We start from the raw sequence: 461373 nt of genomic DNA, 5'->3' as shown, positions 1-461373 counted from the left end.
TCAAAAAACGCGGGCTTTTGCGCGCAATTTGGAACGGCTCACCCCTCTGCCCATCACCTATTGGGACGAGCGCCTGTCCACCGTCGCCGCCGAGCGCGCGCTGTTGCTTGCGGATGTGTCGCGGGCCAAACGCGCCGATGTGATCGACCATGTTGCCGCTGGATTTATCCTTCAGGGCGCGTTGGACCGATTGAGCCACCTGAGGCGCCAATGACGGATATTTGGAAACGAGACGAGCCTGAATCCCCCTGTATCAACATCTGTGTGATCCATTCCAAGGCCGAAATTTGCACGGGGTGTTTGCGCACTTTGGATGAAATCGCCGATTGGAGCGGGATGGATGCGGCGGGTCGGCAGGCCATTTTAGACGCCCTGCCCCCGCGTATCGAGTTGCTCAAGCAACGTCGCGGCGGTCGCGCCGCGCGCCTCAAGGAACGTGGCTAGATTTAGTATCCCGCCGCTTTGCGCAACATATTCGTCGCGACAACAATCAAGAACACCGCGAAAATCCGCTTGAGCATTTTTGCGTCCAGTCGATGCGCCAATTTCGCCCCAATGGGCGCGGTAATGAGCGTCATGGAAATCACCACAAGAAACGCAGGAATATTCACAGCGCCCAGCGTAAATGGCGGCGCGCTGTCGGCGGCGACGTCCACAAACAGAAACCCGATCACCGAAGGGAACGCGATAATCACGCCAAAACCAGCCGCCGTAGCCACCGCGCGGTGAATGGCAATGCCGTGCAAACTCATCAGCGGCACGCCAAAGCTACCACCGCCAATGCCCATCAGGACGCTGAGAAACCCGACAAAAGGAGAAATTGCGATCCGTTTGAGGCCCGAGGGCATTTCATCGCCCAAGCGCCATGTGGCCTTGCCGAACGCCATGTAAAACCCAATAAAAATACCCAGAAACCCAAAGATGCCTTGCAGGGTAGATGAGCGCAGCGACGACACCGTCAGCATCCCCAACACCGCCCCAACCGCAATTCCAGGGGCCCATTTCTTCAGGATATCCCACTCCACCGCGCCCTTTTTATGATGGCTCGAAACCGAGCGCATAGAGGTCACGATGATCGTCGCGAGCGATGTGGCCAGACAGACTTGCATCAACTGATCGCCACCATACCCAAGCGCGTCAAACGCATAATAAAACGCGGGCACAAGGATAATGCCGCCTCCAACCCCTAACAAGCCCGCCATGACGCCCGCAAAGGCCCCGATCACCAGTAAAAGGATAAGAGCGGGGACATATTGGATTAAATCAGTCATGACGTGTCTTTCGATGGCCTAAGGGTTGCCACCCTCAATATCGCCTCCGGTGACGCGGTCAAGCGCCTCAAGCAACAATTCCGGCCCCGCCCCCTCGCGTGGCGCTCCATCCGAGAGCACCCGACGCCATGCCCGCGCACCCGGACGGCCGGTAAACAGTCCCAACATATGGCGGGTGATTTGGTTGAGCCGCCCACCTTCAGCGATGTGGCGTTCAATATAGGGAATCATCTGGTGCACCGCTTCCACAGGGTCGCTCTCACCCGTTTCGCCGTATATCCGCGCGTCCGCCGCACAGAGCACATCCGCTGGGGAATGATAGGCCGTGCGCCCGATCATGACGCCATCAAGCCCGCGCGCCAACAACTCCTCGGCTTGATCCAAGGAGGTAATCCCGCCATTGATCGAGATGTGCAATTCTGGAAACTGCGCTTTCATCGCCACGACCAGATCATAATCCAGCGGCGGAATATCACGATTTTCCTTGGGCGAAAGCCCCTTGAGCCACGCCTTGCGCGCATGGATTTGGAACCGCGTCACGCCCGCCTGTGCAACTTTGGAAATGAAATCCGGCAGGACTTGGCTCGGGTCTTGATCATCCACCCCAATCCGACATTTTACCGTAATTTCACAGGTGCTCGCCGCCTGCATGGCCGCCACGCATTCCGCCACAAGCGGCGCGTTTTCCATCAGAATGGCCCCAAAACAGCCCGACTGAACGCGGTCACTTGGGCAACCGACATTCAGGTTAATCTCGTCATAGCCGTGGTCATTTGCCAACACACAGGCCTGCGCGAGTTCCACCGGATCAGACCCACCAAGCTGCAACGCCACAGGATGTTCCGCCGCATCAAACCGCAACAAATGCAACGCCTGCCCGCGCACAAGCGCAGGAGCCGTGACCATTTCGGTATACAGCAACGTGCGTTTGGTCAGCAAACGGTGCAAATACCGACAATGGCGATCCGTCCAGTCCATCATAGGTGCGACAGACAAACGGGCAGCTTCAAGTGATTGATATTGCTTCATTTTATCGCCTCGCATTTTTCCGATTTAGGCCCATTTTTCCCATAATATGCACACGGATTGCACACAACTGCATAAGCGGTGTATAAGAGTTGCAGAGAATATGTATAGGAATAGCACATGGCCACCATTTCAAAACTACCTTCAGGCAAGTATCGCGCTCAGGTGCGCAAGCACGGCGTTTATAAAGCACGCACATTTGACCGCAAGTCCGACGCCACACATTGGGCCTCAGACGTCGAAAGAGCGATTGCGGGTGGCAGTACAGCCGACACCATCGAACCACCCAAGGATATGACATTGGCGCATGTGATCGCCGCATACACCAATCAGGTGACCGTAGGACGCACGAATCTCGCCAACCTTGAACGGATCGCCAAGCGCATAGGCAGTACCAGCATTCGAAAATTGAACGCGGTTGATGTACAGGGATTTGTTGAAGGTAGACTCGCCGAGGGTGTTGGTGGCGCTACGTTGGCAGGTGATCTGAGTGCCCTCAGTAGCGTGCTAAAATGGGCGAGGCACTTCAAACGCATTGATGTAAATCCCGATCTGGCAAAAGATGCTCGCACTTCCCTCACAACGGCACGCGTAGACACCAGAAGCAATGAACGAACCCGAGTGCCCACACAGGATGAGATCGCCCGTCTGATGGCCTATTTTGAGGGCAAGGATCGGCAGATTATTCCCGTCGGTACACTTATTCAATTTGGTGCCGCCAGTGCGATGAGAATGGGCGAAATCACCCGCATACGAATCGAGGACATCCAATGGAACGAAAAGACCGTGCTCATACGTGAGCGCAAAGACCCGAGGCGCAAGGCTCGCAACGATCAGATTGTGCCATTGGTTGGTGATGCGCACGGCATCGCCCGTCAGGCAGCTGGTGAGCGACCTGAAGGCCGACTCTTTCCATATGACGGTCGATCAGCAAGTGCAGCCTTTTCACGGGCCACACGGGCGCTCGGGATTGTAGACCTACATTTTCACGATCTCAGGCACCTTGCGATCACAGAGTTGTTCCGCGCTGGTTTGCCGATGGAGTTGGTTGCCGTGGTCTCGGGACACCGTGACTGGAAACACCTCAAAAGATACACGCAATTAAACGCAAATGACGTACACAGAGCCTTGTCCCACCTAAAATGAGTCGATAATGTGGAGGTTCGAATCTCTCGGATGACATGCGTCGGCATAGTATCGACGCACCTAACGCATCCGTTTTCACCATGAAAACGATGTTAGGAATCTGTCCGATGGACGAACATGACCCCGTAATATCTGCATTTTTGATCGCCAATGGTCTCTTGACCGAGGCGCAAGTCGCAGCGATTGAACTTGTCGAAATATCAACGATCCGCAGCCGTCGCGCGAGATCGCAAATGCCGATGCACTTCAAAGCTGGCAACAACGTCCTCTATGACGCCAAGGACATTGCCGCGCGCATACTCGCAACCAAGATGGCGACACGTCGTCGTAAGCCCGTCCCTACGGCGGCAAATGACCTGCTATCCAGTGGTGCGAAATGAACATCGACGCATTGAGAGAGGCCGTCGGTTACGACCCGCTGATCGGTCTCTTGTACTGGCGATGGCGCGATGACGTTCCGTTGAGCACAAACAACCGCTTTGCAGGGAAACGGGCTTTTGCTTATGTCGATGTTGGTGGCTATTTGATGGGGGGTTTTCGAGGCAAACGTATCCTCGCCCATCGCGCCGCGTTTGCGATTGCACACGGATATTTGCCTGAGCAGGTCGATCACATAAACGGCGTCACATCCGACAACCGCTATCTGAATTTGCGTGCAAGTAATTATGCGGAAAACCATCGGAATCAACGCAAAGCATCAAACAATACCAGCGGAGTCATGGGTGTGACTTGGCACAAACAATGTCAAAAATGGCGTGCGAGGATTAAAATCAATAATCGTTATATCCATCTCGGATTGTTCGCCAATAAAGCCGACGCCATTGCCTCAAGACGCGCAGCCGAGGTCCGTTATGGTTTTGACCCGCTACATGGACACAGCAGCGAGTCACGGGCTGACCGCCATCTCAATGGACCTCATATGGCTATGTGAGTAACAATAAAAAGACCCGCCTCGCGCTCTTGAGCAACGAGACGGGTCGAAAACATCCATCCACGGATATTCGTAATACCGAACCTTAACAGGTGAACGGGTGAGTCCGCAACAGAAAGTACCCTGATGAAACTCGGACTATTTACGCACATCGGAACACCAGAGACCGCAGCTGGTAAACATTTCTTCACCGCAAACGGCCTGACATTGGAAAAGCGAACAATCGGACAGCTGACACATAGCAAGTACGATACGCTCGACGTGCCGACGCTCTCTGACTTGCGAGGCATTCTGGACCAAGCTGGTGCTGATCAACATCTCACACAGGGTGTCTCGATCCACGCGCAAGCAATTGTGCGCCCGAAAGCATACGATGGCGATACATGCACGGAAACGGGACTCCCTATCATAAGCCGCACCAATGGCGATCTCACGTTCCAAGAGGGCGCTGGTCTCATGGTGATCGACAGCGACGGTGACGGGACGCCCATGTCCTTTGACTCCGTCTGGATGGCGTTGGCCAAAGCGCAACCTGACCTCGCAAGCTATGCCGCTTTGCAAGCGACGTCCTCATCGTCCAACGTCGTGCTCAACGGCACGGATACGGGCGTCCGAGGTCTTCACACATATTTCCACGTGCTCGATGCTGGTGACATTCCTCGTACACTTGAGGCGCTGCATATAAGGATGTGTTTGACTGGGTCGTCAGCGCACAAGGTGTCTCGGAGTGGCGCATTTATTCCGCGCTCTTTTGTGGATCAGCAATTGGCCGTGCCCTCTCAACCGATCTACATCCGCGCCCATGTGACGGCACCCGTGACACAGGTCAAAGAGTACCTATTGCGCGTGGGTGCCGAGATGATCGACACACGCGCCGTGGTGCCCGATTTGAGTGATGTTGAGCGTGAGCAATACGCCACGCACCTGAAGGATGAGAGGGCACGCCTTGCCCCTGAAATGGCTGATTTGCGCTCAGAATGGATCGAAGAGACTGGGCGCAAAGTCTCGGAGAAAACAGGTGTGTCGATTGAGTCGGCACGAGAGACCGTGACACACGCCTTGTGTGGATTGCTCACCAAGGACATCACCATTTATACGGTGCAAGGTGAGGTCACGGTCGGAGACATTCTGGCAAATCCAGCGGCATGGCATGGCGTCCAATGCTGCGATCCGCTCGATCCAGAGTCGGACCGCAACACGGTAGCAAAGATTTACTCGGATCAGGCCGTGCCTTTGATTAAGTCGTTCCGTTCTGGTGGCGCTGAATATCGCCTTTCATTGTTCCCGCCCGTTGCGGTTGCGGTCTCGGACGCTGCGGTCTCACCGCTGCCCGTATCTGTGCCACAGATCGACTACATACGAGATCGGGAGTCGGGCAAGACCATCCAGAATATGACCAACGTAACGTTGATGCTGACCGCTGATCCACGATGGGCAAAAACGTTCGCCTACGACACATTTACGCACAAACCGATGACGATGAAGCCGATCCAAGGGTCCGCTGCGGTCGGCACATATCCACGTCCGACGACAGACGGCGACTATCTGATTGTGCTGCAATGGATACAGCGTTTCATGTTTCCGAAAGCGTCAAAAGAGATGGTGACGGATGCTGTCATGACGGCAATGAGCGTGACGGAATATGACAGTCTCCGAAAGTACCTCACCGAATTGCCAGTCGTGGAATCAACGGGACTATTGGATAATTGGTTGTTCGATTACATGGGAGTCGTGAGGACTGAGGACGCCATGCACGACGGTTACGTGAGGGCAATTGGCAAATGTTGGCTCATTGGTGCGGTTGCCCGTGGTATGACGCTTGATGGATGTCATATGCAAAACGCGCTCGTGCTCGAAGGATCGCAAGGTATAGGAAAGTCCCGTGGTATCGCCGCGCTACTACCGCACAGCACATGGTTTGGCGACGATCTCCCCGACTTCACCAGCAAAGATGCCAGCGTTTATATGAGCGGCAAATGGGTCATCGAACTTGCCGAACTCACCAGCATCATTAAGAGCAAGGTGGAAGATATGCGACGGTTCGTGTCGCGTAAGACAGAAGATTTCAGACCGCCATATGGACGGTTGAATATTGTCGTCCCGAGACGGTGCGTGCTGATCGGCTCAACCAACAGCGACGACTATCTCCGAGACATCCAAGGTGAGCGCCGCATTTGGCCCGTGCAATGTACTGGTCGAATTGATGTGGATGGACTTGCAGCGAAACGGGACGCGATTTGGCGCGAAGCAAAAGACGCATACGATGCTGGTGTGAGTTGGCATCTTGATCCGATATTTGAAAGCTACGCCACGCAGCAACAGCAAAAGCGCGTTGCTGACGAACCTTGGAAAGATACTATCGTAAACTATGTTGACGGAATGTCTGAGGTCTCGCCAGAGAACATCTACAACATCCTCGGACTGTCATCGGATAAGTGGAATCAAGGTTTCTCCAAGCGGATAACTACCGTTTTAAAGTCGCTTGGGTATGTGAGTGCTGGTCAATTCACGCGCGGTCCACTGCGTAAATACACACGATATGTGTTAGGCAAATGAGTTAGGCACGCCTGTAAATTATCTCTCCGACTTACAGGCGTGCCTAACTCGCGCTCAGATGTGGTGTGTACTTAGGCGTTAGTTAAGCAGAAGTTAGGCACCTTCATTTCCCTTATTTTTATAATTGATTTACCTATAATGCCTAACTGCCTAACTTACTTTTCTATAAAAGATATATATAAGGGAATACGCCCCTACAGTAGCCATACAGCCCCTCACCACCAGTTCCCCAAGAGTCTTTCAAAACAAGATAGGCAGTTAGGCAAACACATTTCACACCCGCTGACACACCTAAACGTAAAAGATTATATGTTTGATTGAAAGCACAGGAAAGTCCTCACGAAACCCTGTCCACCCTGACCGATGATGGACACCACGTTCGCACCTGCTACAGCAACCACGATCAGCACTGACCGATGATGGACGCCACACCCGAGGGCACCACGTCATCGCCACGCAGCCACACACCCGCACGTTCAAAGTGAGTAGTATCATGGAAAACCGAGAAATTACTCACCATCGCCCAGACTGAGCAGTTTCTTGGATATCCAAAATACTGCTCAACCGAGGGCACACCGCCACGCCCCGTCAGCGCCCCGTGCTCGACCTCAACGCACCACGAGCACCACGCCAGCACGCCCAGCCCGAGCACGACCGAGCACGTCCAGCAAATTGCCAGCCGGATGGCTATTTGGGGGGAGGGTGGTCGGAAGCAGCCGCAAGGGGCAGCGCACCGCACTGGGGTGAAGCCTTGTGTTGCTTACTCAAAACTTGGGAATGTTTTACAACTCGGATCGACTGGCAAATGTGCAACCGATTGCACATTTCCAGCCCGTTCCACAGGCGTACTGGCAAATGTCCATCCAGATGGACATTTCCAGCCCGATCCACGCGCTTACAAACCATATTGTCCCGATCCCCAACCGCATGTTATAACGTAACCTCAACAGGAGGTCCGACCATGGCAACACGCAGAACGAAGTCCGACACCACAACTGGCAAGATGCAAGCCGCCCGAGCACCCGACCTAAGTGCAGCTGTTGCGCCCACGGATTTAGCTAACTACGAATTCCTCAACGAATCTGGCCGCGCAACTTACAACCAATATTACAAAACACGAGCGGAATGGAGCACAGCTGACCTGAGCCTGATACTGCAAGCAGCGCTTGTCCAACAGCTGATCGCTCAATTGTACCGCAGTGTCTCCCCGCCCGATTGTTTCGTCACGATCCATCCGAGAACTGGGAACACAAAGATCAATCCCGTGGTTGGCGAGATTTCACGTCAGCGCAGCTTGCTTGCAGGTTTGCTGCGAGACGCCTCACTTCGCACCCGTGATAACCACACTGGGAACAATGTACCCAAAGCTGCCCAGCACATCGCAAGCCCAACCGCAGACGCCCCGCCGCCCCAGTCTTTTGACAATTGGCTTGAGTCCGAAATGGGCAAACCCAACTGATGGCCCCCGACGTCATCACATCCGCCGAACTCGCCACCGCCCTTGACGGACCGCCGCAATGGCCACCCGCAAGCGACCCGCTGCGGACCGCCTTGTTTTACAGATTTGCCATCGCCCGACTCAAGGCGTCATACGGTCAAAAGCGGGTCGAGATGGCGCAAAATATGGGCCTGATTGGCGACAACACAATGAACTCGCAATTCATGGCCGCAGCCCGAGCGTATACGTCTTGGTGTGGTCGCGAGTACGCCGAGGGACGCCCGACCGACCTGCGTTCGATTGTCACCCGAATAAGGGACCGCGATGCTACAACCTGACCCTGACGAGTACGACGAACTGCTACGATACGCAGCCCTCGAACGCGCCGCAGCAAAGCAGCGTGATCGACCGCACGGCGTAGCATTGGCCGAAGGGAACCCAAAGCACGATTATTCACGCCCGTTTCGCCGCGCAAAAGTCGTTTGTTGCTGTTGCAGCAGGCTATTTCCGCGCGGAGATACGTCCCCGACGGGCGACGGCGACCGTCTTTGCGCCTCGGAATCCTGCGTCAAAGCGTTCCAGCGGTGGAAAAATTACAAACTAAACCTTTGATAACACATCAAACAAAACGTAATACGCTGATAACATTGAAGAAATGACTCGACTCAACGTCCCGACGGTGCGATTCTGTCCGTACCTAAAAACAGGACGGAAACGCGATGCACATGTCAAAAGCCCCAAAATTAGCATCAAAACTAACCAAAAAATGCGCGTATTTACGGCGCGAATTTAACGGTCTTTCGATGGACGCGCAAAAAGGCGTCCGAGGCGCGACAGAAGCCCGACAAGCCCTCCAACGAAAATTCAACTCAGATGTCATCGCAGCGCATTCCGCCGTTGAAGATACACGCAAAAAAGCAGCCGACTTTGACCGTGCAGCCGTGTGTCTCGAACACCCGTCCGCGCCGTCCATTGGCCGTGTGTCCCAACTGGCCAAAGCTGGCGCGTTGCTTGGCATCGGCAAAGGGCACCGCTTGGTGCTCTTCAAATCCGTCGCCGAGCAAGCCCGAGATTCAGCTGATCGCGCCGAGGCCAGACTGGATCGGTCTGCGGATGATCTCGCCGCGACCCGTTTGCTCGCCGAGATTTTGGATGAGTTGCCGAAGCACGGCGGCGACATCAAATCACCAAAGCTGGCCGAGAAGCGCAAACAATATCAGGCGCATCTCGCCGCGCACCGAAAGGAATCCAAATGATTGCTAACCCGTTCCGAGAACAGCCTGCACCCGTCGCACGCAAATCAGCGCCCATGAGCGACGCGCTGAAGGCCGCAATTGCCCGTGGTGACGACTTGCCACCCAACCTGCAATCCGAGGCCGAGGCGCGTCTCAAACGCATTCCAGCCACGCATTTTGATGTCATGAACACATTCAAAGCGGCGAACGACTACAGCAAAGCGCTCGAAGCCCGAATCGAGACGCTTGAGAGGTCGCTCAAACACGCCGTCGCCGCCGTGGAATTGGCGATTGACGGCGAGATCAAAACCTTCTCGGGCGACGGCGACGGCCTGACACTGCCCGAACTCGAACGGATGGCAGAGGTCGCCCGACGCCAAAAGGAGGCACGTGGATGACGACCCGACTTCTCTCAACGGACGTGGTGGGTATCGCCACAGCATTCGTGCGCAAGCACCGCAGCCAAACGATAAAAACGCAATTGTATTTGCAAGATTTGGGCCTCTCGCTCGATGAGGCAAAATCAACCGCCGCCAAAATGCAAATACTCACATCGCGTGCCCTCGCGATCCGAACAGAAGCACTTTGCCGAGACCCTCGCGTAACCGCTCAAAAACTGATGATGGAGTTAACACAATGACCGACTTTTCCGCCGATCCACGCGTCCGAAACCTTCCAGCGAAACACGCGCAGATTTTGATCACCAAACTGCAAGACGCTGAAGCGGCGTTGGTTTGGGATCAACTCAGCGCCGAGATCGAAGAGGGCCAACAATCGCGCAAGGTTTTGCCCGAAGTGCTCAAGCAAATGCAAACGCTTGAGCGCACCTTGGAACGTCCGATTCACGTACAGGCAAGCTTGCCCAAGCCGCTGGTTGTAGCCAAGCCACAAATCAAAATGGCAGCATCCCGCAGGCTCGCAGCCGCCGTTGTTTGCGAGATGATGCGACTGTCAGATCAGACACCCGCAGAGCAAACGCTCGCCCGTCTTCTGCCCGAGAATGAGCATGCGATGTCGCGCCGTAAAATTGCAGCTTTTCACAAGGACGCAACCCTGCCTGCATCGACAACCGCCGCTGGATTTGCGGCTGAACTCGCGAGTTCCGCAACGAATCAGATGTTTGAATCGTTGCGAGAAACCAGCGCCGCAGCGCAGTTCCGAGACCTTGCGGTTGCGCTCGATTTCTCGGGCCTCGCGTCTGTTACGATCCCGCGCCGCGCCAACGACGACACAGGGTCACTCAGACCCGCGTTTGTGGCAGAAGGCGCGACAATTCCCGTGTCGATGGCGAATTTGGTAAGCACGACTCTCAGCCGTTTCAAACTCGGGATTATCGCATTATGTTCCGAAGAACTGGTTCGTGTCTCGAATATTTTGGACGTCATCGAAAGCTTCATTTTGGCCGATCTGAGCGAAGGTTTGGACAGTTCGATGTTCGATCCCGCCGCCTTGGCGCAAGCAGGTGTGGCTCCTAATTCACTGACGAACGGGGCCGCAACCACGGCAAGCGCGGGAAATACGCTGGATCAAATCCTCACGGATTTCGCTTATCTTCGCTCCAAAATGAGTACCGCACGACGTCCCGCCGTTCTCATGCACAGCCATCAATTGCGTGCCCTTGAAATGCTGCAAGTGGACGGGAGATTCCCGCTTGAGGCACGGATCGCGACGGGCAATTTGTGGGGAATGAAAATCATCACCAGCCCGTATTTGCCGTATTTGAATGTCGTCGCAATCGATGCCGCAGCCGCATATATCGCGAGTGACGCGCCGCAAATTGCCGTGCGTGATTCGGTAACAATTGCCATGGCAAGTGCGACGGGTGCCGCGCCGAAAATGTCCGCATCAAGCATCAACGACAATGCGGTTGATGCCGCTGGATCAATCAATATCAGCGACGCAGCCACAACCGTTCCAGCAACCGTTGTCCGTAGCACGTTCCAGACGTCCAGCCTCGCCACACGTATTGTGATGCCCGTCAGCTGGGCGATGGTTGATCCCGACGCCGTCGCATACGTCAGCAGCGTCCAATGGGGTGGCATGAACGCGCCAGCCCTCATCAAACGGAGGACCAAGTAATGCGCGAAGCCATTGGATTAACACACGCCCGTGACGGTAAAATCGCGATCCACTTGGGGGCGCGACAGGTGGCCGAAGTGGGCGGCGACAACGAGGTCGCAGCCGAGTTTCGCCGCCTTGGGATCGAGGCTTCACGCAAGGTAAATGTGAGCCTAAAAAGTGGCCGCGAATTCCAAGTGACGGCACAATCTTATCTGGGAGAAAATCATGCAACCAAGTGATCTGCTGCAAGGATCGTTCCAGCCCTCTGCGTCCGAGATCGCAGATGTGATTTGTGATCTCGTTAAAGCAGGCTTGCTCGTTGGAAAATTCGGTGCGCTGGGTGCCGTGACCGACACGGATCAACTGATCGCCAGCGGCAAGCACCTCCGCGCTCTTGGTTGCAGCAAATCATTCACAGATGCGCTGGTGTCCATTTGCGTTCGAGAGGGTAGCGATTTCGTCACACAGAACCGAGAGCCGAGCATGACCAAGATCGAACGCCTGATCGTGGAGTACCTATGAACGAATGAGACCCGTAAAGCACGACACAATACGGGTCTCATCTCGCTTCTTCGCGGCATCATAGGAGCGATGACGGATCAGCGATTGTTATAACGTAACAGCAAAACGGAACGATACAAGCCATGTACGATGACACCGCACACTACATCAAAGACGCCCTCACAGCGGCTCTCAGCCCGTTCCGTGAGCGTGCGTGTGCGGTCCGTGTCGAGACTCATTGGGTCAGTGACGATCACATCCACATCATCGCCCTGATCGACCGTGCTGTGGTGATCGATTGCCGTGTGGACACCTCATGTGGTGGTGCTGGTGATCTCGTGCGCGAAATATTGCAAAAGTCACAAAACGACATCCTCGTGCTCGCCCGTTTGGTGTGTATCGACAATGCGCCCTTTCACTTTGCCCAATCACCCGCGCCAGAATTGAGGCTCGTGTGATGGAACTCCCAGATCGCGCATACCAGCGTAACGTCCGAGTGCCGTCGCTCTTGCCGCATTCAAACGCTCCTCGCAAGCTGAGTGCAAAGTTGTCCAGTGGGATCGCCCGTCGCGCAATGCTGCTGGATTTGGCACCAGAAATTATGACCGCGCTACGGTCCAAGCACGTTGAGATCACGCGCGATGAAGTCATCCGTGCCAAAAAACTGGGATACCTTGCCGATCAGGTTGCCGTGCTCGTGGATGGATCGGCCACCCGTCCAGTGTCGAGCGTGCAGTTTAGCGGACGGATCATCTATGCCGATCAACCAAGGAACCGCACCGCCGTCGTAAACGCCGCAGCAAACGCTTTGGACATATTGCTTCAACACAGCCGACAATGGCGCAAATCGGGCCGCTACATGTCTGGGTTTGAGGTGCGGATCGATGATGCCAAAATCGCGCCAAGCGGCCTTCTGAAGTACGCAAAGCGGAGCGACTGGCAACGGGTCAGCATTGTGAATACAGCGCCCTACGCGGCCAAAATGGAGCGTGGATCGAACGATGTTTTCGCTTTCACATACAAAGCACTTCGCAAGATCGGATGGACCAAAAGAGCAAGTATTCGGTACGTGCTCGACGCGCAAGAGAACGCACGGACGATGGCGGGTGCTGCCATTCCGAGACCACGACTGGACTTTCAAAGACTGGGCGAATTCCAGTCTCGTATGACAAACAGGAAGGAATACCAATGACGCAGGAAATACTAGAACGTACTGTGATTTTGGATGTTGACGCCCGTCGAATGCAGGCGAGCCTCGATGCCGCCGAGAAGGAACTAGGCACGCTGGTCAAACAGTTCGACCGTGCTCAGGCCGCTGGCAAACGCTACCAAAACACCGCGAACAAGACGGCCTCAAACGTCATTCAAATGAACCGCTCGATCAAAAATACGAGCAACATCGCCCAGCAAGCGTCCTATCAACTCTCCGACTTCTTTGTGCAGATTGAGGGCGGGACGTCCGTCAGCCGAGCCTTCTCACAACAGTTCAGCCAAATCGCGCCGTTAATGGGCACGGTTGGAATCGGATTGGCGGTTCTTGTGCCGCTGATGACCGTCATCGGGCCGAAGCTGTTTGAAATGGCAGGTGGGTCGAATGAGGCCGCAGCCGCAACCGAAAAGCTAAACAAACAGGTCGCGGATGCGATCATCGAGACAGCGGATTTGAATGATCAATTGATCCTTTTGCGGTCTGGGTATCGCAGTATTAGCGAACTCGCCCTGCAAACGAACTTGCTCAATTTGCGTAAGGAATTGCTCGAAGTTGAGAACAAGATCGTCGCATCCAACAACCGCAGCGAGCGCAACCAACAGACGCGGATCGACAAGGCACGTGAGGCCGTACAAGTCGCCGAGGATTCGCTTAAAGCTTACCAACAGAGCGCCGACGCCCTCGCAGCTGCCAAGCAGAACGGCGACGGACTCGCGGTCACAATGGACCAAGTGCGGATCGAGGCATACGCAACGCGGGATGCTTTCATCAATATGTCTACAGCCGCATCCGCAGCCGCCGACGAATGGCTTGCGATCCAGACTCTCAAGTCGCGATTTGCGGGTGAAGATTTGGCGATGGGTCAGACTGTTGTTTCCGTAGGTCAAGGTGATCCTATCACCAAAGACAAGCCCGAGGGGTCTAAGTCGGGTGGCGGCAGTGCCGTCAAAACAATCGATAAGATCGCCGAGGCAGCAAAGGCCGCAGAAGAAGCAGCAAAGGCCGCAGAAGAAGCATTTGACGCATGGTTCGAAAGTCTTGGCGTTGGCGGTCGGATGATCGAGCACACCCTCACAGCTGGTGTGTCTGGGTTCGTTGACGCGCTGTTTGATGCCGAGAAATCCTTTGCCGAGTTTGCCCGTTCGTTCCTGATCGAGATCGGCAAAATGATCGCACAACAACTGATCTTCAATATGATCTCGGGCGCGATGGGCGGATCGACCTCGGGTGCGTCCGCAGCAAGCATCTTGCGATTGGCATCGGGTGTTCCCGTGCCGAGCGCCAAGGGCAACGCGTTCTCGGGCGGTAACGTGGTGCCCTTTGCAAACGGTGGCATCGTCTCAGCACCCGCAATTTTCCCCATGTCAGGGGGCAAGACGGGCCTCATGGGTGAAGCTGGTCCAGAGGCCATCATACCCCTCTCACGGGGCGCTGACGGGAAGCTTGGGGTGTCTGGGCAATCGGTCGTCGTGAACGTGACGAATCAATCTGGTTCACAGGTCCAAGTCAACGAAACCGAGGCTGGCGTGGACATCATAATCAGCCGCGCAATCGAGGGTGCGCGACAGGACTTTGTGCGGTCTATGAGCACAGGTCAGGGCGCGTACGCTCGGAGTTTGGAGCAAGGGTATCAGGCCAAGCGAAAAGCTTATTAGTCCGATGAGATAGTGTAACGTAATTTGTCTTGCGTAAATTTCGACGAAGACACTTTACGTTACGTCACCCTTGTAACGTTAAATGTCTTGTGACAAATTGTGGTAAGACATTTAACGTTACGGGGTGAAATATGGAATACACTGAATACGCAAAACGAGAGATCGAGCGGGAACGTGCTCGTTGGTATCATTTCCACAAATACGCGTGGACTAAAGAACCGCAGTTCGAACCGCACGAAAAGAACGCGCGAGGTGAAACAGCCGACGAACTGTTTATTCGAGTCATGTCGGGCGCATTAAATCGGCACAGATTTACCAAGCAAAAGAGCGTTGCGTACTGGGTCGCAAAGATGATCGCCGCCAAAGACGACACCGACCTTCTAGAAGCAGCCGTGCAAGGTTTGATGGACAAACGCGAAAGTGAGACATTGATCAAGAAGGCGCAACGCCACGCCAAGCGTAAAACAACCGCAACCGACCGCACATGCCAAGAGTGTGATGCGATTATCCCAGCGATGACACACCGTCGTCAGAAGTTTTGCAGCCCCCGTTGTCGGGTCGCAGCGCATCGGAAGGAGGCAAACAAATGTTGAGTATACTTTTGGCGACGACGGTCTATTGGGACTCGTGTGAAATGCACTGGGAGACCGTACACGATGATGGTGTTTTAGCTGTTGAGTGGATGGGTCCGCCCGAGCAAATGAGGGAAGACGTGCTGGTAAATGGCGACGACATCGCGTTTGCAGCATCCCCGAACGTAACGTTACGTGTCGGTAAAACCGTTGTTCGTTACGACGACAAATACATCAATACGCAATCGCTCGACCGTGATGGTGACACCTACATTTTCACGGAAGTAAGAGATGATTTCGGGACGGACGTTTGGACGGGTAAAATCGTGTGTGATGAGTGATTTAGACCCGACGCGGCGGTGGCGGTGGGACGAAAAAGCCGCGACGGGTCATGTGGGGCGGTATAAGACATCGACGATAGTTAACAGATCGGTGTCACCTCACGCTCGTATATTGCCAGTGTGATCGCGACGGGGCAAGGTGCGAAAAGTTGCGTCCACGCAACATTTGACGAAGGTCGCCGACCAGACTGCACACAGACTGCACACGTGACCTCGTAATCCATTGATATTTATGAAGTAGCGCACCAATCCATCATCGGAGCAACGGATAGTCTTGCAGAAGCTAATGCATTATTATTGCTCATATTTTAACCGAAATCACATGCTACTTGATCGCACAAATACCCCTGAAAGACTGGAGCAGAAATGGCGTTCGCTAGGAAGCGTGGTGAGAAGTGGGAAGTGCGCAAGCATGGCGTAACCAAGTCAAAATCCTTTACCAGTAAGACCGCTGCGACGGCTTGGGCCACGGCCCTAGAAGCGGAGTTAGATCGCGCAATAGCAGGCCACAATGCAGATGTGAAGACTGCTGCAATGGGTGACATGATAAGAAAGGACCGCTCAGGGATTAAGCCCTACAAACCTTGGGGCCGCTCTAAAGACGCCGCTCTCAATAAGGTGGAGAAGGAATTGGGTCATCTACGCACCAAAAACCTGACGTCTCGTAGGGTGGTGCCGTACGCTAGCCCAGTTGCGGGGTGAATGCCTTGATTTTGCTCCGCGAACATAACCTGTTCAGCATCGTTCGCTATGGTTTTGGCGGTGCAATGGACTGCTGCGGTATGTTGAGATCAAGAGCGCCACCGATAGCGCTTAATGGGATTTCACCGCGTACAAAACCGCTAGATTTAGCCGCGTTGCACATGTTTTCGCTAACCTCAGTGAAGTTGGGTTCACCAGCCTGACGGATAACGAACCAACCAACTTCCGTGCAGCCAGCTTCCTGGTCCTTGATCATCGCAGTAATTTGTTCGTCTGTGGTTCGTTCCTCCATTTGTCCGTCCTTGTGGCGAGCAGATTCAACACATCCATTTTTTGAGGGGATCGCGCTAGACCTAACTACTTAAAAAAAATCTAGGTTTCTGAGAATTAGGCGAGGACGCAAACCAACAAAGCATGGGAAATGACAATAAACGACAAACTAAAACTAGAAGAATATTATGGAACCTCTGAAAGAACTAGTTTGTCGTTTTTAGAATTTGGATCGATTGATCTTAAGAGGGGGAAAAAGACGACTTGGGACTTTCTTACCGACGATAATGCTATGAATCTTATATGATCGCGAGATATCTTCGGAATTTATTAAAATTTCGAGACGTTCTAGACCTCAAGAAAAGCGGTCAAGACTATGTTGACACCTGCATGGCCGTCAATCACCGTACAGTCAATGCTCGCTTGTATAAGGCTGCCTTGTGTATTACGATGGAAGCCAACAAAGTCGATGGTCTGTTTGAAATCGGCAGCACTCTTTTTGGTCTCATAGACGAGGTTGATGCCCTGCTCGCAGTGCGTAATGAAGCTCATACCCGTGAGTATTTGAAGAAGATCCGTTTCATCGGCACCGAAATCAGCAGCTTCATGAATCGCACCGCAGAAGTTCTACACCCAGATGGATCAACTGAAGCTTATTAGTGGGCCCTTTGTAAATGCTTATCTCTCCCAAACCATTTCGGCAACGCGTGGGTCATCGTTAAAAGCCGTCTGAGGAAACTCAAGCCCAAGTCGCGGGTAATCCCGAACGGCCTGTGCCCCCGTTCGAGAAATACGGATACGCCACGTTTGCCGATCCAGAGGCGCACTATTCCGAAAGGCCCGACAGTCCAAAACCGCAAAATTCGCCCCTTTGGACGGGTCACGCACCGAGGCAAACCGAAGGATGCCTACGTCGATTTCCCGCGCGGTGTCCGCAATGTTTTGGCAGGAAGTGTAATCCGTGTGGTGCTGCCAATCTGCGGCATCCGCTTTGAGGCCACCCGTCGTCAAATCAAGCGCGCGTTCGCTTGAAAATGCGGCGGAAAACGCCGTGTAATCCGCTGGATTGTCGGGAAACGGCGTGTTCGGGCTCTCGGCATAGAACAAAAACCGGTAAAAGACCATTTCGGCGAGCGCCGTTTCTGGGGCTTCAGACCCATACCAGACGCCCTTTGTGAGGCCTGCGCGACGGAACCGCGACCCATGTGGATAGGGCCTGTAGCGGAACGGCGTCGCCAGCAGGTAATCCAGCCCCTGACAGTCCTTGGGCAACGGCGGTTTTGTTGTTTCCAGAATATCCTCAAGCATCGCTTGCTCTTCCAAGCTGTCCACGAGGCTTAATGTCGACACGACGTGTTGCGCCTCAACAAGACGCCACGCGGTGCTGTCAATCGGCTGAACCTCAGATTGGAGCGCGGCGGGTGTCCAGATAGGTGACGACATCCATCAATCCTTGTATTGAGGTCATGCGTTCCAAAGGCTGTGCGCCCAAGGCCGTGTTTTCTGATTTCAGCCACGTACAGGCCACGCGATCATCCCCGCCAACAATCGCGTCAAGCGAACGGAAAACCCGCACGAGGAGCGCGGCAAGTTCGAATGATTTCGTGTTTTGGGCAAGAGTGGCTTCGCCGCTTTTAAACCGCGACACCTGCGCTTCGGAAACCCCAAGCACATCTGCCAGAAATCGACCAGACAGACCGAGGCGTGCGGCGGCACGGGTCGTAGCTTTGGTCAAAATCGCCTCACGACTTGGAACAGAGGCCAGTCTTTGGATGGTGTCCATAAGTGCTATTCCTTTCTGTAGGAATATTATATTAAACATATTTCTACAGGAAGGTCAATATTGAGCTGACAAAATGCCGCCTCCTGATACTCACTCAAGCAGGCTAACAATCTCCGCGTACCCTCGTGATCTCGCATGTTGTAAGGGAGTGACGCCGTCGCGGTCCGAGAGGGAAATGTCCGCACCGGCTTCCACAAGTATCTGAACGGTTCGGACGTGATCCGCACCGCCATTTCCCAAAACCACCGCTTCCATCACGGCAGTCCATCCAAGATTATTGATGTGATCGAGCGGGGCACCCCCCGCGACAAGACGCGCGACGACTTCGGCATGACCCAGATGTGCCGCAGCAATCAGGGCTGTGCCGTCATAGACGCTGGTGATCAAATCCGCCTTATTGCCAAGGCTCATGGCCAAAGACACCATGTCGGGATCGTCGGCGACCGCCGCAATTGTCACCACATCATAGACACCATCTTCCAACGCATTCATGTCGGCGCCCCCCTGCGCCAAGGCCGTAAGCGCGTTGTTGTGAGAGGCAAAAGCGGCAACATGTGCAGGGGTGCGGCCAGCGGGGTCCCGCACGTTCGGGTCGGCACCCGCCGCGATCAAACGGGCAATCTCACCCGCCTGCCCTTCATGCGCCGCACGGTGCAGGCCAACATAAGACGCAACATCCGAACGCGATGGGGCGGTTTGGGCATGGGCGGCACCGAACAGCACCAAGGAGGCAGAAAAAACCAGAGAGCGCAGCATATAGATCCCCTTTTAAAAAGCAGCGGCCCACCCTTTAGTGGGAGCGGGCCGCCTTTGGTTTATTCCGCGTTGATGGCGTCAAGGCCAGCCCGTGCGCAGGTCGCGTCAATGTCCCCCGAGGGAGCGCCACCAACACCGATCCCACCAACCAAAGCGCCGCCGATCTTGATCGGAAGGCCACCCGCTTGAATAACCAGACGGTTATCCATATCGCGCAAACCGTCATTTTGTGGATTGCCACCGATGAAATCGGCCAAACCAGCCGTGTCACGGCCAAGACTTGCGGAGGTGAAGGCTTTACCCGTGCTGCTGCCAACCGTGTGTGGCCCTGCGTTGTCGGCCCGCAAGATCACTTTGGTTACACCACTGCGGGCGACGATCGCGACGCTGACGTTGTAACCTTCGGCGGTGCAGGCGTCGACGGCGGTTTGAGCGGCTTTTGTGGCCATGTCGAGCGGCAGATAGGACGCGGTTGGCAAGTCCTGTGCGAAGGAGGCGACAGGGGCGAGAAAGGCGACAAGAGCGATTGTACGGATCATTGGATTTTCCTTTTGTTTAACTGATGCCCTCACCCTAAATCGCGTGTCTCCATCGCGCCATTCGTAGCGCCCGCAGCGATATCCGTAGTTCTACGGACCGGCCTGCGCCTCCAGCCAATACCGCGTCAATTCCGCCGCCGACGAGGTGCCCGCCTTGGCCGCGATCGCCGCACGGTGGCTTTCGACGGTGCGCGGCGACAGGCTGAGTGCGTCGGCCATTTGCTTGGTGGTCAACCCCTTGGCAATCATCCCAAGCACTTCCTGTTCTCGCGATGAGAGGTGATGGACCAGCGCCAAAGCTTCGGCCCGCTCTGCTGAAACCTGCTCTTGGGCTTCAAGTTCGGCATGTCCCTTTTGAATCGCATCAATCAAGTCATGCTCATCCACGGGTTTGCTCAAAAAATCCATCGCGCCGTTGCGAAACGCTCGCCTACAGGCCTCAATATCGCCATGGCCACTGATCACCACTGTGGGCCAGTTTATCCCGTGTTCCCGCAGTTTTTCCTGTAGTTTCAAACCAGAAATCGCGGGCATCCGAATATCAAGAATAAGACATCCCGGATTGAGGCTCGCCGCTTGATTTAGGAAGGTCTCAGGCGCGCCAAAGCTGCGCACATTTAGGCCAACTGTCTCAAGCAAAAGGGTCAGCGCCTTGCGCACGGCCTCGTCATCATCCACGAGATAGACATAGTTTTTCATAAGGAACCTCGGGGGGATGCGAGAGGGATGGACAGGCGGAATGTTGTTTGCGGCGTGTCGGCGGCAAGTTCCAAATCGCCACTCATCTCTTCGACCAGTCGTTGACAGAGCGCCAGCCCAAGGCCCGTTCCGTCGCGCTTTCCCGTTACAAAAGGTTCAAAAATACGTGGCCTGAGGTCGGGTGGAACACCAGGGCCATCGTCCAAAACTTCCAAAATCGCCCGCCCTTGAGAGATCTGCGTTCTGATCGAAATTTTCGGGTTGTCTGAGGCATCAAGTGCATTGCGCACCAGATTAAACACAACCTGTTCCACCTCAACTGGGTCCGCGACAATAAAAATCGGCTCCTTCGAAAGCTGCAACAAAATGGTGGCCCCGACGGTTTTAACTTCCAACGCCAACAGCCGATCAACGCTGTGCACCGCGTCATGCAGGGCGCAGGCCGTGGGCGCGGCGCGATTGGGTTTGCTCCATTTTCTGAGGCGATCAAGGATATCGGACGCCCTTTGCGCCTGCGTCACCGTATCGTCCAAAACTTGCGCCAACCGCCCAGTGTCCCCTTGCCGGACCAAGTGACGCCCTGCTTGTACTTGACTTAGAATAGCGGTCAGGGGTTGCGCCAATTCATGCGCCATTCCGCTGGCCATCTCGCCCATCGCGTTGACGCGTGAAGCATGGGCCAATCGGGTTTCTTGCGCGCTCAATTGGGCACGACTTTCGGCGTCCTTCCGGCGGGCACGTTGTTTAAGGCCAAGGAGTATCAGCAAAAATAACGTCGAAACCCCAGTAATTGCCGCAACGATTTTCCCCACGGACAACAAGTCAGCCAAGCGTATCGCCAGCGATGTTTCAAGGATCAATGGCTGTGACGCGCTCCCGAGGGGCATGGAGAAACCGGCACCGTCGGGCGCGATTGTTCCCGTCAATACGTCTCCTTCTGGTGTTGAAATTCGGCGCGAGACAGAGGGCCGCTCCCAAAATGGATCCTCCGATGCCACCAGCGCATTTGCGTCGATGACCAGTGCGAGAGCGTGCCGCGCTGCATCTGTATTGGGGCTGCGTTTCACCAGTAAATATTGTGTCGGCCGCGCGGGCATCTGGTGCAACTGCAACGCGCCATTTGAGTTTTGGGCCATCTCGCGGATAAGCGCGGCAGTCCCAGCCTCTAGGCGCGGGAGCGATTGAATGCCCGCCTCAGATGGATCAAACGGGACCACATCCACTGAAAGAATGCGTGGGTAAAAGCGCTTGATTGTCGCCGTGACATCCAAGAATAAGTCCTGCCGCTCGGCTCCTCCAGCAACAAAAATCGCTGAAAGGGACGTTAAATGTGCGTCATGCTGATCGGCGCGCTGAGACGCCAAACGATGTAGCGTTGCGCTCTTGACCGTCAGCTCGCGTACCAGCCTCTGCCGCTCAAACAGCGCCAAGGCCGCAACGGTTAGAGCCAAAATAACACCCCAAAGCACAAGGGTTCGCCAAATATTTTCAAAAGATGTGCGCGCCGCTTTCATCCGTCTTCATCGCATGTGGCCCACAATTCGCCAATCCGTATTTCTACGGTTACGGCGCACAATGGAACGCAAGCGTTTCCACGGGGCAAACTAACGGGAGATCAATCGATTTCTTGCAGGCGTTTTTCGAGCTTGTCGAGCTTGTCGAGTACGCCCGTCAGTGTTGCTTTCATCTGTGCAATTTCGCCCAGAGCGTCATTCACGCCAGCGGGGCGATCATATGTGTCCGCAACGTGGCTGGTGCCATTGCCTTCGCCGCTGATCAACCAGACCATGGACACGTTCAACAATCCTGCCAAAATCTGGATGCGATTTGCGCGCGGCGAGTCGGCATCGTTTTCCCATGCTTCGACGCTGCTGGCTTCGACACCAATCTTCCCCGCCAGACCTTCCACAGTCAGCCCTTTGGCCTCGCGCGCGGCTTCAAGCCGGTCGCCGAATGTGGCGACGGTTTCGTTGAATTGGTCGGTATTCTCAAGGTTTATGGTGGACACGACGGGCTCCGCGTTTGGACTGTATTGTTACAGTACACCCTCCCTAACCTACTATGCCTCAAAATTCAAGTTCGCCGCGCGTTTCATTGGAGCATCTGGCAGCGGCAACGCCCTCAAACTGAGGTGATATTAGCCCGTTTTGAAGACCCCTGCCCGCCAGTGCGACAGGCAGGGGATTGATAGCAATTACGCCTTCCGGAATTTGCCCTGCGCGGCTTGCGGGGGCGGTGACCTGTTTCAACCTAGATTGCCCGATGCGCTGGCGGCATACCCACTCGAATTCACAGCAAGAGTGGTGAATTGAGACTCCATAAAAACATGCTACCAAACCCTTGATATTGGTTAGAAAGATAGACAACGGCCAACTAGTCGCGCACTAAAGTGGCAAATCAAAACGAGGAACCCCCATGTCCAACCCTCCCACTGGCCTTGCCCTCAATCCGGCGGCCACTGAACATTTGCCCTATTTTATCGTTCCTCCGGGGGGCACAGATCAAATGTTTACCGTCGTAACGGTTTTCGTTCTTGGACTGATCCTTGCGCTTGGGGTGTTCTACTTCAAACTCCATTCTATTCCCGAGTCCCTTGCCGAAGAAAAGCGCGGCAACCAGCTTCAGGTTATCGGGGCTTTGTCGCTTTTGGCCCTCTTTACCCACAACGGTTATTTTTGGGTTGCGGCTCTGGTTTTGGCCACGGTGACCCTCCCCGATTTCCTAACCCCTTTCCGCTCAATGGCGCGCTCGTTGCTGCGCATATCCAAAAATGGGGGCACGAAAAATGTTTGAAGTTATCGGCTGCTCCTTGATCACAATCCTGCCCGATTACCTGTACCGCCGCTATGGTCAGGGCAAGCGTATCGGCCATGAAATCACGCTGTTTTCGGTATGGTATGTCCTGCGTTATGGCATCACGGCTTGCGCAATTCTGACCCTTACGTTGATCACCATCATCTTTTACTACCACCCCTCCACGACCAATGTGTCGTCGTTTTATCGCACCATTTCTATTCTTCCAGAATCAAATGGCCGTGTGACGGAAATTTATGTGACAACAGGCCAAGAAGTGAAGCAAGGCGATCCGATTTTCAAAATCGACGATTCCATGCAAGTGGCCAATCTTGAGGCGGCAAAAAGTACAGTTTCCGAGGTTGATGCTGCGCTTATTTTGGTCGTGTCCCAGCTTGCCGTGGCGGAAGCCACGATTGCCCAAGCCCAAGCCAGCCGAGACCAAACCGCCAATGAGTTGCAACGTAAACAGGACATTTACAAACGCAATCCCGACGTGGTTACAGACAAGGAACTCGACACTTTAACACAACTTTTGGCGACCAAGGTTGCCACATATGATGCCGCAGTTGCAAATCGCGATGGGGTGATCACCCAACGCGACCTCGTCCTTCCCGCCCAAAAAGAGAGCGCCCTATCGCATGTTGTTGAAGCCCAAGTGGCGCTCGATAAAACCCTCATCAGTGCCGGCGTGGATGCCACTATTTTCCAACTGGCGCTTCAAGTCGGAGATATCGTAAATCCGATGTTCCGCCCCGCTGGCATTATGGTCCCCGAAAGTGATAACGAAGGCTCATTCATCGCCGGATTTGGCCAGATATCCGCCGGCGTTATAAAAGAGGGTATGATCGCGGAAATCACCTGTGCTTCAAAACCCTTCACCGTTATTCCAATGTTTGTGTCCCGCGTTCAGGATGTCATTGCTTCGGGCCAGTTCCGCCCGAGCGATCGCCTTATAGACACCCAAGACGTCGTCCGCCCCGGCACGATAACGGTCGAACTGACACCCCTCTATGAGGGACATACTGATGGTATTATTTCGGGGAGCAATTGCATCGCCAACCTCTATTCAAACCACCACGATCTGATTGCCTCCGGCACCTTGGGGTTTGGTATGAAAACGTTTTACCATGTCACCGATACCTTGGCGTTGGTGCATGCAATTTTGCTGCGGTCGCAGGCATTGTTGTTGCCTGTCCGCACCCTAGTTCTATCAGGAGGTCACTGAGGTCTTGGGGGGCGAATATTGGTGAAATTCTCCGACGGAACCCCCCGCGCCTTTGCCGAATACATCGCACGATCCGCAAAGACTGTAAGCAACCCGACATCCTTTGTATCGCTGGGATACTTGGCCACACCCGCCGAAAAACTCAGATCAATGAGATGGACTTGCTTGGTCAAAGGGTCGGTATAGTCAAACGGCTCGCAAATAAGATCATGTAGCCGGAGGACGAATTGTTGGATCTGGGCACGGTTTTGCGCCCCTTTCAGGACAACCGCGAATTCATCGCCTCCTAAACGGGCCGCAATGTCGTCTTGGCGCAGGTTTTCCTTGAGGATGCGCCCGACCTCGGCAATCGCTAGATCGCCCGCGTCATGGCCAAGGTTATCGTTGATGGTTTTGAAACCATTCAGGTCGAGATAAATCATAATCAGCGGCACATCAGGTGTTTCCTGAAAATGCGCCCGCAAGGCCTTGTCCATTCCGCCACGCGTCAAAAGGGAAGTTTTCGGGTCGCGTTTCACCTTTTCTTCGAGGGTCGCATTCTCCATTTCTAGCTTCAAACGGCGCTCAATTTCAAAACGCAAACGCTGATTGAGGTCTTCAAGGCCATCTGTGGGCGAGCTTGTGAACCGTGCCGAAAGGGCGCTTTGTGTCTCAAGGCGGAGCAGGACACTTGGTTTCCCCCGAAAGCTCTGTGATGGTTCCGGCACCACACCTGTACCGAATATGGCCAAGGTCTCCTGCCCTGCCAACTTGATTTGAAAGAGGTGGTTTGCGTTTGGGGCTGCACTTTCTTGCAAGCCGAGCAACGCGGCCTGAGGGTCCATAAAGGACGCACAAAAGTCATCTCCGAGATTAAACGCGAACTTCTCATTGGCTGCATTATTCACCGCAACGATTTTACCATCAAGGTCAACGATGACGGTCGCGCCAGCATAGGCATTAGCTACTTTTTGGTAATAACTCCCGCCCGCGTTCATACGCGCGCCCTCGCTTTAGAAGGGCTAAGTCGCTCAAAATCTCTCTCGCTGGCCATACCTGTCGAGATCCTGAAGAATTTGGCTGCGATACTGTCCACGATGATTAACACTTCACCTACACCATTCAAAAATACACTTAAAACATCACTGGATCGACTAAAATTTAATAAGCCCATAACACCTTAACTTGATAGAATTCGACTTAGTGATTTTGCCAAACGGATTTAGGCTCTTAACACATGCCCACACCTTTAGCACGTGTCTCAAAATTGACCAAGCGCGGGCCGTTTTATAGGCGAGTTCTCGCGAAGGCCTTCCAGCAAAGTGATCAAGACTTAGGCGCTATACTGGGAAATGGCTTAAAAAGACACGCTCTTGACTTTGAAGTCGAGAGCGCCCACATACCCCTTACACAAGCGTTCTGCCGCGTGAGCAGAGATTCGCGATCCGCGAAGAGCGCAGTGTAAGCAAAAAGTTTCCCACATCACGCGGGGGGGCCGTCGTTTGGACATAGGTCGGCATTCGGCCACGCCTTTGGCTTCAAACGCAACCCTAACGCCTTCGCTAGTCCTATTGGGCTGGCGCATTTGTATTTTCGGCACGCCAATTGGCGATGCCGTTTAGCGGGTTTTCCCGCGAAAGGACTATCCAATGGATTTCGACATGCTGGGCCTTGCCCCCCGTCTCGTACAAAAACTAGACGAGCTGGGCATTAAAACCCCAACTCCAATTCAATCCCAAGCCATCCCGCACGCCATGAATGGCCGCGATGTGATGGGCCTTGCCCAAACCGGTACTGGCAAAACGGCGGCCTTCGGTCTACCCCTTATCCACGCCTTGACTAAGACAGGCGTTAAACCTGCGCCGAAACATGCTGCTGGCCTTATCCTTGCGCCAACGCGTGAATTGGCCAAGCAAATCGCCGACAACCTGAGCGCCTTCACCAAAGGCAGCCACATTAAAGTTGGTCTCGTTGTGGGTGGTGTTTCCATCAACCGTCAGATCGAAATGATGACCCGTGGCCTTGATCTTTTGATCGCCACTCCGGGCCGTTTGATCGACCTCATCGACCGTCGCGCCGTAAACCTGAGCACCACACATTACCTTGTGCTTGATGAGGCCGACCAGATGCTGGACCTTGGCTTTATCCACGCGCTGCGCCGCATTGCGCCCCTCTTGCCAAAAGAGCGTCAGACAATGTTGTTTTCGGCCACTATGCCAAAACAAATGAACGAACTTGCGCGCGCCTATTTGGACAACCCCGTACGCGTAGAAGTTTCGCGTCCCGGTCAAACCGCCGACAAAGTCACCCAATCCGTGCACTATGTCGCTCAAAGCGCCAAACAAAGCTTGCTGGTTGAGCTTCTCGGCACTCACAAAGAAGAGCTTTCGCTGGTCTTTATGCGCACAAAACACAGCGCCGAAAAACTGATGAAAAGCTTGTGCGCTGCTGGGTTTACCGCCGGCTCCATCCACGGCAACAAAAGCCAAGGCCAACGTGACCGTGCGATCAAAGAATTCAAAGAGGGCAAAATCACAGTCCTCGTAGCAACTGATGTTGCGGCGCGCGGCATCGACATCCAAGGCGTAGGCTATGTCTATAACTACGACCTGCCCAATGTTTCAGAAAACTATGTGCACCGTATTGGCCGCACGGCCCGTGCTGGTGCCTCTGGTCAAGCGGTTGCCTTCTGTTCCTCTGCGGAAATGGGCGAATTGCGCGGCATCGAAAAAGTAACCGGAAGCCCGCTTCCAATCGCGAGTGGCCGTGCATGGGAAAATGAAACCCCTGCCAAAAAACCAGGTGGCGGCGGTGGCCGTGGATTTGGTGGTGGCGGTCGTCGCGCAGGCGGCGGCGGTGCCGGAGGCGGCGCTGGTGGTGCTGGTGGCGGCCAACGTCGCTCCAATGGTGGCGGCGGAAACGGTGGCGGCCAAGGGCGGCCAAATAGCGGCGGCGGTGCCGGTGGCAAACCACGTCGCAGTGGCGGCGGCGGTGCTGGCGCAGGTGCAGGCGGCCAACGTCGCTCCCGCGTTTCTTCCTAAATCTCAAACAAATAACCCCGCGAAAGTTTTCCTTTCGCGGGGTTTTCTTTTACACAAGTATTTCTGCGTCTTAGCTTACAAAATCAATGTGATTATACAGGGGAAGTTCGCGAATGCGTTGCCCCGTGGCGGCAAAGATCGCATTGGCCAAAGCGGGCGCCGCGGGCGGCACTGCAGGCTCTCCAATACCTCGAATTTTCGTGCCGTTTTCAAGGCCACGCACGATAATTTCGGGCGCTTGGAACAGGCGCATGGCCTCGAACCCATCGAAATTATTCTGGTCGGCGACACCGTCCGAATAGGTCAGCTCCGCCATGATCGCATGGCTCAGCCCCCAAATAACGCCACCTTGAACTTGGTTCTCAAAGTTGATCGGATCAAGCACGCGGCCCACATCGGCGGCAACAAAAACCTTATCGATTCTGATTCCGTCGGGGGTTTGCGTCACCTCAACAACCTCCGCCACCGGAACTCCAAAGGACAAGTTAAACGCCACGCCGCGCCCGCGTCCCTCGCCCATTTTTTCGCCCCAGTTTGACATCTCGCCAACCGCTTCCAACACCTTGCGCGACACGTCATCCGAACACAAACGCAAGCGCTCTTGCAACGGATCGGCCCCCGCCGCGTGGATCAACTCGTCCAGAAAACCTTCGTGCAAAAAGCCGTTGCCGGACGCGCCAACCGAACGCCAAGAACTCACAGGTAAAAGCTCGGGAACGCGATAGCCCGTGACGCGATAATTCGGTATGGCATAGGGTTGATCCCACGCGCCCGCAACAATCGCGATATCTGGGCCCGGTACGGACATTCCCGCACGCCCCATTTGCGAGGCCGTCACGGATTGCGCCGCAATTCCCAAATCAAAACACGCGACTTTACCATCTTCGACACGGCCACTCGCGTGTGACATTTGCATTGGGCGTGGGAAATCATGCGTCATATCCTCTTCGCGGGTCCACGTCATTTTGATCGGGACATTTGGATAAGCGACGGCCAATTCGACCGCCTGCACGATAAAATCATCCTCTAAACGGCGGCCAAAACTACCGCCAACACTCAACGCATGCAGAAAGATATTTTCCGCCTCAATGCCAAAGGTTTTTGCAATTTTGGCAAGCGCAAAGGTAGGGGCTTGGGTGCCTGTCCAGACATCCAAACGCCCGTCTTTCAAAAGGACGGTTGCGTTCATCGGCTCGAGCGGCGCATGCGCCAAATAAGGAATGCGATAGGTCGCTTCAAGCACGTCACCTTTGGCCAAATCGGCCTCAACATCGCCCTCATCTTTGAACTGACTGTCCTGATACTCCTTTGTGAAAGACGCACCAACGGCCTCCCACAAAGCATCCTGTTCGGCAGGATAAGGTGCGGGGCCCCAGTCAAAGGAAATCATATCCGCCGCCGCAAACGCGCGCCATGTATTGTCGGCGATGACGCCCGCGCCGCCAGTGATAGGCACAACCTTGAGGACACCGCGCGCGGCTTTTGCCTCGCTGTCGTCATACCCCAATACCGCCCCGCCAAGACGCGGATTTGTGCGCACGGTCGCATAGACCATACCGTCCATTTCCATATCGATACCATAGGGAAGCGTACCCGTCGATTTTGCCATGATATCAATGCGCTGCATATCTTTTCCGAGGTATTTCCACTCGGTCTCTGGCCGCAAATTGACCTCTTGAACAAGCGTGACGTTGGCGGCTTCTGCGGCCAAATCCACATAGCTAATACGGGTTCCGTCCGCCAGAATAACCGCGCCATTTTCGGTATTCATGGAGGCCACAGATTGGCCCGTCTGTGCGGCGGCGGCAGCCTTTAACGTCTCGCGGGCAACGGCCCCTGCGATGCGTAGTTTTTCGTATCCATCAGGGACGGTCGAAGACCCGCCTGTGATCTGAACGCCCAGAAGTTTACCCAGTACATGGCCAAACGCGCGCGCATTGGTGGCCATAAATCCGTCGTCCGTCGCGGGAAACGGCATGCCTTCGCCTTGTACAGAACCGTTAAAATACGCGGGGCTTGGCATACCCGGATCAACCTTGATGTCCTGCCAAGCAATGTCCAGTTCTTCGGCGACCATCGCCGCCTGAATGGAGTATGCGCCCTGCCCCATATCGGTGCGCGGCGTGATGATCGTAACCCCGTCAGCATCAATGCGAACATAGGGCGTCAACGCTGCGTTCCCCTCGGGTAACCCGTCCAAAAGCGGGTTTGTGATGGGTTTTTTGTATTGGTAAAAGCCAAAAGCCACACCACCAACAATCGCCGCCGACCCGATCAGGAACGTGCGGCGCGCAATTTTTCCAGCGCGACTCATTTTAAACGCCTTTCATTTGTAATGCAGCCGTTTTCACAGCAGCGCGTATGCGTGGATAGGTGCCGCAGCGACAGAGGTTTGCGGACATGCCTTCGTCGATTTCGTCATCAGTTGGCGCAGCATTCTGGGACAACAGCGCGGCTGCCGCCATGATTTGCCCCGACTGGCAATAGCCGCATTGCGCCACTTGATGTGTGACCCAAGCGGCCTGAACGGTGTGCATCAAATCTGGCGTTCCCAGCCCCTCGATTGTTGTAACCTCGCCCTCAACATCCATCGCGGCAACCTGACAGGATTTGACCAACTCGCCATCAATATGGACCGAACACGCCCCACATTGCGAAACGCCACAGCCGTATTTGGGCCCCGTGATGCCGAGCTCATCGCGCAACACCCACAAGAGGGGCATGTCCTCTTCGACATCCAGGTCATGGACGGTTCCATTTACCAAAAGTTTCATCAAAGTATCTCCGACTTTTTACACTTGTGAAGTTGAGCGGGCCTGCTAGAAGTAAGCATATGTTTACATACAAGACAAAGCAAGTAAACACCTGTTTACAAGAAAGCGGGACCCTAATTCCATGACACTCCCTCCCCGCAAACGAAACGCGAATGCCACGCAAGAAGCGATCCTTGTGGCCGCACGTCGTGTGTTTACGGATAACGGATATGATGGCGCGGGACTGCGCGAAATCGCGGGGGTTGCAGGGGTCAACGTCGCCCTCATCAATCGGTATTTCGGCTCCAAAGATGGGCTTTTTAAGGCCGCAATCATTGAACATTTGCACCTCGAAGAAATTTTCGACGGGGATATGAACACTTTGGGCCAACGGATAGCCGATTATTTCCTCGCCCATCCCGTCAAAAAAGAAGGCTATGACCCCACGCTCGCGATCTTGCGATCAACCTCGAGCGAACACTCCGTGCGGGTTATTTCCGAGGCTCTAGAAGCGACCTTTAACGACGTTTTAGCAAGCCGATTCCCGGACATTGATCCAAAAATGCGCAGGGCCAAAACAGGCCTGCTGGTGTCGGTCATGCTTGGCTATGATATGATGCGGCGCGTGTTCAAAATCAGCGCCTTGGGCGAGGATACGTCGACCGAAGTCCGCAGCCTCCTTGCGCAAAATATTCAAAGCATTGTTGACGCAAAAATCTAAGTTGTGACCCGCGCATTTCGGATTTGAGTCCCGACAAAAACCACAATGAAAACGAAGGTCAAAACCAAGACAATGGTCGGGGCTGGCGCGCTATCGATAAAGACGCTGATATAAAGGCCAAAGCACATCGAAACCATAGTGACGGCCACCGAAATCATCAGCATATATTCGAAGCGTCGGGTCAGCAAAAACGCGATGGCACCGGGGGAGATAAGCAGGGCAATCGCCAGAATAATGCCCGCAGCCTTGAGCGTCGCCACAATCGTCAGCGACAAAATTGCCAACATCCCATAGTGCAAAAAGCCGACGGCCAAACCGGAGGCCTTGGCCTGAATCGGATCAAAGGCGTGCAACAGAAAATCGCGCCATTTCATCAGGAGAATTGCCGAGACAATCAGCGAAACAATGCCCGCCGTCCACAGGTCTTCGGGGCCGACACCAAGCACGTTTCCAAACAGGATATGGTCAAGATGGACGTCGCTTTTGACCTTGGTATAGAGCACCACCCCAAAGCCAAACATGCCCGAAAACACGACGCCCATGATCGTATCCTGTTTCACACGGCTATTATCGGCCAAAAATCCTGTCGCCAGCGCGCAAGTCATTCCCGCCACAAAAGCGCCAATTATCAACGGGATACCCGCAATATAGGCCAGAACAATCCCCGGAAGGACCGCATGGCTTACGGCGTCGCCCATCAGGGACCACCCCTTGAGAACCAGAAAACACGACAGTAAGGACGTGGGTACCGAGACGATCAAAACGATGTAAAACGCATTGTGCATAAACGCGAATTGAAACGGCATCAGGAGGGTATCGATCATGTGTTTCCCCCGATTTCAGCGGCGACACGTCGACGGGCCGCGCGCATCCCATGCTTGGGGGCGAAGTAGAAAGCGAAAAGGAAAACAAGGGCTTGCAAGGAAACGATGATCCCGCCCGTTGCACCATCAAGGAAGAAGGACAGATAGGCCCCCACAAAGGCGCAGACCGCCCCGAGCGCCACACTTATGACTAAAAGCCAGCCAAAGCGGTCGGTTAAAAGATAGGCTGTCGCACCCGGTGTGACGACCATCGAGATCACCAAAAACGCGCCAACAGTTTGCAGCGCGGCAACGCAGGACGCCGACAAAAGTGTGAAAAACAAGACCTTGAGGGCACCGGTGTTCAAGCCAATGGAACGAGCGTGGTTCTCGTCGAAAAACGTCACCATGAGGTCTTTCCATTTTGCCAAAAGGATCACAAACGTGATCCCGCCAATCAGCGCCAATTGCAGGGTGTCGCTAGGCGTAATCGCGAGGATATTGCCCAAGGTGATTGTTTGAATATCGACGGATGATGGCGAGAGCGACACCATGAAAAGCCCGAGTCCAAAGAAGGATGTAAAAATGATCCCGATGATCGCGTCTTCCTTTAACCCCGTACGATTGTTGAGGAAAAGCATAGCCCCAGCGGCCAGTCCACCCGACAGAAATGCACCAAACGCGAAGGGCAGACCAATCATATAGGCGGCAGCAACACCGGGCACGATCGAGTGGCTGAGGGCGTCGCCAATCAACGACCACCCCTTAAGCATCAAAAACGCCGAAAGGAACGCACAGATGCCGCCGACAAGCGCGCTGACCCACATCGCGTTGATCATATACCCATAGGTAAACGGCACCAAAAGCGTTTCCATTACGGGGTTTTCCCCTCGATTTCAGGATCGGGTGCCGCCGTCTGGGCGCGATCATCATAGGTGACAAAGGGGCGCTCGTCATCGGTTAGGATGGTCACGTGGCGGGTATCGTCATCATCGTGCAAATCTTTACCACCCAACACAAAATGCCTCAAAACGCCGCCGAAAGCTTCCTCAAGATTTGCGCGTGTGAAGGTGTCTTCGGTGAGGCCATGCGCAATAACTGTGCCTTTGACCAAAATGGTCCGGTCGCAAAATTCGGGGACAGACCCAAGATTGTGCGTGGAGACCAACATCACCCGCCCTTCGGCGCGCAATTCCCGCAACAAATCCGTGATCGCATCTTCGGTTTGGACGTCGACGCCCGTAAAAGGCTCGTCCAGCAGAATGACTTTTCCGTCCTGAGCAAGGGCGCGGGCAAGGAACACCCGTTTGCGCTGTCCCCCCGAAAGTTCCCCAATTTGACGATAGCGATAATCGACCATCCCGACCCGCGAGAGGGCTTCGGTTACGGCCTTTTTGTCGGCTGACGAAGCAATGCGCAAAAAGCCCATTTTGCCAAAGCGGCCCATCATAACCACATCTTCAACCAGCACCGGAAACGACCAATCCACCTCTTCGGACTGTGGAACATAGGCGACGATATTCTGCTTCAACGCCGACTTAACCGACTGACCTAGAACGGTAATATCGCCTTTAATCGTAGGGACGAACCCCATAATGGCCTTAAACAAAGTGGATTTCCCAGCGCCATTAACCCCGACCAAAGCTGTGATTGTCCCCGTGGGAATTTCAAAACTCGCATCGCGCAAAGCTGTCATGCCATTGCGATAAGTCACCGTGAGGTTGCGGGCGCGAATGCCGGAGGATTGGCCGTTTGCAAGGGTCATTGGTTGCCCCCCAACCCGTCCAGAATTGTTTGCGAGGTCACGCGCAGAAGGTCGATATACGTGGGCACGTCGCCGTCCGCTGTGGTCAGGCTGTCCACATAGAGAACGCCGCCAAAAGCTGTCCCCGTCTCGCGGGCGACCTGTTTCGCGGGGTCCGAACTCACCGTGCTTTCGCAAAAAATCGCTTTCACATTATTGGCGCGCACCGCGTCGATCACCTTGCGCACTTGCTGAGGAGTGCCCGTTTGATCGGCGTTGATCGGCCAGAGGTAAAGCTCTTTCATTCCATAGTCACGGATCAAATAACTAAAGGCCCCTTCGCACGTCGCCAGCCAGCGATCCTCTTCTGGAATGGCGAGGATTCCGTCGCGAAGCGGCGCAATTTCGGCCGTGAGCTGCGCCTTATATGCCTGCGCGTTTTCCATATAAATCGTCGCATTTTCGGGGTCGTGCTCCGCAAAGGCCGCGGCGATATTATCCACGTAAATCATCGCATTCTCCAGGGACATCCAGGCGTGCGGATTGGGGCGCCCCTGATAATCGCCCTCGACGATATCCATCGGGACGATGCCCTCGGTTAGGATGGCCTCCGGTACATCGCTCAGGTTGCCAATGAACTGCTCAAACCACAGCTCCAAGTTCATCCCGTTCCACAGAATTAAATCCGCGTCTTGGGCTTTGATCAGGTCGCGCGGTGTGGGTTGATAGCCGTGAATTTCCGCCCCGGGCTTAGTGATCGATACAACTTCGGCGGCGTCTCCAGCGACGTTTCTGGCCATATCTGCAATCACAGTAAAGGTCGTGAGTGCCTTAAATTTCTCTTTTGCGGTGATGGGTGTGGCCGCAGCAAAAGCCGCCAAACATGTGATCGCCCATAGTGATTTTCGCGCCAGCATTGCCCTACCCCGAGGTGAATTTCGTTACCTCCGTTTATGAGAACCATTCGCAACTGTCAATGCAATTGCGAACCATTCGCAACTTTATCCCCTTCCCAGCCAACGCGCAGAATCTGGCTGGACGCTGAGATCGAAAAACGATGTGTTTTCATACCATCGTTGTTAGCTCGAAAAGCCTAAAAACGCGCAATCAAACACAGGCTATGGACACTCCTCAATAGATCATGCCTAAATCCCCAAAACATCTGAACTTGAGGAAAAACGGCGTGGATATAACCTACAATTCTCCGACAAAAACAAGCTACGACGTCGTCATCATCGGGGGTGCCATGCTCGGCTCTTCGGTGGCGTGGTTCCTCACCGATAGCCCTGATTTTCAGGGGTCAGTCCTCGTGGTAGAGCGTGACCCAAGCTACGAATTCGCCTCAACTTCGCATACAAACAGCTGTATCCGTCAACAATTTTCGACCGAAGTCAACATTAAGGTCAGCCAGTTTGGCGTTGATTGTATTCAGAATTTTCGTGAATATATGGGTGGCGACACACGTATTCCCGATATTACGCTCCAAAGCTTTGGCTACCTTTATTTGGCCGATACAGAGGCCTTCGCACAAACCCTGCAAGAAAACCAAAAACTGCAATCGCGATTGGGGGCCGGCACAAAATACATGTCTCCCGACGAAATTCTGCGCGACTACCCCTTCTACCAACTCGACGACATTATCGGTGCCAACCACAACCGCGTTAACGAGGGCTATTTCGACGGCAACACCATGTTTGATTGGTGGAAACGAAGTGCGCGCGAGCGGGGCGTGGAATTCTTGAGCAATGAGGTCGTTTCGATGGCCAAAAACGCGGCGGGAACACGCGTCACCTCTGTCACCCTCAAATCTGGCGACGTGATTTCCTGTGGAACGGTTGTGAACGCCTCCGGCCCGCGCGCCGCCGTCACCGCGCGCATGCTGGGCATAGATATTCCTGTAGAGCCGCGCAAACGTTTCACCTTCATTTTCGCCGCAGAAACCCCGCTTGATCGCGACCTTCCTTTGACGATCGACCCGTCAGGCATCCATGTGCGCACCGATGGCGCGTATTATATGGCGGGTTGTAAACCCGATGAAGATCCCGCCGTCGCCTTTGACGATTTCGCCCTCGACCACGACATTTGGGAGGACAAAGTCTGGCCCATCCTTGCCACCCGCATCCCGCAATTTGAGGCCACCAAGCTGGTCAACACATGGGCGGGGCATTATGCGTATAATACGTTGGATCAAAACGCGATTGTTGGCCCCCATTCCGAGGTCGAGAATTTCATCTTCGTTAACGGGTTTTCAGGCCACGGATTTCAGCAATCCCCCGCCATGGGACGCGGCGTGGCCGAATGGATAACCCACGGCGCCTACCAAACCCTCGATTTGTCGCCCTTCGGATATGCGCGTGTGGCAAAAGGTGAAAAATTTATTGAAAAGGCAGTGATATGAACCTCCAGAAAAACCCGTTTACACAAGCAATTCAATCAGGCGAAAAGCAAATCGGCCTGTGGATTACCCTCGCCAGTAATTTCACCGCCGAAGTTGTGGCCCCCTGTGGCTATGATTGGGTAGTGATTGATTGCGAACATTCCCCCAATGAAATTCCGTCGGTGATTGGCCAACTCCAAGCCTTTGCCAACACGGGCACGACCGCCATTGTGCGGCCCGACTGGAATGATCCCGTTAAAGTAAAACGCCTGCTCGATGTCGGCGCGCCGGGCCTGTTATTTCCGATGGTGCAGAATGCGGATGAGGCGCGCGCAGCGGTTGCCGCCACGCGTTATCCTCCACGCGGAGTTCGGGGTGTGAGTGGCCTGACCCGCTCCAATAAATTTGGCCGCATCACGGATTACTTTGCGAAAATCGAAGACGAAACGACGTTGATTATACAGGTAGAAACCCGCGAAGCCTTGGCCAATGCTCTTGAAATCGGCGCCGTCGAAGGCGTGTCGGGGGTTTTCTTTGGTCCGGGGGATATTGCCGCCGATTTAGGCTATCTTGGCAAGCCGCTTGCGCCCGAAGTTTGGGAGGCCATCTGGCCCGTTGCGCGCGCCTTGATGGCAGTAGGCATCCCCGTCGGCACGCTTGTCGCCGACGCAGAGTTTGCCGCGCAATTACTCAACGATGGGTTCACCTTTGTCGCTTGTGGCTCGGATTCAGGCTTGCTCGCAAAAGCCAGCGATGCCCTTTTGGCAAAGGTCAAATCAGACCTCAAATGATGGCGCGCTTACCACATGTATTGATATTAAGACGAGTTTCCTCGCGCGGATAGTTGACGCGTTGCGGCAACTGTCGCAACAGTTCGTTATGAAATCTGATATTTTTACCGCCCCCGTCCCGTCCGCGCCCCGTTCCAATGTAACGTCTTTGTGTCTTGGATGCCTATTGCTATTGGTCGCTGGCTGTACACATGTTCCGTTCGAAAAAAACCACACGCCAACTTCGGCTACGGACATTTTGGGCTCAAGCAGGGTCACACGCGTTGCCACGCAAGAGACCCTTGAGAGCGGCGGGAAAACGACATTGATTCCCTTGGTTTCAGGAAACGACGCTCTTGGCGCACGCTTGCGTCTCATTGAAGCCGCGGAGCACACGCTAGACATTCAATATTTCCTGATTAAACCTGACCTCGCAGGCGGTATTTTTGCGCGTGCTTTGATTGATGCCGCGGAACGCGGGGTGCGGGTGCGATTCCTATTGGATGACGTTTTCACCTCCGCGACCGACGATCAAATTGCGCTTTTGAATGATCATGAGAACATTGAAATGCGCTTATTCAACCCCCTTTCACGCAACGCCACAAAAGGCGCGAATTTCCTACTCGATTTCAATCGCGTCAATCGGCGCATGCACAACAAAACGCTAACGGCGGACAATGCGGCCTCCATCGTGGGCGGGCGTAACATTGCGGACGAGTATTTTGAGATCAACTCAGACTCGGAATTTGCCGATTTTGACATATTTGTCATGGGGCCTGTCACAAAAGACGTTGCAAAATCCTTCGACGTTTATTGGAATGACCCGCACTCCGTCCCGATGGAAAACTTCCAAGAACTAGGCCTCAAGGTGGACAAAGAAAGCTTACAGCAGGACCTTCGTGGCCGTGCGGATCAAGCCGAGAAAGATCTCTATGCCAAAGCCATGAGTTCGGAGTTTCTTGCTCAGGTGTTGGACGGGACAATCCAACCCCTTCGCGGCGACGCATGGGTTGTAACCGATACCCCGCAAAAAACACGCAATGCGGTCAAAGTAGGCCCTCGGACGCTTTCCGACGAACTTAAACAGCAAATACTTTCGGCAAAATCGGACGTCATTTTGATGTCGCCCTACTTCGTGCCACGCCCGTCGGACCTCGCGATGTTTAAAGCACTCAGCCGTGCAGGACGACGGGTGGTGATCCTGACCAATTCCTTGGCAGCGACCAATCATGCCTATGTGCACGGTGGGTATGCTCCGAGCCGCAAAGGGCTTTTGGAGGCAGGTGTTGAGCTTTATGAAATCCGCGCGGATGCGTTACAAGCTTTGGGGCAACTTCCCCCAGACAGCGACGTGGTACTCACGATGCACACCAAAGCGGCCGTTTTTGATGCCACTACCCTTTTTGTTGGCTCGCTGAATTATGATCCCCGTTCGATCGAAATCAACACCGAATTTGGCATGTTTATCGACTCGCCAGAGCTTGCGAAACGCTTTCAAACTGGGGTCCTCAAATACATCGAAACCCATGCCTATAAACTGTCGTTAGACCCCAAAGGCAACATCCTTTGGACGATCGCCACGCCGCAGGGCATCGACGTGGAAACTTCCGAACCCGGGGCGAGTTTCTCGAAAAAGACCATCGCAAATATCACCAAATTTCTGCCGGTTAAGGGACAACTCTAGGGCGGTCGCGGGAATAGCTTTCATCTGCGGGGAAATTTTGTAGACTGAGGCGACTCTTGCCGTTGCCTCAGTCTACGGCCCTTACATTTCTGGATTTCACGCATGCCCCACGATCATTCGGATCACGCCCACAGCCACCTGCCCTCGGATCCTGAGTTGCGGGTGCGCGCGCTCGAAAGCTTGCTGGTGGATAAGGGATTGGTTGATCCTGCGACGTTGAATGCACTGATTGATACCTATGAGAATAAAATCGGGCCGCGCAATGGAGCGCAGGTTGTGGCGCGCGCATGGGTCGACGCGACCTATCACGCGCGCCTCATGGAGGACGCCACCGCCGCCATTGCCGAGTTGGGCTTCATGGGGCGACAGGGCGAGCACATGGTGGCCGTGCAAAACACGCCAACCCAGCACAACCTCGTCGTTTGTACCCTCTGTAGTTGCTACCCGTGGCCGATCCTTGGCATCCCGCCGACGTGGTATAAATCCGACGCCTATCGCAGCCGCGCCATTCGCGAACCTCGCGCCGTTTTGGCCGAATTCGGGGTGGAGTTGAGCGATGGCCAATCCGTCCGCGTTTGGGACTCCACCGCCGAAGTGCGCTATTTGGTGGTGCCAATGCGCCCAGAAGGAACGCAGGACCTCTCGGAAAACGATCTCGCAGACCTGATCTCGCGCAACGCAATGATCGGCACCGATTTGGTCAAGGCGCCCAGCGCGTGAGCCGCGGGCATGATATGGGCGGGCGCTTTGGCGACGGCCCTATCCCCGAAAAGGACGATAGCGAGGTTTTCCACACCGATTGGGAGGCCCGCGCCCTTGCCCTCAACCTCGCTTGTGGCGCTCTTGGCGCGTGGAACATCGACGCCAGCCGCCACGCACGGGAATGTTTAACCCCCAAAGATTACGCGGGATTTTCCTATTACGAAAAATGGCTCGGCGGTTTGACGGATATCCTTGTCGACCGTGACCTCCTCACAATGGAGGATTTGGACAGCCCTCCCGCGGGCCCAGCGCACAGGCCTGATCCACGCGCTCTTAAGCCCGAAAACGTAGACCGCGCGATGCATGCGCAAGGCTCATATATGCGGCCGGAAGGCCCCCAAGCCAAGTTCAAGGTCGGCGATCCTGTGCGCACGGTTCCCCATGCCCAGAACACCCTCGTGAAAGGCGGCCACACCCGTCTGCCCGCCTATGCTGCGGGGCGCAACGGCACGATTGAGCGTCTGCACGGCAATCATGTCTTCCCTGACAGCAACGCGCATTTTCTCGGCCCAGCGCCGCAACCGCTTTATGCCGTGCGTTTTAGCGCGCAAGACCTTTGGGGCGCGGATGCCGAAGCCACAGGGGATGATATGGTCCTTGATCTGTGGCAAAGCTATCTACTGGAACCCAGCGAGTGAGTGCCTGCGCGCCGAACGCGCCGCCCACGCCAGAAGCCACCTTCGAGGCCCCGTGGCATGGACAGGTCTTTGCCCTCACGGTGGCGCTCAATGAATCCGGTGTCTTTGCATGGCCTGAATGGGCACAAATGTTTGGTGCGCGCCTTGCCCTTGCGGGAGCTGCGCATCCCCTAGACGGCAGCGATGACTATTACCGCGTTTGGGTGGCCACCTTGGAGGAGATGGTCGTTGCAAAAGGGATGTTTGCGCCCGACGCGCTTGAGGGAATGAGGGCGCTGTGGACGGACGCCTTTCTCTCTACCCCCCATGGCCAGCCTGTCTCGCCCAAGAAACCAGAGTAACAGCCTGCACACAGAAAGTTGTGATCAAAACCTATACCTGACTCGCATCTTCTCTTAAGGTTCAAAAATAGCTTTGTCCATTTGGAGCCCTCATGTCCTATCTGCACCGATTTACCACCCTTACCGCCTGCTTCTCGCTCGCGGCGAACGCGGCCTTTGCGTGGCCTGCCCAAACCACTGCTGACTTAAACATGCGCCAAGGTCCAACGACTGGCGCCCCCGTCATGACCACCCTCCCCCAAGGCACATCAATTGAGGTTGAGGAATGTGACGATGCCGCCGCTTGGTGTGCTGTGACGGTGGATGGGAAAACCGGATTTGTTAGTGGCAAGTATCTTACCGAAGCCGATGAGCCCAATAAATGGCCGCGCACCTTTTCCAACGACAAGGGCGCGAGTGTTACCCTTTACCAGCCGCAAGTGAATGACTGGAAGAATTTCACCAAGATGACCGCCCTTGTGGCCACCCAAGTGAAGCGCAGCAAAGACGCCGAGCCACTTTATGGGATCATCACAATTTCCGCCGATACAGTTGCAGATCGCGAGAACAACGAGATTATTGCCACTAATATTGTCATCACGGACCTCAGCTTCTCTAACCTTACGCGCGATGACATGGACGCACTTGCGCTGGGTGTGGGTAAACAACTCCCCACCGGTGAAATCACTCTCTCCCTCCCCCGTACAACGGCGAGCCTTGAGAATTTCCAATCCTTCACCGACCTTAAAGATTTGGACACCACCCCTCCCCTTATTTATGTCAGCGAAAAACCTTCGATCCTTGTGATGACAGATGGCGAGCCCCTTACGGCAACAGTCGACGGCGTTCCAGACTTGGCCTTTACCGTGAACACCAACTGGGACCTGTTCTCGATCTATGACTCGGGTAAATGGACTTTGCGCAATAACACCAGTTGGCTAGAGGCCGAGGACTTGAGCGGCCCATGGACTGATGTTGCCACCCTCCCCGAAATCTTCACCACCCTCCCTGACGATGGCAACTGGGATGACGCGCGGCGCGCTGTGGCAGAGGGCCTCACTCCCAGTGATCCACTCCCCGAAGTCTTCTATTCCAACGTCCCCACCGAATTGATCACCATGGATGGTCCGCCCAACAAGGAGCCCGTCAGCGGCACCAAGCTGGAATGGGTCAGCAACACACAGTTTGATTTGTTTTACCACACGGTTGAGGCGCAATGGTACTTCCTCACCTCTGGCCGTTGGTTCCGCAATAAGGATCTGAACGGCGACGATTGGACCTTTGCCTCGGGCGACCTTCCCGAAGATTTCCGCAACATTCCCGATGACGCCCCCTATTACGCGGTGCGCTCCTCTGTACCCGGCACCCCCGAAAGCGAAGAAGCGCGCCTGCTTGCGAGCATCCCGGAGATCGCCGCCGTAGACCATGCCTCGGTCAAAGCGGATGTCTCCTATGCGGGCGACCCTGAGTTCACCCCCATCAAGGGCACCGAGATGAGCTATGCCCTCAACAGCAACGAGACCGTGATTAAGGTTGGCGATGTATATTACACTGTGATCGATGGCATCTGGTTCAAAGGCGACAGCCCGCAAGGACCGTTTGAAGTTGCGACCTCGGTGCCAGACGTCATCTATACCATCCCCGCAACCGAACCCGTGCACAACGTCACTTACGTTACGGTGGTCGATTCCACGCCGACAACGACCTACTTTGGCGTTACGGCGGGGTACTTCTTTGGCTATTACGCTTGGGGCAGCATCTTCTATGGCCCCGGTTGGAACTACCCCCCTTATTGGTCTGGACCCGGTTATCGCCCCCCAGGCTTCCGCCCTCCCTACATTCGCCCTCCTGGCTATCGTCCCCCCGGCTTCCGTCCCCCCCTTGTGCGTCCCCCGATTGCCGTGCGCCCCCCCGCGTTCTATCCGCGTCCTGTGACCTATGGCATCGGCGGCTATTATGATCCCAAGCGCGGCCAATTCGGGCGCTATGGTGACAACTACGGCCCTGATCGCGGCTTGCCCAATGCGCCCAAGATTATCAACAAAGACGGTAATTTCGTGCGCAACCAACACATAACGCCCAAGGCTCAACCCCTTGGCGCGAGCCGTCCCTTCGTTTCGGCGACCAACCCACGCCTGTCTACCGCACAACTTGGAAGCGCGGCCGCTTCTGTGGGCGCTGGACGTGCCTTTAACTCGTGGAAAGGCAATAGCGGCGTCCTAAAAGGCAGCCCTGCTGCGCACCAACTCGCAGACAATCGCCTCGGCGCTTTGGCAGGCAACAAGGTGAATGGCACCCAAGACCTCAAATGGGCCGCAGGCGCCAAAGACGCCGTTCTTAGCAATGGTAAGGCTGGTGATCTGTTTGCGGGCAAAGACGGCGGTGTCTATCGTCAAAACAACGGCAAATGGGAGCGCAACGACGGTGGCGGCAAATGGCAAGGGGTCCAACAACCCAAAGCACTGCCGCAAATCAATCGCCCCGCACAACTCCCCGCTGCAGGCACAACCCGCCCCGCGCAACTGCCAGCCACAGGCATCAATCGCCCAACCCAACTGCCCGCAAACGTAGGCTCGGCCTATCAAAACCGTCAAACGGGCAACCAACGCCAAATCCAAAACCGCAACATTCAACGCCCCATCGGCGGCATTCAATCCCGCCCCTCGGGCGGCGGACGTATGGGTGGCGGCGGTGGCCGTATGGGCGGTGGTCGCAGGTAGCAAAATGGGGGCGTATTGCCCCCACCATCTAGTACCAAAAAAAAGGCCCCGCGATGGGGCCTTTTTCACGTCAGCACTTAAACGTCTATGACGTCATCCGACCTATCCCCATAAATCCGCCGCATATCCGGTGCCTCAGTGCAATACATATGCACCCAAATATAGGCATGTTGAAACAGCGCCACCACCAGCGCATTCCACGACCCACAGATCAGCGCAATCCCCGTCAGGCCAAGGAACACAACGCTATACATGCCGTTATCGACGTATTTAAAGATCCCTTTCTTCACCATCGGCATCTCGGCATATTCATCGCGGAAATGGTCGCCCCCAAGAGCGCGCGGCAAAGTGAAATACACAAGAACAGAATGCATGCCGTAAACCGCCGCCCCCAACAACGCGACGCCAAGAATGACTTCGAGCGTGTTATATCCCGTGATCGGTGTTCTATCGCTCAAACCCGTTAAAAGCACAGCCAAAGGGCGCGCGATCAACAACGGAAGGAATATCCCCGCCCAGACCTGCATATCCCGCTCGCCAAACCGCTTGCTCATCCAGTTTTTGTAAAGCTGCAGCCGAAACACACCAGCCACAAGCGCCTGATGGACAATGGCGAGGATAATGGCAATCTTGGCCCATACGATGGAATTCAGCAGCAGATACCAAGGTCCGTCCTCCACCCGTACAAGCAATGAACACGCGCCAATCGCCATAAAAGCCGCGATCGCTGCGTGCTGAAACTGGCCCTCAAATAAATCGCGAAACCTCGACTTCGCGCGAATATCTTCCAAATGTGACATGACTTCTCCTTTTTGAACGCAGTCTTTCGCACCTCCTGAGCGGATGGCAAGTGTTTTTCCAGTTTTGCTCCCTTACGCAAGACTGAAAGGAGCGCAATTTGGGTTGTATAGGTCGCGATAAAAGTTAGGCTTTCGTTGGAACATCGGAGGGGGGAACATGGAGCAAAAAGCCAGAATTTGTGTTGTGGGAGCGGGGCTTGTTGGTAAACAACACCTCAACGCACTCACCCACACCCAAGACGCTATGCTTGTCGCGCTGGTGGAACCCAATTCCGAGGGGGCCAAGCTTGCTGCCACCTATAGCGTCCCGCATTTCACCACCCTTGAGGCGATGTTTGCCGCCACAGAGGTGGATGGGGTTATCCTTGCCACGCCAACGCCGTTGCATGTGGAGCAAGGGCTTATGTGCATCGAGCACAATTGCGCGGTCCTTGTAGAAAAACCCCTCGCCGTCACCGCAAAGGAAGCGGAAAAGCTGGTTCAAGCGGCGCAGGCAAACGGCGTCCCCCTCCTTGTTGGCCACCATCGACGCTACAACCCGATTATCCAAAAAGCAGCCTCCCTCATATCTGAAGGCGTCATCGGCGACATCCGAAGCCTGCAAGCCACCTGCTGGCTATACAAACCCGACGACTATTTCGACGTTGCCCCGTGGCGAACCCAAAAAGGGGCGGGGCCGATTTCGGTCAACCTCGCACATGACGTTGATCTCATGCGCCACCTCTGTGGCGACATCATAACCGTACAGGCCCAAGCCGCCCCCTCTCGACGCGGACACGATAATGAGGACGTCGCCGCCGCAGTGCTTGGGTTCGCCGATGGGGCCATTGGCACCCTCACCGTGTCCGACGCCATCGCCGCCCCTTGGAGTTGGGAACTTACGGCGGGCGAAAACCCCGCTTACCCCGCAACGAACCAATCCTGTTATCACTTCGGTGGCTCAAAAGGGGCGATGTCCCTACCCGACCTCACGGTCTGGACCCACGACGCGCCGCAAAGCTGGTGGTCGCCCATCCGTGCAGCCTCCTTCCCCTGCGCCACGTCCGCACCATTGGTTAATCAAATCGAACACTTCACGGCGGTCATCAAGGGGCGCGCGTCCCCGTTGGTCTCAGGCGAAGAAGGCCTCAAAACCATGCATGTTTTGGAAGCCATTCAAACCGCCTGTGACACAGGGCAAACCGTCCACATCCCGCGCTAATCTGCTTGCTTGATCGTCTCAAGGATCAACATCGTGGTTGTGTCCGAAACGCAGGGGATTTTCTTAAGTTTGGCCAAGACAAAATCTTTGAGTTCCTCAACATCCCGCGCACGGGCCTTCAGGATATAGTCCAGATTGCCCGTCACCAGCAAACATTCCGTCACCTCGGGCATCCGCTTCACCGCCGCGAGAAATTCTTCAATATCTGCAGGGCCTTGGCGGGACAAACGAATGTTCACCATGACGGTCACCCCATGCCCCATCGCCGTCGGATTGATCTGGGCACTATAGCCAGTGATAACGCCGCTGGTCTCAAGGCGACGCACGCGGCGACTGCAGGGCGTGGGCGAAAGCCCCACCCGTTGCGCCAAATCAAGGTTCGAAATCCGCCCTTCTTGGCGCAAAACCCGCAGAATCCGGTGATCCGTGACGTCCAGTTCAATTTTGGTCATATTAGCTACGTATTCCCTATATTTTAGCCAATCCTTGCGGAACTATAGGGAATAGCATGGATGTTTGCACGGATTCTCTCCCCAATACCCCCTAAACTGCACGCACGGCGAAACCAAGGAATCCACCATGTCCATTTTTGAACACCCAGAATTCGATAACCACGAAAAGGTGTTGTTTTGTAACGACCCCGCCGTTGGTTTGCGTGCGATCATCGCCATTCACTCGACCGCACTTGGGCCTGCTGCGGGGGGCTGTCGGATGCACGCCTACGCAAGCGAGGACGCAGCACTCACGGATGTTTTGCGCCTGTCCAAAGGCATGAGTTACAAAAACGCGGTGGCCGATTTGCCCTTGGGCGGCGGAAAATGCGTGATCATTGCAGACCCCGCGCGCGCCGACAAAGCCGACCTTTTGCGCGCCTTCTCCAGACATGTTCAGGACCTTGGTGGCCTGTATTGGACCGCAATCGACGTCGGAGTTGGCCCCAAAGACGCCGATATTTTGGCCGAAAACTGCGACTATATTTTCTGCCGCGCCGAGCAATACGAAGAGGGCTTCAACCCGTCTTCCTTCACAGCCCTTGGTGGCTTCACAGGTATTCGCGCCGCGGCAAAGCACGTGTGGGACCGAAATGAACTAACTGGTTTACGCGTGGCAATTCAAGGTCTTGGCGGCACGGGTGCCGACCTCGCGCGCCAATTACACGCCGCCGGAGCAGAACTTATTGTGGCCGACGTCCGCGACGAGGTCGTTCAGGATGTCGTCGCAAAATATGGCGCCACCGCCGTTTCCCCCGACCGCATCCATGCCCAAGACGTCGATATCTTTGCGCCCTGTGCGATGGGGGCCGTTGTGAAAGCGACAACCCTTCCAGAAATCAAAGCAAAGGTCATATGTGGCCTCGCCAACAACCAGCTTGCCGAACCAAAATTCGGCCGCGCGTTGCAAGAACGCGGTATCACATATGTGCCCGACTATGTGGTGAACGCGGGCGGTGTCATGGGGGGCTCAACAGTGATCTTCTCAACTCCGTCGCGCGAGGCCGATGTGGCGCGGATCACCGGCCTGTACCACACAATCCTCGACATTTTGAAACGCGCGGATGACGCGCACCTCCCCAGTTCAGAAGTTGCCGACGACATTGCCCTCGCCAAAATCGCCGCTGCGCGCCCAAAGGCGTGAACCGTTTCGAAAACCAACCTCCCCGCCCGTCAATTGCGCGGGGAGTTAAACAGAGGCCCGCATTTTAAAGCCTCGCTTTCGCAGTTCCGTCCGATAAAAGGCTGATTGGGCATCGTCCTCTTGCAGAAAATCTGGAGCACCAACCTTGTGAACGCGCGCTGTATTATAGCTATCAGCTTGCCACCAATGCGGGTCGGCACGCATCCTTTCTGCTTGGTCCTCGTCGAGAAACTCAAGGAGGGCTTTGTTGTGTTGCAGGTGGTGCCGTATGATGCTCTGAACTTGATTTGCACTCAAACACCACGGTTTTTCACTATTTTCTACCTTCAATTTTGCCAAGATCAACGCCACTTTTGAGTCGTGAATGTCTTTGCGCAAACCACGATTATTCAACAGAAACTTGATGGCTGAAATATCCAGAGATCGGTTCTCGATTTCGGCTGCTTCGACGGGCGCATCACACCCAATAGCTTCAAAAAACTGCGCCACAACATTCCCGTTGGCAAGGGCAACGTTGAGGTTAGATATCTGATCGATCATCCGAAGGTTTTTTAATCGTTTCAACCAATTGCAGCCTTCTCTGGCGGCGGGAAACCATGCGGAAAAATCCTTCTGATACGGAAACTCTTCCCATAGGCCCCATTGCCACCAGGCACTATTTATCCATTCGACTTGAGGGCGCACGTATACGAAAACCTGACATTTCAACCCCAGGTGTTGAAAAATTTCGGGACCGAGATGGCGCGATAACAAGGAAAAATTCCCCTCGTTGGAGATAATAGGCACCTCGTTTCGTGCCCGCATTTGCGCAAATAATTTACGAATACGCGCAATCGATCTTGCGTTGGGATGCCAGCTTCCGTCTTGGTTTTGGGTCAGGATTATTTCGTCAAAGCGGGCCGATTGAAGATACGCGCGGCGCGTGGTTTTCATAATGAGTTTAATCGCAAGCCCGCCAAGGATTTGTTCTCGACGTAGGACAATATACCGATAGGTCACCCCCGCGCGGGACGTAAAAGTCGGCCTCAATGATAGCGCGCGTTGCAAGCTGGAACTGCCGCATTTGGGCGCACCTATATGCAGGATTGGGTCTAGATTTCGATCCATGCTGTACAAAACTCACTCGAATTTGATCGGTGCGCGCCAACGGGCGACACGGGATGGCCCAAACGGACACGCTTTGGTATAGAGCTTCACCCCACGGATTTTAAGCACCAATTTTCACGCGTTCTCCCTGCCAATTTTGGCGGTGATTTACATACTCACGGGTTTTTCGCATCCGCGCAAATCAGACAAGCCATCAATCACTTCTTGCGCTGTCTTCTCAATTGCATGATCGATCAACCCCTCAGGATTTTGCATGACATTTCCGACATTCCCTTTTAATGCAACGAGTTGATTATTTAAAATGTCCACTTTGGCACTGAGGGCACTGGCACGTTCCTCGGTGAATGAATTTGGCGTCTGCGTGAATGCCGCAAGCTCACCCCGCAATTCCGCCGCGTCCTGTGAGAGGGAAATCACAGCATCCCGAAGCGGGGCCACTTGCACGAGATTTTCAGAGAAAGTTTGTGTCAGACCATCAACGGCCTTCACGACGCGCAATTCCAAAAAGAGGCAAACGGCCGCGAGGAGCAACGTCGCATTGAGCAGCGCAAGCAAAAGGTGACCGACCGTACGGCCAAGGCGAGATGCGGTAATCTTCATTCACTAACGTCCTTGTGTGGCAATTTTAATGCGCGGCAAAACCTTTCTAAAACAAGAAGGTATCGCCAGAAACCGATTTTGCAAGACATACCGCGCAACAAGTCCTCTGGCCCTCGTAATTTCCGGTCCTGGGCGGCAGCGGCGATATTGGAAGCCGCCCCCATGCCCGCCTCATTTGAGAACAAACCGCCCTTGAGATAATGAGCCACAGCAATTCCGGCACTTGAGGGAGGTTCAAAGCCATGACGATGATGGCCACAATCAGATAAGCCCCCACCATAATTGGCACCAAAAACTGGGCCACTCGTATCCCGTCAAAAATCACGACACCCGCCGCGGCGGCGACCAGAGCGCCGACGACTCACTTGGGGATTCCAATCAATCCGCTGAAGGATTCCGCGATTGAATTCGATTGAACTGCCACGAAAATCATTCCCGAGCTTATAATTAAACAGACAGAAAAAACCGCGCCCGGTCCCCCAAGCGTAAGAGCAACCGCGACGCCCGCAGGGTTGCATGTTCCAACGCGCGACGCCAAACTTACCGATAGGGCTTGAAACGGGGTGATCCCATACGAATCCGCCGCGGGCCGCGCCACAACCAACCACACCATTTCGCCAAAATGCCGGAGCTGAATCCCGCCCAATCGAAGGGTGAAAAACAGCCCCGCACCCAACAACCCATAAATCAAAACGTAATTCCAGAGGATGGCATTCAAGCCATCAATAATCGTGTTCATTTTGCTTGCCACAAAAAATTTAGAAATGAATTCTGTTAAATATTTAAAAAACTATCTGGGGTTTTCAAATCGTTGGCTCCGCTTCATGCCTATTTAACTTGAGGTCGCGCGTGATGGGAAATTGTATGCATACTTAAAGGCGACTAAAATAATCGGGTTTGACAAATCCAACTAAATCACTCAGATATCTGCGCACTGGCACTTTCCCAGACAAATGGATTCGACAGCGAGGACAGACTTCCAATGAAACGCGCACTTATTTCCACACTTTCCCTAAGTTGCATGCTAGCGGCCCCCGCATGGGCCGGCGACAAAACCGCAACCCTAAACACCTATGCTGATATCGCTCAGGCGACATATGAAGACAGTTTAATCACTGCCCAAAGCTTGCAAGTTGCAATCGACGCATTGGTCGCAGCCCCTTCTGCGGAAACTTTGAACGCCGCCCGCAAAGCATGGCTCAGCGCCCGCGTCCCCTATCAACAATCTGAGGTCTTTCGCTTTGGCAACGCCATCGTCGACGATTGGGAAGGCAAAGTGAATGCTTGGCCGCTTGACGAAGGTTTGATCGACTATGTAAGCGACGCCTATGGCCAGCCCACTGACGAAAACACCCTTGCCGTATTGAACGTCATCGCGAACCCGAGCTTCCTCCTATCCGGCACTGAAATTGATGCCTCGTCCATTACGCCAGACTTTCTGGCCGCAACCCTGCACGAAGCAGACGGCGTTGAGTCAAATGTCGCCACGGGATACCACGCCATCGAGTTTTTGCTCTGGGGCCAAGACTTGAATGGCCACGGTTTGGGTGCGGGCAATCGTCCCTGGACAAATTACGCCACGGGCGAAGATTGCACCAACGGAAACTGCGATCGCCGCGCGGAATATTTGCAAGCGGCCGTTGCGCTTTTGGTATCCGATCTCGATTGGATGACCGCGCAATGGGGCTCCGAGGGCGAGGCCCGTGCAACCCTTTCAACCAATGAGGGCACGGGAATTGTCGCGATGTTGACAGGCATGGGGTCGCTTTCCTATGGCGAACAAGCCGGCGAACGGATGCGCCTTGGGCTGATGCTCAACGACCCAGAAGAGGAGCATGATTGCTTCTCTGACAACACCCACAACAGCCACTATTACGACGGATTGGGCGTTCAAAATGTCTATTTGGGCGAGTATGTGCGTGTTGATGGCTCCCTCGTTTCGGGCGCATCCCTTTCGGACCTCGTGGTCGAAGCGGACCCAGCCCTCGACGCTGAAATGCAGGCAAAACTCTCGGTAACCATGCGAAATTTAGGTCGGATCAAGACCGCCGCTGAGGCTGGCTTTGCTTATGACCAGATGTTGGAGCGCGGCAATCTTGCCGGTGAAGCTTTGGTCATGGGCGGCGTGAATAGCTTGATTGATCAAACCAAAACGATTGAGCGCATCGTCACGACCCTCGGGCTAAACCATATCGAATTCGAAGGCTCCGACAGCCTCGATAGTCCCGCCGCTGTCTTCCAGTAAACCCTACCAAAAAGCGGCGTCCGTCACGAACGGGCGTCGCGCAGTAATATTGAATGGTCCCGCTATGCTTGCCAGACTTGCCGTCTCCGCCTTGATCCTTTCCGTTTCGTCCGCGACCGCCCAAGAGCTTGGCGATCCGCACCTCAACGTGATCCCCCGCACCGCAAAAGAAGCGGCCCGTATCGCAGCAGTTACGGCGCCGACTCAAGATTTCTCCACCGCCAGCGCGTTTGAGGAACAGGCTGCAGGGGCCGCCACCGTGCGCGTGCATAACAATGCGGATGCGTTTTCGCAACCTTCCGCGAACATCGGATTTGACGGCGAACTCAATTTCAAAGTCGGCAACGGATTGTTTCGCAAACTCTGGGTCTCGTCGCCCTCCTCTACTTTGGCCTCCGACGGTCTTGGCCCGCTTTACAACGCGCGCTCCTGTCAAAGTTGCCACATAAAAGACGGACGGGGACATGCGCCCGAAAACGCCGACGAAACTGCGATTTCCCTCTTTCTGCGCGTCTCTATTCCGGGGGCATCTACGGATGGCATCGCAGGAATCGAAGATTATTTGGCGACCCTGCCTGACCCAACCTATGGCACCCAGCTTCAGAATTTCAGCCTCGCGGGGCATCAGGCCGAATACCGCTTGCAAATCGATTATGAAGAACAGGAAGTCGCCCTTTCGGACGGCGAGACCGCCTCTTTGCGCGTTCCAACCTACACGGCGGCCGACCTTGGCTATGGGCCGCTTCACCCTGACGCCATGCTCAGCCCCCGCATTGCTCCCCAAATGATCGGCTTGGGCCTGTTGGAAGCGATCCCCACAGCAGATATCCTCGCAAACACGGATCCTGACGACGCAAATGGAGACGGCATTTCTGGCCGCGCCAATGTGGTCTGGTCGATGGAATACGATCAACCCATGTTGGGGCGCTTTGGCCTAAAGGCGGGCGCGCCCACGATAAAACATCAATCTGCCGCAGCGTTTGCCGGTGATATTGGGATTTCCAGCCCGCTTTTTCCGACGCCACAGGGGGAGTGTACCGCAGCTCAAACAGCCTGCCTAGAAGCGCCAAATGGCACCGAAGGCGGTAATGAAATCGAGAACAAAGGCCTCGATCTTGTGGCCTTTTACAGCCGTAATTTGGGTGTGCCCGCGCGACGGGATGTGGACGACCCCGAAGTCTTGCGCGGAAAAGAGGTCTTTTACGACACGGGCTGCGCGTCCTGCCACACCCCCGCCTTTGTGACCCATCGTCTTGAGGATCAACCTGCACAAAGCTTCCAACTGATTTGGCCCTACAGCGACCTTCTTTTGCACGATATGGGCGAAGGTCTTGCCGACAACCGCCCCGAAGCCCGCGCAACCGGAACCGAATGGCGCACCGCACCGCTTTGGGGGATTGGATTGACCGAACGTGTTTCGGACCACACCTATTTCCTCCATGACGGTCGCGCCCGTTCCCTTCTCGAAGCTGTGCTCTGGCATGGCGGTGAGGCGCAAACAATAAAAGACCAAGTTGTCGAAATGCCCAAACAAGACCGCGATGCCCTGATCCGTTTTCTGGAGAGCCTTTAATATGCGTAAATTTATCTTCCTTCTAGCCCTCGCATGGCCCTTGACCGCGACGGCGGCTGACCCTTCGCAAACGGTCACAACGGCTCTGTCCGACCATATTCTGCCAAGGTTTGAACAGTTAGAAACGACGACGCAAGCACTGCAAATAACTGCGCAGAGCCAGTGCAATGCAGAGTCTGAAGACCTTCAGGCCGCCTTTCACACAGCGTTTGATGCGTGGATTGGCGTGAGTCACCTTCGTTTTGGCCCCACCGAAGTGGGCGACCGCGCCTTCGCGCTCGCGTTTTGGCCAGACACCAAGGGCTTCACCCCAAAAACATTGGCGAACCTGATCCAAAGCGAAGATCCCGCCGTGCAAGACCCCGAAGAATTCGCCCATGTGTCCATCGCGGGACGTGGCTTTTTCGCGCTTGAGTTCTTGCTCTATGACGCGGACCTGCGCGAGATGGGAAGCGACGCGTACCGATGTGAATTGGTGCAGGCCATCACCACAAACATCCACGACAACGCCACGGCGATACTGATGGATTGGCAGGGCACCTATAGCGACACCCTGCAAAACCCTAGCGAAACAAGCATTTATCGCAACGAAGACGAGGCGGTTCAGGAATTATTCAAAGCCTTCAATGCAGGCTTACAATTTACCTCCGACACGCGCTTGGGCCGCCCTTTAGGCACATTTGACCGCCCCCTACCTGCCCGCGCCGAGGCCCGCCGCTCAGAGCGATCACGTCGCCATATTGAGGTGTCGCTGACTGCATTGCAGGAATTGGCGGCGATTTTGGCCGACGGCAATCCCTCCCTCCAGCAAAAATTCACCGAGGCGTTTGAAACAAGCCATGCCCGTCTCACAAAGGTCAACGATCCCAGTTTTGCCTCCGTCACCAGTGTCCAAGATCGCTTCCTCCTTGAGTTGGTTCAGCAAAGTATCGACCATATTCGCGAATTCTCGGCGACGGAGCTTGGCCCAAAACTGGGCGTCGCTGCGGGCTTCAATTCATTGGATGGAGACTAACATGGCCTCACGACGCGCGTTTCTTGGGGGCCTAATCGCGACGGGCCTGTGCCCCCGTCCAAGCTGGGCAGACGCAGGATCTCCGACCTATTTATCCGCCGCACGTTTTCCAAACGCGGGCGACCATCTGGTTGGTTTAAGTGGCGCGGGTGATATCCTTTTTAAGCTTCCTCTTCCGGGGCGTGGCCACGCCGCCGCCGCCCATCCAACCCGTCCAGAGGCCGTCGGATTTGCCCGCCGCCCGGGGCGGTTTGCATTCGTACTCGACTGTATCACGGGCCAAGTGATCGCAAATTTTAACGCGCCAGAGGGGCGTCATTTCTATGGGCATGGAACATTTTCTGCAGACGGATCAACCCTTTACACCACCGAAAACGACTATGAAGCAGGCCTCGGCGTTATCGGCGTTTGGGATGCCCAGCACGGCTATGTGCGCCTAGGTGAGTTCGCGTCTGGCGGGGTTGGCCCCCACGATATGAAGCTGATGCCCGATGGCGAAACCCTTGTGATCGCCAATGGGGGCATTGAAACGCACCCCGATATGGGGCGCACCAAGTTGAACCTGACAACGATGCGGCCCAACCTGAATTATGTGGCGCCGGACGGAACACAAAGGGACCAGATCGAGCTTCCTTCGGAACTTTCGCGAAATTCAATCCGGCATTTGGCGGTCGGCCCTGATGGGTTGGTGGCCTTTGCAATGCAGTGGCAGGGCGAAGCCGAGCAGCACCCCGCCTTGCTTGGCCTGCATACGCGCGGCGAGGATATTCGCCTGTTGCAAGCTCCAGAGTCGGAACATCGCGAGTTGCGCGGCTATGTGGGCAGCGTCGCCATTGCACAGGACGCGTCGAAACTGGCGGCGACCTCGCCCATCGGGGGCGTGGTCCAGATTTTCGACCTTGCGAATGACACGTTTTCCGCCACCTATGCGCTGCCAGATGTCTGTGGCGTTAGCGCAGGCGGGGCGAAGTTTATGTTCTCCTCGGGCACGGGAAAAGTGGGAACCTTCGACGACGCCAAACCCGTTTTCCTCGGAGATCACCCCTGTGCGTGGGACAACCACTTGGTGCGAATTTAGGAATTTCCGCCACAAAGGTAGGGTTACGCAGTTGTTTGTAAGGCGAGAAATCAAGCGCCCTGACCAGCGCCCCTAGGGAGCTTGGGTCAGGGCCAATTTCATGCAGAAACGTGTCGCCTAGCGCAGTTCAGCCATCGGAACCATGTCCATATCGGTGAAGTCTACGTTGTCACCCGCCATCGCCCAACAGAACGTATAGGCCCCTGTGCCCGCACCCGAGTGGATGGACCACGGCGGGGAAATGATAGCTTCCTCATTGGCTACAACCATGTGACGCGTGTGCGCAGGTTCTCCCATAAAGTGGAAAACACGGTTGTCGTCTTTTACGTCAAAATAAAGATACGCTTCCATTCGACGGTCGTGCACGTGGCAAGGCATGGTGTTCCAAACCGACCCCGGTTTGAATTGGGTATACCCCATCACGAGTTGGCAGCTTTTACACACATCGGGATGAAGAAGTTGAATAATAACGCGCTCGTTTGCCGTTTCTGGCGACCCAAGTTCCACTCGCTTGGCATCGGCTTCACGGATCAAGGTTGTGGGGTATTTATGGTGGGCAGGAGCCGAGAGAATGTAAAACCGTCCTGCCCCTGAAAACTCAACCGCGCCACTGCCCATGCCGACATAGAGCACTTCGCCCTTGGCAATCTCAAAGGTCTCGCCGTCCACTTTGATCGTGCCTGTATCGCCGATGTTTAACACGCCCATTTCGCGCCGCTCAAGGAACGTGTCCGTTCCCGTTTCGGCGAGCGCCTCAAGTGTCAACGCGCCCTTGGTTGGAACCGCACTCCCTAGAATAAGACGGTCATAATGGCTGTAAACGAGCTTGATTTCATCATCTGCGAAAAGCCCCCCAACGTGGAAATTCTTGCGCAAGTCTTCGGTGCCGAGCGTTTTGGCGTGTTCTGGGTCGATAGCGTAACGAGTTTCGGCTTTCAGCATGGTCAGTCCTTTATGAGTAATTCCGCGCGAATGTATCAACCCCGCGGCCAGACTCAAGGCGGCAAGGGTCAATCTAGGGCCTTATCGCATCATTTCTCGTCGATATGTCAAACGAGGGAGCATCAAAAGAATTTGACGCGCCCGTAAACTTTCAAGCTGACTTTTTCGCCTTTGCCAAAGCGATGGCCTGCGCCTCCTCCGCGAAGGGCTCTGGGTCGCTGTAAAGCGCGGTCATGAGGTGCTCGCAGTATAAAACCAGCTCTCCTTCTCCCTTATAGACGGAATAACTGACGCGCACTTTTCCCATTTTATCGGAGTGCACAACCTTGCTCAGGTTCTCGCGGATTGTGTAGATTGTATCGCCAATAAAGACGGGTTTGATAAAGCGTAGGCGATCATATCCATAGGAAAAGGAGTTCAAGCAATTGGTCGCCGCCAGCCCGAGGCCATAGGAAAACACCATCGCACCAGCCACCAAACGCTTGCCAAATACACCTTCTTGCACGGCAAATTCTTGGTCGGACACATAGGGATGATGGTCCATCACAAGGCTGTTGAAAAGCATGGATTCCCCTTCGGAAATCGTGCGCCGTATCGAGCGAATTTTATCCCCTGGCGTGAAGTCTTCATAAAACCAGTTTTCCGCGTTCCAAACGGGAATTTCTGCGTGATCCTCGGGCAATCCCGGAAGGCCGCGCGCGTGAACACCAATTTCAGCCATGTTGTACCTCATTATAGGAAGGGGGGATTGCGGCTATTTGCGCAACTCAACCAGTAAAATATGTTCGCAATACATCACGGTTTCTCCGTGCTGATTGAACGTTTCGGTCTTTTCAACAACTTGCCCGTATCCGTCACGCTTGGGATCAAGTTTCATGGCGCCAATCGTCACGACGGTATGGATTGTATCACCAATAAAGACCGGTTTTGGAAAGCGTAGCCGCTCGTAACCATATGTAAATGCACGCGGATTAATCTGGGTCGCGGTAAGCCCCACGCCAATGGCAAAGGTCATTGTGCCGTGGGCAATACGTTGCCCAAAAGGGAGTGTTTTGCAAAACTCTGTGTCCATATGATGGGGAAAAAAATCACCCGTGTGCCCCGCGTGCACCACGAAATCAGTCTCCGTTATCGTCCGCCCGTTCGTCTTGCGCGTATCGCCAAGGGCGTAATCTTCGTAGTATTGTTCGATTTCCATTAGGTAGCTCACAATTTTAATGTTTTATATATGCAATCAAAGTTTACATATAAAAGTAGACAACTCAACATAAAACTGCACATACAGTTCACTCCTTGACGAGTTTATAATATAAAACTAAGTTTCATATAGAAAACATCCAATTTGGAGGACATCATTTGAAACCGCTAGAGGGCCTTCGGGTATTAGACTTCGCTCAGTTTTTGGCGGGCCCCGCCGCAGCTTTGCGACTCGCCGATTTGGGGGCCGAAGTCATCAAGGTTGAACGCCCAAATGGCGGCGATTTATGCCGCGGTCTTGTTGTGGCGGATCAAATGCTGGATGGCGACAGCTTACTTTTTCACACCATCAATCGCAACAAATCTGGCGTTTCGGCGGACTTAAAAGACCCCGTTGATTTGCAGCGCGTGAAAAAGCTTATCGCAACCGCCGACGTCATGATCCACAATTTCCGCCCAGGGGTGATGGAAAAAATAGGTTTGGATTTTCAAACAGTTAAGGCTCTTAACCCGCGCATCATATATGCCTCGGTCACGGGATATGGCAGCAAAGGGCCGTGGGTGAAAAAGCCGGGCCAAGACCTCCTTGTACAATCCTTAACCGGAATGCCGTGGCTCTCTGGGGACAGCGATCAAGGGCCCGTTCCTGTGGCGTTTGCTGTGCTTGATATAACCTGCGGCAACCATCTGAGCCAAGGCATTATGGCGGCCCTTTTGCGTCGCTCGGTAACGGGCCAAGGCGCGCTTGTTGAGGTTGATTTGATGAGCAGTTCTCTGGACATGCAATTTGAGATGATAACCTCCTACCTCGCGGGCGCCCCGACCCAGCCAGAGCGCTGCGCCGTAGCGAATGCAGGCGTAAATTCGACAGCACCCTACGGAATTTACAAAGTGCGTGACGGCCATATTGCGATTGCGATGGCTCCGATTTCCAAGCTTGCCGACCTTTTGAACAGCCCTACCCTCGCCGCTTTTGGCGACCCTTTAATCGCGTTCACGAAACGTGATGAAATCAAAGCCGTCCTGCGGGATTTCTTGTTGCCAAAATCCGCCCGTGAAGTGCTCGACGTGCTCGAACCCGCCGATATTTGGTGTGCCGAAGTGCTTGATTGGCCGCGCATGATGGAAAAAGAAGGGTTTAAATCGCTCGACGCACTTCAATCCGTCACGTCGCATGGCGGCACTCAAATGCAAACTACACGCTGCCCTATTCGCATTGACGGGGAGATTTTGACCTCAACAAAAGGCGCGCCGGCCCTTGGCGCGGATAACGCCACGATCTTCGCCGACTAATCGTTAAAAACGAAAAAGCCGCGCCGGTTATGGCGCGGCTTTTCCAATTATATAATCGCTTTAGGTGTCTGCGACACAAACCTGTGCCTGTTGGCCGAGCTTTTCGATACCCAGTTCAACTTTGTCACCAGCTTTTAGAAAACGTGGTGGTTTAAAGCCTAACCCAACACCCGGAGGTGTCCCTGTGGAAATGATATCACCGGGGTGAAGCGTCATGAACTGGCTCAAATAACTCACGAGGTGTGCAACACCGTAAACCATTGTTTTAGTTGACCCATTCTGTACGCGATCGCCATTCACTTCAAGCCACATCGACAGGTTTTGTGGATCGCCAACTTCATCAGGCGTCACCAAATAAGGTCCAGTTTGACCGAAGTTGTCGCAGGATTTCCCTTTGGTCCATTGGCCTTCACGTTCGATTTGATACGCACGTTCGGACACGTCATTGATGACGCAATAGCCCGCGACATGGTCCAATGCGTTGGCCTCATTCACGTATTTCGCGGCCTTGCCAATCACGACACCCAACTCAACTTCCCAGTCGGTTTTCTCACTGCCGCGCGGGATCAAAATGGGATCATTCGGCCCGCAAATCGCGCTGGTTGCTTTCATAAACAGCACGGGTTCGCTGGGCACAGCCAAGCCGCTTTCTGCAGCGTGATCGGCATAGTTAAGGCCGATGCACATGAATTTACCCGTGCCAGAAACACAAGCACCCAAACGCGGGTTGCCCTCGACCAAGGGAAGGCTTTCCACGTCCAAATCCGCAAACCGCGCCAAGTTTGTAAGAACTTCGCCCGCAATATCGCCCACAAGCCCGCTGAGATCGCGAATATTTCCAGCTGCATCCAAAACACCTGGTTTTTCGGACCCACGTGGCCCGTATCTTAGAAATTTCATGTTAACTCCGTAGGTTAGGTGGACCATCCACCGTCAATTGCATGGGCTTGGCCCGTTGTGAACCCGCTTTCGTCTGCTGCAAGATAGCAAGCAAGAGCGGCGATTTCTTCGGACGTTCCAAGACGTCCCATTGGCTGGCGGGCTTCAAACTCGCCACGGGCTTTGTCGTAATCCCCTGTGTCGCGCAAACGTTGCTGAAGCGACGGGCTGTCCACGGTTCCGGGGCAAATTGCGTTACAACGCACACCCTGTGCCACATAGTCGGCCGCGACCGATTTCGTGAGGCCAATTACGGCGGCTTTTGTAGTGCCGTAGACAAAGCGATTTGGCACGCCCGTGATGGAACTTGCCACCGATGCCACGTTAATAATGGAGCCATTTCCGCGCTCGATCATCGAAGGTAACACGGCGCGAATTGTGTCAAACATTGCCCGAACATTAAGCAGAAACGCAAAGTCGAGGTCTTCTGGTGTCGCATCAAGAATGGTGCCCGCATGGACAACGCCCGCGCAGTTAAACAGCACGTCAATATGGCCGATTTTGGCAACCAGAGCTGTGATTGCAGCGCTGTCAGTCACATCCAATTGGTGCACTTCGAGGCCTTCGACGCCTTCCAATGGGGTGATGTCGCGATCCGTTGCAATCACGCGTGCGCCCTCTTGTACCATGCGTCGAACGGTTGCCGCACCAATTCCCTGTCCCGCCGCTGTGGCTAGAACAGTTTTTCCTTTTAATCTTTGCACGAATATCTCCTTGGATTAACGCGCCGAAGCCGGCAAACACGCAGGCCCGATGGGTTCAAATGATTTGTAGGTCAGGATAAATTCCTGATGTCCTAATTCTTCAGATTTGGTTTTTGCACCATCTGCTGTTGCGATGATAGTGTCAAATATCTCTTGTCCGACTTCTTCGAGGGTCTTTTCCCCCTCAATAATCGCGCCCGCATTGACGTCCATGTCATCCCTCAAGGCGCGATAGGTGTCTGGATTTGCACAAATTTTAATGACCGGCGCAAGGGCAGACCCAACAACAGAACCGCGCCCCGTAACAAACAGAGTCATATGCGCACCAGAGGCGATCATTTCGGTGATTTCGGCGTTATCCGCAATATTCGGGAAGCCAAAGCGCACCTCTCCATCCGGCACAACATCCATCAGGTAAAGCCCGCCCGTTGGGGGAATATCGCCCGGCTTGATCAGGCCAGAAATCGGTGAACTTCCGGATTTTACATAAGCGCCAAGTGATTTTTCCTCAATCGTCGTCAGGCCACCCGAGGCATTTCCGGACGCAAAGCTCCCAAACCCGAGGGTGTCGTAATAGGCCTCGGCCTTGGCCACTGCATTGCGCAATTCTTGGGCCAATTCAGGTGTCGCGGCGCGCGCGGCCATGATGTCTTCACAGCCAATAAGTTCGCCGGTTTCCTCAAAGATACACGCAGCCCCTTGGGCGACCAATTTATCAAAGGCGCGGCCCGCAGCTGGGTTGCCCGAAATCCCGCTGGTCCCGTCGGAACCGCCACAGATCGTGCCGATAATGAGGTCTTTTACCTGCATCTCCACGCGGGGAACATCGGCAATTTCGGAGAGTGTTTTCTCAATCCATGCGCGCCCTGCCGAGATCGTTGTTGCCGTTCCGCCAGACTTTTGGATGACCAAAGTTTCGACAGGGCGACCAGATGCGCGAATGACGCTTTCAAGTTGTGCACGGTTGAAACTCTCGCAACCCAAAGAGACCAAAAGCACAGCGCCAACGTTTTGATGCGTACAGAGTTTCTCCATCATATTTTGGGCATAAGCGTTTGGAAAACAACCCGGAAACCCGATCAGATGGACCTCGTTCTCGCCAAATTTCTCCGTGATCTTGCGGCTCACGAAATGCGCGCATTCCACTAAATAAACAACGGCGACGACATTGCGAATGCCCTTGCGCCCATCTTGACGCGCGTATCCTTGAAAGGTCTGAGTCATATGCTATCCTCGCTAACGCCACTTTCTTCAGCGCGATAAACGGTTGCGGTATAATTGCTTTTGACGTTGTGCACATGCACGTTATTGCCTGCCGAAATATCCTGTGTCGCCGCTCCGATGGGCATGCCATATTTGTAAATCACCTCCCCTGAGGTGATATCACGCGCGGCAATTTTATGCGCCAGCGAGACATCTTGGACGGTCGGGAAACTGTTCGCCCCGATCTGAACAATCGTGCCTTTTGCCACCCCACGCAGGGCGACAAACACGTTATCTTTTTCATGTAATTTTATAAAATTCTCTGCGGGCATTTAGGGCCTCCTTGCAATCTGTGTCGCGGGAGTTGCACTGCTTTCATAAGCAGCTTCAACAAGCGCCATCGTGTTCCATGCATCTTCGACGGAACTGATCAAATTTGGGTCTTCGTGCGTTGCAAACCGTTGCAACTGGCTCATGCGGCTGGCAAAAGCGTCAATAAACCACGCGCCTGTGAGGGGGATTTCTGTCCATCCGTCGCCTGTATTTATCGACAGGATATCTGGCTCGCCACGGGGATAATCCAGATTCACGCCAAGCTGAACATAGGCCGCCCCTTTAGTGCCGCATATCCGAAATTCACAGGCCTGATATTTGCGACCAAAACTGTGGTTATGATTGACCGACAGAGCACAGCGGGCGGTATCGCCATAATCAAGGATCGCCGCCGTGCGGGATTGGGCGATTTTGCTGCTCGGGTGCCCCATTGTTTTCGCATGAACCCCGTTTGGGTTGCCCAAAAGGCTGCGGACGAAATCAAGGTAGTGGATGGAATGCAGTAAGATTTCGACCCTAGGCAAAGGCTCCAAAAACTTCCAAAGCCCCCACGGGGTGTCTAGGGCAAGCCACGCGTCAAAATCTACGATTTCGCCTAGCAACCCCTGATCCACGGCGTCTTTTAACGCCAACATCATCGGTGCAAATCTGAGTTGGAAATTCACGGCGGCTTTTAGGTTTTTGGCGCGACAAACCTCCAGAATTTCAGTGGCTTGCGCCAAATCTCTGCCCATGGGTTTTTGCAACAAAACCGCCGCTCCATCAGGCAGGCTACGTAGGATTTTCGCATGTGCATCTGGCGGCGTCGCAAGATCGAAAATCACGTTACGTTGTGCGGCGGCCTTCTCGGCCGTTTCAAAAACGTCCCAACCAAATCGTGCGGCAACTAAACGCGCTTTCTCAAGGTCAGGATCAAAAATACCCGCAACCTTATAACCCGCCTTATCATAGGCCGGCAAATGCGCATCCGTCACAATCGAACCCGCCCCAAAGATCACGATGGGGAGCGGGTTGGTGGCTTTTGGCCAATGTTGCTGCAAATCAAGCGTCATGTCATTTTCCGTTCAGTCAATGTGGAACACGTTTTCCATCATCGCCCACCAATCATCCGGCCCCCGTGTTTCAAGCGGCGCCTGCATAGGCATACAAATCTCCCACCAGCGTTGAGTTTCAGGGTCGGCTGCCATAATTGCAGCATCAGCGGCAAAATCGCTGCCGTGATACTCCCAATAACCAAACAACAGGTTTTCCGGCTCGCGCAGAAAGATCGTGTAGTTTTTGATATTGCACTCGCATATTTTCGCCAGCACCGAAGGCCAGACGTCTGCGTGCAGTTTTTTATATTCGGTGATGTTTTCGGGCTTAACGCCGATCACCATTCCCATGCGTTTCATCATATCCTCCTATGCACCAAAACCGGCGCTTAGACCGTCGATTTTTTGGGTTTCAATTGCGCCCATATCCCAGTCAATCCCAAGGCCCGGCTCCATACTGGCAAAGGCGCGTCCATTTTCCATCCGCATGGCGGTTTTCGTAAGCCCATCAAGTTGCGGGATATATTCAAGCCACGGCGCATTTGGAATGGCACAAACAAGGCTGACATGCAGCTCCATAAGGAAGTGCGGACACACAGGCACATTGTGCGCTTCGGCCATATGCGCGACTTTCATCCACGGGGTAATCCCGCCAATACGGGCCACGTCGACCTGCACAATACTCGCGCCGCCCGTCACCAGATAGTCCTTGAATTGGCTGATCGAATACATGCTTTCACCAACAGCAATGGGCACCGACGTACTCGCCGCAAGCGCCACATGTTCCAACACATCATCGGCGGGAAGTGGCTCTTCGAACCACGCGATATCCAACTGTTCAAGCATATGTGCGCGGCGGGTGGCCTCGGCGCGGCTCAGGCTTTGATTGGCGTCGACCATGATTTCATAAGATGGCCCCACGGCCTCGCGGACCGCAGCCAAACGCGCCCGATCTTCGGAAAGATGCGGCTTGCCGATTTTGACTTTTGAGCCGGAAAACCCTTTGGATTGTGCATCCAACGCGTCGGCGACCAAATCCTCGGTCGAGATGTGAAGCCAGCCGCCTTCGGTGGTGTACATCGCGACGCTGTCTTTAGCTCCGCCCAACATCTGAAAAAGGGGCAAACCCGCGCGCTTACAACGCAAATCCCAAAGAGCCGTATCAATCGCCGCTAGCGCAAGTGAGGTAATAGCCCCCACCGATGTGGCATGTGTTGAAAACAAAAGATCCCGCCAGATACGCCCGATTTCCTCGGCCTCGCGACCAATCAATTTCGGCACCATCGTTTCGCGCAACAGCGACATGATCGCGCCACCGCCCTGCCCGATTGTATAGCTGTATCCAAGGCCCGTTTGCCCTTCGGAATCGGTAATCCGCACAAAAGGCGTTTCTTGGCTGTCGAAGCTTTGTGTCGCGTCTGTGCGCTTCACTTTTGGCTTCAAATCGACCATAAAAATTTCTACTTTTGAAATCAGTGCCATGGTTACCTCAGTGCTTTTTGGGTTACTGCGTCGAACAAGTGACAGCGTGTAAGATCAAGCTGAAAGGTCAACCGTTCGCCCGACTTTACGGGGCGCGGATTGTGCATTTTGGCCTGAATTTCCACACCCGCCAATGTGACAAACAACAGGGTTTCCGTGCCCAGCGGTTCAGAAAGATCGACCGTCATATCAAAGCTTGCCGCCTCGCCTTGCATCGGAAGGGAATGCCCCTCTGGCATCACATTATCCGCGCGAAAACCAAACACAACTTTCTGCCCTGCGCTGACTTTATCTTTGAACGCTGCGGGAACCGGCACCAAAACGCCGTCGGTAAGATCAAGCTTCCCGTCCGCCGTGACGGTGGCATCCATCAGGTTCATCGGCGGGCTGCCGATGAAAGTCGCCACAAAGGTGTTTACCGGCGTTTCGAACACTTCAAGGGGGGTGCCCTGTTGTTCGATATGCCCGTCGCGCATGATCACAATACGGTCCGCGAGGGTCATGGCTTCGACCTGATCGTGGGTCACATAAACGATCGTGGTTTTGATCTTTTGATGCAGCTTCTTGATTTCGACCCGCATCTGCGCCCGCAGTTTAGCGTCGAGGTTGGAAAGCGGTTCATCAAACAGGAACACATCAGGGTGACGCACAATCGCGCGCCCCATCGCAACCCGTTGGCGTTGACCTCCAGAAAGCGCGCCGGGTTTACGCTCAAGGTATTCCGTCAGGGACAGAATATTGGCGGCTTCGGCCACGGCCTTGGCGATTTCTTCTTCGCTTTTCTTGGCAATTTTAAGCGAGAAGCCTAGGTTTTCGCGCACCGTCATATGCGGATAAAGCGCGTAGTTTTGGAACACCATCGAGATATTGCGATCCCGTGGCGGGAGGTTATTCACCACGTTCTCACCGATAGAGATTTCGCCGCCGGAAATATCCTCAAGCCCTGCGATCATGCGCAAAGTTGTGGATTTCCCGCACCCAGAAGGGCCGACCAGCACCACAAATTCATTGTGCTCAATGTCGAGGTTAATCCCATGGACAACCTCAAGGGCGCCGTAGTTTTTGACGATATTTTTAAGTTGGACTTTGGCCATTGGATTATCCTTTCACACCGCCGAAGGTAAGACCGGCAATGAGGTGCTTTTGCACAATGAAAGTTAGGATGAGAGCGGGGATGATCATAAGGACCGCGAGGGCACACATGCCACCCCAATTGATGGTGAATTCCGAGGTGAAATCCCGAAGACCCACAGGCATCGTTTTTGAAAACGTGGAGCGCGTCAACTGGCTGGCCAGCGCGTATTCGTTCCAACTTGTCAGGAAGGCAAAGATCCCCGCCGACGCAATCCCTGCGCGAGCGACGGGAAATTCAACCCGCCAAAAAGCCTGCCAACGGGTACAGCCGTCGATCTCGGCGGCTTCGGCCAACTCATGCGGAATTTGGCGAAAGAAACCGTCAATCAACCAGATGGTAAACGGCACGTTCATCGCGACATAGACAATGATCAAACCAATATGCGTATCGATCAATCCGGTTTTCGCCATGACGATGAAAAGCGGCAAGGAGAGCGCCACACCAGGAACGGCGCGTGTCAGCATAAGGCCGATAAAAATCCACGTTTTCCCTTTGAACTTGAAACGCGCAAAAGCATAGCCACCCGCCATCCCAACAAGGATCGCAATTAGCGTGGAGGTCACCGAAATAATCAGCGAGTTGGTGAAATATTGCACCACGGGAACCCCGCCCTCGCCCGCCGCGCCAAACATCGCGCGGTAGTGGTCGAGGTTGAGTTCATTGGGAATCCAAACGGGGGGTTTGGCCATGATCTCGACAGTCGGACGGAAGCTGTTCAGCACAATCCAAAGGCCGGGAATACAGATGATAGACATGGCAAGAAACAGGGTGATTTTATGCAGCGAGCCTAAAAGCAAGCCCTGAAGTCGGTGTTTTTGATTAATGTCCATCGGTCTATCCTGCCATGCCCAGCTCACTACGAGCCGCGTTGAGCTTATTGAAGAAATACACGGTGAAGAAGACGGCGAGAATGATCGAGATATAGCCCATCGCGTTGGCATACCCCATTTTCGCGTCCACATATCCGGTGCGCCCAATCAACGTCCATAACAACTCGGTGCGCCGCGCGGGGCCGCCGTTGGTCATGATTTGAACGATGTCATATGCCCGCGCCACATCGAGGCTTCGGATAGCCAGAGCGATGTAAATAAAGGGCATAATGAAAGGCAATGTGATGTGTCGGAAGGTTTGCCACGGTGTACAGCCGTCCACTTTAGCCGCTTCCATCGGATCACTCGGGATCGCATATAGCCCCGCGAGGATCAGGATCGCGAACACGCTCGTCGACATCCAAGTTTCGGCAAAAACGATGGCAAAGAACGCCAGTTTCCCATCCACAAGCCACGGGATCGCGGTATCGGAAAGCCCCAAGGATTGCAGCGCACTGTTCACGAGACCAACGTTGTCGTTGAAGATGAATTTGAACTGAAAGCCAACAAGAATGGGCGAGAACATCATCGGGAACATCATCAAAGTGCGCAACGCCCGTTGGCCATAAGTCACCCTGTTCACGAGCAGCGCGAGACCAAGCCCGAGGATCATTTCAAGGTTCAAAGCAACCGTGAGCAGCAGAATTGTGCGGCCAAAGGCGACCCAGAAATTCCAGTCTCCCATGGCTTTTTGATAATTATAGGTGCCGATCCACTTCCAGAGCGTTTCGGGACGCGTCAGCCGGTACGGCGTGAAGCTGGAATACAGGGAGAGAAGAAGCGGGACGAGAACCACTGAGGCAAGGATTATGATTGCCGGCAGCAGCAACACGAACCACGTGGGCAGCTTAATGCGGGGCATGGCTGAAGACTTTTCTTTGGAGGGAAATTGCGGAGGCAGCCCGAAAGCCGCCCCCGCTTCGGAGGACCGAGAGTTTAGTAGACGCCGTTTTCTTGCATCATCTCATCGACAGCTTCAGAAGCTGTTTCAAGTGCCTCGTCGACGGTCTTGTCGCCAAGAATTGCCGCTTGCAGCTCAGGGTAGATCAAGTTTGTCGCTTCAATCCAGTAAGGAGTCTGTGGCGCTGGGAACGCATGCGACGCCGCCGCTTGGAAGGCCGTCAAGACTTCTGCTTGGTAGGGATCATCCTTAGCTGCCGCAACAACAGTTTCCCAAACGGCTGTCCGTGTTGGCAAAGGACCTGCAGAGCTTTCAAGAGTTTGGCTCTCTTCGTTTGTGAGGAAAGCAACAAGCGACGCGCCTGCTTCTTTGTTGTCACATGTTTCCGTCACAGAGAAACCATGGTGGCCCGACCAACCGGTCCGGATACCCGCAGAGCCTTGTGGCTGTACGATCACGCCAACATCGCCTGCAGCTTTCGAGCTTTCTGGATCGTTAAAGTAGCCCGCCCAGCCTGGCCAATCCAGATTGAGAGCAATGGAGCCAGAAGCAAATCCTGCACCGAGGTCATCCCAAAGATAGGAGGTCGTTCCGGGAGGAACCGCGCCTGCTTCATATAGATCAACAAACCATGCGAGGGCCCGTTTGCCAGCATCGCTATTGAACGCAGGCGTCCAGTCGTCGTTAAACAGTTGACCACCTTCTGCGACGACCATTTCATAGAAACGGCCAACGATTGCTTCGTCTTTACCCGCGTATTGCGTGCCATAGAAGTTTGGCGCGTCGGTAAAGAAGATCGCCTGTTCTTTGTATTCGTCCCATGTGTCAGGTGGCGTCAGATCACGGCCTGTTTTTTCTTTATAAGCTGCCTGATTAGCCTCATCCGCGTAAACGGATTTGAGATAATATAGGGCGGATACGTCAAATTGTGCACGCGGCAGCATCACCAAAGCATCGCCAATTTTGGACGCAGCAATGTTAGACGGCACGTATTCAGCAATGAATTCTGGTGTCAAATAAGGCGTCAAATCTGTGTAAAGGCTTGGGTATTGCGACGCAAAAGACGAGTGGTTGGAGCCAACGCACCATCCCAAAGTGCCAGCCGCCATGTCGGATTTAAATTCTTTGTCCAACTCGAAGTGGTTCTTTTTGGAAATGATATCAACGGTGGCGCCTGTCTCGGCCTCCCACTCGGCGATACGGGCATAAAGCGCCTCATATTGCTGGCCACCAATCAATTTCGCTTGCAGCGTAACGCCGTCAAACTCGCCCGCATTCGCAGGCACAGCGCTTATGGCTGCGGCACAAGCCGTTGCCGACAGCAGCGCTTTAAGTGTTCGTTTATTCATTCTATCCTCCCATGGATCTACATTCGAGACGGTTATTTCGTCCGCTCTTGTTTTACATATAAACTTGACTTTTATATTTAGTCAATCATTCTCTTGGAGAAGTTTGAAAGGGAACCACATGCTGTTCGACACCCATCTACACCTGATTTATCTCGACCGATTGACCTACCCGTGGCTCAAAGATGTGCCCGCCCTCGACCAGCAAAACGAGCTTGAATCCTATACACGTATCGCGCGCAGGCTTGGAATTTCGGGGTGTTTCAACATGGAGGTCGACGTCACGCCTGACCAAATTGAGCGCGAAACTGACCTCATGTCGGAGTTAATGGCGACGCCCGATAGCCTCCTGAAAGGGGCGATTTCCTCCTGCCGCCCCGAAGAGTCCACCTTTGCCGTACAGCTTGAACGTGCCGAATCAAACCCGACTATCTTTGGCTTTCGTCGTGTTTTGCACACGATGCCCGATGCAACCTCCCAATCAAAACTGTTCCGCGACAACATTAAAAAGCTCTCAAATACCCGCTTCACTTTTGATCTCTGCGTACTGCCCGCACAGATGCATCTAGCCAACGCGTTGGTGGATCATTGCCCCGACGTTCAGTTCATTCTCGACCACTGCGGCGTGCCCGACATCGCCGGCGGAGATATCGAGAATTGGGCGAAAGGCATCGACGAAATCGCAAAACGGTACAACGTTGTGGCAAAAATCTCGGGCGTTATCGCCTATGCTGATGCGCAATCTTGGTCCCTCGAAACCATCCGCCCCTATGTGGAACACGTCGCAAAAGCCTTCGGTCCCGACCGCCTCGTTTGGGGGTCCGACAGTCCGGTTTGCAATTTGGGCGGCGGTCTCGAAACTTGGGTGGCCACGACCCATGCCCTCACAATGGACTGGAGCGCCGAAGAACGCGCAGCCCTGTATCGCGACAACGCCAAACGGATATGGAACCTTTAGCCCCCCCATTAAACACGGTTTCGCTTTTGCAGGGAAACAGGTATGAAATTTCAAACTGAAGGAGCGCATATGCCCAAATCTGATAGCGACAATCAAACGGCGAAGTACAACGCTCCTGCCCTGTCCAAAGGCCTCGATATCCTCGAACTTTTAGCCAGCCAAAGCAAAGGCATGAAAAAGTCCGAGATCGCCAAAGCACTGGATCGCTCCATCAGCGAGATTTTCCGCATGCTTGCCGTTCTATCGGAACGTGGCTATGTGGCGCTTGATCAGAAAAGCGAGTGCTACTCTCTCACGCCGCGCCTATTTGAAATCGCCCATCGTCACCCCCCGATCCGCCGCCTGAACGCGATCGCGGGCGAGGTCATGGAGGATTTGGCCAGAACGCTTAACCAATCTGTACACCTCGCGATTTTGCATAATTCCGACATCCTCGTCATTGCCCAAACCGACCCTCCTGGCAACAACGTCACCTCGGTGCGCCTTGGGGCGCGGGTGCCACTTATCCTTACGGCTTCGGGCGCGGTTTTGACGTATCAGAAAACCCAAAAGGCCCGAAACGCCCTTTGCGCAAACCTCAAAGACATGCCCGCCGACGCGATGGACCAGTTTGAGCGCAACATTCTCGCCACCAAAGCAAACGGCTATTGCGAGAGCCCCTCAGCGGTTATTCAGGGGGTCTACAATATCTCGGTCCCAGTATTTTCCTACTCGGGCGACGTGATCGCAGCCATCACGGTTCCCTTTATTAAACGGCTAGTCGCTTCAAATGACGCCACTATGGAAGAGACCCGCCTTGCCCTCATTCAAGCAGGAAAACAAATGTCGCATTTGATTGGTGCTGGGGCTTCTGACTTTGAGGAAACTTCATAAATCATATATAAAAATATGTTTTACTTCTGAAACTATGTGCCGTAACCTCTCTAAAACCGGAGGGCAAGATGAGCACAACTATCCACCTAAAAGGCATGACTTGGTCCGACCCGCGCGGATACGATCCCGTGGTCGCCGCCGCACATGCCTTTTCGCAAAAACACCCGAATGTCTTGATTACATGGGATAAACGCTCGCTTCAGGGGTTTGAAACCACCCCCGTTGACGAACTCGCCGCCGCCTATGATCTGATGGTTATTGACCACCCGCATGTTGGTTCTGTGGCAGGCAAAGGCCATTTACTGGCACTCGACGAACACGCATCTGAGGCCAGCCTCGCAGCGCTGGCAAACGAAACCCTCGGCAAAAGCTACATCAGTTATAACCTGCACGGCCACCAATGGGCCCTGCCCGTCGACGCCGCGACACAGGTGCAAGCTTGCCGCCCTGACCTTACCGAGCGCGCCACAACATGGGCGCAAATCGTTGATCGTGCCCGCGAAGGCGCCCTGCTTTGGGCGCTTCGTTCGCCTCATACCTTGATGAATTTCTATACACTTGCGGCCAATATCGGCCATCCCTGCGGTTCCTCCCCCGACGAGATCGTGAACGCGCAAGTCGGGGAAAAGGTGTTTGAAGCCCTTTTCGCAGTCTCCGACCATGTCGATCCTATGTGTTTTGATATGGACCCGATCGCGATACTTGACGTCATGGCCACCGAAGATCGTTTCCACACATCGCCCTTTATTTACCTCTATAAAGGATACAGCGACGCGGCCTATCGCCCCCATCGCATTGCCTTCACCGACATCCCGACCCTCGGAAAATCGGGCCCCATTGGCTCCGCTCTTGGCGGCACAGGTCTCGCGGTTTCCGCCAAGACAAAACACCCCGAAATCTGTATCGACTTCGCGCTTTGGGTTGCGGGGGCGGATTGCCAAAGCACGCTCTATACCCAATCGAATGGCCAACCAGGGAACGCGATGGCGTGGGGAAACGCGGCCGTCAACGCGCCCATCATGGACGCCTATTTCAACACCCGCCAAACCCACGAATCCGCTTGGTTACGCCCTCGTCATGATGGCTATATGGGATTTCAGGAAGACGGCTCCGCCATCGTTAACGATGTTCTACAACATAAAACCACACCCGCAAACGCGATGCAGGCGCTCAACGCGCGCTATGCCGCCAGCTTCGCTTAGAAAGACCGTTTCATGACCTACGACGCCCCCCTCAAAGGTATCCGCATCCTTGATTTCAGCCAGTTCCTCGCGGGGCCTTATGCTTCGTTGCGGCTGGCCGACATGGGGGCCGAAGTTATCAAAGTGGAGCGCAAAGGCAAAGGCGACTTGTCGCGTTATCTCTATGTTTCCAATGTGATGATCGACGGCGAAAGCACGATTTTCCACGCGATCAATCGCGGCAAATCCTCGGTCGAGCTGGACCTAAAACAAGATGCCGATCGCGAGAAAATTATGGCGCTGGTCGACAGCGCGGATGTGGTGATCCAAAACTTCCGACCGGGTGTGATTGAGCGCCTTGGCCTTGGCTATGAAAACGTTAAAGCCCGCAAACCCGATATCGTTTACGGCTCGATCTCGGGCTACGGAACTGGACATGACTGGCAAAAACTGCCCGGTCAGGATTTACTGGCGCAGGCCCGCAGCGGCATCATGTGGCTGTCAGGTGGCGGCACGGATGGACCCGTGGCAATGGGCCTTCCCATTGCCGACATTCTCGCAGGGGCTGCCCTTGCACAAGGCCTCCTAGCGCTTTTGTTCCGTCGCGAACGCACTGGCAAAGGCGGCCTTGTGGAAACCAGCTTGATTGAAGCGGTCACCGACCTTCAGTTCGAGCTTTTGACCACCTTCCTCAATGATGGCGGCATGCTGCCCCAACGCCCCAACAACAACCCCGCCCACGCTTATCTATCCGCCCCCTACGGCGTGTATCGCACCGAGGATGGGCATATCGCGGTGGCGATGAACGACCTCAAACACCTGTGCGACTGCCTCGATCTTGACGCAGCGTTCCACGATCTTGACCCCTTCAAGCATCGCGATTCAATCAAAGCGGAGCTGGCAAATCATTTGCTTTTGAACACCACCGATCATTGGATGACGGCCATGATCGCAGCCGATATTTGGGCCGCCCCCGTGATGGATTGGAACGGATTGATGGGGTCTGGCGTGCTACAGGAGCTTGATATGATTGCCGATTTGGAACGTGGTGGCGAACATTTCAAAACACTTTCCGCGCCGCTGCGCATTGATGGGGTGCGTCCCAAAGCGCTAGGTGCCGCGCCGCTTTTGGGCGCCAATAATAAGCTCCTAGAACGGGAATAAACAACGCATGCTGGGAGTTGACACAGCCTTCCCTGCAATATAACTTTTTGGTTATGAAACCAATTAGCTATGAAGCAACAACCCTAGATGCAGTATTTTCGGCTCTTGCGGACCCCACGCGCCGCGCCATTCTTGCCCGTCTGGCCCATGGGGAAGCGACGGTCAAAGAACTGGCTGCGCCGTTTAATGTCAGCCAACCGGCGATTTCAAAACATCTAAAAATATTGGAAAACACCGGGCTAATTGCGCGCGGCCAAATCCGACAAAGTCGGCCTGCGTACCTGCGAGCGGAACCAATGAAAGAGGCCATGAACTGGCTAACAGAATTTCGTCGGTTTTGGGGGGTGAGTTTTGACCAACTCGACCACCTATTAGAAACACTAAATGACGACGGAAAGGACACCCACGACCATGAGTAACCTCCCAGTATACCAGTATAATCGCGAATTTGAGGCCCCCCTTGCCAAGATTTGGAAAGCGTGGACGGATCCAACACTTTTGGCTGTTTGGTACGGTCCGGGTGTTGAAACGATCATCCATGAGTTTGATCCCAAGGCGGGCGGGCGCTGGCTTAATGAGATGAAATGGGGTGAAAAATCTGATTTCAGCCGAATGGATTTTATCGAAGTAGAAACGGCCAAACGGATGGTGTGGAACCACTCCTCCACGGATAAGGACTGGAACATTCAGCCCAGCCAAATGATGCCTGACTGGCCCAAAACGCTTCTGACAACGGTTTCCTTTTCCGACAAAGGTGACAAAACCAAAGTGCAGTTGGAGCAAATTCCCGTGGACGCAACGGAGGCAGAAATTGCCTGTTTCACCAAAATGATGAGCAACATGGACAACGGTTGGGGCAAGGGCTTTGATCTTCTCCAAACGTTGATTTCCGAGAAGACTTAACCAAGATTAAGGGCCAAATCGCTTCGGCCCTTATATCTCTAATGACTATCCAAGACTATTCCGACAGGCGTTAGTATAAGGGGCAAGCGCGCGCCTCACACTTGCGAGGGCCAAATCTTTGGCAAGTGCGGGAGTCTCACCAAGGGCAACCGATTGATACTGACATGGCATAAACTGGCTGATCAACGTCTCTGGAATTTGCAGACCTTCGAGTGCACCAAATAGCGCATCCACCGCTTTGACGGCTTCTGGATTCGTCCAATAATAGCGGATGCGATCACTATAACTATAGTGCCGCTGGATTTTCTGGGCGGCCTTGGTGCCCGTGTAATAATCCTGCCAGTATTCGGGTTGCGCCAGCATGATCTGCTCTAATTTTGCGGGCAAGGTTCCTGCGTCATACCCCTCGCAAATTTCCCCGGCGATTTGATCAAGCGCGTAGTAAGCTTCGCGCAATGCAAACGTCAGCCCCGGCCCCACTTTGAGGATGGCAAAACCGCCCGTTACAAGCGCGCGCAGGGCTTGCGGCGTTTGATAATCGGTTGAATGCGCTTCAAAAACCACACGCGCGTATTCCTTGCGCCACGTGCTGAGTGCGCCCGCTTTTTCTGGAACAAAGTGGATAACGTTGGCATGGCCAAATTCCACGCCTGGTTGCACGACAACGCCAATGGAGCGGGCAAAAGCCTCCTCAAGACCAAGCGCTGCAAAGGCATTCTGATGCAAAACCATAGTTTCGCTTACGTCCTCGCAGGTCGTAACCTCGAGTGTGTCGAGTTCTTCTGATGCGCCTCCGGGAACCGGCACTTCGGTTCCGATGATATAGGCGGGCGGCAAATGCCCTGCCGCTAGGGCCGCGTCATCAGCGACTTTCGCTAGTTCTGCTGCGCGTTTTGCGATGGTTTTTGGCGGCAACGGATTTACATCATCCGCACAGGCCATGCTCGCGTCCAAGTGGATTTTGGAAAACCCCGCGCGGGCATAGGCTGCCGTCATTTCACAGGCTTTTGCCATCGCGTCGGATGCGGGAAGTTTGCGCCATGGATTCGGCCCCAAATGATCGCCCCCAAACAGGATGCTATCGAGGGGAAAATCAACGCTGGCCGCGATACCCGCCACAAATTGGCGGAAGTCTTGTGGCGTCATGCCTGTGTATCCGCCGTCCTGATTGGCCTGATTACAGGTCGCCTCAATCAAAACAAATCCGCCATTATCGGCCGCCTCCAAAAGGCTCGCCTCAATGACCATCGCATTGGCGCTGCAAACGGACGTAATGCCAACAAAGTCCTTTTGGTTGTGCTGTTCTGGAAGGGCGAGCAAGTGATCTAGGGCGTGTTTCATTGTGTCTCCAACATGACAACTTTGGTGAGGTGGCGCGGTGTCGTTGTATCGATTCCTTGCGCGGCGGCATAGCGTTCGCCCAACAATTGCAGCGCGGGAAGGCACTCAACACCCGAAAAATCCCCTGCACTGGTAACATCTAGCGAGATATCCCCTGCGCCGCCGAGCCCTAAAACCCAAGCGCCTTTTGCCTGTAGTTCCTGAACCAACGCCGCTTCATCAGCGCGGGTATCTGCATGGTACAGCATCACAACAGCGGTGCGTTCGTCAACGAGGCTGATCGGGCCGTGCCGGTATTCGCCCGGATGAAAACCCTGTGTGTAACAGATCGCCATTTCTTGAAGCTTGAGCGCGCCTTCGAGCGCAACACCGTAATTTGCACCGCCCCCGAGAAAAACAAAATGTGTGCGCTTGGCGTAAGCGTCCACGGAAACCGCATCCAAGGCCCGCATGGTTTCCTCAGCGCGACCTGCCAAAATATCGTCGATCTTTAGGCCCGCCATCGCGTAGCCCGCCAACAGCATCAAACTCGCAGATGAGGTCATAACAATCCCCTCGCTGGGATGCGTTTCAAACTCCACCGCGATGGATGCGGCCCCACTTAACGCGGACTTCGGAGCACAGGTAACGCCAATAGTTTTTTGGCCCCGCGCTTGGCTTGCCAGCACGGCCTGAACTGTTTCCGTGGTCTCACCGCTGCGAGAAAGGGCGATAACTTCGACGTCCCCCGTCCCCTTCGCGAGGTAGGCCTGTGGGCGCACGATCCATTCGCCAGCGGGTACGGCAATGGCACGAAGACCGTTGGCATTCATCGCGGCGGAGACCGCCAGCGCAAGGTTGTAGGATGTGCCGCATCCAACAATCACGCGCGTACCATTCATGGGCGAAAGCGGCGCGGGCATTTGAGCTGCGCGCCAGTATTGGAATTGTCCAAAGATGCCTTCAAGCGTCGGGTTCATATTGGTTTCCTTATGTTAAACTTTGGCGCGCTTGCCTTCGACTGCGTCACAGGCGTCACAGGCGTCACCCCGCGGCATCAGGTTTTCTCCAAAATACGCAAATAAAGATCACAGTCAATCATATTTATGATTGAAATTGACGCATCCCTGTGTCAAAACTAAAAGAAACGGGGATTTTATGACAACTGACCGCCATTCTGACCTGCTCCTGCTCCTTTTGGCTAAGGGGCAAACATCCGTTCAAGACATCGCGACATCCCTTGGAGCCTCGCTCGCGACTGTGCGGCGAGACTTGATCGAATTAGAGCAAATAGGCAAAATAGAGCGGCGGCACGGGTCCGCGCGCATCGCGACAGGGGCGCACAAGGAACTGGCATTTTCGGCACGGGAACAGGCGCAGATCGAGGCGAAACGCTCCATCGCCTATGTTGCCGCGCAGGAAATCCAGCCCGACGAAACGCTGTTTTTAGACGCGAGTACAACCGTCCTGCAATTGGTGCCGCATATTCGCAATCTGAATGCACCCATCAAAGTTTTCACCAACGGCTTGGTTGCAGCTCAAGAGCTTGCGCATATTCCCCATGTCGACCTCACCCTCATTGGCGGGCGTGTACGTGCCGAAAACCTGTCGATGGTTGGCGCCGCCGCAATTGCGATGATGGAGGGGCTTTGGTTTGATCGTTTGTTCCTCGGAGCCACCGCAATAGACGACGAAGGCCGCCTCACCAGCCTAGAATCCGAAGAGGCCGCAATGAACGCGCAGATGATTAAACACAGCGCGAATGTGACGGTTTTAGCCGATAGGAGCAAGTTTGGACACCGCGCAACGCATGCCGTCGCGCGGCTTGATGCCAAACACACGTTGATTTCCGAGTGCAGACCAGAAAGTCCACTTGCTGGCTACATTGCGCGCGCGGGCCTCACATTCAAATTGGCAGATGTGGACGCCTAGATGCGCAATTCGGGCCCCTAGTTAAAGGTTTCGGGCATGACCATTTTTGGCAGCCACAGCGCGATCTCTGGGAACACGATGATGAGAAGCAGGATCGCGAGCATTGGCAGTAGAATAATCACAACGTCGCGCATCACCTGCACCACATTCATGCCGCCAATCGACGCAGATATCAGCAAACACAGCCCATAAGGCGGCGTCACGAGGCCAAATGCGAGGGACACAATGCCGATAATAGCAAAGACGATTGGATGGATATCGGCGGCAGTTGCAACAGGCAATAGAACCGTGCCCAGAATGATAATCGTTGGGATCGCATCAATAAACAAACCAAAGAAAAGGAACAGGCCAGCGATCACGAGGGCGGTTCCGAACGATCCGAACTCAAGGCTCGTCATGAAATCCACGATCAGGCGCGGCACGTTAAAGAAGGCCAAAAGCCACCCGAACGCAGAAGCCGTCCCAATCGCAAACAGCGAAATCGACGCGAACCGCCCCGTGTCATAGAAGATATGACCAAGGTCGCGCACCGAAACGGTCCGATACACAAACATGCCAAGGATCAAGGAGTAACCGGCCGCAATAATGGCGCTTTCTGTTGGGGTAACAATACCGCCAACAATACCGCCAATGACCAAAACGGGGGTCATCAAGGCAAGGAACGAGCCCTTAAATGCATGCCAAATATCGCACAGGCTGGGCTTACCGATGATGGGGTAATCATAAACTTTGGCATAGCCATAGACCGTAGCCATCAAGGCGACGCCGATCATTAACCCCGGCGTCGCACCCGCCAAAAACAAGGCGCCGACAGAGGTTTGCATCACTCCGCCCCAGACGATCATCAAGATGCTCGGCGGAATAATAACGCCCATTACCGATGAGCATGCCGTGAGCGCAATCGCGAACCGCGTATCGTACCCTTCCTTGACCATCGCTGGGATGAGGATTTTACCACAGCCCGCCGCGTCGGCCGTTGAGGAACCTGAAATTCCGGCAAAAAGCATCGACACGGCGACATTCACATGCCCAAGACCGCCGGGCATCCAGCCCGTCAAAACGCGCGCAAGGTCGATCAGTTTATCGGTTATTTTCCCCGAATTCATCAAGTTGGCCGCAAGTAAGAAGAAAGGCACAGCCAGCAAAATAAACGAGTTATAGGATTGAAACATCCGGTCCAAAACGATGAACGGGGTCAACCGCAAATCCAGCAAGACGATTGGGATTGTCGCGATCCCAAGCGCAAAAGCGACGGGAATGCGCATCGCAACGAGGAAAATGAACCCACCCACAAGAATGGCGCAGGCGAGACCGGTTGAAACAATCATGCTTAAACTTTCTGAGTAGAAGCGCGGTATTCCGCGACAGCTTCATACAGGCGATAGCCCGTGAAAAACATCCAAACTACACCGGTAATTGGGACTGAAATATAGGTAATCATCATATTCGCACGCATCATGACCGAATTTTGAATGTAGCCAAACTTGGCGTATTCGATCCCGTACCACGCGAAAATAACGGCAAATGCTCCGACCATAACAAGGACAAATCCGTTTTGAATGAGCTTGAGCAGTGGATTTCTGGCGTCAGGAATAACGCGCACATCAAAATGAGTTCCGTCCCAAACGGCGACCATAGCTCCGATCATAACCACCCAGACAAACAGGAATGTCGCCAGTTCTTCGGTCCAAAGATAGACAGGGATAATGCCAGTATAGCGCGCTATGACTTGCATCCCGACCGGAATTGCCAAAGCGGCAACAAGGAAACCGAGTAAGAAACGAAGACCGTTGCAGAAGGTATCTAGAAAGCGTCCGAACATAGGGCCCTACCGATCAATGGATGAACCCCCAACGCTTGAAAACGTTGGGGGCAAAGAGAGCGATTATTGCTCGCGGATTGCTTTAAGAAGGTCGGTCGCGCCCAATTCGGTCGCATATGCGTCCTGTACGGGGATCACCATTTCCAACAATTTGTCGCGATCAGCAAACTCTAAAACGGTAATTTGGCCCGCATCGATCATCTCTTGCATTTTGAGACCATCTTCGGTGCTTTCCAAGTTGCGACCAAATGCGCCAGCTTCGGCACCCGCTTGAAGAACCGCGGCTTGAAGCTCTTCTGGAAGTTTACGGAAAGTTTTGCCACTCATAACGATGGGCCGCACCGTGATGGCATGGCGGGTCAACGTGATGTTTGGTGCGACTTCGTAGAACTTGAGGTTCTGGATCGACGCCGCTTCGTTTTCAAATCCAGCAATCACGCCTGTCTGAATCGCGTTATAAACCTCGTTATAGGCAATTGCCGAAGGTGCTGCTTGGATCGCAGAGAAGATTTGCGCTTGGATCGGAGCGCCCATGACGCGCATCTTGTGACCCATCAAATCGGCCATATCCTTGACCGGCTCTGCGGACGCCAAATTGCGGACACCGCCCCCCGTATAACCGATAATTTTGATGTCAGCTTTTTCAAGCAACTCATCCTCGAGGGGTGCCATAACACCGCTTGAGAGGGCTGCATTCCAATGGTCCAAATCGCGGAAAAGGAACGGCATATCCATGAGGGGGATCGATGGGGCAAAAACAGCCATATTGGACGGCGCCATAACGGCATAATCGATCGCAACACCCTGCTGCAAGAACGTCACGAAGTCGCTTTCGTCCCCAAGCTCGCCATTCAAGCGCAGATCAAACTCAACATCACCATCATATGATTCAGCCACGAGTTCTTCAAACTGTCTCAGTGTTTTTGTATAGGCATGATTTTCATCAAACATGCTCGCGCCGCGCAACGTGATCGTATCGGCAACGGCGGCAGAAGCGAAAAGCGCTGACGCCGACACAGCGCAAACTGCGATGCACTTAAAAGATTTGTAAAAAGACATGTATTCCTCCCTAGAAACTATATGTGACTCCCTCAATGTTGAGCGGCGTCGCCAACATCTATAAGCGTCATATTTGTAAATCGTCAACAAAATTTGTTAAATTTTGGAAAATAAACATGTCGATCCACATATTTTGGGCAAGCACCATTTCTAGCCAACCCTTTCAAAATGGTCCCATTGATTAAAGGGCTCACTTCCCAGACGTCATAGGAAGCCGTGACAATTTCCACGCCCTGTTGGCCATCACGACTAGGCACATAAAATAAAGGGACATAGCGGACCTGCATTCAGAACTGCAACGGCCGCACCAGAAATTGGCCAAACCATCCGCTGTCAAATGGTTCCCCGACCAACGCCGCACTATCGGGCTTCGAAAAGGTCGCAAATTCCCCTCAAGACGTGGGGGAAAAGATAAAAAATCTATTTTTTGTAAATATTTGTAACCGACCCAAAATCTAGGAATGTGACGATTTAGTTGCCTTACGCAGCAACCGAGCCCAATGTTTGTCGTATACAAACCCCCAGTCGCAAGGAAATCTGCGGAGGAGCGGTTCAAGCGCGGCGATCCAGTTTTGAGTGGTTTCAAGGGGATCCGTCGGTGTGATAACGTCGCCCAAATGCAGCGTCAAATATTCGGCCGTTTGCTCAACCATCACCGGAAGGATTGCGGCATCACATTTTGCAGCAAACCGAGCAGGCCACCCCACAACCCCCGCTGCCTCCCCAAAAACGATAGCGCGGACAGTATCGGTGTTCTTGTTGACAGGAGCATCGACAGGGGGCGCCGTTTTGATCCGATCCACCACACCGACCACGATCTTGCCTTGCCGAAGTGCCTTGAGCACCGCGCGCGCCACAAGCGCATCACTGTTGCGCCGCACGTCAAATAACTCACAGCCGATATGAGTGTAATATGGCCGCTGTGTGATCGCGCGCGACTCTTTTGCGGGTTCGCGCACGAGCATCAACGTTGGGTAGCGCGCGGCCAAGGCGCGCACCATCAGCACCGAACCATGACAATGCGGCATGACCAGCAACACGCCCTTGCCTTCCTGTAGTGACGCTTTAAGCCGCGCCTCTTCTGGGATCACGAGCAGTTGATCAATTTCATCCGTTTTCCCTAACCGCAAGCGCTCCATCCGACGTAACGCCAGAATAAATCGCTCTACGAAACCTCGATATATCCGTCGTGGCGGGCCTTGCGACACAACCTTTGACAACCTCAAAGCTGTTTCCTTGAGCGGACTGCCCGGTAGGTAATATGCAGCCCACAACACGCTCCGAACGATGGAATACCCAACATCTTGAAAAGGCTTGGGTGCCGTTGCGAGGCGTTTTGTCCCGCGATCAACGGAAAACCAGATACGGTCTTTGAATTTTGTAAAACTAGATTCCAATTATCTACACCTGCACCTTTCGCCCCCCTTTGAGAGCCCACGCATTGGCGGTCAACTATTGCCCCATAGGACCGTTTTGAAACGATAATTGCAACGCAACGCACACTCTGTAAAGGCTATATCCGACACCCAATGCACCCTGAGACCCCCTATTGGAGCCAGAAAATAAGTGGACTCCGGTGAGAATTCGACCATAATCTGGGCTTGGCCAAATCCTCAACAATGGCCTATTTTTGTGTTTTGAACGCTGTATTTTGACATTCAACAACATTGGGAGTTCCTAAAATGAACCGGAAAAAAGCATCTGATTTCAACCCGAAATTACTCGAATTATACGACGGATACGTTCATGGGAAAATGACAAAACGAGAGTTCCTGTCCAATGCGACCCGTTATGCTGCGGCGGGTGTCGCTGCCACGGCAGTCCTTGAAAGTTTGCAACCAAATTATGCACTTGCACAACAAGTTGCCCCCGATGACCCCGACATTGAAACGATGACGGTGGAGTATGAAAGCCCCGAAGGTCATGGTACAATCAAAGGTCTTATGGCAAAGCCGGCCGGTGCTACTGGAATGCTCCCCGCCGTTTTGGTTGTGCATGAAAATCGCGGTTTAAACCCCTATATCGAAGACGTCGTGCGTCGACTGGCCAAGGCGGGGTTTCTTGCGTTTGGCCCCGACGGATTGACACCGCTTGGCGGCTATCCCGGAAATGATGACGACGGGCGCGACATGCAAAAAGAACTCGACAGCACCAAACTGATGGAAGACTTCTTTGCCGCCTTCGAATTCCTTGTGGATTACGAACAAAGTACGGGCAAAGTTGGGGTTGTGGGTTTCTGTTATGGCGGCGGTGTGTCTAACGCATTGGCGGTGGCCTATCCAAATCTGGCGGCGGCTGTGCCTTTCTATGGACGCCAACCCACGGCCGAAGAGGTGGCCGCGATTGAGGCCCCCCTCCTCATCCACTACGGTGAATTGGACGAGCGCGTGAATGCAGGTTGGCCCGCCTATGAGGCCGCTCTGACTGCGGAAGGGAAAACCTACGAGGCGTTCATTTATGAAGGCGTAAATCACGGGTTCCATAACGACACAACGCCGCGCTACGACGAGGCCGCAGCAACACTGGCATGGGATCGCACCCTCGCCCATTTCGAAAAATACCTAAATTAAGCTCATCATAGGCATCTGCGTAAATGCCGGTGCCTATGAGATTTTGTGGCAATGTTTTAATCGAAACCTTTAGAAATCGACGCTGATGCGACGTGTAATGCCGACTTCGATTTTCAGGCTTTCGTCCGACCCGCCAAGGACGATTGGCGAATTCCCAGCGTCGCCCACGAAACGACTATAACCAGCAACAGCTTCAATCCCCCAACGTTCGTTGAAATCGTACCGCGCGCCCAACACCACGCCAGCCGAAACGAGTCCGCCATTCGGGTCGTATTCAGAATATTGGCTCGCGGCGGGCTCGTCCGCTGTGACCCCAAAATATGTCTGGGTATATTTGTCGCTCCCAATCAGCAATCGGGGGCCGAGCGTCAGTGTCCACCCTTCGGCGGGAGTTGCTATAACGTCAAAACCAGCCTCGCCGACAAAGGATTGGTGCCCAAAGAAGCCATATCTAACATCGGCAAAGCCGCGAAAATGTTTTTCCTCGTAGCCAACCCCAAAGCCAAATTCCTGTGTCCAATCCACATCCGATAAGCCGGCCAACTCAGGGTAATCCGCCGAATTCCGTTCGCCGATAAACCGTGCCGAGCCGCGTAAGCCCCAGCCAGTCCGATATCCAACGGTCTGTCCTGATCCGTACTCAAACCCATTCGGGAACCGAACATAGTCAAATCGAACCGAACCTCCCGGTCCGTTTTCCAAATCTGAAGACCCGAAATACGCCGACTCTCTTTGAGCGCCAAGTCGTATCCCAATAACCATATCTGGGTCCGCAGAATCCAAATACCCATTCTCGTCGAAAACACTGAGGGTTTCTTGCGCCACAGCCGGCAAAGCGAGCAACGAGGCACCCAGCGTAATCCAGATGCGCGTGTCGGAAATTTTGAAGCGAGCCAAATGAAACCCCTGTTGAATTTGAGAAGAAAGCCGGAATAACCAGCCTCAATCCTATCACAAAGCACGAACAAATAACTTAAAGAAATCCACCCCTTATGTAGAGTTTTCCAGATGGGTATTTCTAACACATACCCTTGTTTTACTATCGGTACCTTCGGGGATCAAAAGCCCCGCGTCCCTAGAATTGATCGATCCTGTCCAACACATTTACATTGTTCAAAACCGTAACCATTTATTTTCTAGGGGAAAATTGTTGATTGTTGCGACACGCCCCTTCGCTTAGACTTCCCAAAAAACTGGGATGCAGGAAGCTTCCCTTAGACTTAGGGAACATCATGGCTTCTTTCGGCGACGCAAACACCGTGCAAAACGAGCCTGAACCGGCCACACTCCACCTCAAAGTGACCTATTTGCCGTATATCTACGGTAGCCTGTTCCTGCTTTTCATCACACGAATCGTCGCGATCTTTCTATTGCCGCTGACGGATACCACCGAGTCGCGCTATGGCGAGATCGCCCGCAAGATGATTGAAACCCGCGATTTCATCACCCCACAGTTTGATTACGGCATTCCGTTTTGGGGCAAGCCGCCGCTACATACATGGCTTTCTGCTGCGGGTATAAACCTCTTTGGCGAAAACGAATTTGGCGCGCGCATATTTATCTTTCTAGCGGCGCTCTTGCTGCTCCTTTTCTTCTATAAGTGGGCCAAAACCATTGTTGGCACCAACGCCGCCTTGATCTCTGTTTGCGTCTTGTCGTCCACAGGGTTGTTTTTCGGGGCGTCGGCATTTGTTATGACAGATCTGGCGATGGCTTTTGGAACAACCCTCTCAATGATGGCGTTTTGGTCGATTACCACACAGGGAAAAGCGGCGCGTATCGCGGGGCATCTCTTCTTTGTCGGGCTCGCAATTGGCATGCTGGCTAAGGGTCCTGTTGCGGTCGTCCTTACCGGTATTCCAATTTTTCTATGGCTGCTGATCGGCTGGCGCTGGCGCGTTTTGCAATACCTGCCGTGGATCACGGGGATGTTGCTTGCCGTCATTCTCACTGCTCCATGGTACTATCTCGCCGAGCAGAAAACACCCGGCTTCCTGCGGTATTTCATAATCGGCGAGCATTATGAGCGGTTTGTTGTCTCAGGGTGGCAAGGCGATTTATACGGGTCGGGACATTCGCGCGCCAAGGGCAGCATTTGGCTGGGTTGGATTCTGGCGGCTTTGCCGTGGTCACTTATTGGCGGATACGTGTTGTTTTTCCCGCGTAAATTGCGCGCGGCGTTCAGGCTGGATAGCGCGGGTCTTCGCTCCTACTTGCTTCTGTGGACCATCGCGCCGATGATCCTCTTTACGCCTGCGGCCAACATTTTGGCGTCCTACGTCCTCCCCGGCCTGCCCGCCGCGGCGTTGTTGTTAACGATACTAACCATCGATATTTTTGGCGCCACACCGACGAAAACAGTGCGCATTCTGTTTGGCTCTGGGATGGCACTCATGATCGGCGTCTTTGTGCTGCTCTGTGCCGTCCTTGCGATTTCTCCCGACAGTCTGGACCTTCGCTCCCACCAGTCGACTGTCAAAATCGCATCCCAACGCGTTGAGGCCCCCGTCTTTAACCTTTTGGGTGGCAGAAGTTATTCTCTTGAGTTTTACACCAAAGGCAAGGTTCAGGTTTTGGCGGATTTCGATGCGATTTCCGGCCTAGCTGACAATGGTAAGGCCGATGTCCTTCTTGTCGAACCGCGGCAGAAAGCGGAGGTTGAACAGGCCTTCGGTGACAGGTTCACATACCTTGGTGAATTCGGGCGCAAAGCCGTTCTGATCGAAAAAATTGAGGGTAATTAGATGAATGCCACGAAAACACATAAGGCCCCCGCAATCGACACGTCAGAATTGACGGTGAATCCCCACCTACCCGACCTCTCCATTGTGGTGCCTGCGCATAATGAGGAAGGCAATATTGAGCAGACCATCAATGCGATCATGTCGGAAGTGGTGCGCCTCAATATTTCCACTGAAATTATCGTTGTCGATGACGGAAGTGCCGACGCCACCTTCAAAACCGCAAGCAACATGGGCCAGCATTTCCCCGTTTCGGTCCTGCGGTTGTCGCGCAATTTTGGTAAGGAGCACGCGATTTCGGCGGGGTTGAGCGCGTCCACCGGCAATATCGTGGCGATCATCGACGCAGACCTGCAAGAACCCATTTCCTATTTAGAAGAAATGCTGGGCGAGCTTAAAAATGGCTATGAAATGGTCTATGCTGTGCGCGGAAATCGCGACGATGAATCCGTTCCAAAACGTTTATTTACTTCGGCGTTTTACAAGCTGCTATCAATGGGAAGCGATGTTGTCATCCCGCAAGACGCCCGTGATTTTCGCGTGATGAACCGTAATGTTGTCGATGCTTTATGTGCCCTACCCGAACGTAACCGCTTCATGAAAGGGCTATATGGATGGATTGGTTTCAAGACCAAGGCTGTCCCTATTGAAATGAAACAACGCACCTCTGGGCGCTCAAGTTTTGGTTTCAGCGCCCTTTTCAAACTGGCCCTCACGGGTATTACCTCCTTCACCAATTTCCCGCTGCGGGTTTGGACGGGTGTCGGGAGTGTTTTGGCTATTCTCTCAATTCTATATGGCCTTTGGATCTTCGCCAAAACCATCATTTGGGGCGTTGATACCCCCGGTTTCGCTACGATTACCGTCGCGATCTTCTTTTTGGGGGGGATTCAGTTGATCTCAATTGGGGTGATTGGCGAATACCTTGCGCGCGTTTTCACCGAGGTCAAAGGCCGCCCCGGCTTCATTGTCGCCGAGATTTCACGACCAGAAAATCAGGACGATTGATGCTCAAAAGTGTTCTGAAATTCGGACTCGTTGGCGGCTTGGCAACCTTGGTTCATATCACGGTTGGCATCCTGTGGATTCGGTTTGGATTGAACCCTTTGGTCGCAAATTTCCTCGCCTATATTACCGCGCTTATTGTGAGTTTTTGGGGCCACCACAGCTTCACCTTTAACAATCACAACCTCCCCTTGGGCAAGACGGCACCTCGTTTCTTAACAACGTCGGCGCTCGGGTTTTTGCTGAATGAATTGATCTTGGCGAGTCTTGTCGGGCTCAATCTTATGTCCCCGTCGAGCGCCCTCGCTTTGGCCACTCTTTTGGTCGCGGGTTTCACATATCTGTTGAGCAGGCGCTGGGTTTTCAACGGTCCCTCACACTAGTTCGCCGCCACCTATTCCTAGGCAGCGGCGATAAGGACGTCTTTAGAAACGCTTCGTGTTTAAGCCATGCGACGCACAGCTTAGATCGATCAACCTACGACGTTATAGCCGCGGCCGCGCATACAGTTTCTAACCAAGACTTCGCGGTTAGAGTTGTTCTGGAGTGCGCTCCCAGTAGCGCCGACGAGCGCTCCGATTGCGACACCACGGCCAGATTGGTACGTGCTCCCTTTTGAAATCGCGGATGCGGCGCCACCAACGGCAGCAGCTGTTGCGACCGTACCGATAGTACCTTCGTCAACAAGTGGCTGGGAGGCCGCGAGGTTTTGACATTGCGAGAGATCGTAGTTGTAGTTTGCACTCACTGGCCCGTCGATGATCGGCGTATAACCCGCCCCTGTATTCGTACATGCGGTGGCCAGGAATAGAAGTGGCACGACTGAAATTTTCGTAAGTTTGAGCATGTTAATTCCCTTCAGAATTTTGATGACCTTGGTATCTTGTTCACTGAGGGGTTTCCTCAGCATACGTTGACTGAAACCAGTCTAGCCTAACCACTAGGAGCAATCCACTCAATTTCTCGAAATGGAGCGCCTGCCGTAGCGGTCGCAAAAACGGCAAATTACCCTTACCTTTCAAACTATTAGAGCAGATGCTTTCCCAACATCACGTGCCATTGTTATCGGATATCAGCCCGAAGAAATTGGATATCAGCCCTAACCTTCAGCAAAAAATTGCTATTTCAAGCGGAAGAAAAATTCCCAATACCAACTGCCGTCTGAGCAAGAACAAAAAATTTTAATTACTTAGAAAGCGCGTTGGTCAAAACAATATGGATTAAACCGCCCTCTCAGCCTACATGTTAACACATTGTTAATAAATGAAATGGGCGGAACTATCAGATGATTAGGAAAACATCATCCATTCTCTGCCTTGTTTTGGCGGTATTGAGTGCAAGCCTCTTTGTCCGCCATGCATCGGGTGAGAATATAACCGCACAGAATAATGGCCGTGAACAGGTGACGGTTTCCGGCTCCCTTGTTACGCGGGCCAATGGCGTTGACTGCCCGCAAATCAAAACCAAAGACGGAACGCTCATCGCTATTTCGTATATTTCGCCAGAAATTCCGATTGGAACGCACGTCGTTGTAAGCGGATTTTACGCCATCGTAACCGACTGCCTCGGACCTGTCGTCGTGGCACAAAAAACCACTGTATTTTAACGAGGACGGAAAACCCAAACGTCGATGCCCCCCTGCCGGTCGCCGTTTGAGTTTTAAATTTTACCAAACAAGGATTTCCGAATGCCCCATCCAATTGTAAATGACCCAATGCTGAGCCAACAATGGCATCTTCGCAATTCGGGGTCTGGGCTGTTTGATCTTAATATCGTTGGCGCCAATGGGATTGAGTCCCTTTGGGACGACTATACGGGCGCAGATATCAACGTATTCGTCATCGACAACGGATTTGACTATACTCACGAGGATTTGGCGGCCAATTACGCCACCCTTCTCGACTATAATTTCACCGATGATGATGACAACCCCTTTGGCATCGCAAGCAATTCGCATGGCACTGCGGTCATGGGTATCATTGGCGCGGTTGGAAATAACGATATCGGCACAACAGGTATCGCCTATGAAGCTACGCTGGTTGGGTATCGGATTGAAAACTTCATTGGCGACGCTTGGTTGCAAAATGTCCGCGACTCAATCGCGAGTGCCGCGACGGGTGGCGCTGATGTGGTGAATATCAGCCAAGGCATCGCAAACGACACCAGCTCTGAATTCGGCATAGGATACGATGCGACGCGATTCACCGAGATTGACGCGTCGATCAGCCTTGCCGTTTCAACGGGACGCGGCGGGCTTGGAACAACCATTGTTAAATCTGCGGGCAATTCGCGTGGGGCCCATTATGATGTCAATTCTGACCCTTGGACCAACAACACCCAGCAAGTCGTTGTCGCCGCCGTTGATCAGGACGGTTTTATCTCCAGTTATTCGTCTTATGGTGCTGCCAATCTGATTTCCGGTTTTGGCAGCTCGGGCGAAGTTGTCACCACGGATCGCACCGATAACGAAGGCTATACCACCACAAACTACATGAGCACGTTTAACGGCACTTCGGCTGCGGCACCAATGGTCGCGGGCGTTGTTACCCTCATGTATGATGCCGAGGAAGGTCTTGGCTGGCGCGATGTCCAGACGATTTTGGCCTATACGGGGCGGCACGTCGGCAGTGTTGTCGACAACGCCACGTTTGCAGGTTCCGAACGCACACCGTGGCACTTTAACGCCGCCGAGAATTGGAATGGCGGCGGTCTGCACTACAGCAATGACTACGGATACGGCCTTGTCGATGCGCATGCGGCGGTACGGTTGGCTGAATCATGGCTCACTATGGGAGCCGCACAAACAAGCCTCAATGCGCGGGGGAGTTTGGCAAGCGTTGCCGTCGCGGCCACGATCCCTGACGAGAATGCCACCGGCACCAGTTTCGAACTCCAAGGCGGGGAAGCTATTTTGGTGGAACGGGTCGCCGTCACGCTGACGTTCTCGACAACGTTTCTGGGTGACATGGTGATTTATCTAACCTCGCCGGAGGGAGAAGAGCACCTGTTAATCGCGAACCAAGCGGGAGGTGCCGTTTTTGACGGCGCTTATACGTTCGAAAGCCAAGCTTTTCGCGGCGAACGGAGCGACGGCACTTGGACTGTGCGGATTGCAGACGTTGGGCCAGGCGACATTCTAACTGTTTCGGACATTGTGCTGACCACCACCGGATCAGAGATTTCCGCCGATGACCGCTATATCTTTACCGATGCGTTTTCCGATTATGCAGGCATAAGCAACCACCGTGTCGCCTTTGACGACACAAATGGCGGCGCCGACTGGATCAATGCCGCTGCGGTCACAACGGGGGTAACCCTCAATTTCGCCACAGGCACAGGGGTGATTGACGGCGTCGCCATAACCGTTTCGGACGTTGAGAATGCCTATACGGGCGATGGCAATGACCATGTCGAGTTAGGGGATACCGCGACAACGGCCCATCAAATTCACCTTGGGCGCGGAAATGATTCCGTGGAGGTGACAGCCGAGACCATCGACGGCCTCTGGAACACTTATGACGGCGGACAGGGGAACGACACGTTCTATTTCCACGTTGTTTCACAGTCGTCGGGGCATGTTATCAACTTGGAAGATGGCGTCATAACCCATGACGGCGTGGCCCAAGCTTCGGTTGCGCGTTTTGAGAATGTCAACGTATCCGGTGCTGCTGGAAGTATCGGCACTTCCGCTCAGAACGTGTTTTACGCTCAAGGGAATTTCGGCAATACAATCGACGGGCGCGGCGGAAATGACTTCATCAACGCGGGGGGCGGCAACGACTATCTCATTGGCGGGCTTGGGGCGGATTACCTCAATGGCGGGAACGGATTTGACCGTGCAGAATACTTGGACGCGACAACTGGCATTCGCGCAGACTTGCAATATTCCAGCGCAAATACGGGTGAGGCCGCAGGAGATACATATATCTCCGTTGAGGGCCTTGGCGGATCTATCCACAATGACATCTTACTCGGAGATGCGGGCGGAAATTCCCTCCTTGGGCGCGCGGGAAACGATGGTCTTTATGGCCGAGGCGGTACCGACACACTCTATGGCCAAGCGGGTAACGACCATCTGGAGGGCGGCGAAGGAAACGACGCATTATATGGCGGGGCCGGAACGGATGTCGCACAATACACCTATGCCACAAGCGCTGTGTGGGCCTTTCTCGAAACGGGGGGGACCCTTGGGGATGCTGCAGGGGACACATATTTTTCGATTGAAAACCTCTCGGGATCCAACTTCGACGACCGCCTCATTGGCGATACTGGTGCAAACACGCTTGTAGGTCGCTTCGGAAACGACGTCATTTTCGGACGCGACGGCGACGACGCTCTTGTTGGAAACCAAGGCGATGATCGGCTTGAGGGGGGAAATGGGGCGGACGTCCTTTATGGCGGCACCGGCATGGATCAAGCGCAGTATTACTACGCCACAAGCGGTGTGCGCGCCGATCTCGTTTTAACGGGCACCAATACGGGGGCTGCAGCTGGCGACACGTATCATTCTATCGAAAATATGGTCGGCTCTGGGTTCAACGATGTGTTGGCTGGCGATGGGACTACCAACACGCTTTGGGGCGTGAATGGAAATGACTCGCTCTTGGGACGTGGCGGCAATGACACGCTCATAGGGGGCAACGGGAACGACTACCTCGACGGAGGTACGGGTTCCGACAGGCTCTACGGCGGATTGGGAATTGATCGCGCAAACTACATTAATGCGGCGAGTGGCCTACGCGTCGATTTGCAAATTACGTGGTCCAATACAGGGGAGGCCGCAGGCGACACTTACTTCTCCATCGAAAACATTGGCGGCTCCAACCACAACGACCTTCTGATCGGAGATGCGGGTGCGAATTTGCTTCTTGGGCGCAACGGCAGTGACACGCTCTATGGCCGAGAGGGTGTTGACAGGCTCTATGGTCAATACGGCCAAGATCGCCTCGCTGGTGGCACAGGAAACGATTTCCTAAATGGCGGTGTTGGCGCGGATACATTTGTTTTTGGCACAGGATCGGGAAGCGACTTTGTAGACGATTTTGTGGTGAATGTGGACAGGATTGAGATTTGCTCGGGCGCAAACAACTATTCCGATCTGACATTCACCACCGCAGGAGCGGACACGATCATATCCTTCTCGAACGTGGCCATTCGACTGGATGATGTTTTACCGGGGCAACTCGACGAGGGCGATTTCGCTTTCGTCTAGTCCAAAAGGATGTCCGCTTTCAACGGGAGTTTGGCGATGAGGTCCGCGTTCACCAGATCATTGCCCTGTGCCCGTATGAGGGCCGCCGCGGGCGACAGGCCCTGCCCTAACCAGCGCTCTAGGAGGCGTTGCTGCAAGATATCCCGTGACACCTTCAGCCGAAGAGAGATATCCCAAAAGGCCACCAAATCCCGCCAGTCTTGAGCATCAAACAAAAGATAATTCCCCTCGACGATCACTGTGTCACAAGCCTTATCGACGCGCCCTTCTGCGGCAATCGCGGCATCCAATGTGCGATCAAAAATTGGGTAGAAAACCTCATCCTCAGTCTGAATCCGCGCGACTAACATCAGAAACCCCCTGACATCAAAGGTTTGCGGAGCGCCCTTTTGGGCAAAATTTCCCTGCGCGTGTAATTGCGTGTTGCCCAGATGAAACCCGTCCATTGGTAAAACCCGCGTGTCACACCCCGCCGCCGTCATCCGATCGGCCAAATCCTGTGCAAGGGTGGATTTCCCGCTGGCGGGTGCCCCCGCGAGCGCCACAAGGCGCCGCCGCCCCTTGCGTGGAGCGGCGAGGAGTGTGGTGCAAATCGCGTCAAGGTCCCTCATTCAGAACCTTCCGGTGCGTCTTTTGCGCCGGTCATAAAGGCCACGGCATCCGACATTGTATAGTCTTTGGGATCAATAACACACAGACGTTTGCCCAACCGATGCACGTGGATGCGATCCGCGACTTCAAACACATGCGGCATGTTGTGACTGATGAGGATAATCGGTATCCCGCGCGATTTCACGTCTTGGATCATCTCAAGAACTTTTCGACTTTCCTTGACCCCAAGGGCCGCTGTTGGCTCGTCCAGAATAATAACCTTGGAGCCAAACGCCGCCGCCCGCGCCACGGCCACCCCTTGGCGTTGCCCGCCAGAAAGGGTTTCCACGGCTTGGTTGATGTTTTGGATGGTCATAAGGCCAAGTTCCGTGAGTTTTTCGCGCGCCGCTTTTTCCATGGCAGGGCGATCCAATTGGCGCAGGAATTTGCCGCGAAACCCCTTCTTGAGGAGTTCGCGCCCCATAAACATATTATCCGCAATCGACAAAGCGGGTGACATGGCAAGGGTTTGATATACCGTCTCAATCCCTTCCTTACGGGCTTCAATCGGGGAGGCAAAACCGATCTTTTTGCCTTCGAGAAAAATCTCGCCTCCGTCGGGTTGCACCGCGCCAGATATGGCCTTGATAAGGGTGGATTTTCCAGCGCCATTGTCGCCAATTACCGCCAGAATTTCGCCCGGCATAAGATCAAAGTCACAGTTATCAAGCGCCGTGACGCGGCCGTAGCGTTTCACCAGATTGCGGGCGTATAAAATGGGTTCCATCAGACTGATACCTTTCTAATCCACTGGTCGACGGCCACAGCACTAATGATGAGGACGCCAATCAGCAGATATGTCCATTGTGCGTCGGCTCCCAACAGGCGCAGCCCCATACTAAAGACCCCCACGATCAACGCGCCAAACAACATACCCACAACCGAGCCGCGCCCGCCAAAGAGCGAGATGCCGCCAATCACAACCGCTGTGATACTTTCGATATTTGCCAATTGCCCTGAGGTCGGAGACACAGACCCGATCCGCCCGATCATCGCCCATCCGGCGAAGGCGCAAATTAGCCCAGACAACATATAAACCGAGATCAATGTGCGCTTAACATTCACGCCTGAAAGCTCAGCCGCGTCCGGATCATCCCCGACAGCATAAACATGCCGCCCCCACGCGGTTTGGCGCAGGACATAGGAGAGGAAAAGAACCAGCAGAACCATGAACATGGTCCCGAAGGTAAAGACCGCGCCGCCAATTTCCAGCTTTTCCCCGAACAAATGCAGCAATGGTGCGTTCTCGGAGATGTCTTGGCTGCGAATAGTTTCATTGGCCGAATAAAGGAAATTCGTCGCCAAAGCGATTTGCCACATGCCCAAAGTCACGATGAACGGCGGCAGTTTAATATACGCCACAAGCCAGCCATTAATGAATCCGACAGCCGTTCCCACCGCAAGGCCTAGCACAATCGCGAGTTCAACAGGCATCCCATAGCGGAAGGTAAATTGGCCCATCACGACCGAGCTGAGCACCATGATCGCCCCGACGGAAAGGTCGATGCCCGCCGTCAAAATGACCAGAGATTGGGCCGCGCCCACAATACCAACGATTGTGACCTGTTGTAAAATCAACGTCAGTGCGAAGGGTGAAAAGAACTTTGATCCCAGTAAAATGCCGAAAATCGCAAGGGAGGCCACCAAGACCACCATGGGAACCAAAGACGGCGTTTCATGCAGCGCATGTTGAATGCGGCGCATCGGGGACGTGTGGTCTTGGGAAAACGACGCAACAGTATCAGGACCGGCGACAGTGGTTTTCGGTTCGTTGGATAGGGGGGGCATGGGAAGCCTCTCTGCCAAATGTAGCACAAAAAGGGGCGGGCCTTGGCACGCCCCTTTCACAGACTGAAGGTTTTATGGTCTAAAGATCAACCCCAGCAGAGGTCTTTGCCTGCAACCGTATCGATTGACTCAACACCCTCGACGGCCTGATCCGTTACCAAAGCAACACCCGTGTCATAGAAGTCCTTACCTGGTGTCATAGCTGGCTTTGTTCCGTCTTTGGCCCAGTTGTTGATGGCTTCAACACCCAAAGCCGCCATGCGCAATGGATACTGTTGCGACGTCGCACCGATCACGCCATCTGCTACATTGGCCACACCAGGGCAGCCGCCATCGACAGAAACGATCAAGACATCATTTTCGCGACCAAAGGCCTTGAGCGCCTCATAGGCACCTGCGGCAGCGGGTTCGTTGATTGTGTAAACCACATTGATCATTGGGTCTTTTGCGAGAAGGTTTTCCATGGCTTTCCGGCCACCCTCTTCGTTGCCCGCAGTGACGTCATTGCCAATAATGCGTGGGTCGGTTTCATCGCCCCATTTGTTTGGGTCGCCCAAATCAATACCAAAGCCTTGAAGGAAACCTTGGTCGCGCAACACGCCAACTGAAGGCTGGCTTACAGCGAGGTCCAACATTCCGATTTTAGCGTTTGCCGCTTCTGCGCCAAGCTTGGCGGCGGCCCATTTGCCAATCAACTCACCGGCCAGAAAATTGTCGGTCGCAAAAGTAGCGTCCGCCGCATCAATCGGCTCAAGCGGTGTATCCAGAGCAATCACAACAAGGCCCGCGTCCCGCGCTTGCGTCACTGCAGTTACAATAGAAGACGTGTCGGAAGCCGTAATGAGGATACCTTTGGCACCGTCTGCAATACATGTTTCGATCGCCGCAACTTGGCTCTCGTGATCGCCATCAACACGACCTGCGTACGACTTAAGAGTCATGCCCAATTCGGCAGCTTTTGCTTCGGCACCTTCACGCATTTTCACGAAAAACGGGTTCGTGTCGGTTTTGGTAATCAAGCAAGCGCTTACGTCTTGCGCATAAGCGCCGCCAGCGGTTGCAGCGACGGTAAGTGCTGTACACATCAATAGTTTTTTCATGGTCTTCCTCCCAAAAAGATCAACGGATTTATCAATGAAGTGGGCTCCTCCCTCTCCAAAACTGCGCCGTTTGAATTCGCAAGTTCCCCTTAAGGAAGCCTGATTCCCCCAAAGCTGTCAATAAATAAATAAACTTTATTTATTAATGAAAGAATGCCATCTTCCTTCCTAGAAAGGAGCGCGCTATGGTCAACGGTATGGACGGGAGCAAAATCAGAGGCTTAAGTGGCGGCGTGAATCAGAGCGGGGTTCGTAATCATAACGAACGCCTATTGCTCTCCATGCTTCAACGTCACGGCGCGATGCCGGGCATTGATCTTGCGCGCCACTCTGGTCTTTCCCCGCAAACGGTATCCGTGATCCTGCGAAAGCTCGAAAAAGACGGCCTCTTGCGACGTGGTGACCCAATTCGCGGCAAGGTGGGCAAACCCTCCATGCCTATGGCCTTAAATCCAGATGGCGTGTTCTCGTTTGGCCTCAAAATAGGCCGTCGCAGCGCGGATTTGGTGTTGATTGATTTTATGGGTGTTATCCGCCACGAGCTTAATAAAACATACTCCTACCCGATACCCGACACGGTCTTTGAGTTCCTCCAAGAGGGGCTTGATACGATCGCATCCAGAATGTCCGAGGACGACCGCCGTCGCCTCTGTGGAATTGGAATTGCAGCACCATTTGAGCTGTGGAAATGGCATGATTTAGTGGGGGCGCCCTCGGAGGAATTTCAGGCCTGGCAGCACATCAATATCGCCCAAGAAGTTACCCGATTTAGTGACCTCCCTGTGTCGATTGTTAACGACGCTACAGCCGCCTGTCGTGCGGAGCACCTTTTTGGCCGCGGAAATGAATTTCGCGATTACGCGCATTTTTTCATCGGGTCGTTTGCGGGGGGTGGCATAGTTTTGAACAACACGGTTTTTGAAGGAAATCAGGGGAACGCGGGCGCGCTGGGATCTCTTCGCAGTACAGGTCCGCTCGGCGAGAGCCGCCAACTTGTCGACGTCGCGTCTCTGCATTTACTCGAAGGGCGCCTCATTGAAGCCGGCCTCAACCCAGAGGTTTTGTGGCGCCATCCCCAAGATTGGTCGACCCTCACACGTTACGTCGACCCATGGATTGGGGAAACCGCCCAAGAACTCGCCAAGGCCGCCCTTTCGGTGTGTTCGGTGATCGATTTTGAAGCCATTTTGATTGACGGTTCCTTCCCCGAAGATGTCCGCACCGAACTCGTTGAACGTGTACAACGCTATCTCGTGAACCAAGACACGCGTGGCTTGATCCCCCCGCAAATTGTGCAAGGTCATGTCGGAGAAAAAGCACGAAGTATCGGGGCCGCCAGCACCCCGATTTTCAATCTTTTCCTCCTCAACACCAACGCGGGTTTATCGGCGAACTAAACACATCCGGCGGGGTATTTGGGTGATGGGTTGCTTAAACAGCTTGTTTCTCGTCCACAATCTCCGCAAAGCGCGTAAAGAATTTCCCCGCCAGTTTCTTGGCTGTACTGGTCATAAGACGGCTGCCCAATTGAGCAATTTTTCCACCGATATCCGCTTTGGCCGTATATTTCAAAAGGGTATTCTCTCCGTCTGCCTCAAGGATGACATCAGCACCGCCCTTGGCAAAGCCCGCGACCCCGCCGTTGCCGTTGCCCGTAAGCGAAAACTGATGCGGTGCGCCCGAAGTGTCCAAGACTACATTGCCTAAAAATCGCGCTTTGACAGGCCCTACTTTCAACACAACTTTGGCTTCAAGCTCGGTGTCCGAATGCTTGATGAGTTCCTCGCATCCTGGGATGCACTCTTCAAGGATTTTAGGATCGTTAAGGGCAGCATAGACAACGGATACAGGAGCGTTGATAAGGATTTCGTCGTTTAATTCCAAGGGAGTATTCCTTTAGCAGCAGGGAAATTTGATACCGGCAAGAAGCTCGGTCTGTGAGGGTGTTAGTTTGGGAAAAATGCGCCTAAAGAGCGTTGTTACGAGGCGCGTTTCGACGATTTTGGGCTCTATTTCCAAAATCAGTGGTTCAACAATTGACGTCATCGGGGTCTCCTTTTGCACGCTGCAATTCGCGGCGTTTAAGCACAACTTCAGACAGGATCGAAAGGGCGATTTCATCTGGCGTGATCGCTCCAATATTGAGACCAGCTGGCGACTTAATTTGATCCAAAGCCACCTGTGACACGCCCGACGCGATAAGGCGGGTAACAAGGGTTTCAAATTTGCGGCGGCTCCCAACAAAGGCCGCAAATTTTGGCGCAGCTTTGATTGTGGCACGCAGCGCGGCCTCGTCACCATTGCCCTGAGTTGCGATGACAACATATAGCAGCCCCGAAGTGGGCGCGGCAAAATCATGTTTTCCGTCCACAGAATGCGACACCGAAAAATCGAACCGCTCCGCAAGGGCAACGAGCTCTTTTGCCACCGGACCTTCACCAAAAACAATCAACTCGGGTTGCGGCAAAACGGGTTCCACAAAAATGTCCATCGACCCTTTGGACGGGCAGCCATTGCGGGCAAATTGAACGCCTTCGCGCGTTTCGCCCGCGCTCAAACCTTCTGCCGCAAGGATTTCTTCTGGTCGCAACGAGATAAACTGCGTGCAGCCCTTCGACAACGCGGCCTTCGCTGCATTCCTTACCGCGGAACGAATACAGCCGCCGCCAACCCAGCCATCGGTGATGGTGCCGTCAGCCAAGATAATCGCCTTGGATCCGGGTTTGGCCGATGTTGCGTTGACGGTGCGCACGACCGTGGCAATGGCAAAAGGCTGCCCCTGCGCGCGCAAATCTGACGCGCGGTTTTCAAATGAATGACTGCTTATACCCATGCCAGTTCCCCCTCTAATTTCGCCAAACTCTCAAGCGTGTTGGCCGCCGCAAACATATCCAAATACGGTAAGGCGGCCGCCATTCCTGCGGCAACAGGCGCGTAATCTTTCCACCCCTTCAGGGGGTTAAGCCAAATAATCTTGCATCCGCGTTTCTTGATATCCTTCAGGGCCTGCGCAAGGGCGGCGGGCGGGTCGGTGTCGTATCCATCCGAAAGAATGATCACCACGCTGCGGCCCGAAACGAACCGCCGCGCATAGGTGCGCGCGAACAAATCAAGGTTCGCCCCAATCTTGGACCCGCCGCCAAACCCATCGGCCAGCAGCGTCAATCGGTTAAGCGCGCGCAACGGATCATCGTCGCGCAATGCCCCCGTGATCCGCGCAAGACGCGTGTGAAACAGATAGGCATCAGCCGTCGCATCGGTGCGGATCAAGCCGGCCAAAAAGGACAGGAAAACACGAGAATAAACCGTCATTGAACCCGAAACATCACAAAGAGCAGTGATTTGAACGGGGCGTTCGGGGCGGCGGCGGCGCGGCAAGCGGATAGGCTCGCCACCAGTTGACAGGCTTTGCCGGACCACTTTGCGAAAGTCGAGCTGAGCGCCTTTGCACGCGGCCACGCGACGCCGAGACCGGCGGTCGCGCATCGCGTCCGCCATCCGCCGGGCCACTAATGCCGCGTCCTGTATATCTTGGGGCGAAACCAACTCGCGCATGTCTTTTTTCATCATGTTCTGAACGCCACTCGCAACAAGGCGGCCTTCGCCATCGGATGCGGCATCGCCCTCGCCCTGCCCCGTGTCTGGACTGTCGATTTGGCCCGCTCCGGCGCTTTGTTGGCCAGTATCTTCCTGATTGGTCCGCGTGTGTTTGGCGACATTTTCATTCGGACTTTTCACCACTTTGCTGCGGATTCGCCCTTCGTTGCGCCAGTAGGCGTCAAACAGCATCTGAAAGCGTTTTGCGTCATCTTCGCAAGCCGCGCAGACCGATTTGAGCGCCAGAAACACCTCCGTCATATCAACCGCTTTGATATGCGTAAGCGCCTCGATGGCCGTTTGCGTTTCCGAAACGCCCAAGGCAAATCCATGTTCTCGCAAATGGGCTACAAACCCGAGAACGCGGGCGGTTGCACCTGGATCGCGGCCTGAAAAACGCGTGACTTTGGTCATGCCGCTTTCCCCGCGAGACGTTGGGCCACTTCGATGGGAATATTCGCGCGGTCACTTTGCGTTTTGAGCAATGTCACCAATGTCGCACGTAAAATCTGCGGATTCTCATTGAGATCATTGATCCCCAATCCGGTCAGTGCAGCAGCAAAATCCAACATTTCCGCGACGCCGGGGGTCTTTTCCAGCTCTTCTTTTCGTAAAGCTTGCACAAATCCAACAATTTGCGCCGCAAGCTTACCATCAATATCGGGGCACCTCGCCGCCAGAATTGCCAGTTCGGTTGCGCGATCTGGATACTCAACATAGGCGTAAATACAGCGCCGCCGCAGCGCATCAGACAGATCGCGTGTGCCATTGGATGTCAGGATTACGTGAGGCCGCGATTTAGCGGTCAGCGTGCCAAGCTCCGGCACAGTTATTTGAAAATCAGACAGAACTTCCATCAAATACGCTTCGAATTCTTGGTCGGCACGGTCGATTTCGTCGATCAGTAAAACGGGCGACGTTTCCTGACGAATGGCTTGCAACAATGGACGCTCCAGAAGGAATTCCTCCGAGAAGATCCTCTCTTCGACGATCGCTCCTGTTTTTCCGTCCTCGGCTGCCGCACGGATTGCGAGCAATTGCCGCTGGTAATTCCATTCATAAATTGCGTGGCCCGCATCCAGCCCCTCATAACATTGCAACCGAATTAGCTTTGTGTCCAAGGCCGCAGCCAATGTGCGCGCGACTTCGGTTTTCCCAACGCCCGCAGCGCCTTCAAGCAACAAAGGGCGGCCAAGTTTTAGCGATATATGCAACGCCATAGCGAGATCAGAGGACGCAATGTACCCCTGCTCTGCAAGCTGCGATTTGAGTGTTGTCCAATCAGTCATAATGGGTCTGTCGGGCGACACTCGGCCGCCCGACAACTCCTTTTCTAGCTGTGCAAGCCAAGATCATTGGCGATTTTCCAAATACGCCATTGATCGTGCGGCATGTGCGACTGTTTCAAGCCAAAGGGCCGGAAGGCATCGTGTACTGCGTTTGAAAACGCTGGAACGCCACCCACATTGGGGCTTTCTCCTACACCTTTTGCACCGATCGGGTGATGCGGGCTTGGGGTTTCGGTGAAGTCGGTTTCATAGGTTGGTGTTTCCCATGAGGTCGGCAAGAAGAAGTCCATCAGCGTGCCAGTTTTGACATTGCCGATTTCGTCATAAGCAAGCTCTTGGCCCATCGCGATGGCATAGGCTTCGGTTGCTCCGCCATGCACTTGGCCTTCGATAATCATCGGGTTGATACGGGTTCCGCAATCATCCAACGCATAGAATCTGCGCACTTCATGCGTGCCCGTGTCGACGTCGATTTCCATAACACAGATATACGCCCCAAACGGATAGGTCATGTTGGGCGGGTCATAATAGCTGACCGCCTCCAATCCTGGCTCAAGCCCTGGGATCGCCTGATTATAAGAAGCATAGGCGATTTCCGTCATGGTTTTGAACTGCTCAGGAGCGCCTTTGACGATGAAACGATCAACGTCCCATTCCAAATCGCCGTCGTGAACCTCCAACAGATAAGCCGCGATCATCTGTGCTTTGGCTCGAATTTTGCGACCCGCCATGGCCGCCGCAGCGCCCGCAACAGGAGTTGAACGCGAGCCATAGGTCCCAAGTCCGTAGGGGGCCGTATCGGTATCGCCTTCCTCAATCGTGATGCTGTCGGCGGAAATACCAATCTCGCTCGCTAGAATTTGAGCGAAGGTTGTGGCATGGCCCTGCCCTTGGGAAATCGTTCCCAAACGCGCAATTGCCGATCCTGTTGGGTGAATGCGAATTTCGCAACTGTCAAACATACCCATTCCAAGGATGTCACAGTTTTTCACCGGTCCCGCTCCCACAATCTCGGTAAAGTGGCTCAGGCCAATGCCCAGAAGTTTCCGCGTTTCGCCGCGCTTAAACGCTTCGACACGCTCGGCTTGCTCAACGCGCAAAGCGTCATAATCGACAGCTTTGAGCGCCTTTTCCCAAGCCGTGTGATAGTCGCCCGAGTCGTATTCCCACCCAAGGGCGGATTGATACGGGAACTGATCTTTCTTGATGAAATTCTTGGCACGCAATTCGGCGGCATCCATGCCCAACTTAATCGCGAGGACTTCGATCATCCTCTCAATAAAATAGGCCGCCTCCGTAACGCGGAAGGAACAACGATACGAAACGCCGCCCGGTGCTTTGTTGGTATAAACACCATCAACGCCGAGGTAAGCCACAGGAATATCATAGGATCCCGTGCAAATACTCATGAAGCCCGCTGGGAATTTGGTCGGATCGGCGCAGGCGTCAAAAGCACCGTGATCGGCGGTTACTTGGCAATGAAGGCCTGTGATTTTGCCGTCTTTGGTGGCGCTAATTTTGCCTTTCATCCAATAGTCACGCGCGAAGGCGGTGGCCATCAGATTGTCCATCCGGTCTTCGATCCATTTCACAGGTCGCCCTGTAACAATCGAGGCCACGATGGAGCAAATATACCCAGGGTAAACCCCAACTTTATTGCCAAAACCACCGCCAATATCGGGGGAAACTACGCGGATGTTGTGCTCTTCGATCCCAGACAGAAGCGACGCTACCGTCCGCACCACATGAGGCGCTTGGAAGGTGCCCCACAGGGTGAGTTTGCCGTTAACCTTGTCCATCGACGCGACACAACCGCATGTTTCCAATGGGCAGGGATGCGTGCGATGATAATACACGGTTTCTTCGGCGACGACGTCAGCATCGGCCATAACCTCGTCTGTCGCCGCCTCGTCACCAACTTCCCACAGGAAGATATGGTTGTGGTGTTTACGCGCACCATGCGCCCCACTTGTCTGGCCGGCAAGATCTTCGCGCAGCACAGGCGCATCAGGCAAGAGCGCCTTAAATGGGTCCGTGACAACAGGCAGCTCTTCATACTCGACCTCAACCAAATCGATGGCGTCGGCGTTGATGTAGCGGTCTTCTGCGACCACAAAAGCAACTTCTTGCCCCTGAAACAGAACCTTGCCATCGGCCAGAACCATCTGCTTGTCACCGGCCAGTGTCGGCATCCAATGTAAACCTAACGGCTCCAAATCTTTGGCCGTCAAAACAGCAATCACACCTGGAAGCGCCATTGCGGCTTCGATGTTGATCGACTTGATCTTCGCATGCGCATAGGGCGAGCGCACAAAATCGCCAAACAGCATTCCGGGCATCTTGATGTCGTCGACATAATTGCCTTTGCCTTGGGTAAATCGCACGTCTTCGACGCGTTTGCGGGAATGGCCAAGACCTTTGAGTTTCGTGGCGCGCTCTACGCTTGTGGGGGTTTGATCATTCATTCTGCCGCCTCCTTGGCTGCGTTCATTTCTGAGGCTGCGGCCATGATTGATTTGACGATATTTTGATATCCGGTACAGCGGCACAGGTTGCCCGCCATTCCGAAACGTACGTCCTCTTCGGTCGGCGTCGGGTTTTCCTGAAGCAGGCGGTGCGCTCGAGTAATCATACCAGGAGTGCAAAAGCCGCACTGAAGCCCGTGGTGCTCCCGAAACGCATTTTGCAGCACGTTCATTTCACCAAGCGGCGAAAGGCCCTCGATTGTTGTAACCTCGGCACCATTGGCTTGGGCCGCAAAAACCGTGCAGGACTTGACGGATTTACCATCCATTTCAACGGTACAGGCCCCGCAATGCGAAGTTTCGCATCCGATATGGGGGCCAGTGACGTTCAGTTTTTCCCGCAACACATGGATGAGGAGTTCGCGTGGCTCAACCAGCAGCTCTTCTGCCTTGCCGTTGACTGTGAGTTTTAAGTGCATTTTGCTCATGTTTTTCTCCTACGCAGCCGCGATGGCGCGGGTGATCGCGCGCGTGATGACGATGGAGGCCACGTGCATTTTAAACGCAACTGGGCCACGATTATCTTCGGTGGGGTCAATATCGGCCAGCGCATTGGCGACAGCGTTTTTGATATCGTCCGTGCTGCATTTGGTGCCAACAAGTGAGGCACTCGCCGCCTCGGACCAGATCGGAGTGTCGGAAAGATTGGTCATCGCAATTGATGCCGCAGTACAGGTTCCGCCATCCATTGAAACAAGCACCGCACAGGCCGCCGTCGCATAATCGCCGATTTTGCGCTTTTGCTTTTCGTAGGCATACCCGCCGCTTGTTGGATCAAAGCTGACCAAAACAAGGATTTCGTCGTCTTCGCAGGCTGTCACATAGGCGGCCTCGTAAAAATCACGGGCCTTCACCTCGCGCGTCCCGTCTGGCCCCGCCAACGTAAATGTCGCGTCCAAGCATTGCATGATGCCCGGCATGTCATTCGCTGGATCGCCGTTGGCCACATTACCGCCAATCGTGCCGCAATAGCGCACTTGTGGGTCGGCGATTTGCAGCGCAGCCTCGCGCAAAATGGGCGCAGCTTTAGCTAGCGCGGCGTCGGCGATTAGGGAGTGCTGCGTGACCATTGCCCCAATGGAAATTTTGCCGCCGTCAATGTTGATCGCCTTCAATTCGGCGATATCTTGCAGGTCAACAAGGTGAGTCACGGCCGCCATCCGCAGCTTCATCATCGGGATCAAACTGTGCCCCCCTGCAAGAACCCGCGCCTCATCCCCTTGTTCGTGTAAAATTCCGACCGCTGATTTTACATCGGCGGGGCGGTGATACTCAAATGCTGATGGTATCATTGTCGACCTCCCTAATTGTCTAAATTGATTGGGGAAAGTCTGTACCTAAAGCGGCGCGGTCCACGCATTTGACGCACCGCTTGGGTCGAAAAACTCACGAAATGCGAATAAGCTGCGCGAGTTGCGATCTAGATGAGGCCAAACGCCGTTCGGACTTCGGCCATCCGCGAGCGGCTCACGGGGACGGCCCCCAAGGCGGGGCAGCCCGCGAACAAACAAACGCCTGAGTCCTTTTTACGCTCGAAACTCGTGACGTGTTCAGGGTTAATCAGGTAGCTGCGATGGCAACGAATAAAGCTTCCCTCAAGCAGTCGGCTCTCCGCTTCGGTGATCGACCATGGGCAGAACAGTTTGTCGCTCCCTGTATAGATAATACTATAATGGCCCTCCGCGCGCAGGGCCGCGATTTCAGAGGGACGAATGAATTGAACATGCCCATCTTTTTGATAGGGCACTGAGGTTGTGGGAGAGGCCGGTTTTCCTTGCTCAACCAACGGCTCCGTCGCCGCAGGAGCGGGAATAAAGGTCACCCCGAGCAACAAAAAACCACCGCAGATAAAAAACGCAATAAGCGTGACGATCAAGGCCAGCGTTTCGTTGTCGATGAGGGCCGCCAACGGCCCCACATCATCCACCTCCAAGTAGTTCGTTCCAGCCATCGCCAAAAAATGCACCGCGCAAACGGCGGTCCCAAAGGTGAGCGTTCCCAAAATGATACTGCGGTGCGTGCGTTCGCCGTAAGCGATTGCAAAGGTTCCAATGCCGAGTACAACCGACGACGCGACCGCGACCAAGATACCAAATGGGGTATAAACCGCCGTACACAGCTGCATTCCCGACATGCCGATGTAATGCATCGCCGAAATCCCCAATCCGGCAATCGTTCCCGCCAAGATAATGCTCAAACGTGTTCGTTTGCGAAAATGCATAACTAACAAAGCGATACCGACCACAAGAATCGCCGTGAGGGCTGAAATCAAGGTTGTCAGGGCATCGTAGTAAAACAGGATCGGCAATTGCAGCCCAAGCATGGCCACAAAATGCATGGCCCAAATACCGCCGCCCAAGGCCACCGAGGCCATCGCGATCCGCTGTTTACGCTGATTTTCAGGCAAAAGAGAGACGCCACGCGTCAACGCCAACCCCGTAAAACTCGCCATAAGGGACACAGCGACGGCGGCAAAGACAAACAGATAGTTATGTGAATAGTCTAAAAACACTCCGTCTCCTCCCGCGGCGTGAAATGTACAATTTGTGCTCATTGCTCGTCTATCGACAGTGACCTTGTCAAGGTTCAACACCGTCGGAGACTTCACGCCCCAGAGGTTCACTGCTGCCAACTTTGGTTCTATGCTCTAGATCTCCACCTTGAGGGGCCTGGTAATCTTGCTGTGTGGCGGCGACACCCCTCGCGCATATTCTCATTTGGGATCAACGCCAAAATGCCCTTTCTTCTTCGCCTGTTCCTGCCCTATGTTAATCCAAAGACCTCTTTTATATATTTCCTTTTCCAGCTCAACAGGTGGCCCTTTTGCTCATTGCTCTCTCTGGTTTCCTCATTGTCGCGCTATGTGTCGTTCGAATTCTTCTGCGCCCAAACCGCGATCCTGCGGCGCGGGCTGCGTGGATTGCGACTGTCCTTGCGATACCGTTTGTCGGCGTGGTGGCCTATATTATGCTGGGCGAAACCAGCATCGGGCGCAAACGCCTCAAGCGCATGAAGGACGTAAAAGCGACCTTGGAAAGCGCCCCCGACCCTGAGGGCGGCAGCCTTGCCATGTCCCAACCCAAAATTAAGGACGTGCATCTGCCGCTCTTTAATGTCGGGACATCGATCAGTGGGTTTTCGCCCGTTGGTGGAAACTCCGCGCGCCTTATGAACAACTCCAATGCGGCGATCGACGCGATGGTTGCCGATGTGGACGCCGCCAAGGACCACGTCCATCTCATTTTCTACATCTGGGTGCCCGATCGCAACGGTACAAAAATGGCAGAGGCCCTCAAACGCGCCGCCGCCCGAGGCGTGACCTGTCGCGCAATGGTCGACGACATCGGATCGCGCAGCATGGTGAAATCCGACCTCTGGAAAGAGATGGCCGCAGCAGGCGTAAATACCGCCGTCGCCCTTAAAGTGGGCAACCCAATCGCGCGTATTTTTGACGGTCGCATTGACTTGCGAAATCACCGGAAAATCCTCGTTATCGACAATAAAATCACCTATTGCGGCAGCCAAAATTGCGCCGACCCTGAATTTGTTCAGAAGGCAAAATTTGCGCCGTGGGTGGATGCCGTTATGCGCTTTGAAGGGCCGATTGTCCGCCAAAACCAACGCGTGTTTGTCGGCGATTGGATGGAAAGCAACCAAGAGGATATCACAAGCGTTTTGAGCCACCCGTATCCCGACTATGCTGAAGGTTTCCCCGCTCAAGTGGTTACTTCGGGCCCCACGTCGCGAGCCTCCGCGATGCCGGAAATGTTTGTGACCCTGATCTATTCTGCCACGCGCGAACTTTTCATCACCACGCCCTATTACGTGCCCGTCGACGCGTTACAGGCTGCGATTTGTGCCGCGGGCAACCGTGGCGTCAACACGACCATCATTTTTCCTGCCCGAAACGATGATTTCGCCGTTGGAGCATCGAGTCGCAGCTATTACGCAGACCTGTTGGCGGCTGGTGTTACGATTTACGAATATGAAGCGGGACTTCTGCACACAAAATCAATGACCGTTGACGATGAAATAACCTTCATTGGATCAGCGAATATGGATCGCCGCAGCTTTGACCTCAACTATGAGAATAACATCCTTCTTCAAGACCACGACATGACCAAAGCAATGCGCGCACGCCAAGAGGACTACCTAAAAGAGTGTCGCTTGGTCACAGTCGAGGAGGTCCAGAACTGGAAATGGTGGCAACGTCTCTGGAACAATGCGCTCTCGATTGTTGGACCACTTTTATAGTTGGGCGTCGCCTAAACCCGCATAGAATTTCAGGTAAAACAGGCCGCACTTCTTATAATGAATGCGGCCTGTTTCGTTTGTTTTAGTTACCGAGGTGAATAACCCGTTTTCCGAAAGCTTCGCCCCTCAGAAGACCGATAAAGGCCTCTGGTGCTTGCTCCAAACCTTCAATCATCTCTTCGCGATACTTGATTTTCCCTTCGCGCACCCAAGCGCCCATTTCACTGGCGAATTCGGGATAATACTGGCCAAAATCATCAAAGACGATAAAGCCACGCATTGTAAGACGTTTGCGCAAAATTTGCCCCATCAGATAGTTCATCCGATCCGGCCCATCAGGCAGGGATGTGGCGTTATATTGCGATATCAATCCGCAGAGCGGAATACGCGCCAAAGAGTTCAGCAGTGGCAGAACCGCATCGAAAACAGCGCCGCCGACGTTCTCAAAATAAATGTCGATGCCTTCTGGAACAGCCGATTTCAACGTCTCGGCAAAACCGTCGGCTTTGTAGTCAATACAGGCATCAAACCCAAGATTTTCTACAACATGCTGACATTTTTCAGCGCCGCCTGCGATGCCAACGACCCGCAGACCCAAAATCTTACCAATCTGACCAACTGTGGCGCCCACAGGCCCACTTGCCCCCGCAACCACCAGCGTTTCACCCGCTTTAGGCTGTCCGATATGCTTTAGCGCGGCCCAAGCCGTAAGGCCGGGCATGCCTAGAACACCAAGCGCCCACGACGGGTTTTCCGGATTTTTGCCCATATTAATGATGCCGGTTCCGTCCGACAGCGCGTAGTCCTGCCATCCGCCAAACGCGACAACCCAGTCGCCCTCGGCAAACCCGTCCAACTGGGACGAAACGACCTGTGAAACGGTACCGCCGCCCATCGGTGCATCCAATTCGACGGGAGCCGCATAGGACGGCGCGTCGCTCATGCGGCCACGCATGTAGGGGTCTAAGGACAAATACTTGTTTCGCAGCAACATTCGCCCTTTCTCGGGCACGGGTATGGCAACCGTTTCAAGCCGCAAAGTGTTGGCATCTGGCTCGCCTTTTGGTCTTTCGGCAAGTACCAGACGGCGATTTTCGGTTGTTGATTGTGTCATTTGTTCTTGTCCTTTTGTGTGTTCAATCGCGACGTGGGCCGAACTATTCATCGTTATCTGCGCCGCTCAAAGCGACCGCAATGCCAACATCGCTATTTGTGCCAATCTTAAGTGCGTCATTACAAACTAAACTTGGTAGTTCACTTTGATAAATTCAACCTCTCGGGCCTAGAAAATCTTCAGTTCTAAGCATCGCTTTCTCAAATGCAAGAAAGGCGAAATCCCCAACTCGACGGCATATCTTCATCTATCGTTCACAGAGCTAAAATGCGCGGATGTCGTAACCAGACAATTCCAGTTTCGCGCGCAATCCACGCGCCATAGGAACCGCACTTTCGCCGTCACCATGCAAGCAGATGGTATCAATCTGACATGGGATAACTTTACCGCTTTGGGCGATAATTCCGCCTGCTTCAAGCATCGCAACAATCCGCACCGCCGCCACTTCTGGATCTGTAATAACCGCTCCCGGAGTGCCACGTGTGACCAACGTCGCGTCGTCGTTATAGGCCCGATCCGCAAAGATTTCGCCCGCCCACGCACAGCCCAAATCCTTTGCCACGGCCTCCATCGCTGTCGCGCTCAAGACCATCAGAATGATATCTGGCTGAACCTTCAAAGCGGCCTCATAACAAACCCGCGCCATAGCCTCAGATTCCGAAGCCATATTCGCCAGAGCGCCATGCAGTTTCAAATGCCGAACCTCCCCGCCAACGCTGCGCGCCATCGCTGCCGCCGCGCCCAACTGATAAGTGACCATATGGGCAAGTTCGGCGTCCGACAGAGCAATGCGGCGGCGCCCGAACCCTTGCAAATCCGCAAAGCCTGGATGCGCGCCAATACCGACGCCCTTCTCAAGGGCTATTTGCATCGTTTGCGCCATTGTATCGGCATCACCCGCGTGAAAACCGCAAGCAATATTGGCGGAGCTAACAACATCCAATAGGGCCGCGTCGTTGCCCATTTTCCAAGGGCCAAAACTCTCGCCCATGTCCGCGTTTAGATCAATTGTTTTGGCCATTTTACGTCCTTTCCAGATCGTCGCCAGCGGTCACGCCACTGATCAATTGGTATGCGAGCAAATCCGCGATATCATGGGGATCGCGCAGGGCTGGCTGCACCTTGTTCCGAAGCACCCGCAACTGCTCGGCCTCATTGGGGGCACTTTCATCAGCAACCTCCAACGCGACCATTTCGAACCGCAAAACGTCTCCCGCTGTGGCCTGTGCCACAAGGGGTAAGTCCTGTGCAACGACCGTGCCAATACGCGGATAGCCCCCAACCGTTTGGCACTCACACAATAAAACAAAGGGCACGCCATCCCCCGTCATTTGGATATCCCCCGGCATGATAAATTCGGACGCCAAGCCTTTGGGTGCAATATTGGCAAACGGCGGCTCCGAGGTCTCCAATCGCAGGCCTTGGCGGTTGGCCTGTGCGCTTCGGAGAAATGTCGTCGCTTGAAAGCGGTCCAATGTCTCGGCGCTAAAGAATTCCGTCTGTGGCCCCGCAATCATCCGAATGACTCCACCAGAAAAGCGCGCGTCAGGTGTAAGTTTTTGCGCGGGTGCGGCGATGTTTGAATCCTGATTCAGCGCAAGCATATCCCCTGCCGCCAAAGCCTCGCCAACCCCTGCCACAAGGTGGGTCGAAATACTGCCCATCCACTCGGGCGCAACCAACCCCGCAGCTGGCGTCAGATACCCATAAGTGCCGTGCAATGCGCCGCCAATTGTCAGGCGTTGATCGGGCAATAGGAGATGCGTCATATTCCAGCTAACGGGTCGCTCATCAATACTCGCGCGCATTGGCGCACCCGTCAGGGCAAAGCGCATCGGCACATCACAGCAAAACACGCCACCTATACCCGCCATTTCGATCGCGGGGATCACATCAGCTAAACCTAACAACGCGGTCGCCTCGAACAAGGCAAGACGGTCCGCAGCGCCCCCCGCCGAAAGCCCCTGCGCGATATGGTTTGGCCGCCCCAAATCTTGCACGCTCATGCTGGGACCTGCCCGCTCAATCGTCAGGGTGCCGCTCATCGGAGCACCTCGCAACGTGCGCCGCCAAGCCCGTCCGGATTATCCGCTAAAATGCGGGCCATTTCATCTTCGGAGACCGCAGAAAAGCGCAGCGCATCCCCCTGTTTCAAGGCAATAGGTTCGCTGCGTGTGGGTAAAAACGGCCGAAACGCGCAAAGCCCAATTTGCCGCCAGCCCGTCACACTTGGGTTGGCAAACAGTACCAATTGGCGCACGGCCACAACCAAAGCCCCCGCTGGAACTTTAGGCGTCAATTCTGTTTGCCGCGGCAAATCCCACTGTGGCGGGAGCAGGCCAATATAAGGTTGGCCCGGTGCAAATCCGATGGTCAAAACCCGTAGGTCTGTGTCCGTCACATCGCTTATTGCCTGCGCCTCAGAACGTCCGGCCATCGCGGCGGCCTCCTGCAATTGTGGTCCAACCGTGCCGCCGAACTGAACTGGAATATGCCAAAGACGTATCGCATCGGGCATTTCAGTCGCTTGCAAATCAAACCGTGCAAGCAAGACTTCAAGCTCTTTCGCCAATTCAGCGCGCGTTGTGCGCAATGGGTCAAATTTGAAGAGGACCGAGGTCAAAGCCGCCGCGATCTCGTGCACGCCGCTAAGCTTTGCCGCATCTGCAATGCCGAAAAACCGCTGCACGGCACTTGTGGCCTGCGCAGAACTCGTCAAAGCAAAGCGCACAATCAGCCCGTCTTGCCCCATAGGCAGAACTTCAGGCGAAATATCTCCGTTGGAATTGGTCATTTCATGCCTTTTCTGGGTTCAAAAAAGATTCTGCTTGACCAGAATCGCAAAACAATGACAATTTGTCAACGTTATATCATTAAATGGCTTCAATCATAAAAACGCCATCAACGGGAGATCACAAATGTTAAAATATGCAGCCACGCTCGCCATGGGCCTTGGACTAGCCGCCCCAGCATTCGCGGAAACTTGGGACATGCCAACACCATATGGCGACAGCACCTTCCACACGGTCAACATCCTACAGTTTGCCGACGATGTCGCAAAAGCCACCGATGGCGCCCTTGAAATCACCGTCCATTCGGCGGGTTCTTTGTTTCCCCACGGCGAAATCAAAACCGCTGTGCGCTCTCGTCAGGTCCCCATCGGCGAGTTTTTCTTGTCTACCCTGTCCAACGAAGATCTGGCCTTTGGCATCGACAGCCAACCTTTTGTGGCCACCAGTTACGCGGATGCAGCCAAGCTTTGGGACGCTCAAAAACCCGTCATCACCGCCCTCCTCGCGGAACAAGACTTGATGCCGCTTTTCTCGGTGCCATGGCCCGCCCAAGGCCTTTATACCAAAGGTGAAATCGCTGATATCGACGGGCTGTCTGGCCTGCGTTTCCGCGCGTATAATGCTGCCCTAGAAGAATTCGCAGCCCTCGCTAAGGCCGCCCCCGTACAAGTCGAAGCCTCCGATATCGCGCAAGCCTTTGCCACTGGCCAAGTGGAAGCAATGATCACCTCTCCCTCGACTGGTGCCAATTCCACGGCTTGGGATTTTGTGTCCCATTACACCGCGATCGACGCTTGGGTTCCTAAAAACATCGTTGTCGTCAACAAACGCAGCTTCGACGGGCTTGCGCCCGAAGTTCAAGCTGCCGTGCTAGAAGCTGCCGCAGCCGCCGAAGTTCGCGGTTGGGAAATGTCCAAAGCAGAAGCCGCCGACAAGACCCAAATCATGGCCGATAACGGCATGATCATCGTTGAACCTTCCGAAGCTTTGGTCAGCGGCTTGCAAACCATCGGCGCAACAATGCTCGACAATTGGAAAGCAAGCGCAAGCCCCGACGCCTTGGCGATCCTGAACGCCTACCAAGAGTAACCCACATTACCCCAAGCGCTCCGCAGCTCACAGCGGGGCGCTTTTGCTTTGGGAGGGGCACACCATGTTACGCACCAGTCTTGATCGACTCTATACCTTTGCCGCCGCCATCGCCGCACTTGCCATTGTGGCGATTTGCCTACTGGTAACAGCACAGGTCAGCTTGAATATCCTCGCGCGGATCGGCGGGCCGGATTGGTCTTACACCATCCCGTCCTATGCGGATTTTGCTGGATATTTCCTTGCCACCGCCAGTTTCATGGCCATGGCATATACGTTGCGGTCTGGCACCCATATTCGCGTCAACCTGATGGTTCAGCGCCTTCCGGAGCACTCCAGATGGATTTTGGAGATCGGAACGCTGGTTATTGGTGCGGCGGTCTCGAGTTATGCCACGTATTTCACCGCCGCTTTGGTACAGGAGAGCTGGCATTACGGGGATAAATCCACTGGCATTATCGCCATTTCCCTCTGGATACCGCAACTCACCATGGTCGTGGGCCTTGCGCTTTTGACCCTCGCTTTTGTCGACACGCTTCTCGAAAGCCTGCGCGCCAAATCCCCCATCCTCACTGACACCGGATCGGAGTAGCCCATGTCCGACCCCGCAATTTTCCTCCTCCTGCTTGGGCTTTTGCTCTCCCTTCTTGCTATGGGAGTCTGGGTTGCGATTTCCCTAACGATCATGGCATTGGCCGCGCTCGTTTTCTTTTCCAACGCGCCGCAAGGCCTCGTTTTGGCGACCACCCTCTGGGGTCACAGCCACAGCTGGCCCCTCGCCGCCCTGCCCCTCTTTATTTTGATGGGAGAAATCCTGCTGCGGTCGCGATTGAGCCAAGACATGTTCTCAGGCCTCGCACCATGGCTTGGCCGCGTTCCGGGCCGATTGCTGCACGTCAACGTGCTTGGTTGCGCGATCTTTGCAGCGGTGTCTGGCTCCTCAGCGGCCACAGCAGCCACGATTGGACGCATGTCCGTGCCTGAATTAACCAAACGCGGCTACCCCGAGCATCTGATCCTCGGCACCCTCGCAGGCTCCGCTACTTTGGGCCTCCTGATCCCGCCCTCTATCATCCTGATCGTCTATGGCGTTGCCACCGAGCAATCCATCGCCCGCCTTTTTGTTGCGGGTATCTTGCCTGGAATCATGCTGGTTTCACTGTTCGCGGGCTATGTGATGTTTAGCGCATGGCGCAATCCCTCGGACTTCCCGGCCGAAGAAATTACGCTCCCCTTTCGCGCCAAACTCAGAGCGTCCCGCCGTCTGATCCCCGTTTTACTCCTGATTGGCGGGGTGATTGGCACGATTTACACGGGCGTTGCCTCACCCACCGACGCGGCTGCCGTTGGCGTCGTGCTCGCAACTATACTTGCGCTCAGTTCTGGCGGCTTTGGCTGGGAGCAATTCAAGGAAGCGCTGATGTCCGCCACGCGGACCTCCTGTATGATCGCCTTTATCCTTCTGGGCGCGGCCTTTTTGGCCATTTCCATGGGCTTCACTGGTATTCCGCGCCATCTGGCGGAATGGATCGCGACGTTCAACCTGTCGCCCTATGCTCTGCTTGCCGTGCTGACGGTTTTCTTTATCGTTTTGGGGTGTTTTCTGGATGGTATTTCGGTTGTCGTCCTGACCACCTCGATCATCCTACCCATGGTCGAAGCCGTGGGCATTGATCCGCTTTGGTTCGGGATCTACCTCGTTCTAGTCGTCGAGATGAGCCAAATCACGCCGCCTGTTGGTTTCAATCTGTTTGTCATCCAAGGGCTAACGGGCATCAACATCCTGCGGGTTGCGCGTGCGGCATTGCCGTTCTTTTTCCTGCTGCTGTTTGGCACCTTATTAATCACGATTTTCCCGCAAATCGTCACCTTCCTGCCCGACGCAATGAACAATTAAAGCGAGGCTGCCGCGCGACTGGCTTGATCAAAAAGGCCCGACATAGCCCGAAGCGCGGCAGCAATCTCTCGCAACTCTTCGCCCGCCAATCCCGAATGGGGCAAGGATTCAAGTAGGCATTGCGCCCGCACATCGCGGTAGCGTTGGCACAACTCTTGGCCCGTGTCCGACGCCTTGTAAAACACCTCTTTACCACGCTTTTCCGAAGTCAGCAGCCCAAGCTTTAACAGTTTTCGCAGGGCGTAGGTTACCGTATGGGAATCCTCAATATTCAGTAAAAACGCAATATCGGTAAGGCGCTTTTCACGATCCCGATGATTGGTATTGTGCAGCACCAGAATTTCGAGCGGTGACAATTCGGGCATACCCGCCGCCGTCATGCAGCGCTGCATCCACCGGTTAAAGGCGTTATGAGCAATGATCAGCCCGTATTCAAACTCCGACGCTTCCCAGCCATCGCCCTCCGCCAAGTGACGGGATGAAACAATACGGCGATTATTTTGGGGCATGGTCATGGCAACTCGCAGATAAATTAAAGAGAAAGTATCAACATAATGCGACTAATAATTCGCATTCGCAAGCTTTCTAACAGCAAAAATATACGTGAATTACCCGACCGAATGCGAGGATTTTCGCAACGACATAGACGGCGTGAGGGACAAGAGGCTTTTGGAATAGTCGCTTTGAGGATTTTCAAAGAACTGCTCTGAGGGGCTCGCCTCAATCACTTGCCCGCCCTTCAAAACAACAACATCATCGGCCATCTGCCGCACCACGGCGAGGTTGTGACTAATGAACAAAATAGTTAGCCCAAAGCGATCCTGCAAATCTTTGAGCAGATTAAGGATTTGCGCCTGAATGGACACATCCAACGCCGAAGTTGGCTCGTCACAAATCAGCACTCGTGGGCGCGCTAAGAGCGACCGCGCAACGGCGATCCGTTGACGTTGGCCGCCGGAAAACTGATGCGGATAGCGGTCGATTGTGTCCGCAGGCAAGCCGACCAATGAGATCATCGCGGCACAAAGCGCCCGCCGCCGTTCCGCGTCCGGCTCAAGCCCGTACAGGGACAACGGCTCTGACAGGATCGCGCCAATCCGGTGTCGACCGTTCAAGCTAGAATAGGGGTCTTGAAAGACCATCTGTATCAACCTGCGAGAGGGATCTTTTCGGCCACGATCTCGTGCGAGTGGTAACGCTTCATCGCCAAGGCGCATGTGCCCTGTTGCGGGTTGGATCATCCCAGAGATCACCCGTGCAAGCGTCGATTTCCCTGACCCACTTTCGCCGACCAGTCCCGCAACGCTTCCCGGCTTGACCAAAAATGACACCTTATCCAACGCGACGAAGGGCGGCGGCTTCTTAAAAAGGCTCGTGCGGGTTCCGAAAAAACGCACCGTAATATCCGTAACATCCAGCCCCTCGCCCAGTGTTTGCGCGCCTTGCCGCAGCCATTCGCTGGCGTCCTCGCTTGCCTGCCCCGTTGATGCCAGAGTACTCTCTGGTACAAGGAAGCGTTGCATTTTATGATCTAGCGGAGGAACCGCCGCCATCAAGGCTTGGGTATATTCATGTTGCGGCGCGCCCAAAACTTGCTCGGTTGGCCCCGTTTCAACAACCTTTCCCCCGCGCAGCACGGTCACCTGATCGGTAATTTGGGCGATGACGCCAATGTCGTGTGTGATGAGTAGAAAACCAATGCCACGGGTGTCTGCTGTTCTGCGTATTAGTTCCAAAACTTGGCTTTGAACGGCAACGTCCAATGCGGTTGTGGGTTCGTCCGCAATGATCAATTCAGGGTTCGTACAAAGCGCCAAAGCGATCACAACCCGTTGCCGCATCCCGCCCGAAAACTGGTGCGGATAGGCGCGGATGCGCTGCGCTGCATTTTCAATGCCAATTTCTTCGAGCAGGTCGATCGCCCGTTGTCGGGCCTCGCTGGCGTCGATCCGTTCATGCGCGAGGATGGTCTCGATCAATTGATCTTCAATTGTCATCAACGGATTGAGGCTGGTTTGCGGATCTTGAAAGATCATCGAAATACGCTTGCCACGCACGCTATGCGCCTCATTTGGCGAGAGGCCGCGCAGGTCGGTTTGATCCAACGTTAATGTGCCCGCAGCAATCCGACCGGGAGGCTGTAGCAAGCCGATTATGGCCGCGCCGATGGTCGATTTCCCCGCCCCGCTTTCACCGACAAGCCCATGGATTTCCCCCGGAGCAATCGTCAGGGACACGTCCTCGATGGCGGTAAAAACCCCATGACGCCCCGGAAATTCGACAGTAAGACCTGAAACTTCCAGCATCATCGCACCTTCGGATTAAAAACGTCGCGCAGAAAATCACCGAGGATGTTGATCGACACCACAAGCGCCACCAAAAACAGCGTGGGCACCCAGAGAATCCACCACTCACCCGACAGTAAAAACTGCATACCAATCCGGATCAACGTGCCGAGAGACGGGCTGTCGGCGGGGAGGCCGATGCCGAGAAAAGATAACGTCGCTTCGAGCAAAATCGCCGAAGCAAGGTCGACTGTCATGATGACCAACAAGGGGCCGAGGATATTTGGCAGGATATGATACGTCATCACCCGCAAGGGGTGCTGCCCCATCATGATCGCCGCTTGAACGTAATCTTTGTTGCGTTCCACAAAAACCGATGCCCGTGCCGTGCGGGCAAAATTCACCCAAAGGGATAGCGCAATGGCCAATGTCAAAACCGCCACGCGAAAGCTCTGTTGAACATCCGGCGGCAATAATCCGCGCGAAATTCCATCAATCAAAAGTGCCGTCAGGATCGCGGGAAGCGCCAGTTGTACATCGGCAATACGCATTACAATGGCATCAAACCGGCCGCCGAAATACCCCGCGGCAAGGCCAAGCCCAATGCCGAGCACTGAGGCAATCGCCATCGCCATCAACCCGATGGTGAGCGACAGCCGTGCTCCAAATAGTATCGCCGAGATCATATCCCGCCCCTGATCGTCCGTCCCCAACGGAAAGCGCGGATCGCCCCCCTGCCAAAGCGGAGGCAGGAGGCCATCCATCAGCGAAAACGACGCGAGATCATAGGGGCTGGTCGCAACAATCCAAGGCGAGAGAAGCGCGCCACCGATAATCACAATGGCAACAATCGCCGCCAAAACCGCCGCAGGACTGCGCCAGAAAAGCCACATCCCGTCGCTGTGCCAAATACGTCCCAACATCAGACGTCTTCCTTCACGCGCAACCGTGGATCAATGGCGAAGTATAATAAATCGACCAGCAAGTTCACGAGTACAAAGAAAAACGCGATGACAACCAAATAGACACCCATCACCGGAATATCGACAAACCGAATGGATTCAAGGAACAACAGCCCCATCCCCGGCCATTGGAACACGCTTTCGGTGACGATGGAAAAGGCGATCACGCCGCCAAATTGCAAGCCAATGATCGTGATAACGGGGATCATCGTATTGGCCAAAGCATGGCGGAAATACAGTGAACGATACGGAATGCCGCGCGCGGTGGCAAAGCGGATATAATCCGATTGCATCACTTCCATCATCTCGGCGCGCACCAGTCGCATTGTTAATGTGAGTTGGTAAATGCCCAACGTCAGCGCAGGCAAAAGGAGCGACCGCCAGCCATCCAATGTAAAGAGCGACGTGGTCCAGCCGCCAATTTGAACGGTCCCTCCCCGTCCGAATGTCGGCAACCAACCCAGCTGAACCCCGAACAGAAAGATCAAGAGAATGCCAATAACAAAGGTCGGAATGGACACCCCAACAAGGGTCGTTAGAAGGATCGTTTGGCTTGTGAGACCCTTTGGCCGTAGGGCGGTAAAGACGCCCGCCGGAATACCAACGAGCAGCGAAATCAGCAGGGCAACAACCCCAAGCTCGAGCGTCGCAGGAATACGTGTGGCAATCATGGAGGCCACGGGCTGACGCGTTCGGTAGGAATAGCCGAACTCTCCATGCAGCAGATCACTGGTGAAGCGATAAAACTGCGCAACAATTGGATCATTCAGCCCCAATTCCTCGCGCAGTCTGTCTTGGTCGGCGACCGAAGTCTCGACCCCCGTCATTTGGCTCACCGGATCGCCAACGAAGCGAAATAGCGAGAAAGCCAAAAAGGCGACGGCGATCATCACAAATACGGATTGGATCAACCGCTTGAATATAAACAATGCCATCGCCTTGATATCTCGATTTTTTTCTTAGTTCACTGTCACCCAGCGCAAGATAAAGAAGTTATCCGCACGTTGGGTAAGGTCGATATTGTCTTTGGATGCCCAGATCAACGGCTGTGTATACAATGGAATATAGGCCACCTCGTTTTGGGTGATTTCAACGATTTCGTCTATCATAGTCTGACGTGTAGTTGGGTCAATTTCCTCTTGGATCAGTGGCAGCAATTCATCAACACGCGCATTGGAATAGTTGCCAAAGTTCCACGATCCGAGCTTTTTCTCATCGTCTTGCGAGTTCAACAAAAAGCGGATCGGGTGCTCGGCGTCGAACGTGCCGGGGGACCAACCCAACAGGAACATATCGAAATCGTCTTCGCGAAGTTGTGTCCAGTAATCGCGCACGGGTCCTGTGCTCAACTCGGCATTCAGGCCCACAGCGGCAAACATGGATGCGGCAGCGCGACAGAGGGCTTCGTCGTTGATGTAACGGTCGTTTGTACATTTCAGACCGAAGGAAAACCCGTCGGGATAGCCTGCCTCGGCCAGCAATTCTTTTGCGCGTTCGGGATTGTATTCCGGCCGGTTGGTGTGGGCGTTTGAGTAGCCGGAAATGCCTTCAGGTACCAACTGATTTGCTGCCTCAATTTTCCCGCGAAAGATGACGCGATCAATGGCATCCATGTCAATCGCATGGGCCGCAGCAAGTCGGACTTTGGAGTCCTGAAAGGGGTTGGCATCAGTGACATCAGAAGAATACAGCAACGCGTCGTGCTCATGTCCAAAGCCAAACATGATCACGCGGGTTTCTTCGCCTTCCAAAACCTTAAAGCCATCGCGGCCTTCAACTTGTTCCGCATCCTGCAATGGAATGGGTTGGATGAAGTCAATTTCTCCTGAAAGCAAAGCCGCCAATCCGGTAGACGAATTGCCGATGGGCGTAAAGATCGCCTCCGTCACATTGTGCTCGACGTCGCCCCACCATGTGGCATTTGGCGTCAGACGTGTTTCAACACCTGGGTCGCGACTGGCCAAGGCAAAAGCCCCTGTTCCGTTGGCGTTCATCGTGGCGAAATTCTCGGCGTCGCGGGCGGGGAGCGCTGCGTCATTGCTCTCGGCCCAATCCTGATCCAAAATCATGAAATTCGCGATGCTGTCTGGGAACAATGGATTTGGCGCCGAGGTAACAAAATCAATGGTGTAGTCATCCACAATCCGCACTTCAGAAACCGGTGCAAACCAAGACCGAGTGTCCGCCGCCTCATCGGAAGCGCGTTGGTACGAAAACAAAACGTCTTGCGCATTAAACGCGGAGCCATCTTGAAAGGTCACACCTTCGCGCAGGTTGAAACGCCAGCCATTTTCTCCAAATAGTGGTTCCCAAGAGACGGCCAGCGAGGGCTCAATCGCCATGTCTCGGCCACGACGCACAAGTCCTTCATAGATATTATTCAAAAACGAGAGAACCGGCGTCGAATTAACGGCATGTGGGTCCATCGTTTGCGCATCCGTCGTTGAGGCCCAACGAAATGTTTCTGCGGAACCTTGTGTCGCGGTCAAAGCAAACAGTCCCGTTAAGGCCGTGCTCAGCATAAAACTTGTCGATTTCATTGAGTATCTCCCGTGGAATTTTTTGACTTTTTAGTTGGAAACAGTTTTACCGTCACACTTGCGAGCGTCAACTATCGAAAAAGTGATGAGTCCGCGCCAAAGTCTGATTGGCAACCCTATGTAAATGTGATTGCGCACACAAGTAGCGTGTCAAACGACCGTTACGACCAGCTTTCCCATGCCCTCGATTGTGGCCTCCATAACATCCCCGACCTCAACGGGTCCAACCCCAGCAGGCGTTCCCGTGAGAATAACATCGCCCGGTGCAAGTTCGAAGTACTCCGACAAATAGGAAATCATTTCCGGCACCTTCCAGATCATTTGGTTCAGGTTGCCCTCTTGACGAATATCGCCATTCACCTTCAATTCAACGCGCCCTTGGTCAGGATGGCCAACCATTGAAGCAGGGTAAACTTGAGTGATCGGCGCGGAATGCTCAAAAGCTTTGCCGATTTCCCACGGGCGACCCATTTTCTTCATGCGCGCCTGCAAATCACGGCACGTCATGTCGAGGGCCACGCCATAGCCAAACACATGGGCCATCGCCTCGGCCACAGGAATATTACTGCCGCCAGACTTCAACATCACGGCCATTTCAATTTCGTGATGCACATCACTGGATTGAGACGGATAGGGAAATACGCCCGAAGCATCAAGGTTGTTCGGGTTTTTCTGAAAGAAAAAGGGTGGTTCCCGATCTGAGTCGTGGCCCATTTCAAGCGCATGTGCGGCGTAGTTGCGACCAATGCAATACACTCGCCTTACGGGGAAGAGCGCATCAGTACCGACAATAGGCAGCGCAGCAGCCAAAGGCATCTCAAAGGCGTATTTGGCCATTTCTTTCTCCAATTTCATCTTTACCGCCCCCGAAACTAGGGGAAGATAAGTCCGTTTAAAACTCAAACACTTAAATCAAATACAATAATTCCATCGTATCCGCCGTTGCACATCGCGACCATTCGTGCGCCCAAGGCCACGTGATGCGGGTGGTTTGCATAGGCCAAAAGAGCGTCACGATTTTCAAACGTCACGACAAACCCATCGCGGTACGCTGGGGATTTATTCTCAAAATCGAGGTTAGGGCCAAAGCAATAGTCCAGCATTCCGGGCACATCTGCGGCCACCTCGGCGAACCCCGCCAAAACGGCGTCGCGCTCTTCTTGGGTGTATTGCGGTTGAAAATCGACGAAAACACAGTGCTTCAACATGGGAAATTCCTTATTCTGGTGATTGCAAAGATGAGGGCACGACGCTCGACTGTCTGATTTCCAGATGCACCGGAGCACGGTCGGGGCACATCGGCTGAATCCCCGTTTCAAGCCAATCCAGAACGATCCTCGAACTTTGCCGCCCAAATTCTGCGATATCGCAATGAACCGAGCTAAGCTGCGGATAGACGTGGCTGCATTCTTCGATGTCATCGAACCCAATCAGAAAGAAATCCTTGCCAACAACGACCCTCGACTGTGCAAATGCGGACATCATCCCCAAGGCAACGAGATCATTGAAACAGATTGCCGCTTTGACTGTCGGATGCTCCCTGAGCAGTTTAAAAGCGACTTCCCGACCAAAGACCCGCGCGGCCCGCCCGTGAAAAACATGCCCCTGCAAGCCCTTATCAATTATTCCAGTTTGATAGGCCGACATTCGTTCGCTAGTAATGGCCACGCCCTTTTCGCCGCCGACAAAGGCAATCTCGCGAATGCCTTGACCGATCAAGTGCTCAACCGCCAACTGACTGCCCGCACCATAATCAAGCGAGTAGAACGGAAAAATATCCGCGCGCATATCCGCTTGTCGCAACACCTGAAGGGTTGGAATGCCCGACTGCGCGATTGCATCAAAGGTCCCTTTTGTGTCGCCATAACACGGAGAAATCAAAAGCGCGGAAACCTCATGTTCAAGCATGGATTGGATCACTTGGTGCTGAATTTTCGGGTCTTCATTTGAATTTGCAATCACCGTGGCCAGCCCATGATCGGAAAACGCCATCTGTGCGCTTGCTGCAAATTCGGTGAAAAACGGGTTGCGCAGGTCATTGATCACAAGCCCAACAAGCCCCGTGCCCGATCCGCGCAAGGTTGCAGCGGCGCGGTTGCGGACATAATTGAGCGCTTTCATCGACTCCTGCACCAATTTGCGCGTGTCCTCTTTGACCAATGGGCTGTTTTGAACCACCAACGAAACGGTCGACTTTGACACGCCCGCATGGGCGGCGACGTCGATTATTGTTGGCTTTTTGTTCATTCAATGACCTTTATTCGATTCCATGCAGAGATAAAAGTTGCTTCATTCGGTGGACGGCCAAATCCGGCTGGCTAAGAAGGCGGGCCTGATCAGCCAAACGAAACACCTCGGCGTAATGCGCGATTTCACGCGAGGATTGGAACCCTGCCGGCATAATGAAATGGCTCTGGGCGCCATTGAGCCATGCGAGGAAAGCGATGCCTGCTTTATAGAACTGCGTCGGAGCTTTGAATATCTCCCGACTGAGCGGAACCGTGGGGCCAAGAAGCGCATGGAAGGTTGCGGAATCGCCTTTGGCCAAGGCCGTAAGCGCTTGCGAGGCGGCGGGAGCGATGGCGGCAAATATCCCGAGCAAAGCGTGTGAAAACCGTGTTCCGTCCCCTTCGATCAAGGCAGCATAGTTAAAATCATCGCCGGTATAAAGGCGTACAGACTCTGGAAGACGCGCCCGAAAGGCCTCCTCGCGGCTTTGTTCCAGCAGCGATATTTTAATGCCGTCGATCTTATCTTCATGTGCCGTGATGATGTCCAAAACGGAGTCCGCAGCGGCGTCCAGATCATCCGCCCCCCAATAGCCTTTGAGTTGCGCGTCAAACATATCGCCAAGCCAATGCAGGATGATTGGCTCCTTGGCCTGCTCAATCAAGCGACCGTAAACACGGGCATAGAAATCTGGACCCGTTCCCGCAGCAACCATAGCGCGGCTTGCCATGATGATGACTTGGCTACCTGCCGCCTCAATCGCCTCCATTTGTTCGGAATAGGCGCGAATGAGCATGTCTTCGGAGGTCAACGCGCTGATGTCGTATTGATCGGTGCCCGCACCACAGGCGACGCGCGGCTTTAACGGATGCGCTTTGGCTTCGATCATCGTGCGTTCAATCAATTCTTTGGCCGTGAGCCAATCAACCCCCATCCCGCGTTGGGCTGTGTCCATCGCTTCCGCCAACCCAAGGCCCTGGTCCCAAAGCGTGTGGCGAAACTTAAGTGTATTTTCCCAATCCACTGCGGGGCGTCCAACCCATGGCGCGCGTTCCGCCAACGGATCAGACACCACATGCGCAGCGGCAAACGCGGTGCGGGTAAAAGGAACCGACGGCACTTGTGGCACCAATGGATCGCCAATCAATGTGTAGGTTTTGAGCGTATTTTCATATGTGGGTAAGCGCATCTGTCAAAGTCCATGTTCAGCGCAGATCATGTCGGCTGCTTTTTCCGCAATCATGATCGTTGGCGCATTTGTATTCGAAGAAATAAGGCGTGGCATGATCGACGCATCCACGACCCGCAATCCAGCGATCCCGTTGAATTTAAGCTGTGGATCAACAACCGCCCCCGCGTCCGCACCCATCCGGCATGTGCCAGCAGGGTGATGATCGGTTTTGGCGTTTTGGCAGGCAAAGTTGAAATAATCCTCGTCCGTGCGCACATCCTTTCCCGGGAGGATTTCCGACTGCACGAAGGGCTTAAGGGCATCCTGCCGCATAATTTCTTGGGCAAGTTTCAACCCGCGAATGGACATTTCACGATCATGCGGATCGGCCCAGTAGTTTGGATCAATCAACGGCGCATCTGCGTGATCCGCAGTCGCAAGGCGCACGGTTCCGCGCGAACGGGGCCGCAAATAGGCCGAATTTAGCGTCACACCCGGATTGCGCATTTTGCTAACACCGGCCTCAATCCCCGACCCAAGTCCGAGGTGGAATTGAATATCGGGCGAACGCGCTCCCTCCTCCGCGTACCAGAATCCACCGGTTTCAAACAGGCTTGAGGCGACGGGCCCGCTTTTGGAGAAGATGTATTGCAGGCCCGCGACCACCGACCAATGCGGCTTGGCATATTTGTCATAGGTATGGTCGCCCGTGCATTCCGAAATCGTAAAAAGGTCTAGGTGATCCTGTAGATTTGACCCCACTTCGGGCTGATCAAAAATCACATCCACGCCTACATCGCGCAGGTGATCGGCGGGACCGATACCCGAACGCATCAACAGGGTTGGCGAGCCGATTGCGCCCGCCGAAACGATGACTTCTGCATTGGCGTGCAGAGTTTCGGCGCCGTTCTTTGCAAGAACTTCGACACCAACCGCGCGGTGATTTTCGACAAGGATCTTCCGGACCATTGCATCGGTGCGCACGGTCAAATTGGACCGCCCTCGCGCGGGATCAAGAAAGGCAACCGAGGTTGAAGATCGGCGCGCATCCCGTTGAGTCAATTGATAAAAACCAACTCCGTCCTGCGTCTCGCCCGTCATATCATGGTTGCGCGGAATCCCGAGTTCAGCCCCTGCGGCGAAATATGCGTCGCAAATCGGCAAAGGCGCGCGCGGTTGGGAAACCCCCAAGAGCCCGCCTTGCCCATGAAATTCTCCGCCATACGTGTCGTTGTCTTCGGACTTGCGAAAATACGGCAGGACGCCTTCATAAGACCACCCCTCACACCCCATCTGCCGCCATTCATCATAGTCCAGAGAATTGCCACGCGTGTAAATCTGAGCATTGATCGACGACCCACCGCCGATCACTTTACCCTGCGTATAGCGGATCACCATATCGTTCATGTGCTTTTGCGGAACGGTATGCCAACCCCAACTGCCAATGCCCTTGGTCATTTTCGCAAAGCCTGCGGGCATCTTGTAGAAGGGGTGCCAATCGCGCCCGCCAGCCTCAAGCAAAAGAACAGAGGTCTGTGGATTTTCGGACAATCGCGCGGCCAAAACGCACCCAGCCGAGCCCCCGCCGACGATGATAAAGTCATATGATTTGGTCATTGCACCCTCACAATCGATGGATGGACAAGCCACCATCCACTGGAATAATCGCCCCATTGGCGAAGGCCATTTTCCCCCGCACAAGAGGCACCACGATGCTTGCGATATCGCTTGGAGTACCCCATCGTTTTGCAGGAACCAAGCCACCTTCAATGCGGGGCGTGTAGGCGTCCTTTACGCCGGCGGTCATATCGGTTTCGATAATTCCGGGCCGCAATTCAAACACGCCAATGCCGTCCTCCGCCAGTCGTGCAGCAAAGAGTTGCACCATCATCGCCGCCCCCGCTTTAGACAGGCAGTATTCCCCCCGTTCAATCGACACCATCGCGGCGCTGACGGAGGTCACAAATACGATGGAACGATAGTTTGCGCTTGCAGGCGAAGCGAGCATCCGCTGTGCCACCGCTTGGGCCAAAAAAAACGCCCCCTTGAGGTTAACGTCCATCACGAAGTCATAGCTATCTTGGGTGAGGTTCAGCAAATCGCCGCGCAATTTTGCGGGCACCCCTGCGTTTGAGACAAGGCTTGCGACGGGTCCACAATCGGCTTCAATTTGATCCAATAGGCGATCAACGGCGGCAATATCCCGTAGGTCGTGCTGAAAATACCGCGCGTCCTCGCCCAGCTCCGCAAGGGCGTCACGCACCGCGACACTATCAGGCGCAATGTCGGCAGCAAGCGCCACCCGATAGCCGTTTTCCACAAGGGCGTGGGCGATTCCAAGGCCAATGCCTTTTTGTCCACCTGTGATCAGGGCAACCGGTTTCATTCTTTCAGGTCCTTGTGTTTGATATGCTCGGCGACACGCAACGCCTGAGCGGCAATGGTCAGCGCGGGGTTCACAGCTGCGGAATTAGGCAAAAAGCTGGCGTCGACGACGAATAGATTTGGGTGATCATGCGCACGACAATGCAGGTCCAAAACGCTTGCTTTTGGGTCGGTGCCAAAAACGGCGGTACCGCACTGATGCGAAGGAGTCGCACGGTCGAAAGCTCGGGAAAGCAAGATAGGATAGCCTGCTTTACGCATCACTTTTTTTGCTTGTGCAACAAGGGCCTCATGAGATTCCCAGTTCGAGCGTTTCCAATCCAGAACGATTTGGTCCCCCTTCACCGTCACGCGGCTTTCAAGCGACGGAAGGTCTTCGCTCATGGCATACCAATCGACCGAATGTCGGGTGACCCAATCCGCCACGCGCGTGGGTATACGGGCTTGCGAGCGAAGGATGGGTGTTGTGATTTTCCCAAGTAGTTGCATATTGCCTAAGGGGGCATTTTTCGGCCCTCCCTTTAAGTAAAAGTCATTGAAATACAGCGTTTTCTGATAGATTGCCGTGTTGAGCCGCAACGGGTTTATAGCCATTAGAGCCGTGCAATTGTGGTTCATGAACCGCCGCCCGACAAGATCAGAGCTATTGGCCAGCCCCGTGGGATGTGCGTCGTTCGCCGAGCGCAGAAGCAACGCCGCCGAATTCACCGCACCTGCGGATAAGATCGCGATTTTGGGCTTGAGGGTGTGAAATTCACCGTCTTTTTCATAGTGAATTTCGGTGATCCGCTGTTTTGAATCCGTCTGCAAACGTGTAACCATTGCGCCCGTAATGAGCGTGAAATTCTCGTATTGTTTTGCTTTGGCAATGCCAACACTTTGCGCATCGCGCTTGGCCCCCGTAGTGTCGGGATGGCCATCCCAAGAGTCGTCGCCCCCCTTGAGCCAATGTTCGATGTCCACGGCCAACGGCAGGCTAGCCGGCGAAACGCCTGCACGGCGCAATCGTGCGCGGACATCCGCAATAGATGCCTCATCTGGGACTGCGGGAAAGGGATATGCGCCCGCGCGAATAGGGTCTGTTGGGTCCTCGCCCGCGTGGCCACGCACATCAAAAAGCGCTTCGGCCTTGTCATACCAAGGGGCGAAATCCGTGTAAGAAAGCGGCCATGCGGGGGAGGTTCCGCCTAAATGTTGCATCTCTGCGAAATCCTCGGCGCGATAGCGCAACATCACACCGCCGTAGAATTTCGTGTTTCCACCGACATAATAGAAGTTGCCGGGGCTAAAACCTGCGCCCGACGGCGTAAGCCACTGCTCGTCAGATCGGAAAAATCCGCGTTTAAAAATGGCGTCGTCGTCCCGACACTCGGGACTTGCGCGCATATAATCGCCACGTTCCAGCATGACAATTTGAACGCCGGTTGGAGCGAGGGACGCAGCCAAAGTTGCGCCGCCCATTCCAGAGCCGATGATGACAATTTCGGGTTTCACAAAGCCAAAACTCCCTTGTGCCAATCAGGCAATGCGGTTTTCTGTTTGCGGATCAAACGGAATCGCTTTTTCCATATTGATCGCAAACGGAGCAATTTCACCCGGCTTAACTTCGGCATCCGCACGCATCCGTGCGACACATTCAAATCCGCCGAAGGTGCAGGTGACAAAAGTGTCTGATCCCGCGGGTTCGGTCACTTCGACACGGGCTTGAACCGCCTCGATATGACGCGAAGATTGGTCGGCGCCATCTGGGTCGGTGATCGCCTCGGGGCGAATGCCCATGGTGATTTTTTGCCCGTCATAGGCACGCAATGCATCGGCGGAATTCACGCATTTCAGGCGCACGCCTTCGCCGTCTTTGGTCTGGGTTTTTACGTAAACGGACTCGCCTTCGACCTGCACAGTCATGGGCAGTAAATTCATCGACGGAGACCCCATAAAGGAGGCCACAAACAGGTTGGCGGGGGTGTCGTAGATTTCCTTCGGCGTGCCTAATTGCTGTACATAACCGCCGTTCATTACCGCGATCCGCGTGCTCAGCGTCAGGGCTTCGATTTGATCGTGGGTCACGTAAACGATGGTTGTACCGAGTTTTTGATGCAGTTTCTTGATCTCGGTCCGCATATCGACCCGCAATTTGGCGTCCAAATTCGACAATGGTTCGTCAAACAAAAACACATCCGGTTTGCGCACAAGGGCACGCCCCATCGCCACACGTTGGCGTTGGCCGCCCGAAAGTTGCCCCGGTTTGCGGTCCAAAAGCGGTTCGATCTGGAGCAGTTTGGCCACATCCGCCAAGGCTTTTTCGCGCTCGGGTTTGGGCACTCCGTGCATTTCCAAGCCAAAGGTGATATTTTTACCCACGGTCATATTCGGGTAAAGTGCATAGCTTTGAAACACCATCGCGATGTTGCGTTGCGAGGGATGCACCCCGTTCATAAGGTTGCCCTTGATACTGATGTCGCCCATCGTGATTTCCTCTAGACCCGCGATCATATTCAGCAGAGTAGACTTGCCACAGCCGGAGGGGCCGACGAGGACCAGAAACTCCCCCTCTTCAACAGATATATCCACATTGTGCAGCACTTGCACGGAGCCATAGGATTTCGTTGCATTGTTAATATCGAGAAAACCCATTGGATTAGCCTTTCACTGAGCCAGCCATCAAACCGCGGACGAAGTACCGACCAGCGACGATGTAGACGAGGAGTGTTGGCAGGGCGGCTAAGATCGCGCCTGCGAAGTGGACATTGTATTCTTTGACCCCAGTCGAACTCTGAACGAGGTTGTTGAGGGCGACGGTCATCGGCTGGCTGTCAAAGTCTGCGAAGGATGCGCCAAACAGGAAGTCATTCCAGATATTAGTGAATTGCCAGATAACGGACACCACGATGATCGGCCCTGAACTTGGCAAAAGAATGCGCCAAAAGATGCGAAAGAAGCCCGCGCCGTCGATCATTCCCGCCTGCACAAGTTCCGTTGGGAACGCGGCGTAGTAGTTGCGAAAATAGAGGGTCGTGAAGCCGACACCGTAGACGACATGCACCAACACAAGGCCAGAAGTGGTTCCCGCGATATCCAACAAGCCAAGAACGCGGGCCATTGGGATCAGCACGATTTGGAACGGGATAAAGCAGGAAAACAGCACCAACCCATAGAGCAATGTGTCATAGCGGAAGCGCCATTTCGTTAGCACATAGCCATTCAATGCCCCCAAGACGGTCGAAATCGCAACGGCAGGCACCACCATTTTGAGGGAGTTCCAGAAGTAGGGTTTCAGGCCCGTTGGCTCGACACCAATTTGAGCGGTCGACCACGCACTGCGCCATGCGTCAAAGGTCCAGATTTCGGGCAAGGCAAGCATGTTACCGCCCGTAATCTCGGCCAGAGGTTTGAGGGAGTTCACCACCATCACAAACAAGGGAAGCGCGTAGAACAGGACAAAAAGGAGTAAGAACAGATAGATAAAGACGCGTGTCACACGACCTGTGCGAATAGCGCTATCGGCAGAAGCAGCAGACATTATTTGCCCTCCTTAAGTTCAGCATAGAGGTAGGGGATCATAATCGCGGCGATTGTCATAAGCATGATCACAGCACTTGAGGCCCCAATCCCCATCTGATTTCGCGAGAAGGTATAGGAGTACATGAAGGTTGCGGGTAGTTCCGTCGCCCGCCCCGGACCGCCGCCCGTTAACGCAATGACAAGGTCGTAGGATTTGATTGCAAGGTGGCTGAGGATCACGAAAGCCGACAGAAATGCGGGACGTAATTGCGGGATGATGATGCGGCGATAGAGGTTCCAATTGGAGGCCCCATCCATTTGCGCCGCTTTGAGGATTTCGTTGTCTATGCCGCGCAAGCCAGCCAAGAACATCGCCATCACAAACCCGCTGGTTTGCCAGACGGCGGCAAGGACCACGGTGTAAATCGCATAGTCGCGGTTCTTGATCCAATCGAATTGGAAGCTGGTCCAGCCCCAAAGATGCATGGTATGTTCAAGCCCAATTCCGGGGTCGAGCAGCCATTTCCATGCCGTACCCGTCACAATAAAGCTCAAGGCCATGGGATAGAGATAGATCGGGCGCAAAACGCCCTCGCCGCGAATTTTTTGGTCAAGGAAGATCGCCAGTGCAAGGCCGATCAGCGTACAAATAATGATATAGAGCGAGGCAAAAATAGCGAGGTTTTTGAGGGCAATCGTCCAGTGACTTAGGCGAAAAAGCTTATCATAATTCTCAAATCCGACCCAGCCAAAACTGGGGAGCATCCGACTGTCGGTAAACGACAGATAGACGGTGAAAATGATAAATCCATAGACAAAGACAAAGACCATCGCCACCGAGGGAGACAGGACGAGCTTGGGAATCCAGTTTTGTAGGCGTGTTTTGAAATCTGGCTGGGCAGTTGGCTGCGCCATAGTGCTCTCCCTGTTTTTGAAAGCGATTGCAGGGTGGGCCGACCCACGCGAGGTCGGCCCAGATGTAGAGATCTTATTGTGCGATGGAGACTGCGTCGACCAATTCTGACGTCGCTGTTTCGCTGTCGTACTCGCCATTAAAGTGAGCGGTTACAACGTCATATATCGCGTTCTTAACGGACGCATTCGATGCGTGTCCGTGCGCCATTGATCCATAGAGATTACCGGATGCAGAAGCGGCTGCGAGATCGGCAATGCCTTGTTTACCACAGGCATCGAAGGCCTCGTCGCTCACATCAGTGCGGGCAGGAACGGAGCCTTTGACCACGTTGAACGCCGATTGGAAGGACGGTGACAAGATCGCAGTTGCAAGGGCTGCTTGCTCATCCGATACCGTATCGCCTTGGCTGAACATTGCGAATTGGTCCGCGTTGAACGTGACTTGATCTTGGGTGCCTGGAAAGCGGAAGCAAAGGAAATCTTCGCCGGGAACTTTACCCGCATTCAAGAATTCGCCCTTGGCCCAATCGCCCATCATTTGGAAGCCCGCTTCGCCATTAATGACCATCGACGTTGCGAGGTTCCAATCGCGACCCGAGAAGTTGTCGTCCACATTTGCGCGAATGAAAGACATGCGGTCGAACGCTTGTTTCATTGTGTCCGAGCCCAGTGCTTCGGGATCAAGATCAATAAAGGCCGCTTTGTAAAAATCAGGGCCGCCCGTAGACATGACAACCGCATCAAAAATAGTTGCATCCTGCCAAGCTTGGCCACCGTGAGCGATGGGGGTGAGGCCCGCTGCTGCGAGGGTGTTTACCGCCGCTTCGAACTCTTCCCATGTCGTTGGAACAGCAATACCATTGGCTTCTAGCACCGCTTTATTTGCCCAAACCCAGTTGGTCGAGTGGACGTTAACAGGGGCTGCAACCCACTGGCCATCCACCTTGGAAAAGGCTTGCAATGCGTCTGGCACAACCGCGTCCCAGCCTTCAGCGGCTGCAACATCGTTGAGGTTCGCCAAGGCACCTTCATCGGCCCAATCGAGGATATCAAAGCCCAACATTTGAACGGCTGTTGGTGCGTTTCCTGCTGTAACACGTGCGCGCAAAACGGTCATCGCCGCATCGCCGCCACCGCCCGCAACGGGCATATCTTGCCAACCGATGCCTTGGCTTTCGAGGTCTTGCTTGAGCACGTTAAGCGCTGCGGCCTCCCCCCCAGACGTCCACCAGTGTAGGACCTCAACATCTTCGGCAACAGCCATGCTGCCCGTGATCGCAAGTGTGGCCAAAGTAGAAGTAGTAAGTTTCATAAATTTACGCATTTGGTTTCCTCCCTTTTTGCGTTGTCGTCTTTATGGATTTAGACCCATCTGGAGCGCGTTTTGCCGATCCTCATTTGAACGGTCTTTGTCTCAAGATATTCATCCATTCCGTGGTGGCCCAACTCCCGGCCTAATCCACTTTCTTTCGCGCCGCCAAAAGGCAGCTCTGCAAACCCGTCCATCCACGTGTTGGTCCAAACAGTTCCCGCTTGAACCCGCCGTGCAAATTTCAAACAGGTGCTAATATCTTGGCTCCAGACTCCCGCCGACAATCCATAATCGCCACCATTCGCGATTTCCAAAGCTTCGTCAAATGTTGTAAACGTTAGGACGGATAAAACGGGTCCAAAGACCTCCTCAGAGGCAATTGCCATATTTTTGGTCACATTTGCCACGACCGTCGGCTGATAAAACTCGCCCGACATCCCGTCAATGGTAAGGGGCGCGCCGCCAATCGCAACGGTTGCGCCAGCCTTAACTGCGTCTTTTACATAACCGTCTATTTTGGCTTGGTGTTGTGAAGAAATAATAGCCCCTACCTTTGTGGACGGATTCAGCGGATCACCGAATGGAACCTTGCGTGATAATTCAACAATTTTCCGTATTAGCACCGCGGCAATATCATGATGTACGATAATCCGTGAACCAGAATTGCAACATTGGCCCGCATTGAAATATATACCAAACACAATCGCATCTGCGGCTTCATCCAAATCGGCATCGGGGAAAATGACCTGCGGGTTTTTCCCGCCAAGTTCCAGCGAGACTTTCTTTAACGTTTTGGAGGTTGCGGCAACGATCGCTTTGCCAACTGCCGTGGAGCCGGTAAACGACACCATATCGACATCGGGATGATTGGTGAGGTTTGTGCCGACAGGATCGCCGTAGCCCAAAACGATATTCACGACCCCAGCGGGCAATCCGGCCTCGATCAAAAGCTGGCCGAGGATCACAGTGGTTGCCGAGGTCAACTCGGAGGGTTTGATAACGGCGGTACAGCCTGCCGCCAAGGCAAAGGGCAGTTTTTGCGACACGATAAGGAACGGAAAATTCCACGGCGTAATCATTGAAACAACACCAATCGGCTCTTTGAGGACAACCCCGAGCATATCGGGGCCGAGCGTACTGTGGCTGTCACCATGGATCGTGCGGGCAAGCGAGGCCGCAAAGCGCCAGATGTCGGCTGCCCCTTCGATTTCCGCTTCGGCTTGGGCGATGGGCTTGCCGCTTTCCATCGTTTCATACAGGGCAATGCGCGACCGATTGGCGTCGATAAGATCGGCAACTTTCAACAGAAATGTCGCACGTTCCTTGCCAGAGGTATCCGACCAACGCCGATCATCAAACGCTGTACGGGCCGCAGCAATCGCCGCCTCGACTTCGGCTTCTCCCCCCAAAGTGGCCTGCGTCACCAACTGTCCATTGGCGGGCGAAAAACGATCAAACGTTTGGCCAGACGCACTGGAGACCCAAGCGCCGTTAATGAGGTGCTGCGCAATAAAAACATCCGTGGGGGCAGGAACAGCACCCGCTCCAGAAATCAGTGTCAGATCATGTGTCATCACGGGAATTATCCTTGAAATTTGCAGGGCGTTTGGCGCGAAACGCGGCAACCCCTTCGGTTTTGTCTGGCGAGGCGGCCATAACCGCACCGCCTAAAGCCTCGATCATGGCGCTGCGGTCCTCATTTAGCGCCGCCGCCAACATATATTTCGCGACCTCAGTGGCCTGTGGCGACTTGGTTTTTATCTCGGCGGCCATAGCAAATGCGTCGCCGCGCGGATCATCGGAAACGGAATTCACAAACCCCAATGTATAGGCGCGCTCAGCACTTAACCGACGCCCCGTTAGGACAAGTTCTTTGAGAACGGCCGCTGGCATCAACTGAACTAGGCGCTGTGTTCCGGACCATCCTGGCACAATCCCAACCCCTGTTTCAGGAAGGGCCAGCGTTGCGCGCGGGCTCGCTACACGCAAATCACAGGCAGCCGCGAGTTCCAGCCCGCCGCCAAAAGCGTGGCCCGAAAGCACCGCAATTGTCGGCACGTGAAGGCGCGCGATACGGTCAAAAATCCGATGACCGTTGCGGATCCAAAAACGGGCGAAATCCATCGGCGACAACTCCGCCCACGCGTTGATATCTGCCCCCACACAAAACGCGCGATCCCCTTCGGCCGCAAGGACGACACAACGCAAATCGGCATTCGTTTCCAAAACCGTCAAATGGCGCTCAAGGTCGGCAAGCATTGCGGGCGTCAAGGCGTTGAGTTTGGTGGGATTATCCAGTCGTAACTCTGCGACACCATCGGTGAGATCAAGATGTACATTGCTCATAGCTTCAACCCCATCTTCCCTTCGGACAGCAGTGAAAGCGGCATAATTTTGACGTCTTTAGCCACAGCAACGCGACCTTCACTTGCGGCGATTATGTCAACCTCCGGATCAATTCCGGGCATAATTTCGAAGGCAACGAGACCGCTGTCTTCCAAACGCATCACGCATCTTTCGGTGATGTAGATAACGTCTTGCCCTTGGCGTCGCGCGCGTTGCCCCGCAAAGGTAACATGCTCTACCATGTCGACCATTTTGGTAAACTTCCCCTGTGCCGTGACGCGAATTCCGCTCTCGGACACTTCCAATTTGGCCCCAGCGGCGAAATATCCCGAGAAAACGATCTTGCGTGCGTGCGCCGTAATATCGACAAACCCGCCGCATCCCGCCGTCAAATAGGGCTTCTTCCCCAGCTTTGACACGTTGACATTTCCGTCGCGATCAACCTCTAAAAACGACAGGAACGAGACGTCAAATCCGCCGCCTTGAAAATAGGTAAACTGTGTAGGCGACGGCAAAATCGCATCTGCGTTGGAGGCGCAACCAAAGGCAAAGTCAGTTAAAGGGACGCCACCGACAGCGCCCTGTTCAATCGTCCAAGTCACCGATTGCGGATACCCTTCCTCCAGAAGGACCCGTGGCACATTCGCCGAAATACCGAACCCTAGGTTGGCGGTATCCCCCTCCTTCAGCTCCATCGCAGCGCGGCGCGCAATAACCTTCTCGACGCCATATTCAGGAAGGGAAAAACTGTCCCACGGACGCATAATTTCCCCCGAAATCGCAGGATCATACGTGGTTTCTGTTGTCTGTTTTTGATCAGGGTCAATCACTACATAATCGACCAAATGTCCGGGGATATGCACGTCATGTGGACGGAGCGAACCCGCCGCCGTCACACGTTTCACTTGCGCGATAACGATGCCACGATGATTGCGCACGGCAATTGCCTGATCTAACGCGCCAAGTGTTGCACCTTCATGTTCAAAGGTGAGATTGCCGCGTTCGTCGGCGGTGGTGGCGCGAATAATCGCAATATTGGGTACGATATTCGGAAAATGCAGCCATGTTTCCCCCGCAAATTCCTGTTTATGGACAATTGGTTCGGCGGCAGCTCGTTCATTCATCGCGCAGCCTTCCCGCGCAGGATCAACGAAGGTTTCGAGTCCCACTTTGGTCAAAACGCCCGGCCTTCTGGCGGCCACATCTCGGTGCATATCAAAAAGAATACCCGACGGCACATTATACGCCGCCACGCGGTTTTCCGTCAGCATTTCCCAAATGGCAGGCATCGGCAAAGAGGAGGGCCCGCTGGGATAGGACCCCGCAATGATCCGCGCCAGCAAGCCGTCTTGCGCAAGATGATCGATACCTTTGATGCCGTACATATCGCCCGCCGCAATCGGGTGCAAAGTGGTCAAATCGCGAGGATGGCCCTCCTGTGCGAACCGGTTGCCAAGTGCCTTGAGCACCAGATCAGGACACCCCAATCCAGACGACGACGACACAGTCACAACGTCCCTGTCCTTAATTTTCGAGACCGCCTCTGCGGCGGACACAATCTTCGAGGGCATGGCTTACAAGCCTCCGTAATTGACAGCGACGCGGGCTCCCGTGGTCGCGGCCTGTTTGACGGCTGCGGCGACGGCAAGCGATCGCACGCCATCGCGCCCTGTCGCAGCAGGCTGTCCCTGCCCTGCAACCGCGCCCATAAAGCGATCTATCGACCGCGCATAGAGATTATGATCGCTAAACTTAATCTCCTCAACACCGTCCGGCGTGCGCAATTCAACTTGCCCAATGGGCAGTTGCGTCATTACGTTTTTGGCAATGATCGACCCTTTGGTGCCATGAAATTCGAGACCCGTTTCGGCGTGGCGAAGCGTGAAACCTTCATGGGTCTGGACCAATATTCCTGACGGCATTTTCCAGACAGACATGACTGAATCCTCAACCCCCTGCCCCAAACTGCCGGAGGCCTCAATTGCGGTCACTTCCAGCGGATATTCCCCGAGATGAAAGCCAACCGTGTCCGCGTCATGCACAACGATATCTGGTATGACACCCCCCCCCGCAACCGCATTATTAATACGCCAGCCTTGAAGCGATTCAGGCAGGTAAACCGCATGGAAAACACGCACAGCCTGCACATCGCCAATCCGGCCCGCGGCAATCAATTCTTTGATTTTCAAGTGCGACCCAGCATTGCGCAAATGGTGGTTCGTCGCGAGAACAACGCCCGCCTCCTCGGCAGCATGGACCATCTCAAGCGCATCCGCACAGGACATCGCCAAAGGCTTCTCACACAGCACATGTTTGCCCGCAGCAATCGCAGCAAGCGCTTGAAATTTATGCTTTTCGTTTGTGGTTGAGATATAGACGGCATCAAGATTCGGGTCGGCAAGCATTGCCTCAAGATCCGTTGTGGAGGACCTGATATCATGCGTCTTTGCATACTCCGCACCCCGTTCAGCATTTGTGCTGAGCACTGAAATGATCTGATTGTCCGCACAAGACCGGATCGCCGAAATCATATGCCCGGCTGCAATCGTGCTCGCCCCTATCAATCCCCAGTTCATACTATCTCCTAACTATTTGGAACGTTCCAAATCCTAACCCATTAATATTTGGAACGTTCCAGCCAGTCAACACATTTTTGGAATCTAGTTATAGAATACTATTTGTCAGGCTTCTGAGCGGCAACGAGTTACAGCGGGAAGGATCATCCCGCTACAGTCGCCAAACCCAATGATATACCCGTCCCCTTGCGCTTTACCTCGCAAAGTTAGCGTGTCACCGTCTTCGATGAAGCTGCGGATTTCACCAGTGTCTAAGGCGAAGGGTTTGCGCCCTGCCCAGCTGAGTTCCATGAGCGACCCAAACTCGTCGCGTGTGGGACCTGAAATTGTGCCCGACCCCAACATATCCGCCGTGTTCATAGCGCAACCGCTGCTTGCGTGGTGGCACAGTTGTTCGGCGGCGGAATAATACATGCGATTGTAGTTGGTTCTGCTGATTACGGTGGCTGTCGCGGCACCTTTGGGTAGCATCAGCACCTCAAGATCAATGTTATACAACCCGTTTTTTGTGCCGTTCAAATAGGGTAGCAGCGCCTTTTCACGCGGTGGTGTCGCCGCGCGGAAGGGGTTTAGCGCAGCAGACGTTACGATCCACGGGCTGATGCTTGTGCCAAAGGCTTTGCCTTGAAACGGGCCTAGCGGTTGGTATTCCCAGCCTTGGATATCGCGCGCAGACCAATCATTGAGCAGAACATAGCCAAAGATCATGTCGTCGGCCTCATCCACCGTAATCGGTTGGCCCAACTTAGTGCCCGTCCCCACGATGGCGCCCAATTCCAATTCGATGTCCAAGCGCTTGGTTGGGCCAAAGGATGGCACCTCGGCGTCTGGCGCTTTGGTCTGGCCGTTGGGGCGGTGGATCGGCGTGCCCGACACCACAATCGAGGACGCGCGCCCATTATAACCGATGGGAATGTGCAACCAATTCGCGGGCAAATCTGGCGACCCACGCAGGATTTCACCCATATTTTTGGCGTGCTGAATGCCTGCGTAAAAATCGGTGTATTCGCGCACTTGAAAGGGCATGTGTAGGGTGGCCTCACACTGGGCAACCAAGTAGGCCGCGACGCGTTCCTGCTCGTTGCTTCCCTCGGACAACAACTCGATCAAACGTGCGCGCAGCGCATCCCATTTGCTGCGGCCCTGTGCCATAAAAGCGTTCCACGACCCAGCCTCGAATGCGCCGTTAAAGTCGAGCAGCCCTGCGCCTTCAAGCAATTGAATATCAAGAATATAGTCCCCGATAGCCACCCCGCATCGCGGAGAGGTTTCGCCTACAGAGAACACACCATACGGCAAGTTATTGAGTGGGAAAGAAGTCGAGGCGTTGTTGGCGCTTTCCACCCAAGAGCGATGCAATTTCGTCATGATGTTCCCTTAATAGTTTGCTGGTGATCGGCGCGACCCATCACATATTTCATTGCGACTTAAACATAGTATACCGTTTCATTTCTTGCCCGCAGTCCCGTCGAATTTCTTCTCAAGACTCTCCCAACAATCGATATAGTCATCCTGAAGCGGCGCCTCCTTACCGGCGAATGCGGTCAGATGTTGGGGGAAACGGGTCTCGAACATAAACGACATCGTGTTGTCGAGCTTCTCGGCCTTGAGGTCGGCATTGGACGCGCCCTCAAAGGCGTTTTTATCTGGCCCATGCGGCAACATCATATTGTGCAAACTAATCCCGCCGGGCACAAACCCCTTCGGTTTGGCATCATACTTGCCATAAATATTGCCCATCATCTCGGACATAATATTCTTGTGGTACCATGGCGGACGGAAGGTATCTTCGGCCACCATCCAGCGCTCGCGGAACAGCACAAAGTCGATATTGGCCGTCCCAGCTTGCCCCGAAGGCGCCGTCAGAACCGTAAAAATCGAAGGGTCTGGATGATCAAACAAGATTGCCCCTACAGGGCAATACGTCCGCAGATCATATTTCACCGGCGCGTAATTTCCGTGCCACGCCACCACATCCAAAGGCGACTGGCCGATCTTGGTTTCATGGAACTGCCCACACCATTTCACGGTCACAGTTGAGGGCACTTCGCGATCTTCATAGGCTGCAACAGGCGCCTTAAAGTCGCGCGGGTTGGCCATACAATTCGCCCCAATCGGCCCCCGCCCCGGCAGCTCAAATTTCTGTCCATAATTCTCGCAGACAAATCCGCGCGCTGGCCCCTCAAGCACTTCGACGCGATACACAAGCCCGCGCGGGATAATCGCGATTTCCTTAGGCTCCACATCCAGAATTCCAAGCTCGGTATAAAACCGCAACCTCCCCTCCTGTGGCACCACCAGCATTTCGCTGTCTGCCGAGAAGAAATAGCTGTCCTCCATGCTTTCGGTGACCAGATAAATATGGGTCGCCATGCCGACTTGAGTGTTCACATCTCCCGCCGTCGTCATCGTGCGCATCCCCGTCAACCACGTCAGTGGATGATCGCCATGGGGCACCGGATCCCAGCGATATTGCCCAAGGCTGGTCACATCATTCAGGACGTTCGGCGCGGATTTCCAATACGGCAGATCGATTTTTTCATATCGGTGCGAATGCTTAACCGACGGGCGAATTCGATAACACCACGTGCGTTCGTTTTGATGACTTGGAGCCGTAAATGCGGTCCCTGAAAGCTGCTCACCATACAGACCATAGTTGCATTTCTGCGGACTATTCATGCCCTGTGGCAACGCCCCCTCAAGCACTTCGGTCTCATAGTCATTGCCAAATCCAGGCATGTACCCCGTGTTGGGGCCGGGCAAGGATGGGGCCTGAACCATTCGGTGTGGTGGAATTTGCGTATTCATGGAGGCCTCCGACAATTGCCATTGCGTTCAAAATATCAGTTGCTTTTGTAACTAACAACGCTTGTTTCGTCTAAAACGTATTACTAGATATTTCCGAAACTTTCGGGGCGCTTCTGTCAAATCCCAGCAAAAAACATGCCTGCGAAAATTTGATGGCGCGTGTGAGGTCGCATGTTTAGATAGTGTCGCCTGCCCACTGAGATCGATGTGACGCATTAAAATAGAAGCGTAACTAATTGAATTTAAGATATATACTTAACCACACCCCATCACTAAATTCATCACAGACATAAAAAACGAAGTGCACGCAGATCAGCCTGTGATACGTTATGTATTAGGTCAGTGCGGTTTCGCGCCGCAGGTTTTTGAAAACGCGCACCGCAACTGGTACGCTCCACCCTTGGATAACGGGCAGCCATACTATGTCATTACAATTCGAAAAAATCCGCGACACCAATTTGCACTACAGCTTCCACTCCGGAACAAAAGCGGCGAAGCCCGTTGTCTTCCTCAACTCCTTGGGAACAGATTTTCGGATTTGGCAGGGCGTGGCAGACAAACTGCCTGATGTTCCTAAATTGATGATGGATAAACGCGGGCACGGTCTGAGTGATATGGGAGCGATCAGCATTGAAGGCCTCGCTCAAGATGTGGCCGGTTTGATGGACCATCTTGGCCTCACAGCGGCCATCATTTGCGGCGTATCCGTTGGTGGATTGATCGCCCAATCTCTTGCTGCACTTCGCCCCGATCTGGTTGCGGGGCTTGTGTTGAGCAACACGGGCGCCAAAATCGGCGACGACGCCACGTGGAACCAGCGTATAGAAGCGGTCGAAGCCACGGGCTTAGAACCCATGGCGGATGCGGTGATGGAAAGGTGGTTTTCAGCAGAATTCCACAAGACTAAATCCGCGCAATTGGCGGGATATCGCAACATGCTGACGCGAACCAGCGTCGAGGGCTATGCGCAAACCTGCAGAGCCATTCGCGACGCGGACCTAACCGTATCAACCCGCGCGATAGCCGTCCCTACAATCTGCATTGGCGGCTCCGAAGACAAAGCAACGCCGCCCGAACTTGTACGTGCACTCTCTGACTTGATTGCGGATTCAAAGCTGGAAATCATCCAAGGTGTTGGGCATCTGCCCTGCCTTGAGGTCCCCGAAATCATCGCCGGTCATGTGAACGATCTTTGGCGCACCCTTAACCAGTAAGCGCCTTATAAGGCCGGAGTAGTGGACGGCAACGCAACTGGTGGAGAGGCGTTTACGCGGCATTCCACCAGCACGAGCACAGCGCCCACAAAAAAACCAACCGCCCCAATCAACGTCCAAGCGACCGACGCAGTAATAACAGCACTGCTCGCGCCACCTGACGGCACGAAGGCCATGACGGCAGAGATCATAAACGCGACGCAACCCGCGAAATTGACCAACGCGCCCCACCACGAGATATCCCACGGACGCCACGACCAATAGCGGTGGCAAGTCTCGATAAATGCCAGATATCCAGAGGTGAGAAAAAGGATGGACCCAAGAAGATCTGGTACCCAAATCGCTAAGTCCTGCTGAAGCCAGCTTTCAATCGACAGCAACGCCATAAAGGTGCAGGCATTAAATAAAAGCGTTCCCAGGAATTGCAAAAAACTACTAAGCCAGCCGATTTGAGAGGGTTGCCAGCCAATCAAAACAAACCGCCGAGGTTCAGCGTTTTCATGCGGTAATGCGCCCGAGTTCGCGGCCTGAAACAACTGCAGGTATCCCGCTATCGTGAAAAAAATCGAACCGAGGAAAAAGACCGCATTAACGTCAAATCCAGACATCGAAAAGGTGTGCGCAGCCACAGGCCACAGCGTTAGAATCGAACCGGCGATGAACAAGAACGATCCAATCGAGAACCCGCTGCCGATCCAGACGTTCAGGCTTTCTGGTTTCCACGCGTCACTATAAGTGGGCAAAAATGCCCGCCGCAATCCCTTGCGATGATCTCGCGAGCGCCAGACGTGCTGCTGCCCACGATGCGCATATTGCCGACGCGTTACAAACGGCCATGGGCCGCTTGCAGCGCTGACTTTCGGCCCATCAGTGGAGGGGATGCGACAGTCTTCGGTCAATGATGAAAACCACCGGCGGCATTTTCGCCAAGCGGTGTTTCCGCCGGATGTTTTGTCAAATGTGCCAACGCTTTACGGATATCGCGGATCAGGAGCGTAGCAAGGTCGCGACTGACTCCGTTGCGCACCAAAATGCGTTGAATAGCTTGGGTCTGACAGTTTGCAGGCAAGGTATATGCGGGCACTTGCCAGCCATAAATCCGCAGACGATCGGCCAAATCGAACAGGGTAAATCCAAGATCAACATCGGGTTTGAGCGTCCAACACAGAGCGGGGATACCAGACGTCATATCGCCATCGTAGACAATGTCAAACGGCCCAAGCGCGCCAATTTCGGCCGCGAGATATTGCGCGGTCGCGTAGCACGCCTTGTGGATTTTGGTGTAACCTTCCCGCCCAAGTCGTTGGAAATTATAGTATTGGCACGTGATAGGCCCGCCCGGACGCGAGAAATTAAGCCCGATATCGCGCATATTTCCGCCCAGATAATTCACCCAGAACACCAAGTTTTCCGGAAGATCGTCGGCGCTGCGCCAAACGATCCAGCCCACACCAAGCGGCGCGAGGCCAAATTTATGTCCGGACGCGTTTATCGACTTCACCCGTGGCAGGCGAAAATCCCACATCAATTCAGGAGCACAGAACGGCGCAAGAAACCCGCCCGAAGCGCCATCAACGTGGATCGGAATATCAAGGCCCGTTTCAGCTTCATACTTATCGAGCGCCGCAGAAACCGCCTCGACGGGTTCGTATTGCCCCGTGAATGTCACGCCAAGCGTGGGCACGACACCAATGGTGTTCTCGTCACACAGGCTCAACACCTCTTCTGGCGTCATCAAAAGGCGTCCGTTTTCCATCGGAATTTCGCGGTGTTCCACATCCCAATAGCGGGTGAATTTATGCCAACAAACCTGCACGGGACCTGTGATCAGGTTGGGCTTATCGATCGGCTTACCCTCGGCTTTGCGGCGGGCTTCCCAGCGGCGCTTCATCGCCAATCCACCCAGCATCGCCGCCTCGCTCGACCCTGTCGTAGAGCAACCCGTAGCTTCATCGCTGGGCGCATTCCAAAGGTCCGCAAGCATACGCACACAGCGTTGCTCGATCTCCGCAGTCTGTGGATATTCGTCCTTGTCCACCATGTTTTTATCAATGCAATCGTCCATCAATTGGTGGATTTCAGGCTCTTCCCAAGTCTGGCAGAACGTTGCGAGGTTTTGGCGCGAGTTACCGTCAAGCATCAACTCGTCGCGGATCGATGCATAGACATTGCGCGGGTCACTTTCGCTTCCGGGAAAGATGCTTTCTGAAAGCGGGACCGACATCTCGTCGGAGCCGTAAATTTCGTCGAAATGGTTAGATGGCGCAGGCGTCTTGGTGGTGTCGACCATTGTAGTCCCTCATTGTTGGCGCACCGAAGGTCGAGAAGAACCAAAATATGAACTCTCTGTTTTCTGGCGCAAGATCAAACTGTTGTCTGTTGTATAGTACAAAATTTGTCCGTCGGTCCACCTTCCAACCTAGTTGGGCACTGCGGTTTTACAACTAGAACCGTATAAACATATCTCAGCCCAAGTAAGCCTCGTTACGGTCAACCTTGAATGCGTCAGGCATAAATAGGGATAGCGCCCAGAGTTAACGCGGACGCGTTTATCCTCGGAATGGATTGTACACGTAGTTCAGATAACTCTCGGAACGCAGTTCAATTTTCCGCAAGACCTTGAGTATATCGGCCGCGTCGGAGGTATAAATCGCAGCGATCCCCTTAGCCCCAAAACGCAACGGGAAGTTGGGGTACTGATCGGTCAGCCTCATTGCCACAAAAAATGTTTCCCCCGGTACGACCTGTTGCTCCCTCGGGAGCACGCCAGAAGGCTGCAACTGGGCGTTTCCATTGCCGTAAATGATCCGCGTGACTTCGGCGGCAAACACGTAACCCGGGTACATTTCAAAGGCCACTTCGCCGATATCGCCAACGGTGATATGCTGCGCACCCTTTTGGCGAATTTTCATCAAAATCCAAGGATCGGCTTCGTTCACGAATGTCAGGACGGGCGTTTTAAGCCGCACAACATCGCCGGGTTGAAGTTGGAGATTCAGAACCTGACCATCCGAGGGCGCATAGACTGTGCGGTCCTTCAAAATTGCTGTGGAATGGGCCAACGCCGCCTCAGCCAATCTAACGGAGGCATGTTCGCCATCGATCATCGCATCAAGCGACAGTTTTGCTTCTTCGTAGGCTGCCTTTGCCACGTCCAGTTCGGAGCTATCACGCGCAATCAGTTCGTCTTCTTTTAGCTGCTTTTCAGCCTCGATAACCAATTCGCTTGAAACAGCCGCGGTCTGACGCGCACGCTCCGCTAGGTCCTTTCGTGCAGCACCTTCTTCTGCCAGTTTTGTTTGTCTGGCCGCTTCGTCGACATCGTATTTCGCTCGGGCCTGTGCCGCCGAGACAGCTGCTTTGGAAATTTCAACCTGAACAGAAGTCTGTTCAAGCAAGCTTTCCTGATGCGCAACATTTGCTCCGGCAGAGGTCAATTGCGCCTGCATGATTTTTATATTTTGCTTGGCCAAAACCAGACTGGCTTGATTTTCATCGACCGTAGCTTGGAACGTGTCCTTCTCGAGACTGAACAAAGGATCGCCGAGCTTCACTATGTCGTCCTGTTTAACGTGAACCTCTGTGACTGTGCCGCCAAATTGGGGCCCAATCTGGACGACGTATCTCTGGACAAACGCGGAATCCGAATAAGGGGTAAGTTGTCCAAGAAAAACAACCTCAACCAAAGCGGCCGAAGCATAAAGGCCAGAGCACAAAAGCCCCCAGACAAGATTGAACTTCAACCATTTAAAATCAAAGAAAACCAACCGGATCAAAAACAGATAGGCAATCGTAACAAGGATTTCCATTTTCTGGCGTCCTGACTGGGTTGTATGAAGAAGGGGTCGTTGGCGGGGAGGCTATTTCTGTTCCGGCGGAGGACTGTCGGAAGTCCCCTCAAGACCTGAAACGGTCCAAGGGCGGAAATGGGCCCAGATGAGGGCGAGCATCCATAGTGGAAAGACCAGCAAGCCTAAATAACTGGTGATCTTGATCGCATCCAACTGTGGGTGATTGCGCGCTTTTGCGACTTTACCCGGGATTTCATGGACGACAACAATCCCCACGACAATCACAAGGATTGAGAAGAAAATCAGGAAGAGAGAAACGTAATCTAATGTTGTGTGTGGCATTAAAGAACCATACATTAGAACAAGTTGTCTTACAAATATAATTTGCACGGCGCCTCTAAGCTTCAAATTTTACGGGCCTCTTTTTCTTGAATTCACATGCCATTCTTTTGGGTTTGGCCACTTCTGACCTCATGGAAAAACTTTTCCTATAGCTGGCATCGATTCGAATATTTCCCCGTTCCTAAGCTCCATACCTTAGATTGGATTTAGCAATGATTTTACGCATGAAATCAGTATGCGTCCCGAGATAGCGCGATCCTTCGATTGAAAGATGCCCTTCATCGCGAAACATAGAAGTCGACCCGATCATTGTGTCACACACGCCATTCGGGCGCAGGAAATTCTCAAGTTATAAGACCGAAATCTCGGGATCCAACGTCCGCAAAAAGTCTATTTCGGCGGCGCTCGCGGGATGGAAACGCTGGTGGGTCGCGGTGTGGATTGGTTAACCCCAATTGCCAACACGACACCGACGACGGCAAGAGATACGCCCGCGCAAGGATATCACGGCCCTTTTGTTACGTTTTCGGAAGGGTATTTCAACGAAGTGGTAGGTGAACGGCGCCACCAAGATCGACAAGGCAATCAATCCGAAAACGTCGGGGGACTGGGGGAGTTGAATCGTACAGTCGCGCTGCAACTGATCAGCCCCATAGCAACCAATGGTCGCCACGACAAAAGAGGTGCGATTGGGGTGTTGCCAACTGCAAACACTAAAATCACGGAAGCACCCGCAACTAAGGGCAGCGTAGAGGCGTTAAGCAGCACGAGGGATAAAATGACGGCGAACAGACCTAATGTCGATAAAATCGTGGCAACCGGTATGGAAGTTCCAGAAGGTAAATCGTCCGAGGCTCAAATTTTCTATGATTAATTGCGAGATCAAGGCCCCCTCCCCTCAAGAATGTCGTATCAGCATGATAAACAATGACCGCGAGAACTGTGATGGCTTGCAGTCCGTCAATCTCTGGACGATATTTCGTCGCAACCACTTTCGTTCAGCAACGCAACTGGCAGGTTTTAAGTTCTCATTTTCCGACCCGAGTCTGTTTGTTTTACGCTCACAAGAACCGGGCTCACCAAATTTAGGTTGGCGCTTAGTCGGGAAGCTGTGCGTTCCAGTTTTTGCCAGCCGGGCAAGCGGCCAGTTAACGCGTCTCTGATCGCTTGAAAGGACGAAAAATAGATCAGTTGCCGGTACCCAAAACGCAGGATAATTGTCAGCAACAGCAGTTTTAGGTCGAACTTTCGTTCAAACCAGAACGCTGTAAGAGTGTAGGCCATGTCGATAGCCACAAGGACAATATAGCTGATCAAGACCACGGTTGGAAATCCTGTAACGTTGAGCGCTCCATGCAGGCTGTATTCAATCACCGTCTTGACCAAGATGCTGAGCAAAAGCAAATCGACGAAGGGCGACACCATACTCGTCAACAGACTAAACCAGATCGCGTCCATAATCGACACAAGCCCAATCGCACGGCGTTCTGGAATAGAGCGCCAATGTTTCCACGAGGTTTGCAGCATCCCCAACGTCCAGCGCCGCCGTTGCTTCAAGAAAGCTTTAGTCTGTTCGGGGGCCTCAGTATAGGCGCGCGCTTGTTCTTGAAAACGAACGGTATAACCGGCGCGATGCACCGCAACCGTCAGGTCGGCATCCTCGGTGATTGTATCGCCCGAATACCTATTTGCGGCCTCAACTGCCGCAACCCGCCAAGCCCCGATCGCACCGGGCACAACAAAAATACCGTTGATGGTTTCGAAACTGCGCCGCGTGACCGCTTGGCTAACGAGGTATTCCAGCGCTTGGCAGGACGTCAGATACCCCTTTCGATTGCCGACCTCCACAAAGCCTGCCACCGCTCCGACACGCTCGTCTTTGAAGTGCTGAACCAACCAACCTAGAGCATCAGGATCTAAAATAGTATCGGCATCCACCCCCACAAAGAAGGGCGTTTTGATATACTGCAACGCGTGGTTCTCGGCCTGCCATTTGCCGCCGTTTTCTTGCCGGATGATCCTGACGCGTGGATGATTGTGAAACTCCGCGTTGACCGTATCATAGGTTCCGTCGGACGAGCCATCATCCACCACGATGATTTCAAAGTTGGGATAGTTCGAGCCCAGAATTGACCAAACGCTCCGTACAATAACATTCGCCTCGTTATAGGCTGGCACCACAACTGTAATCCCCGGAAGGTATTCAGGGTCACGCTGTGGCGAAGGTTTGCGAAAGAAAGCCAAAACAAGGTAAATCAACGATCTGACAATCGCAAAAACGAGCAAGACAAGAAAGGTTGTCGTCAGGCCAAAATACCAGAAGTTGAGAAGGCGATAGGTGACCGTGTCGCGCGCCCTCTTTGAAATCGGATCGAGCGGAGCTATTTCCGCCGCACCAAGGTTAGCAACTTCGGCCAAGGGCGCAAACGTGAACCCGTCCCGCCGCAAATCGGCAAACAGGTCCGGCAGAGTTGCAATAAGCTCCGCAGCATATTTGGTTGTCAGGTCAAACGACATAACCGCCGGATGGCCTGTGAGACTTGCTTCGCGAAGTTGGGCAACAAAGCCTGCGCGATCCGTCTCGGGATTTTGGAATACGGCTCCGTTGGATATTGGAATGAAATCTTGCGCAACCCACGCACGCGTTATTGCGAGTTCCTTTCGGGTTGATGGCATATCAAAGGGTTGGCCCGCGTTGCGAATAAGCGTAGTGCGGTGTCCGGTTAGATGGGCCAAGACATGTTGCGCTTTATTATTGGCCAGTTGTTCTAGGTCGGCTTCAAATGGGCCTGCCGTAGCAAGGCTTCTGACAATTGTACCAAGAGTGTGGCCAAGCGCCTCCACATGAGGGAGTTTGGCCCCAATATCAAGCAGCCCGCGATCTCTTAGGAAAAAGGTCGCGCTGATATTGTTGTCGTGCAAAACACCAAGCAAGGTATTGAGGTCGCTTTCACCTCCAAAACCGTTGAACGTCACGAGCGCTTGCGTGTCATTGGGATGTACGTCATGGCGCAGTATTGCAGGGGTCGGCAGTGTTTCATAGGTTTGCGTGATCGCACGTCCGGACCCGTCGAATGTGACTTTCCGCCTTCCCACGGTGGCATTCACGACCTCCATAACCGCAACGCCACGGCCGATATGGATCAAGCTGTCCTCAAGGGAAATGCGCCTCGACAAACTGTTGCGCGCCGCATCACTCTCGACTGGTGCCGACAAAACCGGCCAAATCGCTGGATCTTCATACCCTAACGGCCAAACTGCGACGGTCTGGTCGTTTTCCAACGCGCGCATCTGATTGTAGAGCGACACAGCATCAGAAAGCCAAATCCGGTTTCGTTGCCGGTCTGTGTCTACGAATTGAAGATACGTGTTTCCGAGTTGAAGGTTTTCGCCAACATTGCCCTTAAATCGGTTCGTCATCCACAGCGCCTCACTGTAGGAAACGGTTTGGCTGGTGGCACGGCCCGTCTGCCACGGTTCCCCGAACGCTCCAAGGGCAATGACCCGTTTTTCGACAGGAAGATGCGTTGACACCTCGGCCATTGCCGGCGCGAACCAGTCCGCGGGGGCGATGGGTGTGAAGGCCGCTCTATTCGTCTGGAAGCCCTGAACGACTCCAAAATCCACAGCGTCGATCAAGTCCTTGCGTTGCCAAAGCGCCGCATCCGCACCTGCGATGAGACAGGTTTTTGTGTCGCTCCCCTCCCGCATGGAAGCAACTTCATCAAGCAAGGCGACAAGCCCATCGGAGGCGAGCGCGGGATACCCTGTCAGATCCAAACACAGCCCCGCAAAGGTGCGACCAGCGGTTTCCAACGCGAGTTTATCCACCAAGGTTGCGCGTTTTTTCTGGTCCATAAGGAACCGTTCAAAACCTTGCTCCAATTCGCTCGACTGCGGCTTGATGGACAGCAGAACCTCTGGCAATTGCACATCTCGCTTCGACGTAAAATAATCCTGACCAACGGATGTTAGACCTTGGCTGTGCGCGTCAAAAACAAAACTTTCTGCGATGACCGCGTCTAAGTCGGAGCAGTGCTGCCAAAATCCAGATAAAGCGCGCGGATCGTTCGCTGGAAGATAGCCAAAGACCTTGCGCGCACCATTTGCTGAACGCTGGCAATTTTCTGTGACTTCGGGCTTAAGGCGGCTTTCAAACCAAGCCTCTTGCCCCAAGCCCGAAAGATCGGGATCAAGTTGTTCTGTGCTAGAAGCCACGACATGTGGTAATGTGGGCAGATTATAAATTCGATACAGATAGTCGCCGGCCCACAGTGGAAGCCCAATTAGAAGGCTCGCAACGACACCCCTCCAAAGGACAACGCGCGTGCCTGTCCTATCTTCAAACAACATTTTCCGCACCCAATACCCCCCCCGAGGACTTAATCCCGCGACCCAGACAATGCCTGAAAATGAGTTAGTCTAGAAAAGCAATGAACTGAGTGCGCCGCTGTTGGCGCTATCGCAATATATTCAGCTACAATATATTGCATAAATAACTGAATTTATGACATAAATCAATATGAATAGATTTCCTGGAAATTAATTTATGCTGAATCGACGTAATTTCATGGCCTCCGCTGGGGTGTCTATCGTGCCTTCATTTAGGGTTGGCACAGGTGCGCATGCGCAAGATGTAGCGCATTCTGTGACTATTTGCTTGGTTGGAGTATCAGAGACAACCTCCTCGCATTTGGTGGAGTTGCTCGCAAAACTTTTCATGTCGCGGGGGCTTCCAATCTGCTGCGCTCTAGACTTCTCCGAGGGGCGGGGTTTCGATTCGACTGTCGGGCGGCTGGTCGAAACGCTTGCCCAAACAGAGGCTGGACTTTTTGAAGTCGCAGCACAAATGCCGCGACGCGCAAGTGATCGACGCTACTTTCAAATGCGCACCGCGGCGAAGTTACGCGCCAACCTAACAACCGGCCCCAGCGATAGCCCGCTTCACGTGCTCGGGTCCAATGTCACGACGCTTTATGACCCCTTTCCAGACGACGATCTGGATCACGCCGCTTTTCGTGGCTCTGGGTTTCGGGTCTTTTTGCAACCTTTCATCTCTGAGAAGGCACCGGATATTAACGCGATGGGCCGAGAGCAAATCGTCGTTAGTGGCGGGACCTTTTTCAAATTTTCGGCCTCGGACGCGCGCGCATCTGGGACGTCCGCAAGTGAGGACACGGTCGCGGGCGGCCTTATATGTATTCCCGTCGATGTTGCTTCCAAATTGCCTGAAAAAGACGTGGTGGAACAATTGACCGCACTCGCCATGAAGCTCGCCGACGCGAACAATTCCGGCAGGTTCTTTATCTCGCGACCCACCGATCTTTTGCTCCAAACCGACGCCTACCCCGCCTCAAGCTTAAGCCTTGCTTTGATAGAGAACAAAACGCCGCTATCAAATGATGCGCTTGATGCGTTTGAACAAGAGCTTACGGCGGCGAGCATCCCCTTCACGCGCTTTGACAAGGACGCCTTCAGCCCCTGCCCTGCGACCGCCTCGCATGAAATTCAAACCAAGTGTATACACTTTACGCAAGGCGACAGCGCGCCTCTTTCGGCAGACACGCGGATCATTCTGTTGCCGCCAGAAACGCCGAATGCCTATTTTGGCCTGCGCCCCGACGGTCGGTACCAAATTGCCAGTCACGGCGCTCCCGACATGCCAGCGCAAACGCTTCTGCCGTTGAACCCCGTCGCAGATATGACGATTGTCATCACGCCCGAAAATGTTTCAACGTATATCAAGCGGGCGTCTCTCATCCATCGCTTGACCACGATGCGCCATGAGGGCCGTGCCAAACTTCGCTCGGTCAGCGGTATGGTTGACTATCTTTTTGCGTCTGAACCGATCTTAAGCAACCTCCAATCAACGCGGCGCTTGCTGGCAACCTTGCCCCCAACCGTCGCCCCCCCAGTCGCGGAGGAACGTAAAAAGTTGCTGCAAGATGCGGCGCTGGCTTGGCAGTATATTGAACGGTATTCCCATTCAACCACGGGGCTTTGTGCGGGCACAGCCAAGGGCGGATCTGGTGGCCGCGTGAACCGCGACGCCACGATGTGGGACATTGCCAGTCAGTTGCGTGGTATTATGTCCGCATGCTCCCTTGGTATCATCGACCGTAAAAACGCAACCGAACGCGTTGAAACAGTACTGGCGAACTTACCGCCTGTGACAATCGATGGCGCGCGATTGCCGCCTGCAAGACTGTCAACAGAGACGGGGCGCGGTATTTCTGAGGATTTCGACGCATGTGATGCGGGACGGTTCTTGGTCGCGCTTTTTGCTGTAAAACAGGACGGTTTGGCGGCGCCAGAAACCGTGCAGCGTATTTTGGATGGCTGGGACCTGAACCGTATTGTGCGCGACGGTCATCCCTATGATTACATCAACGGGAAATTGGTCGATAAATACCTGTCCCATTGCACCCAGTATTCGCGGCTCGGGTATGCTATGGCAGGTCAGGAAATTGACTCGCCCTATGCCGACGACAGGCAGGGTTCCAAAACTGAGCAGCAGATAAACTTCCTTTATACCGCCGCATCTATTGGGCATTTTGGTACGGAACCTGCCCTTTTGCAGGAAATCGAGCTAGGAAAAGACGAGCCAACGGCCTATTTGGCGCGCGTGTTGTTTGACGCGCAACTCAGGTGGTATGAAAAAACGGGCACGTTGAAATGTGCCTCTGAGACGCTTTTGGATTTTTCGCCGTGGTTTTCCTATCAAGGTGTCCGCTTTGATAGGGATTTGGATGAAAGCTGGGTTGTTGCCTTCACCTCCAGTTCAAGCAAGTTTCAAACACCCGCATTTCGTCGCAAGGCGGAGGTTATCAGCTCCAAATCAGCGTATCTTTGGGCCGCGACGGTTCCCCACCCCTATTCCCAGAAGTTAGTGGCCTTCATTCGCGACAAAGCCAGAATTGAGGGACAAGGGTTCTCGGCTGGTATCTTCGCCCAAGACCACAAACCGATGTATCTCTACAGCGATGTCAACACAAACGGCATCATCCTGACCGCTATCGCCCATATGCTCCGCGACGAGGTCCAAAACAAGGGGGCGATTAGCGCGAGGCGACCCGAACGTCGTAGCCGCTAAATTTGTTGATATATTTTTTGAGCGGCGTGCCATACGGATCGCGCAAATCGGCCTTACCATTCGATTGAATGTATTCTTTCAAAGCACCCGCGCCCAACAAATGCGACGCCGCCAACATGCTACTCGCCGTCAGTTTTGAGCCGCCAACATTGCGACCTTTATAATGCGCGATCTTGTGAAGCTCGATATAGTCCCACATCAGCGTCATCCACGCCTTTGCCGCGCGATCCTGTTCTTTTTTGTTGGAGAGGAAATCTTTGGCTGATCGGACCCCGCCTTTGCCCGTGAAACCACCACTATAGTTGTTATCATAGGCGTTGCCGTCGTATCGGACATACCCAAGATCAGTGAGGGCCGCTTCGCCGAATTGATAGGCTCCCAAAAAGTTAAGCGAGTTTACAGATTGATAGTCTCCACCGGATTCCATCATTTTCAATGCGACCAAAAAGGCCGCAAATGTATTGGACATGCTACTGCTCCTAAGCCTGTATGTTCCGCCTTGAGGCGAATTTGTGTTCTTGCGGGCACTCATAGCCCGTCACAGACTTACGTCCAGCCATTTTCCAAACACACTCGCATCTGGCAAAGGTTCGCCGAAATGTATGACTATTTGGTGACTTTTGGGGGGTTTTAGTGCGGCAGCCATAAAATTTCGAAAGCCAACATCACACACTTGATCGCGGGGAGAAGACGCCTGGGGGAGCAGAATCAACCCCTTTTTGGACGCTGTAAAACGAAATGAAACGGGTATTCTCCAGCCAAGCGGCGCTTCCAAACACGCAGCCATTTGGCCATATTTTGCGTCATACTCGAGGCGCAACCACAACCGATTGCGTGCCCGCGCCTCATTCGCGCAAAAATATAACGCCGAGCGGTCCTGTCATGCGTCTCGCTTTTACGCACATTTTGACCCCGCAAAGAAGGCGGGCACCACGCATCATCGCAGTACCCGCCCCGTTAGTTCCACGCGTTAGACGAAATCAAAATCGCTTGCATTCACATCCGCACGGTCCAGACCGCTCAGGAAAATATCTACACTGCCAAATTCAATCAGCAGCCCCTCAACTGTGTCGGTGAATGTGAAGTCCGCCATGGTTTCTGCACCGTTTTGGATACGGATCAAATCAAGGGCGTCATAATCGGAAATTGTGTCAACACCGGAGTTCGCGTCGAAAATAAAGACATCCGCGCCTTGACCGCCTTGGAGATAGTCATTGCCTGTGCCTCCAAGCAAACGGTCGTTATTGTTACCACCATAGAGGCGGTCATTGCCGCCGCGCCCGACCAAAAGATCGTCGCCATTGCCGCCCAAAAGGGAGTTCGCCGCGTTGTTCCCCGCGAGAAAGTCGTCAAAGGAAGACCCCAGCAGGTTCTCGATGGATACGTAAGTATCCCCTGCCGCTTCACCCGTATTGGTGCTACTATACCCAAGATCAGCGCGCACCATGGTTGTGGCCGTCGTATACTCGGCGCGATCAATACCATAACCGCCGTGGAGCACGTCAGCCCCTGCGCCGCCATTCAGACGGTCGTGGTTGTTACCCCCATACAGACCGTCATTGCCGCCACGTCCGATCAGAAAATCGTTGCCATTGCCACCGAAAACATTATTCGCAGCGTTATTGCCCGCCAAAATGTCGCCGTAAGTGGATCCCAGCAGGTTCTCGATCAAAATGTAGGTGTCCCCTGCCGCTTCACCTGTGTTATTGCTGCTATACCCAAGATCGGCACGCACCATCGTAGTGGCCGTCGTATACTCCGCTCGATCAATACCATAACCGCCGTGGAGCACGTCCGCTCCTGCGCCACCATTCAGCCTGTCGTGGTTGTTTCCACCATACAGACCGTCATTGCCGCCACGTCCGATTAGGAGATCATTGCCATTGCCGCCGAAAACATTATTCGCAGCGTTATTGCCCGCGAGAATGTCTCCGTATCCAGACCCGAGTAGGTTCTCGATGGATACGTAAGTATCCCCCGCCGCTTCACCTGTGTTATTGCTACTATAGCCAAGATCCGCGCGCACCATCGTGGATGCCGTCGTATACTCCGCGCGATCAATACCATAACCGCCGTGGAGCACGTCCGCTCCTGCGCCACCATTCAGCCTGTCGTGGTTGTTACCACCGTACAGATTGTCATTGCCGCCACGTCCGATCAGAAAATCGTTGCCATTGCCGCCGAAAACACTATTCGCAGCGTTATTGCCCGCCAAAATGTCGCCGTAAGAGGATCCCAGCAGGTTCTCGATGGAGAAATAGGTGTCGCCCTCAGCTTCGCCAGTGTTGTTACCGCTATACGCGAGATCCGCGCGTACCGATGCCGTTGCATCCGAGTACTCGGCACGGTCAATGCCATTCCCGCCACTGAGCACATCAGCCCCCGTGCCACCATTCAGACGGTCGTGGTCGTTGCCTCCATACAAACGGTCATCGCCGCCAAGTCCCTCGATAAGATCATTGCCACCGCCACCAGCGAACGTGTTGACATCGTTGTCGCCCGTTATGATGTCATTTTCGGTTACAACAGCGTCAAGACTGCTGAGTTGGATTGTTGCTCCTGGAGCAAAGGCACCGGTTGGGATCACAATCTCGGTATTCGGATTGTCCAAAAGATCCTGCACCTCTTGGAGAGATGTAAACGCGGGGAACGCGTCCCCTGAGAGAACAAAAATATTCTGGGGGTCGACGACCCCAAGGCCTGGTACATTCACATTCCGAAAGTCGGCAATATAGACGATGGTAGAGCGTGCAACGCCGCCATCCAGCCACTTGACCTCAAAAATACCCTCGTAGAAGTCACTATCTTCTAAGACTGTATCACCGTTGATACGCACTGTGTAATCGTCGATGTGGGTATCAACATTGGTTTCCGTTACATCATCTTCACCAGGTTCAAGCGGCAGAGTTACATATCTAAAATCAGTTGTAGATTCCGGAACCACAATTTCAAGAGTGATGCCCGAAAAGGCAGCGCCCGTATCTTCCTCCACAGAGTTGTCGTAGTAAACGGCGAAGCCTTCAAATGCGTATGTAGTCAAGTTAATCCCTCCCCAGGGTCCGTGAGTTTTCCAAATCCTTACAATCGTATGAAGAAACTACGGTTTTAGCGATTTTTTGGCAACTTTTTTATGGAGACCGTCGAAGAGGAGCTGGCTCTGCCTTCTATTGGAAGACACCATTCAAATACGCGGGCGCGCAAACTTCCCGCGACATGGGGAGCTGTCATACTTGCGAAATTTCGCCAAGTCGAGGATCCCATGGGGTGCTTTGAAGCGGCAAGCTGGTCAACGATAGTATCACCATCGGCCACATCGAGCGCCGATCCCGTCGCGCCCGTTTTGTCTCAAAATGCTGTAATCCTACGCAAGGCGAATGCCTCAAAGCCAAACCGAGGAGCCTCGCGCCTGATCCCCATTCCCGTTAAACGGATGCGGCTGCCTCAAGACGGACACCTTGGAATTGCGCCAGACAATTCTCGATCTCTGCTCGGGTTTCAAAGAGGCAGGCCGTTGTCGAGAGCGCGTCGGCGAGGGCCGCTGAGTTTGCAGAAACTGAAATCTCCCGCCAGTTTTGCGGGATCGGCGAACCCGTGCGCGGGTCAAGGATATGGCCTACTTGCGCGTCCGTATCAAACGTCGTTCCCAATGGGGCAGATGTGGCAAGAGCCCGTGCAACAAGGGGCACTTCGCCTCCCGCCGCCAGTTTGACGGGCCAAGCACCGCCATTTGGATGCTGGCCAAGCGCGCGGAACTCGCCCGTATTAATCAGGATATTGGTCAACCCCTCGGCGCTTAGCATATCCGCCACACGATCCGCGATATAGCCCTGTGCGATCCCGTTCAGTGTCAGCATCATACCGGGCCGCATTGCAATTTCGTCAGTGTCGAGATTTACGTTCGTCCACCCCGTCAGCGCACGCGCCAATTCCAGCGTTTGCGCTTCAGGCAGCGCCCCCTGTGCCGAAGCTTCAGCGTAGCTTTTCCAAAGCGGCTGGATCGTTGGATCAAATCGACCATCGCTCGCCACATGCACAGCGCCCGCAAGCGACAGGCATTCAAGTAATTCAAACGGCGGCGCTTGCAGGGTGCCTGTGCGGTTCAATTGTGACAGCGCGCTGTCGGCACGAAAAAGGCTAAAGATATCTTCCAGCCGTGAAATTTCCGCCGCCACCGGTGCGCTGATCGCGGGCGCGTCGGGGTGGGCCAGACGCAGGGTTGCACGCGCACCAAGGGCGACACCCTCCCACGTGTAAACAGGTTGGGCAGCTCCAAAGCCAGGGAAAGCAAATGCGGCGGCACTGATGGCCAGAAAACGACGGCGATTGGTCATAGGTTTATTCTCCGAGTTTGCGCGACAAGGCGCGCTGGCGGGTCTCAAAATCTGCATCATCTGTGTTGCCATCCAAGACAACGGGCGCCAGAACGGCACTATCTGGAATTTCTGCGAGGTGCATAACTTGCCCGCCATTGGTTTTCGCAAATTTATTTGCATCTTCCGGCTTCAAGAACGGCACGATTTCTGGCGCACCCATGCCTCCCACCACACGCGACCCGACAACATAAACGGCCTCCTCGGCGGTGATCCAGTTTGTTGCTCCGGGCGCATCCCAAGTGGCGCTTGCAGCGCCCATGTCATTGACCCAGACGGCGAGAATTTCATGGCTTTGCTCAGGCATCCGCAGATAGGCGACCACGTCACGCACCTGACTGAAAAACAGCGGCGCACGCGGTAGGCCCGCCAAATGGGCCTGCGCTTTGGGGCCATCGTGTTCCAACAGGTTCATTTGGCAATAATGTCCGACGGCTTCCTCAGAAAGCGGCACAGCGGTCGTGTCTTGCACGACCTCTTCTTTGCAAGCCGTCAAAGTGAGGAGCGACAGGGCGATCAGAAGGGTCCTCATGGCTCGACCTTTCGAAAAGCCAGCGCAGCAAGTCCAAGCGCCAATAGCGGCCAGACCACCACAGAAAACAATGACTGCCACTGTGGAATAACGGCGGCAGCACCGCCAACACCGGACGCAGCAGCGGTGGCCTGCGAAGCAGTCAGGTTGAACAAGCGGAACGCATCGGCGGGGTTGGCGAGCAGCGCGAAGGGAAAGACGGAGGTGGTAAACGTGCCGCCATCGTCGGCGACAACTGCGGCCAGCAGGCCCAGATCATACAGAACAACCAGCCCCAACCAAAGCCCGATCGCCAGCCCAGCCGCCCCCGAAGCGCGACGCGCCAAAGACGAAAGCGCATAGCCAATTCCAAGGAATGTTGCGCCGAGCAAAGTAGACGTCCACGTCAACCGCCACAATGCACCCAACCCCGAAACAGCGGCTGAATCGGCAGCAATCGTAATCACCGCTGCCGCTCCATAGCCTGCGAGGATTGCGACAATCAGGATGGCCGTATGTGCCACCATCTTCCCCGCGAGAACCTCCCAACGGGCAACCGGATAAGTCAAAAGCAGGGGCAACGTGCCGCGCTCGACCTCGCCCGCGACCGCATCAAACGACATCAAAAGCGCCACCAAAGGCACGAGATAAACCGACAAGGACGTAAGCGAAGCCACAACAACCGACAAGCGATCCGCACCAAGCGCGCCAGTCGGAGCCGAACCCGCTGCCGATAAAACCAGCGAGAAGACCACCATCAGCAACACCGCGATCAGAACCCAGAGATTGCGCCGTGCGATGTGAATTTCGGTGGTGGCGGTTGCGAGGATGCGGGCAATCATTGGCCATCCCTCCGGCTGAAATAACTGTAAATATCTTCAAGGCTTGGAGGGATAATATCGACATCCGCAACCTTATTTTCCAAAGCAGAGATCCGCACAAGCATGGCCAGTTTTTCTTCCTGAGTACAAGTCAGGTGAAGCGCCCCATTCACGCGAACGGCATCGGGCAAGGCAGCCATGATATCCGTATCATACCCGTTGATCGCGGAGATACGCATCGCGACAGGCAAGGCTGCCTTGCGCCGCAACTCAGGCATCGTCCCTTCGGCGACCATTTTACCACCCGACAGGATCAACAAGCGATCGGTGCGGGCCTCGACCTCGGTTAAGGCGTGGCTCGACAACAGAATGGCAGCACCATCAGCGGCCAGCGCGTCCAGAAGTTCGTAAAAATCGCGACGAGAAACAGGATCAAGGCCGCTGGTCGGTTCATCCAAAACCAAAAGCGTCGGATGACCGATCAGGGCTTGGGCAAGGCCCACGCGCTGCCGCATCCCTTTGGAATAGGTGCCAATCCGTCGCTTCGCGGCATGGGCCAAGCCCACCCGATCCAGCAAGTCCATCGCCCCCGCAGTGTCCACTTTGCGTAAACGCATATAATAGGTGATCTGCTCCAACCCCGTCAAAGCGGAATGGAAGGCCGCATTCTCAGGTAAATAGGCGACACGCGAACGCGCCTCAGGATCGCCAGGCGCCACGCCACAGACCGAAATGTCGCCGCTATCGGGCGCAATCAGGCCCAATATCATCTTCATCAAGGTCGATTTTCCCGCGCCGTTATGACCAAGCAGCGCCACGCGCTCGCCCGGGGCGACGCTTAGGGAAACATTGGACAGGGCTTTGACCCCGCCGAACGTCTTAGTGAGTTGCGAGATCGTTAACGTCGAAGTCATCAAAGTCACTTTCATTCCTGCGGGAAGCCGCGTCGGCCTCCATCGCGGTGTATTGGGGGAGAACGGTAATGGTCGGCGCGACCATCAATGGCGCGCTATCGACCACGCCTCCGGGGAGTGTAGCGGGGAAGCTGGATTGCGCCCAGCGGATAAGTTGCACAGCGGGTGCCCCCGTCAGCAAGGCAACGGCGGGTTGGGACCACAAAAGATGGTCCATCAAATCATTGGGACGAAACGCACTGTCGGCGATGCCGTCGCCATTCAAATCGAAACTGGAATGATCCGACCAGTAATTACCCCGCCCCTCAAAGCTCCACTCGATATCGCGCGTTCCGACATATTTGACCTGTGTCCGATTGCCGAGAAAAGCGTTCCCTGTAAGGATGTTACGCTCGGAACCTGCGGTAAAATGGATGCCAATATTACAGCCCTCAAAGCGGTTATTATAGATCAGGTTTTTGTGGGCATTATAGATAAAGGTACAGCGGTTCGCCCCGCCGCGCACCAAATTTCCCGACACTTCAGCGTTGTTGGCATAGTTCAGCATCATGCCGTGACTGATGTCCGACAGGCTCAGGTTATCTTGCAAAATGACATTGTTGGAAAACATGATGGCAAAGCCAAGATGGTTGCCAATCGACACGTTGCCCGACACCTCGGAGTCGTTGGTATACATGTAGTGCACGGCAAAACGCAGGTCGCGGAACAGGTTGTTGCGGTAGGTGCCCTTGCGCGAGGCATTGGAAAAAATCCCGTCACGACCCCAGCGAACCGAGTTGCCCTCAACAACAGTCCCCGGAGAATTCCACACATAGATGCCGTTGCCGCGATCATTCATCCGCGGGGTTTGCGTGCCCTCAATCGTGTTGTCGCGCACCACGGCATCGTGGCCGCCATGCACGTCAACTCCATGCAGATTACCAAGCAAACGGTTGCCCTCAATCAAGGCACGGTCAGCTTTTTTCAGAATTTTGATACCAGCATCAAGGTTCTTGCTGTCGAGACCCGAACCTATAACTGTGATGCCCTTAATGACCACATCGGAGGCATCAATTGTGATGACGGTGCCCTGCCCCATGCCGTCGATGATGGCCTCAGGCGGGCCCGTCAATGTAAGGGGAAGATCGATAATAACTGGGCCTGCGTGAAGGCCCGCCTCAAGAGTGAGCACATCGCCGGAGGTTGCTCCGGCGATGGCATTGGCAAGGAGCCCCGACCCAGACGGCACACTGATTTCCGCTGCCGATAAGGGCAACGCAATCAGAAATGACAACACAAGGGTCAGGGCACGTAACATGGTTTTACGCCTTTGGCTCAACAAACATCCGGCCGCGCATCTCCATGTGGAGTGCGTGACAGAACCATTGGCAATAGTACCAATAGACGCCCGGTTGTGCCGCAACAAAGGTCACGGACGCCGTTGCCTGCGGCCCGATTTCCATGGCAACACCGTGGTTCCCCAATGTGAAACCGTGGGTCAGGTCATCGATGTCATCCAAGTTTGTGACATAAACGGTCACCTCATCACCCTGCTGCACGGTAAAGGTTTCCAGTGAGAAGGCCGGTGCTTGGCTCGACATATAGACCCGAACTTTGTCGCCGTCACGGATCACTGTATCTTGGTAGTCGTCAAGATCAACACCATCCGCCTCAGCTTGAATGCGTGCATCCTCCCACATTGGATCGTTGCGATCCCAGACAGATTTCGGGTTGATTTTGCTTGGATCAACCATGATCGCGTCATGCGGCTCGGCAAAGGTCGGGCCATCGTGGATCAATGTCAGCTTGTCGCCATCGATCGAGAACAACTGCTCGTTCTCGGGCTTTAGCGGACCAACATTGAGGAACCGGTCCTTGGAGAACTTGTTCATCGTCAGGTAGTATTTACCGGACGCTTCCAAAGTTTCGCCCATCACGGTTGAGTTGTGGCCCGGCTGATAATGCACATCCTCTTTCGTGATGATCGGGTCAACGTCCGCACCATTGTAAAGCTCGATAGCCTTTGCAATGTCCCAAACAACAACTTGGCTGTCCAAGAATAGCGTGGTGTAGGCGCGGCCAGTACCGTCGAACGCGGTGTGAAGCGGCCCAAGACCTAGCTCTGGTTCTGCAACAACAGCGCTGCGCATATCTGTTTCGCCTTCGAAAAGGGCGTCCAGTTTACGTACGTCGATGACTGTCACTGTGGGCGATAGTTTGCCCGCGATGCAGAGGTGGATTTTGTCGGGTGCCATGTTACAACCGTGTGGGTTGTTTGGAACAGGAATGTAACGGGTGTAGTTATTTTCTAGTCCCTTACGGCCGTCCAAAACTTTTACACCATTCAGTTCAATAAAGTCGCCCGCTTCGATACCTTTTTCGATCTCGGCAATGTTGAATACCACGACGTGGTCCATATCGAACTCGGTCATCTCGGCAAGGTTCATACCCATTTCCGAGTTGTAGCAAGTCGAGAAGGCGTATTTGCCTTCATAGTCGCAATCGGTGTTGTCCAAGTTGCCCGAAACCATCACCTGCCATGCAACAGTCATTTCGTCAGCATTGACGGCAGTGTAAAAGTTTACGTATTGCGATGGATCATCCAGAACGGAACCGTCGTTGACCATTGGTGTTTCGTCTTCGCCGTTACAGAAGACATAGTTGGTGCGTGGCCATTTTTGCGGACGCAGGCCGTGGATCGCCTTCGCGTTCGGAATCTCGATGATCTTGTCACATTTCATCACGTCGCAGCGCACGCGGGCAACGCGAGTGTTGGCCTTGTCGTTCATGAACAGGAAACGGCCGTCATATTTGCCCTCGGTGAAGGACATGTGCGGGTGGTGCAAGTCACCGTTTGGCGGGAACTCGTGACCGTTTGCGGCGAGATATTCCTTGGTCTTGGGCAGAAGGCCCTCAGTCAGAATTTTCTTGGATTCATTGGTGATACCCCAGCCAGTGGCCGAGCAGGTGTTGAACACGGGAACCCGCATCAGTTCGCGCATGGAGGGAATGCCCAAAATGCGCATCTCGCCACATTGGCCCGAGGACCAGAAGCCGTAAAATTCATCAAGCTGACCTGGGCCAACTTCTGCACCTGCCGCCGCGCGTGCGCTGGTTGCGGTGGCCAATGTGGCAGCGCCAATGGCTCCACCGGCGAGCATGGCGCGGCTGCCAAATGCGCCCGCGAGGGCCGCGGTTCCAGCGGTAGCGCCTAGCATGCTCCGCCGAGTCATTGGAAGTTTCGATTTCTCAGACATTTCTCGTCCTTTCAGTTGGTAAATTAGGATTTTATTTGGTTCGGGTGTCCCAGATTGGCACGCGAAAGATCAGGGGCCGCGCCAGCTTTTTCGCGGCGTTTGACCTTCTTGATGACAACGGGACAGGTTGTTTTGGATTGATAAAGTACCTGACAATGCAGGCAGTTGATGCATTCGTTCGGGTTGATTTCGCCCGTTGGATGGATCGCCTGTACGGGGCATTGGTTGGAGCAGGTTTGACACGGATTACCACATTCATGGTAGCGTTTGAGCCAGTCAAACATCCGCAAGCGCGCAGGAATGGCCAGCGCCGCACCAAGGGGGCAAAGGTAGCGACAGAAGAAGCGCTCAACGAACAAACCAGCGATAAGAAGCGCGCCAACATAGGCCACAAAGGGCCATGCCCGCACAAAGTTTAGGATAATCGCGGTTTTGAACGGCTCCACCTCGGCGAGGTGCTCTGCCTGCTCAATGCTAACAAGGGAAACCCCGAAAAGGCCAAGGAAAATCATATATTTCAACGGCCACAATCGTTCATGCAAACCCCACGGCAGGGTCCATTGCGGGATGTGCAAGGCCCGCGCCACTTGGTTAAGCAACTCTTGCAAAGCGCCAAACGGACAGAGCCAGCCACAATAGGCGCCACGCCCCCAGAACAGCAGCGCCGTGGCGACCGCAAACCACAGAATGAACGTCATCGGGTCAAGCAAGAAGGCCTGCCAACTGAACCCTGACACAAGCGAACCAAACAGCGCCATAAGGTTGACCACGGACAATTGCGCGTTGGCGAACCAGCCGAGGTAAACCAGCGTAACGGTCAAAAATCCGATACGGAACCAATAGAATTTGCGTTCATTGCGGGTGGCAAAGGTTTGAAAAAAGAACACGCCAGTCAGCACGAACAGCATCACACCCAGCACTGCGATCTCGACCTGCTTGCCCGCCCAAATCCGTTTCCATAGCGCCTGATGTGCGTCGGCTTCCGTTTGCGAGAGCACGTCTTCGACACTCGCGGGCACTTCTGTTGTGGGGGCAACAGCAACTGGACGGATGTATTTTTCTGGCAAACGGTAGCTTAAATCGAAGGTGGTAAAGACCTTCTCGATTGCACCCACTTCGCGATGCACCAGAAGTTGGATGCGGAAAGGTTCAGTCGGATTAAAGCCGCTATCGGCTGGGATTTTAAAGAGATCAGCCTCTTCAAACGCCGGAGCGCCATCGGCAGCGATGGTGTTGATCCGCTTGTGCATCCGATCGCGAAACCGGACCGATACGTCGTCTTGGATCAGAACGATCCGATCAAAAATACCGCCGCGCACATAGCCCGAGCCTTTAAAGGAATAGAGCCCGCGCCCCACGATGGCCAAGGCATATTCACCATCGTCCAGCCAGTCATCAATATTTGCGGCAACCGCATCCCCCAAGATTGCGCGCGCAATTGCGGGCGGGGAAAGAAGCGCAACCTCCATCTCAATGAAGGTGGTTTCGGGGGCCTCGGTCAGGGCGCGCTTGGCCGCGCGCGGGTCTTCCATGGCGGCAAAGGCTTCGTTGATTTGCCCCACATCCAGCGACAAACGCCGCACTGTGCCGTCGCCCTCAAGGGTCATCCAATCGGTGGAAGCTTCGGCATCTGGGTTGATCTCGAATTGGGGACCAGTGCCTTTTTCCTCAACCGCCAAGCCGCCCAACCCAAGCACGCGGGCAACTTTAAGGCCAGCCCGAACAATGGAATCGTCGATCACCATAACGGTCACCGTAGCGCCAGAAATAATATCGAGTTTATGGGCTGTGCCACCGGATTCTGCCTCGGCCACAAGATCAAGGCCGCGATAATTGGCCACCAGCGCTTTCATCTTGGCGTCGGGAATACCAATCAAAACAATCGGTTCGGAGTGTTTAACAAGAAGCACACCCGCCACCTGTGCCGCGTCATCGAGCGCGACCATGGTGTGAATGGGTTTGCCAGAATAGCCAGTGGTCGAAACATAATCGGACGTAACAAAGGCCCAACCGATGCGCTCTCCGTCTTTGAGAACCTCCACCGCTGGAATTTCCGCGCTCATGGCACCAAAGGCATCTGCCCCTTCGACCAATTCCTCGACCTGAACACTAGGGAGCAGTTTGGCGAGAACCGATTCAGCGGCTGCGGGGAGTGCTAAGAAAAACAATGTCACAACGAATGCGACGATATTCAGGAGGTTTTTATGGAGCGTCATGCGACAGCATCCTTCAGGTAAGGGCGCCCGTCGCTCTGTGTTTTCAGGGTGAACTCTATAGTGCCAGTTGAGATCAGGCCGGAAAATTCAGTTAGGGGAGGGCTGCGTGGGTTCGGGCGAATGCCACGTTTTTGAATTAGGGGTATTTGGTAAGAAGCGAAATCTGTTTTAAGTTTCAACTGCGCGAAGGTCAGCTTCTGGCCAAAAGAATTTTCCAGATCCGCCCCGATCTGCAGACAGCACATCACGCAATCATTACAGGTGTGCGAAGGGTCAACTGCATTGCTGTCGTCGTCGATCCGCACCGTTTTAGCTACACCGTCGGCGCAAATTTCCATGAAAACGCCTGCGTCATTGCTGCCAGCTACGGCAACCGCACTGCTCAAGGCGAAACTCACGATCAGCAATAATCTGGAAAAATGTGCAAAGGCGTTCTTCATGCTGCTTATCTAGCGATGGAAGAATCAATCGTCCTTGATTAAACGCAAGTTCAACGCAACCAATCTTTGAGAACCGGGGGACATCATCAGGTTCGTTTTCTCATTGCAACTAAACGCGCTATCAGTGTTGTTCTGCAGCGCGTTCTGCCAAGCGTTGGCGGGTGATTGCGCGTTTAGAGAGGATCGACACCGTTAAGACGCCAAACGTAACGATACCGATGATAATTGTTGAGAGCGCGTTGATTTCCGGACTAACCCCCATCCGAACGGACGAGTAGATTTTAATCGGAAGTGTGGTCGACGACGGGCCCGTGGTGAAGCTTGCGATCACCAAATCGTCGAGCGACAATGTAAAGGCCAACAGCCAGCCAGAGATGACGGCGGGGGCGATAATGGGCAAAGTCACGCTTTTGAAGGCATCCCAACCGGAACAGCCAAGGTCATAAGCCGCCTCTTCGAGGGAGCGGTCAAACGACGCCATCCGCGACGAAACCACAACCGAGACATAGCACATCGAAAACGTTCCGTGGGCCAGAACGATGGTGACCACACCGCGCGGCATCCCGATCGAAATAAAGAGCAATAGAAGCGACAGACCCGTGATAACTTCGGGCATCACCAATGGCGCATAAATCATTCCCGAGAATAGTGTGCGTCCGAAAAACCGCCCCGAACGCACAAGAACAAACGCCGCCATCGTACCAAGGATGGTCGCGATAATGGACGAGAAAAAGGCAACCTTGACGGTGACCCACGCCGCATCAAGGAACGCTTGATTTTGCAGCAACTCGCCATACCATTTGGTGGAAAACCCCGCCCAAACCGTCACCAGCTTGGACTCGTTAAAGCTGAAAATCACGAGGATCAGGATGGGAATATAAAGGAATGCAAACCCAACCGTGAGGGCGATGATGTTGAAGCCAGTTAGACGTCTCATTGCCCCTCCTCCCGCTGTTTTTGCTCGTTGCGTTGGAACAGAACGATTGGAATGATCAGGAGCAGCAACAGGATCGTTGCAACCGCCGAAGCCACGGGCCAATCGCGGTTCGAGAAGAACTCTTCCCACAACACTTTACCGATCATCAATGTCTCGGATCCCCCCAAGAGGGACGGGATGACAAATTCGCCCAAGGCCGGAATGAAAACGAGGAAACAACCTGCAATAACCCCCGGTTTTGAAAGCGGGGCCGTGACCGACCAGAATGCCGAGAACCGCGTGCAGCCAAGGTCTTCTGCGGCCTCTATCAAGGTACCGTCTAGCTTTTCCAAGGTGGCATAAATCGGCAAAACCATGAAAGGGAGGTACGTATAAACGATGCCAATATAGACCGCTGTATTTGTGTTCAGGATGGTGAGAGGCTCGGAAATCAGGCCAAACCCCATTAGGAATTGGTTCAAAAAACCCTCGTTCGACAGGATCCCAATCCACGCGTAAACACGGATGAGGAAGCTGGTCCAGAAGGGCAGAATGATCAAAAGCATCAGGCTCGGACGCCATTCATCGGGCGCTTTGGCCATGCTGTAAGCGATTGGAAAGCCAACAAGAAGGGTGAAAAACGTCGATACGGTCGCGATTTTAATACTGGAGAGATAGGCCTTCCAATAAAGATCATCTTCGGTCAAGAAAATGTAATTCTCAAAATCCAGTGCACTCAGAAACTCTCGAAACCCTGCCCAACCTTCGGAAAAATCGAGCGTCGGCGTATAAGGCGGAATCGAGAGTTGGATATCGGACAGCGAGATTTTAAGAACGATCCCGAACGGCACCAAAAACAGGATGAAAAGCCAGAAATAGGGGATGCCGATCAAAAGCGAACGAGAGAATTTCATGCTGTGCCCCTATTTGTGTAAAATGATGCCGGCGGTGTCGGTCCACGACAACCAGACGGTATCTTTCCACGTGATATTCCTGCGCGAAATACGGCGATTATTTGCCGTTTGTGCTTTTACCAACTGGCCCGTGCCCAAGCGCACATAATATGTCGAAATATTGCCAAGATAGGCAATATCTTCCACCTGCCCTGTCACGCGATTGTGCCGATCAACCGGCTCTTCGGTGTCGATCGTAACTTTTTCGGGGCGAATGGCAAAAGCAGCGGACGATCCCTTTGTAACGCCTTCCCCCACCATGGCGCGAAGGCCATTATTATGCTCCGACCATGAAAGCTCGGCAGCGTCTTCGGAAATTTCCGTGACAGTGCCCTCAATGATGTTCACGTCGCCAATAAAGTCGGCCACATAAACGGAATTGGGCGATTCATAAACGCGCGCGGGAGTATCGACCTGCACCAGTTTTCCGTGGTCCATAACGGCAATCCGGCTGGCCATGGTCATGGCTTCTTCTTGATCGTGGGTCACAATCACGAAGGTCGTGCCCGTTTTTTCCTGAATGTCCATAAGCTCAAACTGAGTCTCGTGGCGCAGTTTTTTATCCAGCGCTCCGAGAGGTTCGTCGAGCAGTAACAGTTTCGGTGCCTTGGCCAAAGCGCGCGCCAAGGCCACGCGTTGGCGCTGGCCACCGGAAAGTTGATGCGGCTTACGTTTGGCGAATTTCTGTAGTTGAACAAGGCGCAGCATCTCTTCGACGCGACCCTGAATTTCGGATTTCGGCATATCAGAGCGCTTCAAACCGAACGCTAGGTTGTCCGCAACCGACAAATGCGGAAACAACGCGTAGGATTGGAACATCATATTAACCGCGCGCTTGTTGGCAGGGATGCCAGCCATGTTTTGCCCGTCGATGGTGATCGTGCCTTCGCTGGCCTCTTCAAAGCCGCCGAGCATCCGCATCAACGTGGTTTTCCCGCAGCCCGAGGGCCCCAGCAAAGCGAAAAACTCTTGCGGATAAATAGCCAAGCTCATCTTGTCGATGGCGGTGAAATCTCCGTAACGCTTGGTGACATTATCAAAGGAGATCAGCGGCTTTGCTTTAACATCTTCCCAAGGGGCAAAAATGGCGTTTTGGTTCATGTCATCTTTCCAGAAAGAAACGCCCAAGCCATGTGGCTCGGGCGGAGTATTATAAATTACCTAAACTTAGGTGCCGGACTTAACTTTGGTCCACAAGCGCGTCACAACCCGTTGTAGCTTCGCCTCGTAGGGCGATTTTGTGTAAAGGTTTTTAACGGTATCCTCGTCTGGATAGATCGCCGTGTCGCCAATCACATCCTCAAGCAAGAACTCTTGGCTCGCCTTGTTGCCATTGGCGTAATAAACGTAATTCGACGCAGCCGCCATATTCTCGGCGTCCATAATGAAGTTCAAAAACGCGTGCGCACCTTCTGGATTTGGAGCATCAACAGGGATGGCCATTTGGTCAAACCACATCAAGGAGCCTTCCTTGAAGGCGTTGAAAACAATCTCAACTCCATTGTCAGCTTCGATCGCGCGATCCCGTGCTTGAAGGATATCCCCAGACCAACCAACGGCCACGCAAATTTCGCCATTCGCAAGGGCGTTAATATACTCGGAGCTGTGGAACTTCTTGATATAAGGACGCACAGCAAGCAGCGCCCCTTCGGCCTTAGCAATAATCTCTGGGTCAGTCGTATCAGGATCTTCGCCCAAGAACTTCAACGTCATCGGGATGATTTCCGTTGGAGCGTCGAGAAAATACACGCCACATTCGGCCAGCTTTTCCATATTTTCTGGCTTCAGCACGAGGTCCAAGCTTGAGAGCGGGGCGTCCTCGCCCAGCACTTCCCGAACTTTGCCTAGATTGATCCCAAGACCCGTCGTGCCCCACATATAGTTGATGGAATACGCATTGTCGGGATCATATTGCGCCGTGCGCGCCTCAATGACATCCCACATATTGTCAATGTTCGAGAGTTGCGACTTGTCCAACTTCTGGAAAGCTTGCGCCACGATTTGACGCTGTAGGAAGTCCGCCGTTGGGACAACAACGTCGTAGCCAGAGTCCCCTGTCAGCATTTTAGTTTCGAGAACTTCGTTGCTGTCGAAAACATCGTATATTAGCTTGTAGCCAGTTTCCTTCTCGAACTTTTCCAAAAGTTCTTCGTCGATATAATCGGACCAGTTATAGACCCGAACCTCTTGTGCATTTGCAAATGTCGCCGCAAGGCTGATTGCAACAGTAATTGGAATTAGTTTCATCGTCACCTCCGAATGTGTAGATAATAATTTGATCAAAAGTTTGACAAAAGCAACAAAATTCGTGAAAAAGATGTCAGCCCATAAAAAGCGGTATGTAAATTAGATGACAATAGAAGCCAAAAAAATTCCAGAACACCAAGCGGTTTATGAGCGTCTGCGCGACATGATATTGCTTGGTCGTTTTTCGCCAGGACAGCCTCTAACCATCATGGGATTAACCGAAAGTCTTGGTGCGGGTATGACCCCGGTGCGCGAGGCAATACGGCGGCTTGCGGCGGAAAATGCACTCGTTACGCTTGGAAATCGGCGGATTGTCGTGCCAGAAATGAATATTAAAAATTTTCAGGACGTCTATTTTTTGCGCCTAAAAGTCGAACCAGAGCTTACACGTCGGGCGATAAAAAGCATTACTAAACAAGATATTACGGAATTATCATCGATTGACGCGGAAATCGACACCGCCATTGAAACGGGCGATATCGAAACATACCTCGAACGAAACAATCGATTCCATTTCAAGATATATGCCTTGGCGCAAGCGCCCGTCCTTTTTCGCGCGGCCCTCTCTCTTTGGGTGCAAGTTGGGCCAAGTCTGCGCGTCAATTGCAGTCGCTATGGAACTGAAAACCTACCGGACAAACATTCAGAGCTTCTAGAGGCTCTCGCACAGCGGGATGAGGAAGCTGCGGCGATTGCCATGGCTGGGGACTTAGAACAAAGTTTAAATCTCGCGACCACATCATCGAATTGAATTTTTGATCAAAAGATCGCAAAGGAAGCTACAAGTGTCTAAAATTAGGAAAATCAAGAAAACCGAATCGTGGGCTGACAGTCTTCCAACTGCTTTTTTGGAATACCTTGATGGTCGCTCCATTGACGAGGTGGAATGCATCATTCCAGACCTCGTTGGGACATCGCGCGGCAAGGCGATGCCCGCATATAAGTTTAAACCAGACGAGATATTCTACCTGCCGATTTCGCTCTTTTATCAGACGATTTCCGGTGAGTTTGTGGATATGGAAATCGAGAACCAGTGGCTTGAGAAAGACATTATCCTCGTTCCAGATATGAACACCGCATCCGCGGCCCCTTGGGCGGGTGAACCGACGTTGCAGATTATCTGTGATATGAAAACCCGCGAGGGTGCGGATTTAGAAGTTGCGCCGCGCAATGTACTGCGACGGGTTCTAAAGCTCTATGATGAACTAGGATTGAAACCTGTTGTCGCCCCAGAAATCGAGTTTTATCTGGCCAAGCCAAACGTCGATCCAAATGAGCCCATCGAGCCACCGATTGGCCGCACGGGGCGCAAAAGTGCCGGACGGCAAGTTTTCTCGATGTCCGCAGTGGACGAATATGGGCCCGTTATTGATACGATCTATGATTTCGCAGAGGCGCAGGGATTGCAAATCGACACCGTCATTCAGGAGGGCGGCGCGGGCCAGATCGAGATTAATCTGCAACATGGCGACCCGTTGTTGCTCGCCGACCAAGTGTTCTATTTCAAGCGCACCATCCGTGAAGCGGCGCTACTGAACGGCATTTTCGCAACCTTTATGGCGAAACCGATGCGTGACGAACCTGGAAGCGCGATGCACCTACACCAATCGATTGTCGACAAAGAAACCGGCAAAAATATCTTCTCGAATGAGGATGGCTCTGCCACCGAAAAGTTTTATCACTTCATCGGAGGGTCGCAAAAATATCTGATGCAATCTGTGCCGTTGCTCGCCCCCTATATCAACTCCTACCGTCGCATTACCGTTGAGGGACAAAGCGCGCCCGCCAATTTGGAATGGGCCGCTGACAACCGCACGACTGGCTTGCGCGTTCCGCACTCCCCTCCAGAAGGACGCCGATTGGAAAACCGCGTGATCGGAATGGATTGTAATCCGTATCTGGCGATCGCGACGTCTCTGGCCTGTGGTTTGCTTGGCATGAAAAACAAGATTGAGCCGCGTGCGGAAGCCAGAAACGAGGTCTGGGAAACGGACGACCGCCTCCCTCCAAGTCTAAACGCGGCGCTCGATATTTTCGCGGATGCCAAGGAAGTCTGGGAAATTCTGGGCCCTGAGTTCTGTCAGCTTTATTTGGACATTAAGCTTGCGGAAAACGAGGAGTACCAGCGTGAAATTTCACCATGGGAGCGGCAGCATCTGTTGTTAAACGTGTGAGGGACCTCCTTACTGTGAACGATACGGCGGGCACCTACCCGCCGTCCTATTACGCATCCGCGGCGAAACATTTGGGCGGTTTTGACGCCATCGCAGGCGATGTTTCATGCGATGTCTGCGTCATTGGCGGCGGGTTTACCGGCCTGTCAACGACCCTGCATTTGGCAAAGCGCGGCTATGACGTGCGCCTTGTCGAAGCACAGCGTGTTGGATTTGGCGCCTCTGGGCGCAATGGCGGGCAAGTTGGGCAGGGCCAGAGGCTTGACCAAGACGAACTCGAAGCCAAATTCGGTCTTGAGCGCGCCAAAGAGCTTTGGACCATCGGCACACAGGCGGTTGAATTGGTCAGGGAGCTCGCCAGCTCGGATTTGGTGCATGCCGACTATCATCAGGGCATAATTCATGCCGATCACCGCGAACGTTTCGTGCGCCACAGTCGCGAATATGTCGACAAGTTGAATACGCAATACGACTATCCTCACGTCCGCTTTTTAGACCAAGAAGAAATGCGCGCAACGGTGAATTCGCCAGTCTATTTTGGCGGCTCCCTCGATACGCGTTCGGGTCATATTGATCCGCTAGAATTTGTGTTGGGACTGGCGCGGATGGCAGTGGCGCAAGGGGCAAAGCTGCATGAGAACAGTCGGGTTACAAAAGTTGAAACAGGGGCAAAAGTCAAAATCCACACGGATCAAGCCTGCATAACCGCCGACCAACTTGTTTTGGCCTGTAACGGCTATATTGGCGATTTACATTCCGATGTTGCGCGCCGCGTTATGCCGATCAACAACTACGTGGTTGCAACCGCACCTATGAGTCCGGAGCAACAAGAGCAGATCATTAAAGGCAATGTCGCGGTTGCAGATTCAAAATTCGTGGTGAATTATTTTAGATTTAGCGACGACAATCGCCTGCTCTTTGGGGGCACCGAGAGTTACGGTTACCGCTTTCCCAAGGACATTGCCAAACAGGTCCGCAAGCCGTTGGGCGAAATCTTTCCCCAGCTTGCAGACGTGCAAATCGACCACGCTTGGGGGGGGACATTGGGCATCACCATGAACCGTTTGCCGCATTATGAACGTTATGCCGGCAACATTTTATCCATGTCGGGTTTCTCTGGATCAGGCGTTGCGCTTGGAACCCTATCCGGCCAAATCGCAGCAGAAGCCATAGCAGGCCAGTCCGAGCGGTTTGACGTAATGGCGCAAATTCCGACGCCCCGTTTCCCCGGTGGTCCAAGAATGCAGCACCCGATGCTGATCCTCGCTATGCTGTGGTATTCTTTGCGCGACAAACTTTAAATTATTCCTGCAAGCCAATCTAAGCTTGCAGGAATTGCTTTGGTGGAAAGCTTATAGCTTGATCCATGTTGCCTTGAGTTCGACGTATTTATCAAGCGCATGCAGCGATTTATCCCGCCCGATACCGGACTGTTTATAGCCCCCAAAAGGCGTGGTCATATCGTCGGCGTCATAGCAATTGACATAGACCATTCCTGCACGGATTTTCGATGACATTTTATGTGCCGTCGAGAGATCATCCGTCCAGACCGCCGAGGCCAAACCATAGGGGCTGTCGTTTGCAACCTTGATGGCTTCGTCCTGATCCTTCACCGAAATGACCGAAATCATCGGGCCAAAGATCTCTTCCTGCGCGACCCGCATGTTGTTGGTTACGTTGTCAAAAATCGTGGGTTCAACATAACTTCCGCCGGTTTCTTCACGTGCTTTTCGCCCGCCAATGACAACGTCGGCTCCCTCTTCCCTCGCGATATCAACAAAGCCCAAAACGCGCTGCGTGTGGCGGGCATCAACAAGGGCACCCATCGAAGTTGCGGGATCAAGGGGGTCACCGGGCGCATAGGTTTTGGCGACCTCTTTGAGCACCTCGATAACCTCGTCATGGATGGAGTCTTCCACGATCAAACGGCTCGGACAGGTACACATTTCGCCCTGATTGAACCACGCAGAATTTGCCGAAACGCGCGCGGCATGGGCCGTGTCGCGGTAGCTTGAAAGGATGATGTTCGGGCTTTTGCCGCCCAGTTCCAAACCGATTTTCTTGAGGTTGGATTTTGCCGCATATTCCATGAAATATTTGCCGACTTGGGTGGAGCCCGTAAAGAACAACCCGTCGATATCCATGTGCATACCCAGTGCGCGGCCCACGTCAGGGCCAAGTCCGGTCACCACGTTGAAAACGCCTTCTGGGACGCCCGCTTCGAGCGCAAGTTCGGCCAAACGGATCGCTGTGAGCGAGGATTGTTCGGCGGGTTTGAGGATCACTGAATTCCCCATAGCAAGGGCTGGCGCAACCTTCCACGAGGCCATGAGCATCGGGAAATTCCACGGTACAACCGCCGCCACGACGCCAAGGGGTTCCTTGGTGACCATGGCGAAGAAATCCTTCCCCGTGGGAGCAACCTCGTCATAAACCTTGTCGAGTGCCTCGCCATAATAGCTGTAGCAATTGGCAACGGCGCGCACGTCGATGGAGAGGCTGTCGGCAATCGGTTTGCCCATATCCAGCGTTTCCAGCAGCGCAAGTTCGTCGCGGCTTTCACGGATCAACTCCGCAAAACGCATCAGGACCGCCTTACGCGCCGCAGGCGGTTGATGCGACCAGCGCCCGTCTTCAAATGCGGCCCGTGCGCTCGCAACAGCCATGTCGACATCCGCCGAATCCATGAGCGGGACCTCGGCCAGATGAGCGCCATCAATCGGGCTGATGGAGGCAAAGGTTTTGCCACTTTGGGCCTGCGTAGATTTGCCGCCAATGATCCCATGTGCCCGAATTTTCAGGGACTTGGCCGCGGCGTGCCAATGGGCTGTTGTTTGCTGTGTCATAGGAACCTCGGTTGGTTGGAGACGTTTCAGATAACAACGTCATCACGTAAAGCAATGGCGTCACGACCAGCGGCCGCAACGCCGTCTTCGATGTCTTTTTGAATGGCAGAAGACAGCCCGTCGGCATCTCGATTGTCTAGGGCTGTTAGGATTTCTTTGTGTCGGTCAATTTCGTAAAACGCGCCAAGTTCGGATATCACTTCCCGCTGAAATGGTCCCAATTGAAGCCAGATACTCTCGACAAGGGGCATCGAAATATGGTCTGGGTTCGCACGATAAAGACGGTTGTGAAAAACGTGATTTAACGCCGTGAGAGCATCATAATCCAGCCGCACCAACGCCTCGTCCATCTGCATATCAATCGCCCGCATCTCCTCTATCAAAATATCGGAGACATAGGGCAAAGCGCGCAAGGCAGCGTGGCATTCCAGCGTGATCCGCGTGGCGATCAGGTCTTCAAACCGGCCTTGTGTCATATAGGGAATGAGCATCCGACGGTTGTCTTGTGACACGATGGCGGACTCAGAATTCAAGCGGCGCAGGGCCTCGCGAATGGGGGTTGGGCTGAGGTCAAGTTGCTCTGCCAAGCCACGCATTGTCAGGGACTCCCCTGTCGGAATTGCACCCACCATGATTGCATTCCGAAGACGCGCATAGACATACTCTTGGCTTGTCCGCTCACCAGAATTTTCGATCTCTGGGATGTTAAAACTCATTGCGCGTTTTTCCCCTTGGCTCATGCTAAATCCTTAGTCGCACGCTTGACTCTTGTCAATAACGCTATCACAACTAGACAAATGGTATCACATTATTTTGTGGCCTCGTATTTTAAGGAAGTAATGTCGATGAGCACGAAGTCTGAACCCAAGTACAATTCGGTTATGGTGGCCCTTTGCGATATCAACGGCGCCTTCCGTGGGAAAAGATTGCCCATTGATCAAGTAGATAAAGTCTTTGACGGCTCCCTTCGTATGCCCATGTCGGCGGCAACGGTCGATGTTTGGGGCCGTGATATTGAAGGCAGCGAACTAGTATTTGAGACGGGCGATGCAGACGGGATTTGCTTGCCAATCCGCGACGAAATCCTGCCATCGCCTTGGATGGGCGCGTCCTCTGGGTTTGTTCCAGTTTGCATGTATGATGAGAATGGTGCGCCGCATCCCACCGATTCACGGCATGCGCTTGCGGCAGTCGTCGCGCGATTTGCGGCTCTTGGTTTGCGCCCTGTTGTGGCGACCGAGCTTGAATTTTACCTCACCGATCTGCACGAACAAGGCGGCATTCCATCGTCCGAGAAATTCGACACCGAGAACGTGCTTTCGGTGCAAGAACTTGAGCGATTGTCGCCGTTTTTGGATGACGTTTATGCTGCTTGTGCAGAGAGTGGCATCCCCGTTGATGCGGCGATTTCCGAAACCGGCGCAGGGCAATTTGAGATCAACCTATTGCACACCGACGATCCCTTGCGCGCGGCTGATGACGCTATGATGTTCAAACGCATCGTCAAAGGCTTTGCAAAAAGCCATGGCCACACAGCGACCTTTATGGCCAAACCCTATGGCGATGGCGCGGGAAGCGGGCTTCACGTTCACTTCTCCCTGCTGAACGAAAAAGACGAGAATGTATTTGATGATGGCTCCGAAGAGGGTTCGGATATCATGCGCGCAGCGATTGGCGGCCTTACGGATGCAATGCAGGAAAGTGCGCTACTCTTTGCACCACATTTCAACAGCTACCGTCGCCTTCGGCCAAATTCGCACGCCCCCACGACCGTTGCTTGGGGCTATGAAAACCGCACGGCGGCCATTCGCATCCCCGGCGGAAACAACAAAGCGCGCCGCATTGAGCATCGTGTTGCGGGTGCCGACGCAAACCCCTACCTTGTTCTCGCCGCAATTTTGGGCGCCGCCCTCGCGGGGATCGAAGGTAAAACCCGCGCCCCCGAGCCTTTGACAGGCAACGTGTATGAAGCCGGAATGCCGCAACTCCCATTGGATTGGGCGGCGGCAATCGACGCCTTTGAACAGGGGCCAATCGTCGCAGAAATTTTCGATCCTTCGCTCATCCAGCTTATCGTGCAATCAAAACGGCAGGAATTGGAGCGGTTCCTCGAAACAGTAACTAAGTTAGAATATCAAACATATTTGGAGGTCGTCTAATGGCCGTTACACAAAAAAACTACGCGGGTGATGGCGCACACACCACAAGCTATTACGCCGCTTCCGCGAACACGCGGACGTTGCGTGCGCCCTTGGTTGGCGATCAAAAATTCGACGTTTGTGTTGTAGGCGCAGGATACTCCGGCCTCTCGACCGCACTGCATTTGGCGGAAAAAGGCTATCAAGTCGCCATCGTTGAAGGCGCACGCATTGGCTGGGGCGCGTCTGGTCGCAATGGCGGACAAGTCGTTAATGGCCTGAACGCTTCACTGCAAACCATCGACCGTCGCTATGGTAAAGACACCGCGAATTTTGTTGCGGGTTTGGTCATGGAAGGCGGCGACATCATCCGCGAGCGCGTGGCCACTTATGGCATTGAATGCGACCTTAAACCGACCAATGTTTTTACCGCCTATACCTCGGCCCACATGAAGGAGCTAGAGGAGCGCCTAGCCTTGTGGCGCGGCTATGGCATCGAAACCCAAGAGATGATCGGCCCCGACAAAATCCAGAACTACGTCGGGTCTGACGTCTATGCAGGCGGGATGATTGACCACGCGGGCGGGCATATGCATCCGCTCAATCTGGCCCTCGGAGAAGCGGACGCCTTTGAGAAAAATGGCGGTACAATCTTTGAGATGTCGATGGTGCGCAGCGTAAACAGCGACGCAAAGGAGCCTGTGGTCACGACCGACACTGGCACGATCACCTGCAAAACGCTGGTCCTCTGTGGCAACGCCTATCTTGGCCACGTCGTGCCGGGGCTTACCAGTCGCGTCATGCCGGTTTCCACCCAAGTTATGGCGACGGAACAATTGGACGATGATCTGGCGAAACGCCTTCTTCCAACGGACACTTGCATTGAAGATATTCGCTATATTCTGGACTACTATCGCCTGTCTGCTGATAACCGTCTTTTGTTTGGCGGCGGCACCGTTTACGGCGGCGCTGACCCCAAGAATATCGAGGCAAAACTGCGCAAAAACATGGATAAAGTCTTCCCTGAGTTGCGCGACAAAAAGGTCGAATACGCATGGAGCGGCAACTTCGCCCTATCCTTTAGCCGCGTCCCGCAAATGGGCCGCCTAAACGACAACACCTATTTCGCGCATGGCTATTCTGGGCACGGTATTACCGGATCGCATACCTTCGGTCGCATCTTGGCCGAAGCGATTGACGGTGACCGCACCCGTTTGGACGTTTTTGCCAATGTCCCGTGGATTCCCTTCCCCGGTGGGCGCATGTTCCGCGTGCCCTACTCCGTGATTGGCTCGTGGTATTATGGTTTTAAAGACCGGTTTGGATTGTGAGACTGAAATGACAAACACTGGCGATCAAGCATTTAGAAAAGCTGACCCCAAAGGCAGATGGCAAGAAATGACCTACGGGGGCGCGTTAAGCTTTCTGCGGCGCAAATATTCCCGCGATTTGACGGCGGTCGATGTGGCCGTTATGGGCGTACCTTTTGACAACGCCGTCACCTTTCGCCCCGGATGTCGCCTCGGCCCGCAAGCCGTGCGCGCGGCCTCCGTCCAACTCGCGGAACTGCAAGCGTTTCCGTGGGGCTTTGACCCGTTCGAAACCCTATCGGTTGTCGATTTCGGCGATGTATTTCTTGATCCACATCACCCCGAAACGATCAAACCAGCGATCGAAGCGCAAGCCCGCGAGATCATCGCCACAGGCACACGCCTCCTCACGATTGGCGGCGATCATTCCATCGCCTACCCCCTCCTTAAAGCCCATGCAGAAAAACACGGCCCCATCGCCCTCATTCAATTTGATGCGCATTGCGACACATGGGAAGACAACGGCACTGAGATGAACCACGGCACAATGTTTGCGCGTGCGGCGAACGAGGGGATCATCGATGTGAGCGGCTCAACCCAAGTGGGCTTGCGGACCTATAATTCCAGTAATTACGGGTTTGAATTGCTCACCAGTCCGTGGATTCATCGCAACGGAATTGACGCCGCGATCAAGATTGCGGTCGAGCGTGCAGGCGATGCGCCGGTGTATCTGAGCTTTGACATCGATGGCTTGGACCCTGCATTTGCACCGGGCACAGGGACGCCTGTTCCGGGGGGGCTGGCGTCGTGGCAGGCGTTGGAATTCGTGCGCGGCCTCAAGCCCTTAAACCTCATTGGGATGGACATCGTCGAGGTTTCGCCTCCGTTCGATCACGCGGAGATTACCGCCATTGCAGCAGCGCACGTGGCGCATGATTGGCTTTGTGTGCTTGCCGAACAGATGGGGGCAAAAACCGCACCCGTTGGAAGGATTTAATCCATGAAAATCGGCATCCTTCAAACCGGCCACGCACCCGACGAAACCCAAGACGAACATGGCGACTATAACGAGTTTTTCGTGAAGCTCCTTGAGGGCAAAGGCTTTGAGTTTGAAAACTTCCCCGTCCTCGACGGGATTTTCCCCACCAGCCCGAATGACGCGGAAGGCTGGTTGATTACCGGATCGCGGTTTGGCGTGTATGAAGACCATGACTGGATTGCGCCGCTCGAAGATTTCCTGCGGGAAACCTATGCGTCGGGCATTCCGATTGTGGGCATCTGTTTCGGCCATCAAATTCTGGCACAAGCTTTGGGTGGGAAGGTCGAAAAATTCAAGGAAGGCTGGTCCGTCGGCCCACAAAAATATACGTCTGACATGTTTGGCGAACAAAATATCATCGCCTGGCATCAAGACCAAATCGTCGAAAAACCAGCGGAGGCAAAGGTTGTTGGCAGTTCGGAATTCTGCGAGAATGCGATCCTTATCTATGGCAACAAGGCACTGACAATTCAGCCGCATCCAGAGTTCACTGGCCCCTTCTTGACCGACCTATTGGCAACCCGTGGCAAGGTATTGCCCGTGGATGTCCGCGAAGATGCCGCAAACCGAGCGGGAGAAGACCTAACCTCCGCATCCTTCGCCGATCACATCGAGAAGTTTTTCAAAGCTGACCGCCCTTAAGAGCTTATCGCCATAAAGATAATGGAGACCGAAATGACAAACGCAGCAATCGCAGAACGCCGCACGGGGGCAATCGCCCGTGGCGTAGGCATGATGACGCAAATCTATGTTGACCGTGCGTTAAACTCCGAAGTTTGGGACGTTGAAGGCACCCGTTACATTGATTTCGCAGCGGGGATTGCCGTGGTTAACACGGGGCATTGCCACCCAAAAGTCATGGCCGCCGTCCAACACCAAATGACCCGTTTCACCCATACGTGCCATCAAGTTTTGCCCTATGAAAACTATATCAGCTTGGGTGAGAGGCTGAATGAAATCGTTCCTGGTGACTTTGAAAAACGCACCGTGTTTGTGACCACGGGCGCGGAAGCTGTTGAAAATTCGATCAAAATCGCACGCGCGTATACCGGCCGCCCTGCGGTTGTCGCCTTTGGCGGGGGTTTTCACGGACGCACGTTTATGGGCATGTCGCTAACGGGCAAGGTTGAGCCCTACAAAAAGGGCTTCGGCGCCATGATGCCCGATGTCTATCACATCCCGTTTCCGATTGAACTACATGGTGTCTCAACCGACGAGTCGATGTCCGCCTTGACCAAGCTTTTCAAAGCAGACCTTGATCCCACCCGCGTTGCGGCGATCATTATCGAACCCGTCCAAGGCGAAGGTGGATTTTACGCCGCCCCTGCGGCCCTCATGCGCGAAGTGCGCCGCCTGTGTGATGAGCACGGGATCGTCATGATCGCGGATGAAGTTCAGACAGGATTTGCGCGTACGGGGCAGATGTTTGCGATGGATGGCCATGACGTGTCCGCCGATATTACGACGATGGCCAAAGGGCTTGCGGGCGGCCTGCCCCTTGCTGCGGTAACGGGAAAAGCCGAGATTATGGACGCCGCAAATCCGGGTGGTTTGGGCGGAACATACGGCGGCAATCCCCTTGGAATTGCGGCGGCGCACGCCGTTTTGGATGTGATTGAGGAAGAAGACCTTTGCGCCCGCGCCAACGAGCTTGGCTCGCGCCTAAAACAGCGCCTAGAACAAATCAGGCAAACGACGCCACAAATGGTTGATGTTCGTGGCCAAGGTTTTATGGTGGCCACAGAATTTAACACCGTTGATGGCTCCAAGCCGGATGCGGATTTCACTAACCGCGTGCGGATGGAAGCGCTCAAACGCAACCTCGTGTTGCTCACTTGTGGCGTGTATGGCAACGTCCTTCGCTTCCTTGCGCCAATCACTATTCCCGACGATATCTTTGCTGAAGCGCTTGATATCATTGAAGATTCAATCTCCGCAGCAAAGGTAGATGCATAATGACGCTCGCTTTAAACGATCCCAGCCTTTTGGAACCGCGCGCCTATATCAATGGCAAGTGGATTGAGACCGAGAAAACCTTTGCCGTTCTCAATCCGGCAACCGGCGAAGAAATTGTACAAGTCGCCGATGTGCCCGTAGAGATGGTCCGCGACGCGATCGACCACGCCCATAAGGCCCAAAAGGAATGGGCCAAATGGACGGGCAAGGAACGCGCGGGGGTAATGCGCAAATGGTACGACCTCTTGGTTGCGAACGCCGATGACTTGGCGGCCATTCTAACGGCGGAAATGGGCAAACCATTGGCCGAAGCTAAAGGCGAAATCCTCTACGGCGCGTCCTTTATTGAGTGGTTCGCCGAAGAAGCCAAGCGCATCTATGGCGATGTTATTCCGGGCCACCAACGCGACAAACGTATCCTTGTGATCAAGCAACCCATTGGCGTTGTTGGCTCCATTACGCCGTGGAATTTCCCCAACGCAATGATCGCTCGCAAGGTCGCTCCCGCTTTGGCGGTTGGCTGTACCTTCGTTGCGCGGCCTGCGGAACTCACGCCTTTGTCGGCGACGGCCATGGCCGTTTTGGCCGAACGTGCGGGCATTCCAGCGGGGGTTTTGAATATCATCCCGTCGAGCAATGCCGCCGAAACGGGACAGGAATTATGCGAAAACCCTAAGGTGGCGAAAATCACCTTCACGGGGTCCACGCGCGTTGGGAAAATCCTAATGCAACAATGTGCGGACACCATCAAAAAGATGAGCTTGGAGCTGGGCGGCAACGCGCCGTTTATTGTTTTTGACGACGCCGATTTGGATGCGGCCGTCACGGGCGCCATGATCTCGAAGTTCCGCAACAACGGCCAAACCTGCGTTTGCGCCAACCGCATTTACGTTCAATCCGGCGTCTATGAGGCCTTCGCGGCCAAGCTTCAAACGGCGATGTCGGCGCTGAATATCGGCAATGGCATGGAGGCCGGCATCACAACAGGCCCACTGGTCAGTGACGCGGCTGTGCTCAAGGTCGAAGAGCACATCGCCAACGCCACAGAAAAAGGCGCGAAAATTGCCATGGGCGGCAAGCGGCATGCCTTGGGCGGAACCTACTTTGAGCCCACAATTCTCACGGACGTGACGCCCGACATGGCCGTCGCGCGCGAAGAAACCTTTGGCCCCTTGGCGCCACTTTTCCGTTTTGAAACCGAAGAAGAAGTGATTGGCATGGCGAATGATACTGAATTCGGCCTCGCTGGGTATTTCTATGCACAGGACGTTAATCGGATTTGGCGCGTGGCCGAGGCTTTGGAAACAGGGATTGTGGGCATCAACACAGGTCTGATCTCTACTGAAGTCGCCCCATTTGGCGGGGTTAAGCAATCTGGTCTCGGGCGCGAAGGCTCGAAATACGGCACAGAAGATTACCTTGAGCTAAAGTATATGTGTTTTGGTGAAGTGCAGTAAATAAATTGGAGCATGCTAAAAGCTACTATGCCGCTTCGGCCCGTCATAAGGACGGGTTTCCAGCGTTGGATGGTGACATCGACGTTGATGTCGCCATCGTTGGCGGGGGGTTTACGGGGATTGCAACGGCCGTTGAGCTTGCGGAGCGTGGCCTGCGCGTTGCTGTCTGCGAAGCCAACCAAATCGGTTGGGGCGCGACGGGGCGTAACGGCGGGCAAATTACCGGAAGCCTATCTGGCGACACCGCAATGGAGCGTGAATTCAAACGCACCTTGGGCGATCAAGCCCCTAATTTCGTTTGGGATTTACGGTGGCGGGGCCACGATATTATCAAAAACCGTGTGGAAAAATACGGGATTAAGTGCGATTTAAAGTTCGGGCAAATGCAAACGGCCTTGAACAAAAGCCATCTGCGCGAGTTGACGGCGACCTTTGAGCAAGGATGCGCGCGCGGCATGCAGGATCACCTTGAAATGGTCCCCGCGGACAAAATGGGCGAGTATCTAGAATCCGATCTCTATATCGGCGGGTTGCTCAACCGTCGCAACATGCACGTGCATTCGCTGGACCTATGTGTGGGTGAAGCGCTGGCGGCCCAATCGCTGGGCGCGCAGATTTTCGAGAACACTAAGGTTACAGCCATTGAATACGGTGCACGGCCAAAACTTGTGACCGAAAACGGCGTCATCACAGCAGATAAAATTGTCCTTGCTGGTAATGCCTATCATCTGCTGGAGCAGGAAAAACTTCGCGGAAAACTGTTCCCCGCCTCTTTAGCAAATATGGTAACCGAACCACTGGACGCCGACGTCGCGCGGGCGATCAATCCACAGGATATCGCGGTCTATGACGGGCGTTTCATTTTGGATTACTACCGTCTGACAGCGGACAACCGCGTCATGTTTGGCGGCGGCACCAATTATTCGGGACGCGACAGCGGCGACATCGCGGCGGAACTTCGCCCCGCATTGGAGCGCACATTCCCGCGCCTCAAAGGTGTCGGTATTGATTACAGTTGGGCGGGGCTTGATGGGATCATCTTGAACCGCATTCCGCAAGTGGGTCGCCTCTCAAAAGACGTTTTCTATGTGCAGGGATACTCGGGCCATGGGATTGCCCTCACGCATATCCTCGCCGACCTCACCGCACGAAAAATCGCTGGAGAGGCCTCAGAATTCAACGTTTTTGAAAATGTGCGCCATTGGAGTTTGCCTGTTGGTCGCAGCATGGGGAGCCTCATGATCGCAGTGGGCATGGCGTATTATCGTATGCGGGACAGGATCGCCAGTTAAGGCACCCGCCCCATAGCTTGCGGAAAATTTCGACGCCAAATGACGCGCAATCATCTGGACTGCGCCTTTCCCTGACAGGTTCAGGCGCAGTATGTTTAATTGGACCGTGAGATCGAACAAACGAAAAAGCACCAAATCAGCGAGAGCTCTCTTACGGATGGCGGCCTTCCATTTCCCCGTGGAAAATACAAAATTCACCACGGGAAAACTGGTTAAAAAGGAAAGTGCCCCGGTTTGCTGCTGACCGTTGTTAAACGAATTTCGGTGAAATCCTCGACGGCATAGTGACCCGACCGGCCCCAGCCAGAATCCTTGACTCCGCCATTGGGGAGCGACGCTTCGCCCGCCATTGTTGCGCCGTTGACATGGACAATACCGGTGTCAAACCGTTGCGCCATTTCCAAACCTCGGGCCGCGTTTCCGGTCATGATAGCAGCACTAAGACCGTAAGGCGTGTCCTGCGCATCGACCAGCGCCTGTTCCGGATCGTCAAACGCTTCGATGATCAGCAACGGGCCGAAGGTTTCGTCACAGCCCTGCGTCGCCACCACATCTTTTGGCACGTCAGCAAGGATCGTCGGCTCAAAAATGCGGCCTTTGACCGTGCCGCCCAACACCAGCCGCGCCCCTTTGTCGAGGGCTTCTTGCAAGCGCCCTTGGGCCTGTTCCACGGCGCGGTCGTTGATCAGTGGGCCGACGACCACGCCTTCTGTGAGCGGATCACCTGACTTCAAGGTTTGCGTCCGTGCGGTGAGGCGCTCAAGGAATTCATCGTGAATTTCGCGCGCAACGTAAACCTTGCGCGTGTTCATGCACACCTGCCCCTGATGGAAGAATGCGCCGAAGTTTACCGCCTTGGCGGCTTCGTCTAGATCGGCATCCGCGAGCACGATCATCGGGTTGAACCCGCCCAATTCCAGCACCATGCGTTTCAGAGATCGCCCTGCCTGTTCGCCCAAAATACGCGCGGTTTTGTCTGATCCTGTGAAGTTGATACACCGCACCGCCCGACTTTCGAAAAAAGCATCGGCAACCGCCGCCGCCTGCCCCGGTGCATGGGTGACAACGTTGAACGTCCCTGCGGGGAAGCCCGCTTCTTCGAGGATCTCGGCATGCAGCAAGCCCGCCGACAAAGGCGCTTCCTCGGAGGGCTTAATCACCACGGTATTGCCAAACGCCATGGGCAAAAGGAACGTGCGCCATCCCAGATAGAACGCGCCATTCCACGGGGTAAAGCCCGCCACAACCCCCAAGGGTTTGCGCGCGACCATGGCCATGCGGCCCGGAAGGTCACTCTTGAGCAGATCGCCATACGGAAGGTAACCCCACGAGGCCGCCTGTCGCATTAGACTGGCCGAGAGCCGTACCTGAAAAGACGCAAATGCGCGGGCCGTCCCCGCCTCAACCGCCATCAGATGCACAGCATCATCGTGACGCCGTTCGGTGATTTCCGCCGCTTTTAAGAACAGCGCCTGCCGCGCGCCTGGTGTCATGGCGGCCCATTCTGGAAAGGCCGCATGCGCCGCTGCAACCGCTGCGTCGGCTTCGGCACGACCCCCCGCAGCAATGCGCGCGATCACTTCGCCGTTAAACGGGTTATAGTCATCAAAGGTGCTCTCATCGGCTGGCGCCCACGCGCCGTTAATGAAATGCGTTTTACGCCAATTGTTGGAATTCGACATTCAAGTTTTCCTTCTGTGTCAGAGGCTTGTGGGGTCAAGGGCAATGCCGTCGGATGAGAGTGCCGCGACTTCACGCGCCAACATGCGTTGAAACGAAGGCCGCGCGCGGACCTGTTGCGAGTGGGCGGTGATGGCCGGATAATCCGCTGTAGAAAAACCCGACTTAGCCGCCGTCGAGACCACCCAATAAAGATAGGTATCAACAATCGACCAATCGGCCCCATACCACCACGGCGCCTGTGCGAGCCGCTGTTCGATATAGGCACATTCCTTGGCCAATTTCTCCATCCCGTCTGCTCGGATGCCTGCGGTTTCGGCTTCGCTGCCTTTGGTCCATTTTTGCGGTGCCCGTATTTGACGCACCATCGGATGCAACATGCCGCCGCACCACACCAGATCGCTGAGCCCTTGGGTATCCTCAATCGCATTGCCCGTCTGGGGCAACAGTTTTGCCTGCGGATGGGCTGTATGCAAATAGTTCAGGATCGCCGCATTTTCGGTGAGGGTTGTGCCCTCGACCACTAGCGCGGGGACCTTGGACTTGCGGTTTTTCGCCAGATATTCCGACGCATATTGCGCCTGAGACATGATGTCGATCCAGCGCACCTCATAGGGCGCGCCGATTTCTTCGAGTGCCGTCATTGTGACGCGCGAACACGCGCCGGGGTAGCTGAAAATTATTGTCTGGGTCATTGAGGCTCATTCCTTGAGACCGCCATGCTGCGGCCCGGCGTTAAGCCGTTGATTTTGCCGATGATACTGTCGGCGTCGATGCCGAAGTGGCGATAGAGGTCATTGATGGTGCCCGTTTGGCCAAAGTGTTCCACCCCGAGCGGTATAGTCTGGTGCCCGTGGACGGAGCCAAGCCACGACAGGGTTGCTGGGTGGCCGTCAATAACGGTTACCAATTTGCAATGGCGCGGCAGGGTTTGCATCAACCGCTCCACATGGCTCGTCGCCTCAAACTGGCCGTGCGCGCGCGCCCGTTGTGCCGCTGTCCACCCTGCGTTCAAACGGTCGGCGGACGTGACCGCCAGAACACCGATATCGCGCCTGTGTTCGGCGATGGCCCCTGCGGCGCGGATTGCTTCGGGTGCAATGGCCCCTTGATAGGCAATCACCACTTCGCAATTTGGCCCCGGTTTGCGCAACCAATAAGCGCCGTCAATTGCGCCTTGTCGCCAGTCTTCATCGGGCCGTTTTCCCGGTTGCTCCACTGGATTGGTCGAGAGCCGCAAGTAGACCGAGCCACCGGTTTCATCCCGCAACCAAGTGCGCTCATCCGGATCACCCGCCCCGTCGCGCTGAAGATAGCCAAAAGCCCATTCCATGATCGTGGCCAACTCGTCGGCAAAGGCGGGTTCAAACGCCGCCAGCCCGTCCTGACTCATGCCGATTAGCGGAGTGCCGATGGATTGATGCGCGCCACCTTCGGGGGCCAGCGTCACACCGGAGGGCGTGCCCACAACCATAAAACGTGCATCCTGATAACAGGCGTAATTCAACGCATCGAGTCCGCGCACTACAAAGGGATCATAGAGCGTGCCAATCGGGATCAAACGCTTGCCAAACAAGGAATGGGACAAGCCCGCCGCCCCGAGCAACAGGAATAGGTTCATTTCGGCAATGCCAAGCTCGATATGCTGGCCGTCGGGTGTGAATTCCCATTTCGCCGTGGACGGAATGCGATGCTCAATAAAGGCGTCGGCCTGCGCTTTGCGGGCAAATAGTTTGCGGCGGTTTACCCAAGGGCCAAGGTTTGTGGTGCCCGTCACATCGGGCGACATGGTGACAATCCGTTCGGCCAGATCACTGTCGCCTTTGGACAGATCATCAAGGATTTTGCCAAAGGCCATTTGCGTCGAAATCTCGCGATCCGATGACAAGGCGATAGCAGGCACAGGCAGAACATCGTCGGAATACCGTCTACGCCCCTCGGCGAAAAACGGAGTTTTGTCGAGGAAGTTTTGCAACCCTGCGGTATCCGCGACGGTGCCGAACTTGTCCCACTCTTCGCCATCAGGCACGCCCATGCGCTTTTGCCAGTCGGCCATCTGGTTCTTGGTCATCAAGCCGCCGTGGTTGTCCTTGTGGCCCGCAATCGGCGTGCCCCACCCTTTGATCGTATAGGCCAGAAAACAGGTCGGGCGATCATCGGTGACGCTGGCAAAAACATCCGCCATGGTTGAAACGCAATTGCCGCCGAGGTTCTCCATCAATGCGGCCAGGTCGTCATCAGAACGTTTCTCGATCAAGGCAGTCACTGCCCCTTGGTCGCCCAAATCGTCCATCAAACGTTTGCGCCACACTGCGCCACCCTGATAGGTCAGGGCCGAATATTGCTGGTTCGGACAGGCATCGATCCACGCGCGCAACGCCTCGCCGCCCGCCTCAAGGAAGGCCGCGCGCTGTAACGCGCCATATTTCACCCGAATGACATTCCAGCCAAACGCCTCGAATATTTTCTCGATCCGCTCAAAAAGCCCTTCGCGCACCACGCCATCAAGGGACTGTCGGTTGTAATCAATGATCCACCAACAATTGCGCAGATCGTTTTTCCAACCCTCCTGCAAGGCCTCGTAAACATTTCCCTCGTCAAGTTCGGCATCGCCCACAAGCGCCACATGCCGCCCAAGCGTCAGGCCCTTGCCCCAGCTTTTTGCCGAGATGTAATCCTGAACGATCGACCCAAAAGCCGTGATCGCCACGCCCAGCCCAACCGAGCCCGTCGAATAATCCACGTCATCCACATCTTTGGTGCGGCTGGGGTAGGATTGCACCCCGCCGAAACCGCGAAAATTCTGCATCTTGTCGAGGGTCTGATTGCCCATCAGATATTGCATGGCATGAAAGATCGGCGAGGCATGGGGCTTAACTGCCACACGATCCGCGGGTTTGAGCGCCGAAAAGTAAAGCGCGGTCATGATTGACACCATCGACGCCGAACTGGCCTGATGCCCACCTACCTTGATCCCGTCCTCTTTTGGACGGATGTGGTTGGCATGGTGGATCATCCAGTGAGACAGCCACAACAGGCGGTCTTCAAGGGTTTTTAAATGAGCGGCGTCAGTAGGTGTCATGGGAGGACCTCAGAGAGTGTGTTTCGGAGCAACTTGCGCGACATTACAACTAAACTTACGGATTTTTTCACTATATCCGTCGCCAATCTTCTCGATTTGTGGTGATATTCATCAAACAACTGGAGAATCGCCATGACAATCGCCAAACTGGATTCCTACGACATTGGCATCCTGCGCGCGTTGCAAACCAACGGGCGCGCGTCGATTAACGACCTTGCCGAACAGGTCAACCTCAGCCCCTCTCCGGTGGCCCGCCGGTTGCGTATTTTGGAAGAAGACCGGATCATTACCGGCTATGCAGCCCTGATTGATGAAGCGGCCTTGGGGTATGAATTTTCGGTCTTTGTCTCGGTCAAACTGGCCCGACAAGTTGACGATGCACTGGCCAGCTTTGAAGCCGCCGTGCGCAGCTTTCCCGAGGTGGTTGATTGCTGGCTTATGACCGGAAATCGCGACTACCTTTTGCGCATTGCCACCCGCAGTCCGGCGGATTTCGAGCGTTTCTTGACAGGTTCGTTTACCAAAGTGTCCGGCGTGGCCTCGATCGAAAGTTCGGTGCCGTTGCGACGCGTAAAGGCCGGATTGTCCCGCACGCTGGACCTCTGAAGCCCTGCCAAAACTCATGCGGAAACCGCGGATTTCGGCGGGGCCAAACGGGCTCCGGGAAAGTCGACTATGGCCGAACACAGGGCTGGCAACGCACAAAGGCGCGCATAGTACGCCGCCACATATGGCAACCGATTAAGCTGCCATAATTGCCCCTGCCCGACATCCTCAGTACGGATCAACTCCGCGCCCCAAAAGAGATCGGCCATGGTAATTGTCGCGCCAAACAACCAAGGACCATTGCTGTCGGCAAGCCGATCTTCGAGCCCATCCAAGGCGTCGACAACAGCCTGACGCGCGCGGGTAAGGGCGACTTCATCGAACAGCATATCCGCTGCGAATTGCTCCTTTGCGCGCTTGGCCTCATAGGCCGCGCGCAATACAGGATCGTCGCCATGTTCCGCCAGAAGCGTATCGCAGCGGGCAACCTTGCTGGCTGCAAACGCATTTCCGGGCGCCGATGCAGGCACCACCCGAACGGCAAGATTTTGGTAGTTTGGCAGATCGTCCACCACTGCGAGCTCGGCCATAATGGCAGCGCGCAAGGCAGCGGGAACCAAGGCCCCTCCCCCCTCCGAGGCGTCCAGCATTTGACAAATGCGCAAGGAATCCACGAAAACAGTTCCGTCCTGCGCATCAACCAATGTAGGCACCACACACCCGTCACAGCCGCTTGCCTCGACCGAAGTCGTCCCTAAATGCTGGGCCGCCAATGGCACCCCAAGGCGCGCACAGCCCTGCATGCGCACACGAACATAGGCAGGATCATACGTCTCGCCCGCGAAGATATCGAGCAGATGGGAACTATGGGAAACTTGATGATACGCCAAAACAGCGCGCACTTTTTGTGAGCATATTGAATTCGGCGCGTGGAAAAAATGGTAACGCGGGGTGGCTTCAGGGCCGACAGGAACGCCCGGAAATCGCGTCGTTAATTGGGAAAGAATTTGTTGGGTGGAATCGTATGTCAAAGTCCTACCTTCCTTTATTTCGCCTCCCGCCAATCCTGCGGTATAGGCAAAACAATAGCAGGGTCGGCCTCAATAACAATAGATTAATTATAAAATAATGTATTATTTAATTGACCCACGTCGATCCGCAAACTAGCATACTTTGAGGATCGGATTGCGTCACGACAGCGGGCACGCCCCCTGCTTGCGAGAAACGTTTGCTCCGGTCATAATCGAAAGTTGGTGATCAAGGGACGCTTCATCGCATTTAGCAAACTTGAGCATCTCTTTGACAAAGGATTACCATGACAGATTATACTATCGCCCTGCTAGTGGGCAGTACGCGCACTGGTTCTATCAACCAGAAACTGGCCCGCGCTATCAAGTTATCGGCCCCCGCCAATTTGCATTTCATCCCTGTGAGCATGGAGGAAATGCCATGGTACAACGGCGATCTGGAAGGCAAAAGACCAGCAGAGGTGAATGCTTTTACCAAGGCCATCCGTGAGTGCGACGGGGTTTGCATCGTTACGCCAGAATACAACCGCTCAATCCCCGGTGTTTTGAAAAACGCCGTTGATTGGGGGTCAAAACCACCCGCAGAAAACATCTGGCGCGACAAAGTGATCGCAATGACGGGCGCGTCTCCCGGTGGGATCGGCACCGCCGTCGGACAACAACACCTACGCCAAATCCTCGCCATTCAGGGCGCGATTGTCATGCCGGGGGAGGTCTACATCACCTTCAAATCGCCCACCATGATCGGAGATGATGGCCAGATGGACGACGAAACGCTCTCCGGGTTTATCGCCGATTTCGGGGCGCGGATGGAAAAACTAGTGGGTAAAATGACTGCGAGCTAAAAGGCCCCTTTTAATAGATCGCGCGCCAACCGACCCCTCGGATGGCGCGCTTTTTTTAGTGGACCAGCAGCGCGTCAAGTGCGGCGCGATCAAGATAGGTTCCTGACTCCACGACACCTTCGATCTGGTTCAGGTTCGCCACATCGGCCAGTGGGTCCGCGCTGAGCAAGACGAGATCCGCCGCCATTCCCGCCGCGATTTGGCCCATATCACGGTCTAGAAACTGTCCAGCATTCAACGTGGTCATTTGCAGGATTTGCAGCGGTGTCAATCCCGCCTTGGCCAACTCGGCGAATTCCTGATGCAGGCTAAAACCCGGCACCAGCCATTGACCGCCGTAATCCGAGCCCGCCAACATTGGCACACCCTCTTGCGCCATCTGAAGCGTCAGTTTCATCTGGGCATCATACATACGGTCCAACTCAACCTTCGCCCCTTCAGGCAGGCTGGCAGCAAAATCCGCAGCGATATTTTGCCACAACGCGCGCTGCTCGTCGGTGACAAAAACAAGGTTTGGATCTTCGCTATAGTGGGGGTCGTCGCCATGGTTCATCGTGCGCAATCGGATCAGGGTCGGCACTTGCCAGACGTTGTGCTCCTTCAACATACGGGCGAGCGTCGCGGCCTTGTCGGTGTCATAGCTATCGGCCATCGCGAACATGCTCGCGAATTGTTGTGGAGAAGTCGAGGGGATCGGATTGGCGATCAGCCGTTCATAAAACGCCGGTGTGGGGGGGGCGGATGGTGGTGGGGGCGGAGGCGCATTGGCGATCAGGGTACGCAATTCGTCTTCTTGACTCGAGGCGCTCAACAAAAGCGACTCGCGCGGGCCGAGATGCTCCATTGTGTCCATGCCATGCGCGGCTGCAGTCTCGGCTGAAACACTAGGTGGAAAATGCCCCGCGATGGGAATATCTAGCGCCTCTGCGGCATCCAATGCGGCCACAAAAACCTGTGGATTTTCGACAAGGATTTTGATGAAATCCGCGCCAGCCGCTTTCTGAGCCGCGATCTCTTCTACCGCCTGTTCGGGCGTGCGCACGTTGCCCCCCGTAAGGATCGCGCCCGACAACGCCAGCAAATCAGGCCCTTCAGCCACGCCGCGCTTGTCGCCGAAACCTGCCAGAAGTTCAGCGGCACTGCTCATTTGCCGATAACCCGTAACGCCGTTGGCCAGCATCACGCGCAGGTTGGTCGCACTGTCGCCAGAGGTCAGGGCATGGCTGTGCATGTCGTTATATCCGGGCACTGCAAACAATCCGCTGCCGTCGATAATGACATCGGAGGCTGCTCCTGTGGTTTTGTCGGAGGGGCTTACGGCTGCGATCAGGTTGCCTTCGATGACGATGGACATATTGGGCGTCTCGTCACCAGTTTGGGTATCTACAACCGTGACATTTTGGATAATTACGGCGGCACAGGCAAGGCCGGGTAGGACCGATAAAGCGCCAGCGCCTGCAGTTCTGCGGCAAATCTGGGAAAAAATTCGCGCCCATTTTGGTGTCATTGAAGGTTTCATTATTGTCTCCTGTGGTAAAGTTCTATTGCAAAATAGCCGTTTGCCAAATCACGAAAAATCAAGGCCCAGAAGGCGTCCGGCGTTGCCGCTGAATATCTTGCGGCGATCTACATCCGAGAGATCAAGCGCGTCGATTGCGTCAATGGTGGCCTTGATGGGGGCAAAGGGGGTGTCGGTGGCAAAAACCACTTGATCCGCCCCAAAAAACTTGAGCCCAGCATGGAGCCCCGAGGTGCCGCCCATCAAGGCCGTGTCACCATAGAACTCGCGGAAGTACTCCAAATGCGGACGCTTTAGCGCGGGCAGGACTTGGCTGTAATCCTCATCAGGCGTGCGACTGCCCAGCATTTTCATCCCATAGCCGATCCGCCCGTCGAAATAGGGGATCATCCCGCCCAGATGGTGAGTGATGATGCGCAGATCAGGATGGCGATCAAACAGGCCAGAAAACACCAACCGCGCCATCGCGATGGAGGTTTCATAGGGCCAGCCAAAGCACCACCACATCTCGAAACGTGATTTCTTTTCGGCGGCATAATCACTCATCGCGGCGCTGCGGGTCGGATGCAGCCAGATCGGCACCCCCAATTCCGCAGCAACATCAAAGATCGGCAAAAACTCAGGATCGTCCAGCGGGCGACCGCACATATTAGTGTGAATCTGGATGCCTTTGGCGCCCAATTCGGTAACCGCGCGCTGTGCCTCGGCGACCGCCCCGTCGATATCATTGAGCGCCACACTGGCGACGAAGGCGGGAAAGCGGTCGTTATGGCGCGCCACCAAATCGGCCAAGCCGTCATTCGCCAGCCGTGCGAGGCGCTGTGCAAGGGCGGGTTCGGCGACCTCCTCAAGCGTGGGTGCAGGTAGGCTGATCACTTGCCGGTAGGCTCCGACCTCATCCATTTGGCGGAACCGCACATCCAAATCGATAACCGACGGCACCCCTTTCATACGCTCGCCAAGACTGCCCAGACCCGCCGTTTCACGGATCAAAGCGTCGAAATAAGGTTGTGGAAAAATGTGGGTGTAAATGTCGATAATCATGAGAGGCTCTCTTGTACTATAAGCGTATTTTTGCGCCGGATAAGGTCAAACGCCAGCAGGCCAACACCCGAGATGACGCCCACGAGGTTGGCAATATGACTCCAGTCCAGCATCCCGACAGGCAGGAGCAGACAAAGCCCCGCCAGCCCGTAAACAATGCGTTGTGGGCCCGAAATCAGGCGCAAGCTGAAGCCTGTGAAACCCGCCGCGATCAGCCAGACAGCCGCAAGTGCTGTGGCCACATCCAGCACGGTTTCAACCAAGCCGCCCTGCATCAGGAGGCTGGGAGAATAGACAAAAAGGAACGGAATGACGAAGGCCGCCCAGCCAAACCGCATGGAGGTAAACCCCGTGCGCATTGGGTTGGCTCCACTGATGGAGGCCGCAGCAAAGGCCCCAATCGCCACAGGCGGCGTGATCATCGACAACATGCCATAATAGAAAATGAACAGATGCGCCGCGAGCGGATCAATTCCCACCTGCATGAGTGCAGGCGCAACCAGCGTGGCCAGCAAGATATAGACGCCCACCGTGGGCATCCCCATGCCCAAAACGATGCTGACCGCTCCGGTCAGGAACAGCAATGCGAGTACGCTGCCCCCTGCCATTGCCACCAAACTCAGCGCCAATGTGAAGCTCAACCCCGAGATATTCAAAACGCCGATCACGATCCCCGCGAGCGGGGCGATCATCAGGATATCCAATAGGCCGATGCCCGTTTTGGTCAGGATATCCCACAGTTTGCGCAGGTCGATCCGCTGGCCGTTATAGCCAAACAAAACACCGCTCACGATGACGGCGACCGTGGCATAAAGCGCGGCCAGATCCAGCGGCACATTGAGCCAGAAGATGCAGGTGATCAGGATTGCGAACGGAATGGGAATGTACCACCCCGCCTTGAGCACAGCACGGGCACGGGGAATATCGGACTCCGCAACGCGGGTAATGCCGTGGCGCGCGGCCTCCAGATCAACTTGGATAAAGAGGGCTGCGAAATAAATAACCGAGGGGATCAGCGCCGCCAAGGCAATCGCGCCATAGGGCATTTGGAGGAATTCTGCGATCAAAAAGGCGGCGACGCCCATCACGGGTGGCATCAACTGTCCGCCCGTCGAGGCCACGGATTCCACCGCCCCCGCCACATGCGCGCGATAGCCTGCGCGCTTCATCATCGGGATTGTGACCACGCCCGTAGAAACGATATTGGCCACGGTACTGCCCGAGATTGTGCCAAATAACGCCGAGGCGATGATGGCAATTTTTGCCTGACCGCCACGGTAGCGCCCCATGAGTGCCAAGGAAATATCGGTGAAAAACCCAGCGCCACCAGACATGAACAAGGCCTGCCCGAAAAACACAAAGGCCACCACAACCGTCACCACAACCATGGTCGGTGTGCCGAGGATCGCGCTGTTGTTCCACGCGAGATACCAGCCGAGGCTTTGCACGGACACATTGCGCCCCGTCAGCGGGCTGGGCAGCAAATGCGCCATCAAGCCCAGTGCCAGAAACCCGACAGCAACCAGCACAATGGGCAAGCCTGCCGTCCGGCGCGCCCCTTCGAGCAAGAGCGGGATCACCAGCGCCGCTGTGAGCAGCCCTGGGGGCGTTTTGACCGAAGCAATCGAAAGCTGCGGGAACTGAATGGCAAGAAAAATACAGACGACGAACCCGATGGCGGCAAGGATCACATCGTACCAAGGCGTGTGGCTGCGTCGCCGCCCTTCGCCTGCAGGCACCGCCAGATAAACCAGCGCAATTGCGACCGCCAACATGACTCCGCCAAAGGTTTCGGGATACACCAAAAGCCCCGCCCGACGCGACAGGTCCAACGCCCAAGCCACAGTGCCCAACGGCAACAAAGCCGCCAGCAGACCAACAAGCCAACGATTGGAAAGGCCGGCTCCCGATTGTATTTCGTTCTGCTCAGACATCGCATCTACTTTCTGCAAAGTTGGTCTGGGTGGCCACGAGCGGTTGCGGCCACCCTGTTTGGCTTAGCCTTTTGGTGGCCAGAGATCCGTTGTTTCGTAATAGCTCACGGCACCTGGATGATAGTCGACACCAGGGACTTTTGGCGCCATGTTGGCCGGTTCAAAGCGGTTCATCGCCTTGAAGCTTTCCGCCAGCGCAGACTTGTTGTCATGCACAACTTGGGTCAGAGCAGCGACGGTTTCATCCGGCACGGACTCCGCACAGAACAGCACCAAATCATAGGCGATGACGTTGGTTTCCTCGACGATCTGGGGCGCCGCACCAGGTTGCAGAGCAACAAACGTGGCACCAGGCAGGTTTTCCGCAAGGATCGCCTTGTTCGCATCCGACGCGTCGATTTGCAGCGCTTTCAGGCCACCAACCGAACTGTCAACCTCCAGAACTTTGGCCGAACCGACCGAGAACAAGAAAGTGTCGTTGCGACCCGAAGCAAAGTCATTTGCCGCCTGAACGATGCTTTGCGCGGGGATGCTTTCAACATCATCGCGGCTCAATCCTGCCAGTTTCAGGTAGGTGTCATAGACAGCCCCAATCGCAAGTTGCGCGTTGAGTCCGCCGGGATACCGCTGGCCCTTTAGGTCTGCGATGTCATGTGCTTCGGCGTCTGTGCGGACATAAAGCGTCACTTGCGAAGGCAAAACCGCCGCCACCATGCGCAAATTTTCATGCTTGCCTTCGCTTTCATAGAAGGCGGTGCCGTTCGTGTAGTAAGACACATCAAACGCGACGTTGATTCCGCAATCGGCCTCGCCCCCTGCAACGGCGGGCATTGGTGATCCACCCGCAGGAACCACAACCGCGTTGATATCTGTGGTGTCCGTAATGGTCTTGGCAATGGCCGAGCCGATGGAATGGGTTAGCCCTCCGGGATTGGTAGTCGAGATGGTCAATACCTGCGCCTGCGCACCGATGGCGGCACAGGTGAAGGCTGTCGTAAGTAGTAGCGTTTTCATTTGGGTCTCCTCCCTAATGGTCCTTACCGGCGTGCCTTATGCAGCGTCCGGGTTGCAAGTTTCGGTCCCTCGCCCAAAGGACGAAAGGCACCGCCGATTATTTCGGTGGTATTCTTAAGGAAAGCCTCGTTAGGCCGTTTGCGTGCCTGCAGCAAAATCAAGCTGCGCTTTCTGGAACGCGGCACCCGCGTTGTGGAAATCAATGCAATGCCCGACGTTCTCAATGAGGGCAGCATCGACGCGCGGACTGGCTGTGAACAGGTCCGCGAATGCCGCGACGCGTTCCTTTGATGTCAACCAAAGCTTCTCATGGGCGGCTTGTCGGTAATGCACAGGCACGTCGATACGCGCCGCAATACCCGCGACACGATTTTGCCAGTCGCCCGTGATGTCGATCAATTCCGCACGGGGCACGGCCGTATTGGCCATATGGCTGGCTTGGGGCATGTCCGCCGCATAGCTGCCCTCGGGGCCAAACATTACCGCGTCCTTCATTGGCGTTGGCAATTCGACAAAATATTGCTGCGGTAGGTTGGCGTAATTATCCGCATCCTCGGGCGGCGTTTCGGCCCCCACTCCAGACACTGCAATCCCTGACAACGACCAGCCCGCGCGGATCGACGCCAGCGTCAGAGCAATCGCCCCGCCAATGGAATGCCCGATCACAAAAATCGGCCGCCCCGCCAAACCAAGCTTTGCGATCAACGCTGGCAAAGCCGCATTCAGCGCTTGGGCATTGGCGTCAATCATATCAGGCGTATCCGGCAAGGCTGTTGACTCGCGATACCCTGGCCTGTCGAGCGCCACGATATCGAACCCCTGTGCTACGGCACGGTCGATCAACGAGTATCCCGGAATATCGAAATAGTCGCAATTATACGTGCCGCCATGGATCGCGAGGATCACTGGCAAACTGGTATCGCTGCCGCGTGCCACTTTGCCACTCAAAACCTGCGCGTCGATTTGTTCTTTGAAACTGGTGGTGTTTGCCTTCTGGTTCATTGTGTACTCCTCCCTAATTTTGTTATCCGCGATCTTTGATCACGCGGTTTTCCAGATGGCCAAGCCCCTCAACCTCCACCCGCATCACGTCCCCCACGCGCAGGAATTGCGGCGGATTCATCGCCACGCCAACGCCACTAGGGGTGCCTGTTGCCAGAATGTCGCCCGGTTTGAGGGTCATGACTTGCGACAGATAGGAAATCTGCTGCCAGATGCTGTAGATCAGGTCACGGGTATTGCCGTCTTGGCGCACCTCGCCGTTAATGAACGTGCGCAGGCGCAAGTCATGCGGGTCACCGATTTCATCCGGCAAGGTCAACCATGGGCCAATGGGTCCGTGCGTATCAAAGGATTTTCCGAGCGTCATGGTGCCTGTGCGCAATTGCCAATCACGAGCCGACACGTCGTTGGACACCATGTAGCCGCCAACAACCGAAGCGGCGTCCTCCTCAGAAACATAGCGACAGGTTTTGCCGATCACCACGGCAAGCTCCACCTCGTAATCAAGCTTTTCCGACACTTTCGGCGACACCACATCATCAAACGGCCCGTTGATACAGCTCACCTGTTTATTGAACCATAACTGGTACGGCGGCACCTCAACACCAAGCTTTTTTGCCTCCTCACCGTGATCGGCATAGTTCATGCCAATGGCGAGGAATTTCTCGGGTTGCGGCACAGGGGCTTGCAGCGTCACGTCGGTAAGCGGGATGAGTTCGCCTGAGTCACGGGTCACTTTGTCATAGGCCGCGCGCGCGGGCGCGCCAGCTTTCAAAAACGCGATGATGCTATCAGGCAGGTCAGGGGCGGCGACGGAAAGGTCAATCAAGGCATCGCCAAAAACTTTGCCGAGCCGTGGCCGCGAATTCTTCGTAAATACTGCAATTGGCATATCGTTTCCTAATTCGTTGAAAGTGGTGAGCGTGCCATTTGGCACAGTATTTTTGAGGTTAGCAGGCGCGTCAGTTCATCACCGACCCACCGTCGACGACAATGGTTTGACCCGTCATGAAATCGCTGTCCTGTGACAGCAGAAAAATCACCGCGCCGTTCAAGTCATCTGGCATCTGGTCGCGCGGCAGGCAGCGCGACGCCACTGTCATTTGGTTGATCGCTTCGGTTTCGGCGGCATCCATGATGCCCTCACTCAACGTGAAACCCGGGGTCAGGCAATTAACGCGAATACCCGCGGCCCCAGCTTCGCGCGCGACCACGCGGGTCAGCGCGACCACGGCCCCTTTGGAGGCGGTGTAATGCAGCAATCCTGGCGTGCCTTTGAAAAGCGTTCCTGAGGCGATGTTGACGATCTTGCCATAGCCCGCCGCCCGCATCCCCGGCATCACTGCACGGATACATTCAAACGTGCCGCGCACGTTGACCTGAAGCACGCGGTCAAACTCCTCGGAGGTGATTTGTTCAAACGGTTTGGGCCGCAGCGACGCAAACATCGCCGCGTTATTGACCAAACAAGTGACCTCACCAAACTGCGCAGTCACATCGGCGACGAAATCCGCCACTGCCGCTGCATCGGTAATGTCGCAAATGGCGCCCATCGCTTCATGCCCCGCCGCACGGATTTCGGCAACACAAGCGTCGGGTGCGGCCACATCACATAGCGCCACACGCGCGCCTTGTGCGGCGATGGCCTTGGCATAGACCGCGCCAATTCCCTGTGCAGCACCAGTAATAATTATCGTGCGATTAGACAGTCGCGACATGTTTCGTCCTTTCAGAACAGGAACAGTTCCATGCCCCAAAGCGAAATCGCAGGGACGAAAGTGATGAGCAAAAGTGCCGCAAGGAAGACCGCAAAGAAGGGCAGCACACCACGATAGATATCAAGGGTCTGCATTTTTAACGCGGATTGAGCGACAAAGATATTGATGCCAAAGGGCGGCGTGAACAGGCCAATAGCGAGGTTCAGCGTCATGACGATCCCAAAGTGAACCTTGTCGATCCCCAGCGAGTCAACGATCGGAATGAGCAGCGGTGTCAGCAATAGGATCGCCGACAGAGGGTCCATGAAGCAACCCACAACCAGCAACAGAATGTTGACCGCTATTAGGAACTGCCAAGGCGAAATCTCCATCTCGGCAATCCAAGTCACCAGCGTTTGCGGCACCTGATTGACCGTAAGTATCCACGAGAAAAGCCCCGCAGCGGCGATGATGACCAACACTTGTGCGGTGAAGAAAACAGTCGAGGTCGCCGCATCCAAGATCTCGGACCAACTGAGTTCACGATAGATGAACCGCGTAACGATCAGCGCATAAGCACAGGCCACAGCGGCGGCTTCGGTCGGGGAAAAGACCCCGCCATAGATGCCGCCCAAAACGATCACTGGTGCGCCCAGCGCCCAAGACGCGCGGCCCATCGTATAGAGAATTCGCTTAAGCGAGGGCGCCTCAGTGGTACCAAAACCACCCGCACGGGCGCGCAACATGATAAAGATCGACAGCATCGCCGCGAGGATTAACCCCGGCACAACGCCAGCCGCATAGAGACGCGGGATCGACGCTTCAGCGGCAGCGCCATAGATAATCATCGGGATGGACGGCGGAATGATAATACCAATGGCACTGACCGAGGTGATCATCCCTGCCGAAAACCTTTGGGGGTAATTGTCGGCGGTCATCGCAGGATGCATGACCTTGCCGACGGCGACGACCGAAGCCGCACTCGAACCAGAGATCGCGCCAAAAACAGTGGCGGTCCCAACCGTGGTAACGCCCAACGATCCGGGCAGATTGCCCACAAGAGAGCGCACAAAATCTACCAGCCGTTTGGACACGGTGCCGCGCGACATCAATTCGCCCGCAAAGATGAAATAGGGAACAGCCAACAAGCCCGGAGAATTCAGGGATCCCATCAAATTTTGCTGAATGGCCGTCAGCGGCATTTGCATGTAGCCCGTGAGCGCCAGCACCGATCCCGCCAACAAGACGATGAAGATGGGAAAGCCAAAAAGCAACAAGACGACGGGCACGAGGCCCAGAGCGAAAATCATCCGACGGTCCTTTTCGTTGGTGTCACAGGCGCGAAAACCACGTCCTTACCCGCGATCAGACGCAAACAGCGGAGCGCCGCGATCAACGCGATCAACACAAGACTTACGGGGATCACGATATGGATAAGCCAGACCGGAAAACCCGAGGCGTCGCTGCGCATGCCGATGGCGTGGGTCCGCGTGATATAGGGCACGGATTGAAACGCCACCCAACCACACAAAACCGCAATAACCGCCTGCTGGAATATCTGAAGGATCCTCTGTGCGGATTGCGGCATTAAGTTGCTCAGGATATCCATGCGGATTTCGGAATTGCGCCAGCCACAGACGACCGCGCCAAGCCAACCAAGGGTGATCATCGCAAACACGGCAATTTCGTCGGCCCAGAGCAACGCGCTGTTGAACACATATCGGCTGATCACATTGTAAACGCTCAGACAAACCATCGCAATGAGCATGATCCCCAGCAGTTTCAGCAGGCCGTTAGCGACCTTGTCGAGAAAATGCATAGTCTTCCCCTTGAGAAATACGACCGGGGGCAATTCTGCTCCCCGGTACCTTTATGCGGATTACTGCGAAGCAGCGGCTGCTTCTTTCAGGACCTCAAAATCCGCCTGCATTTGCGGGTTCTGTGCGACAAGACCTTCCACGATTGGATTGGAAATCGAAAGAAAGAGTTCTTGCTCCGCGTCGTTCATCCGAATGACTTGCCCTCCTGCAGCTTCCCAAGCGGCTTCTTGCGCTGGAGCACTTGCCAAGTGATCAAAAATGACAGATTCCGCTTTCATCGCCTCATCCATCACGATTTTGGCCAAATCCGGTCCAATTTTATCTAGGAAGCCCGTGTTAACAACCGCGCCAACTGTGGTGTAGTTGCCTGGCAAATAGGTGACGTTCTTGGCGACATCGGCCATTTTAAAGGCGTTGACCACACCCATGGAATTGGTGGCCGCGTCGATGGTGCCCGTTTGCAAACCGGGAACAACTTCCCCCAATGGCATGGCGACTGGTGCCGCGCCCATTGCGATGAGCGGATCGACCAAGAGCGGAGCGGCCCCGCCCGTGCGGACCTTCACGCCTTCAAAATCTGCAACAGTTTCGAGAGGCTCTTTTGAGACAACAACCCCCTGCCCGTCAATCACGATCACCAGTGGTTTCACACCGGCGGCCGCGCCGAATTCAGACAGCATCTGGCGCGTTTCTGGCTGTTGGTAGGCGCGCATTGCATTTTCGGGAGAGTTGAACAATCCGCCTGCATCTAGCACCTGAAAGCGCGGGTCGAGCGCGTTGAAAAAGCCGATGATCGAAAAGGAAACTTCAATCGTGCCCATCGAAACACCCTCAACCGCAGCTGGAAGCTGGCCGAGCTGGTTGGCGGGGAACAATTGCACGTCTATCTGTCCGTTCGAACTTGCTTCGACACCTTTTTCAAAGGCGACCATCCACGCGTAAACCGGATCTCTCTCGGTTGGCGGAATTGGCGCGGATACTTTTAGGACATGGTCCTGTGCGCTTGCGATCTGTGGTACAATCGCAGCAGTAGCCCCTGCGATCAATGCAACGGCAGTTACAGTTTTAATGCTCATTCTATCCTCCCTTATACTGTACGCCTGCGCCCCGTTTGGGCAACAAATCGACGCACAGTTCTCCCTCTTTTAAGCAGTACCATGGGGTCTGTCCCCACCGAAGATATGATCGGGCGTCAAGTGATGCCAAAACGGTATCAAGTAATCAAAACAACGAAATGGCGTGGCTGCGCATTGAACATTATCCCGTCTATTCAGCATGTTCCATGTGAATACGGCGACGTTTACTGTCGCAGAAAACGCGCCAAACTTTGGCATATGGGCCCGTGATAGCACGGATTTCATGCCAATGGCGCATTATGACAAGTATTGAGCTGCCAGCGCGTTCCGTCGTGGTTCCAGACCTGTGTCGTCATGGCCGTTACATCAAGCACCTGCTCTGTATCGCGCACGTCGATTATCTGGGTGAGCCGCCCCGTCATCACGGCTGTATTGCCAAAGAACCGAATTCGAAGCGGGCCGCGTTCGATATTGCGAAACCTATACTTATCGCGAAATCCGCTCAGATATCCTTCTTTTGTATCCACCTGCCCTGTGAGGTGAATATGAACAAGATCATCCGTCAATAAATTCGCGAGACCGTTATAATCACCCGCCATAAGCGCGGCACACCGCAGCATTTCTATGGCTTCTAGTTCCGCTGTACGTCCTGCTGGCATGATCCCCCCTTTGGTTCTGTATCGTTTTAGAAACCATTGGCGACCTTGGCGCGATCCACATTTCTTTTCGACGATAGGTTTCTGGTATCATCAACGAAAATACGCGAAATCAAGGGGAGCGATAATTTTCTGGTATCAGCAAAGGTGGTTTTCCATCTGCCCCATGTGGAGAGGCCGTGACAGAGTTTCACTGACCGATCGAGTTTGCGTCCTAACGGATTGCACTCGTTTATACTGGGAGGAGAAACCATTGAAGAAACCAAAACCAATCGCGCAGAAACCAATACTGCACCACGTAACATTCAAAACAACACGCATGCAGGAAATGATGGACTGGTACGAAGCCGTGGTAGGCTGCGCACCCAATTTCGTTTTTGAAGGTGCCGCCTGGACGACGAATGACACGGCAAATCACCGGATTGCCTTTCTCGCCACCCCTGGGATCAAAGCCGATCCCGATAAGATCGTCCATGACGGTATCCATCACACGGCCTTTGAATTTGGCACGCTCCAAGGGTTGCTCGACAACTATGAACGTCTGGCCGAGGTCGGCATTCTCCCGCACATCAGCCTAGATCATGGGCTGACCATGTCGTTCTATTATGTCGATCCCGACGGCAATAGCGTTGAGTTGCAAAGCGACAACTTTGGCAACTGGATTCACTCCGCGCATTGGATGCAGACATCGCCCGAATTTGCACGCGAGCCTATCGGTGTCGAAGTTGATCCGCCAAAACTGATCAAGGCTCTGAAGGACGGGGTTGCCCAATCCGATCTGCTGAAGATGTCTCGTGCTGGTGATTTCCTACCTGACACACCCGGCGACATCCGCTTGCCCATCTGATCCCCAAACGCCGCGGCAGAGGCAACTCTGCCGCACGAAAATTGACGCCAAGGGCCCTTTGCGCCTTGGCCATCGGAGGCACTTTCACAGATGTCAGACCTACCTAGCGCCACAAAAGTGGCAATCATCGGCAGCGGGCCTGCGGGCCTCGCCCTTGCCATTGAGCTTGGCTATCGCGGCGTGCCTTGCGTCATTCTTGAACGCAGCGTCCGCGCAGGCTATGCGCCACGTGCCAAAACGACCCACTCACGGACTCGCGAACACATGCGCCGCTGGGGGATCGCCGATAAGCTGGCTGCCGCCTCGCCCTTTGGCGTTGAGTACCCTTCGCACGTTAATTTCGTGACCCGACTGGGCGGACATCTGTTGCACCGTTTTGAACACGCGCTCGATTGCAAGGCTGAGCGTAACGAGGAATTTTCCGAGCACGGCCAATGGATTCCGCAATACAAGCTTGAGAAAGTGCTGATTGATCACGCCTTGTCATTGCCGGGTGTTGAAATCTGCTATGGCCAGACATTCACAGGCTACACAGCCCTTGATGGCGGCGTATCGGTACAGCTTTATGACAGTGCCACCTCTCGCGACTGGGAGTTGTCGGCGGAATATCTTGTGGGAGCAGACGGGGCCGGAAGCGCCGTTCGCGACGCCATTGGCGCCAAGATGGAAGGCACCTACGGCCTCTCGCGCAATCTAAACGTCATTTTCCGTGCGCCCGAATTGGCCGCGAAACACCCACACGGCGACGGCATCATGTACTGGCAAATCAACCCCGATTTTCCAAGCCTGATCGGGCCGATGGACACGGGTGATCTCTGGTATTTCATGCCGACCGGCATTGATGCGGCCAACGCCCCAAGCCTGGAGGCCGCTGCGGATATGATCCGCGCTGCGACGGGAATTGATACCGAAATTGAGGTACTCAGCTCTGATGAGTGGGTCGCGAGCAAGTTGCTGGCCGACCGGTTTCGCACGGATCGCACCTTCTTAATCGGCGATGCGGGCCATTTGCACCCACCGTTTGGCGGGTTCGGGATGCTGCTGGGGGTTGGGGATGCCGTTGATATCGGCTGGAAACTCGCCGCGGTGCTTCAGGGGTGGGGCGGCACGGCCCTACTCGACAGCTTTGAGGTTGAGCGCCGCCAGACCGCGCAATTTGTGCTGGATGCCGCCGAGGCCAACCACACGATCCTCGCAAACCAGCTGATCCTACCGCACATCGAAGAAGACACACCAGAAGGTGTCGCCGCACGCCAAGAAGCGGCGGAAATGGTGCGCAAGCACAAGCACGGCGAATTCTATGCCCGTGGAGTGGTGTTGGGCTATTGTTACTGCAATTCACCCGCGATTATAGATGACGGCACGCAAAAAGACTGGAAGCGGTCGATTGACTATACGCCCTCGGCCACGCCGGGTTGCATCGCGCCGCATTGTTGGCTCGCGGACGACTCGTCGCTTTATGATCATTTTGGTCAGGGGTTCACGCTGTTGATTACCGATAAAGTTGACGCGCAAGAGATCGCAAAGGCGCGCAAAACGGCCGAAGACGTGGGCATGCCACTGACCGTATTTGCTCCAAAAGACGGGCGACTGGCCAAGCTCTATGGCGCGCCTTTGGTCTTAATTCGTCCCGATCAACATGTTGCATGGCGCGGAGAAGTGGTGCCAACGGTCGACGTTTTCGAACAACTCATCGGACGTCGCAGTTCGCTCAAAGCATAGGAAAAGGGATTACAATACAGCTGCGCCATCGGATTTGCGGCTGTGTTGTAGACCCGCGCGGCGGAACATGTCGAACATACATTCCGCCAGCGGTGTGAGCGAAAGATCGACACGCCGCACAAGGCAGATCGGTGCCGCTTCCAGAACATCGGTGATTGGCAGCACGTCAAACAAAGCGCGATCAACGGGCGCATTCAACACCTGCATTGGAACTGAGGTCAGCAAATCGCTATTGGCCACCGCCAGCAGAGTCGCCGTAGAAGATGTGGTATGCATAATGATCCGTGGCATCGGCAACCCAAGCTGAACAAATGGTCGCTCAAAGTCGCCCTCGCTTTTACGGTCGTGCAAGGCCTGTTTGACCCATTCTGCCTCCCCAAGCTGACGAATCGATGTCGCCTGCGCAAGCGGGTGGCCTTTGCGCGCGATAACAACGCGCATATTCTGGAACAACACTTCCGACGTCACGCGGCTCCCCCGTCCGGTATCCATAAAGGGACCAACGAAAAAGTCGATTTCACCGTTGAGCAATTGACCCTCTATTGGCGCATAAAAGCTCTCAACGAACTTCATGACAGCGCGGGGGTGGGTGCGGCGAAAACTCATCACCGCTTGCGGCATCATGGCGAAAGTAGAAACCGCCGACATCGCCACGCGGACTTCTCCGACCATTTCGCCCTGCATTTGACTGATTTCTTCCGTCGCGCGCCGCAGTTCTTCTTCAACGGTGCGGGCCCGTTTGAGCATGGCCAGCCCCATCGTTGTGGGCAACATGCCAAACTGGTGCCGTTCAAACAAGGGAACGCCCAACTCCCGCTCCAATTCGCGGATGCTGCGCGTTATCGCGGGCTGAGTCACGCCTAGATGACGCGCCGCCGCGCGCAAACTGCCGGTGTCAGCGGTCGCAATTAGGTCCCTGATCTGGGTTAACTTCACGGGCCGATCTCCTAAAATGCGCCTGACGGTAAACCGCTTCTACCTCTCTTGCCCTCCGAATAATAGGTTGTGCCGCCTGAAAACGATAACGTTTCTTCTTGGGTGGGTTTTACTCTGGCTAGGACTCATAATTCGTGATGAAATCTTTGGGAATTTCTGGCCCCCACAGGTAAATCGAGTCCTCTGGCGGATGGTCGCCCGCCTCCCAATCGTGATCGACAGGAATATAGTCGATGTCGGCGGAATATTCCGAATAGCTGCCCCATGGATCTTTGACATAATGGAAGTAATTCGACCCAAGCACGTGCCGTCCAAGGCCCCAACCTTTGTCAAATCCCTTGTCTGCCATTTGCGCCGCACCCAAGCCGATTTCATTGATGCCGCCCACGTCCCAACTGCAATGATGCAAACCGGGAGCGTCAGATTTTGCAAAGGCGACCAGATGGTGATCCGAGCCGTGAATCCCATGCATAAAACAAATACCATCGCCAGACTGGTCGCTCAAACGCAACCCCAATGTACGGCTGTAAAAGCGGATGCAGGCCGGAACATCGGGAGTAAAAATAAGCAGATGCGCCAGCCGATGTGGCTGGACCTTGGGCGCATTGCAGCGCTGCATTGAGCCCATCACACCCGCCGCCGACGAAGGAACACTAAAGTCCGCCTTTTGTGTTGGGCTTGTTTTTTCAGCAATCTTGACCTCAATCAAAACACCGAAGGGATCGCGAAACCAAATGCCATTGCTGTCAAAACCGAGCGGCGCATCCATGATCGGCACTCCGTCCGCCTCAATTCGTCGTTTCATCGGCTCGAAGTCTTCTTCAAATATCGCAAAACTAAGATGGTTGAGCTTCTTGCGACCAGCCTCCCCAAGGGACGCCCAGCGTTGGGTCGACCCGAAGGTATAAAGCCCCAACCCCTCCCCCTCTTCGCGCACATCTAGGCCGAAGCTGGTGTAAAAATCCTGTGCCACCCGAAGATCAGGCACTACCATGTGAAAGGTGTCCATCGAATGAATACCCAATTCGCCGGGGCGCTTGGTGATGCCGACTTTGCCAGTGATTGCAGTCATGGTTTTCTCCCTTAACTCAGGCGGATTTGGTGAGTGGCTGTAAAATTTCGTCGTGCACAGGGTTGGATAACTTACCGAGGCCCGTAATCTCGACTTCGCAGACATCGCCGTCAACCATCCAAAGCGGCGGCTTGCGCGCAAGACCAACCCCTGAAGGTGTTCCCGTGACGATAACATCACCGGGCTTCAAGGTCATGAACTGCGAACAAATCGAAATGGTTTGCGCAACAGAGAACACCATATCATCAATCTCGGCCTGCTGCACCACTTGGCCATTGAGGCGGGTTGTCAGTGCTAACCCGAGACAGCCCTTGGGTAACGCGTCCGCCGTGACAAAATAGGGTCCGAAGGCGCCTGTGTTGTCGAAATTCTTGCCTGCGGTCCATTGCGGCGACTTGACTTGATAGTCGCGGATTGAGGCATCGTTGAAGATTGAGTATCCCGCGACATAATTCAGCGCATCGGCCTCGGACACTTTGGACGCTTCTGCCCCGATGATCGCGACCAATTCACCTTCATAATCGAGTTGGTTCGACACTTGTGGACGGATGATTGAGGCACCGTGCCCAATAAGAGACGAGTTGAAACGGCCAAACAGGGTTGGAAAAGTTGGCTGTTCAAAGCCGCTTTCCGCCGAGTGATCGCGATAGTTCAGCCCAACACACACAATTTTCTCGGGGTCTGCCACAGGGGGAAGATACGTGACCGCCGCCATGTCGATAACGGGACCATTCCCAAGCGCCTTTGCCGCGGCTTTGAGTGCCGGCGCTCCGGCGCGGATCAATGTCAACAGATCGCTGGGAAACCCTTCGTCCTGTGCCATAAGGCCACGAAACGCGCCCTCAACCTCTATGGCGAGCCCGCGCTGCCCAGCAAATTCGAATGCGGCAAATTTCATGTCAGTTCCTCTGATAAGATAGGGAAACCATAATTTGCAATAATGTATCAGTCAATTAAAAATATATTATTTATCGTATCTCGCAGTTGTGACTGTTGAATGGGCAACAGTATACTATTGCGATATAGTAGATGTTCATGAAATAGGTATCGGCAAAAGGGGATCAACCTATGGCGGCCAAGACTCAGAACCTAACAGCGCAGGCCTATGAAAAGGTCCGTTCGGATATTCTGGCCTGTCGCCTGCGACCTGGCGAAAAAATAAAAATATCTGACCTCGTGAGTGCCCTTGGCTTCAGCCTTGGTGCTGTGCGCGAGGCATTATCCCGTCTTACTTCTGAAGGGCTTGTGGTGGCTGAACCCAACAAGGGGTATCGCGTTGCCTCGATCACGCAATCGGAGTTGGAAGACCTTACCAAAACGCGCATTCTTATCGAATGCTGTTGCCTCGAAAATGCTATCGAGAATGGCGATTTGAAATGGGAAACCGGCATTGTTTCAACGCAGTTTGAACTGTCCCGGATCAGCCTCCAAGATCCGAACGATCCCGACCGTGTCAACGAAGACTGGGCCGCGGCGCATAGTCGGTTCCATGCAGCTCTGGTATCGGCCTGTGACAGCCCGTGGTTGCTGCGCATTCGCGAGACGCTTTTTGCGCAATCCGAACGATATCGCAGCGTGTCCGTTCCCCTAGACAGTCGCAAGCGCGATGCGACCGCCGAGCACAAGGCGATTGCCGATGCCGCGATCGGTCGCGACAAAACCGCCGCGAGTATTGCGATGCGAGAGCATCTCGAACTTACCACGCGCATCCTGATTGACGCCGTCGTTAGCGACGGCGCTTTGGAAACAAAACCCATGCACAAACAGTCCTAACCCACGTTTTCTAGCGGGTATCAACCTCACCTTCTTCGCGAAGATTTGCCTTGATACTTCCGCCTTGATCGCTCGGATCGAATTAACCTTCGCAAGCCTTTTTCGTGTTGTGCCCCTGCAAATTCAGCCATACCCTGCACCGAATTTTACCCCTCCTTTTTCTAAAGGCACCCGTTGAAAACATGATGAAAGACACAATTTCAAAGCTATTAAGAGAGCCATTACTGCATTTCATTTTTGTTGGTGGACTCGTTTTTGCAACCTTTGCAGCGCTCAACGAGCGGCCAGTCAAACAGCAGGAAAACTTGCTTGTCGTGGATAACGCGGATCTGGTGCGCATCGCGGAACAATTTCGCGCCACTTGGATGCGGCTCCCCACACAAGACGAGATGGCCGGAATGGTCGACGGCTTTGTACAAGAAGAAGTCTTGGTGCGCGAGGCATTGGCCTTGGGGCTTGATCATGACGATGCTGTAATCCGCCAGCGCCTTCGGCAAAAGATGGATTTCATAACGGGCGTCAATACAGTGGGTGCGACCCCTGACGAGGCCGTGCTCAAAGCCTATTATGACGCAAATACTGCAAATTACACCCTAGATCCCATTGTTACTTTTGAACAAATCTACCTCGGCCCGAACGCCACTGACGCCCAGATTTCGGCGACACAAGACGCGGTTCGCAATGGCCAACCGACCGAAGAATTAGGCGTTCCAACCTTGCTCCCCTCAACGCTCAAAGGCTCCACGCGCGCCAATGTGGATCGCAGCTTTGGCATCGGGTTCTATGACGCAATCAACGTGACACTGTTGGAGCAGTGGCAGGGGCCAATCGTGTCGTCCTTCGGTGTTCATCTTGTGCGCGTCGAAAACTTCAAACCCGCTGAAACCGTGCCCCTTGAATCCATTAAAGAGCGGGTTACACAGGACTGGCAAACCCAAAACGCAGAAGCCGAAAAAGCGCAAAACATCCACAACCTGCGCGCAAGGTATGACGTGCAAGTTGGTGATTATAGCGCGTTGTTGACGCAATGATCCGGCTTATTCTTGTTGGCCTCATGCTGGCCTTCTTTGGAGCGCCCGTTCCGTCGACTCACGCACATGCGCTTGAACCCGGGTATCTGGAACTCGAACCTTTAGAGGCCGAAAACTGGCGCGTCACTTGGCGCAAACCCGCCGTATCTGGGCAACCTATGCCTATCGAAGCAGTGTTGCCGGAAAACTGTGCGTACCAACGCCCGCCCAGCACCCAATTCGATGGCTACGCGTATATCTCGCGCTGGACGACGGAATGCGTGGGCGGATTGACGGGCAACGAGATCACGATTGAAGGGTTGGAAAACACCAATACCGACGTGCTCGTGCGCTATACCCTCGATAGCGGAACTGGGCAAACGATGCGCCTGACGGCACGTACACCGTCCTTTGTGATCCCCGCTACACCAAGTACCTTTGGCGTTTTCTCAAGCTATGTGGCGCTGGGGGTTGAGCATATCCTTGGCGGGATTGATCACCTCGTGTTTGTGCTTGCCCTGTTGTTGCTCATCCGAAATTGGCGTCCCTTGGTGGCAGCGATAACGGCCTTTACTGTCGCCCATAGTATATCCCTCGTGGCGGCAACGCTTGGCTGGGTCACGCTCCCTGCGCCTCCCGTAGAAGCGGTCATCGCGTTGTCGATTATGTTCCTCGCCTCGGAATTGGTGCAACAATCCAAGGACCACCAAACGCTAACTGTGCGCTACCCTTGGGCCGTGGCGTTTGCTTTTGGTTTGCTGCACGGCCTCGGTTTTGCTGGCGCTTTGGTCGAAATCGGCCTGCCCGAGGGCGACATCCCACTGGCGCTATTTTCTTTCAACATAGGTGTGGAAATCGGCCAACTCATGTTCATTACAGTTGTGCTTTCGCTCGGATACTTGTTGCTCCGCTTGGCCCCAAAAATCGCCAGAAAAGCATTGCAACCACAGGGCGTCGCCCTAATCACCATTGGCTATGGAATTGGCGGCGTGGCGGCTTTTTGGTTTGTGCAAAGGCTAGCGCTGTTTTGAACACGCCATCATGTACGGCCCCCTGAAGGTTTAACGCTGGCGCGTTTGGTCGACCGCCGCTGTGTTGCAGGTGTTGAACAAAACACGGACGGAACCTGAATATTCCCAACCACTTGGCCGATAAAACGAGCTGGAGCAACCAGATATGGTTACGCGCATTGAGCGCAGTTTGCATCGCTTCCTGTCGGGGTATAGATCAAAAAGGCGGCGCTACTATGGAGGTTGCCAGAATGCCGGCTGACCACGAGGGTGATCGTGGTATCGCCCAAACCCGACGACGTGTCTCAAATGAGAATGCCCGAAAAGGATTCGCGTAACCTCAGAAAATAGTTTCCTAGCCCGCCTTCGACCGCAAACAAGGGTGTCGCATCGCCCATGGGCCCGATGAATTGGCGTAGAGGATTCATCTGAGAGCCTTTCTTTTGGATCGTCGCAGCAACCTCTGGCATCAACGGTGAAACATTGCACACAGCCTCGGAATTTCAAGGACGCGCGCGGCGTAAAACGATGGGGATTCATGGGGAAAATCAGTGTCCGCCTCCCCCCGAGAGCATGGGCGCGCCAAAATATTAGGTATATTTTCAAATCAATACGTCGATAATACGCGGCGTGTGCCACCAAGCGCATCCACCCACCCTTTGATACTCGGATGTGTCCCAGATTGGCACCATCAGGGTCTTTCTCGGCATAGGCGGTATGTGCAGGAGCTAACATCCTGAACAGTGCTTTTGAACGATTCATCAACCACGGCACGCGCATAGCTTTCGGGTGTCTCAAGTTCGGCAGCACCCGCCGTTGTGGCGCCCATTCGTGCCGCACTAAGGACCATATCATTTATTTTTCTCCCTTTATCTGTTGATGACTTTTTCAAGGAGGCGGCCGGAGTTTCAAATCCAGCCGTCCGAAAATCTGGATCGATGCGCCTTCCCACACTCAGAGTTGGCCCCACAGACCAAACGTTTCGATAGATCATTTAGCCCTTTAGGGTGCACCAAATCGGCGAGGTAATGGCCCGATCTTGTGTTTTGAAGGGGACCGTCACGGAGAGATCTGGGTCGTACTTCACGCGATCATCCGCCGTCCAGTACGGGGTCAGAATTTCGACAACGCGAGCGTAATAGAACGCCTTGAGAGCAGGAGCAAAATCTGAGTCTGCCCATACTATCCCCAACTCAGCCGCGCCAGCTGAATTGGTTTTGCTTGGGGTCGCATAATGCATAGACCAGAAACTCGGGCGAACGTCCTTCTTCGGTCGCGACAACAAGGTCGCTCCCCATCGCCCCCCCTTTGCTATCGCCAACGACCGCGAAGTCTCGACGCAGGGCGTCATCGTCTTCGAAATCCCAGCCAACATATCGGCGATTTTCGCTTGGCTCGCGTCAAGGTTGCAATATTTCCATGTTTCAAATTCGGCAGATTCATCGTCAGGAGAGAGAAAAGAATGTGCTTCGCCCTCGCCCTTCATAGGGATGGCTTCGTAAAGGCATTCCCATTTCTGGCGTTGCGCGGCATAGCCTGCGTCCAGCGGAGCGCCATCGGCAAAACCGACCTGAAGTGCGAACAACATGCCACTCGACAGGTTCCCGTTGTGTGGAATCGCTGCCACATCACCGCCCGTTTTGTCCAAATAGTTTTACAACCACCCCCAAAGTTTGCGCGGATCAACCGCCCCCATTGGGTGCGTCGTGGTACAGGGTTCGACTTGGCCAGCGCGCTCAGGTCCGTCGCGGAAAATAACGATGCGGTGGAGGGTGAACATGCTTAATCACGCGCTGGTTTTGCTGCGATTAATCGGGCACGAGCCCCTTTTCGGCATGGGCTCAGAGGGGGGGGAATTCAATTCCGATCGCCCAGTTGGAACTTGGTGAAATGGTGGGTTCGCGCAATGCCGGTGAAACTGCATTGCGCGAACCCACCCTAAACGGGGCAATCCACCGTGATTACGGCACTATCATTGTCCTCGATCGCAAAAAGCGAATGGACTGAGACCACAGATCTAGGCGGAGGCGTGCCCAGCCTAGAAATGGCACCTTCCTAACGACCCGTGATACCTGGAAACGCGAGGAGCAGGCCGAGCGCGATAATTTGCAACCCGATGAACGGAAGAAGCGATTGAAAGATTTCCCCCAGCGAGATGTCTTTGGGCGCAACGCTTTTGAGATAAAACGCGGCGGGACCAAATGGTGGCGATAGAAAACTCACCTGCATATTCATGGCAAACACAACTCCAAACCAAACAGGGTCATAGCCGAGCGACACGACAATCGGCACAAAGATTGGCATCGTTAAAAGGGCGATTCCGACCCAATCAAGGAACATCCCAAGCACAAAGAGGATGGCCATCATAAACAGGATAATCACTATCGGCTCGTCAGAAATTCCGGTGATCAATGTCGAAACAAAGTTGATACCGCCCATCAAATTGAACACGCCAACCAAGGCCGTGGCCCCGATCCCGATCCAAACGATCATCCCAACGGTTGCAAGGGTTTGCCGCGCCGCGCCGAGCAACAAACTCGATGAAAATTCGCCACGGATTATGGTGGACAAAGTCACGCCAAACACACCCACAGCGGAGGCTTCGGTCACGCTGGCAATGCCGCCATAGATCGACCCAAGCACAAAAAACACAACCAACCCCGGCAGGAACAAACCTTTGAGAAGACGCAGTTTTTCTGCTCTTGGGATTTCGCCCTGTTCTGGAATTGGAGCCAGTGACGGGTTTAGGTAGGCGCGAATGAGGATGTAAACGACATAGAGACCTGCCAACATCAATCCGGGGAGGAAGGAAGCCGTGAAGAGATCGCCAATCGACACGTTTGCGGTAAGCCCGTAGACGATCAAAACGATGGACGGTGGGATCATCGTGCCCAACGCGCCCCCTGCGCAACACACGCCGATGGCGAGTTTGCGATCATATCCAAGGCGCAACATTTGCGGCAAAGCGATAAGGCCGAGAAGCACAACTTCGCCACCGATAATACCTGACATCGCTGCGAGAATGACCGCAACAAGTAAGGTTTGAATAGCGATGCCGCCGCGCAATCGTCCGCCAACCAGCCGCATAGCATCAAACAAATCGCGCGCGATGCCCGACCGATCAAGGATGGCGGCCATCAAAACAAACATCGGCACAGACACGAACACAAACGAATTCACAAAGCTGAAAATTCGGCTGGTAATCAATGGAACGGCCATAGGTCCGAACCAACCCAGAGCGAATATCAAAGCGACCAAAAGGGTAACGAACGCCAGCGGCATGCCGGTAATGAGCAAAAGCAACAGCGCGGCGAACATGGCGAATGTCGCCCATTCAATACCCATAGCCTTGAAGTCTGTGAGGAGGGAAAGCCATTCCATGTTAGCTATCTTTCTTTTTGTAGTAGGAAACGGCCAACACTAGAAATTGAATAGCCATGAGGCACAGGATAATAAGTAGAAAGACTTTCAACAGACCCGGCGTTGGGGGGTTCCACGCGGAGCCGGACGTCTCCAAGCGAAAATCGCCAGCAGGGGTCCAAATTGCGCGTTTCACGCCTTGCCACGCGGCCCATGCGAATATCACCGACGCCAGAAAACTTGTGAGGGAAATCGCGATGTCAAAATGGCGCCGAACGGGTTTGGACAGGTAATCATAGATCAAAACAACACGGATATGGCTGTTGCGCGACACCACATAGAGGCCACCGAAGACAAACGCGCTGGCGTTCAGAAAAATTACGGTTTCATGGGCCCAAATGGTGGGGGCATTCAGCACATAGCGCAGAAAAATTTCGAGGATCAGAATGGCGGCTGAGATCAGAATTCCGATGGCAAAGATGATGCCCACAGAATTAATGACTTTGCCCAATGCACCTGAGTCCGGATCAGCGCCTTCCTCTAAATGCAGGTTTTTGATTTGATCTTGGTCCATTGGGTTCACATCCCTTGAAAAAACGGCCCCGCCGAAATGACGGGGCCGCTTGTGGTTTAGATTACTCGGAAATCATGCCTTGCGCTGCAAGATACGCAGTAAGCACATCAAAAACGCGTTGTGCATTGTCCGAACGTGTCGCTACTTTGCTCCACTCACCCTGTGCAATCGTGCGGAATTTGGCGCGCTCTGCTGCGGACCAGTTGTGCACTGTGATTTCTGGGTTTGCGTTCGCTTCGGCAACAGCAATCGTATCGCGTGCGGCCAGTTGGCTCACCATATTGTTGGCGAAATCACGCACCGACATTTCTAGGATGGCGTGGATATCCGCAGGCATACTGTCCCATGTCGCTTTGTTCATCGACACTTCGACGAGTGGCATGGAGTGGAAACCGGGGTAAACGGGATGCTTGGCAACATCATGCATACCCTGCTCTTGATTGGTCGAGAACACGGTATAGTCAGCCGCGTCGATCACGCCTTTATCAAGCGAGGTAAACACTTCCGAACCGGGCAAATTGACCGGAGCCGCGCCTGCTGCTGCAAACACTTGCTGAACGAGGCCTTCTGGCGCCCGCATTTTCAAGCCTTTGAGATCGTCAACACCATCCAAGGGTACTTTTGAGATAAACGCTTCAAGGCCAGGGGTTGTGGCCCCGATAAAGTGCAAACCATAAGGCTCGACCAATTCGGCCATCAGTTCATTGCCGCCACCGTATTGCATAAACGCAAACATTTCATACGGTGAAGACCATGCGCCAACGGGGTTCGCAATTAAGCCAAACGCCGCATCTTTGCCCGTGAAGTAGGACGTATCGGTGATGTGACCGTCGATGATCCCTGCGGCAACCGCATCTTGGGTTTCTGTGTGTTGGACGATTGAGTTTACTGGCAACATTTCAACAGTAACCCGTCCACCTGTGAGGACGCCAACGCTGGCGGCCCATTCGCTTTGCAAACCAAAGTTAGGGTTGCCAGCGGGATCGGACGATTGAAAGCGCAATGCAAAGTCTTGTGCGAAAGCGCCTGAGGCGGTCATTGCAAGTGTCGCGGCAATCGCGAGTGATTTTACGTTTAGTGACATTGAGTTACTCCCTGATTTCAATGATTTATCGGATCGTTTCGTTAGAGGTGGCAAAATACGCGCGCACGGCATTTTCCACATCGGTCTGCACTTGATCTTTGCTGCCCGTAATATCGACAAAAAGAGCGTGTTCCTCTGGTGTCGGAGGTTCAAGCGTTTCGATTTGACTGTCAAGCAGCGTCGTGGGCATGAAGTGATCGCTTCGTTGCTTTAAGCGGTCAGCGATCAAATCTCGGTCACCGTGCAGATAGACAAACTTGACGCAGCCAATGCGACTTTGAAGCAGGTCGCGATACGACCGCTTGAGCGCCGAACAAGCGACGACAACGTTGCCCTTTGCGCGGGCAGATTCCGTCGCATCCCCTATGCTCTCAAGCCAAGGGATGCGCATGGCATCGGACAGTGGAATTCCCGCGGACATCGCTGTGATATTTTCACGTGGGTGATAGGTGTCGGCCTCGATATACGTCGCAGGCAAGCTCACTGAAAGCGCTTGGCCGATTGACGTTTTGCCAACACCACAAACACCCATAATTACAAACGCTGCATTCAAGTCTATCTCCCCCCATGACCAAGACATGTTTAAATGATTGCGCAATCATTTGTCAAAAGAAATATCTTTTCTAGCTGGAAAAGCTTATACGTCATTACAAACAAGGAGAATTGAGGATGAAGAAACCAACCTTGATCGATGTTGCACGTATTGCAGACGTTAGCGCAATCACTGTTTCAAGGACTTTGCGCGATCCAGAACGGGTTTCCGAATCGACACGCATCAAAGTGCAAGCGGCGGTAGAGGAGCTTGGATACGTGCCAGACAGCGCGGCTTCTACGCTGGCCTCAAAACGTTCCACTGTGATTGGAATGCTCGTCCCGTCGTTTTCAAATAATGTGTTCTCACAAGTCTTGGCGGGTGCTTACGACGCCATTGAAGGCACTAAATATTCGATCCAAATTGGCAACACACGTTACAGCGCCCTCAAAGAGGAAGAGATGGTGCGCAGATTTCTTACGATGAAACCTGCGGGTATGATCGTCGCTGGGGTCGACCAAACAGAAATGACCCGCAAGCTCCTCAAGGCCACCGACTGTCCCGTGGTGCAAGTGATGGATATTGCCGACGATCCAATCGACAGTATCGTTGGGTTTTCCAACTTCCAAGCCGCAGCAGAAGCCACCGATTATATGATTCAAGAAGGGTTTCGCCGGATCGCCTTTGTCGGCACGCGCATGGACCCTCGAACACAAATGCGTATGGCGGGATATCGGTCTATGATGGAGAAATCAGGCCTGCATGACCCTGCCCTCCAAATAACGACGCAGATCAAATCGAGCGTGGAAATCGGGCGGCACCTCTTGGGTGACATTCTATCAACGGTTCCCGATTGCGACGCCGTTTTCTGTAACAACGATGATGTCGCGGTCGGAATCGCGTTTGAGTGCGAAAGACGCAATATCCGCATCCCTCAAGATATGGGAATCTGCGGATTTAATGATTTAGGAACGACATCTCAAATGAATCCAGCGGTAACTTCTGTACACACACCGCGCGTTGAAATTGGCAAAGTTGCGGCGCAAATCGTTATCGACGCCAACGCAAAAATCGAGACCAAAAGTGAAAAAATCTATGACCTTGGCTTTGAACTGAAAAAAAGGGCATCCACAAATCTACGGGGGGCCGCGTTCCGATCCAGCTGAGAGATTTAAAGTCAACGATAGGGAACGAGATCAACCGGAAACCAAAATGGCTTCCGGTTTCAATCTAGGTCAATCAGCCACTGCGGCGGGCGCTTTCCGGATCGTCAGATTGCTCTGATGGCACGAGGGCACGCACCAGTTTGCGCATGTCCAGTAAGCCAACTGGCTTGCCGTCCTTCATCACACGATAGCTAAGTGCTGTGTCGCCCTCCGACAGGGCAATCACAGATTCCAGCGTGTCATCATGATCGATGTCACCTGCCCGCTCCCCCGGTGCATCTGGTGTCTTAAGCATGACAGATCGCACCCGCAAAACCCGCGCGCGATTGATATCACTCACGAAATCTTCGATGTACGGGTCTGCAGGGTTGAGCAAAATGTTTTGCGGCTCCCCCTGTTGGACAACAAAACCGTCCTTGAGGATGACCAGATGGTCCGCAAGCTTCAACGCCTCGTCCAGATCATGCGTGATGAAAACAATTGTTTTCTGCAACTCGGCCTGCAACTCGTTCAACAGGTTTTGCATGTCGGTCCGGATCAAGGGATCAAGAGCCGAAAACGCTTCGTCCATCAACATAATGTCGGAGTTACTGGTCAACGCGCGCGCGATTCCCACCCGTTGCTGCATCCCGCCTGACAGTTGGTGGGGATACTGCTCGCCCTGCCCTTGCAGCCCGACGCGATCAAGCCACTTGCGGGCCTCATCCGCATATTTGCGTTCGCTCTGCCCTTCGATGGACGGCGCAAGGCCCGCGTTTTGCAACACGGTCCGATGCGGCAGTAGCGCAAATTTTTGGAAGACCATCGACATTTTATGCTGCCGCAAGTGCCGCATCTGCTTCTCGTTGTATTCCAGAATGTTATCGCCATCGACCCAGACTTCGCCAGACGTGGGTTCAATCAAACGGTTGAGGTGGCGAATAAGCGTCGACTTCCCTGAGCCCGACAAGCCCATGATGACCGTCGTTTTTCCGGCGGGCACATCGATGTTGATGTCGTTCAGGCCAAGAACATGGTTGTGCTCTTCCAACAGTTCAGATTTGCCCATCCCGTCAATGATGTGTTGCAGGGCTGGCTCTGGGTCGTCTCCGAAAATCTTATAGAGATTACGGATCGAGATCTTGATTTCTGGTTCGTTCATATCCGTCACCTCTTATCTAGATTGACTTACATTGATGCGAGCAAGCGCCGCCTTGGTCACGCGATCAAGAATGATTGCAAGAAGCACAATCCCCAGACCAGAGAGCAGACCTACGCCAAGTTCAAGCGAGCGAATGCCGCGCAGAACCAGCACACCCAGACCGGGGGCTGAAACCAGCGATGCAATGACGACCATTGCGAGGCTCATCATGATGGTTTGGTTGACGCCTGCCATGATATTTGGCAGCGCCAGCGGGATTTCCACGTTGAACAGTTTTTGCCGTTTGGTCATGCCAAAGGCATCTGCGGCTTCGGTCACGTCGGGATCAACAAGACGGATGCCCAGATCCGTGAGGCGGATCACCGGTACGATCGCATAGAGAATAATGGCGATACCGTAGAGTTTTGGTTCCGTCACCGAGAAGAGGAAAATCAACGGGATCAGATAAACGAACGGCGGCAGGGTCTGGAGCATGTCCAAAATCGGGATCATTGTGCGCTGTACGCGGTCGCTCCGCGACATGGCTATCCCTATGGGCACGCCAAGTAACACACAGGTTATCGCACAGACAAAGATGATCGCCAGCGTCTGCATTGTGTAGCTATAATAATCAACAAAACCGAGGAACCCGAAGCAAATCGCAACCAGCCCAACCAGTTTCCACTGCCGACTAACGGCATAAGCAATGAGCATCAACAGCGGGATCATGACGAACCATGGCACCACCTGCATTACCCAGAGCGCTTCGTTAAGCGCCCAGCTCAGGGGTTGAGTCAGCGGGTCGACGACGACTTTCAGACTGTCTTTGATCGACAGGAAGCCTTCTTCTAGTCCGCTAGTCAGCTCACGTGATTGTGGAAAGGCGGGACAGGCTTCATGCAGGGCATCCATGGAGGGAAAAGGCGTTTCCCAAGCCGAGGCGACTACATCTTCGTCTGATGTCTCCGCCAGAAGTTGCGCCATCGACGTCATTCCTCCGCCGTCATCTCCGCTGCTACCACACCAGTTGCGTAAGCCAAGTCCGTCGAAAACAAAATCGTAAGTCGCCATACATCCCTCATTCAGGCCATCGTTTCGGCCCTATTCTATTGTTCGTCTAAACGACGACAGGGCCAGATCATGTGAACTGGCCCTGTTAAATGGATCGCCTAAAATACCGTCATGCCCTTGAACGAGCAATCAGACAGGCAGTTCGCTTATTTCAAAAGAGCAGACAGTTTTTCTGTCGCCGCTTCATTGATCCAGCTTCCCCAAACCTCAGGATTGCCCTTGAGGAAGTAAACAGCCGCTTCTTCGTTAGAGGCGTTGTTCTCTTCTTTCCAAGCGAGAAGTTGGCTCATTGTGTCCGTCTTGAAGGTCACTTTGCTCATCAGGTCCGCAATATCAGGGTGCGTACCCATGAAGTCTTTGGTCACAATCGTCAGCACGGGTGCAGATGGGAAGGACGATGCCTTAGGATCAGCCGCATCAGCGTTTTGGTTCGCCGCGTGTACCGCTTCGTCGTATTCACCAAGATCAACGCTGGTCATTGCAAACTTACCCATTGGCGTCGTTGGACCCCAATAGTAGCCAAACCAAGGTTCTTCGCTCTGATAAGCCGCAGCCATCGAAGTCGCCAGCGTTTCGCCGGAACCGTGATTAAAGACTTCGATACCGCTATCTTCAAGGTTGAATGCGCGGATCAGGTTGTCATTGACGATGCGACAGCCCCAACCATCAGGACAGTTGTTAAACATGCCACCAACCAGTTCTGGATTGTCCATCACGCCTTGGATTGTTGCAAGCTCTGGGTGCGCTTCAACAAGATACGTTGGAAGCCACCAACCTTCGACACCACCGGGGTCAAGGACGCTGGTCAACTCTTCGATTTTGCCGTCAGCTTTTAGCTTTTTGTAAGCATCACCTGCGGAGTTAACCCACAACTCGGTTACGATATCTGGTTCGTTGTTTTCGGAAAGGGACGTCATCGCCGGCGTCGTGTCCGACGGCACCGCCGTTACATCACACCCATAGCCCTGTTCCATCAGGAATTTCGAGACAGCCGTAACAATAGCAGCTGAATCCCAGTTCATCTGAGTGATCGTAACTTCGCCGCACTGGTCTTGTGCCAAAGCCGCCGTTGGGGCTGCGAGTGCCGCGAATGCCGCGCCGATAATAATACGTTTCATATGGGTAATTCCTTCTTATTTCTTGTTTTACCGAGTGTCAGCCACGTGTTGGCGCACTCGCAGAAAGCCCAGCAACCTCGCAAACGCCATCCCAGCAGTCAGGCTGCATTCCTTTTTTTGTCAAAAAAAGTGGAAGGTCTATTTGCGACATCTCTAGTCGCTTTCAGGCTACAAACTATCGCAATACTGACGGAATGCAACCAAGTATATATTTCCAAGCCTTCTAAGGCCGCGTAATTGAGCAAGGTCGATTCAAGTAAAAATCAACGCACAATCAACACCACAAGCCCTTTGAACGAGGAAAGTGTTCAATCAAAACAATCCCTTTGCGCCGCATATACCCGCAACGAAAGGCGGCTTTTCTAGCCCAGTTCAGCTCAACTCTTCAAAACATCCGCGTTAAAACCACCATTGCGCCAACGCGTCAGCGCAGACGTGAAGTTCGGTCCGGGCAGGCCATCAATGGTGCTTGTGTAATATCCCGCTTCTAACAGGCGCGACTGAACCGCAGAAATTGTATCACGGGACCAGTCATCCGACGCGGTCGTCAATTGTTGCAGCAAAGCGCCCCGATCTTCGGCCAAGCCGCGCAGTAGCAAATCCGCCGCTGCTTCAGGGTCGCGATCAATGCCTCGGCCTTCATCCAGCAAGATCGCAGCGGCACGATAGCCTTCGACTTCGCCATCGCGCGCGGCGCGGCGGAAGTAGTCCAGCGCATCCGCCGGCGTATCGATCTGGTCGCTCTGGGCCAAAACACCAAGGTTGAACACGGCCTTGGCCGAGCCCCCCTCCGCCGCTCGCCGCAGCAAAGCCACACCGCGATCTGGGTCGGCAGGGAGCAACACGCCCTCAAACAGAGTTATAGCGAGGTTGATCATCGCATCAGCGCTTCCCCCCTCTGCGGCCCGTTCATATAATGCCAGCGCTTGGGTCTGGTCCTGTGGCAAGCCGTTGCCTGACTCCGTTAATTGCGCAAGGCTGACCATCGCGCGTAAATCGCCGCGCTCTGCCGCACTTTGATACAACTGCACCGCCCGATCCATCTCTCCCGAGGCTGCCGTCGCCCGCGCCAAAAGGGCGGTGTAATGGGGCAACTCTGGCGAGCGAACCGCAGCCGCAGAACAGGCTTGAATCGCCGAGAAAGCATTGCGCTGCAACTGCTCGAAACTGACGCCTGACTGATTTGCCGTCGCATCACGAGGATGGGTTGCCAAGCGCTCGCAAATCCCACCCGGTGTGGTGTCATCGGCCTCGGGGATCAGCGCCAAAAGACGTGCGACCTGTTCGGCGTCGGCGCCGGTCGGGTACTGCTCCAGATAATATTCCAACAGGGGGCGCATCCGACTGCGCCGCGCCAACGACCATAACCGCGCGGCCTCGGCCACGTCATCGCGGTCCGCCAGCGTGCGGGTTTGCGCGCCGCTCTGAATAAACGCATTCACATCATCCACATGCGCGCCCTGCGGATAGCGCTCGGCATATAACTGCATCAAGTTGGCATCGCTCTCGCTCGCCGCAACCTGCCACAACAACGTTTCCTCGGAGGCGGTTACGGGGCTGTTATCAAAGCGAAACTGCCGTGTCAGGGACGAGTTATCCCAAGGAATTTGTCGCCCGCCCGTCGCCGCCAAAACATCGCGGCGCACCGCGATCATCAGTTCGGAAATCGACTGGCCCGGAGTATAGAGATGGTTCAGCATCGCCTCGGAAAAGAAACTGTTCCGCCCCGTCCCGTCATAGGCCACATTGTCGGGCTGGGTTGCATAACCAATCATGAAATCCGCCGACGAGCCAACCCGTGCCAAACCGCTTCCGGCCTCAGGGACCGCTGCTCCGCCCGCAAAAGGGTTGTCGCGACAGGCATCCAGAAACACAAGTTTCAAACCCTTTGATTGCTCCATTGCGTTCATAACATCGGACAAAGGGATCGTTGCTGTTGCCACATCACTGGCCTGTGCAATCACCGCATCAACCGGCACCAGATAGTTCTCGCCGTTGACCTGAAACCCGTGCCCCGCATAGTAAAACAGCACAGCATCCGCCGTCAGCGCCGCCTGCGAAAACCGTGAAATCGCGTCGGACATCGCCTCAAAGCTCTGGTTGCTGCCCAAGATCACGTCAAAGCCAAGGCCCTCCAAGGCAACGGAAATATCCAAAGCATCATTGATCGGATTGTCCAGTGCCCCGACGTTTTCATAGGCAGAGTTGCCCACAACAAAGGCCACACGCCCCTCAGACCAAACGGCGGAAACCGTCAGCCCCCACAATAGGACAGACGCAATAATATTTCTCAGCATAACTTCCCCTTAAAGTCCAACAGCGCGCGAAAGTTGAATTCCAACATTGTCCACAGCAGCGGAGGCCGTCACAATCGTTTCTCGCTGAATGCTCGCCAACTCGGGGTCTTCAACCCGCACCAAAGAGATCACTTTGCGAATTTCGCTTGCAGCAGTGGCGAGGGCCGCAGTGGATTCACTCAACGCATCACGGCGAATGGCCCGACGCTCGGCGTCTGTTGTGGCATTGGCCAAACGGCTGGTGGCGCGGGTGCGTGCACGGTCGATATCCGCCCGTGCGGTTTGCACAATCTGCGCAACGTTTTCCATTCCCGGTGGCAAATCCGTGGCAATCGCATCCAGCTCATCCGCAAAATCATTCAGCGCATCGGACACACAGGCCAGATACTGATTAACGTCACCACTTTCGTCACAAGCACTCGTCGCTGAAACCAGCCCATCCGCGCTTGCTTGCGTCACTGACAATGCGGTCGCCGCCGACTGCGTGGTGACCGTTTGGATCGTCAATACACTTTGGGGGCCTTCACCGCCCACAATGATGTCCGTCGGATTTGGCAGCAAAAACTCAGGCACCACTGGTGGTGGAGCGACCGGCTCCGGTTTCGGATCTGGATCCGGTGGCGGCGGTGGTGGTGGTGGCGGTGGCGGCGGCGGCGGCGGTGGCGGCGGCGGTGGCGGCGGCGGTGGCGGCGGCGGTGCGGCTGTAATCGTTGCATCCCCTTCACGCGCAATGACTTGATAGATCACGTCCAGAGCACTGGTCAGCGCCGTTGTGGCCAACGTAAACACTTGCGGCCCAACCGAGGTTCCGCCGAACACCAGTGTGGTAAATAGCGTATCCAAATTTACACTATCGCCGTCCGGCCCAAAAACATAGGACCCAACTCCGCCATATACGGTGCCCGTCGTCGTAGCACTTGCCGTTTGCCCAAAGACAACCGTTACGGGATCAGGTTCAGCATAGATCACTGGCACAAGATTATACAAAACAGGATAGAAACCCGCCGCCCCCGGTGCCCAGTCGGTTATAGAAAACCCAGCACTCAGGCCCCCGAGGGTGGAGACGAAAAACTCTGTGTCTTGCAATTGCGCCGTCGTATATCCGGTCGCACCATCAGCAGACGCCGCAAATCCAGCCAGGTCACTATCAAAAAACACATCAACGAAGCCCAATAAATCATTGAAGTCACCCGAGAAACCAGAGTTCAACATGGGCGAGTCGGCAAGGGAGAGATCGCGTGCAGCGAAGCTTTCCGAGACGCTGCCGTATTGTTGACCTGCGAACAAGCCAACGTCGTAAAGATAGGACTGATAGCCAGCCGATGTGCCCGAAACGATGAGATCTCCGGTCGTATAGGACATGTCGATTGAGCCACCCAGATTGCTTCCCGTGTGGCCACCAATCACTTTGTCACCACCGCTGAAATCAACATAGATTTCGTTATTGGCGGCGGTCCGCATGATTATGCCTTGGTTCGCCCCTGCAAAACCACCGATGCTCGTGTCATTAAAACCGTAACTGCGGAGGGCGGTTGCAGTGTCGGATTGCGTGATCGTCCCGTCGTTCGCCCCAACAAATCCGCCAATCTCGCCCGTACCGTCATAGTCAACGGTCATACTGCCGCCAAGAGAACGCGTTTGGCCGATGGTGGCGTTGAAATCGGCGCGCCCAATGGCACCGCCTGCATTCAGGCTGGTTGTGCCGATGGATGTGACTGAAATATCGCCATACGAGAGGCCTCGTGTTAATGTGGATGTGCCCGACAAGTAGCCGACTTGGCCCCCAACATATAGCGAGTCAAGATTGGTATGGTCGGTCTGAATGTTAAAGGTTAAATCACCCCGAGAGGTGTTGTTGGTGAGGGTCGCATTCGGAGAGCCGAGGGCCGCATCGCCTAATGGCTCTGCATCGACAGCCCCTTCCCCAAGATCGTCATCCACATACCCCACAAGGCCACCAAAATACGCGTTGGCAAACAACGTCCCCGTTGCCGAGATATCGACATCGACGTTTGTATTGATCAAATCCCCACCAAACTGCGCGCCCACAGCGCCACCGACGGCGAGATTGTCGAGGCTCATAGGCAGAGTAATGCTACCAACCGCCGTCGAATTCTGGATCACGCCAGCACTTTCCCCAGCCAATCCGCCGAAACTACGGGGGCTTCCATTTCCAAAAAACGTGTCCTCCACGAGGATAGAAACATCGGCGCTGCTGTCCTCAATGATACCATTGTTATAGGCCGCCAAACCACCGGCGGCGCTGCCAACGGTTTGAATTGCCCCGTCAACATGCACGTTGCTGATTAGGCCGTCATTGTAGAGCGCCAAAATTGCCGCATTGGAACCAACCACTTCAACGCCGGTCAGGAACAAGTTCGAAATGGAACCCGTGGTTCCAATACCATACGCGAAGGCTGCGGAACTCGGGCCAGATTCATCAAACGAAGGCAAGATAAAAAGGTTACTGACCGTATGGCCGTTCCCATTCAAGGATCCGTCCACTGTGTTGATTGGGGAAAATCCTGAGCCATAGGTCGTGCGCCAAAACTCCGTACTGCTGGCGTCAATATCCCCTTGAAGAGCAAAATGCGCCGCTGAAGTATTGCCTGATGTTATCCCCTGCAAGCCATAGATATCGGCGATCATATAGGGATCGCTCTCAATACCCGTTCCACCCGTGGCGCGCACGAAGGTGGCAGCATAGCTATCCAGATAGAAGGAGGTTACGTCGATCGGGGTCAATGCCGCTCCGACCTCAATCCAATTCCCTCCGTCCACGTAAAGCGATTCCACGTCGATGCTGCTGGTGGCGGAATTGGAGATGACATCGCCTATCGCGTAGATTTGCAACCCGCCATTTTGCCCGTTAATCGCGCCGTTTAGCACGATATCAACGTCAGCCGTCAAATATAGGGAGGTACTCGTGGTCCAAGAAATATCGCCGTTGATGGTGATCGTCCCCGCACCCGGAGGGCCACTGCGCGAATTCGTCTCAATAGTGAGATTGCCAAACGCTAGGCTGCCTTCGACACCGACTGTGCCACCATAATCCCCGCCAGTACCTGAATTTATGGTCACATCGCCTGGATCTAAAAGCAGCATTCCCCATATGCCGTTTAGCGCACGGCGATCAGCGAACCCGCTATAGGCTAGCGTCTGACGACTGGAAACTTCGATAAAGCCGCCGTCCCCACCGATATCGCCGCCCCGCACAGACAAATCCCCAGCAAAACCCGTATTGACGTCGGACCAAAGCGCAATCCGCCCACCGTCGCCGTTCATAAGCCCGTCGGCAATAATCCGTGTCTCTGCATCCGCCGACAGCGTATCGGCGCGTGGCAAGGCACCCTCGCCCGCGAAATCGCCACCAATCCGCACCAAACCACCGCCGCCATTGCCGCTGGCATCCATCTGCGCGCCGTCTAGCACGATGTCTTGTCCGGTGATCGTAATCTCGCCGCCTGTGGTAGCTGCGTTGGCGTTGCTGGCACTGCGTGTGTTGACCGTGCCGGAAACGTTCACTCCGCCGCCACTGCCGCCGCCCAGCACAATGCTGCCATTGTGCACGGAAACTGACCGCGCTTCGGCCACGCCTGAAAGGTTGATCGCATTGCGCACCGCGTTACGCGCCGTCGCCGCCCGCATCTCGATTGAGCCGCCGTTGGCCTGCACCGCACCAGCGTTGTCAATCAACACGTCTGCGTCTTCGCCCGTCGGGAGAGCCACCTGCAAAAACTGGTCACCCGAAAAATCCAGCGTAATCCGCTCGCCCGAGCCAAAGGCAACCCGCCCCATCGGCACGGTCACAATCCCGTCGTTGCGGACGTGCCCTCCAAGCAGCGCGGCATAGCCTCCCCGCCCAATGGTGACGCGCCCTTGGTTGGTGACTGCGGCCGAATTGCCGTCGCCACTAAACCGCAATCTGCCGTTGTTGAAATCTTCGTTCGTCATATCCAACGTCGAGGCCACAAAACCCTGCGCATTTACCGCGCCATTTGGGCCAATAAAAATACCATTGGGATTGATCAGATAGACCGAGCCATTGGCCGTCAGATTGCCGTGAATGTCACTTGTGGTACTGCCCGTCACACGGTTCAAAGTCACACTATTCGCGTTGGGCTGAATGAAATTAACATCCGCGCCCGTGCCAATCGAGAAGCTCTGCCAATTTACGATGGCCGAGTTGGTCCCTTGGCGCACGGTCATGCCTGTGCCTGCGGTACTGATGTTTGCATTACCGCTGACCACCGTGCCGTTCTGGGGCAAGGCTTGCGCGAATACGACACTGGGCAAGCAAATACATACCGCCACGCTGGTGCGCAAAACCCCGCGCAAACGAGCGGCGAATTTAGAAGCGGGAATTGGCAGTAATGCTGAATCTGTAATCATCTGGTTTCCCATCGTCTCGGCTCCCTCTCCCAAACTCTATCCGCAAACTGTCGGATCGGAAGTTGGATTCATTTACTGTAAATAGATCGGTGCCAACACCATAAACAAACGCATTGACGCGGCTTTGTTCATAGAAGGTCGGCCTCTCGGTAAAGGCTTGTCCGAAACCGGCAAAAAGATAGGGGCTCGCCAAAAGCGGCGTCTCTCCTAGGCTGACTTGGCGAAGGGTCGAGACTTCTGCATGCAGAACCCAACCACTGTCGCCCCGAAGCTCGCCGGAATCAAACGCCGACAATTCGGTCGGACCTACCAAACTAAACTGTTCTGATGTTGGTAGCGGATCGCCAAACGACGTTTGGAACCGCCCATAGACAGCCACCATCACAGATTCAGACAAGTTGCTCAAATACGAAAATGCGCCGTTCAACTTGGTAAAGATCGCATTGGCACCCGCGCGTGACGGCGCATATCCCGCATCGCCCTCGACCCGTGCTCCAAAGGCGTCTATGCCCTGCGACACGGTCAGACCCAGAAAACTCGTCGCGCCACTATCGTGAATTTTCGAGACGGTACCGCCGAGGCGCAAAATTGAGAGCCGATCTTCGTATATCTGCGGCCCACTTCTCAATGATTGCTGATCCGTCTGCATATCCAACGCAAACAGCCCCGACACATTCAAATCAAGCGACCGTATAAAGGGATAAGCGAGGCGCACCGCATTGCGCTCAAAGGTGGATTGCGTTGGGAAAAAGGCGACGTCCGGGTTTGTTTCGCTCTGGGTCGCCTCAACGTTTATCGTTAATCCGGAATATCCCAGCGGCACCACAGCCCCGATGGCAAAAATACGATTGCGCGGATCAGACGTTTCCATCGCCCCCGGTGCGCCCGACAAACGGGCATAAAAAGTCTCGCCGAACTTAAACGGGCTATTGATCTCAAAGCCCATATTCAGGCTATTGCCCCCTAAATCTTCGCCATAGGGGTTCCCAAATCCGATAAAACCAGTGAACGGCCTAAACTCAGGATCCAACGCAATGATCGCGCCGCCCTCTAGCTCCCCTGCGGCCAGTGCCGACTGCAAAGCCACCCCGGGCATATCGCCCGCCAACAGCAGCTGACTTTCAAGTTCCGCACGCGTAAGGCCGGGCTGATCCACCAATGGGGCCGTCAACAACTCAAGGCGCGCACGGATATTGGGTGCAACATTTGTTGAATCAATCGCTTCGATAAAGCCGTTAACAACCGTGACCTTCAGCCTGCCCCCGTTGTTCAAGGTTTGCTGTGGTAACACGACGCGCGCCAAAACATATCCGGCGTTGGCATAGGCCGCCTCAAGATCGGCGGTCGCCTCGAACAGTTCAGATACGGGAATGCGGCCACGCGTCAACCGCGCTTCGAACGCCGCGTTTTCCTTTGCCATCTGGCGCAAACCATCCTGCAAATCCACCCCAGACAGGGTGATCTCAATCTTTTCTGATCCCGCAGGAGCCTCGGTTCCCGACTGCCCTGAAAAAACAATTGCGCCCGTTAACCGCTGCAGCGGGGGCTGAAATGTGTCGGGTGTGATCTCACTGGCCGTCTGCGCCAACGCCTGCGCCCCTACCAGGCACGTCATGAAAAGGCACACAAGGAATTTGCTTTTGCGAACCCAGGTCACGCAAGTCTGAAATACCACAGCGCACCACCCTTGGAAAATTGAATTTTAATTATTAACATTGTTATACAAACAATTAGTACTTTGCATCCCTAAATCTCGCGTCGGATAGCAACCTCAGCACCAGAACGAACGTTAAGGTTCCATATCTTCCTCAAGGGTCTCGAAGTTCGGTCCAGCGTTGGCATTTTTACGCGCCATTCCACGGGCACATATAGGACAAGCATATGGACCGATCACATTTTTGTATTTGAGCAATTGTTAAATGGGTGAATTATACCAGCTTCGATTTTGAAAGGTTGACCATGAGAATTGTAAGAACCGACAGCGAATTACAAACACCCTATTTGGATCAAGCCTTGATTGCGGCGGGCCACGAATTGGTGCTTCTTCCTGATGCGACGACCCCTCAGAATCTCATTGCAGCCCTAAAAGACGCCGACCTTCTCCTCATGTGCTATACGCCGATCACGCGCCACATTTTGGAAAATGCGCCCATGCTTAAAGGCATCGTGAAATACGGCGTCGGAATTGACGCAATAGATATTCCTGCCGCGATTGAGCACGGCGTGACGGTGGTAAACATTCCCGAATACGCAGAAGAAACGGTGGCCGAAGGCGCTTTTGCTATGTTGATCGCCCTCGCCAAGCGGCTCCCCCATTTGAACCAGCACATGAACAGCGAAGGCTGGGCGTGGCCGGAACCGACGTGGATGGGCTCAGATATTGCCGGCAAAACCGTGGGAATTATCGGACTCGGGAAAATCGGGCGCAGCATGGCGCGCATGGCAGGGCAAGGCTTTAACGCCCGTGTCATCGCCTATAGCCCCCATACTTCGGCGCAGGACATGCAAGAAATCGGTGTAGAAAAGATCGACGAATTACAGGCAATGTTGGCGCAGAGCGATTTTGTCACCATTCACAGCGTCCTGAATGATGATACGCTCCACTTGGTCGGTGAGGCCGAATTGCGGGCTATGAAAAGCACTGCGTTTCTGGTGAATGTCTCGCGTGGCGCAATTGTTGATGAACAAGCGTTGGTGCGGGCCATCGAGGAGAAATGGATCGCGGGGGCTGGCCTTGATGTTTATTCCCAAGAGCCGCTCGCGCGCGAGCGGCACCCGATGAGCGCCCTTTTCAATCGCCCGAATGTCATCCTCTCGCCGCATCTCACGTTCTATACGGAGGGGGCGATGGAGCGGTTAGAAGCGGAAACCCTAGAGCGGTGTTTTGAGGTGCTTGAAGGGCGCGATGTGTTGGTGAAATCTACAGACCCCCGATTGCGCGCCCAATCCCAAGGCGTTGTTTTCGAAAATTAATCCTGCGTTGGCTTGCGCCGCGCCGTTTGTAAGTAGCCCTCATAGTCCATCAGTTCTGCTTCGATCCTTTGGGCGTCCCACCCCCGATTGGGAGCCAGTTTTTCGGCGATCCCACGGGCGGAGTCGCGCCCCTGATCGGCGTCCCACGCAAGGCCCATCCTGCGCGACAGAACGTCAGTCAAGCTTTGCGCACATTCGGCGTCAACCCTCCCCAGACCCGCGCCAAATTGCATATCTTGCGGCGCGACGGACGGCTGAATGTTGGCCCTAATCTTCTGAACAACTCGCCGCGCGACACGCCGATGGGTCATGATCGCGCCTCCCGTCAAGGCAAACATACCCTCCATTCCGTGGGACGCCATGTCGTGGATTTTAATCTCGCGACTGCCCAAAGCTTCCTGTGGATCATATGTTAGCGGATTGACCCCCGCCCAACTATACAAGACATCCGAACGCCCCAAATTCAGGTCGGGCATCACGCGGTTAGTTTCGGCAAGTATCCAGTCGATTTCCTGATCCGAGGCCGAAATATCGCTGGCATCGCCCGTGAACGGCGTACGCGTCAGGCCCACGTAATGAATGCCGCGCCACGGCAGGCAATAGAGCGGTTCGCCAAGGCTGTTGTAGGTAAAAACGCCATGATCGACAAAAGCCTCTGGCAGTTGAATCGCGATGTGGATGCCCTTGATCCCCTGACAGATTTTCCCCACTGGATCGCCCGTAAACTGATGCACCGCATCAACCCAAGCGCCCGAAAAATTAAGCACTGTTTGCGCGGTCACCTTGGCCTGTTCCCCGTCGGACTTTCGCAAATTCAACTGCCACTGGTTACCCTCGCGGTGCAACGCCGTCACTTGGGTATAGTTGCGAATGTCGGCCCCCATCCGACGCGCATCCAATAAGGCATCCAGCGCAATTCGTTCGGGCCAGTCGAAAATATACTCCCGAAACACCACAAGCCCGCGCAGTTTTTCAGGCGTACGCAACCATGGATAAATCGGGATTTTCTGCATTTCGGAAGGGCGATACCGGCGATACTCAAGCGGCACACCCCGCGGACTTGCCAACCTCAGAGCCGCAAAGGCGAGATCAAGAAGCCACGCGGGATAGGGATCATCCTTGTAAATTGGCAAGCAAAATTTCATCGCTTTAACCTGCTCAGGAAGGGTGGCGACCAACTCGTCCCGCGCCAACATATCTTCGCGCACTGTCGCGAGCGCGCGCATCAACCGCAGGGGATGACGCAACAGATCGCGCAACCGATCACCATTCGCCAAATGACGCAGCCCACAATGCAACAAGCGACTGGACCGACTGGTGGCCCCATTGGCAAAGTCGTCTTTTTCCACGACCAAAACGCGGTACCCCGCCGCACTCAAATGCTGTGCCGCACTCGCGCCATTGATGCCGCCACCGATAATCGCGACGTCGAAATGGGCCTCGTCCGTCAAGCCGCCTCCTTGATCGCCGTCACCACAATATCCAATGCGCGATCAAGATCGGCCTTTGCGATGGTGAGGGGCGGCGAAAGGGTAAGGACACAACCTTGACTGATTTTAAAGCTCAACCCGGCTTCAAGGCAGGCATAATAAATTCGTTCGGCGCGCGCATTGCCTTGGGTTTTCGCGGCGCGGTCCTCAACGATCTCTACGCCAAACATCAAGCCACGCCCCCGTATATCGCCAACGATTTGCACATCCCCAAGGCGGTCTTGCAACTGCGCCATCGCGTAATCGCCAAGTTCGGCCGCACGCGCAACAAGTCCCTCTTCCTCGATGATTTGAATGGTCGTGAGGGCGGCGCGCGCAGTCACGGGGTTTTTCTCGTGGGTATAATGGCCGATGGCAAAATCGCCGCAAACATCCAATTCACGTCGTGCAACACAGGCCGCAATCGGAAGAATTCCCCCGCCCAAAGCTTTGCCCATCGTGACAATATCGGGGATGACATCGTCGTGCTCAAAGGCAAACATTTTGCCCGTTTTGCCCAAGCCCGTTGGGATTTCATCGAAAATCAGCAAGGCGCCATGACGATGACAGGCCTCGCGGACGACCTTCCAAAATCCAGGCGGCGGCACATAAGGCACGGCCCGCATTGGCTCGGCGATTACGGCGGCGACGTCGCCTTCCCGTTCCAAAACATATTCGACCATCTGCGCGCAGGCCAAGCCGCAAACATCCGGCCCCGCGTGATTATACGGGCAGCGATAACAGGCAAATGGCGCGACGTGTTCGGTGCCCGACAAAAGCGGTCCGGCGATGTGGCTGCGGAAGGTTGCTTCGCCGCCGACACTCGCCGCGCCCAACCCCGCGCCGTGAAATGCATCCCAAAACGACACGGTTTTGAACCGCCCCGTTGCCGCACGCGCGATCTTTAACGCGACTTCATTTGCGTCCGACCCGCCCGTGGTAAACAGTGTTTTACACAAATCCCCCGGTGCGATTTCGGCAATTTTTTCGGCCAATTCGACGGCGGGATCATTGGTAAAACGACGCGGTGCAAAGGGCAGATCATCCAGCTGCTTTTTGATTGCCGCCACCAATTTCGGGTGGCCATATCCGATGTGATGCACCGAATTTCCGTGGAAATCCATATAGCGCCGCCCGTCCATGTCCTCGATCCAAATCCCTTCGGCCTTGGCGATTGTGCTCACACAGGGGCTCGACAGACTTTGATGCAGAAAAGCATTTGAATCCCTCTCAAGCAATGGCGCGGACCGCGGACCGATCGATTTTTTCAACCAAGCTTGGCGGGCGTCTGATGTGTTTGACTCGCCTTCAGTGTGGACAATCTTTTTGGACATGGGACCTCAATTGGGAAAAACGAGACAGATGATTTGACGTTATTCAGGCCACGGCAGGGAGTAGGTTTTGACGTTAGTAAAGAATTTCATCGCCTCGATCACGCCCTCCTTAACCGCATTACCGCTGTCTTTGATGCCGCCAAAGGGGGACATTTCGATACGATAACCGGGTTGCTCCCAAATGTTACAGGTGCCGACATCAAGACCGTTGATATAGGCAATCGCGCGGTTTAAATCATTGGTACAGACACCGGAACTCAGGCCGAAATTCGTGGAGTTTGAAATCCGCATGACCTCGGTGTCATCGTCGGGAACACGGACGATGGGCACGATGGGGCCAAAGGTTTCCTCCATCACCAACTCGCTGTCATGGCGCACGTGGTCAATCACAATGGGCGGAAGAAGTGCGCCTTGACGGCCGGGATGGTAAAGTATCTTCGCACCTTCCTTCTCCGCCATGAACACACGTTTTTCAAAGAGTTCTGCCGCCTCTGCATGGATCACGCAGCCCAGTTCCGTTTCGGGATCTTGGGGATCGCCAAACTTCACCGCTTTGGCCTTGGCCAGAACCATCGGCACGAATTTATCCGCCACAGACTCTTGAACCAGAATGCGTTTGATCGCGGTACAGCGTTGGCCAGAGTTGCCAATCGCTCCCGCGACGGCAATCGACGCGGCTTTTTCGAGGTCTTCATCAGACAGGTCATTGCAAACGATAAACGGGTCATTGCCACCCAATTCCAACGCCAGACGTTTATAGCCCGCTTTGGCTGCAATCAGTTTACCCACGGGCACGCCGCCCGTAAATGTGACGATATCGATGTTCTCGTTCACCATCATTTCTTCGCCGATATCCTTGGGCCACCCCGTAACAATCTGGAGCATTTCGTGCGGTAATCCGGCCTCATAGAGGATATCCGCCAGCGCAATCGCGGTGAGGGGCGTCAGCTCAGTGGGCTTAAGGACCATGCAATTGTTGGTAGCAATCGAGGGCGCTATTTTATGGCTGACCATGTTGAGCGGGTGGTTGAACGGGGTGATCGCCGAAATCGCCCGCACGGGTTCGCGCTTGGTAAAAATCTTGCGCGGTTTGCCGTTATGCGTCAAGTCACAGGAGAAAATCTCGCCGTCATCCACCAGCGCCTGTTGCGCGGCAAATAGATACACATCCTGCGCGCGTTTGGTTTCATAAATCGCATGTTGGTGGCAAATCCCCAACTCAAGCGTCAACCATTTCGCAAGATAATCGCGCCGCTCTCCAATCAGCTCCCCCGTCCGCCGCAAAATCTGGCTGCGCTCATAGCGGCTCAATTTAGGGGTGTAGTTTGCCGCAATCTCGAACGCACGTTTTGCATGTTCGGCCGTGCCCGCAGGAACAGAGCCAACCACCTCGTTTGTGAAAGGATAGTGAACGGGGATCACATCGTCGGTAAAGACAATTTCGCCCCCGATGCGCATGCCTTCGTTGCGGATTTCAGATTTGAGAACGGCCATTTTTTAAAGGGCCGCCGCTGTAGTGGCGTAAAAGAACGCATCAAAATTGCGCAAAACGGGACGTTCAGGCAGCGGCAAGACACGGTTGCAAATGAAGGGAACCTCTTGTTCGGTTAACCCACCGTGGCTGCGCAGCGGTTCCTTGAGCGCGGCCAAATCATGGCGATGCTCCGAGGTTCCGATGCAAATATTCTCGCCCGAAACCAAAATAATGTCGCCAATACGATCACTTGGCAGTTCAAACCGCGCAACCGCGTCAGCGTTGGTCAGAACATCGGTGATACCCTTCGTCGCGCGCAGCTTGGCCATGATATCGGCCTGATCGGCACCCTCTGGCAAATACGCTGTAGCGAAGGACCCCAAGGCGCCGTGGTGCACAACATAGGGGTCGGTGATTGGCAGGATCAAACGCGCCGCCGCTTCGCCAAGCCACTCATCGAGTAGGTCCTGAACATAGACCACCGCAGGCGATCCATCGGCGAGGTGTTTTGGCTTCATTCCATGATCGGCCGTAACCACAATCGCCGCGCCCATGGCATCAAGTTCGGTCAGGTATTTGTCGAACATTTCGTAGAATGCTTTGGCTTCGGGCTGATGCGGGGCGTATTTATGTTGCACAAAATCGGTCGTGGTCAGGTACATCACATCGGGCTTCCACTCACGCAGAAGCTTGACCCCTGCTGCGAAAACAAACTCAGACAATTCGGCGGAATAGACATTAGGTTGCTCCATACCGAGCCATTTGCTCGCGGCTTCCTGACCATGCTCGGCCTGTGTGGAGGTATCGGATTTCTCGGCTGAAAAGCACTTGGCGCGGTCGTCCTCAAACGTCAGGCCCGCCCCTAAAAGCGCGCGCAATTTATCCTTTGCGGTGACAATCGCAACCCGCGCACCGGCATCATAAAACGTCTTGAAAATGGTGGGCGCGCGCAGGAAACGCACGTCGTTCATCATGACTTCTTCGCCGGTTTCCGGCTCGTACAAATAGTTGCCGCAAATGCCATGCACAACAGGCGGGCGTCCCGTTGCGATGGACAGATTATTGGGGTTGGTGAACGACGGGATCACGGAATGCGCCAACCTGTCAGTGCCTGTTTCGCGCATCCGTTTGAGGGTTGGCATCAAACCGTCGGCGATAGCGACCTCCAGATATTCCGGCTCGCAACCGTCCAGACAAATGGCGATGGCGCAGGTTTTGGGAACGGGGTACGCGCGCCCATTGACGACGATGGGAGATTGAATGGTCATGTGGTATTTCCTTTTGTAATCAAGCGGCTAAGACAGCGCGTTCTTCTAGGGCGCGCGCGGGTGGTGCTGCATTTGCAACGCCCATTTCAGCAAGCGCTTCTTTGGCAGCGGCAACAACTTGCCGCATAACATGTTCGTCCATTTGGCCGATACAACCGACGCGAAAACTGTCGACGACGGTCAATTTTCCAGGGTAGATGATAAACCCTTTGTCCTTCATCAGTTCGTAAAAGCGATCAAAGGCAAAGTTATCATCCGAAGGACAAAAGAATGTGACAATGATGGGGGAAAGCCAGCGATCTTTGAGCAGGGTTTCAAACCCAAGGTCGCGCATGCCAGCAACCATCACATCGCGGTTTCTCGCATAGCGCCCGCCGCGCCCTGCGACACCGCCTTCGGCCTCATGGGCGCGCAATGCCACAAGGAATGCAGCCACCACATGGGTGGGCGGCGTAAAGCGCCATTGCTCGGTTTTATTCATATGCGCCCATTGGGCATGGACGTCCAAACTCAAGGAATGGCTATTGCCCTTGGCAGCCTCAAGCTCGGTTTTGCGCGCGATGATAAAGCCAAACCCGGGCACGCCCTCGATGCATTTATTGGCCGAAGACACCAGCGCTTCGTAGCGGATATCCGCAACTTTCAATTCAATCGCGCCAAAGGCCGACATGGAGTCAATCAACAGCTTACGACCCGCTGCATAGGTGACTTCGGAAACCTCCTCAACTGGGTTCAAAATTCCCGAACTGGTTTCGCAATGGATGGCGACAACGTGGGTGATGGCCGGATCGTCGGCCAAGATTTTCGCGACCTCTGCGCCGCGTGGCGGCAGGTAATCGCCCTTGTCCAGAACCACATGTGCGCGCCCAAGATATTCCAGCGTCTGCGCCGTGCGTTTGCCGTAGGCGCCATTGGCAAGCACCAAAACCTTGCCGTTGCGAGGGATAAACGACCCCAACATGGCCTCAACGGAAAACGTGCCGCTGCCTTGCATTGGGACACAATCGAAGGCTTCTTTGCCTGCACCCAAAAGATCAAGCAAACGCGCCCGCAACTCGCGCGTCATACCGCGGAAATCATCGTCCCAGCTTCCCCAGTCGCGCAACATCGACTGTTTGACGGCGTAGGATGTGGTCAACGGACCGGGGGTAAGAAGGTAAGGCTCGCCCAAATGTGGGCGGGGTATTTTGAATTCTGGAGCGGCCATTTTATCTCTCCGAAGTGACTTTCAAAACGACCATTGCAGAATTCCAACCTATATGTGAAATTGCTAATTACAATCAAATCATAGGCTCAGCTTATGAAATAAATGAAAGCCAAAAATATGCGCCACAGCCAGCTAAAAGCCTTTCATTACGTTGCCTTAACGGGCGGGTTTTCACGAGCCGCAGAAGCGCTTTACCTCACCCAACCCGCGATTTCCGAGCAAGTCCGCAAACTGGAACAAGACTATGACGTGCTGTTATTCCATCGCGAGCGTAAAATGGTGTCTCTGACCTCAGAGGGGGACCGCCTTTTTCGCTATACCAAACAATATTTCGAGATCGAACAGCAGATTGAAGAATACATGTCGGCAACCAGCGCCACGGTGGATGGAGAGCTGCGTATTATCGCGGATTCTGCGCACCATATTACGTTTTTTCTGGGCAAATTTCGCAATCGCTATCCCAATATCACCGTCACTTTACGGACTGGAAACACGGAAGATATCCTTGAGGAATTGCGTGGCTATAATGCGGATATTGGCATTGCGGGCAGCATGGCACCCGGCAGGGATATGGAAATCATGAATCTTGGATCAAGCCAGATTATGGCCTTCGCCGCACATGATTTCCTACCCCCGTCCAAAACCGCGCTTACCCTGAAGGAGTTGACTAAGTACCCGCTCATTTTCCGCGAGACTGGCTCCAAAACCCGTCAACAACTTGAGGAAGTTGCTAAGAAACAGGGGCTAAGCCTGACACCGGCGATTGTTGCGGAGGGGCGGGAAGCGGTGCGTGAAGTTGTGGCTTCTGGCGCAGGGATTGGGTTTGTGTCGGAGGCGGAGTTTGGCAACGATGATCGCTTCACAAAAATCCACCTTCAAGGCGTCGACATCCAGATGAGCGAAGTGATGTTGCATATGGCCCAACGCCGCGATGTTAAAGTCATCAGAACCTTTGTGGATTTTGCCCGCGTGGCCCAAGAAGAAAAGGAGACCCGCGCCACACATTGATGTGGCGCGGAAGCGTTTTTACTTACCGCGCGCGCCAAGCCTGTGTGCGCCGCATGATGCCTTTTGACGCGATCAGGTGAATAATCCGCGCCGCCGCGTTGGTATAGAAAATCATCATTCCCATCGCCGCTGCAGGTGCAATATCCCCAGCATCATCCATATTTAAAACCGCGATCGATGCCAGCGTTGTGGTCGGAGAATACAGGAACACAACCGCCGAAACTGTGGTCATCGCATTGACGAAAAGGTAAATCGAAATGTCGAGCACCGACGGCAAACAAACCGGAACCGTCACGCGGGTAAACAACTTGAGCGTGGGTTGTTTGAGGGAAGACGACACAGATTCAAACTCGCGGTCCATCTGCTTAAGCGCCGTCACCGCCGTGAGATGTGACACAGTGTAAAAGTGCGTCACCGAACAGATCACAAGGATCGCCATCGTGCCGTAAATCGCGTTAAACGGGTTAGCGGGATTGTTGAAAAAGAAGATATACGCGAGGCCAAGTACCATTCCGGGGATAGCCATTGGTAACATGGCGAACATCTGGAACATAGCGCGGCCGACGAAAAACCTATTTGTTTTTTCAACAAGGTAGGCGCCAAAGAATACAATTATCGTACCAACAATAGCCGTAAGAAAACCCAGCTTGATCGAGTTGAAATACGACGCCCATCCGCCACCGTCCATGTTGCCGAACTGATAGTTTTTCAAACTCAGGCTCAGGTCATAGGGCCAAAATTTGACAAGGGCCGCAAACTGGCAAACAAGCAGCATTCCGACAATAAAGATGGCCACAAACAACGCGTAGATAAAGAAAAGCCTGTCATTTTTCGCGTTGGGCGACGGTTGAAACGGAACTGAGCGCGAGGACAATTGCGCCACCTGTTTTCCCTGCACAAGGCGATCAATCGCGAAGGCCAAAATCGCAGGGATCACAAGGACAACGGACACCACCGCCCCCATCTCGAAGTTTTGCTGGCCAATCACTTGTTTATAGATATCGACCGCAAGCACATTAAATTGCCCACCGATGACTTTGGGCAGGCCAAAGTCGGTAATCACGAGATTGAACACCACAAAAGCCGCAGAGATCAGGCCATACCGCGCACCCGGAATTGTGACCGTCCAGAAGGTGCGCCACGGGGTGGAACGCAGGCAGGTTGCGGCCTCGTAAAGACGCGCGTCCGAAATCGCGAGTGCTGTTGAAATAATGATAAAGGCGTGTGGAAAGGTGAAAAACACCGAACCAATGACAATCCCAATCGGGCCATAAATCGAAGCACCAAATAGCAGTTCTTTGATCATCCCTTGGTTGCCAAACAAGTACACGAGCGCGATGCCGGGCAAGAGCGACGGCACAAGAATGGGCATCATCGCAACCAGACGAAACGCCCCTTTGAAACGCATACACGTACGGTTAAGGGCATAGGCGAACCAGAACGCCAGCGTGACCGTAATGATCGTAGAAATCGTCGCAATCATCACCGAGTTTTTGATCGAATTGAACAAAGCGGGGGTCGAGAAATAGTTCACAAAGTTATCAAGACCTGTCGATTGGACGGGCCGCAATTGTACCCGCCGAAACGTGTTGCTGTCCAACTCGACCCAATCGGTTGTGTCATTCAAGGTGGAGCCGACCAAGAAACGCCCGCCTTCAACCGTATTACGAACCTGATACAGCACGGGACTGCGGAAACTAAAATCAGGGAAAAAGCTGGTAACACTTAGTCGGCTGTCGCTCCCCGCACTGAGGTCATCTGGCGCATAGGCCTTGGTTTCAGTGTTCAGCACTGCTGCGTTGAGGATGGTTCCGTCGAATGTGCCTACCTCATCACTGACCTGAAACTCGTATTGCGAAAGATCAAAATGATAGGTCAAAATTGATTTCGACAACATCGCCCAAAGGGGCAAAATCAACGTTACGATCAGATAAAGCGCGATGACCAGCATACCGCCGCGCATAACTATGTCGTCGCGGCTGAGCTTGGGTTTAATCACGGGACCTGCAGGCAGCCCAGTTGGGGCCGCTTGGAAAAAACTCATGCTGCGACCTCCGGACGGCTAAAGGCCATCAGCCGGTCATTTGGCAATTCGATGACCATGTTTTTGCCCTCGCCCAAGTCCAAGCGCCGTACGGCGTTGATCGAGAAGTCGGCAATTAACTCAGAGCCTTCGAAACGTTCATTTTGCAACCGACAACGCCAGAATGATCCGAGGAACTCCATCTCTTGCAAGCGAACCTCGATGCAATTGCGGTCGGCATCTGTGGCTTCGTATCCCGCTTCATGTGGAATCACGTCTTCAGGACGGATCGCGGCCACGACGGCATCGCCATCTTGGAATTTATGCTCCAAACAGGCGAAGGTTTTCTCGCCGATACTTAAGCGTCCCCCTTCGGTGACGATCGATTTAATCTGGTTCATCTCGCCAATAAAATCCGCGACAAACAGGTTCGCAGGGGTGCGGTAAATTTCTGTGGGTGAGCCGACCTGCTCAATAATACCATGATTCATAACGACAATCCGGTCAGCCATACTGAGGGCTTCTTCTTGATCGTGGGTCACCATCACGGTCGTCACCCCAAGCTTGCGTTGCAGTTCTTTGATCTCGTGGCGCAAATACACGCGCACTTTTGCATCCAAGGCCGAGAGAGGTTCATCCAGAAGTAACAGGCCGGGATTGGTGGCGATGGCACGCGCCAGTGCGATGCGTTGTTGCTGTCCACCCGAGAGCTGAGCTGGGTATTTTTTACCTTGCTCGGAGAGGCCGACAAGTTCAAGCAACTCCCGCACGCGGGCTGTAATCTCCGACTTACTGCGACCCGTATTCTCAAGGCCAAAAGCAATGTTCTTTTCAATCGTCAGGTTGGGAAACAGGGCATAAGACTGAAAAACAATCCCAAAATCACGCTCCGCGGGCGGCAGGTTCGAAACATCCTTGCCGTCCTGTGTCACTTTGCCTTTGGTTTGCAAATCCAACCCCGCAATCGCCCGCAACAAGGTCGTTTTCCCACACCCCGATGGGCCGAGAAAACAGACAAACTCGCCTTCGTTAATTTCCAGAGAGATATCTTTGAGGGCAAGAAAAGTGCCAAACGCTTTCCATAGATTCTCGATATTTAGATAGACTGCGTCCGATGAGTTTGCTTGCATCTCAAAAAATGTCCTTACATTTTAGCTTTGGAGTCACGCCAAAGCTTTCTGGTCTGTGCCAGTAGTTTTGTTAAAAAACGATGGTACGCGTAAATAGTGCGCGAGGAGCAAAATCGCCCCCCGCGCAAATAATTACTTAGCGTCAGATTTACCGTCGTAACGGCTCTGCCATTCTTTGAGGATTGCGGCGCGGTTGTTGGCTGCAAATTCAAAGTCATTATCGATCATTGCTTCAAGCAAACCTTCAGGGAAATATTCCACAGGTTTCGCAACTCCCGGATAGGCCACAACGGCATAACCCGTGTTGTACATTTCATTGGCTTCTTTGGTGACTGTAAAATCAACCAATGTTTGCGCCGCTTCAAGATTGGCGGTGCCCGCAACAATCGCGGTCGCTTCCATATCCCAACCTACACCTTCAGATGGAACGATGATGTCCAACGGAGCGCCTTCGGCTTTGGATTTCGCGCCACGAAAAGCAAAGGAAATGCCGATTGGAATTTCGCCTGATGCGGCAAGTTTACAAGGTGCGGAACCCGAGTGCGTATAACGCGCGATATTCTCGTGCAGCGCGTCCATATACTCCCAGCCACCCTCTTCGCCAAAGATCTGCAGCCAGCTTGATACGTCAAGGAACCCAGTACCCGAGGAGTTTGGATTTGGCATAATGATATGACCTGCATACATCGGATCGGTCAAATCTTCCCACGAAGTGGGCGGCGTCAAGCCAAGCTTTTCGCTTTCAATCGTGTTGTAACACACCGCCGCAACCCAAGCATCCATGCCGACCCACGCGGGGGGTGTTCCCGTATCCACGAATTTGGGATCAAGATCCGCAACGCCAGCAGGCGCATAGGCTTCGAGCATCCCTTCGGATTTCAGCAAAAGGAGCGACGTTGCCGCTAGCCCCCAAATGACGTCCGCTTGTGGGTTATCGCGTTCCGCCAAAAGCTTCGCCGTGATGATCCCAGTTGAGTCGCGCACCCAGTTGATTTTGATATCAGGGTGACTTGCATTGAAGGTTTCCGCGTAGCGCGCCAAATCTTCGGCTTCAACAGCCGTATAGACGGTCAACTCGGTTTCGGCCGCTGCGGTCGTCGCCATCAGCGCGCCGACGACAAGGGACGTAATTTTAGTTGTCATGTGTTTCATATATTTCTCCATGTTGGACATTTGGGCTTTTGCATCTCTTCGTTGGATGGCTTTTGTAACACCCGCATGTATACGAGATCACTTTGGCAGGTTTTTGCAGCAAAAAAAATCGATAATACCTACCGACCTATTAGTTTTACCTATGCTTTGGAAATCTAGCGCCCTACTGTTAATTTTACCATCCAACACGCGGTATGGGCCGCGTTTTTTCATCCAAAGTTTATTGCTCAATGGACGCCGCGAGCTCCAAGCTGAATTTCTTTTATTTACAAAGCCCTGACGCGAAATTTGATGAAACAATCCGCAATCAAAACCCGTCTAAAATGCAGCCTTGCCCCGGCACTCCCTGTATGGCGTTGCAAGTCTAAGACGAAACGCACCTTTTCCCCGCGAGCTGCCACCTCACAGATTCAAAAATGAAATCTCCAACTGGTGTGCCTAATATTTCACCACTAATCCAAATATTCTAGCATCGGCAAAACGTTACCGCGCGTTTTTTTGGGAGACAGACTTCAATCCTCAGATTTTGGTCTTTCATTCTTTGGATCATAGGGCGTTCGCAGATAGGCTTTGGCCACATATTTCACCCCAGCCAGATCAATTTGAAACCTATGATTCTTAAGGAAATCAGCGGTGATTTTCTCCTCGGCCTCGATCAAACACAACGCAACCGATGCACCAAATGTATGCCCATAGGCAGCCGAGCGCACTTCGCCGATTTCTGCTCCATCACACGACACGGCCTCCCCACCCCAAAGCTGCGCCGCGCCATCCTCCAAAACAAGTTGGACAATGCGGGTGTTAAGATGCGCGAGGTCCGCTTTGGCCGCCAAAAGCGCCGCCTTTCCGATAAAATCGTCGGGCTTCGCAAAATCAACAGCAAAGCCAAGCCCCGCCTGAAGCGGTGTAATATCGGGCGTCAATTCATGCCCCCATGCGCGATATCCCTTCTCAATCCGAAGGCCGTCCAGCGCATAATACCCCGCGTCTCGCAGACCGAATTCAGCGCCAGCCCGCATCAAATCCTCATAAACGCCGACCGTAAATTCGACCGGAACAATCAACTCCCAACCTAGTTCGCCAACATAGGTCATCCGATTGGCAATCACCGTCGCATAGCCAAGGTCGATCTCTTGCGACGAGCCAAACGGGAAGGCCGCATTTGAGAAATCTGCTTTTGAAAGCTGGCGCAAGACTGCGCGGGATTTTGGGCCCATCACAGCCAGAACCGACCACGCCGAGGTCACATCCGTAAGAAAAACATGCGCATCCGTGGTAAAGTTTTTCCGAAGCCAATCGGCGTCGTGCACGGGTTGTGCCGAGCCTGTAATCAACAAAAACTCCTGTTCATTCCGCCGCAAAACCGTGAGGTCGCTTTCAAAGCCACCCCGTTCATTCAGCAGACCCGTATAAACCGTGGTCCCCACCGCAACATCAACATTCGCCGCGCAAATTCGATTGAGTTGCGCACAGGCGTCCCGTCCCTGCACCAGCAATTTCGCAAACGAGCTTTGATCAAAGATCGACACCCCATCGCGCGTCGATTTATGTTCCGCCGCCACGTTTTCATGCCAATTTTGACGGCCAAAGCTATATTCGACTTCCCGCTTTTGACCTTCATTCGCAAACCAATTGGCACGCTCCCAGCCCATTTTCGAACCAAAAACCGCTCCTTTGCCCGCAAGCCGATCAAACAACGCCGACCGTCGAAACGGGCGCGCGGTTTCCAACTCGCGATTGGGCCACGGCATGGCATAGTGCAGCCCCAAAGTTTCCTTGACGCGATCATGTAACCACGTTGGGTTATTGTTAAAATTTGCAAAGCGACGGATGTCGACGGCAAGTAAATCCGACGTAGCAGCGCCCTCAACGATCCATTCTGCCAGCGCGCGCCCTGCCCCGCCTGCGCTGGCGATCCCCATCGAATTAAAGCCTGCGCCGACAAAGAAGTTTTTCAATTCGGGCGCCTCACCCAACAGGTAATTATTGTCCGGCGTAAAACTCTCGGGGCCATTATAAAATTTGCGCACGCCGGTGTGCTCCATTTGTGGCACACGGATCAGCGCGTTTTCCAGAAGAATTTCGAATTGCTCCCAGTCATCAGGCAACAGTTGAAAGTAAAACTTGTCGGGGATGCCGTCCATCGCCCATGGTTTCGCCTGCGGCTCAAAGCCGCCCATAACCAGCCCGCCAGTTTCCTCTTTGAAGTAAATATACCCGTCTGGATCGCGCAGAACTGGCAGATCGGGGTTCACACCCTCAATGCGTTCGGTAACGATATACATGTGTTCCGCCGAGTGAAGCGGCACATTCACACCACACATTTTCCCTAACGACCGCGCCCATTGGCCCGCACAATTCACCACGACCTGCGCCTCAATCGTTCCCTGATCGGTCACAACACCCGTCACCGCACCGTCTTTGGTTAAGACATCGGTAACCTGCACGCCTTCTATGATTTTAGCGCCCCGCATCCGCGCGCCTTTGGCGAGGGATTGGGTCAAATCGGTCGGGTTCGCCTTGCCATCGCTTGGCATCCATAACCCTCCGAGAACATCGTCAACCTGCATAACGGGCCATTTATCTTGAGCTTCCTTCGGCGAAATAACTTCAACCTCAACACCCTGTGCGCGGGCCGCAGCGGCGGTGCGCAGCAACATCGTCATGCGGTCATCGGTGCGGGCAACGGTCACCGATCCGCACTGCTTCCAACCCGTCGCCAAGCCCGTTTCCGCTTCAAGCTGGGCATAAAGTTCGGTTGAATATTTGATAAGATTCGTCATCGCAGGTTGGCTGCGCAATTGCCCCACCAACCCTGCCGCGTGCCACGTCGTGCCGCAACTCAACTGGCCTTGCTCAAGCAAAACAATGTCGGTGTGGCCCATTTTGGCCAAATGATAGGCCACCGAACATCCGACGATCCCGCCGCCTACGATCACATATTGCGCTCTTTCTGGAAGATTGATTTTGGCCATTTTGCGACTCCATGCACAGGTATCAGATTTTGAGTCTGACTAAATGTCATTTTGCAAAATTTGGCAAATGTTTTCTTTTGTTTGCATTAAGCCGTTTCGAAAACAATCCCCTGATCGCTCATAGCAGCGGTAATTTCTACTGGCGGCTCTGTATCGACAACGACAACTGTGCGCGCAGGCAAAGGCCGCATAACCACATGCCCAACGACATCAAACTTGCTGCTGTCGGCCAATATAAACGGTTGTTCGGCCTGCTGAAGCATCAAATGCCGCAGGTCAGCGGCGTCACGCGAAAAATCTGTAAACAAAGCACGCGCGACCAAACCGCCCGTGCTGATCAACGCAAATTCGGCGCGATACCGTGCCAGTTGCTCCATCGCATCAAGCCCAAACGTCGCGTTTTCTGCGACATCAAGACGCCCGCCTAAAACCGTAATTTCCCGTGAAACAGGCCCCAGAAGTTCGGCAATTCTAAGGTCGTTCGTATGCACAATCAAATCAGTGCGGAACTCCCGCAACAGACGTGCAACCGCGAAAGTCGTTGACCCATTATCAACAATTATCGATGCCCCATCGGGGATTTTCCCAAGAATATGTTTGGCGATTTTCGCCTTTCCGAGGGGGTTCGTCGCCACCCGCGTTGAAACTTCCGGCTCTCGCGTCAGGATTTGCGTCGCCCCACCGCGCACTTTGCTCAGTTTATTCTCGCCAGCCAGTTGTTCGATATCCTTGCGCACGGTTTCGCGCGTCACGCCCAGCTTTTCAGTGAGCATTCGAATTGAGACCGCTGGTTGCGTTTTAACTTCGCGCAAAATGATCGCGTGGCGTTCGGAGGGGAGCATTGACGACGGCCTTTTCGATTTCACATGCCAAGTTTTGCCAAATCTTGACAGGAACGTCCATGGGGAATCCACATCCAATACATCCGTGTCAGCTATCTTCCTCGTGTAAGTCCATTTCCTGAATGAGCCGCGTTTCAAGCAATTGGCCGTTTCGATACAGAACTGGATAGGCAATGGCCGCGATATGACTGTTCACATCCCGCAGCGCGCGCAATGTTTCCAAGTGGACGTCACTAGAACGAAAACTGTCACCACGCCCACTTTGAAGACGAGTTAAATGGTTTTTGCGGCTTTTGCGCTCCGAGCGTTTGATCTCGGATTTCTCCATCACCAAAAGTCTGGCACTCTCAAGATCATCAGACACCAAAACGTTACTAGCAAGCCTCAGATTGGCAACGACCGCTTCGTGCATCCGCAAAAGTTCCGCCCACCCTTCGGAGGAGAGCTCGGCGTGAATCTCGTATTTTTCTTCAACAATCGTCGTCATTGTTTTGGCGATCACATCGCCTGCGGTTTCTAGGCGAATGGCGTAATCCATTAGTCCGCGCACAATTTTCTTGTCTTCCTTGGTGTAGTTTTCCTGCGGCATATGCGCGACAAATGAGCGAATTTCCGAGAGCGATTTATTGACTTGATAATCTTGGGTGCGAACCGCCCGAATCTTATCTCGATCGCCCGTTTCATAAAGATCTGGAACACTTTTGAACATACGTTCGACCAGCCCAACCATGTGCAACAATTCGCGTCTTAAGCTTGCAATCGCGAGTGTTGGCGTCTCGGCTGTCGAGGGATCAAGCGCCGAACCAACTTCCTGTTCACCGAGGTTGTTGTCCGCAGGAGCCGCACTTGGCATCAGCATTTGAAGCACGGGTTCCAAGACGCGGCAGAACGGAAGCACAACAATCAACAGGGAAAGGTTAAACCCGATATGCGCGTAAATCAGCGATTGGCTTGGGCTGGTAAACATCAGCATAGTCGGATCGGCGGCCAAATTCAGCCCGAGTAAAACCAGAATAGCCCAACTGCCTCGCACCAAGAGATTTGCGGCTGGAATGCTGCGCGCAACGGTCGGCATGCCGCGCGTCAACCAAATCGGAATGAAGGCGCTACCGAGGTTCGCACCCAACATGAGCGAAAGCGCGGCGTCAAATGGAATAGCGCCGATTTGCACAAGCGTAACGCACATCAAAATCGCCGCGACACTTGAATGCATCACAAACGCGAGGGCCGCCCCGACGATAAATGCCGTGACAAAATCGCGTGAAAGATAGTCCGCGATAGCAGGCAAAAACGCGCTATCCCGAATGGGAGTCACGGCTTCGCGCAAAAACTGAAGCGAGATCAAAATAAACGCGACGCCCATGAGGATACGCCCCAATTGGCGGCCGTTTTTGTGGTCGGTTTTAACAAACAACCACCCCCCAAAAGCCAGGAGCATTGGGATAAGCCAGTCCATCTTGAAGGATAGAATCTGAATGATCAACGCAGACCCCAAATCGCCGCCGAGCACGATGGCAAGGCCCGTTGGGAACGCCAAAAATCCACTGGCTGCAAACCCAGCCGTCAACAGCGCGACAGCCGCCGAGCTTTGCAAAACAATCGCCAGTGCCACGCCCGTCGCGCTTGAGCCCATCAGGCTTTTGTTTTGGGTCAAGACCCGTTGAAACGACGCGCCAAAGCTGCGCTCAATACCGGTTTGCACCATGCGAACGGCAAACAAAAGCAGCATTGTTGCGCCAGAGAGGCTTATGAGGAAACTAATAATTGCCATTTAAGAAATACTCACGATCGCCAAAAGTTGGGCATGTAACTCGGGAGTTGCCGCGCAAATTACGGGCTGGCACGCGGATTTGTCGGTCAACGTGCGCCCCTTCCAATCGGTCATAATCCCGCCTGCCGCCTCGACAACAGCCAGTACCGCTAAATAGTCGTAGGGCTGAAGATCATAATCCACAACCGCATCCACATGCCCCATTGCCACCAACGCATGCGGGTAGCAATCATAGGCAAATCGGCGCGTTTGTCCGCTCGCCACAAGCTTTGCGAAAACCTTAGGATGGGCCTGATAAATTTTATCAGCTTCGTTGATATATAATACCGCATGATCCAGCGACGTTTGGGTGGACGTCTGAATTTTCTGCCCATTCAAAGTCGCCGCACCGTTGCGTTTACCAATGAGGGTTTCGCCCAAAGCGGGCATACCAATCACACCAATTTCAGGCACCCCGCGATGCATACGCGCCGCCAGAAATCCAAATAGCGGGTTCCCAGAAAGGAACGAACGCGTTCCGTCAATCGGGTCTACAACCCACATCCATTCGCGATCTTCGCCATCGGTTCCGTGCTCTTCGCCCCAAATTCCATCGTCGGGAAAATGCTCACCTAGATACGCACGGACCTTGGATTCGACGCCTCGGTCGGCCTGCGTTACAGGGCTTTCATCCGCTTTAAACTCAACCTGCAAAGGGTTGCGAAAATAACCCCGCGCGGCTTCTGCAGCGATATCAGCCACGCCCTGTGCATGCTTCATTTCGAAATCTTGCGCGTCATTCATGATCATTTTCCTTTTTGGACACACGCAAGGCGACGTCCCATTTTTCAAGGCTCGTGGCCAAAGGTTTTTCAGGTGCCTGATCGACAACCAATGTGTGAATCTCACTCGGATGAAAGCTGCGGTGCGGGGCAGTCTTGTCGAATTTATGATGCGTCATTGCCGCGACCGTTATATCCGCACAGTCAATCACGACCGACGCCAAATCTGCCTCAGCGGGATCCAAATACAGAAAGCCTATTGTGGAACTTAGGGCATCCGCACTAAAAAATGCGCGGTCAAAACTATAGCGCCGCGCCTGCGTTTCGGTGACATGGCCAAAGGCGCCAAGCTCGTTCGATTGCATCTCTCCACCCAGTAAAAATACGCGATTGTCGTTATGCCCCACCAGCGTTTGCGACACCCGAATGGAGTTTGTAACGACTGTCAGATTATGATGCACCCGCAACTCCTCAGCTACAAACGCTGTTGTGCTTCCGACATCCAAAAACAGCGTCATACCGTCGGCGGCGAGTTGTGCTGCCCGTTGCGCAATCAGGCGTTTCTCGTCGGAATTCTGGGCAATGCGTTTGAAAAAGCTGGGGTCGCTCTGGGTTCCCACCAAATAGGCGCCCCCGTGAACACGGGCGATGGTACCGGATTTTGAAAGACCTTTGATCGTGCGACGCACGGTTTCCTCTGAGACATCCAACACGGTCGCCAGTTCCGAATTGCGGGCAAAACCACCAATTCTTCGTATGGCATTTAGCAACTCAAGTTCGCGATGGGAATGGGAATGTTGTTTCTTCAATTTAGCGGCCTTGTTGTTTTGACAAAGCAATACACCCAAAACCCACAACAATCCATGAAAATTGTGGAGTTATGACCGCTTTTCGAAAACCCGCCCACATATATCGTCAAAAATGAGCCCTCTGCATCTCACTTCAGCGCAGAAACAAGGTCGTCCCATTGGGGTTTCGTCACGGCCTCCTTACTCGCGAGCATCCAATAGCTTTCATGGTGGGCAAGCACATCGTCCGACACACGCACAAGATTTCCCGCCTTAAGATCGGCCTCGCACAATGCCAAGGAGGCAAGCAGAACACCGCCCCCTGCCCGCGCAATCGTCTGCGCTGGCGCATAGGTATCAAGACGCAGAACGGGCAGCGGCGTGGTGGGGATTCCAAACTGATCCGCCCAGTCATTCCAACTTGGTCGCGGCCCCGAAACCGTGATCCGTGGCCAACTTGTCCACGGGTCCTCCCGCCGTGTGAATTCGGGCGCGACAACAGGCGTAATTTTCTCGGAATAGAGCCGGTGCGTATAGAAATGCGGCCAGTCACCTGAGCCATATCGAATGCGGATAACCTCATCCTGCGGCACGCTATGCGCCCCTAGAACCATGGTTTGCAACGATATTTGTGCTGCCGTCTTTTCGGTGAGCCGTTGAAGGCGCGGCGCAAGCCACAACTCAATAACGGACAGGCTCGCCGAAATCGTCACCCTCCCACGCCGCGCACCAAACAACGCTTCGGAACTGTCCTGTAAGCTGCTCAGCGCCGAACGCACGTGCGGCAACCACGCCTCACCTTCTACAGTCAGAGCAATTGCGCGAGGACGCCGCTCAAATAATTTAGCCCCAAGGAGCTTTTCCAAATGCCCGATACGCTGGCTAATGGCCGATTGGGTCAGACCGGTTTCAGCCGCCGCCGCGGTAAAACTTCCACAGCGCGCAGCAGCCTCAAAGGCACGTATCCATTCAAGCGGCGGCAACTTAAGTCTGCTGTTTTCCATTAATTATTCCGATGCTCAGAGTATATTTTTCTAATTTGAACTTATGCATGTTTTTTGAAATGCTGTCCTTGAAAATCTTTGCAACTGGAGCAAGTCATATGACCAAAGTGAGCGTCGACCCGTCCGGCACGTTTCTAAAATTGGAAACCGCAACCGGCACCTACCGCTTTCACGCAATATGGTTGCGCGACAATGCCACCGATCCCGAAACCCGCGCGGTTGGGAATGGGCAAAAGCTAATTACCTTCAGCGACTTGCCTTCCGAAACCCGCATCACAGACGCGCGGTTGAGCGGCAGTGGCCTTCAGGTCGATTTCGACCCCGAGCAGAAAACGCTCACTTACGATCTGGAATGTCTGGAAACAAATGCCTATGACCGCGCCCAAATTGGCAAACGTGGCTGGACCAACGCAGGCATCGAAGTTTGGAACAATGCCCTAAAATCCGATGTGCCCACTGGTGATTTTTCGGAACTGTCCAGCAACAAGGACGCGCTCCGCATTTGGTTGGGATTGGTCACAAAACTTGGTTTTGGGAAAATAACCAACGGGCCGATTGAACATGGTGCACTGTACAAAATCGTCGATTTGTTTGGCTATGTGCGTGAAACAAATTACGGCAAGCATTTCGAGGTGCGCACAGAAGTAAACCCAACCAATCTCGCCTTCACGGGGCTTGGCCTTCAGGCGCATACCGACAATCCCTACCGCGATCCAGTGCCCACGGTTCAGGTGCTCTATTGTCTCGAAAGTTCCGCCGCAGGGGGCGAGAACATGGTTGTTGACGGGTTTGCCGCCGCGCAACGATTGCGCGACGAAAACGAGGCGTATTTTGATGTGTTGGCCGATCATTGTGCCCGATTTGAATACGCGGGCGAGGAAGGCGTTTGCCTCACCTCCCGCCGCCCAATGATCGAACTTGCCCCCGATGGGGAATTGATTGGCGTGCGCTTCAACAACCGCTCACTCGCGGCCATTACCGATGTTCCGTTCGATAAAATGGCGCTCTATTACGCGGCCTATCGCCGGTTCGCCGAAATCATCGACGACCCCGCGATGGAGGTCACTTTCCGCCTTGCCCCCGGCGAGAGTTTTGTCGTCGATAACACACGCGTTTTACATGCCCGCAAAGGATATTCGGGCGAAGGAACCCGCTGGCTTCAGGGGTGCTATGCCGACAGAGATGGCCTGCACTCGACTTATCTCTCGTTGCTACGATCCACCGTTTTGGAGGCCGCAGAATGAAGCCCGATATCGTCACTTTGAATGCGGAAAATATCGTGGATTTCCTTGGCTCCATTTTTGACCGTCGCGGCGGAGAAGAGTATCTGGGTGAGCCTGTGACAATGGGCGAACACATGCTTCAAGGGGCCACAATCGCGCAACAAAACGGGCAATCCGAAGAAATCATTGTGGCCGCACTCTTGCATGACATCGGCCATTTCACGAGCGAATTTGGCACCTACAGCCCCGATGACACTGAAGACCGTCACCACGAAGACGCCGGTGCCGAGGTGCTTGAGCGGTTTTTCCCGACCGTTATCACCGATTGTTGCCGCTACCATGTGGCCGCAAAACGCTATCTCTGCGCGACAAAACCTGAATATTTCTCGCGTCTAAGTGCCGCTTCAGTACACACACTGCATTTGCAGGGCGGACCGATGAGCGTTGAGGAAGTCGCTGAGTTCGAAAGAAACCCAAATTTGAAAGATATTATCGCCGTTCGCTATCTTGACGACGCGGGTAAACGGGAAGATATGAAAACGCCCGACTTTTGGCATTTTGCGCCGATGGTTCAACGCCTTGTTGACCAAAAAACATAATTCCGTTTGGAGCAGCAGGCACTTAGGGCGCTCTCATTTCCACTAAGGCCTGCGCAATTCCTGCTTCCATAAATCGCATATCAGAGCCGACAGTCACGAGTTGAAACCCCATGGCAACCATTCGTTTTGCATAGGCTGGCGTGCCACAATGAATCCCCGCGGGCACACCAAACTTCGTGGCCTGAGCTAAAATGTGGCTCAAAAGGGCAAGCATTTCAGGCTCTTCGCGATCAAATCCTGGTGGAAACCCATGCACCAACGACAAGTCTGCGGGTCCGATGTAAACCGCTCCAAGCCCCTCCACCTGCAAGATGGCATCGAGGTCGTCGAGCGCAGATTTGGTTTCGATCATCGCAATCGGCAGTATATTTTGGTTGGCCTCGCGCGCATAGCTATCGCCATAGGCCAACCGCGCCCTGACGGGGCCAAAGCTACGCGCCCCGTCAGGTGCATATAAGCACGCCTCGACCAGCGCCCGCGCGTCATCGGCATTCTCAATCATCGGCGCGATAATTCCAACCGCCCCCGCATCAAGCGCTCGCATGATGTCTTCCGGTCGGTTCCACGGAACACGCACCAATGCGGGCGTGTCCGTTTGCCCTAGAACCGGAAAAATCGACAATAAATCTCGATAATCCGCCGTTCCGTGCTGCATATCGATGGTAATACAGTCCCAGCCAGCCCGCGCCATAATTTCGGCGGAAAGGATACCCGGAGCCGCGATCCAGCCGTTCACAGCGGCCTTCCCATCTGCCCATTTCTGTCTGAGAGGATTTACAAAGGGCATCGGTTCACCACGTAAAATGCGTCAATTTGGTGTTGAGGTAATCATAGATTGCTTGCTGCCCGCCCTCGCGTCCACTGCCTGAATGGTCAACGCCGCCAAAAGGTGCTTCGGCATGGGCCACAAGGAAATTATTGATGCCAACCATGCCCGCGTGCAGCCCTTTGGAAAGGGTTTCCGCCGTCTTGTGACTTCCGGTAAACGCATAGGCTGCCAGCCCGTAAGGCGTTAAATTTGCGCGTTCAATCACCTCGTCTAGATCGGTAAATGTGGCAATGGGTGCCACGGGGCCAAAGGGTTCGTCCCACATTATTCGGGCGTCATCAGGCACATCGGAAAACACCGTTGGTTCAATATAGTAGCCCTTATTTAAATGGGCTGGACGCCCCCCTCCCGTCCGCAACTTGGCTCCACTTTTGATCGTATCCGCAATCAATGCCTCGATACGGTCCCGCTGGGAAGCGAGCGAAATCGGCCCCATCGTACTTGCGGCATCCTGGCTATCGCCCACGACCAGCTCTTGTGCCGATGCCACCATCTTTTCGATGAACCTCTCGGCCTTGGAAGCATGCACGTAGAAACGATTTGGCGAAATACAAACTTGTCCGGCATTTCGGAACTTGAACGTGGCACAAAGCTCTGCTGCCACATCAATATCCGCGTCTTCGCAGACAATAACGGGCGCGTGGCCGCCCAATTCCATCGAGGTGCGCTTGACGGTTTTTGCCGCTTCCGCCATCAGCATCTGGCCCACGCGGGTCGATCCCGTTAGCGATATTTTACGCACATCGTTTGAGGCCATCAGCGCTGGCGAAATATTCTCGGCGCGCCCCTGTAGAAGCTGCACAACGCCTGCGGGCGCGCCACCTTCGACACAACATTCCGCAATTATAGTGGAGGTCATCGGCGTTTGCTCGGACGGTCGGCAAATAATCGGACAGCCCGCCGCCAAGGCGGGGGCAATTTTACGCGCGACCAAATTGATCGGGAAATTCCACGCCGTAAATGCCGCGACGATGCCAACCGGCTCGCTTTCGATCACCAATCGCCCGCCTTGGCGCGACGGGATGGTTTCACCAAACAGACGCTCTGCTTCGCCTGCGAACCATTCAAACTGTTCAATCGCGGCGTTTGCTTCGCCCTCAGCTTGCGACAGCGGACGCCCGATCTCCAACGAGAGCGCCTTAGACAAATCATCCTTTCGACGCGTCATCGCGGCGGCAATGCCCCGCAGCACTGACGCGCGTTGCCAACCATGAACCGCCGACCATGTTTTCAATGCCGCACGGGCGTGACTCAGGGCTTCCTCAACGTGACTCGCATCACAGGACGGTACTTGCCACAGAACCTCTTCGGTGCAGGGGTTGATGACATCAATCGGGGCAAGATCGGTTGTGGTCCGAAACGTGCCTCCGATCAGAATTTTAGGGATGAAATCACTCATTTTTATCGTCCTAACTTGCGTATTAATGGATTATAGAATCTCAGGCTCGGGCGGGTTTGCCCCAAAACTGGCTTCGAGATAGTCAAAGTCACAGCCCTCATTGGCCTGTGTGATATGGCGGGCAAACATCCAGCCATATCCGCGTTCAAACTTGGGTTTAGGGGGCTGCCACAAGGCGCGGCGATGCTCCAACTCGGCGTCGGAAACTTCCATGTGAATGCGGCGTGCATCTACATCCAGATCAATCATATCGCCCGTTTGAACCAATGCCAGCGGCCCGCCCAAATGCGCTTCTGGCGCGACGTGCAGGATACAGGCGCCATAACTCGTTCCACTCATCCGCGCGTCCGATATGCGGATCATGTCGCTCACCCCCGCCTTCAAAAGCTTTTGCGGAATCGGCAACATCCCCCATTCGGGCATCCCCGGCCCTCCTTGCGGTCCTGCGCCGCGCATAATGAGCACGGTTTTCTCGGTGACATCCAAACCGGGCGCGTCAATTTCGGCCTTCATTTGGGCATAGCTGTCAAAAACAAGGGCCGGACCACGGTGTTTTAGAAACTTTGATGCACAGGCCGAGGGTTTGATCACACAGCCATCGGGCGCAAGATTGCCATGTAGAACGGCAAGCGCCCCCTCCTTGTAAACGGGGTTGTCGAGCGGGCGGATGACGTCATCGTTCCAGACCTCGGCATTCGAGATTTCCGCGCCGATTGTGCGCCCTGTTACCGACTTGGCATCCAGATCAAGCATGCCCTGCATCCGTGCCATCAATGCGGGAAGTCCTCCCGCAAAGAAAAAATCCTGCATCAGGTATTTTTCACCAGAGGGGCGAATATTGGCCAAAACCGGAATGGTGCGACTGACGGCTTCAAAATCCGCCAGCGAAATATCAAACCCTGCCCGCCGCCCCTCGGCAATCAAATGGATGATCGCATTTGTCGAACACCCAAGCGCCATGGCAACCTTGATTGCATTCTCGAACGACGTGCGGCTCAACACATCCGACGGCTTGAGATCTTCGCGCACCATCTCGACGATCCGGCGTCCAGATTCCGCAGACATGCGAATATGGTTGGCATCAGGCGCGGGAATGGACGACGCCCCCGGCAGGGTCATGCCCAAGGCCTCGGTCGTCGCGGTCATCGTGCTGGCCGTGCCCATTGTCATGCAATGGCCATAGCTGCGGGCGATGCCGCCCTCGACGGCCTGCCATTCCTTGTCGTCAATTTCACCTGCGCGTTTTTTGTCCCAATACCGCCATGTATCGGAGCCAGACCCCAAGACCTCGCCCCTCAAATTGCCGCTTAACATTGGTCCCGCTGGCACAAAAATGGCGGGAAGGTTCATGCTGATCGCGCCCATCAACAGACCCGGAGTTGTCTTGTCACATCCCCCCATCAACACGGCCCCGTCCACAGGATGCGACCGCAAAAGTTCCTCAACCTCCATCGCCAGCATATTGCGATACAGCATCGTTGTGGGCTTCACGAAATTCTCGGAAAGGGACATGGCGGGTAGTTCAATCGGGAACCCGCCCGCCTGAAATATCCCGCGCTTTATATCCTCAACGCGGTGCTTGAAATGAGCGTGACAGGGATTGATATCCGACCATGTATTGAGGATAGCGATGACCGGTTTTCCCTGCCAATCCTCGACCCCATACCCCATTTGCATGATCCGCGACCGATGGCCAAAACCCCGAAGATCATCGGCATCAAACCAGCGTGCACTGCGTAAATTATGTTTCATTGGCTCGCCGTCACCCCTCCGTCCACGTAAATTGTCTGCCCCGTGATATAACTCCCCGCTGGTGCCGCGAGGGCGATGACTTGGCCCACCACTTCGACAGGACTGCCGATGCGGCCCAACGGGTTACGCTCAAGGATAAAGTCCCTGAATTCTGCGCGCTCAAGGTGCGGACGGATACGATCAGATTGGATAAATGTCGGGGCGATACCGTTGACCGTAATCCCGTAGGGCGCCAATTCCATCGCATGCTGTTTAACCAACATCACCAAGGCACCTTTGGTCGCGCAATAGGCCGAATACCCACGATTTCGCAGCGCCAATTGCGAGCGCACCGACGCAAGATGAATTTGCCGCCCGCCTTTTCCCGCAGCAATCTGATGACGCGCGACCGATTGCGACAAGAACATCGCAGACCGCAGGTTTGTCTCGTACATCTCGTCAAATATTTCCGCCGACACATCGGCAAATTTTTGCTCTTTGTTGATGCCGACACAGTTGACCAGAACATCAATGCCGCCCAGCGTTTCGGCCACTTCATCGGTTACCGCCGCGATTTGGGCGGTGTCGCGGGCGTTCATGCCAAACCCCTCGGCCAGTCCACCACTGTCGCGAATTCTCTGTGCCAGCGCACTCGCCTTGGTCGCGTTGGGGCCAGCAATCGCGACATGTGCGCCGTGGCGGGCAAACCCCCAACTGATCGCCTCCCCGATAGCGCCATAGCCACCCGGCAAAAACACCCGTAACCCCTGCACATTGAACAAGCCGTCCAGCGCAGGAATATCAATTTCCGGAGTTAGTGTTGGACTAGGTTCCATCATTCAATCTCCACGCCAGCGGCATCATAGACGCTTTCCATTAAACGCAAGGTCTGTAGGTTATCCAAGCGATCTGTCTCAAAGGGCGTGCCATCTCGCACTCCCTCAACAAAGGCACGTGTTGCTGTATCAAAACCTTCCTGATAGCGCCCCAGAAGATCTACCTCGACAGCATTTCCCTCATCGCCAACGATAAATACGCGGTTGTAATCCATCATAATTGTGCCTGTGCTACCGATCACCTCAAGGCGATCCCCATGCAGAGGCGCATAGCCGGGCGCACAGATGCACCCATCGGCGGTCACAATCAGACCGTCGTTGCCTTCCATCAAAATCGAGGCCGTGTCTTCTCCGGGCAATCCCGACGCCAGTCTGTTTAACCGCGCCGCCACAACCGTTAAGGGGCCAGCGATGGCACGACACACATCGAGGTGGTGTATCATCGTTTCAAAAACGAGGTTGCGTTTAAAGCCTTTTAAATAGGGCTGGCGTTCCACCAAAAATGGCTCCTGCCCCTCCCTTGGACAAAGGCCCGATCCACGGCACGACATGGCAATATGGCGTACGTCTCCAATGCGGCCCTCGTTGATCCACTGGCGCACAGTCACGTAATGCGGACGAAAGCGGTAGTTTTCGTGGATGCAAAAACGGATTTTCTCGCCGACATATGAGACAAGGGCTTCGGCCTCGGCGACGGTTTCGACCATTGGTTTTTGCAAGATCACATGTACGCCATGATCCGCCGCCAAGCGTGTGACGCTGTCATGCGCCGTCACCGATGCGGCTATATCAACGAGGGAGAAGCCGCCATCGGCAAACATCTGTTCGGCGTCATCATATACGTGTGAAATTCCAAACTCACGCGCACGGTTTAGGGCGGATTCCCGATCAATGTCGCAAATCGCCACAACGGGAACCCCCGCAGCCTGCCATGCACGCAAGTGATAAACGCTAATCATTCCGGCGCCGACGAGGGCGGCTTTATGTTCAACTTCCGCCATCAACTTTGCTTCCAATGGCCATAGCCGTAATACCAAATACTGCCATTTATGGAGGTCGTTTTGAGCGAATGTACGGCTCCGCGCGGAATACGGACGAGGTCCCCGGCGACGCATTGCGCAACCTCATCCCCAACGCCAATCGTGAGCGTTCCCTGTGCGACCAGCACATATTCGTCGGTATCATGAACAAAATCATTCCATTCCTGCGCAGCACCATCTTGGAAAATACCAAAGGTGAAACCCTCAGCCTGCCAGCGGGTTTTAACGTCGCCACTCTCAACGGGCAGCGCAAACGCGGCTTTTTCAAATGTCGCACTCATGCCGCACGCTCGTTCAACAACTGCCCCAGATAGGCGCGCGCAGGTTCGTATTTCAGCACCTCTTCGTAACTTGAATGTTGCGTCACAACCCCCTTCTGTACAAAGATAAATTCCTCGCAGATCTCTTGTAAGATCTCGAGGTGAAACCGCTCGTTTGGGTGCACACACAACAACACAAGCCGCCCCTCGGATCGCAGTTTTCGAAAGAAATCCAGCATGAAACCGATATAGCCGTCTTGGGTGTTGAACTGCGGCTCATCAAACAGATGAACCATGGGATAATCGGACTCTGCGCGTTTCATCAGGGCATTTGGTTTTAACGAGCGAAAACTGCGCACCTGATAGGATTGGTGGTAATGGATCGCGAGGCGGTCGCGCTCGTCCGCTCGGATTTGGTGGATGTTTTTCCCGTGAACATTCACGTGCCCACTCGTTGGGGCATTTGACCCTGTCACCAGTTCAAACAGCGTCGTTTTTCCAGAGCCATTTGGCCCCATCATGCCCACGATCGACGGTTTCTCAATTGTGAAATCCGCGCTCAGCTGGAAGCTAGGCGTGCGATTAAACCGTCCTTTATAATAGGTTTTTTGAAGACCTTTGACCTCAAGCATCGCAACCATTTCACATTCCAATCAATTTACGTCTAAGCGGGGCATTTTCCAGCAATTCATGCGCGGGACCCTCGTGAATAATGCGGCCTCGATCCATCACATAGGCCCGATCCGACACCTCAAGGGCGGCCAAGGCGTTTTGCTCGACGATCAACACCGCAATGCCCTCATTCTTAAGCCGCGTTACGGTTTTGAGAACGTCCTGAACGATCTTTGGGGCCAACCCCTGACTGGGTTCGTCAAACAACACGAGGCCCGGTGCGCCGAGCAAGGCCCGCGAGATCGCAACCATCTGCATCTCGCCGCCAGATAGATTTTCGCATTCGCGTCCCATGAGGTATTCGAGGGCGGAAAAGATATCAAACATCTCATCCATTTTCCATGACCTGAAGCGCGTTTTCTTAATACCTATCTGTAGGTTACGCGCCACACTTAATGAAGGAAAAACCCGCCGATCATCGGGCACCCAGCCAACGCCCATTTTGGCAATTTTATAGGTTTCAGTCCGCGTGATATCCTGTCCGTCGAACGATATTCGCCCAGTGCGCGGCTGGGTCAATCCAAGGATTGAACGCAAGGTTGTGGTTTTACCTGCCCCATTTGGCCCCAACAACGAAACAACCTCGCCTTCGCCTACCCGAAGCGACGCCCCAAAGAGCGCCTGAGATTCCCCATAGAACGTTTCAATATTTGCAATATCAAGCATTATGCCACCTCGCCCAACGCCGAACGCTGAACCCATTTGTTGGACTGCAAGTCGTCGGGTGTGCCTTCTGCAATCACCTGACCCCAGTGAATTACGGAGATTTTATCCGCGAGTTCAAAAAGAAACCGCATGTCATGTTCGATCATCACAAAGGTATATTTTTTACGCAACTTTCCGATCAATTCCGCCAGTTGCCGTGTGGCTTCGGCCCCCAATCCCGACGTCGGTTCGTCCAAAAAGACGATGCGCGGCTTGGCCGCCAAAGCGACGCCAATTTCTAGCGCGCGACGATTACCATAAGAGAGCGAAAGCGATGGTTGCCATTCCTGCCCCAAAAGCCCGACCTGATCGAGGACTTCCAAAGCTTGATCCAGCAACTCCCGATCATCGAAAACGGAGGTGGTAATCTGGGCATAGCGACGGCGAAAATCTGGCAGCGCAAGGATTATGTTTTCAATCACCGCGCTGTCGTCAAAGAGGTTCATCATCTGAAACGAGCGCGATACACCTTTGCGCGCAATGCGTTGCGGAGCCTTGCCAGTAATGTCCTCTCCGTCAAAAATAATGCTGCCCCGTGTGGGTTTGTGATGCCCGGTCAGACAATGGAAACATGTGGTTTTTCCCGCGCCATTGGGCCCCATGATGCCGCTAACTTGCCCCTCTTTAAACGACAGGGATATGTCTTCCAAGACGACGCGACTGCCAAATCTTTTGTGGATATTTTTTGCTTCAAACAGGGCCATCAGACTTGCTCCTTAACCGATTTAGCAGGCAAATCTGCGCTTGTTTTCAGGCGACCCAAGTTGGCCAAGGCACCGGCCAATCCTTCGGGCTTGAACATGACCATCACCACAAACATCAACCCGTACCAAAGCAACCATGTCTCGGTGACCGACCCCAACACATCGCGGGCGATGAAGTAGAGCATCACGCCCAGAATGGGACCCCAAAAGTTCACTAGACCGCCGCCCACCAAAACCATCATCACAATCAAACCTGACTGATGAAGGCTCATGACATCCGGATAGGCGCTTTCCTGTGCCATGGAGAACAATCCTCCCGCTAACCCAGCAATCATCGCGGACAGGGTGAAGGCCGCCCATTTGAACCACCAAACCTCATAACCAATAAAGGAGGCGCGGGTTTCATTCTGACGGATGGCCTGAAGGACCCGCCCAAAAGGCGAATTGGCCACCCGCCATGCCAGCACAACCATCACAATCGTTAAAACGGCAATCAAGTAATAGAGGCTTGCGTTGGAACTCAAATCAAAACGTACAATTCCCAAATTGAGCGGCGGTCGGGGGATGTTCAAAAGCCCGTCTTCGCCGCCCGTGAGGACGTGCATTTTGATGGCCCCGAACCAAAAAACCTGTCCAAAGGCAATGGTTAACAGGGCGAAATAAATGCCGCGTCGGTGGGAGACAAAAACTCCGACCAATGCGCCTGCGACGGCTGCGGCGACGACCGATGCCAAAAGCCCCCCCACGAGACTAACCCCGACATGATGTTGAAACAGACCAAAGGCATAAGCTCCAACACCAAGATACGCCCCGTGGCCGAAGGAATGCAGCCCAGTGTAGCCAAACAAAAGGTTGAACCCGAGCGCGAAAATGATCCAAATTGCAATCTCGATACCGATATATTGATACAGCCCAATCGGGCCAATCCACAGCGGCATACTCAGCATAAAGACGGCGAAAAAGGCGATCTGCGGGGTGACCCATTGGCTTGAGCGGCGGGAAATATCGGACAGTGTAACCATGATCAATTCTCCAACGCGCTTTTCTTGCCAAACAGGCCTCGGGCACGAAACCCGATCACCAGAATGAGCAAAATATACATAGACATCATGGACCAAGACGACGCGTAAGCCCCTGTAATTCCAACAGACAGACCCACCAGTATCGCAGCAATCACCGATCCCCAGAAGCTGCCAACCCCGCCTAAAACGATAATCAGAAAGGCCGGAATAACCACATCGACACCGACATGCGGACGAAGCCCCCAAATGGGCACCATGGTCACGCCTGCCAAACCAGCAAGCCCTGCGCCAAACCCAAAGACCAACAAGCGCAGCCGCGAAAGATCGTAGCCCAAGGCCCGCACCATCTCGCTGTCGTGCGCTCCGGCCTTAATGATCGCCCCATAGGGTGTTTTTTCCAGAAAAAGCCAAACACAGACTATGGCAAGGACGGCGAAAGCTGCTGCAAAAAGTTTGTATTTTGAAAAGATTAGTCCGCCCATCATAACGGCGCCGTTGATCGCTTCTGGGAGCGGTAGGAATTTCTCTCCAGTTCCCCAGCCCAGACGGATCAACTCTTCGATCACCAAAGCCGCGCCGAAGGTCAGCAGCAAGCCATATAGGGGCGCTTTGCCGTAGGTGCGCCTGAGGGCCAACTCAAGCACCATACCCGCGAGGGCCGCCAGCAAAGGCGCACAAATCAAGGCGGCGATGTATTTGGCCGAGAGAGGGAGGGTTTGCCACCAGTCCCCCAACGCGGTTTCACCCATCCATTCACCGCCGATGATCGACAGCGCAAAATAGGCTCCCAACGCGAACAGGGAGCCATGGGCAAGGTTGATGACTTCCATCACGCCAACGATCAGCGTGAAACCCAAGGCGATGAGCGCGAACAACAGACCGAGGGTTAGTCCGTTGAACAAATGTGGTGCGAGATTGAGCATAAAGCGTCCGTTTTGGGTTTGATTATAGGAACCGCGACCAGAGTGTCTGACCGCGGTTCTTGGTTTCATGTGTCAAATGTAGGCGTATCTTCGTAAGGTTCTAGGACGCATTTTGCTTCGGCCTCGGCGTCACGCACATCCTCCGGCGGCACGTTGCTGAGAATCTCGAACATGTCGTCCGGATTGTCCGACGCGGTATTGGCCGTCGCCAGATAGATCGTCTGTTGCACCTGATGGGTGGCATGATCGATCCAAGCATCGTGATGCTGCATACGCTCAAGTGCCGGCATTTTATGACCTTCAAGCTCTTTGATCACCGCGATATTATTGGTGGTGCCCGCACGTTCCATCGCATCAAGCATGTTCTTCATCGCCATGTAACCATTATAGAAAACATTGCCCGGAACACGCATCTGCGTATCGGAATAGGCCTCCTGATACCGCTTCACAAAGTCGGTCACCCCAGGCAAATCAAGGTTGTAATACCAAGTCGTCCCAAACACCCCAAAGAGGTTATCGAGCGGCAAACCATAGACATCCGGCCAGTCCTGCTGGTTGTTAATCCATGCGGGGCTTGCGCCCATACCAAGCTGGGCTACCTGCTGGCGCATCGCTTTTTGATCGTCGCCACCGATGGCCGCGGCAACAACATTGGGATTGGTCTGCTGGATATTCAAAAGGGCCGCCGAGAAGTCGCGCGTTCCCTGTGGCACCAAAATTTCCTCGATAACCGTACCACCATATTGCTCCAACAAGGTGCGTGTGGCGGCGGCAGTATTGTGGCCCCAAACATAGTCATTGGTCAAAAGAACCCATTGATCGCCAAACCGGTCGATTGAATTTTTGACGGCCGCTTTGGCAAAGTTGGTGCCATTCCCGTCCCATACGAATTTCACACGGTGGCAATTTTCACCTGATTCAGTAGGCGAAGAGGAGTTAGTATTGAAATAGATCACACCGTTCTTTTGCGCCACTTGGCTGATCGCGTTGGCGACGCCCGAACTGACGGCTCCGATCAAGAAGCCAACCTCTTCGCGATTAATCAACCGCTCCGCCACACGGCTTCCGGTCGCCGCCGTTGTCTCGGTATCAATGTGAATTGCCTCGATTTTGCGCCCCAATACGCCGCCTTTTGCATTATACTCGTCGATAGCCATGTTGATACCGCGACGATCGCTGGCACCCGAGTTCGCATATTGGCCGCTGGCATCTGAGGTTATACCAACTTTAAACGGCTTGTCCGTCGCGGCGGCGTAAACGCGATTATGTTTCCATGGGCCATAGAATGCACCCGTCGTTCCAAGCGCAGCCGTCGTCTTCAGCAACTGTCGCCGTGTTAAGTTAGAATTAGACATTTTGTTCCTCCCGATCTTCGTCGCGCTTTTGCGCTGTTTCACCGGCCACTCTCATCCCTGACCAGATAATAGAAAATATATTCAACAGAATGAACGAATATTTCTTTCTACGTCAAGAAAAAACTGAATATTCTTTCAATTATTGATTTTCACCTTGAAACTGAATATTTTTTCAGACACCCTTTGCCATGGAAAAGAAAAATACACAGGGCCTCGACGAGACATATGACGCGTTGCGAGCGCGAATCGGAGATCGATTTGATGGTCTGACTCCACATCTGCAACGCATCGCCCTCTCTGCGCTGGAGGAGCCAAATTTCTTTGCACTGAATACCGTTGTGACCATTGCAGAAAAGGTAAGCGTGCAGCCGTCGACCCTCATCCGGTTTGCAAAAGAGTTCGGCTATAATGGGTTTTCCCAGTTACAGCGTGTCTTTCGCGTCCGTCTAATTGAAGGGGCTCCTGATCAACGGGCCGAAGTCTATCATGAGAAGCACAGTTCTGATCTTCGTGCCGATATGGGTCTAATATTTAACAATTGTATCAGTGAGTTAATTGCTTCACTGGAAAACGTTCGTGCAAACACGCAGGTGGATGACCTTGCGAAAGCCGTCGCCATGATCAACGCAGCCTCGCACATACATATCGCTGGCCTTCGGCGCGCACGACCGATTGCAACATATCTTGCTTACGGAATATCCCGCTCGGAGCGGCAATGCAGTATGCTCGATTTTGGAGGGGGAATGGCCGCTCAACAAGTTGCAAACATGAAGCAAGACGACTTACTGATTTGTATCAGTTTTCCGCCCTACTCGCCGCCGGTTCTCGAAATTGCGCGCGATGCCTATTTGCGTCGCCGCCCAATTATCGCAATCACAGACTCCTTAGAAAGTCCTTTGGCCAAGAATTCAACGCTCGCATTTATCGTCGACAATGAATCCACAGGTCAATTCAAACCCATTGCCGGCGCCATTGGCTTGGTTCAGGCCCTCTGTATAGGCTTGATCGATTGATCCATCCAGCCCTGTCACTTTTTGGCACAGGCCCAACAGTGACTAGCGTTTTGTGTAACCCGCGAGGAAAAGGTCAACAGCACTGCTTGAGGACTTACGAAGGATTTCAGCGGGCGGTGGGTATTTCACCTTGCTGAAAAGGCATTGACGCCACACACCCCCCGTCGATAACTCGATCAACTGATAGGCTGCAAGCGTTGTATCCTCGATTTCAAGCGTGCCATTTGCGACTTCTGAGTCCAGAAATTGCGAAATAAGGAGGCGCATGCGCATCGCACCGCCGTCATAATATCGGATGCCAAGTTCGGGCATCCGTTCGACCATGCCAATTATGGCGCGCTGTGAGCGGATCACCTCGTCGGAACAAAGGATTTTTGCTAGAATAAACACGAAGTCCTTCAGTTTATCGCGCAGGGGGCGCTCCTCCTTCAAACACTCGCTTAAACCAGCAAAAACACGGTCCCGTTCGTGCTCGATCAGGGATTCAAACAAGTCATCCTTGCTGTCAAAATAGACATATAGCGTGCTCTTTGAAACATCGGCCGCGCGGCAAATGTCGTTGACACTGGCGGCATCAAATCCACGGTCCAGGAAAACCTGCGCCGCCCCTATGAGAATGGCTTCGCGTTTGGCGGGATCCCGTCCGGCGGCATGGCGGCGTGGCTTTATGGTTTTGTTTTCCATGACTCAACATAATCGAACCGAACGGTTTGATAAAGCCTTGTAATTGAGCGCGCAGGGGGTTAGGTGCTAAATCGAACCGAACGGTGCGATTTAGCTGTCTGCTCGGCATCTGCACCATCGGCAACAAGGATAAACCCTATGTCACGTCACGAACGAGACCTTGCACAGACTGACAAAATCGACGTCACACCCGATTTGGAAACTCAGAAAACCACGAAAACAAAGCCGCCTAAACGCCTTGTAAAGAGGGTGGTTCTGGCCTTGGTTGCCGTGGGAGCGCTTGCTGGGATGGTAGATTTTGGCCACACCTACTGGACGTCGGGCCGATTTATGATCGAAACCGATGATGCCTATGTCACAGCGGATACAACGTTGATTAGCAGTCGTGTGCAGGGCTATGTTTCTGAAGTTTCCGTAAAGCAAAATGACATTGTGAAAGCTGGCGATGTTCTGGTGCGCCTTGATGATGGAGATTACCTCCTTGCCTTGGAACTCGCCAAAGAACGCGTCTTGACGGCGGACCAAACCATTGGCCGTTTTGGCGCGCAAATCACCGCCGCTGAAGCAGGCGTTGCCCAAGCGGAGGCGATGAAATCCGTCGCGGAGGCGCAAGTGCGTGCAGCAAAATCCAAGTGGGATCGCTCCCAACAATTGGCCACGCGAAAAGTAGCATCCCAAGCCCAGCTAGATTCCTCAACCGAAGCCCTTGAAACAACCACCGCCTCGCTCGCCAATGCAAACGCTGCCATTCTAAATGCCAAAGCCCAAATCGGGGTGCTCCATGCCCAACAGGCCGAAGCCAACGGCGCGAAACATGAGCTTGAGTTGGCCGTAAAGCAAGCGCAACGAAATCTGGACTTAACAGTATTGCGCTCCCCCGCTGATGGGACACTGGCAAACCTCACATTGGAAGTTGGCGATCTGGTAAACCCCGGAGCGCTTTTGGCGGCCCTCGTACCGATGAACGATTTATATGTTGAGGCGAATTTCAAAGAAACACAGATTTACGAAATTGCTTTGGGCGCGACGGTTCACATCAGTTTTGATGCCATCCCTGACCAAGTGTTTGAAGGCCATGTTTCTTCGGTCTCTCCTGCGACGGGATCTGTTTTCTCCCTGCTGCCCGCAGACAACGCGACGGGTAACTTCACCAAAATCGTGCAACGCGTTCCGGTGCGGATTGATATCCCCGATGCCGTCATGCAGACGGGCCATTTGCGGGCTGGATTGTCGGCGATTGTCGAAGTGGATAATCGCACTGGCACGCATGCTTCTGCGATAGCACAAGCCGAGTAACTTGGATGTCTACAGATCTTCCCGAAGCACCGATTGAACTCACTCCTCGGCGCATTATCGCCTTTTTCATAATGGTTTTCGGGATGTTCATGGCCATTCTGGACATTCAAATTGTGTCGGCCTCCCTACCCGATATCCAAGCGGGTTTGGGCGCAAGTGCCGATGAAATCAGCTGGGTTCAGACCTCCTACCTGATTGCTGAAGTGATCATGATCCCGCTGTCGGGATTTTTGGCGCGGATGATGTCGACACGGGTCCTGTTTACCATCGCCGCCGCGGGCTTTACCGCCGCAAGTTTCATGTGCGCGACATCAACCACGATCACGGAAATGATCATCTGGCGCGCGCTGCAAGGCTTCTTGGGCGGGGGGATGATCCCGTCTGTTTTTGCGGCTGCCTTTACCATTTTCCCGCCCTCCAAGCGCAACATCGTATCGCCCATCATTGGCTTGATTGCGACGCTTGCGCCGACTGTGGGACCAACAATTGGTGGATATCTGAGCCATACAATGTCGTGGCACTGGCTGTTTTTGGTCAACGTTATTCCAGGCATTGCTGTCGCCATTGGGGCCTGGACGCTGATTGATTTTGACCGCCCGAATTGGAAGCTTTTTAGCAAGTTCGACTGGTGGGGGCTTGCGGCATTGGCTGCGTTTTTAGGGGCGATGGAATTCGTCCTCGAAGAAGGCGCGGCCAATGACTGGTTTGACGACCATTTAGTGGTGATTATGACCGTGGTGATGGTTGTTGGCGGTATCGTGACCTTCTGGCGCGCCTTTACCCGCGAGGAACCGCTCATCGACTTCTCGGCCTTCCGAGACCCGAATTTCGCAGTGGGTTCGATCTTTAGCTTCACCATGGGGATTGGCCTTTATGGGCTGACATATCTTTACCCGCTCTATCTGGCCTCAATCCGCGGCTACGACAGTTTGATGATCGGCCAAACCGTGTTTGTCTCCGGCCTTGCGATGTTTATCAGCGCCCCAATTGTGGGCATGCTTTCCTCGAAAATTGACCTGCGTTTCCTCCTTCTGGTGGGGTTCATGGGCTTTGCTGGCTCAACTTGGATGCTTACAGGCATGACCGCCGAATGGGATTTCCAAGAACTAATGTGGCCTCAAGTCCTACGCGGCGCGTCATTGATGCTGTGTATGGTGCCGATCAACAACCTCGCGCTTGGCACATTGCCCGCCAGTAAAATGAAAGGTGCTTCAGGCCTGTATAACCTCATGCGCAATCTTGGCGGCGCGGTTGGCCTTGCCGTGATCAACACCATCCTTTCGGAACGCAGCAGCTTGCATTATGCGCGCCTGTCTGAGGGGCTCAATTGGGCCAACAACGAGGTTTTGCGCCAACTCGATCTCATGGCCGCGAACTTAACGTCGCGGGGGCTTGATGGCGCGACAGGAGCTTTGGTTCAAATGGCCGGGCGTATTCAGGCACAAGCGACGGTGTTGTCCTTTATCGACGTCTTTTTCCTGCTCACCGGATTGTTCGCCAGCCTCGCCTTCGGCGCATTGCTGATGAAACCACCCGCAAAAGGCACATCAGTTGAAGCCCATTGAGCTTCACTTTTCGCTTTCGTGCGATGTATGGCTCTCTCCATTGCGATCTTGGGTTGTAAAATTAATTGGCAAACTACCCGAGCGAATGTGCAAATCTCTTTGAGGGAATGGCATTTCGATTCCATATTTTCGAAGCGCCGATTCAATTTCCCAATTGAAAGCAGCCACCACTGTACTAGGGCGTTTGACCGCCTGTGGCGTGAGCCAGACCACCAATTCGAAATCCAAACTACTTTCTCCGAATTTCATCAGCCAAACTTCCGGTGGTTTAACCCCCTTCCCTGACAGCAAATGAGGGGTCGCATTAGCGGCTTCTAGGGCGGCCTTTTTCACAAGGTCCTTGTCACTTCCATAGGCGACACCAAATGGAACGCGTATGCGCCGGATACTATCGCGCAAAGTCCAATTCACCACGGGGTTGTTGATGAATTGCGAGTTTGGCACCAAAATGTCGATGTTGTCATTGGTTGTGATAAGGGTCGCTCGGGTGTTGATTTCACGCACTTCGCCCCTCAACCCTGTCTCAAGCTCGACAAAATCGCCAACCTTGATGCTGCCTTCGACCAACATGATGATACCCGACACAAGGTTGCTAAAGATGGCCTGCAAGCCAAATCCGATGCCCACACCCAATGCCCCCGAGAACACCGCCAGCGCCGTCAAATCAATTCCAACAATGTTCATCGCAACCATCACCGCCGTAAAAAACAGGCCAATTTTGACGGTTTGGGCAATCAGTGCCTTGACTGAGGGCGTCAGATCCTTGGACATATTAAGGCGCGACTGAACGAACCTGCTGGAAACGGATGCAATCCAGACCAACAAAACAAGAATCGCCGCGCCCTTGATCACCGTGAAGATCGAAAGCCGCGCGTCGCCCATGTTAATGGCGAGGCTATCGAGGAAACCGATGAGGGGATTCAAGAGTTTCAAAACGTTGAGCGCAGCTATTACCCAAGCGGTCGTTGCAAAAGTGCGCGACCAAAATGGATCGCGGACCAAGGTTGAAAAAAGCCGGATCAAAATCCATGCCTGCAGGAGAGTCGCAGGAATACGAACGAGATCGCTGGGATGTCCGCTGGCCTGTAATGCGGCCTGCCCAATCAACAAAAGAATGGCCCAGACAATTGGAACGATAAGGCTTTTGATGACCAAAAAGACATGTTTCATGAATACTTTTTCGTCATCGGCCATCGGCCAAATTCGCGCTAACAGTTGTCTTGAAAAACGTGATGCTAGGAAAGCTGCGAGAAACGTGAAGCAAATGAGAGCGACCTGAAATATTCCTTCCAACGAGAATATCTGCGCGGCCACTCGCGTGGTTATATCTGTGAAATAGCTGATCACAGGGCCCATTTCCGAGGTGACATCGTTGATGATGCCTTCCACGGTTTCCGTTTTTGCCGTTGCTTCCGTTTGGGTTGCCGCTTCGGTTACGTGACTTGTCATGGCAAAATCCTCTTGATGAATGTAACCTTGGGGCGTGCCATCGGTCCTAGCCTGTACAGGCATTTAAACTGTATGATTTCAGAGTTCATAAGCACAAGGATCATTCCGCAAAATATCCCCACGCGGTTAAATTTTCGCCAAATCGTCTCCCTTTGGTTTCACCCCATGGCTGGCTCCTGCGTGACTAAAACAACGACCACGTTCCCCTTTTTACGGCCAGTATCCACATGTCGGTGCGCCTCGATCATTTGATCAAAGGAATAAGATCGATCAATCACGGGACAAAAGTGGCCCGCCACAACCAATGCGGTCAACGCCCGCAGCAACGACACATTTTCCGATGCCACCCCACCGACCAACCGCTTCCCATTAAGTCGTGCGCGTAGGGGGCCAAAGATCATGTCCGACAGGCTGCCGTTGACCACAACCAGCCGCCCGCCACGCTTGAGCGCGTGCCGCCCCCGCGACCATGGGGCAGTGCCTGCGGTATCGACGATCATGTCAAATTTACGCGCGGCGGTGGTAAAGTCGGTTTTGGTGTAATCAATCACATGATCCGCTCCAAGGCTTCGGACCAGCTCCGCGTTTACCCCGCTACAAACGGCGGTCACCTCCGCGCCTAAATGCTTGGCTAATTGCACGAAGGCCGTGCCCGTGGACCCAGAAGCGCCATTGATCAAGATGCTTTCGCCTGCCTTAAGCCGCGCCTTATTGACAAGGAAATCATAGGCCGTGGTGCCCCCAAAAGAGAGCGCTGCGGCTTCCTCAAAGTTCATATTTTCCGGTTTCAACACCACTTTCCCATCCTGTGGCATCACGCAATATTCGGCATGGGCACCAAAGGCTGCCCCCGGAAAAGCAATCACAGCATCCCCAATTTTGAATTCCGTCACCTTGACGCCAACTTCGGTGATCACACCTGACAATTCCGTGCCAAGGGTTGGCTGCCTTGGCCGAAAAACTCCGAACACCAAGCGGGCGATCAACCCCATGCCTGCGGGTACGGTGAGCGTTCTTGCCCGCCAATCGCCGCTACTGACCGTCGTTGCATAGGTTCGGATCAAAACTTCTGTGTCTTTGGGTGTTGGCGTTGGCAAGTTGATGAGGTTGAGAACGTCCGGAGGGCCGTACCGGGTATAGCTATAGGCACGCATGTCAGGTTCCTTTTTGAGTGAATTATTATAGAGCGTCGATTGCCTTTAGATAACCCACACCCTAACCAATGCGTATTGACCAATTATCTAATACTGATATGCATATATGTATGGATTGGCGGGCGGTAAAATTTGACTGGAACAAGGCGCGGGCGTTTCTCGTTACCGCCGAAGAAGGCTCGCTTTCTGCCGCCGCCCGTGCGCTTGGCATGTCGCAACCGACGTTGGGGCGGCAGGTTGACGGCTTGGAACAGGAACTGGGAATAGTCCTGTTCCAACGGGTTGGGCGCGGCCTGACCCTGACGCCCAGCGGGCTTGAACTCCTCGAGCATGTCCGCGAAATGGGCCAAGCGGCGGGGCGCGTGTCACTAGCAGCACTTGGACAATCACAGGCGATAGCAGGCACGATTTGCATTTCCGCCAGCGAGACCTACGCTACGGTTCTGCTGCCCCCGATCATCGCCAAGTTGCGACTGTTGGAACCGGGCATTCGGGTCGAGATCGTCGTTTCCAATCAAGCCAGCGATTTGCGGCGGCGCGAAGCAGACATCGCAATCCGCTCGTTTCGCCCTACCGAGCCTGACCTGATCGCCAAAAAAATCGGTGACGCCGAGGCCCGTCTGTACGCGACCCCCGCATACATCGAAAAGCTTGGCCATCCAACGAAACCCTATGACTTGCGCCATGCTGATTTTATCAATTTGGACCACTCTGGGATGATGATGAAAGGTCTGAATACACTGGGCCTGGGCCTGACCGAGGCTAATTTCCCGCTGATGACTGAAAGCTACTTGGTGATGTGGGAACTGGTGCGAGAAGGTGCAGCCATCGGTATTCTGGATGCGTTTATCGGCGATACCGACCCTACAGTACGACGGGTTCTGGCGGATTTAGAACCCCTGACGTTCCCCATGTGGCTCGTTGCACATCGGGAACTTGCAACAAGCCGACGTATTCGAATGGTCTATGACTTCTTGGCCGAAGAGTTGAAACGCAATTAGCTAACAACGGAAACCGAGCAATTGGCATGGCGTACGATACGTGCTGCGTTGGGGCCAAGCAGATTGTCCTTCAGATCGGCCTTATGGGCGCCCGCAACAATTAAACTGGCTTTGGTCTTGGCCGCGATACGCAAAATTTCGTCATAAACCCGTTCTGTCGCAATCAAGTTGAGCGCCGTCCAAGGCAACAATCTGAGATGCTCTCCTAATTACCTCTACATAGGAAATCTCCGCGTATTACCATCAAAAAGGCCGCAGCTCCCATGACCAGCATGATTTGTCCGTTGGCGGAACTGGCAACTTCAACCGCGCCCGCCTTCTCGGCTGAAAATCCGACCCGTTTCATCAAAGGAGTCGTTTAGGTATCGGTTGTCACAACATTGGCGATGCCAAAAACGCCCTCTGACGTGATCCACATATGGCTCATCGCCTATTGCAGGGATGCGCCTTTCCAACGGATGACATCGGGGAGGAAATGAGAGGACCCGAAAAACATATTGACCAGAAAGATCGTGGCAATAATCGCCATTGCAGGCCCAAGCGCGCGGCAGGCGCCCTCAAACAGGATCAAGAGTCCGACCAACCCAAGCCACTTGTCAACGTCGTCTGCCAAGCTGCCCGCATCGACGATCTTCTGACAGAAAATTAGGCCGTAAAGGACCGTGATTGCCCCAACAAGATCAAAGGCCTAGTCGACCAATGCAATATGAACGCGGGTGCGACGCCGGCAAGCAATATGCCGCCGGATTACGTGCGCCCGCATCAGACCAAGCAACATAGTTTTGAAGTTCCTCTTCCGTTAAGGCACGATTTTCCAATGTCTTTATGGCCATATTCGAGTCCCACTGAGGTCCTGCTATTGCTGATATTTTTATTACTGGCCGCATTCGGGTGGTCATGCAGGCGAGCAGACAGACCCACTGTCTCCATTTCCTTTGGGTCAAGGTTCGCAAAGGCTGAGTGCTGTTTTTTGACCTCTTCGATGTTGTCCATCACGGATTTCACAACTGTATGCACAGCTTCATCCGAAACGTCGGTCGACGTCACAAATGTTGCGCCAACACCAAATGTGGTTACGTCCGCGTCATTCCCGCTATACATGCCCCTAGAAATAACGGCCGTGTGACAGAACGAGTTTCGCTGATAAGCGCCTCAACAACAGGGCCATCAATCGTTACAAAGGCAAAGTCACGGGTTGTGGTTTTTTCTAGGATCGAACCCGACGGGTGACCAACCGTGTACGCCATCGCGTCGATTTTATTGTCACACAAAGCAGCCGATTGCTCTGCCGCCTTCAACTCGGCGGCCAAAGCAAAATCGTCTGTGGTCCAGCCCTTCGCATCCATCAGCACTTCCATCGTGCCGCGCTGACCGGAACCGGGGTTGCCGATATTAACGCGCTTGCCCTTTAGGTCGTCAAAAGGTCGCGGTGCCCGCATCGGCGCGTGCCACAACGGTGAGCGGAAAATACAGAGCGAATGGTGTTGATGTTGTAAACAAACCCGCCAGTGAATTCGACGGCGCATCGAAAACCGTGTTCTTTGCGGCCCTTATTGACCAAATGGCAAATCGCGTCGCCCGTTGGGTGATATACGCCCGTTACGCTACTGCTGCTAACAGGGCTTCCACCTCAAGCGCCGCAAATGACACTTTCAAAGCACTGGGCATCAGGCTTCTCCGTTTATTGATGTTTTCGTAGGTTTCATTCGCCCCAAACTTCATTGAGTCGACGAATTTTGTTTTCAACTTCGGTAATTCTCGCACGCACGGGCGCTCCGGCACGCCCCGCAAGAAGGCCGATCATAATCTCACACAGCACCAGTGTAGAGGCGTAGGATGAGAAGAAATTGCGGCTTTTTGTGGGGACAATAAAACTCGCTGAGGCAAACGCAAGAGCAGGACAAGTGTGCGTATCGGTGATCACAACCACAAAGGCACCATCCTCGCTTGCCACCCGCGCGGCCTTGATTGAATTGCTGGCAAAGGGCGGTTTTGTGATGATAATCAACACATCCTGCTCCGACAGGCCAACTAGCCCACTCCCCAGCGACGCCCCCATTCGGCTGGCCATCGACCAATTCTCAGCGATGAAACTGGCCATATACGTCAGGTATTCCGCAACCCCCGTCGACCCCAACGCTCCCAGCACCAAAACGCTGCGCGCATCATGCAACCGCTCAACACAGGCCTCCATCGTGGGCATGTCAATCGCCGCTTCTAGCTGCTGCAAATTACTGGTGCTGTCCATGATGTGCTGCGTCAAAAATCCCTGATCGCCCTCATCATGGCGTTGCTGCATAACTTCGACCCGTTGCGAAAACGAGTCCGCTTTCTGCTCAAACGACCGCCGCAAAACTTCGCGCAGGTCCTCATAACTGTCATATCCCAGCGCCGCCGACATACGCGAAAACGTTGCTGGCGATAGATCCGTTTCCTTGGAAATCGCCCGCAAACTTCGGGTGGCAACATCCACCGGATTCGTCACGACGTAATCCGCCGCCAGCTTCAACTTGGCACTCAGTGACGCATACTTCCCCGATAACTGCTGCTCAAACGACGACTGCAAAAATGAATCCCCCTCGAGACAGAATTATGATTTTCACGAACGTTTCATTTGTTTCATACCTAGTCAAGAGGGGAAACATATGTTTCAATGCGGACAAATGATTCATCAAAGGACCACAGCGTGTCACACGTATTTCCGCGGCATACAAAATCAAATCTTCCCACTGTTGCACGAGGCGAAGGCGTCTATCTTTACGACACCACGGGCAAGCAATATTTCGACGGGTCTGGTGGCGCAGCCGTTTCTTGCCTAGGGCATGGCGACCCGGATGTCACCAATGCGATCAAAAAACAGCTCGATGCCGTGGCCTTTGCCCACACCAGCTTTTTTACCTCCGATCCCGCCGAGCAATTGGCCGACAAACTCATTGAACACGCCCCCGACGGCATTGATCGCGTTTACCTCGTTTCTGGTGGCTCTGAAGCCATGGAAGCCGCGCTGAAACTGGCCCGCCAATATTTCGTGGAAATCAGCCAACCCCAACGCCGCCACATCATCGCACGACGCCAAAGCTACCACGGCAACACCCTTGGGGCGCTGGCCACAGGCGGCAACGAATGGCGGCGCGCGCCCTTCTCGCCCCTCTTGGTTGAGACCACCCATATTTCCCCCTGTTTTGAGTATCGCGGCAAACACGACGATGAAACGACGCTGGATTACGGCCTGCGTGTCGCCAATGAGCTTGAGACCGAAATCCGTCGTCTGGGCGAAGACTCCGTGATCGCTTTCGTCGCCGAACCCGTCGTTGGCGCAACGGCTGGCGCGGTGCCCGCCGTCGAAGGATATTTCAAACGTATCCGCGAGATTTGCGACCAATACGGCGTGTTGCTAATCTTGGACGAAGTCATGTGCGGCATGGGGCGCACTGGCAAAATATTCGCCAGCGAACATGAAGGCATTCACCCCGATATCGTCGCCGTAGCAAAGGGCCTTGGTGCGGGTTATCAACCCATTGGCGCGATGCTCTGCTCCGCCAAAATCTATGCCGCAATTGAGGATGGCAGCGGATTTTTCCAACACGGCCACACCTATGTCGGCCACCCAACCGCCTGTGCCGCCGCCTTGGCGGTCCTCACAAAACTCACCGATGGTGGCTTGGTCGAACGTTGTGCCGTGAAGGGCGACCTCCTGCAAGCGGCCCTGCAAAATGCCTTCGCGCAACACCCAAACGTCGGCGACATCCGTGGCCGTGGCTTGTTTCGGGGCATTGAGTTGGTCGAAGACCGCGAGACCAAAAAGCCGTTTTCCCCCGAGCGTCGCCTGCACGCCACGCTAAAGAAAGAAGCCTTCAACGCGGGTCTCATCTGTTATCCCATGGGCGGTACAATCGACGGTAAACAAGGCGATCATATTCTCCTCGCTCCGCCATTTATCCTGGATGACAATCACATCGACGAAATCGTCACCAAACTTCAAATCGCCCTCGTGAAATCCCTATGAGACCGCTCCCAACGCTGATGGTCGCCCCAAACGGCGCGCGCAAAACCAAGGCCGACCACCCCGCCCTACCGATTACGCTGGCGGAAATCGTTGCCACTGCGGTTGCCTGCCATGCCGCAGGAGCAGACGGGGTGCATTTGCATGTCCGCGACGCGCACGGTCGCCACGTTCTTGATGCGGGCCTCTACCGCGAACTCCTGTCGGAAATGCACCACGCCGCGCCAAATATGCTGTGCCAGATCACCACCGAAGCAGCCGGCCAGTATACCGCCGCGCAACAACGCCAACTCGTTGACGCGGTCCAGCCAGAATGCGTTTCTATTTCTTTGGCCGAGATGCTTTCCGATGGCGATGTCTCCGAAGCAACCCGTTTCTACGAAAAATGCTTTGAGGCAGATATCGCGGTGCAACACATCCTTTATAACGCGCGCGATTTGCACGCTTTGTCCGACCTTCTTGGGAGTGGCGCATTGGCCAAGGCCGATCTGCAGGTGCTTTTCGTCTTGGGTCGATATTCCGAACAGCAAGAAAGCACCCCCCAAGACTTGGATATTTTTACGCAGTGGCTCGGCGCATTCGAAACCGCGCCTGATTGGGCGGTCTGTGCGTTTGGCAAACAGGAAACCGCATGCCTTACTGAGGCACTGCGACTGGGTGGAAAAATCCGCGTTGGCTTTGAAAACTCGTTTTGGAATGCAAATGGAACGATTGCGAATTCAAACAGCGAACGGGTCGCGGAAATGAATAGAATTGTCCAGAACTTGGGCCCACTTTCAAGCACCTCCCCCTCGTGACTTACGGCGTACCCAAGAGAAAACGCCGCGCCGTCATCATATCGGCTCCCTAGCTTGGATGCCGTTTCCCTCGGGGAGTGGACAGAAACGGTACGAAGTCTTTGCGCCCAGCGCGCTTGCGGCGTCATCATGGGTTGTTTATTGAAAATTGATCATTGGCGACTTCAGAAACCCTGCAATGAATTTATTGGCAGGGGAGACACAGAGACGGCCGTTTCAACCACGTTTTGATCCAGTTTTTTTTGATCTCACTAAGCTTTTCAACCCGCAGTTCTACTACCAATATAGACAGGGGATTGTCTAAAAGGAAGAGTTTGGGATGACGCTGGCCGCCAGAAGGATGGCTGGATTTACGCTCAAACGGCGGTTCGATCTACCACATAGCCGCGACAAGCGATTGTTGGGGGCTTCCTTGGCTTTGCAGATAAGCCTGCGGTGCAGATTTCCTGTAGAAAAATGGGGCGGACGCTTCATGGCATGTGGCCTTAACCATCAAGCCGTAAACGACAATGCTAAAGGAGGAGGTATCCGACCATTCCGCCGCACCGTGGGCAGTACCGATTTTTCCCGCCCCAACGATTGTGTTGCACGCCGCGTTAAACGCCTTCCCCCTTTCAAATCCACCTCAGCGGGGGCTTTTCCACATCCGAACACACCTTCGTCAGTGTGTTTGATCCGTTGCGGCCATGAAGCCGTGTGGACATCGACCTCGCCAGTCAGTTGCCACGGCTTCCCGAAACTTCGCGGGCATGGAGTCTCTTTTCTGCCGCTGAGGACCCAGCACTGGCAACGGCTACGATGCGAGGGGGCAACGAATAAACCCAAGACCTCGATTCATAACTTATGACGGGTTCTCGGTCTCTCTTGGGCCATCCAAACCTAATCCCCAAAGCGCGCAAGGCCATTTTGACGCGTGCAAAAAGCTTGGTAATACGGAATACTCTGCAGCAGATACGATGGGCGGCAACTCTCGGAATTAAGCGCTATTGGTCGCCCTCTTCGCTTCACGTCGGGCTCGTTCGACACCAACCCATTACGCTATTTTGGAATTCGCCTTTTATGCCAGACCCTGCTAGTTTATCGTTCACTTACAATGTGCATAGCACCCAATGTTATCGAGCCTTACTCTGTGATATCCGTAGGCTTTTGAGGAAGGTATTCGATAAATATGGCGTTCATTCGCAAACTGCTACAAGACACGCGCGCAAGCTATTGGTTCGTACCGAGCGTCATGATGGTTGCCGCCTTGTTATTGGCAATTGGGACTGAAGCTTTGGATCGGCATCCAAACTATTTGCCCTTTTCGCTGCCCAATGGATTAGTCACGTCCAATGCTGATGCTGTGCGGTCGCTACTGGCTGTCATCGCACAGTCCGTTATCGCGGTAACGGGCGTGATGTTCTCGATGACAATCGTTGCGGTCTCCTTTGCGTCGGCAAATTTCGGGCCAAGGCTCATTGGGAATTTCATGCGGGATAAAGGCACACAGTTTAGTCTGGGCATTTTGATTGCGACCTTTGTCTATGCACTTATGATCCTGCGGTCTGTGCACAATATTGACGATTCCGGTGCAAACTTTGTACCCGTTTTCTCTGTTTTGGTCGCGTTGGGACTGACCCTTGCCTCGGTGGCAACGATGATCTTTTTCATCCACCACGTTCCCGAAATGATCAATCTTGAGAACCTTTGCCATAGTCTCGGATGCAGGTTGCGGGACGAGTTGGTCCGATTGAGCAAAGCACCAACTGCGATGACGGACAAGGAGTCTGTTCAGAACGCTTGGCTTGAGGAGGCTAGTAGTGAGGCCTCCGAGGGGGTAACGCTATTAAGCACGGGGTATATTCAAGCCGTAAACTTAAACCAAATCAAACGCTTGGCGTCCAAAAACGATCTTTATATCGAAGTTTTGGCAATGCCCGGAACATTCACGCACCCACGGAACCTCGCGTTGCGGGTCTGGGGGCAAGAGGCGCTATCGACTAAACTCGTAGGGGAACTTCGGGCTTGTTTTGCAACGGGGTTCGGAAAGTCGGAATCCCAAAACGTACTCTTTCTGGCGGAGCAACTGGTCGAGATCATTGCCCGTGCCTTATCGCCTGGCGTTAACGACCCTTACACCGCCTGTACATGCCTAAACTGGTTACATGCGTCTCTTCAGGAATTGGCCGCGATCAAGGCAGAGGATATCGACCTTTCTCCAAGTCGGGTTCATACGCCGACACTGACCTTCACCAGCCTGTTAGAAATTGCGCATGGAGATAGCCGAGAATACATTTTGAGCGACAACCTCGTTTGCGCGCATGCGGTGAAACTGTTGCGGGGACTGGCGGCAAGCCTTCCGAAGGGACCGCGCCGAGATGCCGTTGATCGAGAAATCGGAGCGCTTCTAGGTGAGAGCTGAACGCGCTGCTGGGGCTCACGTACGGTTCGCGCGCTAAAAAGTTAATATACGCGCCCGATTAACCTAACTTACATCTGCCATTCTCGTGGGTAGGATCGACATTTTCAGCTAGATACAACCTGCCTTGTCATACTATGGTTGACGGCGTTTGCGGTTTTCGCAATTGGCATCACTGTGTGGTTCGAATTGGCTTAACCCCCTTTTTTTCTAACACCAAATATAGTGCGGAGCAGGATAGCGTCATGATATCTAAACCAAACCAATCTCAACCGACGGCACGGCTTGTGACTGTGGACGTTTTAAAATCCACAGCCTTGGTCGGCATGATTATTTTTCATTTTGCATATGATTTGGAATTGTTTGGATACCTCGCACAGGGGACAATGGCTCAAAGCACATGGTTAACCTTCGCAAGGATTGTCGCAGGATCATTCCTGTTTCTCTCGGGCGTTGGATTAAGTCTTGCGCATTTCCCTACTATTCGATGGCCAGATTTTCTTCGTCGACTTAAAATCATTGGTCTAGCGGCCCTCGTGATTACATTCGCAACCTACATCGCAGTTCCTGACCAGTTCATTTATTTTGGAATTCTCCACGTCATTGCTATTTCAAGCTTAGCAGGATTACTGTTCTTGCGCATGAATCTCTTGCTCGTGTTTTTGGCCGCAGTCCTTGTGTTCGTCCTCCCCTTCTTTTTCCGAACCGAGGCGTTAAACACACCCATTTTGACATGGATCGGCCTGTCCACGCAGTGGCGCCCGTCAATGGATTTTGAGCCCTTTTTCCCTTGGTTTGCCCCTTTTCTGGCGGGCATATTTTCCGCAAGGTTTGCGAGGCAATTCGGACTCATTTCAGCAGGTCCGCCACCGGAAACCATGCCTAGTTCTTTTTTGAAAAAAATTCGATGGGCCAGTCGAAATAGTCTCACGATTTATCTCGTCCACCAACCCATCCTGATTGGGGTGCTCTGGGGGTGGAGTCGGCTGGCCCTATAGTGCCTTGGGTTATTCAGCTCTCAAACCTCCCTGCACCTAAGCGCCCAAAACGGGATTCAGCTCAAATGGCGCCACGATTTCACTGCCCGTTGAGGTGACGCGGAGCATATATTCACAGCGCACGCCGCCAACTTCAGGGTCATATGCGCTGGGTTCGATCATCAGGAACATATCTGCTTCAAGTCGGGCGTCCTCATCTGGGACGATCCGTGGAAATTCATGCACAGAAGTCCCGATACCATGCCCAGAATGATGGGGATATACATACCCTTGCTTTTGCATGAAGGCTCGCAAAAGCCGATCAAGTTCACTGACTTTCAAACCTGGGCGAATTTCGGAGATCGCCAAATCAAGCGCCTCTCGGGAAGCTTGGAACATGCGCAAATACGCGTCACTTGGGGTAGCATCCACAATGAATGACCCACAACTGTCGCCCCAGTATCCGTGAACGCGTGGGCCGAGATCGCAAATAATGGGATCGCCTTTTTGTAAAACGCGACTGCTGGGCTGTGTGCCGAGCGTCGCGGTATGCGTCACACCAGCGAGGTATTCGCCCGCAAACGCACAGCGCTCGCCCGCCATATTTTCCATCCGAGCACGTATCCGATTTAGGACATCAAGCTCGCTCGCCCCGACGGATGAACGCTTCCGCGCTTCATCCTGACCAGCGGCGACACAAAGCGCGGCAAAGCGCATCTTTTCAATTTCATGGGGTGTCTTGATGGCCCGAAGCCGTGCGAGATCGTGGTCTATTGAAACACTCGCCCCTCCTAGAATTTCGTTCAGACTCGCAGGGTGGGATCGCGCCTCAATTCCACATTTCCCAGAGACACCCAACCGCTTGGCCATCGCCAGAACAGCCCTGTGAAAATTCGCCGCGACATCCGTCACGGCACACTCAAACCCGCGGTACGTTTCATAATTCACACCACTGATTTGCTCCCCTTCGATATTGGCACAAACAATTCCGACGCTTTGATCGCGGCCAATAAATGCAAGCGTTGGACCACCAGCAAACGGGTTCAAACCGATCTCAATGCCCACGACATGCCCCGTGGCAAAACAAACGGAATCCGCCCCCGTTAGAACGGCCCAATCCACTTTAATCTCGCCCAATACTCCGGCAAGCCGCGCCACGTTTTCCATGTATTCCCCCACAGGCCTCTCTACCACTCGGCAACAGACCCATCCGCATGCCGCCATTCCGGCGCGCGCCACTTATGACCTTTAAGCGCTTGTTTAACCACAAATTCTTCGTTGATTTCAATCCCCAAACCCGGTCCCTCCGGGATATATAAACAGCCCTCCCTCAGATCAAACCCCGTGCCCTCCACCAGATAGTCTTGCATGTCCACGGGTCCATTATAATGCATGCCAAGGCTTTGCTCTTGAAGGACTGCGTTCTGACAGACAGCATCCACTTGCAGGCTAGCCGCAAGCGCAATCGGGCCAAGCGGACAATGCGGGGCAATAGCAACGTCATAGGCCTCGGCCATATGCCCAATGCGAACCATTTCTGAGATCCCTCCCGCATGCGCCGTGTCTGGGTTGATTAAGCTTGCCGCACGGGTCTCAAACACCCGTTTGAAATCATAACGAGAGTGCAAACGCTCTCCGACGGCCAAGGGAATTGAGGTGAATTTCGCCAAATCAGCCATCGCATCGATCTGGCTTGAAGCGACAACATCCTCGACGAAAATTGGCCGCAAAGGTTCGAGTTCCTTGAGGAGAACCTTGGCCATAGGAACATGCACGCGCCCGTGAAAATCAAGCGCAATATCCATTCTGTCGCCGACAAAATCGCGCAACGCCCCCATTTGCGCGACGATACGGTCCACCTCTCGATAACAATCAATCATCCGTAATTCACGGGTCGCATTTAGTTTGGTGCAGTCAAATCCGCGCGCCATAAGGGCCGCGGCCTCAACCTCAAGATTTTGCGGGCGATCGCCCCCAATCCAGCAATAGGAGCGAATGAAATCGCGCACTTTTCCGCCCATCAACGCGTGGACCGGCGCGTCGTGATAGCGCCCCTTGATATCCCAAAGCGCCATATCGATTCCGGCAATGGCACTCATCAAAACCGGGCCTCCGCGATAGCATCCGTTGCGATAAATCGACTGCCAAATATCTTCGATCATCAACGGATTCCGCCCGATCAGAAAATCCTCAAGCTCGCCGATTTTGGCAGCAAGCGTTTCGGCATGCCCCTCCAAAACGGGTTCGCCCCAGCCACTAATGCCTGCATCCGTTTCAACCTTAAGAAAGAGCCATCTCGGCTCCACCAAATACGTTTTTAATGCGGTAATTTTCATGCGCCTGCCTTTGAAACAAAAACGGCCCCTAGGTCGGCCAAAACGGTACTCGATGCCTTATTGAAACTATAAGACAGCAAAAAACCCGCGCTGTCAGCCCCGTAGGCAGGAACTGGGATAAGGCTGGATTTTGCAGAATCCTTTCATCGCGAGCAAATAGGTATTAGGCTCACACAAATTGCAAATCGGATACCGCGATGAAATCCCTGAAGGGACGCGGCATGAGCCTAGACATATGAATACTGCCAAGCAGCAAATATTAAGTTTTTCTGACGGGGGTGCCACGGGTGAGTTTCACCTTTCTGGTCATCTCACCATCTATACTCTACCACAGGCGATGGCTGTTTTTGAGTGCCAACCCGAGATTTTGAAAGTCGATATTTCGGGACTAGAGCGGCTTGATACAGGCGGCGCGTGGTTTTTACTGACACAGCAAACTCAGGCAGCAGCCTGCGGGCAGAATCTTGAAATTTCCGGTGCAAGTGCTGAAGCCGCAAGCCTGTTCAAGAGCGTTGAAGCCGCAATGCCGCAACCGGACCCCCCGATTGCGCAGCCCCCCTTTTTCCGTGAAATACTGGCGCGGATAGGGGAGCGCGTCGTCTTTGGAGTGAAATTCTTGCTCGCTTTGACGAGTTATTTGGGAATATTCCTACACAGACTTGGGCGTGCAATACGACATCCAAGCGAGTTTCGCCTGACCGCGCTTGTGCATCACTGCGAGGAGGTCGGTCTAAAAGCGGTGCCAATTGTCGCGCTGATGGCGTTTCTGATTGGGGTCGTGCTGGCCTTTCAAGGCTCCACCCAACTCAAACAGTTTGGGGCCGAAGTGTTCGTTGTTGATCTGATTGCGGTTTCGATTTTGCGCGAGTTGGGCATTCTTTTGACCTCTATCATCGTGGCGGGCCGAACCGCTTCTGCTTTCACCGCCGCAATTGGTTCGATGAAAATGCGCGAAGAAATTGATGCCATGCGTACGTTGGGATTGGACCCCGCGATGGTGCTTTTTGTACCGCGCATTCTGGCGCTGTTTCTCATGCTTCCTGTGCTTGGACTGATCGCTGACATTTCGGGGTTGTTCGGCGGTGCGTTGATGGCATGGATTGATCTTGGGATTTCGCCCGAGATGTTTAAGACCCGGCTGATTTCGGGAACGAGTGTTAATCACGTGCTGGTCGGCCTTGTGAAGGCGCCCTTTTTTGCACTCATTATTGGTGTTGTCGGTTGTCATGCGGGCATGCAAGTCGAGAGCAATGCGGAGTCGCTCGGTCGCATGACCTCAAATGCCGTTGTCACCGCGATTTTTGCCGTGATTGTGGCCGACGCTGTCTTTTCGATCTTCTTTGCGAGTATGGGCATATGACCGCACAGGCCTCATACGATGTGATTATCAGCGTACGCGGCATCCGCAATCAATTTGGCCGCCATGTGGTGCATGAGGACCTTGATCTTGATGTCCGACGCGGTGAGATATTGGGCGTTGTGGGTGGGTCGGGGACGGGTAAATCGGTATTGCTGCGTTCGATCGTCGGATTGCAAAAACCAGTAGCGGGCAGCGTGAACGTCCTTGGCGTTGATGTGTTGACGGCTGATGAGGATACCCGCACGGCGCTTGAAGCGCGTTGGGGAGTTATGTTCCAAGATGGCGCGCTTTTCTCATCGCTCACAGTGCGCGAAAACGTCGAGGTCCCGATGCGTGCCATCACGGGACTAGACCCCGAGACGCGCAGCAGTTTGGCCGATTTAAAGATTTCGATGGTAGGCCTGCCTTACAATGCGGGCGACAAGTACCCTTCTGAATTGTCAGGGGGGATGCGCAAAAGGGCGGGGCTTGCGCGGGCCCTAGCACTTGATCCAGAGATCGTGTTCCTAGACGAGCCGACTGCGGGCCTTGACCCTATTGGTGCCGCAGCCTTTGACACACTTATTCGCGGCCTTAGCCACTCTCTTGGCTTGACCGTGTTTCTAGTGACCCATGATTTGGATACATTACATGCGACATGTGACCGGATTGCAGTCCTTGCCGAGCGCAAGGTATTGGTGACAGGAACGATGCAAGAAATGTTGGACGTCGACCACCCGTGGGTCCACGAGTATTTTCACGGACCGCGCGCGCGCGCCGCCGCCTCTGGAGCACAGAGCGGCACACCTTTGGAGGGGTAATATATTGGAAACTCGCGCAAACTTCGTGCTTATCGGCGCATTTACCCTTGCTGGACTGGTGGGCATCATGGCGTTCTTCTTGTGGTTTGCACAAGCGGAACTCGACCGCCAGTTTGCCTATTACGATATCCGGTTTTCTTCGGTTTCCGGTTTGGACAATGCATCCGATGTACGGTTCAGCGGCCTTGCCGTTGGTCAGGTTGTTGATGTGCGTCTAACGCCTGAACGGGATGGCACCATCCTTGTCAGGATCGAAGTGGATGCCGAAACGCCGGTGCGCATCGACAGCGTAGCAACCGTTGAATCACAAGGGGTTACAGGCGTTTCTTATATCGGAATCGACGCGGGCACACCGTCTGCGGCCTTGCTGATGAGCGGTGCGGATGGCGAGATTCCGGAGATCACCGCCGGTCGCTCGGCTTTGCAATCGCTCTCTGAGGATGCGCCACAATTGTTGGAACGCTCTTTGCAGATTGTAGACGAGCTTGGTCAGATGCTTGGCGACGACAACAAGAACCGCGTTGAACAAATTCTGGTGAATATTGAAGATGCGTCGGGTGAATTCTCACGCACCTTGTCTTCCTTTTCAGGCGTGGCAGATACGGTGGCGGACTTTGCGGACCAGATCAACCAATTCAATGCGACGCTGGATACCTTGACTGGAGACCTCTCGGAAGTGCTCGCCACGGCGGACACGACGCTTGTCTCCATTCGGGAGTTATCAGAGCAGGGAAAGGGCGTTTTATCCGATAGCTCCAAGACGCTAACGGACGCACAGGGCGCAATCATCGAAACCAAAGAGTTCATCGCCCAAGACTTGAGCACAATGGCTGACGAGTTGCGCGCGACAAACACCGATTTGCGGGCGCAACTAACCCTTGTGGCCGAGGACGCCCGCCATATGATGGCGACCTTTAGCACCACAGGCGAGCGCGCGACGCAGCGTTTGGAGGAGGCACAGGCGACCTTGGAAGGCACGAACACCCTCATCCAACAACTGGACGACGCGGCCCTCGCCGTGGAAAATGTGGCGACCCGCACCGACACTTTGATCCGCGACGAGGGCGCGCCGCTCCTCACTGAAACGCGCGCCATGGTGGCCGAAGCCAACCGAGCAATCCAACCTGTCGCAACCATAGCGACCGAGGACCTTCCCGCGATTATTGCCGATATTCGGGCGGCCACGGAAAGCTCCCGCAAGGTCATCACAGAGCTTGGCCATGACCTAAAAGCCGCAGGGACCACCGCAAACGAGGTGATGGTCAGCGCCCGCGACACGTTGGAGGACGCCCGCGTTTCCTTTGCCAATGCCAATGTGACCATGTCGACTATCAACGACGCCATGGAAACAGGGGACCGCGCGCTGGCCTCCGCCGAACAAGCGTTCAACGGTGCGGACCGCGTGATCAACGACGATCTGGCAGGGATTATTGCGGGGCTTAAAACCACGCTGGACGGGATGAACACGGCAATCGGCAAAGTGTCTGACGACCTGCCCGAGATTTCTGATGACCTGCGGGCCGCAAGTGCCGCCGCCTCGGACGCCTTCGAGCAGTTGCGTCAAGTTGCCGACGCTTCGGGCCCTGCCGTGCGCGACTTTGCGACGGTCGGGCTGCCGCTTTACACGCGACTGGCGCAGGAAAGCCGGACGCTCATTGACAATCTGGATCGTTTGACCAGCCAAATTCAACGCGACCCGACACGCTTCTTCCTTGACCGTGAAACACCGGAGTTTAAACGATGATCCACCGATCAAACCCATTCGTCATGATCCGCTCTCTTGTCCTCCTAACCGTAGTGTCTGGGTGCTCGGCGCTCACCGCACTCAATGATGTCAGCACACCGCTCGACGTGTATGAATTACGCGCGCCCGTCGATATTCAAGCAACCACGCGCCGACAATTGCCGCGCGACGTGATCATTGAACTGCCCGCAACCAGCGGCGCGCTGGCCACCGATCGAATTATGATCCGCCCCAACGCGCTTCAAGCGCAATATCTGCCCGAGGTTCGTTGGAGCGATTCCACGCCGGTGATGGTGCAGACGCTGATGTTGCGGTCAGTTGAGGCAACAGGCGCCGTGCGCTATGTCGGGCGGCAGCCACTCGCGTCCCATGGTGACTTTGCCGTCGTGACCGAGTTGGTCGATTTTCAGGCTGAACTTAATGCCGACACACAAACGGCAACAGTACAGCTAAAACTGATTGTAAGAGTCATTCGAGAGAGCGACGCCAAAATTGTCGCCAGCAAAACATTTAGGGCAAGTGCCCCATCAGCTTCGACAGAAACACAAATCTTAGTCGAAGCTTTTAACGCGGCCTCGACGGTTTTGTTTTCAGAATTTGCGGGCTGGTTGCCTAGTGTGTTGAGTTCCTAATCGGGTTCAGTTCGGCCAAACAATAAAGCCGCGCTCAGGTTCCTCTACGTTAAATAAAACGGGCCGATTGGTATTCTTTTTCCAGTTTGATTTCAATCAAGGTCAATCCGTCCGCCTGCCCGTATCCATCAAGGCACCGGCACAAATCTTGGAGACACGCCTTGACCCACCATCCAGTTTTTGTGGTACAAAAACGCCTTTCCTGTTGTCGCTCGACGCCACTGAATTCGACCACACGAAATCTAGGGCGTGCTCGCCAATATGGACGTTGCGATCATGGCCCCGTTTGAGTCCTTCCTCGCCCTTGGTGGCCTTTTTCTGTTAGGCTTAGCGGCCGATCACATTGGACGCCGGACGTGGCTGCCGCGCGTAACTCTCCTCCTGTTGTGCGGTCTTGCGTTTGGTGACGCGGGTGTCGGAATAATACCTCAGGCCATTACGGATTGGTCCGAATTCTTATCTGTCACGGCCCTGACAATGGTGGCCTTCTTGCTCGGAGGGACCCTGAAAGCAGACACAATCCGCGCCAGCGGTGTGGCAATTCTGACAATCTCAGTGTCAATTGTCGTGGCAACTCTGCTGTTGGTAAGTTTGGGCTTGTGGGGGCTGGGCTTCCCACTCGGGTTAGCGCTGATCCTTGCCGCCATCGCAACCGCCACCGACCCCGCCGCGACCAATGACGTCATCGCTCAATCCGGTATCACAAACCGCTTCACCGACACCCTCAAAGGGGTTGTCGCCATAGATGATGCGTGGGGATTGATTGTTTTCAGCGTTGTCCTTGTTATCGCGTCGCAATTAAACGGGGCCTCCACAGAGGGCGAGCTTGGAAAAATCGTCTGGGAGATCGGGGGTGCCGTTGGGTTGGGCATTGTCATCGGCCTTCCGGGTGCGTTTATGACGGGTCGTATCAGCGACGGGGACCCTTTGGAAACCGAGGCCTTGGGTTTGGTCTTTATGGCGGCGGGTCTTGCTTTGTGGCTTGAAGTCTCATTTCTAATTGCAGGCATGACCGCCGGTGCACTCATCGTAAATCTCGCAAAACATCACACCAAAGCGTTTCATGAAATCGAGCACCTTCAGTGGCCTTTTATGATCCTGTTTTTCGTCCTCGCGGGGGCTTCTCTGGAAGTTGACGCCTTATGGGCACTGGGTTTTCTGGGGGCCACTTACGTTATTTTACGTCTGATCGCGCGCATAATTGGCGGGTGGATTGGGGCGTCCCTTGGGGGATTGCCCCGCGCACAACGCCCCTTTGTCGGCACCGCTCTACTCGCGCAGGCTGGGGTTGCGATTGGAATGGCCCTTGTGGCCGCACAGAGATTTCCTGAGTGGGGGTCGCAAATCATGGCGATAACAATTGGCACGACGGTCCTGTTTGAAATAATAGGCCCGATTGCTACCCTGCTCGCCATCCGCAAGGTTACCAAACCCGCCAAACAAGATTCTTGAGCACAAATGTAAAACGGGTTGGTCCGGAACGCGCTGGCGTGGGCTGAGGCCATTCGACAACCCCTTTTGGCTCAATCTTATCTCTTTAGAACGACACAGGTGTTAATTCATAATATGAGGTCTGGTCTGAGCGCTTTGAGAGCCATTGCCGTTTTCAGTATGTAGTCGTTGCGGGCAATATTGATCGAGATCAAGGAATTTCCGCCGTCACTGGGTAGTCTATTAAGAATTATTTCACTTCAATTTTCGAGGTAGTTCCCAATGGTATTTCGCATTTTTTGGAAAGTTTCACTGTGCCTTGGGCTGGCACTGGGGGCAAGTTTGTCGATCTCTGCCTCGGCTCAGAACGCGCCAACAAATGAGGAAATACTCGAGGCATGGCTGTCATCGCCACACGCAGACTCAACGCGCGAGGCCTTCCGTCATTGGGATACTGAGGGCGAAATTCCCGGCACTTGCGCGGTTTGCCATTCCTCAACGGGCATAATCGACTACTTGGCGGCGCCACAAACAATGCCCGGCCTCATTGATCACCCCGTTCCTATCGGAACGACCGTGGAGTGTAGCGCGTGCCACAATGACGGTGCCAAAGGCTTGAGCGAGGTCCTGTTTCCAAACGGAACAACCGTCAGCACGCCAAACAGTTCGGCAATCTGTAGCGTTTGCCATCAGGGGCGGAGTTCCTCGGAGCAAGTGGAAGCCAGCGTGGCGGAAATGGGCGAAGATATCGTCTCGGCCGAGATCAAATTCATCAATATCCACTACGCGGCGGCCGCCTCCACCCAGCTTGGAAACACGGCGCGTGGTGGTTACCAATATGAGGGCCGCAACTATGTCGGACCCTTCGCGCATGTCGAAACTTTAGGAACCTGCGTCAGTTGCCACAACCCTCATGACACGCGCGTTAAGTTGGAAAGTTGTACAACCTGTCATCAGGGTGCCGCCGACTTCCGCGCCATCCGTACCACGCCACTGGATATTCTGGGCGACGGCAATACGACAGCAGGCATCGGGAATGTGATCTCCCAATTGCATGATCAATTGAACGCTGCGATCATGACCTATTCCCAAGATATCGGCGGCGGAGCGATCGTGTACTCCGGCGCGGCCTATCCGTATTTTTTCAATGATCTCAATGCCGACGGCATCGCAGACCCAACAGAAACCGTCTTTCCGAACGCCTATAAAAGCTGGACTCCGCGTCTCCTGAAGGCCGCCTATAACTATCAATTCGTCAGCAAGGATAAGGGCGCATTTGCCCATAATGCGCACTACGTGATCCAGTTGATGATTGATAGCATCGAAAGCCTATCCGAAGTTGCCACCGTAGACGCAACAGGCTTCACACGGCCATGAGCACGCGTCGGGAGGCTTTGATTGCTCCCTTCCGATCCGAATGAGGGAGCTTAGTTCTGTTTGATTTACAAAAAGGCCTAGAGGGAAACATGGGCTTGGGGCCTGATAGCCCCCTCCCCGAAACGCGTTCCGTGCGCACAGTTGCGCTCATGGGGCGGGACTATCCCGGTGTGTCGTTTGACCTTTGTGTGGCCGAAAATGATCAGGTCGGCGCGGGGCAGACCCTCTGTACCGACCGTCGCCATCCGGAAATTTGTTTTGTCGCCACAGTGGCAGGCCGTGTGAGCCAAATAAAACGGGGACGGCGGCGCAGTTTGGACACGTTGGAAATCACGGCCCAAGGTGACGCCGAACATGTTTTTGACATCGCCCAAGCCCAGAATGATGACGCAGCATTGCGTCAGCTTTTGTTAAAAAGTGGTGCATGGACCAGCTTTCAAACCCGCCCTTTTGGCTTTCTACCCGATCCAAAAACCAAACCTTCGGCAATTTTTGTCACTGCTATAGACACCCACCCCTTGTCCGCCGACCCTGCCAAGGTTTTGGCATCCCAACCACAAAATTTCCTACGCGGTATCGAGGCACTTTTGCGGTTAACAGACGGACCAGTGTACCTCTGTCAAAAGCCCGGATCCCCCTTGGCTCCCGAGCGCGCACGTCTCAAGGTCGCACCTTTTTCCGGCCCCCATCCCGCAGGACTGGCCGGTACCCACATCCACGCCCTCTCGCCCGTTTCGCGGCAACGAACCGTTTGGCAAATCGGCTATCAGGACGTTCTCGCGATTGGCCATTTGCTGGAAACCGGTCGCATCATGTCGTCGCGCACCGTATCTGTTGCTGGTTCTGGCCTGTCCAAACCAGTGTTGGTCACGGCGCCTTTAGGTGCAAAATTGACAGATCTGGTGGCGGACCCCACCCAAACCTTGCAATCTGGCGCGATTTTTTCTGGCCGTGAGGCCGCGTTTCTCGGGCGTTTTGATTTGCAAGTAACTTGCAATGATAGCGACGCCCACGTCCTTCCTTCACGACCGTTTTGGCACAAACTAATGGATCGCCTCCCCATCCCCCAAAACGGTGCTACCCTGCCGTTGGAAGCCTTTGAGCGTGCATTTCCCTTTGATATATTGCCTATCCCATTGATGCGCGCCTTGGCCGTGGGGGATGTGGAAACAGCGGAACGCCTAGGTTGTCTCGAGCTTTTGGAAGAAGATCTTGCCCTCCTGACGTGGCTCTGCCCCTCGGGCAACGACTACGGCACACTTTTGCGCCACGCACTGAATACGCTGGCCAAGGAGCACGTCGAATGAGACGGCAAAACGCTTATCTACCCCCTCTTTGGAACTCCTATCGGGTAACGGCGGCGACTTGCTTTGCCCTTTTGCCGCCCTTGGCGCTCACGTTTTCTGAGCGTGGTGTCACAATTTTACTGCCCCTTGTGGTGGCGCTTGCTTTGGCGGGGGGCTGGGCGTTTGCGTTTTCTCGCTTGCGACACAAGCCCATAGATTGGCACGGCATTGTGACCGCTTTGGTTTTCATTCTTCTGGCACCAAGTACGGTTCCGCTGTGGCAACAGGGCCTCGCGCTGACGTTTGGCCTTGTGCTGGGCGACCTGATTTTTGGTGAACGCGGGCGTGGTTTTTTAAATGCGAGTGTTGTCGCCCTTGCATTCCTTCTGTTTTCTTTCCCTGGCATCACGAGCGGGACAGACGGCCCTTCAGCGGCGATCGCAGCAGGGATAAGTGGCGCGTTATTACTGGTATTCGGTCTTTTATCATGGCGCATTGTTGTCGGATTTTGTATCGGACTTTTGGCAATAACAACGCTTCTAGGCACCTCCCCAGACTGGACGGCCCTACAAAGTGCGACCCTTATCCTTGGCCTTGTGTTCCTCATCGGTGATCCGGTCGCAGCCGCCAGTACCAATGTTGGACGCTGGCTTTACGGTGGTTTTTCAGGCGGGCTTCTCGTGATCCTTGGTCAAGCTGCTGGTGGCACCGTATCCCTGAACGCGGTGGTCTTTACCGCCCTTCTGGCGAGCATCTTTGCCCCATTGATCGATCAAATCGTTATAACCGCCAATGTTAGGCGAAGGGCAAAAAGGCAGGCCCATGACTGAATTCTCCCCCCTCACTTGGTGGCGTCGTTTTCTGGCCCTTCCCAATGATAATCGTGTCAAAACTTTGGGAGTCGCCTTTCTGGTCGCGCTGATTTCCGCCCTCACCGTGTCCCTCACATCCGTTTTGCTTCAACCACGTCAACAGGCGCATATTGATGCCGCCCGTGAAGCCAAATTTGCCGCGATGGTGGCCACCCTCCCCGGATTAGCGGATATTTTGCGCGAGACAGGCGCGGAAACATTGGACACCGTGATTGTCGATCTAGCGGCTGGAAAAATAGACGAAACCATCGACGCCGCCAGCTATGATTTCCTCGCGGCGCAGACCGATTCAAGCCAAAGCACCCCCCTCCTACCGGAGGTTGACCTTGCCGCAATTAAAGTACGGCCAAATCATGCCCCCGTGTATTTGCTACGTGGGAACAGAGGCTTGGCGCTTGTTGTCCTGCCGATTTATGGTGCGGGATATCAATCAACCCTCCGCGCGTACCTTGCCCTTGAAGGGGATTTGAACACTGTTGCGGGCCTGAGCATCTATGAGCAAGGCGAGACTCCCGGACTTGGATCACGTGTCACCGATCCGGCATGGTTGGCGCAATGGTCGGGCAAACAGACGGCCAACACGGCCGGTGAAATCACCATATCGGTGGTGCGCGGCACGGGCGCAACCCCGTTCGAAGTGGACGGCATTGCGGGGGCAACGCGCTCGACGACGGGGCTTTCAAATCTCGTGCGTTTCTGGCTGGGCGCGGATGGATATGGCCCGTTCCTGAAGCGCCTTAAGTCGGGGGACATGTAAAATGACCAGATCAAACATGCACTATCTGACGGCGCCACTGATTGACAATAACCCCATTACTTTGCAAATGCTGGGTATCTGCTCGGCGTTGGCTGTGACCACCGCGCTGGACACCGCCTTGACCATGAGCCTTGCCTTGATGGCGGTTCTAGCCGCCGCCAGCACCTCGATCAGTATGATCCGAAATCACCTGCCTTCGTCGATCCGCCTCGTGGTTCAAATCACTATCATTGCCTCGCTGGTGATCGTCGCCGATCAGGTGCTGCGTGCCTTTGCTTTCGAGATAAGCCAGCGGTTGTCTGTATTTGTGGGGCTGATCGTGACCAACTGCATCGTGCTGGGCCGTGCGGAATCCTTTGCAATGCGCAATCCGGTTTGGCCGAGCCTGTTGGACGGTTTGGGCAACGGGCTTGGTTATGGAATGATCCTCATGTTCGTGGCGACAATCCGCGAGTTGTTGGGGTCTGGTTCCCTGTTCGGTCAACAAGTTCTGCCCTTGGTTGCGACAGGTGGCTGGTTCCAACCGCTTGGCTTCATGCTCCTTGCACCAAGCGCCTTCTTCATCATCGGCCTGATGATCTGGGGCATCCGCTCGCGCCGCCCTGCACAAATCGAAGACGATGAATTTCCGATCTTGCCCGCACGTGTGGGGGATCTGCCATGATCGAACTTTTCGTTCAATCCGTCCTTCAGGAAAACCTTGCGCTCACCTTCTTCCTAGGGATCTGCACCTTCCTTGCCGTGTCCAAACGGGTGGAAACAGCCTTTGGGCTTGGGATTGCGATGATCGTGGTTCAATCCATCACCGTACCGGTGAACCACTTGATATTTCAGGGCCTTTTGATTGAGGGAGCTTGGGCGTGGGCCGGCCTGCCCGAAGTTAATCTGACGTTCCTGAAGCTGATTTCCTTCATCGGGGTGATTGCGGCACTTGTTCAAATCCTTGAAATGACCCTTGATCGCTATGCCCCTACCCTGCACCGAAGCCTTGGTGTTTTCTTGCCGCTCATCACGGTTAATTGCGCCATTCTCGGGGGAAGTCTGTTCATGGTCGAACGACAATATACTTTGCCCGAAAGCATGGTTTATGGCTTTGGCAGTGGTGTTGGATGGGCTCTCGCAATTGTCGCTTTTGCCGCCATCCGCGAACGGCTTCGCTATGCGGATGTGCCCGAAGGCCTGCGCGGATTGGGTCTGGCTTTCATCGTGACGGGCCTGATGTCTATGGGCTTTTCGGCGTTTGTCGGAGTGAGCCTGCCATGATTGAGGTCCTGCTAGGAAGCGTGGTTTTTGTTTGTATTGTCCTGTTGCTGGCCACAGTTGTACTGGCGGCGCGCGCCTTTCTGATGCCCGCAAAAAACGTGACGATTCAAGTAAACGGACGTCAGGAAATCACGGCCAAGACGGGCAACAAACTCCTCACGATCCTCTCGGACGGTGGGATGGTCATTCCATCGGCCTGTGGGGGCGCGGGAACCTGCGGTCAGTGTCGCGTTCAGGTGATGGAAGGCCGCACACCAGCCCTCCAAACCGAAACGGCGTTGCTGTCGCGCCAAGATATTGCCAAGGGTGTGCGGTTGGCCTGTCAAACCACCCTACGGGACAACATATCGATCACCCTGCCCGAAAGCATGCTGCGAGCCAAGTCGTGGGTTTGTCAGGTGGTTTCGAGCCGCTCCGTTGCGCCACTTATCCGCGAAATTGTGTTGGATCTGCCCACAGGCACCGACTTTACTTTCATCCCAGGCGCGTTTGTCACAGTTGAGGCGCCGGCGTATACATTGCGGTTTTCGGACTACGCAGTTTCACCCGAGCATCAGGCCGCATGGGACAAAATGGGCGTGAACGATTTAACCGCCAGCAGCCAAGAAAACACCTCCCGCGCCTATTCCATCGCCACGGCAGCAGGGGAAAAGGCTGGGCGCATTGTCTTGCTTGTCCGGCTTGCCCTGCCCCCGCCAAATCACGCAGATCTGCCACCTGGGATTGTATCGTCGTGGCTGTTTGGCTGCGCTGAAGGGGATAAGGTGAACGTGTCGGGCCCCTTCGGCACCTTCGCCGCACAGGACAGTAAACGCGAAATGGTTTTCATCGGCGGCGGAGTCGGCATGGCCCCCCTGCGGGCGATCATCTCGGACCAATTGGAGCAACAAGGCGCCACGCGCAAAATCAGCTTTTGGTATGGCGCGCGCAGTCGTATGGATTTATTTTACGAACAGGAATTTGAATTCTTACAGGAAAAACACACCCATTTTCATTGGACCGCAGCGCTCTCGGACCCCGCCCCCGACGACAACTGGCAAGGCGAAACGGGCTTTATTCATGAGGTTGCTTTGCGCTGTCATCTTGCCGCACATCCAGCACCGCATGATTGCGAATACTACCTCTGCGGACCGCCCCTAATGATCCGCGCCGTACTAACGATGCTGGACGATCTTGGGGTCGATCCTGAGCGAATTTTCAATGATGATTTTGGAGGGTAGCCCATGACATACACACGACGCAAATTCTTGGTAGGCACAGGTGCGATGTTTTGGGCAACGGCACTTAGGGCGCAAACCCGTGATGTCCTGCAATTCGAAGGACCAGCCTTTGGCGCAAGTTGGCGGATCAGAATTGCCGCCGGAGCCGATGCGGGCGCGATTGTGTCCGCTGTCAAAGGCATTGTCACCTCGGTGGACGGCGCCATGTCGCCCTTCCTGCCAATGTCCGAAATCTCGCGTTTCAACCGAATGAAAACGCTGGAATGGGTGCCCCTGTCGGCGCAAACCCACACTACAATCCGCGAGGCCAAACGCGTGGCGACCCTCACACGCGGCGCTTTTGATCCCACACTCGGTGGCGTGGCCGGACGCTATGGATTTGGTCCCATAACACAGCAACCCGCGGGCAGATTTGGCGATCTGGAACTCGGCGCACAAAGCGCGAAAAAAGCCCATATTTCCCAAACGCTCGACCTCTGTGGCATTGCCAAGGGCCACGCATTGGACCGGATCGCCACGGCGCTAAAGACCCTTGGCCAGGCCAGCTTTTTCATTGAACTCGGCGGAGAGGTTTATGCGCTGGGGCATCACCCTGCGGGTCGCCCTTGGTACGCTGGTATCGAGCGCCCAGAGCCACAATCCGCCGCGCTTCAACGTGTTGTGGCCATTGACGGCGAGGCCTTGGCCACGTCTGGGGATCGCGTTAACCGTTTTGATTTCAACGGTCGACGCTACGGCCATATTATTGATCCAAAGCTTAAGCGACCAGCCGATACCCCCCTTGCCTGCGTAAGTGTTTTTGCACCACAGGCAATCACCGCCGATGCCTTGGCCACGGCCCTTTTCGCAATGGGCCCCGAGCAAGGCATTTCGTTTGCCAACCGTGAGCATATCCCCGCATTGTTCGTGGTACGGGATGCAAGCGGTCTGCGGGAGGTTATGACGGCCAACTTCTCAACGCGGATTATTGGATAGGGAACGCGGATGATCACTTTTGGTATAACACTCGGCCTCATCCTTCTGGCAATCATCGGCCTGTCATTGGGAGCGATCTTTGGACGTGCTCCGATCAAGGGATCTTGCGGCGGGTTGGCTTGCATTCCCAGCGCGGAATGTGCCGTCTGCCCTAAGCGATCTAGCAAAGGGAGCTCGACATGAATTCTCAGCCGCGCGTAAGCGATTATATGACGATCGACTTGACCCTCCTGCGCCCAGAAATGCGCATTCTGGAGGCTATGAAAGTGTTGCTGGACAAGCGGATTTCGGGAGCGCCGGTTGTCGATGCGGACGGTGCTCTGGTTGGCGTTCTTTCCAAGAAAGATTGCCTGCGCGCCGCCCTCAATGCCGCGTATTATCAGGAATGGGGTTGCGCAGTCTCGGGCTACATGAGCGCCAAAGTTGAGACAATGGAGGCCGAGACGGACCTTGTCACCGCTGCGGAGCACTTCCTTGCCAGTAATTTTCGTCGTTTTCCTGTTGTGCAAGACGGGCGTTTGGTCGGACAAGTCAGCCGCGCGGATATCCTAAAAGCGCTTCTGGAAAACTGGCAGTGAGGCCAAGGGACGCGGCCATTATTCAGCCCCCCTCCACCAAAATTGTCTCCGCGCTTATTGAATAATCCATTGACCATGGCTCGCTCGGTTTCAGCTTAACGCCGAAAGGACGCGGAGAGTCCTTTGCTGCCCCAAAAAGAGGTTTCGTACCGCGATCAAACCAGCTCGATATCGGCTCGACCCCCAATCCGCGGAACGCCCCTAGGTGCTCGAAATGATGCGGGTTCGCCAACCAGAAAAGGCAGTGCGGCAGGGAATTTTCATCCCATTGAAGAACCGCTTTTTTGCCCTCTTGCGGGTATTCCACCGCGACTTTTCCGCCCGCGTCATACCCCTGCACAAGCTCGGTAGAAAGGCCCGTATATCCTTGTGAAAAGTCAATTTCCTGCCCGTCAGCCCCGAACAGCATACGACCTTCGGCGGCAACAAGCTGAAAATTTGGCGTGCGAATTTCTGCGGGCATTGGTTCGAGCAAGGTGCTGTTTTCCAAAACAATATGGACCGGCGCATCAGTCGGCAGTCGAAAAATCGGATGCAACCCAATCGGAAGTTCACATGCGCTGCGTACAATAATCGACAAGCTGCAATCGACGCGATGCGCCTCCTCAGACACTTCAATTGTTCTGCGCAACTGGCTGACAACATGGGATTTTGGAAAGTCGATAACGAGTTCTATCCGACGCTGTGACTGGTGTGTACATCGCCAATGCGCGTTGCTTGCATAGCCATGATGCTGTGGGTCGCTAGGGCTTGTGCCGAAGGGAACGCAGGGCCATTCTCCGCCCAATCTCTGCAAATGCGGCGCAATTTTGCAGTCTTCCTTGGGGGCGTCATCCGCCCAGTCTGCTTGCGCCAATGGTGCGAAAGTATCGCCATTTGCAAATAAGAAATGAACGTTTTGCAACATACCCCCTAAGGAGCGAACCTCCGCCGTGCAGGTCGCCGAGGAAAGCGTCCACTTCGCATTGTCTTTGCACGTTTCTGTTGAGTCATCCATCTTTGCCGCCTGACGATGTAAGGAGTTGTTTAACCGCGCCTCTCTTTAAATAATTGCCCCCGTCGCGTCTAGACGTAGAAGAACTCACCCTCAATTTCACCACCGCCTAATCTCGGGCGCGTTTTTTCCAAGTGATCCCCGAAAAGATCAGCAACCCAACGCTCAGCAATGTTGCGATTGCCAGAACCAAACTGACGGGACGCGTAAAGAACGGCTCAAGCGACCCTTCGGACAGGATCAAACCGCGACGCAGGCTTTTGTCGAGAATATCGCCAAGAACGAGGCCCAAAACCAACGGAGCCATAGGATAATTCATTTGCCTCAAAACGAAACCGACAGTACCAAACGCCAGCATAACCCAAACGTCAAACGGGCGCGCCGCGATCGCGTAGGAACCAACCACGCATAAAACAAAAATGATCGGCAGCAAACGTTCGCGCGGGATGCGCAACACAAGCAGCAACGGGGTCGTCAATAGGACCCCGTAAATGGTCATCGCAATCGCCGCGAGGACCGTCGCGGCCACGATACCATAGACCATGTCAGCGTTTTGGATCATAATCAGGGGTCCGGGTTGAACACCATGAATGATCAAGGCCGCGAGCAGCACCGCCGAAGGGGCCGATCCGGGAATTCCTAGTGTTAAAACCGGAATAATCGCGCCCGGAACGGCAGCCGAATTTCCAGTTTCCGCGGCAATCAACCCCTCTTTGGAGCCTTTACCAAACAACTCTTTTTCTTTGCTGAAACGCTTGGCGATTGCATAGGAAACCCACGCGCCGATATCCTCGCCGACACCTGGAATCAACCCCATCACTGTTCCCGCGACCCCCGAGCGCAAGACCGTGGGAGAAAAGCTAACGATCTCTCGCATGCGGGGCAAAAGCCGCCCCTTATTTTCCGCCATCTCTGGTGTTTTGCTATTGGAGATACTGGAAATAATTTCAACAAATCCAAAAGCACCAACCATAGCTGGGATCAAACCAATGCCGCCCGTAAAGTCATGAATTCCATAGGAATATCTGGCGTAGGCAAAGACTTGTTCCTGTCCGACCATTGCGAGGATCAACCCCAAAAAGCCTGCGATAAAGCCCTTTAGGGGATCGGAACTCGCGGTCAAACGGCCCGAAATAACGATACCAAACAAGGCAAGCCAGAAGAACTCATACGAGCCGAATTTCAGGGCATAACTGGCCAAAATCGGGGCCGTAAACAACAACAAAGCAACTCCGACCAATGTGCCAAGGAGCGAGCCGATTGTCGCTAGCCCCAAGGCTTCGCGCGCCTTAGATTGACGGGCCAAAGGATAGCCATCGAGGGTGGTTGCGGCGCTCGCTGGCGTACCCGGCATGTTGAGGATGATCGCGGTGCGGCTGCCGCCATAAATCGAGCCTACATACATCCCCAAAAGCGCAGTGATTGCTTCCGCGCTGTCCATCTGAAAGGTCAACGTCGTCAGAAGAGCAAGTCCCATTGTGGCGGTAAGACCGGGCATCATACCGATGACAACGCCAAGAAGGGTCGCCCAGAGGGTAGTCAGCAAGAGGCTGGGTCCAAGTGCCAGCTGAAACGCGGCAAGTATTTGCATAAAATCTGGCATTATAACCTCAAGGAAGCTGTACGAGAAAGAGCTTCTGGAATATTATGTGGGTACCAAAACTCACAATCAGACCAAGGACGGCCGCGATCGTGAGGACGCGCCATATCGGCATTTTCTTGGTCGCGTCTTCGGGTTTTAGCCATATTTCAAACACCGCAACGAAGGCAAATATGAACAGGAAAGTCGCGGGCACATAGGGCATATTTCCAAACAACACCGCGCCGTAGCCAAGCGTCAGGGCAAACGCCGCGAGGGCGCGCTTGCGATTGGCGGAATTCCCTAAAACATCGCTCCAAAATCCGAAGTCCTCTGCGGCCTTTCCTGCTGGCCTAAATACAAGGAACAAGCCACAGATACTTAAGCCAATTCCCAAGAGAGCGGGGGTGAAACCGGGGGCTTGATAAATTGGAGCGCCCTGTGCCTCAAACCGAGGCATTGCCCAAGCGCCTGCGAAAACCAACGCACCAAGCAGGGTAAAAAAGACGCCGGAAATCCGATCCAGACTGCTGTTGTTCATGTCATGACCTTCCTTAAGTGCCGGACCGAAAACAGGACGGTCCGGCGGAGTTTACGCGCGAGATTAGGGGCGCGGGATGTCAAGTTCGTCAGGGCTGATGGTCGATTGCCCACCGTCATGCAGCAACCATGCGTTTGATTGGATCGAAGGCCAAACCTTGGCTTGGGCCTCATCGCCCGAGAACACAGTCATGATTGATCCACGCCCATCGGTGTATTCCGCAAGGGCCGTGGAGTTTGCCATCACATCGCTCCAAGCAGCTTCCATTTTTGCGGTCACTTCGTCAGGTACATCGCCAGGGATGAAAATACCGAAGTAAATCGGAGCAACGGCAAGGTCGGGCAATTCGGACAAAACCGATGGGATCACGCCCGCCCCTGCGACTTCAACGTCGCTGTCGGAAATAATCGCAATGGGTTTGAGCACACCCGCCCGCAGCATGTCAATTTGCTCAGAGATCAGTTGGGTTGTGACGTCGGTTTCGCCCGCGACTGTGGATTGAACTGCCGTCGCTCCGCCATCATAGATCGCGTGGATGTAGGATCCATCAACCGCGTTGGACAGGGCTTCAATCGACGAGTGCCCCGCGGAATTCACACCTGAGGTGCCAACTTTAAGGCCGCCAGCTTTCAAGGCTGCCAGAAAACCCGCAAGATCATTGATTTCGGAGTTTGCTGGAACCGAAATCACGCTTGCCAATGCTGAATTTAGGTAAAGGTCCCAATCTTTGATCGAGGTATCCATTTTCCCCGTCACCGCATAAGTGCCGAGGTCTTTGGCCGCGCCTGCGGTCCATGTGTACCCGTCGTGTGGCGCATCCCATGCCGCTTTTGAGCCAATTGAGCCAGACGCGCCTTCTTGATTGACGACTACAACGTTTTGCCCAAGCGCATCTTCGAGTTCCGCCGCCACGATGCGGGTCACCTGATCGGTGGCACCACCCGCACCCCATGGCACGATAAGTTGGATCGGTTTTTCGGGCCATTCTGCCATCGCAGGGGCCGCAATTGCCGTCGCTACAACTGTCGCTCCAGCTGCTAAATAATGTTTAAATCTCATAGTTTCCTCCAGTTGGTTCGTTTTTAAGCTCAATGCCTGTCTGCCAGTGTGCCGAGCCGAATAGCTTGGTTCTGGGCCTCCATTGCCAGCCTCATCACGGTTAGTGTGTGCCTCTGTGGGCAGGCCGTTTCGGTTCGATTTTCGATATCGTGGCGCAGATGCGCAAAATACGGCGTTCCTGCGTTTGATGCATCAAACCGTGTGCATTCCGTCCCGTTGACCAAAAACACATGATCTCCTCCCGCTTGTCCGCCGATATCCATATATTTTCGCAACTCGATGTAACCCTCAGTGCCAACAATCGTTACACGACCGTCGCCCCAATTGGGGGCCGCATCGGGGGTAAACCAATCAAGCCGGACATAGCCTTGCACCCGACCAGCACTCAGGTTCATTTCGCCAAAATCCTGAAATTTTGGATGCGCGGGTGTGTTCATATTTCCGACGGTTGAACGGGTAATTTCCGCCGTTTCCGCACCCGAGAAATGGAGGAACTGGTCAATCTGATGCGCGCCGATATCGCGCAGAATGCCGCCATATTCTGATGGTAACCAAAACCAGTCTGGCCGCATCTGGGCATTCAATCGGTGCGGGCCGACGGCCATGATATGCACAACCTCGCCAATCCGCCCTTCGGCCAGTAATTGATCGCAAAGCGTGACCGCAGGCACCTCAAACCGCTCCGAAAAGTTGATCGACCAAATACGCCTCGTCGCTTTGATTGTCGCTTCAATGTCGACCAATTCCTGTGGCGTGAGGCACCCTGGCTTGTCCAACATCACGTCCTTGCCATGCCGCATGGCCTCAATTGACAGACGGGCGCGATCTTTGGGTGCCGCTGCAATCAAGACCAGTTGAATGGTTTCATCGTTCAGGATTTCATCAATATTCGTCACACGCGCAACATCGGGGAACCGTTTGGTGAAACCGGCCAAGGGTTGCGGCTCGCCTTCGGTCCAGTAGGCGGCAAATGTACAACCCGCATCGATCATGCCCTGCGACATCCCGTAAATGTGCCGGTGATCCAAACCAAATGCTGCAAATTTTAACGTCATGACGCCACCTGCACAGCGGTGAGTTGACCTGATCGCGCCGACCGTTCAATCGCGTCGATTAATCTGTGAACCTCTAAAGCGGCCCGTCCGGTTATGCGCGGCGCACGCCCATCTCGCAGGCTCATGGCAAAGTCTGCGATCAAGTCACGGTGCCAGTCGCAGGGGAAATCCATCGGGTCGCTACCGCCGCCTGTTCCGGTTATTTCGCCAATGGTTTCGCTCCGGCCATCGCGCCAGTTAATCACCAACTCGCCCGCAGCTAAGCGCAGGCCTGCCTTGTCCGTATCCAATTCCAAGGTTTCCGCCCCTCCAGGATAGCTCGCGGTTGTCGCCATGACAGAACCAATCGCACCATTCGCAAAAACCAACCCCGCGTTTGCGAAATCCTCGCCTTCCATGTCATGGAGAGATGTTGTGCCAATAAGCGCGGAGACTTTGGACACTGGCCCTGTAATGCTTAACATTAAATCCAGCATATGAATGGCTTGGGTAATTAAAACTCCGCCGCCATCCGTCGCATAGGTTCCCCGCCCAGCCTGATCGTAATAGGATTGGTCGCGCCACCAAGGCACCGTCACGCGCACCATATTGATTTTGCCAAGAGTGCCGCCGTCAACAAGGCCGCGAAGCGCCTCCGCCCCCGCACGAAACCGATGCTGCAAAACAATCCCAAGCTGCACCCCCGCCGCTTCGCAGGTTTCAACAAGAGAAACGGCGCGCGGCAAATCCCGCTCAACAGGCTTTTCCATCAAGACATGTTTGCCAGCTTTGGCCAGAGCCGCCACAATATCTGCCCGTGCATTTGGAGGGGTTATGACGATTGCTCCGTCAACAGTCGCGTCCTCACAAATGGCTTGCAAACTATCATACGCCCGCCAACCGCCTTGTTCTGCGACCGCGTTTCTCCGCTCTTCGTTGCGGGCAAACACGCCAGCCACTTCGACGTTTGGCGCAAGTTGGCGCAGGGCGGCCAGATGCGGCTTTGAAGCCATACCAAGGCCGATGACGGCCAGTCGAATGGGTTGGTTAGCCATTTTGTAGCGTCTCCTTGACGGTTTTGTGCAGGCGCACATTAGTGCGAGCGCCTTGGCGGGCAGGATAAGATGGGTCGGAATACTGCACTATCTTCAACCGCCTCTACTTTGTCGCCCTGTTGTATACATGAATACACTGTGTCTGAGTTGAAAGATTCTTGCAAGGGCAACGAGCAGACTAAGTCTGAGTTAAAGTTTCACATGCGCGCGAAAAGATCGTTGGCGAGATTAGGAACAAGCGTGCCTTATCTCGCCAAACTTGGTCAGTAGCCCATCAAGCGCGGCAGGCCGAGGCTGATGATTGGCACAAACGTGGTCAGCATGAGCGCTGCGAAAATCGCGAGATAGAACGGCCAGATTGTACCGATAACGCTTTCTATCTTCACCTTGGCAATCGAGCAGCCGACAAACAGGCAAGGCCCCACCGGCGGTGTCGTGAGTCCAAGGCCAAGGTTCATCATCAAGATCATACCGAACTGCACCGGATCAACCCCAAGTGCCTTGGCGACGGGGAGAAAGATCGGCGTGCAGATCAAAATAAGCGCGCCCATATCCATGAACATGCCCAGTACAAGCAGCGACAAATTTATCAACAGCAGTAGAACGATCTTGTTTTCCGAAAGCGTTTGCATACCCGCAAGAATGGCGGATGGCACCTGATACAGCGTGATGAAATAGCTGAACGATTGGGCCGTACCGACAAGGATCATCACCATTGCCGTTGTGCGAATGGCCTGCGTTACGCTGTCGCGAAAGTCCTGCCAAGACAGGGAACGATAGAAAAACACGGTGACAAAAAGCGCATAGATCACGCCAATAGCCGCGCTTTCCGTCACGGTGAAAATGCCGGAAACCACGCCACCGATGATAATAACGGCCGTCATAAATCCGGGAAGCGCCGCTCCCATCGCAAACACAACGGCGCGCCAGCCGGGGAAGATGCCCGTTGGATAGCCCCGACGAACCGCGATCACATAGGCCGCGACGGACAAACAAAGACACAGGATAATGCCAGGGATAACGCCCGCAATGAATAGGGAGGTGATCGAAATACCGCCACCTGCGGCCAGTGCATAGAGGATCATGTTGTGGCTTGGCGGGATCAGAACGCCGGCGATTGATGAGGTAACCGTGACGTTGACCGTATAGTCATCGTCATAGCCCCGTTCGCGCATCATCGGTATCATGACCGATCCAAGCGCGGAGGTATCGGCCACAGCCGAGCCAGAAATACCACCGAAAAGCATCGATGTGAGCACGTTGACGACGCCGAGGCCGCCGCGCACCTGCCCTACAACGGTCTCTGCCGCACGGACCAATCGGATCGCGATCCCGCCGCGCATCATGATCTCGCCTGCGAAAATAAAGAAAGGAATTGCGAGGAGTGAGAATACGTTGATCCCCGCGACGATACGCTGAAAAACGATCAACTCGGGAATGCCTTGATAAGTTGCGGTTGCCAGCGCGGCGATGCCCAAGGCAAATGCAATGGGAATCCCTGCGATCACTGTGATGACAAAGACCATAAGAAGAATTGTAAGACCCATCCTAGATATCTCCCATTTGCGAAACATCCAGCGGCGGATCCATCTCGTCGCCCATCCACAAGAACCAAACACGCTCAACCATGAACAGGACAATCAAGCCCCCCGTGAGGATCAGGGGCGCATATTGCAACCCCTGCGGCAGCCCCAAAAGCGGAATATCCCGCCCCCAAGTGCCAACGACCAGCGGCCAAGATTCGACCATCATCGCAACGCCAAAAAATCCAAGGACGACGGTGTTCGCTGTCTTTAAAATACGGCGCGCTTTTGGTCCTAAATAATCGGTAAGGTAGTCGATACCCAGATGGAAATTCTCGCGAAGCCCCACAGCAGCCATCGGGAGACACACAATCAAGACCAGCAATAAGGCCGCCTTTTCGGTCCACGTCGGCGTGTCATTCAGGACATATCGCCCCCAGACTTGCCAGCCCGTGAACACCACGAGCAACACCAGCGCCACCGAACTGATGCCAACCACGGCACGGGCAATATGGTCAACGGCTTTCCAATACATGAAGCAATTTCCTAGGTTCAATTAAAAAGGGGCGCTGCTTATGCAGCGCCCCATATTTGAGTTACTCTGTGTTCTGGATGCGCAGTAGCAAATCGGCTACGATTGGATCACTCGCAAACTGCTCATATACTGGTCCCATTTTGGCGGAGAATGTGGTGGTATCAATGCCTTCAACAATGGTCGCTCCGCCAGCTTCGACGATTTCACGCGATTTTGCTTCACGGGCCGCCCAAAGCTCGCGCTGGTAAATCGCAGCTTCTTGCGCAGCTTCACTGATGATGGCCTGATCGGCTTCCGAGAACTTATCCCAAGTCGTTTTGGCAAAGATGATGCCTTCAGGAACAATCGTGTGATTGTCGATGATGTAGTAAGGCGCAACTTCGAAATGCCCTGTGGATTCATAGCTTGGCCAGTTGTTTTCGGCCCCATCCACAACACCAGACTGGATCGATGTATAAACTTCGCCAAACGGCAACGGCGTCGCATTCGCGCCCAGTGCTTCAACCATGGCCACGTTGATGTCGCTATTTTGCACGCGGAATTTCTTGCCCGCGATGTCCTCAACCGAGTTCAGCGGCTCATTTGCATAGAAGCTGCGCGAACCAGACGCGAACCAAGACAGGGGTACCATGTTGGCTTCCGCCATGGCCGCTGCGATGTCCGCGCCGATCGGGCCTTCCATTACGCGATACTGATGTTCAGGGTCTTTGAAAACATAGGGCAGTGACGTCACGCCAAGCTCTTTGACTGTGTTAACCATCGGCGCCGTCGAGAAGACACCATAGTCAAGCGCGCCAAACTGCAATTGCTCTGTTGCAAACTCGCCCTCGCCCAGCGTCGCGCCATGGTAGTTCTGCATTTGAACGCGGCCCTCGGTGCGCTCCTCAACCAATTCAACAAAACGATCAAGCGCGATAGAGACTGGGTAATCTGGCACGTGCGTATTCCAGCCACGCAATTCTTGTGCCTGAGCGGTTCCTGCCAGCAATGCTGCGGCAAGGCTAAGTCTAAGTATCTTATTCATAGTAACTCCTCCCTAGAGTGGTTGTTGGCTTATCGGGTCCTTCCCAATTGGGATGACAGATGACGATGCGTAACCGTTGTGACTGGTCTGACCAGTCAAAATAAACGGCATCCAGTACAAACTAAACAGCGCCATATAGTCAAAAAATATTTGATTCCCCTAAATTGGCCCGTCCAATTAACGAACTTGACCCGATTTTTACTCTTTCGGCAAGACCAATTCTGAATATTTGCCTTTTGTTTCCCCGCGCACTGGCATAATATACCCCGACAACTCGGCTAGGAGGCCCTTTTGACCCAGCGTTTTCACGAACCCGGATTTCGGCTTTATCGCCAAGTGGCCGACCAAATCACCCAAATCATCATTGATGAGGGGCTGCAGACTGGAACCCGATTGCCACCGGAAAGAGAGCTCGCCACGCGCCTTAACGTCGCTCGCTCCACCCTGCGCGAAGCGATGATAGCGCTAGAAATTGCAGGACAAGTGAATATCCGCACGGGATCTGGTATCTATGTGACCAAGGCGGGGGCCTTGACTGGGGATGACCTTGGGGCGGGCCCGTTGGAACTATTGGATGCGCGGGAACTCATCGAAGGCGAGATTGCAGCAAGGGCTGCGACCTCCATCGACGCAAACCATTTGATGGCAATCGAGGCGAGCATCAGTGCCATGGCAAGTGCCCACGGCAAAGAAACGCATCGTGACGCGGATCGCGCCTTTCATATCACCCTCGCGGAGGCCACCCGCATCGAACCACTTGTGCGGATCGTTGACGGGCTTTGGTCCCAAATGTTTTCGCCCCTTTTCGAGCGCATGGGGGTTCTTACTGGCTTGTTTGGCGATTCTCAGGACACGGCGTTAAAACATCACCGCCTCATTCTAGATGCGCTCGCCGCGCGGGATGCGGAATTGTGTCGTCGACGGATGCAAGCGCATTTGATTGACGTGCGCCGCGTCCTTTTGCGCGCATCAGTTTTTACGCCGGACTCCTAGAGCAACGTGTGGATCGTATGTTTACCCTGCTGCTTGAGAAAAATTTCTCGCGTTGGTACGGTATGCGCGAAAAACCGATACCGCCTAAAAGCTAAGTGTCGCGTCGACGGCTTTTTTCCAAGTTGCATATTTTTCTTGGCGTTGTGCGTCGTCCATATGCGGTACAAACTGGGTTTCACGGGCCCATTGTTCTGCAAATTCTGCCTGATCAGGGTAAACACCAACATGCATTCCCGCGAGCCACGCCACACCAAGGGCCGTAGTTTCGTGGTTCATTGGGCGGTCCACAGGGGCGGCGATAATATCCGAAAGGAACTGCATCGCCCAATCGTTTTGCGACATGCCACCATCAACCCGCAGGGTTGGTTGAACACCTGTCGCTTGCCAATCAGCGGACATCGCGTCCAGCAAATCGCGGGTCTGATAACCGACACTTTCAAGTGCGGCCTTGGCCATTTCCGCAGGGCCCGACCCGCGGGTCAGCCCAAAGACAGCCCCGCGACATTCCGCATTCCAATAGGGCGCGCCGAGGCCCACAAAGGCGGGGACCAAAACAATATTTTGATGCGGGTCCGCCTGTTCAGCCAGCGCTTGCGTTTCCGAGGCGTCTTGGATGATTTGCAACCCATCCCGCAGCCATTGCACAACGGCTCCGGCAACAAAAATCGACCCCTCAAGCGCGTAGGTTGGTTTTCCGTCCAGTTGATAAGCGATCGTGGTCAGCAAGCGATTTTGCGACACAACAGGAGTTTCACCTGTGTTCAAAAGCGCAAAACACCCCGTGCCGTAAGTTGATTTCATCATACCCGGTTGAAAACACGCCTGCCCGATGGTCGCGGCCTGTTGGTCGCCAGCAACGCCGCAAATCGGGATCGCGCGGCCAAACAAATCCGCGTCCGTTTTACCGAAATCAGCGGCGCAATCCTTGACCTCTGGTAACATCTCCATCGGGATTTCAAGCAGGTCGCAAATCGTTTTGCTCCAGCGGCCTTTGCGAATGTCGTAAAGCATTGTGCGCGCGGCATTTGTTGCATCTGTGGCATGAACTGCGCCCCCCGTCAGCTTCCAAATCAGGAAACTATCGACGGTACCAAAGAGTAATTCGCCCTTGGCGGCACGTTCACGTGCTCCCTCGACGTGGTCTAAAATCCACTTAAGTTTTGTGCCCGAAAAATAGGGGTCGAGCAAAAGACCAGTGCGGGCGGTGATCATCTCTTCATGGCCAGCCTCGCGCAGGGTACGACATTGATCGGCCGTGCGCCTGTCCTGCCAGACGATGGCGTTATAAAGGGGCTCGCCCGTGACCTTGTCCCAAACAATCGTGGTTTCGCGTTGGTTGGTGATCCCGATGGCGGCAATATCTGTGGGTGAGATTTCGGCATGTTTGATCGCCCCATGACAGGCGGCAAGCGTGGTATTCCACAGGTCGGCGGGCGCGTGTTCAACCCAGCCGGAGTGGGGGAAATGTTGGGCGAACTCTTGTTGTTCGCTGGCAACGACGGCCATCGTTCTATCAAACACAATCGCACGTGTTGAGGTCGTGCCTTGGTCAATCGCGAGGATGTAGGTCATGCTATTTCCACCATGCTTTTAATGTAGGTAGGCGGCCACCGATAAAAGCGACCGCCCGTTTCTTTGGCCGGTTGGCCCACCGTTCGTCCAAAGAAATGTCGATTGAGTATTAAATTGGGGCCACGTGAATGGCCCCAAAATCAGTTTCTTACTGCCAAGACTTGATCAGCTCGTCATAGGAAATTGTGACGGGATCTTCGTCTTCATTTGCCAGTTTCGCTTTTGGCGAACCAGGTTGATCGAGCCAGAAAGAAGGATCGCTCTCTTCGTTCATTTTCGGACCGATATCACCTTGGACACCTGCACGCTCAAGACGGATCATAACCTTTTCTTGGTCTGCGCAAAGCGTATCGAGGGCTTCTTGTGGAGTTTTCGCACCGGACATAGCGTCGCCGATGTTCTGCCACCACAATTGTGCCAATTTTGGATAGTCTGGGACGTTTGTCCCTGTTGGCGACCACTGAACGCGCGCTGGCGAACGGTAGAATTCAACGAGACCACCAAGTTTTGGTGCACGCTCAGTAAAGCTATCATGCTGGATTGTGGATTCACGGATGAATGTGAGGCCAACATGGCTTTTCTTCACGTCAACAGTTTTGGACGTAACGAACTGGGCATAGAGCCAAGCCGCTTGAGCACGATCCACTGGTGTGGATTTCATCAAAGTCCAAGAACCGGCATCTTGGTAGCCGATTTTTGTTCCTTCAGTCCAATATGCGCCGTGTGGCGAAGGGGCCATACGCCATTTTGGCGTACCATCTTCGTTCATCACAGGCAGACCGGGCTCAACCGAAGCCGCAGTAAAGGCTGTATACCAGAACATTTGTTGAGCAACATTACCCTGTGCAGGAATTGGGCCTGCTTCGGAGAATGTCATACCAGCAGCAGCGGGTGGAGAATATTTTTCCAACCATTCGATTGCTTTGGTCACAGCGTAAACTGCTGCTGGACCGTTTGTGGCACCGCCACGCGCAACACACGAGCCTACAGGCTGTGAGTTTTCGTTAACGCGGATACCCCATTCGTCAACTGGCAGGCCATTTGGCTCACCTTTGTCGCCTGCACCAGCCATGGACAGCCACGCATCAGTATAGCGCCAACCCAAGGACGGGTCTTTTTTGCCATAATCCATGTTGCCAAAGACTTCGCCTTCTACGCCAAGACGCGACAAGTCACGGCCTGTGAAGAATTCAGCGATGTCCTCATAGGCGGACCAGTTTACAGGAACGCCGAGATCGTAGCCGTACTTCTCTTTGAAGTCCGTTTTGTTTTGCTCGTCGTTGAACCAATCATACCGGAACCAGTAAAGGTTCGCGAATTGTTGGTCTGGCAACTGATAGACTTTGCCATCTGGGCCCGTGGTGAATGAAAGACCAATAAAGTCTTCCAGATCAAGATTAGGGTTGGTAACAGAAGCACCCTCACCCGCCATCCAGTCGGTCAAGTTACGCGCCTGTTGGTAACGCCAGTGCGTCCCGATCAAATCGGAGTCGTTGATATAGGCGTCATAGATATTTTCGCCCGACTGCATTTGTGTTTGCAGCTTTTCAACAACATCGCCCTCGCCGATCAGGTCATGTGTGACCTTGATGCCGGTGATGGCTTCGAACGCTGGAGCCAAAACATTGGACTCATACTCATGCGTTCCGATTGTTTCGGAGACAACGTTGATCGACATGCCTTGGTACGGCTGTGCCGCGTCGACAAAAAACTGAAGTTCAGCTTCTTGATCGGCACGCGACAACGTCGAAAGATCGCCGATCTCGCTGTCAAGGAAAGCCTTGCCGGCTTCCATGTCTGCGAACGCCGGCGCGGTGAGCATGCAAGCTGCAAGTCCAAGCGCGGTCGTTCCTTTAAGTAGTCGTAAGTTCATTTTAGTCCTCCCAAAAATAGAACAAGTAAGGCGGTCATTTTTTATAATTGGGACCGCCCCATAATGCCGTCCCTTAAACCCAGCGGAAAACCGCGATGGCATAAAAGAGACATACGATCAGGGCTCCCCATTGGGGGGCACTGAGCATTCCAAGCCAAGCCAGATTAATAAAGGCCGAGCCAAGTAGCGTGATGAACAGTCGGTCACCGCGCGTTGTTTCAATCCCAAGGACGCCATTGCGCGGCACCTCGGGGAATTTAATCGCAAGGGTCGTAAAAGTAATCAGCGTTGCCGCGATAACCCCAAAGAAAGCGGCGGTCGGCCAAGTCCATGCCATCCATTCCATACTTGTTTCTCCTCTTTCTTTTCTTACACGCGACCCAAGGCAAAGCCTTTGGCGATGTAGTTACGGACAAAATAGATCACCAATGCACCGGGAACGATTGTCAGGACACCCGCTGCTGCGAGCACACCCCAGTCGATCCCTGCGGCACCGACGGTCCGTGTCATTGTGGCGGCAATCGGTTTGGCGTTCACACTGGTCAATGTCCGGCTTAGAAGCAATTCAACCCAGCTGAACATGAATAAGAAGAACGCGGTGACCCCAATACCAGAGGCAACCAATGGCGTGAAAATCCGAATAAAGAACCGTGGGAAAGAATACCCATCAATATAGGCGGTCTCGTCGATTTCTTTGGGAACACCCCGCATAAACCCTTCCAAGATCCAAACCGCCAAAGGCACGTTAAACAGGCAGTGCGCAAGGGCGACGGCAATATGCGTGTCGAACAAGCCGACCGAGCTATAGAGCTGGAAGAACGGCAGCGCGAAAACAGCGGGCGGGGCCATCCGATTGGTCAGCAACCAAAAGAACAGATGCTTGTCCCCAAGGAAGGTGTAGCGGCTAAACGCATAGGCCGCAGGTAGCGCAACCGCGAGGGAGATTACCATATTCATGACCACATACGTCATCGAATTCAGATACCCCGTGTACCACGACGGATCCGTCAGGATCGTCAGGTAGTTGTCGAAGGTCAAATCCTGTGGCCAAAGGGTGAAGTTGTTCAAAATCTCCGAGTTGGTCTTGAGGCTCATGTTCAAAAGCCAATAGATCGGCAAAAGCAAGAACAGCAAGTAAAGACCCATAACAATGGCGTTGCCTTTGATCTTGGGCAAAGCAAAGCCACGCTTTGGCGCTGTGTTGGTAAAATCAGACATCAGTGGCCATCCCTTTTATCAAGGTTCGTCATCACAGTGTAGAAGACGTATGAAATCAACAGGATCACGAGGTAATACATGATCGAGAAGGCGGCTGCGGGGCCAAGATCAAACTGTCCTAGCGCCATCTTGACCAAGTCAATCGACAAGAACGTCGTCGAGTTCCCAGGTCCACCACCCGTCACCACGAAAGGCTCGGTGTAGATCATAAAGCTGTCCATAAAGCGCAACAGGATCGCGATCATAAGAACGCCCATGATCTTGGGCAGCTCAATAAAGCGGAATACTTTCCAACGGCTGGCTTGGTCGATTTTCGCCGCTTGATAATAGGCATCGGGGATCGACTGAAGACCAGCATAGGCCAAAAGCGCAACTAATGACGTCCAGTGCCAAACATCCATCACAATGACGGTGACCCATGCAGCATAGAAGTCTTGGGTGTAGTTATAATCAATCCCCAAGGCGGCCAGTGTATAGCCCAACAGACCAATATCAACACGCCCAAAAATCTGCCAAATGGTGCCCACAACGTTCCACGGAATAAGCAAGGGCAACGACATCAGGATCAGGCAAAACGAAGCCCAGAACCCTTTTTTCGGCATGTTCAGCGCCACGAAAATCCCCAGCGGTATTTCAATAGCAAGGATGATACAGGAAAACGCGATCTGGCGACCAAGCGCATTCCACATGCGTTCTGAGGCCATCATATCGCGGAACCAATCGAGGCCAGCCCAGAAAAATACGTTTTTTCCGAAGGTGTCCTGAACCGAATAATTCACAACGGTCATCAAAGGAATAACCGCAGAAAACGCGACAAGGAGCAGCACTGGTAAAACGAGGAACCAGGCCTTTTGGTTGACTGTCTTATTCATGGCTCATTCCTTGCAAAGATGTGAAGGGCGGGGTTTTCGATTTCATCATCATGTCACGCTCCTTGCGGGGGAACCCGCCAACTATCGGAATAGACGTTCACTCCAGCCGTATCGAACACGACTCGGTTCATGTCGGGTGAAATGTTAGCACCTTCTTCGGCGAGGATATTGATCTCGGTCCCTTGGAAATCGGCGCGCACGATTTTGTGGCGGCCAACATCCTCGACCCGCTTAATGGTCACGGGCAGACCTTCGTTCCCCGCAACGAGCGCGGTAAATTCGGGCCGAACGCCAAGTTCGACTTTGCCTTTTGGACTGCCATAGCCTTTGCCAAGCGCGATCTCTGTGCCACCAATCAGGGCGGTATTTCCCGTCACTTCGGCAGACAGAACATTCATCCCCGGAGAGCCGATGAAATAGCCAACAAACGTATGCGCTGGCGTTTCAAAAAGTTCTTGCGGTGTACCCATTTGCACAACCCGCCCGTCATACATAACCACCACTTTATCCGCAAAAGTCAGGGCCTCGGTCTGGTCGTGGGTCACATAGATCATCGTGTGGCCAAATTCGTGATGCAGCGATTTAAGCTGCGTGCGCAATTCCCACTTCATATGTGGGTCAATCACGGTCAGCGGCTCATCAAACAAAAGCGCATTCACGTCTTCACGCACCATGCCACGCCCCAACGAAATCTTCTGTTTTGCGTCCGCAGTCAGCCCGCGCGCCTTGTGACCAAGGGTGGCCTCCATGCCGATCATCGCCGCTATTTGCTGAACGCGTTCTTTGATATAGGCGGGATCAGCCCCACGGTTGCGCAGCGGAAACGCCAGATTGTCGTGCACGGTCATTGTATCATAAACAACGGGAAACTGGAAAACCTGCGCGATATTGCGCTGTGTTGTCGGCTCCATTGTCACGTCACGGTCATTAAACAAGATACGACCCTGGCTAGGATGCAGCAGACCCGAAATGATGTTGAGCAGCGTGGACTTGCCACAACCTGACGACCCAAGCAGGGCGTAAGCTTCGCCATCCACCCAGTCGTGGTTCAATTCTTTCAGCGCATAGTCGTCGTCGCTTTTCGGATTGGGCAGGTACGAATGTGCCAGATTTTCGAGGGTAATTTTTGCCATTTGAATGTCCCTCAGGCTGCGGTTGCATAAGTTGCAGGGGCGACCGAAGTGCCGTCTTCTGCAAAGATGTAAACATGGCTTTGATCCAGATAGACCTTCAACGAAGCGCCAATTTCCAATATCTTCACGCCATGCACCAAACCAACCCAGTTTTCGCCGTGGTGGTCGAGGTGGATGAATGTTTCCGACCCCGTTATCTCGGTTACGTTCAGCTTACCCGTGAATTCCAGAGCGCCTTGCGTGTGCTTTTCAAGCTTCAGATGGTTGGGTCGGAACCCCGCGACGTAACGGCCATCCTTAAGATCAGCAAAGGCACCCGAAGCCGCGCTATCTGTTTGGTCGTTGCCAAACTTCAAGCGGTTGCCGACCTTTTGAACAGGCAGGAAATTCATCGGCGGATCGGAAAATACGCGGGCGGTGGTCGCATCTACGGGCTGTCTGTAAACGAAAGGCGTCAACCCAAATTGGGTGATTTTGCCTTCCCAGAGGGTCGCGGTATTGCCACCCAACAATAGTGCTTCTTCGGGTTCCGTGGTCGCATAGACAAAGATCGAGCCAGCTTCCTCAAAGATTTTCGGGATCTCGGCGCGCAATTCTTCGCGCAGCTTATAGTCGAGGTTTGCCAATGGCTCATCCAGCAAAACAAGGCCCGCATCCTTCACCAGCGCCCGCGCCAACGCACACCGCTGTTGCTGACCACCAGAAAGCTCAAGCGGCTTGCGCTCAAGAAATGGCGCAAGTTTCATCAGGTCGGCGGCCTTCTTAACGGCCTTGTCGATCTGGTCCGCCGATTGCCCCAAAAGGCGCATCGGGCTGGCGATATTGTCGTAAACACTCATCGACGGGTAATTAATGAACTGTTGATAGACCATGGCAATCCCGCGCTCCTGCACACGCATGCCCGTCACATCCTGACCGTTCCAGATAACTTTGCCCGTATTAGGCACATCAAGTCCGGCCATCAAACGCATCAAAGAAGTCTTGCCCGACGACGTCGGCCCAAGCAAAACATTCATTGTGCCGGACTGCAGCTCTAAGTCGGTGGGGTAAATATGTGTCTGGCCATTCGCAACCTTCGACACGCCCTCTAGAACAAGTGACATTTCTCTCTCCCTATCCGCAGCTTACACTGCGTCTTGCTGCAATGACATTTCGGGCGCTTTGGCCAGCCATGCGTCAAGCATTTCGATTTCGTCTTTGGGCAAGCGTAGGCCTAATTTTGAACGACGCCAAACGATGTCTTCTGCGGAACGTGCAAACTCCTTTTGCACCAGCCAGATAACTTCCCGTTCAGTCAGTGTAGCACCAAAAGGCTGTCCCAGATCGGATTCTGTTTTCGCATCCCCAAGAACCTCAAAGGCGTCCAAGCCATAAGCTTTGACTAACCGCGCCGCCCAGCGTTCAGTTAAAAACGGGTATTGCGCCGTAAGACTTGCTTGCAAATCCGCGACCCCATCAACGGGAAAATCCCCTCCCGGCATTGGAACACCTGCGGTCCAGGGTCCGCCTGCATTTGGAAAAAATGGCGCTATCTTTTTAAACGCGTTCTCGGCCAACCGGCGATAGGTGGTGATCTTGCCGCCAAATATGTTCAGGATTGGCGCGCCCGCGGATTCATCAACTTTCAACACATAGTCACGGGTTGCCGCCGTCGCAGAGGTCGCGCCGTCATCATACAAAGGGCGCACGCCGGAATAGGTCCAGACGATATCATCCGTGGTGACAGGCGTTTTCAAATACTTCGACGCAAATTCAACAAGATAGGCTTGCTCTTCTGGGGTACAAACGGGCTTCTGTGACACGTCAGTATGCTCGGCATCCGTGGTTCCGATCAACGTAAAATCAGTCTCGTAGGGGATTGTGAAAATAATCCGGCCATCTTCGCCTTGGAAGAAATAACATTTGTCGTGATCGTATAATTTGGGCGTCACGATATGACTGCCCCGCACCAGTCGCACGCCTTCTGTGGCATTGATCCGCACCGTGTTGCGGATAATATCCTCAACCCAAGGGCCGCCCGCATTTACCAGCATACGGGCCCGAACCACACGTCGCGGCAAACCTTTTGGTTCCAGCGTAATTTCCCAAAGGCCATCAACTTGCTCGGCGGACACAACCTTGGTGCGCACATTTATTTTCGCACCGCGCGCCTGAGCATCCCGCGCATTCAGAACCACCAAGCGGCTGTCTTCGATCCAGCAATCGGAGTATTCGTAGGCTTTTTCAAAGCGGTCCTGAAGCGGCGCGCCTTCTGGCGTTCCAGCCAAACTCAAAGAGGTTGTCCCCTTCAGAATTTGGCGGCCACCCAGATTATCATAGAGGAAAAGTCCGAACCGAATGAGCCACGCAGGGCGGCGCCCTTTCATCCAAGGCATCACAATACTGAGCAATTTTGAAGTCGGAGTGTCGGTGTCGAACCGCATATCCTTGTGGTAGGGCAACACAAATCGCATCGGCCATGAAATATGCGGCATCGCCTTGAGAAGGGTCTCGCGCTCGATCAGTGCCTCGCGAACAAGGCGGATCTCAAAATACTCAAGATAGCGCAAGCCGCCGTGAAAAAGCTTGGTGGAGGCAGAGGACGTTGCAGAGGCCAGATCGTTCATTTCCGCCAACTCAACACTCAAACCACGGCCAACCGCGTCACGCGCAATACCGCATCCATTGATGCCGCCGCCAATGACGAAAAGGTCCACGATGTCGTGAAGATTACGTTGATTCAATGAAGCCTCCCAAGCGTCGATTTTCTGTCGCCGCCTCCCAGCGCTCAACATTCATTAAGACAACACTAAGCCACTCCGCAAATCAATAGCGAATGTTCGTTTCTTTTCCTTTTTGGGTAAAATGTTGAAATCCATGTATTTAATTTTTCTATTCCCTCCCTTTTGGCCATTTTTATCTGCGCAAATCGATTCGAACCCTTGACGCTCCGCTCGGACTGTTGATTGTTAGGATTCTATTACGCGGCGTCAGGGAGAAAGCCATGGTCTCAAACTTTAGACAGAAAGATATCCTCGAACTTGCGCGCAAAGAGGGCAAAGTTACCGTGGATGGCCTTGCCGAACTCTACGATGTCACGGTGCAAACTATCCGGCGCGACCTCTCTGATTTGGCCGATCGCGGCCGTCTTCAACGGGTGCATGGCGGCGCGGTGGTGTCGTCTGGCGTTGTGAATATTCAATATGAGGAACGCCGCCGCCTGAACGATACGGGCAAGAAGGCGATTGCCGTGAAATGCGCCGAAGCAATCCCAAATGGCGCGTCGGTCTTTATGAACATCGGGACAAGTACCGAGGCTGTGGCGCGCGAATTGCTCGACCACGAAAACCTGCTGGTTGTGACGAACAACATTAACATCGCGAATATTCTCGCGGCCAATCATAGTTGCGAAATCATTTTGGCGGGTGGCGTTTTGCGCCGTGCGGATGGTGGAATTGTCGGCGGCTTGACCGTTGAAATGGTGAAGCAATTCAAGTTCGACTATTCGGTTTTAGGCTGCTCCGCCATTGATGAGGACGGCGACCTGCTAGATTTCGACGGGCAGGAGATTATGGTCAGCAGCACCGCGATAAAACGGTCGCGCAAGGTAATGGTCGTCGCAGACCACCTAAAATTTCAGCGCAAAGCACCGCTCACAATCTGCTCTCTCGCGGATGTGAGCGCTCTTTTTACCGACGGTACATTGCCCAAAGATCTGCTGGCGAATTGTAGCAGTTGGGGCACCGAAGTGGTCACGGTTTAAACGGGCTTCGGTCACGCTCGGGGGATTTTTTCAATTGAAAACGCGCAGTAACGTCGGATGGGCCTTTGTCTTGCCAGCCGTACTCGTGCTTGGCCTCGTGGGGCTGATCCCTCTGATAACCGTTGTTAATTACTCCTTCTTCGAAATTTTCATCCTAGACTCGCGCTTCTGGGTCGGGACGGAATGGTACTCCGAGATCATAAGTTCAGGCCGTTTCTGGGCTAGTTTTGGCCGCAGTACATTGTTTTCGGCGCTGATCTTAACCATCCAAATTCCCCTTGGCATTGCGATTGCCCTTTGCATCCCCCAACGAAAATTCTGGGTCGGCGTCTCGCTCTGTGTGGTGGCCTTGCCGCTTCTGGTGCCGTGGAACATGATCCCATCACTTTGGCTCAGTCTCCTCAACCCAGACACGGGTCTTTTGGGGCGCATTCTACCTACTTTCGGCTGGCCCGCGGATTGGAAATTCTCGGTGGTTCCCACATGGCTGGTCATCATTGTGATGGACGTTTGGCATTGGACAAGCTTGGTTGTGATCCTGTGTTATAGTGCCCTGACAACCGTTCCGGCGGCCCACTACCAAGCGGCCGCAATCGACGGCGCAGGCCCGTGGCAGGTGTTTCGATTCATCCAATTGCCCAAGCTATACAACGTTCTGCTTATGGCGATCCTGTTGCGGTTTATGGATTCCTTCATGATTTACACGGAGGCTTTTCCCATCAATGCGGGCGGTCCAAACGGCGCGACAATGTTCCTCGCGGTTGACCTTGGCGAAGAAATCAAAGCCTTCAACTACGGCCCTTCCGCCGCGCGCTCTGTGCTCTATTTCATGATCGTGTTGACCGTCGCGTGGATGTTTAGCAAAGCCCAAGGCAAGCTTGATGACGTGCCCCCAGAAAAGGCCGCCTAATTATGTTTATCCGCGCGCTCCCTTTCCTCAAAGCAACGGCCCTGCTGGCCTTCATGGTGTTCACCTGCCTGCCGCTGGTGCAACTGACCCTCCTCAGCTTCACCGCGACTTTGGCAATCCCAAATATGGACGTTGGCAGCCTCACGCTAAGCAATTATCGGGGCATCTGGACCGACCCAAACCTACGCTCGGCGTTCCTGAATTCCATCGCATACGTGCTGATCAATATCTGCATCACCATACCCGTTGCCATCCCTGCGGCCTACGCCTTCTCGCGCATTTCCTTCTTAGGCGACAAACACCTGTTTCTTGCCTTCATCGCCTTTCGTATCACCCCGCCCGTGGTGCTAACCCTACCGATATTTCAACTTTTCTCCGCACTCGGAATCGTGAATTCAACCTTCGGCATCGCCTTGGCACATTGCCTGTTCAACGTCCCAATCTCGATCTGGATTCTCCAAGGGTTTATCTCGGCCGTCCCCAAGGAAATGGATGAAACAGCCTTTATCGACGGCTATTCGCGGCCTATGTTTATTTGGAAATTCCTTTTGCCCCAAATTGCTTCGGGCGTCGCCGTAACAGCGTTTTTCTGCTTCATGTTCTCGTGGGTTGAGGTGGTTTTCGCGCGCATCCTGACCACAACCAACGGGAAACCGATCAGCATGGCGATCAACGCACTCTTTGGTTTTCAAACCGATATTGGGCTGGTTATGGCCGTCACCCTCGCTTCCATGCTGCCCGGTGTGGTGTTACTTTTTTCGATGCGAAATCATCTTTCGCGGGGGTTCAAAATCGGGCGCGTCTAATTGATCGATGCGAGCGCCCCGCATTCCAAAACGCCTACGAGAAATGAAACCGCCTAGGCGTGATAACGCACGAATGCGAAACGCTGACTATCCGGCGCCCAACACGGCACATTTATCGTGCCTTGCCCGCCATATAGTTCCAAGAGCACTTGCGGTCTGCCGCCCTCTGCGGACACAAGGCGCAGCTCAACTTGGCGCTCGGACGGATGCCCTTGCGTCCCGCCTTCATAGGCCAAGTAGAGCACAGATTTTCCGTCTGGTGAGGGATGGGGAAACCAATTCACCCGATCATCTGCCACCATGCATTCCAAATCACGCCCATCGGGGCGCACGCGCCACAAACAAACACGGGCATCGCGTTCGCCGTTGAACCAAATCCACGCGCCGTCAGTCGTATAATCTGGACCGTCACAGTGATCAAAACCAAAGGTGACTTGCCGTTCTTCGCCACCATGAACCGGGCAGGTGTATATCTCGAAGGTTTCGCCACGTTTCGCGGTATAGGCCAAAGTCGCGCCATCTGGTGACCACCCGTGCCAATACGAAGGTGCCAAAGGCGTTATACGCGTCGGCGTGCCCCCTGTGATTGGCAGCGTGTAAATCACGCTACTCCCCTCCTCGGTTGAATCGCTCATGACCAATGTGGTCCCATCCGGCGAGACCCCGTGGTCGTTGTTGATCTGCGTTGCAAACCCCGTTTCGATGGTTGCCAGAGCCGGTGCGCTTAGGTCAACGCGATACAGCCGCCCTTCCCCATTTACGATGAGGGCCGCGTTATCCGGCGTCCAATTTGGAGCCTCAAGATGTTGATCCAAAAGTAAAATAACCTCCTCGGACCCCGTGGCCAGGTTATAAATCACAATCTCACTTTTCAAAATATTCTCCTGCAAAACGGCCCGTTAAACTCGGCGAGAAGTTGGACCGTATTGCTGCATCAGCGCGGTGCATTCTTCGTCTGAACGCCGCTGAACTTTTGTGCGCTTATACGGATTTGTATCTGGCTCGGGTAGCGAGCGATTAATGATCAAAATATGTTCCTGCAGTATCGCGTGTGCCGCGTCGAATTTGCCCTTAACGATAAGGTCGCGCATTTGAATGTGCTCGGCAAAAGAGCGTTGCCAAAAATTCCCTTCCCCCGATTGCAAACGAGCACGCAAGGCCTCCAGAGCAGTCGCGGTCAAATCATAGGCTTTTTCAAGGTAGCGATTGCCCGCAAGCTGCAACAATACCCGATGATAGGCGCTGTCGGCTTTGCTATAGAGCGCCCATTCCCCCGCCGCGATCGCCTGCTCCATTTGGTAAATTGCCGCAGAAAGCCCCTGCACAACCGCTTCGGGATCACGCGCAAGGGCATCGTCCAATGCCTTGCTTTCCAACATGGCGCGAAAGTGGCTCATTTCCTCGACGTCCTGCTTGGAGGGCGCAAACACATAGGTTCCCGCTTGCGGCACAACCGTCACAAGACCCATGTCGCGCAAATCCATAAAGGCCGCCCGCACTGGGGCTTTGCTCATCCCAAGCGCCCGCGCGATTTGCTCCTCGGACAGCCGCTCGCCGAACTCTAGTTTGCCAGAGACAATTGCCTCGCGAATCCGCTCACATGCATCTTGGGTCAACGACACAGCACTCTCCTCATAGGTCATTCCTAGTTACAGCATGGACGGCTAAGCGCGCTACCCACTAATTTTACTCCTTTACCAAGCATGAAAAAAACAGGATTGACAAGTTATTAAAATTCTAGAATTCTAGAATAACAAATAATGATATCCACACCCAAGAGGACTCACATGCCCCGCTTTCGTCTCCTGACCCCCGACGCACAATATCCAGACGACGCTCTGATCGAACGGGCGACAGCCGGAAATAATATCGATTGGGATATATTCCGCGAACGCGAAATTCACCGTATTCCGCAAACGGTTCTGAACTCCTGTGATGCGATGGTGGTTTGGCACGAGATGCCCGTTACCCGTTCGATGATCGCTCAATTGGAGCGTTGCAAAATCATTGTTCGGGCCGGGGTAGGCTTTGATCATATCGATTTGGATGCTGCCGCAGAAGCGGGCATTCCCGTCTGCAACACGCCTGATTATGGCACCAGCGAAGTCGCCGATCACGCAATTGCGCTGATGTTGAATTTGCGGCGTGGCATTGGCTCCTACCACCGAAATCTCATGCAATCTCCGCAGACAGGCTTCGATCACGCGCGCGCTCCTCTCTTGGGGCGGCTAAGAGGCAAGACCTTTGGCGTGGTTGGCTTGGGGCGTATCGGCATTGCTGCCGCCCTGAGAGCGAAGGCGTTTGGCATGCGGGTTTTGGCCTATGATCCGCTGGTTTCGCGCGGCACCGAAATCGCTGTGGGTGTCGATAGATGTGAGTCCATCGACGAGCTACTCGCGCAAAGTGACGTTGTAAGCTTGCACTGCCCGCTAACGCCTCAAACCCACAATATGATCAACGCCGAGCGCTTGGCCAAAATGCAACCACATGCTGTTTTGATCAATACGGCGCGGGGCGCAATCATTGACATCAACGCGCTTTTGACCGCTTTGCGCGCAGGCACAATCGCTGGTGCAGGCATCGACGTCTTGCCCGTTGAGCCCCCATCCCCGACCGACGCATTGGCGATTGCCTATGCAAACGGCACGGATCCCCTTGTGGGAGAACGTTTGTTTGTCACCCCCCATGCGGCATGGTCCAGCCCCGAGAGCGTCGCGGATGCACGCCGCCTTTCTGTTGAAACTGCGGTGCGGTTTTTGCGCGAAGGCAAGTTGCGAAACCTTGTGAACACCCCCGCCACGAAACGCGTAAGGGATATCGCCTAACGCGCCAACTCCGACGGGGTTGACGCCACGATATGATCCAAGGGCATGGGATCACGTAAACATGTCCGTTCTAGGGAGGAAACCATGAATAACAAACACTTAAGTACACTTATTGCGGCTTGCCTATTGGGCGGCACCGGCGCCATGGCGCAAGAGCACCAATTGACGTTCCAATCCGTAGACCCCGCTGGAAACCCAAACTTTGCCATCCAACAGGCGTGGACAGCGCGCGTGGCAGAAATGTCTGGCGGACGGATGACGATTGATCTTCTGCCCGTAGGCGCGGTGGTCGATTATATCGAAACGCAAGATGCCGTTGGGTCTGGCATTTTGGATGGGCACATCACCGATGTGAGCTATTTCGCGGGCAAAGACCCCGCCTTCGGACTTATTGCCAATCCGATTGGCGCTTGGTCTGCTCCGGATGAAATGTTCCGTTTTATCAACTATGGCGGCGGCTATGAACTCATGAATGAACTGGAAGGCCCCTATGGCCTTCACTTCATCGGGGCGACGACGACGGGCCTTGAAGGTTTTGTTTCCAAAGTGCCGCTCGACGGCGTTGCCGACCTCAAAGGTCTGAAAATGCGCGCGCCAGAAGGCCTCATTCAAGAAGTGTTTGCGGCGGCGGGCGCGGTTCCTGTCAACCTGCCCTACTCCGAGGTCTACACGTCGCTCGATAAGGGCGTGATTGATGCTGCGGATTCGACTGTTTTCTCGACCAACCATCAGCAAGGCTTGCATAAAGTTGGCAACCACCCCGTCTATCCTGGTTTCCACTCCATGCCACTGGTCGAAGTCTCGATGAACTTAGATAAATGGAATGCTTTGCCCTCTGATCTACAAGCAATCTTGACGGTTTCGGTGCGCGATTTTGCACAGGACGCCGTGGCAACTTTGTCGATGAATGACCTAAAAGCCTTCGCCGAAGCCACAGCCGATGAAAACATCACCGTCCACAATTGGTCTGCCGAAGAGCGTGCAAAGTTCCGCACAATCGCGATGGATCAATGGGAAAAAGTGGCCGCACGTTCGCCGAATGCACAAAAGGTCTATGACCAATTGACCGCTTATCTCGCGTCGCAAGGCCTACTGGAATAATCCAAAGCCTCGGGCGCACGCGTTGCGCCCGAGCATCCGCCATCACACCCCTTTGACACGATTGGCCCCTCATGTCCCGCACCCCCGAAACGACTTCGGCCATTGAGCCGTTGCCCCCCGAATTCACGGCTCAAGAGGCCCTGCCGCAAGCAGGCTGGTTGGGCAAAGTAATCACCTCAGTCGCCCGCGTTTTCGCTGTCGGAATTTTGATCGCGATGGTTGTCCTCGTTGTGGAGGTTTTCCTACGGTATGTGTTCAATGCGCCCACGGTATGGGCCCATGAAACAACGACATTCCTGAGCGCTGTGACGTTCATTTTTGGCGGATTATACTGTGTTGCGCGCAATTCGCACATCCGCGTGGTGCTGATCTATGACGTCGTTCGCTCGCCCGTGCGCCGCATCCTCGATATCCTCATTTCAATCGCCTGCCTCTGCGCCAGTCTGTTCTTCGCATGGGCCGCATGGCTTATGGCGCTCAAAGCAATCTATCGCCCTGATGGTAGTTTCTTTCTCGAAACCAGTGGCAGCGCGTGGAATCCGCCAACACCTGCCCTTCTTAAACTGTTTTTGCTGGCCGTCCTCATCACGATGAGCGTCCAATTCCTCATCCTTACCTTCAATTACGCACGCGGCCTCACCCCGCCAAAGAGGCATGAAAATGTTTGAACTTCTAGACTTCGGACTTAACCTAAAATCACTCGGGATTGAGTGGGGCACGCTGTTGATGTTTGTGCTGCTGGTCGGCCTTTTGCTCACGGGTACGCCCTTGGCTATGGTCACACTTCTTGTGGCGCTCATCTTCGCAATTGGCTGGTTTGGGCCAAACTCCGTCCCCCTGATTACCAGCCGCGTTTACAGCTTTGTCTCGTCGTTTGTGTTTGTTTCGGTCCCGATGTTTGTCCTGATGGCGGCCATCCTTGATCGCTCTGGCATTGCACGCGACTTGTTTGATGCTATGAAACTGGTGGGCGGACGTCTGCGTGGTGGTGTGGCAGTTCAAACGATTTTCGTGGCGGTTATTCTTGCGGCCATGAGTGGCATCATCGGTGGCGAAATTGTCCTGCTCGGCTTGGTTGCCCTGCCCCAAATGCTGCGGCTCGGCTATAATCGACGACTAGCAATTGGCGTGGTTTGTGCTGGCGGCTCGCTTGGCACAATGGTGCCCCCGTCGATCGTTTTGATCATTTACGGCCTCACAGCAAATGTCTCGGTCGGCGATCTGTTTACAGCCTCGTTCCTGCCTGGATTTATGCTCGCGGGGTTCTACATCCTCTACATCCTCTTTCGCTCCTATATTGACCCGAACGCGGCACCACCGCCCCCCATGGAGCGCACGCCTTTCAAAGACCAATTGCCTCTCCTGCGCGGGTTGATATTGCCCATGTTGGTCGTCGGCTTCGTGCTTGGATCAATCTATGGCGGCATCGCCTCGGTAACCGAAGCCTCCGCCATCGGGGTTGCGGGCGTCATTGCCTCAACAATCTTACGGCGCGAATTTTCATTCCGTATGCTCTTAGATTCCGCGCTACACACACTGGCCACAGTCGGAATGATTATGTGGATTGGCATCGGCGCGAGCGCCTTGGTTGGCGTTTATAACCTCATGGGAGGTATCCGCTTTATCTCTACCCTCATCACAGGTGTGTCAGACTCCCCCACCGTCATTATCCTGTTTATGATGCTCATTCTCTTCATCCTTGGCATGTTCCTTGATTGGGTCGGGATCGCGCTTTTGACCATGCCGATTTTCGTGCCGATCATCAAAGACCTCGGATATGATCCCGTCTGGTTTGGCGTATTATTCGCGATGAATATGCAGGTGTCATTCCTCACACCGCCCTTTGGTCCGGCCGCGTTCTACCTCAAAAGCGTGGCACCACCGGACATCTCACTGGGTGAGATTTTCAGATCACTTGTACCATTTATTTGCCTCCAAGTGATCGCGGTTGGCTTGCTGATTATCTTTCCAGCACTCGCCATCCATTAACTGCAAACGCCGTTACATCTCGAACAATTGGAATTGACTATGACACGCAGTTTAGACGGCGATTACGACTATATTATCGTGGGGGGCGGCACGGCGGGATGCGTGCTGGCAAACCGCCTCTCGGCCAATCCCCGCACAAGGGTCTTGCTCCTAGAGGCAGGCGGACGGGATACCTACCCATGGATTCACATTCCGGTCGGATACCTCCGCTGTATTGGTAATCCGCGCACCGATTGGATGATGTCGACCACCCCGGAAAAAGGGCTAAACGGACGTGCTTTGGGCTATCCGCGCGGCAAGGTCTTAGGCGGATGCAGCTCAATCAACGGTATGATTTACATGCGCGGCCAAGCTGCAGATTATGACGGCTGGGCGCAAATGGGCAATACGGGTTGGGGTTGGAGCGACGTCCTCCCCTATTTTGTCCGCTCCCAAGATCGCCCAGATGCAGACGGAATAACCCACGGCCAAGGCGGCGAATGGAAAGTCGCGCGCCAGCGTTTGAAATGGGACATTCTGGATGATTTCCAAAATGCCGCGACGCAAATGGGCATTCCATCAACCACCGATTTCAACGAGGGCAACAACGAGGGCGCAGGGTATTTTGAGGTCAATCAAAACGGCGGCCGCCGGTGGAGTACCGCCCGCGCGTTTCTCAGCCCTGCCCTAAAACGGCCAAATCTACGCCTGATCACCCATGCCTGCGTGCAACGGATCACGTTTAAAAACGGTCACGCCACAGGTGTGGAATTTTCGCACAAAGGCCGCGTACAGCATGCGATAAGCCAAGGCGAGGTCCTGCTCACGGCGGGGGCAGTTCACTCTCCCGCACTGCTTGAGGCGTCAGGTATTGGCCAAACCACACGCCTCAGAGACATGGGAATTGATATGGTGCATGCCAGCCAAGAGGTTGGTGAAAACCTTCAAGACCATTTGCAATTGCGGATGATTTTCCGTGTGCAAAACGCACGCACGCTCAATCAAATCGCCAACTCTGTCACGGGTAAAATCGCGATGGGACTCCAGTATCTTTGGAACCGTTCGGGGCCGTTGTCTATGGCACCTAGCCAGTTCGGTATTTTTACGCGAAGCGACCCCAGCTTGGCCACTCCCGACCTAGAATACCACATTCAGCCCCTCTCAACCGACCGTCTTGGTGACCCTTTACACCCCTACCCTGCGGTCACGGTGTCTGTGTGCAATCTGCGACCAGAAAGCCGTGGTTCAACCCATATTTCGACAAAACATCACACAAAACAGCCCGACATTTCGCCCCACTATCTCAGCACTGAGGGCGATCGCGCCGTGGCATTGCGCGCGCTGCGTCAAGCCCGCGATTTGATGACGATGCCCGCTTTGCAAAAATACGCACCGCACGAAAACCTTCCGGGGGCGCACATTGCGGACGACGCGAACTTAACCCGGGCCGCCGGCGATATTGGCACCACGATCTTCCATCCCGTCGGCACGTGTCGAATGGGCAGTGACGACACTTCTGTGGTTGATCCTGAACTGCGCGTGCGGGGCCTGTCGGGTCTTCGCGTGGTCGACGCCTCGATTATGCCACGGATTGTGTCGGGTAATACCGCCTCCCCCGTCGTGATGATCGCAGAAAAAGCCGCCGACATGATCCTCAAATCGGCCTAGCACGGCTCCCTCCCAACACTTGAAAGACATACCTATGAACCTTCTCCGCCATGGTCCCGTGGACCAAGAAAAACCCGGTTATCTTGATTCAGAAGGCCGGATACGCGACCTCTCAAGCCTGATTTCCGACTTCACACCTGAGACACTCTCGCGCACGACCCTCTCGATGCTTGCGAATACAGATCTGTCCACGATGCCTGTAGTTTCGGCCAAGACGCGCATTGGGGCCTGTGTAGGCCGCGCCCGAAATTTCTATGCCGTTGGCCTGAATTACGCGCGCCATGCCCGCGAAACCAACAATCCCGAACCCGTCGAACCCGTGCTTTTCTCAAAGTCTACATCCTGTATTTCTGGCCCAAATGATCCCATCATCTTGCCGCGTGGATCGCAAAAAACCGATTGGGAAGTTGAACTCGGCGTCATAATTGGGCGCAACTGCGCGTATGTGAGCGAGGCCGAAGCCCTTGAGTATGTCGCAGGCTACTGTACGATCAATGACGTAAGTGAACGCGCCTTTCAAATTGAGCGTGGCGGCCAATGGATGAAGGGAAAATCAGCCCGCAGTTTCGGCCCCATTGGCCCATGGATTGTCACTCCGGATGAGATTCCCGATCCGCAAAACCTCACCCTCTCGCTCTCGGTCAATGGCGAAACCTATCAAAACAGCTCGACTTCGGACATGATTTTTAGCGTTGCTGAGATTATCTCCTACATGTCGCGCTTCATGGTTCTACGGCCCGGGGATATTATCGCGACGGGCACGCCCGAAGGGGTCGGCCTTGGATTATCCCCGCCTAAATTCTTATGTGATGGCGACGTTGTTGATCTAGAAGTGTCCGGCCTCGGCAGCCAAACGCAACTGGTCACTAGCCTTACTTTCTGATCCTGCGGGAGGGTCTCCAAAACGCTCTCGATTCCTAGGATAACCTTTTGGTTATTCTAGGCATTCATGCGAACCGCCTGCGCCTATTGTTTAAAGCCAGCGATATTTCCGTTGCCCGATTGCAGAAGCCACGCCACGTTCATACTGCCCATTTGAATAAATGCCGCCTGATTGGAATCTCCAACGACGCCCAGAGAAATCCTGTTGTAATCCCCGTTTTGCTGCGCCGCTGCCATGTTCCGGTTTCCGGTGATGGACAGAGTTGCAGCATTGCTTGTGCCAACTTGTTCAATGGTTCCGGCAGCCAGCCCAAGTTGGGCGTTCCCAGAAAAAATCTGGCTTGGATCATTGTTGAAATCACCCGTCACCGAGATTGTCGTAGAGTTGGTACCGAATTGTGTGACGTCAAAAAAGTTACTGTCGCCGATAACGGAAACATCCGCGTCATTTCCGCCGCCAAGGCCACTATTATACCCCTGCTCAACCCTGAGATCGTTCCCGTCCCCATCGACGAAAAACAGCAGATCGTTTGAACCTTCTTGCAGTCCAAGGACCTCATTGTCGCTGCTCAGGCCAACTATATTGAGAAATGCACGGTTGGTGCCTATTTGACCGACACCGATATTGTTGCCATCGCCGAGTATTTCCGATGCGGTAATGTCATTTTCCAAACCATCTTGACGGAACCCGATTTGGTTGGAGTTTCCAGAGATCGTAAGGAAGCCAATTGAGTTTTTACGCCCACCTTGAAAAACCCCGAAACGGTTAAAATCGCCACTAACCATGAGGTTCATCTCGTTGCCGTTCGCGCCTAAAGCGTCATACCCGACCCGCTGGATAAGAGAGTTTGCTACCGCCCTAGAGGTAAGGGCAGGCCCCGTAAGATCTCCGCGACCATTAAAAGAACCGCTGAAATTGGCGACAATGATGTTTTCTTTGAATTGCGCCGCCGTCAGCGACCGTTGCTCAACGAGAGCGACAGTGTTTTGTTCGCCCGTTTGCGTAAGGATTGCCACCTGTCCGGGCATTCCGCCGAGCTGCTCTTGAACCACGAGCGAAATCTTGTTGCGATCCCCCGCCCCGTCCAGACCCTGTTGAATGGTTAAACGGTTTGCGCCTTCTGGAATCGCGCCCAATGCGGACTGTTGAATGCTTCCGACTATGTTTAAATTGGAATCCTGATCGATAAGAATGGTGTTGAAGATCGAAGGCGTCGCCGAATTGCCTGCCTGATCGACTCCCAGCCCCTCGAGGCCGATAACATTGTCTTCGCCAGTCTGTGTAATTGTTAGATCGTTGTAATAGCCATTTTGCAAAACAGGATCGAGCTCTGTGCCGACCTGATTTGCGGAGCCTAACTGAGAAATCAGCCCAGTGTTATCCGCTCCAATTTGATCAACGAACGCCAGATTGTTATCCGCCGCATACGCCCAACTTAGGGGACCGATTGTCAAAACCCCCAGCACAACCACAAACCGAAATGAACGCATATACAAGAACCCTAAATCAAATAACCACGGGGCACATTCTTGCACCCCGTGGTCGTTTTTTTAAGCGAAGCCGTGGCGACGCCTTCAGTCATAATTACTGAACAATGCCAGCGATGTTGTTGCTACCAGATTGGCTAAAGGTCGCTGAGTTATCGCTGCCCATTTGGACAACGACTGATTGGTTGCTGTTGCCGTTCACGGTTGCGGAGATGTTGTTCCTATTGCCGTCTTGCACCATTCCGAACAGGTTGTTGTCGCCTGTGAGTGAAGCATTCACGATGTTATCGTCACCAAGCTGGATCACAGCGCCTTCGATGAAGAAGGGTGTCAAACCTGCTGCTGCAAGTGCGTCACCCGCAAGAACAGGCGTGCTGGTTGTTGATCCATTGCCGTTGCCGTCGACAAACACGGTCGCATCGTTTGAATTGCCGAACTGGCCAACCCCAAAGGCGTTACCGTCTTTGAGAGCCGTGACCGATGCGGTATTGGAAATGCCCAGTTGTAGGACACCAATATTGTTGTCGTACCCGTCAATTGCCGCCACAGTCACAACATTGGTCCAGCCGCCTTGAACTACTCCCAATTCGTTGCGGTCGCCATTAATAGTAAGCGTACCAACGCCATTGCCGTTGCCCGCTTGGGTGACACCAAATTGGTTTTCATTACCTGTAATCAACAGGTTCATGCTGTTGTTGCCTTGTGACACAAAAGAATACCGACCACCTTGGTCCAGCACGCTAGTGTTTGCGCCACTGAGTGCCGCGAAACCCGACAAGGTTCCCTTGCCGTTGTCGTCACCCGAAATTTCGGCCGTCATTGTGTTGCCATTTCCGCCTAAAAAGGTGGTGCCTTGAGTGGCCTTGTCGATGTTGTTGCGTGAGCCGGTCATAGTAAGCGTCGCAACGCTTCCGTTGGAGCCACCGTTGCGTTCTTGTACAACACTACCGATCGAGTTGTCGTCACCGCCGGATTGCTCGATTGTCAGTGTGTTCCCAGAAGTATATCCGCCACCGTAGCGTGTAGCTTGCTGAATTGAACCAACCGAGTTTCTGTCTGAGCTCTGCTCGATTGTAGCAGCGTTGCCGTTTGCTTTTTGTGCCAGTTGGTTCACACCAGAGCCAGTCAAGCCAATTTCGTTGTCGTTACCGCTTTGATCAATGTTCAGGCTGTTGCCGGACACATAGAGATGCAGCGATTGTTGCTTCATTTTATCGCCTGCTGAACCAGCCTTGTTCCGCAATCCGCCGCTTTGGTCAACCAGCGCAGAGTTGTTAAAAGTCGAGCCTTGGGAAAGCTGTTCTAAAAATGCTTCGTTTTCATCGGCAAAAGCCACACCAAACGAGAGACTTAGTGCTGTGGTTGCAAAAAGTGAGATTTTAATAACGTTCATTTTATTTCCTGTCAGAGTTAATTTATTACACATACTGATCTATTTCAGGCGCAACCTGTAAGCAGCAGCACCATGCATCACTCCGTTTCTCGCGAAGCCTTTGCAGCAACAGCAGGGTTCGCCATTGCATATCTCTCTTTCGAAATCAGCCAGACGGCTGTGAAATGGTACGGCCTCCAAATTTCTGCCGAGTTTTCGAATAAGTCCGAAGTTGAGACAGAAAAGTGTCAAAAACAAGATAAATTTCTTCCCATGCCCAATTTTAGCCTCATTTCAAAACAAATCAGGAAAATTACAACCTTAGGTGGTGGACGGTTTTAGCAGCGAGCCACCATTAGGCAAAAAATCGATACAATAACAAAAACTTATTGCGCAAACAAAACATGTAATTTTAGCGATTCGTACCGAATTTCATTTAAACTGAGGGCCTAGAAAAGAGCTTTCGGGCAGTAACTCCCTTCCAAAACTTGCAAAAGGTGAACTATTTTTGGGCATATTTTCGCCTAAATCGTATCATATTGACAACAAATCCAACCTCATTTGCCCGTATTGGAATCGTTAACCTAGCAACACGTTGCCGCAAAATTGCATTGATGGCCTAATAAGTCGGTGTATATGACTTTCCACTGATCTCGCTGCTATTGAGAGATCAATTTGGGCGCGTTTTAGTATTTAGGGTTTGTGAATATGAAAAGTATAAGTTTTGTTGTCGCTGCGATGTTTGTCACAGCGTCCCCAGCGATAGGGTCGGAAATTACATATCAACCTGTAAATCCCTCCTTTGGCGGTTCCCCCCTAAACTCCTCTCACCTTATTGCAACAGCAACCGCCCAGCGGGATGCAACGGCTCGGAACGCAAACCAGAATTCTGGCACCTCCGGGACGGAAACTGACACGTCAAGCTCTCAGGCAGATCTCTTTGTAAGACAGCTTGAAGGTCGCCTGCTCTCCGCTCTTGCAGGGCAAGTGACAGAGGCCATTTTTGGCGACACGGGGTCTGAAGGTGGTTCTATTACCTTCGGCTCGACCCAAGTTACCTACGAACGCACGCCCGAGACTATTCGACTACTCATTACAGATTCATTAGATGGCACCGTTACCGAGATTATTGTGCCCCAGCTTTTGACGGACTCTTAAACAAAAACTCAACCGTATTTAAAGTTGGGACAAATAATCGAGCAGGGACTTGTTTAATGAATTTTGATAGTTTTTCTTTACCAAGCGGCCTTCGGGCCATGACAAAACTAGCCGCAATCGCAGGTGCAACGGCACTTGCGGGATGCACACCAGCCCCCTCACCGTTCTTCGGGGAAGCTCAACCAACACTCGTTGCCCCGACGCAGCAGAGTATGGCGCTGCGCACCCTGCCATCACCGATACAGCGGATGAATGTTGCTGTGTACGATTTCCCCGACTTGACGGGTCAATATGAAGAGCGCGAACTGGTTCAGTCGTTGTCACGCGCCGTTTCCCAAGGTGGGTCGGCAGTTCTGATAAAAGCATTACAAGATGCTGGTGAAGGGCGCTGGTTCTCGGTTTTGGATCGCGCCAGCCTTCCCGATCTTGTGAGAGAGCGTCAGATTTTGACAGAAATGCGCCGTCAATATCGCGGCGAAGACGAAGTTAATCCAGCGGCACTTGGCCCCCTCCTCCACGCGGGTATCATTCTGCAGGGCGGGATCGTAGGCTATGACAGCAACACACAAACCGGGGGTGCGGGCGCTCGTTTGCTCGGAGTCGGCGCAAATTCTGAGTGGCGGACCGATACGGTCACTGTAAGCTTGCGCGCAGTTTCGACCTCCACTGGTGAGGTTTTAACCAACACGATGGCGCAAAAATCGATTGGGTCTTCCTTGATCCAAGGGAGTATCTTTTCTTATATCGAACTTGATGAATTGCTCGAAGTTGAAGCGGGTATGAGTGCGAATGAACCGCGTTTGATTGCCTTGCAACAGGCGATAGAGAAAGCCGTTTACAGCATGATAATTGAGGGCGCGGAGAAAGGGATTTGGTCTTTCTCTGATAAAGCAACTCAATCGCGATTGATTGCAAAAAATAAGAGCGAAAAACTCGGCGCATACTCCGCTTACGCCCGATTGGCCAAGGCCCCTCAAACGCGCAACCCAGCGTCGATAACGCAAACGGTTCCGAAAAAGAAGGACGTCGCGCCTGCCTCGGTTGTACGTGAACTTACACCGGAAACTGGGGCTGTCAGATTGCCGACCCCGCCGGTTGACGACGAGGTTCTCGGCTAAATCTAAACAACACATTAAACCGCCTCACCTGCATCAAATTTCTGCCACAATATAAGCGCCAACTGCCAGCGAACACGAAACGGGCGAAAGCGTCCGGCTGGCAAGGGGTGAAGCTATGTCGTGCAATATTTTTGGGGTATCTCGGTATCTTATTCTAGCATTTGTGATGAGTTTATTGGCAGCAGGGGTTGGGAATTCCGCGCCAGAGGGGCGGGATACAGTTCTGATCACGGGCCTCGACAACTTTCTACATATCGAAAGTACGTCGGGAAACACTCTCTCCTTAACAGTAACGGGGAGCGAGAACGGCGGTCTGGGGCGCACTTGGGACTCAAACCCATTGTTGCTCCCCTCACTGAAACCTGGAAACATCCTTCAAAGTGGGGACCGCAACACCATGGACATAGATGTTTTGGGGACGAATACACTCTTTTCGGTCGTTCAAAATGGAAACGACAATTCGATACGCGGATATTCTTCAGGCACGTCCAACGCCTTTACCGTCGTCCAAAGCGGGCAGCAGAACCAAGCTGTTTTCTCGCAACAAGGTAGCCGAAATTCGTTGTCGATTTTTCAAGGTTCGTGGTAACGTCCTTATATTATGGATAGAATCATTAAAAATTTAAAAATTTCCGCTATTTGCGTTGCAACTTCTGTCATTGGCGCCCTTGGGGGTGCCCCGGTAATGGCTGGCGATGGCAACTACTTGTATTTGGTTCAGGACACTCAGGACAGTCTGCTGGGAAATACCTTGCAGATTGATCAGTCTCTCGCCACGAATTCTAGCGTCGCAGGTAGCTTGAATGGATTTATGCCAGCCCTTCAACTAGGGGGTGGAAACAGTGCGAACATTACTGTTGAGAACGAGAGGGCAACTGTTCTCCTCAACCAAGATAACAGCTTGGCGCCAAGCCTGAGCGGAAACGCTGCGACGATATTTGGCGGCGAACTGGCCGTGGTGGCACTTGAGCAACTTGGCAGCGGAAACCTCGGAAATATTGAGGTGACGGGACGCGGCAATATAGGCTCGCTTTCCCAAACCGGAGATAGAAACAACGGTAGTGTTTTGGTGAGCGGCACCAGTAATTCCGGTACGTTGAACCAAGTCGGTAACGACAATACTTATGGTCTATCTGTGTCCGGCAGTGCCACAAATGTAACGTTCAATCAGGTTGGAAACAACATGACGGCAACAGGTTCCCCAACTGTATTTTCCAATGCTGGCACCGTTGTGATTACGCAAACCACCCTAAGTAGATAGCGTCAAATATGCGCAGATTTTCTGCAGTTGTATTGGCCGTTATGCTTCTAAGTGCGCCTGCAAGTGGCGATATTGCGATCGCTGAACTTTCTGTCGTCCCTCAAGAGTCCAAAGTTGTCATAACGGGCCGCGTACTTGGCTTGTCCGAAGGCGTTGTCGAAGCAGAAATGATCGTTTCCAAGGGAGACGCATCGGGCACCGCGAACCTGCGGCAGTCTGGTGAATTTCAGGTCCGCGCTGGCAGCATCGACACCATTGGCTCAAGCGGCATTAACCTAAATGACACCACCACATTGAAAGTGGTCCTTATTGTAAGATCCGAAGGTTTGGAGATCGCGCGCGCGACTTCAGATATAGAACCAGGAAAACATTAAATTGGGTAAGAAAATGAAATCGAAATTATGTCTATTTGGGCTTATAAATTCACTTGTTCTTTGTTTTTCCATGCAGGCAGCAGCACAATCTAAAGAGATGTTTTTAGAGGCTTTTTCTGGTCAATGGCTGATATTTGACACGTCGTTTTCAACCAGCCCCGCTCCGTGTTCCTTTGAGCTTACGAATGTGATTGAACTGCGTGGCGTGGTTGAAGAATCTCAATTGCGCCCCTCCGGTACCTCCGAAAATTGTGTGGCCCCTTTTGACAGTGTCAAAGCATGGGATATCGAAGACAACCAACTTGCCCTCTATGCTGAAAATGACGCTTTGATTGCCCGCCTCGGAGGCAACCAAAACCGCGTGACTGGCGACGTCGGGTACACATTTCGCAGCGTTATTTTAGAGCGTGCGAATGGCGCCCCAGAGAACGCCAAGTTCAGCCAAGCCCTTCGCGAACACCGGTGTATTTACAAAGGCTACACGGCTGAATGCGCAACAAAAGAGGAATTGGCCCTGCCTGTTTTCACAGAGGGCGGCGGCGTTATTTCCTCGGTTGAATTGCTTGTGAACCTAAACGTCCGCGAACAACCACGAGGGAATTCGCTCTCGGTAGGGACGCTGCCAAAAGGCACCTGCCTCAAGGTCAACTATTGCACAACAGCCTCTGACGGAATTTGGTGCCGCGCGCGTTTCGGCGAAGCTGCAGGCTGGATTAAGAAAACGATGTTGCGAAAAGATGAATGGCCGATTGCAACTTACTTAAACGCCTGCTGATTTCATTTGGATCGAAGGGGACAGGGTTTTAAGTCAGAATGAACAGAAACCACCTTGCCCCAAGCAAACTTTTCGTCTGGACTAACAATTAGCGTTGTTCTAAGGCGCGATTTCTCGCACTTGTAATGTGTTCCCGCATGGCTTGACTGGCTTTGGCAGCGTCGCGCACCTTGAAAGCCTCAATGATTTTGATGTGTTCAAGCATTGTCGGAACAATCACCGCGAGGTTTAATTGCGTCTGTTCTTGCTTAATCAATCGGATTTTAATCATATTCACGCGATAAGCGTCGTTGATTATCCGATTGCCAAGCGCATCAACAATCGTCGCGTGGAAGCCCCAATCAATGGATTGCGCCCGCGCAACGAGTACGGGTTGAATGCCTCCTGTAGCCGCGGCGTCCTCACATTCCTGAACAATTGCAACATGTTCCTCATAGAGACGCGCGACATCGCTATTCGATGCATTTTGAGTGAATAGGGATGCGGCTTCTACCTCGATGAAAAGCCTAAACTCGAACGCATCGCGGATCAGGTTGAGATCGACGTGCGCTATCTGCATCCCGCGTTTGGGAACAGTCTTGATCAATCCTTCAGATTCAAGCCTCGGGACCAATTCGCGAATGGCACCAAGACCAAGCCCCGTCAACTCGACTAACTCTCGTTGTGATACAAATTGACCCGGCCGAAGGGAGCGCGCCAAAAGATGCTCTGTGAAACTGCCATAGGCTTGCTCGCGCAAACTGTTGGTTTTACCTTCGTCGGGCTTTGGGATCGGTTTCGAAGTTTTCATTTGGCACCTCCAGTAAGAACGATTAAGTGACTTTTGACGCCCTTGCGACCTAACTTCAGATTAACATGTCACACGGATCATCCGTCGGAAAGCCAATTTTCCCCTCAAGTGACCTTCGGCGTCCCCATTCGAAACCAGCGTTTTAAAATGACGCACGCGGGAGGCCCAATCATCGCCCGCAAAAGAAGGCGCCCCCACCCATCAAGGTTTTTCCACAAGCACTTTAGTTCATGTGGCCGCACGTCTAGCGAAAACCTGATTAGCATGGAGAGCGTTTATGGTAAGCGAGCGGCGCGTCATCCCTTTGCCATGGCCGCTTCATACCCTTGGATGAGCGCCTTCTGGGCCGCTTCGGGCAATTGCGACAGGGGCGGCCGGACGCGGATGAAATCAGGGTCACCGGAGACATGCGCCGTCAGAACTTTGACCGAAGGCGTTACAGGGCCCGCAACCACCATATCAACGATTCCGGACAAAAGCCGCGCATCAGCCCCCTCATGGATAATTTTTCGCAAAAGTCCGGGAAGGAAATTCGAAACCCCGCAAATCGAGCCTTCTGCGCCATTTGCCATGGCTTTTGGCAATTGGCGTTCGTCGCCCACCAAGATGGATATATCGCCATGTGCCGCAAGGTATTTTTGGGTGGTGTCCCAATCGCCGGAACTATCCTTAATGCCTGTGATCACACCGGGATATGCGGCGCGCAATCTAGAAACCAACTCAACGGAAATCGGCACCGCTGTTTGGCTTGGGATGTGATAAAGAATTACGTTTTTAAGGGCATCGCCGATCCGATCGAAAACGGCGCTGTACCACGCAAAAAGTCCATCATCCCCCATGTTCTTCATGAAAAACGGCGGCGCCATCAACAACCGCGACGCACCGCCTGCATAGGCAGAAAGCGCTTGTTCGGCTGCGGTCGCGATATCGCAGGTCAGAATGCCCACGCCAATCGGTGTTTCTTTGGATAGAGCGCCTGAAACCGCTTTTAAAATATCCCGCCGCTCGTGCGAACTAAGGCCAAATCCCTCGCCCGTCGTACCGAAGAGAGTAACGCTGTCACACCCGCCGGAGATGACGAATTTTGCGTGACTGACCACACGGGTCAAATCAGGATCGCCCGTTGGCCCGAATGGCGTTACCAATGCTGCCGAAAGGCCAAAGATCCTAGTTTTTTTCATGCGTTTCCCTCCTGTTTTCGACTAACATGTTAATTTGCTTTATTTGCGGATGTCAACGTGCATTTGCCGCCGAGCTAAAACCTCGAAATGAAATAGGAGGCTCGTTGAAGAAACGCGCACCATACGTCCCCATCTCTCAGTGAATAGTTACGGGCATAAGGCTTACCTCCTGCCCCACGGTTTCCATCCAGTGCAAAAAGTTAAACGCCGCGTAACATGTTACCTTGACACCGAACGGTTGAGTTGCCACAGTTTGGATGAAATCGCGTTACGACCGGAGGGGGGAAAGGGAGTAGTCGCAACAAGACACCCGAAGGGTTTGCGTTGCGAGATTGAATTAAGTGTTTGGAGGAAAACACTTTTTAGCATTAAAACTGAAACCAAGCTAAGTTTAACAAAGTCAGTTTAAACCCCTTGGCCAAATTCCCCACCCAAAGGGTTGGGGATCGAATCGCGGACATGCGCCGCGTCACTAATTTTGGAGGAGACCAAAAATGATGAACTTTACCCGCCGCGCAGTTATTGCGATTACAATGGCCGCAATTGCAGGCCCCACCTTTGCTGCCGACACAATTACTTTGCGGATGTCCTCGCCTGCGTCTGATACCGATCAGAGGTCAGTTGCCCTTGCCGAAGTTTTTGCGCCTGCGATCGCAGAGTTCGCAACTTACGAGCCGCACTACAACGCGTCCTTGATTGCGCAGGGTTCAGAGTTGGAAGCGATTGCCTCTGGTGATCTGGAAATGTCGATTGCATCGGCACAAGAGTTGGCGCAATTCTTTCCTGAGTTTTCGATTTTTGCCACCGGGTATGTCCATCAAGACGCCGAGCACCAAGTGCGCGTGTTCAGCGATCCACTGATGGATCCGTTCAAGGCTAAAGTTGAAGAAGAGCTGGGCGTAAAATTGCTAGCCGTCATGTATCTTGGACGTCGGCACGTGAACCTAAGACAGACAAAAGACGAGTTGACGGTTATGACGCCTGCCGATCTTGCGGGTATCAATCTGCGGATGCCAGGCACGGATGCATGGCAGTTCCTTGGCAAAGCTCTGGGTGCAAACCCCACTCCAATGTCCTTCACCGAAGTTTATACCGCCCTGCAAACAGGCTCGGTTGACGGTCAAGACAACCCCCTTCCTACCGTGGTCGATGCCAAGTTTTATGAGGTAACAAACCAGATTGTTCTAACATCTCACTTGGTTGATTTGAACTACATCGCGCTTTCCAAGGCGACATGGGACGCATTAACGCCAGAGCAACAAGTCACCGTGCAAGCCGCTGCGGATGCCGCAGCGTCGAGTGGTCGCGAGAACCAATTGCAAAAAGAAGTTGATCTTGTGTCTTTCCTCGAAGAAAAAGGCCTAGAAATCTATGAGCCTGATCTTGCAGCCTTCCGCACCCATGTTCAGCAGCAATATGTTGGGTCTGAGTTCGCGGCATCTTGGCCAGAAGGCGTGCTTGAACAGATCAATGCACTCGGAAACTAGGTTCTGACGTTTCCAAACAAAGAGAGAGGCGTGCATCGCGCCTCTCCTACTGCCGCTAAATATAAACAAAAACAGGAATAGGCACCCGATGTATCTGAACGCATTCCGATGACTAAAATCCTGTCTAAATTCACACGTTTTGCCGAAGCTGTTGCCGCAATCATGATGGCGACCATGTTTCTAACGTTCATTTTACAGATCGCTGTGCGGTATTCGGCGCGGCTGGCCTGGTTGCCTGATATTCATCCGATCTTTGAGCCGTCCAACTTTGGCTGGACGCTCGAATTCTGCCTCCTGCTGTGGGTGTGGCTTGTCTTCTGGGGCAATGCATTTGTAGTTCGTCCGCGCGATCACGTCGTTTTTGATATCCTCCTAAACTACGTGCGCCCCTCTTTGCGGCGAAAATTCATCATCATCACCAGCTGTGCAATCTGTGTGGGTTTGTTCCTCGCGATTGAGCCGACATGGGCAAAATTCTACATCCTTCGCCTCAAGAAAACGGCCACTCTCAGTAGCCTTTTGGGCGATTGGGTCCGTATGCGCGACCTCTATTCGATTTACATAATCTTCCTTGTTGTTGTCTCCCTCCGTTATGGCTGGGCTGCATATCGCGCCATCAGGTTTGGCGTTGAAGAGCCGGAAAATTCCAACACGGAGCAAAAAGACGCATGACGTTTGAATTCTTTCTGTGCATCACAACGCTGATGGTTTTGGCAGGGATCGGCGCACCGATTGCCTATGCCATTCTCCTCGCGGTTTTCGTTTACCTTTTCGCGAGCGGTGCTGGCGTTGGGATTGCGGGCAAAGTGCTTATGGATGGGCTTTATCAAAGTTTTATCTTACTGGCGGTCCCCCTTTTCATTGTCGCGGCCAACATCATGAATGCAGGCACCATCAGCGACCGACTGCTAAGCTTCTGTGTGGCTCTTGTTGGGCGTTTTCGCGGTGGTTTGGGGCATGTTAATGTCGTTGCCTCCCTGATCTTTTCGGGAATGTCCGGATCGGCCATCGCAGATGCGGCGGGGATCGGCAAAATCATCATCGAAATGATGACCAAAAGCGGCCACTATACGCGTGGCTACGCAGCAGCAATCACCGCCGCATCTGCCACGATTGGGCCTATCATTCCACCGTCAATCCCGATGGTCCTCTATGCGCTCGTCTCAAACACATCCATTGGCTACCTATTTCTAGGTGGCATTGTGCCCGGATTGTTCATGGGCGGCGTGTTGATGGCGATGAATTGGTGGCTTTCCAAACGGCGCGGATTTGCCTTGGAGGAACCCGTTCCTTTTCGTGAATTGCCACGCCGCACGGCGAATGCGTTCCCCGCGTTATTGATGCCCGCCATCCTGCTTTATGGAATATATGGCGGTGTCACGACCCCAACAGAAGCCGCAGCCGTTGCCGCGTTTTATGCGCTGTTGCTGGCGGCTCTGTTCTATCGGGCGCTAAGCTTTAGGGCGCTCTATCACATCCTCGTCGAAAGCGCGCGTTCGTCTGCGGCGGTGGGGCTGGTGATCGGCGGCGCGCTTATTCTCAACTATGTTGTTGCCTCGGAAAATATCCCGAGCGTCCTCGCACAACATCTGGTTGGTCTTGATGTCGACCCCCTCGTGTTCCTCCTAAGCGTCAACCTTCTATTACTCCTGCTGGGCTGTTTGCTCGACGCCACCACAATCATCTTGGTGATTATCCCGCTGTTCATTCCGACCTGCCGCGAGTTGGGAATTGATCTCGTGCATTTTGGCGTGGTCGCAGTGGTAAATTGCATGATCGGTTTAATCACCCCGCCCTACGGCATCCTGCTTTTTGTCATAACCGCCGTCACTCAAATCCCCCTTTCGGAAATCATCAGCGAGGTTTGGCCGTTTTTGGGCGTGCTTCTGCTGGCTTTACTCTGCATGGTTTTGTGGCCGGGCTTGGTCCTAACCCTGCCCCGCATGATGGGGTACGCAGGTTGAAAGGAGGCGTAATTGCGGTGAGCAAATGGATACCAAATATCGAAAAGAAAGCGACCGAGGGAGCAATGCTTCTGGGCTTGCTCGGACATGGGGTTTCATCCTCCCGCACGCCCCGCATGCACATAAACGAGGGGCAAGCGCAGGGTATAGATATTGACTACCGTTTGTTGGATTTTGCGGGTCGCACCGACGAACCACCCCTGAATGAGGTCCTCGACAAAATCCAAGCGGCCGGTTTTAACGGGATAAACGTCACCTTCCCTTACAAACAAAGCGTCCTTCCTCATCTGGATGTTTTGTCCGTAAGTGTGCGGGCAATTGGCGCTGCCAACACCATCGTTTTTCGCGATGGTGAACGGCACGGACACAACACAGACTCGTGGGGGTTTGGCGAAAGTTTTCGTCGCGGCATGGCCAACACAATTCGCGACAAAGTCCTCCTCATTGGTGCGGGCGGCGCAGGGAGCGCGGTGGCGAAAGCATTGGTCATGGAAAACATCGGGCAACTGCTGATCTGCGACACCAATACCGATGCAGCAGAGCGGCTGGCACACGCACTCAATCACCGTTTCGGAGCCGATCGAGCTTGCGCGGTGACTGACCTTCCAGATGCCGCGCATCTTGCGAACGGGATTGTGAACGCCTCCCCCGTCGGGATGGAAAAACTTCCCGGACTGCCGTTGCCAACAGAATGCATTCAAGCGCATCACTGGGTCGCGGATGTTGTTTATTTTCCGTTAGAAACCGAACTGCTCGCGGCGGCCCGCGCCAAAGGATGTCGTGTTCTTTCTGGTGCGGGGATGGCGCTTTTTCAGGCTGTTCGGGCGTTTGAACTTTTCACCTCTCTGCAAGCAAACCCGACGCGCATGCAGGCCACTTTCGACCATTGGCCAAGTGGCCTTAACGATGGCGGTAGGTAAATTCGAAATCGCCTTTTCATCCCCACCGCAGGCGTAAAGTATACCCTCAGAATTCCCTAACGAAAGTGGAGACCTGAGATCAAAAGATAGCCTAAATACATAGCCCCAATTCCCAACCCGCCCTAAATATAATCACGCCCATGCAGATTGAATGTTTTGGCATTTACAGGGGGTGATTTCCTCCTAAAGAATACTTTTCACACGCAGCTGAAAGCCCCTTTTCCATGACAATAAACAGCTCAGACGACGCAACCTCCATGGCGCAATTAATCGCGTCTGGTGCGGCATCACCAAGTGAACTTTTGGACGACGCTCTCGCGCGGGTAAAGGCTGTAAATCCGGCGCTGAATGCTGTGGTTCTCGTGCAAGAAGACGTTGCGCGGCACGCAATTCGCGAAGGGCTTCCTGACGGTCCCTTCAAAGGCGTGCCGTTTCTAATCAAAGACTTGGGCGCAGAGTCGGTTGATTTCCCGTCCCACAACGGGTCAATCCCATTGAGCGATACGCGCTTTACGTACGACGCCGAAATCTATCGCCGCATGCGCGCCACTGGGGTTGTGACCTTTGGGCGAACAACGTCACCAGAGGGAGGCATTGGCCCCGTCACCGAAGCCGCCGTTTACGGTGGCCCAACTCGAAATCCGTGGGATGTTTCGCGCACCTCGGGGGGATCATCAGGTGGTGCGGGGGCGGCGGTTGCTGCGGGCATCGTCCCCTTGGCGCATGGGTCTGACGGGGGAGGCTCAGTGCGTATTCCGGCCTCAAGTTCTGGATTATTTGGCTTCAAGGCAACCCGCGCTCGGTTTCCCGATGGACCTGCTGCTGGTGAAGGATGGGCAGGCATGGCAATTGATGGATTTTTGTCACGTTCCGTGCGCGACAACGCCACGATGATGGATGCCTGTGCTGGCCCTGACGCGGGGGCGCCCTATGCTGCGCCCGCGATGGAGATGAGCTATTCCGCAGCAATCGCACGTCCGCCGCGCCGCCTGCGCATTGGTATCTGTGACACAACATTTACAGGCGCAGCAATCCATCCCGACTGCAAGGCGGCGGTGACGGCTGCGGCCAAGCTTTTGGAATCGCTTGGACATACCGTGGTGCCTGCGTGCCCAAAGGCCGACCATAACGGGATGATGCGGGCTTGGACCAAAATCGTGGCCTGTGGCACGGCCCTTTCGGCACGGGGCTTGCGGGAACGTCAGAAAGACTTGCAAGGGGTCTCCAAAAGCGCCATCCGCTACGCGCAAGACATCAGCGGCGCTGATTATCTGAAGGCCGTGGGGGATATCCACAGCTATGGCCGACAGATGGCCGCCGCATTTGAAGATTACGACATCCTGTTGTCGGCGACCCTTGCCGAGCCCCCCGCAAAGGTCGGACGGTTCACCCATGAGCGCGACGACTATGAGGCCTATCGCATCGGCGAAGGAGGGGTGTTTTCCTATTCGCCATTTTGTGCCGCGTTCAACGCCAGTGGACAACCGGCGGCATCTGTCCCTTTGCATTGGAACGATGAGGGTTTGCCAATTGGCATCCACCTTGCGGCCCCCTTTGGCGAGGATGCCACCTTGATCGCCCTTTGTGCAGAATGCGAGCAGGCGCAACCTTGGGCCATGCGAAAACCACCCGTATGGTGCGGAAAACCTTGACTAAATTTTGAACGCGTCGCACATCTACCCTAGGGGGATTGTATCTTGAATGAAGAATTTGCCGTCGTCGCACGGAATGTTGGGAAGATATACGGCTCTGGTTCTGCGGCGGTAACAGCCCTTGGCGACGTGTCAATCAGTATCGAAAAGGGCGAGTTTTTCACGCTACTTGGTCCCTCTGGTTGCGGGAAAACGACGTTGTTGCGCTGCATCGCAGGGTTTGAGACGCCGACGTCTGGCGCAATTCTACTTTCGGGTCGTGACATCACCTTCACCCCGCCTAATGCGCGCCCCGTGAATACCGTGTTTCAATCCTACGCCCTGTTTCCGCATCTTTCTGTCGCGGACAACGTGGGTTTCGGACTTAAAATGTTGGGCAAGTCACGCGATGAGGTGGCCAAGGCTACCGCACGGGTATTGGCCTTGGTCAAGCTTGAAGCCTTCGCCGACCGGATGCCCCAACAATTATCGGGCGGCCAGCAACAGCGCGTTGCTTTGGCGCGCGCGCTTGCTCCTGAACCGGAGGTGCTCTTGCTCGACGAGCCGCTCTCGGCCCTTGACCTTAAGCTACGCAAAGAAATGCAAAGCGAGTTGAAACGCCTTCAGACAGAGACTGGGATCACCTTCGTATTTGTGACCCACGATCAGGAGGAAGCGCTTACGATGTCGAACCGGATCGCGGTCATGTCGGCGGGACAGCTTTTGCAGGTCGGAACACCGCATGATATCTACAACCGTCCCGTAAACCGCTTTGTCGCGGACTTCATCGGCGAGACGAATTTCCTCCCTGGTAATGTTGAGGCCGGTGGGGTTCGGATTGGATCGGGGGAAGTCCTTGCTGTGCCGCTGACGGGGCAAACTGGCGCGGTAACCCTCGCGATCCGGCCTGAGCAAATCGGGATTGGGGACGCCGCTACGGGCATTCCCGCCAAGGTTGTCGACGCGACCTATCTGGGAACCGACACGCATTACACATTGGCGCTGAGCGATGAGGGTCGCCTTGTGGCGCGGGTGCAAAGCAACGCCGGTGCACCCCTAAAAATCGGCGATGCCGTAGGGGTCAATATCGACGCCGAAACGGTGCAGGTTTTAGAAGCATGAGCGCCCTTGGCAAAGGGCGTAGTAAGGGGAGCAATGGCTGGCTTTTGTCCATGCCCGCGCTGTTGTTACTGCTCGTCGCAGCAAGTGGGCCATTGCTGATTGTCGTGACCTATTCGTTTCTGGAAAAGGGCGACTACTCTGGTGTGCGCTGGGTTTTCTCGGGGGATGCTTGGTTTCGGGTGCTGTTTCAAAAGGACATTTTTGACGGCACTGTAAGCCTAGCGGACGCCAACCTTTCCATCATCTGGCGTTCGGTAAAACTCTCGCTATCGACGACCGTGATCGCCTTTGTGCTCGGCCTGCCGACTGCGTGGTTTATCGCGACACGTCCGCCGAAATACCGCGCATTTTGGCTGTTTCTGATCACAATCCCCTTCTGGACAAACCTGTTAATCCGCACCTTCGCGATCATGGAAGTGATCCGCAATCAGGGTCTTTTGAACACATTTCTCATCCACTACGGGCTGATTTCAGAGCCGATCCAGATTTTGTATACCGACACGGCTGTGCTAATCGGGATGGCCTATGTCTATCTTCCTTTGATGGTGTTGCCGCTGTTTGCAGCGATCGACCGGTTTGATTTTCGGCTGATTGAAGCGGGTTACGACCTCTATGCCTCGCGTTTGCAAATTCTTCGGCGGGTGATCTTGCCGATTATTCGCCCCGGTATCGTGGCGGGGTGTATTCTTGTTTTCATCCCAAGCCTCGGTGCTTATGTAACGCCGCGCGTTTTGGGTGGCGGCAAAAATATGATGATCGGGAACTTCATTGAGCTGCAATTCGGACAAGGGCAAAACTGGCCACTCGGAGCTGCGCTTTCGACGGTGCTATTAGTTGTCGTTCTCGGCTCGCTGTTAATCTATACACGCGTTTCATCGCGGGAGGACCCGCATGGGTAAGCGTAAATCTTTTGACGTGACCAAGCTGCCCGGCTTTACCTTCTTGGCGCTGCTGTCTTTTGTGTTGCTCTATGCGCCAATCGTCACGCTGGTTTTCTATTCGTTCAATGGCGGCAATTCCGTCAATCAATGGGGCGGGTTTTCGTTTAAATGGTACGCCATCGCGGCCCAGAACGAAGCGGTGCAAGGTGCTGCGATGCGCTCCTTTGTGATCGCAATTTGGGCGTCCGTTATTGCGACAACCGTGGCGACGATGGCGGCTCTTGGCACCACTCGACGGGGGAAATTCAAGGGCCAAACCTTCATCTATATCGTCATCAACCAACCTTTGATGGTGCCCGAGATTGTTACGGCTGTTGCGCTTCTGATCTTCTTCTCGTCGATCAAAATCGCTACGGGCTATACGGGCCTCGGCTACCTTATCATCGCGCATTCGGCCTTCTGTGTGCCCTTTGCCTATTTGCCGATCAAGGCGCGACTTGAAGGGATGGACACCGCAATGGAGACCGCCGCTGCCGATCTTTATGCCTCACCATGGCAGACGTTTCGCTATGTGACCCTCCCGCTTTTGATGCCCGGTGTGGTCGCGGGGGCGATGCTCGCGTTTATCATCTCCCTTGACGACGTGATCATCACCGAATTTGTCAAATCAGCGGGACAGGATACGCTCCCCACCTATATGCTGGGCCAATTGCGCCGTGCGCTGACACCTGAAGTCAACGCGATCTCAACCGCTTTGCTGGCGGTCAGTGTGCTCGTACTAACTCTCTTTTTTCTCGCCACCCGGAAGCGGGGCTAGACCCTGCCTTCCCATTTTAAGGAGTATCACATGAAATCTTTTCTTATCGCCACCACGGCTTTGCTCGGCGGCACGCTTGCTGCGCAAGCCGAAGGCCAGTTGAACCTTTTCAACTGGGGGAACTATACCAGCCCCGAAATGATCGAGAAATTCACGGCTGAAACAGGGATCACCGTTACGATCACCGATTATGACAGCAACACGACCGCCCTTGCCAAGGTTGAAGCAGGCGGCTCTGGTTTTGACCTTGTGGTTCCTTCGGCCAACTACGTTCCGATCTTTGTTGAAAAGGGCCTATTGGCTGAGCTGGATCACTCGCGCCTTTCCAACATCGGCAACGTTGCGCCTGAATGGGTAAATGTACCTTGGGACGAGGGGCGGACCCACACCGTTCCATGGCTTTGGGGCACCACCGCTGTTGCCGTGAATACGGCTGATTATAGTGGTGATATTAACACCTCTGACATCTTCCTTGACCCGCCTGCCGAACTGATTGGCAAGGTCAACGTGGTTCCCGAAATGAGCGACGTTATGGCGCTTGCGATCTTTAACGTTGGCGGCGAAGCTTGCACCGAAGATCTCGACGTGCTGCGTAAGGTTCGTGACAAATTGATGGCGGCAAAACCGTCATGGTTGTCGATGGATTATGGCACCACAGACAAGCTTTCGTCGGGTGATTACGCCGCTTCCGTGAACTGGAACGGGTCCACAATGCGCGCGCGCCTGAACAACCCGACCGTGGCCTATGGATACCCCGTCGAAGGCTACCCCCTTTGGATGGATTCGGTTGGCTTGCTGGCGGATGCGAAAAACGTCGACGAGGCCTATCAGTTCCTCGATTTCGTCATGATCCCCGAAAACGCAGCAATGATCTCGTCCTTTGCCCGTTATGCCAACGGGATCGCAGGGTCTGCGCCGTTCATGCCCGAAGAGATGAAAACCGCACCAGAAATCGTTGTGCCCGCAGAGTTTGTCTCCGCAGGGAAATTCCTGCCAACCTGCCCACAAAGCGCGACTGAACTTTATACCGCTATTTGGACCGAACTGGTCAAATAAGCAAATGTGGCGGGGCCTGTTTCGGGCCCCGCCCCCCCTAAACGCAAAAGCGATTTCAAGCGTCGGCAAATCCTTCGAGTACGTTGACTGTATTCAAACCGACCATCTCAACCGCATACCCCCCCTCCATACAAAACACGGTAGGCAGTTTCATCCGCCCAATGCGACGGCCCGCATCGGTGAAATCATCGCTCTCCAGTCGAAAGAAGCTGATTGGGTCATCCTTATAGGCATCCACGCCCAGCGACACGACAAGTACTTCCGCGCCCCATGCGCTGATCTTGGCAATCGCCTCATCAAGCGCCGCAGACCATTGGCTATAGCCTGTCCCAGATAGCATCGGGTAGTTGAAATTATATCCCTCGCCCTCGCCGCGCCCCTTTTCATCGGCATAGCCGATAAAATAGGGATAGGTCTGTTGTGGCGCGCCATGTAGCGAGGCGAATAACACGTCTGCGCGTTCGTAAAAAATGTCTTGCGTACCATTGCCGTGGTGAAAATCAATATCGAGTACGGCAACCCGCCCCGCACCTGAATCGCGAAACATTTGTGCCGTAACGGCCGCATTGTTGATAAAACAGAAACCGCCGTATTGGTCGGCCGTTGCATGGTGCCCAGGTGGGCGGCAAAGCGCAAACGCGGCATTTGCCCCCGCCGCAACATGACGTTGCGCGGCCTGTGCGGAGGCCACGGACGACAAGGCTGCTTTCCACGTCCCCTGTGTAATGGCGGTTTCCGAAGCATGGCAATAGTACCCAACTTTCCCGTCGATATTTTCGGGAATGCGATCCATATGCATGCCCCGCGCAGGGACGTTCGCGGCAATAATCTCGCCTCCCATTCCCGCCGCTTTCCATTCATCCCAAGCCGTTTCCAAGAAGGTCAAATAACCCGGATCGAGTAAAGCGGTAATCGGCGCCATATCGACCGCTTCAGGTGCAACCACATCTAAAAACTGCCGTTCTCTCAAACGGTTAAGGATGTATTCAAGCCGCGACGGTCGCTCAAACGGCGTGACAAACTGCCCACCCGACAGTTCCGCTTGCGGAAAATGGAGCCTGTGATCTTCACTATAAAATACGCGCATATGAGGTACAGCCCTTCCAAGCCGATTCAGCCAACGTCGTATTCTAGCAGGCGTAGATGTATTGCAAATCCTTCATTTCGCAAGATCAATAACTTGATCCTCCCCCAAAGCAATTTTAATCACCAGCGGTTCTATGTGGCCGTCGAAAATCAACATATAACCTTTGGGCGCGAGCGGAACTTGGAACCGTCGAAGGTGAAGCCAACAATATCAATGCGGGTTGCGATCCCTTGTGCCGCCAACGCCCTGAGTACCTCTTCGATGTAGCCGTCACCGGTCTTCTCACCGCCCGTCAAAACGCCGCAAGTACCTCAGAGATCGGCGTATGGGCAGATCAATTGCGCATGCCTGCTTCCAGTGGCGCAAGATAAAGCGGTATCGCCATTCGTGTCGAACAGATCAGGATGCGCGCGCCCATTCACCCCGATCAAGGCCGACTGCCTTCTCGATAGCCCCTCGGTTGCAATGGGGATTACCTTCGGTTCGAGCGCGTTCGGTTGCTTATAGGCGCTGGTTTGCGAAATCTCGCCCCCTTCGCCAAGGATTGGTAGGCATCGTGTTCTTATTGTTGTTTGACCAATGGTTCGGCGGAACCAAACGCGATACTCGTGCAGAGACAGTTTTGCCAAAGAGCCCACGGCCCACCCCGTTTCAGAAGCCGTGAGCGTCACCATAGAAGGGACAAAACTGTCGTACCCGTCGATTGAGAACGTAAAGGGCAATGCGCAAAAACACAGGTCTGCGCCTAGGAGAACGCGGCGTTGAAGCCCCTCAATTTCCACACCAGATTAACTGCAAAAAAGGGCGGAAGCACCGAAGATCTTTTAGGGCGACCCTTCGGTTTTAATTGGCTTGGCCTGTGCCTTGGGTTGGAGTCTATAAGCTCTCGCAACTGTCGCCTGATTTTAGCGGATCATTGTCACCGTACGCCAGCTTTTCACAGGCATGCCTCTGGCCACCGCCGACGTGTGAAAGATGCCGTACATCTGATCCACGCCAACCACCATCAGGCGTAAAGTCATTTCCATGACCACGCCGTCCATTGATACTGTCGTGTGGCCGATCAGGCGGGCCAGTTTCTCGACGCCGCAGCCCATCAGCGTTTCAACATCCGACGAGGTCAGCATGGGCGCCGGAGCCCCGTCGTCGGCTGCGTGTTTCTCAAAACTCCACGCTGGCTCATCTGCCCAGAGGAACGGTATAGGAGCTTGCGCTTCGGGATGTGTACCAACCAGTTGCCCTGAAGGCAGCATTTCGATCTGCATCGTGTCGGTGTCGCCGCTCGCGGGGAAAGGCATCGTCATAGGACCCGCCACATAGAACCCCGCGTGGTGCTGAATTTTCCACGTTCCGACAAACAGCGCATCGACCTTCGCCCAAGCCTCTGGAGTGCCATAACCGCAAGCCACATCAGGCGCGGCCAAAACAGGCGCCCCCCATGAAGATGCCAAAAAAATAGAGCCGGAAAGATGCGAAATACCTTCATTTTCAAATCCAGTGCAAAAGTCAAAAAAGGGGGGCAATGTGTTCTAAATAGCATGAACATGTGGTTTTCCTATCCAAATAACTAGCCCCCGCAAGAACATAGCTTGGCAAATTTTCATAACTGGTAAGAAGTTACGACCACGACCAGAGTTTTTCCTGTTCGCCTTACGTCTTAAAATTCCGAATATTGAAGTGATGCCACTGCCGCCGTTAGCGATTTCGCAACGGAAATCTAAGGAATGGAACCGACTAAACTTAAGCCATCGGAAATTAACACCTTGCCGCGGGCGAGAATGTCTTTTGGCAAGCCGACCCCGTCGCCAACACATTCATTGGCCCAAAGATTTTGACGATCTGCACCACCGTAAAACATCAAGATTTGATCAGACTGCGGTGGGCTTTCGCGGGGGTTCAATAGTAATTCTGACGTCACTGGTCGCTTTGGGAACCGTCAGTTCGATCACATTTTTCTTCATCCAACCCGCCGCGCCGTCCAGTTCCCCGTCAATAAAATTAGTTGAGGGCCTGTCAGAGTTTTCTTATGTGACCGCCTTTTTCATAACGCTCCATATAAGATCCAGCTGCACCAAGCGATGCTGTGGCATTAATTTCCTGTATCAGAACCGCCAGTTTGTGTCGTGTGCGCCTGATTTCTCTCCAACGCTAAACCTATTGCAAAGCCGCAACCTTGAGCGGACTTGCGATACTATGCAATCTCGCTCAAGGTTACTAATTTGGTTAACCATTTGCGTGAAAAGCCCTAATTTACAGCCCGCTTTTCCGGGAGTTTTTAGACATCATGATCAAACATATTCTTTTAGCATCCGTTATTGGCCTGACGACGCCCCAGATTGCGACGGCGCAGGATCAGCCTGTCAAAAAGAATTTTGCCCAGCAGATGGAGGAATCCATTCAGCAGCAGCTTGCGGACGAGGAAGCCCAACGACTTGCCCTTGAGGCCGCAAAACCGACCGCAGAAAGCATTGCCGCAGATTGCAACGCCCAAGGCGACCTCGCTGTGCGGGGCTTAATCATGAGCCAAGATGGCTTGCCCGTGGAAGAGGCCAAAGCGGCGATCTTGGCATCGCCCGAAGGTATCGGCGCATTGGAACCACTGGGCGCCAGTTATTTGATTGAGATGGTTTATACTTATCTTTCCAAAAGTACGCCCGAAGCAGTGAAGGCCAGAATCGTGGAGCAATGTTTGATTAGGTAAGGGCTGTAGGCGCAATCCTTACCTTCCGCGACATATTTCCAAATCCAGTGTTTTTCTCACGCACACTTTGAAAGGCCACATATGAAGCCCTCTTTTTTCCTTGCCTCCGCAATCTGCGCGTTACTTTTGACGGGAACGATCGCGCCTGCGGACGAGCCGCTGTTGCTGTTGATACCCGAAGACCAGTTGCGCACCATTTTGGAGTTCGCGCCTGACGACGGTTTGAAAATGGCCGCGTGCGATGGAAACCGCACGTTCACATGCACCTACATCTGGGGCGCGCCCGACGCAGATGACGCTCTGCGTATTGAATTGGGGGCAAAGCCTGATGGCAAAAGGCTTTATGTGATCGCGGCCCGCGCCGCGAGAGCCTCTGATTTTGATCGCGTGCTCGCAGTTTACAAAGACGCAGTTCCGGTTGCGGATTTGGGTGTCCAAGCCGTTTGGTCAGAAATGCGTGGGCAATTGTCGATTCTCACTGCCGACAACAAGGTCATTCACGTCAATACCGACATGACCCAAAGCGATGATCAGAAAACCGCCGCAATCACCATAGCCAATCTGGTGCTTGCGACTCCCTAAACGAGCATCAAATAAGCCACGGGCGCCTTGCACGACAGGACGGCAAACGCATCACGCCAAACCATTTACAGGAAATTCGCGGCGACCTCGGGACCAATTTAGCGTCAGCATAGTTACCAAGATTGCAACTCCCACAATCTCGACCCGCAAATCTGGCCAGAAGACCGCAATAACTCCCGGCACGATTAGCAACCGTTGCCATAAAACAATCGGTGCGAAAAGATACCCCTCAAGACAGGCGGCAAAGGCGGTGAGAGCAATAATCGCGAGAAAACCGCTCCAAAGAACCAATGGGATTGGTCCGCCAAGGATGATGCTTTCGTTGAACACCATGAAAAGCGGGATGAGGTACAGCCCCTTGGCAAATTTCCACGACTGTAAACTGGTCTCCATCGGTTTTGAGCCAGCAATCGCGGCCCCCGCAAAGGCCGCGAGCGCCACCGGCGGCGTGACGTTACTGTCTTGCGAATACCAGAAAACCACCAGATGCGCGATCAGAAGCGGCACGCCGAATTCCGATGTTAGTGCGGGGCCGACGAGGATGATGAGCACGATGTAGGCTGCGGTTACCGGCAAACCCATACCGAGGACTAAGCTTGCGAGGAGCACGAGGATCAGCGCCAAAACGATGTTGCCACCCGAAAAGGCGATCATCATCGACGAAAATTTCAACCCAAGTCCGGTCAGCCCGACAACGCCCACAATGATCCCCGCCACCGCGCAAGCCATCGACACAGCAACCGCATTCCGCGCGCCCAATTCCATCGCTTGCGCCGTTAAGGACAGCCCACGACGACACAGTGCAACAAAGCCGTCCATGGTTGGTCGGTCGGTTGCGTAGCTCCACAACGCGCGGGCCGAAGCCGCTACGACCACCGATATAATCGCGTAAAACCCTACCCGCATCGGCGAATAACCCGACACCAGCAACCATACCAACGCCACCAGCGGAAGCATGAAATGCCATCCGTCAGCCATCACCCTGCGCACACTCGGCAGTTCTTCGGCTGTCAGGCCCTTCATGCCCTGTTTGACCGCTGCGATATGGACCAGCAGATAGACCGCGCCAAAATAAAGGAAGGCGGGAAAAATCGACACCAGCACGATATCGACATAGGGAACCTGCGTGAATTCGGACATCAGGAACGCGCCCGCGCCCATAAGGGGCGGCATGATCTGTCCACCCGTGGAGGCCGCGGCTTCGATACCGCCAGCCTGCGCGGGCCGATAGCCCAGTTTTTTCATCAATGGGATCGTGAAGGCTCCCGTGGTCACAACATTGGCGATTGCCGATCCGCTAATCGAGCCCATGCCGGCAGAGGCAATCACGGCAGCCTTGGCTGGCCCGCCCCGTTGCCGCCCCGTCGATGCATAGGCCAAATCAATGAAGAATTTGCCCGCGCCAGTCACCTCAAGGAACGCGCCAAAAAGCACGAAGACGAAAATGAACGTGGCAGCCACACCCAATGGTAGGCCGAAAATCCCCTCCGCTCCGAGGGTCAGCTGGCTTGCCAAGCGGTCCAGAGTATAGCCCCGATGGTTAAGAATACCGGGCATCCAATCGGAGAGAAACGGTAACTCGCCACGGTTGCCAGCAAAGGCATACACAATGAAGGTCGCGCCGATAATTGTCATGCCAAGGCCTACAGCACGACGCGCGCCCTCAAGCACAACCAGCGTCGTGATGACCCCGACAGTGATGTCAATCGGGCGCGAAAAAATCGAATTGGCGATAATGTCGATGTTCATCGGCAACCAAACGCCGACCAAAACTGCACAGAGTACGAGCGCGCCGTCGATAACCCAACCAAGCACGCCACGCACGCGATCTTGGCCGAAAACCGGATAGATCAGAAAGCAAAGTGCCAGAATAAATCCCAGATGGATCGGGCGCTGAAAAAAGAGACCAAGGGGCTGTAGCCCAGCGGCGTAAAGCTGAAACAGGGAGAGCAGGATGCCGACGATGGCTATCGCACGAAGCAAGAGGCGCGAGGTCGCCACAGTTGGCTGTGGCATTGGGGGGCGTTCTGCAAGATCGGTGGTCATCGTCGATTAGTTCCTTATTAAGGCAATGCGAACGCGCGCACGCGGGGCAACAGCCGAAAGCGAGACTTCAGTCCCGTCCATGTTAATTCGATGATCTACAAATCCCGCACCGGGACGTAGGATATAGGCGTTTGTGGGAACGGCCTCGTCGATATCTTCAATCCAGTAACCGCCCTGCCCGTCCGACACTTGAACGCCGCGTCCGGGGATATGGTCAAGTCCAGCGGCGAAATCCGGCAGATGAGCGCGCACCAAAACCATGCGGCCCCCGCGATTTTCATAGCAATCCGACACCTCGAACCCTTGCACGGAATGATGCCAAAGCACGCACCAGCCTGCCCCGTCTGGGGCATCAAACACGGCAAGCGATTCGCCGGTGTCCACTTGGGTCGCCGTCAGAGTATCGGCTTGTGCGACCAAAGCGTTAAACGAAAGGAGGAGAGCGCAAAGCCCCCCTCCGAACCATGATATCATGGGCGCAATTCGTCAGGAACCGTCGCACCAATTTCCTCAAAATAGCGGATCGCACCAGGGTGGAGTGGGATCGGCGAGGCCGACAGAGCCAGCTCAACGGTTGTCTGGTTTGCTGCAGGGTGAACCGCTTGAAGCTCTGCGATGTTTTCGAACATGGCGCTGGTGATCTGATAGGCAAGATCATCCGACATTTCCGAAGACACGACCAAGACGTTGGGCACGCCAATCACAGACGTATCCGCATCGACGCCGACATAGGTTCCGCCCTTGAGCGTGGTCACGGCAAACACCGGATTGGCGGCGTCCGCTGCGGCCAATTCTTCGGCACCAAGTTCGATCAAAACAATATCGTTCGTAGTCGCAAGGTTGAGAATTGACGAGGTTGGCGCACCAACCGACCAGAAGCCAGCGTCAATATCGCCATTGGCCAGCGCATCTGCGGTTTCGTTGAAGTTTAGGCGTTGTTCATCAATATCGTCATAAGAGATGCCGTTTGCCGTCAGAATTTGCTCGGCGTTGACCTCAGTACCGGAACCGGGGGCGCCGATGGAAATGCGCTTACCGACCATGTCCTGAAGCGAAGTAATACCGCTGTCTTTCAGGGCCACGATTTGCACCATGTTTGCGTATGCAACGCCAACTGCGCGCAGCATGGGCAGCTGTTGCCCCTCAAAGCGGCCTGTTCCAGTATAGCCCTGTAGTACCGTGTCGGCCAAAGCAAGCGCGACATCGGCATCGCCCGTAGCAATCAGGCCCATGTTCTCAACGGATGCGCCTGTAACTTCGGCGGTCGCGGCATAGCCGTCGACATGGTTGTTGATGATTTCCGCAAGGCCGCCGCCAATTGGGTAATAAACGCCGCCGGTTCCACCGGTCGCGATTGAAAGCTGTTCCTGCGCGAAGGCAGGTGCGGCCATAACCAGTGTGGCAGCCGCGAGTGTCTTGATAAATTTCATAGTTTAGTCCTCCCATAGGTCCATTTTTGATTGCACCACCTTATGGGGGTGACGAGGACTTTCCAAGAGTGCTGTCAGACTAAATCGAACTCTTCTACATTAGGCCAATATTACTGCCCCAAATTGCGCGCGGATTATACATGCCCAAAGTTCACATGGTGACAGTCACTTTATTGAGCCCCACGGGAGCATCGGCGTTTTCGCCCAGATTTTGCGCCAAAACCTCAACAAAACTGTAGAATGCAGTAATCTGTATCAACGGAAGTACGAGGGGATTGGTCACCACTGGAACAGGCAGGTTCATTTTTAGGCCCATAGAAGAAGAAATCGAGAACGCGGCTGCGCCTTTTTCCCCCATAGCTTTGGCCGCCGCTTCAACGGAACTGCGAGAACGATCCTCAGGATCAAATAACAGAGCGGCAAATTTTTGGTCTGCGAGGACGACGGGGCCATGCAGCACCTCTGCCGACGAAAAAACTTCGGCGTGGATGCGGCAGGTTTCCTTTAATTTCAGCGCCGCTTCGGCAGCAACGGCCAGTCCAGGACCACGGCCAACCGTGAAAACCGATCCAGCCCTTGCGAGGGCCAGTTCAGCTTTTGACCAATCGCAGGTTAGCGCGGCGCGCAGTACGTCAGGAAGGCCGCGCAAGGCTTTTTCAAGGTCTTTGTCTTGTGTAAAGCCCGCAACGAAACCCAAAATCGCAAACAAACTGCTCACGAATGATTTAGTCGCCGCGACCGCCTTCTCTGGCCCTGCGAACACTGGCAACACGGTTTGCGTGCCATGCCCAAGGGGGCTGTTTACCTCATTGAGAATTGCCAATGTGCTTGCTCCGCCCTTTTTGGCGGCCTCTTGCAAAGCGACAAGGTCAGGGCTTCCACCCGATTGCGAAATGGACAGGCAGATAAAATTATCCAACTTCAACGGGGTCTCGTAAATGGACGCAACCGAAGGGCCAATGGACGCAACAGGCAAACCCGTTTGTATTTCCATGACGTATTTGAAGAACGTCGCCGCGTGATCTGAAGTACCGCGCGCGCAAGTGACAAATCCCACTGGATTTGATGTCGCAGCCTTGCGCCCAGCCTCCATGTACCCTGCGAGGCCTTCATTGATCTGACGGGCGATCACATCTGGAATTTCACGGATTTCACCGGCCATAATTGTCTCGATTGGCTTATTCATCTCACGCTACTCCGGTGATCATAGAAACGATTTCGTTCTTGTCTGTCTTGGCTGTTTCGCGGATGCCGATTTGCTCGCCCCGACGTAAAACACAAATGCGATCGGACAGGCGAAAGACCTGATCCAAGCTGTGACTGATGATGAGGATTGCGAGGTTCTTGGCTTTGAGCGCGGCGATTTGTTCTTCTACCCGCGCGGTTTCCGCCACCCCGAGCGCGGCTGTCGGCTCGTCCAACAAGATGAGTTTACTTGCCCACGCCGTCGCACGCGCAATCGCGATCCCTTGGCGTTGCCCGCCACTTAATTCGCTGATTGTTGAGCCTGCCGATGGGATACGGACATCAAGTTCGTCGACAAGATCCTGTGACTCTCGCAACATACGCGCTTTGTCTAGGAGGCCGAAAGGGGGCTTGGTTAGCTCCCGCCCCAGAAACATATTCATATAAACGGGCTGTTGGTCGGCCAAGGCGAGGTCTTGATAGACCACTTCGATCCCCTTGGCGCGCGCGGAACTTGCGTCGCTAAAACTTGTAGGTGTGCCATCCAGAGAAATTTCGCCGGATGTCGGGCTGTACACACCCGACACGATCTTAATCAGCGTGGATTTCCCTGCACCATTATCGCCAACAAGGGCCACGATCTCGCCTGCTTCAAGGTCAAGCGAAAAATCCTGAATTGCCACGACACCGCCAAAGGATTTGTGAATGTTTTTGAGGGAGAGAACTTTTGTATCGGATGCCATTAGAGAGCCCTTTCTGGCCAACCAGTGACCTCGCCGAAAATGTTTTCTATTGTCGTGACTTTGGGGGTGCCCGTTGAGATGCCAGAGATACCTACGATATTTGCGCGCGTAACGAAGGCCTGCCCCCTAAATCCGAACACGACCGTATCGCCCGTTTTTGGTTTTACGGGCCCAGTGGCGTCAATCATCCCGTAATAGTCGATGGCGGAATAATCGGGAATTTCGGCACTGGCCAAGGCCTTGCGTGCGCTTGTCGGTTCCGAAGAAACGATGGCCTGAACATCATATTTCGGGAACACCGGATCAATATAAAAACCGCCGCCGAAGCAGAACGCATTGCCGCCGTGATGGTGCGAGACCTCGCTAAGATAAAGCACGGCGGGGTTTTCGGGCAAATCCTCAACCGCATGCAGCGGCGTCGTGCCATGCAGCGCATTTCCGGGTTCACATTGGGTCGCGCCCGCCTCAGCCAGCGCAGCCAACATCACCGTGGAATTTGTGCCGGGAGCGTTTATTTCAATGTCGGAACGCCCCGCCGCCGCCAGCGCTTCGGAAGCGCGCGCAAGAGTTGCCAAATTCGGAGTTGTTTTGACTTTGCGGCTTTCTCGATCAAACAGGAGCGCAGGAAATGTGGTAATCCCTGCAAATGCTGCCCCTTCCATCGCGTCAATTTGATCTGCGACATTACAAATATCTGAGGCGGCAAACCCACCTTCGTGGCCACGATAAAACGTATCCCCTTCTGTTTGAATACGCGCCATCAAGTTTTGCACCCGTCCTGCCTTAACCGCTGCATTTGCCGCCTCGCGGGCCTTATCTTGGCTGAACACCGTCCAATAATCGGGCTGCAATTTAGCGGCGGCAAACTCGGCGTCACGCTGTGGCACTTGCACGAGATGACCGAGGTGGCCCGTTTTGAGACCCGCCCGATGGCAGGCAACGGCACAATCCATGTCAACGGCAACGGAGCGGTCAATCCCCCCACGCATAATCGCCTCACAGAACCCCGAATGACGGCCAACCTGCTTGGTCATGGCAAATGTTTTGAGGCCCAGCGCATTGGCGGTCGCCACGAATAATCTTGCGTTGCTTTCGATTGCATCAAGATCGAGAACATAAGAGTTTGGCGGGATCGCGCCCGATTGATGCAAGGCCATCGCGGCCTCAATGAACTGCGGATTTCTTCGTAGAAGTACGTCTAGGAACATCTTTTAGGTCCTCGCTTATCGGCTGCTGTCGCGGAGAGATACCGCTACGGCAAGGAGAATAATTAGTCCTCGAACAATCATTTGATTGGAAACTTCGAGATTCATCAGGATGAGTCCGTTGTTCAGCATCCCCATCATCAGCGAGCCAACGAGCGCGCCAATGACGGAGCCTTTGCCGCCTTTGAGGGCGGTGCCGCCAACGATGACCGCCGCAATGACTGTCATCAGATCACTTTCACCAAGCGTGTATTTCGCCGCTTGCAGGCGACCCGCATAGAGCAACCCAGCCAAGCCAGCTGTCGCGCCACAAATGGTCAGAACATAGAAGCGGATGCGGGGAACTTTGATGCCGGAAACTTGGGCTGCGCGTGGATTATCACCCGTCGCCAATACATGTGCGCCAAAGCGCGTATTGCGATAGACCAGATGTCCAACGCCCACGGCAATGGCCGTCCAGATTACCAGTGAGGGGATCGAAAAGAGCTTGCCAGACCCGAAGATACCCGTGAATGTTTCGTTCAAAACGGGGATCGAGCGCAGATTGGTCATAGACCGCGCAATCCCCGCAAAGAGACCCATCGTCGCCAAAGTCACCAGAAAGGACGGGAGCTTAAGATAGGCCACGAGGGCGCCATTCAAAGCGCCGATGAGGATACCCGCCCCCAAGCCCGCAATCACACCGACGGCCATGCCGAAACTTTGCATCGCGACCGCTGCGGATAATGCCGACACCGCAACAATGGATCCAAAACTCAAGTCAATTTCGCCAGCGGATAAGGCAAAGACAAGGCCAATTGCCATAATCGTCGCAGGCGCGGTCTGCAGCAAAATATTCGTTAGGTTCCGTTGGGTTAGAAACCCGTCGTCATGCAGGGTAAGCGCAAAGAAAATGAAGATTGCAACAAATCCGAAGTAGACAACCATTTGCTGGAAGTCAGCGCCGTTTAGTCGGGATTTTATATGTGTCATATCAGCCTTCCAGATGAGATTTGACATTGGGTCGAAGGCACCAAACGATGATTTCGCGTGAAGTGTTGCCAGCTTAATTTTAAGCCGACTTCACTTGTGGATTCCTGTTGGGGGTATCTCGTTCGCCGCTAGGCGAAGCGGTCGACGGCCCAATAAAGACTGGGACGCCCGTTTTATTTTAGTTTGCGCTCAGGCTTTCTGGCGCTTCGATATGCAAGGATTTCATCCAACCTTCGGCGACATTGTCGGCCGTCACAGTGACTGCTGGGGCCACGATAAACGGTGGTACGTCTTGATCCAGCAGGTCAAGAATGGCCGCAGCAGCCATCACACGGCCAAGTTCATAGGCCTCATCCGCAATAATCGCAGCCACGTTCCCACCACGGACCATGTCCAATGCAATCGGCTCGGACAAATCTAGGGTGACGATTTTAGTGGTTGAATTTCCGTTGGCCCGAAGCGACGCCAAAACACCCTCGGCTGGTCCCGCCCAAGTGACATAGATACCGCCAATGTCGGGATTACGAAGCAACATTGCGTTCGCAATATCTTCTGCGCGCGCGGGATCGCTGATCCCCTGTTCGGCAATGATCGAGATATTCGGGTAGTCGTTTTCGATCGTCGCCTTAAACGCGTTATCCCGTTGATTTGTTACATAATATTCCGCATCGTGGAAAATCCAGCCAACAGTGCCTTCATTTCCCATCGCGGCGGCAAGTGCGTCCGCTGCTTGCTTGCCCATTTGGAATAAATCATCCGTTGCGATCGCCGCGTAGTCGGCGGGATGCTCATATCCCGAAGGTAGATTGGACAAGAACACAAGTTTCACACCCTCTTCCTTGGCCTCTTGGAAGGCGGCCGCCGATGTGACGGGATCTAGGGGGAGGGACAGAATGATATCCGGCGCTTTTACGAGGGCGGTTTCGATGTCGCTCCGCTGTTTCGCGGCATCAAAACCGGCGCTTGTCGTCGCAACAACCGTAATGCCAAAGCGCGTGAATTCATCGGTCGCGCCTGCCGTTACCGCGTTTACGAAATCCGACTGGTCATGCCAGAGAAGCGCGGCCGTATACGCGCCCGCGCGGACCGCCTCTGCGCTGGTGTCTGGAACCACAATCGCCGATGACGGGGTTGCGGCCTCGCCTTGGGGACCCACTGTTTGGGCGGCGACGGGAAGTGCTGCCAGAGCAAAAGCTGCGCCAGACAGGACGTTTTTCAGTAAGTGTTTCATTGGTTTCCTCCATTTAAATTCGTTGACTCAGTTTTCGTTCCACAGAAGCGTGCGATAAAAAGTGCAAAGGCTCGGACACCCGCAAGATACTCGCTCACCGCGACGCGTTCCTCAAAAGTGTGGGCAATACTGATGTCGCCGGGGGCGCAATAAACGGTTGGACAGCCGATTTCATTCACGAGGAACGGGCTTTCCGACCAGTAAGGCGCTCCGCCGATTTCAGCCGTGGCCCCCCTTACCTCTGTGACGCATTTGGCGAGAGATTTTGCTGCGGGATGGTCGGGGTCGATCTCAACGGGCGACCCGCCAAAACGGTGATCGCGCCCAGCGGGATAGGTGATATCGAAAGAGATACCGTCGTCGAACGCGACACCCTTCACGACCGCTTCAAATTGCGCTACCGCTTCGTCGAGGTTCTCGCCGGGGCGCAGTTTTCGGATCAACGAAAGCTCACATTCGCCAGGGACAGCAATATAGCCGCCGCCGTTGATTTTCGTCACCAAGATGTCGGAAGCACCGACCAAAGGATGAGTTGGACCTTGGGCAAGCTCCTCGGCATGCTGCCAAAGTGCGGTGAGAAGTTGGTGTGTTGCCTTTAGCGCGTCGACCCCGTCTTGTGGCGTTCCAAAATAGGCGGACTTCCCTGTGATCGAAATCTCCGCGATGAAAAACCCGATCTGCGCGGTGTAAACATCCAATTTTGTCGGCTCAACATAGACGGCGAAGTCGGGTTTAGCGATTTCTCCTGTGACGATGCGTTTCACCAAATCTTTTGCGCCAGCACTAACGCCCGTGTTTGGCTCGCCACTCTCCTCATCGCCGATAAATGCGAAGGAAACGGTGCCCGCCAATTGCATGCCAACAGTATCAAGGAGTCGTAAGGCCGCGAGGGCAGAACAGATGCCTGCCTTCAAGTCACAGGCACCTCGGCCCCAGATTTCGTTGTCGATAACGGGGGCGGAAAAAGGGTCTTCTTGGGGCTGCCCTTTCCAGTGTTCGGCCCAACCGCGCACATGAACAGTATCAGTGTGCCCGACGAACATAAGATTAGGGCCATCTGTGGTCCCCACCCGAGCGCCCCAAGTGTTCGGACGGTCGGGAAGGAAGTCGCCCGAAGCAGGCTTCAACCCTATCTGTGTCATCTCTGACATAAGGAAATCGACAAAATGGCCCTCATTGCCGGTGACACTTTCGCAGCCGATGGCCCCGCGAAGCAGTTCAATGTCGGTACGCGCATCTTGCCGGGCCTCAAGCTTGGCAATCAAATCAAAATCACTCATGCGACGTCCTCCTGATAGGTCTTCAGTTGCGGTGCAGGGATGATAATTTTCGCGCCCGGAAGCCCACCAGAAAATAATGCAACATGCAGCCGGGACAGCGCGATGGACGTGCCGCCAGCGAGCGCCGCGTGATTTCCAAGGGCGGAGACTTCAATCGGAATCTGTCTTGGGAAACACTTGCGAATTTCAGGTTCAATCAGCTTAGTGAATTCGTGGCGCGCGCCAATGGAACCGCCGATAACGACACATGCGGGGTCTACCACGGCGGCGATTGCCGCAATCGCCCGTCCAATATAACGTGCCGCTTGGGTCAACACTTTTTCCGCCGCGGCATCCCCAGCTAGTGCGGCATCAAACACCTCAGGGACGGATTTTTGGACGCCCGTTAATTCCAAATAGTGGCCTTTGATCGCGTTGGTTGCGGTCATGCGTTCCAGCGCGCCAACCTTCAAGCTTTCGGCCTCATATGGATTGGCACCAAAGGGCAGATACCCGATTTCGCCCGCCGCACCCGTTGCGCCACGCACCAACTGCCCGCCAATAACAAGGCCAGCACCGATGCCCGTTCCAATCGACAAAAAGACCAAGTCGTCCTTTTCTCCCTGATGCGTCATCCAGTGCTCCCCTAACGCAGCGAGGTTCACATCGTTTTCCACCAGCACCTCGATCCCGAGGCTCTCCTGCATCAAAGTCGGAAAATCGATAGCGTCGATCCCCGCAATGTTGGGCGCCATATTGATGTTGCCACTCGCCGAATCCAAAACGCCGGGAACGCCAACGACGGCAACGCGGATTTTATCGGTGCTAATGTCCAAATCCGACGCAGATTTATGAATAATTCGGCCAATCTGGGCAACGACATCCTTCCCGCCAGTCTGCACTGTGGGTTCCATGATTTCAGAAACAACCGCGCCAGAAAGATTGCAAAGCGCGACGCGAACCTTCGTCCCTCCAAGATCGACGCTGGCCACCAAGGCCGCTTCGGGAACGATTTCATAGACAACTGCCCGACGCCCGATGTTTCCCTCAGTGCGACCAACGGTTTGTACCCATCCGTCCTCTTCAAGCGAGGCAACAACTTCGGAAACCGTCTGCTTAGACAGGCCCGTCATCTTTGCGACACTCGCCCGCGAAATGGGCCCATAAGTCGTAATTGCCTGCACAACTGAACTCAAAGTCATCCTTCGGGAAATATTTGTTGGATCAATCATGGCGCACCCTATTAGTTCGTCTAGATACCGAACTAATAGGGATTCGAAATTTAAGTCAACGTTTTTTTGGATAATTTGCGGAGGGATTGACCAATTTGAACGCGTCTCTGCGAGGCTAAGACATCATTTTTCACATTGATGTCGGCCGGAAAACCAAACCTTTTCAACGTTTTTTCATAACTTTCAAACAACATCAGCGCGCATGTTGAAGCACGCTACAGTCGTTGTCACATGACTATGCGCTGTAGGTGCGGTCTTCCAACGGCAGGGAATCAAATTCGGCATTAATCATCTCAAGAAGGATCTTTTCTGCGCGATTCATGCTGCGTTTGGCGTTGGTCAGCATATGAATATCCACGGCGGGCAACGATTTAAACGGGGGAACCTGCCAAAGCAGACCTGATTCCACATCCTTGCGGGCCACATGTACGGGCAAGGTTCCAATTCCGATATTGGCGACGATCATTCGGCGGACTTCTGGCAGGTTTGACGACAACCCTTTGGGATCGGCACGCATGCCCAACCGCCGTCGCAGATGCGCAACGCCAGACAGGGGACCGTCGATTTCATCGGTGTGAAAAGACACCGCATCTTCGTTTTTAAGCTCGGATGGGTCGATATCGTCGCGGCCATAGAGCCGATGCCGCGGACCACAGAACAATCCGAAATATTCACGGTAGAGGTGGCGCGCCTCCAGACCCGCAGGCTGCTCATAAAACAGGCAAACGCCAAAAGTGACGCGATTTTGCTGAAGGTGGGTCATCACATCGGCGCTGCCCATGGTCGAAATCGTATAGCTCACACGCGGATAAAGTTCGTTAAACCGCGCTAAAACGGCGTCAAAATGCGGGGAAACAACGTGGCTTGCCACCGCGATACTAATCTGCCCCGTCACTTCATCATCAAGGCTGCTCATCAAATCCGGCAATTGCGAAACCGCCCCAAAAATCGAACTGGCCTCCGCGTAAAGGACTTCGCCCAAAGGCGTAACGCTGAAATGTCGGGGCGAGCGGTTCACCAGTTTGCGCCCAACAATATCCTCGAGTCGTTTCAGTGCCGCACTGATCGTCGGCTGCTTTAACCCCAAAAAATGCGCCGCAGGTGTGATTCCCCCCTCATCCACGACGACCATGAAAGTCCGCAGCAAATTCCAATCCAAGTTCCAAGGAAAGCGTTGTGCATTTAATTTAATCATAGAAGCCATCTATTTTAGGAATTGGAATTATCTATTTGCTCTATGCGACGGTACGGCGCAACCTGTGTTTCATAACGCCTTTCAACTGCGGCCCCTCGGGCACAGGAACAAAAGGCACAAAAACAACAGGGAGAACAGGAATGATGAATACACTGAACATTCTGCGCCGGAACGTCTTGATGGGATCAGTCGCACTGATGGGTTTAAGCTTTGCGCCGTTGGCAGCGAGCGCGGATGAACTTGCCGATATTCAAGAACGCGGTACGCTCAAGATTGCAATGAGCGGCCAGTATCCACCGTTCAACTTTGTAAACGAACAAAACGAAGTGGTTGGCTTTGACCCGGCAATCGGCACTGAAATCGCCAAGCGCATGGGGCTTGAAGTTGAGATCATTACAACCGCATGGGATGGCATCATTGGCGGCCTTCTTGCCAGCAAATACGACGCAGTCGTCGGCTCCATGTCGATCACCGAAGAGCGCGACAAAGTGATCGATTTTGTCGGTCCTTATTACAGCACCAAACGGGCGATCTTTACCAAATCCGGTTCCGACATCACCAGTGTCGCAGATTTGGATGATGCGAAAGTCGGCGTAACGCTCGGCGAGACACATGAGCAATGGGCCCGAGATCAAGGCTATAACATTAACACTTACAAAGGCTTACCCGAATTGCTTCTTGAGCTGGACAATGGCCGTGTGGACGCCATCGTGAATGACTCTATTCCAGTTATGCTCGCTATGAAGGCCGGTCAGTATGATCTGGCAACCATCAACGATCCAGACGCCGAGCCAATTGGCGCGGGTATCGCGATCCGTGAAGGCAACCCAGACCTCGCCGCCGCTATGCAAAAAGCGCTGGACGAGATGATGGCAGATGGCACTTACCTCGCGATTGCCGAAGAATGGGTCGGCGGCGACATCCGCTAAACTCAAAGTATCAACCAGCCTGCCGGTCAATTCCGGCAGGCCTCTTTCCCTGCTTCGAGGACTGCTTTCGTGACAACGACTTACGGCCATTTGACGTGGGAAGACGTGCGTGATGCCGACAAGGATCGCGTGGTTATTCTGAATGTCTCCGCCACCGAGGATCACGGCCCCCACATGCCGCTTGATACCGATACGGTGCTGGGCATGGCCGTGGCCGAAGGTGTCGCCAAAGCCGCGCCGGACGAGGTTTTCGTCATGCCGCCCGTGGCTTACGGCTTCAACGAACATCACAAAGATTTCCCCGGTGTTATCTGGATTCAGCCCGAAACCCTGGTCGCCTTCGTTTGCGACATCACCAAATCGCTCGCCCATCACGGGTTTCGCCGTATCCTGCTACTGAATTCGCATGGCTCGAACCATTCTGTTCTGGACCTTGCCGCGCGCAAGACGGTGATCGAAACGGGTATTATCTGTGTCTCGGCTTCCTACTGGAACCTGATGTCGGCGCGGATCAACGAGGTGCGCAAATCCGAAATTGGCGGAATTGCCCATGCGGGTGAATTTGAGGCCGCGATGTACATGCATTTGCATCCCGAGCGCGTACATATCGAAAAATCGGTACCGCAAAACCTGCACAATCCCGACAGTAAATTCTTTAACCTCGATCTTGCCGGAACTGGCGGCGGGGCGATGTTAATGCGCTGGTGGTCCGAAGTGTCGCCAGACGGCACCATGGGCGACCCGACCGTCGCCACCCCCGAGACGGGCAAGCGTTTTCTGGACGCGGCGATTGAGGAGACCACAGCCTTAATCCGCGAAATTCGTGCGTTGCCGATCCTGCCGCGTCAAGACCATCACTGAGTTGAAAGGCTAAAGATTTGGACATCGACCTCATCCTGCGTGTCTACCCGTTCTTCCTCGAAGCGGCGCTGGTCACGATAGAACTTTCAATCCTGACAGCCCTTCTGGGCCTCACTTGCGGAGCTTTTGGCGCCGCTGCGCGCCTGTCGCGACTGGCTGTGCTACGCTGGATCGCGGCCGCCTATGTCAGCGTCTTTCGCGGCACCCCTGCCCTCATCCAAATTTTCATCCTCTATTTTGGTGGCCCCCAGATCGGCATTCAGCTGGACTCGTTTGCTGCCGGCACCATCGCGCTGGGGGTCAACATCGGCGCCTATATGACCGAAACTATCCGTGGCGCCATCGTATCCGTCGACAAGGGCCAGACCGAGGCCGCCCGCACCTTGGGCATGAGCCGCAGCGAAACGATGCGCAAGATCATCCTTCCACAGGCCGCACGGATGATGATCCGCCCACTGGGTGTGAACATCAACGCGCTCATCAAAGGCACCGCGCTGGTAGCCCCAATTTCGGTGATCGAGCTGACCTATACCGCGCAACGCTTCATCGGCTCCACCTACAAACCCTTCGAGATGTTCTTCCTTTCTGGCCTTCTTTATATGGTGATTATCTATGTGGTCGGTCAGGGCATCAACTGGCTCGACCGTCGGGCGCAGATCGTATGAGTAGCGTAAACACAATAACAGGAGGCCGTCATGGGGCTTGATTTTTCAGTCGTACCCAGCTATTTCGGCTTGCTCCTAATGGGGGCCGGTTGGACCGTCGCGATCACCATTTGCGCGGGCATCCTCAGCTTTGTCGGCGGCATCGTTTTTGCCGTTATCGCCCTCTACAGCCATTGGACCCTGCGCCTGCCCGTCCGCGCCTTCGTGTGGCTCTTCATGGGCACGCCACTTTTGCTGCAACTGTTCTTGATCTATTTCGGCCTGATCCAGGTCGGCATCGACCTGCCCGCGTTCTTGGCAGGGGTCATCGGGTTGGGGCTGCACTTTGCCGTCTATAATTCCGAATTGATACAGGTTTCGATCCTCGCGGTGGACAAGGGCCAATATGAAGGCGCGCGCACCCTTGGCCTGTCGCGCGGCCAGACCCTGCGCCGCGTCGTGATTCCGCAAGCGGTACACGCAGTCATCCCACCGATGGGCAACAACATGATCGCGCTTCTGAAGGACTCGGCACTGGTATCAGTGATCGGGGTTATGGAACTCACGCTTGCGGCCCAACAGGCCATCAGCCGCACCTACCGCCCGTTCGAATTCTACCTCGCAGCGGCTTTTTGCTACTACATTATTAACCTCGCGTTAGAGGCGGGATTGCGCCGCCTTGAACGCCGCATCGCCGCTTCGCGCTGAGACAGGAGAGTCCGATGACCAAACAAGCCTTCGTCACCATTAAAAACGCGGCCAAAAGCTACGGCAAGCTTGAAGTGCTCAAGGATATCAACCTCACGGTTGAGCGCGGCCAGATCGTCGCCATTATCGGCCCTTCAGGGTCTGGGAAATCCACGTTGCTGCGCGCGATCAACGAACTTGATCCGCTCTCGTCGGGCGAAGTCTGGCTTGAGGATGTACAGATCAACAAGAAGCTGCCTCATCGCCAATATGAGGCCCACGTCAATCAAGTGCGCCAGAACATTGGCATGGTTTTCCAACACTTTAACCTGTTCCCGCACCTCACCGTGCGCGGCAACATCACGCTCGCGCCGCGCATGCTCAAAGGGTTGTCGGAGGATGCAGCCAACAAACTCGCCGAGGAACAATTGGCCAAGGTTGGCTTGCTGGAAAAGATAGACGAATACCCCTCACGGCTTTCTGGCGGTCAAAAACAGCGCGTGGCGATTGCCCGGGCTTTGGCGATGCAACCCAAGGTGATGCTGTTTGACGAGGCGACTTCGGCGCTTGACCCTGAACTGGTCGAAGAGGTCAATCTGGTGATGAAGCAACTGGCCGAAGAGCACATGACCATGATCATCGTGACCCATGAAATGGATTTCGCGGCCTCGGTTTGTGATCGCGTGTTGTTTATGGACCAAGGGGTGGTGGTCGAAGAAGGCCCTCCCTCGGTGATCTTTAAAAACCCCGAACATGAGCGCACCCGCAATTTTCTCCGCAAACACCTTAGTCGTTGAAGGCAGGCCCCACATGAGCAATCTGTTCTATCAGACCAAAGCGCCCCGCCCCACGCTCGCCCGCGCCGAAGGCATCTATATGTGGGACACCTCCGGCAAGCGTTATATCGATGGCTCATCGGGTGCGATGGTCAGCAACATTGGGCATTCAAACCCTGCGGTTCTGGCGGCGATGCGGGCGCAAATGGACAAATCCACCTTCGGCTACAGACTGCATTTCCAAACCGACGCCAGCGAAGCATTGGCAGACAAGGTTGCGAGTCTGACCCCCAAAGGGCTGGACCGCGTTTTCTTTGTTTCGGGTGGCTCGGAGGCCGTAGAAAGCACGCTGAAACTGGCGCGCCAATATGCGCTCACTCAAGGGCAGGCGCAGCGCACAAAGGTTATTTCGCGCTATCCGAGCTATCATGGCTCCACACTTGGGGCGCTCGCGATTACGGGCTATGCGCCAATGACCGCGCCATTTGATCCGATGATGCATGCGATGCCGAAAATCCCCGCGCCCCGCGCCTATCTTGACGGGCTCGATCCTACGGATACGGCAACTGGGCTGCATTATGCCAATATGTTGGAGGCCAAAATCCTTGAGGAAGGCCCCGCGACAATTCTTGCCTTTATCGTCGAACCCATCGGCGGCGCGTCAACCGGCGCCTTGGTGCCGCCTGCAGGTTATATGCAACGCATCCGCCAGATTTGTGACCAATACGGCGTCTTGCTCATCCACGACGAAGTGATGACGGGCGGCGGGCGCACGGGGAGCTTTTTTGGCGCGGATCACTGGGACGTAACGCCCGATATCATTGCCCTCTCCAAAGGATTTGGCGCGGGATACGTGCCCCTTGGCGCGATGATCGCGCGCAATGACATCGTTGAGGCGGTGATGAATGGCGGCGGTTTCATCCACGGCTATACCTACGCCGGAAACCCTTTGGCCTGCGCCGCAGGACTGGCCGTTTTGAACGAAATCGAACTGCACAGCTTGACCGAGAATGCGGCACAAATGGGCGACGCACTTAAAACCCGCCTTGAGGCGATGATGCAACGCTATCCCGTCATTGGCGATGTGCGCGGAAAAGGGTTGCTGCTGGCGTTTGAACTGATGGCAGATCGCGCCACCAAAGAGCCCCTGCCCGCCGCATTTAATGCCCACAGCCGACTGGTAGATATCGCCTATGACAACGGATTGATCATCTATTCCCGCCGCACCCGTGGCGGTATTGCGGGCGATCATTTCCTTGTCTGCCCCCCAATGATCGTGACCGAACCGCAACTCGATGAAATTACCGATATACTGGATCAATCGATGCAACAGTTGATGGCAGAGATGCCCAATTCAGTCGATCCAACGTCATAAAGGAAAGTCCAAATGTCAAAAATCATTATCACCTGTGCCATCACGGGCTCCATCCACACGCCTTCCATGTCACCCTATCTACCGATCACCGCTGATGAAATCACCGAACATTCTATGGAAGCGGCCGAGGCAGGGGCTGCGATTTTGCACCTTCATGCCCGCGACCCAGAAGACGGGCGCCCGTCGGCACTGCCTGCACACTTCCGCCCTTTTCTGACCCGCCTCAAGCAAAACTGCGACGCGGTTTTGAACATCACGACAGGTGGCAATGCGAATATGACGCTGGATGAACGCCTCGCAGCCCCCCTTGATGCAGAACCAGAGATGTGTTCGCTCAACATGGGCTCGATGAATTTCGCGTTGTATCCCGCCGCCGCGCGGATCACCGACTGGAAGTTTGCTTGGGAAAAGCCCTTTTTGGAAGACTCCGACGATCTGGTGTTCAAAAATACGCCGCGTGACATTGCCCACGTCCTAACGGTAATGGGCCAAGAACGCGGCGCGCAGTTTGAGTTTGAATGCTATGACGTCAGCCATTTGTATATGTTGCGCCACTTTGTGGATCGCGGCTTAGTAAAAACGCCAATGTTCATCCAGTTTGTGTTCGGCGTTTTGGGCGGAATTGGTGCTGACCCCGAAAACCTGATCCATATGAAACGGATTGCCGACAAGCTGTTTGGCGACACCTATACGTTTTCAGTGCTCGCCGCTGGTCGCCACCAGATGCCGCTGATTACCATGTCTGCGGCGATGGGTGGGCATGTGCGCGTTGGCCTAGAGGACAGTCTAATGATTTCGCGCGGCAAATTGGCCAAAACCAACGCCGACCAGGTTGCCAAAATCCGGCGCATTGTTGAAGACCTTGGGCGCGAGGTCGCGACCCCAACCGAGGCGCGCGCCATGTTGGGCCTCAAGGGCAGCGACCAAACAGCGATTTAGGTTTTTCTGACCCACCAGAACAACAACAATAATTTTGGACGACTTCGGGCAAACGCCCAGAAAGGCGAGACATGAAAGCCATCTTTGACGAGCGCCAATGGAAACATGATCCAAAGCATTTCCTGCTCAACGGCAAGCTATCGCCCAACCCCGAACAACCTGAGCGGATCAAAGTTCTGCACGCAGGCGCCCAAGCCGCAGGCTGCGATTTCGAGGCCCCAAAGGACGCAGGCCTCGGCCCGATTGCGGCAATTCATTCGCCCGAATACCTGAGTTTCTTGCAAACTATCTACGACCGCTGGCAGAAGATTGACGGCGCAGGCGACGAGGTGATCCCCAAAATCCACCCCGCCAACCGCTCCGACAGCTATCCTGAGTCCGCCGAAGGTCAGTCCGGATTCCATCAGGTTGACGGCTCCTGCCCCATTGCTTCGGGAACGTGGGAGGCCGCTTATTGGTCTGCCCAATCCGCAGTGACGGGCGCCGATGCGATGCTGGGCGGTGCCCGCGCGACCTATGTGCTTTCGCGCCCCCCCGGTCACCATGCCTTTGGCGATCTCGCGGGCGGATTTTGCTTCCTCAACAACTCGGCTATCGCGGCGGAACGCTTGCGCCTTGGGGGTATGCGGCCCGCGATTTTGGATATCGATGTGCATCACGGCAATGGCACACAGGGTATTTTCTATGAGCGCAACGATGTTTTGACCGTATCAACCCACGCTGATCCCGCGCGATTTTACCCCTTCTTCTGGGGCCATGCCCACGAACGCGGCGCAGGAGTGGGTTTGGGCTACAACCTCAATATTCCCCTTGCGCGCGGCACCAATGATGACGAATTCCTAGCGGCGTTGGAAACTGCGCTGACCCGCGTGCGCGCCTTTGGGGCAGATGTGGTGGTTATCGCCCTTGGGCTGGACACCTATATTGGTGATCCCTTCAAGGGGTTCGCCGTGACGACGCCCGGATTTGCACGCATCGGCGCGGCGCTAGCGGAATTAAATCTCCCGACGCTTTTTGTTCAAGAGGGCGGCTACCTGTGCGACGAGTTGGGGCACAACCTAACGAGCATATTGAATGGATTTCAAAACAAATGACCCAGCCTGATATCATCGTCATCGGTGGCGGCATTGCCGGAGCCAGTGCGGCGGCAATGTTGGCCAAAGACGCGCGTGTTGTGTTGATTGAGGCCGAGCCACAGCTTGGCTATCATTCCACGGGGCGCTCTGCGGCGATCTTCATTCGCAACTATGGCAACGCGGTTTTGCGCGCGTTGAATGCCGCCTCCGCCCCTGTTCTGGAAACGCCGAGCGAGATGTGGGACACCTCCTTATTATCCCCACGCGGCCAAATGCTTATCGCGCAAGAGAGCGAAACCGCAGTGCTGGAGGCCTACTCCGAGGGAGCGACGGGCCTTGAACGTTTGACCGCCGCCGAGGCCGTCGCCCTTGTGCCGATCCTCAGGCCAGAGCGGATCGCAGCTGCGGTTATCGAGTGGGACGCACAGGATATTGACGTGGATCGCATGCTTCAAGGCTATGCGCGCCTGTTGCGCAACCGCGGCGGCGAAACCGTGACGGGCGCCCCCGTAACAGGCATCACCCGCAGCAAGGGCAGTTGGCAGGTGACGACCCAAAACGGCACTTGGTCTGCACCCATCGTTGTAAACGCCGCAGGCGCATGGGCAGATATCGTCGCGCGCATGGCGGGATTGGCCCCAATTGGGTTGATGCCAATGCGCCGCTCTGCGGTCTTGTTAAAAGCGCCCGACGGGCACAAAATCGACAACTGGCCCCTGTTCGCATCGGCATCCGAAAGCTGGTATGCTAAACCCGACGCGGGGTGTTTGTTTGTTTCACCAGCCGATGAAGACCCCGTAGAACCACACGACGCGTGGCCCGATGACATGGTGCTTGCCGAAGGTTTGGACCGATTTGAGCAGGCCGTCACCATTCCCATCACACGCCCTACTCATAGCTGGGCGGGCTTGCGCAACTTCGTGGCCGACCGAACCCCCGTTGTCGGCTTTGATCCCACAGCGGAGGGCTTTTTCTGGCTCGCGGGGCAAGGCGGATACGGCGTTCAAACGGCCCCCGCACTTGCTACAATTTGCGCCGCACAATGCCTAGAACTTCGGTCGCCAATGGACGATAACATCCTCGACGCCCTCTCCCCGGACCGATTCCGGACAACATAAAGGAACTATTAGAATGAGCACGATTACACGCCACCATGGCGGCCCAAGAATGAGCCAAATCGTTACCCATAACGGCACAGTTTATTTGGCTGGTCAGGTCGGAAAACCAACAGACGATGTCGCCCAACAGACAAAATCCTGTCTCGAGCAAATCGACACGCTTTTGGCTGAAGCGGGTTCCGATAAAACGCGCATGCTTCAGGTTGTCATCTGGTTGGCAGACATGTCCGATTTCGCCGCGATGAATGCGGTTTGGGATACTTGGGTGCCAGAAGGGCATACACCTGCCCGCGCCACTGGCGAAGCGAAGCTGGCTACGCCAGACCATTTGGTCGAATTCATCGTCACGGCCGCACAAAACTAAGAGCACACCCGAAGGCAACGGCGTCTCACGTGGAGGAGACGCCGTTGCCCCTAAAGTCAGGCACCCCCATCGAGCCAAATCGGATTAGACCAAGCACGCTTTCCGTTTTCATCGATAACCGTGACGCGAACCCATGGTGAATCTTTCAGGCGGCTCAATGACAGGGTTTCGCCAGTCATTTCATGACCATGCAGGGTTGCCGTTGACGTGCCTTTTCCTTGAATCACGATCGTCGCTGCCGCAGAGCAATCGACGTCAACACCACCTTCAATGAAGCGTATATCGTGAATTTCGGGCCCCGTGCTTGAATAATATGCGCCCGCCTTTAGAGATGTCAAAAGCGCTTCGGGCGTATTTTCCTCCGCCTTGACCATGACCCAGCCCCCAAAATGATCCGGTGTGTTGAAATGGGCATCATCAGCGGCAATCAGATTAAGGCGACGTCCTTGGTTCAAAAGATGTTCTAAAATCAAGAACCCCTCGCCGCGATCATTATCAACAACGCAGCCGTAATTGTAAGCTTCGACGGCATGGGCCGCCGTGATCGAGCGCGCATCGGCCTCTGACATTCCCGACCAATGCGGATGTGCAATGGCCACGAATGCGCCAGCGTCACGGGCACGTTGCGCAATGCTTGCCGCGGATTCCGACCCAGCCACCGATTGAAAGTGTGGTGCATGTGGCGGGGTAAAATCAGCGGGAAGACCGATACCCAAAAGGTGCCACAGGTTGCCGTTTTCCATCGTACCGGTGTGCATCTCTGCCCCAATAAGAGTCGTGAAGTCGGCGTTACGACACTCTGTGGTGTCCGTGATCGGATAGTCAAACAGTCCAACGAAATGGTCCGTCAAGGCGATGAAATCATAACCTTGCGCCTGATATCTTCGGCAGACCTCCTGAGGAGAAAGAATGCCGTCTGATCCGGTGGAATGGGTGTGTAAGTTCCCGCGAAGGAACCGACCGGGCGTTGTGAAAAAGCTAGTTTGCATGATTTTGGCTTTCAAAGTCTATTTGTGGTCAACGCGGATGGGAAAGGACTATCCCCCTTCAAGCGGAGGATTGAACCAAAAAATATCCGTTATTCTATCGGTGCGAAAAAGGCCTCTGTGCGGTTGGTTACTTCCGCCCATAACCGGTCGCCATAGGAGAAATGCCACCACTCATCAGGATAATTCACCATTCCCGTGGCCTCCATCGCCGCAACAAGTATATCGCGGTTTTTACGGAGTTTAGACGAAACCGGCCAGTTGGTCGGAGCCACCCCCGAGAGCCCCTTCATGGCACCGCCGAATTCCAATTCTGTGCGATCCGCGCGCGCCAGTTTTACATCAACGGCCGCCCCTGCTTGATGCCCGCTGCCAAAACCATCCGGTGGAGAAACCCAACGTGCAGCCTCGGTATAGACCTGTGCATCGCTCCAGTCGGGGTTGTTTTGGGTAATGTTGGCAAGAATTGGCTTCCACAATTCCCACTGTCGGGTGCGGGTGCGGAAGGCGTCAAACACCATGAGGCACAGCCCGTCCGGCAAGGCTTCGGCGCAAGCGACGACCTTATCGCGCACAGCGCGTCTTATGCGCCAATCATCCGTTTCCAATGGATTTAGGAACAAGCGGTCCGTCTCGACAAATGTCACCAAATCAACGGGGTTTTCGCATTCAGTTACTGTGATCATATTGTTAGATCCTTTGGTCCGCATCTCAGGCGTAAAATGGCTACAAAATCTGGCTCAGAAATTGCTGTGTGCGTTCATGTTCGGGATTTTCAAAAAACGCCTCGGGGTTGTTGCGTTCGACAATGTCGCCTGCGTCCATGAAAATCACTTCGTCTGCGATTGTCCGTGCAAAGCCCATTTCATGCGTGACCACGATCATCGTCATGCCTGTATCGGCAAGGTCGACCATCACATCGAGCACCTCTTTGATCATTTCCGGATCCAACGCCGAGGTCGGTTCGTCAAACAGCATAATCTTGGGATTCATGCACAGGCTGCGGGCAATCGCGACCCGTTGCTGTTGTCCACCGGACAGTTGGCCGGGGTATTTATCTGCCTGTTCGGGAATTTTAACCCGCTCCAAATAAGTCATCGCAGTTTTGATCGCATCAGATTTGCTCATTTTGCGAGTCCAGATCGGCCCAAGGGTTAGGTTTTCCAGAATGCTCATATGCGGAAACAGGTTGAAGTTCTGGAACACCATGCCGACCTCTGTGCGGATATGTTCAAGGTTTTTCAAGTTCTTACCTAGTTTGATCCCATCAACAATGATGTCGCCCTCTTGGTGCTCTTCGAGCGCATTGATGCAACGAATTAGGGTCGATTTACCGGACCCCGAGGGGCCACAAACGACAATCCGCTCGCCCTTATGCACGGTTAAATCGATATCCTTGAGAACATGGAACGCGCCGTACCATTTATTCATCTTTGCGATTTCGATGATGACTTCGGTCGAGGCGGCAGATTCAAGGTGCGCCTGAGAAAGTTTGTTTGTCATGGGGAATTCCTTAGCTCGCGGATCAATGCTGGTCACCGGCTGAGAGTTTCGTTTCCAGATGGCGGCTATATTTTGACATCGAGAAGCACAGAACGAAGAACAACATCGCCCCAAAAATCAGGGGTTCTTTGTGAAGGCCCAGCCACGGTATGTCCTTGCTGATGGAGCGCAACATCCCAAGGATGTCGAACAATCCGATGATCGACACCAGCGTGGTGTCTTTTAACAAACTGATAAAGGTTCCAACGATATTGGGGATCATATACTTGAGCGCTTGGGGCATGATGACCAGCCCAGTTGTGCGCCAATAGCCAAGCCCGATGGTATGGGCCGCCTCGTATTGGCCGCTCGGGATCGCCTGAAGCCCAGCGCGCACGGTTTCGGCCATATAACAGGCGTTAAACAGAACAACCGCGATGATGACCTGCACCAGTTTATTCAGAACAAAGCCCTCTGGCATGAACAGCGGGAACATGGTGGTGGCCATAAACAACACGGTTATCAGCGGCACAGAGCGAAAGACTTCGATGAAACCCGTGCAAAGGACACGGACCACCGTTAGTTTGCTGCGACGACCCAGCGCGACAAAGACAAACAGAACGATGGCAAGCAACACATTACGCCGAGTGCGGTCTGGCGCTTTGGCCTTTCCGAGAACTTGCAAAAGAAACTCTTTTAGGGAGGCGCGTGTCGTTATCCCTATGAGCATGTTCGAAGTATTCGCGATCAGCGCAACGATAGCGCCACTCACCATGAGCTGGGTCAACAGGCCTTTTTCGCCGCCCGCAAACAAGTAGCCCGCTAGGAAGGGGTAAAATACAACCACTCCGGCGCCGATCAAGACTTTGCCTTTGACACGGCTCATCCATAACGGGGCCATCCACAGGACAAGCAAAACTGCTCCGAGATTGATCCGCCAAATCTGTTCTCGCGGGTAGCGTCCGTAAAAGATGTTGTCGAACCAGTCGATAACTCCCGCCCAGCAAGCGCCTGTTAGGCTGTTTTCAAAGCACTCGCGCCGACTGTCTGCGATAAATGTCGCGTCCGTCACGCCCCACGTCCAGAGGCCCGTGACCGTGATGTAAACAAGGTAGGCCGTGACCACAGTCAGGATCGCATTGAACCAAGAACTGAACAGGTTTTTGTGCATCCAGCCGATGATTGAGCGTTCGGCAAGAGGGGCGGCTCTGTCTGGCGTTTTTATCGGGGTGATTATAGCCATATCAACGCTCCACCAGCTGTACACGTTTGTTGTAGATGTTCAGAAGACCGGAAATCGACAGGCTGATGACCATATAGAACGCCATCGTCATCCCGACCAATTCCACGGCATGGCCAATCTGGTTCAGCGTGGTTTGCATAAAGAGGGAGACGATATCGGCATAGCCAATGGCGATGGCCAACGACGAATTTTTCACCGTGGTCATCCATTGCGAAATCATGGGCGGTACAATTGCAGGCATTGCTTGTGGGATGACAACCATGGCCATAACCCGACCAGGTTTTAGGCCAATCGAAAGGGCCGCTTCCTTCTGCCCCTTACTCACTGACAAGATACCGGCCCTTACGGCCTCGGCGATTTGCGCCGCGTGATAAATACTCAGCGACACAATCAACGCGAGAAAGGCGGGAGGCAAGCTGGTTCCGCCCGCAAAATTGAAGCCCTGAAGCGTTGGCATATCCCAGCTAAGTGGTCTGCCCGTAAGGATAAAAACGGCACTCGGCAGCAAAACCAACAATCCAAGCGAAGGAATAAGCGTTATGGTTTGCTTGCCGCTGCTCTCCTGCAATTTGCGCGCACGACGTCGCAATATATATACGCCCGCAAGCGCAACGCCGAGTGCAACAAGGGTCATCCAGAACAACCCGCCCATAATCGGCGTCGCCATATAAAGACCACGATTGTTCAGGAGCAGCATCTTGGCACCCAATGAAAGGTCAATCGTTTGCTTGACCGCGGGTAACACAGCAAACACACCAATATACCAAAACACGATTTGGATCAGCAGCGGCGTGTTACGGAAGATTTCAACGAATGACAGGGCGACCTTTGACACCAGCCAGTTGTTTGACAGCCGCAAAACGCCCACCAAAAACCCCAAAGCTGTACTGAAAATGATTGCCATAAAGGATACGAGCAAGGTATTGAGCGCCCCGATCACAAAGATCCGACCGTAAGTGCCTTTGCCGGGCGTATAATCAATCAGTTTGAAATCAATATCAAAACCGGCCGACGTGTTCAAAAAACCAAAGCCCGTGCTCATGCCGCGCGCTTGAAGGTTTTGGGAGGTGTTCGAGACCAGATACCACATCAACAAGCCAAACAACCCAGCGGTAATAAGTTGGTAGAATACCGAACGAACACGTGCGTCGTGGAAAAAGTCGAAGGTCTCTTTCGGCTTGGCGCGCTTTAAACCCGTCTTTGGTGCGGCGTTATTCATGTGTGTCCCCGTTGCGGTATCTGCAATCGTTTTTGGTAGAAGTGGGTATGGAAGAAGGAGGGGACGCCGATGAAATCCACCGGCGTCCCCCTCTATTTATTAGCGCATGGGGGGCGAATACATTAACCCGCCATCCGTCCAAAGCGCGTTCAGCGTACCGGCACGGTCGATCCCGATGCCCAGCTCGCCGCCGCCCATGTAGGCCTCATAAAGTTCGCCGTAATTGCCGACCTGTTTGATGATGTTGTAAGCCCAATCAGGTTCTAGTCCCAACCCTTCGTTCAGGTTGCCTTCGGCTCCCATCATGCGAAGAACATTTGGGTCTGTCGACGTGGCCAGCATCTAATCGACGTTAGCTTGGGTAATGCCCAATTCTTCGGCGTTGATCAGCGCGAAAACGCTCCAGCGCACGATATCGGCCCATTGGTTGTCGCCATGACGTACCGCAGGCGCAAGCGGTTCTTTTGACAGGGTCTCAGGCAGGATCATGTGATCGGAAGGCACCGGAAAGGACGCGATATTTCCGGCCATCGAGGATTTGTCGCCCGTCACCGCATCACAGCCACCATTCAGATAGGTATCGTCGCGAACGTTGAAGTCTTCAAAGGTAACATTTGAAATGCCAAGATCGTTGGTGCGGCTGAAGTCCGTTAAATTCAACTCGTTAGTGGTACCGGTGGTCACGCAAACCTTGGCGCCTTTCAGCTCCAACGCACTGGTAATGCCGCTATCGCGACGAACGGTAAAGCCCTGTCCATCATAGAAGTTGGGCGGCAGAAAATCGATGCCCAACTGGGTGTCACGGGACAGCGTCCATGTGGCGGTACGCGACAACATATCGCTTTCGCCATTTGCCAATGCAGTAAACCGCGCTTGGCTCGACACCGACTGGATTTCCACTTTTGTGGCATCGCCGAATACGGCGGCAGCGACGGCTTTGCACATCGCGACGTCAAGCCCGTACCAAACGCCTTCACTGTCGAGATTGTAATATCCGGCCGACGGCGGCCCAACCTGGCAACGCAGATTTCCGCGCTCTTTGACAATTTCCAAAGTGCTCTCAGCCGAGGCAACAGAAGCGCCCATTACGGCAACTGTGCTTAGAGCTGCAAGCGTCACAATTTGAGATTTTCGTTTCATTCCGTATTCTCCGAGTTGGTTGCGTTTTGTTGGACTGTATTGGCGTTACGGCAAAGCCGTCCAATGCCGATGTCAGCGCGCCTCATGCAGGAAACGCATCGGCCTTTGATGCAATGCACAATTGGTATGAAAACGACGAAACCCGAGATGCCGCGAGACGCGCGCATTCCGCAAAACCTTGAGAAAACCCTTCGAATTTAGGTAACAGAGCCTACCTGCTTCTCAAGTAAGGCCCGCCAGAACGCGGCGACTTTCGGTTCGTTGAAATCCTTGCAACGATAGATGTTGATGTCGACAATAATGTTGTCGGCAATACCTGCGGCGCGTACAAGGCGCCCATTGGCCAAGTCATCTGCGACCATAAAGCTGGGTATCCAAGCAACACCATAGCCCTCAACCGCCATAGCTTTCACGCTCGTAGCGATGCAGGCTTCATAGACCGTCGTGAACGTTAAATCGCCATAGTGCTTCTCAAGATGCCCCGCGACAGGCCAGAGGGAGAGCGACGACGCGGTATGAAGATAGGGGACCGGATCCGTCGGCCTGTCCGGCAGCCACCAAAGCGGCGCGCCAGTGGCATCGGGGGCGACGACTGGCACCAAGGCCTCCTGCCCCAACGTGAGCGAGGTAAACTTTTTCGGGTCGCTGTAAAACCCTGCGTTTGGATTCTCATAGGAGATAAACAGGTCCACAACGTTTTCTTCAAGCCCCACAAGATATTGCGGGATTGTTTCAAAATCAGTGCGCACAACAAACTGATCGGTGTCAATAAACGGCTGAAGGTCTTTTAGCCACGCGGGCATGAAATACTGGGCCAGTGTGCTGAGCGTCGAAAACCGGATTTTCTGTTTCTCAAGCGATACTTTGGCCAAAATGTCTTCGCGCGAGTGATAGGCGGCGCTGACGATTGTCTGAGCGACAACAACAAAAGTTGCCCCAGCATCCGTTAGACATGCAGGCTGGCTTTTTCGGTCAACCAAGCAGGTTCCAACCCATGCCTCAAGCGCCTGAATTCTGCGGCTGAACGCCGGCTGCGAGACGTTACGCTGTTCTGCGGCGATGCGAAAATTGCCACTGGCCGCAAGAGCCAACAGATCTTCCAGCCATTTAATTTCCAAGAAATTACCTTCTTTCTGCTGGATGCTCTGCTTAACTTAAAGCGTTCCCTCAAACGGACCTTAGCGCGTTTTGTACGACAAGAACATGACACACTGGCAATGCGAATTTCAATCGGCGTTGCGACCTGACCCAATGCGCGATTTGTCGATGATGAAGGCCTCAACTGCGGCAAGATCATTCTCGATCAGACTTAGGATTTCCGGATTCTGCGCTCTTTGCGTGGCCCAATCGGGCACGCTTACCGACTGCCCCGTTGCCTTATACACCGTATCGGGGAATTTGGCGGGATGCGCGGTCGCAAGGGTGACCATTGGCGTGGTCTGATCAACAGCTTGCTCTGCAACGCGCATTGCCACCGCCGTGTGCGGGTCCGCAAGGTATCCTGACCGATTGTAAACCTCGCCCATCATTTCTAGGGTTTGGGCCTGACTGGCGGAACCTGCACTAAAAAGCTCCGTCACAAAGCGATGCGCGCTTTCAGGGAGCGCATAATCCCCGTTGTCTGTCAAATCCGACATGAGATTTTTAACAACACTCGGGTCTCGCCCAACAGCGTCAAACAAAAGGCGCTCAAAATTTGATGAAATCTGAATATCCATCGACGGCGTGATGGTAACTTCAACCTCGGCGAGTGTGTAGGAACCGCTCGCCAGCGTGCGGCTAAGGATATCGTTTTCGTTGGTCGCAATCACAAGCCGATCAATACCCAACCCCATTTGTTTTGCCACATACCCCGCAAAGATATCGCCAAAGTTTCCGGTCGGAACGGTGAAGGATATATCGCGATCTGGCGCACCTAAGGCTGCGGCGGCCGTGAAATAATACACCGTCTGGGCCATGACCCGCCCCCAGTTGATCGAATTCACAGCAGACAATTGCACCGCATCCCGAAACCCGTGGTCCGCAAACATGGCTTTGACCATGCTTTGGCAGTCATCAAACGATCCGTCGATTGCGATTGCATGGGCGTTTGCAGCGCCAATGGTCGTCATTTGCCGACGCTGAACATCCGAAACCTTGCCACTCGGGAACATAAAGAATGTGTCGATCCCTTCGCAGTCTTTGAAGGCCTCAAGCGCGGCGCCACCTGTGTCGCCAGAGGTTGCGCCAACAATGGTAAGACGCCGTCCTTGCTCGGTCAAAATGTGGTCCATCAGCTTGGCCAGAATTTGCATCGCAACATCTTTAAAGGCGAGGGTCGGACCATGGAATAACTCCAGCACCCAGCTATCCGCACCGGTTTGCACCAAAGGAACCACCGCAGGATGATGAAACGTAGCATAGGCTTCATCGATCATTTTGCGCAGAAGTGCGTCTTTGATCTCCCCGTCGACAAAGGCACTGATGATGTGGAATGCAACGTCCGTATACGGCATGCCACGAAACGACCGTATTTTCTCGGCACTGAACTTCGGCCAGTGTTGGGGAACATAAAGACCACCGTCCTCGGCAAGCCCCACGAGCAAGGCCTCTTTAAACGTCAGTATTGGTGCGCTTCCGCGCGTGCTGATATAGTCCATATCCCTACCCTTTTCGGAAAATGTTAGGAGGCGGTCCAGTCGAGGACTACTTTTCCACTTGATCCCGCTTTCATGGTTTCAAAGCCGGTTCTGAACTCATCAACGGGAAAGCGATGCGTGATGACGCGGCTCACATCAAGCCCGCTTTGCAACATCGCAATCATCTTGTGCCACGTCTCAAATATCTCACGGCCATAGACGCCCTTAATCGTGATTGCTTTGAACACGATGCGAGACCAATCGAAGGGCGCTTTGCTAGATGGAATGCCCAAAAGCGCGATGCGCCCCCCCATGACCATTGCGTCCACCATTTGGTCCAACGCGGCCTGATTACCAGACATTTCCATCCCAACATCAAAGCCTTGGCGCATTTTCAGTCGCGCGATGACGTCCTTCAGGTCCTCAGTTGCCGCGTTCACCGGCACCACATCCGCGACCTTCTCAGCCAAGGCGAGCCGATCCGTATTTATGTCGGTAATAACGATATTGCGCGCGCCCGCATGACGGGCAACCGCCGCGGCCATGATGCCAATCGGACCAGCGCCAGTTATCAAAACGTCTTCACCCGACAAATCAAAAGACAGCGCGGTGTGCACAGCATTGCCTAACGGGTCGAGAATGGCACCGATATCATCGCTGATATCATCAGGAAGAGGCACAACATTGAAGGCGGGCAAACATAGGTATTCCGCAAACGCGCCTTGCACATTCACACCAATGCCGCGCGTGCTTGGGTCAAGGTGGAATTTGCCCGCCCGCGATTGGCGACTGTTTTTACCTATCAGATGCCCCTCGCCAGAGCATCTTTGCCCAAGCTCAAGGTCCGAGACATTCTTGCCCAGTTCCACGATCTCACCGGCAAATTCATGCCCTGTAATCATTGGGACAGGCACCGTTTTCTGCGCCCATTCATCCCAATTCCAAATATGAATATCAGTGCCACAAATTCCGGTTTTTTTAATCCGGATCAGAACGTCGTCTGGACCAATTTCAGGCACGGCGTGGCGTTCCATCCACAAGCCTTGTTCCGGCTTTGCTTTCACCAAGGCTTTCATGAGATTCGTCATGCCAATACTCCTGTCGCGCGCCCTGCCTTCTTAAAGGCCTCCAACGCAAAATCGAGGTCGTCACGCGTTAAAGCACTGCTCATCTGTGTGCGAATGCGCGCCTGCCCTTTGGGCACGACCGGAAAAAAGAAACCAGCGACATAGACACCGTTATCGTTCAGGTGCGCCGCCATATCTTGGGCAAGCTGGGCCTCACCGAGCATCACAGGAATGATCGGGTGTGTGCCCGGAAGGAGCTCAAATCCAAGCGATGTGAGGCCTGCGCGCCAGTAATCGGAGTTTTCAAACAACTTGGCCCTGAGGTCAGCCCCCTCCTCGACGATCCGCAAGGCTTCGATCCCTGCAGCAACAATCGCAGGCGGCAGAGAGTTGGAGAAAAGGTAGGGTCGCGCCCGTTGCCGCAAAAGGTCAACGACCTGCTGTGGTCCCGCAATGTAACCGCCCAGTGCGCCGCCAAGCGCCTTACCAAGCGTACCTGTCAGGATATCCACATCGACACCGAAATGCGATGGCGTCCCCGCCCCGTCAGGCCCCATGAACCCAGTGGAATGGCAATCATCCACCATCACCAGCGCGCCATAACGTTCAGCAAGCGTCACAATCTCGGGAAGCTTTGCAAGATAGCCATCCATGGAAAATACACCATCCGTCGCGATCATGATAAACCGAGCACCGTCGCTTTGCGCTTGTTTAAGCTGCGCCTCTAAATCCCCCATATCGGAATTGGCGTAGCGGTAGCGTTTCGCTTTGCAGAGGCGCACCCCGTCGATGATCGAAGCGTGGTTCAGGCTATCCGATATGATCGCGTCATCGGCAGTCAGGAGGGGTTCAAACAAGCCGCCATTCGCGTCAAAACAAGCCGCGAAAAGGATGGCGTCCTCTTTGCCAAGAAACTTAGCGAGCTTCTGTTCAAGTTCACGGTGAATGTCCTGCGTGCCACAAATAAAGCGCACCGAGGCCATGCCATAGCCGTGACTATCCATCGCCGCTTTGGCTGCGGATATCAGTCGGGTGTCATCGGCCAATCCCAGATAGTTGTTGGCGCATAGGTTCACCATTCGGGTCGGGCCTTTTTCGGAATGCCCTACAGTGATGGTGCCGCTCTGGGGAGAGAGGATTTCGCGCTCGCGCTTCATCAAGCCTTCTGCTTGAATGCTTTCCAGAGTTGTGGTGATGTGGTCTAAGAATTGGCTCGTCATGTACGCGTCTCCCTTACAGCGGATCAATATCCATTATACGGGATGAATTGTCAATATACCGGATTATTTTGCAACATTCCGGACTTTAGGCGTTTTTTACCACCAATATTGCCCGAGACTTTTCGGGTGCGCGAATGGCGTGATCCTTATCCGCCACGTAGCGAATTGTATCCCCTGCGGTCACGTTTTCGCTTTGATCATCCGTCGTCACTTCCAAGCGTCCCTCAAGCACGGTTAGGGATTCCACACAGCCCGCTTTGTGGGGGGAGCTATCCAGGCTCGCGCCCATTTCGAAATGAATATCATATACTTCGGTGTCGCCAACATCTTCTGGCGCACTCAGTATTCGGATCAAGCAGCGCGCGGTTTTGTTGTGAATAACGGGCGTACTTTCGCCCCGCACCACATCAAGGATGGGACCGATTGTGCTACTTTTTTCATCGAGCAGTTCCGCGAAATCAACGTTCAAAGCGCGCGTGAGGTTCCAAAGGCTCGCAACCGTCGGGCTGGATTCACCGCGTTCGATTTGGGACAGCATAGATCGGGATACACCAGAAAGTTTGGCCAATGCATCCAGACTCAATCCCTTCTCCTTGCGCTCATCTTTGAGACGACTCGCCAAACGGAGCGTAATTTCGTGATTTGACGACATTTTCAGAATGCCTCTCGCAGTAAAGGTTTTAGACAACTCATTCGCGTGGATTACTCGCCTTAATAATGCATTCTTGGGGAGAGCGAAACCTGAAGCGAGCCTTGTGTCTACTGCCCCACCCTTAAATTGTCATCCTACCTTTACCCCTTAACCAAAGAATTGCGCCATTTTGAGCGCGTGGCTTCTGTGGGATTGCCCCCCTCCGGATAAAAATGGCCGAACGGAAAATTTCTTCAAATGATGCTTCGAGCAAAGACGCCAAGTGCTGGCAAGGCGCATTCAGATTTCGGTCCGCCAACCATCCATGTGAGTTATTCGCTCACATCACGCCAAAAGTTTCGAAGGCTTCAGTGGTCGACATGCCCTGTCGAATGGCCTTTGCCACTTCATTTTCGGTAGAGACTTTTTCCAATGCGGCGGCGATGGCCTCATCTTCAACTTGCGCAGGAATAATGATGACCCCTTCATCATCCGCAACGATCAGATCACCGGAATGGACAAGAACGCCCTCGATGGAAATCGGAACACGATAGTCGACGACTTTCCCGCGCACACCTTGATCCTGAGCGTAGGAACCACGCGAGAATACCGAAAATTCCAGATTTTTAATTTCATCACAATCTCTGATGAAGCCATTCAAAATCGCGCCCGCGGCCTTTAAATAAGTTGCGCGTGTCGACATGAGCCCGCCCCAAAGCGCGTAATCAAAGGAAGCGCCCGTTGCGATGTATATTTCGCCCTCTTTAAGATCATCCAAAGCTTCGAACAAAAGGCCAAAAGGTCGGTCGGATAGTGGTCCTCGTCCTGAACCTGCTGGATAGTCGGCCTCCAGCACAGTCATCGCGCGTCCAATGAGTTTTTTACCCGGAACGAGGGGTTTGATCGGCTGTGGCAGGAATTGATTTCTATAGCCCAGAACATCCAAAACGTCGCCGATAACCGCGGTGAACAACCGATTTTTAATTTCTTTAAACTTTTTAAAATCACTCATTTTGAACTCCTAAACTAAAAACCTGTCGCGCCGCCGCCATCCACTAGGATAACTTGGCCCGTTACATATTTGGCGGCCGCCGAGGCAAGAAAGGCACATGACCAACCGATATCTTCAGGATCGCCAAGCTTGCCCATTGGGATACGGCTCAGGATCTTGGTTTGGCGGGCGGCATCGCCTTTGGTCGCCGCCCTGTAAAGCTCTGTGTCGATCCATCCGGGAGCGACCCCGTTCACGCGGATTCCACGGCCCGCGAATTCTGCGGATAGCGCCCTAACGACGCCATTAATCGCGGTTTTTGAAATAGTATAGCCCGACACCATCGGCTGGCCGATATAGGCCGTCATGGAGGAGGTAAACAGGATTGATCCTTCCCGCCCCTCCACCAACATTTGCTTGATAATGGCGCGGGTAAGTTCTAGCGCGCCACGCACATGTACGTCAAAAACGCTATCGAAATCCTCCAGAGAGGACTCCTCAAACGGCCTTTTCACCGTGTTTCCCGCATTATTCACCAGAATATCGACGGGGCCAAAGCGGGTTGCGAGAGTTTTCGCAAAGGCAGCAATCGTGTCAGTTTTCTCCAAGTCCAGAGGCAGGGAGCAGCATCCGTGCCCGATGTCCTTGCATGCGGTTTCAAGAACCTCCGCACGGCGTCCGGCGATAATGACCTTTGCGCCAGCCTGTGCGAGGCAGGTGGCGATCGCCTTACCAAGCCCTGTGCCGCCGCCCGTGACCAACGCAGTTCGTCCTTTAAGGCTGTAAATTCTCTCAAGCGAACTGGTGCTGGTCATTTTAGCCCTCTTCCAAGTCAATCATAACTTTGAAGGTCTTGTTGCGATTGGCTTCCCAATATTCGAAAGCCAGATCGGCCTCTGCCCATGCGAATACGCGCGAAATCAAACTTGAGGCCAGCTCCTCTTGACCCGAGATGAAGGCGATAACGGCGTCAAAATCCGTGCGCGTCGCGTTGCGGGAGCCAAGGATGTCGAGCTCTTTGAGGTTAAACAAGGATGTGTTGTAGCTGACTTCTGATTTGGCATAGCCGACATAGACAACCCGCCCAGAGAAACAGACCAAATCAATCGCCGCGCGAAAAGTTTCGGGAAGCCCCACGGCCTCGACCACGACATCCGCTCCGTTGCCATTTGTTAGCGTGGCGAGGGTTTTTTCCAGATCTTCTTTCGTCGGGTTGATCACGTAATCGACGCCGAGCTTAAGAAGGGGTGCGTGTTTTTCTTCGCTCACTTCAACAGCAATAACCCGTGCGCCGCGCGCCTTTGCGCCGAGCATTGCGCCAACGCCTATCATTCCACCGCCCAACACAACGACAGTATCTTTTTCGCTCACCCGCCCACGGGCCACGGCATGAAAGCCAACAGACAGCGGCTCAACCAGTGCGAGATGTGCAGGTATCAATTGGTCATTTCGGATCAAACGGTCGTGGTGGACCACAATGCTGGTCGACATCCCGCCGTCTTTTTGAACCCCAAGTGTTTCGTTATATTTGCACGCGTTTTCGCGGCCATTCAGGCAGGAAGAGCATTTACCACAGGTCGAATAGGGGATGACAATGACCGATGCGCCGTTGGAAAATTCAATGGGGACCTCGGAACCTGCAGAGCGAATGACACCGCCAATTTCGTGCCCCGGGATTCTGGGTAATTTTGAGAGGGGGTTGGTGCCACGAAATGTGTTCAAATCGCTCCCACACAGCCCCACATGCTTAACATCAATCAGCACTTCATCCGCTTTGGGTTGGGGCGCGTCGATTTCACGAAACCCGGCCTGTCCAATTTTTTCGATTACCAAAGCTCTCATGACGTGACCTAATTCCCAATGACTTAAAATGGAGTGGGCGCCCAAAATCCTTCTGGGCGCCCGATTTTCAGAGTTATTTAAATTCTGCAACGTTGTCGGACGTGATCAAAATTCCGTCGATTGGCGTAAACGCTGGAACTTCTTCGCCTTTGATCAGACCAATAACATTGGCAACAGCTTCAGCGCCCATCCGGACGTTGTCTTGCTTGATAGTAGCGCTTTGCTCGTTGGCTTCGATGGAGGCCAAGTTGGCAGGGTTGCCGTCAAATCCAACGATGACCAGATCGTCCAATTTTCCAAGCTCGTTTGCTGCGGAAACCGCGGCAAGTGCGCCTGGGTCCCATGCGCCGAAAATCGCACGGATATCTGGGTTGGATTGCAAGAAGTTGATTGTGGTTTCATACGCACAAGCGTCCTGCCAATCGCAGATTTGGAAGATAACTTCGTGGCCCGCAGCTTCGGCAGCCGTAAGAACACCGTCGCGACGTGCGTTACCAGTTTGGTGCCCCGCTGAACCGCCAAGGATCAAAACAGACCCTTCACCAATATTGTTAACGATATATTCACCGGCAATTCCAGCCGCTGCCAAGTTGTCCGTTTGAACGAGGCTCTTAACGTGCTCATGCTCAATTCCGGTATCAACAGCAACGACGGGAATGCCTTTTTTCGCAGCCATATCAAGGGATGCATCAAAGGCGCGGTTATCAACTGCACCAATAATGATACCGTCGACGCCCATATTGATAGCGCGATCTACGGCGTCTTTTTGAGCTGCGGCATCGGGGGAAGAGGCTGTCATGTCGATCAGCTCAACGCCCATTTCTTTTGCTGTCGCCGCTGCGGAATTCGCAACTCCGATCCAGAAGGTATTGTCCGTAGAATAGCCCGTATAGGCAATTTTAAGATCGGCAGCGATGGCCGCACTGGACATTGCCGCCGTCAGTGTTGCGGCAGTTACGAGGCCTTTTAGGGTTGTTCGTTTCATAGTTGTCCTCCGTTGGATTGAATGCCCATATCGGGCGAGATTGTGTCCAAAACCTCCTCAGCTTTGGATGCAAATTCTTGATGCCGAATTATCGCGTCTGGCGTCTCCAGACGTCCCAGTAAACGGCGAGAATGATGATGGCGCCGATGGCGATCCGCTGAACAGATGTCCCAACGCCCATGTAAGCGAGGCCCACAATGATGGTCTGCATGATCAGCATCCCGATGATGGTCTTGCCAACACCGCCGCGTCCACCAAACAGGCTGGTGCCGCCAATAACCACCGCCGCGATTGCGAATAGCTCGTAGCTTTGACCGCGGGCTGGCATCGCAAAATTGAGTTTGGACACTTCCAAGATCGCTGCGGTTGCCGCCATCAAGCCACCGATCATGTAGTAATAAATACGGCTTTTGGCGACATTCACACCAGACAGGCGGGCGACCTCTTCGTTGCCACCAATTGCAAAAGCGTGGTTTCCAAGGCGGGTTTTGGTTAGGAAAAGGCCCGTCAGAAGAGCAGCCCCAAACATGATGAACATGGGCACCGCATAGCCAGAGCCAAGCAGTTGAAACTGATCGGGGAAGCGCGACAAATCGCGTCCGCTGGCTAGAATTTCCGCAACGCCTTTATAGGCGGTAAGGCCTCCGAGTGTCACAATGAACGCGGGAACACGGGTGACGACTTGCAGGATGCCATTCAACGCCCCAAGGGCAACACCCGTCAAAAGGCCTAGGCCGACGGCAACGATGACTGGCAGGTTGTATTCCGCAAGTAGAATGCCAACAACGACGCCCACAACGGCAAAAATCGAACCAACAGACAGGTCAAGCCCGCCCGAGATCAACACAACCGTCGTGCCACACGCCAAGATCGCAAGGATTGAGGCTTGTCCGAAAATTGAGAGTAAGGTGTCGACGCTCCTAAACGGAGGCGAGAGGATAAAGAACACCATATAAATGAGCGCTAGAGCTGCAAGCACTTGCCAAATCTGCATGAATTGGTGCTTGAAGGCATCCCAATTTCCCGAATTTGCTGTTGGGGTCGTTATGGATGTTGAACTGTTTTCATTGGTCGTTGTCATATCAAGCCGCCTTCGTATCGATAGTGCCCGTAATCAATCCGACGAGCGTGTCGCCATCGACATCCTTCACATCGCGAACCGCCGAGAGTTGCCCCAGCCTGAGAACCGCAACGCGATCGCAGTAATTCAGGACATGTTGCATGTTGTGGGTGATCATGATGACCGACAATCCGTGATCTTTGAGAGACCGCACAAGGTCCATCGCCATTTTGCTTTCGCGCACACCGAGCGCCGCAGTTGGCTCATCAAGAATGGCAATCCGCTTGCCGAACATCACTGTTTTAGAAAGGGCGACGGCCTGTCTTTGCCCGCCTGAGAACGATTGCGCATCCCGATAGATGTCGGCAATCCGTATATCAAGCTTTTCAAACAAGGACCGGATTTCCGCGTCCATCGTCTTAAAATCGAGCGCGCCGAAAATCTTGCCCAGAATGTCTTTTCTAACGATTTCGCGTCCCAAAAATACGTTTTTGGTAATCGACAATTCATTCACCAGCGCGAGATCTTGATAGACGGTTTCCATACCGGCAGCTTTGGCGTCCGTGGGGCTATCGATCCGAACTTCTTTGCCGTCCAGAAAAATAGTTCCGCTTGTTTTAGCAAGCGCTCCGGTGATTGCCTTAACCAATGTTGATTTCCCGGCCCCGTTGTCCCCGACAATCGCAAGAACCTCGCCTTCGCGAAGGTCGATACTAACGTCGTCGATCGCTTTAACGCCGCCGTAATGCTTGCTGATCCCCTTGGCCTCTAGGATAATCTTTGAAATACCCGCGCTCGTCATCACTGTCCCTCCTCCACTTACACATCGAATTGTCGACCTGTTACTTATCTATAAAAAACAACCTATCCCGCTGTCAAAGGTTTTTTTTGCATATAAATACAAAACCTGCATAATGAGGGCAACGCTTTACCCATAAACTTTGCTGCCAAGAAAAATGAAATCCACCAACGCCGCTTAAACAAGAAAGACAACACAATGCTTCAATCACGACCTTTAGGCACCACCGATGTAACCGTTAGCCATATTTCCTTTGGCTGCGCCAGCATCGCCAACTTATATGCGCGTGTGACGGACAAAGCGGCGCAAGACGTGCTGTCCTACGCTTGGCAGCGAGGCATTCGTTATTTTGATACGGCCCCTCATTATGGCCGTGGTTTATCCGAAACACGCCTAGGGCAGTTCCTGCAAACTGTACCAAAAAATGAAGTCACCCTCTCGTCCAAGGTTGGTCGTGTTTTGACTCCGGGGAAGCAGAGAAGCGAAGCGGACGGGTTTGTCTCCCCCCTCCCCAACGACGTGCGGTATGACTATTCTGGTGCCGGAATTATGGAGAGTTTCGAAGGGAGCCTTGAGCGGTTGGGCGTCGATCACCTTGATATCGTTTATGTGCACGACATTGGAAAACTGACACATGGGGCCGATAATGACCGCCATATGGAGGATCTGCTTTCAACGGGCCTCCCCGCGCTGGAACGCCTCAAGGTCGCCGGTAAAATTGGGGCCTATGGGCTGGGCGTTAATGAATGTGAAGTCTGTGTGGACGTCATGAAACACCATACACTCGATGTTATCCTCCTCGCAGGCCGGTGGACTTTGCTAGACCGAAGTGCCGAAAAGGAACTCATACCGCTTTGCCAACAGGCCAACACGAGCCTTGTCCTCGGGGGGATTTTCAACTCTGGGATTCTGGCCACCGGTGCCAAGGAAGGCGCGCACTTTGACTACGCCCCTGCGTCCGAAGAAATCCTTGCGAAAACGCGCGCCCTTGAGCAAGAGTGCTTGCGTGACGGGATACCGCTGGCAACCGCTGCAATGCAATTTGGCCTCTCAAAAGACATCGTTGCAAGTGTGCTCTTAGGCACTGGCAAGGTTTCATCCCTCGCGCGCAATCTCGATGCGTTGAAACTTTAGCAGATCGGGGGCGGTGGAGTATTGGGACCGAACCTGCCCCCAAAAACCGCAGTAATTCATGCATGACCACAGGACAGCGATCGTGCCGTCGGCCCTCCACATCACAGCTAAGCGCGTTTTTTTGGACGCCGTTTTAAAACAACAAAATTGGGTTTCCCCAACGTTGTTCCCCACAGTAAACCCACAAATAAATCTGCTATTCTTGCGGTTTTATAAAACATTTATTCAATGAGGAGCGTTGGTCAATCATCGACGAACAAAAAGGAGAACACCATGTTTCGTTTCACTATGATTTGCCTCTGCGTCCTAACCCTTACCGCCCTTTTTTCTGCAACTGCAATCAGTGCAAGCGCAGCCTATGCAACCACCGATGTCGAAGCCGCAGAAGTCTGGAACGACATCGCGAGCGATCTCGAAACGGCCATTGCCAAACTCTTGGTGGGTCAAATCACCAAGGAAGGGGCCACAATCTTGATCGACATTGATGAGGTTTCTTTGGCGAATAGCCTGTCGCAAATGCTTGGTGTTGCCGAAACACAGCATAGAGGCGCCGTTGTGATCAAGGAAGATGACACCGCCTAACACGAGAGTTTCGAGTTGACGGTTACGGCGGTGCAAGCCCAAGCTCACTATCCCGAAGGCACCGTTGTCACGGTACTCAATGTTGGAAATGAAGCGTTTTACAACGCGACAATTGCTTCATTTGCCGAACACAGACTGGTGCATTTCATCATGGGCCAGTAAAATCAGGCTTGTGGCGTCTTGTTCAGAAACATCCATGATCGCGCCAATATCCTTGGTGTCGAAGTCCGCGACGGTCGACAAAAGCAGGGCTTCGCGGGTGTTAGCGGAGAGCCGCGAGAGGTAGAACTGGGCCTTGGCGCGCAGGTTTTTGGCAGTATCTTCAATCGGTTGCCCGCTGCTTGACCAAAGTATGTGAAACACACGAAACAGGGCGGTTTTCCCCCAAGGCGCGGCGCATCGAAACAGGATGGATCGGCCAAAGCTGCCTCAAGGGTCGAGGCCGCATAGATGTCGCCACTGGTTTGCGATCCGGTTAACGCGCCGCAAATATGGCAAGTGCTGCCTGATCAGATCGGACATTTCCAGGGGTTTTTGGGCAGTGTTCGACATTCTTTTCCCCTGTTCTTAAACTTTTCATGGAACAAACGTACCAGTCGTGCGTTTTTTCCAGAGTACGCGAGTTTTTTTTGCCACTTCAACATATCCAGTTGGTAAGATGTGGCACTCAAAACAATCCGACCTGATCTTAAGACCAAAATCGACGAAAACCTAAGGCGGGTTTTCGAAGAGGTATCTGACGTCAGCACCTGCTGGACAGATTTGAGGATTTGAATAAGGGAGGATTTCTGGTTCATCTTATCGATTAGGAGATCGAGATGACCAAGAAACCGCAGACATCGAAAGCGGCCGCCGAAAACGGGGATGCCGCCGTGTTCAGTACAATTAGCGGCGACTTTGACGGTTGCCTTGCTCCCTCACGGGTTGATTGCCGTCCATCAAACACAAGTGTTGCAACGGGAGTTGGCCGAGGTACGCAACCTCAATCTTCACGCACGAACCACTTACTATGCCCAGTCAGAACGCGAAGCATTCATGGTGGGGCTTGGGCGCGGCAAAGGCTCTCACTGCGGCGGTTTCCGATATTATTGGCGATGCGCAGGCGTGCTCTGCCGTTTTGATGCGGAATCCCAAGGTCGGTTTTCCTTCGCCGAATATGTGCCCCCTCAGGATATGTCGAGTGCTCCAACCGATCCGAGCCTTTTGACGTTTCAAGCAGCGCGCATTTTCAGGAATTCATCGCAGAGGATGAGCAAAAACCCCGTCTAAACAGCAATGCCAAGCGAACCGGAAAGTCAGGGGGCGTTGCATCGGTTCCCGTGACGGGAACGGCGAGTGGCTATGTTACCGTTTCCATTCCCAACAGCGAACTCGATACACAGGAAGACCTTGAGGGCGGCACCAAATCGCCGCTTGAACTTTTCACCACGACCTTCAGGAAGAACCCCTGATTTTCTGTCAAAGTGGCCCTCACAACAAAATCCCAAATGCCATCATGAGCTTCGGCAAATGGCCGCGCGACGATTCTGAACTGGCAAAATCCCTTCCTGCAACGAAAGAAGAAATCGACGCGATGTTCCCAGAGACCCGCAAGTCCCTACTCGCGGATGTCGCATGGTTCCTTGCGTCCGAAAAAGCCAATGATGCGAAACCTTTGGACCCTGTCTGTCGATTCCACAGTGGCACTGGCGCGCCTTAAGTGGCTAAATTCGATGGCGCATTTCATTGGCACGCGGCCAGCCAAGCCTTTTGCCATTATGGTGCATTACAAACCGTCACCAAGTTTTCGCACACACAAACACCGCAAAGCGAACAGGGTAAATGTCAGCGCCTAGCGACTTTCGGCCCCTACTTTCCTGGAACCCCAAAGTTATACTCGGGCTGGCTCTCATCTTGACCAGAATATAGCCCGTTATCGGCGGCCTGCCCCAGGTCAAGCACGGCCCCTTCGCTCGGGATTGCGTCGGGCGTTGTTATTCTACCCTCAACAACACTGTTTGCGCCGCCGTTGTCCTTTTTAGGGTCGCCGCCAACAGGGACTTCGGGAGCCCCAAAATGTCGAAGGAGCCAAGCACGCTCCGAGGTACTTTCATGTTGCGAACCAATCATATCCAGCAGCGAAGACAGACCTGTGGCATCAGAAATAAATCAAACTCGCTGTACTCATTGTCCGAAATTTTCCCAGCATCCATCAGAAATTGGGACCGCGTATCCACTCTTTTGGGTCTGTTCCGTTTCCTTGGTAAATGCGTACCGGTATCCTTGGTGCAATAATCCACAAAGGCTTGGGTTATGGTATAGCTCGAAACGTCCCTCATCGGAATTCCTAATTAGTGTAGACTTAAAGGGGAGAGGATGGGGGACTAGATCAATAAGATCAGGACCGGCTTAAGAGGCACAGAGATGACCAGGATCTGAAAGAACGACATTTCCTTCGTGGGCAGAGCTTCTTCGAGTTGATTTGGAAGCCCAGCATCCGGCCATGGAGATGAGCAAAAAAAACGCCGCATTGAATGTCAATATTTTCGAGTTTACTGCCCCAAGGACAGCCTTGAGCATATTGGGTGCAACCTCAACCATGTTGTGAGCCAGCGCCGCTTCTGGCCACAACATTGCCGCTTCAGTCGCGCCCGTTTGCACCATGTGATAAAAAAAGGTGGGCAATCCGCCTTGAACGCCCGCGGCGCCTTCAATTCCTTCGAGGCAACGAAGATTGCACCCAGAAGTCGCAACCTTTTTGCCTCCAAGATCGGCAACGGATAAAACTAGCTATCGAGAAAATTTGATATGAGCGTGAGCAACGCCTGTCGGCAAATAGACTTGATTTTCAGCTGCGAGCTCTTTTTCAACCTGCGAGAATTCCTTGGCGATTTCGTCCACGGCCTTCGCAACGATTGCAGCGTCACTTGAGACAAACGGCGTGACCACAGCAATGCCTTGGTTTGGCAAAGCGGAGGTGTGGAAAATGGCGTATTTTGTAGCAATCAACTGCAACGAAATCGGCTAGTTTCCTCCGGCAGCGCCCTCACCTAGCCTAACATTTCCGGATGACACCGAGGTTGCCTCTGATGAAAAACCGCTCATAACCAGTACCCGGTTCGCACCAATTGTGATCACCACCAACATAAACAATGCTAACAAAAATGCCTTCATCTTACGCGTCCTTGCTTTGCTGCATTTCGGCTTTTCGAACGTCTTCAACCCAAAGACTATGGTGTTCCCGCGCCCATTGTTCCTCGACTTCACCACTGCCCATAGCGTCAAAAGCACCTTCCATACCAACAGACCCGATATAGATGTGCGCAAAGATTATGGCGGTTAAAACGAGGCTCACAATTGCATGCCACAACTGGGCATATTGCATCTCTTCCTGCGGCGCCAACGGATATGGCAGCGGGTCAAATCCAAACCATCCCGTCACGCCCCAAGCGTTCAGCTTTGCAAACGTTGCCCCGAACATATGGAATTCAAACGGGAACAGCAAAGAGAGTCCCGACACCGAAATCGACGACCCCAAGACGATCACAGACCAGAATATTAGCTTTTGACCTGCGTTAAACTTCTTGGCTGGCGGGTGACCTCCGCCAAAGATACCGCCGCCTTTCTTCAGCCAGAACAGATCGGTTCGATCGGGCAAATTGTGCCCAACCCAGAAAACAAAGATAATAATAAGCGCCACGATGAACGCCCAAGAAATATTGTTATGCACCCACTTAGTGCCGATGGCGACGGTCGAGAAGGCTTCGTGGCCGAAGGTCGGTATCAACACTTTGCGCCCGAACAGCGATATCAAGCCCGTCGCGCCAAGAATAAGAAACGAACTCGCCAAAAGCCAATGGCCGAACCGCTCAACGCCACCGAAACGCGTGATCGTGCGGCCCGTTTTTTCACCTTCGATACGAATACGCCCGCGGATGAGGTAGAATAACGCCAGAAGCACCAAAGTGCCCCCAAGCAGCCCAGCGCCATAGGTCAAAAGTGGGCCTTGGCGAAACTCCAACCACCACATGCCGCCATCTTGGATCAACGTTGTTGCTGCGGGCCCGCGTGATTGGGTCTGCACATCGGCCGTGTTATACCGCAGCGCCCGCCACAGTTCCGGATCAGATTGGCCACCAAGCGTGCCAAGCGGCGCGGTGATTTGCGCGGCAGCGTCCGGATCGCCAACAGCCGAGCGGCGGAATTCGTCGTCCACTTTTTGCGCATTTTGCCGGAGGAGAATATCGTTAAGCGTCTGTGCGCCGCCCGTTTCCGCGCGCGGCGTATCAGCAGCTTGTTGCGCTACAGCCGGAGAAAGCAGACTGCACAGCAAGAAAAAAACAGCGAAAAGACGAAACATCAGAGTGGACCTTTACAGTGTCGTAAAAGAAAGGCGGTCCGTCACAGACCGCCCATTTTGCATCGCAAAGGGAGGGCGAAAATCAACCGCCCTTTAGACCGTAAGCCGTACCCCAGCCCCAAGCCCCAGCGCCAAATCCGCGCGAAACGATACGTTCGCGGTAAATGGTAGCAACGGTATCACCGTCCCCTGCGAGCAGGGCTTTGGTGGAACACATCTCGGCGCAGAGTGGCAGTTTGCCTTCTGCGATCCGATTGCGTCCATACTTGGAGAACTCGGCGGACGAGTGGTTTTCTTCCGGTCCACCGGCACAGAAAGTGCATTTGTCCATTTTGCCACGCGACCCGAAATTGCCCGCCTGTGGATATTGCGGCGCACCAAAGGGGCACGCATAGAAGCAATAGCCACACCCGATGCACAGGTCTTTGGAGTGCAGAACGATGCCGTCTTCGGTTTGGTAAAAACAATCCACAGGGCACACCGCCATGCAAGGCGCGTCCGAGCAATGCATACACGCAACCGAGATTGATCGCTCTCCCGGTTTACCGTCATTGATCGTTACCACCTTGCGGCGGTTAATGCCCCACGGAACCTCGTGCTCGTTTTTACAAGCCGTAACGCAGGCGTTACATTCGATGCACCGTTCGGCGTCGCAGAGAAATTTTGCTCTAGCCATGATCTGTCTCCCTTTATGCCGACCAGATTTTGCAAAGAGTCGCTTTGGTCTCTTGCATCTGGGTTACGCTGTCATAGCCATAGGTTTGCGCCGTGTTGGCCGACTCGCCCAATACATAGGGGTCTGCGCCTTCGGGGTATTTATCCCGCAAGTCCCTCCCCTCAAAATGGCCGCCAAAGTGGAAGGGCATGAACGCCACGCCCGTCCCCACGCGTTCTGTGACCATAGCCATAACTTTAACCTTGCCACCCTCTGGGCCTTCGACCCAGACCTGTGCGCCGTCACGCACACCAAGATCATTGGCGTCGCGTATGTTGATCTCGACGAACATGTCCTGCTGCAATTCGGCAAGCCATGGATTGGAGCGGGTTTCGTCGCCCCCACCTTCGTATTCAACCAAGCGACCGGAGGTCAGGATAATCGGATATTCTTGCGAGAAATCATTTTCCTGAATCGAGCGGTACATCGTTGGTACCCGCCAGAACTTCTTGTCCTCGTAGGTCGGATAATCGACCACGAGATCACGGCGGTTGGTATAAAGGGGTTCGCGGTGAAGGGGGACTGGATCAGGGAAAGTCCAGACCACAGCGCGGGCCTTGGCGTTCCCGAAGGGCGCACAACCATGGGCAATCGCAACCCGTTGAATGCCTCCCGACAGGTCGGTCTTCCAATTCACGCCGCCTGTTTTGGCTAGGAAGTCTGACGGAATATCGCTTTGCTGCGATGTCTCGCCCACTTCTTCAGCATTGTTAGAGCCACCATCATCCGCAGGCTCCGCCGTTAAGGGCGCCCCATCGGGATATCCGGCAACGCCGTTGATACTGGCTTTTTCGACATCGGTAAGGTCATTTTCCCATCCCAGATCACGCAGCATCTGCACCGTAAATTCGGGATAGCCGTCCTTAATCTCTGACCCTTTGGAATAAACGCCCTCGGCCAGCAGGTTATCACCTTCACGCTCCACACCAAAGCGGGCGCGGAAGGTCAGGCCACCCTCCGCCACAGGGATCGACATGTCATACAGAATGGCCGTTCCGGGATGATTCATTTCCGGTGTGCCCCAGCAAGGCCATGGCAACCCGTAAAAATCGCCATCCGCAGGTCCGCCAATGGCGCGCAACGTCGTGCGGTCAAAGGTGTGCTGATTTTCCATGTGCATTTTCAACCGCTCGGGACTTTGCCCCGTATAACCGACGGTCCACATGCCACGATTAAACTCGCGGGTCAGGTCTTCGACATTCGGTTCACCGCCCTCGTCAATCGCGATGTTGCGGAACATCCGTTCATGGAAACCGAATTTCTCGGCAAACTTGGCGAGGATTGTGTGGTCGGGCAGCGACTCAAACAATGGGTCCATAACCTGCTCGCGCCATTGCAGTGACCGGTTCGACGCCGTGACAGAACCGCGAGTTTCGAACTGTGTTGCGGCGGGGAGAAGGTAAACCCCATCTGTGCGATCCTGCATCACAGCAGAAACCGTCGGATAAGGATCGATCACAACGAGCATCTCGAGGCGCTCCATCGCGGTTTTCATCTCTTTCATGCGGGTCTGCGAGTTTGGTGCATGGCCCCAAAGAACCATGGCGCGGGTATTATCGGGCTGATCAAGGTTGGCCTTATCCTCTAGCACCCCGTCAATCCAACGGCTGACCGGAATCCCGGTCAAGTTCATCATTTTGGTATCGCCAAAGCTCGCATCGGAAAACTGCCCCTTGAGCCAGTCAAGGTCTTCGTCCCATACACGTGCCCAATGCGCCCAAGAGCCGTCAGACAGGCCGTAATATCCCGGCAAAGTATCGGCTAGAACGCCAAGGTCGGTGGCGCCTTGCACGTTGTCATGGCCACGGAAAATATTAGTTCCCCCGCCTGCGACACCCATATTTCCAAGTGCCAGTTGCAGGATGCAATAAGCGCGGGTGTTGTTATTCCCGTTGCTGTGCTGGGTGCCACCCATGCACCAGATCACAGTGCCGGGACGGTTGTTCGCCAGTGTACGCGCCACGCGCTCTAACTGTTCCCCAGGCGCGCCTGTGACACGTTCTACTTCTTCTGGGTTCCATTGCTTCACTTCATCGCGGATCTGGTCCATGCCCCAAACACGGGTGCGGATAAACTCGGTATCTTCCCATTTGTTCTCAAAGATATGCCACAGAATGCCCCACACCAATGCCACGTCCGATCCGGGACGGAAGCGCACGTATTCGTCGGCATGTGCCGCCGTGCGGGTAAAGCGCGGATCGCAAACGATCAGTGGCGCGTTGTTTTCTTCTTTGGCTTTTAGCAAATGCAGCAAGGAAACCGGATGGGCCTCGGCGGGGTTTGCACCAATGAGGAAAATCGCTTTGGAATTGTGAATGTCGTTGTAGCTGTTGGTCATGGCGCCATAGCCCCATGTATTCGCCACACCCGCCACAGTGGTCGAGTGGCAAATCCGCGCCTGATGGTCGACGTTATTAGTGCCCCAATAAGCGGCAAATTTGCGGAACAAATAGGCCTGCTCGTTGCTGTGCTTCGCAGAGCCTAGCCAATAAACCGAATCCGGTCCGCTTTCTTCGCGGATTTTCATCATGCCATCGCCGATCTCGTTGATCGCCGTTTCCCAACTTATTTTTACCCATTCGCCGTTTTCTTTTTTCATCGGGTATTTCAAACGGCGCTCACCATGGGCATGTTCGCGCACCGCGGCGCCCTTGGCGCAATGCGCCCCCAAGTTGAACGGGCTGTCAAAGCCGGGTTCCTGCCCCGTCCAGACGCCATTATCAACCTCGGCAATAACCGTGCATCCAACCGAGCAATGGGTGCAAATGGACTTCTTGATTTCGACCGTGCGGTCCAAGGCCGTTTGCGCGGTGGCTTTTGAAACAGTTCCGCCAGTTGCGGCAACAGCGGCAAGTCCGCCGATCACAAGTCCCGAGCCCCGCAAAAACGAGCGGCGGTCAACGGAGGTGGATTTGGCCTGTGCCACTGCGGGTCGTGCCGACCCGCGTGCAATGCCATTGGTCTTTCTTCTGAGCATGGTCGTTCTCCCTACTACTGCGTTGCCTCAGCCTTGGTAGCCATAAAATTTCGGTGCCCTGACACAGTAAGTCGGGGCGAGGTGTCTTAGAAACGGGTGCTTTCAAGATAAGCACGCGTATGTTCTGTGTCTTGCATCACGTCCGATGACAGGTCGACCGGCGCAGGAGCTGCAGCCTCTGCTTGGGTACCCGCGGCAACCGCCACCACTCCTGGAACGGCGGCACTTGCTACCTTCAGAAAATTCCGGCGGGTTGTCTCTGCTTTTGTATCAGCCATAAAATGTTTCCTTCTCCCGTTGTCTTCGATGTTGCGTATGAGGGGACAGGCGTTCAGCCTATCATCATCCTAAACGCTTCCCGCTCAATTTTCAGGAATTCTGCGCCAACGGCCCCGACAGAAGCGTAAAGAACCGATGTCTTTGCCCCCTGTAGATCCGTATAAAAATGTGTGGCCCATGGACCAATGTGTTTGTTAAAGAAATCCTTCTGCTGCTCCAAAGGAGCCACATCGCCAAAGCGCCCAACGATCATACCGCCCATCATTTCCATCAACGACGCGATGCTGTCTTCCGGCTCAAACGTATCCTGTGAGCGCGTGATTCCCTGTGCGGCCATGTCAGCGCGCAGATTGGCGAGCGGCTTTTCGTTCAGAAATCCGGTCATATAGTAGCTGGCATAGGGCAAGAGTTCGCCCCGTCCCAAACCGATAAAAAGGGCGTTATACTCGCTCAGTGCGGATTTGGGTTTGGTGACTTTTGCGACCCGTGCAAGGCCACTGATCGCCTGCCCTAATGGTGAGGAATCCCCCGTCAAACCGGCAGTTTGCGCCAACAATAGCTCATCCGGTGGCCCAGCAAGCAAAACGCCGAGATAGTTGTAAAGGTCCGCGCGCAGACGATCTTCTTCGGCAATTTTGACTTGTGCTTGAACCGCTGTCATGCGTCGCTCCCGTCGAAACTAAAAACCATTCTGCGTGGTGGTGAAAACTCTGGTTCTTCAACATCTTCCGCCAAAACATCCGTCCCAGCGTCAGCCACCAAATCCTCTTGCTGTATATCTTCGGCCAAAATTTCCACTTTGTCGAGGGTGGTCTGCTCAGAGGCTTCAACTTCGTCCGGCTTCGCCATCTCGAGAACATGCGAAAGTAAGCCTTTGCCCACTTGATAACTCGTGGTGATCGGCGCATTGCCAAAACTGCCCGTCAGATAATCATCATCGTAATCATTAAGCCCGTCCACACAGGCCAAAACCGGATTGCTCCGCCACAACTTGCGCAGGGCACGTTTGCGCAGATGCTCAGGTACGGCCTGCGCCATAAACGCGGCAAAATCATCGCCCAACTTCAGCGTTTCTGGGTCAGGCAGGTCCAGCTCTTGCAGAATTTCCTCGTCACTTTTCTCCGCAAGGGTTTGCTGATACGCGGCTTCCTGCGCGGCTTTTTCGGCATCGGCGATGGCGATTTCTTCGGCTTTGACCGCAGCGCGGCGCTGGCCCCAGAAGGTTGGTGTGCGTGTCATTTCATCCCTGCCTTGCGACCCCGAGGCGCGCGATACACATCGCTGTCCTGCGAAATCCGCGGATCACCGATACCATCCTCCTTTTCGTCTTCGCGCCAGTCTCGACGCTTGCGTTTGACAAAAGCTTCTTCCTCGTGGTGGCTATTTACGAAATCCGCGACCCAAGCCAACATACCCTCTGGCATCACAATTTTTTCGACTTGGACCTCAGCTGAGTCGCAATAATCCTGCGCTTCATAAGGCGAAGCGGTCGCTAACATCACCTTCCACGGTAAATCCGGCAAAGTGGTATCTGGACTCAGGACAACATAGATAGACGGCGCGCGGGTCTGTAATTCGTGCACATAGGCTTCGGTATCGGAAACATATAAATTGAGCGGTACCGTCCCCGCATGAAACTCTGTAACGTCCCCCTCTTGGCGCAAAACCGTCCATTCCGCAGGCCCAGCACCGGGCAAAACACCAACCGCACGCCATGCCCACTTCGCCCAGCGGGTCACGCCGGGTGATTTGCGGATCACAACCCCAAGTGGGATAGATTGAGAATTAGGAAAGACGAACGACAAGCTGGCTCCTCCGCTGGCTGGACAACATCATTGTTTAACCACAGTATACTGAATTATTGAAATAATTTAAAGATGGCATCTTCATCGTTTCGCTTCTCGGTCCGATTTCTCTGTCAATTATGGGGTCCAAAGTAGAATTCGGATCAGAATTGTGACGGAGCCTCTTTCATCCACTGCCGTTCCAATCTACCGTTGCAAGCTTAAGGGGGGCAAAATGAAAAAAACACTGCTGATCTGTGATTGCCTTGGCACACAAACTATTGATGCATCTGCCTTAAGTACGGCAACAGGGCTGGAATGTTCGCGGATGCATACATCGCTCTGCCAATCCCAGCTCGACCTCGCGGCCAAAGCCATCAAAACCGGAGACGTGGTGATTGCCTGCCAGCAAGAAGCCCCCCGTTTCGCCGCGCTTGCTGAAGATCTTGACGCGCCCGTTCCCGCGTTCGTTGATATCCGCGACCGCGCGGGCTGGACGTCCGACCTTGGCGACACCTCTGCCAAGATGGCGGCATTGGTGGCGGACGCCCTTTTACCGCAACCATCCCCTAAAACGGTGGATGTTGTATCCGAAGGGATCTGCCTGATTATCGGAGCACCAGAGGTTGCGTTTGCTGCCGCAGAGAAGCTCGCGGATATTTTGACAGTCACCGTATTAGTAGCCGAAGCTTCAGATATGCCCGTGACGGACACCTATGACGCCCACGTTGGGAAATTGCGCCATGCGAAGGGAACACTCGGGCAATTCCGCGTTTCGATTGACGGGTTCCAACAGGTTTTGCCAGGTGGCCGTGGCGCCCCTTTACTGACAGAACCGCGCGATGGCGCGCAATCTGAATGTGATCTAATTCTCGACCTAACGGGCGACACCCCGCTGTTTTCGGCCCATGAAAAGCGCGACGGATATGTCCGCGCCGACCCCGCAAGCCTTCCTGCTGTGGCCGATGCCATCCTCGCCACCAGCCATATGATCGGCACCTTTGAAAAACCGCTGCATATCCGGCTAGAGACTTCGCTCTGCGCCCATTCGCGCGCGCAAAAGCCTGCCTGCTCGAACTGTCTAAATGTATGTCCCACGGGTGCGATCCTCTCGGCGGGAGAGCATGTAAGCATCGACCCAATGATTTGCGCAGGGTGTGGCGCGTGTTCTGCGGTCTGCCCTTCGGGCGCGATCAGCTATGATACGCCGCCAGTTGATTTCGTCTTCCGCCGCGTCGGCACGTTGGCTTCGGCCTATCGCAAGGCGGGCGGCACAGGCGGCGTGCTGCTGATACATGACGCCCACGGGGCCGAAATGATCCGATTGGCCGCGCGGTTTGGCAACGGCCTGCCCGCACAGGTCATTCCCATGGAGATCGACGCCCTTGCCATGTTCGGCCACGCCGAGATGCTTGCCGCTCTGGCCAGCGGCTTTGCGGGTGTCGACATTTTGCTTGCTCCAAAAAGCGACCGCGCCGTGCTAGCGGCCCAATCTGAACTGGCCATGGCCATGGGCGCGGGAGACTCGCTGCGACTGCTTGATATTGCCGATCCCGACGAATTGTCCGAGCAACTTCATGATCGCGCGGCGACACCTATACGTGTGGAAAACCCCATCCTTGCCCAAGGGTCGCGACGCCAAATTACCCGCCTCGCAGCCAAAGCCCTCATGGTTGACGTCCAAGTCGCCCCCCTGCCCGAGCACGCACCTTACGGCGCGGTGATCGTCGACACGGATGCCTGCACCCTCTGCTTGGCCTGTGTTTCACTGTGCCCCTCTGGCGCATTGGTCGACAACCCCGATATGCCGCAACTGCGTTTTCAGGAGGATGCCTGCTTGCAATGCGGGCTGTGCACCAATGTTTGCCCCGAAAAGGCCATCACCCTGCAACCGCAAATCAACCTCACCGACACGGCCCTAGCGCAAGTGGTGCTGAACGAGGAAGAGCCTTTCGCCTGTGTTGAATGCGGCAACCTTTTTGGTGTCAAATCCACCGTCGAAAAGATAATGGAAAAACTTGCTGGAAACCACGCAATGTTCGCCAATCCCGCGACCGCGCGAATGATCCAAATGTGCGACAATTGCCGCGTTCAAGCCCAATTCCATTCTCAAGACAATCCCTTTGCGGGCAAAGAACGCCCACGTGTACGCACGACGGACGACTACCTGTCAAAACGCAAAGATCACTAAATCCGAATAGGAGACGAAAATGAGCGAAGATCTCAACATGTCCATGCGTAAATTTCTCAAGCAGGTCGGTGTGACCTCGCAACAGGCCATCGAAGAAGCGTTTCGCAAAGCGGGCGGAACCGAGGGCAAGCAATTCGAGGCGCGCGTAGTCCTGACCATTGATGGCGTGGATTTAGAACACGTCGTAACCGGCACGATCAAGGGTTGATCCGGATATGACACTCGCTCGCGAGGATGTGCTGGCCGCGCTGAAATCATTGACCGATCCGGTCAGTGGCGCGTCGCTTGTTGATGCTGGATTGATCAAGGCGCTAACCGTCGAAGGCGGTGCCGTTCGGTTCGTGCTGGAAGTCAGCGGCAACCATGCGGCAACGTATGGTAAGGTCAAGGAGGAGGCTGAGGCCAAGATTAAAGCCCTGCCCGGTGTTGAAAAACTGTCTGTCGTAATGACGGCCCACAGCGCACCTGCCGCGCCTCCCGACCTTAAATTGAGCCGCCCCGCAGAACCCGCAGGGCCGCAGAAAATACCCGGAGTAGATCGGATTGTTGCCGTGGCTTCAGGCAAGGGCGGCGTGGGGAAATCCACAGTTGCATCTAACCTCGCCTGTGCGCTGGCGGCGGAAGGGCGGCGTGTTGGCTTGCTCGATGCCGATGTCTATGGCCCATCGCAACCGCGCATGCTCGGCGTGTCGGGGCGGCCCTCGTCGCCAGATGGCAAAACGATCCTACCGATGCGCAATTTCGGCGTGACGATGATGTCCCTCGGACTGATGACAAATGAAGACCAGGCCGTTGTTTGGCGCGGCCCGATGCTGATGGGGGCGTTGCAGCAAATGCTGACGCAGGTGCAATGGGGCGCGCTTGATGTGTTGATCGTTGATCTGCCTCCTGGCACGGGCGATGTGCAAATGACATTGGCCCAAAAAGCACAACTTAACGGGGCGATCATTGTGTCCACCCCGCAGGATGTGGCGCTTTTGGATGCGCGCAAGGGCATTGATATGTTCAACCAACTCGGCACGCCGATCATCGGGATGATCGAGAACATGTCCACGCATATCTGTACACAATGTGGTCACGAGGAACATGTCTTTGGTCATGGCGGCGTTAAGGCGGAGGCCGCCAAACTGGGCGTACCGTTGCTGGCCGAAATTCCGCTGCACCTTGATATCCGACTGGCCGCAGATGGAGGCGCGCCGATTGTCGTCTCCAAACCCGACAGTCCCCAAGCTGCAGGGTTTCGCGCCGTGGCACAGCAGTTGATAGAACTTGGCCACGCATGACACCGCCCGTGTTCCCTCCGCTGTTTTCCGGCTTAGACGCCAAAGGCACCAGCCCTTTTGTGCTGGCTTGTGACGAGGCGTCAAACGTGTGCGACGCGGGATTGGTCACCTATGATCTAGCCTATGATCGGCTGCGGGCCGCAATCGTTTTTGCCCCCGAAGTGCCGCTGCGCGACGCGGCTTGCATGCTGCCGTTATGTGGCGTTGGATTTCAAAATGCACTTGGGGCGTTGGCCCCGCCAGAAGTGGGCGTGCATTTGGGATGGGGCGGCGAAATTTATTTGAACGGCGGCCTTTGCGGTAAGTTAAGCATCGCGGCATCAAGCCGTGATCCTAACGCGCTCCCCGACTGGTTGGTCATCGGTATCTCCCTAGATCTTTGGCCGCCTTCTGATGACACGGGCCTAACGCCCGATGCCACCGCTCTGTACGCGGAGGGCTGTGGCGAGGTCGATGCTGTGACATTGCTGGAAGCATGGGTGCGGCACACGCTTGTCGAAATAAACACTTGGGCCGATGACGGGCCTGCGCGCCTGCATCGCAACTGGCTTGGCTTGGCGCAGGGACTCGATACCGACATGACCATTTCGGAGCATCGCGGAACTTTCATCGGCATTGATGAAAACCTTGGCCTCCTGTTAAAAACCGAAGGCGAAACCCGCCTATTTCCCCTCACCGATCTGCTTACGGAGCCCGCATGAAACTTGCCCGCGCCATCCATTTTGACGAAAGCGACACACGCGTTTTTCACAACCCTGCACGTACCGGCGAATGGTGCATTTCAGGCGGCTTTGAATTCTCCAACTGGTCCGAGGCGGACCTGACGGGAAAAGCACGGCAGGCCTTTGCCAACGGCTGGATGGGGTGCGAAACCTTTGGCCGCGTCAGTTTCGTGGCCGTGACCCAAATAGAACCCGCCGAACGCGACGCGCTGGCCGATTTATTGGCGCAGCATTTCGTCGACATCTACGGCGCGCCCTCCCTTGAGGCCGCCCGCAATGTCGCGCTGGAAGAGTTGTCACAGATGACGGATTTGTGCGATGAGCATGACCCCAACACATTGCTCACCGTCGCGCGCGACCTAACCGAAGCAGGCGTGCGGGAAAGCTACCGCGTGATCGAAGCACAGGCGGCGGGGCTTGAGCAATTCGCAATTCACGGCTCATTGGATGATCCACATTAAGCGGCACCCGCGCCCCCTAACGCGCGTAACGCGCCGCAGTCAGCCCCTCCATGGAAATCTCGGGCGTTTTCCCTAGGACCACATCAGCTACGGCACGACTTGAGCCACAGGCCATCGTCCACCCCAAAGTGCCATGGCCAGTATTCAGGAACAAATTATCGTATTGGGTTGGCCCAAGAACCGGTGTGCCATCTGGTGTCATAGGGCGCAGACCTGTCCATCCTTCGGCACGCGAAATATCGCCACCTTTGGGGAACAAATCACCGATGACGTGTTTCACCGTATCGGTGGCGTGTGGCCCAAGGCGGTTGGAATACCCCGCAATCTCGGCCTGCCCTGCCACGCGAATGCGGTCGCCCAAACGGGTGATCGCGACCTTGTGGGTTTCATCCATGATCGTGGATTGGGGAGCAAAGGCATCATCGGTGACAGGGAGCGTGACGGAATACCCCTTGACCGGATAGACGGGCAGCTTGATTCCAATCGGATTTAGTACATTCACAGCATAGCTGCCCATGGCACAGACATAAGCGTCGCCCGTGATGCGCCCCGCGATTTCCGTATCCACGCCAGCAATTTTGCCGTCTTCAACAGCGATGGATTTAATCGCCTGACCATATTGAAACTCCACCCCCATTTCGATGCATTTTTCGGTCAGCGCAATCGTGAACATGCGACAATCGCCAGTGCGGTCAGCCGTCAGGCGCAGTCCACCGACGAATTTGTTGCGCACCTCGGCCAGAGCAGGCTCTACCTCGATACAGGCGTCGCGGCCAAGCACCTCATAGGGCGATCCGTATTCCGCCAGAATATCCTGATCGGCCTTGGATCCCTTCATCTGTTTGGCTGTGCGGAACAATTGCAAAGTGCCCTGCGCGCGACCATCGTATTCGACTCCAGTTTCCGCGATCAAATCGGGCATAACATCGCGCGAATAGCTAGAGACACGCACCATGCGCCCCTTGTTTATGCGATAGCTTTCCTCGTTGCAATTGCCGACCATCTGCACGCACCATTTCCACATGGTCGGGCTGATCAATGGCCAGATGAACAGCGGGCGGCGCTTCATAAACATCCATTTGACGGCTTTCATCGGAATGCCAGGAGCGGCCCAAGGCGAAGTCATACCATAGCTTAGCTGGCCCGCGTTGGCATAGCTGGTCTCCAGCCCCGGACCTGTCTGACGATCAATCACCACGACCTCGGCACCTTGTTTGGCCAGATAATACGCAGTGGTAACGCCGATGACGCCCGCGCCCATAACAACAACCTTCATAGCAAACCCTTTCGTTGGCAGCGTCGGCTGTTTCCAGCGCCGTATCTGCTGTTACCTTGTGTGTAGATGCGCAGCCTTCTCGTTAGGGATGCGCATCGGCATATTATACTCATGTAATGGTCAGGTAATTGGTACGAACCACTCAAGGCGCCTTACCCTCAATACGCAATGTTTAATTTATCGCCGCAGGTTGCTCGACCGTGATAATCGTCAACATACGGCGCTGATTATCTCGGGTATCCCAATAAAAGCTTGCGCCTTCTGCCAGTCCCAATAGGGCGACACCGATTGGCGTCATCACCGAGACCCGAAGCTGTGCGATATCGGCGTTTTCCGGATATACCAGCGTCACCGTTTTTTCTTGGCCCGTCATTTCGTCGCGATACCTCACGGTACTGCCCATGGTCACGACATTTTTAGGCACCTTTGCGGGAGCCACAATGCGCGCGCGGGAAAGCTCTTCGAGCATGCGGTCAGCCAATGCCGGATTACGCTTCATTATGCCGTCAGCGAGGCCTTCCAAATGCGCAAGCTCTTCTGCATTAATGATGACTCTTGGGTTAGCTTTGGTCGCTCTTTTTAGGGGTTGGACGGTGAGTGACATAAGGGATACTCCTTTTGTAAATTATGTGATGGCCTAGGCCGAATGTGTGACGACGATCACCAAATCAGAGAAATAGACATCGGCTAAAGGCCGCGTGTTCATCAACTTATTCGCCAGGACATAGGCAGTTGCGAACTCAAGCGCATGGCACGTGCGCAATCTTCAAGGTGCGCTTGTCGTTTCTGATAATCCGCCTCGGGCAAAGGAGACGGAATATTCCGGAGGGCCCGCAAAATAGAGTGGCATTGATTACTGGACTGTTCGGCTTGGACGAGACTTTTCATACCACCTCCTCGGGCGAGATTTCGCCGCGTTCACGTTTTAGGAATGTGAGGAGACCCCGGAAGGTATGGAAGGCGCGAACGCACCCTGACCGCCCAGGGTTACGGGCGGTTCAGCAGTAGAAATCGATAATGATCTGCGTGTTCCAACATACCTCTATAGCTATGTATCGACGCCTCAATAGTCAATCCTGACGGAAAAAATTGGCGTCTTAAGCGTCTTGTGACCCAAATGGCCCAGAAGCAAACATGCCTGCTTAAAAAGATAATCTCCGCCCCCATCCGTCTTGAAGCGCTCGGTCAGGCCCCCCATATTAGAGTAATGATGTATAACGTTGATATGAGGTTCCTGCTTTTTGCAGGTAAACAACCGAACCGCTGATAACCCCGAGGGGGGCGCGCCATTTGTGCCGCTTTCCGCCTCGGGGTTCATACAGATCACTTTGATCTTATTTCGAAGACGCCCGTCTTTGCACAGTCCAATTTCAAATCGCGAATAACCGTTGTCTGAAATTTGGGTGCGGCAAAATTCGGCGTCATGGCTTCAGCAACCTTATACTTGGAGGATGACATGCATCCCTATATATTGAACCGGAATCACTTAACACATCGTATGAACGCAGCGGTCGTACACCCTCACAGGGCACCCGTTCGGGGCGGGGTCTTGCGGCGTTGGTTGCGTTCGGCCATCCGAAGCTGGAAGCGGCGCAAAATGATCGCGGTATTGCAGGCAATGGATGACCGCCTGCTCAGAGATATCGGCATTTTCCGCTACGACATTGAGCGCGTCGTTGATGGCATTGAAGAACGTGAACTCGGCATGGTTCCATTTGCGCCAAAGCAAATCGCGCGTGTGGAAGATCAAAACACTTTGCGGCAAGCTGCGTAATGAGAAGCAGACCAAAAAGGGCGCGCCCTTGTACTTAAAGGACGCACCCCATCCGAACGAAAATGAAAGAGAAAATCAACCTGAAAGGGACAAACCAATGATGATTTGTAAAGCTGACTTTGAAGAGCTCTTCCCACATTTATTTGAACCCAAAAACCATTTCGCAATAGAGACATCGTCCTCGACGCGCGAGGTTCCTATCGACCGTTGGAAAGACGATGGAGGTACTGTGCAACAAATTCGAACGAGGCACGACAAGGACAATGACACGGCCCATTAGTCCGCATCGAACTGGCGCCACGCTAGGCGAGCAACCTTACGACTTTGCATCAAAGGAACTCGCTGCGATCGGCTAAGTGAGGCCTTTGAAAACAGATGCGTGGACGGTGGGCAGCCTTCACATCCGACGAGAGCGAAAGATGGATTTTCTCGGCGCAAATCTTTTCTCTTAGACACAAGGAAACGGCCACAATTTAAAGTAGGATAGGTATGTAGGGCGGCCGTGCACATTGTCAGGAGGCGATCATTTTCTGCAGTGCGTATCGATCAATCTTGGAGGCGTGTCGTTTGTCCATCGGCATCTTGGCGACCCGTACAACTCGATCAATATCGAACTCTGTGGCCCGTTTTTGCCAAATCGTTTCATGGCGCGGATCCCCCTCAATCACGAGGTAGCTTTCGTTTTCCATGGACATGAGCGCGCATTGGTTCACGCCGTCCCATTGGCGCACCGCGACCTCAACCGAGAATGGAAAAGTCGCGCGGCCCGCTAGGAAAACTTGCGAGCCCATCCGCCCCAAGAGCCAAAGACGCCCCTGTTCATCCAAATACCCCGCGTCTCCGGTGCGATGCCAGATGGTATCTCCTTCTTGAACCTTGTTTTCCACATTTTGGCGGGGGTCTAGGTAGCCACTGTTGACGTGGGCGCCTGCGACTTGAATCTCATAATCTCTTATGCGCAGGCGAATGTCCTCTACGGGACGCCCCACCAGAAGTCCGCGTCCCTTGGCCATCGCAGAACGATCATCGGAGGAGATGTCGGCGGCGTCAAGATGAGCGATGGGCTCCGCTTCGGTCGAACCATAAACGCAGACAATTTTCAGATCGGGTTTCGACGTAGTCAGACGATCCAGAGCATCGGGAAAGACGGGCCCACCCCCCGTAAAGACAGTGTGTAGCGAATCCGGAATACCCGCCTTGGTCAGTTTTTCGCAAAGCGACGGCGGCAGCAGGGCTCGCGTTATGTTTTGGCTTGTGATCCAAGCGGCAAGTTGCTCTGGAGTCAGTTGATCAAGGTGGGACATTTTCCAATTGGGCAAAATGGACGTCCGCCCACTTGCTATATTGATCAGCACAAAAACAGGAAACGCAACGAGATCACGCTCCACCTGAGCGCTTTGCAGCAAAGGGGCGATGGCCCGATGTTGCGCTGACAAAAACGCGTGGCTGCGGGGAATAGCTTTTGGCGCGCCCGTGGTTCCTGACGTAAATGAGATGAGCGCGATATCCGAGTCATCGGGCGTGTGGAGGTCGAAATCCGCCCCCTTGATACCATGTGGCCTTAGATGACGCCGCGCCCATAAGGCGGGTATGACCCATTTCAAAAGCCCATACAGTCCAGAGCTGCAAAATGCGCTGATATTTGTGGCGCGTGCCGCATGGCGCAATCCCGCAAGACCCATCGCAGGTTCGGGTAAAACCGCGGTCGCCCCAAGGGCCCAAAGAGCGGCAAGTGCGGCGTAGAGGTCGGCGTCAACCGACATCGCCAACAGGACTTTATCGCCCCGACGAATCCCGCGTGCATGCCATGCGCGCGCAAAACCGTCGGCGCGCTCCTTGAGTTGAGCGAATGTTACTTCGCGCCCTTTGCCGTCTATGATTGCAATCCTGTCAGGATGTTTGGCAACCGCAGCGGCAAAATCATCAAGGAGGTTAGTCATCCAACTTCAGCCCAAACAAACCATAGCGTCGAAAGATATCCGCCCCTTCAGTAGCGCTGCGCAATGCAGACAAGTTGTCATCGTGGATCAAGGCGTGGATCGCGCTTGTGTATCCGGCCTTCTTCGCCGCAGTATGAAAAGCATAAGCCAGATGTTGGCCCGCGCCTTTCGATAGGCTGGCATAGGTCTTAAGAATAGCGCTGGTTGGGTTTGGCCCTTCTGCGTAATTCGGGGTGCCAAATAGGAAGCCAGCCAAAGATTGATCCGGCCTACGGGCAAAGAAGATCAGCTCTTGTTTCAGCAATGGTACGATGGGCATATACATCGCCATGAACGCCTCGTGGGTTATGGGTTTGTAGAACGCATTTTTCGCAAAGGCTTGGGTAGATAGGGCAAAAACCTGTTCAAACAACCCTTCGGGATTTTTGCCGTTCCAAGCTTCAATCGTGAAATCTTCAGTCGTTGGGGGGGGCGTTTGCGCGGTTTGTGAAAGCGGGACGCGGGCCGAAAAATAGCTGCTGATTTCCGTGAAACCCGTCGCCTGCAACACCTCAAGCACCAGAGGTTGTGCTGCGGGTTCTAGCAAAAACGCGGGACTGTCATCTGATTGCGTGACAGCGCGATAACTATGCCACGTATCGCGCTCCATTGGCCCCAAAACCCGCCGCGGCCCGCTGGCGCGAATATAGGCCAAGGCTTGCGCAAGAACCTCCGCCCCTGCGTCAACGGATGTGCAGCTAAACCCGCCAACCGTTGCGGCGGGGACGCCCTCCCAAAGCGGTCCGTCCAAATAGGCTGTGATCTTTGCGCCCTCGGTTTTGAAGGTCTGTTGCGTCATGTCTTTGCTCCTAAAATCCGGTGGATATCACGTAGTATGGCAGCGGGATGAGCAGCGCCAAAAATGTCAGTTTCACCACACGGTGCTTTGCAAATACGTGCGGCAAGATCATTGGGCCAAGGGCCGTGAGGGCGACACAGGCAAACACTACGGGCCACATCGGGCCGTTCCAATTTGCACTATCTGGGTTCAAACGCACAACGCCTTCGCGGATAGCGAACAGCGTCAATGCAAGGGCGAGCACCATCGGAAAGCGAACCACGGGGCGACAGGCCGAGGCTGCAATCGCGCAAAATCCCATCAACATGCCCATCGCTGCGATTCCATAAAACGATATCGCTGTTGGCCCCATTGCCTTGCCTAGGGTCAAAAATCCGAGGCTGACCAGCACCAATGCGGCAACGACATCGAGGTCTGGATACTTGCTGTCACAGGGGGCGACGCTGCGGCTCCAGATATGCGCGACGAGCACGAGAATGGGAAAGATCGTGTTCTGGGGATCAGTCACCGCCAGCAATAAAAATATAGACGTCACATAGACGCGAACCGCATGCGCGTTCAGACCAAATTTCGGGGCCACAATTTTGAAGGCTACGATACTGAGCGCAAAAATCGCTGCGAGAAACACGAGTTCCCCTAACGTGCTCGTCCCATGGGCCGATAGGAAAATCAGCAAGCCGACAGGTAGAAACAGATTGTCAAAACCGCGCCAACTTGCGGCCTCAACCAAGGTGCCGAATCCCGCGACCATCAAGGAGAGAACGATGATATTGAGCGGGGCAAAGGACGTCATCAGCATGAGGCAAATAACCGAAATCAGCAGTGTGACCGTGAAAAACACCGCGCTGCCTTCGAGACTTTTCTCGCCTTCCTCAACACGGAAAAACTTGGTGCCGTAGGTGCTTCCAGCCAAGGCCGCTGCGGCATCCGCGAGGGTTAGCACGGCAATAGGCAGGACATAAAGGTACAGTTGATCCCCCGCCAAAAACAGGCAAACCCCAACCGAAATCGCCAGAAGAAAATCACCATAGGACTGTCTTTCAACGCTATGCAACGTCGCGCCCAATCGCGAATTTGGTAATCGAAGGAGGAGCATTACAACAAGCGTCAGCCCAACCAACAGATACATTGGCCAGCGATCTGGGAAAAGCCAAGGCAGGGTGAGCGCGTAAATTCCAGTGCCAATGTGGACCAGTTTGCGCTGCACCTCAGAACCAATTTGCCACGTGCCCGCCAAATGCCGAACACCCGCCATCAATCCCATCAGGCCGACAACAGACCCAAGCGCCAGCGCGATTTGCAAGATGGGGCTCACCCTTTGACTTCCTCAACGATGAAGTCCGAATAGAAGAACGCCTTATCGATGGCCTTCCCCTCGCCCTCCACTTCGCGAAGGGTCGTCACGCGCGCCGCAAAAGCCGCCGGAACACGGCGCGGGGCCATCATGTTCCAATAAACCAGCCGTGCATTGGGAGCGGAGGCGTTCAAGATACTCTCATAGACTTTCGTGAAAATCTCGGGCGACATATATTCAAAGATATCCGAGAGGTTAAACCCATCCGCCTTTTCGCCAGTTGACACGAATGCCTCAAGCGATCCAGGCCTTATCTCAATCCGGTCAAGCCGCGATTTGATCGTTTCGAAATGTTCCTCGCGCCATGTCATTGGCAAGGCCTCGCCATGCGTGCCCTTGATAATCCAATGCAAATAGGGGTTTTGTGCGGGGTCTGTGGCGACGGCCGCATGGTGAATACGGCGCGCCACATGTTGGGCGGGACTACCTTCGACGTGATCAAAAAACGCCTTATCACGCCCCATGCGCCCCATCACGAACCTTGAGAAAAACACATTCAGCAACAACCGCCAACGCCAAGTATTAAAACGGGTGTCATAGAACGCCTGACGATCCGCCGAAGTGCGCGACACGAAGATATCATCGAGGGTTTTCGCCGAATGAACCAGTGGCAGCAAGCGCGTGCGAAAAATGCGAAAATACCGTTCAAACTTGCCGACGCCACCTGCACCGACCTTCTCTACATCGTCCCGAAGGGCGGTCCAGAAAGCGCGGGTCTCCTCGTCGACACCGTTCAAAGCTTTGCTCAAAAGAACCTTGCGCCGTGTTGAGGGACGTGCCCCCATAAGCTCTACAAATTCCGCATGGCTTAGGTTCTGAAATACGCCAATCCTCAGCTTGAGGCAGGCAATCTGTGCGGGAGACAGATCGACCACAACGATTTTCGCAGGGTCCAACGTTAACATCGCCAAGGCATTGTCGCCCGCCGAGCAGATCGACACCAGCATCTTGCCCGCGCAATCGCCCAACCCTTGGGTCAAGACATCCGCGTCCTCCCACAACTGGGCGTAACGAATGTGGTCAAATGCGGCTTTCGCCTCGATTTCAGAGGTCATCGTTGTGCCGCTCCACCTGTCCTGTTGCTCCGTCCACGGTGATCATCTCCCTATCATTTATCCACTGAGTTGCCCCCTTGAGGCCGACCACGCAAGGGATTCCAAGTTCGCGGGCCACAATCGCCGAATGCGACAGGAGGGAACCACGCTCAACCACAATAGCCGAGGCATTTGCGAACACCGCAATCCATCCCGGATCTGTATGGCGCGCAACCAAAACATCGCCAGAAGCAAGCACCTCAGTTCTGGGATCCCGGATAACGCGCGCCCTTGCGGTGACCCGTCCAGCCGAACAGCCCGTCGCCGTGCGCACCAAACTCGCGTCGTTTTCCATCACCGGATCGTTCCACGTTGGTGCAATTGCTGGGCCGCGCAATTCGATCCGTTCAGGAGGGTCTGCGCGTTTTGCAGAATGCGCATCCTCCGATTTACGTAACGCCACCAGTGATTTGAGGTCTGGCGACAGACCAAAACCCTCAACGGCGCCAAGCAATTCCTCTGTGGTCAAAAAGAACACATCGCGCGGTTCTTCCAACAGGTCCCGCGCCGTCAACTCACGGCCCAGAGCAACGAACACTCTGCGCGCATAGCCAAAGATACGAGTCCGTTCAAATCGCAGGTTTTCGCGGTCGCGCACACGGGCTTTGGTCCATGTGATCAGCCATTTCGCAAATGCTCGTTTTACTGGATTCTTGAACAACGCTACCCAATCCGGTTCACGCACCGCGTGCTCTGCGACCGCACCGCGCGTGGCACTCGCTGCAATCGCCGCCAACAGGCTGCTGGGGTCTTCGCGCAAAGTAATGCTTTCCAACTTCAATTCTTCGGTGCACCTGTCGGCGAACTTTTCCAGATAGGCCTCCAACTCTTGCTGAATTTTTGGGTGCGCCCTCAAGCCAGCAAGGCCTTGCGCCACCAACGTATCCGCCACACCTGCGGCCTTAACCATCTGCCCAATCCGCGCGATGCGTTTGGCTGGCTCTGCGGAGATGATATTGCCTTGACCGATCATCACATCATTATGCAAAAGCACCCCCTCGGGGCCGAGCCACTTTTCCATTAAATTGCGCGAACTCCCAAAGGCGATCATGCACAGGAAGTCGTTCACAAGCGGCGCGTCCCAGCGATCGAGCAAGGTGCTTTCGATCTTGCGGTATTCAGCGGCCAGCGCGGTCGGGCCAGCAGTTTGCAAATCAAAGCCACTGTATAATGCAGAATTCAACCTGCCATAAAAACGTCTGCGGGTACGGGGCAGCAAAACCGCCTGCCAGAGCAAACCTAAACCCGCGCGGGTCATCTTGAAATACTCAGTTACGCGCGCCATTCCGCTAGCGGGACGAGGACCAATGGCATCCGTCACCTCCGACGGCATCGGGGTATCCACCCCCATCATCGTCTCCATATAGGCCCGATTCAGCGAGAACCCCGGCAAGAGGGCCAGCGCCCGATACCAATTGACAAGGTTGTAATAAACACGACCATCCACGCGCGCCAACATGTTGCTAAAGACCGCTGATTGCTCGGCAATCGTGGCGTCTGATACGCCTAGCAATGCAAGGAACGCGCGGTAAACGCGATCATAAACATGCACGGCAAAGGAATATGTCAGCGGACTGACCATGCTGGGATAGCTTTCAACGATGTTGGAATTATCAAATATCGTTAGCGCAGTGTCGGGGTTCGCGAGCGGCAAAAGTGCCGTTGTGATGGGCCGCGATTGCAAAATATGCAAACCATCGGCATCAATCGCCCATTCGATATCCTGTGGAACACCGAAAGCTGCCTCGGACCGTCGCGCCAATTCGGCAATGTTTTTCGCTTGCGCTTCGGTTAAAACGGAGGGTGTTTCGGGGCCGATAATCGTCGCGCCAACGGTCCAGTCTTCGCCGTCTTCTTCGCCCGACACCAGCCGCTCCCCCAAACCCGCAATCGCAGAAATCACCACCTCATCCCGACGCCCTGTCACTGGATTGGCCGAAAACGCGACGCCCGCAGAAACCGCATCGATCATACGTTGCACAATCACGGCTGGCCCCTCAGCCTCGCCACCTGATTTGAGCGCGCGATAGGTTGCAACCGTTTGCGAAAATCCAGATTGCCAAACCTGTTGCGCCGCTTTCTCTACGTCGGCGTTAGCGACATTCAGAACCGTCTCAAACTGCCCCGCGTGGCTGTGATCTGCACCATCTTCCTGTTTGCCAGAACTGCGAACGGCGAACGGCCCCTCGCCCAGCTTGGCCATAGCCGCCACTAGTCCAGCAATCTTTTTTCCATCCTCAAAGGCCTCAGCGCGGATCACGAAAAATGCGGGCGGCGTAAACCCGAACCCCGCGAGTCGCGATAACGCAGCCGCCTTACCGCCAACCGCCTGCACGTCGCGCGCGTCTGCCTGAGATACAATAAACGACATTAAAAAACCCTCATCAAAATCGGTGCAAAACCGGCAATCGCGTAGCAAGAAAATACCCAGAGACCGGCCAGTGTATCCATCCGTTTTTCTGCCTTCTCCGTCGGAGACTTGGCATAAGCAACCGCACTGATCAGGCAGAGCGCCGCCCCAGAACCACCCAAAACAAAGCTGATCCAAAACACTCCTGTTAAGGCCCCAACGCCCAACAGCAAAGCAAATGAGGCTCCGACACAGGCCGTCCAAATAAGTACAGCTTTCGCAGGGCCCCACAGACCAGAATAGGTATCGACTCCCACGATTTCGCGTGCTGGCGCCCACAATTTGCGCCCTATTTCCAAAACGCATCCATTCACGAAGGACAATGCCAAAAACAAAACAAGCCCCAGCGCAGCCTTGCCATTCGGCATCCATTCCAAACTGGTCAGCAGCAGATCAATCAGCGGCATAATCGCCATGTGACTGAGCAAATAAAGGATCGGCCTCGCCTTGAGCCATGCAGGCATCCCAAATTCAACGGTCATCACGGCCAACCAAAACCAGACCAGTGACAGCAACCACAAAACAGGAGGATGCCACAGCCAAGCCGCTAGAGCGGTGATCGGCATTGAGGCAACGCCCATCCAGACAATCGTCTTTAGGGAAATCAAACCGCGTGGGATTGGGCGATTAGGACGGTAGCGCAGATCATCTTCCAGATCCTTGTATTCGTCGCAAACTCGCATTTGAAAAAACAGCATCATCGCGATAAGGAAACCAGCAACAAACGCGCCGACACCGGGCAAGGGACGTCCAGAAAGTTCGGCAGAAACGCAAATACTTGCAGCAGAAAAAACGGCTAGTAACGGCCCTGTCTTTGAAAGCGGAAACCGTTCTTTTTGATAGATCCAGAGGGCTGAAAAACTCATCGATGCCGCGCCAAGTTTTCATGCGCACGGGTGAAATGCCCCGCCGCAATCGCTGCAACAATCGAGATTTCGCCGCAAAGGCATGTCGCCGCCGCAACTTCAGCCAAGGCGGCGCCTTTGCCCAAACCCTTGAGGCCCAGAATGTTTAAACCCGCCGATTGGCTGGGCAAGGTTGTCCCGCCACCGACGGAGCCTACCAAAATATTGGGCATGGTCACACTGCAGAAAAGATCGCGGCCTCGGGCCTCCATCCGTGTGATGCCCATGGCGCTTTCTGCGACGCAGGCGGCATCCTGACCCGTTGCAATATACAGTGCCGCCAACCCATTGGCGAAATGTGCCTGTGCGCCCAATTGCCCCGACAGGTGCGACCCAAGGTTGGCAACTTGCCCATACGCAAGCATCGCCTCAACGTTCGTGCCCAATGTCTTTTCGACCACCTCAGCCTTTAGTATCACGGAAGCACTCACCTTTCGGCCACGCCCCGTCACCAAGCCCAGAAACGACGCCTTTTTGTCGCCCGAGAAATTGCCTTCGATGTACCAAGCCTTGATGTCAACGGGGCACCCCGCTTCGATTTTCTCACACAGCGCGTCGGTCGCAATTGTCACCATATTTTGGCCCGCCGCATCACCCGTCGTGTAACGGCAAATCAGGAAGACGATGTTGTTATCAATAACGGGTTCAAGCGACACCAATTTGCCATACTGTGTCGTTCCCTCGGCCGCCGCTTTCAGCCCCTCGATTTCAGTGACAACCCACTCAACGAACATGCCCGCATTCAGCAGGCTATCAAACACAAAAGCAGGCGTTCGGATGACCCCTTCGTACAAAAGCGCCGTGCTAATCCCCCCCGATTTTGTTGCCGCATAGGCCCCGCGCGCATAGGAGGCAACGAGCGCCGCTTCGGTCGTTGCCATCGGCACGTGATAGTCACCGTGCGCGTTCAATCCGTTAATACGCAGAGGACCAATGATGCCAACCGGCACTTTAACCGTTCCGATAAAATTCTCGATATTCGCACTAAATTGCTCGGGGGCCTCCATCGTGAGCGGATCAGCAAGCGCCGCGCGATCCTCTTCTGATGCGACCTCCAACAAGCGCGTCCAGTATCGCGCAACCGAGGCCGCTGTGGCCTTGCGAACGGGGCGCAACGTTGTAAACTCCGCATCACTGGGCAACATACGCTCTTGCAAGGGACCCATTTGAAACCGAGCCCGAATTTTTTTCAGCATATCTTTCACGTGAGATGGGATGGTCATTCGAGGTCTCCGGAATTACTTCTGCGATAATATTCGCACATCTAGTCCTAAATAAGTCAAATATGGAACGATTGCCAGATGAACCGCCCCCTTAAACATCGCTCGCAACTACCACACCAGTGTTACATTCGGAAACTGGTTCAAACTATTGGCGCAAAACGGCTTTTGCATATCTCCGACCTCTATCCACTGCGCCGAGATCATCACTTTGGCGCGCCTGTCAAACTGTGTGTTAACCTACATTGAAAACAACCGCCTTGATCGCAAAATAGCGCAGACGAAAACCACCCAACGCCTATCAACTGCTGAACCCAGAGGCAAAACCGATTGTGCCCACGCGAGAGCATAGCAAGTGGCTTAAATTTCTTGCTCTTCCGCCGCACGAAAGACGTTGTACGCCCCTGTGACTTTTTAATTTAGGTCAATACCGTTATGTCCACAGCGCGTTACACAACCCACACGTTATCGGTGCCAGAATCGAACGCCACTTTATCGATAGTGAATAGAAAACCCCGCATATTTTGTGTGTCCAATAGGGGTATGGCAACATGCGCAAATTACTCACTCAGTAGTACAATTTGCAAGCCGCTTTGAGGTGTAACGCCAACGCGGCCAAGGGAGTACATAAGCCCAAATGGACCATCCTTCGCGCAAACCACTCCTAGAAGGAATTCAAGGTCGAGGTCGGCAAATGCAATCAATCGGCCTGTTTCGTTACGTATGTGGATGCCCCAACTGCGCCAAGCCAGTATCCTTTGACACCACCGCCTGCCCAAATCTGGCAGCTTAGCGCGACCAGCGCCCTAGGCCTTGTCCTAAGTACTGGAATCGGCTACGTTTCTTCACAATCTAACGCCGACCGACCGGCCCGCATCACGCTGGGTTTTTCTAACAAGGTCCATCGGATAGTCATGTAACGGCCCCGGCAATTGTTCTGGCGGGGAAAAAGACCACAACCATTCGGGGTTTCAGATGCTGAGCGACATTTCCGCAATTGATCTGGCACGGGCACAGTTCGCATTCACCATTTCGGCCCATATCATCTTTCCAGCTTTCACCATCGGATTGGCAAGCTGGCTGGCCGTTCTAAACGGACTGTGGCTGTGGCGGCGTGACGCGGTTTATCTGAGTTTATTCGAACGTTGGAAGACGATCTTCGCGGTGGTTTTTGGCATGGGCGTGGTCTCAGGTATCGTGATGTCCTACCAATTTGGCACCAACTGGTCGGTCTTTTCCGACAAGGCGGGGCCCGTTATCGGGCCGCTCATGGGGTACGAGGTTTTGACAGCGTTTTTCCTTGAGGCTGGCTTCCTTGGCATCATGCTGTTTGGGCGTGAGAGGGTTGGCGAAAAGTTGCACATGATGGCCACGACGATTGTGGCAATCGGAACCGTGATGTCGGCTTTCTGGATTTTGGCCGTCAACAGCTGGATGCAGACCCCGCAAGGGCACGGTTTCAATGACGTCGGCCAGTTCATTCCCCTCGACTGGTGGGCCATTATTTTCAACCCGTCCTTCCCCTACCGGCTGGTGCATATGGTGTTGGCGGCGTACCTGACGACGGCCTTCGTAGTAGGTGGCGTAGGGGCATGGCACTTGCTAAAGTCCCCTAAAAATCGTGGGGCACAGATCATGTTTTCCATGGCGATGTGGATGGCCCTGATTGTCACCCCAATCCAGATCATCGCGGGCGATCAGCACGGGCTTAACACGCTGAAACATCAACCAGCCAAGATCGCGGCCATTGAAGGCCACTACAAGGGGTTCCCAGAGGGGCGCGCACCGTTGATCCTGTTCGGACTGCCTGATGATGCGACGGGCAAGGTTCGCTACAAGGTGGAAGTCCCACTTCTAGGCTCGCTGATCCTCACACATAACCTCGACGGACCCCTTCAGGGGTTAAACGACTTCCCACCAGAAGATCGCCCGAAATCGGCGCTGATATTTTGGACGTTCCGTATTATGGTGGCGACAGGTTTTGCGATGCTGGGTATTGGCCTCTGGGCGGCATGGGCACGCTGGCGCGGGCAATTGTATGATGCGCGCTGGCTCCAACGCTCCGCCGTATTGCTGGCGCCGTCGGGTTTTCTGGCTGTGCTTGCGGGTTGGATCACAACCGAAGTCGGACGCCAGCCCTTTACCGTCTATGGCCTCTTACGGACCAGCGACAGCGTGTCCCCCTTACAGGCGGAAGCCGTTGGCGCTTCGCTCACTGCCTTTATCGTGGTGTATTTCTTCGTTTTCGGGTCCGGAACGTTTTATGCGCTACGCCTGATGGGCCGTAGCTTTGAGGGCGACCTCGCGGCACAGGTCGACCACACCGCATCTGATCCTGAAGGAACGCATCATGGTAATTGAACTTTCCTTTATCTGGGCTGGATTGATCGCCTTTGCGGTCCTGGCTTATGTGTTGCTTGACGGTTTTGATCTGGGGATCGGCATCCTGTTTCCGTTTCTAAAAGATCGCGACGAACGTCATCTGGCAATGAACACCATCGCGCCGGTTTGGGATGGTAACGAGACATGGCTTGTGCTTGGTGGCGGCGGGTTATTAGCTGCGTTTCCGCTAGCCTATGCCATCGTGATGCCTGCCCTCTACCCCTTGATCATCACTATGCTTCTGGGCCTAATTTTTCGCGGTGTGGCGTTTGAATTCATTCACCGAACCAACCGGATGAAGGCGTTTTGGGAAATCGGCTTTTGCCTTGGGTCCCTGATTGCCGCTATCTCACAAGGCATGGCGCTTGGAGCCTTAGTACAGGGCATCACGATCGACGGGCGCGCCTATGGCGGTGGCAACTGGGACTGGCTAACGCCGTTTTCCGCGTTGACGGCGCTGGCGCTCGTGGTGGGGTATGCAACGCTCGGCGCGACTTGGCTAATCCTGAAGACAGAGGGCGAAACACTGACCCGCGCGCGTCGCTTTGCATGGCCGCTTGGCATCGCTCTACTGGTTCTGATCGGTGTGGTAAGCATCGTCACGCCCTTCCTACGGCCGGAATATCTTGAACGCTGGTTTGGCTGGCCCTCAGGTGTCTACAGTGCTGTGGTGCCGATCCTATTGGCTTGTGCCGCGTGGATGTTGTGGAGTGGATTGCGCGGCCGACACACCCTGCGCCCGTTCCTCGCAACTGTCGCGATATTCGTACTCACCTACATCGGCCTCGGGATCAGCTTTTACCCAAGTCTGGTGCCCCCATCACTAAGCATTATTGATGCCGCAGCACCGGATACGTCGCTACGCTTTCTGCTGATCGGCGCGTCGATACTAATTCCGATGATACTGGTCTATACTGCTTATTCCTATTGGGTTTTCCGAGGGAAAGTTCGCCCCGAAGACGGATATCATTGATGCGGCAATGGTTGTGGTTCGCAGCGCTCTACCTAGCCGGAATCGCAGTCGTCGGCACCATTGCGTTTATGATACGGGCAGTACTGCTCTAAGGTGTGTCGGGGGAGCGATTTGTCGTCTTAAGAAACTAAGTCGCGCCCTACCCGCTTCAAGCTAGATCCTCTGACCTCTTTATCATGCGGTCCCCCCGCGCCATAAGCCCTCAAAGAGGGGGGCGAAGAAAGTTTTTTGCGATAACCTGTGCAGAAAATAGTGTGTTACAAACGTTTCTGAACTTATTGGAATAGTGGGTTAAAATGATTGGTAATTTCCGCCCAGCATGGAATAACACGGTCAAAATGACATCGAGATATGGTAAACCGAAATGAATTTGGCCGAAGAAACCACCCCATCAGTTAAATCCAGCCACTCCAAGCTACACCATATGGCACCCATTATTTTGGGGTTTGGCATGTTTTTTATGGGCGCTTATGCCCTCTATAACCTACTTTCCTCGGTCAATATCGGCCACGTGCGCCAGCAGGCGGCGTCGGTTCCCATCTCCCATATTGCGGCGTCGGTTTTGGCGACAGGTGTGGGGTATTTTTCCCTGATCGGCTATGACTGGTCGGCTTTGCGATATCTGGGCAAACGTTTGCCTTTTCCTGTGGTGATGATGGGCGGATTTCTGGGGTATAGTTTTGGCAATACCATCGGTTTCAGCGCCATATCGGGCGGCGCTGTACGCTATCGCATTTACTCGGCCTTCGGGCTAAACGCCTTTGATGTGGCGGCTATTTCGACGTTTGTCACGCTTGCGTTTAGTTTTGGCATTACGCTTGTTGGCCTCGCAGCCCTTGCTATCCATCCCGCCGCTTTGGGGGATTTGCTCCCTTGGTCGCGGGACACCATTCGCATGGCTGCCACGCTCGCGTTTTTGGTGCCGATGGGAGTTTTGACGTGGTTGTCTGTGACGGGCAAAGTTGCAAAAATCCGCCGTATAACCGTGTCGATGCCGTCGCCCAGCATTCTGTTCAGCCAGCTTGGCTTTTCAATCGTTGATACGTCGATGGCGGCCTTAACGCTGTATATTTTGATGCCGACGGGAACACCCGATTTCATCACGTTTATTGCCCTTTTTGCCGCTGCCGCTTTGATTGGGGTCGCCAGCCATGTTCCGGGGGGCATTGGCGTTTTTGAGAGTATTATCCTTGCGGGATTGCCCGATACAGTTCCGTTGGATCAAGCGGTTGCGGCCTTGCTTTTGTTCCGTGTTATTTACTATTTACTGCCCTTCGCGTTGTCGGTGGTATTTGTCTCGGCGATTGAAGGGCGGCTTGCGTCTGGTTTTTTGGCCAAACGTTTGGGGCCAGTTTCCAGCCAAATGGAACCTGCATTCAAGGTTGTCGCATCTGTTGCCCCAGTGGCCGCAGGGTTTACGGGTTTTGCTGTGGGGATTTATCTTTTGCTGGCCGCCGTCGTGCCAGCCTCGCGCAAGGAAAATATTGACCCTGATGATCTGCTGTCGATCATTTTCTTGGAAGGGGGCGCCTATTTGTCAGCGGCTCTCGGGCTTTTGCTGATTGTCCTAGCGCAGGGTCTTTTCCGCCGCATGTCGGGCGCATTCTGGCTTACGCTCGCAGTTCTGAGTGCTGGGGCCATTGTGTCCACGCTAACGGGAGCGGATTGGAAGGAAACCCTTCTGCTCGTCGTTTCAGCCGCAGTATTGTGGCCGCTGCGCCGCGAATTTTTCCGCGCCACCAAGTTGACGCAAGGCATGTTTACTTGGCGCTGGATTGCGCTGCTCGCCGCCCTTCTGGTCAGCATCGGCGGGTTCATCCTGTTGCTCCATCAGGCGGTTCCGTATTCCCATGAGCTGTTGGGGCAATTTTCTGGCGATGCGCGCCTGCCCAGAACCCTCCGCACGGGGCTGTTTATGGCGGCGCTTTCGGTGCTTATCTTGGTCTATTTATTGCTTCAACCTGCGCGGACGCGCGGCGTGGTTGTGGATGAGGTGGCAATGAAACATGCAGAGCGCATCATTGCCTTGTCGGGGCAACCCGAAGGCTGCCTTGCGTTGACGGGCGATAAAACCCTGTTCTTTTCCAAGGAGATGGACGCATTTATCATGTATGCCGTGCAGGGACGGTCTTGGATTGCCTATGGCGACCCAATCGGCCCGAAAGGCGCGATTCCTGAACTGGCTTGGGACTTCTTTGACTCTGCCTATAGTGCCAATTGCCGACCGGTTTTCTATGAAATCAGCACGAAATATCTGCCTCTTTGGGTCGAAATCGGCCTGACGTTGCATAAAATGGGCGAAGAAGCCGTGGTGGATTTGACAACATTCTCATTGGCGGGCGGCGATTTTCGCAAGATGCGTGCGGCCCACAATAAGGCGGTCAAAAGCGGCCTGAAGCTCGAAATATTGCACCCGCCCCATAGCGCGGAGTCCGTTGCGGCGTTGAAAGAAGTGTCGGACGCGTGGCTGGGTGAAAAACATGCGACCGAGAAGGGGTTTTCCGTTGGCCAGTTTACCGCTGAATATTTGGCCCATTTCCCCATCGCCGTTGTGAAACGGGAGGACCGTATTTTGGCCTTCGCAAATGTCATGTCCCCTGGGGATTTGGGGGCAGTCAGCATTGATCTGATGCGGTATTTGCCACAAGAAGCCGATGGCATGATCGAGTTCCTCTTTATCAAGCTGATGGAGCATTACCGAGAGAAAGGCGCGCAGACCTTTAGCCTTGGAATGGCGCCGCTTTCTGGGCTTGAGGCCCGACACGGAACGCGCATGTGGAACCGTGTGGCCTCGATCATTTATCGTCACGGCGGGGCGTTTTATAGTTTTGAGGGCTTGCGCGGCTTTAAGAAAAAGTTCCACCCGCAATGGCAGCCTCGCTACATGGCAGTTCCAGGGGGGCTGCAACCGATTATTGCGCTCCGCGATGTTACGCTCCTCATTTCTGGCGGCGCGAAACGCCTTTGGGGCAAGTAAAATCCATTTAACTCAAGAAGATACATTTGAAGCTGCAAATGCTTGATTTCGTTTTTTGAGGCCGGGGAGGGAATTTCTCTGTTAAGGCCCCCTATGCCATTTCGCCGGCAACCCTGATCTATGCAAGCATACGTTCCGTTTCTAATCTATCCGAATAGGTGCCCAGCGGAAGAGTTTGAGAACTTCATGGATCGGCAAGTGCAATCGCTCGCGCTGATAAGCGCGGAACAAGGCCCGCGGATTGGCGAGAGGTTTGGGAAGGTGCAGAGTCGCTATCGGTTGGGGTGAAATGGAAGGAAGTGTTCCTCCGCTGCGCTGGAGAAGTATTTCACACGAGAGAGACGCTGGTAGGCGCCTTAAAAATGCCTTTTTCTGAACACCTCTCAAGAAAAAATAAAACTTTCTACATAAATATCAGCGGATTGCTCGGCGTTAGGAAAATCTTAATTCTCGCCCTAATTTCACCACAGTGTTTGCATACAAAAGTAGAACGGCTTCGAAAATATCGATGCAGGTTTATAAAAATACCCCCCCCTGCACATCCAAAAGGGATTAGGTCTATGACTATTTGTGAGCGCAAAAACCAAGCACTCGAATTTGTAAAGAATGAACGTGGAACCGCGACGGTTGAGTTCGTGTTGATCCTTCCGGCCTTTCTACTGCTCTTTTCTCTTTTGGTTGACGCGGCCCTCATATTCAACGGACGCACAGAAGCCTTAAGAACGCTTCAAGATGCAAACCGGAAATATTCGATAGGTTGGTTCGACAGCACAACAGATTTAGAGGACTATATTGTCGCGTCATTGGCATCGACATCCCCGTCCGCGATTGCACGTTCGAATTTGGCGTCCGGTTCGATCCAAAGCCAAGTCGAATTTCCTTCGAGTGAACTTACAGTGGTCGGTATGGCGACGGGTCTCTTGAATATTAATCTGCTCGTTAAGGCCGAGCATGTCGTGGAGTATTGAAATGAATACATTCGTGAAACTCACTCACCAGCGGATCAAGTCCATTGTAACGGACGAAAGTGGAACCGCAACGGTACTAGGGCTCTTGTTTTTTGCAGCGGCTGCGGCTGTTGGGGCTGCCGCTGTAGACTACTCAAATATCGTGGCTGCCCAAACACATCTTCAAGTTTCAGCTGATCATGCGGCACATGCCGCGCTCTACCACCGTGAGTTTAACGACGAACAATCCTCTAAACTAAAAGCAATTGATGTGGCCGCTTACGGTGCGCCAAATAATCGGTTTGGGACAACCCTCGACGTCAACGATATTCAATTTGGGAAATGGGACTACGCCAACCGAAAGTTTACTGCCGAGAGTGGGTCCCGTTCGGCCGTCATGGTTACAACAAGCCGCTTGTCCAGTAAATTGAATAGTGTCGAGAGCTTTCTGTTTCGTCTGGTCGGGGTGACCGCATTTGACGTCAGGACAAGTGCTGTTTTCACAACCTACAGGCCCGCATGTTTTCGTGAGGGTTTTGTCGCGGCCGACATCGTCGATGTTCAAAGCAATAACCTCTATGGCGAAGGTTTCTGCATTCACGCGCAAAACTATGTATCTCTCAATTCAAACAATACTTTTGAATCTGGCACCGTCGTTTCCATGCCCGATTCAAACGACCTCGACCTTCCCAAAAGTGGGTTTGATACGAATGCCGGACTGAAAGAAGCGCTTGGACAAGCCTCCTATCAAATGCGCACGGTTAATCGCATCGAGTCGATCATCCAAAGCTTGCAAGACGAAGACCCTTCGTATTTGCCAGATTATATCACCGAAGACACGGTGACACTCAATCAATCACAATTGGACGAGACCGATTTTGTTCAGGGAGCTGTGCATTTTCTGAATTGCAATGGCGGCGGGCAAGCTTTTCTCAAAGACGGGGCACACATTAAGCAAGTTGTATTCGTTACGAACTGCCAAGTGAAATTCGGTCAAGGCACCATACTGGAGGAATCCATCTTTGCTACGACAAATACGGGTGCCAAATCTTTCAATGCTCCGTCCTCTTTTCAGTTAGGTCTCGATGACGATTGCCTTGTAGGCGGCGGGTCTCAAATGGTCACTATGGGCGGAATGGATTTTGCTGCCGATTTCAAAATTTTCGGAAGTCAGTTGATCGCCAAAGAGACGATTTCTTTCTCTGCAAATGCGCAAGGTATCAAGGGCGCTTCGATTATTTCCGGCGACGACATTAGCGGAACATCCAACTCAAACATGGGTTTTTGTAACGGCTCCGGTATGGAAAGAAACTTTGAATCCGACTACTTCCGGTTGGCGGGCTAGTCTTAGGTGCCCACTCTAAAAAGCAATAGCCATGAAGGAGTATATCTAGATTTTCTACATGGCTATACTGTTTTCAGTTACCTCTGATCAGATCAATGCCGTGAACATCAAGGTTAACGCTGTTCCGCTTCATTGTTCAAAGTCTCGCTGAACGGCTCTGAAATGGGCGGAAGGAATGGAAATGCGGAAGTTCGTGAAAATAGGTGTTGTGAGTTTTGCTTTGTCTGCATTCGCAATTGCGCCAGCAATCGTCGTGATGAGTGCCGATGTCGCAATCGCCAAGAATGACAGCGGCAAAAGCGGTGGTAACTCTGGCGGCAATGGAAATAGCGGCAGCAAAGGGAAGTCAGACAACAAAGGTAAGGCCTCTACTGGTAAATCCGGGAGCAGTTCTGGGAAATCACAGGGCGGGAAATCCTCAAATTCTAGCGGCAATCAAAGCCTCAAATCCCTAGGAAACAAACTCAAGAGTGGGTTCGGCCTCTTTGGTGCACCGAAAAAAACCAAAACTGTTCGTAGTAATTCTGTGGCAACCACTAAGCCCAGCACTGGAAATTCCAAATCCTTCGACCACCCCAGCAACCTTGGCAAGATGAACGGTGCTATTAATTCCAGCCCGCAAGCCAAACTGGCCCACATAAAGAACGGCAACTTCAATGGGCCCGTCGGAATTGCTGCCGCCTATGCGCTGGCTGATTACGATTATGACACCGCCCATACCGACTACGAAGAAGCACAATCCGTCGTACAGACGTTCGGGCCATTGGCCGAAAGTTATAGCTATGTGGCAGGCTATGATGCGGCTGTAGAAGAACTTGCGCGGCTCGATACCTTAGAAATAGATCCTGCATCAGAGGAGTATTCAAACGCCGCTGCGGCGGCAGACCCTGACGCCTATCAGAGCGCAGTTGACGCAATTTATACCGCCGAGGCCGCAGCGATAATCGCGGGAATAGTTTTGAACGAAGCGTCTGTGTTCGAACAACTTGCTGCGGCAATTGCCGTCGAAGAACCAGTTTCAACGACGCGTGACGTGGCCGAAGCCAATCTCCTCGCGCTCTATAAAGGGGATGAAGAGAGCCTGACAGACCGTGAAAAGGAATTGCTTATCCAAAGTATAAATCTGCCTACAACGGAACAAATCGAAGGTATTATCACCGCTTCGGAAAACGAGGACGAGAGTGACTAGCGACAAGTGGAGACCCCACCTGGAGGTAAAATACGCACCGAGTGAGGCTGAATTTATAGAGCTTATTCGGTGAGGAATTAGGCTTTGTGGTTGGTCAGCAATGGTCGCAGGCAATATGTCGCTTCATCTCATGCAAAATGGCCCTGCATAAACAACAGGACTGTGCCGGAAAGTAGCAGGCGGCCTGCAACCTCCAAGAACTAAAAGAAAAAACACAACACAGGTGCAAAATGAGCCCTTCAGACTGCCGGAGGCCGCCGTGCAATAAGGGTGAATCTGTTTATTAAAACGACGAAAACTTACCGCCTAAAATTAAGTTTCCACCTGATTGATGTGAATCAATTGGCCCATTTTCTGATGGTGTATTTATTTTTGATCGATCGGATCGATCGGTTTTTTCTAGAAATCACCTTTGGAGGAAAAAATGAAAAAGTTACTTATCACCACCACAATTATTGCGTTCTCGGCGTCAATGGCCATGGCCGACCAACCTGCCGAAAACGCCGACAATGGCGCGGGCGGTCAAGCGGTCAAGGCGGTGAACGAAGCTCTGAAGGCCGCAGGGACTAACTTGGGACAAGCCAAGAAAGCGGCCGGTATCACTGGACTTGGCGAGGCTGTCAGCTCAATAAATGACGCCGCAAATCACAACTAGGCCTTATCCTCAGGGCCAGCGGCACCCGTCTGAACAACTCGGCGGGTGCGCACACGCGTGAGCTTTTATACTGGGCGGTACTGTCAGCCGATGCTAGCACCTATCAGAGTGCTCGGTATGAGCGCTCTCTCAAGCGCGCAATTGGCGTCAGATGAGAGGAAGAGTTGGCCCCGGTCAGGCACCAATTCGTCAAAGCAAACGATGCGTCAAAGCAGCGATTTGAACTTCCTTTAACGCAGGGATTCATTTCGTATTTTTCATGAGCTCTCCATAAAAAAGGTGCAACGGAAGTTTGAATATGCAGCTGGGAGGTGCCGTTAGACGTCTTTATCATGAACGGCTGGTTCCTAACTCCATAATGTCGCTAACCTGAGATACCTGCTGCCAGCGGCCTAGAAGTACAGCGAACGTTGGGGTCCGCCTTGACTTCCGCCAACACGAACCGGACCGGACCTTGACCGGATAGCTGTGAGTGAAGGTGTTGCCATCAGAAAACGGACATTTATACATTTCGCAGCGATTGGTCGGCTTGATCGTAGGTAAACGCCTTGCCCGCCAAACTGTCGTGATCAAGTGTTCGAATTGGGACTGACCCGCGCTACTCTGAAATTGATCCAAAATATTCTTGCCAACTCTGGTGCGGACGCCCGGCGGCGGTTGCAAAATCGCTGGGGATGTCGAGGGCACCGTTTTGGATACCTTGGTAAATCCCCGCAATGATCGTGCCGATAAACGCGCCCAACTCAGCAATGCGATCTGCTTTGTAATCGTCGAACGACATCGCACGATAGACCAAGGCGGTACCGAAGGCTTGGCTCAAATAGGCGGCCAACTCACTCTGCGTTAACAACGCGCCGTGCAGGTTGTAGGTGTGACCATTATGGCTGGCACTGGTCAGCATGCGTGCATATGCAAAGGCCAATTCCCCGCGCGTTGTATAGCCGCAACGGCCATCCCCAGCACAATTCGTGATTTCGCCCGCTTTGCGATAGGTGTCGATATATTCCACATCCGGCTCGATGTAGATCCCGTTGCGACCGATGACCCAGTCGAGGCCGCTTTCCCGAACATCCGCCTCGGTCTGGCGGTTACTCTGGATGATGGGCGAGAACGCGGTGCCCTCCTCGGCACCTTGGACGCTGGTATAGACAATCTTTTTCACACCGGCCGCTTTTGCCGCGTTAATCACGTTTCGGTGTTGCCCGATCCGATCCTCTGGCGCCGCCATGCCCGACACCAACAACACAGTGTCGACTCCGGCAAATGAGGCCTGAAGCTGCTCCAGATTGTCATAGTTGCCGGGACGGACTTCAATACTGAGCCCCTTGGCATTCTCAGGTGTGCGCGCCAAGCCGATGATCGGCTCTCCGGTGTTCATAGCAACCAGAGCCTTGGCAATGGCGGCCCCAAGTTGGCCCGAAACGGCCGTAACTGCGATTGTCATGATGGTTTTCCTTTGCCCTAAATGTCATTTTCCTGCGCCGTTGTGCTTTTTTCAAGCGGCAGCACGCTGCCGTCGCCGTTCAAAGTTATACCAAAACCGATAGGCCACCAACAGTGCAAGCGGTGCGTAATTCACCATTGCCGGAACAAGGCCCCCCCAGTCCCGTGTCGCGACCCAATGCAAAAGCGTCAGAACTGCCGCGCCATAGGCAAACCGCTGAAGGGGTTTCCATTTTTTACCCAATCGGCGGACCCACGCATCACTGGATGTCACCGCGAGCGGCACGAAAATCAGGAATGCCAGCCAACCAGTCCAGATATAGAACTTAGAAATTTCGCGCACCGTGAGCGCGATCGCGCCTTCATCGATCAGATAAAGAACTGTGTGGAGTGCGGCATAAAGGAACGCGGCGACCCCGATGTAGCGGCGCCGTTTCATCAACCAACGCGGGCCTCTCCAACCTTTGAAAAGCATCATCAATGGCGTGATCATCATCGAAACGATCATGAACCGCGCGGCAAATTCACCCGACGGATATAAAATCGCCTCCACCGTTTCGGGGTTCCCCGATGCCAACCCAGCGATCATCGGAATGGCGGGCAGGCTCAGGAAAGCCCAGAAGGAATAGGGATGGTTCAGGAAAGATTTAAGAGATGACATTACCGTAACTCCAAGTTGCAGATGTTTAACGCTGCTGCGCAGCAATTCCGTCGCCTTCTACGCGCAAAACGTTGCGATTTTTACAAACGGGGGGCAAATGTATGCCCCCGTACATTCGCATTATCCGTGGTAGGCTTGGCTGACAGCAAAGCTGTCTTCGAACCCATGCCAAAGAACGACCTTACCGTCGCGCACTTTGGCGGGGCAAAGGTGAACGGACCCGTTCCCTTACCGGATTCTGTAGTGATGGCGTTCATCTTGCCAAAGACGGCAACGGTATCACCAGAGGCGTAAGCGTCTGTGTTGTCCCAAGCCGTTGTTTGGAAGTTTTCGCCAAAGATGCCCATGAATTCAAAGAGCTTCTTTTTGCCTTGCCAGACGCCGATCCATGGCAGCCATTTGTCGGCCACGCCCCCTCTTGCGAGCAGGATGTCTTTCCAGTATCTCGATTCCAGCAGCAATTAGAGCGCAGGAACAAAAATGTATCGCGTCTGGAATTTCATCACAAGTTACTCGATTTTGCTTATTGCGGGCGCCCTCCTTGCGCTGATCTGGGCAAATATCAATGCGGAGAGCTATAACCACTTTGTTCATCTGGTTCTCATTCCCGACTTTTTCATTGGAGAACTTCATGAGAGTCATGGCGAAATCACCCGCACATTGACGCTCCACTATCTTGTGAATGATGTCCTGATGGCCTTCTTCTTTGCCATCGCCGCGAAGGAAGTCTGGGAAGCTGTGATCCTCAAAAACGGCAGTTTGCGCGGCAAAAAGGCCGCAACCCCGCTGATTGCCACGCTCGGCGGCATGGTCGGCCCGATTTCCATATACCTCGGAATCGCTTATTTCATGGGCAGCACCACCTTTGACGCAGTGGCAAATGGCTGGGCGGTTCCGACCGCAACCGACATCGCGTTTTCCTACCTTGTTGGGCGTTTGGTCTTCGGTGCGGGGCACCCAGCCGTGCGGTTCCTTCTCTTACTGGCTATCGCGGATGATGCGGCGGGCCTTCTAATTCTGGCCATTTTCTACCCAACAGGGGATGTGGCCCTTCAGTGGCTCGGGCTTTCCGTGGGGGCTGCGGTGCTCGTATATCTCCTGTTCAACTACTTGCCCCGTCGCATGGACAAGGGCGATCAGTTGCGTAGAAACTCCACGAGAATGCGCAGCGTCTTTGGCTTCTGGCCCTACCTGATCGCAGGCTGTTTGTCGTGGTATGGCTTCCAAAATGCGGGCCTGCACCCATCCCTTGGCTTGCTTCCAATTATCCCCACAATCCCCCACGCAGACCGCGAATTCGGGATATTTGCCGAGGCCGAGAAGCACCTAACCGACCTCCTCAACCATTGCGAACACCTGCTCAAGCACCCCGTGGAAGTTATCCTGTTTTTCTTTGGTTTGCTCAACGCAGGCGTGGAATTTGGCGCGATTGGCAACCCAACTTGGCTCGTGCTGGGCGGCCTGATTATCGGCAAACCACTGGGGGTGTTTATCTTTGGCTATATCGGCGCGCATGTCTTGCGATTTGGTCTACCCGTAGGGATGAAAACGTCGGACCTGTTCGTCATCGGCTGTGTTGCGGCGATTGGCTTTACGGTTTCCCTCTTTATCGCCTCGGTCGCTTTTGAATCCGGCCCTGTGCAGGATGCCGCGAAAATGGGGGCGCTCCTGAGTTTCGGGGCCGCTGTCTTGGCCATTGTCGCTGGGAAAATTACCCGCGTTGAAAAGAAACAATTTTAGGCTTCTCCCCCAATTTTGGCGGATTTTAAGCAAATCTCTCTGGATTCGCCACATTGCTTCCAGTCAATAAACAACGCCCATTGTAAAATTGGGTGTTTTTTGCGACATACTTTGCTTCAGGGATCCTCTATATCTAACATTAACTAGAACCCGTTAAGGGTATCGGGATACCAGAGGCACAATTGAGGCGAGCAATGCTCGAATTTATAGAAGTCAGTAAGTCCTTTTGGACCGGAACGCAGCGCAAGGTTATTCTTGAGCAAGCGTCGTTTCGCGTCGAACTTGGCAATTCTATGGGTATCCTTGCCCCCAACGGCACCGGAAAAACGACCCTCATCAATATGATGGCTGGCCTTGAAAAACCCGATGAGGGCACAATCAATCGCAACTGCCGGATTTCTTTTCCGCTTGGCTTTATGGGCGGCATCTCTACCAAACATTCCGCGATGGAAAATTCACGCTATATTGCCCGCCTTTATGGTTTGGACCCGGATTACATTGAGGCCTTTTGCCGTTGGCTCTGTGCGCTTGAGGAATATTTTGATCGCCCCGTAGGCACCTATAGCGCTGGAATGCGGGCGCGTTTTAGTTTCGCGCTGATGTTGGCGCTCGATTTTGATATCTACCTCATCGATGAGGGGATGCCGTCGACAACGGACGTCGAATTCAATCGTAAAGCGGGGACGTTACTGCGGGATCGTCTGCGCAAAGCAACCGTCATAATCGTATCCCATCAGGCCAAAACCCTTGAAAAATTCTGCAAATCGGCTGCCGTCCTCCATCGTGGTCGATTGCATATGTTTGACACCCTAGAAGAAGCAAAGAGGCTCTATGACTACGAAACCAAGAGCTAAGCGATTCAACATCCGGCGCGGTGTTATCAAAGCTGCAACCGAAAACCCTACTCCGCTCACTGCGGGCCTAACAATGTCGGCAGTGGCGCGAAATTCCGGCCTGACTCCCCCCCCCGAAGAGACCCCGCAAGCAAACACGTCCAGCGCCGAGGGCTCGACCCCACCAGATCAGGATATTGCCAACATTCGCCGCGAAAACCTGACGGGTCGCCAATTGCGTATGGCGCGTCGTGTCGCCCAAAAACATGCGCTAGCACCGACGTCGGATTTTGATGCCGTCCGCCTGCTGCGTGCGAAAGGTATCGACCCGTTTAAGCGCGCCAATATGCTTGAGTTGGTTTCCGCCGAAGAGTCCTCCGCGACGAACGACGGTTTCATGTTGCCACAGACCATGCCGGTAACGGGCTCAAATCTTCCAACAACAGAGCTCGCTCCACCCGACGATGGCATAGCAGAAATCAGCCGTATTCAGCGCGATATTGTACGCCGCCGTCGTCGCAATCTCGCGATGCTTTTTGCGCGTCTGGCGTTTTTCATCTTCCTACCCACGTTTTTGGCTGGCTACTATTATTACGTGTTGGCCACCCCGATGTACGCTACAAGTTCCGTCCTAAAGGTTGAGCAATCTCAAGGACCTGCGGGATCCAAAAGCCTTTTGGCAGGCACACAATTTGGCGATACAGATTCCATCGTTGTCCAAACTTACCTCCTCAATCGCGATGCGATGCTGCGCCTCGACAGAGACTTAGGGTATCGCGAACGCATGAGTGCCTCCTTTATTGACCCCGTTCAACGGCTCCCGCGTGACGCATCCTATGAAGAGACCTATAAACTCTATAAAAAGAACGTCAAAATCGGGTTTGATCCCACTGAGGGCGTCATTCAAATGGAGGTCATTGCTTACGAGCCTGAAAACGCCGAGGCCTTTGCGCGGGCGCTTATTTCCTATGCCGAAGAAACCATTGATAATCTAAGTCAACGTGTACGCAATGACCAAATGAGCGGTGCGAGTGAAAGCTATAGTGACGCCGAAATCGCAATGGAGGGCGCACAGCAGCGGGTTATTGAACTCAAGGAATTATATAATGTTATCAGCACCGAAATAGAGGTTAGCCTCCTGACCACCCGCATTTCTGCGCTTGAATTGCGGGTAACCGAAGACTCGATCGCGCTTCAGGAACTCATGGCCAACGAGCGGCCCAACCAAACCAAAGTAGAGACACTGGAGCGAGGAATTGCCAACCGCAAAACCGTAATCCACGATCTGCGCGCGCAACTTACCGAGGGGCGCAGCGACGGGCTTTCGCTTGCACGCATTCAAGGCGAACTCCAAGTCGCGGAAAGCGAACTCGCCACCCGCGTTCTGATGCTTCAAACATCACTCCAACAAATGGAAGTTGCGCGGATCGAGGCTGGCCGTCAAACACGCTACCTCGTGACGGTTGCCGCCCCGAATGCCCCCGATGCCCCGAGTTATCCGCGCGCGTTCGAGAATACGATCCTCGCGTTTTTTATCTTTTCTGGCATTTACCTAATGGCGTCCCTCACCGCTTCCATTTTGCGTGAACAGATAACTTCATAAGTGCTTTCAACGAGCCCACAACAAACATTTAAGGACGTTTTTTCAATGGCAACTCCCGCTAAATCCGTTAGCCCCAACACGTGGGAATTTCTGCGCGACCCTATGATTGTACCCACTGGTTTTCGCGAGTACGACGCACGCTGGAAATTTCCCGAAGAAATAAACCTTGTTGGGATCACGTCACTCGGGCTTGGACTTGGCACGCAAATGCGGCGTCGCGGCATCCCACCGATTATCGTCGTAGCCAATGATTACCGCGATTATTCTTTGTCGATAAAAAATGCTCTGATGTTGGGTCTGATGCAGGCTGGAATTACCGTCAAAGACATCGGTCCTGCGGTTTCCCCAATGGCCTATTTCGCTCAATTCCATCTTGATGTCCCTGCAGTTGCAATGGTCACCGCAAGCCACAATCCCAACGGCTGGACCGGCGTCAAAATGGGCTTTGAACGCCCTCTTACCCATGGCCCGGACGAGATGTCCGAACTGCGCGACATTGTCCTCAATGGCGAAGGCATTGCCACCCCCGGTGGGGCCTACGAATTTGTCGACGGGGTAAGGGAAGCCTATATTGACGATCTTGTCGGCGACTTCAAAATGACGCGAAAGCTCAAAGTTGTGTGCGCAACGGGCAACGGAACGGCGGCCGCCTTTGGGCCTGCTGTCTTTGAACGCATAGGGGCTGAAGTCGTACCAAGCCACACAGATCTCGACTACACTTTCCCGCACTATAACCCAAATCCTGAGGCCCTCGAAATGCTCCACGACATGGCCGATAGCGTGCGCGCATCAGGAGCGGACTTCGCCCTTGGATTCGACGGCGACGGTGACAGATGTGGCGTCGTCGACGATGAAGGCGAAGAGATATTCGCTGACAAAGTCGGGGTTATCATGGCGCGGGATCTCTCGAAAATTTACCCCAACGCCACCTTTGTTGCAGACGTCAAATCGACTGGACTTTTTGCCTCGGACCCCGAGCTCATCAAAAATGGCGCCACCGCCGACTATTGGAAAACCGGCCACAGCCATATGAAACGCCGTGTAAAAGAACTCGGAGCGCTCGCAGGGTTTGAAAAATCCGGACACTACTTCCTCGCCGAACCGATTGGGCGGGGCTATGATTGCGGCTTGCGCGTGGCCGTTGAAATCTGCAAACTTATGGACCGAAATCCGGACATGAAAATGTCAGACCTACGAAAAGCCTTGCCTCAAACATGGGCTACCCCCACGATGTCACCTTATTGTTCTGACACGGAAAAATACCATGTGTTGGAGCGTTTAGTCGCAAAAATCGTCACTTTGGAAACTTCAGGCGGCTTAATCGCGGGCCGCAAGATCAAGCAAGTCGTAACCGTAAACGGCGCCCGCATCATCCTCGACAACGGCGCTTGGGGCCTCGTGCGCGCAAGCTCGAATACACCCAATCTGGTCGTCGTCTGCGAAAGCCCAGAGAGCGAATCTGAAATGCACGCAATTTTTGCCGATATTGACGCCATAATCCGCACCGAGCCACTCGTTGGGGAGTATGACCAGAAAATTTGAGTCCGCGCCCCTTGCAGCCAATGAACCCACTCTGAATCAATAGGAAACAGAAACACTCCATTTCCTGCCTCAAAATGGGTTCACTCGGCTGATTTTGTTGCGGAAAGCTTAAGGTATTCCCATTGAGACGCCAACCAAACGCCCTTCCGATAAAAATCCCGACTTTTTACTAAATCAGGGCTTGAAGACTCCGCAATCCCGTCGTAAAACCCGCAAGCAGTTGGGATGTGGCCTAGTGGTAGGGCAACGCTTTTTGGTAGCGCAGATCGTAGGTTCGAATCCTACCATCCCAGCCAACACTCATAACATATTGATAACACTATATAATATCGTATTTTACCCGGTGTTTTCGCGGACATTTCAGGGTATTTGGATACGCCAGACTCGGATCATGCCGTGAATCGGCCGGATCCCGCTAAAAGTCTGGGACTGGCTTTTGCACGGTCGCAGTTTGCGTAAGTGTGATGCTCAAGCGATCCGGCTCCTAAATTGATGATGCAGCGCCCCGACGAGAACCCGCAACCGGTTCCGTGATATCCTCATAAAGTGAATGGCGGGATACTCCAGAACTCCCTCCTCAACGGCGAGCGCCCAGACAATTGCGATGGCCATCTCCTTGTAAGCCTTTGAAAATAGGGCGTTAATTGGGGTGCATCAAATGATGTAGTGATGGTTCGAATCCTACCATCCCAGCCAAACACTTCTTCTCTTTTTGAACGTACGAAGTACCCGCCCTTTTGTGGCGTGGTTTCAGCGACTTGCCTGTACGACATTCAAGGAGAGACGCTCTTCAGAGAGCAAATACGGCCATCATATGGCCAATATCTCTCTTCGACATTTCCGCGGTGCGAGTTTGGGGTAAGTTTGCGTTGTGACAGGTTCTGGTGTTGACGTGTTTGCCGACAGACTAAGTGAGCAAGTCGTCTTGCTGGGCCCAGTCAGAAGCAAAGCCCTTCTTGAGAAGATAGTCTGTTGTAATGTGATGCGGCAGAGTTCCATTAACAGCACGCTCAATCATGGTCGGCGAGAGAAACGCGAGATTCGTCACTGCTTGGATCCGACGGACAGAGCTTCCTTCGCGCGCCGCTATTTCTTCAAATGTAGTGCCGTTTCTGATTGCCGTGTACCAACCTATCCCGCTCGCGATATTGCGGAGCAGGGTCTGGTCGATCTCGGGAGGACTGCTGCCAAGGATGATCTTTGTTTCAACACCTCTGCGCCGAAGCCGGAAGGCCGCAGTGATATGCAGGGCATCCGATTCAAGCCGATCCGCCTTCAGGCCCAGATGATCTGCAATGAACTGTGCGTTTAAAGCGATTGCAAGCGATCCCGGCTCAATGATGGTTTTGGCAATCAAGTCTGCCCAACTGCTCACTGTGGATTTTGAATTCAGATTAGAAGCCAAAGTGTCCATACGCTGTCGGAATTGGTCAACATCGGTTGCCATGATGCCCGGAATGGTCCTCGGCAGAAACCCTGGCGCTGAAACATGTTCCGCGACGGCTCTGGCTATCGCTGCTTCGAGTTGCGGCGCGGGTAGTCGCCAGGCCTCGGGATGGTTTGCGCTGCGATCCGTCACCAAGCGCCTCGAGATATAGTACCGCAGTCTTTTGCCATTTTTGCTAGAATGGCTTGGCGTCAACCGGTCACCTGTTTCATCAAACAATTTTCCTGCGAGGGGCGACGGGTGGGCCGCGTTCTTTTCTCCGCGGATCCGCGCGTGGTTTTCCATCAATCTTCGCTGAACCTGATCCCACACCTCGGGATCAATAATCGGCTCGTGCAATCCCTCATAGATATTTTTGTGATGCCGGATGCGCCCGGCATAAATCGGATTGGTCAGGATATGGTGAATGTGGCCGCGATCGAACGCTGTGCCACCTCTTGTCACGCCCGCGGCCGTGACCGTCTGCTTTGACCGCAGGTTCAAACCATCCGCCCGCTCTTTGACCAGACGGATGTTGCCGTGCTCCCTGTAGAGATCATAGAGCGTGCGCACTGTCTTCGCTTCTACTTCCTTGATTGACAGGGTTCGACCGCTTGGATCGTATCCCAGCGGGACGTTACCGCCCATCCAGAGCCCCCTGCGTTTGGAGGCGGCGATCTTATCCCGAATTCGTTCTGCCGTGACCTCGCGCTCAAACTGGGCAAACGACAACAGCATGTTCAGGGTCAGCCGCCCCATGCTGGTAGCGGTATTGAACGACTGGGTGACGGAGACAAAAGACGCCCCTACCCCATCCAGCCGATCCACAATCTTTGCGAAGTCCGCCAGAGACCGTGACAGGCGGTCAATCTTGTAGACAACGATCTGATCGACCCGTCCTTCGTCAAGATCTGTGAGCAGGCGTTGCAAAGCGGGCCGCTTTAAGGTCCCGCCAGAGATGCCACCATCGTCATAGGCTTCCGGCAACAACATCCAGCCTTCAGCTCTCTGGCTTGTGATGTAAGCGGTGCAGGCCTCCCTTTGGGCATCCAGCGAGTTGAACTCCTGCTCCAAGCCATCTTCGGAGGATTTACGGGTATAAATCGCGCAGCGGATCTTGGGCTTCATTGCGTAAGTCCGAAGAAGCGCGGGCCAGACCAGTGCGCACCCGTGATGCGTTTTGCGATGGCAGACAGGGATTTATAGGTCTGGCCATCCATCACAAAACCCTGCGTGACCACCTCAACCTGATAAGTTCGTCCGTTCCACTCCCGCATCAGATGTGCTCCGGGTTTCAGAGAGGACGTCGAGCAGGTGTTTGGCATTTTCCCACTCGCCATGACCTGCAGGCGCCGCAGGGTTTGTTTTGGTACGCGCCCGTGTTTCTGACACTGTTGTTCATGGAGGATTGCCTTTCGCAAGAACCCGACAGACAAGCGCTTGGGGGGTGGGGCATCAAACACCTGCCGCCAGACTTCAAGGCAGGTTGCACGGTCTGCCAGGGGGGCGTCTTGAACAAGGTCCGCCCAGATTTGTGGCGCCGCGTTAATTGCTTTGGATGGCGGGCTGATCAGTCCGCCCTTTTTAGTCTCGTGCAGCCTTCTCTGCGCGCACGCTGCAGGCTGTATCAGACGCGCGTTGAGGGCTAAGCCGTGCTCAACTAGATCCATAATTATCTCCGCTTCGATCCTGGGGCGGGTACTCCTCCCCTTGTACTGAGCAGAGCCCGGCATTCGGGCGGCAACGGCGACACCTCAAACGCGTCGGCGTCGCACCAGTGACGCTTCCCGTGGCGATGAAGTCCAGTGGAAAGAACAAGTGAGAAAGGCAGACAATACACCACGTAGGCGCAATCACGGCCTTGACCAAGACTGCTGTCAAAATCTCAACGGATGGCATGCATGCGCACTTTGGCAAGACTACGAGGGTGAAGAGAGGCAAACCCAAGAACGACAGGATCTGACATGTTGGCACCAAGCGCGTTTTGAGACCCATTGGGAAGTCCCAAAACGCCGAAAGCCACCGAAGGAGGCTTGTTTGCCGGTATTGGTTGCGGGAGGAGGCAACCAGCGTGGCAGAACTAAGCTGAGGTGCTTCGCCTAAGGGCAGCATACATGCCTAAGGTATATTTCTTTTTCTAGTGCAGCAATCGTCGCTAAGGGCGGAAACCGGACTTTCGCTGCGGTTTGCACAGAGGTCTGCTATGCGGACAAAGCCGACCTTTGCGACTTTCGAACCAATGGCCGTTTATTCTATGCTACGCTTGCAGCGAAACACAGCGCGGGCGGAAAGCAGACATTCGCTGCGAGCGCGCCTTGTGCACCTACTTCCAATAAAGTGCGCTAGGTATTTATCGCTCGAAAAGTGAACGACATGTCGCACCATGGAAGACCGCTTGCTTAAAACTAAAAACCATTAAACCTTGTTATTGAAATACCCGCCGCCTCAAGTGCTGCACGCGTTTGGGTGGCAATATCGACCGCCTCGGCGGTGTCGCCATGCAGGCAAATGGTATCGATCGGTGTCGGGATATGTTTGCCGCTTTGCGTAATGATTGCACCTGCTTTCACCATCTCGACCATGCGGCTTGCAGCAAATGCTGCGTCGTGGATCACTGCGCCTGGCAGGCTGCGATCAACCAACGTTGCATCGTCGTTATAGGCGCGGTCGGAGAAAATTTCGCAGGCCATTTTACAGCAGAGCTCTGTCGCTGCCGTCTGTTGCGCCGTGCCTGCAAGCACCATAATAATGATGTCGGGGGCCACGGCAAGCGCCGCGCGGTAACAAGTCAGCGCCATGGCTTTATCTTCGGCGGCCATGTTTGCCATCGCGCCGTGAAGTTTGAGGTGCCGCACTTTGGCACCTTGCGCCTGCGCCATCGCAAGTGCCGCACCGAGTTGATATTGCACGATATTGCCGAGGCTTGCGCCGTTCAGCTGCATGCGCTGCCGTCCAAACCCTTGCAGATCGTCGAAACCAGGATGTGCGCCGATGCCCACGCCGCGCTGGTGCGCCGCTGCCATGGTTTTGGCCATCACAACTGCATCACCAGCGTGAAAGCCGCAGGCTATATTGGCGGAACTGACCACATCAAGCAGGGCAAAATCATCACCCATGACCCAAGGCCCAAAGCTTTCGCCCATATCGGCGTTGAGATCGACAGTCGTGGTCATGGTGTCTCCCTTTCAAGGTCGTCGCCCGCAGTGGCGCCGCTGATCAATTGATACGAGAGCAAGTCCGCGATGTCATGTGGATTACGGATCATCGGTTGCATCGTTCCGCGCAAAGCCTTGCGCCGCGTGGCTTCGCGCCGTTCCAAGACAAGGGCCTCTTGCAACGTGACGAATTGGAACCTGAGCGTCGCCCCAGCGCGCGCCTGCGCGACGCGCGCCAAATCCATTGGCAACACCGACCCTATGCGCGGATAGCCCCCTGTCGTTTGACACTCCGACAGCAAAACAAACGGCGTGCCGTCGCCAGTAACCTGCACGTCACCCGGCACGATCACTTCTGACAGGATCGTAAGGCCCGCTTCGGTTTTAAACCCTTCGCCTTCTGGGATAATCCGCACGCCCATACGGTTGCCGCGCGTGTCGCGCTTGAACGAGGTCGCTTCAAACCGCGCAATTTCGGATGGCGCGAAAAATTCGGTCTGCAGGCTTGGCACGATCCGCACGGTGCCACCTTCAAAGCGTGGCTCTGCGATAATCTTTTGCCCTGTGAGGGTTTGCGCGTCGGGGCCGATTTGCAATGTGTCGCCATCCCCGAGCATCTTACCGATGCCCGCCGCCAGATGAGCACTTTGTGCGCCAAGCATGAGGTCTGCGCTAAATCCGCCACCGATATGCAGATAGCCGTAGCTGCCTGAAGTCGCCGCCCCGATACTGAGCCGTGCTCCCGTTTCAAGCAGGTGGCTCGCGTTCCACTGGATGTTCACACCATCAATGCTCGTGCGCATTGGCGCACCAGTCAGGGCTATCCGAACTTGCTCGGAAACCTCAAATTCACCCCCCATGCCGCCCATCTCAAGGGCCGCAAGTTTTGAATCTTGGCCCAGCAAAGCGGCCCCTTCCAGTAAGGCCAAGCCATCGGCGGCCCCGCCACGCGAGAGGCCAAAAGCCAGATAACCCACGCGGCCTTGATCCTGCACCGAAATGGCAGGTCCTGCGCGCAGCACTGTGAGGGCTCTGCTCATGTGATGGCCTCGCTGACGGCGCCACCATCGGGGTCGCTTTGCATTTTAGCAAAGGCCTCAGGCGTGGTCTGTGCAAACATCACCTCGTCACCGGGGCGCAGCACGAATGGCGCATCTGTTTCGGGGCGGAACAGGCGAAACGCTGTTTGCCCGATATGTCGCCAGCCCGTTGGGGTGGCCACTGGAAACAGCACCAATTGCCTGATCGCAACACAAAGCCCGCCTGCGGGAGTTTGCGCATTCAGCGCCGTTTGGCGCGGGATGTTCCATACCTCAGGCAATGCGCCCAAATAGGGCATGCCCGGAGCGAAGCCGATGGTTTGCACCCGCACGCGACTAGTGGAAATCGACGCGATGGCCTCGGCGCGGGTTAACCCTGCGGCCTGCGCTGCCTCGTCCAATTGCGGCGCGAAATCGCCCTCATAAACGGTAGGCACCCGCCACAGTTTACGCCCTTGTGGCAAGTCGGCCTCGAACCAATTGCGATCTGCCAAGAGCGCCATCAATGCCTCCCGCATCGCTGCGTGATCAAAGGCCAACGGATCAAACCGCAGGTAAGTTGAGACAAGCGAGGTCGAGGTCTCTTGCACAGCAGCCAAATTCGCACGCTCTACCGCGTCACGAAACGCCAAGGCTGCCCGGTTTGCAGGTTCATTGAGCTGATCACCAAAGCTGATCAGGAATCCATCAAACCCTGCAGTTTTGACATTTGGCCATGTGCCGTTTTGCATCTTTGTCATGACCCTATTGTAAGGCGTTGGGCAGCATGAGCGCAATTTGCGGAAAGGCAATCAGCGCCGCAACCATGACAAGCATCGCGAAAGCATAAGGGATCGCGCCAAGCATCACATCCGACATCTTACCACTTTTGCGCGCGCCATGCACGACGTAGAGGTTCAGACCGACGGGCGGCGTGATCAGGGCCATCTCGACCAGCACGATCATCAGAATGCCAAACCAGATCGGATCAAAGCCTTGGGCCACAACCAGCGGCACGATGATCGGGATCGTCACAACCATGAGCGAGAGAGTCTCGATAAAGAACCCAAGCACGATGTAGATCAGAACCACGACGAGAATGGTGCCAAGCGGCGACAGCCCCATCCCTTCAAGAAAGGCCTGCAATTCGCGGCCAAGCCCTGCGGAAGCCAGCGTGAAGTTCAGGAACGAAGCGCCGATAACGACGAGCATAATCATGGAGGTGATCTTGACCGTGCCGAGTATGCTTTCGCCAAACATCTTGAAGGTGACGCCACCAAAGAAGGCTGCGATGACGATTGCCCCTGCGACACCAACGGCCGCGGCCTCGGTGGGCGTGGCCCAGCCCTTATAAATCGTGCCAATGATCACCGTGAACAGCAGGATGATGGGACCCAGCTGCAATAGTGCGCGCAGCATTTTCGGAAACGGAAACACGCGGCGCGGACCACCAAGAGACGGGCGGATCATGCAAATGATGATCGTGATCACCATAAAGCCCACCGCCAACGCCAGACCGGGGATGAGCCCTGCAAGAAACAACCGCGGGATCGAGGTTTGGGTCAGGAAGCCATAGACGATCAGGTTGATCGACGGCGGGATCATGATGCCTAGCGTGCCACCTGCGGCGATGGCACCTGAAAAGAGTTTTGGATCATAGCCCAATTTCTCGGCCTGCGGCATGGCCACGGTGGCCACCGTCGCGGCCGTGGCGACGGAAGAGCCAGAGGTGGCCGAAAACATTGTCGCTGTCGCGATATTGGCATGCACCAAGCCGCCGGGCAGCCAGCTTACCCAATGGTCAAGCGCCGCGTATGTGCGGGTCGCGATGCCAGAGCGGACAAGGATTTCGCCCAGCATCACAAAGAACGGAATGGCGATCAGTGTAGCGTTGTTCGAAGTGGACCAGACAAGATTGCCCAAGCCCTTGATCAGGGGAAATGGGCTATAGAATGCGTCGATCCCAAAACCCAAAAGAAACAAGACGATGCCAACAGGAATGGAGAGTGTCAGCAGGCCCAACAGGCCGATTGCAATAGACCCGATCATAGTGCTGCCTCCTCTTCACCAAAGGCACCAATGGCGGCCTCGGATTGACTAAATTCACCTTTGCGCACCAACATCACGGCCGCGACAAAGGTAAGCCACGAGACAACAGCAAACCAAACCCACCCTAAGAACCAAGGCGTTTGCACCCAAGCAAGCGGTGTTTCCAGCGGGGTATTGGCTGTAGATGAATTCTCAAGTGAGCGGGCCAAAACCGGCCAAGACATCACGGCAATCAACGTCACCGTGCTCGACAGGATCAACATCGATCCCAAATCGAAAAGAGCACGTCCACGCGGGCCTGTCTTTCCCCGTAACAGATCAATACGCACATGGCCCAGCTCGAGTAACGTATATCCCATGCCCCAAGAGGTCGCGATGGCCATGACATAGCCGCTAATTTCATCGGTGCCGCCAAGAGAGGCCCCCAATTGGCGCATCACAATATCCAGCAGTATGACCGCTGCACAGATCAACAGCATGATCCCAATCAGGATCGCGATTGCGTGGTTGAGCTTGCGCAGTGTCGTGAGGATATTTTGTGCCATTGGAGGCCTCCTTGGGTGAGCCGATTACTTTGCTGCGATTGTGACGCCAACTGCCGCGCCGACAGTGTCGTTCCAACGTGCGGTCCACTCAGGGCCAGCGCGCTCTGCCCATTCTGGCAGCACGTCCGTCACCAACACGTCACGTGCATGGGCAAAGTCGGCGTCGGATACATCAACAAGGATCATGGAATGCGCGTCACCCGCTGTGCATTCGCCGTTCCCTGTCAGGCAGGCGATATCGCTTTCCAGTGCGCCTTGTGCGCTGGCCCATGCAGGAGCCTCGAAATTAGCTGCGATCTCCGACGTGATAAGTGCTTGGGTCTCTGCATCAAGGCCGTTCCATTTGTCCATATTCATAGCCGTAACAACGCTATCCCAACCGCCCAGAGGGATCGGCAAAAGATGGGTGGAAACTTCCCACCAGCCAGCGGAGTAGCCAGAGCCAGCGCCTGTGACCGCGCAATCAACAACGCCTTTTTGGAGAGCACCAGGCACCTCGGCAAAGCTGACATTTACGCCTTCTGCGCCCAATGCCTCAAGGAATTTTGCTGTCATACGGCCAGAAGCGCGAACTTTCTTGCCTTTCAGGTCATCAAGGCTAGCGATCTCGGCATTACAAAACACGACCTGCGGTGGGTATGGCGCAATCGCCAAAAGGTGGCTGTTGAAACGCTGTGCGAAAATGTCGGCCACCATCGGGCGGGCCGCATCGACCATCGCCAGTGCCTCATCGGCGGTGAGCGCCAAGAGCGGCACATCCAAACCTTCAAGTTCGGGCGCGTCGGCGACGGCATAGTCGGCCACAGTCATGCCCACGTCATAGACGCCATCGCCCAGCAAGCTAAATACATCCCCTACACCGAGGTTCATCTGGTCATGCGTGGTCATTGTCACCGCAAGTTTCCCACCAGAAGCGGCGGGCAAAGTCTCGGTCCAGAATGGCGCTTCATATTGCTTATGTAGTGGCAGGCTGGACCAGCTGCCAACTACGGCGATGTCTTGCGCTGCGGCAGGCATCGCGAGTGCGGCTGAGACTGCGAGAATACTGATTGTGGTTTTCATGGATTTTTTCCTTGTTGGAGTTATCGTTTCTTAAGGGTTTGTGAAGGTCATGACTGGGTTTTCGGCGTCTTCAGCGACGTCAGTGATCAACATGTGACCAGGTTTATGGGTAATGCAGATCGGCAATTGTGCGGTTTCAATTGCAACTTGCGGGGTCACGCCGCATGCCCAAAACATTGGCAACTCGCCCACGCCCACAGGGGCTGCATCCCCCCAATCGGGGTTTGCGATGTCGGAGATGCCAAGGCCCGCAGGATCGCCCCAATATACAGGCGCGCCATGCGCCAATGGAAAGCGGCGGGAAATCGCGATTACCTCATCAATGCGGTGCTCTGGGATCGCGCGCATCGAAACAACCATTTTGCCAGAAAACGGACCAGACGGCACAGTATCGATATTGGAACGAAACATAGGGACGGTCTTATTGTTGTCGATGTGCCAGACAGCCACGTCCGCTTTTTGCAGTGCATTTTCAAAAGTGAACGAACAGCCAAGCGCAAAGACGACCATATCGTCGGTCCAAAGGTCTTTGATATCGGACAGGCTCGTCTCAAGCTTACCGTCGCGGTAAATGTTATATGCAGGCACGTCGGTGCGAATGTCGATCTCACGTCCCATAGTAAACATCATCGGATTGCCCGTGTCGGATACACCCGTCAGGGGACATGGCTTTGGGTTGCGCTGACAATAGCGCATGAAATCAAGCGCGTAGATTGATGGCATGATCGCCAAATTGGCTTGCAAATAGCCGCGCCCAAGACCTGCTGTATGCGACTGATATGCGCCAGAACGAATGGCTGCCCGCACTTGCTGCAAGGACCCGCTTTTGAGTGTTTCATATGTCTGATGCAAATTGATCCCCTCCGCTTTCGGTGAGGGTCACAGGAATATTTGATCAGGTCAAATTCATTAATTTACTCGATAGTGATCAAACTTTTTTATCATGATGATAGGCAACAGCCACTTCATAGGCAGTTTTTGCAGCGGTCTGAACCATATGACTTTTGGGCTCACCCAAATAGGACGCCGAAAACTCCAACGGATTGGGCACCCACCCCGCATCAAACTCTTCAATCTTCCCAGCGGCGACGTAATCGGCCCCCAAGGCGCGCGGCAATACAGCGATCCCAAGATTTGCCTCAACCAGTCGAAAACAGGCGGAAAGCGACGATGAGGGAAACAACGAAACATTCGGCCCGACTTTCTCAAAAAGCATCTCTTTCAATTCACGATATGGCCGAGTGTGCCGCGCATATGTTAAAACGGGGCGTGAAAGATAGGCATTTCCTGTAACGTCTGGGCCTGAATTTTTGGCCGCATACCACGCCAACTCAAACCCTGGCAGGGCGATATTGTTAACCGAATAGTCCGAAATCGGCCCAAGCAAAATCGCGAGATCGATCTCACGATTCAGAATTCCTGCACGCAGGTTGATGGAGATGTCTACGTTAAATTCAATTTCAATACTTGGATAAATCAGATGAAGTTTCGCCACCAATTCGGGCAGCCAACATTGTGCAATCGTTTCAGACACGCCCAGACGCAAGCGTCCTTCAATGCCCTTGGGATCAACCACTTCACTCTCGACAAGTTCAGACAGATATTCAAACTTTTCCGCATGCGCCACAAGCAACTCACCGCGTTTAGTAAGCTTCATGCCGCCAGAACTACGATCAAACAATATGCAGCCTAACGCATCTTCCAATGTTTTGATTCGCGCAGTCACCGCAGGTTGCGTAAGATTTATCCCGCTGGATGCCTTGCGCACGCCGCCAAGTCGCACGACGGCAAGAAATGTCTTCAATTGTTCAAGGTTGATTCTTGCCATGCTCCTTGATTGCATGGCTCGACCCAACTTGCATACCCACAAGAGTGGTTGCTTTTAACGCCCGCAGCCCTCTATCCCCTGCATTGCAGTTAAGGGATAAGACTTTGCCTACGTTTGCAGCGCCTTAGGTCATCTAATGCGCTCAAGGCTTCTCATCTCTCGACCATGCTAGACTTGATCAAGGATATCATCATTGGATTACTGCTTTATTGTTGGTCCTGCCCTCGAAATTTCAGGTTAGCTGCTGGGCGGTCTCTGTCTTTTTATGGCAGCTAACAATATCGGCTTGGAGGACGCAGCGTTGCGGAGATTTCAACTTTTTAATGTCCGCAATGAGCCAGAAGTTCTAAGTTGATTAAACCAGCCGCCCTAAACCTGACCTTCGTGCGCGGCGCAGCATCAGCGACTCTGGGCTCGGAACTGCCGTTCGCTGCGCAATGCGCCAAGGTCCGCAATGGGCCGTTCACGTCAGTTAATCGGGGGCAGTTTCGGTGCTTTTGTGTTATCGCAGCATTCGACACTATGGGCGGCGATCTCAACGGGTCAACGCAACACACTCTGCGAACTTCTCTGCTGGCGTTTGATATTGCAAGGTCTTGCGAGGGCGTTCGTTGAGTTGCCTTGCGATTGCACTGAGCTTTGCTTGGGAATAGACCGATAAGTCGGTACCGCGCGGCAAATACTGCCTCAAAAGCCGGTTGGTGTTTTCGTTTGATCCGCGTTGCCAAGGCGACTGTGGGTCGCAAAAGTAGACATCAACATCCGTGGCCAGCGTAAAGCGCGGATGATCTGCCAGTTCTTTTCCGCGATCCCAGGTCAGAGATTTGTAAAGCTCACGGGGCAGCTTCTGAGCCGACTTGATCAGCGCCGTGACGACACTCTCGGTGTCTTTGTTGGCGACTTTAACCAGCATCACGTACCGTGAATGCCGCTCAACGAGGGTTGCGATATAGCTGTTCTTGGATCCGCCAATCAAGTCGCCTTCCCAGTGGCCCGGAACGGCGCGATCTTCGACGGACGCAGGCCTTTCGCTGATAGATACAGCATTCTTAATCTGGCCATTCCCGTTGCGCTTCTGGCTGGCGTGTTTGGAGCGCCTGACAGTCCGTCTTGCGCGCAGATGCTCCAGGAGTTCTTTTTTAAGGACGCCTCGCGCCTGTATATAAAGGCTTCTGTAGATCGTTTCGTGTGACACCTGTTTGTGCGCCTCTCCTGGGAAAGCGCGTTTGAGCCAGCCCGCAACCTGCTCGGGAGACCACTTGCGCCGCAGCTTTGCTGATACTGCGCAGGCCAACTTCGGGTGACAAGCCAGCTTGCACATCTTGGGACGCCGCGCCCGATCCCACGCCGCTTGATCAGACGCGGTTGCACGATAACCTGCAAGGCCACCATTGCGCCCCACCTCTCGGCTGATCGTCGAGGGCGCACGTCGCAACTGACGCGCAATCGCACGCAAGGACTGCTCGGTGCTCAGCCCGCGGGATATTTCTTCGCGCTCAGAAAGGCTCAATGCTGACCTGCCGCGTCTGCGATCTGGTGGGCGTATCCCACCCGTTGGTGAGATCACGGAAAAGACTGAGGATGATTGGCGATCAAAAACGCGCCCAATCGACCTCATCGACTCGCCTCGCTGCCACCTATCCCAAATCTCAGCACGCTGTTCAGTTGAATAATAAATCCTACGACGATATTTCATGGCAAACACTCCATCTTTTCCAAAAGATTAGAGTGTTGCGTCGACCAGTTGAGGCCACCACGGAAAGCGGAAGTTCGCTGCAAGCGCAAGGTGAGACGGGGGCAACGGCGAGAGCCGACATTCGAGCGACCCAAATCTGGGCCTCACGATGTGCAGAGGCATGATGCCTCAGAGCCCAAATTCTCCAATGTTGTGTGCGGCCCTAATGTGCCAAAGTTTGAGACAGCTGCCGTTGTTACTCGCCGATCGCTTCGCTCTTCAGCCTGCTCAAAGGTCTCGTGACGAGAGTCCCTTCGATACTATTTGTACAGATGGCACTCCACCGACCCAGACGCATCCTGGATGTTTGGCGGCATCTCGGTCTTGCAGCTTGCTTGCGCAAGAGGGCAGCGAGGATGGAAAGCGCAGCCGGTTGGCGGCGCAAGCGGGTTAGGAAAACTGGTCCCAATCTGAATATCGGGCACTCCTGCTCCCGGATCGGGGGACAGAACCGAGGCCAGCAAAGCCCGCGTGTAAGGATGCCGTGGATCGGCAAAGATGGTGCGCGCATCGCCGGATTCAACGATCCGGCCCAGATACATGACAGCGACTTTGGTGGCCAAATGTTCGACCACCGCCAGATTGTGGCTGATGAACAGATAACTGAGCCCAAGCTCTGCGCGAAGGTCGATCAGAAGGTTCAAAATCTGCGATTGCACAGACACATCCAGCGCCGATGTCGGTTCGTCACAGATGATGATTTCCGGGTGCAAAACCAACGCACGCGCTATCGCAACTCTTTGACGCTGTCCGCCAGAAAGCTGGTTGGGATAGCTGTCGTAGAAACGCGGTGGAAGGCCAACAAGATCCATGATCTCTTCAACATTCTTGCGGATTTCCGCTGCTGTTCCCTGACGGTGAACACGCAGCGGAAGCGATATGATGCTGCCAATTGTCTTGCGGGGATTGAGCGAGGAATACGGGTCCTGAAACACGGCCTGCATCTGCCGCGTACGCTCTTTGCGGGTGCGCGCCGTGGCGCCGGATCCACCGCGGATGATCTCACCGGAACTGGCGGGAAGCGTGCCGAGAAGCATCTTTGCCAGCGTGGTCTTTCCGCAACCGGATTCGCCAACCAATGCCAGTACATCACCCGGCATCAATTTCAGTGAGACGCCGCGCACAGCCTGCAGCAGCTTTTTCGGGGCAAAGAAACCGTCCCGCACCGTAAAACTGCGCGTGACCTCCTGCAATTCAAGAAGAGCTTTGGTGGTCATTCGGTTTCCTCCATCGTGACGGCAAGTGATTGCGCGCCGCCGATCGGGTGCAGACATCTGACGGATTGATTTGCGGAGTTTGGTGTTAGCTCAAGCTTTCCGGATCGGCATTCTGTGGTGGCATAGGCGCAGCGAGGCGCAAACGCACAGCCTTCCAGCGCGCCCATCAGTGAAGGTATCGTCCCCGGTATCGACCCCAAATGCGCGCCCGGTTTGGTTTTGCCTGGAATCGGGATGCAGTCTATCAGACCACGCGTATAGGGATGTTGGGGACGGGCAAACAGATCGGCAGTCGGTGCTGTTTCGACAAGCTGGCCGCCGTACATGACTGCCACATCGTCGGCAATTCGCGACACGACTCCAAGGTCATGCGTGATGAAGATCATCGTCATGCCCAACTCGCGCTGAAGCGATGACAGCAAATGCAGTATTTGCGCCTGAATGCTGACATCCAAGGCCGTGGTCGGTTCATCCGCGATGATGAACTCTGGCTCGCACATTAGCATCATGGCGATCATCACGCGCTGGCGAAGACCGCCAGAGAGTTGATGCGGGAATTGGTCAATCCGGGTGGCCGCCGCAGGGATGCCCACCTTTTGCAGCCAGAAAGCCGCCTTTTCAAACGCCAGTTTTCGAGATGCGCCTCGGTGCCGGGTTAGCATTTCGGCCATTTGTTCCCCAATGGTCAGGCTGGGGTTGAGCGAGGTCATCGGCTCTTGAAAAATCATCGCCATACGGCTGCCACGCACATCGGCCATGGCGCGGGGGCCAAGCGCCATAAGATCGGTACCGCCAAGCTCCAAGCGCGCTGCCCGGCGTGTCGCGGACCCCGGTAACAGCCCCATCAACCCAAGTGAGGTTATGGATTTTCCCGACCCGGACTCCCCGACAATACACAGGGTCTTGCCACGCTCGACGGTAAAGCTGACATCGCGCACGGCGTGAATTGTGCCGCGTGCGGTGGTGATATCGATGGACAGTCCCTCGACGTTGACAAACGGATCGGCGGTCATCTGCATCACCTCTTTTCAGGCGCGGTTACATCGCGCATGCCATCACCAAGCAGGTTTATCGCCAGCACCACCACCAACAGCGCCACGCCAGGGATCATCACCAGCCAAGGTTTAAAGAACAAATGCTGTTTGCCCTCGGCTATCATGATGCCCCAGGACGGTGTCGGTGGTTGGACCCCGACACCCAGGAAAGACAGCGCCGCCTCGATCAGAATGGCGGATGCCATGGTCAGCGTCAGCACAACGATGATCTGGTTCAGTACATTCGGAAGAACTTCCGTCAACAAAATCCGAAAGGTGGAGCAGCCAACGGTTTCGGCAGCGGTGATATAGTCCATGCCCCGGATCTGCATTGTCGTCGCCCGTGTCACTACGGCAAACTGATGCCAAAGCAAAAGTCCCAGAACAAGGATGACGATCTGCAATGACCCGCCAACAAGCTGCACGACTGCCAGGGCTACAAGGATCGTTGGGATCGACAGCTTGACCGTCACAAGGAACATCACGACAGAGTCCGTGCGCCCGCCAAAATACCCGGCAAGAACACCCAGAAACGTACCGATACTGCCTGAGATCAACGCCGTGGTGAATCCGATCAGCAGCGACACCCGAGCGCCATAAAGCAAGCGGGCAAGGTAGTCGCGCCCCAGATGATCGGTGCCCAAGACATGATCGGCACTCCCTCGCTCCATCCAGAACGGTGGCTGCAGACGCCCGGACAAAGATTGCTGGAGCGGGTCATGCTGCGTGATGAAGGGAGCAAAAACTGCCGCCAGAACCACGACCACCAGTATCAAACCGCCGATCATCACACCTTTGTGGTGCAGCATCCGCCCGGCCAGCAATCGCCATGGCCCAGCTTCGCGTTTCGGGATTTCGAAGCTCTCGCTGACATCACTCATCTCACGAAATCCTTATGCGCGGGTCGATATAGGCATTGGCGATATCCGACAGGGCCGAGAAGATAATAAAGAAACTTGAAAACAGGATTATGATTGCCTGCATTGTCGGGATGTCAGATCGCAGGATGGACTCGTAAGCCAGACTGCCGAGGCCGTGCAGGGCAAAGACCGCCTCAACCACGATTGAACCGCCCAGCATATGCGCGGCCTGAATGGCAGCCACCGAAACCACAGGAACGACAGCATTGCGCAGAGCGTGTTTGACATAAACCTGACGAGGCAGCATGCCCTTGGCCCATGCGGTGCGGATGTAATCCGAGCCGAGCACCTCCAGCATTCCTGTCCGGGTAAGCCGCATGATCGCAGGCACGGCATTGGTCCCTAACACGATCATCGGCATTATGAACGATTGAATACCCTCGGTTCCCGATGCGGGTAGCAGGCGGAATTGGACGGACAGGACATAAATCAGCAGAAGACCGAACCAGAAATTGGGTATCGCCTGCCCAAAGACGGCGACCGAAAGCGATAGACGGTCGATTAGGGTATTGGGGTAGATCGCCGCTATGACCCCCAAAGGAATGCCCAGAACCAACGCAAAGACAATTGAGAGCGAGCCCAGCTTGATCGTAATGGGCAGACGGTCAGCAATCAGGCTGCGCACCTCCAGACCGAAGTAAGGGCTAACACCAAGATCGCCGCGAACCGCCTTTGACAACCAGTCCGCATATTGGACGTAAAGCGGGCGGTCGAACCCATAGGCGATGCGAAGCGACTGGATCTCTTCGGCAGAGGCATCTTCACCGGCAATGGCAATCGCGGGATCGGTCGCGATGTGCAGCAAGCCGAAGGTAAGGATCGAGACACAAACAGCCACCGAGATAGCAAGCAGAATGCGCCGGATGAGGAACTTCAGCATATTGATGCACCTGCTTTGTCTGTCGGGTTGGCCGAAAAGTGATGTAACATCCCGTTCGTCAGATCCACCGCCTGTCCTCCTGTTGAAAACGTACGGCGCCTGTCAGGCCGTGCCCAGATTACCTTTCAAGTGTTAGCGGAAGGGCACGTTCTATAAAAGCTGAATTATGCAATCATCTCTTCGAGAATACCGTAGGGTGAAATGAGAGATGCGCGGTCAGAGTTTGGCGCAAACTTCGTGAAGGCACCTGACAAAAGCATCACGCGCCGGATGAGGTGTTGAACCATGAGACGCGAAATAACCCAGTTTTTCCTGTACATTAGGTGTCCAGGGTAGAACCGCCAGGCTTTCTGCCATCGCGGGAACAATCCCGATCCGGTCGGTCAGGGTGAAGCCTAGACCAGCCATGGTCATTCTGATTGCGGCCGAGCTGCTGGAAACCTCGTGCGTGATAGGCAATTCATGTCCAGACCGCCTCAACTCATCGTCCACGACTTTGCGGAGCAACGTCGTTTCATCCAGCGCAATATAGGTCTCACCCACAAGATCCTCTGCCGTAATCGACGTAAGGCTCGCAAGTCTGTGATCCTTGCTTACGACGACACAAACGTCGAGATTGGCAAGATGCTGCGCCTGAACACCTTCCACGGGCAAAGGCAGCGCCGATATTCCCACATCATATAAATCGTGCAAGATGCGGCGCCCCAAGTGCCTGCGCGGATGCACCTCCAGTTTCATCCCCACCAAGGGTTCAAGCTTGGCCAGCCGGATCATCGCGGGCACAACAAGCCCGTTCACAAGGCGTGGATGGCAGATAATCCGCAATGGGCGAAGCCGCTCTGACTTAATCTGCCGAAACACCGTCGGGATTTCGTCAATGGATGACAGAATCCGCAACGCTTCAGGATAAAACGACTCCCCCTCGGCGGTTGGCAGAAGGCGCTTCTTGTCACGGTGAAAAAGCGTGACCCTGTATTCATCTTCAAGGATTTGAATCAGGCGACTGGCAGCCGACTGGCTAAGGTTCATCTTCGCCGCGGCCTGAGCAAGCGTCCCTTCTTCCATGACATTGATGAAGACGCGCAGGCTTTTGATGTTCATAGATCGATTTTCCCGAAGAGTTACACAAGCGGTTACATAAAATCGGATGTTAACCGCCATAAGTCGGCGCTGTCCAGCAGAGCTGGCCTAGCGAGGGATAACAGGCAAAATCAGCCGAGAAGGGCGATTTGCGTCGTGATACACAGTTTGCTGGGCAGTTCGCAGTTCGGCGTCGGCCCAAAAATTGGCACCCGTGTTATGATTGCGGTCAAAATTCGGAAAATCGCTACTTGAGACATCCAGCCGGATACGGTGCCCTTTCTGAAACAGCATCCCCGTCGGGTTAAGCGCGATGGTCAGTTCATAGGCTTCGTCAGGGCACAATGGTGGCGCAGAGGTTTCATAGCCGTCACGATACCGACAGCGAATAACACCATAGGTAACGTTGACCGCGCTCCCATCGGGGTGGACGTCGATCAGTTTAGCGGTGAAGTCTGTGTCCGGCGCGTCGCTACCAACCCAAAGCACCAAGCGCACAGGGCCGGTAACCTGCAAGGCCTGCTCCAGTGCCGGGGTCTGATAGACAAGTAAGTCCTGGCGGTTGTTGTTTGGCGACTGCCAATGCGGTTCCATCTGGACGTCCTTGCTCATCAGGCTCATCACCGGATCGCGTGGGTCATAGGTATATTTGTCGGCCGGTTCGGCCTCCGGGGCGTCCAGCGACAAGTCGCCATCCCCAGAGCAGGTATTCGCCAAACCATCGCTGTGCAGGAAATAATCCGTCAAAACGGCGCGCTTTGGTGGCCATTCCTGTTCGTCGTGCCAGCGGTTTTCCCCCATGATGAACACGCGGACGGGCGCTTTCGCGGTCGGCTCCAGTCCTTTCAGGGTCAAATCGCACCACTCCAGCAGCAATTCCTCGTAAAGTGCTTCGGCCTCGGGTCCAAAATCCAGAACGCCTTGATTTCGCTTCAAGGCACCCATGCCATGCCCCCAAGGGCCGACGATCAGCCGATGCTTGCCACGCAGGTGTTCGGGGCCATTTGCTTCCATACCCTCATATTGCTCGATCGCGCCGATGATCCGGTCATACCAACCCGTCACTGAGCAGGTCGGCACCTCAACATCCGGGTGGATTTCGTCAAAGCCCCAGGTCTCGCGGTCTTGAATGCGCATGTAGTCTTTCAGCTGCGGGGTAAGCGATGCGAAGGCATGGTCAGGAATTTCGCCCAGCGGCAGGAACCAGATCCATTTGAAACGCTCAACATCGTACCACAGCGCGTCAGCTTCATCGCGATTGGCAGGGCCGCTCAGATCGCCCTCGCGAAGGCGGGCATCGGCGGCCTGTTGATACATCCAGTGCAGGCGCCTCCCGGTCTCAAGAATGCCGCGGGTATTGTCGAGGATGCGCGCCGCCATGCCCGACCCAAACAGCGAAACCAGATGCGGGGGGTTGGTTGGCGCGGCCATCCAGCTGGACCACGACGAATAGGAATGCCCCCAGATACAAACCTTGCCGCCCGACCCGGCAAGACCTGCGGCCCATTCGACGGAATCGTATCCGTCTTCGGCATCCGTCGTCGTCTCGCGGCCGTTTCGCGCCATATGAAAAGTGCCATCTGAGCAGTAGCGCCCGCGAATGTCCTGCAAGACACAGATGTAACCCTGCGCTGCCATGGACTTCGCCACCCGTTGATAGATCGGCCGGGTCTTGTCGTAAGGCGTGCGGCTGATCAGGACGGGAAAGCTGCCACCGGACACCGGGCGAAAAACATCCGCCCGTAGAATTGTGCCGTCGCGCATGGCCGCCTCGGCGTTTTTGTCGATGGTCACCTCGTATGGCATGGCGGTCCCTGTCTTGTCACGGCGCCTTACGGCTTATTCGAAATCGGCGCCGGTAAGACCGGCGCCGTCATTGGGTCACGTTTTCTGGTTTACTTCCAGCGCGCCATATAGAAATGCGGGTTTCCGCCAGCATCCGTCACAAACTCCAGTTCACCAGATGCAACGAAGTTCATGTTGTCAGAGAACAAAGGCAGTGCATATGCTTCGGATGCAACCTTGCGCAAAGCCTTGTGCAGCAGCTCACGCCGGGCTTCGACATCCGTTGTCATGTTGGCTTCGACAAGCCACCCGGCCACTTCGCTGTCCTGCGCCAAATCACGTTCGGTCAAGCCAAAGAACTCGGGAACAAAGTTACCCACATCCGCAACCTGCGATCCGATGGACCCGTAGATCAAGGGGCGCTGACCGGCGAACCATTCTTCCTTCAGCGGGGCCAGCTTCACATAGTTGATCTCAGCCTTGATGCCGACCTCGCCCAGAAAATTCTGGATCGCTTCGACGTAGGGCCTGTCGCGCCAGCCTGAAAGATTGGTGCTGAAGCCGTCCGGATACCCAGCCTCGGCAAGCAGCGCCCGGGCCTTGTCAGGATCATAATCGTAGGTGACGGCATCATGCGGACAGCCAAAGTCCCGGGAGAAGCAGAATGCATTCTGTACGGCGGCACCGCCCCCGACAAAGGCATCGACCATGCCCTGCCGGTCGATGGCATGGGAAATTGCCTGACGCACCAGCTTGTTCTTGTAGGGAGAATCGTCGCCATTGCGGCCTGCCGCGTCCATGACCATGTAGAACAATCGCGACGTAGCTTCGCCGCTGACAACCAAGCCATCATAGCCCGACATTTCAGACGCTTGATCTGCCGGCACCTTGTAGATCCAGTCCAAGCCGCCGCTCAGGATCTCTGCGATCTGGGTCGATGGATCGGGAATGATCCGCACCAACAGCGTCTTGATCGAGGCGGTGCCTTTTGGCCCATCTGCAAAATACGCGTCGTTGCGCTCCAACGTATAGGCGCTGCCGGTTTCCATGCTGGCCACTTTGTAGGGGCCTGTGCCAATGGGCGTAATATTCATCGCTCCGGCGCCGTTTTCGGCATAGATGTCGGCGGGGTAGATCGGGAAGCTGGTCAGGAACCGCGCCGCCATGGCGTTTGGTGCCGTCATTTGAATGCGCACCGTATGGCTGTCGACCTTCTCGATCGACTTGATCCAATTTCTGTCGGCAATGGTCTTGGCGCCGTTGTCGGGATTCGTGATCCAGTTCAGCGTGTAGATCACGTCATCAGCATCGAACGTGCTGCCGTCATGAAAGGTGACGCCTTTGCGCAGCACAAGTTCCATGGTCGTTTCATCGGGGAAACTGTAGGATTCTGCCAGCAGCGGGACAAGTTCGCTGGTCTCTGGGTCGATATAGGTCAGGCTATCCCAGATATGGCGACTGAGCAAAGACACCGAACCGGCCGAGTCGTAATAGGTGTCGAGGTTGGCAATTTCGATCTGTAGCGCAGCGCGCAACGTATCGTTGGATTTATCAGCGAAGGCGGTTGAAGCAGCCAGCATTGCCGCTGCGGACAGGGCAATTGCTGGAAATGTCTTGCGCAGTAGTGATTTTGGCATCGTTCCCTCCGAACTCCTGAGCGTTCGGGCGCGACCGCTCTGTAATGAGTTAAGGAAGGCTATCCGTGAATTTGCATTCTCAAAAGTAGAAATATTCGATTGTATCTTCGGAAATTTCGCAGACACACACGTCCGCTGTTAAACCCGCCCCTTCTAGTCGATGGGCCATAGTTTTCACCGGTCTACGCCTGTCTTAGCAGCGCGCCAATTCCTTCGAGAAAATCGCAGTATAGATTTCATAATTCGATTTTTCGGATTCGAAATGATCTTCTAGACTGACGTTCGCCGGAGACGGGCAAAGCGTCTAAGCAGGGAAGCTGCGCCAGGACACCGGGCGCAGCAATTGAAGAAAGATGTCAGATATGCCGTTCAGCGATTATCGTCCCGATCTGATGGGGTCAGCCCGCATCAATGTCGAAAGCCCTGTAACATGTGGCGCATGGACGACGCTAGAACTGGTCTATACCGCCGGGCATTTCGGCATCGACGATCTGGGCGGGCTAAAGATTTCGTTCCGATCAGCCTCGGACCAGACACCGCCGCAATTTGATCAGCCCAAAGCGCCCGGATATACGACAGTCACCGCCTCGAACGGCGCGCGGTTGAATGCGTCCTACAGCAAGAACAGCAATATCCGCCCCTGGGGCAATACGTTGCATATCAAATGCCTTAACTTCCTATCCGAAGGAGACACGATCACCGTGCGATTTGGGGATCAGTCGGGGGGATCGCCGGGTACGCGGATGCAGACTTTTCGCGAATATGCGCATGAATACCGTGTGCATGTGGATGCATTCGCCACCTATGATTTCGTGGTTTTGCCACCAGAGCACCAGCCGGTTATCGCATTGCTACCCGGCCCGGTCGCGCGCCATATCGTCATCCTGCCGACCTTGCGCCAAGTTGGCGAAGACTTCGCGCTTGGCCTGAAAGCCGAAGATCGCTGGGGGAACCCGACCGATGCCGATCAGGGCGACTATACCCTCAACTCGTCGATGCCGGTCGAGGGGCTGCCTGAACGCATCTCGATGGCCAAGGCAACCGATGGAGTGCTGCGATTGGAAGGGTTGCGCATGAACCGCGAGGGTGACCTGCGGATCGAAATGCTGGATGACGCAGGGCAATGCGTCGCCCGGTCCAACAGCTTGCGCTGTCAGGTCGTCTGCGATACCCGGCACTATTGGTCCGACATGCACGGCCAAAGCGGTGAGACCGTCGGCACCAATACCGCGCGTCAGTATTTTTCCTTCGGCCGGGACAAGGCGTTGATCGACATCTGCGGGCATCAGGGCAATGACTTTCAGATCACAGATAGCTTTTGGGCTGAATTGAATCAGCTGACCGCTGAATTTGACGAACCGGGCCGCTTTCTCGCTGTGCCAGGCTACGAGTGGTCCGGCAATACTTCGGTCGGCGGCGATCACAACGTCTGGTACAGGACCGAAGGTCGTCCAATTTATCGCGCGCACCGCGCCTTGGTGATGGAGGACTCGACCGACGAGAATGTCTGTCTGGATGCCAAGGAATTATTTAGCCGCCTCAAAGACGAAGACGCATTGGTCGTAGCGCATGTTGGCGGGCGTTACGCGGATATCTCCTTCGCGCATGACGCCAAACTGGAACCTTCGGTGGAGGTTCATTCGGCTTGGGGCACTTTCGATTGGATATTTGAGGACGCCCGGAAGGCTGGTTACCGCGTCGGCATCGTCGCCGCGTCTGACGGGCATAAGGGCCGCGTTGGCGCAAGTTACCCCGGCGCGGGCAAGTTCGGATCTATGGGCGGGCTGACCTGCCATCTGATGCCCACGCTGGACCGTGACAGCCTGTTCAGGGCATTTCGCCGCCGCCGTCATTACGCAACCACCGGCTGCCGCCCCTTCATTGACGTGCGCGTCTCGAGCCTGACTGACGCTACCTGTCGGGTGTCGGAGACTGAAGCAGAGCCAGTTTCTGAGGCTTTGATCGGCGATATCGTCTCATGTTCGAATGAAGCGGTAGCATTTTCCTTCGATCTGTCGGCGCAATCCGGCATCGAGCGTATAGACGTAAAGGATGGCGTTGAGCTTCTCCAGCGGTTTCAACTTGAACCTGAGGCCCGGAAAACGGGTCGGCGTTTGCGCATCCAATGCGAAGGTGCCGAGTATCGTGGCCGCGGTCGGCTTGTGAACTGGGATGTTGAAGTGAAATCTAGCAGGTCCGCTATCTGCAAGGCAGCGCCAATCAACTTTTGGAACCCTGACAGCGCCGTCACCCATGACAGCCGTTCTGTCCGTTGGAAAAACGTTACGACGGGAGGTTTTCATGCCGTGGATATCTGGCTGGAAGAAGCCGCAGTGGGCAGTCTGACGATACTGGTGAACGGAACTGAGATTGCGGTGGACTTGAGCACACTCGACGCCAACGATCACATTCATGAGTTCGGAGGACTACAAAAAGCGATCCGCATAACTCGGTTGCCAGACGCAACGCTAGCGACAGGCTACAAAGGCAGCCTGACTGTTCCACTAAACATCGGTGAAGAACGCTGCCTTTATCTTCGAACGACCTTCGAAGATGGCCATGTGGCTTGGACAAGTCCGGTCTATCTGACACGCGTCCGATAGCGTGGCACTTCACAATTGAACGATATTGGCAGGCAATCAACCGGATTGTTAGTGGTTTCGTTCTTAAAATTGGAAAGCTTGGAACTATTTTGGTTCTTATGGAGCCCGATCATATTATGCGATTTTGCAAAGGAGCCCTCGCAGCTTCATCCGTCCGCCAACTCAAAACGTCTAAGCAAGGTAATGTATACCGTATGTGAAAAAACAGCGTTGTTCCGCAGTGTTTGAATTCGCCGGATGTTTGATTTTTCGGGTTGCAGCGAAAGTCCGATTCGACGGGTTGCGCTGCGGCATCATAGACGGCAAGTGAATGACCGCAAAGGGCCGGAAGCGCCATTTGGCCTCATCGCTCGAACGGCTGCTATGTCCGGTGATCTTGACCATTGAACCCACTTGCAGCGAAGCTCAGGTTTGTTAGATTCGACGCTTTGGGGTTTAATGGGTCCAGACCCTAACCACCCCAAGGAAAAGCGCGACTTCCCTAATGATTTCGGAAAATATCAGGAGATATTACATGGGCGGATATGGCTCAGGACGAACAAGTCATAAGCAAAAGGCAGAGCATTGTCGTTCGCCATGGGCCAGATGGGCGGCTATTCAACGGGGCAACAAAGCGATGGGAAAGCGATGAATAGAGGCGCAGGTGGGTAGTAACTTGATCCATCACAATGCAAAGCGCTCTTCGTCCTGGTAATCTTGGGACTCAATTTTGGTTAAAAGGGGAATGCATATGAACATCCGCGAAATAAACCAACATGCTCGTGCGCTCTACTCTGCGCATGGAGACAAAGCTGAACATGAGGCCGCCCAAAGGGAGTTGAAGAGTACAGAGACCGGTGCCGAAAATGAAGCAGAAGACTGGCGGCGTGTTCGACTTTCCATCAGACAAATTCGTGGACCGAACGAAAGTTGACCTTTTTGTTTTTGGACCGATCTAGCTAGGTTTTAGCCAGTCGCATGTCGAATATGAAATGCTTTGGTGCCAAACGTTTTAATGCGTCAAACTCAATATTATAGTCTTTGACATCCCAAGGCACCTGCATTGGGTGCGTGATGAACTAGCCGTTCAGGAGGACGTCAAAGATGACGGCTAAAGCGTGCAAAACAACATAGGTTGCCAACAATCCTACGAAGACCAATAAGGCCTTGTCGAGCTTGGAAGGAAGCGGCGGTTTGATGTTTGGGTCATTGCTCATAGGGGAGAATTAGCGACAGTATTTGACGGATACAATAAGCGGTTTTTGGCTTGGCGAGATATAGCCGAAGAAGCGCCTGAATGCGCCCGATTAGGGTCGCTACACGGCTTGCCGGTGAAGGTAAAGTGAACGAATGACAACCCCATTAGAGGCAATGGCGCGGTACGAGTTGGCGTATTTCAAGCCACAAGTTTTCTTCATTCTGCAACCGTTGTGGCGAAACTTTGGGCTTGAATTAGAAGCCCATGTGAGAACATACAGAGAAGTGAAGCCGCAAAAGGAACGGAGGCGGCAACGTATTTGCGTGCCACCCTCAAATCAGTGTGTGTTTGCCACCAAAGCCGCAATGAAAAGCCTCGTCTAAACAGAGACTAGATCTAGCGCCTTAGCGGGAAAAGCCGCCAATTTGCGGAAGGTAGGTCGGTGAAAAAGGAGCAAGAACCTCTTTTAAATCATCGCCCGCGGGTCCATACACAACAACCGAATTTACTGAAAAAGTTTCCATAAATTCGCCAGCGAAATTTGCACCAAAGTTCCCCATGTGGGTCATTGCCGCTGCATTGTCGGCATAGCGTTCAGTAATATGAATTAAATCACCTTCGCCCATATAATCATAAATCAATGCATCCGGTTCGTTGGCCATTGTCGCGGCAACCATCCGATCGATAAGTGGCTTTGCGGCTTCCGCTTTGCCCTCATTGACAGTCATGGTAATATGCCAATGTACATCATCACCACTATGGCCGTCGGCGAAAGCAGGACCAGTAGCGAGTAACGTTGCCGCGATGGGTAATAAAAGTTTCATAAATAAATTCTCCTTTGAGGGTTTGGAACCACACAAGTAAAGGCATATGTCGTTGCGAATACTGTGAAATAGCGTGTCTCTAGTAGTCTCGTTTGGAAATGTGAGGGTAGGACATACAATGCTTCAATGCAAAAAAATGTTTTCTGGGGGTGGCCAGTGACCAAGAAATGACCCGTAAATGCATGGAAAGAAACTACCAAGAATGCGGCTAGATATGAAGTGGTCCGGCAAATTCGGACAGCGTGCTAAGATGTATCCAACACAAGCGAATGGATACGAGAATGACAAAGCGACGGAACTTTTCAGACAATTTTAAGGCTGCTGTGGCGCTTGAAG

General features: G+C 54.2%; 429 protein-coding genes, 1 tRNA gene and 7 pseudogenes (1 of these 437 only partly in view). 167 read left to right on the top strand and 270 right to left on the bottom strand.

Annotation, left to right across the window (positions count from 1 at the left end):
* Both ruvX and AB9F27_RS02175 read left to right on the top strand, forming a co-directional pair.
* On the top strand, nucleotides 1–214 hold the final stretch of the coding sequence (gene ruvX, locus AB9F27_RS02180; RefSeq protein WP_335584811.1) for a Holliday junction resolvase RuvX. It extends 260 nt beyond the left edge of the window; only the last 214 of its 474 coding nucleotides appear in the window; its start codon lies off the left edge, out of view; the stop codon is at nucleotides 212–214.
* A complete protein-coding gene (locus AB9F27_RS02175) occupies nucleotides 211–444 on the top strand; it encodes a DUF1289 domain-containing protein (RefSeq protein ID WP_335584810.1) in 234 nt (77 codons plus the stop codon). Before ruvX ends, AB9F27_RS02175 begins: the two co-directional genes overlap by 4 nt.
* Nucleotides 445–446: 2 nt before the next feature.
* On the opposite strand, the gene AB9F27_RS02170 is transcribed toward AB9F27_RS02175, so the two are convergent.
* Nucleotides 447–1271 (bottom strand): sulfite exporter TauE/SafE family protein, encoded by an 825-nt coding sequence (locus tag AB9F27_RS02170; protein ID WP_335584809.1) that lies wholly within the window; start codon nucleotides 1269–1271, stop codon nucleotides 447–449.
* Nucleotides 1272–1289: 18 nt separating this feature from the next.
* Complete coding sequence (dusA, locus tag AB9F27_RS02165) at nucleotides 1290–2300, bottom strand: tRNA dihydrouridine(20/20a) synthase DusA (RefSeq protein WP_369757501.1); 1011 nt, start codon at nucleotides 2298–2300, stop codon at nucleotides 1290–1292.
* 117 nt (nucleotides 2301–2417) lie between these two features.
* On the opposite strand from dusA, the gene AB9F27_RS02160 reads away from it, so the two are divergent.
* From AB9F27_RS02160 to AB9F27_RS02145, 4 genes are all read left to right on the top strand, one after another.
* Nucleotides 2418–3443: a tyrosine-type recombinase/integrase gene (locus AB9F27_RS02160; RefSeq protein ID WP_369757500.1), complete on the top strand. Its 1026-nt coding sequence runs from the start codon at nucleotides 2418–2420 to the stop codon at nucleotides 3441–3443.
* A gap of 107 nt (nucleotides 3444–3550) precedes the next feature.
* Nucleotides 3551–3823 carry a hypothetical protein gene (locus AB9F27_RS02155; RefSeq protein WP_369757499.1) on the top strand — a complete coding sequence of 91 codons (273 nt, stop codon included), beginning with the start codon at nucleotides 3551–3553 and terminating at the stop codon, nucleotides 3821–3823.
* Entirely contained in the window at nucleotides 3820–4374 is a 555-nt protein-coding gene (locus AB9F27_RS02150) for an HNH endonuclease signature motif containing protein (RefSeq protein ID WP_369757498.1), read from the top strand. Before AB9F27_RS02155 ends, AB9F27_RS02150 begins: the two co-directional genes overlap by 4 nt.
* 126 nt (nucleotides 4375–4500) lie before the next feature.
* On the top strand, nucleotides 4501–6930 hold the full coding sequence (locus AB9F27_RS02145; protein ID WP_369757497.1) for a VapE domain-containing protein: 2430 nt from the start codon (nucleotides 4501–4503) through the stop codon (nucleotides 6928–6930).
* 403 nt (nucleotides 6931–7333) lie between these two features.
* On the opposite strand, the gene AB9F27_RS02140 is transcribed toward AB9F27_RS02145, so the two are convergent.
* Nucleotides 7334–7582: a hypothetical protein gene (locus tag AB9F27_RS02140; RefSeq protein ID WP_369757496.1), complete on the bottom strand. Its 249-nt coding sequence runs from the start codon at nucleotides 7580–7582 to the stop codon at nucleotides 7334–7336.
* 101 nt (nucleotides 7583–7683) lie between these two features.
* Here AB9F27_RS02140 and AB9F27_RS02135 point away from each other — a divergent pair, with 101 nt between their 5' ends.
* The 15 genes from AB9F27_RS02135 to AB9F27_RS02065 all read left to right on the top strand — a co-directional run bounded on the left by AB9F27_RS02135 (nucleotide 7684) and on the right by AB9F27_RS02065 (nucleotide 16645).
* The gene (locus AB9F27_RS02135) at nucleotides 7684–7866 is read left to right on the top strand and encodes a hypothetical protein (RefSeq protein WP_369757495.1); all 183 of its coding nucleotides are present in this window, start codon (nucleotides 7684–7686) and stop codon (nucleotides 7864–7866) included.
* 25 nt (nucleotides 7867–7891) lie between these two features.
* Nucleotides 7892–8389 (top strand): hypothetical protein, encoded by a 498-nt coding sequence (locus AB9F27_RS02130; RefSeq protein WP_369757494.1) that lies wholly within the window; start codon nucleotides 7892–7894, stop codon nucleotides 8387–8389.
* Nucleotides 8389–8706, top strand: coding sequence for a hypothetical protein (locus AB9F27_RS02125; RefSeq protein ID WP_369757493.1), 318 nt, complete (start codon nucleotides 8389–8391; stop codon nucleotides 8704–8706). The genes AB9F27_RS02130 and AB9F27_RS02125 overlap by 1 nt, the downstream gene beginning before the upstream one ends.
* 387 nt (nucleotides 8707–9093) lie before the next feature.
* Nucleotides 9094–9624, top strand: coding sequence for a hypothetical protein (locus tag AB9F27_RS02120; protein WP_369757492.1), 531 nt, complete (start codon nucleotides 9094–9096; stop codon nucleotides 9622–9624).
* The gene (locus tag AB9F27_RS02115) at nucleotides 9621–10001 is read left to right on the top strand and encodes a hypothetical protein (RefSeq protein ID WP_369757491.1); all 381 of its coding nucleotides are present in this window, start codon (nucleotides 9621–9623) and stop codon (nucleotides 9999–10001) included. Before AB9F27_RS02120 ends, AB9F27_RS02115 begins: the two co-directional genes overlap by 4 nt.
* On the top strand, nucleotides 9998–10243 hold the full coding sequence (locus AB9F27_RS02110) for a hypothetical protein (protein WP_369757490.1): 246 nt from the start codon (nucleotides 9998–10000) through the stop codon (nucleotides 10241–10243). The genes AB9F27_RS02115 and AB9F27_RS02110 overlap by 4 nt, the downstream gene beginning before the upstream one ends.
* Nucleotides 10240–11682, top strand: a complete 1443-nt coding sequence (locus AB9F27_RS02105; protein ID WP_369757489.1) for a hypothetical protein — start codon at nucleotides 10240–10242, stop codon at nucleotides 11680–11682. The genes AB9F27_RS02110 and AB9F27_RS02105 overlap by 4 nt, the downstream gene beginning before the upstream one ends.
* A complete protein-coding gene (locus AB9F27_RS02100) occupies nucleotides 11682–11903 on the top strand; it encodes a hypothetical protein (RefSeq protein ID WP_369757488.1) in 222 nt (73 codons plus the stop codon). The genes AB9F27_RS02105 and AB9F27_RS02100 overlap by 1 nt, the downstream gene beginning before the upstream one ends.
* The gene (locus tag AB9F27_RS02095) at nucleotides 11890–12186 is read left to right on the top strand and encodes a hypothetical protein (RefSeq protein ID WP_369757487.1); all 297 of its coding nucleotides are present in this window, start codon (nucleotides 11890–11892) and stop codon (nucleotides 12184–12186) included. The genes AB9F27_RS02100 and AB9F27_RS02095 overlap by 14 nt, the downstream gene beginning before the upstream one ends.
* Before the next feature lie 122 nt (nucleotides 12187–12308).
* Nucleotides 12309–12623, top strand: coding sequence for a hypothetical protein (locus tag AB9F27_RS02090; RefSeq protein WP_369757486.1), 315 nt, complete (start codon nucleotides 12309–12311; stop codon nucleotides 12621–12623).
* Entirely contained in the window at nucleotides 12623–13357 is a 735-nt protein-coding gene (locus AB9F27_RS02085) for a hypothetical protein (RefSeq protein WP_369757485.1), read from the top strand. The genes AB9F27_RS02090 and AB9F27_RS02085 overlap by 1 nt, the downstream gene beginning before the upstream one ends.
* Nucleotides 13354–15030 carry a hypothetical protein gene (locus tag AB9F27_RS02080; RefSeq protein ID WP_369757484.1) on the top strand — a complete coding sequence of 559 codons (1677 nt, stop codon included), beginning with the start codon at nucleotides 13354–13356 and terminating at the stop codon, nucleotides 15028–15030. Before AB9F27_RS02085 ends, AB9F27_RS02080 begins: the two co-directional genes overlap by 4 nt.
* A 131-nt stretch (nucleotides 15031–15161) precedes the next feature.
* Entirely contained in the window at nucleotides 15162–15623 is a 462-nt protein-coding gene (locus AB9F27_RS02075) for a hypothetical protein (protein WP_369757483.1), read from the top strand.
* Complete coding sequence (locus AB9F27_RS02070; protein ID WP_369757482.1) at nucleotides 15617–15943, top strand: hypothetical protein; 327 nt, start codon at nucleotides 15617–15619, stop codon at nucleotides 15941–15943. Before AB9F27_RS02075 ends, AB9F27_RS02070 begins: the two co-directional genes overlap by 7 nt.
* Before the next feature lie 366 nt (nucleotides 15944–16309).
* Nucleotides 16310–16645, top strand: a complete 336-nt coding sequence (locus tag AB9F27_RS02065; protein WP_335584807.1) for a hypothetical protein — start codon at nucleotides 16310–16312, stop codon at nucleotides 16643–16645.
* 46 nt (nucleotides 16646–16691) lie between these two features.
* Here AB9F27_RS02065 and AB9F27_RS02060 read toward each other — a convergent pair whose 3' ends face one another.
* Nucleotides 16692–16937, bottom strand: coding sequence for a hypothetical protein (locus AB9F27_RS02060; RefSeq protein WP_335584806.1), 246 nt, complete (start codon nucleotides 16935–16937; stop codon nucleotides 16692–16694).
* A 368-nt stretch (nucleotides 16938–17305) separates the two neighbouring features.
* Here AB9F27_RS02060 and AB9F27_RS02055 point away from each other — a divergent pair, with 368 nt between their 5' ends.
* On the top strand, nucleotides 17306–17575 hold the full coding sequence (locus AB9F27_RS02055; protein ID WP_335584805.1) for a hypothetical protein: 270 nt from the start codon (nucleotides 17306–17308) through the stop codon (nucleotides 17573–17575).
* 18 nt (nucleotides 17576–17593) lie between these two features.
* On the opposite strand, the gene AB9F27_RS02050 is transcribed toward AB9F27_RS02055, so the two are convergent.
* The 7 genes from AB9F27_RS02050 to AB9F27_RS02020 form a co-directional block, all read right to left on the bottom strand.
* Nucleotides 17594–18358 carry an RES family NAD+ phosphorylase gene (locus tag AB9F27_RS02050; protein ID WP_335584804.1) on the bottom strand — a complete coding sequence of 255 codons (765 nt, stop codon included), beginning with the start codon at nucleotides 18356–18358 and terminating at the stop codon, nucleotides 17594–17596.
* Nucleotides 18318–18698 (bottom strand): MbcA/ParS/Xre antitoxin family protein, encoded by a 381-nt coding sequence (locus tag AB9F27_RS02045; protein ID WP_335584803.1) that lies wholly within the window; start codon nucleotides 18696–18698, stop codon nucleotides 18318–18320. The genes AB9F27_RS02050 and AB9F27_RS02045 overlap by 41 nt, the downstream gene beginning before the upstream one ends.
* A 90-nt stretch (nucleotides 18699–18788) precedes the next feature.
* Complete coding sequence (locus tag AB9F27_RS02040) at nucleotides 18789–19454, bottom strand: ankyrin repeat domain-containing protein (RefSeq protein WP_335584802.1); 666 nt, start codon at nucleotides 19452–19454, stop codon at nucleotides 18789–18791.
* A gap of 59 nt (nucleotides 19455–19513) precedes the next feature.
* On the bottom strand, nucleotides 19514–19993 hold the full coding sequence (locus tag AB9F27_RS02035; protein ID WP_335584801.1) for a heme-binding protein: 480 nt from the start codon (nucleotides 19991–19993) through the stop codon (nucleotides 19514–19516).
* 90 nt (nucleotides 19994–20083) lie between these two features.
* Complete coding sequence (locus tag AB9F27_RS02030; RefSeq protein ID WP_335584800.1) at nucleotides 20084–20692, bottom strand: response regulator; 609 nt, start codon at nucleotides 20690–20692, stop codon at nucleotides 20084–20086.
* The gene (locus AB9F27_RS02025) at nucleotides 20689–22206 is read right to left on the bottom strand and encodes an ATP-binding protein (RefSeq protein ID WP_335584799.1); all 1518 of its coding nucleotides are present in this window, start codon (nucleotides 22204–22206) and stop codon (nucleotides 20689–20691) included. Before AB9F27_RS02025 ends, AB9F27_RS02030 begins: the two co-directional genes overlap by 4 nt.
* A 101-nt stretch (nucleotides 22207–22307) precedes the next feature.
* The gene (locus AB9F27_RS02020) at nucleotides 22308–22700 is read right to left on the bottom strand and encodes a helix-turn-helix transcriptional regulator (protein ID WP_335584798.1); all 393 of its coding nucleotides are present in this window, start codon (nucleotides 22698–22700) and stop codon (nucleotides 22308–22310) included.
* 407 nt (nucleotides 22701–23107) lie between these two features.
* On the opposite strand from AB9F27_RS02020, the gene AB9F27_RS02015 reads away from it, so the two are divergent.
* Together AB9F27_RS02015 and AB9F27_RS02010 are read left to right on the top strand one after the other, a co-directional pair.
* Entirely contained in the window at nucleotides 23108–23485 is a 378-nt protein-coding gene (locus tag AB9F27_RS02015) for a hypothetical protein (RefSeq protein ID WP_335584797.1), read from the top strand.
* Nucleotides 23478–24713, top strand: a complete 1236-nt coding sequence (locus AB9F27_RS02010) for an HlyD family secretion protein (RefSeq protein WP_369755485.1) — start codon at nucleotides 23478–23480, stop codon at nucleotides 24711–24713. Before AB9F27_RS02015 ends, AB9F27_RS02010 begins: the two co-directional genes overlap by 8 nt.
* On the opposite strand, the gene AB9F27_RS02005 is transcribed toward AB9F27_RS02010, so the two are convergent.
* Nucleotides 24707–25690, bottom strand: a complete 984-nt coding sequence (locus AB9F27_RS02005) for a GGDEF domain-containing protein (protein ID WP_369757481.1) — start codon at nucleotides 25688–25690, stop codon at nucleotides 24707–24709. The genes AB9F27_RS02010 and AB9F27_RS02005 overlap by 7 nt on opposite strands.
* Before the next feature lie 651 nt (nucleotides 25691–26341).
* On the opposite strand from AB9F27_RS02005, the gene AB9F27_RS02000 reads away from it, so the two are divergent.
* Nucleotides 26342–27733 (top strand): DEAD/DEAH box helicase, encoded by a 1392-nt coding sequence (locus tag AB9F27_RS02000; RefSeq protein WP_335584794.1) that lies wholly within the window; start codon nucleotides 26342–26344, stop codon nucleotides 27731–27733.
* A gap of 70 nt (nucleotides 27734–27803) precedes the next feature.
* Here the strand turns inward: AB9F27_RS02000 and AB9F27_RS01995 are convergent, their stop codons facing one another.
* Both AB9F27_RS01995 and AB9F27_RS01990 read right to left on the bottom strand, forming a co-directional pair.
* Complete coding sequence (locus AB9F27_RS01995; RefSeq protein WP_335584793.1) at nucleotides 27804–30047, bottom strand: molybdopterin cofactor-binding domain-containing protein; 2244 nt, start codon at nucleotides 30045–30047, stop codon at nucleotides 27804–27806.
* A 1-nt stretch (nucleotide 30048) separates the two neighbouring features.
* The gene (locus AB9F27_RS01990; RefSeq protein WP_335584792.1) at nucleotides 30049–30507 is read right to left on the bottom strand and encodes a (2Fe-2S)-binding protein; all 459 of its coding nucleotides are present in this window, start codon (nucleotides 30505–30507) and stop codon (nucleotides 30049–30051) included.
* Between the two features lie 121 nt (nucleotides 30508–30628).
* On the opposite strand from AB9F27_RS01990, the gene AB9F27_RS01985 reads away from it, so the two are divergent.
* Nucleotides 30629–31207, top strand: coding sequence for a TetR family transcriptional regulator (locus AB9F27_RS01985; protein ID WP_335584791.1), 579 nt, complete (start codon nucleotides 30629–30631; stop codon nucleotides 31205–31207).
* Here AB9F27_RS01985 and AB9F27_RS01980 read toward each other — a convergent pair.
* Genes AB9F27_RS01980 through AB9F27_RS01965 form a run of 4 tightly spaced genes read right to left on the bottom strand, consistent with a single transcriptional unit; the run spans nucleotide 31204 to nucleotide 34671 of the window.
* Nucleotides 31204–32031, bottom strand: a complete 828-nt coding sequence (locus AB9F27_RS01980) for a metal ABC transporter permease (protein WP_335584790.1) — start codon at nucleotides 32029–32031, stop codon at nucleotides 31204–31206. The genes AB9F27_RS01985 and AB9F27_RS01980 overlap by 4 nt on opposite strands.
* Nucleotides 32028–32885, bottom strand: coding sequence for a metal ABC transporter permease (locus AB9F27_RS01975; protein ID WP_335584789.1), 858 nt, complete (start codon nucleotides 32883–32885; stop codon nucleotides 32028–32030). Before AB9F27_RS01975 ends, AB9F27_RS01980 begins: the two co-directional genes overlap by 4 nt.
* Nucleotides 32885–33775: a manganese/iron ABC transporter ATP-binding protein gene (locus tag AB9F27_RS01970; RefSeq protein WP_335584788.1), complete on the bottom strand. Its 891-nt coding sequence runs from the start codon at nucleotides 33773–33775 to the stop codon at nucleotides 32885–32887. Before AB9F27_RS01970 ends, AB9F27_RS01975 begins: the two co-directional genes overlap by 1 nt.
* Nucleotides 33772–34671, bottom strand: a complete 900-nt coding sequence (locus tag AB9F27_RS01965) for a metal ABC transporter substrate-binding protein (RefSeq protein WP_369755491.1) — start codon at nucleotides 34669–34671, stop codon at nucleotides 33772–33774. Before AB9F27_RS01965 ends, AB9F27_RS01970 begins: the two co-directional genes overlap by 4 nt.
* Before the next feature lie 266 nt (nucleotides 34672–34937).
* On the opposite strand from AB9F27_RS01965, the gene AB9F27_RS01960 reads away from it, so the two are divergent.
* The 7 genes from AB9F27_RS01960 to AB9F27_RS01930 all read left to right on the top strand — a co-directional run bounded on the left by AB9F27_RS01960 (nucleotide 34938) and on the right by AB9F27_RS01930 (nucleotide 43025).
* Nucleotides 34938–36152: an NAD(P)/FAD-dependent oxidoreductase gene (locus tag AB9F27_RS01960; RefSeq protein ID WP_369757480.1), complete on the top strand. Its 1215-nt coding sequence runs from the start codon at nucleotides 34938–34940 to the stop codon at nucleotides 36150–36152.
* Nucleotides 36149–36922: an HpcH/HpaI aldolase/citrate lyase family protein gene (locus AB9F27_RS01955; protein ID WP_369757479.1), complete on the top strand. Its 774-nt coding sequence runs from the start codon at nucleotides 36149–36151 to the stop codon at nucleotides 36920–36922. Before AB9F27_RS01960 ends, AB9F27_RS01955 begins: the two co-directional genes overlap by 4 nt.
* An 88-nt stretch (nucleotides 36923–37010) precedes the next feature.
* Nucleotides 37011–38585: a phospholipase D family protein gene (locus AB9F27_RS01950; RefSeq protein WP_335584785.1), complete on the top strand. Its 1575-nt coding sequence runs from the start codon at nucleotides 37011–37013 to the stop codon at nucleotides 38583–38585.
* A gap of 102 nt (nucleotides 38586–38687) precedes the next feature.
* Nucleotides 38688–39305, top strand: a complete 618-nt coding sequence (gene nthA / locus AB9F27_RS01945; RefSeq protein ID WP_335584784.1) for a nitrile hydratase subunit alpha — start codon at nucleotides 38688–38690, stop codon at nucleotides 39303–39305.
* Nucleotides 39302–39985: a nitrile hydratase subunit beta gene (gene nthB / locus AB9F27_RS01940; protein ID WP_335584783.1), complete on the top strand. Its 684-nt coding sequence runs from the start codon at nucleotides 39302–39304 to the stop codon at nucleotides 39983–39985. Before nthA ends, nthB begins: the two co-directional genes overlap by 4 nt.
* A complete protein-coding gene (locus AB9F27_RS01935) occupies nucleotides 39982–40326 on the top strand; it encodes a nitrile hydratase accessory protein (RefSeq protein WP_335584782.1) in 345 nt (114 codons plus the stop codon). The genes nthB and AB9F27_RS01935 overlap by 4 nt, the downstream gene beginning before the upstream one ends.
* 92 nt (nucleotides 40327–40418) lie before the next feature.
* Nucleotides 40419–43025: an SH3 domain-containing protein gene (locus tag AB9F27_RS01930; RefSeq protein ID WP_335584781.1), complete on the top strand. Its 2607-nt coding sequence runs from the start codon at nucleotides 40419–40421 to the stop codon at nucleotides 43023–43025.
* 77 nt (nucleotides 43026–43102) lie between these two features.
* Here the strand turns inward: AB9F27_RS01930 and AB9F27_RS01925 are convergent, their stop codons facing one another.
* Nucleotides 43103–43825 carry a methyltransferase gene (locus AB9F27_RS01925; protein ID WP_335584780.1) on the bottom strand — a complete coding sequence of 241 codons (723 nt, stop codon included), beginning with the start codon at nucleotides 43823–43825 and terminating at the stop codon, nucleotides 43103–43105.
* A 157-nt stretch (nucleotides 43826–43982) separates the two neighbouring features.
* On the opposite strand from AB9F27_RS01925, the gene AB9F27_RS01920 reads away from it, so the two are divergent.
* Complete coding sequence (locus AB9F27_RS01920; protein WP_335584779.1) at nucleotides 43983–45026, top strand: Gfo/Idh/MocA family oxidoreductase; 1044 nt, start codon at nucleotides 43983–43985, stop codon at nucleotides 45024–45026.
* On the opposite strand, the gene AB9F27_RS01915 is transcribed toward AB9F27_RS01920, so the two are convergent.
* On the bottom strand, nucleotides 45023–45478 hold the full coding sequence (locus AB9F27_RS01915; RefSeq protein WP_039001230.1) for an Lrp/AsnC family transcriptional regulator: 456 nt from the start codon (nucleotides 45476–45478) through the stop codon (nucleotides 45023–45025). The genes AB9F27_RS01920 and AB9F27_RS01915 overlap by 4 nt on opposite strands.
* Before the next feature lie 127 nt (nucleotides 45479–45605).
* Here AB9F27_RS01915 and AB9F27_RS01910 point away from each other — a divergent pair, with 127 nt between their 5' ends.
* The gene (locus AB9F27_RS01910) at nucleotides 45606–46661 is read left to right on the top strand and encodes a Glu/Leu/Phe/Val dehydrogenase dimerization domain-containing protein (protein WP_335584778.1); all 1056 of its coding nucleotides are present in this window, start codon (nucleotides 45606–45608) and stop codon (nucleotides 46659–46661) included.
* Between the two features lie 45 nt (nucleotides 46662–46706).
* Here AB9F27_RS01910 and AB9F27_RS01905 read toward each other — a convergent pair whose 3' ends face one another.
* The 4 genes and pseudogenes from AB9F27_RS01905 to AB9F27_RS01890 all read right to left on the bottom strand — a co-directional run bounded on the left by AB9F27_RS01905 (nucleotide 46707) and on the right by AB9F27_RS01890 (nucleotide 49107).
* A complete protein-coding gene (locus AB9F27_RS01905; RefSeq protein WP_369757478.1) occupies nucleotides 46707–47768 on the bottom strand; it encodes a hypothetical protein in 1062 nt (353 codons plus the stop codon).
* 147 nt (nucleotides 47769–47915) lie between these two features.
* A complete protein-coding gene (locus tag AB9F27_RS01900; RefSeq protein ID WP_335584776.1) occupies nucleotides 47916–48368 on the bottom strand; it encodes a hypothetical protein in 453 nt (150 codons plus the stop codon).
* A pseudogene (locus AB9F27_RS01895) lies at nucleotides 48365–48717 on the bottom strand (alanine:cation symporter family protein). The gene AB9F27_RS01900 and the pseudogene AB9F27_RS01895 overlap by 4 nt, the downstream one beginning before the upstream one ends.
* A 12-nt stretch (nucleotides 48718–48729) precedes the next feature.
* Nucleotides 48730–49107, bottom strand: coding sequence for an alanine:cation symporter family protein (locus AB9F27_RS01890; protein WP_335584775.1), 378 nt, complete (start codon nucleotides 49105–49107; stop codon nucleotides 48730–48732).
* Between the two features lie 243 nt (nucleotides 49108–49350).
* Between AB9F27_RS01890 and AB9F27_RS01885 the strand changes: the two genes are divergently transcribed.
* From AB9F27_RS01885 to AB9F27_RS01870, 4 genes are all read left to right on the top strand, one after another.
* A complete protein-coding gene (locus tag AB9F27_RS01885; protein ID WP_335584774.1) occupies nucleotides 49351–50613 on the top strand; it encodes an imelysin family protein in 1263 nt (420 codons plus the stop codon).
* A 64-nt stretch (nucleotides 50614–50677) separates the two neighbouring features.
* Complete coding sequence (locus tag AB9F27_RS01880) at nucleotides 50678–52186, top strand: di-heme oxidoredictase family protein (RefSeq protein ID WP_335584773.1); 1509 nt, start codon at nucleotides 50678–50680, stop codon at nucleotides 52184–52186.
* Between the two features lies 1 nt (nucleotide 52187).
* Entirely contained in the window at nucleotides 52188–53201 is a 1014-nt protein-coding gene (locus AB9F27_RS01875; protein ID WP_369757477.1) for an imelysin family protein, read from the top strand.
* 1 nt (nucleotide 53202) lies between these two features.
* On the top strand, nucleotides 53203–54279 hold the full coding sequence (locus AB9F27_RS01870) for a DUF1513 domain-containing protein (RefSeq protein ID WP_335584771.1): 1077 nt from the start codon (nucleotides 53203–53205) through the stop codon (nucleotides 54277–54279).
* Nucleotides 54280–54396: 117 nt separating this feature from the next.
* On the opposite strand, the gene kduI is transcribed toward AB9F27_RS01870, so the two are convergent.
* The 3 genes from kduI to AB9F27_RS01855 form a co-directional block, all read right to left on the bottom strand.
* Nucleotides 54397–55221, bottom strand: coding sequence for a 5-dehydro-4-deoxy-D-glucuronate isomerase (kduI, locus tag AB9F27_RS01865; RefSeq protein WP_335584770.1), 825 nt, complete (start codon nucleotides 55219–55221; stop codon nucleotides 54397–54399).
* A 151-nt stretch (nucleotides 55222–55372) separates the two neighbouring features.
* Nucleotides 55373–55942: a MaoC family dehydratase gene (locus tag AB9F27_RS01860; protein WP_335584769.1), complete on the bottom strand. Its 570-nt coding sequence runs from the start codon at nucleotides 55940–55942 to the stop codon at nucleotides 55373–55375.
* A gap of 33 nt (nucleotides 55943–55975) precedes the next feature.
* Nucleotides 55976–56419, bottom strand: a complete 444-nt coding sequence (locus tag AB9F27_RS01855; RefSeq protein ID WP_335584768.1) for a MaoC/PaaZ C-terminal domain-containing protein — start codon at nucleotides 56417–56419, stop codon at nucleotides 55976–55978.
* A gap of 158 nt (nucleotides 56420–56577) precedes the next feature.
* Here AB9F27_RS01855 and AB9F27_RS01850 point away from each other — a divergent pair, with 158 nt between their 5' ends.
* Nucleotides 56578–57711, top strand: a complete 1134-nt coding sequence (locus AB9F27_RS01850; RefSeq protein ID WP_335584767.1) for a CoA transferase — start codon at nucleotides 56578–56580, stop codon at nucleotides 57709–57711.
* A gap of 60 nt (nucleotides 57712–57771) precedes the next feature.
* Here the strand turns inward: AB9F27_RS01850 and AB9F27_RS01845 are convergent, their stop codons facing one another.
* The 11 genes from AB9F27_RS01845 to AB9F27_RS01795 form a co-directional block, all read right to left on the bottom strand.
* Entirely contained in the window at nucleotides 57772–58611 is an 840-nt protein-coding gene (locus tag AB9F27_RS01845; RefSeq protein WP_335584766.1) for a fumarylacetoacetate hydrolase family protein, read from the bottom strand.
* Between the two features lie 14 nt (nucleotides 58612–58625).
* The gene (locus tag AB9F27_RS01840; protein ID WP_335584765.1) at nucleotides 58626–59354 is read right to left on the bottom strand and encodes an SDR family oxidoreductase; all 729 of its coding nucleotides are present in this window, start codon (nucleotides 59352–59354) and stop codon (nucleotides 58626–58628) included.
* 15 nt (nucleotides 59355–59369) lie between these two features.
* Entirely contained in the window at nucleotides 59370–60578 is a 1209-nt protein-coding gene (locus tag AB9F27_RS01835; RefSeq protein WP_335584764.1) for a UxaA family hydrolase, read from the bottom strand.
* Complete coding sequence (locus AB9F27_RS01830) at nucleotides 60575–60889, bottom strand: UxaA family hydrolase (protein WP_335584763.1); 315 nt, start codon at nucleotides 60887–60889, stop codon at nucleotides 60575–60577. Before AB9F27_RS01830 ends, AB9F27_RS01835 begins: the two co-directional genes overlap by 4 nt.
* Nucleotides 60890–61942: a Gfo/Idh/MocA family oxidoreductase gene (locus AB9F27_RS01825; RefSeq protein ID WP_335584762.1), complete on the bottom strand. Its 1053-nt coding sequence runs from the start codon at nucleotides 61940–61942 to the stop codon at nucleotides 60890–60892.
* A 12-nt stretch (nucleotides 61943–61954) separates the two neighbouring features.
* Nucleotides 61955–62284, bottom strand: a complete 330-nt coding sequence (locus AB9F27_RS01820; RefSeq protein ID WP_335584761.1) for an L-rhamnose mutarotase — start codon at nucleotides 62282–62284, stop codon at nucleotides 61955–61957.
* Nucleotides 62285–62293: 9 nt separating this feature from the next.
* Complete coding sequence (locus tag AB9F27_RS01815; protein ID WP_335584760.1) at nucleotides 62294–63406, bottom strand: mandelate racemase/muconate lactonizing enzyme family protein; 1113 nt, start codon at nucleotides 63404–63406, stop codon at nucleotides 62294–62296.
* A gap of 2 nt (nucleotides 63407–63408) precedes the next feature.
* Complete coding sequence (locus AB9F27_RS01810; RefSeq protein ID WP_335584759.1) at nucleotides 63409–64500, bottom strand: sn-glycerol-3-phosphate ABC transporter ATP-binding protein UgpC; 1092 nt, start codon at nucleotides 64498–64500, stop codon at nucleotides 63409–63411.
* Between the two features lie 4 nt (nucleotides 64501–64504).
* Nucleotides 64505–65371 carry a carbohydrate ABC transporter permease gene (locus AB9F27_RS01805; protein WP_039001211.1) on the bottom strand — a complete coding sequence of 289 codons (867 nt, stop codon included), beginning with the start codon at nucleotides 65369–65371 and terminating at the stop codon, nucleotides 64505–64507.
* Nucleotides 65372–65375: 4 nt separating this feature from the next.
* A complete protein-coding gene (locus AB9F27_RS01800) occupies nucleotides 65376–66272 on the bottom strand; it encodes a sugar ABC transporter permease (RefSeq protein ID WP_335584758.1) in 897 nt (298 codons plus the stop codon).
* Nucleotides 66273–66346: 74 nt separating this feature from the next.
* Nucleotides 66347–67660 (bottom strand): sugar ABC transporter substrate-binding protein, encoded by a 1314-nt coding sequence (locus AB9F27_RS01795; RefSeq protein WP_335584757.1) that lies wholly within the window; start codon nucleotides 67658–67660, stop codon nucleotides 66347–66349.
* A 118-nt stretch (nucleotides 67661–67778) separates the two neighbouring features.
* Here AB9F27_RS01795 and AB9F27_RS01790 point away from each other — a divergent pair, with 118 nt between their 5' ends.
* The 6 genes from AB9F27_RS01790 to AB9F27_RS01765 all read left to right on the top strand — a co-directional run bounded on the left by AB9F27_RS01790 (nucleotide 67779) and on the right by AB9F27_RS01765 (nucleotide 72736).
* Nucleotides 67779–68615, top strand: coding sequence for an amidohydrolase (locus AB9F27_RS01790; protein ID WP_335584756.1), 837 nt, complete (start codon nucleotides 67779–67781; stop codon nucleotides 68613–68615).
* Between the two features lie 42 nt (nucleotides 68616–68657).
* Nucleotides 68658–69488, top strand: a complete 831-nt coding sequence (locus tag AB9F27_RS01785) for an IclR family transcriptional regulator (RefSeq protein ID WP_335584755.1) — start codon at nucleotides 68658–68660, stop codon at nucleotides 69486–69488.
* A gap of 68 nt (nucleotides 69489–69556) precedes the next feature.
* Nucleotides 69557–70690 (top strand): extracellular solute-binding protein, encoded by a 1134-nt coding sequence (locus AB9F27_RS01780; RefSeq protein ID WP_335584754.1) that lies wholly within the window; start codon nucleotides 69557–69559, stop codon nucleotides 70688–70690.
* A gap of 12 nt (nucleotides 70691–70702) precedes the next feature.
* Nucleotides 70703–71833 (top strand): CaiB/BaiF CoA-transferase family protein, encoded by a 1131-nt coding sequence (locus tag AB9F27_RS01775; protein ID WP_335584753.1) that lies wholly within the window; start codon nucleotides 70703–70705, stop codon nucleotides 71831–71833.
* Nucleotides 71834–71886: 53 nt separating this feature from the next.
* The gene (locus AB9F27_RS01770; protein WP_039001205.1) at nucleotides 71887–72252 is read left to right on the top strand and encodes a helix-turn-helix transcriptional regulator; all 366 of its coding nucleotides are present in this window, start codon (nucleotides 71887–71889) and stop codon (nucleotides 72250–72252) included.
* Nucleotides 72245–72736 carry an SRPBCC domain-containing protein gene (locus tag AB9F27_RS01765; protein ID WP_335584752.1) on the top strand — a complete coding sequence of 164 codons (492 nt, stop codon included), beginning with the start codon at nucleotides 72245–72247 and terminating at the stop codon, nucleotides 72734–72736. Before AB9F27_RS01770 ends, AB9F27_RS01765 begins: the two co-directional genes overlap by 8 nt.
* A 45-nt stretch (nucleotides 72737–72781) precedes the next feature.
* Here the strand turns inward: AB9F27_RS01765 and AB9F27_RS01760 are convergent, their stop codons facing one another.
* The gene (locus AB9F27_RS01760; protein WP_335584751.1) at nucleotides 72782–74077 is read right to left on the bottom strand and encodes a D-tagatose-bisphosphate aldolase, class II, non-catalytic subunit; all 1296 of its coding nucleotides are present in this window, start codon (nucleotides 74075–74077) and stop codon (nucleotides 72782–72784) included.
* Entirely contained in the window at nucleotides 74074–75036 is a 963-nt protein-coding gene (locus AB9F27_RS01755) for an SIS domain-containing protein (protein ID WP_335584750.1), read from the bottom strand. The genes AB9F27_RS01760 and AB9F27_RS01755 overlap by 4 nt, the downstream gene beginning before the upstream one ends.
* Before the next feature lie 178 nt (nucleotides 75037–75214).
* Here AB9F27_RS01755 and AB9F27_RS01750 point away from each other — a divergent pair, with 178 nt between their 5' ends.
* A complete protein-coding gene (locus AB9F27_RS01750; RefSeq protein WP_369757476.1) occupies nucleotides 75215–75988 on the top strand; it encodes a DeoR/GlpR family DNA-binding transcription regulator in 774 nt (257 codons plus the stop codon).
* A gap of 17 nt (nucleotides 75989–76005) precedes the next feature.
* Here the strand turns inward: AB9F27_RS01750 and AB9F27_RS01745 are convergent, their stop codons facing one another.
* The 4 genes from AB9F27_RS01745 to AB9F27_RS01730 form a co-directional block, all read right to left on the bottom strand.
* Nucleotides 76006–77316, bottom strand: a complete 1311-nt coding sequence (locus tag AB9F27_RS01745) for a TRAP transporter large permease (RefSeq protein ID WP_039001201.1) — start codon at nucleotides 77314–77316, stop codon at nucleotides 76006–76008.
* 2 nt (nucleotides 77317–77318) lie between these two features.
* Nucleotides 77319–77810, bottom strand: a complete 492-nt coding sequence (locus AB9F27_RS01740) for a TRAP transporter small permease subunit (RefSeq protein ID WP_335584748.1) — start codon at nucleotides 77808–77810, stop codon at nucleotides 77319–77321.
* 63 nt (nucleotides 77811–77873) lie between these two features.
* Nucleotides 77874–78869 carry a TRAP transporter substrate-binding protein gene (locus tag AB9F27_RS01735; RefSeq protein ID WP_335584747.1) on the bottom strand — a complete coding sequence of 332 codons (996 nt, stop codon included), beginning with the start codon at nucleotides 78867–78869 and terminating at the stop codon, nucleotides 77874–77876.
* Between the two features lie 455 nt (nucleotides 78870–79324).
* A complete protein-coding gene (locus AB9F27_RS01730; RefSeq protein WP_335584746.1) occupies nucleotides 79325–80266 on the bottom strand; it encodes a hypothetical protein in 942 nt (313 codons plus the stop codon).
* Nucleotides 80267–80551: 285 nt separating this feature from the next.
* Here AB9F27_RS01730 and yghX point away from each other — a divergent pair, with 285 nt between their 5' ends.
* Nucleotides 80552–81439, top strand: coding sequence for a YghX family hydrolase (yghX, locus tag AB9F27_RS01725; protein WP_335584745.1), 888 nt, complete (start codon nucleotides 80552–80554; stop codon nucleotides 81437–81439).
* 69 nt (nucleotides 81440–81508) lie between these two features.
* On the opposite strand, the gene AB9F27_RS01720 is transcribed toward yghX, so the two are convergent.
* On the bottom strand, nucleotides 81509–82336 hold the full coding sequence (locus AB9F27_RS01720; protein ID WP_335584744.1) for a MipA/OmpV family protein: 828 nt from the start codon (nucleotides 82334–82336) through the stop codon (nucleotides 81509–81511).
* Between the two features lie 335 nt (nucleotides 82337–82671).
* Here AB9F27_RS01720 and AB9F27_RS01715 point away from each other — a divergent pair, with 335 nt between their 5' ends.
* Genes AB9F27_RS01715 through AB9F27_RS01705 form a run of 3 tightly spaced genes read left to right on the top strand, consistent with a single transcriptional unit; the run spans nucleotide 82672 to nucleotide 85568 of the window.
* Complete coding sequence (locus AB9F27_RS01715) at nucleotides 82672–84183, top strand: glycosyltransferase family 39 protein (protein ID WP_335584743.1); 1512 nt, start codon at nucleotides 82672–82674, stop codon at nucleotides 84181–84183.
* On the top strand, nucleotides 84184–85188 hold the full coding sequence (locus AB9F27_RS01710) for a glycosyltransferase family 2 protein (protein ID WP_335584742.1): 1005 nt from the start codon (nucleotides 84184–84186) through the stop codon (nucleotides 85186–85188).
* Complete coding sequence (locus tag AB9F27_RS01705; RefSeq protein WP_335584741.1) at nucleotides 85188–85568, top strand: GtrA family protein; 381 nt, start codon at nucleotides 85188–85190, stop codon at nucleotides 85566–85568. The genes AB9F27_RS01710 and AB9F27_RS01705 overlap by 1 nt, the downstream gene beginning before the upstream one ends.
* Before the next feature lie 89 nt (nucleotides 85569–85657).
* On the opposite strand, the gene AB9F27_RS01700 is transcribed toward AB9F27_RS01705, so the two are convergent.
* Nucleotides 85658–86032 (bottom strand): glycine zipper family protein, encoded by a 375-nt coding sequence (locus tag AB9F27_RS01700; RefSeq protein WP_039001195.1) that lies wholly within the window; start codon nucleotides 86030–86032, stop codon nucleotides 85658–85660.
* A 438-nt stretch (nucleotides 86033–86470) separates the two neighbouring features.
* Here AB9F27_RS01700 and AB9F27_RS01695 point away from each other — a divergent pair, with 438 nt between their 5' ends.
* Together AB9F27_RS01695 and AB9F27_RS01690 are read left to right on the top strand one after the other, a co-directional pair.
* A complete protein-coding gene (locus AB9F27_RS01695; protein ID WP_335584740.1) occupies nucleotides 86471–86791 on the top strand; it encodes a hypothetical protein in 321 nt (106 codons plus the stop codon).
* Between the two features lie 81 nt (nucleotides 86792–86872).
* Nucleotides 86873–90397, top strand: coding sequence for a S8 family serine peptidase (locus AB9F27_RS01690; protein ID WP_369757475.1), 3525 nt, complete (start codon nucleotides 86873–86875; stop codon nucleotides 90395–90397).
* Here the strand turns inward: AB9F27_RS01690 and AB9F27_RS01685 are convergent.
* From AB9F27_RS01685 to AB9F27_RS01670, 4 genes are all read right to left on the bottom strand, one after another.
* A complete protein-coding gene (locus AB9F27_RS01685) occupies nucleotides 90394–91008 on the bottom strand; it encodes a nucleoside/nucleotide kinase family protein (protein ID WP_369757474.1) in 615 nt (204 codons plus the stop codon). The genes AB9F27_RS01690 and AB9F27_RS01685 overlap by 4 nt on opposite strands.
* A complete protein-coding gene (locus AB9F27_RS01680) occupies nucleotides 91005–91775 on the bottom strand; it encodes an ATP-binding cassette domain-containing protein (protein ID WP_039000432.1) in 771 nt (256 codons plus the stop codon). Before AB9F27_RS01680 ends, AB9F27_RS01685 begins: the two co-directional genes overlap by 4 nt.
* Nucleotides 91775–92836, bottom strand: a complete 1062-nt coding sequence (locus tag AB9F27_RS01675; RefSeq protein WP_335586962.1) for an ABC transporter permease — start codon at nucleotides 92834–92836, stop codon at nucleotides 91775–91777. Before AB9F27_RS01675 ends, AB9F27_RS01680 begins: the two co-directional genes overlap by 1 nt.
* 86 nt (nucleotides 92837–92922) lie before the next feature.
* Nucleotides 92923–93936 carry a sugar ABC transporter substrate-binding protein gene (locus tag AB9F27_RS01670; RefSeq protein WP_335586963.1) on the bottom strand — a complete coding sequence of 338 codons (1014 nt, stop codon included), beginning with the start codon at nucleotides 93934–93936 and terminating at the stop codon, nucleotides 92923–92925.
* Between the two features lie 197 nt (nucleotides 93937–94133).
* Here AB9F27_RS01670 and AB9F27_RS01665 point away from each other — a divergent pair, with 197 nt between their 5' ends.
* The gene (locus tag AB9F27_RS01665) at nucleotides 94134–95333 is read left to right on the top strand and encodes an ROK family transcriptional regulator (protein WP_335586967.1); all 1200 of its coding nucleotides are present in this window, start codon (nucleotides 94134–94136) and stop codon (nucleotides 95331–95333) included.
* A gap of 34 nt (nucleotides 95334–95367) precedes the next feature.
* Here AB9F27_RS01665 and AB9F27_RS01660 read toward each other — a convergent pair whose 3' ends face one another.
* From AB9F27_RS01660 to AB9F27_RS01625, 8 genes are all read right to left on the bottom strand, one after another.
* Nucleotides 95368–95820, bottom strand: coding sequence for a CoxG family protein (locus AB9F27_RS01660; RefSeq protein WP_369755542.1), 453 nt, complete (start codon nucleotides 95818–95820; stop codon nucleotides 95368–95370).
* A gap of 145 nt (nucleotides 95821–95965) precedes the next feature.
* Nucleotides 95966–96769, bottom strand: a complete 804-nt coding sequence (locus AB9F27_RS01655; RefSeq protein WP_335586965.1) for an XdhC family protein — start codon at nucleotides 96767–96769, stop codon at nucleotides 95966–95968.
* Nucleotides 96760–97947 carry a VWA domain-containing protein gene (locus AB9F27_RS01650; protein ID WP_369757473.1) on the bottom strand — a complete coding sequence of 396 codons (1188 nt, stop codon included), beginning with the start codon at nucleotides 97945–97947 and terminating at the stop codon, nucleotides 96760–96762. The genes AB9F27_RS01655 and AB9F27_RS01650 overlap by 10 nt, the downstream gene beginning before the upstream one ends.
* Entirely contained in the window at nucleotides 97944–98822 is an 879-nt protein-coding gene (locus AB9F27_RS01645) for a MoxR family ATPase (RefSeq protein ID WP_335586873.1), read from the bottom strand. Before AB9F27_RS01645 ends, AB9F27_RS01650 begins: the two co-directional genes overlap by 4 nt.
* Nucleotides 98823–98866: 44 nt before the next feature.
* Nucleotides 98867–101287 (bottom strand): aerobic carbon-monoxide dehydrogenase large subunit, encoded by a 2421-nt coding sequence (locus tag AB9F27_RS01640; RefSeq protein ID WP_335586874.1) that lies wholly within the window; start codon nucleotides 101285–101287, stop codon nucleotides 98867–98869.
* Nucleotides 101284–101775, bottom strand: coding sequence for a (2Fe-2S)-binding protein (locus tag AB9F27_RS01635; RefSeq protein ID WP_039000424.1), 492 nt, complete (start codon nucleotides 101773–101775; stop codon nucleotides 101284–101286). Before AB9F27_RS01635 ends, AB9F27_RS01640 begins: the two co-directional genes overlap by 4 nt.
* A 9-nt stretch (nucleotides 101776–101784) precedes the next feature.
* A complete protein-coding gene (locus tag AB9F27_RS01630; RefSeq protein WP_335586875.1) occupies nucleotides 101785–102639 on the bottom strand; it encodes a xanthine dehydrogenase family protein subunit M in 855 nt (284 codons plus the stop codon).
* Nucleotides 102640–102767: 128 nt separating this feature from the next.
* Nucleotides 102768–103859, bottom strand: a complete 1092-nt coding sequence (locus tag AB9F27_RS01625; RefSeq protein WP_335586876.1) for an MHYT domain-containing protein — start codon at nucleotides 103857–103859, stop codon at nucleotides 102768–102770.
* Between the two features lie 311 nt (nucleotides 103860–104170).
* On the opposite strand from AB9F27_RS01625, the gene cls reads away from it, so the two are divergent.
* Entirely contained in the window at nucleotides 104171–105601 is a 1431-nt protein-coding gene (gene cls / locus AB9F27_RS01620) for a cardiolipin synthase (protein WP_369757472.1), read from the top strand.
* Nucleotides 105602–105683: 82 nt separating this feature from the next.
* Here cls and AB9F27_RS01615 read toward each other — a convergent pair whose 3' ends face one another.
* The 4 genes from AB9F27_RS01615 to AB9F27_RS01600 form a co-directional block, all read right to left on the bottom strand.
* The gene (locus AB9F27_RS01615; RefSeq protein ID WP_335586878.1) at nucleotides 105684–106715 is read right to left on the bottom strand and encodes an NADP-dependent oxidoreductase; all 1032 of its coding nucleotides are present in this window, start codon (nucleotides 106713–106715) and stop codon (nucleotides 105684–105686) included.
* Nucleotides 106716–106977: 262 nt separating this feature from the next.
* The gene (locus AB9F27_RS01610; RefSeq protein ID WP_335586879.1) at nucleotides 106978–107736 is read right to left on the bottom strand and encodes a 5-oxoprolinase subunit PxpA; all 759 of its coding nucleotides are present in this window, start codon (nucleotides 107734–107736) and stop codon (nucleotides 106978–106980) included.
* Nucleotide 107737: 1 nt separating this feature from the next.
* A complete protein-coding gene (locus AB9F27_RS01605; RefSeq protein ID WP_335586880.1) occupies nucleotides 107738–108760 on the bottom strand; it encodes a biotin-dependent carboxyltransferase family protein in 1023 nt (340 codons plus the stop codon).
* Entirely contained in the window at nucleotides 108757–109509 is a 753-nt protein-coding gene (locus AB9F27_RS01600) for a carboxyltransferase domain-containing protein (RefSeq protein WP_335586881.1), read from the bottom strand. Before AB9F27_RS01600 ends, AB9F27_RS01605 begins: the two co-directional genes overlap by 4 nt.
* Before the next feature lie 124 nt (nucleotides 109510–109633).
* Between AB9F27_RS01600 and AB9F27_RS01595 the strand changes: the two genes are divergently transcribed.
* The 3 genes from AB9F27_RS01595 (at nucleotide 109634) to AB9F27_RS01585 (ending at nucleotide 112493) form a co-directional block, all read left to right on the top strand.
* A complete protein-coding gene (locus AB9F27_RS01595; RefSeq protein WP_335586882.1) occupies nucleotides 109634–110596 on the top strand; it encodes a TRAP transporter substrate-binding protein in 963 nt (320 codons plus the stop codon).
* 64 nt (nucleotides 110597–110660) lie between these two features.
* Nucleotides 110661–111188 (top strand): TRAP transporter small permease, encoded by a 528-nt coding sequence (locus tag AB9F27_RS01590; RefSeq protein ID WP_039000416.1) that lies wholly within the window; start codon nucleotides 110661–110663, stop codon nucleotides 111186–111188.
* Between the two features lie 3 nt (nucleotides 111189–111191).
* Nucleotides 111192–112493, top strand: a complete 1302-nt coding sequence (locus AB9F27_RS01585; RefSeq protein ID WP_335583446.1) for a TRAP transporter large permease subunit — start codon at nucleotides 111192–111194, stop codon at nucleotides 112491–112493.
* Here the strand turns inward: AB9F27_RS01585 and AB9F27_RS01580 are convergent.
* The 22 genes from AB9F27_RS01580 to hmgA all read right to left on the bottom strand — a co-directional run bounded on the left by AB9F27_RS01580 (nucleotide 112490) and on the right by hmgA (nucleotide 137523).
* Nucleotides 112490–113008 (bottom strand): winged helix DNA-binding protein, encoded by a 519-nt coding sequence (locus AB9F27_RS01580; protein WP_335583447.1) that lies wholly within the window; start codon nucleotides 113006–113008, stop codon nucleotides 112490–112492. The two genes, AB9F27_RS01585 and AB9F27_RS01580, sit on opposite strands and share 4 nt — an antisense overlap.
* Before the next feature lie 93 nt (nucleotides 113009–113101).
* Nucleotides 113102–114799: an ABC transporter ATP-binding protein gene (locus AB9F27_RS01575; protein ID WP_335583448.1), complete on the bottom strand. Its 1698-nt coding sequence runs from the start codon at nucleotides 114797–114799 to the stop codon at nucleotides 113102–113104.
* Complete coding sequence (locus AB9F27_RS01570; protein WP_335583449.1) at nucleotides 114799–115701, bottom strand: ABC transporter permease; 903 nt, start codon at nucleotides 115699–115701, stop codon at nucleotides 114799–114801. Before AB9F27_RS01570 ends, AB9F27_RS01575 begins: the two co-directional genes overlap by 1 nt.
* Complete coding sequence (locus AB9F27_RS01565; RefSeq protein WP_335583450.1) at nucleotides 115701–116675, bottom strand: ABC transporter permease; 975 nt, start codon at nucleotides 116673–116675, stop codon at nucleotides 115701–115703. Before AB9F27_RS01565 ends, AB9F27_RS01570 begins: the two co-directional genes overlap by 1 nt.
* 24 nt (nucleotides 116676–116699) lie before the next feature.
* Nucleotides 116700–118280 (bottom strand): ABC transporter substrate-binding protein, encoded by a 1581-nt coding sequence (locus AB9F27_RS01560; protein ID WP_369757471.1) that lies wholly within the window; start codon nucleotides 118278–118280, stop codon nucleotides 116700–116702.
* Nucleotides 118281–118430: 150 nt separating this feature from the next.
* Complete coding sequence (locus AB9F27_RS01555; RefSeq protein WP_369757510.1) at nucleotides 118431–119117, bottom strand: fumarylacetoacetate hydrolase family protein; 687 nt, start codon at nucleotides 119115–119117, stop codon at nucleotides 118431–118433.
* Nucleotides 119118–119179: 62 nt separating this feature from the next.
* A complete protein-coding gene (locus AB9F27_RS01550; RefSeq protein ID WP_335583451.1) occupies nucleotides 119180–119488 on the bottom strand; it encodes a Dabb family protein in 309 nt (102 codons plus the stop codon).
* Nucleotides 119489–119498: 10 nt separating this feature from the next.
* Nucleotides 119499–120527: a LacI family DNA-binding transcriptional regulator gene (locus AB9F27_RS01545; RefSeq protein ID WP_369757470.1), complete on the bottom strand. Its 1029-nt coding sequence runs from the start codon at nucleotides 120525–120527 to the stop codon at nucleotides 119499–119501.
* 10 nt (nucleotides 120528–120537) lie between these two features.
* Complete coding sequence (locus tag AB9F27_RS01540) at nucleotides 120538–121698, bottom strand: dihydrodipicolinate synthase family protein (protein ID WP_335583453.1); 1161 nt, start codon at nucleotides 121696–121698, stop codon at nucleotides 120538–120540.
* A 3-nt stretch (nucleotides 121699–121701) separates the two neighbouring features.
* On the bottom strand, nucleotides 121702–123297 hold the full coding sequence (locus AB9F27_RS01535) for a GMC family oxidoreductase N-terminal domain-containing protein (protein WP_335583454.1): 1596 nt from the start codon (nucleotides 123295–123297) through the stop codon (nucleotides 121702–121704).
* A gap of 7 nt (nucleotides 123298–123304) precedes the next feature.
* Nucleotides 123305–124066, bottom strand: a complete 762-nt coding sequence (locus tag AB9F27_RS01530) for a 3-ketoacyl-ACP reductase (RefSeq protein WP_335583455.1) — start codon at nucleotides 124064–124066, stop codon at nucleotides 123305–123307.
* Nucleotides 124063–125559, bottom strand: coding sequence for a GMC family oxidoreductase (locus tag AB9F27_RS01525; protein ID WP_335583456.1), 1497 nt, complete (start codon nucleotides 125557–125559; stop codon nucleotides 124063–124065). The genes AB9F27_RS01530 and AB9F27_RS01525 overlap by 4 nt, the downstream gene beginning before the upstream one ends.
* A gap of 24 nt (nucleotides 125560–125583) precedes the next feature.
* The gene (locus AB9F27_RS01520) at nucleotides 125584–126699 is read right to left on the bottom strand and encodes a sn-glycerol-3-phosphate ABC transporter ATP-binding protein UgpC (protein ID WP_335583457.1); all 1116 of its coding nucleotides are present in this window, start codon (nucleotides 126697–126699) and stop codon (nucleotides 125584–125586) included.
* A gap of 4 nt (nucleotides 126700–126703) precedes the next feature.
* Complete coding sequence (locus AB9F27_RS01515) at nucleotides 126704–127585, bottom strand: carbohydrate ABC transporter permease (protein ID WP_335583458.1); 882 nt, start codon at nucleotides 127583–127585, stop codon at nucleotides 126704–126706.
* Entirely contained in the window at nucleotides 127585–128481 is an 897-nt protein-coding gene (locus AB9F27_RS01510) for a sugar ABC transporter permease (protein WP_335583459.1), read from the bottom strand. The genes AB9F27_RS01515 and AB9F27_RS01510 overlap by 1 nt, the downstream gene beginning before the upstream one ends.
* A 73-nt stretch (nucleotides 128482–128554) precedes the next feature.
* Nucleotides 128555–129805 (bottom strand): ABC transporter substrate-binding protein, encoded by a 1251-nt coding sequence (locus AB9F27_RS01505; protein WP_335583460.1) that lies wholly within the window; start codon nucleotides 129803–129805, stop codon nucleotides 128555–128557.
* Nucleotides 129806–129843: 38 nt separating this feature from the next.
* The gene (locus tag AB9F27_RS01500; protein WP_335583461.1) at nucleotides 129844–131367 is read right to left on the bottom strand and encodes an aldehyde dehydrogenase family protein; all 1524 of its coding nucleotides are present in this window, start codon (nucleotides 131365–131367) and stop codon (nucleotides 129844–129846) included.
* The gene (locus tag AB9F27_RS01495; RefSeq protein ID WP_335583462.1) at nucleotides 131357–132139 is read right to left on the bottom strand and encodes an enoyl-CoA hydratase/isomerase family protein; all 783 of its coding nucleotides are present in this window, start codon (nucleotides 132137–132139) and stop codon (nucleotides 131357–131359) included. The genes AB9F27_RS01500 and AB9F27_RS01495 overlap by 11 nt, the downstream gene beginning before the upstream one ends.
* Nucleotides 132136–133710: a malonate decarboxylase subunit alpha gene (locus tag AB9F27_RS01490; RefSeq protein WP_335583463.1), complete on the bottom strand. Its 1575-nt coding sequence runs from the start codon at nucleotides 133708–133710 to the stop codon at nucleotides 132136–132138. The genes AB9F27_RS01495 and AB9F27_RS01490 overlap by 4 nt, the downstream gene beginning before the upstream one ends.
* 3 nt (nucleotides 133711–133713) lie before the next feature.
* Entirely contained in the window at nucleotides 133714–134715 is a 1002-nt protein-coding gene (locus AB9F27_RS01485; RefSeq protein ID WP_335583464.1) for a Gfo/Idh/MocA family oxidoreductase, read from the bottom strand.
* A 105-nt stretch (nucleotides 134716–134820) separates the two neighbouring features.
* Nucleotides 134821–136083, bottom strand: coding sequence for a fumarylacetoacetase (fahA, locus tag AB9F27_RS01480; RefSeq protein ID WP_335583465.1), 1263 nt, complete (start codon nucleotides 136081–136083; stop codon nucleotides 134821–134823).
* Nucleotides 136084–136161: 78 nt separating this feature from the next.
* Nucleotides 136162–137523 carry a homogentisate 1,2-dioxygenase gene (gene hmgA / locus AB9F27_RS01475; protein WP_335583466.1) on the bottom strand — a complete coding sequence of 454 codons (1362 nt, stop codon included), beginning with the start codon at nucleotides 137521–137523 and terminating at the stop codon, nucleotides 136162–136164.
* A 422-nt stretch (nucleotides 137524–137945) separates the two neighbouring features.
* Between hmgA and pcaD the strand changes: the two genes are divergently transcribed.
* Nucleotides 137946–138737 (top strand): 3-oxoadipate enol-lactonase, encoded by a 792-nt coding sequence (gene pcaD / locus AB9F27_RS01470; protein ID WP_335583467.1) that lies wholly within the window; start codon nucleotides 137946–137948, stop codon nucleotides 138735–138737.
* A gap of 5 nt (nucleotides 138738–138742) precedes the next feature.
* Here pcaD and AB9F27_RS01465 read toward each other — a convergent pair whose 3' ends face one another.
* From AB9F27_RS01465 to AB9F27_RS01450, 4 genes are all read right to left on the bottom strand, one after another.
* Complete coding sequence (locus tag AB9F27_RS01465; RefSeq protein ID WP_335583468.1) at nucleotides 138743–139480, bottom strand: hypothetical protein; 738 nt, start codon at nucleotides 139478–139480, stop codon at nucleotides 138743–138745.
* A 152-nt stretch (nucleotides 139481–139632) separates the two neighbouring features.
* On the bottom strand, nucleotides 139633–141027 hold the full coding sequence (locus tag AB9F27_RS01460; protein WP_335583469.1) for a glutamate decarboxylase: 1395 nt from the start codon (nucleotides 141025–141027) through the stop codon (nucleotides 139633–139635).
* Nucleotides 141028–141286: 259 nt separating this feature from the next.
* Complete coding sequence (locus tag AB9F27_RS01455; RefSeq protein ID WP_335583470.1) at nucleotides 141287–142546, bottom strand: efflux RND transporter periplasmic adaptor subunit; 1260 nt, start codon at nucleotides 142544–142546, stop codon at nucleotides 141287–141289.
* Nucleotides 142547–142597: 51 nt separating this feature from the next.
* A complete protein-coding gene (locus tag AB9F27_RS01450) occupies nucleotides 142598–142870 on the bottom strand; it encodes a DUF3302 domain-containing protein (protein WP_335583471.1) in 273 nt (90 codons plus the stop codon).
* Between the two features lie 412 nt (nucleotides 142871–143282).
* On the opposite strand from AB9F27_RS01450, the gene AB9F27_RS01445 reads away from it, so the two are divergent.
* A complete protein-coding gene (locus AB9F27_RS01445; RefSeq protein ID WP_369757469.1) occupies nucleotides 143283–143744 on the top strand; it encodes a hypothetical protein in 462 nt (153 codons plus the stop codon).
* 146 nt (nucleotides 143745–143890) lie between these two features.
* Here the strand turns inward: AB9F27_RS01445 and AB9F27_RS01440 are convergent, their stop codons facing one another.
* Nucleotides 143891–147223 (bottom strand): glycosyltransferase, encoded by a 3333-nt coding sequence (locus AB9F27_RS01440; protein WP_369757468.1) that lies wholly within the window; start codon nucleotides 147221–147223, stop codon nucleotides 143891–143893.
* 196 nt (nucleotides 147224–147419) lie between these two features.
* Between AB9F27_RS01440 and AB9F27_RS01435 the strand changes: the two genes are divergently transcribed.
* The gene (locus AB9F27_RS01435; protein WP_369757467.1) at nucleotides 147420–149963 is read left to right on the top strand and encodes a DUF3131 domain-containing protein; all 2544 of its coding nucleotides are present in this window, start codon (nucleotides 147420–147422) and stop codon (nucleotides 149961–149963) included.
* Here the strand turns inward: AB9F27_RS01435 and AB9F27_RS01430 are convergent.
* The 14 genes from AB9F27_RS01430 to AB9F27_RS01365 all read right to left on the bottom strand — a co-directional run bounded on the left by AB9F27_RS01430 (nucleotide 149929) and on the right by AB9F27_RS01365 (nucleotide 166587).
* Complete coding sequence (locus AB9F27_RS01430) at nucleotides 149929–150432, bottom strand: hypothetical protein (RefSeq protein WP_369755588.1); 504 nt, start codon at nucleotides 150430–150432, stop codon at nucleotides 149929–149931. The two genes, AB9F27_RS01435 and AB9F27_RS01430, sit on opposite strands and share 35 nt — an antisense overlap.
* A 501-nt stretch (nucleotides 150433–150933) precedes the next feature.
* A complete protein-coding gene (locus AB9F27_RS01425) occupies nucleotides 150934–153003 on the bottom strand; it encodes a calcium-binding protein (RefSeq protein WP_369757466.1) in 2070 nt (689 codons plus the stop codon).
* Nucleotides 153004–153385: 382 nt separating this feature from the next.
* Complete coding sequence (locus AB9F27_RS01420) at nucleotides 153386–154294, bottom strand: FAD:protein FMN transferase (RefSeq protein WP_369757465.1); 909 nt, start codon at nucleotides 154292–154294, stop codon at nucleotides 153386–153388.
* Between the two features lie 4 nt (nucleotides 154295–154298).
* A complete protein-coding gene (locus AB9F27_RS01415) occupies nucleotides 154299–154865 on the bottom strand; it encodes a nitrous oxide reductase accessory protein NosL (RefSeq protein ID WP_369757464.1) in 567 nt (188 codons plus the stop codon).
* Complete coding sequence (locus AB9F27_RS01410) at nucleotides 154862–155686, bottom strand: ABC transporter permease (RefSeq protein WP_369757463.1); 825 nt, start codon at nucleotides 155684–155686, stop codon at nucleotides 154862–154864. Before AB9F27_RS01410 ends, AB9F27_RS01415 begins: the two co-directional genes overlap by 4 nt.
* Complete coding sequence (locus AB9F27_RS01405) at nucleotides 155683–156579, bottom strand: ABC transporter ATP-binding protein (RefSeq protein WP_369757462.1); 897 nt, start codon at nucleotides 156577–156579, stop codon at nucleotides 155683–155685. The genes AB9F27_RS01410 and AB9F27_RS01405 overlap by 4 nt, the downstream gene beginning before the upstream one ends.
* Nucleotides 156545–157876, bottom strand: coding sequence for a nitrous oxide reductase family maturation protein NosD (locus AB9F27_RS01400; RefSeq protein WP_369757461.1), 1332 nt, complete (start codon nucleotides 157874–157876; stop codon nucleotides 156545–156547). The genes AB9F27_RS01405 and AB9F27_RS01400 overlap by 35 nt, the downstream gene beginning before the upstream one ends.
* Before the next feature lie 4 nt (nucleotides 157877–157880).
* Nucleotides 157881–159815, bottom strand: a complete 1935-nt coding sequence (gene nosZ, locus AB9F27_RS01395) for a TAT-dependent nitrous-oxide reductase (protein WP_369757460.1) — start codon at nucleotides 159813–159815, stop codon at nucleotides 157881–157883.
* A gap of 23 nt (nucleotides 159816–159838) precedes the next feature.
* Nucleotides 159839–162031, bottom strand: coding sequence for a 4Fe-4S binding protein (locus AB9F27_RS01390; protein WP_369757459.1), 2193 nt, complete (start codon nucleotides 162029–162031; stop codon nucleotides 159839–159841).
* Nucleotides 162028–162471, bottom strand: coding sequence for a hypothetical protein (locus AB9F27_RS01385; RefSeq protein ID WP_335583473.1), 444 nt, complete (start codon nucleotides 162469–162471; stop codon nucleotides 162028–162030). The genes AB9F27_RS01390 and AB9F27_RS01385 overlap by 4 nt, the downstream gene beginning before the upstream one ends.
* A 121-nt stretch (nucleotides 162472–162592) precedes the next feature.
* Nucleotides 162593–163408, bottom strand: coding sequence for an ABC transporter permease (locus tag AB9F27_RS01380; RefSeq protein ID WP_335583474.1), 816 nt, complete (start codon nucleotides 163406–163408; stop codon nucleotides 162593–162595).
* Nucleotides 163405–164301: an ABC transporter permease subunit gene (locus tag AB9F27_RS01375; protein ID WP_335583475.1), complete on the bottom strand. Its 897-nt coding sequence runs from the start codon at nucleotides 164299–164301 to the stop codon at nucleotides 163405–163407. Before AB9F27_RS01375 ends, AB9F27_RS01380 begins: the two co-directional genes overlap by 4 nt.
* 9 nt (nucleotides 164302–164310) lie before the next feature.
* Nucleotides 164311–165441 (bottom strand): ABC transporter ATP-binding protein, encoded by a 1131-nt coding sequence (locus AB9F27_RS01370; RefSeq protein WP_335583476.1) that lies wholly within the window; start codon nucleotides 165439–165441, stop codon nucleotides 164311–164313.
* 66 nt (nucleotides 165442–165507) lie between these two features.
* Nucleotides 165508–166587 (bottom strand): polyamine ABC transporter substrate-binding protein, encoded by a 1080-nt coding sequence (locus AB9F27_RS01365; protein ID WP_335583477.1) that lies wholly within the window; start codon nucleotides 166585–166587, stop codon nucleotides 165508–165510.
* A 103-nt stretch (nucleotides 166588–166690) separates the two neighbouring features.
* Here AB9F27_RS01365 and AB9F27_RS01360 point away from each other — a divergent pair, with 103 nt between their 5' ends.
* Genes AB9F27_RS01360 through AB9F27_RS01350 form a run of 3 tightly spaced genes read left to right on the top strand, consistent with a single transcriptional unit; the run spans nucleotide 166691 to nucleotide 170062 of the window.
* The gene (locus AB9F27_RS01360; RefSeq protein WP_335583478.1) at nucleotides 166691–167338 is read left to right on the top strand and encodes a GntR family transcriptional regulator; all 648 of its coding nucleotides are present in this window, start codon (nucleotides 166691–166693) and stop codon (nucleotides 167336–167338) included.
* A 34-nt stretch (nucleotides 167339–167372) separates the two neighbouring features.
* Nucleotides 167373–168761 carry a glutamine synthetase family protein gene (locus tag AB9F27_RS01355; RefSeq protein WP_335583479.1) on the top strand — a complete coding sequence of 463 codons (1389 nt, stop codon included), beginning with the start codon at nucleotides 167373–167375 and terminating at the stop codon, nucleotides 168759–168761.
* On the top strand, nucleotides 168728–170062 hold the full coding sequence (locus AB9F27_RS01350) for an FAD-binding oxidoreductase (protein ID WP_335583480.1): 1335 nt from the start codon (nucleotides 168728–168730) through the stop codon (nucleotides 170060–170062). Before AB9F27_RS01355 ends, AB9F27_RS01350 begins: the two co-directional genes overlap by 34 nt.
* Nucleotides 170063–170113: 51 nt before the next feature.
* Here AB9F27_RS01350 and AB9F27_RS01345 read toward each other — a convergent pair whose 3' ends face one another.
* Entirely contained in the window at nucleotides 170114–171607 is a 1494-nt protein-coding gene (locus AB9F27_RS01345) for an aldehyde dehydrogenase (RefSeq protein WP_335583481.1), read from the bottom strand.
* Between the two features lie 26 nt (nucleotides 171608–171633).
* Entirely contained in the window at nucleotides 171634–172323 is a 690-nt protein-coding gene (locus tag AB9F27_RS01340; protein WP_335583482.1) for a GntR family transcriptional regulator, read from the bottom strand.
* 129 nt (nucleotides 172324–172452) lie between these two features.
* On the opposite strand from AB9F27_RS01340, the gene AB9F27_RS01335 reads away from it, so the two are divergent.
* Genes AB9F27_RS01335 through AB9F27_RS01305 form a run of 7 tightly spaced genes read left to right on the top strand, consistent with a single transcriptional unit; the run spans nucleotide 172453 to nucleotide 180799 of the window.
* Nucleotides 172453–173766 (top strand): glutamine synthetase family protein, encoded by a 1314-nt coding sequence (locus AB9F27_RS01335; RefSeq protein ID WP_335583483.1) that lies wholly within the window; start codon nucleotides 172453–172455, stop codon nucleotides 173764–173766.
* Nucleotides 173766–175076 (top strand): FAD-binding oxidoreductase, encoded by a 1311-nt coding sequence (locus AB9F27_RS01330; protein ID WP_335583484.1) that lies wholly within the window; start codon nucleotides 173766–173768, stop codon nucleotides 175074–175076. The genes AB9F27_RS01335 and AB9F27_RS01330 overlap by 1 nt, the downstream gene beginning before the upstream one ends.
* Before the next feature lie 7 nt (nucleotides 175077–175083).
* Nucleotides 175084–176052 carry an agmatinase gene (gene speB / locus AB9F27_RS01325; protein ID WP_335583485.1) on the top strand — a complete coding sequence of 323 codons (969 nt, stop codon included), beginning with the start codon at nucleotides 175084–175086 and terminating at the stop codon, nucleotides 176050–176052.
* A gap of 3 nt (nucleotides 176053–176055) precedes the next feature.
* The gene (locus AB9F27_RS01320) at nucleotides 176056–176736 is read left to right on the top strand and encodes a type 1 glutamine amidotransferase (protein WP_335583486.1); all 681 of its coding nucleotides are present in this window, start codon (nucleotides 176056–176058) and stop codon (nucleotides 176734–176736) included.
* Nucleotides 176737–176769: 33 nt separating this feature from the next.
* Nucleotides 176770–178050, top strand: coding sequence for a 4-aminobutyrate--2-oxoglutarate transaminase (locus AB9F27_RS01315; protein ID WP_335583487.1), 1281 nt, complete (start codon nucleotides 176770–176772; stop codon nucleotides 178048–178050).
* The gene (locus AB9F27_RS01310) at nucleotides 178050–179507 is read left to right on the top strand and encodes an NAD-dependent succinate-semialdehyde dehydrogenase (RefSeq protein ID WP_335583488.1); all 1458 of its coding nucleotides are present in this window, start codon (nucleotides 178050–178052) and stop codon (nucleotides 179505–179507) included. The genes AB9F27_RS01315 and AB9F27_RS01310 overlap by 1 nt, the downstream gene beginning before the upstream one ends.
* Nucleotides 179508–179512: 5 nt before the next feature.
* A complete protein-coding gene (locus AB9F27_RS01305; RefSeq protein WP_335583489.1) occupies nucleotides 179513–180799 on the top strand; it encodes an FAD-binding oxidoreductase in 1287 nt (428 codons plus the stop codon).
* 212 nt (nucleotides 180800–181011) lie between these two features.
* Here the strand turns inward: AB9F27_RS01305 and AB9F27_RS01300 are convergent, their stop codons facing one another.
* Genes AB9F27_RS01300 through AB9F27_RS01290 form a run of 3 tightly spaced genes read right to left on the bottom strand, consistent with a single transcriptional unit; the run spans nucleotide 181012 to nucleotide 185561 of the window.
* Nucleotides 181012–182481, bottom strand: coding sequence for an aldehyde dehydrogenase family protein (locus AB9F27_RS01300; RefSeq protein WP_335583490.1), 1470 nt, complete (start codon nucleotides 182479–182481; stop codon nucleotides 181012–181014).
* An 18-nt stretch (nucleotides 182482–182499) separates the two neighbouring features.
* Nucleotides 182500–183174: a glutathione S-transferase family protein gene (locus tag AB9F27_RS01295; protein ID WP_335583491.1), complete on the bottom strand. Its 675-nt coding sequence runs from the start codon at nucleotides 183172–183174 to the stop codon at nucleotides 182500–182502.
* Complete coding sequence (locus AB9F27_RS01290) at nucleotides 183171–185561, bottom strand: transketolase-like TK C-terminal-containing protein (RefSeq protein ID WP_335583492.1); 2391 nt, start codon at nucleotides 185559–185561, stop codon at nucleotides 183171–183173. The genes AB9F27_RS01295 and AB9F27_RS01290 overlap by 4 nt, the downstream gene beginning before the upstream one ends.
* A 132-nt stretch (nucleotides 185562–185693) precedes the next feature.
* Here AB9F27_RS01290 and AB9F27_RS01285 point away from each other — a divergent pair, with 132 nt between their 5' ends.
* On the top strand, nucleotides 185694–186167 hold the full coding sequence (locus tag AB9F27_RS01285; RefSeq protein WP_038999978.1) for an Lrp/AsnC family transcriptional regulator: 474 nt from the start codon (nucleotides 185694–185696) through the stop codon (nucleotides 186165–186167).
* A gap of 14 nt (nucleotides 186168–186181) precedes the next feature.
* Here the strand turns inward: AB9F27_RS01285 and AB9F27_RS01280 are convergent, their stop codons facing one another.
* Nucleotides 186182–187138 carry a glutathione S-transferase family protein gene (locus AB9F27_RS01280; RefSeq protein ID WP_335583493.1) on the bottom strand — a complete coding sequence of 319 codons (957 nt, stop codon included), beginning with the start codon at nucleotides 187136–187138 and terminating at the stop codon, nucleotides 186182–186184.
* 284 nt (nucleotides 187139–187422) lie between these two features.
* Here AB9F27_RS01280 and AB9F27_RS01275 point away from each other — a divergent pair, with 284 nt between their 5' ends.
* Nucleotides 187423–187980, top strand: coding sequence for an NADPH-dependent FMN reductase (locus AB9F27_RS01275; RefSeq protein ID WP_335583494.1), 558 nt, complete (start codon nucleotides 187423–187425; stop codon nucleotides 187978–187980).
* 55 nt (nucleotides 187981–188035) lie between these two features.
* On the opposite strand, the gene AB9F27_RS01270 is transcribed toward AB9F27_RS01275, so the two are convergent.
* The 11 genes from AB9F27_RS01270 to AB9F27_RS01220 all read right to left on the bottom strand — a co-directional run bounded on the left by AB9F27_RS01270 (nucleotide 188036) and on the right by AB9F27_RS01220 (nucleotide 199745).
* Nucleotides 188036–189499, bottom strand: a complete 1464-nt coding sequence (locus tag AB9F27_RS01270) for an amidohydrolase family protein (RefSeq protein ID WP_335583495.1) — start codon at nucleotides 189497–189499, stop codon at nucleotides 188036–188038.
* A gap of 48 nt (nucleotides 189500–189547) precedes the next feature.
* On the bottom strand, nucleotides 189548–190543 hold the full coding sequence (locus tag AB9F27_RS01265; RefSeq protein ID WP_335583496.1) for an amidohydrolase family protein: 996 nt from the start codon (nucleotides 190541–190543) through the stop codon (nucleotides 189548–189550).
* Nucleotides 190540–192477, bottom strand: coding sequence for a TRAP transporter fused permease subunit (locus AB9F27_RS01260; protein ID WP_335583497.1), 1938 nt, complete (start codon nucleotides 192475–192477; stop codon nucleotides 190540–190542). Before AB9F27_RS01260 ends, AB9F27_RS01265 begins: the two co-directional genes overlap by 4 nt.
* 63 nt (nucleotides 192478–192540) lie before the next feature.
* Complete coding sequence (locus tag AB9F27_RS01255) at nucleotides 192541–193491, bottom strand: TAXI family TRAP transporter solute-binding subunit (protein WP_335583498.1); 951 nt, start codon at nucleotides 193489–193491, stop codon at nucleotides 192541–192543.
* Between the two features lie 129 nt (nucleotides 193492–193620).
* On the bottom strand, nucleotides 193621–194493 hold the full coding sequence (locus AB9F27_RS01250; protein ID WP_335583499.1) for an alpha/beta hydrolase: 873 nt from the start codon (nucleotides 194491–194493) through the stop codon (nucleotides 193621–193623).
* Nucleotides 194494–194515: 22 nt separating this feature from the next.
* Nucleotides 194516–195385: a fumarylacetoacetate hydrolase family protein gene (locus tag AB9F27_RS01245; protein ID WP_335583500.1), complete on the bottom strand. Its 870-nt coding sequence runs from the start codon at nucleotides 195383–195385 to the stop codon at nucleotides 194516–194518.
* A 70-nt stretch (nucleotides 195386–195455) separates the two neighbouring features.
* Nucleotides 195456–196211, bottom strand: coding sequence for an SDR family oxidoreductase (locus AB9F27_RS01240; RefSeq protein WP_335583501.1), 756 nt, complete (start codon nucleotides 196209–196211; stop codon nucleotides 195456–195458).
* 11 nt (nucleotides 196212–196222) lie between these two features.
* Complete coding sequence (locus AB9F27_RS01235) at nucleotides 196223–197500, bottom strand: TRAP transporter large permease (RefSeq protein ID WP_369757458.1); 1278 nt, start codon at nucleotides 197498–197500, stop codon at nucleotides 196223–196225.
* Nucleotides 197497–198009 (bottom strand): TRAP transporter small permease, encoded by a 513-nt coding sequence (locus AB9F27_RS01230; protein WP_335583503.1) that lies wholly within the window; start codon nucleotides 198007–198009, stop codon nucleotides 197497–197499. The genes AB9F27_RS01235 and AB9F27_RS01230 overlap by 4 nt, the downstream gene beginning before the upstream one ends.
* Before the next feature lie 60 nt (nucleotides 198010–198069).
* Nucleotides 198070–199086, bottom strand: coding sequence for a TRAP transporter substrate-binding protein (locus tag AB9F27_RS01225; protein WP_369757457.1), 1017 nt, complete (start codon nucleotides 199084–199086; stop codon nucleotides 198070–198072).
* 281 nt (nucleotides 199087–199367) lie between these two features.
* Entirely contained in the window at nucleotides 199368–199745 is a 378-nt protein-coding gene (locus tag AB9F27_RS01220) for a nuclear transport factor 2 family protein (protein ID WP_335583505.1), read from the bottom strand.
* A gap of 250 nt (nucleotides 199746–199995) precedes the next feature.
* On the opposite strand from AB9F27_RS01220, the gene AB9F27_RS01215 reads away from it, so the two are divergent.
* Nucleotides 199996–200589, top strand: coding sequence for a VOC family protein (locus AB9F27_RS01215; protein ID WP_335583506.1), 594 nt, complete (start codon nucleotides 199996–199998; stop codon nucleotides 200587–200589).
* Nucleotides 200590–200679: 90 nt separating this feature from the next.
* Nucleotides 200680–202311 (top strand): FAD-dependent monooxygenase, encoded by a 1632-nt coding sequence (locus AB9F27_RS01210; protein ID WP_335583507.1) that lies wholly within the window; start codon nucleotides 200680–200682, stop codon nucleotides 202309–202311.
* A gap of 9 nt (nucleotides 202312–202320) precedes the next feature.
* Here AB9F27_RS01210 and AB9F27_RS01205 read toward each other — a convergent pair whose 3' ends face one another.
* The 3 genes from AB9F27_RS01205 to AB9F27_RS01195 all read right to left on the bottom strand — a co-directional run bounded on the left by AB9F27_RS01205 (nucleotide 202321) and on the right by AB9F27_RS01195 (nucleotide 205217).
* Entirely contained in the window at nucleotides 202321–203247 is a 927-nt protein-coding gene (locus AB9F27_RS01205; protein WP_335583508.1) for a LysR substrate-binding domain-containing protein, read from the bottom strand.
* A 118-nt stretch (nucleotides 203248–203365) separates the two neighbouring features.
* A complete protein-coding gene (locus AB9F27_RS01200) occupies nucleotides 203366–204319 on the bottom strand; it encodes a VOC family protein (RefSeq protein WP_335583509.1) in 954 nt (317 codons plus the stop codon).
* Nucleotides 204320–204335: 16 nt separating this feature from the next.
* Complete coding sequence (locus AB9F27_RS01195) at nucleotides 204336–205217, bottom strand: fumarylacetoacetate hydrolase family protein (protein ID WP_335583510.1); 882 nt, start codon at nucleotides 205215–205217, stop codon at nucleotides 204336–204338.
* A 170-nt stretch (nucleotides 205218–205387) separates the two neighbouring features.
* Here AB9F27_RS01195 and AB9F27_RS01190 point away from each other — a divergent pair, with 170 nt between their 5' ends.
* From AB9F27_RS01190 to AB9F27_RS01180, 3 genes are all read left to right on the top strand, one after another.
* Complete coding sequence (locus tag AB9F27_RS01190; RefSeq protein WP_335583511.1) at nucleotides 205388–206092, top strand: FCD domain-containing protein; 705 nt, start codon at nucleotides 205388–205390, stop codon at nucleotides 206090–206092.
* Between the two features lie 185 nt (nucleotides 206093–206277).
* The gene (locus AB9F27_RS01185) at nucleotides 206278–207123 is read left to right on the top strand and encodes a peptidylprolyl isomerase (RefSeq protein WP_335583512.1); all 846 of its coding nucleotides are present in this window, start codon (nucleotides 206278–206280) and stop codon (nucleotides 207121–207123) included.
* Nucleotides 207120–208133: a HupE/UreJ family protein gene (locus AB9F27_RS01180; protein ID WP_369757456.1), complete on the top strand. Its 1014-nt coding sequence runs from the start codon at nucleotides 207120–207122 to the stop codon at nucleotides 208131–208133. Before AB9F27_RS01185 ends, AB9F27_RS01180 begins: the two co-directional genes overlap by 4 nt.
* 149 nt (nucleotides 208134–208282) lie before the next feature.
* Here AB9F27_RS01180 and AB9F27_RS01175 read toward each other — a convergent pair.
* The 9 genes and pseudogenes from AB9F27_RS01175 to AB9F27_RS01135 all read right to left on the bottom strand — a co-directional run.
* Nucleotides 208283–208405 (bottom strand): annotated as a pseudogene (locus AB9F27_RS01175) (hypothetical protein); the annotation flags it as partial.
* 701 nt (nucleotides 208406–209106) lie between these two features.
* A pseudogene (locus AB9F27_RS01170) lies at nucleotides 209107–209340 on the bottom strand (DUF3604 domain-containing protein); the annotation flags it as partial.
* Nucleotides 209306–209455 (bottom strand): DUF3604 domain-containing protein, encoded by a 150-nt coding sequence (locus tag AB9F27_RS01165; protein WP_369757509.1) that lies wholly within the window; start codon nucleotides 209453–209455, stop codon nucleotides 209306–209308. The pseudogene AB9F27_RS01170 and the gene AB9F27_RS01165, both read right to left, overlap by 35 nt.
* 99 nt (nucleotides 209456–209554) lie before the next feature.
* Nucleotides 209555–209739, bottom strand: a pseudogene (locus AB9F27_RS01160) (DUF3604 domain-containing protein); the annotation flags it as partial.
* A gap of 27 nt (nucleotides 209740–209766) precedes the next feature.
* Complete coding sequence (locus AB9F27_RS01155) at nucleotides 209767–209892, bottom strand: hypothetical protein (protein ID WP_335583515.1); 126 nt, start codon at nucleotides 209890–209892, stop codon at nucleotides 209767–209769.
* A 275-nt stretch (nucleotides 209893–210167) separates the two neighbouring features.
* Nucleotides 210168–211493: a TRAP transporter large permease subunit gene (locus tag AB9F27_RS01150; protein WP_335583516.1), complete on the bottom strand. Its 1326-nt coding sequence runs from the start codon at nucleotides 211491–211493 to the stop codon at nucleotides 210168–210170.
* 1 nt (nucleotide 211494) lies between these two features.
* Nucleotides 211495–212046 carry a TRAP transporter small permease gene (locus AB9F27_RS01145; RefSeq protein ID WP_335583517.1) on the bottom strand — a complete coding sequence of 184 codons (552 nt, stop codon included), beginning with the start codon at nucleotides 212044–212046 and terminating at the stop codon, nucleotides 211495–211497.
* Between the two features lie 61 nt (nucleotides 212047–212107).
* Nucleotides 212108–213130 carry a TRAP transporter substrate-binding protein gene (locus AB9F27_RS01140; protein ID WP_335583518.1) on the bottom strand — a complete coding sequence of 341 codons (1023 nt, stop codon included), beginning with the start codon at nucleotides 213128–213130 and terminating at the stop codon, nucleotides 212108–212110.
* Nucleotides 213131–213155: 25 nt separating this feature from the next.
* Entirely contained in the window at nucleotides 213156–213683 is a 528-nt protein-coding gene (locus AB9F27_RS01135) for a gluconokinase (protein ID WP_335583519.1), read from the bottom strand.
* 116 nt (nucleotides 213684–213799) lie between these two features.
* Here AB9F27_RS01135 and AB9F27_RS01130 point away from each other — a divergent pair, with 116 nt between their 5' ends.
* Nucleotides 213800–214828 carry a LacI family DNA-binding transcriptional regulator gene (locus AB9F27_RS01130; RefSeq protein WP_335583520.1) on the top strand — a complete coding sequence of 343 codons (1029 nt, stop codon included), beginning with the start codon at nucleotides 213800–213802 and terminating at the stop codon, nucleotides 214826–214828.
* 73 nt (nucleotides 214829–214901) lie between these two features.
* On the opposite strand, the gene AB9F27_RS01125 is transcribed toward AB9F27_RS01130, so the two are convergent.
* The 6 genes from AB9F27_RS01125 to AB9F27_RS01100 form a co-directional block, all read right to left on the bottom strand.
* On the bottom strand, nucleotides 214902–215969 hold the full coding sequence (locus tag AB9F27_RS01125; RefSeq protein ID WP_335583521.1) for a betaine/proline/choline family ABC transporter ATP-binding protein: 1068 nt from the start codon (nucleotides 215967–215969) through the stop codon (nucleotides 214902–214904).
* Nucleotides 215970–215981: 12 nt separating this feature from the next.
* Nucleotides 215982–217019, bottom strand: a complete 1038-nt coding sequence (locus tag AB9F27_RS01120) for a proline/glycine betaine ABC transporter permease (RefSeq protein WP_039002657.1) — start codon at nucleotides 217017–217019, stop codon at nucleotides 215982–215984.
* Between the two features lie 146 nt (nucleotides 217020–217165).
* Complete coding sequence (locus tag AB9F27_RS01115; protein ID WP_335583522.1) at nucleotides 217166–218137, bottom strand: ABC transporter substrate-binding protein; 972 nt, start codon at nucleotides 218135–218137, stop codon at nucleotides 217166–217168.
* Nucleotides 218138–218514: 377 nt separating this feature from the next.
* Entirely contained in the window at nucleotides 218515–220434 is a 1920-nt protein-coding gene (locus tag AB9F27_RS01110; RefSeq protein ID WP_335583523.1) for a caspase family protein, read from the bottom strand.
* Between the two features lie 9 nt (nucleotides 220435–220443).
* Nucleotides 220444–224826, bottom strand: coding sequence for a filamentous hemagglutinin N-terminal domain-containing protein (locus AB9F27_RS01105; protein ID WP_369757455.1), 4383 nt, complete (start codon nucleotides 224824–224826; stop codon nucleotides 220444–220446).
* Complete coding sequence (locus AB9F27_RS01100; RefSeq protein WP_335583525.1) at nucleotides 224786–226441, bottom strand: ShlB/FhaC/HecB family hemolysin secretion/activation protein; 1656 nt, start codon at nucleotides 226439–226441, stop codon at nucleotides 224786–224788. The genes AB9F27_RS01105 and AB9F27_RS01100 overlap by 41 nt, the downstream gene beginning before the upstream one ends.
* Nucleotides 226442–226785: 344 nt before the next feature.
* On the opposite strand from AB9F27_RS01100, the gene AB9F27_RS01095 reads away from it, so the two are divergent.
* A complete protein-coding gene (locus tag AB9F27_RS01095) occupies nucleotides 226786–227799 on the top strand; it encodes a C-terminal binding protein (protein WP_335583526.1) in 1014 nt (337 codons plus the stop codon).
* Here AB9F27_RS01095 and AB9F27_RS01090 read toward each other — a convergent pair.
* From AB9F27_RS01090 to AB9F27_RS01070, 5 genes are read right to left on the bottom strand one after another with little or no spacing between them, the layout of a single operon-like run.
* A complete protein-coding gene (locus AB9F27_RS01090) occupies nucleotides 227796–229250 on the bottom strand; it encodes an FAD-dependent oxidoreductase (protein WP_369757454.1) in 1455 nt (484 codons plus the stop codon). The genes AB9F27_RS01095 and AB9F27_RS01090 overlap by 4 nt on opposite strands.
* Nucleotides 229247–230602 (bottom strand): aspartate aminotransferase family protein, encoded by a 1356-nt coding sequence (locus AB9F27_RS01085; protein ID WP_335583528.1) that lies wholly within the window; start codon nucleotides 230600–230602, stop codon nucleotides 229247–229249. Before AB9F27_RS01085 ends, AB9F27_RS01090 begins: the two co-directional genes overlap by 4 nt.
* Before the next feature lie 39 nt (nucleotides 230603–230641).
* On the bottom strand, nucleotides 230642–232096 hold the full coding sequence (gene phnY / locus AB9F27_RS01080) for a phosphonoacetaldehyde dehydrogenase (RefSeq protein WP_335583529.1): 1455 nt from the start codon (nucleotides 232094–232096) through the stop codon (nucleotides 230642–230644).
* A 3-nt stretch (nucleotides 232097–232099) separates the two neighbouring features.
* Nucleotides 232100–233344, bottom strand: coding sequence for a phosphonoacetate hydrolase (gene phnA, locus AB9F27_RS01075; RefSeq protein ID WP_335583530.1), 1245 nt, complete (start codon nucleotides 233342–233344; stop codon nucleotides 232100–232102).
* Between the two features lie 19 nt (nucleotides 233345–233363).
* Nucleotides 233364–234551: a 2-aminoethylphosphonate--pyruvate transaminase gene (locus tag AB9F27_RS01070; protein WP_335583531.1), complete on the bottom strand. Its 1188-nt coding sequence runs from the start codon at nucleotides 234549–234551 to the stop codon at nucleotides 233364–233366.
* 102 nt (nucleotides 234552–234653) lie between these two features.
* Between AB9F27_RS01070 and AB9F27_RS01065 the strand changes: the two genes are divergently transcribed.
* Nucleotides 234654–235559, top strand: coding sequence for a LysR substrate-binding domain-containing protein (locus AB9F27_RS01065; protein WP_335583532.1), 906 nt, complete (start codon nucleotides 234654–234656; stop codon nucleotides 235557–235559).
* Nucleotides 235560–235581: 22 nt separating this feature from the next.
* On the opposite strand, the gene AB9F27_RS01060 is transcribed toward AB9F27_RS01065, so the two are convergent.
* From AB9F27_RS01060 to AB9F27_RS01020, 9 genes are all read right to left on the bottom strand, one after another.
* Entirely contained in the window at nucleotides 235582–237603 is a 2022-nt protein-coding gene (locus AB9F27_RS01060) for a putative 2-aminoethylphosphonate ABC transporter permease subunit (RefSeq protein WP_335583533.1), read from the bottom strand.
* The gene (locus AB9F27_RS01055) at nucleotides 237600–238712 is read right to left on the bottom strand and encodes a putative 2-aminoethylphosphonate ABC transporter ATP-binding protein (protein ID WP_039002648.1); all 1113 of its coding nucleotides are present in this window, start codon (nucleotides 238710–238712) and stop codon (nucleotides 237600–237602) included. The genes AB9F27_RS01060 and AB9F27_RS01055 overlap by 4 nt, the downstream gene beginning before the upstream one ends.
* A 132-nt stretch (nucleotides 238713–238844) precedes the next feature.
* Nucleotides 238845–239864 (bottom strand): putative 2-aminoethylphosphonate ABC transporter substrate-binding protein, encoded by a 1020-nt coding sequence (locus AB9F27_RS01050; protein WP_335583534.1) that lies wholly within the window; start codon nucleotides 239862–239864, stop codon nucleotides 238845–238847.
* A 512-nt stretch (nucleotides 239865–240376) separates the two neighbouring features.
* The gene (locus tag AB9F27_RS01045) at nucleotides 240377–242839 is read right to left on the bottom strand and encodes an FAD-dependent oxidoreductase (protein WP_335583535.1); all 2463 of its coding nucleotides are present in this window, start codon (nucleotides 242837–242839) and stop codon (nucleotides 240377–240379) included.
* 86 nt (nucleotides 242840–242925) lie between these two features.
* Nucleotides 242926–243681 (bottom strand): DeoR/GlpR family DNA-binding transcription regulator, encoded by a 756-nt coding sequence (locus AB9F27_RS01040; RefSeq protein ID WP_335583536.1) that lies wholly within the window; start codon nucleotides 243679–243681, stop codon nucleotides 242926–242928.
* An 88-nt stretch (nucleotides 243682–243769) separates the two neighbouring features.
* Nucleotides 243770–245452 carry a Na/Pi cotransporter family protein gene (locus tag AB9F27_RS01035; RefSeq protein WP_335583537.1) on the bottom strand — a complete coding sequence of 561 codons (1683 nt, stop codon included), beginning with the start codon at nucleotides 245450–245452 and terminating at the stop codon, nucleotides 243770–243772.
* On the bottom strand, nucleotides 245453–246235 hold the full coding sequence (locus tag AB9F27_RS01030) for an inositol monophosphatase family protein (protein ID WP_335583538.1): 783 nt from the start codon (nucleotides 246233–246235) through the stop codon (nucleotides 245453–245455). It lies immediately after the preceding gene.
* Complete coding sequence (locus tag AB9F27_RS01025; RefSeq protein ID WP_335583539.1) at nucleotides 246228–247022, bottom strand: DeoR/GlpR family DNA-binding transcription regulator; 795 nt, start codon at nucleotides 247020–247022, stop codon at nucleotides 246228–246230. The genes AB9F27_RS01030 and AB9F27_RS01025 overlap by 8 nt, the downstream gene beginning before the upstream one ends.
* Before the next feature lie 128 nt (nucleotides 247023–247150).
* Nucleotides 247151–248005 carry a LysR family transcriptional regulator gene (locus AB9F27_RS01020; protein WP_335583540.1) on the bottom strand — a complete coding sequence of 285 codons (855 nt, stop codon included), beginning with the start codon at nucleotides 248003–248005 and terminating at the stop codon, nucleotides 247151–247153.
* Nucleotides 248006–248103: 98 nt separating this feature from the next.
* Between AB9F27_RS01020 and AB9F27_RS01015 the strand changes: the two genes are divergently transcribed.
* Nucleotides 248104–249249 carry a TauD/TfdA family dioxygenase gene (locus AB9F27_RS01015; protein WP_335583541.1) on the top strand — a complete coding sequence of 382 codons (1146 nt, stop codon included), beginning with the start codon at nucleotides 248104–248106 and terminating at the stop codon, nucleotides 249247–249249.
* On the top strand, nucleotides 249246–249827 hold the full coding sequence (locus tag AB9F27_RS01010) for an HD domain-containing protein (RefSeq protein WP_335583542.1): 582 nt from the start codon (nucleotides 249246–249248) through the stop codon (nucleotides 249825–249827). The genes AB9F27_RS01015 and AB9F27_RS01010 overlap by 4 nt, the downstream gene beginning before the upstream one ends.
* A 22-nt stretch (nucleotides 249828–249849) precedes the next feature.
* Here the strand turns inward: AB9F27_RS01010 and AB9F27_RS01005 are convergent, their stop codons facing one another.
* The 12 genes from AB9F27_RS01005 to AB9F27_RS00950 form a co-directional block, all read right to left on the bottom strand.
* Complete coding sequence (locus AB9F27_RS01005; protein WP_369757453.1) at nucleotides 249850–250614, bottom strand: HpcH/HpaI aldolase/citrate lyase family protein; 765 nt, start codon at nucleotides 250612–250614, stop codon at nucleotides 249850–249852.
* 4 nt (nucleotides 250615–250618) lie between these two features.
* Nucleotides 250619–252055 carry an NAD-dependent succinate-semialdehyde dehydrogenase gene (locus AB9F27_RS01000; protein ID WP_335583544.1) on the bottom strand — a complete coding sequence of 479 codons (1437 nt, stop codon included), beginning with the start codon at nucleotides 252053–252055 and terminating at the stop codon, nucleotides 250619–250621.
* Nucleotides 252056–252085: 30 nt separating this feature from the next.
* A complete protein-coding gene (araD, locus tag AB9F27_RS00995) occupies nucleotides 252086–253807 on the bottom strand; it encodes an L-arabinonate dehydratase (protein ID WP_335583545.1) in 1722 nt (573 codons plus the stop codon).
* On the bottom strand, nucleotides 253804–254625 hold the full coding sequence (locus tag AB9F27_RS00990) for an SDR family NAD(P)-dependent oxidoreductase (protein ID WP_335583546.1): 822 nt from the start codon (nucleotides 254623–254625) through the stop codon (nucleotides 253804–253806). Before AB9F27_RS00990 ends, araD begins: the two co-directional genes overlap by 4 nt.
* Nucleotides 254622–255623, bottom strand: a complete 1002-nt coding sequence (locus AB9F27_RS00985) for a Gfo/Idh/MocA family oxidoreductase (protein WP_335583547.1) — start codon at nucleotides 255621–255623, stop codon at nucleotides 254622–254624. Before AB9F27_RS00985 ends, AB9F27_RS00990 begins: the two co-directional genes overlap by 4 nt.
* Nucleotides 255623–255943, bottom strand: coding sequence for a cupin domain-containing protein (locus AB9F27_RS00980; protein ID WP_335583548.1), 321 nt, complete (start codon nucleotides 255941–255943; stop codon nucleotides 255623–255625). The genes AB9F27_RS00985 and AB9F27_RS00980 overlap by 1 nt, the downstream gene beginning before the upstream one ends.
* Nucleotides 255940–256563 (bottom strand): ATP-binding cassette domain-containing protein, encoded by a 624-nt coding sequence (locus AB9F27_RS00975; protein WP_335583549.1) that lies wholly within the window; start codon nucleotides 256561–256563, stop codon nucleotides 255940–255942. Before AB9F27_RS00975 ends, AB9F27_RS00980 begins: the two co-directional genes overlap by 4 nt.
* Nucleotide 256564: 1 nt before the next feature.
* Nucleotides 256565–257260, bottom strand: coding sequence for an ABC transporter ATP-binding protein (locus AB9F27_RS00970; protein ID WP_335583550.1), 696 nt, complete (start codon nucleotides 257258–257260; stop codon nucleotides 256565–256567).
* Complete coding sequence (locus tag AB9F27_RS00965) at nucleotides 257260–258003, bottom strand: ABC transporter ATP-binding protein (protein ID WP_335583551.1); 744 nt, start codon at nucleotides 258001–258003, stop codon at nucleotides 257260–257262. The genes AB9F27_RS00970 and AB9F27_RS00965 overlap by 1 nt, the downstream gene beginning before the upstream one ends.
* Nucleotides 258003–259025, bottom strand: coding sequence for a branched-chain amino acid ABC transporter permease (locus AB9F27_RS00960; RefSeq protein WP_335583552.1), 1023 nt, complete (start codon nucleotides 259023–259025; stop codon nucleotides 258003–258005). Before AB9F27_RS00960 ends, AB9F27_RS00965 begins: the two co-directional genes overlap by 1 nt.
* A 2-nt stretch (nucleotides 259026–259027) precedes the next feature.
* Entirely contained in the window at nucleotides 259028–259948 is a 921-nt protein-coding gene (locus tag AB9F27_RS00955) for a branched-chain amino acid ABC transporter permease (protein WP_335583553.1), read from the bottom strand.
* A 65-nt stretch (nucleotides 259949–260013) separates the two neighbouring features.
* A complete protein-coding gene (locus tag AB9F27_RS00950; RefSeq protein WP_335583554.1) occupies nucleotides 260014–261303 on the bottom strand; it encodes an ABC transporter substrate-binding protein in 1290 nt (429 codons plus the stop codon).
* 188 nt (nucleotides 261304–261491) lie between these two features.
* Here AB9F27_RS00950 and AB9F27_RS00945 point away from each other — a divergent pair, with 188 nt between their 5' ends.
* Complete coding sequence (locus AB9F27_RS00945; RefSeq protein WP_335583555.1) at nucleotides 261492–262316, top strand: MurR/RpiR family transcriptional regulator; 825 nt, start codon at nucleotides 261492–261494, stop codon at nucleotides 262314–262316.
* Between the two features lie 42 nt (nucleotides 262317–262358).
* Here the strand turns inward: AB9F27_RS00945 and AB9F27_RS00940 are convergent, their stop codons facing one another.
* Nucleotides 262359–263000, bottom strand: coding sequence for a TetR/AcrR family transcriptional regulator (locus AB9F27_RS00940; RefSeq protein ID WP_335583556.1), 642 nt, complete (start codon nucleotides 262998–263000; stop codon nucleotides 262359–262361).
* A gap of 138 nt (nucleotides 263001–263138) precedes the next feature.
* Between AB9F27_RS00940 and AB9F27_RS00935 the strand changes: the two genes are divergently transcribed.
* Both AB9F27_RS00935 and AB9F27_RS00930 read left to right on the top strand, forming a co-directional pair.
* Nucleotides 263139–264296 carry an HlyD family secretion protein gene (locus AB9F27_RS00935; RefSeq protein WP_335583557.1) on the top strand — a complete coding sequence of 386 codons (1158 nt, stop codon included), beginning with the start codon at nucleotides 263139–263141 and terminating at the stop codon, nucleotides 264294–264296.
* A 5-nt stretch (nucleotides 264297–264301) separates the two neighbouring features.
* Nucleotides 264302–265861, top strand: coding sequence for a DHA2 family efflux MFS transporter permease subunit (locus tag AB9F27_RS00930; protein ID WP_335583558.1), 1560 nt, complete (start codon nucleotides 264302–264304; stop codon nucleotides 265859–265861).
* 3 nt (nucleotides 265862–265864) lie between these two features.
* Here AB9F27_RS00930 and AB9F27_RS00925 read toward each other — a convergent pair whose 3' ends face one another.
* Nucleotides 265865–267310: a mechanosensitive ion channel domain-containing protein gene (locus AB9F27_RS00925; RefSeq protein ID WP_335583559.1), complete on the bottom strand. Its 1446-nt coding sequence runs from the start codon at nucleotides 267308–267310 to the stop codon at nucleotides 265865–265867.
* A gap of 158 nt (nucleotides 267311–267468) precedes the next feature.
* Nucleotides 267469–268464: an NAD(P)-dependent alcohol dehydrogenase gene (locus tag AB9F27_RS00920; protein ID WP_335583560.1), complete on the bottom strand. Its 996-nt coding sequence runs from the start codon at nucleotides 268462–268464 to the stop codon at nucleotides 267469–267471.
* A gap of 98 nt (nucleotides 268465–268562) precedes the next feature.
* Here AB9F27_RS00920 and AB9F27_RS00915 point away from each other — a divergent pair, with 98 nt between their 5' ends.
* Entirely contained in the window at nucleotides 268563–269465 is a 903-nt protein-coding gene (locus tag AB9F27_RS00915; RefSeq protein WP_335583561.1) for a LysR family transcriptional regulator, read from the top strand.
* Here AB9F27_RS00915 and AB9F27_RS00910 read toward each other — a convergent pair.
* From AB9F27_RS00910 to AB9F27_RS00890, 5 genes and pseudogenes are all read right to left on the bottom strand, one after another.
* Nucleotides 269462–269656 (bottom strand): universal stress protein, encoded by a 195-nt coding sequence (locus AB9F27_RS00910; RefSeq protein WP_335583562.1) that lies wholly within the window; start codon nucleotides 269654–269656, stop codon nucleotides 269462–269464. The two genes, AB9F27_RS00915 and AB9F27_RS00910, sit on opposite strands and share 4 nt — an antisense overlap.
* A 7-nt stretch (nucleotides 269657–269663) precedes the next feature.
* Nucleotides 269664–269856 (bottom strand): annotated as a pseudogene (locus tag AB9F27_RS00905) (TRAP transporter large permease subunit); the annotation flags it as partial.
* A gap of 39 nt (nucleotides 269857–269895) precedes the next feature.
* Nucleotides 269896–270078, bottom strand: coding sequence for a hypothetical protein (locus AB9F27_RS00900; protein WP_369757452.1), 183 nt, complete (start codon nucleotides 270076–270078; stop codon nucleotides 269896–269898).
* Between the two features lie 284 nt (nucleotides 270079–270362).
* A pseudogene (locus AB9F27_RS00895) lies at nucleotides 270363–271083 on the bottom strand (TAXI family TRAP transporter solute-binding subunit); the annotation flags it as partial.
* Between the two features lie 84 nt (nucleotides 271084–271167).
* Complete coding sequence (locus tag AB9F27_RS00890) at nucleotides 271168–272031, bottom strand: MurR/RpiR family transcriptional regulator (protein WP_335583563.1); 864 nt, start codon at nucleotides 272029–272031, stop codon at nucleotides 271168–271170.
* A gap of 120 nt (nucleotides 272032–272151) precedes the next feature.
* Between AB9F27_RS00890 and AB9F27_RS00885 the strand changes: the two genes are divergently transcribed.
* The 4 genes from AB9F27_RS00885 to AB9F27_RS00870 all read left to right on the top strand — a co-directional run bounded on the left by AB9F27_RS00885 (nucleotide 272152) and on the right by AB9F27_RS00870 (nucleotide 277661).
* A complete protein-coding gene (locus AB9F27_RS00885) occupies nucleotides 272152–273471 on the top strand; it encodes an aspartate aminotransferase family protein (RefSeq protein ID WP_335583564.1) in 1320 nt (439 codons plus the stop codon).
* A complete protein-coding gene (locus AB9F27_RS00880; protein WP_335583565.1) occupies nucleotides 273468–274265 on the top strand; it encodes a 3-keto-5-aminohexanoate cleavage protein in 798 nt (265 codons plus the stop codon). The genes AB9F27_RS00885 and AB9F27_RS00880 overlap by 4 nt, the downstream gene beginning before the upstream one ends.
* Before the next feature lie 1168 nt (nucleotides 274266–275433).
* Entirely contained in the window at nucleotides 275434–276666 is a 1233-nt protein-coding gene (locus tag AB9F27_RS00875; protein ID WP_335583566.1) for a DUF2254 domain-containing protein, read from the top strand.
* A gap of 242 nt (nucleotides 276667–276908) precedes the next feature.
* On the top strand, nucleotides 276909–277661 hold the full coding sequence (locus AB9F27_RS00870) for a heparan-alpha-glucosaminide N-acetyltransferase (RefSeq protein WP_335583567.1): 753 nt from the start codon (nucleotides 276909–276911) through the stop codon (nucleotides 277659–277661).
* A 36-nt stretch (nucleotides 277662–277697) separates the two neighbouring features.
* Here the strand turns inward: AB9F27_RS00870 and AB9F27_RS00865 are convergent, their stop codons facing one another.
* Entirely contained in the window at nucleotides 277698–278807 is a 1110-nt protein-coding gene (locus AB9F27_RS00865; protein ID WP_335583568.1) for a Xaa-Pro peptidase family protein, read from the bottom strand.
* Nucleotides 278808–278827: 20 nt separating this feature from the next.
* Nucleotides 278828–279976, bottom strand: a complete 1149-nt coding sequence (dgoD, locus tag AB9F27_RS00860) for a galactonate dehydratase (RefSeq protein WP_335583569.1) — start codon at nucleotides 279974–279976, stop codon at nucleotides 278828–278830.
* Nucleotides 279977–280211: 235 nt separating this feature from the next.
* Between dgoD and AB9F27_RS00855 the strand changes: the two genes are divergently transcribed.
* From AB9F27_RS00855 to AB9F27_RS00785, 15 genes are all read left to right on the top strand, one after another.
* On the top strand, nucleotides 280212–281336 hold the full coding sequence (locus tag AB9F27_RS00855; RefSeq protein ID WP_335583570.1) for an MlaE family lipid ABC transporter permease subunit: 1125 nt from the start codon (nucleotides 280212–280214) through the stop codon (nucleotides 281334–281336).
* On the top strand, nucleotides 281333–282136 hold the full coding sequence (locus AB9F27_RS00850) for an ABC transporter ATP-binding protein (protein ID WP_335583571.1): 804 nt from the start codon (nucleotides 281333–281335) through the stop codon (nucleotides 282134–282136). The genes AB9F27_RS00855 and AB9F27_RS00850 overlap by 4 nt, the downstream gene beginning before the upstream one ends.
* Before the next feature lie 4 nt (nucleotides 282137–282140).
* Entirely contained in the window at nucleotides 282141–283880 is a 1740-nt protein-coding gene (locus AB9F27_RS00845) for an MlaD family protein (RefSeq protein WP_369757451.1), read from the top strand.
* On the top strand, nucleotides 283877–284512 hold the full coding sequence (locus tag AB9F27_RS00840) for an ABC-type transport auxiliary lipoprotein family protein (protein ID WP_335583573.1): 636 nt from the start codon (nucleotides 283877–283879) through the stop codon (nucleotides 284510–284512). The genes AB9F27_RS00845 and AB9F27_RS00840 overlap by 4 nt, the downstream gene beginning before the upstream one ends.
* A gap of 249 nt (nucleotides 284513–284761) precedes the next feature.
* On the top strand, nucleotides 284762–285964 hold the full coding sequence (locus AB9F27_RS00835; RefSeq protein ID WP_335583574.1) for a cation:proton antiporter: 1203 nt from the start codon (nucleotides 284762–284764) through the stop codon (nucleotides 285962–285964).
* 261 nt (nucleotides 285965–286225) lie between these two features.
* Complete coding sequence (locus tag AB9F27_RS00830; RefSeq protein WP_335583575.1) at nucleotides 286226–287320, top strand: polyheme membrane-associated cytochrome C; 1095 nt, start codon at nucleotides 286226–286228, stop codon at nucleotides 287318–287320.
* 56 nt (nucleotides 287321–287376) lie between these two features.
* Nucleotides 287377–288627 carry an NADH:ubiquinone reductase (Na(+)-transporting) subunit A gene (locus AB9F27_RS00825; RefSeq protein WP_369757508.1) on the top strand — a complete coding sequence of 417 codons (1251 nt, stop codon included), beginning with the start codon at nucleotides 287377–287379 and terminating at the stop codon, nucleotides 288625–288627.
* Nucleotides 288624–289436, top strand: coding sequence for an RnfABCDGE type electron transport complex subunit D (locus tag AB9F27_RS00820; RefSeq protein ID WP_335583576.1), 813 nt, complete (start codon nucleotides 288624–288626; stop codon nucleotides 289434–289436). The genes AB9F27_RS00825 and AB9F27_RS00820 overlap by 4 nt, the downstream gene beginning before the upstream one ends.
* Nucleotides 289429–290235, top strand: coding sequence for an NADH:ubiquinone reductase (Na(+)-transporting) subunit C (gene nqrC / locus AB9F27_RS00815; protein ID WP_335583577.1), 807 nt, complete (start codon nucleotides 289429–289431; stop codon nucleotides 290233–290235). The genes AB9F27_RS00820 and nqrC overlap by 8 nt, the downstream gene beginning before the upstream one ends.
* A gap of 1 nt (nucleotide 290236) precedes the next feature.
* Nucleotides 290237–290899 carry an NADH:ubiquinone reductase (Na(+)-transporting) subunit D gene (locus AB9F27_RS00810; RefSeq protein ID WP_335583578.1) on the top strand — a complete coding sequence of 221 codons (663 nt, stop codon included), beginning with the start codon at nucleotides 290237–290239 and terminating at the stop codon, nucleotides 290897–290899.
* Nucleotides 290896–291498 carry an NADH:ubiquinone reductase (Na(+)-transporting) subunit E gene (nqrE, locus tag AB9F27_RS00805; protein ID WP_335583579.1) on the top strand — a complete coding sequence of 201 codons (603 nt, stop codon included), beginning with the start codon at nucleotides 290896–290898 and terminating at the stop codon, nucleotides 291496–291498. Before AB9F27_RS00810 ends, nqrE begins: the two co-directional genes overlap by 4 nt.
* Nucleotides 291495–292718: an NADH:ubiquinone reductase (Na(+)-transporting) subunit F gene (nqrF, locus tag AB9F27_RS00800; RefSeq protein ID WP_335583580.1), complete on the top strand. Its 1224-nt coding sequence runs from the start codon at nucleotides 291495–291497 to the stop codon at nucleotides 292716–292718. The genes nqrE and nqrF overlap by 4 nt, the downstream gene beginning before the upstream one ends.
* A gap of 3 nt (nucleotides 292719–292721) precedes the next feature.
* A complete protein-coding gene (locus AB9F27_RS00795; protein WP_369757450.1) occupies nucleotides 292722–293693 on the top strand; it encodes an FAD:protein FMN transferase in 972 nt (323 codons plus the stop codon).
* 9 nt (nucleotides 293694–293702) lie between these two features.
* A complete protein-coding gene (gene nqrM / locus AB9F27_RS00790; protein WP_335583582.1) occupies nucleotides 293703–293876 on the top strand; it encodes a (Na+)-NQR maturation NqrM in 174 nt (57 codons plus the stop codon).
* A complete protein-coding gene (locus AB9F27_RS00785; RefSeq protein WP_335583583.1) occupies nucleotides 293873–294271 on the top strand; it encodes a CBS domain-containing protein in 399 nt (132 codons plus the stop codon). Before nqrM ends, AB9F27_RS00785 begins: the two co-directional genes overlap by 4 nt.
* A gap of 22 nt (nucleotides 294272–294293) precedes the next feature.
* Here AB9F27_RS00785 and AB9F27_RS00780 read toward each other — a convergent pair whose 3' ends face one another.
* The 9 genes from AB9F27_RS00780 to AB9F27_RS00740 all read right to left on the bottom strand — a co-directional run bounded on the left by AB9F27_RS00780 (nucleotide 294294) and on the right by AB9F27_RS00740 (nucleotide 303615).
* The gene (locus tag AB9F27_RS00780; protein ID WP_335583584.1) at nucleotides 294294–295268 is read right to left on the bottom strand and encodes a hypothetical protein; all 975 of its coding nucleotides are present in this window, start codon (nucleotides 295266–295268) and stop codon (nucleotides 294294–294296) included.
* A 106-nt stretch (nucleotides 295269–295374) separates the two neighbouring features.
* Nucleotides 295375–296868: a tripartite tricarboxylate transporter permease gene (locus AB9F27_RS00775; RefSeq protein ID WP_335583585.1), complete on the bottom strand. Its 1494-nt coding sequence runs from the start codon at nucleotides 296866–296868 to the stop codon at nucleotides 295375–295377.
* A gap of 7 nt (nucleotides 296869–296875) precedes the next feature.
* Nucleotides 296876–297385 carry a tripartite tricarboxylate transporter TctB family protein gene (locus AB9F27_RS00770; protein ID WP_335583586.1) on the bottom strand — a complete coding sequence of 170 codons (510 nt, stop codon included), beginning with the start codon at nucleotides 297383–297385 and terminating at the stop codon, nucleotides 296876–296878.
* Between the two features lie 63 nt (nucleotides 297386–297448).
* On the bottom strand, nucleotides 297449–298444 hold the full coding sequence (locus AB9F27_RS00765) for a tripartite tricarboxylate transporter substrate binding protein (protein ID WP_335583587.1): 996 nt from the start codon (nucleotides 298442–298444) through the stop codon (nucleotides 297449–297451).
* Nucleotides 298445–298473: 29 nt separating this feature from the next.
* On the bottom strand, nucleotides 298474–299499 hold the full coding sequence (locus AB9F27_RS00760) for a Gfo/Idh/MocA family protein (protein WP_369757449.1): 1026 nt from the start codon (nucleotides 299497–299499) through the stop codon (nucleotides 298474–298476).
* Entirely contained in the window at nucleotides 299496–300533 is a 1038-nt protein-coding gene (locus AB9F27_RS00755; RefSeq protein ID WP_335583589.1) for a Gfo/Idh/MocA family oxidoreductase, read from the bottom strand. Before AB9F27_RS00755 ends, AB9F27_RS00760 begins: the two co-directional genes overlap by 4 nt.
* Nucleotides 300534–300796: 263 nt before the next feature.
* Entirely contained in the window at nucleotides 300797–302080 is a 1284-nt protein-coding gene (locus AB9F27_RS00750; protein WP_335583590.1) for a TRAP transporter large permease, read from the bottom strand.
* 1 nt (nucleotide 302081) lies between these two features.
* The gene (locus AB9F27_RS00745; RefSeq protein ID WP_335583591.1) at nucleotides 302082–302591 is read right to left on the bottom strand and encodes a TRAP transporter small permease; all 510 of its coding nucleotides are present in this window, start codon (nucleotides 302589–302591) and stop codon (nucleotides 302082–302084) included.
* Between the two features lie 61 nt (nucleotides 302592–302652).
* Nucleotides 302653–303615, bottom strand: coding sequence for a TRAP transporter substrate-binding protein (locus AB9F27_RS00740; RefSeq protein ID WP_335583592.1), 963 nt, complete (start codon nucleotides 303613–303615; stop codon nucleotides 302653–302655).
* Between the two features lie 291 nt (nucleotides 303616–303906).
* On the opposite strand from AB9F27_RS00740, the gene AB9F27_RS00735 reads away from it, so the two are divergent.
* Nucleotides 303907–304608 (top strand): FadR/GntR family transcriptional regulator, encoded by a 702-nt coding sequence (locus AB9F27_RS00735; protein ID WP_335583593.1) that lies wholly within the window; start codon nucleotides 303907–303909, stop codon nucleotides 304606–304608.
* 84 nt (nucleotides 304609–304692) lie between these two features.
* Here AB9F27_RS00735 and glpK read toward each other — a convergent pair whose 3' ends face one another.
* From glpK to glpD, 8 genes are all read right to left on the bottom strand, one after another.
* Entirely contained in the window at nucleotides 304693–306180 is a 1488-nt protein-coding gene (gene glpK, locus AB9F27_RS00730) for a glycerol kinase GlpK (RefSeq protein ID WP_335583594.1), read from the bottom strand.
* A 148-nt stretch (nucleotides 306181–306328) separates the two neighbouring features.
* A complete protein-coding gene (locus tag AB9F27_RS00725; protein ID WP_369755197.1) occupies nucleotides 306329–308053 on the bottom strand; it encodes an ABC transporter substrate-binding protein in 1725 nt (574 codons plus the stop codon).
* A 73-nt stretch (nucleotides 308054–308126) separates the two neighbouring features.
* Nucleotides 308127–308399, bottom strand: coding sequence for a DUF2160 domain-containing protein (locus tag AB9F27_RS00720; RefSeq protein ID WP_039003840.1), 273 nt, complete (start codon nucleotides 308397–308399; stop codon nucleotides 308127–308129).
* Between the two features lie 23 nt (nucleotides 308400–308422).
* The gene (locus AB9F27_RS00715) at nucleotides 308423–309271 is read right to left on the bottom strand and encodes a carbohydrate ABC transporter permease (protein ID WP_335583596.1); all 849 of its coding nucleotides are present in this window, start codon (nucleotides 309269–309271) and stop codon (nucleotides 308423–308425) included.
* Nucleotides 309271–310143 (bottom strand): carbohydrate ABC transporter permease, encoded by an 873-nt coding sequence (locus AB9F27_RS00710; RefSeq protein WP_039003842.1) that lies wholly within the window; start codon nucleotides 310141–310143, stop codon nucleotides 309271–309273. Before AB9F27_RS00710 ends, AB9F27_RS00715 begins: the two co-directional genes overlap by 1 nt.
* A 53-nt stretch (nucleotides 310144–310196) precedes the next feature.
* Nucleotides 310197–311276, bottom strand: coding sequence for an ABC transporter ATP-binding protein (locus AB9F27_RS00705; RefSeq protein WP_039003843.1), 1080 nt, complete (start codon nucleotides 311274–311276; stop codon nucleotides 310197–310199).
* A gap of 11 nt (nucleotides 311277–311287) precedes the next feature.
* On the bottom strand, nucleotides 311288–312379 hold the full coding sequence (locus AB9F27_RS00700) for an ABC transporter ATP-binding protein (RefSeq protein WP_039003844.1): 1092 nt from the start codon (nucleotides 312377–312379) through the stop codon (nucleotides 311288–311290).
* 21 nt (nucleotides 312380–312400) lie between these two features.
* The gene (gene glpD, locus AB9F27_RS00695) at nucleotides 312401–313999 is read right to left on the bottom strand and encodes a glycerol-3-phosphate dehydrogenase (RefSeq protein ID WP_335583598.1); all 1599 of its coding nucleotides are present in this window, start codon (nucleotides 313997–313999) and stop codon (nucleotides 312401–312403) included.
* Between the two features lie 260 nt (nucleotides 314000–314259).
* Between glpD and AB9F27_RS00690 the strand changes: the two genes are divergently transcribed.
* The 3 genes from AB9F27_RS00690 to AB9F27_RS00680 are packed head-to-tail and all read left to right on the top strand — an operon-like array spanning nucleotide 314260 to nucleotide 316734.
* Entirely contained in the window at nucleotides 314260–315018 is a 759-nt protein-coding gene (locus AB9F27_RS00690; RefSeq protein WP_335583599.1) for a DeoR/GlpR family DNA-binding transcription regulator, read from the top strand.
* Between the two features lie 34 nt (nucleotides 315019–315052).
* Nucleotides 315053–315928, top strand: a complete 876-nt coding sequence (locus AB9F27_RS00685) for a sugar ABC transporter permease (RefSeq protein ID WP_335583600.1) — start codon at nucleotides 315053–315055, stop codon at nucleotides 315926–315928.
* A gap of 2 nt (nucleotides 315929–315930) precedes the next feature.
* Nucleotides 315931–316734: a carbohydrate ABC transporter permease gene (locus AB9F27_RS00680; protein WP_335583601.1), complete on the top strand. Its 804-nt coding sequence runs from the start codon at nucleotides 315931–315933 to the stop codon at nucleotides 316732–316734.
* Between the two features lie 53 nt (nucleotides 316735–316787).
* Here AB9F27_RS00680 and AB9F27_RS00675 read toward each other — a convergent pair whose 3' ends face one another.
* Both AB9F27_RS00675 and AB9F27_RS00670 read right to left on the bottom strand, forming a co-directional pair.
* The gene (locus AB9F27_RS00675) at nucleotides 316788–317609 is read right to left on the bottom strand and encodes a hypothetical protein (RefSeq protein WP_335583602.1); all 822 of its coding nucleotides are present in this window, start codon (nucleotides 317607–317609) and stop codon (nucleotides 316788–316790) included.
* A 24-nt stretch (nucleotides 317610–317633) separates the two neighbouring features.
* A complete protein-coding gene (locus tag AB9F27_RS00670; protein WP_335583603.1) occupies nucleotides 317634–318356 on the bottom strand; it encodes a GntR family transcriptional regulator in 723 nt (240 codons plus the stop codon).
* A gap of 165 nt (nucleotides 318357–318521) precedes the next feature.
* On the opposite strand from AB9F27_RS00670, the gene AB9F27_RS00665 reads away from it, so the two are divergent.
* From AB9F27_RS00665 to AB9F27_RS00640, 6 genes are all read left to right on the top strand, one after another.
* On the top strand, nucleotides 318522–319559 hold the full coding sequence (locus AB9F27_RS00665) for a C-terminal binding protein (protein ID WP_335583604.1): 1038 nt from the start codon (nucleotides 318522–318524) through the stop codon (nucleotides 319557–319559).
* Between the two features lie 84 nt (nucleotides 319560–319643).
* Nucleotides 319644–320660: a TRAP transporter substrate-binding protein gene (locus AB9F27_RS00660; protein WP_335583605.1), complete on the top strand. Its 1017-nt coding sequence runs from the start codon at nucleotides 319644–319646 to the stop codon at nucleotides 320658–320660.
* Nucleotides 320661–320731: 71 nt separating this feature from the next.
* Nucleotides 320732–321328: a TRAP transporter small permease subunit gene (locus AB9F27_RS00655; protein ID WP_335583606.1), complete on the top strand. Its 597-nt coding sequence runs from the start codon at nucleotides 320732–320734 to the stop codon at nucleotides 321326–321328.
* Nucleotides 321321–322649 (top strand): TRAP transporter large permease subunit, encoded by a 1329-nt coding sequence (locus AB9F27_RS00650; RefSeq protein WP_335583607.1) that lies wholly within the window; start codon nucleotides 321321–321323, stop codon nucleotides 322647–322649. Before AB9F27_RS00655 ends, AB9F27_RS00650 begins: the two co-directional genes overlap by 8 nt.
* A gap of 39 nt (nucleotides 322650–322688) precedes the next feature.
* The gene (locus AB9F27_RS00645) at nucleotides 322689–324296 is read left to right on the top strand and encodes a GMC family oxidoreductase (RefSeq protein WP_335583608.1); all 1608 of its coding nucleotides are present in this window, start codon (nucleotides 322689–322691) and stop codon (nucleotides 324294–324296) included.
* A gap of 34 nt (nucleotides 324297–324330) precedes the next feature.
* A complete protein-coding gene (locus tag AB9F27_RS00640; protein ID WP_335583609.1) occupies nucleotides 324331–325179 on the top strand; it encodes a fumarylacetoacetate hydrolase family protein in 849 nt (282 codons plus the stop codon).
* 83 nt (nucleotides 325180–325262) lie between these two features.
* Here AB9F27_RS00640 and AB9F27_RS00635 read toward each other — a convergent pair whose 3' ends face one another.
* The gene (locus tag AB9F27_RS00635) at nucleotides 325263–326669 is read right to left on the bottom strand and encodes a hypothetical protein (RefSeq protein ID WP_335583610.1); all 1407 of its coding nucleotides are present in this window, start codon (nucleotides 326667–326669) and stop codon (nucleotides 325263–325265) included.
* A gap of 94 nt (nucleotides 326670–326763) precedes the next feature.
* Nucleotides 326764–328059 carry a hypothetical protein gene (locus AB9F27_RS00630; RefSeq protein ID WP_335583611.1) on the bottom strand — a complete coding sequence of 432 codons (1296 nt, stop codon included), beginning with the start codon at nucleotides 328057–328059 and terminating at the stop codon, nucleotides 326764–326766.
* Between the two features lie 72 nt (nucleotides 328060–328131).
* On the opposite strand from AB9F27_RS00630, the gene AB9F27_RS00625 reads away from it, so the two are divergent.
* From AB9F27_RS00625 to AB9F27_RS00595, 7 genes are all read left to right on the top strand, one after another.
* Nucleotides 328132–328380 (top strand): hypothetical protein, encoded by a 249-nt coding sequence (locus AB9F27_RS00625; protein WP_335583612.1) that lies wholly within the window; start codon nucleotides 328132–328134, stop codon nucleotides 328378–328380.
* A gap of 366 nt (nucleotides 328381–328746) precedes the next feature.
* Complete coding sequence (locus AB9F27_RS00620; RefSeq protein WP_335583613.1) at nucleotides 328747–329196, top strand: curli assembly protein CsgF; 450 nt, start codon at nucleotides 328747–328749, stop codon at nucleotides 329194–329196.
* Nucleotides 329197–329252: 56 nt separating this feature from the next.
* Nucleotides 329253–330314 (top strand): CsgG/HfaB family protein, encoded by a 1062-nt coding sequence (locus tag AB9F27_RS00615; RefSeq protein ID WP_335583614.1) that lies wholly within the window; start codon nucleotides 329253–329255, stop codon nucleotides 330312–330314.
* A 115-nt stretch (nucleotides 330315–330429) separates the two neighbouring features.
* Entirely contained in the window at nucleotides 330430–330903 is a 474-nt protein-coding gene (locus tag AB9F27_RS00610) for a hypothetical protein (RefSeq protein WP_335583615.1), read from the top strand.
* 96 nt (nucleotides 330904–330999) lie between these two features.
* A complete protein-coding gene (locus AB9F27_RS00605) occupies nucleotides 331000–331575 on the top strand; it encodes a hypothetical protein (protein WP_335583616.1) in 576 nt (191 codons plus the stop codon).
* Nucleotides 331576–331583: 8 nt separating this feature from the next.
* Nucleotides 331584–331949, top strand: coding sequence for a curli-like amyloid fiber formation chaperone CsgH (csgH, locus tag AB9F27_RS00600; protein ID WP_335583617.1), 366 nt, complete (start codon nucleotides 331584–331586; stop codon nucleotides 331947–331949).
* A 13-nt stretch (nucleotides 331950–331962) separates the two neighbouring features.
* Complete coding sequence (locus tag AB9F27_RS00595) at nucleotides 331963–332724, top strand: hypothetical protein (RefSeq protein WP_335583618.1); 762 nt, start codon at nucleotides 331963–331965, stop codon at nucleotides 332722–332724.
* Nucleotides 332725–332812: 88 nt separating this feature from the next.
* Here AB9F27_RS00595 and AB9F27_RS00590 read toward each other — a convergent pair whose 3' ends face one another.
* Together AB9F27_RS00590 and AB9F27_RS00585 are read right to left on the bottom strand one after the other, a co-directional pair.
* Nucleotides 332813–333514: a GntR family transcriptional regulator gene (locus tag AB9F27_RS00590; protein WP_335583619.1), complete on the bottom strand. Its 702-nt coding sequence runs from the start codon at nucleotides 333512–333514 to the stop codon at nucleotides 332813–332815.
* A 296-nt stretch (nucleotides 333515–333810) separates the two neighbouring features.
* On the bottom strand, nucleotides 333811–334695 hold the full coding sequence (locus tag AB9F27_RS00585) for a dihydrodipicolinate synthase family protein (RefSeq protein WP_335583620.1): 885 nt from the start codon (nucleotides 334693–334695) through the stop codon (nucleotides 333811–333813).
* A 494-nt stretch (nucleotides 334696–335189) separates the two neighbouring features.
* On the opposite strand from AB9F27_RS00585, the gene dctP reads away from it, so the two are divergent.
* The 9 genes from dctP (at nucleotide 335190) to AB9F27_RS00540 (ending at nucleotide 344573) form a co-directional block, all read left to right on the top strand.
* Nucleotides 335190–336182: a TRAP transporter substrate-binding protein DctP gene (gene dctP / locus AB9F27_RS00580; RefSeq protein ID WP_369757448.1), complete on the top strand. Its 993-nt coding sequence runs from the start codon at nucleotides 335190–335192 to the stop codon at nucleotides 336180–336182.
* A gap of 108 nt (nucleotides 336183–336290) precedes the next feature.
* A complete protein-coding gene (locus AB9F27_RS00575; RefSeq protein ID WP_039003853.1) occupies nucleotides 336291–336854 on the top strand; it encodes a TRAP transporter small permease in 564 nt (187 codons plus the stop codon).
* Entirely contained in the window at nucleotides 336851–338146 is a 1296-nt protein-coding gene (locus AB9F27_RS00570) for a TRAP transporter large permease (protein ID WP_039003854.1), read from the top strand. Before AB9F27_RS00575 ends, AB9F27_RS00570 begins: the two co-directional genes overlap by 4 nt.
* A 17-nt stretch (nucleotides 338147–338163) precedes the next feature.
* Nucleotides 338164–339066, top strand: coding sequence for a shikimate dehydrogenase (locus AB9F27_RS00565; RefSeq protein WP_335583621.1), 903 nt, complete (start codon nucleotides 338164–338166; stop codon nucleotides 339064–339066).
* Between the two features lie 224 nt (nucleotides 339067–339290).
* Nucleotides 339291–340718, top strand: coding sequence for an amidase (locus tag AB9F27_RS00560; RefSeq protein ID WP_335583622.1), 1428 nt, complete (start codon nucleotides 339291–339293; stop codon nucleotides 340716–340718).
* Between the two features lie 45 nt (nucleotides 340719–340763).
* On the top strand, nucleotides 340764–341819 hold the full coding sequence (locus AB9F27_RS00555) for an ABC transporter ATP-binding protein (protein ID WP_335583623.1): 1056 nt from the start codon (nucleotides 340764–340766) through the stop codon (nucleotides 341817–341819).
* A complete protein-coding gene (locus AB9F27_RS00550; protein ID WP_335583624.1) occupies nucleotides 341816–342718 on the top strand; it encodes an ABC transporter permease in 903 nt (300 codons plus the stop codon). Before AB9F27_RS00555 ends, AB9F27_RS00550 begins: the two co-directional genes overlap by 4 nt.
* The gene (locus AB9F27_RS00545) at nucleotides 342711–343517 is read left to right on the top strand and encodes an ABC transporter permease (RefSeq protein ID WP_335583625.1); all 807 of its coding nucleotides are present in this window, start codon (nucleotides 342711–342713) and stop codon (nucleotides 343515–343517) included. Before AB9F27_RS00550 ends, AB9F27_RS00545 begins: the two co-directional genes overlap by 8 nt.
* 30 nt (nucleotides 343518–343547) lie before the next feature.
* Entirely contained in the window at nucleotides 343548–344573 is a 1026-nt protein-coding gene (locus AB9F27_RS00540; RefSeq protein WP_335583626.1) for an extracellular solute-binding protein, read from the top strand.
* 55 nt (nucleotides 344574–344628) lie between these two features.
* Here the strand turns inward: AB9F27_RS00540 and AB9F27_RS00535 are convergent, their stop codons facing one another.
* The 3 genes from AB9F27_RS00535 to AB9F27_RS00525 form a co-directional block, all read right to left on the bottom strand.
* Nucleotides 344629–345660, bottom strand: coding sequence for a histone deacetylase family protein (locus AB9F27_RS00535; protein ID WP_335583627.1), 1032 nt, complete (start codon nucleotides 345658–345660; stop codon nucleotides 344629–344631).
* A 311-nt stretch (nucleotides 345661–345971) separates the two neighbouring features.
* Nucleotides 345972–346442 (bottom strand): hypothetical protein, encoded by a 471-nt coding sequence (locus tag AB9F27_RS00530; protein WP_335583628.1) that lies wholly within the window; start codon nucleotides 346440–346442, stop codon nucleotides 345972–345974.
* A gap of 123 nt (nucleotides 346443–346565) precedes the next feature.
* Nucleotides 346566–347084, bottom strand: a complete 519-nt coding sequence (locus tag AB9F27_RS00525) for a hypothetical protein (protein ID WP_335583629.1) — start codon at nucleotides 347082–347084, stop codon at nucleotides 346566–346568.
* A gap of 860 nt (nucleotides 347085–347944) precedes the next feature.
* On the opposite strand from AB9F27_RS00525, the gene AB9F27_RS00520 reads away from it, so the two are divergent.
* Together AB9F27_RS00520 and AB9F27_RS00515 are read left to right on the top strand one after the other, a co-directional pair.
* Nucleotides 347945–348361, top strand: a complete 417-nt coding sequence (locus AB9F27_RS00520) for a hypothetical protein (RefSeq protein WP_335583630.1) — start codon at nucleotides 347945–347947, stop codon at nucleotides 348359–348361.
* A gap of 81 nt (nucleotides 348362–348442) precedes the next feature.
* Nucleotides 348443–348943, top strand: coding sequence for a hypothetical protein (locus tag AB9F27_RS00515; protein ID WP_335583631.1), 501 nt, complete (start codon nucleotides 348443–348445; stop codon nucleotides 348941–348943).
* Nucleotides 348944–348994: 51 nt separating this feature from the next.
* Here the strand turns inward: AB9F27_RS00515 and AB9F27_RS00510 are convergent, their stop codons facing one another.
* From AB9F27_RS00510 to AB9F27_RS00460, 11 genes are all read right to left on the bottom strand, one after another.
* Entirely contained in the window at nucleotides 348995–350989 is a 1995-nt protein-coding gene (locus tag AB9F27_RS00510) for a TRAP transporter permease (protein WP_335583632.1), read from the bottom strand.
* Nucleotides 350990–350995: 6 nt separating this feature from the next.
* Nucleotides 350996–351463, bottom strand: coding sequence for a DUF1850 domain-containing protein (locus AB9F27_RS00505; protein ID WP_335583633.1), 468 nt, complete (start codon nucleotides 351461–351463; stop codon nucleotides 350996–350998).
* Complete coding sequence (locus tag AB9F27_RS00500; protein ID WP_335583634.1) at nucleotides 351460–352419, bottom strand: TAXI family TRAP transporter solute-binding subunit; 960 nt, start codon at nucleotides 352417–352419, stop codon at nucleotides 351460–351462. The genes AB9F27_RS00505 and AB9F27_RS00500 overlap by 4 nt, the downstream gene beginning before the upstream one ends.
* A gap of 151 nt (nucleotides 352420–352570) precedes the next feature.
* Nucleotides 352571–353605 carry an SIS domain-containing protein gene (locus tag AB9F27_RS00495; protein WP_335583635.1) on the bottom strand — a complete coding sequence of 345 codons (1035 nt, stop codon included), beginning with the start codon at nucleotides 353603–353605 and terminating at the stop codon, nucleotides 352571–352573.
* A gap of 1 nt (nucleotide 353606) precedes the next feature.
* Nucleotides 353607–354347 carry an ATP-binding cassette domain-containing protein gene (locus AB9F27_RS00490; RefSeq protein ID WP_335583636.1) on the bottom strand — a complete coding sequence of 247 codons (741 nt, stop codon included), beginning with the start codon at nucleotides 354345–354347 and terminating at the stop codon, nucleotides 353607–353609.
* Nucleotides 354347–355555, bottom strand: a complete 1209-nt coding sequence (locus tag AB9F27_RS00485; RefSeq protein WP_335583637.1) for an alanine racemase — start codon at nucleotides 355553–355555, stop codon at nucleotides 354347–354349. The genes AB9F27_RS00490 and AB9F27_RS00485 overlap by 1 nt, the downstream gene beginning before the upstream one ends.
* A 15-nt stretch (nucleotides 355556–355570) precedes the next feature.
* Nucleotides 355571–356524 (bottom strand): ABC transporter permease, encoded by a 954-nt coding sequence (locus AB9F27_RS00480; protein ID WP_335583638.1) that lies wholly within the window; start codon nucleotides 356522–356524, stop codon nucleotides 355571–355573.
* Nucleotides 356525–356702: 178 nt separating this feature from the next.
* The gene (locus tag AB9F27_RS00475) at nucleotides 356703–357755 is read right to left on the bottom strand and encodes a substrate-binding domain-containing protein (RefSeq protein WP_335583639.1); all 1053 of its coding nucleotides are present in this window, start codon (nucleotides 357753–357755) and stop codon (nucleotides 356703–356705) included.
* The gene (locus AB9F27_RS00470; protein ID WP_335583640.1) at nucleotides 357752–359035 is read right to left on the bottom strand and encodes a M20/M25/M40 family metallo-hydrolase; all 1284 of its coding nucleotides are present in this window, start codon (nucleotides 359033–359035) and stop codon (nucleotides 357752–357754) included. Before AB9F27_RS00470 ends, AB9F27_RS00475 begins: the two co-directional genes overlap by 4 nt.
* Entirely contained in the window at nucleotides 359032–360246 is a 1215-nt protein-coding gene (locus tag AB9F27_RS00465; RefSeq protein WP_335583641.1) for an ROK family transcriptional regulator, read from the bottom strand. The genes AB9F27_RS00470 and AB9F27_RS00465 overlap by 4 nt, the downstream gene beginning before the upstream one ends.
* A gap of 235 nt (nucleotides 360247–360481) precedes the next feature.
* Nucleotides 360482–361441, bottom strand: coding sequence for a LysR family transcriptional regulator (locus AB9F27_RS00460; RefSeq protein WP_039003954.1), 960 nt, complete (start codon nucleotides 361439–361441; stop codon nucleotides 360482–360484).
* 140 nt (nucleotides 361442–361581) lie between these two features.
* On the opposite strand from AB9F27_RS00460, the gene AB9F27_RS00455 reads away from it, so the two are divergent.
* The 10 genes from AB9F27_RS00455 to AB9F27_RS00410 all read left to right on the top strand — a co-directional run bounded on the left by AB9F27_RS00455 (nucleotide 361582) and on the right by AB9F27_RS00410 (nucleotide 370210).
* The gene (locus AB9F27_RS00455; RefSeq protein ID WP_335583642.1) at nucleotides 361582–362370 is read left to right on the top strand and encodes a transporter substrate-binding domain-containing protein; all 789 of its coding nucleotides are present in this window, start codon (nucleotides 361582–361584) and stop codon (nucleotides 362368–362370) included.
* 69 nt (nucleotides 362371–362439) lie between these two features.
* The gene (locus AB9F27_RS00450; RefSeq protein ID WP_335583643.1) at nucleotides 362440–363231 is read left to right on the top strand and encodes a creatininase family protein; all 792 of its coding nucleotides are present in this window, start codon (nucleotides 362440–362442) and stop codon (nucleotides 363229–363231) included.
* 17 nt (nucleotides 363232–363248) lie between these two features.
* Nucleotides 363249–363896, top strand: coding sequence for an amino acid ABC transporter permease (locus AB9F27_RS00445; protein ID WP_039003874.1), 648 nt, complete (start codon nucleotides 363249–363251; stop codon nucleotides 363894–363896).
* Nucleotides 363897–363926: 30 nt separating this feature from the next.
* The gene (locus AB9F27_RS00440; protein WP_039003875.1) at nucleotides 363927–364583 is read left to right on the top strand and encodes an amino acid ABC transporter permease; all 657 of its coding nucleotides are present in this window, start codon (nucleotides 363927–363929) and stop codon (nucleotides 364581–364583) included.
* Nucleotides 364584–364597: 14 nt separating this feature from the next.
* Complete coding sequence (locus tag AB9F27_RS00435; protein ID WP_335583644.1) at nucleotides 364598–365359, top strand: amino acid ABC transporter ATP-binding protein; 762 nt, start codon at nucleotides 364598–364600, stop codon at nucleotides 365357–365359.
* 13 nt (nucleotides 365360–365372) lie between these two features.
* Nucleotides 365373–366713, top strand: coding sequence for an aspartate aminotransferase family protein (locus AB9F27_RS00430; protein ID WP_335583645.1), 1341 nt, complete (start codon nucleotides 365373–365375; stop codon nucleotides 366711–366713).
* Between the two features lie 12 nt (nucleotides 366714–366725).
* Complete coding sequence (locus AB9F27_RS00425; protein WP_335583646.1) at nucleotides 366726–367652, top strand: 3-keto-5-aminohexanoate cleavage protein; 927 nt, start codon at nucleotides 366726–366728, stop codon at nucleotides 367650–367652.
* A gap of 71 nt (nucleotides 367653–367723) precedes the next feature.
* Nucleotides 367724–368746, top strand: a complete 1023-nt coding sequence (locus AB9F27_RS00420; protein WP_335583647.1) for a histone deacetylase family protein — start codon at nucleotides 367724–367726, stop codon at nucleotides 368744–368746.
* A complete protein-coding gene (locus tag AB9F27_RS00415; protein ID WP_335583648.1) occupies nucleotides 368743–369846 on the top strand; it encodes an FAD-binding oxidoreductase in 1104 nt (367 codons plus the stop codon). Before AB9F27_RS00420 ends, AB9F27_RS00415 begins: the two co-directional genes overlap by 4 nt.
* Before the next feature lie 13 nt (nucleotides 369847–369859).
* Nucleotides 369860–370210 (top strand): RidA family protein, encoded by a 351-nt coding sequence (locus AB9F27_RS00410; protein ID WP_335583649.1) that lies wholly within the window; start codon nucleotides 369860–369862, stop codon nucleotides 370208–370210.
* Between the two features lie 56 nt (nucleotides 370211–370266).
* On the opposite strand, the gene AB9F27_RS00405 is transcribed toward AB9F27_RS00410, so the two are convergent.
* The 18 genes from AB9F27_RS00405 to AB9F27_RS00320 all read right to left on the bottom strand — a co-directional run bounded on the left by AB9F27_RS00405 (nucleotide 370267) and on the right by AB9F27_RS00320 (nucleotide 387496).
* The gene (locus tag AB9F27_RS00405) at nucleotides 370267–371199 is read right to left on the bottom strand and encodes a CehA/McbA family metallohydrolase (protein WP_335583650.1); all 933 of its coding nucleotides are present in this window, start codon (nucleotides 371197–371199) and stop codon (nucleotides 370267–370269) included.
* Between the two features lie 89 nt (nucleotides 371200–371288).
* Nucleotides 371289–371882, bottom strand: a complete 594-nt coding sequence (locus AB9F27_RS00400; protein WP_335583651.1) for a M15 family metallopeptidase — start codon at nucleotides 371880–371882, stop codon at nucleotides 371289–371291.
* 40 nt (nucleotides 371883–371922) lie between these two features.
* Complete coding sequence (locus AB9F27_RS00395; RefSeq protein ID WP_335583652.1) at nucleotides 371923–372699, bottom strand: amino acid ABC transporter ATP-binding protein; 777 nt, start codon at nucleotides 372697–372699, stop codon at nucleotides 371923–371925.
* A gap of 22 nt (nucleotides 372700–372721) precedes the next feature.
* Nucleotides 372722–373921 (bottom strand): amino acid ABC transporter permease, encoded by a 1200-nt coding sequence (locus tag AB9F27_RS00390; protein WP_335583653.1) that lies wholly within the window; start codon nucleotides 373919–373921, stop codon nucleotides 372722–372724.
* Nucleotide 373922: 1 nt separating this feature from the next.
* Nucleotides 373923–375140 (bottom strand): ABC transporter permease subunit, encoded by a 1218-nt coding sequence (locus AB9F27_RS00385; protein WP_335583654.1) that lies wholly within the window; start codon nucleotides 375138–375140, stop codon nucleotides 373923–373925.
* A 99-nt stretch (nucleotides 375141–375239) separates the two neighbouring features.
* Nucleotides 375240–375482, bottom strand: a complete 243-nt coding sequence (locus tag AB9F27_RS00380; RefSeq protein WP_369757447.1) for a hypothetical protein — start codon at nucleotides 375480–375482, stop codon at nucleotides 375240–375242.
* Nucleotides 375483–376280, bottom strand: a complete 798-nt coding sequence (locus tag AB9F27_RS00375) for an amino acid ABC transporter substrate-binding protein (RefSeq protein WP_369757446.1) — start codon at nucleotides 376278–376280, stop codon at nucleotides 375483–375485. It abuts the gene before it with no gap.
* 197 nt (nucleotides 376281–376477) lie between these two features.
* A complete protein-coding gene (locus AB9F27_RS00370) occupies nucleotides 376478–377398 on the bottom strand; it encodes a LysR family transcriptional regulator (RefSeq protein ID WP_335583656.1) in 921 nt (306 codons plus the stop codon).
* Between the two features lie 108 nt (nucleotides 377399–377506).
* Nucleotides 377507–378919, bottom strand: coding sequence for a threonine synthase (thrC, locus tag AB9F27_RS00365; protein ID WP_335583657.1), 1413 nt, complete (start codon nucleotides 378917–378919; stop codon nucleotides 377507–377509).
* A 23-nt stretch (nucleotides 378920–378942) separates the two neighbouring features.
* On the bottom strand, nucleotides 378943–379986 hold the full coding sequence (gene tdh, locus AB9F27_RS00360; RefSeq protein WP_335583658.1) for an L-threonine 3-dehydrogenase: 1044 nt from the start codon (nucleotides 379984–379986) through the stop codon (nucleotides 378943–378945).
* On the bottom strand, nucleotides 379983–381185 hold the full coding sequence (locus AB9F27_RS00355) for a glycine C-acetyltransferase (protein WP_335583659.1): 1203 nt from the start codon (nucleotides 381183–381185) through the stop codon (nucleotides 379983–379985). The genes tdh and AB9F27_RS00355 overlap by 4 nt, the downstream gene beginning before the upstream one ends.
* Before the next feature lie 85 nt (nucleotides 381186–381270).
* Nucleotides 381271–381837: an XRE family transcriptional regulator gene (locus tag AB9F27_RS00350; RefSeq protein ID WP_335583660.1), complete on the bottom strand. Its 567-nt coding sequence runs from the start codon at nucleotides 381835–381837 to the stop codon at nucleotides 381271–381273.
* 319 nt (nucleotides 381838–382156) lie between these two features.
* Nucleotides 382157–382828: an RraA family protein gene (locus AB9F27_RS00345; RefSeq protein WP_335583661.1), complete on the bottom strand. Its 672-nt coding sequence runs from the start codon at nucleotides 382826–382828 to the stop codon at nucleotides 382157–382159.
* Between the two features lie 14 nt (nucleotides 382829–382842).
* The gene (locus AB9F27_RS00340) at nucleotides 382843–383622 is read right to left on the bottom strand and encodes an SDR family oxidoreductase (protein WP_335583662.1); all 780 of its coding nucleotides are present in this window, start codon (nucleotides 383620–383622) and stop codon (nucleotides 382843–382845) included.
* Between the two features lies 1 nt (nucleotide 383623).
* On the bottom strand, nucleotides 383624–384649 hold the full coding sequence (locus AB9F27_RS00335; RefSeq protein WP_335583663.1) for a zinc-binding alcohol dehydrogenase family protein: 1026 nt from the start codon (nucleotides 384647–384649) through the stop codon (nucleotides 383624–383626).
* A 73-nt stretch (nucleotides 384650–384722) separates the two neighbouring features.
* Nucleotides 384723–385634 carry a sugar ABC transporter substrate-binding protein gene (locus tag AB9F27_RS00330; protein ID WP_335583664.1) on the bottom strand — a complete coding sequence of 304 codons (912 nt, stop codon included), beginning with the start codon at nucleotides 385632–385634 and terminating at the stop codon, nucleotides 384723–384725.
* A gap of 88 nt (nucleotides 385635–385722) precedes the next feature.
* Nucleotides 385723–386715 carry an ABC transporter permease gene (locus AB9F27_RS00325; RefSeq protein WP_335583665.1) on the bottom strand — a complete coding sequence of 331 codons (993 nt, stop codon included), beginning with the start codon at nucleotides 386713–386715 and terminating at the stop codon, nucleotides 385723–385725.
* Nucleotide 386716: 1 nt separating this feature from the next.
* The gene (locus AB9F27_RS00320) at nucleotides 386717–387496 is read right to left on the bottom strand and encodes an ATP-binding cassette domain-containing protein (RefSeq protein WP_335583666.1); all 780 of its coding nucleotides are present in this window, start codon (nucleotides 387494–387496) and stop codon (nucleotides 386717–386719) included.
* A gap of 195 nt (nucleotides 387497–387691) precedes the next feature.
* Here AB9F27_RS00320 and AB9F27_RS00315 point away from each other — a divergent pair, with 195 nt between their 5' ends.
* Together AB9F27_RS00315 and AB9F27_RS00310 are read left to right on the top strand one after the other, a co-directional pair.
* Nucleotides 387692–388627 carry an aldo/keto reductase gene (locus AB9F27_RS00315; protein WP_335583667.1) on the top strand — a complete coding sequence of 312 codons (936 nt, stop codon included), beginning with the start codon at nucleotides 387692–387694 and terminating at the stop codon, nucleotides 388625–388627.
* 273 nt (nucleotides 388628–388900) lie between these two features.
* A complete protein-coding gene (locus tag AB9F27_RS00310) occupies nucleotides 388901–389209 on the top strand; it encodes a hypothetical protein (protein WP_335583668.1) in 309 nt (102 codons plus the stop codon).
* Nucleotides 389210–389326: 117 nt separating this feature from the next.
* On the opposite strand, the gene AB9F27_RS00305 is transcribed toward AB9F27_RS00310, so the two are convergent.
* A complete protein-coding gene (locus tag AB9F27_RS00305) occupies nucleotides 389327–389572 on the bottom strand; it encodes a sigma factor-like helix-turn-helix DNA-binding protein (protein WP_335583669.1) in 246 nt (81 codons plus the stop codon).
* Nucleotides 389573–389616: 44 nt separating this feature from the next.
* Nucleotides 389617–389700 (bottom strand): annotated as a pseudogene (locus AB9F27_RS22225) (hypothetical protein); the annotation flags it as partial.
* 1004 nt (nucleotides 389701–390704) lie between these two features.
* Between AB9F27_RS22225 and AB9F27_RS00300 the strand changes: the two are divergent.
* Nucleotides 390705–390908 (top strand): hypothetical protein, encoded by a 204-nt coding sequence (locus AB9F27_RS00300; RefSeq protein WP_335583670.1) that lies wholly within the window; start codon nucleotides 390705–390707, stop codon nucleotides 390906–390908.
* 149 nt (nucleotides 390909–391057) lie between these two features.
* Here the strand turns inward: AB9F27_RS00300 and AB9F27_RS00295 are convergent, their stop codons facing one another.
* Nucleotides 391058–391318: a hypothetical protein gene (locus tag AB9F27_RS00295; protein ID WP_335583671.1), complete on the bottom strand. Its 261-nt coding sequence runs from the start codon at nucleotides 391316–391318 to the stop codon at nucleotides 391058–391060.
* Nucleotides 391319–392072: 754 nt separating this feature from the next.
* Here AB9F27_RS00295 and AB9F27_RS00290 point away from each other — a divergent pair.
* On the top strand, nucleotides 392073–392216 hold the full coding sequence (locus AB9F27_RS00290; protein WP_335583672.1) for a hypothetical protein: 144 nt from the start codon (nucleotides 392073–392075) through the stop codon (nucleotides 392214–392216).
* A 147-nt stretch (nucleotides 392217–392363) separates the two neighbouring features.
* On the opposite strand, the gene AB9F27_RS00285 is transcribed toward AB9F27_RS00290, so the two are convergent.
* From AB9F27_RS00285 to AB9F27_RS00255, 7 genes are all read right to left on the bottom strand, one after another.
* Nucleotides 392364–393548 carry a formate dehydrogenase subunit gamma gene (locus AB9F27_RS00285; protein WP_369757445.1) on the bottom strand — a complete coding sequence of 395 codons (1185 nt, stop codon included), beginning with the start codon at nucleotides 393546–393548 and terminating at the stop codon, nucleotides 392364–392366.
* An 82-nt stretch (nucleotides 393549–393630) separates the two neighbouring features.
* Nucleotides 393631–394224, bottom strand: coding sequence for a formate dehydrogenase FDH3 subunit beta (fdh3B, locus tag AB9F27_RS00280; RefSeq protein ID WP_039003913.1), 594 nt, complete (start codon nucleotides 394222–394224; stop codon nucleotides 393631–393633).
* Nucleotides 394225–394237: 13 nt separating this feature from the next.
* Nucleotides 394238–397240, bottom strand: a complete 3003-nt coding sequence (locus AB9F27_RS00275; RefSeq protein ID WP_335585995.1) for a formate dehydrogenase subunit alpha — start codon at nucleotides 397238–397240, stop codon at nucleotides 394238–394240.
* Between the two features lie 86 nt (nucleotides 397241–397326).
* Nucleotides 397327–397518 carry a twin-arginine translocation signal domain-containing protein gene (locus AB9F27_RS00270; RefSeq protein WP_039003916.1) on the bottom strand — a complete coding sequence of 64 codons (192 nt, stop codon included), beginning with the start codon at nucleotides 397516–397518 and terminating at the stop codon, nucleotides 397327–397329.
* A gap of 53 nt (nucleotides 397519–397571) precedes the next feature.
* A complete protein-coding gene (locus tag AB9F27_RS00265; protein ID WP_335585994.1) occupies nucleotides 397572–398180 on the bottom strand; it encodes a molecular chaperone TorD family protein in 609 nt (202 codons plus the stop codon).
* Nucleotides 398177–398758: a DUF3306 domain-containing protein gene (locus AB9F27_RS00260; RefSeq protein WP_335585993.1), complete on the bottom strand. Its 582-nt coding sequence runs from the start codon at nucleotides 398756–398758 to the stop codon at nucleotides 398177–398179. The genes AB9F27_RS00265 and AB9F27_RS00260 overlap by 4 nt, the downstream gene beginning before the upstream one ends.
* Complete coding sequence (locus tag AB9F27_RS00255) at nucleotides 398755–399324, bottom strand: DUF3305 domain-containing protein (RefSeq protein WP_335585992.1); 570 nt, start codon at nucleotides 399322–399324, stop codon at nucleotides 398755–398757. The genes AB9F27_RS00260 and AB9F27_RS00255 overlap by 4 nt, the downstream gene beginning before the upstream one ends.
* A gap of 214 nt (nucleotides 399325–399538) precedes the next feature.
* On the opposite strand from AB9F27_RS00255, the gene AB9F27_RS00250 reads away from it, so the two are divergent.
* Genes AB9F27_RS00250 through AB9F27_RS00230 form a run of 5 tightly spaced genes read left to right on the top strand, consistent with a single transcriptional unit; the run spans nucleotide 399539 to nucleotide 403960 of the window.
* Nucleotides 399539–401494, top strand: coding sequence for a 4Fe-4S binding protein (locus tag AB9F27_RS00250; RefSeq protein ID WP_335585991.1), 1956 nt, complete (start codon nucleotides 399539–399541; stop codon nucleotides 401492–401494).
* Nucleotides 401495–401513: 19 nt separating this feature from the next.
* A complete protein-coding gene (locus tag AB9F27_RS00245; protein WP_039003920.1) occupies nucleotides 401514–401702 on the top strand; it encodes a DUF6494 family protein in 189 nt (62 codons plus the stop codon).
* A gap of 7 nt (nucleotides 401703–401709) precedes the next feature.
* A complete protein-coding gene (locus AB9F27_RS00240; RefSeq protein WP_335585990.1) occupies nucleotides 401710–402777 on the top strand; it encodes an Mrp/NBP35 family ATP-binding protein in 1068 nt (355 codons plus the stop codon).
* The gene (locus tag AB9F27_RS00235) at nucleotides 402774–403478 is read left to right on the top strand and encodes a DUF4444 domain-containing protein (protein WP_335585989.1); all 705 of its coding nucleotides are present in this window, start codon (nucleotides 402774–402776) and stop codon (nucleotides 403476–403478) included. Before AB9F27_RS00240 ends, AB9F27_RS00235 begins: the two co-directional genes overlap by 4 nt.
* Nucleotides 403475–403960 carry a DUF6505 family protein gene (locus tag AB9F27_RS00230; protein ID WP_335585988.1) on the top strand — a complete coding sequence of 162 codons (486 nt, stop codon included), beginning with the start codon at nucleotides 403475–403477 and terminating at the stop codon, nucleotides 403958–403960. Before AB9F27_RS00235 ends, AB9F27_RS00230 begins: the two co-directional genes overlap by 4 nt.
* A 16-nt stretch (nucleotides 403961–403976) precedes the next feature.
* On the opposite strand, the gene AB9F27_RS00225 is transcribed toward AB9F27_RS00230, so the two are convergent.
* Nucleotides 403977–405236, bottom strand: coding sequence for a D-amino acid dehydrogenase (locus AB9F27_RS00225; RefSeq protein WP_335585987.1), 1260 nt, complete (start codon nucleotides 405234–405236; stop codon nucleotides 403977–403979).
* Nucleotides 405237–405408: 172 nt separating this feature from the next.
* Complete coding sequence (gene rnk, locus AB9F27_RS00220; protein ID WP_335585986.1) at nucleotides 405409–405840, bottom strand: nucleoside diphosphate kinase regulator; 432 nt, start codon at nucleotides 405838–405840, stop codon at nucleotides 405409–405411.
* Between the two features lie 852 nt (nucleotides 405841–406692).
* Here rnk and AB9F27_RS00215 point away from each other — a divergent pair.
* Nucleotides 406693–407010 carry a DUF1127 domain-containing protein gene (locus tag AB9F27_RS00215; protein ID WP_369757444.1) on the top strand — a complete coding sequence of 106 codons (318 nt, stop codon included), beginning with the start codon at nucleotides 406693–406695 and terminating at the stop codon, nucleotides 407008–407010.
* Nucleotides 407011–407522: 512 nt separating this feature from the next.
* Here AB9F27_RS00215 and AB9F27_RS00210 read toward each other — a convergent pair.
* The 7 genes from AB9F27_RS00210 to AB9F27_RS00180 are packed head-to-tail and all read right to left on the bottom strand — an operon-like array spanning nucleotide 407523 to nucleotide 416774.
* A complete protein-coding gene (locus AB9F27_RS00210; RefSeq protein ID WP_335585983.1) occupies nucleotides 407523–408950 on the bottom strand; it encodes an AMP-binding protein in 1428 nt (475 codons plus the stop codon).
* Entirely contained in the window at nucleotides 408943–409788 is an 846-nt protein-coding gene (locus AB9F27_RS00205; RefSeq protein WP_335585982.1) for a hypothetical protein, read from the bottom strand. The genes AB9F27_RS00210 and AB9F27_RS00205 overlap by 8 nt, the downstream gene beginning before the upstream one ends.
* 10 nt (nucleotides 409789–409798) lie before the next feature.
* Nucleotides 409799–411103: a hypothetical protein gene (locus AB9F27_RS00200; protein ID WP_335585981.1), complete on the bottom strand. Its 1305-nt coding sequence runs from the start codon at nucleotides 411101–411103 to the stop codon at nucleotides 409799–409801.
* Entirely contained in the window at nucleotides 411100–412197 is a 1098-nt protein-coding gene (locus AB9F27_RS00195) for a DUF3419 family protein (protein WP_335585980.1), read from the bottom strand. Before AB9F27_RS00195 ends, AB9F27_RS00200 begins: the two co-directional genes overlap by 4 nt.
* Nucleotides 412187–414607, bottom strand: coding sequence for a PEP/pyruvate-binding domain-containing protein (locus AB9F27_RS00190; RefSeq protein WP_335585979.1), 2421 nt, complete (start codon nucleotides 414605–414607; stop codon nucleotides 412187–412189). Before AB9F27_RS00190 ends, AB9F27_RS00195 begins: the two co-directional genes overlap by 11 nt.
* Nucleotides 414607–415512: a UbiA family prenyltransferase gene (locus tag AB9F27_RS00185; RefSeq protein ID WP_335585978.1), complete on the bottom strand. Its 906-nt coding sequence runs from the start codon at nucleotides 415510–415512 to the stop codon at nucleotides 414607–414609. Before AB9F27_RS00185 ends, AB9F27_RS00190 begins: the two co-directional genes overlap by 1 nt.
* Nucleotides 415509–416774 carry a hydroxymethylglutaryl-CoA reductase gene (locus tag AB9F27_RS00180; RefSeq protein WP_335585977.1) on the bottom strand — a complete coding sequence of 422 codons (1266 nt, stop codon included), beginning with the start codon at nucleotides 416772–416774 and terminating at the stop codon, nucleotides 415509–415511. The genes AB9F27_RS00185 and AB9F27_RS00180 overlap by 4 nt, the downstream gene beginning before the upstream one ends.
* A 972-nt stretch (nucleotides 416775–417746) precedes the next feature.
* On the opposite strand from AB9F27_RS00180, the gene AB9F27_RS00175 reads away from it, so the two are divergent.
* The 7 genes from AB9F27_RS00175 to AB9F27_RS00145 all read left to right on the top strand — a co-directional run bounded on the left by AB9F27_RS00175 (nucleotide 417747) and on the right by AB9F27_RS00145 (nucleotide 427239).
* Nucleotides 417747–419132 (top strand): cytochrome ubiquinol oxidase subunit I, encoded by a 1386-nt coding sequence (locus AB9F27_RS00175; protein WP_335585976.1) that lies wholly within the window; start codon nucleotides 417747–417749, stop codon nucleotides 419130–419132.
* Nucleotides 419122–420126, top strand: coding sequence for a cytochrome d ubiquinol oxidase subunit II (cydB, locus tag AB9F27_RS00170; protein WP_039003936.1), 1005 nt, complete (start codon nucleotides 419122–419124; stop codon nucleotides 420124–420126). The genes AB9F27_RS00175 and cydB overlap by 11 nt, the downstream gene beginning before the upstream one ends.
* Nucleotides 420127–420550: 424 nt before the next feature.
* Entirely contained in the window at nucleotides 420551–423103 is a 2553-nt protein-coding gene (gene mprF / locus AB9F27_RS00165; protein ID WP_369757443.1) for a bifunctional lysylphosphatidylglycerol flippase/synthetase MprF, read from the top strand.
* A gap of 560 nt (nucleotides 423104–423663) precedes the next feature.
* On the top strand, nucleotides 423664–424071 hold the full coding sequence (locus AB9F27_RS00160) for a TadE family protein (RefSeq protein WP_335585974.1): 408 nt from the start codon (nucleotides 423664–423666) through the stop codon (nucleotides 424069–424071).
* 1 nt (nucleotide 424072) lies between these two features.
* On the top strand, nucleotides 424073–425395 hold the full coding sequence (locus AB9F27_RS00155) for a pilus assembly protein TadG-related protein (RefSeq protein WP_369757442.1): 1323 nt from the start codon (nucleotides 424073–424075) through the stop codon (nucleotides 425393–425395).
* A 181-nt stretch (nucleotides 425396–425576) separates the two neighbouring features.
* Complete coding sequence (locus AB9F27_RS00150) at nucleotides 425577–426584, top strand: hypothetical protein (RefSeq protein WP_369757441.1); 1008 nt, start codon at nucleotides 425577–425579, stop codon at nucleotides 426582–426584.
* Between the two features lie 424 nt (nucleotides 426585–427008).
* A complete protein-coding gene (locus AB9F27_RS00145; protein ID WP_369757440.1) occupies nucleotides 427009–427239 on the top strand; it encodes a hypothetical protein in 231 nt (76 codons plus the stop codon).
* Between the two features lie 598 nt (nucleotides 427240–427837).
* Here AB9F27_RS00145 and AB9F27_RS00140 read toward each other — a convergent pair.
* From AB9F27_RS00140 to AB9F27_RS00130, 3 genes are all read right to left on the bottom strand, one after another.
* The gene (locus AB9F27_RS00140) at nucleotides 427838–428683 is read right to left on the bottom strand and encodes an SDR family oxidoreductase (protein ID WP_335585970.1); all 846 of its coding nucleotides are present in this window, start codon (nucleotides 428681–428683) and stop codon (nucleotides 427838–427840) included.
* Nucleotides 428684–428734: 51 nt separating this feature from the next.
* Entirely contained in the window at nucleotides 428735–429343 is a 609-nt protein-coding gene (locus tag AB9F27_RS00135; protein ID WP_335585969.1) for a ferric reductase-like transmembrane domain-containing protein, read from the bottom strand.
* An 80-nt stretch (nucleotides 429344–429423) separates the two neighbouring features.
* The gene (locus AB9F27_RS00130) at nucleotides 429424–429753 is read right to left on the bottom strand and encodes a hypothetical protein (protein ID WP_335585968.1); all 330 of its coding nucleotides are present in this window, start codon (nucleotides 429751–429753) and stop codon (nucleotides 429424–429426) included.
* Nucleotides 429754–429823: 70 nt separating this feature from the next.
* Between AB9F27_RS00130 and AB9F27_RS00125 the strand changes: the two genes are divergently transcribed.
* The 5 genes from AB9F27_RS00125 (at nucleotide 429824) to AB9F27_RS00105 (ending at nucleotide 435357) form a co-directional block, all read left to right on the top strand.
* Nucleotides 429824–431083: a Na+/H+ antiporter NhaA gene (locus tag AB9F27_RS00125; protein ID WP_369757439.1), complete on the top strand. Its 1260-nt coding sequence runs from the start codon at nucleotides 429824–429826 to the stop codon at nucleotides 431081–431083.
* 194 nt (nucleotides 431084–431277) lie between these two features.
* Entirely contained in the window at nucleotides 431278–431937 is a 660-nt protein-coding gene (locus AB9F27_RS00120) for an ABC transporter ATP-binding protein (protein WP_039003940.1), read from the top strand.
* The gene (locus tag AB9F27_RS00115) at nucleotides 431915–433519 is read left to right on the top strand and encodes a capsule biosynthesis protein (RefSeq protein ID WP_335585966.1); all 1605 of its coding nucleotides are present in this window, start codon (nucleotides 431915–431917) and stop codon (nucleotides 433517–433519) included. The genes AB9F27_RS00120 and AB9F27_RS00115 overlap by 23 nt, the downstream gene beginning before the upstream one ends.
* 45 nt (nucleotides 433520–433564) lie before the next feature.
* Complete coding sequence (locus AB9F27_RS00110; RefSeq protein ID WP_335585965.1) at nucleotides 433565–435061, top strand: phosphomannomutase/phosphoglucomutase; 1497 nt, start codon at nucleotides 433565–433567, stop codon at nucleotides 435059–435061.
* Between the two features lie 221 nt (nucleotides 435062–435282).
* A tRNA-Gln gene (locus AB9F27_RS00105) sits at nucleotides 435283–435357 on the top strand.
* Between the two features lie 611 nt (nucleotides 435358–435968).
* Here the strand turns inward: AB9F27_RS00105 and AB9F27_RS00100 are convergent.
* The 18 genes from AB9F27_RS00100 to AB9F27_RS00015 all read right to left on the bottom strand — a co-directional run bounded on the left by AB9F27_RS00100 (nucleotide 435969) and on the right by AB9F27_RS00015 (nucleotide 456433).
* Entirely contained in the window at nucleotides 435969–437615 is a 1647-nt protein-coding gene (locus tag AB9F27_RS00100; RefSeq protein WP_369757438.1) for a recombinase family protein, read from the bottom strand.
* Nucleotides 437612–438157, bottom strand: a complete 546-nt coding sequence (locus AB9F27_RS00095; RefSeq protein ID WP_369757437.1) for a DUF2924 domain-containing protein — start codon at nucleotides 438155–438157, stop codon at nucleotides 437612–437614. Before AB9F27_RS00095 ends, AB9F27_RS00100 begins: the two co-directional genes overlap by 4 nt.
* A 735-nt stretch (nucleotides 438158–438892) precedes the next feature.
* On the bottom strand, nucleotides 438893–439660 hold the full coding sequence (locus AB9F27_RS00090) for a LamB/YcsF family protein (RefSeq protein WP_369757436.1): 768 nt from the start codon (nucleotides 439658–439660) through the stop codon (nucleotides 438893–438895).
* Nucleotides 439657–440682, bottom strand: a complete 1026-nt coding sequence (locus AB9F27_RS00085) for a biotin-dependent carboxyltransferase family protein (protein WP_369757435.1) — start codon at nucleotides 440680–440682, stop codon at nucleotides 439657–439659. Before AB9F27_RS00085 ends, AB9F27_RS00090 begins: the two co-directional genes overlap by 4 nt.
* Nucleotides 440679–441422 carry an allophanate hydrolase subunit 1 gene (locus tag AB9F27_RS00080; RefSeq protein WP_369757434.1) on the bottom strand — a complete coding sequence of 248 codons (744 nt, stop codon included), beginning with the start codon at nucleotides 441420–441422 and terminating at the stop codon, nucleotides 440679–440681. The genes AB9F27_RS00085 and AB9F27_RS00080 overlap by 4 nt, the downstream gene beginning before the upstream one ends.
* A 4-nt stretch (nucleotides 441423–441426) precedes the next feature.
* A complete protein-coding gene (locus AB9F27_RS00075) occupies nucleotides 441427–442710 on the bottom strand; it encodes a TRAP transporter large permease (RefSeq protein ID WP_369757433.1) in 1284 nt (427 codons plus the stop codon).
* On the bottom strand, nucleotides 442707–443255 hold the full coding sequence (locus AB9F27_RS00070) for a TRAP transporter small permease subunit (RefSeq protein WP_369757432.1): 549 nt from the start codon (nucleotides 443253–443255) through the stop codon (nucleotides 442707–442709). The genes AB9F27_RS00075 and AB9F27_RS00070 overlap by 4 nt, the downstream gene beginning before the upstream one ends.
* A 24-nt stretch (nucleotides 443256–443279) precedes the next feature.
* Nucleotides 443280–444317: a TRAP transporter substrate-binding protein gene (locus AB9F27_RS00065; protein WP_369757431.1), complete on the bottom strand. Its 1038-nt coding sequence runs from the start codon at nucleotides 444315–444317 to the stop codon at nucleotides 443280–443282.
* A gap of 30 nt (nucleotides 444318–444347) precedes the next feature.
* Entirely contained in the window at nucleotides 444348–445169 is an 822-nt protein-coding gene (locus AB9F27_RS00060; protein ID WP_369757430.1) for a putative hydro-lyase, read from the bottom strand.
* A 76-nt stretch (nucleotides 445170–445245) separates the two neighbouring features.
* Nucleotides 445246–446145 (bottom strand): LysR family transcriptional regulator, encoded by a 900-nt coding sequence (locus tag AB9F27_RS00055; protein ID WP_369757429.1) that lies wholly within the window; start codon nucleotides 446143–446145, stop codon nucleotides 445246–445248.
* A 535-nt stretch (nucleotides 446146–446680) separates the two neighbouring features.
* On the bottom strand, nucleotides 446681–447841 hold the full coding sequence (locus AB9F27_RS00050) for an IS30 family transposase (protein ID WP_369757428.1): 1161 nt from the start codon (nucleotides 447839–447841) through the stop codon (nucleotides 446681–446683).
* A gap of 299 nt (nucleotides 447842–448140) precedes the next feature.
* On the bottom strand, nucleotides 448141–449097 hold the full coding sequence (locus AB9F27_RS00045; RefSeq protein ID WP_335586567.1) for an oligopeptide/dipeptide ABC transporter ATP-binding protein: 957 nt from the start codon (nucleotides 449095–449097) through the stop codon (nucleotides 448141–448143).
* Entirely contained in the window at nucleotides 449094–450110 is a 1017-nt protein-coding gene (locus AB9F27_RS00040) for an ABC transporter ATP-binding protein (RefSeq protein ID WP_335586568.1), read from the bottom strand. Before AB9F27_RS00040 ends, AB9F27_RS00045 begins: the two co-directional genes overlap by 4 nt.
* 5 nt (nucleotides 450111–450115) lie before the next feature.
* On the bottom strand, nucleotides 450116–451012 hold the full coding sequence (locus AB9F27_RS00035; protein WP_335586569.1) for an ABC transporter permease: 897 nt from the start codon (nucleotides 451010–451012) through the stop codon (nucleotides 450116–450118).
* A 1-nt stretch (nucleotide 451013) separates the two neighbouring features.
* Nucleotides 451014–451931 (bottom strand): ABC transporter permease, encoded by a 918-nt coding sequence (locus AB9F27_RS00030; RefSeq protein ID WP_335586570.1) that lies wholly within the window; start codon nucleotides 451929–451931, stop codon nucleotides 451014–451016.
* Nucleotides 451932–452147: 216 nt separating this feature from the next.
* Nucleotides 452148–453032, bottom strand: coding sequence for a LysR family transcriptional regulator (locus AB9F27_RS00025; protein ID WP_335586571.1), 885 nt, complete (start codon nucleotides 453030–453032; stop codon nucleotides 452148–452150).
* Nucleotides 453033–453119: 87 nt separating this feature from the next.
* The gene (locus tag AB9F27_RS00020; protein ID WP_335586572.1) at nucleotides 453120–454817 is read right to left on the bottom strand and encodes a CocE/NonD family hydrolase; all 1698 of its coding nucleotides are present in this window, start codon (nucleotides 454815–454817) and stop codon (nucleotides 453120–453122) included.
* Between the two features lie 89 nt (nucleotides 454818–454906).
* Entirely contained in the window at nucleotides 454907–456433 is a 1527-nt protein-coding gene (locus tag AB9F27_RS00015) for an ABC transporter substrate-binding protein (RefSeq protein WP_335586573.1), read from the bottom strand.
* Between the two features lie 362 nt (nucleotides 456434–456795).
* Between AB9F27_RS00015 and AB9F27_RS00010 the strand changes: the two genes are divergently transcribed.
* On the top strand, nucleotides 456796–459036 hold the full coding sequence (locus AB9F27_RS00010; protein WP_369757427.1) for a hypothetical protein: 2241 nt from the start codon (nucleotides 456796–456798) through the stop codon (nucleotides 459034–459036).
* Nucleotides 459037–460617: 1581 nt separating this feature from the next.
* Here AB9F27_RS00010 and AB9F27_RS00005 read toward each other — a convergent pair.
* On the bottom strand, nucleotides 460618–461037 hold the full coding sequence (locus AB9F27_RS00005) for an antibiotic biosynthesis monooxygenase (protein WP_335586575.1): 420 nt from the start codon (nucleotides 461035–461037) through the stop codon (nucleotides 460618–460620).
* Nucleotides 461038–461373 lie beyond the last annotated feature (336 nt).

The organism is Falsihalocynthiibacter sp. CO-5D18 (genome assembly GCF_041205445.1).
GTDB classification, from domain to species: domain Bacteria; phylum Pseudomonadota; class Alphaproteobacteria; order Rhodobacterales; family Rhodobacteraceae; genus Falsihalocynthiibacter; species Falsihalocynthiibacter arcticus.
The sequence above is the reverse complement of the archived record's forward strand: the minus strand, read 5'-3'. Positions and strand labels throughout refer to the sequence as shown.

Excerpts from the sequence above, each read along its gene's own strand:
- AB9F27_RS02175 (WP_335584810.1), top strand. The coding sequence starts at position 211 with ATGACGGATATTTGGAAACGAGACGAGCCTGAATCCCCCTGTATCAAC.
- AB9F27_RS02170 (WP_335584809.1), bottom strand. The coding sequence starts at position 1,271 with ATGACTGATTTAATCCAATATGTCCCCGCTCTTATCCTTTTACTGGTG.
- dusA (WP_369757501.1), bottom strand. The coding sequence starts at position 2,300 with ATGAAGCAATATCAATCACTTGAAGCTGCCCGTTTGTCTGTCGCACCT.
- AB9F27_RS02160 (WP_369757500.1), top strand. The coding sequence starts at position 2,418 with ATGGCCACCATTTCAAAACTACCTTCAGGCAAGTATCGCGCTCAGGTG.
- AB9F27_RS02155 (WP_369757499.1), top strand. The coding sequence starts at position 3,551 with ATGGACGAACATGACCCCGTAATATCTGCATTTTTGATCGCCAATGGT.
- AB9F27_RS02150 (WP_369757498.1), top strand. The coding sequence starts at position 3,820 with ATGAACATCGACGCATTGAGAGAGGCCGTCGGTTACGACCCGCTGATC.
- AB9F27_RS02145 (WP_369757497.1), top strand. The coding sequence starts at position 4,501 with ATGAAACTCGGACTATTTACGCACATCGGAACACCAGAGACCGCAGCT.
- AB9F27_RS02130 (WP_369757494.1), top strand. The coding sequence starts at position 7,892 with ATGGCAACACGCAGAACGAAGTCCGACACCACAACTGGCAAGATGCAA.
- AB9F27_RS02125 (WP_369757493.1), top strand. The coding sequence starts at position 8,389 with ATGGCCCCCGACGTCATCACATCCGCCGAACTCGCCACCGCCCTTGAC.
- AB9F27_RS02120 (WP_369757492.1), top strand. The coding sequence starts at position 9,094 with ATGTCAAAAGCCCCAAAATTAGCATCAAAACTAACCAAAAAATGCGCG.
- AB9F27_RS02115 (WP_369757491.1), top strand. The coding sequence starts at position 9,621 with ATGATTGCTAACCCGTTCCGAGAACAGCCTGCACCCGTCGCACGCAAA.
- AB9F27_RS02110 (WP_369757490.1), top strand. The coding sequence starts at position 9,998 with ATGACGACCCGACTTCTCTCAACGGACGTGGTGGGTATCGCCACAGCA.
- AB9F27_RS02105 (WP_369757489.1), top strand. The coding sequence starts at position 10,240 with ATGACCGACTTTTCCGCCGATCCACGCGTCCGAAACCTTCCAGCGAAA.
- AB9F27_RS02100 (WP_369757488.1), top strand. The coding sequence starts at position 11,682 with ATGCGCGAAGCCATTGGATTAACACACGCCCGTGACGGTAAAATCGCG.
- AB9F27_RS02095 (WP_369757487.1), top strand. The coding sequence starts at position 11,890 with ATGCAACCAAGTGATCTGCTGCAAGGATCGTTCCAGCCCTCTGCGTCC.
- AB9F27_RS02090 (WP_369757486.1), top strand. The coding sequence starts at position 12,309 with ATGTACGATGACACCGCACACTACATCAAAGACGCCCTCACAGCGGCT.
- AB9F27_RS02085 (WP_369757485.1), top strand. The coding sequence starts at position 12,623 with ATGGAACTCCCAGATCGCGCATACCAGCGTAACGTCCGAGTGCCGTCG.
- AB9F27_RS02080 (WP_369757484.1), top strand. The coding sequence starts at position 13,354 with ATGACGCAGGAAATACTAGAACGTACTGTGATTTTGGATGTTGACGCC.
- AB9F27_RS02075 (WP_369757483.1), top strand. The coding sequence starts at position 15,162 with ATGGAATACACTGAATACGCAAAACGAGAGATCGAGCGGGAACGTGCT.
- AB9F27_RS02070 (WP_369757482.1), top strand. The coding sequence starts at position 15,617 with ATGTTGAGTATACTTTTGGCGACGACGGTCTATTGGGACTCGTGTGAA.
- AB9F27_RS02065 (WP_335584807.1), top strand. The coding sequence starts at position 16,310 with ATGGCGTTCGCTAGGAAGCGTGGTGAGAAGTGGGAAGTGCGCAAGCAT.
- AB9F27_RS02060 (WP_335584806.1), bottom strand. The coding sequence starts at position 16,937 with ATGGAGGAACGAACCACAGACGAACAAATTACTGCGATGATCAAGGAC.
- AB9F27_RS02055 (WP_335584805.1), top strand. The coding sequence starts at position 17,306 with ATGGCCGTCAATCACCGTACAGTCAATGCTCGCTTGTATAAGGCTGCC.
- AB9F27_RS02050 (WP_335584804.1), bottom strand. The coding sequence starts at position 18,358 with ATGTCGTCACCTATCTGGACACCCGCCGCGCTCCAATCTGAGGTTCAG.
- AB9F27_RS02045 (WP_335584803.1), bottom strand. The coding sequence starts at position 18,698 with ATGGACACCATCCAAAGACTGGCCTCTGTTCCAAGTCGTGAGGCGATT.
- AB9F27_RS02040 (WP_335584802.1), bottom strand. The coding sequence starts at position 19,454 with ATGCTGCGCTCTCTGGTTTTTTCTGCCTCCTTGGTGCTGTTCGGTGCC.
- AB9F27_RS02035 (WP_335584801.1), bottom strand. The coding sequence starts at position 19,993 with ATGATCCGTACAATCGCTCTTGTCGCCTTTCTCGCCCCTGTCGCCTCC.
- AB9F27_RS02030 (WP_335584800.1), bottom strand. The coding sequence starts at position 20,692 with ATGAAAAACTATGTCTATCTCGTGGATGATGACGAGGCCGTGCGCAAG.
- AB9F27_RS02025 (WP_335584799.1), bottom strand. The coding sequence starts at position 22,206 with ATGAAAGCGGCGCGCACATCTTTTGAAAATATTTGGCGAACCCTTGTG.
- AB9F27_RS02015 (WP_335584797.1), top strand. The coding sequence starts at position 23,108 with ATGTCCAACCCTCCCACTGGCCTTGCCCTCAATCCGGCGGCCACTGAA.
- AB9F27_RS02010 (WP_369755485.1), top strand. The coding sequence starts at position 23,478 with ATGTTTGAAGTTATCGGCTGCTCCTTGATCACAATCCTGCCCGATTAC.
- AB9F27_RS02005 (WP_369757481.1), bottom strand. The coding sequence starts at position 25,690 with ATGAACGCGGGCGGGAGTTATTACCAAAAAGTAGCTAATGCCTATGCT.
- AB9F27_RS02000 (WP_335584794.1), top strand. The coding sequence starts at position 26,342 with ATGGATTTCGACATGCTGGGCCTTGCCCCCCGTCTCGTACAAAAACTA.
- AB9F27_RS01995 (WP_335584793.1), bottom strand. The coding sequence starts at position 30,047 with ATGAGTCGCGCTGGAAAAATTGCGCGCCGCACGTTCCTGATCGGGTCG.
- AB9F27_RS01990 (WP_335584792.1), bottom strand. The coding sequence starts at position 30,507 with ATGAAACTTTTGGTAAATGGAACCGTCCATGACCTGGATGTCGAAGAG.
- AB9F27_RS01985 (WP_335584791.1), top strand. The coding sequence starts at position 30,629 with ATGACACTCCCTCCCCGCAAACGAAACGCGAATGCCACGCAAGAAGCG.
- AB9F27_RS01980 (WP_335584790.1), bottom strand. The coding sequence starts at position 32,031 with ATGATCGATACCCTCCTGATGCCGTTTCAATTCGCGTTTATGCACAAT.
- AB9F27_RS01975 (WP_335584789.1), bottom strand. The coding sequence starts at position 32,885 with ATGGAAACGCTTTTGGTGCCGTTTACCTATGGGTATATGATCAACGCG.
- AB9F27_RS01970 (WP_335584788.1), bottom strand. The coding sequence starts at position 33,775 with ATGACCCTTGCAAACGGCCAATCCTCCGGCATTCGCGCCCGCAACCTC.
- AB9F27_RS01965 (WP_369755491.1), bottom strand. The coding sequence starts at position 34,671 with ATGCTGGCGCGAAAATCACTATGGGCGATCACATGTTTGGCGGCTTTT.
- AB9F27_RS01955 (WP_369757479.1), top strand. The coding sequence starts at position 36,149 with ATGAACCTCCAGAAAAACCCGTTTACACAAGCAATTCAATCAGGCGAA.
- AB9F27_RS01950 (WP_335584785.1), top strand. The coding sequence starts at position 37,011 with ATGAAATCTGATATTTTTACCGCCCCCGTCCCGTCCGCGCCCCGTTCC.
- nthA (WP_335584784.1), top strand. The coding sequence starts at position 38,688 with ATGCCCCACGATCATTCGGATCACGCCCACAGCCACCTGCCCTCGGAT.
- AB9F27_RS01930 (WP_335584781.1), top strand. The coding sequence starts at position 40,419 with ATGTCCTATCTGCACCGATTTACCACCCTTACCGCCTGCTTCTCGCTC.
- AB9F27_RS01925 (WP_335584780.1), bottom strand. The coding sequence starts at position 43,825 with ATGTCACATTTGGAAGATATTCGCGCGAAGTCGAGGTTTCGCGATTTA.
- AB9F27_RS01920 (WP_335584779.1), top strand. The coding sequence starts at position 43,983 with ATGGAGCAAAAAGCCAGAATTTGTGTTGTGGGAGCGGGGCTTGTTGGT.
- AB9F27_RS01915 (WP_039001230.1), bottom strand. The coding sequence starts at position 45,478 with ATGACCAAAATTGAACTGGACGTCACGGATCACCGGATTCTGCGGGTT.
- AB9F27_RS01910 (WP_335584778.1), top strand. The coding sequence starts at position 45,606 with ATGTCCATTTTTGAACACCCAGAATTCGATAACCACGAAAAGGTGTTG.
- AB9F27_RS01905 (WP_369757478.1), bottom strand. The coding sequence starts at position 47,768 with ATGGATCGAAATCTAGACCCAATCCTGCATATAGGTGCGCCCAAATGC.
- AB9F27_RS01900 (WP_335584776.1), bottom strand. The coding sequence starts at position 48,368 with ATGAAGATTACCGCATCTCGCCTTGGCCGTACGGTCGGTCACCTTTTG.
- AB9F27_RS01890 (WP_335584775.1), bottom strand. The coding sequence starts at position 49,107 with ATGAACACGATTATTGATGGCTTGAATGCCATCCTCTGGAATTACGTT.
- AB9F27_RS01885 (WP_335584774.1), top strand. The coding sequence starts at position 49,351 with ATGAAACGCGCACTTATTTCCACACTTTCCCTAAGTTGCATGCTAGCG.
- AB9F27_RS01880 (WP_335584773.1), top strand. The coding sequence starts at position 50,678 with ATGCTTGCCAGACTTGCCGTCTCCGCCTTGATCCTTTCCGTTTCGTCC.
- AB9F27_RS01875 (WP_369757477.1), top strand. The coding sequence starts at position 52,188 with ATGCGTAAATTTATCTTCCTTCTAGCCCTCGCATGGCCCTTGACCGCG.
- AB9F27_RS01870 (WP_335584771.1), top strand. The coding sequence starts at position 53,203 with ATGGCCTCACGACGCGCGTTTCTTGGGGGCCTAATCGCGACGGGCCTG.
- kduI (WP_335584770.1), bottom strand. The coding sequence starts at position 55,221 with ATGCTGAAAGCCGAAACTCGTTACGCTATCGACCCAGAACACGCCAAA.
- AB9F27_RS01860 (WP_335584769.1), bottom strand. The coding sequence starts at position 55,942 with ATGGCTGAAATTGGTGTTCACGCGCGCGGCCTTCCGGGATTGCCCGAG.
- AB9F27_RS01855 (WP_335584768.1), bottom strand. The coding sequence starts at position 56,419 with ATGGAAATCGAACAATACTACGAAGATTACGCCCTTGGCGATACGCGC.
- AB9F27_RS01845 (WP_335584766.1), bottom strand. The coding sequence starts at position 58,611 with ATGAAATTTCTAAGATACGGGCCACGTGGGTCCGAAAAACCAGGTGTT.
- AB9F27_RS01835 (WP_335584764.1), bottom strand. The coding sequence starts at position 60,578 with ATGACTCAGACCTTTCAAGGATACGCGCGTCAAGATGGGCGCAAGGGC.
- AB9F27_RS01830 (WP_335584763.1), bottom strand. The coding sequence starts at position 60,889 with ATGCCCGCAGAGAATTTTATAAAATTACATGAAAAAGATAACGTGTTT.
- AB9F27_RS01825 (WP_335584762.1), bottom strand. The coding sequence starts at position 61,942 with ATGACGCTTGATTTGCAGCAACATTGGCCAAAAGCCACCAACCCGCTC.
- AB9F27_RS01820 (WP_335584761.1), bottom strand. The coding sequence starts at position 62,284 with ATGAAACGCATGGGAATGGTGATCGGCGTTAAGCCCGAAAACATCACC.
- AB9F27_RS01815 (WP_335584760.1), bottom strand. The coding sequence starts at position 63,406 with ATGGCACTGATTTCAAAAGTAGAAATTTTTATGGTCGATTTGAAGCCA.
- AB9F27_RS01810 (WP_335584759.1), bottom strand. The coding sequence starts at position 64,500 with ATGGCCAAAGTCCAACTTAAAAATATCGTCAAAAACTACGGCGCCCTT.
- AB9F27_RS01805 (WP_039001211.1), bottom strand. The coding sequence starts at position 65,371 with ATGGACATTAATCAAAAACACCGACTTCAGGGCTTGCTTTTAGGCTCG.
- AB9F27_RS01800 (WP_335584758.1), bottom strand. The coding sequence starts at position 66,272 with ATGCCCCGCATTAAGCTGCCCACGTGGTTCGTGTTGCTGCTGCCGGCA.
- AB9F27_RS01795 (WP_335584757.1), bottom strand. The coding sequence starts at position 67,660 with ATGAATAAACGAACACTTAAAGCGCTGCTGTCGGCAACGGCTTGTGCC.
- AB9F27_RS01790 (WP_335584756.1), top strand. The coding sequence starts at position 67,779 with ATGCTGTTCGACACCCATCTACACCTGATTTATCTCGACCGATTGACC.
- AB9F27_RS01785 (WP_335584755.1), top strand. The coding sequence starts at position 68,658 with ATGAAATTTCAAACTGAAGGAGCGCATATGCCCAAATCTGATAGCGAC.
- AB9F27_RS01780 (WP_335584754.1), top strand. The coding sequence starts at position 69,557 with ATGAGCACAACTATCCACCTAAAAGGCATGACTTGGTCCGACCCGCGC.
- AB9F27_RS01775 (WP_335584753.1), top strand. The coding sequence starts at position 70,703 with ATGACCTACGACGCCCCCCTCAAAGGTATCCGCATCCTTGATTTCAGC.
- AB9F27_RS01770 (WP_039001205.1), top strand. The coding sequence starts at position 71,887 with ATGAAACCAATTAGCTATGAAGCAACAACCCTAGATGCAGTATTTTCG.
- AB9F27_RS01765 (WP_335584752.1), top strand. The coding sequence starts at position 72,245 with ATGAGTAACCTCCCAGTATACCAGTATAATCGCGAATTTGAGGCCCCC.
- AB9F27_RS01760 (WP_335584751.1), bottom strand. The coding sequence starts at position 74,077 with ATGAAACACGCCCTAGATCACTTGCTCGCCCTTCCAGAACAGCACAAC.
- AB9F27_RS01755 (WP_335584750.1), bottom strand. The coding sequence starts at position 75,036 with ATGAACCCGACGCTTGAAGGCATCTTTGGACAATTCCAATACTGGCGC.
- AB9F27_RS01750 (WP_369757476.1), top strand. The coding sequence starts at position 75,215 with ATGACAACTGACCGCCATTCTGACCTGCTCCTGCTCCTTTTGGCTAAG.
- AB9F27_RS01745 (WP_039001201.1), bottom strand. The coding sequence starts at position 77,316 with ATGATTGTTTCAACCGGTCTCGCCTGCGCCATTCTTGTGGGTGGGTTC.
- AB9F27_RS01740 (WP_335584748.1), bottom strand. The coding sequence starts at position 77,810 with ATGTTCGGACGCTTTCTAGATACCTTCTGCAACGGTCTTCGTTTCTTA.
- AB9F27_RS01735 (WP_335584747.1), bottom strand. The coding sequence starts at position 78,869 with ATGTCTTTTTACAAATCTTTTAAGTGCATCGCAGTTTGCGCTGTGTCG.
- yghX (WP_335584745.1), top strand. The coding sequence starts at position 80,552 with ATGAACCGGAAAAAAGCATCTGATTTCAACCCGAAATTACTCGAATTA.
- AB9F27_RS01715 (WP_335584743.1), top strand. The coding sequence starts at position 82,672 with ATGGCTTCTTTCGGCGACGCAAACACCGTGCAAAACGAGCCTGAACCG.
- AB9F27_RS01710 (WP_335584742.1), top strand. The coding sequence starts at position 84,184 with ATGAATGCCACGAAAACACATAAGGCCCCCGCAATCGACACGTCAGAA.
- AB9F27_RS01705 (WP_335584741.1), top strand. The coding sequence starts at position 85,188 with ATGCTCAAAAGTGTTCTGAAATTCGGACTCGTTGGCGGCTTGGCAACC.
- AB9F27_RS01700 (WP_039001195.1), bottom strand. The coding sequence starts at position 86,032 with ATGCTCAAACTTACGAAAATTTCAGTCGTGCCACTTCTATTCCTGGCC.
- AB9F27_RS01695 (WP_335584740.1), top strand. The coding sequence starts at position 86,471 with ATGATTAGGAAAACATCATCCATTCTCTGCCTTGTTTTGGCGGTATTG.
- AB9F27_RS01690 (WP_369757475.1), top strand. The coding sequence starts at position 86,873 with ATGCCCCATCCAATTGTAAATGACCCAATGCTGAGCCAACAATGGCAT.
- AB9F27_RS01685 (WP_369757474.1), bottom strand. The coding sequence starts at position 91,008 with ATGAGGGACCTTGACGCGATTTGCACCACACTCCTCGCCGCTCCACGC.
- AB9F27_RS01680 (WP_039000432.1), bottom strand. The coding sequence starts at position 91,775 with ATGGAACCCATTTTATACGCCCGCAATCTGGTGAAACGCTACGGCCGC.
- AB9F27_RS01675 (WP_335586962.1), bottom strand. The coding sequence starts at position 92,836 with ATGCCCCCCCTATCCAACGAACCGAAAACCACTGTCGCCGGTCCTGAT.
- AB9F27_RS01670 (WP_335586963.1), bottom strand. The coding sequence starts at position 93,936 with ATGAAAAAACTATTGATGTGTACAGCACTTACCGTCGCTGCAACCGCT.
- AB9F27_RS01665 (WP_335586967.1), top strand. The coding sequence starts at position 94,134 with ATGGACGGGAGCAAAATCAGAGGCTTAAGTGGCGGCGTGAATCAGAGC.
- AB9F27_RS01655 (WP_335586965.1), bottom strand. The coding sequence starts at position 96,769 with ATGGGTATAAGCAGTCATTCATTTGAAAACCGCGCGTCAGATTTGCGC.
- AB9F27_RS01650 (WP_369757473.1), bottom strand. The coding sequence starts at position 97,947 with ATGACCAAAGTCACGCGTTTTTCAGGCCGCGATCCAGGTGCAACCGCC.
- AB9F27_RS01645 (WP_335586873.1), bottom strand. The coding sequence starts at position 98,822 with ATGACTGATTGGACAACACTCAAATCGCAGCTTGCAGAGCAGGGGTAC.
- AB9F27_RS01640 (WP_335586874.1), bottom strand. The coding sequence starts at position 101,287 with ATGAATGATCAAACCCCCACAAGCGTAGAGCGCGCCACGAAACTCAAA.
- AB9F27_RS01635 (WP_039000424.1), bottom strand. The coding sequence starts at position 101,775 with ATGAGCAAAATGCACTTAAAACTCACAGTCAACGGCAAGGCAGAAGAG.
- AB9F27_RS01630 (WP_335586875.1), bottom strand. The coding sequence starts at position 102,639 with ATGATACCATCAGCATTTGAGTATCACCGCCCCGCCGATGTAAAATCA.
- AB9F27_RS01615 (WP_335586878.1), bottom strand. The coding sequence starts at position 106,715 with ATGACACAATCAACAACCGAAAATCGCCGTCTGGTACTTGCCGAAAGA.
- AB9F27_RS01610 (WP_335586879.1), bottom strand. The coding sequence starts at position 107,736 with ATGGCCAAAACAATTGATCTAAACGCGGACATGGGCGAGAGTTTTGGC.
- AB9F27_RS01605 (WP_335586880.1), bottom strand. The coding sequence starts at position 108,760 with ATGAGCGGCACCCTGACGATTGAGCGGGCAGGTCCCAGCATGAGCGTG.
- AB9F27_RS01600 (WP_335586881.1), bottom strand. The coding sequence starts at position 109,509 with ATGACCAATTCCAACGGAGATATTTCGCCTGAAGTTCTGCCTATGGGG.
- AB9F27_RS01595 (WP_335586882.1), top strand. The coding sequence starts at position 109,634 with ATGTTAAAATATGCAGCCACGCTCGCCATGGGCCTTGGACTAGCCGCC.
- AB9F27_RS01590 (WP_039000416.1), top strand. The coding sequence starts at position 110,661 with ATGTTACGCACCAGTCTTGATCGACTCTATACCTTTGCCGCCGCCATC.
- AB9F27_RS01585 (WP_335583446.1), top strand. The coding sequence starts at position 111,192 with ATGTCCGACCCCGCAATTTTCCTCCTCCTGCTTGGGCTTTTGCTCTCC.
- AB9F27_RS01580 (WP_335583447.1), bottom strand. The coding sequence starts at position 113,008 with ATGACCATGCCCCAAAATAATCGCCGTATTGTTTCATCCCGTCACTTG.
- AB9F27_RS01575 (WP_335583448.1), bottom strand. The coding sequence starts at position 114,799 with ATGCTGGAAGTTTCAGGTCTTACTGTCGAATTTCCGGGGCGTCATGGG.
- AB9F27_RS01570 (WP_335583449.1), bottom strand. The coding sequence starts at position 115,701 with ATGTTGGGACGTATTTGGCACAGCGACGGGATGTGGCTTTTCTGGCGC.
- AB9F27_RS01565 (WP_335583450.1), bottom strand. The coding sequence starts at position 116,675 with ATGGCATTGTTTATATTCAAGCGGTTGATCCAATCCGTATTTGTGATG.
- AB9F27_RS01560 (WP_369757471.1), bottom strand. The coding sequence starts at position 118,280 with ATGAAATCGACAAGTTTTATGCTGAGCACGGCCTTAACGGGACTGTTT.
- AB9F27_RS01555 (WP_369757510.1), bottom strand. The coding sequence starts at position 119,117 with ATGGCCAAATACGCCTTTGAGATGCCTTTGGCTGCTGCGCTGCCTATT.
- AB9F27_RS01550 (WP_335583451.1), bottom strand. The coding sequence starts at position 119,488 with ATGTTGAAGCACTGTGTTTTCGTCGATTTTCAACCGCAATACACCCAA.
- AB9F27_RS01545 (WP_369757470.1), bottom strand. The coding sequence starts at position 120,527 with ATGAACAAAAAGCCAACAATAATCGACGTCGCCGCCCATGCGGGCGTG.
- AB9F27_RS01540 (WP_335583453.1), bottom strand. The coding sequence starts at position 121,698 with ATGCGCTTACCCACATATGAAAATACGCTCAAAACCTACACATTGATT.
- AB9F27_RS01535 (WP_335583454.1), bottom strand. The coding sequence starts at position 123,297 with ATGACCAAATCATATGACTTTATCATCGTCGGCGGGGGCTCGGCTGGG.
- AB9F27_RS01530 (WP_335583455.1), bottom strand. The coding sequence starts at position 124,066 with ATGAAACCGGTTGCCCTGATCACAGGTGGACAAAAAGGCATTGGCCTT.
- AB9F27_RS01520 (WP_335583457.1), bottom strand. The coding sequence starts at position 126,699 with ATGGGTTTTCTCGATATTAACAATGCAACGAAATCCTATGGCTCCGTG.
- AB9F27_RS01515 (WP_335583458.1), bottom strand. The coding sequence starts at position 127,585 with ATGTCTGCTGCTTCTGCCGATAGCGCTATTCGCACAGGTCGTGTGACA.
- AB9F27_RS01510 (WP_335583459.1), bottom strand. The coding sequence starts at position 128,481 with ATGGCGCAGCCAACTGCCCAGCCAGATTTCAAAACACGCCTACAAAAC.
- AB9F27_RS01505 (WP_335583460.1), bottom strand. The coding sequence starts at position 129,805 with ATGCGTAAATTTATGAAACTTACTACTTCTACTTTGGCCACACTTGCG.
- AB9F27_RS01500 (WP_335583461.1), bottom strand. The coding sequence starts at position 131,367 with ATGACACATGATCTGACACTGATTTCTGGAGCGGGTGCTGTTCCTGCC.
- AB9F27_RS01495 (WP_335583462.1), bottom strand. The coding sequence starts at position 132,139 with ATGAGCAATGTACATCTTGATCTCACCGATGGTGTCGCAGAGTTACGA.
- AB9F27_RS01490 (WP_335583463.1), bottom strand. The coding sequence starts at position 133,710 with ATGCCCTCGAAGATTGTGTCCGCCGCAGAGGCGGTCTCGAAAATTAAG.
- AB9F27_RS01485 (WP_335583464.1), bottom strand. The coding sequence starts at position 134,715 with ATGAACTGGGGATTGATAGGGGCGAGCACGATTGCAGCCGGGCATATG.
- fahA (WP_335583465.1), bottom strand. The coding sequence starts at position 136,083 with ATGACGAAATTGCATCGCTCTTGGGTGGAAAGCGCCAACAACGCCTCG.
- hmgA (WP_335583466.1), bottom strand. The coding sequence starts at position 137,523 with ATGAATACGCAAATTCCACCACACCGAATGGTTCAGGCCCCATCCTTG.
- pcaD (WP_335583467.1), top strand. The coding sequence starts at position 137,946 with ATGTCATTACAATTCGAAAAAATCCGCGACACCAATTTGCACTACAGC.
- AB9F27_RS01460 (WP_335583469.1), bottom strand. The coding sequence starts at position 141,027 with ATGGTCGACACCACCAAGACGCCTGCGCCATCTAACCATTTCGACGAA.
- AB9F27_RS01455 (WP_335583470.1), bottom strand. The coding sequence starts at position 142,546 with ATGGAAATCCTTGTTACGATTGCCTATCTGTTTTTGATCCGGTTGGTT.
- AB9F27_RS01450 (WP_335583471.1), bottom strand. The coding sequence starts at position 142,870 with ATGCCACACACAACATTAGATTACGTTTCTCTCTTCCTGATTTTCTTC.
- AB9F27_RS01445 (WP_369757469.1), top strand. The coding sequence starts at position 143,283 with ATGGAAACGCTGGTGGGTCGCGGTGTGGATTGGTTAACCCCAATTGCC.
- AB9F27_RS01440 (WP_369757468.1), bottom strand. The coding sequence starts at position 147,223 with ATGTTGTTTGAAGATAGGACAGGCACGCGCGTTGTCCTTTGGAGGGGT.
- AB9F27_RS01435 (WP_369757467.1), top strand. The coding sequence starts at position 147,420 with ATGCTGAATCGACGTAATTTCATGGCCTCCGCTGGGGTGTCTATCGTG.
- AB9F27_RS01430 (WP_369755588.1), bottom strand. The coding sequence starts at position 150,432 with ATGTCCAATACATTTGCGGCCTTTTTGGTCGCATTGAAAATGATGGAA.
- AB9F27_RS01420 (WP_369757465.1), bottom strand. The coding sequence starts at position 154,294 with ATGACCAATCGCCGTCGTTTTCTGGCCATCAGTGCCGCCGCATTTGCT.
- AB9F27_RS01415 (WP_369757464.1), bottom strand. The coding sequence starts at position 154,865 with ATGAGGACCCTTCTGATCGCCCTGTCGCTCCTCACTTTGACGGCTTGC.
- AB9F27_RS01410 (WP_369757463.1), bottom strand. The coding sequence starts at position 155,686 with ATGATTGCCCGCATCCTCGCAACCGCCACCACCGAAATTCACATCGCA.
- AB9F27_RS01405 (WP_369757462.1), bottom strand. The coding sequence starts at position 156,579 with ATGACTTCGACGTTAACGATCTCGCAACTCACTAAGACGTTCGGCGGG.
- AB9F27_RS01400 (WP_369757461.1), bottom strand. The coding sequence starts at position 157,876 with ATGTTACGTGCCCTGACCCTTGTGTTGTCATTTCTGATTGCGTTGCCC.
- nosZ (WP_369757460.1), bottom strand. The coding sequence starts at position 159,815 with ATGTCTGAGAAATCGAAACTTCCAATGACTCGGCGGAGCATGCTAGGC.
- AB9F27_RS01390 (WP_369757459.1), bottom strand. The coding sequence starts at position 162,031 with ATGACGCTCCATAAAAACCTCCTGAATATCGTCGCATTCGTTGTGACA.
- AB9F27_RS01385 (WP_335583473.1), bottom strand. The coding sequence starts at position 162,471 with ATGAAGAACGCCTTTGCACATTTTTCCAGATTATTGCTGATCGTGAGT.
- AB9F27_RS01380 (WP_335583474.1), bottom strand. The coding sequence starts at position 163,408 with ATGAGACGTCTAACTGGCTTCAACATCATCGCCCTCACGGTTGGGTTT.
- AB9F27_RS01375 (WP_335583475.1), bottom strand. The coding sequence starts at position 164,301 with ATGAAATTCTCTCGTTCGCTTTTGATCGGCATCCCCTATTTCTGGCTT.
- AB9F27_RS01370 (WP_335583476.1), bottom strand. The coding sequence starts at position 165,441 with ATGAACCAAAACGCCATTTTTGCCCCTTGGGAAGATGTTAAAGCAAAG.
- AB9F27_RS01365 (WP_335583477.1), bottom strand. The coding sequence starts at position 166,587 with ATGAAACTAATTCCAATTACTGTTGCAATCAGCCTTGCGGCGACATTT.
- AB9F27_RS01360 (WP_335583478.1), top strand. The coding sequence starts at position 166,691 with ATGACAATAGAAGCCAAAAAAATTCCAGAACACCAAGCGGTTTATGAG.
- AB9F27_RS01350 (WP_335583480.1), top strand. The coding sequence starts at position 168,728 with ATGGGAGCGGCAGCATCTGTTGTTAAACGTGTGAGGGACCTCCTTACT.
- AB9F27_RS01345 (WP_335583481.1), bottom strand. The coding sequence starts at position 171,607 with ATGACACAGCAAACAACAGCCCATTGGCACGCCGCGGCCAAGTCCCTG.
- AB9F27_RS01340 (WP_335583482.1), bottom strand. The coding sequence starts at position 172,323 with ATGAGTTTTAACATCCCAGAGATCGAAAATTCTGGTGAGCGGACAAGC.
- AB9F27_RS01335 (WP_335583483.1), top strand. The coding sequence starts at position 172,453 with ATGAGCACGAAGTCTGAACCCAAGTACAATTCGGTTATGGTGGCCCTT.
- AB9F27_RS01330 (WP_335583484.1), top strand. The coding sequence starts at position 173,766 with ATGGCCGTTACACAAAAAAACTACGCGGGTGATGGCGCACACACCACA.
- speB (WP_335583485.1), top strand. The coding sequence starts at position 175,084 with ATGACAAACACTGGCGATCAAGCATTTAGAAAAGCTGACCCCAAAGGC.
- AB9F27_RS01320 (WP_335583486.1), top strand. The coding sequence starts at position 176,056 with ATGAAAATCGGCATCCTTCAAACCGGCCACGCACCCGACGAAACCCAA.
- AB9F27_RS01315 (WP_335583487.1), top strand. The coding sequence starts at position 176,770 with ATGACAAACGCAGCAATCGCAGAACGCCGCACGGGGGCAATCGCCCGT.
- AB9F27_RS01310 (WP_335583488.1), top strand. The coding sequence starts at position 178,050 with ATGACGCTCGCTTTAAACGATCCCAGCCTTTTGGAACCGCGCGCCTAT.
- AB9F27_RS01300 (WP_335583490.1), bottom strand. The coding sequence starts at position 182,481 with ATGTCGAATTCCAACAATTGGCGTAAAACGCATTTCATTAACGGCGCG.
- AB9F27_RS01295 (WP_335583491.1), bottom strand. The coding sequence starts at position 183,174 with ATGACCCAGACAATAATTTTCAGCTACCCCGGCGCGTGTTCGCGCGTC.
- AB9F27_RS01290 (WP_335583492.1), bottom strand. The coding sequence starts at position 185,561 with ATGACACCTACTGACGCCGCTCATTTAAAAACCCTTGAAGACCGCCTG.
- AB9F27_RS01285 (WP_038999978.1), top strand. The coding sequence starts at position 185,694 with ATGACAATCGCCAAACTGGATTCCTACGACATTGGCATCCTGCGCGCG.
- AB9F27_RS01275 (WP_335583494.1), top strand. The coding sequence starts at position 187,423 with ATGACAGATTATACTATCGCCCTGCTAGTGGGCAGTACGCGCACTGGT.
- AB9F27_RS01270 (WP_335583495.1), bottom strand. The coding sequence starts at position 189,499 with ATGAAACCTTCAATGACACCAAAATGGGCGCGAATTTTTTCCCAGATT.
- AB9F27_RS01265 (WP_335583496.1), bottom strand. The coding sequence starts at position 190,543 with ATGATTATCGACATTTACACCCACATTTTTCCACAACCTTATTTCGAC.
- AB9F27_RS01260 (WP_335583497.1), bottom strand. The coding sequence starts at position 192,477 with ATGTCTGAGCAGAACGAAATACAATCGGGAGCCGGCCTTTCCAATCGT.
- AB9F27_RS01255 (WP_335583498.1), bottom strand. The coding sequence starts at position 193,491 with ATGAAAACGCTACTACTTACGACAGCCTTCACCTGTGCCGCCATCGGT.
- AB9F27_RS01250 (WP_335583499.1), bottom strand. The coding sequence starts at position 194,493 with ATGAACCAGAAGGCAAACACCACCAGTTTCAAAGAACAAATCGACGCG.
- AB9F27_RS01245 (WP_335583500.1), bottom strand. The coding sequence starts at position 195,385 with ATGCCAATTGCAGTATTTACGAAGAATTCGCGGCCACGGCTCGGCAAA.
- AB9F27_RS01240 (WP_335583501.1), bottom strand. The coding sequence starts at position 196,211 with ATGTCGCGACTGTCTAATCGCACGATAATTATTACTGGTGCTGCACAG.
- AB9F27_RS01235 (WP_369757458.1), bottom strand. The coding sequence starts at position 197,500 with ATGATTTTCGCTCTGGGCCTCGTGCCCGTCGTCTTGTTGCTTTTTGGC.
- AB9F27_RS01230 (WP_335583503.1), bottom strand. The coding sequence starts at position 198,009 with ATGCATTTTCTCGACAAGGTCGCTAACGGCCTGCTGAAACTGCTGGGG.
- AB9F27_RS01225 (WP_369757457.1), bottom strand. The coding sequence starts at position 199,086 with ATGAGCATTAAAACTGTAACTGCCGTTGCATTGATCGCAGGGGCTACT.
- AB9F27_RS01220 (WP_335583505.1), bottom strand. The coding sequence starts at position 199,745 with ATGCCAGCAGGACGTACAGCGGAACTAGAAGCCATAGAAATGCTGCGG.
- AB9F27_RS01210 (WP_335583507.1), top strand. The coding sequence starts at position 200,680 with ATGTCAGACCTACCTAGCGCCACAAAAGTGGCAATCATCGGCAGCGGG.
- AB9F27_RS01200 (WP_335583509.1), bottom strand. The coding sequence starts at position 204,319 with ATGACTGCAATCACTGGCAAAGTCGGCATCACCAAGCGCCCCGGCGAA.
- AB9F27_RS01195 (WP_335583510.1), bottom strand. The coding sequence starts at position 205,217 with ATGAAATTTGCCGCATTCGAATTTGCTGGGCAGCGCGGGCTCGCCATA.
- AB9F27_RS01190 (WP_335583511.1), top strand. The coding sequence starts at position 205,388 with ATGGCGGCCAAGACTCAGAACCTAACAGCGCAGGCCTATGAAAAGGTC.
- AB9F27_RS01185 (WP_335583512.1), top strand. The coding sequence starts at position 206,278 with ATGAAAGACACAATTTCAAAGCTATTAAGAGAGCCATTACTGCATTTC.
- AB9F27_RS01180 (WP_369757456.1), top strand. The coding sequence starts at position 207,120 with ATGATCCGGCTTATTCTTGTTGGCCTCATGCTGGCCTTCTTTGGAGCG.
- AB9F27_RS01155 (WP_335583515.1), bottom strand. The coding sequence starts at position 209,892 with ATGTTCACCCTCCACCGCATCGTTATTTTCCGCGACGGACCTGAGCGC.
- AB9F27_RS01150 (WP_335583516.1), bottom strand. The coding sequence starts at position 211,493 with ATGGAATGGCTTTCCCTCCTCACAGACTTCAAGGCTATGGGTATTGAA.
- AB9F27_RS01145 (WP_335583517.1), bottom strand. The coding sequence starts at position 212,046 with ATGGACCAAGATCAAATCAAAAACCTGCATTTAGAGGAAGGCGCTGAT.
- AB9F27_RS01140 (WP_335583518.1), bottom strand. The coding sequence starts at position 213,130 with ATGTCACTAAACGTAAAATCACTCGCGATTGCCGCGACACTTGCAATG.
- AB9F27_RS01130 (WP_335583520.1), top strand. The coding sequence starts at position 213,800 with ATGAAGAAACCAACCTTGATCGATGTTGCACGTATTGCAGACGTTAGC.
- AB9F27_RS01125 (WP_335583521.1), bottom strand. The coding sequence starts at position 215,969 with ATGAACGAACCAGAAATCAAGATCTCGATCCGTAATCTCTATAAGATT.
- AB9F27_RS01120 (WP_039002657.1), bottom strand. The coding sequence starts at position 217,019 with ATGGCGACTTACGATTTTGTTTTCGACGGACTTGGCTTACGCAACTGG.
- AB9F27_RS01115 (WP_335583522.1), bottom strand. The coding sequence starts at position 218,137 with ATGAAACGTATTATTATCGGCGCGGCATTCGCGGCACTCGCAGCCCCA.
- AB9F27_RS01110 (WP_335583523.1), bottom strand. The coding sequence starts at position 220,434 with ATGCTGAGAAATATTATTGCGTCTGTCCTATTGTGGGGGCTGACGGTT.
- AB9F27_RS01105 (WP_369757455.1), bottom strand. The coding sequence starts at position 224,826 with ATGATTACAGATTCAGCATTACTGCCAATTCCCGCTTCTAAATTCGCC.
- AB9F27_RS01100 (WP_335583525.1), bottom strand. The coding sequence starts at position 226,441 with ATGACGTGCCTGGTAGGGGCGCAGGCGTTGGCGCAGACGGCCAGTGAG.
- AB9F27_RS01095 (WP_335583526.1), top strand. The coding sequence starts at position 226,786 with ATGAGAATTGTAAGAACCGACAGCGAATTACAAACACCCTATTTGGAT.
- AB9F27_RS01085 (WP_335583528.1), bottom strand. The coding sequence starts at position 230,602 with ATGTCCAAAAAGATTGTCCACACTGAAGGCGAGTCAAACACATCAGAC.
- phnY (WP_335583529.1), bottom strand. The coding sequence starts at position 232,096 with ATGGCCGTTCTCAAATCTGAAATCCGCAACGAAGGCATGCGCATCGGG.
- phnA (WP_335583530.1), bottom strand. The coding sequence starts at position 233,344 with ATGACCATTCAATCTCCCATCGTCGTCAATGGGCGCGCGTACCCCGTT.
- AB9F27_RS01070 (WP_335583531.1), bottom strand. The coding sequence starts at position 234,551 with ATGGCCGCTCCAGAATTCAAAATACCCCGCCCACATTTGGGCGAGCCT.
- AB9F27_RS01065 (WP_335583532.1), top strand. The coding sequence starts at position 234,654 with ATGAAAGCCAAAAATATGCGCCACAGCCAGCTAAAAGCCTTTCATTAC.
- AB9F27_RS01060 (WP_335583533.1), bottom strand. The coding sequence starts at position 237,603 with ATGAGTTTTTTCCAAGCGGCCCCAACTGGGCTGCCTGCAGGTCCCGTG.
- AB9F27_RS01055 (WP_039002648.1), bottom strand. The coding sequence starts at position 238,712 with ATGCAAGCAAACTCATCGGACGCAGTCTATCTAAATATCGAGAATCTA.
- AB9F27_RS01050 (WP_335583534.1), bottom strand. The coding sequence starts at position 239,864 with ATGAAACACATGACAACTAAAATTACGTCCCTTGTCGTCGGCGCGCTG.
- AB9F27_RS01045 (WP_335583535.1), bottom strand. The coding sequence starts at position 242,839 with ATGGCCAAAATCAATCTTCCAGAAAGAGCGCAATATGTGATCGTAGGC.
- AB9F27_RS01040 (WP_335583536.1), bottom strand. The coding sequence starts at position 243,681 with ATGCTCCCCTCCGAACGCCACGCGATCATTTTGCGCGAAGTTAAAACG.
- AB9F27_RS01035 (WP_335583537.1), bottom strand. The coding sequence starts at position 245,452 with ATGGCAATTATTAGTTTCCTCATAAGCCTCTCTGGCGCAACAATGCTG.
- AB9F27_RS01030 (WP_335583538.1), bottom strand. The coding sequence starts at position 246,235 with ATGAATGACGCGCAAGATTTCGAAATGAAGCATGCACAGGGCGTGGCT.
- AB9F27_RS01020 (WP_335583540.1), bottom strand. The coding sequence starts at position 248,005 with ATGGAAAACAGCAGACTTAAGTTGCCGCCGCTTGAATGGATACGTGCC.
- AB9F27_RS01015 (WP_335583541.1), top strand. The coding sequence starts at position 248,104 with ATGACCAAAGTGAGCGTCGACCCGTCCGGCACGTTTCTAAAATTGGAA.
- AB9F27_RS01010 (WP_335583542.1), top strand. The coding sequence starts at position 249,246 with ATGAAGCCCGATATCGTCACTTTGAATGCGGAAAATATCGTGGATTTC.
- AB9F27_RS01005 (WP_369757453.1), bottom strand. The coding sequence starts at position 250,614 with ATGCCCTTTGTAAATCCTCTCAGACAGAAATGGGCAGATGGGAAGGCC.
- AB9F27_RS01000 (WP_335583544.1), bottom strand. The coding sequence starts at position 252,055 with ATGAGTGATTTCATCCCTAAAATTCTGATCGGAGGCACGTTTCGGACC.
- araD (WP_335583545.1), bottom strand. The coding sequence starts at position 253,807 with ATGAAACATAATTTACGCAGTGCACGCTGGTTTGATGCCGATGATCTT.
- AB9F27_RS00990 (WP_335583546.1), bottom strand. The coding sequence starts at position 254,625 with ATGATGGAACCTAGTCCAACACTAACTCCGGAAATTGATATTCCTGCG.
- AB9F27_RS00985 (WP_335583547.1), bottom strand. The coding sequence starts at position 255,623 with ATGGCGGAAGTTGAACATAAAGCCGCCCTCGTCGGCGCCGGAATGATT.
- AB9F27_RS00980 (WP_335583548.1), bottom strand. The coding sequence starts at position 255,943 with ATGAGTGCGACATTTGAAAAAGCCGCGTTTGCGCTGCCCGTTGAGAGT.
- AB9F27_RS00975 (WP_335583549.1), bottom strand. The coding sequence starts at position 256,563 with ATGGTTGCGATGCTTGAGGTCAAAGGTCTTCAAAAAACCTATTATAAA.
- AB9F27_RS00970 (WP_335583550.1), bottom strand. The coding sequence starts at position 257,260 with ATGCTTGATATTGCAAATATTGAAACGTTCTATGGGGAATCTCAGGCG.
- AB9F27_RS00965 (WP_335583551.1), bottom strand. The coding sequence starts at position 258,003 with ATGGCCCTGTTTGAAGCAAAAAATATCCACAAAAGATTTGGCAGTCGC.
- AB9F27_RS00960 (WP_335583552.1), bottom strand. The coding sequence starts at position 259,025 with ATGGTTACACTGTCCGATATTTCCCGCCGCTCAAGCCAATGGGTCACC.
- AB9F27_RS00955 (WP_335583553.1), bottom strand. The coding sequence starts at position 259,948 with ATGCTCAATCTCGCACCACATTTGTTCAACGGACTAACCCTCGGTCTG.
- AB9F27_RS00950 (WP_335583554.1), bottom strand. The coding sequence starts at position 261,303 with ATGTCTAATTCTAACTTAACACGGCGACAGTTGCTGAAGACGACGGCT.
- AB9F27_RS00945 (WP_335583555.1), top strand. The coding sequence starts at position 261,492 with ATGGAAAAGAAAAATACACAGGGCCTCGACGAGACATATGACGCGTTG.
- AB9F27_RS00940 (WP_335583556.1), bottom strand. The coding sequence starts at position 263,000 with ATGGAAAACAAAACCATAAAGCCACGCCGCCATGCCGCCGGACGGGAT.
- AB9F27_RS00935 (WP_335583557.1), top strand. The coding sequence starts at position 263,139 with ATGTCACGTCACGAACGAGACCTTGCACAGACTGACAAAATCGACGTC.
- AB9F27_RS00930 (WP_335583558.1), top strand. The coding sequence starts at position 264,302 with ATGTCTACAGATCTTCCCGAAGCACCGATTGAACTCACTCCTCGGCGC.
- AB9F27_RS00925 (WP_335583559.1), bottom strand. The coding sequence starts at position 267,310 with ATGACAAGTCACGTAACCGAAGCGGCAACCCAAACGGAAGCAACGGCA.
- AB9F27_RS00920 (WP_335583560.1), bottom strand. The coding sequence starts at position 268,464 with ATGCGTGCCTATAGCTATACCCGGTACGGCCCTCCGGACGTTCTCAAC.
- AB9F27_RS00915 (WP_335583561.1), top strand. The coding sequence starts at position 268,563 with ATGCATATATGTATGGATTGGCGGGCGGTAAAATTTGACTGGAACAAG.
- AB9F27_RS00880 (WP_335583565.1), top strand. The coding sequence starts at position 273,468 with ATGAGACCGCTCCCAACGCTGATGGTCGCCCCAAACGGCGCGCGCAAA.
- AB9F27_RS00875 (WP_335583566.1), top strand. The coding sequence starts at position 275,434 with ATGGCGTTCATTCGCAAACTGCTACAAGACACGCGCGCAAGCTATTGG.
- AB9F27_RS00870 (WP_335583567.1), top strand. The coding sequence starts at position 276,909 with ATGATATCTAAACCAAACCAATCTCAACCGACGGCACGGCTTGTGACT.
- AB9F27_RS00865 (WP_335583568.1), bottom strand. The coding sequence starts at position 278,807 with ATGGAAAACGTGGCGCGGCTTGCCGGAGTATTGGGCGAGATTAAAGTG.
- dgoD (WP_335583569.1), bottom strand. The coding sequence starts at position 279,976 with ATGAAAATTACCGCATTAAAAACGTATTTGGTGGAGCCGAGATGGCTC.
- AB9F27_RS00855 (WP_335583570.1), top strand. The coding sequence starts at position 280,212 with ATGAATACTGCCAAGCAGCAAATATTAAGTTTTTCTGACGGGGGTGCC.
- AB9F27_RS00850 (WP_335583571.1), top strand. The coding sequence starts at position 281,333 with ATGACCGCACAGGCCTCATACGATGTGATTATCAGCGTACGCGGCATC.
- AB9F27_RS00840 (WP_335583573.1), top strand. The coding sequence starts at position 283,877 with ATGATCCACCGATCAAACCCATTCGTCATGATCCGCTCTCTTGTCCTC.
- AB9F27_RS00830 (WP_335583575.1), top strand. The coding sequence starts at position 286,226 with ATGGTATTTCGCATTTTTTGGAAAGTTTCACTGTGCCTTGGGCTGGCA.
- AB9F27_RS00820 (WP_335583576.1), top strand. The coding sequence starts at position 288,624 with ATGAGACGGCAAAACGCTTATCTACCCCCTCTTTGGAACTCCTATCGG.
- nqrC (WP_335583577.1), top strand. The coding sequence starts at position 289,429 with ATGACTGAATTCTCCCCCCTCACTTGGTGGCGTCGTTTTCTGGCCCTT.
- AB9F27_RS00810 (WP_335583578.1), top strand. The coding sequence starts at position 290,237 with ATGACCAGATCAAACATGCACTATCTGACGGCGCCACTGATTGACAAT.
- nqrE (WP_335583579.1), top strand. The coding sequence starts at position 290,896 with ATGATCGAACTTTTCGTTCAATCCGTCCTTCAGGAAAACCTTGCGCTC.
- nqrF (WP_335583580.1), top strand. The coding sequence starts at position 291,495 with ATGATTGAGGTCCTGCTAGGAAGCGTGGTTTTTGTTTGTATTGTCCTG.
- AB9F27_RS00795 (WP_369757450.1), top strand. The coding sequence starts at position 292,722 with ATGACATACACACGACGCAAATTCTTGGTAGGCACAGGTGCGATGTTT.
- nqrM (WP_335583582.1), top strand. The coding sequence starts at position 293,703 with ATGATCACTTTTGGTATAACACTCGGCCTCATCCTTCTGGCAATCATC.
- AB9F27_RS00785 (WP_335583583.1), top strand. The coding sequence starts at position 293,873 with ATGAATTCTCAGCCGCGCGTAAGCGATTATATGACGATCGACTTGACC.
- AB9F27_RS00780 (WP_335583584.1), bottom strand. The coding sequence starts at position 295,268 with ATGGATGACTCAACAGAAACGTGCAAAGACAATGCGAAGTGGACGCTT.
- AB9F27_RS00775 (WP_335583585.1), bottom strand. The coding sequence starts at position 296,868 with ATGCCAGATTTTATGCAAATACTTGCCGCGTTTCAGCTGGCACTTGGA.
- AB9F27_RS00770 (WP_335583586.1), bottom strand. The coding sequence starts at position 297,385 with ATGAACAACAGCAGTCTGGATCGGATTTCCGGCGTCTTTTTTACCCTG.
- AB9F27_RS00765 (WP_335583587.1), bottom strand. The coding sequence starts at position 298,444 with ATGAGATTTAAACATTATTTAGCAGCTGGAGCGACAGTTGTAGCGACG.
- AB9F27_RS00760 (WP_369757449.1), bottom strand. The coding sequence starts at position 299,499 with ATGACGTTAAAATTTGCAGCATTTGGTTTGGATCACCGGCACATTTAC.
- AB9F27_RS00755 (WP_335583589.1), bottom strand. The coding sequence starts at position 300,533 with ATGGCTAACCAACCCATTCGACTGGCCGTCATCGGCCTTGGTATGGCT.
- AB9F27_RS00750 (WP_335583590.1), bottom strand. The coding sequence starts at position 302,080 with ATGGGTCTTACAATTCTTCTTATGGTCTTTGTCATCACAGTGATCGCA.
- AB9F27_RS00745 (WP_335583591.1), bottom strand. The coding sequence starts at position 302,591 with ATGTATTGGAAAGCCGTTGACCATATTGCCCGTGCCGTGGTTGGCATC.
- AB9F27_RS00740 (WP_335583592.1), bottom strand. The coding sequence starts at position 303,615 with ATGAATAAGATACTTAGACTTAGCCTTGCCGCAGCATTGCTGGCAGGA.
- glpK (WP_335583594.1), bottom strand. The coding sequence starts at position 306,180 with ATGACCTACATCCTCGCGATTGACCAAGGCACGACCTCAACACGTGCG.
- AB9F27_RS00725 (WP_369755197.1), bottom strand. The coding sequence starts at position 308,053 with ATGAACTTACGACTACTTAAAGGAACGACCGCGCTTGGACTTGCAGCT.
- AB9F27_RS00720 (WP_039003840.1), bottom strand. The coding sequence starts at position 308,399 with ATGGAATGGATGGCATGGACTTGGCCGACCGCCGCTTTCTTTGGGGTT.
- AB9F27_RS00715 (WP_335583596.1), bottom strand. The coding sequence starts at position 309,271 with ATGTCTGATTTTACCAACACAGCGCCAAAGCGTGGCTTTGCTTTGCCC.
- AB9F27_RS00710 (WP_039003842.1), bottom strand. The coding sequence starts at position 310,143 with ATGAATAAGACAGTCAACCAAAAGGCCTGGTTCCTCGTTTTACCAGTG.
- AB9F27_RS00705 (WP_039003843.1), bottom strand. The coding sequence starts at position 311,276 with ATGGCAAAAATTACCCTCGAAAATCTGGCACATTCGTACCTGCCCAAT.
- AB9F27_RS00700 (WP_039003844.1), bottom strand. The coding sequence starts at position 312,379 with ATGTCACTTGTTCTAGAGGGCGTGTCGAAGGTTGCGAATGGCCAGACA.
- AB9F27_RS00690 (WP_335583599.1), top strand. The coding sequence starts at position 314,260 with ATGGTCTCAAACTTTAGACAGAAAGATATCCTCGAACTTGCGCGCAAA.
- AB9F27_RS00680 (WP_335583601.1), top strand. The coding sequence starts at position 315,931 with ATGTTTATCCGCGCGCTCCCTTTCCTCAAAGCAACGGCCCTGCTGGCC.
- AB9F27_RS00665 (WP_335583604.1), top strand. The coding sequence starts at position 318,522 with ATGCCCCGCTTTCGTCTCCTGACCCCCGACGCACAATATCCAGACGAC.
- AB9F27_RS00660 (WP_335583605.1), top strand. The coding sequence starts at position 319,644 with ATGAATAACAAACACTTAAGTACACTTATTGCGGCTTGCCTATTGGGC.
- AB9F27_RS00655 (WP_335583606.1), top strand. The coding sequence starts at position 320,732 with ATGTCCCGCACCCCCGAAACGACTTCGGCCATTGAGCCGTTGCCCCCC.
- AB9F27_RS00650 (WP_335583607.1), top strand. The coding sequence starts at position 321,321 with ATGTTTGAACTTCTAGACTTCGGACTTAACCTAAAATCACTCGGGATT.
- AB9F27_RS00645 (WP_335583608.1), top strand. The coding sequence starts at position 322,689 with ATGACACGCAGTTTAGACGGCGATTACGACTATATTATCGTGGGGGGC.
- AB9F27_RS00640 (WP_335583609.1), top strand. The coding sequence starts at position 324,331 with ATGAACCTTCTCCGCCATGGTCCCGTGGACCAAGAAAAACCCGGTTAT.
- AB9F27_RS00635 (WP_335583610.1), bottom strand. The coding sequence starts at position 326,669 with ATGCGTTCATTTCGGTTTGTGGTTGTGCTGGGGGTTTTGACAATCGGT.
- AB9F27_RS00630 (WP_335583611.1), bottom strand. The coding sequence starts at position 328,059 with ATGAACGTTATTAAAATCTCACTTTTTGCAACCACAGCACTAAGTCTC.
- AB9F27_RS00625 (WP_335583612.1), top strand. The coding sequence starts at position 328,132 with ATGCATCACTCCGTTTCTCGCGAAGCCTTTGCAGCAACAGCAGGGTTC.
- AB9F27_RS00620 (WP_335583613.1), top strand. The coding sequence starts at position 328,747 with ATGAAAAGTATAAGTTTTGTTGTCGCTGCGATGTTTGTCACAGCGTCC.
- AB9F27_RS00615 (WP_335583614.1), top strand. The coding sequence starts at position 329,253 with ATGAATTTTGATAGTTTTTCTTTACCAAGCGGCCTTCGGGCCATGACA.
- AB9F27_RS00610 (WP_335583615.1), top strand. The coding sequence starts at position 330,430 with ATGTCGTGCAATATTTTTGGGGTATCTCGGTATCTTATTCTAGCATTT.
- AB9F27_RS00605 (WP_335583616.1), top strand. The coding sequence starts at position 331,000 with ATGGCTGGCGATGGCAACTACTTGTATTTGGTTCAGGACACTCAGGAC.
- csgH (WP_335583617.1), top strand. The coding sequence starts at position 331,584 with ATGCGCAGATTTTCTGCAGTTGTATTGGCCGTTATGCTTCTAAGTGCG.
- AB9F27_RS00595 (WP_335583618.1), top strand. The coding sequence starts at position 331,963 with ATGAAATCGAAATTATGTCTATTTGGGCTTATAAATTCACTTGTTCTT.
- AB9F27_RS00590 (WP_335583619.1), bottom strand. The coding sequence starts at position 333,514 with ATGAAAACTTCGAAACCGATCCCAAAGCCCGACGAAGGTAAAACCAAC.
- AB9F27_RS00585 (WP_335583620.1), bottom strand. The coding sequence starts at position 334,695 with ATGAAAAAAACTAGGATCTTTGGCCTTTCGGCAGCATTGGTAACGCCA.
- dctP (WP_369757448.1), top strand. The coding sequence starts at position 335,190 with ATGATGAACTTTACCCGCCGCGCAGTTATTGCGATTACAATGGCCGCA.
- AB9F27_RS00575 (WP_039003853.1), top strand. The coding sequence starts at position 336,291 with ATGACTAAAATCCTGTCTAAATTCACACGTTTTGCCGAAGCTGTTGCC.
- AB9F27_RS00570 (WP_039003854.1), top strand. The coding sequence starts at position 336,851 with ATGACGTTTGAATTCTTTCTGTGCATCACAACGCTGATGGTTTTGGCA.
- AB9F27_RS00560 (WP_335583622.1), top strand. The coding sequence starts at position 339,291 with ATGACAATAAACAGCTCAGACGACGCAACCTCCATGGCGCAATTAATC.
- AB9F27_RS00550 (WP_335583624.1), top strand. The coding sequence starts at position 341,816 with ATGAGCGCCCTTGGCAAAGGGCGTAGTAAGGGGAGCAATGGCTGGCTT.
- AB9F27_RS00545 (WP_335583625.1), top strand. The coding sequence starts at position 342,711 with ATGGGTAAGCGTAAATCTTTTGACGTGACCAAGCTGCCCGGCTTTACC.
- AB9F27_RS00540 (WP_335583626.1), top strand. The coding sequence starts at position 343,548 with ATGAAATCTTTTCTTATCGCCACCACGGCTTTGCTCGGCGGCACGCTT.
- AB9F27_RS00535 (WP_335583627.1), bottom strand. The coding sequence starts at position 345,660 with ATGCGCGTATTTTATAGTGAAGATCACAGGCTCCATTTTCCGCAAGCG.
- AB9F27_RS00520 (WP_335583630.1), top strand. The coding sequence starts at position 347,945 with ATGATCAAACATATTCTTTTAGCATCCGTTATTGGCCTGACGACGCCC.
- AB9F27_RS00515 (WP_335583631.1), top strand. The coding sequence starts at position 348,443 with ATGAAGCCCTCTTTTTTCCTTGCCTCCGCAATCTGCGCGTTACTTTTG.
- AB9F27_RS00510 (WP_335583632.1), bottom strand. The coding sequence starts at position 350,989 with ATGACCACCGATCTTGCAGAACGCCCCCCAATGCCACAGCCAACTGTG.
- AB9F27_RS00505 (WP_335583633.1), bottom strand. The coding sequence starts at position 351,463 with ATGATATCATGGTTCGGAGGGGGGCTTTGCGCTCTCCTCCTTTCGTTT.
- AB9F27_RS00500 (WP_335583634.1), bottom strand. The coding sequence starts at position 352,419 with ATGAAATTTATCAAGACACTCGCGGCTGCCACACTGGTTATGGCCGCA.
- AB9F27_RS00495 (WP_335583635.1), bottom strand. The coding sequence starts at position 353,605 with ATGAATAAGCCAATCGAGACAATTATGGCCGGTGAAATCCGTGAAATT.
- AB9F27_RS00490 (WP_335583636.1), bottom strand. The coding sequence starts at position 354,347 with ATGGCATCCGATACAAAAGTTCTCTCCCTCAAAAACATTCACAAATCC.
- AB9F27_RS00485 (WP_335583637.1), bottom strand. The coding sequence starts at position 355,555 with ATGTTCCTAGACGTACTTCTACGAAGAAATCCGCAGTTCATTGAGGCC.
- AB9F27_RS00480 (WP_335583638.1), bottom strand. The coding sequence starts at position 356,524 with ATGACACATATAAAATCCCGACTAAACGGCGCTGACTTCCAGCAAATG.
- AB9F27_RS00475 (WP_335583639.1), bottom strand. The coding sequence starts at position 357,755 with ATGAAACACTTACTGAAAAACGTCCTGTCTGGCGCAGCTTTTGCTCTG.
- AB9F27_RS00470 (WP_335583640.1), bottom strand. The coding sequence starts at position 359,035 with ATGAGTGATTTTGATTTGATTGCCAAGCTTGAGGCCCGGCAAGATGCG.
- AB9F27_RS00465 (WP_335583641.1), bottom strand. The coding sequence starts at position 360,246 with ATGATTGATCCAACAAATATTTCCCGAAGGATGACTTTGAGTTCAGTT.
- AB9F27_RS00460 (WP_039003954.1), bottom strand. The coding sequence starts at position 361,441 with ATGATTAAATTAAATGCACAACGCTTTCCTTGGAACTTGGATTGGAAT.
- AB9F27_RS00455 (WP_335583642.1), top strand. The coding sequence starts at position 361,582 with ATGATGAATACACTGAACATTCTGCGCCGGAACGTCTTGATGGGATCA.
- AB9F27_RS00440 (WP_039003875.1), top strand. The coding sequence starts at position 363,927 with ATGGGGCTTGATTTTTCAGTCGTACCCAGCTATTTCGGCTTGCTCCTA.
- AB9F27_RS00435 (WP_335583644.1), top strand. The coding sequence starts at position 364,598 with ATGACCAAACAAGCCTTCGTCACCATTAAAAACGCGGCCAAAAGCTAC.
- AB9F27_RS00430 (WP_335583645.1), top strand. The coding sequence starts at position 365,373 with ATGAGCAATCTGTTCTATCAGACCAAAGCGCCCCGCCCCACGCTCGCC.
- AB9F27_RS00425 (WP_335583646.1), top strand. The coding sequence starts at position 366,726 with ATGTCAAAAATCATTATCACCTGTGCCATCACGGGCTCCATCCACACG.
- AB9F27_RS00420 (WP_335583647.1), top strand. The coding sequence starts at position 367,724 with ATGAAAGCCATCTTTGACGAGCGCCAATGGAAACATGATCCAAAGCAT.
- AB9F27_RS00415 (WP_335583648.1), top strand. The coding sequence starts at position 368,743 with ATGACCCAGCCTGATATCATCGTCATCGGTGGCGGCATTGCCGGAGCC.
- AB9F27_RS00410 (WP_335583649.1), top strand. The coding sequence starts at position 369,860 with ATGAGCACGATTACACGCCACCATGGCGGCCCAAGAATGAGCCAAATC.
- AB9F27_RS00405 (WP_335583650.1), bottom strand. The coding sequence starts at position 371,199 with ATGCAAACTAGCTTTTTCACAACGCCCGGTCGGTTCCTTCGCGGGAAC.
- AB9F27_RS00400 (WP_335583651.1), bottom strand. The coding sequence starts at position 371,882 with ATGATCACAGTAACTGAATGCGAAAACCCCGTTGATTTGGTGACATTT.
- AB9F27_RS00395 (WP_335583652.1), bottom strand. The coding sequence starts at position 372,699 with ATGACAAACAAACTTTCTCAGGCGCACCTTGAATCTGCCGCCTCGACC.
- AB9F27_RS00390 (WP_335583653.1), bottom strand. The coding sequence starts at position 373,921 with ATGGCTATAATCACCCCGATAAAAACGCCAGACAGAGCCGCCCCTCTT.
- AB9F27_RS00385 (WP_335583654.1), bottom strand. The coding sequence starts at position 375,140 with ATGAATAACGCCGCACCAAAGACGGGTTTAAAGCGCGCCAAGCCGAAA.
- AB9F27_RS00380 (WP_369757447.1), bottom strand. The coding sequence starts at position 375,482 with ATGCTGGCCACGTCGACAGACCCAAATGTTCTTCGCATGATGGGAGCC.
- AB9F27_RS00375 (WP_369757446.1), bottom strand. The coding sequence starts at position 376,280 with ATGAAACGAAAATCTCAAATTGTGACGCTTGCAGCTCTAAGCACAGTT.
- thrC (WP_335583657.1), bottom strand. The coding sequence starts at position 378,919 with ATGGACTATATCAGCACGCGCGGAAGCGCACCAATACTGACGTTTAAA.
- tdh (WP_335583658.1), bottom strand. The coding sequence starts at position 379,986 with ATGACGAATCTCATGAAAGCCTTGGTGAAAGCAAAGCCGGAACAAGGC.
- AB9F27_RS00355 (WP_335583659.1), bottom strand. The coding sequence starts at position 381,185 with ATGACGAGCCAATTCTTAGACCACATCACCACAACTCTGGAAAGCATT.
- AB9F27_RS00350 (WP_335583660.1), bottom strand. The coding sequence starts at position 381,837 with ATGTCGTCAAATCACGAAATTACGCTCCGTTTGGCGAGTCGTCTCAAA.
- AB9F27_RS00345 (WP_335583661.1), bottom strand. The coding sequence starts at position 382,828 with ATGAGTGATTTTAAAAAGTTTAAAGAAATTAAAAATCGGTTGTTCACC.
- AB9F27_RS00340 (WP_335583662.1), bottom strand. The coding sequence starts at position 383,622 with ATGACCAGCACCAGTTCGCTTGAGAGAATTTACAGCCTTAAAGGACGA.
- AB9F27_RS00335 (WP_335583663.1), bottom strand. The coding sequence starts at position 384,649 with ATGAGAGCTTTGGTAATCGAAAAAATTGGACAGGCCGGGTTTCGTGAA.
- AB9F27_RS00330 (WP_335583664.1), bottom strand. The coding sequence starts at position 385,634 with ATGAAACGAACAACCCTAAAAGGCCTCGTAACTGCCGCAACACTGACG.
- AB9F27_RS00325 (WP_335583665.1), bottom strand. The coding sequence starts at position 386,715 with ATGACAACGACCAATGAAAACAGTTCAACATCCATAACGACCCCAACA.
- AB9F27_RS00320 (WP_335583666.1), bottom strand. The coding sequence starts at position 387,496 with ATGACGAGCGCGGGTATTTCAAAGATTATCCTAGAGGCCAAGGGGATC.
- AB9F27_RS00315 (WP_335583667.1), top strand. The coding sequence starts at position 387,692 with ATGCTTCAATCACGACCTTTAGGCACCACCGATGTAACCGTTAGCCAT.
- AB9F27_RS00310 (WP_335583668.1), top strand. The coding sequence starts at position 388,901 with ATGTTTCGTTTCACTATGATTTGCCTCTGCGTCCTAACCCTTACCGCC.
- AB9F27_RS00300 (WP_335583670.1), top strand. The coding sequence starts at position 390,705 with ATGAGCTTCGGCAAATGGCCGCGCGACGATTCTGAACTGGCAAAATCC.
- AB9F27_RS00295 (WP_335583671.1), bottom strand. The coding sequence starts at position 391,318 with ATGATTGGTTCGCAACATGAAAGTACCTCGGAGCGTGCTTGGCTCCTT.
- AB9F27_RS00285 (WP_369757445.1), bottom strand. The coding sequence starts at position 393,548 with ATGTTTCGTCTTTTCGCTGTTTTTTTCTTGCTGTGCAGTCTGCTTTCT.
- fdh3B (WP_039003913.1), bottom strand. The coding sequence starts at position 394,224 with ATGGCTAGAGCAAAATTTCTCTGCGACGCCGAACGGTGCATCGAATGT.
- AB9F27_RS00275 (WP_335585995.1), bottom strand. The coding sequence starts at position 397,240 with ATGCTCAGAAGAAAGACCAATGGCATTGCACGCGGGTCGGCACGACCC.
- AB9F27_RS00270 (WP_039003916.1), bottom strand. The coding sequence starts at position 397,518 with ATGGCTGATACAAAAGCAGAGACAACCCGCCGGAATTTTCTGAAGGTA.
- AB9F27_RS00265 (WP_335585994.1), bottom strand. The coding sequence starts at position 398,180 with ATGACAGCGGTTCAAGCACAAGTCAAAATTGCCGAAGAAGATCGTCTG.
- AB9F27_RS00260 (WP_335585993.1), bottom strand. The coding sequence starts at position 398,758 with ATGACACGCACACCAACCTTCTGGGGCCAGCGCCGCGCTGCGGTCAAA.
- AB9F27_RS00250 (WP_335585991.1), top strand. The coding sequence starts at position 399,539 with ATGAAAAAAACACTGCTGATCTGTGATTGCCTTGGCACACAAACTATT.
- AB9F27_RS00245 (WP_039003920.1), top strand. The coding sequence starts at position 401,514 with ATGAGCGAAGATCTCAACATGTCCATGCGTAAATTTCTCAAGCAGGTC.
- AB9F27_RS00240 (WP_335585990.1), top strand. The coding sequence starts at position 401,710 with ATGACACTCGCTCGCGAGGATGTGCTGGCCGCGCTGAAATCATTGACC.
- AB9F27_RS00235 (WP_335585989.1), top strand. The coding sequence starts at position 402,774 with ATGACACCGCCCGTGTTCCCTCCGCTGTTTTCCGGCTTAGACGCCAAA.
- AB9F27_RS00230 (WP_335585988.1), top strand. The coding sequence starts at position 403,475 with ATGAAACTTGCCCGCGCCATCCATTTTGACGAAAGCGACACACGCGTT.
- AB9F27_RS00225 (WP_335585987.1), bottom strand. The coding sequence starts at position 405,236 with ATGAAGGTTGTTGTTATGGGCGCGGGCGTCATCGGCGTTACCACTGCG.
- rnk (WP_335585986.1), bottom strand. The coding sequence starts at position 405,840 with ATGTCACTCACCGTCCAACCCCTAAAAAGAGCGACCAAAGCTAACCCA.
- AB9F27_RS00215 (WP_369757444.1), top strand. The coding sequence starts at position 406,693 with ATGCATCCCTATATATTGAACCGGAATCACTTAACACATCGTATGAAC.
- AB9F27_RS00210 (WP_335585983.1), bottom strand. The coding sequence starts at position 408,950 with ATGACTAACCTCCTTGATGATTTTGCCGCTGCGGTTGCCAAACATCCT.
- AB9F27_RS00205 (WP_335585982.1), bottom strand. The coding sequence starts at position 409,788 with ATGACGCAACAGACCTTCAAAACCGAGGGCGCAAAGATCACAGCCTAT.
- AB9F27_RS00195 (WP_335585980.1), bottom strand. The coding sequence starts at position 412,197 with ATGACCTCTGAAATCGAGGCGAAAGCCGCATTTGACCACATTCGTTAC.
- AB9F27_RS00190 (WP_335585979.1), bottom strand. The coding sequence starts at position 414,607 with ATGTCGTTTATTGTATCTCAGGCAGACGCGCGCGACGTGCAGGCGGTT.
- AB9F27_RS00185 (WP_335585978.1), bottom strand. The coding sequence starts at position 415,512 with ATGAGTTTTTCAGCCCTCTGGATCTATCAAAAAGAACGGTTTCCGCTT.
- AB9F27_RS00180 (WP_335585977.1), bottom strand. The coding sequence starts at position 416,774 with ATGACCATCCCATCTCACGTGAAAGATATGCTGAAAAAAATTCGGGCT.
- AB9F27_RS00175 (WP_335585976.1), top strand. The coding sequence starts at position 417,747 with ATGCTGAGCGACATTTCCGCAATTGATCTGGCACGGGCACAGTTCGCA.
- cydB (WP_039003936.1), top strand. The coding sequence starts at position 419,122 with ATGGTAATTGAACTTTCCTTTATCTGGGCTGGATTGATCGCCTTTGCG.
- mprF (WP_369757443.1), top strand. The coding sequence starts at position 420,551 with ATGGCACCCATTATTTTGGGGTTTGGCATGTTTTTTATGGGCGCTTAT.
- AB9F27_RS00160 (WP_335585974.1), top strand. The coding sequence starts at position 423,664 with ATGACTATTTGTGAGCGCAAAAACCAAGCACTCGAATTTGTAAAGAAT.
- AB9F27_RS00155 (WP_369757442.1), top strand. The coding sequence starts at position 424,073 with ATGAATACATTCGTGAAACTCACTCACCAGCGGATCAAGTCCATTGTA.
- AB9F27_RS00150 (WP_369757441.1), top strand. The coding sequence starts at position 425,577 with ATGCGGAAGTTCGTGAAAATAGGTGTTGTGAGTTTTGCTTTGTCTGCA.
- AB9F27_RS00145 (WP_369757440.1), top strand. The coding sequence starts at position 427,009 with ATGAAAAAGTTACTTATCACCACCACAATTATTGCGTTCTCGGCGTCA.
- AB9F27_RS00140 (WP_335585970.1), bottom strand. The coding sequence starts at position 428,683 with ATGACAATCGCAGTTACGGCCGTTTCGGGCCAACTTGGGGCCGCCATT.
- AB9F27_RS00135 (WP_335585969.1), bottom strand. The coding sequence starts at position 429,343 with ATGTCATCTCTTAAATCTTTCCTGAACCATCCCTATTCCTTCTGGGCT.
- AB9F27_RS00125 (WP_369757439.1), top strand. The coding sequence starts at position 429,824 with ATGTATCGCGTCTGGAATTTCATCACAAGTTACTCGATTTTGCTTATT.
- AB9F27_RS00120 (WP_039003940.1), top strand. The coding sequence starts at position 431,278 with ATGCTCGAATTTATAGAAGTCAGTAAGTCCTTTTGGACCGGAACGCAG.
- AB9F27_RS00115 (WP_335585966.1), top strand. The coding sequence starts at position 431,915 with ATGACTACGAAACCAAGAGCTAAGCGATTCAACATCCGGCGCGGTGTT.
- AB9F27_RS00110 (WP_335585965.1), top strand. The coding sequence starts at position 433,565 with ATGGCAACTCCCGCTAAATCCGTTAGCCCCAACACGTGGGAATTTCTG.
- AB9F27_RS00100 (WP_369757438.1), bottom strand. The coding sequence starts at position 437,615 with ATGAAGCCCAAGATCCGCTGCGCGATTTATACCCGTAAATCCTCCGAA.
- AB9F27_RS00095 (WP_369757437.1), bottom strand. The coding sequence starts at position 438,157 with ATGGATCTAGTTGAGCACGGCTTAGCCCTCAACGCGCGTCTGATACAG.
- AB9F27_RS00090 (WP_369757436.1), bottom strand. The coding sequence starts at position 439,660 with ATGACCACGACTGTCGATCTCAACGCCGATATGGGCGAAAGCTTTGGG.
- AB9F27_RS00085 (WP_369757435.1), bottom strand. The coding sequence starts at position 440,682 with ATGAGCAGAGCCCTCACAGTGCTGCGCGCAGGACCTGCCATTTCGGTG.
- AB9F27_RS00080 (WP_369757434.1), bottom strand. The coding sequence starts at position 441,422 with ATGACAAAGATGCAAAACGGCACATGGCCAAATGTCAAAACTGCAGGG.
- AB9F27_RS00075 (WP_369757433.1), bottom strand. The coding sequence starts at position 442,710 with ATGATCGGGTCTATTGCAATCGGCCTGTTGGGCCTGCTGACACTCTCC.
- AB9F27_RS00070 (WP_369757432.1), bottom strand. The coding sequence starts at position 443,255 with ATGGCACAAAATATCCTCACGACACTGCGCAAGCTCAACCACGCAATC.
- AB9F27_RS00065 (WP_369757431.1), bottom strand. The coding sequence starts at position 444,317 with ATGAAAACCACAATCAGTATTCTCGCAGTCTCAGCCGCACTCGCGATG.
- AB9F27_RS00055 (WP_369757429.1), bottom strand. The coding sequence starts at position 446,145 with ATGGCAAGAATCAACCTTGAACAATTGAAGACATTTCTTGCCGTCGTG.
- AB9F27_RS00050 (WP_369757428.1), bottom strand. The coding sequence starts at position 447,841 with ATGAAATATCGTCGTAGGATTTATTATTCAACTGAACAGCGTGCTGAG.
- AB9F27_RS00045 (WP_335586567.1), bottom strand. The coding sequence starts at position 449,097 with ATGACCACCAAAGCTCTTCTTGAATTGCAGGAGGTCACGCGCAGTTTT.
- AB9F27_RS00040 (WP_335586568.1), bottom strand. The coding sequence starts at position 450,110 with ATGACCGCCGATCCGTTTGTCAACGTCGAGGGACTGTCCATCGATATC.
- AB9F27_RS00035 (WP_335586569.1), bottom strand. The coding sequence starts at position 451,012 with ATGAGTGATGTCAGCGAGAGCTTCGAAATCCCGAAACGCGAAGCTGGG.
- AB9F27_RS00030 (WP_335586570.1), bottom strand. The coding sequence starts at position 451,931 with ATGCTGAAGTTCCTCATCCGGCGCATTCTGCTTGCTATCTCGGTGGCT.
- AB9F27_RS00025 (WP_335586571.1), bottom strand. The coding sequence starts at position 453,032 with ATGAACATCAAAAGCCTGCGCGTCTTCATCAATGTCATGGAAGAAGGG.
- AB9F27_RS00020 (WP_335586572.1), bottom strand. The coding sequence starts at position 454,817 with ATGCCATACGAGGTGACCATCGACAAAAACGCCGAGGCGGCCATGCGC.
- AB9F27_RS00015 (WP_335586573.1), bottom strand. The coding sequence starts at position 456,433 with ATGCCAAAATCACTACTGCGCAAGACATTTCCAGCAATTGCCCTGTCC.
- AB9F27_RS00010 (WP_369757427.1), top strand. The coding sequence starts at position 456,796 with ATGCCGTTCAGCGATTATCGTCCCGATCTGATGGGGTCAGCCCGCATC.
- AB9F27_RS00005 (WP_335586575.1), bottom strand. The coding sequence starts at position 461,037 with ATGAAACTTTTATTACCCATCGCGGCAACGTTACTCGCTACTGGTCCT.